Raw genomic sequence first — 356,303 nt, forward strand, 5'->3', positions numbered from 1 at the left:
GGGGGCGATCCTCGGATTGAGCATCACGGTCAAACCCACGCTGGCCCCGCTGATCCTCATCGCGGCGGCGCGGCGGCAGTGGAAGGTCTTCATCACCGCGATCGGTGTGCCCGTCGTGACGACGGCGATCGCGTGGCCGCTGGTGAAGGACGCCGACCAGTTCTTCACCCGTACCCTGCCGTACCTGTTGGAGACCAGGGACTACTTCAACAGCGCGATCTCCGGCAATGCCGCCTACTACGGTCTGCCCGACTGGCTGACCTGGGGTATGCGCCTGACCATGGCGGCGCTGGTCGTGATCTCGCTGTGGCTGCTGTATCGGTACTACCGCCACGACGAGCTGTTCTTCGTCACGACCTCCTCGGGTGTGCTGCTCACCGCCAGCTTCCTGCTTGCGGGCCTCGGCCAGATGTACTACTCGATGATGCTGTTCCCGCTGCTCATGTCGGTGGTCCTGCGCAATTCGGTGATGCGCAACTGGCCCGCCTGGCTGGCGGTGTTCGGCTTCATGTCCTACGACAAATGGCTCTCGGACCGCTGGCAGGGCGTCGGGCGCAATCTCGAGTACCTGCGCATCACCTTCGGCTGGACGCTGTTGCTCATCGTGATCTTCTGTGTGCTCGGCGACCGCTATCTCGCCGCGCGCCGCGAGGGCAGACTGGCCTCGGGTCTGCTCGATCCGCCGTGGATGCGCACCGCGCCGGATTCGCGCGATACCGCCGAGGACGAGCCCGCCGCCGCGCAGCCGCCCGGGTCGGCGCTCGACGAGCTGCCGCATCGGACCGGGCCGCGCAATGGGGCCACGCCCGCACAGGAGAAACGTATTAGCGTGGAGCCATGAGTTCCGACGCCGATACGTCACTGCCCACGCCGAAGATCCGGCTGACGCCCCAGGAGTGGCGGGCCAAACTCGATCCCGAGGAGTACGCGGTCCTGCGCGAGGCCGCGACCGAACGCCCGTTCGTCGGCGAGTACACCGACACCAAGACCGAGGGCGTGTACGTGTGCCGCGCGTGCGGCGCCGAATTGTTCCGCAGCACCGAGAAATTCGATTCGCATTGCGGCTGGCCGTCGTTCTTCGACCCGTCGGCCTCCGACGCGGTCATCCTGCGGGACGACGATTCGCTGGGAACACACCGTGTCGAGGTGCTGTGCGCCACCTGCCACAGCCACCTCGGCCACGTGTTCGAGGGTGAGGGGTACGCCACGCCCACGGACAAGCGCTACTGCATCAACTCGATCGCCTTGCGACTGCACCCCTCGGACAGCGCCGCGACGAGCTGATCCGATGACCTGATCGCAGACATCCGATCGCGCTTCGGCGCAGCTTACCGGACGTGCGGTGGCCGTCGCACGCCCCGATTTGCCGGGGCGTGCGCCGGGCAACCGACCGTACCCGGGCTCAGGGCAGTGCGGCGATGAGCGCCTCGAGCTCCACCCGCGGCCCGGTGTAGAAGGGGATCTCCTCGCGCACGTGCCGCCGTGCCTCGGTGGCCCGCAGATCGCGCATGAGATCAACGATGCGGTGCAGTTCCGGAGCCTCGAAGGCAAGGATCCACTCGTAGTCGCCCAGGGCGAAGGAGCTGACCGTATTCGCGCGCACCTCCGGGTAGCCGCGGGCGGCCTTGCCGTGATCGGCGAGCATCTTGCGCCGCTCCTCGTCGGGCAGCAGATACCACTCGTAGGAGCGCACGAACGGGTAGACGCAGATGTAGTTGCCCGGATCCTCACCCGCGAGGAAGGCGGGAATGTGGCTCTTGTTGAATTCGGCGGGCCGGTGCAGCGCCACATTGCTCCACACCGGGGTGCTCGCGCGGCCAAGGTCGGTTGTGCGCCGGAAATCGGCGTAGGCGGCCTGGAGATCCTCGACCCGCTCGGCGTGGGTCCAGATCATGAAATCGGCGTCGGCGCGCAAACCGGCCACGTCGTAGATGCCGCGGACCACCACGTCCCGGTCGGCGAGTCCGTCGAAGAAGGCCCGCGCGTCCGCCACGGCCTTCGTGCGGTCTTCCCCGAGCACTCCCGGCTTCACCTGGAATACCGAGAACATCAGGTAGCGGATCGTGGAATTGAGGGCCTGATAGTCGAGTCTCGCCATGATTCCTATCGTGCCACTGCGGCCGACCGGGCCGCGGGGAGGGCCGTTTCAAACGATCCGAGCGGCCGGGGCCGCGATCGCGTGCGCCGCCCGCTCCCCCGAGGCGACGCAGGCCGGAACGCCGACCCCGTGCAGGTAGGCGCCCGCCACCGCCAGACCGTCGAGGGCGGCGACGGCCGACTCGATCTCGGCGACCCGGTCCGTATGTCCGGGCGCGTACTGGGCCAGCCCACCGGGCCACCGCCGCACGACGGCCGCGAGCGGTTCGATGGGGACACCGGTCACGGCGGCCAGATCCTCGGTCGCGGCGGCGACCAACTCCGTATCCGACCACGACAGTGTCGCCTCGTCGCCGAACTTGCCGAACGAGACGCGCACCAGGGCGGTGTCGCGGGCCGCCAGATGCGGCCATTTGCGACTGGAGAGAGTGAACGCCTTGGCGCGCAGCGGTTCCCCGGTGGCGACCAGGATGCCGGAGTTGTCCGGCAAGGCGGTGTCACGGGGCAGCGACAGGGCCACCACCACCGAGGAGGACAGTTCGATGCCCGCGGCGGCCGCCGCCGCGCCGGGGGCGATGGTGCGCAGCAGTCGCGCGGTCACCGGCGCGGGAGTCGCCAGAATCACCGCGTCCACCGCGCCGACGGGTTCCACCGCCCAGCCCGCGCCGACCTTCAGCAGTTCGGTGGCGGCGGTCGCGGTGACCAGACGCGCGCCACTGCGCCGTTCCAGGGCGCGCAGCAGCACGCCGTAGCCGTCGCGGATACCGCCGAAGACGGGCGTGTCCGACGGCGCGGGCAGGGCCGAGGCGACCGCGGCGGTCAGACTTGGCGCGCCCGCGTCGAGAGCCGCGGCCAGCGTCGGCAGCGCCGCGCGCACGCCGATGGAACGCGAACTGCCCGCGTAGACCCCGCCCAGCAGCGGATCTACGCTGCGTTCGGCCACCTGTGCCCCGAATCGGCTCGCCACCAGTCCGTATACGTCCAGGTCGGACTCCGCGTACCAGGCCAGCGGACGCCGCGGTTCGGCCTCGATCATCGCCACGGTCTGATCGTCGACCAGTCCCCGCATCGACTCCGCGGTGGACGGAATGCCCATGAGGGTGTCCGCGGGCAGCGGATGCGCGCGCCCACCCGACCAGATCAGCGGGCGCCGCCCGGCCGGGTAGACCAGTTGATCGTCGAGTCCGAGTTCGCCGAGCAGCCGCGGCACCTCGGGACGGCGTCCCACGAACGCCTCGGCGCCGAGATCGACCGGCTCCCCGGCCAATTCGCCGGTGTACAGGATGCCGCCGAGTCGCGTCCCGCGCTCGACCACGACGATATCGGCCTCGTCGCCGAACAGGGTGCGCGACCGGTAGGCCGCCGTCAATCCGCTGATACCGCCACCGACAACCGCGATCTTCATATGCCCGACGGTACTTGCGTCGAATCCGCCCCGCGCACGCGCCCGACGCCGGGTACGCGGGCCACCGCCCGGCTCAGAGTTCGTGGACGAGTTCGACCAGCGCGGTCAGCACGCCCGGGTCGGTGTCGGGCAGCACACCGTGGCCCAGGTTGAAGATGTGACCGGCGGCGCCGAGGGTGATCGCCTCGTCGGCCTCGTGCGCGATGCGGCGGGCCTGCGCCTCGACCGCGGCCGGCCCGGCGAACAGCACCGCGGGGTCGAGATTGCCCTGCAACGCCTTTCCGGCGCCGACGCGCCGCACGGCCTCGGTCAGCGGAACCCGCCAGTCCACACCGACCACGTCCGCGCCCGCCTCGCCCATCGCGCCGAGCAGTTCGCCGGTGCCGACACCGAAGTGGATGCGCGGGACGCCCGCGTCGGCGATCTCGGCGAAGACCCGTTCCGAATGCGGGAGCACGAAGGCGCGGTAGTCGGCCAGCGACAGCGCGCCCGCCCAGGAGTCGAACAGCTGCACCGCGTCCACACCCGCGTCGAGTTGGGCGCGCAGGAAGGCGATGGTGATGTCGGTGAGCGCGCCGAGCAGCGCGTGCCAGGTCCGCGGATCGGCGTACATCATCGCCTTGGTCCGCTCGTGATTCTTACTCGGACCGCCTTCGACCAGGTACGAGGCCAGGGTGAACGGCGCGCCCGCGAAACCGATCAGCGGGGTGTCGCCGAGTGCGTCGACGAGCAGGCGCACGCCCTCGACGACCGCGCCGACATCCTCGGGCCGCAGCCGCGGCAGCGCGCGCACGTCATCGACGGTGCGCACCGGTGCGGCCACGACCGGGCCGACGCCGGGCACGATGTCGAGATCGATGCCCGCGGCCTTGAGCGGAACGACGATGTCGGAGAACAGGATCGCCGCGTCGACGCCGTGGCGCCGGATCGGCTGCACGGTGATCTCGCAGACCAGTTCGGGATCGAAGCAGGATTCGAGCATGCCGATCCCCGCGCGCACTCGGCGATACTCGGGCAGCGACCGTCCGGCTTGCCGCATGAACCAGACCGGGCGCCTACTCGGCTCGGCGCCGGTGGCGGCGGCCAGGAACGGTGCATCGGTCAACCGGCGGCGGGTATGAGTGCTCATCACCGCTCATCGTAAGCGCAGCGGGGTCACCGCACGGGACGCGGCGGCGCCGGCGACACGCGCGACCTCGCGGAGCGCGATCGCACGCGCCGCCGCCCGCGTGCGGCGCGCCTCCGAGCGCGCAGGGTACTCGAGGTCTACCGTCGCTTCCGTGACACCGCTCGACATCCGCGACGGGGCCGCACCGACCGAGGGTTCCCGTGGTGAGCCAGCGCCATTTCGCGCCGCGGTCGAGGCGATGGGCTCCGCAACCGTGCACCCCCGGATCGAGCTTGCGCCCATCCGGCCGCCGCAACGCCTGGCACCGCATTCCTACGCGGTCGGCGCGGAGGTGAAACATCCCGAAACCCCCACGGTTCCGGTCGATTCCGAAGGTGACGCCTTCGGACGTCTGATCCTGCTGTACGACCCCGACGGCGACGACGCCTGGCACGGTGTGTTCCGGCTTGTCGCCTATGTCCAGGCCGATATCGATGCCGCGCTGGCCACCGACCCGCTGCTGCCGGAGGTCGCCTGGAGCTGGCTGGTCGACGCGCTGGAATCCCGGTCGGAGCCGTTCACCGCGCTCGGCGGCACGGTCACCTCGACCAGTTCGGTGCGCTACGGCGATATCGCGGGTCCGCCGCGCGCCCACCAGCTGGAGCTGCGCGCGTCCTGGACCGCGACGACCACCGACATGCGCCCGCACGTGGAGGCATTCTGCGAGGTGCTGGCCTATTCGGCGGGTCTGCCGCCTGCGGGTATAACCCATCTGCGGCCGGAGTCGTATACCAGCAACGAACTGAGTTGACCACAACGTAAAGTTCAAATCTATGCCGGTAGCAGATCAGCCCGACGACGGGCACATCGTGGGAGACAGTACAGCAGAGCCCCTGCTCGCCCCCGCCGATGGAGTGCCGCCGGTTCTGGTGACCCCCGCCGAGGTCGTCGCCGCGGCCGAGGCCATCGCCGAGGGTTCGGGTCCGCTGGCGGTCGACGCCGAGCGCGCCTCCGGCTTCCGTTACTCCGCGCGCGCCTATCTGATCCAGTTACGCCGGGCCGGTGCGGGCACCTTCCTGATCGATCCGATTCCGGTCGCCGAGGCGCTGGACCCGCTGGCGGCGGCGATCAACGATCTGGAGTGGGTACTGCATTCGGCCGATCAGGATCTGCCGGGCCTGGCCGAACTGGGACTGCGCCCGGCGCGCTTGTTCGACACCGAACTCGGCGGCAGGCTGGCCGGTTTCGAACGGGTCGGGCTCGCCGCGATGGTCGAACGCCTGCTCGGGCGCGCACTGCGCAAGGGGCACGGCGCGGCCGACTGGTCCACCAGACCGCTGCCCGCCGAATGGCTCAACTACGCCGCCCTCGATGTCGAGTTGCTGCTGGAACTGCGCGACGAGGTCGCCGGATCGCTGGACGAACAGGGTAAATCCCATTGGGCGGCAGAGGAATTCGAGCATATCAGAGTGACCGAGCCGCCCGCGCCGAAGGCCGAGCGCTGGCGGCGCACCTCGGGCATCCACACCCTGCGCCGCCCCCGCCAGCTCGCCGCGGTGCGCGAGTTATGGGTCGCGCGTGACGGGCTCGCGCGCGCCAGAGACGTGGCGCCGGCCAGAATCCTGCCGGATTCGGCGATCGTCGCCGCCGCCACCGCCGATCCACGCACCATCGCCCAGTTACGGACCCTGCCCGTATTCGGCGGGCCAAGACAGCGGCGCTATTCGCGCGAATGGCTCGCCGCCGTGGAACGCGCCCGCACGCTTCCCGACAGCGCGTTGCCGCCGCTGACCCAGCCCTTCGACGGTCCGCCGCCGGTCAACCGGTGGGAGCGCCGAGACCCGGTCGCGGCGGCTCGGCTGGCCAAGGCGCGCGCGGGCATGGGCGAACTGTCCGCCGAGTACAACATTCCGGTGGAGAATTTGCTGTCCCCCGATCTGGTGCGCCGACTCTGCTGGGACGGACTCGCCGACTACGGCGCCGCCGCCACGCTTGCCGCCGATATCGATCGCTTTCTCAGCGCGGGCTCGGCCCGGTCGTGGCAGCGCGAACTCGCCGTGCCCGTCCTCACCGAGGCGCTGCGCACCGCGGGCGAGCCGTCCAGCGACTGACCCGCCGCCGCGCACTCACGACCCCGGGGTCTCGGTCTCCTCGATCCGCGCCCGCCGCGCGTCCAGCCATCCGGTGATCCGCCGGGCGATATCGGGTGCGGTGAGCCCCAACTCCGCGTGCACCTCGCCGCGGGTCGCGTGGTCGAGGAATTCCTGCGGCACTCCGAGATCGCGGGTCGGCACGTCGAGTCCGGCGGCGCGCAGCCGCGCCGAGACGGTGGCGCCGATTCCGCCGTGCAGGCCGCTGTCCTCGATGGTGACCACCAGTCGGTAGTTCTCGGCGAGTTTGACGATGGTGTCCGAGACCGGCAGCACCCAGCGCGGGTCGATGACGGTGACCGAAACCCCTTCCGATTCCAGCAGTTCCGCCGCGTACAGGGCGGTTTCGGCGAAGGGGCCGACGGCGACCAGCAGGACGTCGCCGTGCTGGGTCTGGGCCGGACCGCCGCCGGCGGCGGGCAGGTGAAGCACATCCACCCCGTCGTATCGCTCGACGGCCGAGATATCCTCGCCCACACTGCCTTTCGGGAAGCGCAGCACGGTCGGGCCGTCCTGCACGGCCAGCGCCTCACCCAATTCCTCCCGCAGGGTGGCGGCATCGCGGGGAGCGGCCACCCTGATGCCGGGAATGATGCCGAGCAACGACAGATCCCACATGCCGTTGTGGCTGGCGCCGTCGGGCCCGGTGATCCCCGCGCGGTCGAGCACGACCGTGACCGGCTGTTTGAGCAGCGCCACATCCATGAGCAACTGGTCGAAGGCGCGGTTGAGGAAGGTCGAGTAGATCGCGACCACCGGATGCATTCCGCCGAGCGCCAGACCCGCGGCCGAGGCCATCGCATGTTGTTCGGCGATGCCGACGTCGAACATGCGTTCGGGGAAACGCTCCCCGAACGCGGCGAGTCCGGTCGGGCCGGGCATGGCGGCGGTGATGGCGACGATGTCGTCGCGACGGTCGGCCTGGGCGATGAGTTCTTCGGAGAACACCGAGGTCCATCCGGGCGCCTTCTTCCCGCCGAGCGGACGGCCGGTCAGCGGGTCGATCGGATCGCAGGCGTGCATCTGGTCGGCGACGTGGTTCTCCGCGTGTTCGTATCCGCGGCCCTTCTGGGTGACCGCGTGCACGATGACCGGGCCGCCGAAATCCTTGGCCCGGCGCAGCGCCGCCTCGAGCGCGACGATATCGTGTCCGTCGACCGGTCCGACGTATTTGAGTCCGAGATCGCCGAACAGCTCCTGCGGGCTCACCGCGTCCTTGATGCCCGCCTTCACCGCGTGCACCATCGAGTACGCCGACTCCCCGACCCGCGGAATGCTCTTGAGGATGCGCTTGCCCGCGTCCAGGGCGTGCTCGTAGGCGGGTTGGGTGCGCAGGGCGGTGAGCCGGTCGGCCAGACCGCCGATGGTGGGCGCGTAGGAGCGGCCGTTGTCGTTGACCACGATCACCACGGAGCGGTCCGGCGCGGCGGCGATGTTGTTCAGCGCCTCCCAGCACATGCCGCCGGTGAGCGCGCCGTCGCCGACCACGGCGACCACGTGCCGATCCTGGCCGGTCAGCGCGAACGCCTTGGCCAGACCGTCGGCGTAGGACAGCGCGGCCGACGCGTGGGATGATTCGACCCAGTCGTGCGGGCTCTCGACGCGGCTCGGATAGCCGGACAGACCGCCCTGGCGGCGCAGCGAGTCGAACCGATCCTTGCGGCCGGTGAGGATCTTGTGCACGTATGCCTGGTGGCCGGTGTCGAATATGAGCGGATCACCCGGCGAATCGAAGATCCGGTGCAGGGCGATGGTCAGTTCGACCACACCGAGATTGGGGCCGAGGTGCCCGCCGGACGCGGCGACCTTGCGCACGAGGAACTCGCGGATCTCCTCCGCGAGCCGATTCAGTTGCGGCGCGGTCAGCCCGCGCAGATCCTCGGGCGTATCGACCCGGGAAAGCACTCCCACCTGAACTCGCTCCCTCCGGATAGTGCATCTGATCCGATTCGGTCTTCCGATCCGATTCAGTCTACGGAGCCGCCACGGTGCTCTGATCCGACGCCGGGCTGCCGCCGACCGAGTCCGCCGCCGGGTGTGAGGCTCCACACGCGCGCCGACCGTGCCGGCGGCGCGAACACACGTGTCGGGTCGACCGCCGGACCCACGGTACCCGCCCTAGAGTGGTCGTGTGGCCGGGCCCCGGGAAGTGGGCGCCCGCGGCGCCGGATCCGGGTGTGGCGGCAGGCACGGTGGCCGAGGTGGACGAGCTGGTCCGTGCCGACCGGTCCGGTGAACCGGCCGTCATTACGGAACTGGCTGAGGTGGAACCGGATTCGTTCGGGTTGTGCCCGGCCGCCGCAGGCGCCGGCCGACCGGGGAGTGGAGACGGTCGCCGAACACCCGGCGCGGCCGGAACGGCTCGGCACCGGGGTCTATGCGCGGATGGACGCCGCGGTGCGGGTCATCGCGGTGCGCGGCGGCGACTACCGACCGCGAGCACAACTCGAGGAGGACGCGTGGGAAAGAAGAAATCCGATGCCGCCACCGTGACGACCTTCGGACACGGCAGTGTGCGGGCCGTGCCCGATCTCATGCGGGTCACCGTCTCGGTCGAATGCCGGGCCGACCGGGTGGCCGCCGCCTACGGCAACGCCGGACAGCGCGTCGCGGCGGTGACCGGCGCGCTGCGTCGCCACGGGGTCGCGGACACCGATATCGCCACCGGCGGCGTCTCGGTACGCACCGAGACGGTCTGGACCGAGGGCCAGGGCAATCGGATCACCGGCTACGTCGCGGGCACCGATCTCGCGGTGATTTTGCGCGATATCGGCGAGACCGCCGATCCCGGCCCGGCCGCGATCATCGCCGACTGCGTCGCGGCCGGCGGCGACGACGTCCGGCTCGGCGGGCTCACCCTCACCGTCGCCGATCAGGCCGGGCTGCTCGCCGAGGCCCGCGACGCCGCGTGGGACGACGCGCTCGCCAAGGCCACCCGGTACGCGGCGCGCTCGGCGCGCACACTGGGGCCGGTGCTGGAGATCACCGAGGACACCGCGTCCGCGGCCCCGGCGGGACCCCGACTGCGCGCCGTATCGGCCCCGCTCGAGGGCGCCTTGCGCGCGGCACCGGTTCCGGTGGAACTCGGCGAGAGCGAGATATCGGCGACCCTACGTGCCACCTGGCGCCTGGAGTGATCGACCTGCGCCGCCCATGAGATACAGCCGAACCGGACGGGGCCATGCGGCCGCTGGGCGAGCGGTGCCCGCCGGGCCGGACGCCTCCGCGCTCGAGCTCTGTGCCCCGGCCCCTCACCGCCGGCCGAAGGACCACCGGACGGCATCGTCGAACCGGTGCGGACGATTCAAGCGTCAAGCACGGCAACACATTCCACGTGATGGGTCGCGGGGAACGCGTCGAAGGCGCGCAATTCGGTGAGGCGATAGCCGGCGGCGAGGTATAGGCCGAGGTCGCGGGCGAATGCCGCTGGATCGCACCCTATGTGGACGATACGGGCCGGTCCCGCCTCGCCCAAGGCGGCTATGACCTCCTTGCCCGCGCCCGCGCGGGGCGGGTCGAGGACCACGACCGCGGGCGCGGGACCGGTCGCGTGGTCGGCGATCCAGCGTTCGACGCGGCCGGCGTGCAGATCGAGCCAGGGCAGATCGCGCAGGGCGGCCCGGCCGTCGGCGACCGCGGCGCGCGAGGACTCGACCGCCCGCACCGATCCGGTCGGGCCGACCTGTTCGGCCAGCCGCGCCGCGAACACGCCCGCGCCACTGTAGAGATCCCAGGCCACATCGCCGTCGCGCAGCTCCGCCCATTGCGCGACCAGATCCGAATAGCATTGCGCCGCACCGCGATGCGCCTGCCAGAAACCGGTGGCCGACACCTCCCAGCGCCGTCCCGCCACATATTCCACCGCTCGGCCGCTGCCCGCGATCACCCATTCGTCGCGCGGCGCGTGCGCTGCGGCCCGGCGCGCGGCCGCACCGCGGCGTTCTTCGGCCGCAGCGGCCGGGTCACCCGCGTACTCGCGCGCGTCCTCGTCGCGCCATCCGGGTCGCCGCGCCTCGTCGCGAACCGCGCCACTGGGACGTTCACCCCCGCGCCTGCCGCGGCGGGCGCCGCCGGGGGCGCGCCGGGCGGCGTCGGCGCGGGTGACCTCGGTGCTGTCGTCGCGTCGCGCCGATTCGCCGCGCCGGGCGCGACCCTGTCCGCGACCTCGGTCGCCGCCGACCGACGCGGGCGCGAGTTCGACGATATGGCGCACGCCGTCGCCGTCCACCGCGACCACGAGATCAGAGCCGGGCGTCCACAGCCGGTCCGCTATGCCGTCCATCGCGCCGGCCACCGGTTGCGGACAGCGCAGATCCGCGATGATCTCGGTGCCGCGGTAGGCGTGCACACCGGCACGCCCGCGCGTGTCGACAGCCAGCCGGACCCGGGTCCGCCAGCCGCCTTCGGCGCGGGCGTCCGCCAGCGGTTCCACCGCCACCTCGCGCTCGATTCCCGCCAGCCTGCGCAACTGTTCGGCCACCACCGTCGCCTTGAGCGCGCGCTGCGCGGATTCGGTCGCGTAGGAGAAATCGCAGCAGCCCGCACCACCCGGCCCGGATACCGGGCAGGTCGGCTCGACGCGGTCCGGCGACGGCTCCAGGATCGCCACCGCGTCGGCCCGGAAGAAAGATCCGCCGCGATCCTCGGTGACCCGCACCCGCACCAGTTCCCCCGGCAACCCGTGCCGCACGAACACCACCCGGCCCTCGTGGCGGCCCACACAGAATCCGCCGTGTCCCGGCGGGCCGAGCCTGACCTCGAACATCGCCTCCGGCACCACGCTCACCTCCCTCACCGGTCGAGCCGGTACGGCCCGTTCACACCCGGTCCTCGTAGCCGCGCCGCACCGCGCCGGGCGCGTTGATCTCACCGGTGCCGCGACGGGCCCGCGTCGAGGAGCTGAGCTGCCACGGCACACTGGTGACCATGACGCCCGGCTCGAACAACAGCCGTCCCTTCAGGCGCAGCGCGCTCTGGTTGTGCAGCACCTGCTCCCACCAGTGCCCGACCACGTATTCGGGAATGAACACCGTCACCACGTCGCGCGGGGAATCCTTGCGCACCCGCTGCACATAGTCGAGCACCGGTTTGGTGATCTCGCGGTATGGCGACTCGATCACCTTGAGCGGCACCGTGATATCGCTTCGTTCCCATTCGCGCACCAGCGCGCGGGTGTCGGCGTCGTCGACATTGACCGTGATCGCCTCGAGGGTGTCGGGGCGGGTGGCGCGCGCGTAGGCCAGCGCACGGCGGGTCGGCAGATGCAGTTTGGACACCAGCACGATGGAATGCGAGCGGCTGGGCAGCACACCGTCCCAGTCGTGTTCGTCGAGTTCGCGCGACACCGAATCGTAGTGTTTGTGAATCATCTTCATCACGATGAAGATCGCCACCATCGTCGTGATGGCGATCCACGCCCCCGCGAAGAACTTCGTGATCAGCACGATGATCAGCACCGCGCCGGTGGCCGTGAGACCCACCGCGTTGATGATCCGCGAACGCTTCATCCTTGCCCGCTGCGACGGATCGGTCTCGCTGCGCAACAGCCGTGTCCAGTGCCGAAGCATGCCGGTCTGGCTCAGCACGAAGGAGACGAACACGCCGACGATGTAGAGCTGGATGAGTTTGGTGACCTCCGCGCCGAAGAACACCACGAACGCGATGGCGGCACCGGACAGGAACAGGATGCCGTTGCTGAAGGCCAGCCGGTCGCCGCGGGTATGCAACTGCCGGGGCAGGTAGCGGTCCTGGGCCAGGATCGAGCCGAGCACCGGGAATCCGTTGAACGCGGTGTTGGCGGCCAGCACCAGGATGAGCGCGGTGACGACGGTGATGAAGAAGAAGCCGATCGGGAATCCGTCGAAGACAGTCTCGGCGAGCTGGGCGATGAGCGTCTTCTGGTGGTAGTCGGGGGGCGCGCCGATGAGGTCGCCGGTGTTGTGCGCGTAGACGACCCCGATCTTCTGGGCGAGCACGATGATGCCCATGAGCAGCACGATCGCGATCGCGCCCAACATGAGCAGTGTGGTCGCGGCATTGCGCGACTTCGGTTTACGGAATGCGGGCACACCGTTGCTGATCGCCTCGACACCGGTGAGCGCGGCGCAACCGGAGGAGAACGAGCGCGCGATGAGGAAGGCGAAGGCCAGACCGTATAGGTGCTCCTCTTCGGCGTGCAGTTCGAAGCCCGCCGAAGCCGCGCGCAGGTCGTCGCCGAGGACGAAGATGCGGAACAGCCCCCAGCCCAACATGAAGAACATGCCGACGATGAAGGCGTAGGTGGGAATCGCGAACGCCTTGCCGGACTCGCGCACACCGCGCAGATTCATCGCGGAGAGCACGGCGATGGCGACGACGGCGAACAGGACCTTGTGGGTGGCGACGAACGGAATCGCGGACCCGATATTGGAGGCCGCCGAAGAGATCGACACCGCGACGGTGAGCACGTAGTCGACCAGCAGCGCGCTGCCGACGGTGAGTCCGGCGGTGGGGCCGAGATTGGTGGTGGCGACCTCGTAGTCACCACCGCCGGAAGGATAAGCGTGCACGTTCTGGCGGTAACTGGCCACCACGACCGCCATGACGAAGGCGACGGCGAGACCGACCCACGGCGCGTACATGTAGGCCGAGATGCCCGCCACGGACAGCACGAGAAAGATCTCCTCGGGCGCGTATGCCACCGAGGACATGGCATCGGAGGCGAACACCGGCAGAGCGATTCGCTTCGGCAACAGCGTGTGCCCCAGCGAATCACTGCGGAAGGGCCTGCCCAGCAGCATCCGCTTGGCTGCCGTCGTCAACTTGGACACTGGAGCGAGCATAGATCCCCGCGGGATGGATCGCCCGCGGGGTGGGTCGGCGACGCGGCGGGGCGAGGTCGGTGCGCACGGCGGCCCGTTCGCGCACCGCGCCGGTTTGGCCACGGACCGCGGGGGGAAAGTCGGTCTTGGAATCACCGTCCGGGTACGGTTCTGCCCAGAGGCAAGAGACCGAACGCCACGGTTCCAGGAACGAGGTTATGCCGTGTACGTAGTGATCATGGGGTGCGGACGTGTCGGCTCCTCGCTGGCCCGCGCCCTGGTCAGGATCGGTCACGAGGTCACGGTCATCGACCGCGACGCCAGCGCCTTCCTGCGCCTGGGCTCCGACTTCCCCGGTGAGCAGGTGGTGGGTGTCGGATTCGACCGGGATGTGCTGACCCGCGCCGGAATCGAGCGCGCCGACGCCTTCGCCGCGGTGTCCTCCGGCGACAACTCCAACATCATCTCCGCCCGGGTGGCGCGCGAGACCTTCGGTGTGGGACGGGTGGTGGCCAGGATCTACGACGCCAAGCGCGCCGCGGTCTACGAACGGCTCGGCATACCCACCATCGCGACGGTGCCGTGGACCACCGACCGCTTCCTGCGCACGCTCATCGGCGACACCAGCACCACCACCTGGCGCGATCCAACCGGCACGGTCGCGGTGACCCAGCTGAACCTGCACGAGGAATGGTACGGGCGCACGGTGCGCGATCTCGAACAGGCCGTGGGCGCGCGGGTGGCCTTCATCATCCGGTTCGGCCAGGGTCTGCTGCCCGATACCAAGACCATCGTCCAGGCCGACGACGTCGTCTACGTCGCGGCGACATCGGGCCGCGTCGGCGAATCCATCGCACTGGCCGGTAAGCCCCCCGCGAGCGAGGACTGATCATGAAGGTGGCCATCGCCGGAGCAGGCGCCGTCGGCCGGTCGATCGCGCGCGAACTGCTGCGCGGCGGACACGAGGTGATGCTGCTCGAGCGTCAACTCGACCACATCGACACCGCCGCCATCCCGGACGCGGTCTGGGTACACGCCGACGCCTGTGAGCTGGCGCTGCTCGAGGAGGCCGGACTCGAGACCTACGAGGTGGTCATCGCGGCCACCGGCGACGACAAGGCGAATCTGGTGCACAGCCTGCTCGCCAAAACCGAATTCGGCGTGCGGCGGGTGGTCGCGCGGGTCAACGATCCGCGCAACGAGTGGTTGTTCGACGGTTCCTGGGGCGTCGACGTGGCCGTGTCGACGCCGCGGCTGCTGGCCTCACTCGTCGAGGAGGCGGTATCGGTCGGCGATCTGGTCCGGTTGATGACATTGCGGCAGGGTCAGGCGAATCTGGTCGAGATCACCCTGCCCGCCGACACCGCGCTCGCGGGCAAACCAGTGCGTACCCTCAGCCTGCCGCGCGACACCGCCCTGGTGACGATTCTGCGCGGCGGCAGGGTGATCGTCCCACAGCCCGACGACCCCTTCGAGGGTGAAGACGAGCTGTTGTTCGTGGCCTCGGTCGAGGCCGAGGAGGACCTGCGGGTCGCGCTGGCTCCGCACGGTATCAAACCCTGACTCCCCGACAGGGCGGCGAGCCGCGCGAGCCGCGCGGGGCGAGTGGTCACGAGGCGACCTTCAGCTGAGCGCGCAGCTTGTTCAGCGCGCGATGCTGCATCACCCGGACCACACCCGGGCTGGTGCCGATCGCCTCGGCGGTCTGTGCGGCGCTCCAGCCGAGCACGATGCGCATGACCAGCACCTCGCGGTGGGCGGGAGCCAGGATCTTCATCAGTTCCCTGGTGGCGGCGCGCCGTTCGGAGGCAAGCGCCCATTCCTCGGGGCCCGCCGCCTGCGATGGCTCGTCGGGCATCTCGGCCACCGGATAGGTCGGATGCAGCTGCGCGCGCCGGAAGGCGTCGGCGACCTTGTTGGCCGCGATGCCGTAGACGAAGGCGAGGAAGGACTTGCCCTGATCCCGGTAGCGCGGGATGGCCTTGACGGTGGCGATGAGGATCTCCTGCACCACGTCGTCGGCGGTCACGTGCAGGTGGGCGGTGTTGCCGAGGCGCGCCCCGCAGTAGCGGCGCACCAGCGGATGCACGATCCGCACGATGTCGGAGACGGCCCGCTGATCGCCCGCCGCGGCGGGGCCGATGAGCTTGTCCAGTTCGGCGGAGATCCGCCTGCTCTCCGAGAGGGCCGGATTGGAATGGGCATTGCCCTTGAACGTCGCACCGGTCTTCGATGTCTTGTGCTCGGTAGCCATTTCCGAGTCCTTCCAGCCGATCGCATTTCGTCGTTGTCGACAACGATCGTCCGATGAACCGGAGGCACCGGCCAGGTACCCCAGGGTGGGGAAGAGCCCACCTCGGCGGTGGGTCCGCACCCACCTGTGCGCCGTCCCGGGGGCGAGCGGGTCAGGTCGCGGTGGCCCGGCGCACGGGCAGATGTCCGGCGCGGCGCACCGCCCACACGGTGACCGCCAGCGCGACGGCGGTCAACGGCCAGCCCATCGCGATGCGCGCGAAGGCCAGCCAGCCGGTGTGGTCGGTGTCGTAGAGCGAGGACTGGACCAGATACCGGGCCCCGAAGACCGCCACCCAGGTCGAGGTCGCCAGATCGTATAGCCGGGCCTGGCTGCGATCGGCGCGCCATCCGGTGCCGTGCCCGTTGAGATAACCCCAGATCACGCCGACCAGCGGCCAGCGCACCAGGATCGAGAGCAAGAACAGGCCCGCATAGATCAGGCTGGTGTAGATGCCGAACAGGAAGAAGCCCTTGGCCTCACCCATGCGGTAGGCGATGAACGCGCAGATCCCGACACCGAGGAAGCCGGAAATGGCGGGCTGGATCGCACCGCGCCGCCACACCCGCCACACCAGGATGGCCGCCGCCACCCCAAGGGCCGACCAGAGCGCGGCGGTCAGCCCCGCCAACGCGTTCACCGGCACGAACACCACCACCGGAAGCGTGGAGTAGATCAGGCCGCTGAGACCACCGAGTTGTTCGAGCAGCGTCTGTTCGGCCGCGGCCTCGCGTTCCTCCTCGGCGGGGCCGGCGCGGTGCCTGCCCCCGGAGGGCGGGCGCGTTCCGATCTCTGTCGGCGCACCCGGGTCGGGGCCGTAGTCGTCGCTGAATGGCATGCGTGTCAGCTGTTCCCGCGCAATTCGTAGTAGGGGTTGAAGATCACCTTGCGGCCGTCGCGGTCGCCCACGCGGCCACGGACCAGGATGCGCCGTCCGGGCTCGATGCCCGGGATGCGGCGGCGCCCGATCCACACCAGGGTGATGGCGTCGGTGCCATCGAAGAATTCGGCCTGGACGCTCGCGCCCGCGGCCTTGGGGCAGGCTTCCACACTACGCAACCTGCCGAGCATGGTGGCTTCGTCGCCGCGGCGACACTCCGACGCGCGGCGAGCTCCCGACGCCTCCGCGGTTTCGGCCAGTTCCTCGGCGTCCAGCTGATCGATGTCCTCGGTCAACCTGCGGCCCAGTCGGCGAAAATATCCTGAGGCAGCGGATGGCATTGCACGCTCTCCTGCTAGAGCAGATGGTGCGGGTCGCACACCATCGTCATTTCAACGGACGATCGGCGATCGGCCGTACACCGCCACTCTAGATGCCGCGGGAGTCACCCGCTACGCACGGTGCGGTGTTCGTGACGCCGACCTCGTGAGGCAAGATCGTCGATCCATGGCGTTGAATTCCCCCGAACCCACACGGTTGAAACCTTTGCGCCCCGCGAGGGTAGCTGTGGCCTTGCCGGGAACCGGCTCCGACGCCAGGTTCGCACGAAGCGCCTTCGGCCCCGCCTGCGCCGAGGCGGGACTGGAATTGATTGCGGTGGAACCGGATACGGACGGCGTGGTGGCAGGCTACCGAGCCGCGCTCGACGCCGCGGCGGCCGCGGGCCCGATATTCGCCACGGGTATCTCACTGGGCGCGGCCGTCGCGCTCGAATGGGCGGCCGAACACACGGAGTCGGTGAGCGGCGTCATCGCGGCGCTACCCGCTTGGACAGGCGCGGACACCGCCGAATGCCCCGCCGCCATGAGCGCCGCCCACACCGCCGAACAACTGCGCGCCGACGGACTCGAGCCGGTGATCGATCGCATGCGCGCCACCAGCCCGCGCTGGCTGGCCGACGCGCTCACCCGATCCTGGAGGTCCCAGTGGCCGGGGCTGCCGTCGGCGCTGAGCGAGGCGGCACGCTACGCGTGGCCCGATGCCGACCTGCTTGCCGCGACGCGAGTTCCGGTCGCGGTGGTGGCCGCGACCGACGACCCGGTGCATCCGCTCGCCGTGGGCGAGCAGTGGGCGCGACTGCTGCCCGACGCCGTGCTGCGCCGGCTCGATCTCGACGAACTCGGGGCCGATCCGGCGATCCTCGGCCACCTGGGCATGGCGGCCTTCGGCTGATCGACCGCTCAGCCCAGACCGAGCTGCTGCATCGCCGAACCGTCCGCACCGCGGCGCGGCTCCTGCGGCATCGGCGGCGGTATCACGCCCGCGGGTGCCTGCTGCGCGGCGGCCTGGGCGGCCAACTGTTGCTGCTGGGCCGCCACCTGGGCCTGATGGGCGGCGGCCAACTGTTCGGCCAGCTGCGGGGGCAGCACCACCGGCAGCGGATCACGCACGGGCAGCGGATCGGTACCGCGGCGGATGACGGTCTCGCGCATGATCGCGCGCGCCGCCTTCACCAGCGGAGTGCCCTCGTCGGCCGCGCCGGAGGGACCGGCCGCGACCAGCCGCACCATCCAGCGGTACCCGTCCACACCGATGAACCGCAGGTCGGCGCCGTCGGTGACGGCCAGCAGTTCCCGGCCCCACGGCCCGGACTCGACCGCGACCCGCGCGCCGTCCTTGCGCAGCGATTCGGCCAGGTCGGCGGCGACCGTGCGCCACTGGCCGGGCGACTTCGGCGCCGCGTAGGCGGCGACGGTGAGCCTGCCGTGATCGGTGGCCAGATGTACCGCCTGCGGCGTGCCGTCGGGGGTCATCTCCACCTGGAGCTGACCCCCGGGCGGCACCGGCAGGATCACCGACCCGAGATCGAGACGCTGATCGGCGACGTCGTCGAGCAGTTCGGCCACATCGTCGAAGTCGTAGGGGCCCGCCTTGCGCGCGTCCTCCGCGTCGATGACCGGGATGTCGGCGGTGTCGACATCATCGTCGTCGAAGGCGATCTCGTCGTAGTCGGCCTCGTAGTCGACGTCGTAGTAGTCGGCCTGTTCGAAGTCGGCCCCGTCGTAATCGGCGCCGTCGTAATCGGCCCCGTCGTAGTCGCGTTCCGCGCGCTTCTTCCTACCGAACATCGCCGTCCTCCGCCTTCCCCGCCCCGTCGGCCAGGCTCGCGTGTCCTCCGCTGGAGCCGTATCCGCCCGCACCGCGCGAGGTCTCGTCGAGACTGTCGACCTCGAGGAAATCCACCAGCTCCACCCGCTGCACGAGCAGTTGCGCGATCCGATCGCCGCGCCGCAGTTCGATGGGCGTGCGCGGATCATGATTGATCAGGCACACCTTGATCTCGCCGCGGTAGCCCGCGTCGACGGTGCCGGGGGTGTTCACCACCGAAAGGCCGGTCTTGGCGGCGAGCCCGGACCTGGGGTGGACGAGGCCGACGGTGCCGATCGGGAGCGCCACCGCGATGCCGGTGCCGACCAGCACCCGCTCCCCCGGCTCGATGATGACGTCTTCGGTGGTGCACAGATCGACACCCGCGTCGCCCTCGTGGGCGCGCGTCGGCACGGGGATACCGGGATCAAGGCGCAGCAACGCGACGGCACCGATCGCGGATCGGCCCGAGGTGCCGATAGTTGGCTCGTTCACGGCCGCGTCTCCTCCGCGCGCCGTGCCGCGAGCCGGGCTGATGTGTCTACGGTTCGCTCCCTCACGGTTGACGAGCCTACGCGCACGATGCGAACGCCCGTGACTTAGTGTTGAGTCGTGTCGGACCAGCCCAACCCCTCGGCCACGGACAACGAACAGCACACCCCGCACGCCTACCGGGAGCGGCTGTGGGTGCCGCTGTGGTGGTGGCCGGTCGCGTTCGCCGTGGCCGGGCTGCTCGCGGCCGAAATCCACATGGGCGCGCCGGGAATCCGCGCCTGGCTGCCGTACGCGCTGTTGTTCCCGGTGCCGGTCTGGGTGCTGGTCTGGCTGAGCAGGCACCGGCTGGAAGTGCGCGCCGACGCCGCGGGCACCCCCGAATTGCACGTCGACCGCGCCCACCTGCCGGTGAGCTTCGTGGCGCGTGCGGCGGTCGTCGCACCGACCGCCAAGAGTGCGGCGCTCGGTCGCCAACTCGACCCCGCCGCCTATGTGCAGCACCGGCCCTGGGTGGGTCCGATGGTGCTGCTTGTGCTGGACGACCCGGAGGATCCGACCCCGTACTGGCTGGTCAGTACGCGTCGTCCGTATGAGGTTCTTGCCGCGCTCGGACTGCCGAGCGCGGGCTGAGGTCCGGCCGAATCGAAGAAGACCACGGTCCGGCCGCCGCGGTATCAGGCGGCGCAGTCCATGCAGATCAGCTGTCCGCCCGCCTCGCTGGCGAGCCTGCTCCGGTGATGGACCAGGAAACAGCTGGAACAGGTGAACTCGTCGGCCTGCTTCGGGATGACCCGAACGGTCAGCACTTCCTCGGACAGATCCGCGCCGGGAAGTTCGAACGACTCCGCGGTATCGGATTCGTCGATATCCACGACGGCGGACTGTGCCTCGTTGCGACGAGCCTTCAGCTCCTCCAGCGAATCCTCCGACACATCGTCGGATTCGGTGCGCCTCGGTGCGTCATAGTCGGTTGCCATGTCGTCTTCCCCTCGTCCTTACTCCGTATATCCCGGACCGGCTCGCGTCACGCGGATTCCTCACGGAATCGTGGTGCCCCGGACCGCCCCGCCGGTGGCGCACATCACACGTGCACCGGTCACCTATCGGGTCGGATCGCATCGATCCACTCTTGATAGCGCTCGGTAAACGCAGGACATGCCCTTGTTGTTCCCGCGACCGACCACGGATTTCGCCGCTGGTGATTCGATCTGGGCCGCCAGACAATAGCGGACCGGGCGGCAAAAGTCGCAATCAAAACACACCCGAGTCGAAACCGACGGATAATCGACACCGGCCCTCGAACTCGCCGAGACCTTCCGCACCGGCGGGCGTGGGCTTTCGTAGAGTGTGCTGGTGGTTTCACTGATCACCGAAGGCAGCGCGACGGATCCCCAGGGGCGACCCTACCTCCGCAGGCGCCCACGCCCCTGGCTCATCATGCTCGGCATCATGCTGCTGATCTGCGCTGTCGTGTGGATAAAGGCACTGACGACACAGGACGCCGACACCACGGCGATGGCCTGTAACTCACCGAGTCCGGCCACCGACGCGGGCGCCGCGCCGCCCGCGAAACTCGGCGAGCGCGTCGGTGCGTCGCGCTTGCAGGATGTGGAACCAGCCGCGCTGGCGAACAGCAAGGTCAGGGTGCTCAACGCGAACAACCAGCGGGGGCAGGCGGCGCACATCGCCTCCCAACTCGGCGACCTCGGCTTCGCGAGCGCGCCCGGCACGCAGTATGGCAACGATTCGATATACGTCAACGGCGACCTGGAATGCGCGGGTCAGATCCGCTTCGGCGTGAACGGCCGACCGGCCGCGGCCTCGGTGCAGTTGGTGGCCCCGTGCGCCGAACTCATCGAGGATCAGCGCGCCGACGATACGGTCGATCTGGTCCTCGGATCGCTTTTCCGGGAGATCCGCCCGAACAACGACGCCGAGGAGGTGCTGCGGTCGCTGAAGAATCCCGCGCCCGGCGGCGGCTCCATCGATATCTCCCTGCTCGACGCCGCCCGCACCGCGCGCTGCTGAGCGCTTCTGCCGCGCGCCGGGACCGGTCCGGTCCCGGCGCTCCCACCACGATCAGCGGTCGGGAATGGGTTCGCCCGCGCCGACCCGATCAAGCAATGCGCGCAGCTGCGCCGCTATTCCGGGGGCGGCGGCCATGACCAGGTCGCCGTCGGTGCCGGGCGCGGATGCCGGCGGCAGGGTCAGTACGGCGCCCGCCTCGGCGGCGATGAGTGCGCCCGCGCCCCAGTCCCAGGCATTGAGTCCGTGCTCGAAATAGGCGTCGACCCGGCCTGCGGCGACGTGACACAGATCCAGCGCGGCCGCGCCGAAACGGCGAATGTCGCGGATTTCCGGCAGGATCTCGGCCATCAGGCGGGCTTGCCGGGTCCGGCGCGTGGCGCCATAGGCGAATCCGGTGGCTACCAGTGCCAGCGACACCGAGTCGATCGGGGTGCAGCGCAGATGCTCGACCACGCCGTCGGCGTCGACGCTGATCGCGCCGAGTCCGAGTCCGGCCGAGTAGGTCACCGCGCGCGCCACGTCGACCACCGCGCCCGCGACCGAACGGCCGCCGCGCATGGCCGCGACCGAGACCGCGTAGCCGGGGACGCCGTAGAGAAAGTTGACGGTGCCGTCGATGGGATCGATGACCCAGTGCACCGCCTCGTCGGTCTCGTCGGCGCCGACACGCGCGCCGCCGCCCTCCTCGCCCAATATCGGATCGCCCGGGCGCGCCTTGGCCAGCCGGGCTCTGATCAATTCCTCGGCCTCGGTGTCGACGACGGTGACGGGATCGGTCGGATGGGCCTTGGTCCGCACGGCGTCCTCGGCCGCGGCCCCGGCGGGCCCGAACACCTCCGGGCGGCGGGCGCGCACGTGGGCGGCGGCGGATTCGGCGAGGTCGACCGCGATGCGACGCAGTTCGGCAACCTCTTCCGGCGGCAGATCGGTGGATGCGGCGGCGACTGAGGTGGTGGATTCCGGCACGCCCCCATCGCATCACACATCCTCCGGCGTGCGCGATATCGATCTCCCATTACTCTTGTCGTGCACGACACAGCGCCGTCGTCGGGCATCCGCCACATCCGCTTCGCGGGCGTGTGGGAGCCGCTGCGACGGCGCTGTCATTCACACCGGCCAGCAGGGCGTTCGGACCGACGACAGGTCCGCGACACGCACACGGAACGAGGGGTTTGCCATGTCCGCTCGGGGGCACGCATTCGGTATCGATATCGGCGGCAGCGGCGTCAAGGGCGCCGCGGTGGACCTGGCCACCGGCGAACTGATCCACGAGCGGATCAAGATCCCGACCCCGCACCCCGCGACACCGCAGGCCGTGGCCGCGGCGGTGGCCGAACTCGTGGCCGCGGCGCGGTGGGACGGACCGGTCGGGGTCACCCTGCCCGCGGTGGTGCTCGACGGCGTGGCGCGCACCGCGGCCAATATCGACAAGGCGTGGATCGGCACCAACGCAAGGACACTGTTCTCGACGGCCCTCGGCGGTCGCGAGGTCACGGTGCTCAACGACGCCGACGCGGCCGGACTCGCCGAGGACCGCTTCGGCGCGGCAAAGGATTTCGACGGGTTGGTGCTGCTGCTGACCTTCGGCACCGGCATCGGCTCGGCGCTGCTGTACGACGGCACGCTGGTGCCGAACACCGAACTCGGCCATCTCGAGATCGGCGGGCGCGAGATCGAGCATCGCGCCGCGGCCTCGATCAAGGATCGCGACGGGCTCAGTTATCCACAGTGGGCGGCCGAGGTCAGCACCGTACTGATTGGTCTGGAGGATCTGTTCTGGCCCAAGGTCATCGTCGCCGGCGGCGGTATCAGCCGTGATTCGGATCAGTGGATTCCCTTGCTCACCAACCGAACTCCGGTGCTGCCCGCCCATCTGCGCAATACCGCGGGCATCGTCGGCGCGGCCATGGCGATCGACGGCTGCCTGTTCCCGTGACCCGCGTGCGGGCCCGCGCCGCCGCGGGTTCGACACACCCGGCCCGCGCGGCCGCCGACATCGGCGCCGCGCAGGTGGGGCGGCACCGCGATACTCGAGCTGGCCATGGGTACCCTGGTTGGATCGTTACAATGGAACATGCCCGGCGGTGAGCCGGAGAAACCCGACCGGCCCTCCGCCGGTGCAACCCGACAGACCGCTCCGCCGGATCACCACTCTGGCGTGACGCCGCACGAGACCGTCACGAAAGGGCGTACGTGGTAGCCACGACCCGTCAGACCGCCGAATCGGCCGACGCCGACTCCGCAGATGTAACCGAAGCACGGCCGGTCCGCAAGGCTGCCGCGAAGAAGGCCCCGGCGAAGAAGGCCGCCGCCAAGAAGGCGCCCGCGAAGAAGGCCGCCGCCAAGAAGGCCCCGGCGAAGAAGGCCGCCGCCAAGAAGGCGCCTGCCGACGGCGAGCCCGGCACGGACGAGACGCTCGAAGACGAGTCGCTCGAAGATCTCGAGGAGCTGGAGGATCTCGAGGTCTCCGAGGACGACCTCGCCGACGAGGCCGAGGACCTGGTCGAGGAACCGGCCGAAGAAGCCACCGAGGAAGCCGACGAGCCCACCGCGGCCGACAAGGCCAGCGGCGATTTCGTCTGGGACGAGGAGGAATCCGAGGCGCTGCGTCAGGCGCGCAAGGATGCCGAGCTCACCGCCTCCGCCGACTCGGTGCGCGCCTACCTCAAGCAGATCGGCAAGGTCGCCCTGCTCAACGCCGAGGAGGAGGTCGAACTCGCCAAGCGGATCGAGGCCGGCCTCTACGCGGCGGAGAAGGTCCGCGAATGGGCCGAGGCGGGTGAGAAGCTGCCGGTGGCGACCCGTCGTGACTTCAACTGGATCGTGCGCGACGGCAACCGCGCCAAGAATCACCTGCTCGAGGCCAACCTACGTCTGGTGGTGTCGCTGGCCAAGCGCTATACCGGTCGCGGTATGGCGTTCCTGGATCTGATCCAGGAGGGCAACCTTGGTCTGATCCGCGCGGTCGAGAAGTTCGACTACACCAAGGGCTACAAGTTCTCCACGTACGCCACCTGGTGGATCCGTCAGGCCATCACCCGCGCCATGGCCGATCAGGCCCGCACCATTCGTATCCCGGTGCACATGGTCGAGGTCATCAACAAGCTCGGCCGCATCCAGCGCGAGCTGCTCCAGGATCTGGGCCGCGAGCCCACCCCGGAGGAACTGGCCAAGGAAATGGATATCACGCCGGAGAAGGTGCTGGAGATCCAGCAGTACGCGCGTGAGCCGATTTCGCTGGACCAGACCATCGGCGACGAGGGTGACAGCCAGCTCGGCGACTTCATCGAGGACTCCGAGGCGGTCGTCGCGGTCGACGCGGTGAGCTTCACCCTGCTCCAGGATCAACTCCAGTCGGTGCTCGAGACATTGTCGGAACGTGAAGCCGGTGTCGTGCGCCTGCGCTTCGGTCTCACCGACGGTCAGCCGCGCACCCTGGACGAGATCGGACAGGTCTACGGCGTGACCCGCGAACGCATTCGCCAGATCGAGTCCAAGACCATGAGCAAGCTGCGTCACCCCAGCCGCTCGCAGGTCCTGCGCGACTATCTGGACTGAATTCGGATCGACCACCCGAATCGGGCCGCGGAACCGGTGGTTCCGCGGCCCGATTCGCGTTCGTTCGTCCCCGAAATGGCTCGACGGCCGGCGATTTCGCGACATGCCAAGCGGTTCGTCTTCTCGAGCCGCCGAGCCTCCAAACCGAACTGTGACCTACACCACGTAATATCGTTATACCTTTTGCGGCTCGTTTGCCGCACTCCACCGTATCGTCTGTGCGGCCACATCTTTCAGGTTCAGCCGGGCGGTCTCGGCCGGTGACGGGGTACGGATGCTAGAGATTCACCACTTCAGTTACGGGTGGCTCACGCCCGCATTGGCCTACATCATGTCGTTCGTCGGCTCGTTGCTCGGGCTCCAGTGCGCCGCGCGCGCCCGATCCGGCGGCAACCGACTGCTGTGGCCGGCGCTGGCCGCGCTGGCCATCGGCGGCACCGGTATCTGGGTCATGCATTTCATTGCGATGCTGGGTTTTTCGATCGATACTGCGCAGATCCGCTATGACGTGCCGGTCACACTACTCAGCGCCGTCGCCGCGGTCGTCGTGGTCGGCATCGGTCTCGCCGCGGTTCTCGCACCGCGCCCGCATCCGCTGTCGCTGGTCGCGGGCGGCACGATCACCGGACTGGGCGTCGCCGGTATGCACTACGTCGGCATGTACGCGATGAAATCCGATGCCGCCATCGGCTACGACATGCGCTTCGTGGCGCTCTCGCTGGTCGTCGCGGTGGTCGCGGCGACCGCGGCGCTGTGGTTCACCGTGCACGTGCGGGGCATGGTCGCCGCGGTGGGCGCCGCCCTGATCATGGCCGTCGCCGTCTGCGGCATGCACTACACCGGCATGGCGGGCATGCACGCGCACCCCGGCGGTCACGGCGTCCCGCCGGGGACCGAGGCCGTACATCTGTTGGCGCCCTTGATCGTCGGATCCAGTCTGGTCACCATGGTGCTGCTCATCGCCGTCAGCCTGACATCGATCGAACACGATATGGACCTGCCGCCGGTCCGGCCCGCCACCGTCCGACCGGTCGCCGACGACATCGCCCCGCCGCCGAAAGTTCCACAACCGAAAGCGGTTGCCCCGCAACCGGATAGCCGCGAGCGGCCAGGCAGAGGTCCGGTCGATGCCGCGGAGGGTCCGCCGACCGCCTACTGGCCCGCCACCCGTCAAGTGCCGCGGCGGCGCTGAGCCGGCCGGACCCGCGCGTCGCCCGATTCGGACGTGTGCACGGCGGCCGGTGGACGCCCGGAAAGCGGGTGCGTCGCCGCCTTTCGCTTCCGCGGCCGGGTGCGCTCGGCGGTGATCCTCACCGATTACGGCCATCTGTCGCCGGACTCATCGGATTGCCGGTCGGCGCGCTCGCCGCCACCTGCCGGCAGCGCCCGGTATGGGTGCGGGTCCCGCCGCGTCACCGCCGGGGAGACCGCGCAGCGGTGATCAGGCGCTGATCGCGGGACCTCCGGGGCGCTGCTCGACCAGCGTGACCACGGGTTCGACGATCCGGGCGAGCATCGGACCCAGCACCGCCATCAACAGCACGTAGGCCGAGGCCAGCGCCGCGAGTTCGCCCGCGACCGCGCCGGTGGTGACCGCGAGGCCGGCGATGACGATGGAGAACTCACCGCGCGCCACCAACGCCGCGCCCGTGCGGGCCCGGCCCATACGCCCGATGCGCTGACGGCCCGCGGCCCACCAGCCGGTGGCGATCTTGGTGACCGAGGTGAGCACCGCGAGCAGTACCGCCCAGCCGAGCACCGGCGGAATGGTCTGCGGATCGGTGGACAGCCCGAAGGCGACGAAGAAGATGGCGGCGAACAGATCGCGCAGCGGTTCGAGCAGTTTGGCCGCCTCGTGCGCGGTCGAACCCGAGATCGCGATGCCGAGCAGAAACGCGCCCACCGCCGCCGAGACATTCAGCGCCGAGGCCGCGCCCGCGACCAGCAGTGCCGCGCCGAGCAGTTTCAGCAGGAAGACCTCGTTGTCGGAACTGTCGACGATCGCCGAGACGTAGCGCCCGTAGCGCAGCGCGACCAGCAGGACCACGGCGACCGCCGCGCAGGCCAGCACGACACTTTCGAGTCCGGCGAACACGCTGAGCCCGGCCAGGACGGTGGTGAGCACCGGCAGGTAGACCGCCATCGTCAGATCCTCGAAGACGAGGATGGACAGAATCACCGGCGTCTCGCGGTTGCCGAGTCGGCCGAGGTCGTTGAGTACCTTGGCGACGATGCCGGAGGAGGAGATGTAGGTGATCCCGGCCAGCGCGATCGCCCCTTCGACACCCCAGCCGAGCACGAGCGCGACCACGGCGCCCGGCGTCGCGTTGGCCACGATGTCGACCATGCCCGCCGCCCAGGATCGCCGCAATCCGGTGACGAGTTCGGCGGCGGTGTACTCGAGACCGAGCAGCAACAACAACAGCACGACGCCGATCTCGCTGGCGATATGGCCGAATTCGTTGGCCGCGCCGAGTTCGGCGAATCCGCCCCGGCCGAAGGCGAGACCGCCCAGCAGGTACAGGGGAATGGGTGACATGCCGACACGTCCGGCCAGCCGGCCCAGCATGCCCAACGCGAACAACACCGCCCCGAGCTCGAATAACGCGAGCGCGGTGGCGGTCACCGGTCACCCGTGCGAGAGGATCTTCGCGGCCGCGTCCAGGCCGTCGGGAGTGCCGACGACCACGAGCACATCGTCGGCGGCGAAGGTGAAATCGGGTCCGGGTGAGGGATGCAACTGACCCGTGCGCATCACCGCGACGATGGACGCCTTGGTGCGGGTGCGCATCGCGGTCTCACCGAGTGTGCGGCCCTCGTAGGGCGAGTCCGAACCGACCGGCAACTGTCTGGTGGTGATGCCGGGCAGGTCGCGGTGATCCTCGCGCAGTTGCGCCACCAGCTGGGGCGCGCCGAGGAGATTGGCCAGCACGGCGGCCTCGTCGGCGGTGAGGGGGATCTGAGCGGCGCAGGCGTCGGGATCATCGAGCTTGGAGACGATCAGATCGATGCCGCCGTCGCGGTGGTCGACCACACCGATGCGGCGGCCCGACCGCGCCTGGAAATCCTTGCGTACCCCGATTCCGGGCAACGCGGTGACATCGACGTTCACCTCTCCACACTAACTCTCGTCACGCGCCGTTCGCCGGACAGCCCTCCCGCGCGCGGGTCGTCGTTTCCACGGACCCGCCGGCGGTGCGCGAGGTGCTGTGATCGGGCGATGAAGGGCGGGCCGCACCGGCGGCCGCCGAGGACGGTGACGCTAGTCGGCCTCGCCGTCGAGCGGGGCGAAGACGCCGTCGGGACCGGGGCGGTAGTCCGCCACGGCGACCACCGCCCCCACCGGCAGCGGGCCGTACAGATGCGGGAACAACATCGCCTCCGGGTCGCCGGGAACGCCGGGCTCCCATTCGATGGGTGATCCCACCCGCGTGGGATCGATGCGCAGCGTGACCAGATCGCGGCGTCCGGCGAAGAGCCGGTTGGCGGGCAGATGAGCCTGGGCGGGGGTGGAGAGGTGGATGAAGCCGACCTCGTCGAACGACGATGGCCGATACTCGCCGATCTGCCGCGCGGCCAGCCATTCCTCGAGGGTGCAGAGGTGAACAAGCGTGTGAGTGTCGTGGATCACGGGTAATCTCCCGGTAGACAACTGGATCGGCCGGATCGAGGCGTGAACGAGGACGTGTGGACAACGGACGCCGGTGATGTTCGCCGCTGGCGAAAATCGCAGGTCATGTTATCGAAAACACACTGAATCATTCGCGGGAACAAAGCCCCCGTCCCGAACGTCTGACAGAGTAGTCATACCACTGCTGGGAAGTAGCGGTAGCGAGCCTCGCGGAGTGACCACGGGGCCCCACACCAGGTGAACGGACTGTAGTGCCGGGAGCCAGGACGGAGGAGTCATGCCAGGAACCCTGACAAGCACCCCACTGACCGCGGTCGATCGTTGCGACCGCTGCGGTGCGGCGGCACGTGTACGTGCCACGCTGCCCGCGGGTGGCGAGTTGCTCTTCTGCCAGCACCACGCGAACGAGCACATGGATCGCCTGCGCGAGCTCGAGGCCGTGATCGACACGGAGTCTGCTCCCGCCCTCTGAACCAGTGGTATTCGCGTCCCGACACAACAGCATCGAACAACAGAACATCGCATTGACCGACAGCGGGCGACCAGGTCGCCCGCTGTCGCTGTGTCAGGACCCCGACGACGCGAGTATGCCGTCGAGTAGGCGGGCCAGTCCGTATTCGAAGGCGTCGTCAGGGTCCGCGGGCGCCTGATAGTGCTCGCCCACCGCCGCCCCGACGCGGGCGGCCAGCGGGAATTCCGCGGCGGGCATCACCGCCTCGAGCAGCGGTCCATGCTCCTCCCACCACCGCGCGTCACTGAGCACCTCGGCGTCCCGGGCCGCCGCGATCGCCATCCGCGCGTTCCCGGTCGCGAAATCCGTGAGCGTCGCGATGACCCGATCCATATCCAGATCCGACAACCCGATCCCGTCGATGGCCGACAGCTGCCGTTCGTAGCGCCGAATGCGTCCGGGCCCGAGCACCAGCCGCCACGGCGAGACCTCGAGCAGCCACGGGTGGGCCAGATATTCGGCCCTGATCTCCCGCGCGATCGCACCCATGCGCTCGCGCGGTGATCCCTCGGCGGAATCGGGCGCGTCCCGCTCGGCGACGGTGTCGACCGTGAGTCGCTCGGCGACGGTGTCGACCGTGCGTCGCTCAGCGACGGTGTCGACCATGAGTACCGTCAGCGCCTCCTTGCTGGGCACGTAGGTATAGAGGCTCATGGGGCGCAGTCCGAGTTCGGCGGCCACCGTGCGCATGGAGACGCGGTCGTAGCCGTCCCGGTCGGCCAGGACGATGGCGGCGGCCACCACGGTGTCGACGCTGACCTTCGGTTTGGGACCGCGCGCGCCGGTGCGCTGCGGTACCGAGTGGCGCCACAGCAGGGTGATGAGCTGTTCGGCTTGGTGCGCGGCGGCGTCCCCGGTCACGAATCTCCCTCATGGTCACGCGAAACAAATTCAGTACACTGTACGTTCAACGGATACTCCGTACACCATACGACGATCTAGGACGCATCCTGCCGAGCACACAGGCCACCTATCTGCCCGACCGCCACATGTTCGCACTCTGGACCTGGACCGGTCACCATCCCGGACCCGCACCCGCCGGTCTCGGCAACACCGAGACACTGCCGCTCGCGCTGCCCGCGCGCGGTGAGCTCGCGGTCATCGAGGTCGACTGCGCTCTACTGGCCCCGGACGACCTGCACGGACTCCGCCTCGACGAGCCCGCGCCATCGCTGCGGCTGTGGCAGCGTGAGGTCGCGGGCGAGCCGATCACCGAACTCCCCCCGGCCGCGCACGCCGTGCCGAACGCCACCGGCGACTCGATCGTCCCGGCCGAACGCGCACTGCGGATCCTGCGGGACACCCTGGCCCTGCGCACCGGATCGGCCGCCGCACTGCGCGCCGACCTTCGCCCCTATCAGGTCCGCGGCATCGGCTGGCTGCGCGAGACCGTCGAATCCTTCGGCGGCGCGCTGCTTGCCGACGAGATGGGACTCGGCAAGACCGTGCAGACCATCGGCTTGCTGGTCGACCGCGCGAGCCGCGGGCCGGGCACGCCGCATCTCGTGGTCTGCCCGACTTCACTGGTCGGCAACTGGGTGCACGAGATCACCGGATTCGCCCCCGGACTGCGCCCCGTCCCTTGGCGCGGCGACGACTTCGCCGACCCCGTGACCGAGACGACCGTGCTGATCACCGGCTATCCAGTCCTGCGCCTGCACGGTGCTCGGCTGGCCGAACGCCGCTGGGCCACCGTGGTATTCGATGAGGCCCAGGCATTGAAGAATCCGCGTACCCAGGTCTCCCGGGCGGCGCGCGCGCTCACCGCCGATGCCACCGTCGCGCTCACCGGCACTCCGGTGGAGAACCATCTCGAGGATCTGTGGGCGCTGCTGAATCTGGTGACCCCGCGCTTGTTCGCGCATCGGAGCCAGTTCCGACGACGCTTCACCCGCCCCATCGGCGCGGGCTCGGCCGACGCGGCGGCCCGCCTGCGCGAGGCCGTCGAACCGGTTCTGCTGGCGCGGCGCAAGGCACAGGTCGCCGCGACCCTGCCGCCGAAGATCCACGCCGACCTGCGCTGCGATCCGACACCCGAACAGCAGCGGCTCTACGACCATGTGCTCGATCGCGCCATCGAAGAGGGCTTCGGCGTCGGGTCGCAACGGCGCGGCCGGGTGCTGGCCGCGCTCACCGCGCTCAAACAGGTCTGCAACCATCCGGGTCTGATCACCGGCGATCTCGCCGAACCGGCCGGACGGTCGGGGAAGCTCGACCTGTGCACCGATATCGTCGCAACCAACCTCGAAACGAACTCCCCCACACTGATCTTCACCCAATACCGTCGAACCGGTGAGCTGCTGGCCCGCCATCTGCGCGACCGACTGGCCGTCACCGTGCCGTTCCTGCACGGCGGCCTCGACCATCGTGAACGGGCCGCGCTCGTGGCGGAGTTCCAATCACCCGACGGGCCGCCGGTGCTGATCCTGAGCCTGCGCGCGGCGGGCACCGGTCTGACCCTGACCCGGGCCGCCGACGTCGTCCACTTCGACCGCTGGTGGAATCCGGCCGTGGAGGCGCAGGCAGGCGACCGGGCACACCGCATCGGCCAGACCCGCACCGTCACCGTCACCACCCTCACCACGGCCACCACCGTCGAGGAGCACATCGCGAAGATGCACGAGCGAAAATCCGCGTTCACCGACCTGTCCGACAGCGCGGGCATCGCGGCGCTGGCCCGTCTCGACGACGAGGCGCTGATGGCGGTCCTGCGGCGCAAACGGGAGCAGAGCTGATGGCGGACAACGAATTCGGATACACACCGTGGGGTATGGACTGGGTCCGGCTGGCCGAACCGCTGCACCGGACCCGCCCGGAGCCGCTGTTGCCGCGCGCCCGCAGCATCGCTCGCAATGGCGGCGTCCAGGCGACGGTGCGCGACCGGGTCGTGCGCGCCACCATCCACCGCGGCGGTCAGGCGTCGGTGACCCATCTCGAGGTCGCGGCCATGTCCCGGTCCCGATTGACGGCCGCCGCGGCGATCGTCGGCGACGCGACGGTACTGTCCGACGACGTCCATCGCGACCTGGTGGCGGCCGGAGTCGCACCGGCCCCGGTGATCGCCGCCACCGACTGTTCCTGTTCGGCCCGCACCGCACGGTGTGTCCACGTACTGGCCGTGCTGTACGACACGGCGCGCCGTGTCGACGCGCATCCCCGCCTCGCACTGGAGATCCAGGGCTATTTCGACGCGGCGAGCGCGGCGGACTGTCAGGTCGACCTCGAATCCCCCCGGTGGATACCCCTCGAGACGATCGATCCGTACCGGTATTTCGACCCCCTGCCGATCGCCGACCCGCCCTCGCCCTAGGCGCGCCGTGACCGCGCATCGTCCCCGGCGCGGTCGGCGTGCCTGCCTGCCTGCCTGCCGCTGGGTCGCGCGCTGAGCGGTCAGGCGTTGGTGCCGCCGTCGACGGTGAGGAAAGATCCGGTCACCGTGCGCCCGGACTCGCCCGCGAGGAAACTCACCGCGGCGGCGATGTCCTCGGCCGCGCCGAAGCGGCCGAGCGCGGTCAACGCGACCTGATCGGGCGCGTGCGCGCCGCCCGCCGGATTCATATCGGTATCGGTCGACCCCGGCTGTACCAGATTGACGGTGATACCGCGCGGGCCGAGTTCACGGGCCAGCGCCCGGGTGAAGCCGTTGAGCGCGGATTTGCTGAGGTTGTACAGCGACAGTCCGCCGAACGGCGCGCGTTCGACCAGATTCGTGCCGATGCTGATGATGCGGCCACCGTCGGCCATATACGCCACGGCCGCCTGGGCGGCGAGAAACGCGGCGCGAGCGTGTACGTCGAGCGCCCGGTCGATCTCGGCGACGGTGAACTCCTCGAACGGTTTGGCCGGGAAGATCCCGGCATTGTTGACGAGGACGTCGAGTCCGCCCAGTTCGCGTGCGGCGCGGTCCACCGCACCGGTGACCTGTTCGGCGTCACCGCTGTCGGCCCTCAGGGCGATCGCGCGACGACCACGCGACTCGATCTCGGCGACCACCGATGCCGCCCCCGCCTCGTCGTCGCGGTAGGTCAGCGCGACATCCGCGCCGTCGCCCGCCAGCCGCCGCGCGATGGACGCGCCGATTCCGCGACTGCCGCCGGTCACCAGTGCGACCCTGCCCGTGAGATCCGACATCCTCGATCCCCTCAATTCTGTGTCGATCAGTACATAAATATCTCAACGCACCGGCTCGCGCACGTCAAGGGGTATGTTTAGTGACCGTTACAGAAAGGAGGGGGCGGTGCCGGGACGAGGACGCCCGCGCGCCTTCGACCGCGCCGAAGCGCTGCGCAACGCCATGCGCGTGTTCTGGGAACACGGCTACGAGGGCGCCTCGATGGCCGACCTCACCGCCGCGATGGGTATCAACTCACCGAGCCTGTATGCCGCCTTCGGCGACAAGGAGGCGCTGTTCCGTTCCGCCGTCGACCTGTACGGCCGCACCGAGGGCGAATACACCGAGCGCGCGCTGCGCGAACAGCCGACCGCGCGCGCCGCCGTCGAGACCATGCTGCGCGACAACGCGCGGGCCTACACCGACGAGGACAAACCGCACGGATGCATGGTGGTACTGGCCGGCTCCACCTACACCACCCGCAATACCGCCATCCGCGACTTCCTCGTCGACGCCAGGCGCGCGACAACCGACCACATCCGCCGCCGCCTCGACCGCGGTGTCGCCGAAGGCGACCTGGCCCCGCATGTGGACACCGGCGCGCTGGCGAACTTCTACGCGACGGTGCTGTACGGACTGTCGATCATGGCCCGCGACGGCGCGACCCTCGACGAGCTCACCGCGTCCATCGACACCGCGCTGTCCGCCTGGCCCGCGGCCTGACTCACTTGCGGCGCAGTGCGGCGATGCGCAAGCCGAGCTGATCGGCGGTGGCCAGCGCGGTGGGCGGACCGCCGCACTCCCGACGCAATTCGCCGTGGATCACGCCGTGCGGCTTGCCGGTGCGGTGATGGTGCATGGCGACCAGGCTGTTCAGTTCCCGGCGAAGCTCACCCAACTTGTCGGCCGTGGCTACCCGCTCGGCCGAGGCCGCCACCACCGGTGCGACCGGCTCGGCCATCCTGGCCTGTTCGCGTTCGGCGACCTGCCTGGTCTGCCGCTCGCGCAACAGCGCCCGCATCTGCTCGGCATCGAGCAGACCTGGAATGCCCAGATAGTCGGCCTCCTCGTCGCTGCCCGAGAAGGTCGCGGTGCCGAAGGAGGATCCGTCGTAGATGACCTGATCGAGCTCGGCATCGGCGGCCAGCGCGACGAAGGAGCGCTCCTCCTCGCCCGGCTCGTCCTTCTGTTTATTGGCCTCGATCAGCAATTCGTCATCGAGGCCGTCCTTCTCCCGGTGCGGTTTGCCGATGATGTGATCGCGCTGCAACTCGAGCTGGGCGGCCAGATCCAACAGCACCGGCACCGACGGCAGGAAGACGCTGGCTGTCTCGCCCGGTCGGCGCGCTCGCACGAAACGGCCGATGGCCTGCGCGAAATACAGCGGGGTCGAAGCGCTGGTGGCGTACACGCCGACCGCGAGCCGCGGGACGTCGACCCCCTCGGACACCATGCGCACCGCCACCATCCACGGCTGGGTGCTGCGGCCGAATTCAGCGATACGATCCGAGGAGGTCGGATCGTCGGAAAGCACCAGCGCGGGCCGGTCGCCCGAAATATGTTCCAGCAGTTCGGCGTAATCGCGAGCGCGATCCTGATCGGTGGCGATCACCAGCCCGCCCGCATCGGGCATACCGGAAGCTCGTAGCTGCCGCAACCGCGTATCGGCCGCGCGCAGCACCGCCGAGATCCAGTCGCCCGCCGGATCCAGCGCGGTGCGCCAGGCGCGCGCGGTCTGCTCGGCGTTCAGCGGCTCGCCGAGCCGCGCGGAGTACTCCTCTCCCGCGCTGTCGCGCCAGTGCGCCTCACCGGAATAGGCGAGGAAGACCACCGGACGCACGACGCCGTCGGCCAGCGCCTCGGCGTAGCCATAGGTGTGATCGGCGCGCGACTGCGGCAATCCGCCCTCACCGGGTTCGTAGGTGACGAACGGGATCATGCTGTCGTCGCTGCGGAACGGCGTACCGGTCAGCGCCAGCCTGCGCGTCGCGTCGCCGAAGGCTTCCGCCGTCGCCTCGCCCCAACTCTTGGCATCGCCCGCGTGATGGATCTCGTCCAGAATGACCAGCGTACGGCGGTTCTCGGTGCGCACCCGGTGCCGCGAGGGATGGGCGGCGACCTGGGCGTAGGTCACCACCACGCCGTGATAGTCGCCGGAGGTGCCGCCGGTGGCGTTGGAGAAGCGCGAATCCAGTGCGATGCCGTTGCGCGCGGCCGATTCGGCCCACTGGTGTTTGAGGTGCTCGGTCGGCGCGACCACGGTGATCTGGTCGACGGTGCGATCGGCGAGCAGTTCGGTGGCCACGCGCAGCGCGAAGGTGGTCTTACCCGCGCCCGGCGTCGCCACCGCGAGGAAATCGCGCGGTTTGGTGGTCAGGTACTTCGTGAGCGCGCGTCGCTGCCAGGCACGTAGCGGGCCGCCGTTGGCGGTCACCGATCCCGAATCGCCCGGCGAGGCCCCATTTCCCGCCGCAGCGCCACCCGATTCAGTCACAGCAGAAAACCCTACTCGGCGGGCGCGGCGTGTCGCCAAACCGACTCGATGAGCGCGACCGGCGTCACATTCGGCGGTGTCGCGTCCCGCGCGGGCCAACTCGTGTTCACGTGCCGCCCATCGACACGTCGACCCGACAATCCGGTGCGATGGGCGCGGGTGCGCGATGCTGTAGGCAAGATGACCGAGGACAGACCCCTATCCGACGCCGCATCCCCCGGCGACTCCGAACCGATCCACAGCGGTGGCGCGGGCGCGCCGCCGTCCCGCGCGTACGCACTGCGCCGGTGGTCACGACGGATGGCGTGGCGGGTCTGGCGGCTGATCGCGCGGGTCGCGGTCAAGGCGTGGGACGACTCGATCTTCGCCAAATCGGCGGCGGCGGCGTTCTGGCAGACCATGTCGCTGGCACCGCTGCTGTTCGGTGTCCTCGGCAGCCTCGGCTACGTCGGCGGCTGGTTCGGCCCCGACACCGTCCACATCGTGCAGACCAAGATCATCGCGTTCAGCCGGGATCTGTTCAGTCCCTCGGTGGTCTCCGACCTCATCGAACCGACCGTCGCCGATGTGCTCGGACGCGGACGCGGGGCGGTGGTCTCGGTCGGCTTCGTACTGTCGCTGTGGGCCGGTTCCTCGGGCATGGCGACCTTCGTGGACTCGATCACCGAGGCACACGGTCAACAGGACGCCCGGCATCCGGTGTGGCAGCGGATCTTCGCATTGCTGCTGTACGTGGCGTTCCTCGTCGCGGCGGTGTTCATCCTCCCGATGGTCGCCCTCGGGCCCGCCATCATCGGTCGGGTGCTGCCGGATTCCTGGCGCGAACTCGGGCTGCGGCTGCTGGACGCGTTCTACTACCCGGGGGTCGGACTGCTGCTCATCGTCGGGCTCACGACGCTGTACAAACTGGCCCTGCACCGGTCGCTGCCGTGGCTGCGCCTGTTCGGCGGCGCGCTGGTGGCCGGCGTGTTCTTCATGGCCGCCAGCGAGGGGCTGCGCCGCTACCTGTCATGGGTGACCCGTACCGGCGTCACCTACGGCGCGCTGGCCACGCCCATCGCCTTCCTTCTGTTCACCTATTTCCTCGGCTTTGCGGTGATCCTCGGCGCGGAATTCAATGCCGCGGTCCAGGAATTCTGGCCTGCCCGGGCGACCCGGCTGGAGCAGATGAAGGAGTGGTTCGCCAATCAGGTGCGCGGCGAGAACGGCGACCGGACGGATTCGGCGACCACCGAGGACGACGCGACCGCGCCGGAGTCGACCGCCGCGCACCACGAGAAACCCGTAGCGGTACGCGCCGCCACGGGCCTTCGACTCGACCGGTGATCGACCGCTACGGCCGACCTGGCGTCATTCGCCCTTGCGCAGCTTGTCGTAGATCTTCTTGCAGTCCGGGCACACCGGGGAGCCCGGCTTGGGCGAGCGGGTCACCGGGAAGACCTCGCCGCACAGCGCGACCACGTGGGTGCCCATGACTGCGCTCTCGGCGATCTTGTCCTTCTTCACGTAGTGGAAGAATTTCGGGGTGTCGTCGCCCGTCGTCTCGTCGGTGGTCGTATCCGGGCGAACCAGAGTGTCGGTACTCACGGACTCCATGATGCCGCATCGCCGCCGTCAGCACCCACGGCACCGCTCTGACCTGCGCGTGTGCGTGCGCACCGCCCGCGTGGAAGACTCGAAGACATGCAGCAGCACGGCGATCGCGAGGACGCCGGGGGCACCGGCGGCGGTGTTCGCCCCGACGCGACCTCCGCGTCGACCTCGCCATCCCGCCCGCGCGGATTCTTCCGCGGCACCGAGGCCGACCGCGCCGTGCTGATCACCGAGGCCGCGCTCTCCCTGGAGGAACAGCATCGCTCCCGGGTGCGTCGCTACACCGTCATCATGGCCCTCCGTATCCCGTGCCTGGTGCTGGCGGCGATGGCCTACAGCATCTGGGGCAGCGCGCTGATCTCTCTGCTGATCATCGGCGTCTCCATTCCGCTGCCGTGGATCGCGGTGCTCATCGCCAACGACCGTCCACCGCGACGCAAGGACGAACCGAGCCGCTGGGACGGCCGCGGCGACCGTCTCGCCCTCGAATCCCGTCCGCACAACGCCATCGACGGCTGAGCCCGTCGGTCAGGCCGCGACCGTCCGCGGCCGCCGCACCATGATCGACATCAACGCCGCGGTCCCGCACAGCGCGCCTGCGACATACCAGGCTGTGTCGTAGCTGCCCCGCATATCCCGGATGACCCCCGCACCGGTGGCTGCGATCGCCGCGCCGACCTGATGGGAGGCGAAAACCCAGCCGAAGGCGACCGGACCGTCGTCGCCGAACAGCTCCCGGCACAGCATGACCGTCGGCGGCACCGTCGCGATCCAGTCCAGCCCGTAGAAGACGATGAACACCCACAGACTCGGTTCGGTGTCCGGCGCGAGCAGCGAGGGCAGGATCAGCAGCGAGACTCCGCGCAGGGTGTAGTAGGCGAGCAGCAGAAAGCGCGGATCGAGGCGGTCGGTCAGCCAGCCGGACAGGATGGTGCCCGCCACATCGAAGACCCCCACCACCGCGAGCAGGCCCGCGGCCGTGGTCGACGGCATGCCGTGATCGTGGGCGGCACTGACGAAATGGGTGCCGACCAATCCGTTGGTCGACGCCCCGCAGACGGCGAATCCGCCCGCGAGCAACCAGAATCCGGGTGTGCGCGCGGCCTGGAGCAGCACGGTCAGCGCCCGCGTCGCGCCGCCGCGCACCGCGACCCTCGTGCCGAAGGTCGAACCGGGCGGCGCACCGTAGGCGGTCGCGCCGACGTCGCTGGGATAGTCGCGGATGAACAGCAGCGCCAGCGGGGCCACGGCCAGTGCCGCGCCCGCGACCACGAGCGCGGGCAACCGCCAGCCGTGATCGCGGGCCAGCGCCGAGACCAGTGGCAGGAAGACCAGCTGGCCGGTCGCGCCCGCGGCGGTCAGCACACCGGTGACCAGTCCGCGGTGGCGCACGAACCAGCGTCCGGTGATGGTCGCCACCAACGGCATCGACATCGAGCCCACTCCGATGCCGACCAGCAGCCCCCAGGTCAGCACCAACTGCCACGCCTGGGTCATGAAGACGGTGAGGCCGCTGCCCGCCGCGACCAGCACCAGCGCGCCCGCCACGATTCGGCGGATGCCGAAGCGGTCCATGAGCGCAGCTGCGAAGGGCGAGATGAGCCCGTACAGCAGGACATTGAGCGAGACGGCGAAGCCGATGGTCCCGTGCGACCACCCGAATTCCTCGTGCAGCGGGCCCATCAACACGCCCGGCACGGATCGGAAGGCCGCCGCGCCGAGCAGCGCGACGAAGCCGACACCCGCCACCAGCCAAGCCGGATGCGGACCCGAACGCGGACGAGTCACGCTATCGGCCAACAGTTCCCGGGTATCACCACGGTTCTCGACATCGGTCACGCAATGAGCGTGCCGGACACGGGGTTCGCGAACGAGTGGCCTGAATGCCATAATGCGTCAATATCGAGCCATTCCGGCTGTCCGCGCTTCGAGGGAGCCCGCCGTGACCGCACCGACCGAACCGGGTCCACATCACGTGGCCGTACTCGCCCTCGATCCGGTGATCGGTTTCGACATGACCATTCCGCCGACGATCCTCGGCGCCGCCGTCGGCGCCGACGGCGCGGCGCGCTACCGGGTCGACATCTGCGGACTCGATACCGCGGGCGTGCGCTCGACCGCCGGATACACGATCGTTCCCGACCACGGACCCGAACTGCTCGCGCAGGCCGACACCGTGATCGTGCCCGGCACCCGCATGACCGGGCCGCGCCGCGACGGAACCGCCGGCCCCGAATTGATCGAGGCGCTGGCGACCATCCGCCCCGGCACGCGCATCATGTCGATCTGCACCGGCGCATTCGTCCTCGCCGCGGCGGGACTGCTCGACGGCAGGCGCGCGACCACCCACTGGGCCTGGGCCGACGCCTTCCGCGCCCTCTACCCGCGCGTCCTGCTCGATGAGAACCTGCTGTTCATCGAGGACGGCGATATCTGCACCTCGGCCGGACTCGCGGCGGGCATCGACGTCTGTCTGCACATCATCCGCGCCGATCACGGCAGCGAGATCGCCAATCGGGCGGCCCGGTACTGCGTGGTGCCGCCGTGGCGCGAAGGCGGCCAATCCCAGTTCATCGACCGGCAGGTGCCCGATCCGGGTTCCGACGGCACCGCCCCGACGCGCGCGTGGGCGCTGCGCCGCCTCGACCGCGAACTCGACCTGCACACCCTCGCCGCGCACGCGAGCATGAGCGTGCGCACCTTCACCCGCCGCTTCAAGGCCGAGACCGGACTCGCCCCGGGCGCGTGGCTGCTGCGCCAGCGCCTGCACCACGCGCGGCATCTGCTCGAGACCACCGACCTGTCCGTCGACGCGGTCGCCAGGGCGGCGGGCATGGGCACCGCGGCCTCGCTGCGCCACCACATGCGCGGTGAACTCGGCGTGCCGCCGCAGACCTATCGGCGGACTTTCCGCGCGGGCTGAGCCCGCCGCGCGGGCGGGCCGAATCGGCTCGACAGCCGAACACCGGGCACCTACTGTGTCCGGGGGCACGTCAGGCGGTGTGTCCCACAACACACAGGAGCGACCAATGATTCGGTGGGTCTGGGCATTCCTCGACCGCCCCGCACAGCGATTCGACGATTGCGCGAAATTCTGGGCCACGGTCACCGGAACCACCCCTTCCGAGCGCCGCGGATCCCACAACGAATTCCTCACGCTGCTCCCCGACCCCGCGTTGTACGCCGCGGCGAGCGTCAAGATGCAGTCGGTCACCGGATTCGGCGGCGTGCACCTCGATCTCGACGTCGACGACATTCCCGCCGCGGTGCGCGCCGCGCTCGATCTCGGCGCCGACCTGGTCGCCAATCACGCCGATTACGCCGTGCTGCGCTCGCCGTCGGGACAGATCTTCTGCCTGACCCCGAGCGGCCGGTCCCAGGGCAGGCCCGCGCCCGCCTTCCGCGCCCCCGACGGCACCCTCAGCCGCGTCGACCAGATCTGTCTCGACATCGGCCCCGCCGACCACGACCGCGAGACCGAGTTCTGGCGGGAACTGACCGCCTGGGACCACGAACGGGGCAGGCTGCCGGAATTCGCCCGACTGCGCGCCCGCGACCGGCTGCCCATCCGGATCCTGTTACAGCGCTTGGGCGAGGAACGGCCGACCAGCGCGCACATCGACCTGTCCTCCTCGGATATCGAGGCCACCGCGCGCTGGCACGAATCCCTCGGCGCCACCCTCGTCGAGCGCTACGAACACTGGATCGTGCTCACCGATCCCGCCGACGGCGTCTATTGCGTCACCGCCCGCGATCCGGCGGGCGTCTGAGCGCGCGGGTTCCACCGCGACTGTGACACGGCGGACAGCGCGGGCACACGGGCGGCCCGCGGTGGCAGAGTACCGATGTGCCTACCGACCGTACGACCACCGGATCCCTGCTCACCGCCCTCTGCCCGGACCTGCGCGTCGCGCTGGCCAGGGTCGGCTACGACGCCGAAACCCTGCTCGCGGCGCTGGGCCACGGCGCGCACGCCGCGCTCGGGCGCCAGGAGCCGGTCCCGGTGCGCCGCGCCGCGCGCACGGCCGGGGAACTCGGTGTGCTGATCCGGTTGCTGCTGCTGGGCGATGCCGTCACCGAGCGGGAGGCGGCGGCCGCACTCGCCCCGGTCGGCGTCGACCGAGCGGTGGCCGCCGGTCTGCTCGAACGCGATGGCGACCTGGTGCGCGCGGCCCTGGATCTGCGCCCGCTCGACGCGGGCGCGGGCAACCGCTGGATCCTGTCGGATCTCGACGACTCGATGCGCAGGCGCACGCTGACCGAGGATCACGTCCTCGGGGTCGGGCACGCGTCGCTGTCGCTGCTGCGCGCCACGCCCACCCGGCCGGTCGGCACGGTGCTGGATCTGGGCACCGGTTGCGGCGTGCAGGCGGTACACGCCGCGTCCTACGCGAACTCGGTCACCGCCACCGACGTGAACCCGCGGGCGCTGTGGCTGGCCGAGGCGACCGCGGCCCTCAACGACCTGGATATCGACTTCGTCCAGGGATCGTGGTTCGATCCGGTGGCCGATCGCCACTTCGACCAGATCGTGGCGAATCCGCCGTTCGTGGTGGGGCCCGCCCGCATCGAGCACACCTATCGCGATTCCGGCCTCGCGCTCGACGGCGCGAGCGAACTGGTCGTCTCCCGCGCGCCCGCACTGCTCGCGCCCGGTGGCACCGCGGCCATGCTCGCCGCCTGGGTCCACGTTGAGGGCGAGGACTGGCGGCAGCGGGTCTCCTCGTGGCTGCCCGCATACGGAATCGACGCATGGGTGGTGCAGCGCGACATCGCCGATCCCGCCCTCTACGTCGGCACTTGGCTGCGCGACGCGGGTCTGGACCCGCGCGATCCGCAGTCCCAGGCACGCGCCGATCGGTGGCTCGACGCCTTCGACGCCGCCGGAGTCGAGGGCATCGGCTTCGGCTTCGTCTATCTGCGCGCGGTCGACGCGCCGACCGAACTGCTCGCCGAGGATCTCACCCACGGATTCGACGATCCGCTCGGCGCGGAGGCGCCGGCCTATTTCGAGCGCTCGGCCTGGTTGCGCGCCGTCGCGGCCGATCCCGACCTGGCCTGGTCCGCCCGTTTCGCCGTCGATCCAGCCACCGCGCTGGAGCAGGTCTCGCTACTCGGCCCCGAGGGGTGGGACCAGCGGGTGGCGCGGCTGCACCGCGGCGACGGACCGCGCTGGCAGCACGAAGTGGATGAGTCCACGATCTCACTGCTGGCGGGAATGCGACGCGACGGTCTGCCGTTGCACGAACTGGTCGAACTACTCGCCCTCGCACACGGATTCGATGAGACGGAACCGGAGTTCGCCGCCGATGCACTGGCGGTGGTCACGGGACTGGTCCGACACGGTCTGATCGGACCCGCCTAGCCGTCACCTCGGGCGGTGCGCGCGCGGGTCGGGCGGACCGGCGTTCCGACGGAGGGTGGTTCTCAGGAACTTCTCAGAACCGGAGACGGAAACTCGCAGCTCAGAGCGGTTTATCACTACCGCGAGCGGGAACTTTCCATAGGTCGGGTCCGTTGTTCGGAATGAGACACCACCGACAGGAGGCAAGTCATGACAAGCCCCGCCACCACTCGCGTGCGCATCAGCGATTCGGACCTCGACGCCCAGAGCCCCGCCGCCGATCTGGTACGCGTGTACCTCAATGGTATCGGTCGCACCGCGCTGCTCACGGCCGCCGACGAGGTCGAGTTGGCCAAGCGCATCGAGGCGGGCCTCTACGCGCAGCATCTGCTCGAGACCGGCAAACGACTGTCGGCCACCCGCAAGCGCGATCTGGCGATCGTCGTCCGCGAAGGTCAGGCAGCCCGCTCGCACCTACTCGAAGCCAACCTCCGGCTCGTGGTCTCACTGGCCAAGCGCTACACCGGTCGCGGTATGCCCCTGCTCGACCTCATTCAGGAAGGCAATCTCGGGCTGATCCGCGCGATGGAGAAGTTCGACTACGCCAAGGGCTTCAAGTTCTCCACCTATGCCACCTGGTGGATCCGCCAGGCCATCACCCGCGGTATGGCCGATCAGAGCCGCACCATCCGGCTGCCCGTCCACCTCGTGGAACAGGTCAACAAACTCGCCAGAATCAAGCGTGAACTGCATCAGCAGCTCGGCCGTGAGGCCACCGACGAGGAACTGGCCAACGAGTCGGGCATCCCGGTCGACAAGATCTCCGATCTGCTCGACCACAGCCGTGACCCGGTGAGCCTGGACATGCCGGTCGGCAACGACGAAGAGGCCCCGCTCGGCGATTTCATCGAGGATTCCGAGGCCACTTCCGCCGAATCCGCGGTGATCGCCGGACTGCTGCACCACGATGTGCGCAGTGTGCTGGCCACCCTCGATGAACGCGAACAGCAGGTCATCCGGCTGCGCTTCGGCCTCGATGACGGCCAGCCGCGCACCCTGGACCAGATCGGCAAGCTGTTCGGCCTCTCGCGCGAGCGGGTTCGCCAGATCGAGCGCGAGGTCATGGCCAAGCTGCGCAAGGGCGAGCGGGCCGACCGCTTGCGCGCCTACGCCAGCTGATCGCCTCCGACGAACGGCAACCCAGCCGCCGTTCGTCCGCGCACTCGGTGATCGCCGACACGATCATCGCCGAAGCGTCGACCGGTGTCCGCGCGTCCCGTCCCCTCCGGGTCCGCGCGAACCGGTCGGCGAACCCGTTCCCGCTACCGGGTTCTCCGCAGCTCAGTTCTGGTCGACCTCCACGTCGTAGTTCACCGTGTCGTCCTGGACGCTGGTGACGGTGACGGTGAGTCCCAGTTGGTCGCCGCCGGCGCTGAGCGTGCACCGCATGGTGGTGCCGACCTTGCCGGTGAGATCGCCCGGGCAGTCGATCGAATCCGGCTCCTGCCCCACCTTCTCGGTGAGGGTCTGTTTGACCGACTTCTCCAGGTCGACCTCCTTGATCTTCGGATCGGTGCCGATGGAGAACGAACACGCGGTCAACGCACAGGCCAGTAGCGGCACGGCCGTCGCGGCGAGCTTCTTCATGGTGATGCCTCTCGTAGGGGATCTAAATGGTGCCTCGAGATACCTCCACCGCATAGGGCCATTGACAACGCCGCGCCCTCCGCGGCGTGTTCGTTCGGTGTGTCTCCAGCGTGTTCATCCGAGTCGGCGGGGGCCACTGTCGAATCGACTGGGCTGCGGCCCGATTCGCACCCGGACGTAGAGGATCGCCGCGGAGGTGGGCGAGGCGAGCACCGGTTCGCAGGACAGCTCACGCAATGCGGGTAGATCATCGAAGAACGCCGAGATCCGCCGGGCCAATTCGACCAGGGCCGCCTTGTCCACGCGTGGACTGGCGGGGGTGCCGTTCAGCAACGCGGCGGCTCGTGGTGCGTCGATGAGGGCGACCGACTCGTCCTCGGTCAGCGGCAGGGCGCGGTAGGCGCGGTCCCCGAGCAGTTCGATGATCAGGCCCGACAGACCGAATTCGATCACCGATCCGAAGGACGGATCGTCCTGCACCCGCAGAATGCAGCCCACCCCCGTTGGCGCCATACGCTGGATATGCAGCACCGGATCGCCGCAGATCTCCACCAGATCGCGATATGCCTGGCGCACTGCCTCGGGACGCCACAGATCCAGCCGCACACCGCTGAGATCGGGCCTACGCCGCCACACCTCGCCGGTGGCCTTTGCCGCCACCGGATAGCCGAGTTCCTCGGCCGCCGCGATCGCCTCCTCCGCGTCGCGCACCTCATGGAACTCCACCACGTGAATGCCGTAACAGCCGAGCAGTTCCGCGGCTTCCAGATCGGTGAGCCAGCGCCCGGACTCCTCGGCAGCCATCCACTCCGCCACCATCCGGCGGGCTCGCTCGGTGTCCATCCCTTCGGGCCGCACCACGGCCGAAACCGGTTTGGTGCGCCACTCGGCGTAGCGACGCACCCGCGCCAGTGCCCGCGCGGCCCGTTCGGGATCGGGATAGGACGGTATGGAACCGCGGCTCGCCACACCGCCCGGTCCGCGCGCCGCCAGTAGATTCGGAATCCCCTGTTCGGCCATGAAAGTCGTGAGAATCGGCTTACTCGCCTCCGGGACCGCCAGCGCCGCGGACCGGATCGCATCGGCAAAGCCCGCCATGGGCCTGGGCACCGGCGGCGCGTAAACCACGATGACGGAATCGATCTCGTCCTCGCGCAGCGCCGCGATCACCGCGTCGAGATAGGAACCCGGGGTGGCCTCCGGTCCCAGATTCACCGGTTCGCCGACCTCGAGTCCCTCACCGCGCGCCGCGTCGATCGCCAGCCAGCTCAACGCGGTGCTGTTGCTGATCACCGTCAGCCGCGACCCGCCCGGCAGCGGTTGATAGCCGAGCAGTGCGGCGCAGTCGAACAGTTCGGAGATCGAGTCGACCTGCACGATGCCGGCCTGGGCGAACAGATCCCGCACGATGGAACGATCCATATCGCCGGTCGGCTGGGTGCGCGCCGCGAGCCGGCCGCTGCTCACCGCGACGATCGGTTTGGTCCTCGCCACCCGCCGGGCGATGCGCGAAAACTTGCGCGGATTACCGAAACTCTCCAGATAGAGCAGGATCACATCGGTATCGGCCGCGGTATCCCAGTATTGGAGCAGGTCGTTACCGGAGACATCGGCGCGATTACCCGCCGAGACGAAGGTCGACAAGCCGAGATTGCGCGCCGCCGCCTCACCGAGGATGGCCGCGCCCAACGGACCGGACTGACAGAAGAATCCGATGCGACCGCGCGCGGGCAGGATCGAGGCCAGAGTGGCGTTGAGCGATACCGCCGGATCGGTGTTGGCGATGCCGAGCGCGCTCGGGCCCACTACTCGCATACCGTGTCCGCGCGCCGCCGCGACCAGATCGCGTTCGGCGGCGGCGCCGTCGGCTCCGGTCTCGCTGAACCCCGCGGTCAAGACCACCAAACCCTTGACGCCCTTGGCCATACAGTCGTCGAGCACCGATCCGATGGCCGAGGCGGGCACGGCGACCACCGCGAGATCGACCTCGTCGGGGATTTCGCGCACCGTTGGATAGGCGAAGACGCCGCGCACCGACCTGCGATTGGGATTCACCGGATACACCGGCCCCTGGAACACCCCCGACAGCAGATTCGCCAGCATCACACCGCCCACCCGGCCCCGAGCGGGCGTCGCGCCGATCACGGCTATCGAGCGCGGCGCGAGCAGATTGCCGACACTGCGCGCCTCGGAGGCGCGTTCGCGTGCGTCGCGCACCGATACCAGGGCCTCGGTGGGGTCGATGGCGAATTCCAGATGCAGTACCGAACCGTCCCGGCTGCGCTCGACCTGATATCCCGCCTCGCGGAAGACGGTGACCATCGTGGTGTTCTCCGCGAGCACCTCGGCCACGAATGTGTCGATCTTGTTCTCCGCGGCCGAACCCGCCAGATGTTCGAGCAGGATCGACCCGAGTCCGCGGCCCTGATGTCCGTCGGCGACCACGAAAGCGACCTCCGCCGCCCGCGGCCCGGGGCGGTCGAGCAGTTCGTAGCGGCCGACGGCGATGATCTGCTCGCCGAGTTCCAGCACGAGACCGACCCGATCGTGATAGTCGACGTGCGTGGTCCGGTACAGGTCCTTGGGTGAGATCCGCGGATAGGGCCCGAAATAGCGCAGATAACGCGTGCGGTCGGACAGCTCCGTGTGGAACTGCTGGAGGGGTTCGGCATCTTCGGGCGTGATGGGACGCAACCGCACCACACGGCCATCGGCGGCGAGTACGTCGGCGAACCAGTGCTGTGGCGGCGGGGGTGGTTCCGCGGGGGTGCTTGGCGAATCCGGGACGGGAAGGGATTCAGTCACGAGGGTCCTCCGGATCCAGACCGAGTAGTCCGAAGCAGGCTCGGCGAGTGGCGAGTACGGCGACGTCCAGGGCGCGTTGCGCGCGGTCGAAACGGGCGTCACCGGTCTCGCCGGTCCCGCCGGGACCGTCCCAGGGGCGGTAACCGATCTCCACGCCGTCGCCCATGCGGCACGGCAGATCCACGGTTGGCGCTTCGGCGGCCATGAGATCGAGCCAATCCCGCGGTACGGGCGTCTGCGGGTGGATATCCCGGTCGAGTGCCGTTGCCAGTAGATGGGTCCAAGCCCGCGGCACCACCCGAATCGGGCTGTATCCGCCACCGCCGACGGCCAGCCAGCGACCTTCCGCACAGCGGTCGGCCAGCTCGCGCATGGCGCGGAATGCGGCGCGCTGGCCGTCCACGGTCAACTCCAGGTCGGCGAGGGGATCCTCGCGGTGGGTGTCGACACCGCACTGACTCACCACGATCTGCGGCCGGAACGCCTCCAGCGCACCCGGCACGACGGCGTGGAACCCACGCAGCCACTGCGCGTCGGCGGTGCCGGGCATGACGGCCAGATTGATGGCGGTCCCCTCGGCCGCGCCCACCCCCGTCTCCTCGGGCCATCCCGTATTGGGCCACAGGGTCGCCGGATGCTGGTGGATCGAGAAGGTCAGCACGCGCGGGTCGTCGTAGAAGACGCGCTGCACCCCGTCACCGTGGTGTACATCCACATCCAGGTAGGCGATCCGGTCGAAACCGTGGTCGAGCAGCCAGGAGATCGCGATCGCGACATCGTTGTAGACGCAGAATCCCGCGGCCGAATCCGGCATGGCGTGATGCATACCGCCGCCGATGCTCACCGCACGCCGGGTGCGGCCCTCGGCGATCTCTCTGGCGGCGGCCAGGGTGCCACCGACGATGACCGAGGCCGCGGCGTGCATACCCGGGAAAACGGGATTGTCGGCGGATCCGAGTCCGAACGGCGGCGCGACCGATTCCACGGTCGGCGCCACCGCGTGTTCCACGGCGTCGATATAGGCGGCGGTGTGGACGCGCAACAACTCCCGCGGCCCGGCCGCCTCGGGGGTGAGCCGTTCGACTCCGTCGAGCAGGCCCAGGGATTCGGCCAGCGCCATGGTGTTGCGCAACCGCACCGGTTTCATGGGGTGCTGGGGCGTCCACGCGTAGTCGAGAAAGCGGTCGGTCCACACCACCGATGCCCCTTCCGTGGCGCGCGGAGGCGATTCGGGCGGCGGATGGTGTTCGTCACGCGGGGCAGTGTCCATGATCGCAACGGTACGCGGGAAGCAGCCAGCCCCGTTCCCGGTTGACATGCAGTAGAAATAGAGCATGTGCCGGCGCGGTGGCCTGCCGGATCCGGCGCGGAATCCCGGCGACGCGGACGTCATCGCGGGCGACGACGGCAACGCCCGGCGACCACGCGACGAGAGTGGATCCTCCACGCGGATGAGCGGTCGTGTGCGTGGGTAGTATTCGGGCCGACGAAGGGGTAACAGGTGAAGGATCTGGTCGATACGACGGAGATGTACCTCCGTACCATTTACGACCTCGAGGAAGAGGGCGTGGTGCCCCTGCGCGCCCGGATCGCGGAGCGCCTGGAACAGAGTGGACCCACGGTGAGCCAGACCGTCGCGCGGATGGAGCGCGACGGTCTGCTGCTGGTCGCGGGTGACCGCCACCTGGAATTGACCGAGAAGGGCCGCAGCATGGCCGTCGCGGTGATGCGCAAGCATCGCCTCGCCGAGCGTCTGCTGGTCGACATCATCGGACTGGACTGGCAGAACGTGCACGCCGAGGCGTGTCGTTGGGAACACGTCATGAGCGAGGATGTCGAACGCCGCCTCGTCGAGGTGCTCAACCACCCCACCACCTCGCCCTACGGCAACCCGATCCCCGGCCTCGACGAACTCGGCATCGCCACCTCCTCCAACTCCGACGAGGGCTTGATCCGGCTCTCCGATCTGCCGCACGGACATGTGCACGCGGTGGTGGTGCGCAGGCTGGCCGAGCACATCCAGACCGATCCCGAGGTCATCGGCCGGCTGCGCGAGGCGGGTGTGGTGCCCGACGCCCGCGTCACCGTCGAGACGAAACCGGGTTCGGTGGTCATCACCGTGCCCGGCCATCACGGATTCGAACTTCCCGATGAAATGGCCCATGCCGTACAAGTGAAATTGGTGGCCGCGTGAAACTTCTGGTGACCGGTGGTGCGGGATATGTCGGCGGCGTCTGCGCACAGGTACTGCTGGAACAGGGACACGAGGTCGTCGTCGTCGACGATCTGAGCACCGGCAATGCCGATGGCGTCCCCGCCGATGCGCGCTTCGTCGAGGGCGATGTCGCCGAGGCGGCTCCCGAATTGCTGCGCGCCGAAACCTTCGACGGCGTCCTGCATTTCGCCGCGCAGTCGCTGGTCGGCGAATCGGTGCAGCAGCCGGAGAAATACTGGCACGGCAATGTCGTGAAGACATTGCGGTTGCTCGAGGCGATGCGCCACACCGGTACCGCCCGGCTCGTGTTCTCCTCCACCGCCGCCGTCTACGGCGAACCGGAACAGGTTCCCATCACCGAGGACGCGCCCACGCGCCCCACCAACCCGTACGGCGCCTCCAAACTCGCCGTCGACCACGCCATCACCTCCTACGCGATCGCGCACGGCCTGGCCGCGACCAGCCTGCGCTATTTCAATGTCGCCGGCGCCTACGGCGGTCTCGGTGAGAACCGCGTCGTGGAAACCCATCTCATCCCCCTGGTGCTCCAAGTGGCGTTGGGCCACCGCAAGGCCATCTCCGTCTTCGGCACCGATTGGCCGACACCCGACGGCACCGCGATCCGCGATTACATCCACATTCGCGATCTGGCCCAGGCCCACCTGCTGGCTCTGGACACCGCCGAGGCGGGTGTGCACCGCGTCTGCAACCTCGGCAGCGGCACCGGTTTCTCGGTCCGCGAGGTGATCACGGCCTGCGAGCGGGTCACCGGCCTGCCGATCGTCGCCCAAGACGCGCCCCGGCGCCCCGGCGATCCGGCGGTCCTCATCGCCTCGAGCGACCGCGCCGTCGCCGAACTCGGCTGGCGACCCGAACACAACGATCTCGACGAGATCGTCTCCGACGCCTGGTCTTACCTACGCGCGCTGGGCGACCGCGCGCACAGTGCCCGATAGCGCCGCCGCTCAGCGGTGCGACAAACGCCCGAAGACGAAGGCCGCACCCGTCGATCCGGCGAGCCCGAGGACGGCGCACCAGATCAGCGCCGAGACGGCGGTGCCCGCCGATGCCTGGCCCGCGAGCAGTCCGCGCACAGTGTCGATGACCGGTGTGGCGGGTTGGTGGTCGGCGAAACCTCGTAACCAGCCCGGCATGGTGGAGGTCTGCACGAACGCGCTGCTGATGTACAGCACGAACATGATCGCGTAGGTCAATCCGCCCGCCGCCTCGGGATTCTTGGCCACCAGTCCGAGAGCGACCGCGATCCAACAGATCGCCGCGACGAACAGCGTGATCACCGCCGCCGCGCCGAGCAACTGCCAGATCCCGGTGTGCGGCCGGTATCCGAGCGCGAGCGCCACCAGCACCGCGATCACGATGGCCGCCATATTGCGCAATACGCCTTCGGCCGCATGGCCGACCAGCACCGCCTGCCGAAACATCGGTAAGGTACGAAAGCGATCGAGACTGCCCCTGGTCATATCGGTCGACACGGCGGTGGCCGTGATCGACGAACCGAATCCGGTGCACAGCATCATGATTCCCGGCACGACGTAGTCCAGATACGATCCGCCGACGTCGATGGCCCCGCCGAAGACGTAGGTGAACAGCAGCATCACCAGGATCGGCATCAGCAACGAGATGATCAATGTGTCGCGGCTGCGCAATGTATGGCGCGCGCAGCGGCGCAGCATCACCACCGAATCGCCGAGGACGGCCGCCATCATCGAGCGCTCGCCTCGATGATATCGGCGGTGTGCACCTCGACACCCTCGGTCCGCAGGGTCCTCGCGAATCGCGCGGCCGCCGTCCGACGTTCGGAGGTCAGCAGCGGCGCGAGCGCCTGTTCGAGGCGCTGCGCGGTGAGTCGGGTGAACGGCAGGTGCGCCCCCACCCCGAGCCGCTGAACCTGACCGCCCCACATGGGCTGTTCGAACGACACCGAGCACACCAGGGTCGGCAGTCCGGCACGCAGACTTTCGAACAGTGTCCCGATACCGCCGTGGTGCACCGCGGCGGCACAGAGCGGGAAAACCAGATCATGCGCGAAGGGACCGACCGCCTTCAGGTGCGGTCCGCCGCGTGCGGCGGCGACATCGAGGTCGCTCCAGCCGGCGCTCACCAGGGCGCGCACCCCCAGTCGCGCCGCGACCGTGTCCACCATCGCGAGTACGACTGCGGTGTCGCGGATCGGCATACTGCCGAATCCGAAGAACACCGGAGGAGGGCCCTCCTCGATCCACGAAAGGATCTCGCCGTGATCGCCCGCCGATTCGCCGACGGCCGCGCGGGCCCGCCGGTCGAGGGTGAGGAATCCGGTGAAGGGCCTGCGCTCGTCCCACTGCTCGGGCAGCCCGGGGACCAGGGCCGGATCGTATATCTGGATCTCGGGGACCCGGGCACGGGCCAGTGTGGCCGCGGTGCCCGCCCACGAGCGGGGCAAGCCGAGTGTCGCGCGCAGTGCGGCGAGGTAGCGCATGAACACCACCCGGCGCAGGTTCTCGGCCAGCGCCCAAGTGGCGCGATTCACCACGGCGGGCGGATTCCACTGCGGCGGAATCGATCCCGGGAAAGGATAGGCGCTGTTCGAGCGACAGGGGAAGTAGTGCAGGCTGACCAACGGCACCCCCATCGCCTCGGCCACCGAACTCGCCCTGTCCTCGGTCACGGTGCTGGCGACGATGAGATCGGCTCCCGCGCACACATCGATGACCTCGCGGTTCATCTGTTCGGCGTACCCGGCCATCTGGCGCGCGACCAATTGCATGAGCCGCAGGGTGTTGCCCGCCGCCAAGGCCCGTTGCCCGTCCTCGGAGCTGTACAGCTGCTGCACGTCGGGACCGCAGGCCACCGCGGGCAAACCGGTCGCGGTGGCGAAATCGACCAGGTTGGGTGGCGCGCCGAGCACGACATCGTGCCCTCGCCGCCGCAGTTCCAGCCCCAGCGCGACGACAGGCTGCACGTCCCCGCGGGTTCCGGTGAGCGGAATCGCGATCCTCACGGCATCCCTTTCGATCGGATAGTTCCCGACCGAACCGTACTCCGCGGGCGCCATCGCGAGATATTCCTGGAATCGAGGGCTCTCGGCACGGCGGGTGGCGAAGTACAGTGCCATAGTGTGCACGTAGCGATGTTCATGGACTACCACCCGGACACGCTCGGCGGTGTTCAGACCGCTGTCGCCTCGCTGTGCCGCGGACTCGAACGTGCGGGCCACCGGGTGACCCTGTTCGTCGCACCGCGCTCGGATGCGCGGGCCGCGGCCGCCACCGCCGATGTCGTCGAGTTGCGCGCTTCCGGCCCGCACGTCAACGACTTTCCCGTGGTGCTGCCCACCGCGCGCAACCACCAGTTGATCGACGCGGTGTTCGCCGCGCGTGGCCCGATCGATATCGTGCACACCCACACCACCTACGGTGCGGCCATCTGCGGTTTGAAAGCCGCACGGCGCCACCGCATTCCCCTCGTGCACACCGCGCAGAGCCGCGATGACGCCTTCCTCGAACACACCTCGCCCGCCCCTTACGCCGCCGCACTGGTGCTGCGAACCCTGCACGGCCGCTTCGTGCCGCACGGTTTCCCCATGCCGCGCCGCGCGGAGAGCCGGGCCGCGCGACACGCCTGGCACACGGTGGTCGGCCAGGCCCGCGCGGCCGATCAAGTGATCGCGCCGACACGGCATTTCGCCCAAGCGCTGCTCGCGCACGGACTGACCGCCCCGCTGCGCGTGGTATCCAACGGCGTGGACGACGAACTCGTGGACGCCCTGCGCGATGTGCGCGCCGAGGACCGGCCACCGGGCGCACCACTGCGTCTGGTGTGGAGCGGCCGGCTCTCGGCGGAGAAGCGGCCGCTCGAGGCGATAGCCGCGGTCGCGGGCGCACCGGGATGCGAACTCGACGTCTTCGGCGAGGGCGACCTGCTCGACCGGGCGCGGGCGGCGGTGACCGACGGCGGTCTCGGCGAGCGGATCCGCCTGCACGGCAGGGCGACCCGGGAACGGTGGCTCACCGCGGCCGCGCGTGCCGACGCGGTGCTGTTCACCTCCCACGGCTTCGACACCCAGGGCATGGTGCTGCTCGAGGCGGTGGCTGCCGGCGTGCCGATCGTCTACTGCGATGCCGCCCTCGACGAGTCGGTCCCCGTCGGGGGCGGCAAGCGCAGCACCGATCCCTCGCCCGCGGCCATCGCGCGCACGCTCACCGAACTCGCCGAGGACCGGGCAAGCCTGGCGACCATGCGCAAAGCCGTGGCCGAACAGTCGGATACGGTCCGGCGGTCGCGGCATGTCGAGGGCGTGCTCGACGCCTATCGCGCGGCACGGCTTCGGCGCAGCACGCCACCGCCGCTGCCGCGCACCCTCGCGGAGGTGCCCACCGCCCCCGGTTCGCTGCCGCTGGTCGGGCACAGTCTGCGCGCCCTGCGCGATGCGCCCGGCTTCGTCACCTCGCTGTCGGATCTCGGTCCGATCGTGCGCATCCACTTCGGACAGAAGACCGGATATCTGCTCACCACACCGGATCTGGTGCGCGAGGTGGGTCTGGGCGAGGCAGAATTCAACCGCGACGATCTGCGCGAAGCGATCAAGGATGTCGCGGGCGGCTCGGTGAACGTGCTGCGCGGCCCCGAGCACAAGCTGCGCCGCCGAATGATCGCGCCCGCGCTGCGCCAGAGCCGCCTGGCCGAATACACCGCGGCCGCCGCCGATATCGCCCACCGCTGGGCCGAGGGACTGCCCGCGGGCCGCCGCGTCGACCTCATGGACGAGGCACACGGCCTGATCCTCGATACGGTCTCGGCGACCCTGTTCACCGCGGAGTTCAGCGACGAGGCCCGGCGTACCATTCGCGACAATATTCCGTGGCTGCTCAGCCAGGTGATCGTGCGGACGGCGATGCCGCCACAGGTGCGCAGGATGCGGCTGATCGCCAACTACCGCTGGCGCACCAAGGCACGGCACCTGCGCGGAGTGATCGGCGCGGCCATCGGCGAATACCGTCGCCGCGACGAGGATTTCAACGATGTCGTCTCGGCTCTCATCCGGCACACGGACCCGGAGACCGGCGCGCGGCTGTCCGACGAACACATCATCGACGAGGCGATCCTCATGCTGGCGGGCGGTGTGGGATCGATGGCCTCGCTGGCGGGCTGGCTCTGGCACGAGGTGATGCTGCGCCCCCCGATAGCCGAACGTCTGTGCGCCGAACTCGACGCCGTGGTCGGCTCCGATCGGGTGGGCCCCGAACATCTTCCCGCGCTGCCTTATCTGAAACAGGTGGTGGCCGAGACACTGCGGGTGTGGGGCCCGTGGATCAGTGCGGGCAATGCCGACGGCGATGTGACGATCGGCGGACTCACCATTCCCGACGGTACTGCGATCATGTTCAGCCCCTATATGATTCAGCACGATCCGCGCTATTTCCCGGATCCGGACGCCTTCGACCCGGATCGCTGGGCGCCGGATCGGGTCGAGACCATCGACAAGAAGGCCAATCTGTCCTTCGGGGTCGGCCGCAGGCGGTGCCTCGGGGACCATTTCGCGACCCTCGAGATAGCCATCGCCTCGGCGGCCCTGCTCGCCCGCTGGCGACCGGTACCCGATCCGTCGTACACGGTGCGCGCCTCCAACCGGGATTTCGTGCTCTCGCCCTCGGCCCTGCCGGTCACCCTGCACTCGCGTTAGCGATGGTCCCGGCCGTGCCGCCGTCATCATGTGAGCCCTGTCCCGAGGTCGATGCCGAAACGAGAGGCGACGGCGTAACCGCTGCGTGCCAGCCTGCGCAGCGACTCGGGCCGCATACCCGTGCGCAGCGAGGTCTCTAGCAGCCGCGCCAGGGGATGGTCGGGGTCGGCGTCCGAGGCGGCGTCGAGAGCGATACCCGCGAAGGGACCGTCGCCGCGAATGTAGGCACTGTAGCCGAGCAGGACGGCGGCATCGGCGCGGTCGGGCCCCGATGTCGCCCTGACCAAGGTGAGCCACAACCTTTCGGCGGCCGCCGCGTGTTCGCCCACGGCGAGGGCGAACATGCTGTCGCGCACCATGACATCACGCAGTGCTACCACGGCTCCGGCGATCTCGTCGGCGGTGAGGTCGATACCGGATTCGGTGTTCGCGATCTGCCAGAGCACGAATTCCGCCGCCGAGCGACGGTAGTCGTCGGGCGTGCCACGGCACACGGCCCGCGCGAATCGTTCGTGCGCGCGCTCTCCGGCCGCGTCGAGTAGTTCGGCGACGCCCGCGACGAGCTCGGGTTCGGCGGCCACCAGGGCGGTGAGTTCGGCGCGGGACCCGCGAATTGCCCGCCCGTCGAGTACCTGGGCCATCGCGACCGGTGATGCCGTCGGATCCTCGACCGTTCCGTGTTGCTCGGGTTCGAACAGATTCCACCAGCGCCGCCCGGCCGCGATATCGCGGACCGCCCAGGCCCCGGCCAGGTCGATACCCCGGCGCCGCAGGCGTTCATCGAGTCCGGGGATGACGGCGGCATGCGTCGCGGCGGCGCCGCCCGGAACCGAGCCGCGGTGGCGCGCAGGCTCCCGGAGGCGATCGTCGACGACGACAGCCAGTACCTGGCATGCGTCCTCGACCGCGCATATCTGCGCGATGCAGGCCCCGAACGTCTTCGCGCGGGCACGGCGGCCCTCGCGCGCGCCGAGGTCGAGGCGCACCACCGCCTCGATCAGCGGACTCGCCGCCGCGGGCCGAAGCACCGCGACGACCAGTGAGCGTTCGGGAACGAAGCCCAGCATCGCCGGGAGCGCCGCGATCAACTCGCCCGGATCGTCGACACGCAGCGCTCCGTACGGCGGCACGGACTCCCCGCAGTTCACCTCCGGCGCCACGGTGAGGGCGAACTCGCCGAAATCGTCGGGGACCTCGGATGTCCGGCGATCCGAGTACCCATCGTCGCGTGCCCGCGCGCCTCGGTGCGCGCCACCGGCCCGCCCGGGCGTGCCGCGACAGATCCGGGGCGATACCGCGACGGCGGGATCGGCGGTGGCGGCGGGATCGGCGCCGCGATCGTGCGGTTCGGTCGATGTGCTCATGCGTCGAGACTGCATCCCGCGTCATCGGTGGCATTGCGGTCGACCTGGGGATTCGCCTGCCCTGTGGACAACTCGTGTGCTGTGCACAACTAGGCTTCGCGGACCTCGCGCGCGGCGACGACGAACAGGTCGTCGAGCGCCTCGATATCCGGTTCATCGCCGTCGAAGCTCATGTACGTCACCGTGATACGGACGTCTGCGATCTGCGCGATCAGGGTCCGCATGTTCTGGGTGAGCCCGACCCCGCCGACGTCGGGTCGCACGGCGCGCCGCAGCGCGAGGGTGTCGTCGGCGTCGACGGCCGTCGGGTCGAGCAGTTCGGTGCGGACCGTGGTCACCGTGCCCGCCCGATTCACCCGCATCTCGCCACAGCCGCGCAATTGGGCCCGCAACCGCCCCAACGGCTCGGTGGTGCGGGTCAATTCGACGGTCAGGGTGGCTCGGGTGTCGTTGTCGGTGCCGACCGCGATCGCGGTCGCGTCGGGGCCGAAGTCTCGGTGCGGCGGTGCGCACGCGACGGGTTGGACGCTCGCGCCGCGCGCCACGCCGGTCAGATCGCCCGACGCCTGGGCCGCGGCCTCCGGTGACAGCACCACGGCCGGGTATGCGGGCGGGAACTGCGCCGCGGCGGGCAGCAACGAGGTCAGATCGCCGGGGACACCGCGGGTGACCGTGATCTGTTCGGCGGGCGTCGCATATCCCGCGACGGTGGCACCGCACCCCGCCGACAGCGCTACGATGAACGAGACCACGCCGGATACGGCTATGGTCGACCCTCGCCTCGGAACAGGCCAAGTCACGGGTTCACTGTGCCGCACTCAGCGTGGTCTTCCAGGGCGCCACGCCCAACGAGCGGCCGCGGGAATGTCCGAACCACCACCGCTGTTGCCTGGACTGTCGGGCGGTGTCACACCGTGTGCGGTGGGTGTCACCGTCATGGGGGACAATGGATGAGGTTCCCCCGCGCGCGGCGCACATCGGGTGCCGGGACACGGAGTCCCGCCACCGCATCCGGCACGTAGGTGCGAACCGCGCAGGAAGGAGTACGCGATGGACCACGAGTCGCGAATGTACGAACTGGAGTTCCCCGCTCCGCAGCTGTCGTCCGCCGACGGCTCGGGCCCGGTCCTGGTACACGGACTGGAAGGTTTCACCGACGCGGGCCACGCCGTCCGGCTGGCCACCACGCACCTGCGCGAGAGCCTCGAAACCGAACTGGTCGCCTCGTTCGATGTAGACGAGCTGCTCGATTATCGTTCGCGCCGCCCGCTGATGACGTTCAAGACCGATCACTTCTCCGATTACGCCGAACCCGAACTCAACCTCTGGGCGCTGCGCGACACCGCGGGCACCCCGTTCCTGTTGCTGGCGGGGATGGAACCGGATCTGCGCTGGGAGCGGTTCACCTCCGCGGTGCGGCTGCTGGCCGAACAGCTCGGCGTGCGCCGCAGCATCGGCCTCAGCGCCATTCCGATGGCCATTCCGCACACCCGCCCGCTCGGGGTCACCGCACATTCCTCCGATCGCGACCTGATCTCCGACCACCAACGCTGGCCCGGTGAGCTCCAGGTTCCCGGCAGCGCCTCCTCACTGCTCGAGTACCGCATGGCCCAGCACGGCCACGAATCGGTCGGCTTCTCGGTGCACGTCCCGCACTATCTGGCCCAGACCGCCTATCCCGAGGCGGCCCAGACGCTGTTGGAGAACGTCGCCGACAACGCCGGACTCGAATTTCCGCTGGCCGCGCTCGGCGAGGCCGCCGCGCGGGTGCGCGAACAGGTCAATGAGCACATCGCGGGCAATTCCGAGGTGGAGACAGTGGTGCACGCCCTGGAACGCCAGTACGACAGCTTCCTCACCGCCCAGGAGCAGCAGTCGAGTCTGCTGGCGCGCGACGGTGAACTGCCAAGCGGCGAAGAGCTCGGTGCAGAATTCGAGCGCTTCCTCGCCGAACAGGGCGGTTGGGACGGCGACGGCACCGCGCAGAGCTGAGGCGGCTCACCGGCGCGGCCGCCGGTAGCGGTCGCCTCCGATACCGGAATCCGAGCACGTAGGGTGGTCGGAGTGGATCTGACCGAGTTGCTCGAGATACCGGGGACCGACGCCGACGCACTGTACGAATCCTTCGGCGCCTGGTCCGCCGAAAAGGGCACCCCGCTATATCCCGCGCAGGACGAGGCGCTGCTCGAGCTGGCCTACGGATCCAATGTCATCTTGGCGACCCCAACGGGATCGGGTAAATCGCTGGTCGCCGTCGGCGCGCACCTGTACGCGCTGACCCGCGGCGCGCGCACCTACTACACGGCTCCCATCAAGGCGCTGGTCAGCGAAAAGTTCTTCGCCCTGTGCGAGGTGTTCGGCGCCGACCGGGTCGGCATGGTGACCGGCGACGCCGCGGTGAACGCCGACGCGCCCATCATCTGCGCCACCGCCGAGATCCTGGCGAACCTGGCGCTGCGCGAGGGCGCGGACGCCGATGTCGGCCAGGTCGTCATGGACGAGTTCCACTTCTACGCCGACCCGGACCGGGGCTGGGCCTGGCAGGTGCCGCTGCTCGAATTGCCGCGGGCCCAATTCCTGTTGATGTCGGCCACTTTGGGCGAGGTCGACTTCTTCGCCCGCGATCTGGAACGGCGCACCGGCCGCTCGACCGCGATCGTGTCGGGCTCCGAGCGACCCGTTCCGCTGCGTTTCTCCTATGCGCGCACGCCCATCACCGAGACCCTGGAGGAACTGGTCACCACCCACCAGGCGCCGGTGTACGTGGTGCACTTCACCCAGGCCGCCGCGTTGGAGCGGGCACAGGCTCTCACCAGCGTCAACTTCGCCACGCGCGCCGAAAAGGACGCGATCGCCGCCGCACTGGGCGAATTCCGCTTCGCGGCCGGATTCGGCAAGACGCTCTCCCGGTTGATCCGCCACGGCATCGGCGTCCACCACGCGGGCATGCTGCCCAAATACCGCAGGCTGGTGGAGCGACTGGCCCAGGACGGCCTGTTGAAGGTGGTCTGCGGTACCGACACCCTCGGGGTCGGTATCAATGTGCCGATCCGCACGGTATTGCTCACCGGGCTCACCAAATTCGACGGTGTGCGCACCCGCAGGCTCAAGGCCCGCGAATTCCATCAGATCGCCGGTCGCGCGGGGCGCGCGGGTTTCGACACCATGGGCACCGTGGTGGTTCAAGCGCCCGATCACGAGGTGGAGAACGCGCGGCTGCTCGCCAAGGCGGGCGACGATCCCAAGAAGCAGCGCAAGGTGCAGCGCCGCAAACCGCCGGAGGGGTTCGTCTCCTGGAGCGAGGACACCTTCGACCGGCTGGTGGCCGCCCAACCCGAACCCATGGTCTCGCGCTTCTCGGTGACCAACGCCATGCTGCTCAACGTGATCGCGCGACCCGGCAATTGCTTCCAGGCGATGCGGCATCTGCTCGAGGACAACCACGAACCGCGCGCGGCCCAGCGCCGTCACATCCTGCGCGCCATCCGGCTCTACCGCGCACTGCGTGACGCCGGTGTGGTGCAACAACTCCCGGAACCCGACGCCAAGGGCAGGCGCGCGCGTCTGACGGTGGATCTCCAGCGCGATTTCGCCCTCGACCAGCCGCTGTCCCCCTTCGCCCTTGCGGCCTTCGAGTTGCTGGACAAAAGCTCGCCGACCTATACCCTCGATGTGGTGTCGCTCATCGAATCCACTTTGGAGGATCCGCGCCAGCTGCTGATGGCCCAGCAGCACAAGGCGCGCGGTGCGGCGATCCAGGAGATGAAAGCCGAGGGTATCGACTACGACGAGCGCATGGAGCTGCTCGAGGACGTCACGTGGCCCACACCGCTGGCCGAACTCATCGAGCCCGCTTTCGAGACCTATCGCACGGGCCACCCCTGGGTCTCGGAGTTCGCGCCGTCACCGAAGTCGGTGGTACGCGATATGGTCGAGCGCTCGATGACCTTCGCGGAGCTGATCTCCTTCTACGAATTGGCCCGGTCCGAGGGTGTGGTGCTGCGCTACCTGGCCGACGCCTACCGGGCGCTGCGCCGCACGGTGCCCGAGTCCGCGCGCAACGAGGACCTCGAGGACATCACCGAATGGCTGGGCGAACTCGTCCGCCAAGTGGATTCCAGCCTGCTCGACGAATGGGAGCAGCTCACCAATCCGGGCGCCGAGTCCGACGCCGATCAGGTCGCCTTCGGGGCGGAGACCGTGCGGCCCATCTCGGCCAATGAGCGCGCGTTCCGGGTGATGGTCCGCAACGCGCTGTTCCGCCGCGTGGAGCTGGCCGCCCTGCGGCGCTGGGACACCCTCGAGGAGCTGGGCTCGGGCCCCGATTGGGAGGCCGCGCTCGCCCCCTATTTCGCCGAATACGACGCCATCGGCACCGGTCCCGACGCGAGGGGCCCGCAGCTGTTCCGTATCGAGCGAAGACCGGGCTTCTGGCAGGTGCGGCAGGTGCTCGACGACCCGTCGGGCGACCACGGCTGGTCCATCGACGCGACGGTCGACCTGGCCGAGTCCGATGCCGCGGGCGAGGTCGTCTTCGATGAGATCGCCGTGACCGCGGGCTGACGCCGCACCCCCGATACGCACAGGTCAAAGGCCCCGCGGGGCCGCGGACCGGTGTGCGCCCGGCCCGGGGACGAATCCCATGTTTGACGGATTCGTATCTGGGTAGCGGGCGCTGATACTCTCTCCCCCGCTGCCGACGCGAAAGATCAACTATGCCCGAATCACCGTATCTTGTCATCGACCCTGGAAGAGTCCGCGAGAATTTCCGCGCACTCTCCGCTCATCTGACCCTCCGATCCCACCGCCGGACCCGTATCCGTTACGCGGTCAAGGCCAGTCCGGTGGACGAGCTGATCACCCTGCTCGCCGCCGAGAACGCCGAATTCGATGTCGCCAGTCTCGGCGAAATCCACCAGTGCCTGAATCTGGGCGTCTCGCCCGCCACCCTCTGCTACGGCAATCCCATCAAGAAGGCCGCCGATATCGCCCGCGCGCACACGCTCGGCGTGCGCCGCTATGCCTTCGACACCGAGGACGATCTGACTCGCATCGCCGAGCACGCCCCCGGTTCCGAGGTCGAATGCCGTTTCCTGTCCTCCGCTCCCGCCTCGCGCACCCCCTTCGGCACCAAGTTCGGCTGCGCGCCCGCCGAGGCGGTTCGTCTGCTCGCGCGCTCCCGTGATCTCGGGCTGACGGTCGCGGGCCCCTACTTCCACGTCGGCTCCCAGCAACTCGATCCCGATGCCTGGCGGATCGGCATCCGCCAGGCCGGTGAGATCACCGAGGGGTTGGCGGACAAGGGCATTGCCGTGCGCACCGTGAACATCGGTGGCGGACTTCCTGTCTCGTATGCCGACACCGCTCCCGAAATCGAAACCTTCGCGGCGGTCATCGACGATGCCGCCACCCGATTCCTGCCCGCCGCAACGACTCTCGTGGTCGAGCCGGGTCGCGCCCTGGTCGCCACCGCGGGCACCGTGCACGCCGAGGTCGTCGGCGTGCGCGTCGCGCCGGACGGCAGGCGCTGGGTCTATCTCGACGTGGGCCGTTACAACGGCATGGCCGAGACCGAGAACGAGTACATCGCCTATCGATTCGTCACCGAACGCGACGGCGATCCCGTCGACGAGGCGGTCGTCGCGGGACCGACCTGCGACGGCGACGATGTACTGTATCAACGCACGCGCGTCCTTCTGCCGACCACGTTGCGAGCCGGAGATCCCATCAGGATCCTGCATACCGGCGCCTACACCGCGAGCTATTCGTCGGTGTCCTTCAATGGTTTTCCGCCCCTGACGGTTCATGTCTCGGGCGCTGAGCGAGAGTGAGTTTGCCCATGACGGCGGAATTCACCGGCTGGCATGTGCTGGCCGAGTTCGGTGGTGTCGACGCGACGCTGTGCGACGACCTCGAACGACTCGAATCGGCGTTGCGTGAGTCCTTGATCGCGGCGGGCGTCACCATCTGCGATGTCGTGCACAAGAAGTTCGATCCGCAGGGGGTGACCGTCCTCGCGCTGTTGTCGGAGTCCCACGCCTCGATTCACACCTATCCGGAGTCCGGCGACATCTTCGTCGACGTCTTCACCTGCGGGAGCATCGGTGCGGGCGCGACCAAGGCGGTCGAGCTGCTTCGGGATGCCTTGTCCCCCACCGATGTCCGTATGCAGGTGATCCAACGCGGACACGGCGCGGAGAAGATCCAGGAACCGGTGGGCTCGGGTCTGACCCGGATCTGGGATCTGCGCGATGTCATCGTCGACACCCGTACCCCGTTCCAGCACATGGTCATCGCCCGAACCGAACAGGGCATCAGCCTGTTCTCCGACGACGACCGCCAGTCCACCGAGTTCTCCCAGCTGACCTATCACGAGGCGATGATGGTCCCGGCCTTCGTACTGGCCGAGAAGTTGGACCGGGTGCTGATCATCGGTTCGGGCGAGGGCGTGGCCAGTCAGATGTCGGTGGGGGCGGGCGCGACGCACGTCGACCACGTCGATATCGATCAGCTCGAAGTGGAGTTGTGCGCCGAACATCTGCCCTATGGCTACACCACCGGCGAACTGTCGGCCGCGGTGCGGGGGGAGGGTCCGATCACAGTGCACTACGCCGACGGGTGGGATTTCCTGGCCGAGGCGCGGGCCGCGGGCACCCGCTACGACGTGATCGTGATCGATCTGCCCGACGAGCGGGTCGAGGACGCTCAGCACAACCGGCTCTACGAGTCGGAGTTCCTGTCCCGATGTAAGGCGCTGCTCGCGCCCGGCGGCGTGCTCAGCGCCCAGGCGGGTTGCGCGACGATGTGGCGCAACGAAACCCTCAAGCGGTCCTGGCAGCGGTTCCACGAGCAGTTCGGCACGGTCGTGCTCTACACCAGCGACGAGCACGAGTGGTCGTTCCTGTTCGGGTTGAACGAGCGGATCGAGGACCCGCTGCCCGGGATGACCGGCCGCCTGTCCACCCTGCCCTACCGGCCGCGGACCATCGACGCCCGCGCGCTGATCCGCGGTTCCATCGAACCGTACGCGCTGCGCGCGGCACGGTAGCCGGCCACGCCCCGCCGTCGGCTCACCTCCGGCGGCGGGGCGGCGGGCTTCAGGACGCGGCGCGCCACTGCCCGCATTCGGCGACGAAGCCCGCGAGATGGGTGGCGGCGAAATCGCCTGGTAGCCAATTGCGGTCGGCGACCTCGGCGGTCCACACATACGCCAGCACCGAACCGTCGCAAGCGTCGATTCGGCGCAGATCGTATTCCGCGTCCTCGAAGGCGTCGAGTATCGCCCACTCCCGCGGGTCGAGCCCGGTCAGCAGCAGTCCGTGCGCCTGCGCGTCGGGATCGGGCACGAGCCCTGGATAGACGCGCCCCGGTAGTGCGGCCACCCGCCAGCCGTGGATCGCGAAGGGTTCCGAATCCGGCGTGCGACCGATCACCTCGCGCAGCACATCGGGGAATTGCAGGGTCCCGTAGGCGAACAAGGCGTCTGTCCGAATGGCCTGATCGGTCATGTCAGGAGCGGCCGTCTCCTCATCGACCTGCGACCATCGGCCGATTTCCGACTCCGGTTTCGCGGGCGCGGCCGCGGCCGCCCGCGCTTCCTGACGACGCCACTTGAACAGCAGCCACGCGCACCAGCCCGCCACGGCGGCGCCCAAGCCCATCGCCAGGAATTCGCCATCGGCGACATGCCCGATGAGTCCGATAACGCCGAATACGACGCCGAGCCATGCGGCGCGCTTGGGGTGCCGCCGGACCAGATCGCGGACCGAGCGCAGCGCGTGCGGTATCTCGTCGGGATGGCGTATGCACCAGATGACGAAGTAGATCGGCCACGCGACCGGGAACAGCAGGAGAAGAACGATGCGCGAAACCATGATCCTTTGCCTCCGTGCCACCCGCCGAGCCGCATGTCCGGTGACACGGCCCCCGGACGCTCCGCAACCAGTGTCCCCCACTCCGGGTCATGGTGCACAAGAACGGCCGACTGGTTTGCTCCGGCCTTGCCAGGCGGCACACGGGCTGTGTGTCGTCACAGCTCGCGTCGTGTCATCCGAGAAGAACTACCCGCCGCGGCCCGCCTTTCACCCTGCGGGGTGATCGTCGACGCCGGTGGCGTGTCACCGGAGCCCGTATCGCGGAGGAGGCTGGTCCGACCTCAGCCTTGACCGGGGACGAATCAGTGCGGACGGTTTGCCCGAATGATGGCGGCGAGGAATTCGTAGTCCTCGGCGCGCGCGGTGGACGCACGATAGGCCAGACCGATGGTGCGCCCCGGCGCGGGCGCGGCGAAATACGCGGTTTCCAGTGTGCCGCAGGCGGTTTCGGCGGCCACGGCCATCTGCGGGATCAGTGTGACGCCGAGTCCGCCCGCCACGCACTGCACCACCGTCGACAGCGAGGCCGCCCTCGTGTCGCCCACCGCGCCGGGATGGACATCCAGCGATCGGCACAGGTCGAGGGTCTGGTCACGCAGGCAGTGGCCTTCGGCGAGCAGCAACAACGGAAGGGCGTCCAGCGCGTCCGGCCGAATGTCGGTGCGGCCGGCCAGTTCGTGCCCCTGCGGGGTGACAAGCACGAATTCCTCGTCGTAGAGCGGAATCTCGACCAGTCCGTGCGCCAGGGTCGGCAGTGCGAGCAGTGCCACGTCGAGTACACCCGTGCGCAGTCCCTCGAGCAGGCGCCCGGTCTGGTCCTCGACGATCTGCGGGCGCAGGTCGGGCACCCGCTCACGCAACTGCGGCAGCAGCGAGGGCAGCGCATAGGGCGCGATGGTCGGGATGATGCCCACGCGCAGCGTGCCGCCGAGACCGTTGCCGGTGGCCGACGCCACGAAGCGATCGGCGGCCTCCAGTGTCGCCATCGCCTGTGGGAGCAGCCGCATTCCGGCGGCGGTGACCAGGACGCGACGGGTGCTGCGCTCGATGAGCTGGAGCCCGAGGCCGTTTTCCAGCGCGGCCAGTGCTTGCGATAACGTGGGCTGGCTCACGTTGAGCCGGGCTGCCGCGGTACCGAAATGGCAGTACTCCGCTATCGCCACGAATGCACGCAGCTGCGACAGTGTTGGCTGATAAGTCTGATCAGTCACACCTATCAGTATAGTGCGACTGATCACCTTTACCTTTCACTACCTTTTGGGCAAGATCACAAATGAACGCTTCGCACGCCCACAAACCCACAGGACGAGGAGACAAGCATGGCCCTGCTGACCATCGGCGACCAGTTCCCGGCGTACAACCTCACAGCGGTGATCGGCGGTGACCTGTCGAAGGTCGACGCTCAGCGGCCCGACGATTACTTCACCCAGGTCACCAGTGACGACTACGCGGGCAAGTGGCGCATCATCTTCTTCTGGCCCAAGGATTTCACCTTCGTGTGCCCGACCGAGATCGCCGCGTTCGGCAAGCTGAACGACGAATTCGCCGACCGCGACGCACAGGTGCTCGGCGCCTCGGTCGACAACGAGTTCGTGCATTTCCAGTGGCGCGCCCAGCACGAGGACCTGAAGACCCTTCCGTTCCCGATGCTCTCGGACCTCAAGCGTGAACTGTCCGCTGCCACCGGCGTTCTCAACGCCGACGGCGTCGCCGATCGCGCGACCTTCATCGTCGACCCGAACAACGAGATCCAGTTCGTCTCCGTCACCGCGGGTTCGGTCGGCCGCAATGTCGACGAGGTGCTGCGGGTGCTCGACGCCCTCCAGTCCGACGAGCTGTGCGCGTGCAACTGGAAGAAGGGCGATCCGACCATCAACGCGGGCGAACTGCTCGCCGCGAGCGTCTGAGCCCGCCACGCCACCGAAGAACGAATCCAGTCCGTTTTCCCGCCCGGGGCGGGGATGATCCGAGGAACCATCCGATGAGCATCGAGAACCTGAAGAACTCCCTCCCCGAGTACGCCAAGGACCTCAAACTCAACCTGTCATCGATCTCGCGCACCACCGTGCTGAACGAGCAGCAACTGTGGGGCACCCTGCTGGCGTCGGCGGCCGCGACCCGGTCGGCGACGACATTGCGTGAGATCGCCGAGGAAGCCGCCGACACACTGTCGGCGCAGGCGTACGACGCCGCACTCGGCGCCGCGTCCATCATGGGCATGAATAACGTGTTCTACCGCGGCAGGGCATTCCTCGACGGCCGCTACGACGATCTGCGCGCGGGTCTGCGGATGAACATCATCGGCAATCCGGGGGTCGACAAGGCCGATTTCGAGTTGTGGTCGTTCGCGGTCTCCTCGATCAACGGCTGCGCACACTGCCTCGAGGCGCACGAGAAGACCTTGCGCGAGGCCGGGGTCTCGCGCGAGGTCATCTTCGAGGCGCTGCGCGCCGCGGCGATCGTCGCGGGCGTGGGCCAGACGGTGCAGTCCAGCGAATCCCTCACGGGCGCCGCGGTCTGATCCCCCTCGTTTCGACCCGGCCCCGCCCGCTTCGCGAGCGGGGCCGCCGTCATCGAACAGCGAACATTCAGCTATCGGAAAGGTCACGGGTATCCCACCGACACTTCGATGACCACGCACTTTGCCGCTGCTCCCGGGGTAGCGATTCCGGCGGGCGTCCGCGCGGCCGGTAGGCTCGGCGACATGGGCACACAGGGAGAGCCGGAGGCCACGGCCACACGGGTCGAGGTAGTGCGCGTATTCACGGATGCGGCGGGACGGCTCGGAAACCAGCTCGGCGTGGTCCGGGCCGCGGATGTCGTCGGCATCGACCATCAAGCGCTGGCCGCGCGAGCGGGCTTCAGTGAGACCGTGGTAGTCGGTGATCCGGTGGACGGGGTGGCGCGGGTGCGCATCTACACCCCCGCGGTCGAGTTGCCCTTCGCGGGCCATCCCTCGGTGGGCGCCGCGTGGTGGTTCGCCGAACAGGGCATTCCGATCAAGGTGCTGGACTTGCCCGCGGGACCGGTGACGGTCGAACTGGCCGGGGGGTTCACGTGGATCAAGGCGCGCGGGGAATGGGCGCCCGATTTCACCTTCCACCAACTCGCCGACGCCGAGGAACTGGCGGCACTGTGTCCCGACGACTTCACCGGCGGTCCACACTACCTGTGGACCTGGATCGACGAACATCGCGGCGCGCTGCGTTCGCGCATGTTCGCCCCCACCATGGGCATCGCCGAGGACGAGGCCACCGGCGCCGCGGCGGTCGCGTTGACGGCCCAGTTACGGCAGGGGTTGGTCATTACCCAGGGCAAGGGTTCGCAGCTGTTCACCCAGTGGGATTCCGACGGCTGGGTCCGTCTCGGCGGCCGGGTCGCCGCCGATTCGGTCATCGACATCTGAGCCGCTAGCCCACGACCGCGCCGACCAGCATGTAGGCCGTCCCGATATCCATCACCACATGCGGCACCATCACCCCGGCGGATGGGACGCCGAATCCGTGTCCGCGGCCCGTGATCGCCGCGACGAGGATGACGACGGCGTCGAGGCAGAACAGGACGGCGAAGAGGAGGGCGGGCACGGGCGCAGGCCCGGCATGCCCCATCGCGGAATGGCCGGACATGGCGTAGAGCATGGCGGCCGCGGCCAGCAGGTGGTAGCCGAGCGCTCCGCCGGTCCGCACGTGGAAGTCACCGCGCCACCGTGCGATTCGCTCGATCAGCAGGATCGCGAACACGACGGTCATGGCGGTCAGCACCCCGCGTAACGCCTGCGGATTCGACCCGGTGGGGAAGACGAGCATGCTCAGCATCACCATGCACATGATCAGGTGCGCCGCATCGGACTCGCGGTGGTCGATTACCGAATCACCATGCGGCGAAGGCGAACTGCCGACCGTGACGGCGGGTCGCGGGGTAGCGAGACGGACCACCACCAGCGCGGCCGTCATGCCGAAGACCGCCACCACCGCCCATCGCATCGCGGCGTACTGCTGCACGAACTGCGACACATCCACCACCTCTGACGCGCGGAATCACCGGCTTTCCATGTTCGCATCCGAACCCGCCCGGAATGCGACGTTTGTCATGCCACGGCGGTGCCCCGCCGACGCCACCGCCCTGCCCTGCACGGACGAACCAGGCAGCGGTGACCGATGTCGTCAACGATCGCGTCGAGCACCGCCGCGGCGGGCCGGGGTGACACCGCCGGGTTGCCGGTTCCGTACCGCGTTCGCCGACCCGGGACGACCGCGCCCGACCGTGCGCCCGGTGTTCGGCCCGGTCCGAGCCTCACACGGGTCGGTGTCACAGCCGGCGCAGCACCCGCTTGCGCACCTTGCCGGTCGGCGTGCGGGGCAACTCGTCGACGAACAGCACATCGCGCGGCACCTTGAACCGGGCCAGATGCTCGCGCACATGGTCACGGACCTCGTCGGCGGTGAGGGTATGCCCCTCGCGCACCACGACCACGGCCCGCAACCGCTGCCCGTAACGTTCGTCGTCGACCCCGAAGGCGCTGGCCTCGCGCACCGCGGGATGGGCCGCGAGCAACTCCTCGACCTCGCCCGGAAAGACGTTCTCACCGCCGGAGACGATCATGTCGTCGTCACGACCGTCGACGAAGAGTCTTCCCGCGCGGTCGAAATGGCCGATATCCCCGGTGCTGGTCAAACCGCGGACCCGAAGTTTGTCGCGGCCGTCGGTATAGCCCTCGAACTGTAAGGCGTTGCCGACGAATATGCGCCCGCTGCGTCCGGGGGGCAGTTCGTCACCCGCCTCGTCCAGGATCTTCACCCGGGCGCCGGGCGCCGGAGGGCCCACACAGCCGGGTGCGCGTGCCAGATCGGCAGGTGTGGCGATGGTCGCGTAGGCGACCTCCGTCGACCCGTAGAGGTTGTAGACCACCGGCCCGAAGGCCCGCGTGACCCGCGTGCACAACTCCGCTCCGAGCTGTGATCCGGCGACGAAGACGATCCGCAGCCGCGAGAAGTCGCGGCCCGCGCGCGCCTCGGGGCCGAGATCGACCATGCGGCGCAACATGACCGGCACCGCGATCAGCGCGGTCGCCTTGTGCCGGTGCAAGCTGTCGAGTACGGCCGCGGGATCGAAGCGACGGCGAACGACCAGCGTCGAGCCGAATCCGATGGCCATCATCGCCTGCGCGAATCCAAGGGTGTGGAACAGCGGCGCTGGACATTCGGTGACCTCGCGGGCGCGAAACGGCACCCGGGCCAGGATCGCGCCCAGCGGTGCGAGCGAGGTGGGTTCACCTCGATCGGCGCCCTTCGGCGTGCCGGTGGTTCCGCTGGTGAGCAGCACGATCCGCGGCGCGACCGCGGGTGTACGCGGGCGGGTGCGGGGTCCGGCGGCGATCAGATTGTCGAGGGTATCGACATCCGGGGTTTCGACCCAGGCACGGTAGGCTCCGCGCGGCAGGCGCAGCCCGCTGATCAGTGGCGTGAACTCGTCGTCGTGGACCAGCAGGTCCGTGCACTCGCGGGCGAGCACCTCGCGCAGTTGCGGTGCGGCGAAATCGGTGTTGAGCAGGATGATCCTCGCGCCGCATTTCGCCGCGGCGAAGACCGCGTAATGGAATCCGCGGTGATTGCGCACCAGCACGCCGACGCCCTCACCGTCACGCAATCCACGTGCCCGCCACGCGTTGGCGAGCGCGGTGCTGCGTTCATCGAGCTCGCGGAAGGTGACCGGACCCGCCTCGTCCAGAATCGCCACGCGGTCGCGATAGCGCAGGGCCGCCACCGTGGGGAGTCCGCCGAGCATGCCCGCCCGCAGGACGGCGGCGCCCATCCGCGCGAGTCGATCGGGGCGTTCCGGCGTCACGAGTCCGGCACGGACCGCTAATGCGGCGTAATAGGTTTCGTCGGCGGCCCGGCGCACCGTACCCACCGCGGCCGTGCCGAGGGTCTCGGCCAGTCCCACGTCCACCTCCCGTACTTGTCCGGTCCGCCCGCACGTCGACGGCATCGGTGCCGTCGACGTGCGGGCATGCGCCGTCAGACTAGATCGCCGCCACCGACCGCGTCGAGCATGATGGTCCGATGCCGCACCGCGCCGACCCGCTCCGTCCCGACAGCCTGCGCCTGACCGAGGACGACCTGTCGAATCCCGCGCTCAGGTCGTTGCTGGACGACCATCTGCGCGAGATGCGCGCCAACTCGCCCGAGGGCAGCATGCACGCCCTCGATCCGGCCGCGCCGCGCGATCCGGCGGTCACCTTCTGGTCGGCCTGGGAAGATCGCGACCTCGTCGGCTGCGGCGCGCTCGAACAGCTCGACGCCGCGCACGGCGAGATCAAATCCATGCGCACCGCGTCGGGTCACACGCGCCGCGGTGTGGCCACCGCGGTGCTGACCCATCTCGTCACCGTCGCCCGTGTCCGCGGCTACCGTCGCCTGAGTCTGGAAACCGGTGCGGCCGAACACTATCGACCCGCGGTTCGGCTGTACGAGCGGCACGGCTTCACGATCTGCGCGCCGTTCGGCGACTACGCCGAGGACCCGCACAGCATCTTCATGGCATTGCCGTTGACCTGATCGCGCTGCCCGGCGACCGTGTGCGTCTTTCCCGAAGTACGCCGATCCGGTCCGTGGGCGCCGGGCTCCCCCGGCACGGCCCCGGTCGGGCCCACTAGGCTGGGTGGAGCCATGACCAGGACAGCCGACACCGCGACACGCGCGCTGCGCACCCGACTGGCGAACCTCTCCCTCCGCGACGAGTACCGGCTGCGTCGCAGGCTGGATAGGGCCCGCGGACCGGAGATCGCCGATATCGCGGCGGAGATCACCGCGGCGGAATCCCGGGTCGAACAGCGGCGCGCGGCGGTCCCTTCGATCCGTTACGCGGAGCACCTGCCGGTCACCCAGCGCCGCGAGGACATCGCCGAGGCGATCGCGCGCCATCAGGTCGTGATCGTGGCCGGTGAGACCGGTTCGGGCAAGACCACCCAGATCCCGAAGATCTGTCTCGAACTCGGGCGTGGCATCCGCGGCACCATCGGCCACACCCAGCCGCGCAGGCTGGCCGCGCGTACCGTCGCCGAGCGCATCGCGGAGGAGTTGGGTACCGAACTCGGCGATATCGTCGGCTACACGGTCCGCTTCACCGATCAGGCATCCGATCGCACATTGGTCAAACTCATGACCGACGGTATCCTGCTGGCCGAGATCCAGCGCGACCGGCTGCTGCGCCGCTACGACACGATCATCATCGATGAAGCGCACGAACGCAGCCTCAATATCGATTTCCTGCTCGGCTACCTCAAACAGTTGCTTCCGCGACGGCCGGATCTGAAGCTGATCATCACCTCGGCCACCATCGACCCGGAGTTGTTCGCCCGGCATTTCGCCGACGCCGCGGGCACGCCCGCGCCCATCGTCGAGGTCTCGGGCCGGTCGTACCCGGTGGAAATCCGCTACCGGCCGCTGTCACTCGAGGTGCCGGTCGCCGATCCCGACGACGACGAGGACACCAGGATCGTCGACCGCGACCCCGTCGACGCCATCGGCGAGGCGGTGCGCGAACTGTTCGCCGAGGGCGACGGCGACGTGCTGGTCTTCCTCTCCGGCGAACGCGAGATCCGCGACACCGCCGACGCGTTGCGTGATCTGCGATTGCCGCGCACCGAGATCGTGCCGCTCTACGCCCGGCTGTCGGCCGCCGAACAGCACCGGGTGTTCCAGCCGCACACCGGACGTCGCGTGGTGCTCGCCACCAATGTCGCGGAGACCTCGCTGACCGTGCCCGGCATCCGCTACGTGGTCGATCCGGGAACCGCTCGTATCTCCCGCTATTCGATGCGGACCAAGGTGCAACGGCTGCCCATCGAGGAAATCTCGCAGGCATCGGCCCGCCAGCGCTCGGGACGTTGCGGACGCGTGGCCGACGGCATCGCGATCCGCCTGTACTCCGAGGAGGATTTCCAGGCCAGGCCCGCGTTCACCGAACCGGAGATCCTGCGCACGAATCTGGCGGCGGTCATCCTCCAGATGACCGCGCTCGGACTCGGCGATATCGAGAAGTTCCCATTCGTGGAGGCCCCCGACAAACGCGCCATTCGCGACGGCATCGCGCTGCTGGAGGAATTGGGCGCGCTGGCCCGGCACACCGAACGCCGACCCGCGAAATCCGCCGCGCCACGGCAGGATTCCGGCGAGACCGGGGCCGAGACGGAAGCCGCCGCGCAGGCGAGCCAGACCGAACCCGCCGCGGCGCTCTCGCTCACCGCGACCGGCCGGGAGATGGCGCAGATCCCGGTCGATCCGCGCATGGCCCGCATGCTCGTGCAGGCCCAGCGCACCGGATGTCTGGCCGACGTGCTGATCATCGTGGCGGCGCTGTCGATCCAGGACGTGCGCGAGCGCCCCGCCGAATTCCAACAGGCCGCCGATACCAGCCACGCCCGTTTCGTGGTCGACGGCTCGGATTTCCTCGCCTTCCCGAAATTGTGGGAGTACCTTACCGAACAGCGGAAGTCCCTGTCGTCCAATCAGTTCCGACGGATGTGCCGCGATGAATTCCTCCACTACCTGCGTATCAGGGAATGGCAGGACCTGCACGGTCAGTTGCGTACCATCACCCGCGGACTCGGCTGGACCGCCGAAACCCCCGAGACGCCCGTCGAGGGCGAGAGCGGCGACCGGCCCGTCGGGGGGCGGCGCGGACGTGGCGGCGCAACCCGTGGCGACACAGCGTCCCGTGGATCCGGGGCAGGCCCCGCCGCGCGCACCGCCGACGGCGAGGGCGTGCCGTGGGACGCCACCGCGATTCATCAGGCGCTGCTGGCGGGCATGTTGTCGCATATCGGCGTACGCGAGGCCGAATCACGGGAATTCCTCGGCGCGCGCAATGCCAAGTTCATGATCTTCCCCGGGTCGTCGCTGGCCAAGAAGCCGCCCCGCTGGGTGATGGCCGCCGAACTGGTGGAGACCTCGCGGCTTTGGGGCCGCATGGCCGCCAGGATCGAACCGGAGTGGGCCGAGCGTCTCGCGGGCGATCTGGTGAAACGGACCTATTCCGAACCGCATTGGTCGGCCAAACGCGGTGCGGCCCGCGCCTACGAACGCGTCACCCTCTACGGCATACCGCTGGTGACCGGGCGGCCCGTGGACTATGGGCGCATCGACGCCGAACTCTCGCGCGAGTTGTTCATCCGGCACGCACTGGTGCAGGGTGAATGGCAGACCCGCCACGAGTTCTTCCACCGCAATCGCGAACTCGTCGACGATGTCGCCGACCTCGAGCACCGGGCCCGCCGCCGCGACATCCTCGTCGACGACGAAGTCCTCTTCGAGTTCTACGACCGCCGTATCCCCGCCGACATCGTCTCGGTTCGCCACTTCGACACCTGGTGGAAGCGCGCCTCCCGCGCCGATCCGGCACTGCTGGACTTCACGAAGTCGACGGTGATCAACGATTCGGCCGCGCGTCTGGACCCAACGGACTTCCCGGACGCCTGGCGCCAAGGCGAACTCGCCTTCCCGCTCAGCTATCAGTTCGAGCCCGGACAGGCCGACGACGGCGTCACCATCGCCATACCGGTGGAACACCTGGCCCACGTCCGCCCGGTCGGCTTCGACTGGCTGGTGCCCGGCATGCGCGAGGAACTGGCCGCCGCCTACATCAAGACCCTGCCGAAGTCGTTGCGTCGCAGTGTGGTTCCGGCTCCCGACTTCGCCGCCGCCGCACTGGCCGCGCTCACGCCGCGCTCGGAACCGCTGCGCACCGGATTGGCGCGGGAACTGTCGCGGCTGGGGTCGGTCACCATCGCCCCCGCCGATCTCGACCCCGCGGCGCTGCCCGACCACCTGCGCATGACCTTCGCCGCCGTGGACGGCGACGGCACGGCGCTGGCCAAGAGCAAGAGCCTGACCACGCTGAAAACACAGCTGGCCGAACAGGTCTCGAAATCCGTGGCACGTGCGACCGCGGGCGCCGAACGCGCGCCCGCGACGGTGTGGACCTCGGAGTCGCTCGGCACTCTCGCGCCGACCGTGCGCCGCGAGGTCGCGGGTCAGATCGTGACCGGCTATCCGGCGCTGGTGCCCGAACGAGACGGCGTCGCGGTGCGCGTCCTCAGCTCCCCCACCGAACAGGCCGCCGCCATGCGCGCGGGCACCCGCGCCTTGGTGCTGGCCGCACTGCCGACCTCGGTGCGCGCCGTCACCGCGAGTCTGCCGCCCAAGGACCGCCTGACCCTGAGCCAGAATCCGTACGGCGGCGTCGAGGCGCTGGTGGAGGACTGCCGCGCCGCCGCGGCGGATGAGCTCGTGGCCGCGGCGGGTGGTCCGGTGCGTGACCCGGCCCATTTCGACGCGCTGGTGACGCGCATCCGGCCCGAGTTCACCTCGACGGTCGCCCGCCTGGTTCGCTCGGCGGTGCCGGTGCTGGCCGGGGCGCACCGGGTCGCGGCCGCACTGGCCGATACCGGTGAACGCGATATCGCCGACGATGTGCGCCGACAGCTCGACGACCTGGTCTTCGCGGGCTTCATCTCCGAATGGGGCAGCGCACGGATGCGCGAACTACCCCGTTACCTGGAGGCTGCTCGCGTCCGACTGGCATCATTGCCCGCCTCGGCCACCCGCGACCGCCAGGGCATGGTCGAGGTCGACCGGGCACTGGCCGCCTACGACCGGCTGATCACCGCCCTGCCCGAACACCGCGCGCAGGCCCCCGATGTCGTCGAGATCTGGTGGATGATCGAGGAATTCCGGGTCAGCCTCTTCGCACAGCGACTGGGCACCCCGTACCCCGTCTCGGTCAAGCGGATCGAGAAGGCGATCGCCGCCATCAGGCGCTGAGTGGGCTCAGTCGAGGGCGAGAGATGCCGCCCGCGCCGCGCGCATGTGCTGGATCTCGCGTTCGAAATCCTCGGCCGAGGTGAACGAGCGGTAGACCGAGGCGAAGCGCAGATAGGCGACCTCGTCCAGGTCACGCAGCGGTCCAAGGATCGCCAGCCCGACCTCGTGGCTGGGTACCTCGGGCGAGCCCTTCGCGCGCACCGCGTCCTCGACCTGCTGTGCGAGCAGGTTCAGCGCGTCGTCGTCGACCTCGCGTCCCTGACAGGCGCGCCGCACGCCCCGGATCACCTTCTCCCGGCTGAACGGTTCGGTGACACCGCTGCGCTTGACCACGGACAGGATGGCGGTCTCTACCGTGGTGAAACGGCGTCCACAGGTCGGACACGAGCGTCGACGACGAATGGCCGCACCTTCCTCGGCCTCGCGTGAGTCGACGACCCGGGAGTCGGGATGTCGGCAGTACGGGCAATGCATCCGAGAGATCCTTCGTCGATGCGCGCGCTCGCGTCCGGCCCGGCATCCGGTCTGGGCGACCGGCCCGGCGAGCTCGTGTTCAGGGGCGTGAACCCGGCACGAGGTATACCTCCGTTGACGGCTGGTGCACCTCTCTTACAAACGTCGAGGATACTCGGCGCGTCACCGGGGCTTTCGCCCGGAGCCGGACAGGACGATTCGACCGCCGACGTGCCATTGCCCGGACATGTCGGAGATCGACCCGGGCGGACGCGGCGGCAGCGCGCCGCGCGCGGACTTCACGCGCGAAGGTTCGCCCGCCGAGTGCGGCGGAGCCTGATCGAGAAGGAGGCCGATCGTGAAATTCGGTCACGCCGTGTCAGCGCGGTAAGTATTCCCCCGACCACTGCTGAACCGTCTCCGAGGACGGTGACGGCGCCTCGCCGGGCAGGCCGTCTGCCCGCCAGTGCGCGATCGCGATGAGCGCCGTCACCGCGAGCGCGCTGAGCAGCGCCGCGATCGCCAGCGCCGCGAAACCCACCTCGGCACGCTCGACCCGGGTCCGCATACCGTCCGCGCCGTGCGGCGCGCGAGCGAGTGGCGCGCGCACCGAACCCCGTCGGTCCAGCCGGGCCGCGGTGGCGGGCCTGCCATCGCGCGGACGCCGCACCGCGGCCCGCCGCGGTGCGGCGTCGAGCGACCGCGGCCCACCCGGACGCGTCTCACGCGGCTTCGGGGTCGAGGCGAAGGGAATGTCGAGATCGCCCTGCCCATCCCGGTGGACGCCGATGGCCTCGAGGGGAGCGGGCAGGGCGGTGGCTCGGGCGTCGTCGCGGATCGCGGTGTTCATCGGACAAACCTCCGTGAGGGGTGCGGTGGATGGCTCGAAGGAGTCGCTATTCGATCACTTGTTCGAAGAACTGGTGTTCGATTTCTACCACGCGTCACCGGCGATGTCAGCCCCAACACCCGACATGCGTCGAACAGATGTTTGAAACATTCCGGCGCCCGGACTAAATTCGGACTGCGACAACATCAACAGGAAGGCGGTTGCCGGTGAGCCACACAGACGACACGGGCGAGGAGAGCGGAGTCGGGACCGATCCGTCCCCGACCGGGGAAGACCTCACCGTGCGTCAGCGCAAGGTACTGGAGGTCATCCGCACCTCGGTCAGCGAGCGCGGCTACCCGCCGAGCATCCGCGAGATCGGCGACGCCGTCGGTCTCACCTCCACCTCCTCGGTCGCCCATCAACTGCGCGCCCTCGAACGCAAGGGCTATCTGCGCCGGGATCCGAACCGGCCGCGCGCGGTGGACGTCCGCGGACTCGACGAGGCGGTGCGCGCGGTGACCAGCCTGCCCGCCGCGGTCGACGACACCGACACCGTGATCGATTCCGATCATCCGGCGCCCACCTACGTGCCGGTCCTCGGCCGTATCGCCGCCGGTGGCCCGATCCTCGCCGAGCAGGCCGTGGAAGACGTCTTCCCGCTGCCGCGCGAACTCGTCGGCGACGGATCGCTCTTCCTGCTCAAGGTCGTCGGCCAGTCGATGGTCGACGCCGCCATCTGCGACGGTGACTGGGTGGTCGTACGTCAGCAGAACGTCGCCGACAACGGCGATATCGTCGCCGCCATGATCGACGGCGACGCCACGGTGAAGACCTTCAAGCGCACCGGCTCGGATGTCTGGCTGATGCCGCACAATCCGCTCTTCGAACCGATCCCGGGCAACGACGCGCGCATCCTGGGCAAGGTCGTCACGGTGATCCGTAAGATCTGACGCATCGCGCGGCCGGGACGGCGGGGCGCGGCCTCACCGTTCCGGCCGCCGCGGGGCGAACTCGCGCGCCGCGGTGGCGAATTCGAGCACACTACCTTGTGACAAGCCACCATATGAGCGCTATTCCTTGTGAAGATTCATGCACCGCGAAAGTGTTCGGCGCCAGCGTCATTCGGCTAATCTCTGCATCCGGGTGGTGCCGGAATCGCGGTATCCGGCGTCGGGGCCGGGGGGCGCCCCCGCTGCCGACGCAGCCGCCGCACTCCCCGGAAACAAAGGAATCATCCCCTTGCCTCGGACATTGACCAGGATCTTGGCGGTCCTGATCACCCTGTTTTCTGCGGGTTCGCTGATGACCACCGCAGTCGCCGACCCGCTGTATCCCTCCCCCGACCCGGACGTCTTCTTCACCGCGCCCGCCGATCTCGCCGACAAGGCACCCGGCGACGTCGTGCGCACCCGTCGCATCGACACCGGAATCTATGTCGGCACCGACGGCTGGCAGGTGGCATTCCGGTCGACCAATTCCGCGGGCAAGCCGATCATGGGCGTCACCACGGTGCTGGTCCCCACCGGTGTGCGGAATCCGCCGCTGGTCTCGTATCAAGCGCTCATCAATTCCCTTGGCAGCAAATGCAATCCGTCACGGTCGCTGTTCAACGGGGAATTGCAGGACGCGGTCGGCGCCATGCTGCCGATCGGGCGCGGCTGGGCGATCTCGCTGCCGGATTACCTCGGCCCCCAAGTCGCTTACGGGGCGGCGAGGTTGAGCGGGATGGTCACCCTCGACAGTGTGCGCGCGGTGCAGCGCGCTACCGAGATCGGTCTCGGCAGCTCGCCGGTCGCGCTCGCGGGCTACTCCGGCGGCGGTATGGCCACGGCATGGGCGGCCGCCATGCAGCCGAGCTACGCGCCCGAACTGAAACTCGCGGGCGTGGTCGCGGGCGGTATTCCGGCCGATCTCGAACAGATTGCCCTCGGCCTCGGTTTCGAACCGCATCCCGGTTTCGGCCTCGCCTTCGCCGCGGCGATGGGGCTCGAGCGCGAATACCCGGACCGGCTGCCGATCTCGGATCAGCTGAACCCCACGGGCCTGTGGTTCCGTGATCTCACCCATGACGAATGCCGCCGGTTCCTGCTGTTCCACGGGGCGATGCGCAGCGCCGAACAGCTCGCGGCCTCGAAATCGCTCATGGACAGCCCCGCGGCCCGAGAAGTGCTGCACGAGAACAGCCTTCGACTGTACTCCGGCGTCCCGGCCGCGCCGATGTACATCTGGCAGGGCGTCTACGACACCCTCACGCCGTTCAATTCGGTGAAGGAGGTCGCCGACCGGTACTGCAAGGCCGGCGCCCGACTGGACTTCGTGCCCTACGAGATCGCCGAGCACATGACGACCGCGGTGGCCGGTTTCGCCGACGCGTGGAATTACGTCGAGGCCCGCTTCCGCGACGAACCCGCCCCCGTGCACTGCTGATCCGGCGCGTGCGAAATGCGGCCGGGAACGGAGTTCCGTGGTCTCCGTTCCCGGCCATTCCTCATGGGATCAGCAGCATCCCGAGGAATCCCTGAAACGCACCGACGAGTTGCTCGATGAAGTGCGGGATCATGGTTCTTCCTTTCTCGATCACTGAGCCGGCGCGGAGATCGGAGCCGGCCCACCCGTCGGCCGACATGTCGCCGCGACGTTCACCAGGTATTCGATGTCGGACGCGGCGAGGATGGGATTTCGCCCGCGACCGGATCGTCGAGCAGGTGACGCCACACCGATCGCCCGAGCGGTACGGAGATGTTCGCGACAGTGGCCGCGCCGAGATGGGGCCGATGCGTCGCCGGGCGACAATGGGGCGGTGACCGATGTGGTGTGGTATGCCTCCTACGGCTCCAATATGCACTCCGCCCGCTTTCGCTGCTACGTGGCGGGCGGCATGCCCGAGGGCGGCGCGATCGACCTGCCCGGCTGCCGCGATCGCACCTTCCCGACCCGCACCCTTCCCCTGCTGCTGCCCGGCGTCGTCTACTTCGCCACCGAATCCCTCACCTGGACCGGCGGCCGCGCCTTCTACTCCCCGGACGCGCCGGGTGAGACCGCCGCGCGCGCCTATCTCGTCACCGCCGCGCAGTTCAGCGATATCGTCGCCCAGGAGATGTACCGACCGCCCGGCACCGACCTCGACCTCACCGAAGTCCTCGAATCCGGCCGCTTGGCACTCGGACCCGGCCGCTACGAAACACTGGTCGACGCGGGCACACTCGGAGGATTCCCCATCCTCACCTGCACCGCCCCGCGCGACTATGTCGACCTCCCCCGCAATCCCCCGTCCGTCGCCTACCTGCGCCATCTGGCCGCGGGTCTCGCCGAGGCCCACGAATGGCCGGTAGCGAAGATCGCCGCCTACTTGGCGAGTCGTCCGGGAGCTTATCCGTACTGGTCCCCGGACTCCGTCGCGGCACTGCTCACCTCACCGACACGCACCTGATCGCAGTGGCACAGCCGCGGAGCCGACGCAAAACACCTCCGCGACAGGAGAACACGTCCACCGACCCGGACGACCCCCACCCCGACGATCTCGACCCGGCCCCGGGCAGCGAGCGGCTCACGTGCTTCTCGAGCTGCCCGAGATCGGCGAAGGCGGCATACAAACCGGTGATCGCGCCGGTGTCCTTCAGTTCAGTCGCCGCCCGGAACGGCGGGAGGAACCACGGGCCGACGATCCCGTCCACGACCACGTCGTAACCGCCGCGCGCGAAGGTCACGACGGTACCGACGATCGCAGCGATGACCACTTCGTTCTGGCGGTGCGCCTCGGGTAGGTACGGCAGGACGAAGCCGCTGCGGATCGAGCGGTAGAACAGGTCGGTCGTCAGGTGCGCCGTCGGCACCGCCGCATCGGCGGCGAGTCGCTCCGCGACGGTCGTTTTCCCCGCTCCGGGCGGGCCGGTCAGGATGGTCACTTCACCGAGCACGATCCCGAAAGGTAGTCACCCGATCCGGCAAGAACCAGTCTTTTCTTTTCGGCCGCCTTCAGCCGATGACGTCAGGCAGCCGCTCATTCGGGCACGCGCCCGGTACCGGAGCGCCGCGGAACAGGAAGGCCGCAACGGCACGACCGCTGCCGGGGTGGACTCCCACCCCGCGACCGGCCGTGTCGTCGAGTTGCCCCTGGACGGTATGCGGGTCAGTGGGTCCGGTAGTAGTCGGCGAGGGTCGTGAAGGCGACCTTCGGTTCCCACGGCATATCGGGATACGTGGTGCCGGAGCGGTCTTCGTAGACCTTGACGATGCCGTAGCCGGCCGAGTCCAGATCGTCGCGCGCGGCGGCTTCGGGGCGGTGGACGTGGTCGTAGAGCGCGAAGGTGAAGACAAATGTCGCCGCGACGCCTTCGGTGTCGAAGATGTCGAGCAGTTCGCGGATACAGGCGGCCTGGGATGGTTCGTCGCGGACGTAGTCGGCGTCGAGGTACAACGGGCTGCCGTCGCCGCCGTAGTGCACCGCGTCGAGGGCGGAGGCGCCGCGGTCGGGTGCCCCCGCGAAGGTGGCGGAGCCGAATTCGGTGATGGCTACGGGCTTTCCGCCGGAGACGAGGGTGCGGATGCCGTCGGCGAAGTGGTCGGCGATCTCGGCGGAGCGGTAGAGGTCCACGGACACGAAATCGAAGGGGGTCCAGTCGATGCGCTCGAAGGGGACGGCGGCGTAGGTGAGCGGCCCGTGGAAGTGTTCGCGCACGACTTCCACCGCACGAGAAAGGAATTCGCCGACGCGCACCGTGGCCTCCCGCATGCGCTCGAGGCGGCCGTCGGGATTCCTCATCGCCGCCACCCGGTCGGCCGGACCGCCGCCGGGAAGGAAGCCCTTGTTCATGAGAGAGAGTTCGGCCCCGGTGACGAATACGACCTCGGCCCCGCCGCGACGGTGGCGCTCGGCGCGTTCGGCACAGTCGGCGAAGAGGGCCAGGATGGCGTCCCCATCGAGCTCCAGAGGGTACGGAGAGTACCATATTTCCAGGCCGAGTTCGGCAGCGGCGGCCGCGGCGTCATCGAGGCGGTCGGGATCACCGCCCATGAGGCGCACGGCGGTGCAGTGCAGGTCGTCGCGAATGATACGCAATTCACGGCGCACCATATCGGGGTCGAAGTGGGTTCGGGAGTAGCGGCCCTCCCGCAGGAAACCGGTGTCGTAGCTGATGCCTTTGACGCGCACGACGCTGCCTTTCCATGAAGATTTAAAGTACGAGCAGTACCCTACTGGTGGATTCCGCATCGGGCAAGGGACCATTTCGCGGGTACGATCGATCCCCGTCGACGAATCGGAGAGGAGGTCGGTGTGCACGAGGCCGGATCGACGCGCCGCCGCGGCGCGGAACTCGAGGAGGCGATCCTGCGGGCGGCCGCCGACGAACTCGCCGAGTCCGGGTACGCCGGGCTCACCATGGACAAGGTCGCCGCCCGCGCGGGGACCAACAAGAACGCCATCTACCGCCGGTGGCCCCATCGACTCGCCCTCGGCATCGCCGCCTACCGACTCTCGGCCACCACCGTGCAGCCGCCGGACACCGGCGATCTGCGCGAGGACGTGCTCGAACAGCTACGCCGCACCAACCGGCACTGGAGTTCACCGCTCGGCGCGATACTGCGCGATCTCATGGCCGCCGCGGGCGGCGCGTCCGAACTACTCGCCCAACTGCCGGACCAGTCCACCGACTCCACCACCGCGACCTGGCTGACCATCCTGGGACGAGCCGTCGCCCGGGGCGAGATCGCGCCGGAGGCCCTGCATCCGCGGGTAGCGACGGTGGCGATGGTGCTGTTGCGCAATGAATTCGTGGTCCGTGGCGTCCCCGCCGCGCCCGATGACGTCCTCACCGAGATCGTCGACGAGGTGTATCTGCCGCTGCTGCGTGGGCGCATCGGCTGAGAGACGACGAAATCCGGCCGATCCCGGGAAGCGGATCGGCCGGATTTCGCGGAACTACGATGCGATCAGGTCAGTTTCAGCGAACGGCCGATGATCTCCTTCATGATCTCGGTGGTGCCGCCGTAGATGGTCTGGATGCGGGCGTCGGTGTACGCCTTGGCGATCGGGTACTCGCGCATGTAGCCATAGCCGCCGTGCAGTTGCAGGCAGCGGTTGATGAGGTCGAGCTGCTCCTCGGTGCTCCACCACTTGGCCATGGCGGCGTCCTCGGCGGAGAGCTTCTTGGCGTTGAGTTCCTCGATGAAGCGGTCAACCAGCACGCGCACCGCCGTGGTCTTGGTGGCGAGCTCGGCCAGCACGAAGCGGGTGTTCTGGAGAGCGCCGATCGGCTTGCCGAACGCCTTGCGGTCGCGCACGTATTGCATGGTCATGTCCAGGCAGCCCTCCATGGCGGCCGCGGCCATGACGGCGATGGACAGACGCTCCTGCGGGAGGTTCTGCATGAGGTGGATGAAGCCCATGCCCTCGGTGCCGAGCAGATTCTTGCCGGGCACTCGGACATCGCTGAAGCTCAGCTCGGCGGTGTCCTGCGCCTTGAGACCGATCTTGTCCAGATTGCGGCCGCGCTCGAAGCCGGGCATACCGCGCTCGACGACGAACAGGCTGAAGCCCATCGCGCCCTTCTCCGGATCGGTCTGGGCGACCACGATCACGATATCGGCGTTGATGCCGTTCGTGATGAAGGTCTTGGCGCCGTTGATGATCCAGTCGTCGCCGTCGCGCACCGCGCGGGTCTTGATGCCCTGGAGATCGGAGCCGGTGCCCGGCTCGGTCATGGCGATGGCGGTGATGATCTCACCGGAACAGAACCCGGGCAGCCAGCGCTTCTTCTGTTCGTCGTTGGCCAGCTCGAGCAGATACGGCGCGATGACGTCGTTGTGCAGGGTGAAACCGAGCCCCGAGTACTGACCCTTGCAGGTCTCCTCGGTGATCACCGCGTTGTAGCGGAAGTCGAGCACACCACCGCCGCCGTACTCCTCCGGCACGGCCATACCGAGGAAGCCCTGCTTACCGGCCTCGAGCCATACCGAACGGTCGACGATGCCCGCTTCCTCCCACTTCGCGTGGTTCGGCGCCACATGCTGATCGAGGAATTTCCGGAACGACTCCCGGAACAGATCGTGCTCGGGTTCGAACAGTGTGCGCTCCACACCAACCTCCTAGTGACCACACGGCCGGTCCACACCGACCCGTCGTTGTCACATACGGTACCCGGCATGAGAACCGTTGTTCACTTCTGGTCCCGAAATTGTTGTCTCACCTGGACCTGACCACGGCACAGCAGGCAATTCCGGACGAATGTTCCGCTCACGACGGCGAAGGTGGATCAGACCGGGAGCAGCGAGCGCGCCCGGCCGCCGAGTCCACGGCCGCGGTCCCGGTCGCGCGTGGCGAACAGGTACTTCATCTCCTCTTCCAGACTCTTGCGCACGAGGTCGCGCAATTCGTGCGCGGCGGCGTCGACATCGTCCGCGTCGCGCCACGGCGCGGGATCGATGGGCGTACCCGCCGAAAAGTAGAAGCGTTCGGGACGCGGCAGCACCGTCGGACCGATTCCGCGCAGCAGCGGCGGGGTCAGACTCGGCTTGAGCCCCAGTGCCTCGACCGTCCAGCGCACCGGCCGCATGAGCGGGTGGTCACCGTCGATGACGATGTCGAAGGCGTCGTCCGCTCCGATCATCGCGACCGGCACGATCGGCGCGCCCGCCTCCAGCGCCATACGCGCGAATCCGGTGCGGCCCTCCCACTTCAGCGCGTACTTCTCGTTCTTGCGGCGCACCGCCTCGCGTCCGCCGCCGGGGAAGACCAGAACCGCCTCACCGCGGTTCAGCAGTGTCAGACAGTTGTCGCGGGTGCCTCGCACGGTTCCGAAGTAGTGCAGGAAATGCCGGATTCCCGGCACCTCGATCAGTACGTTCTCGGCGAGTCCGCGAATGAGCCTGCCCCGGGTGCGCAACACCTCGGGCAGCAGCAGCGGCGCGTCGATGACGCCGAGCAGATTGTGATTGCCGACGAGTAGCACCGGTCCTTCGGCGGGAATGTTCTCCAGGCCGTGGAAACGCGGACTCGTCCACGCCCGCATCGGCGCGAGCAAGGCTTCGAGCAGTCGGATATCGGTATCGCCGAGGCTCACCTCGAGCGGTGCGCCGTCGGACAGGATTACCTCGGCAGGCGAGGAGTCAGGCATCGGTGTCCCCATCGAATGTCGGATCCCAGCACATCGTCGTAATGGAATGAGCAGCCCCTGCGCCGCACGTAGATGCGGCCTCGACCACCAAAGTACCGCATAGGAATAGAACAGGTTGCGATGCGCGGGGCATTGACGCCCACCCCATCGACGGTCCAAGGGAAAAGAGATGGCGGCACCGTGCGACGCCGGCGCTCGCGCCCTCGGGCGCGAACACCGTTGCCGCCGAGGCGAATCCGGGAATCGATCGAAGATCGCCCGCTAGCCGGGAAATTGCCGTATCACTACCGACACGATGGGACCGCGGACGGCCCGATCCGCGCGCCGAACTGTGGCGAATTCAACACTCGCGGACCATCTCAGCCGGCTGTCCCCGCGTGCGCGTACTCCGACAGCGACGCGGCAAGCGCGTGCGGAACCCGCGCATGCACGCGGGTGCCGCCCTCCTCGTGGGTCGAGGAGATGATCCTGCCGTCGGCGTGGATACGGGCCAGCAGATCGCCGCGTGTATAGGGCAGCAGAATGCTGACCTCCACATCGAGACCGCCGAGAACCTCGGCGAGCCGGGCGCGCAGCGCGTCGATGCCGGCGCCGGTGTGCGCCGAGACGAACGCGGCGTCGGGCAGCAGCCCGCGCAGCCTGGTCAGCTCGGTGGGATCGACTGCGTCGATCTTGTTGACCACCAACAGTTCCGGCGGCGCCGCGGCGCCCTGCTCCTTGATCACGTCGGTGATAACCTCGCGCACCGCCTCGATCTGGCCGAGCGGCATGGGATCGGATCCGTCGACGACGTGCAGCAACAGATCGGCGCCGGTCACCTCCTCCAACGTGGACCGGAACGCCTCGACCAACTGGGTGGGCAGATGGCGGACGAATCCGACGGTGTCGGTGAACACCACCTCGCGGCCGTCGTCGAGCGCGGCCCGGCGCGTGGTCGGATCGAGGGTGGCGAACAGCGCGTCCTGCACCAGCAGACCGGCGCCGGTCAGCTTGTTCATCAGACTCGACTTGCCCGCGTTGGTGTAGCCGACGATGGCGACCGAGGGCACCCCGCTGGAGTCGCGGCGAGCCCGCTTGGTGTCGCGCGCGGTCTTCATCTCACGGATCTCGCGGCGCAGCTTCGCCATTCGCTCGCGGATGCGACGCCTGTCGGTCTCGATCTTGGTCTCACCGGGACCGCGCAGACCCACACCGCCATTGCTGCCCGCGCGACCACCGGCCTGCCGGGACATGGACTCACCCCAACCGCGCAGCCGCGGCAGCATGTACTCCATCTGCGCGAGCGCGACCTGCGCCTTGCCCTCGCTGGAGGTGGCGTGCTGGGCGAAGATGTCCAGGATCAGCGCCGTCCGGTCGATCACCTTGACCTTGACGACCTTCTCCAGCGCGGTGAGCTGCGCGGGTGTCAGTTCACCGTCACAGATGACGGTGTCCGCGCCGGAGTCGAGCACGACCGCGCGCAGTTCCTCGGCCTTGCCCGAGCCGATGTAGGTGGCCGGGTCCGGCTTGTCGCGGCGCTGGATGAGCGCCTCGAGCACCTGGGAACCCGCTGTCTCCGCCAGCAGCGCCAGCTCGGCCATATTCGCCTCGGCCCGCGCCGCGGTGCCGCCGGTCCACACGCCGACCAGCACGACCCGTTCCAGTCGCAGCTGCCGGTACTCGACCTCGGTGATATCGGTGAGTTCGGTGGACAGACCGGCGATACGGCGCAGCGAACTGCGATCCTCCAACTGGAGTTCACCGGTCGTCGGCTCCGGCGCAGACACGGGCGCCATCGCCCACCCGGAGTGTCCGGTCCCACGCAGCCGCTCGGCGCGCTCACGCATGCGCGCGGCGTGCTCGGCGACCACGTCACCGTCGGCGTAGTCCTCTATCGTCTCGACATCATCGTCGGTGATGTCGAATGTCTCTGAATTCCTCATACACCATCCATGCTGCCACGTCGACGCGGGTCAGCGCATTCCATATTCGTTCGGAGCCCCGTCACAGGCCCGCCCACCACTGTTCGGCGAGGCGCCCGGAGGCGACCAGGACCGACGGACCGCGCAGCCGCGCCGCGCCCCTGTCGAGTCCGACCACCACCGCGCCGCCCGGGACGCGAATGGTGACCTCACCGGTGTCGGCGACCGGATCGAAGCCCTCCTCGGCCAGTGCCGCCGCGGCCGCCGCGACGGTTCCCGTTCCGCAGGAACGGGTTTCGCCGACACCGCGTTCGTAGACGCGCATATCGGCGGCGCGATCGGGGCCGAGCGGTGTCAGGATCTCGATATTGACCCCGAGCGGGAACAGATCGGGGTCGTAGCCGGGCGGCACCGTCAGGTCGAACTTCGTCAACGCCTCGGCCGAGAGGTTCGCGTCGACGCAGGCCAGATGCGGATTTCCGACATCGATGCCGAGGCCGGGATGGGCCCAGCCCGCGATGGTGGCGGTCGAGGGTCCGAGCACCCGGATACTCCCCATATCCACCGTCACATCGCCGTAGGCGGGTCCGGCCGCGTGCACGACGACCGGACGGGCGCCCGCGCGGCTGCCGACCACGAAGTTGTCGCGGAACTCCAGGCCCGAGGCGGCCAGATAGTGCGCGAAGACACGCACCCCGTTGCCGCACATCTCGGCCGTCGACCCGTCGGCGTTGCGGTAGTCCATGAACCAGTCGTCGGCGGCGACGCCGTCGGGGATCACATCGAGCGCGCCCGCCGCGTGCAGTGCGCCCGCGCGCGCCACCCGCAACACGCCGTCCGCGCCGATCCCGCGCTGCCGATCGCACAGCGCGGCCACGCGTTCGGGGGTCAGGTCAAGGCGTGCCTCGAGGTCGGGCAGCACCACGAAATCGTTCTGGGTGCCGTGTCCCTTGCTGAACTCGATATCCGCCACTGCGCCTTCTTCCTGTGCGTCCTCGATTTGTCGTCCGCCGACCAACCACCCCACAGCGGAGCGGGACCGTTATCTGGCAAACGTCCGCCGCTGCCGAGAAATTTCGTACAGCGCGACCGCGCCCGCCGACGGCGCACCCAGTGAACTGGCGCTGCCGCCCATGGGGATGGCGACCAGATCGTCGCAGGCCGCCTGCCACGCCGCGCTCATACCGCTGGTCTCGTTGCCGACGACCAGGATGGTCGCCTCGGTGAAATCGTGATCGAACACGGCGTGCGTGCCGTGTTCGTCGGTGCCGACGATGCGAGTGGGTATCCCGCGCGCGATCTGCCGGTCGCGAAACGCGGTGACCTGCGCCGGACTCGCCGCGCGGAAGATCGGCACCGAGAACAGCGAACCGGTGGAGGCCCGCACGGCCTGCGGGTCGTAGTGATCGGCGCCGTGTCCGGTCACGATGACCCCGGATGCGCCGAAGGCGTCCGCCGAGCGGATGAGTGTGCCGAGATTGCCCGGGGAGTTCGGTCGATCGAAGACGACGACCACCGGCGGCCGCTCCCCCGGCTCGCCCGGCTCGAAGCCGTCGAGATCGGTCGTGCGTGACACCGCGACCGCGACGACTTCCGGTGTGCCGGTGGACTTCTCACCGAGTTCGGCCATGAGCTCCGTTACCAGGCCGACGCACGGCACCTCGACGGTGTCGAGCAGTTCGCGTGCCCAGCCGGACAGATCGGGCGGCCCGAGTCGGTACAGCAGCGTCTCCAGCGGCCAGTCGTTGTCGACCGCCTGGCTGATCGGCCGCACGCCCTGCACCAGGAATCGGCCGTCCCGATTGCGGGTCGCCCGATTGGTGAGATACGCCTGCCACACCTGCACCGAGGCGGTGCGGGCGCTCACGCCCCGCTCCGACGACGCACCGCCGGAACGACTCGAACCGTCACGGGCCCGGCGGGGGCGCTGTGAGTACGGATTCATGGCCGCGCGTCCCCTCGGTGTGGCGGGCATGGCGGGCGGTGATGTCCGATCATCGTGCGGTCCGTTCCGTCGAGTCGAGCAGGGTCAGCGTCGTCGCGACCAGGTCGGGGTCGGCGCCGTCGACCCAGCGCACCCGCGGATCGCGGCGAAACCACGACCGCTGCCGCCGCACATAACGGCGGGTGCCGATCAGGGTGCGTTCCCGCGCGTGGTCCAGGTCGTATTCGTTGTCCAGGTGGGCGAGGACTTGCGCGTAGCCGATGGCGCGACGGGCGGTGACCCCCTCGCGCAGGCCGCGCCCGATCAAGGCCCGTACCTCCTCCACCAGACCGGCCGCGAACATCCGCTCGGTGCGCAGTTCGATGCGCGCGTCCAGTTCGGCGGTCTGCCGATCGACGCCGACGATGCGCGTACCCCACCGCGGTTCGCCGATGGTCGGCGCCGAGGCCGCGAACGGGCGGCCGGTGAGTTCGACCACCTCGAGCGCGCGCACCATGCGGCGTCCGTCAGTGGGCAGAATGGTGCGCGCCGCCACCGGATCGACCCGCCGCAGCGCCGCGTGCACGGCGGCGACGCCCTCGCGCTCGAGCAGTTCCTCCCAGCGGGCGCGCACCCGGGGTTCGGTGGCCGGGAAATCCCAATCATCCAGCAGCGCTTGGATATACATCATCGAACCGCCCACGATGATCGGCACCCTGCCCCGTGCCGCGATGGCCTCGACATCGGCGCGGGCCGAACTCTGGTAGGTGGCCACGGTGGCGTACTCGGTCACCTCGAGGACATCGAGCTGATGATGCGGGATACCGCGGCGTTCGTTCGGCGGCAGTTTCGCGGTGCCGATATCCATGCCGCGATACAACTGCATGGCGTCGATGTTCACGATCTCGCCGCCGAGGCGTTCGGCCAGATCGAGTCCGAGATCGGATTTACCGGTGGCGGTGGGGCCGACGACCGCGATCGGAGTACGCGAGGCTGTCACGCGGCCGTCCCCCGGGAATCACCCGTCGCGCGGACATGTGCGCTCATGCGGCGCCGCCGGGTCGCCAGATCCCGACGTGGTAGCCGACGCCGAACGGAGCGTCCCGGTACAAGGTCGTGACCGCGGGCGCGAGCGGGTCGGCCTCGAACAGCCCTGCGAGCGCCTGGTAGACGGGTCGGCCCGAGATCCCGAGGTCGGCGCACAGGTCCGGGTCCAGCGCGAGCAGTGCCGCCCGATCGCCCGCGCTCAGCGCTCGATCGAGCTCGGCTTGCTGGGGATCGGCGCGCTCGTCCAGATAGCCGGGAGCCTTCAGGGTGAGCGTGGACGCCCCGTCCGCGACGACCAGGACGCCGTGCGGCTCGCGATCGGCGTCGAGTTCCGCGCGCAATCGCGCGCCGAGTGCCGCACAACTCGCGGCATCGGCGTCGGCGGCGAGAATGCGGCCCTCCAACCGGGCGCCGGGGGCGTAGCGGCCGCGCAACCATCCCGCGATCAGCGCGGGCAGGGGAAGCCGAGGATCGGGTTCGGCGACGGCGGCCGGTTCGGCGAACGACACCGCCACGTCGACCCCGTATCCGTGGAACGTGCCCACTGCCTCCGGCCCGAGCGCCGACTCGGCCGTGCCCGCGCCGAGCACGATCCAGCGCCGCGCGAGGGCCGCCAGCGCGGCGACAGCCTCCGCCACCGCGGCGCGCAACGGCGCGCACGGATCGTCGCGATCCGCCGAATCCGCCCGCGCGATCGCGCCGCCGAGTTCGGGAACCAGGATCGGCGGCGACGGGACCAGGGCCGCTATGGAGAACACCACGTAACGGTAGCCGTTGCGCATCCGGTCACCGCCACCGCAGGTCCCGGCGACCAGCGCGGCTCGCTTCGAGTGTCTGTGCGTCAATCCGCACCGAGATTGATAGTGTCGAGGTGCTACAACGCAGGTCATCCCGGGTCGGTCGGCCCGCGACGGATCCGCGGAAGGCGTGGATCGTTCGTCTCGAGAGCTCGAACCGGGTTCAATGGGATGAGCTAGGGCGTAACCAGGCAGCCGTGACGCGCGGCAGGGACGGAGAGCAATGAGCGACAGCAACGGAACCGCGAAGGCCACCCCCGGCAGTGCACCGCGACCCTCCGGCGCCCCGAAGCCCGGCGGCTCGACACCCCATCCGAAGCCGCACGCGGTCAAACCCGCTCCCGGCCCGGCGGCCCAGCAGCACCCGCACCCGGTGGTCGTGCCCACCGTGAGCGACCCGAGCGCCTGGGGCCGGGTGGACGAGGACGGCACCGCCTGGGTGAAGACCGCGGGCGGCGAGCGCGTCGTCGGTTCCTGGCAGGCCGGTGACGCCGACGAGGGCTTGGCGCACTTCGGACGCCGATTCGATGACCTGGCCACCGAGGTCGCGCTGCTCGAGGCGCGTTTGGCCGCGGGCGCCGACGCCCGCAAGACCAAGACCGCCGCCCTCGCACTGGCCGAATCGCTGCCAACGGCGGCGGTGATCGGCGATATCGATGGGCTGGCCCGCCGCTTACAGGCGATCACCGAACACTCCGAGGAAGCCGCCGCGCACGCCAAGGAGGAGAAGGAACGCGCCAGACACGAGCACACCGAACGCAAAGAAGCGCTGTGCCTGGAAGCGGAGAAGATCGCCGCCGAATCCACCCAGTGGAAGGCCGCGGGCGATCGGCTGCGCGAGATCCTGGACGAGTGGAAATCCATCCGCGGGGTGGACCGCAAGGTCGACGACGCGCTGTGGAAGCGCTACTCCAAGGCGCGTGAGGCGTTCAACCGCCGCCGCGGGGCGCACTTCGCCGAACTCGATCGCGAACGGGCCGCCGCGAAGGCGCGCAAGGAGGAGTTGTGTGTGCGGGCCGAGGAACTATCCGGCTCGACCGATTGGGCGGGCACCGCGTCGGTGTTCCGTGATCTGCTCACCGAATGGAAGAGCGCCGGTCGCGCGCCCCGCGAGGCCGACGAGGCGCTGTGGCGGCGTTTCAAGAGCGCCCAGGACGTGTTCTTCGCCGCCCGCAACGCGGCGGTCTCCGAGCGCGACGCCGAATTCGAGCACAACGCGACCGCCAAGGAAGAGCTGCTGCGCGCCTACGACCACATCGATCCGGCCAACGGACTCGAAGCGGCCCGCTCGGCGCTGCGTGAACTCCAGGAACGCTGGGACGCCATCGGCAAGGTGCCGCGTGAGCGAATCCAGGAGCTCGAGGGCAGGTTGCGCACCATCGAGAAGCGGGTGCGCGACGCGGTCGACGCCCAGTGGCGGCGCACCGATCCCGAGGCCGTCGCCCGCGCGGCCCAGTTCCGCGAGAAGGTCGCCCAGTTCGAGGAGCAGGCCGCCAAGGCACAGGCCGCCGGACGGGCCCGCGATGCCGAGAAGGCGCTCGAACAGGCCAAGCAGTGGCGCGAATGGGCCGAGGCCGCCGAGGGCGCGGTCAGCAACCGCTGATCGGTCGACCCTTCGCGGGCTCCGGTACCGCGAGCCGTGCCCGAACCCCCAGCGTGGACCGGCCATCGCATCCGACCGTGCCAGGAATCGGACGGATCACTCGCCGGTGAGGCGGCGGCGCTGATCCTCCTCGGCCTTCGCGGCCGCGATGCGACGCTGTTCCTCGGCCTCCAATTGGACGGCGGTACGGCTCCAGACGACGCGAATCCAGTGGAATGTGAGGACCATGACGGCCACGGTCCCGAGGATCAGGCCGAATCCGGGGCCCGCGCCCTGGTAGTTGCCCAGGCCCGGGGTCTGGCGGTGCCAGATGGACAGCACGCCGAATACGCTCGCCACCGCCGAACCCGCCACCGCGATCCAGGCCAGCACCCAGCGCCGGGTCATGAGCGCCAGCAGCGAGAAGCCGACGCCGAAGATCACCGTGAACCACACGAATATGCGCGAGGGCAACCCGATGTGCTCGATACGGCCGACCTCGGTGCCCAACAGGACGTCGAATCCGCGCGCCGCGCCCGCGTGCGGGAGCACCAGCGACAGCAGCAGCACGAAGACCGCGACGGCGACCACCATCGCGCGCACGCCCGGGTCGATCTCGCCGGCGATGCGGCGCTCGACGGCGTCGATCTCGGCGCGGAACTGCTCGAATTCACCGTTGTTCGCCACGCCGCCGGTCGCCACGCCGTTCGCGGACCCGCTGTTCTCGACCGAACCCACTGCGCTCTCGTCTCCTTCGCCTGCCTCGCCGCTCACACCGGACTCCTCAACTGTGCCACCTTCGCTCCCGGCCCCCGCATCCGGCCCACTACGTCCGGTAGTAGCCTTCGGCTCCCCGCCGTCGCCGGTTCGATTCGACGGGGTAGCGCCCATACCGCCCGGCCGCGCGTCCGCCGGACCGGGCCGACGTGAATCGTGCCGAGATTCCGCGTCCGCCCGAGATTCCGCGTCCTCGCCGTTCACGCGACCTCCCGCGATTGTCCGTCCGGTCGAATTCCTCGTACTCAGCGCGTTCGCCACACGCCGATCGCTCGCACTCTCAACGTATACGTCCGCACGACTCGTGTGCACCGGCCCCGCGGGCCGGGATCGATCCCGATCGACGCGGTCTCGAGCCGCACCGGCTTCAGCTACCGCAGCCGGTGGCGCAACCGGACACGGCAATGGGCTCGGTAACCGGGGCGCCGATGCGCGGCAGGCCGAGCCCGACGCCGACGGGCGCGGTCTGCGGGGTGATACCGCGCTCGTGCGCATCGCCCGCGCGGGTGCGCCGGTGTGTCTTTACCAGACCGTCGGCGATGAGGTGATGGGGTGCGGCCTCGGTGATGTCGACGGTGACGACGTCGCCGGCACGGATCGGCTCGGCGGTGTCGGAGGGTCGGAAGTGCACCAGCCTGCCGTCGCGGGCGCGGCCGCTCATGCGGGCGGTCGCGGCGTTCTTCTTACCCGCGCCCTCGGCGACCAGCAGTTCGACCTCGGCGCCGATCAGCGCCCGGTTGGCGGCGAGGGAAATCTCCTCCTGGAGGACGACGAGGCGGTCGTAGCGTTCCCGCACCACGGCCTTGGGCAGCTGCTCGGCCATCTCGGCGGCGGGGGTGCCGGGGCGCTTGGAGTACTGGAAGGTGAACGCGCTGGTGAAACGGGCGCGGCGGACCACATCGAGGGTCTGCTCGAAGTCATCGTCGGTTTCGCCCGGGAAGCCGACGATGATGTCGGTGGTGATGGCCGCGTGCGGCATGGCCGCGCGCACCTTCTCGATGATGCCGAGGTAGCGCTCCTTGCGGTAGGAGCGGCGCATGGCCTTGAGCACCCTGTCGGAGCCGGATTGCAGCGGCATATGCAGCTGCGGGCAGATGTTCGGCGTCTGCGCCATGGCCTCGATCACGTCGTCGGTGAATTCGGCCGGATGCGGCGAAGTGAACCGGACCCGTTCGAGTCCGTCGATATCGCCGCAGGCGCGCAGCAGTTTCGCGAAAGCGCCGCGATCGCGCGACTCCTCGGGGTCGACGAAGTTCACACCGTAGGAATTGACGTTCTGCCCCAGCAGCGTGACCTCGAGTACGCCCTGTTCGACCAGCGCCCGTACCTCGGCGAGCACGTCGCCGGGACGGCGGTCGACCTCCTTGCCCCGCAGCGCGGGCACGATGCAGAAGGTGCAGGTGTTGTTGCAGCCCACCGAGATCGACACCCAGCCTGCATAGGCCGATTCACGCTTGGCGGGCAGGGTGGACGGGAATGCCTCCAGGGATTCGAGAATCTCGACCTGCGCCTCGGCGTTGTGGCGGGCCCGTTTGAGCAGCACCGGCAACGAACCGATGTTGTGCGTGCCGAACACCACATCAACCCAGGGCGCCTTGCGCACGACGACCTCGCGGTCCTTCTGCGCCAGACAGCCGCCGACCGCGATCTGCATGCCGGGACGCTCCGCCTTGATCGGCGCGAGGTGGCCGAGTGTGCCGTACAGCTTGTTGTCGGCGTTCTCGCGGACCGCGCAGGTGTTGAACACGACGAGATCAGCCGTCGCGCCGGGCGCGGCCTTCACATAACCCGCGTCCTCGAGCAGGCCGGACAAGCGTTCGGAATCGTGCACGTTCATCTGGCAGCCGAAGGTACGGACCTCGTAGGAGCGCGCGTCACCCTCGGGCCGGGTCTGGTCGGGAGGCAGCGCGGTCTGTCCGATCGAATCCACCCGTCCAGGGTACGGGCGTCCGTATCCGGCCTGACGCGCGCATCGACGCAGGCCGCACGCGCGGCGGCGGTTCGCCCAAGGCGACCTGGAGGTTACATCCACGTGACGATACGGCGCGGCGATACGGCGTGTCACAGAAACCGGGGCAAACTTCCGTTTTCCCCTTAAGGTCAGAGACCATGACCGATGCCGATGCCGATGCCGCGCCCGACTCGACCGGGGACGCCGGCGCAGCAGCAGCGCCCATGATCTCGATGCGCAAGGTGGACAAGCACTTCGGTGCGCTGCACGTCCTGCGTGATATCAATCTGGAGGTTCCGCGCGGACAGGTCGTCATTGTGCTCGGCCCCTCCGGGTCGGGTAAATCGACGTTGTGCCGCACCATCAATCGCCTCGAACCCATCGACTCCGGCGATATCGCGATCGACGGCGTGCCGCTGCCCGCGGAGGGAAAGGCGTTGGCCGCGTTGCGCGCCGATGTCGGCATGGTGTTCCAGTCGTTCAACCTGTTCGCGCACAAGAGCATCATCGACAACGTCATGCTCGCGCCGATGAAGGTCCGCAAGGTCGGTAAGGAGGCAGCCCGCAGCCGCGCGATGGAATTGCTCGAACGGGTCGGCATCGCCGATCAGGCCGACAAGTATCCGGCGCAGTTGTCCGGCGGTCAGCAGCAGCGCGTGGCCATCGCCCGCGCGCTGGCCATGAATCCCAAGGTCATGCTGTTCGACGAGCCGACCTCGGCGCTGGACCCGGAAATGGTCAACGAGGTGCTCGACGTGATGGTGTCGCTGGCCAAGGAGGGTATGACCATGCTCGTGGTCACCCACGAGATGGGCTTCGCGCGCCGGGCGGGCGATCGGGTGCTGTTCATGGCCGACGGTCGGATCGTCGAGGACACCGCGCCCGAGACGTTCTTCACCGCGCCGAAATCCGACCGGGCCAAGGACTTCCTCGGCAAGATCCTGAGCCACTGAATCCGCCACGCAACGAAACCACTAGAGGAGTTGGGAACCCGATGAGGATTACTCGTGCACTGCGCTTCGGCGTCGGGGCGATGGCCCTGGCGCTCGCCGTCACCGCCTGTGGCGGCGGCGACGAAGGCTCGGCCCTCGACAGCGCCAAGGACGGCAAATTGACCGTCGGCATCAAGTTCGACCAGCCCGGCCTCGGACTGCGCAACAAGGACGGATCGTTCAGCGGTTTCGACGTCGAGGTCGCCAAGTACGTCGCCGAGAAGCTGGGCGTGAAGCCGGAGAACGTCACGTTCAAGGAATCGCCGTCGGCGCAGCGCGAGACCTTGATCGAGAACGGCCAGGTCGACTTCATCGTCGCCACCTACTCCATCACCGACAAGCGCAAGGACAAGGTCGATTTCGCCGGGCCGTACTACGTGGCGGGGCAGTCGCTGCTGGTGAAGGCGGACAACACCGACATCACCGGACCCGAATCGCTGACCGGCAACAAGAAGCTCTGCTCGGTGAAGGGTTCGACGCCCGCGCAGAACGTGAAGGACAAGTACGCCAAGGACGTCCAGTTGCAGGAGTTCGACACGTACTCGCTGTGTGTCGAGGCGCTGCGCAACGGTTCGGTCGACGCGGTGACCACCGACGACATCATTCTCGCGGGCTTCGCCGCGCAGTCGCCGGGCCAGCTCAAGGTCGTCGGCAAGCCCTTCACCACCGAGAACTACGGCATCGGTCTGAAGAAGGGCGATACCGAGACCCGCGCCAAGATCAACGACGCGATAGAGCAGATGATCAAGGACGGCTCCTGGTCGAAGGCGTTCGCCTCGACTGTCGGCAGCTCCGGCTACCCGATGCCGCAGCCGCCCGCCGTGAACCGCTACTGAGTTCGACCCGCCGCGGGTGGTTCGGGCAGGCGCCCGGACCACCCGCGGTCGGTTCGCACCGATTACCCGTCCACCCCGATCGGAGGGATGCGCCCACCGTGATCGACCTGATCTCCGAATATGACACCGAGATACTGCAAGCCTTCTGGGTGACCATCAAGCTGACCCTGACCTCGGCCGTCGGCGCCTTCGTTCTCGGCACCATCGTCGCCGCGATGCGTGTATCCCCCGTGCCGGTCGCCCGCACGCTCGGCGCCGCCTACGTCACGATCTTCCGCAATACCCCGCTGACGCTGATCATCCTGTTCTGCTCGCTCGGCCTGTACCTGACGTTGCAGTGGAAGTTGGCGGGCGATTCCATCGCCGACAACAACTATCGGTGGGCCGTCGTCGGCCTGAGCGTGTACACCGGCGCCTTCGTCTGCGAATCGCTGCGCGCCGGTATCAACACCGTGGCGCTCGGCCAGTCGGAGGCAGGACGGTCGCTCGGTCTGAGTTTCGGTCAGAATCTGCGCTACATCGTGCTGCCGCAGGCGTTCCGCGCGGTGATCGCGCCGCTGGGCAGCGTGCTGATCGCGCTCACCAAGAATTCCACCATCGCCTCGGCCATCGGTGTCGCGGAAGCGGCGTACCTGATGGCGGAGATGAACGAGAACGAGGCCGCCGTCATCGCCATCGGCGCCATCTTCGCCTTCGGCTTCGTATGTCTGACCCTTCCAACGGGCCTGCTGTTCGGTTGGCTCGCAAAGCGATTCGAGGTGGCCCGATGAGCTCCGGCGCGTCCGTCCTGTTCGACGCGCCCGGCCCACGGGCGCGCATACGCAACCACCTGTATTCCGTGCTGGTCGTGGTGGCCATCGTGGCCGTCGGCGTGGTGCTGTTCCGCGCCTTCGACGAGCAGGGGCAGTTCACGGCCGAGAAGTGGAAGCCGTTCCTCGACTCCGACGTGTGGCAGACCTATCTGCTGTCCGGTTTGCGGGGCACCGTGGTCGCCGCGGCGCTGTCCATCGTCTTCGCGCTGATCGTCGGCATGATCTTCGGCATTCTGCGGCTATCGGATCACTTGTGGGTGCGGGTGGTCGCGGGCGCGGTCGTCGAATTCGCGCGGGCCGTTCCCGTGCTGATCCTGATGATCTTCCTGTTCTCGCTGTTCTCCGAGTACAAGGTCTTCAAATCCGACGATCTCGCGCTCGCCGCCGTCGTCGTGGCCCTGACGGTCTACAACGGCTCGGTCATCGCCGAAATCGTCCGCGCGGGTATCCGTTCGCTGCCCAAGGGCCAGACCGAGGCGGCGGTGGCGCTCGGCCTGCGTAAGAACCAGTTGATGCGCCTGATCCTGCTGCCGCAGGCGATCACGGCCATGCTGCCCGCGCTCATCTCGCAAATGGTCGTGGCACTGAAGGATACGGCGCTGGGCTACCAGATCACCTACGCCGAGATCGTGCGGCAAGGTCAGCAACTCGGCGCGGCGGAGCAGAACATCATTCCGTCGCTGATCGTGGTGGCGATCGTCATGATCGCGCTCAACAGTTCGCTCTCCTATGCCGCGACCGTGGTCGAGCGCAGGCTGCGCACGCGCAGGCGCACTCGCGGCGGCGCGGTGCTCGCCCCCGATTCGGTGATCACCGATGCCACACCCGGCATGGATATCACCAAGAAATGACGCACTCGACGGCACGTCCTTCGCGGAGTTCCCGGGCGCGCGGGCCGAGAAGGTACGCGCCCCAATCCCTCGCGCCACGGACCTGTCCGCACCCGACCCGTAGTTCGGAGGCGAACGCGGATCATTCGTGGGCGAACTCCTCGGTCGAACCGCTCTGCTCGAGTTCGGCCTTCACGACTGTGAAGGCCGTGGCCTGGCTGTAGCCGCGACGGGCCAGCATACCGACCAAGCGGCGAATGACCTTGTCGCGCTCCAGATCCCGGGGGATCGTGCGGAGTTTGCGGCGTACCAGTTCGGTGGCTCGATCGGTTTCGTCGTCACCGGCGATGGCGTCGAGGGCCGGCGCGGCATCGGATGCGGCGACCCCCTTGTTCCGCAATTCCCGCGCCAGTGCGTGTCTACCTCTGCCGGAGTAGGTGTGCCGGGACCGCACCCATTCCTCGGCAAAGGCCGCGTCGTCGACGAGCCCCACCTCGGCGAGCTTGTCGAGGGCGATATCGGCGACCTCGACGGAGTACCCTTTGGCGGCCAACCGCCGCGCCAGTTCGGCGCGGCTGCGGGCGCGGACGGCGAGCAGACGCAGACACGCGTCCTTGGCCTGCTCCACCGTCCCGCCCTGCGGGGTGCGCTCGGCACCACGCCCGGACCCGGCCGCCACCGGATCCTCCTCTCGGCCGGACATACCTCCGTTGTCGGCCGAGAGGGAGCCCTCATCCTCGGAATCCTCGAACCACTCCCGGCGACCGCGTGTTCGCCCCGTTCGGGATATGGCCCCGGCCGAGCGCGCCCGCTGCGGATCGGGTGCGCTCGACCGGGTGCCCGAGGTGTCCGCATCGGCCGAACCACCTTCGGCCGACCGGACTGGTCTGGTGACCTCGACGCCGAGTTCGGCCAGCCGCCGTCGCATCTGCGCCACCGGGTCGGGACGCGCGGAGGCCGCTGTGCCCATCTCGGCGCCGGATCAGAAGTCCGCGGGAGTCTCGGCGGCGGCCTCCGCGGTGACGTCGGCGCCGATACCGAGCTTCTCCTTGATCTTCTTCTCGATCTCGTCGCGGATATCGGTGTTGTCGAGCAGGAATTTGCGGGCGTTCTCCTTGCCCTGCCCGAGCTGATCGCCCTCGTAGGTGTACCAGGAGCCGGACTTGCGGATGAAGCCGTGCTCGACACCCATATCGATGAGCGAGCCCTCCTTGGAGATGCCGTGACCGTAGAGAATGTCGAATTCGGCCTGCTTGAAGGGCGGGGAGACCTTGTTCTTCACGACCTTGACGCGGGTGCGGTTGCCCACCGCGTCGGTGCCGTCCTTGAGAGTTTCGATGCGGCGCACGTCCAGACGCACCGAGGCGTAGAACTTCAGCGCCTTACCGCCGGTGGTGGTCTCGGGTGAACCGAACATGACGCCGATCTTCTCGCGCAGCTGGTTGATGAAGATGGCGGTGGTGCCGGAATTGTTGAGCGCGCTGGTCATCTTGCGCAGCGCCTGACTCATCAGGCGGGCTTGGAGGCCGACATGGCTGTCACCCATCTCGCCCTCGATCTCGGCGCGCGGCACCAGGGCGGCGACCGAGTCGATGACGATGATATCGATGGCGCCCGAGCGCACCAGCATGTCGGCGATCTCGAGCGCCTGCTCACCGGTATCGGGCTGCGAGACGAGCAGCGCGTCGGTATCGACGCCGAGTTTGCGGGCGTAATCGGGATCGAGCGCGTGCTCGGCGTCGATGAAGGCCGCGACACCGCCAGCGGCCTGCGCATTGGCCACCGCGTGCAGGGCCACGGTGGTCTTACCCGAGGATTCCGGGCCGTAGATCTCCACGATGCGGCCGCGGGGCAGGCCGCCGATGCCGAGGGCGACATCGAGGGCGATGGAACCGGTCGGGATCACCGAGATGGGCTGGCGCGCTTCCTCGCCGAGGCGCATGACGGCGCCCTTGCCGAAGCTCTTCTCGACCTGGGCCAGCGCGAGTTCGAGCGCCTTGTCGCGGTCATACGCCTGTGGTGCCATGTCCTTGGTCCCCTTTTCCGCCGGGTGATCTCGTTCTCTTGGTTGGCGCCCACATTAGAGCGCGGCACCGACAAGTTCCGGCGTCAAGCTTAAACGAACAGATGTTCGAGTCAAGCGACGCGCCCGGACCCGGGAGCGGACATTGTTCGTCCACCGCGATCACCGACGGCGCGATCCCGTCTCGCCCTCGGTGTCGCGGTCCCGGTGTTCCGCGGGAGTGGCGGGCGAACAGCAATCGGTCACCCTGCTCCCGAGCTACCGCAGGGGCAGAGCCGCGCCCCACTCCCGCGAGCCGCGGGCGCCGAAGATGCGGCGCTCGGATTCGAGGATTCCGACATCGTCGATGCTCGCCTCCCGGCGCGACATCAGCCCTTCGGCCGTGAATTCCCACTGCTCGTTGCCGTAACTGCGCCACCACCGGCCGAGTTCGTCGTGCCATTCGTACTGGAACCGCACGGCGATGCGGTTGCCCTCGAACGCCCACAGATCCTTGCGCAGGGCGTAGTCGTTCTCGATGGACCATTTGCGGGTGAGGAATTCGACAATGGCGGCGCGGCCGGTGAAGAATTCGTCCCGATTGCGCCACCGGGAATCCTCGGTATACGCGCGGGCGACCGTATCGGGATCGCGGGTATTCCAGGCGTCTTCGGCGGCCTGCACCTTGATCCGGGCGGAGGCGGCGTCGAACGGGGGCAGCGGAGGTCGCATGGAAGGTTCCTCTCGGGTGGAGTTCACGGATTGACCGGGGACAGTTCCGGCGGACCCCAGCGCAGCGGCCCGCTGCCACGGGAGTCGAGCACCTCCTCGACGGTGAAATCGATCGAGCACTGCGCACCGGGCGTGAAGGTGTCGGATTCCCAATTCAGTGCGGCACGGCCGGTGAGCCGCAGCGCGCCGCCGTCCGACCAGTCGGGGATCAGCAATCCGCAACGCGGATTCACCGCGATATTGCCCAGGGTCATGAACATCGAATTGCCACGGTAATCCGGCCAGCGCAGCAGCGACGGCGACAGCGCGCGCAGGAACCCGGGGTTCCCGCCCCGGTGCGAGGCGTCGACATCGCCCGCGCCGTTGGCGGTCGCGACGAAGAAGGCGTCGGTGGCGGCGAGGACGGCGAGCTGATCGGTGCCGAGCGAGGCGCTCCGCGCGGACCCCGGTCGCGCCTCGTCGGGCGTGTAGGAGCGGACTTCCCGACGGGAGATGTACTTCGGGCAGTTCGAATACACCTGATCGACGGTGATGCGCATACCCGATTCGACCGGGACCGCGAGCCCGTTGACCCGCATTCTGCGGCGGCGGTGCGGTTGCAGCGCGATCATGCCGACCCGCCGCGGCCGCACGAGCGCCGCGGCGAGCGGGTCGTCCGGTGCGGGACGCGCGTCCACGGCGATGGTCGAGTCATCGAGGGCGCGCACGAATCCGGGCCTGCCAGTGAGCTGTCCCGCCCATATCCGCCCGTGGTCGTCGGCGGCGGCGAGGACGACCATCGGCTGGTCAGCCAGGAAGTCCGCGGCGATATCCGGGATATCGGCGCGGACCGTCCGGCCGACCCGCTCGGCGATATCGGCCTGCCCCATACGGCGTTGGACGGCGAGTTCGCCGGAATGGAAGGGTGACATCTCAGAAGAATCCGCAAGTGGGGGCGGAACCCGAAGGGGCGGGCGCGGATTCGGCGCCCGTGGGTGCGTACACCTCGAGCCGGATGCCGTCAGGATCGGTGAAGAAGATGCCCCCCGGAGGACGCGCCCTCCCGGTGCGCGACCACACCGTCATGGGCGAACTCGACCGCGAGGTCACGCAGCCGCGCCTGGATCGTTCGAACCTCCTCGATGGTGCCGACCTGGAACGACAGGTGATGCAGACCCGGGGTGTCCGCGGAGAACTCGCCGGCCGACTGCTGCCAGAGGGTGATCATCACCGCGCCGTCGAGTCCGAGGAAGGCCCACCGCCGCGGTCCCTCGACTCCCGCGGTGAGCTGTTCGAAGCCGAGTGCGCGCCGATAGAACTCGACCGACCGGTCCAGGTCGGCGACGTTCAGGCCGACATGGCCTGTACTGAGCGCTGTAGTCATCGTGGAACCCCTCTAGGCGAAATAACCGTTGTAAATTGTTTTACAGGTTAGAGAGTAGTGCGACAATCCGGAGCGAGTCAACCACTGAAATTAAATTAGACGGTTAGGGAGGTGAGGTTGTCATGTCGATGAGTGGGACACCGATACCCTCAGTCATGCCCGATCCGCGCCCACACCTCGGTGAACCACTCGCCCTGGACCTTCTCAACACCCGCTGGATCGAGGGCGAACCGCGGGATCTGCTCACAGATACCGACGGGCTGGCGATCTGGTTGGCGACGGCGGGCATCGATGCCCCCGCCGATCAGCGCACCCTCGAGGCGCTGGTGGCCGCCCGCTCGGCGATCCTCGACACCGTGCGCCATGCGAATCACGCCGCGCTCAACGACGTTCTCGCACACGGCCGCATCCGCCGCACCCTCACCGACTCGGGCCCTCTCGACACCCCCGACGTCGCGGATCCGACCCGGCTGCCCGCCTGGTTGGCCGCGAACAATCTGCTCGACCTGCTCGCGCGCGCACCGGAACGAATCAAGCAGTGCGCGCATCCGCACTGCATCCTGTTCTTCCTCGACACCTCGAAGAACGGCACGAGACGTTGGCATTCGATGGCGACCTGCGGCAACCGCACCAAGGCGGCACGCCACTACGCCAAACTGAGCTGAGAGCGGTTCAGAACAATTCGTCCAGCAGCCGGTAGTAGGCGAGACGACGGTGATCGGGCGCGATGGGACCGTACGCCTCGAAGAACGCCTCGACCGCCCCGCTACCGCCCGCCTCGCGCAGATCGCGTTCTGCCAGTGCCAGATCACGATGGCGATCGGCCACGCCGAGCGCGCCGACATCGAGCACGATGCCGCCCTCGAGCACATTGGCGGGGGTGAAATCACCGTGGGTCACCACGAGATCCGATTCGTCCGGCCGCTGCTCGAGCAGATCACGCAGGACATCCTCTGGCGTACGGCCCATGTTCTCGACGTCGAAATCCTCGACATCGACCAGCCCTTCCAGCACCTGCCTGCGAGCTCGCGGCAAGACCGTGTCGAGCCGGGCGTCGAACGGGCAGTCGGCCACCGGCAGCGCGTGCAACCGTCGCAGCAGTGCGCCGAGGACCGCGCCGACCGACGGACCGGACACGACGTCGAGCCCCGCCGCCGTACTCGGCGCGCCCGCGTCGGCCAGCAACAGCACATCGGCGTCGAAGCCTGCGATCTCCGGCACTCGCACACCGCGGCACTCCAACCAACGCAGCCGGTCGTATTCCGCGACGGCGCGCGGTCCGCGCTTCATCCAGTACGCGCCGACCGAGACGACCTCGCCGCTCATGCCCTCGTGCCCGTCCGACCGGATCGGGGCATCGCCGACCAGCGCGGCGATCGAAGGCGGCAGCGGAATCGGCGACTGATCCAGTGTCTCCAGCGCGACCCGCGTCGATTCGATCAATTCCGCATCGCCCTCGGCCGTCCGTAGCCGCAACGCCTCCCCCAGCGCGGCGCGGGCACCCTCGAGATCACCCTGTTCCGCCAGCGCCCTGCCCAGGTGCTGGGCGGCGAAGGACAGCACCTCGGGTGCGCGGGCGCGGGCCACGTCCACCGCGCGGCGGTAGAGCCAAGTCGCGGTGGGGAATTCCCCGCGGTAACGGTAGACATCGCCGAGATTGATCCAGACCGTGATCCGCCTGCTGTCGGTATCGACCAGTTCCAGCGCGCGATCGAGATGATCCAGCGCGTCGTCATAGCGCCCGAGCAGCATCGATTCGATGCCGATCTGGCGATGGCCGACGAAGTCGACGGGCCGGGCCGCGGCCACGCGCTCGGCGAGCCCCGCCGGATCGACCGGGATCATCCGCTGTCGTTCATCGACGCGATACGACGGCGCGGCCCGCTCCGATCCGGTCACCAACGAGTCCGAGGGACGTCGAATTCGGCACACAGCGCGTGCCACACGTCCCGGGGATCGATCCCCACCTCGATCGCGTCCGCCCCGGTCCGACCGCCCAACGACAGGATCACGTGGTCGCTGAACAGGGCGTCACCTCGGGCCACCCCGAACTCGGTATGCAACAGTTCCTGGAACTCGGTCAATCGCACCGTATTCAAGATACTCGCGCGAGATCGCGCGGGCACCTCACGGGGAACTGGTGGCCGATACCGCGCCGCGACACAGTTCGACCGGATCGCGGACCTCGGCGACCGACATGGACGCCTCCTGCGCCGCGGCCGCGAACCGCGGATGGTCGAGCACGGACCGGACCGCCGTGCGCACGGCGTCGACGGTGAGCGGCCTGATCAGGATCGAACTGCCCTGGCGGGCGGCACGATTGGCCAGTTCCCATTGATCGCCGCCGCCCGGGACGGTGATGATCGGCACCGCCGACAGCAGCGATTTGGCGAGCAGCCCGTGTCCGCCGCCGCCGATGGTCAGTGCCGCGTGGGTCAATAGTTCGTCCTGGCGGCCGAGTCCGGCGACGGCCCACGACGGCAGATCCGTCGGCGGGGCGTCGAGCATGGAGATCGCGACACGCACTCCCGCGCCGTCCAACGCCTCGAGCACGGTCTCCACCATGCCCGCCACACCGGTGTGCGCGGTCGACGGCGCGACCATGATCAACGGGCCGTCCCCCGGCGGCGGCGCCAGGACACGGTCGGTGGGCTCCCACAGCAGCGGACCGATCAGGTGCGCGTTCTCCGGCCAGTCCGGCCGCGGCACCTCCAAGGCGGGCAGCGTCGCGATCAGCCGCAGCGCCGGACCGGGGTCGGCGGCGGGCAGACCGACACTCTCCCTGGCCTTCTCGCGCTGGCGCCGACCATTGCGGATGGCGCGGGCGGTCATGGAACGCAGCAGGCCGTCGCGCATCCGGCCGCGCACCCCCTCGCCCACGGCGAGTCCACTGCCGATGGGCGGCAGCGCCTTCGAGGGCAGATACAGCGGATGCGGGGACAGTTCCACCCACGGCACCCCGAGTCGCTCGGCGGCCATACCGCCGCCCGCGGTGAGCACATCGGAGACCACCAGTTCCGGCAGCATCGCGCTCAGATCCGGCAGGATCTCCGAGGAGATGTAGGCGGCGCGCTCGTGGATGCGCCTGCCGGCATCGGCGTCGTCGTCGTTCGTGCGCGGCGCGAGGCCCTTGAGTCTGCGCACGGCGATGCCTGCCCGCTTGGCGGCGTCGAACCAGCGCGGACCGGTGAAGAGCACCGGTTCGTCACCCGCCGCCACGAGACGTTCGCACAGCGCCAACGCCGGAAACGCATGGCCGGGATCGGGCCCGGCGACAACGGCAACACGCATTGGCCCAGCCTGCCACACCGCCCGCGCGCTGCCGTGCGGCCCGCCCGCGCCGCCGCGCCCGATGCCGGTATCGTGCGGATCCACGGGACGCCGGACAGAGGAGTGCGCGGTGACGACGCCGATTTCGACCGTGGACGAGCTGATGGAACTCCTGGGCGAGTGTCACGACGTGTGGGACACCGCCGATCGCAGCGGCGATCCGGTCGACATCCTCGATCACGATCGCCAGTGCGCGCAGCTGCTGCGCCGCTCCCATCCGGGCGATGAGGAACTCCAGGTCGCCGGACTGGTGCACGATATCGGCCACCACCTGCGGCCCGGCGACGACGCCGGACACGGCAGGCACGGTGCCGAGGCGGTACGCGGACTGCTCGGCGCGCGGGTGGCGCGACTGGTCGAATTGCACGTGGTCGCCAAGCGCTATCTCGTGGCGACCGACGCCGAGCACGCCGCGGGTCTGTCCGCATCGAGCCGACGCACGCTGCTCGCGCAGGGCGGCCCCATGGATTCCGCCGAGATCGCGGCATTCCGCGCCGATCCCGATTTCCCCGCCGCCATCGCCTTGCGGCGGGCCGACGACGCGGGCAAGGTCGTCGGACTCGCCGTCGCGCCGGTCGAAACCTGGCGCCCGGTCGTCGAGCGGGTGGCCGATCGCGCCGTTCGGTCCCGACGGCCGCGCCGCGATCAGCCGCCGAAGTAGTACAGCTCGAAACCAACCGCCCGTTCGGCCGGGAATCCGTCCTTCGGCGCCGTGGCACGGTCCACGATGGCGCGCACCTGGTCATCGACGGGTACTTCGCTGAGCGCCTCGAGATAGCGCCGGTGCGCGGTCAGGGACGCCCTTGCCGCGTCCACCGTCTCGGTGACGTCGACCGCGTGGGTGGCGACCGGACCGACGACCGCGGCATAGCGCGCCGACCACGGGGCGAGATCGGCGATCTCGGGGAAGATCCACTCGTTACCCGCGTCGGAGACGGCGTCGAGTCCGCTGCGGCCGACCGCGCGATGATCGGCGCTGTTGGCGAAACCCGGCGCCCAGGTATCGCCGAAATTGAACAGCACCACCAGTTCCGGTCGATGGCGGCGGATCGCGGCGGCGAGGTCGCGACGCAGGTCCGTACCTTCGCGGATCCGCCCGTCGGGATGACCGAGGAATTCCACCTCGGTCACGCCGACCGCCCGCGCCCCGGCCCGCTCCTCGGCTTCGCGCAGCGGTCCGGCCTCGGCGGGCGGCATCCCAGCGATTCCGGCCTCGCCGCTGGTGACGAGGACGTAGCGAATGTCCTTGCCCATCCGCGTCCAGCGTGCGACCGCGGCGGCCGCACCGTATTCGATGTCGTCGGGATGGGCGACGATGACAAGTCCGCGATCCCAGTCCTCGGGTAGGTGCTCCACGGTCCTCATTCAATCAGCCGCGCCACTGCCCGCTACAACTTGCTGATCGAGTTGTCCGATCCGGCGACCGCCTTGTAGAGCAGATACAGGCCGAACACCACCGCACTGATCATCAGAATCGGGAACAGGCCCTTGATCAGCGCACCGATGACGGCGAGCGCGATCCACACGACCGCGACGACGCCGATGATCTTCCACAGCATTTCCAGCCTCCTGAAGTCTTCGCCGACCGCCGTCCGGCGATCCGACATCTCCCATGCTGGCAGGGTCGCGCTGTGAAATCACCAGCTCAACACCGATATCCGGGTGCAAATCAGGGTTCACCCTGAACTCCGGCCCGGTCAAAGGGTCTTGACCGTTCGACGGATCGGTTACCGAACGGTAGCCGGTCATTCACCAGGGGTGCGCCGGTAGTCGATGCCACCGTGCCGTGACGAATTCGACCAATTCCGGGAAACCATTGCTGCAAAACCGCCGCGGCTGCAAGGATGTTCACCGGCGGTCACGATCTTCGACCGCCGAGTCGTTGATTCATCGATGTATCGACAACTTCAGGAATCCCTTTGACATTCTCGCAGCTCACCGCGGTAATGCATGCGGGGCGGTATCGCGGATGTCGGTCGCCGTATTTCCGTACCGACCCGTGGGTACGCATTATCGCCCGCATCCTGCCGCTGCTCTACGCACACCTATTACTCTGCGCCGGTGCAGCACCGGCGGCCCCGCGTAAAATGCCGTCCGGCCGCGTATTCCGCCCCCGGACCATTCACACGCCCGTGCCTGACCGAGCATTTGCTTCGGCTGCGGCACATTCCGCGCGATTTCCGTCCGCTGCCATCGTCTCCACGATGCGGAATCGCCGTTAACCGATCTCCGGGCATCGCCCGGTCGCTCGTATGCCGTGCAGGTGAAGATCGCCGAAACCCGACGACATCGGCGAAATTCGCCGCACGGCATACGACGGTCGCCCCTCGATCCGATATCCGTTCCCGAACCCTGCCGGGAAATTGCGGTACACATAGCGACAATTTGCCTGCGGCGCTTTCGATTCGAGAGGCACCATCGCCGAACGCGTATAGGCGTTCAGCGCCTCGGCGGCGTAGGGTTTGTCGCGGCCGACCACCGCCGCGGCGTTTTCCAGACCGACGGTGTCGACGGCCCAGCCCGCCAGGCCGCGCCGAACGGGTTCGCCGTCTCGATCATCTCGACAATTCGGCGGCGCCGAGATGCCGTGCGGATCGCCCTCGCCGCGCGGGGGCAGGCGCGGCGACGGCATCCGTTTACCGGCGGGAAAAGCCTTGGGGCGGTTCAGCTGTGGTGATAACGGGGCGGTCGGCTATTTCGGTGAGAGCCTGGGCCCAGCCGTCGAGACGGTCGGCAGCATGGCGCAGGTCGGCGACGATGCTGTCGAATCGGTATGCGACCACGGCGCCCTCCGGCACGGCGAGGATATTGCTCGCGGCGGTGACGACCTGTTCGTATTCCGACACGCCCGATTCGAGTCGTTGCATGGCCGAGCGCGTATTGGCGTTCAGCGCCTCCGCGGTGCGGGGGTTGTCGCGGCCGACCACCGCTGCGGCGCTTTCCATTTGGACGATGTCGGCGGCCAAGGCGTGCAGGGCGGCGCTGCCGGAGTTGGCCGTCTCGACCATTTCGACGAGTTCCGCCCTTGGCACGCGATCGGAGGCGCCGAGGTGGGTGATCATGCCGTGCAGCACCCGTTCCGCGCGCACCAGGCGGGCGATGGGCGCGCGCGCCACCGAACGCAGCGGCGGCTGTTTACGGGGAATGAACGCGGCCTGCGGCAACGGCTGACCGCGCAGACGCAGATATCGACGAGCGCTGAGCGCGGTGCCGGTCACCAGGGCGACCGCACCGCCGCCGATGATCACCACCGCCCAGGCGGGGGCCGAGATCACCACCAGCCCAACGGCTCCCGCGGTGGTGAGCCCGGAAACGGTGCCGAGTTGGAAACTGCGTCGCCGCGCTCGGCGACGCCTGCGCAGTTCACGTTCGCGGGGGTCGGCCCAGCGCCGCACCGCGACCAGCGCGTGCTCACCGACGTCGCGCAGCGTATCGGGCAATCCCCCGGGCGCCGGGCCGAAGGATCCGGTATGGGGCACGGGCGATCCCGGTGACGTTCTCCGATTCACTCCCACACCCCGCTGATACTCGCCGAACGCGACCCGCTCGGAATTCGCTCGCTCATGACCGCACCTCACTCGGTTCCATCATGACCGATTTTTCGCGCCGCGGCCGCCCACCGACCGGACGGCCCGAAGAGCGCGCCGCGACCGATACCGTCGCCGCGTCACCCCGCACACCGAACCGTCCTGCGCGCTCTCGCGCTACTGCTGGGCGGCCTGTCCCTTGTTGATCTGCGGCTGGGCCGGATTGGCCTGCGGCTGCGCGGGATTGATGGCCGTCTGACCGGCGCCGCCACCCGCGGGCAGCGACTCCCCGCGCATGGAGGCGCGAATCTGCTCGAGTTTGCTGTGCCCGGCCATCTGGATGCTGGCCTGCTGCACGTCCAACATGCGGCCCTGCACCGAGTTCTGTGCCAGTTCGGCGGCGCCGAGCGCATTGGCGTAGCGGCGTTCGATCTTCTCGCGCACGGCGTCCAGGCTCGGGGTGGTGCCCGGCGCGGACAGCGTGGAGTCCATCCGCTGCAACGACGCGGAGACCTGCTCCTGCATCTTCGCCTGCTCGAGCTGGCTGAGCAGCTTGGTGCGCTCGGCGACCTTCTGCTGCAACAGCATGGCGTTCTGCTCGACCGCCTTCTTCGCCTGCGCCGCGGCCTGCAACGACTGGTCGTGCAGTACCTTCAGATCCTCGACCGACTGCTCGGCGGTGACCAACTGCGCGGCGAATGCCTCGGCCGCGTTGGTGTACTGTATCGCCTTCTCGGTATCGCCGGCCGCAGCGGCCTGGTCTGCCAGCAGCACCGCCTGACGCGCGTTCGCGTTGAGCTTCTCGACCTCGTCGAGCTGGCGGTTCAGCTTCATCTCCAGCTGCCGCTGGTTACCGATGACCGACGCGGCCTGCTGCGACAGTGCCTGGTGCTGGCGCTGAGCTTCCTCGATAGCCTGCTGAATCTGAACCTTCGGATCCGCGTGCTCCTCGATCTTCGAATCGAAGAGGGCCATCATGTACTTCCAGGCCTTGACGAACGGATTAGCCATCGATTGATCCCGCCTCCATCTGATGCACCGCTTCGCGCGGCTCCGGTGCGCGACCGTCACGCACCAGCTGTGTGCCTATCCTCCACCATCCGGCACCCGGACCGGAGGCCCGGCCCGATCGACGCCTAGTAGAGAAGATATCCGTTTTCCGCGTCGGACCGCAGCGTTGCCCGCGGCGGGCGAGGCGTCAGTTGCTCTTGACCAGTACCAGCATGTCGGACTTGGGCGCGGGGATGACGATCCTGGCCGACATGTTCGCGGGCGCCGGGTCGGGCTCGGCGGGCGGTCCGGCCGCGCTCTCCGGCTCGGGCACCGTGGCCTGGACGGGAACATCGGCCTGCTCGCTCACCGGAGGTCCGTCGACACCCGCCATGATCGTGCTCACATCCCAGAGCACCCGCGACAGCGGCACGTCGAGTGCGGCGCAGATGGCGGCGAGCAGCTCGCTCGACGCCTCCTTGCGCCCGCGCTCGACCTCCGACAGGTAGCCGAGACTGACCCGGGCCGACGTGGACACCTCGCGCAGGGTCCGGTGCTGGGCCAGGCGCGCGCGCCGCAGACTGTCCCCGATCGCCTCTCGCAGCAGCGTCATGTCGTTCTCCTTCGCTCGGCGTCGACCGGGCCAACGCGCGGCGACCGAGGCCGAGCGCGCACCGTTGTTTCTGGCACAACGTCCGACGACGGCCGGTTGGTTCCCGTGCCGGGCGGACTCGATCGCAGTCGAGCGCGATCGTGGTCCGTCAGCCCAGCACGCACCGCAGCAGTTCCCGCACCGCGATCGTGGTCGCGGTGAGTCTGATGGTCCACCGGTCGCCCGACAGGCGCAACCGCATGACCTCGGTGTGCCGTGGTCCCGACAGTCCGAGGAACACCGTGCCGACCGGATGTCCGTCCTGGGTGTCGGGTCCGGCGACGCCGGTCACACCGATCCCCCAGTCGGCCTCGCAGCGGGTCCGCGCCCCCAGCGCGAGCTGTTCGGCGGTGCCCGCCGCGACCGGCCCCTGGGTGTTCAGCAGATCCTCCCCGACCCCGGCGAGCCGGTGTTTGAGATCGGTGGCGTAGACCACGAGGCCGCCGCGCAGCACCGCACTGGCGCCGGGCACACCCGCGATGGTCGCCGTTACCAGGCCCGCGGTCAGCGATTCGGCGGTGGCCACGGTCTGGCCCGCCGCGAGCAGCGCGCGCACCAAGTCGGCGGCGGGGGCGGCGGCGATCAGCGGATCGGTCATCGCCCGCGCGCCCGTGACGAGCCCGCGAACCACACCCGGGCCGCCTGACCGACATAGTCGAGTCCGGTGACCACGGTGAGCACGACGGCGAGATACATGAGCGCCATGCCCGCCGTCGCCCACGCGCCCGACAACGGCAGCAGCAGCACGCCGATGGCCAACGACTGCACCAGGGTCTTCAGCTTCCCGCCGCGGCCCGCGGGTATCACCCCGCGCCGTACCACGGCAAGCCGCAGCAGGGTGATGCCGACCTCGCGCCCGCAGATGACCAGGGTGATCCACCAGGGCAGCTCACCCAGCATCGACAGTCCGACCAGGGCCGAGCCGATGAGCGCCTTGTCGGCGATGGGATCGGCCAGCTTGCCGAAATCGGTGACGAGGCCGTATTTGCGGGCGAGTTGCCCGTCGAATCGATCGGTGATCGCGGCGATGGCGAACAGCGCCGCGGCGGTGATCCGCCAGCCCGGGTGGTGCCCGCCGCCCGCGAACAGCGCCGCCACGAACAACGGGACGATCGCGATGCGCGCCATCGTCAGCATGTTCGCGATGTTCATCAACGGGACGGCGGCCGGTTCGGCCTGCCCGGACATGGGGGTCACCGCGGGCCGCGCCGGAACCGCTTCGGGCCAGGGACGGCCGATCTCCTCGGGTCGCACACTCATGCCCCCGCCCCGATCACGGCGACCGCGGCACCACGACCGGGCGCACGCCCGGCGCGATGCGGTGAGCGGAACGACAGGATGTGCGGCACACGATCAGACTATCGGTAATCGAGCAGACTACTGTGCACCCCATGACCTCTCGGGGACCACAAGGCGGTTCGACCAGCGACGCCGTTCCGTACGCGGCGCCCGCCGCGCAGTCCGTCGCTCCGGTCGTGCGACGCGCGCGCACCTCCGACATCCCCGATATCAAGCGCCTCATCGATGTGTACGCCGGTCGCATCCTGCTGGAGAAGAGCCTGGTCACGTTGTACGAGGCCGTTCAGGAATTCTGGGTCGCCGAGGTGGACGGCCGGGTGGTCGGCTGCGGCGCGCTGCACGTGCTGTGGGCCGATCTGGGCGAGGTGCGCACGGTCGCGGTGCATCCGCGGGTCAAGGGTCAGGGTGTGGGCAGGCTCATCGTGGAGCGGCTGATCGCTGTGGCCCGTGCGCTGGAACTGCGCAGGCTGTTCGTGCTCACCTTCGAGGTGGAGTTCTTCGGCAGGCACGGATTCGCCGAGATCGACGGCACCCCGGTCACCGCCGAGGTCTACGCCGAGATGTGCCGCTCCTACGACACCGGCGTCGCCGAATTCCTCGATCTCAGCTATGTGAAACCCAACACCCTCGGCAATACTCGAATGCTGCTCACGCTCTGAGCAGCGTTCCGTTGAGAATCACCGCGACAGGAAGCGACCGACCGTGCCGATCTTCGCCGTCCACTACACCTATTCCGACGCCACCGTCGCGGCCCGCGACACCCACCGGCCCGATCACCGCGCCTGGCTCAACGCCCGGATCGACGCGGGCCTGCTGCTCAGCAGCGGCCCCTATCCCGACGGCTCCGGCGCGCTGCTGATCTTCCGCGACGAGGACGAGACCTCGCTCGAGAAGCTGCTCACCAACGACCCGTTCGCCCGCGAAGGGCTGATCGAGGAGGTCCGCGTGGTCGAGTGGCTGCCGGTCATGGGTGTCTTCGCCGACTGATTCCGCCGACGCGACGGCCCTCGATCCCGGGATCGAGGGCCGTCGCCGGTCAGTCAGGGCGCGGGCGGTTTCACCGCGCCGCGCGTCTTGATCAGGCTCGCGACGGTCGCGACCACGAGAATGCCGAGGATCACACTCAGCGACAGCGGGGTCGAGATTTCCGGGACCGTGAGGTTTTCGCCGCCGTTGACGAACGGCAGCGTGTTCTCGTGCAACGCGTGCAGCACGAGTTTGACGCCGATGAAGGCCAGGATCGCGGCAAGTCCGTAGGACAGATACACCATGCGGTCGAGCAGTCCGCCGATCAGGAAGTACAGCTGCCGCAGTCCCATGAGCGCGAAAGCGTTGGCGGTGAACACCAGATACGGCTGTTCGGTGAGTCCGTAGATGGCCGGGATCGAGTCGAGCGCGAACAGCAGATCCGCGAAGCCGATGGCCAGCAGCGCCAGCAATAGCGGGGTGATCGCACGGCGGCCGTCGACGCGGGTGACGAGCTTGTCGCCGTCGTATTCGTCGGTGGTGGGCAGTACGCGCTTGGTCAGCGCGACGATCCGGCTGTCGCGTTTCTCCTCGACCTCGACCTCGTGGCCGCTTTCGGTGAGCAATTTCACCGCGGTGTAGATCAGGAACAGGCCGAACAGGTAGAACACCCAACTGAACGCGCTGATGGCGGCGGCGCCGACGCCGATGAACACACCGCGCATGACCAGCGCGAGCACGATGCCGATGAGCAGCACCTTCTGCTGGTAGATCCGCGGCACCGCGAAGGTGGTCATGATGATGAGGAAGACGAACAGGTTGTCCACCGAGAGCGCCTTCTCGGTGACGAAGCCCGCGTAGTACTCCCCCGCGTAGGCGCCGCCCCATTTCCACGCGACGAAACCGCCGAACACCAGGGCGATGCCGATGTAGATGGCCGACCAGAACCCTGACTCGCGGAAGGTCGGTTCGTGCGGGGTGCGGACGTGGGCGAAGAAGTCGAAGACGAACAGGCCGAGTATCACCGCGACGGTGATCAACCAGATCGATGCGGTTACGTGCATGAGGTGGTCCGATCGAGATACATGCCTTCCATCATGCCCGATTTGTCCGTTCCCGTTAGATTGCGGATTGATTGCTGGCAATCATTTCACAGATCCGGGGTTCAATGGGAACCGCAATGGGCAACCCTGGAAGGGCGAACGTCACGCCGCTGGGCGAGAATGGGTTCCGCGTACCGATTCCGGGTGTTAGCGTCGGAGACGACGAAATCCACCGCCGCACAGGGCGGATACGAAAGGGTCAGGCGATGGTCGAGCATGATGTGCGGAGGCGACAGCTGTCGCACCGTGCTGCTCGACGCGTCCGCCTCATGCTATCGGCGGCGGCCTCGTCCCGACCGGAGCGCTCGCGGAGTCGCCCCTGAGATCTCGATGTCCAGCGCCGAGACAGGGTCACTCCACGCCGGGAGTGACCCTTTTGCGTTGTGACGCACGACAATCCCTCGTGGCCCAATTGGCAGAGGCGCCGGCCCTAGGAACCGGTAGTTGCGAGTTCGAATCTCGCCGAGGGAACCAGCGGCTCACTCGTCGCCCCGCTCCTCCCCCGTGGTGTCGCCGCCGCCGCGGATACTCCACAGCAGACCGTCGAGTTCATCGGGTTTCACCAGGACATCGCGCGCCTTGGACCCCTCGCTGGGACCGACCACGCCGCGGGTCTCCATCAGATCCATCAGCCTGCCCGCTTTGGCGAATCCCACCCGCAGTTTGCGCTGCAACATCGAGGTCGAGCCGAATTGCGAGGTGACGACCAGTTCCACGGCCTGGAGGAAGACATCGAGATCCTCCCCGATATCGGGGTCGACATCCTTCTTCTCCCCCGCCTTGGCGGCGGTGACACCGTCCCGGTATTCGGGTTCGGCCTGGTTCTTGGTGTATTCGACGACGCCGTGGATCTCCTCGTCGCTGATGAACGCGCCCTGCAAACGGGTCGGCTTACCCGCGCCCATCGGCAGGAACAGCGCATCGCCCATGCCGATCAGCTTCTCGGCGCCGGGCTGATCCAGGATGACGCGCGAGTCGGTGAGCGAGGAGGTGGCAAAGGCCAACCGCGACGGGACATTGGTCTTGATCAGACCCGTCACCACGTCCACCGACGGGCGCTGGGTGGCAAGCACCAGGTGGATACCGGCGGCACGCGCCTTCTGGGTGATGCGGACGATCGCCTCCTCCACATCGCGCGGCGCGGTCATCATGAGATCGGCGAGTTCGTCGACGATGGCGAGAATGTACGGGTAGGGCCGATACACTCGCTCGCTGCCAAGCGGCGCGGTGATCGCGCCCGACTTCACCCGCTTGTTGAAGTCATCGATATGGCGGACCTTGTTGGCCTGCATGTCCTGATAGCGCTGCTCCATCTCCTCCACCAGCCAGGCCAGCGCGGCGGCCGCCTTCTTCGGCTGGGTGATGATGGGCGTGATCAGGTGCGGAATGCCTTCGTAGGGGGTGAGTTCCACCATCTTCGGGTCGATCAGGATCATCCTGACCTCCTCGGGGGTGGCCCGTTGCAGAAGTGAGACCAGCATCGAGTTGACGAAGCTGGACTTACCGGAGCCGGTGGAGCCGGCGACCAGCAGATGCGGCATCTTGGCCAGATTGGCGGAGACGAACTCGCCCTCGATGTTCTTGCCGAGTCCGATCACCAACGGGTGGTGATCGCTTCGCGTGGACGGCGCCTTGAGCACATCGGCCAGGCGCACCAGTTCCCGGTCGGCATTGGGCACTTCGATGCCCACCGCCGACTTGCCCGGAATCGGCGCGAGCAGCCGCACGTTCTCGGTCGCGACCGCGTAGGCGATATTGCGGGCCAGCGCGGTGATCTTCTCGACCTTGACGCCGGGACCGAGTTCCACCTCGTAGCGGGTGACCGTCGGGCCGCGCACGAATCCGGTGACCGCGGCGTCGATCTTGAATTGCACCAGCACCTCGGTGATCGCCTCGATCATCGATTCGTTGGCGGCACTGCGCTTCTTCGGCGGATCGCCGTCGGTGAGCAGGGTCAGCGGCGGCAGCGTGTAATCGCCCTCGATGACCCGGTCGGCGACGAATTCGGGTTCCTTGGGCGGCGGCGGGGTCTGGTCGGTGACCTTCGGCGGCGCGGGGCGCTTGCGAGGTTTGGGCACGGGACCCGCGGCATCGATCTCGGCGCCGAATTCGGCTGCCGTGGCGATGGTCTTGGCATCGCGCAGCGGCGGTTCGCCCAACGCCTCGGTGAGGGCGTTCGGATCGCCGAATTCGTCGGCCGGATAGTTCTCGGCCGGGGTGCGACCGCGGCGGCGACCGCGGGTGCGGCCGACCGGGAAACCCTCCGCGTCGTAGTCGGCGGGATCGAAGGCGCGCTGTTCGCCGTCGAAGGGACTGTATTCGTCACCGCCCGCGGCGGTGCCGAAGTATTCGCGCAGCCGCTGCGGCACCTCGCGAATCGTGGTGCCGGTGAGCAACAGCAGGCCGAACACCATGGCCAGCACCAGAATCGGCACGGCAAGCCAAGCGGTGAAACCGCCCGCCAACGGCCCGCCCATGACGAATCCGACGAAACCGGCGGCACGCGAACGTCCGTGCGCGTCATCGGGCGCGCCCGCGGCCAGATGCCAGATGCCGAGCGCGGGCAGACCCACCAGCAGACCGCCGAGGACCAGGCGTGGCCGGATCTCCGGGCGCGGTTCGGTGCGCATGAGCGTGACCGCGATACCGGCCGCGACGAACGGCAGTGCGGCCGAGGCGGATCCTGACACCGCCCGAATGGCCGTATCCACCCACCTTCCGATGGGACCGCCCGCCGACAGCCAGACCGCGGCCGCGATGACCGCGCTCAGCGCCAGCAGCGCGAGCGCGACGCCATCGCGCTGATGTCCGTGTTCGATATCCCCGGCCCGGCTCACCGCGCGGGTAGCCGCGCCGACGCCGCGGGCCAGCATGGTCCAGCCGGTGCCGATCGTGCGACGCAGCACGGCCATCGGGGCGGTGTTCGATCCGCCCGGTGCGGGGCGCGCGGGCCGCCGCGCGGCGGCCGGACGGCGACGGGGAGCCGTCCCGCCCGACGGAGCCGGACCGCCGCGCGCGGCGGCACCCGGGCGCGGTGTGGCCGAGCGCGACCGAGCCGTGGTGGTCCTCCCCCGCGTCGATCCCGCCCGCGCACCGGACGTCGTGGTACTGCGGGACTTACCTGCCATGGACTCAGGCTAGCCGCAAACGCCCCTATCGGACCATCCGCAACACAGGTACCACCCGCCCCGCCGCCCGCTCAGCCCCCGGAAACGGCGGACTCGCGAGCGGCTCAGACCGAGCGGTCAAGGGCGAGTACCGCGTTCACCGCGTCCTGCTCACCGCGCGTCTCGATCCTGACCTCGTCGCGCCCGAAGGCGTGCAACAGCAGTTCCGAGGGCGTGCCGACCAGGGTCACCTCCGGCCCCTGCGCGCGCTTGGCCACCGTGCGGCGACCGTCCGGGGTCTCCAGGGCCAGCGCCACCGGCGACTTGCGATAGGAGGCGCGGGCCATGCGGCGCAGCATGCCCCACAGTCGCGTCTGGTCCTCGGCCGTCAGTGCACGCGGCTCCCAGTCGGATGCGGCGCGGCGCACATCCTCGTGATGGACGAACATCTCGGTGAGGTTGACCAGGCCGTCGACCGGCTTGAGCGGCGACCACAGCGGCGGGCCCGTGCGAATCAGTTCGAGCATTTCCGGGAAGGGCTTCTCCGCGATCTTGCTCTGGACCGCCTCCAGCCGCCCCGCCAGCGCCTTCAGCAGGATGCCCGGAGCGACATCGGGCCGCCGCTCCCGAACGATCAAGTGGGCGGCCAGATCTCGCACCGTCCACCCGCCGCACAACGTGGGCGCGTCCGGCCCCGCCGCGGCCATCGCGTCGACCAGTTCCTGACGTTCGCGCTGCGCCATGCTCACCCATCGAACATATCCGATGAACCGCCGTCCGCGGCAGTACGGATCGGCGGTTCCGCCCGGAATGGTCGGCGTAACGGTGTCGGCGAGCCGCTGTCAGACGCCGATGACGGTCGGCACGATCATGGGGCGCCGCCGGTAGGTATCGGCCACCCAGCGGCCAACCACCCGGCGCACCCCCTGGGCGATGCGGTGGATCTCGGTGACACCCTCACCCGCCAATCGCAACAATTCGGCCTCGACCAATTCGGCCGCCTCGGTCAGCGCGGTGGGATCGTCGGAGAAGCCGCGGCCACTCACCTCCGGCGTGCTCACCGCCTTGCCCGTGGTCTCGTCGATGGCGACGGTGATCGCGATGAAACCGCCCTCGCCCAGCACCAACCGGTCCGAGAGCGTGGACTCGCCGACATCGCCGACCGAAAGACCGTCGACGTAGACGTGCCCGACCGGCACCCGACCCACGATCGTGGCGATGCCGTCGACCAGGTCGACCACCACGCCGTCCTCGGCCAGCACCACGCGCTCCTCGGGCACGCCGGTCGCGACGGCCAGCGCGGCATTGGCACGCAGATGCCGCCATTCGCCGTGCACGGGCATGGCATTGGTCGGGCGCACCGCGTTGTACAGATACAGCAGTTCACCCGCCGAGGCGTGCCCGGAGACGTGCACCTTGGCGTTCTGCTGGGTGATGACGGTGGCCCCGAGCCGGGCCAGGCCGTTGACCACGGCGAATACGGAGTTCTCGTTGCCGGGGATCAGCGAGGAGGCCAGCACCACCAGGTCGTCGGGGCGAATGTGGATCTGGCGGTGATCGCCGCGCGCCATCCGCGACAGCGCGGAGAGCGGTTCGCCCTGCGAGCCGGTGGAGATGAGCACCAGGCGATCGCCGGGCAGCGTGGCGGCCACGTCGATATCGACCACGACGCCGTCGGGCACGGTCAAATAGCCCAGATCCTGGGCGATCTGCATATTGCGGACCATCGAGCGCCCGATGAAGCAGACCCGGCGGCCGTACTTCTGCGCCACGTCCACGACCTGCTGGATGCGGTGCACGTGACTGGCGAAGGAGGCCACGATGACCCGGTGGCGGGCCTTGCCGATGACCGTGTCCAGCACGCCGCCGATCTCACGTTCCGGGGTGACGAATCCGGGCACCTCGGCATTGGTGGAATCGACCAGGAACAGGTCGACGCCCTCGTCACCGAGTCGGGAGAAGCCGGCCAGGTCGGTGAGGCGGCCGTCGAGCGGCAGCTGATCGAGTTTGATGTCGCCGGTGTGCAGCACCACGCCCGCGGGGGTGCGGATGGCGACCGCGAGGGCGTCGGGAATCGAATGGTTGACCGCGAAGTACTCGCATTCGAACGGGCCGTGGATGGTGGTCTCACCCTCGACCACTTCCATGAGTCTCGGGTGCAGGCGGTGCTCACGGCATTTCGCGGCTACCAGCGCGAGGGTGAACTTGGCGCCGATGACCGGGATGTCCGCGCGCATGCGCAGCAGGAAGGGCACCGCGCCGATGTGGTCCTCGTGGCCGTGGGTCAGCACGATGGCGACGATGTCGTCCATCCGGTCCTCGATGGGCCGGAAATCGGGCAGGATCAGATCGACGCCGGGCTGCTGATCCTCCGGGAACAGCACGCCGCAGTCCACGATCAGCAATTTGCCGCCGTACTCGAAGACGGTCATATTGCGGCCGATCTCGCCGATACCGCCGAGCGCGAAGACACGCAGGCCGTTCTTCGGGAGCTTCGGCGGTGTGCCGAGCCGATCCTGCGCGGCCACCACCGGTTCGGGCGCCTGCGGCGGCTCCCCGCGGCCGCGGCCGGACTGCTGGCGACCGCGGGAACGCCGCGCGCTGTCCGGTGCGCGCTGCGCCTTCTTGGGCTGCGGGGCCGCAACGACCGGGGCCGATTCCGCGATGGGAGCGCGACGTTCGGCCGGAGCGGTTCCAGCGGGCGCGGATTCGACCGGAGCGGTTCGTGCGGACGCGGATTCGGCCGGAGCGGTTCCAGCGGGCGCGGATTCGGCCGGAGCGGTTCGTGCGCGCGCGGATTCGGCTGCGGCGACCTGCTCGGCGCGCTGTTCGGCCGGGGTGGGAGCCCCTGCCGCGCGGTGCGCGCCGCGCCGGGGACGACGGGATAGCGCACTCATGCGAGCACCCCCGCGACCCGCAGATCCGCGGCGAGCAACTCGAGTTGTTCCGGTGTCGGCATCAATTGCGGCAATCTCGGTTCCCCCACATCCATGCCGAGCAGGCGCAACCCGCCCTTGCTCATGGCGACGCCGCCGAGCCCCGCCATAGCGGCGTTGAGCGGAATCAGGCTCGCGTTGATCTGGCGGGCGCGCACCACGTCACCCGTGTTGTAGGCGACGAGGAGTTCGCGCAGCCGCTCGGGGACCAGGTGTCCGATGACGCTGATGAATCCCACCGCGCCGACCGAGAGCCAGGGCAGGTTCAGGCAGTCGTCACCGGAGTAGAAGGCCAGACCGGTGCTCGCGATCAGATCGGCGCCCGCGTTCAGATCGCCCTTGGCGTCCTTGACCGCGACTATGCGCGGATGTTCGGCCAGCACGCGAATGGTGTCCGGCGCGATCGGCACCACCGAACGCGGTGGAATGTCGTAGAGGGTGACCGGCAGATCCGTGGCGTCGGCGACCGCGGTGAAATGCGCGATCAGACCGGCCTGGGTGGGCCGGGAGTAGTACGGGGTGACCACGAGCAAACCGTGCGCACCCGCGCGCTGGGCATTGCGCGCCAATTCGATGGAATGGGCGGTGTCGTAGGTGCCCGCGCCCGCGATCACGGTCGCGCGGTCGCCAACGGCGTCGACCACGGCGCGCAGCAGATCGGCCTTCTCGGATTCGGTGGTGGTCGGCGATTCCCCGGTGGTGCCGGAGATCGCGAGCAGATCGACGCCGCGATCGACCAGCCGGGCCGCGAGCGCCACCCCGGCGTCGACATCGAGCTTGCCGTCGAGACCGAAGGGGGTCACCATCGCGACACCGACCGTGCCGGATGCGCGCAGCTCCGTTGGCGTCGATTCACCGTTCGTCATGGTCAGAAAGGCTACCCGGTCTCGGGGACGCCCTCGACACCCTGACCTCCGAACGCGCGAGACCGCGCGTGATCGGTCAGCTATCGCCGTCGTCACGACATCACATAGATCATTGCATGGCGTCTGATTTGACGCCACACTGATGTCATGGACCTGAGCAAATACACCACCCGCCTTCGTGAGGATCTCGTCGCGGCCGCCGCGCTCGGCGACGAGAAAACCCAGGCCACGGCCGCCGCACTGGCCGCGGCAACGGAGAGTTCGACCCGGCTGGCGCTGCTGGCGGCGCTGTCGGAACTGGCCGCGGAGGTCAGCGCCGCGCTCGGCGACCGCACCGTGCACGTCTCGGTCGACGGCACCGACGCGACCGTCGACGTGCGCAAGAGCGCGGGCGCGGAGGAACACCTCTCGTTCGAGGAGATGACCGGCGATATCAGCCGCGTCACCTTGCGGATGGTCGAGCAATTGAAGGCCAAGGCCGAGGAGGCGGCGGCGCAGAGCGGCGTCTCGCTCAACTCGTGGCTGTCCACCGCGGTGTCCGGGGCGCTGAAGGATCAGATGCGCGGACCCAAGCGCGATATCTGATCCGACGTATCCGCCTCACAGCATCGGCGCCAGATCACCACGGGATCCGACCACCACCTCGTCCAGTTCGAGCCAGTCGGCCAGTTCGCGCAGTGAATTCTTCAGCGCCGCGGCGGTGGCAAGGGTGTCGCGGCCCGGTTCGGCGAAGGCGCCCGGCACCAGCAGCCGTCCCGACGGCCGTTCGGCGCGCAGATCGACCCGCCCGACCAGTTCGCCGTCGAGCAGGAACGCGAACACGTAGTAACCGTGAACCCGTTCGGCCTCCGGGGTGTAGATCTCGATGCGGTAGTGGAAGTCGAACAGGCGCTGTACCCGCGGGCGGCAGAAGATCAACGGATCGAACGGACACAGCAGGGCTGCGCCCTCGACGCGGCGGGGTGTCACCGCCGCGGTGTGCACATAGGCCGGGACGTCCCAGCCCTCGACCCGCACCGGTTCCAGTTCACCCGCGTCGACCAACTCCGCGACGGCCGGGGCGCTCTGCGCGCGCTGGAGGCGGTAGTAGTCGCGTAGATCGGCCTCGGTGCCGACGCCGTGCGCGAGCGCGGCTCGGCGTACGAGTTCGCGCACGGCCTCCTCCTCGGGGACCTCACGCGCGAGGATCTCCGGCGGCACGACCCGTTCGGTCAGGTCGTAATGCCGGGTGAACCCGACGCGGCGCGGCACCGACAGCTCACCCGCGGCGAACAACTGCTCGCAGATCACCTTGGTGTCGCTGTGATTCCACCAGGAGCCCTTGGCGCGCGGCCGGTCCAGTTCGAGATGTCGTTCCACCTCGCCCGCCGTCGCCGGGCCCACCTCGGCGATCACATCGAGGATGTCCTTGCCGAGACCGGGATTGCGTTCCACGACCCGCCGCACACCCGCCCAGCGGCCGTGCCGGTAGCGGCCCATCCGCCACCGCATGAGCGGCCAATCCGCCACCGGCAGCAGCGCGGCCTCGTGCGCCCAGTACTCGACCAGCGCCCGCGGCCTGCGGGCGGTATCGCGCCACGCGGCCTCGTCAAGCAGTGTCCGGTCGTACGCGCCGATCCGGGCGAAAACCGGCGCGTAGTGCGCGCGCACCACCGCCGACACCGAATCCAGTTGCAGCAGCCGGGTTCTGGCGACCGCGTCGAGTACCGTGCGGCGCGTGACCGCCGCGGGCCTGCGCCTGCCGAAACCCTGTGCCGCCACCGCGGTCCGCCGGGCGGCCGCCGCGCTCATCGTCCGCATACGCGAAGGATGCCACGGGGGTACGACACCGATCACGCCACGGCGGATCAGGTCGTGACGGATACCGCTCCCGCGGTATCGATTTCGGTCCGGCGATCCTGGTCGGCGGCGTGCGCGAGGACGGTCGCGACGATGCGACGCCCGGTCGGCAGCACCCGCACGGTCACCGAACCGGAGTTCGCGGCGTCGAGTTCGCGGGTGGCCGCGTGCACCACCCGTTCGCGCACCCACAGCGGCACGCCCGCGAAACCGCCGTCATCGAGCAGCAGCACCTCGACCCCGCGCGCGCGGGCACCGCGCGCGGCACTGCTCAGCTCGTCGGTGACCAGTTGCGGCGCGCGCAGACCGTCGCGCAGTTCGGCTTCGAGCAGACGGCACTGTTCCCGCTCGGCGGCGGTCAGCTCCGCGCCGTCGGCGATCCGCTCCAGCATCGGTCGCGCGAGTTTGTCCAGCCGCGCGAGTTGCCGGTCGCGTTCGCCGTTCGCGGCGGCCATGGTGGCCTCGGCCGCCGCCCGCAGCGTCGCCTCCTCGCGCAACAGCCGCAGCGAACGCTGGGTGGGCCGCATGATCGCCGCGCACACCGAGACACCGGCCACCGTCGCCACCGGAACCACCGATCCGGCGATCACCCCCGCACGCATACCCGCCACCAGCCCGAAGGCTGCGACCACCACCGCGATCCCCACCACCCCCAACCATCCCGCGACGAGTCTGCCGCGCAGCACGAGCACGGCGAGCACATACGAGGAGGCGAACGCGGTCCACACCGGGCGCGTCCAGTCCCGGCTCACGTCCAGAATGGTCAGGATCGTGGCCACCGGACCCGCCACCGCCACGAAGACCGTCGCGGGCCAGGGCAGCGGGTCCACCGGCAGCACCAGGACCAGCACGCCCGCGACCACCACCAGCAGCATCGCCACGATCGCCGCGCCGAGCGGCGCGGTGTCGAAGTTTCGGGCCATGTAGAGCACGATCGTCACCTCGAGGATGATCAGGAACAGCCAGGCCGCCCGGCCGCGCAAGCCCAGCAGATCCCGCAGACACAGTTCCGCGTCGGTATCAGCCATCCCCGCCCCATACCAAGGTCACCGTGGTGCCCTCCCCCGGCGTCGATTCCACGAAACCCGCACCGCCCGCCAGCTGACGCATCCGTCCCAGGATGCTCACCGAGACACCGAGCCGGTCGGCGGGAACCTGGGTCAGATCGAAGCCCGACCCGTCGTCGCGGAACACCACCCGGATACCGCCGGCGCTCACGGTCACGGTGACCTCGCGCCGCACCGCGCGACCCGCGACCGCGGCGTGGCGCAGACTGTTACGGACCGCCTCGGTCAGCGCCGCGGCGATGCTGCCCGCCGCGTGCACCGGCAGCCGCAGATCATCGAATTCGGCCCAGCGCCGGGCGGTGAACCCGATGCCGGGATTCACCTCCCGCACCGCGGCGCGCAGGAAGGCGATGGCGGCCTGGGCATTGAGCCGATCGGGCTCGGTGCGGCTGCCGCGCGCCTCGTCGAGCTGGGTCAGTGTGCGCTCGGCCTGGCGGCGAAGCACCGGGGATTCGACGCCCGCACGCGAGGCGTCGAGCAGTGTGGACAGCACCGCGTCGTGGATGAGCGCGGCGAATCGGGCACGTTCCTGGTCGCGGGCCGCCGCACCCGCCGCCGTCGCCGCCCGACCGCTGGCGACGGCGGATTCGCGGTCCACCCGCACCGCGGCTTCCCTCGCGTAGACGGCGCACCACAGGAACAGCGCGCACAGACCCGCGCCGCGCGCGAAATCACCCACCAGCGACCAGGTGTCACCGTGCGGCAGCGCGGCGCGATTGGCGATCGCGGCCAGCGCCGAACCCACCACCAGGTAGGCGATGGCCACGGGCGGACGCCAGGCCAGCGCCGCGGCGAGCACCCCGAGCGCGAAGACCCGGTACAGCCACAACGAGGTCGTGTGGGTCGGCATCTCGTGGTAGACGAACGGAGCCGAGCCCGTCGCCACCAGATAGCTCACCGCCGCGCCCGCGGCGACCCACCGCATGACCTGTCTGTTCATACCGATCGACACCGCCGCCATGACCGCGAACGGCCCGAACGCCAGGACCGCGAGTACCGTGGCCAAGCCGAGAGAGGCGTAACGGCTCTGATCGAGCAGTTCGGGGACCTCGAACACGGCGGCGATCACCCCGGCGAGACCGAAGGTCAGCCCGAGTCGGCGCAGGATCCGGTCGGCCGCGGCGTCACCAACGGTCCGGGCCGTCACCGCGGTGGCGACGCGCCGCGGCACGCCCGCGAGAAAGGGCTGCCGCGATCCGATGATCTGCACTGCGACCGGCGCGCCGGACCGCGTCATCCGCGCCGATGCCGCTCGGGAACCGGCAGCCAGCCGTCCTCGACCGCCCGCTTGTACAGGTCTGTCTTGGTTGGCGCGGGTCTGCCCGCGTCGGCGTACTTCTGCCGGATCCGGCCGAGATAGTCGTTCACGGTCTGCTCCGACAAACCGGTCAGGCGGGCGACCCGCGACGCCTTCTCCCCCGAGGCGTACAGGGTGAGCACCTCCTCCTGACGCGGGCTCAATCCCACATCCGACAGTTGCGGATCACCGTCGATGGCGGCGGCCCAGTCCGTGGTGACGACCTGCTCTCCGTAGGCCGCCCGGCGCACCGCCGCGACCACCGTCGGCACGTCCTCGGACTTGCGCACCACGCCGAGCACACCCGCGCGGGCGGCCGACCGCACCAGGAACGCGTTGTCCGCGCCGGTGAACACCAGCACTTCGATCCCGCGCTCACGCAGCGCGCGCACATTGTCCTGCGGCGCGGAGTTGTCGGCCAGTCGCAGATCCAGCACCACCAGATCCAGATCCGCGGTGACCGACGCGCGATCGGCCGCGGCGAGCAGTTCCGGCACGGTGCCCGCGGTCAGCACCAGATCGAGATCGGGTTGCGGAGCCAGCATCGCCGCGAGTCCGATCGCGACGGATTCGTGGTCCTCGACCAGCCCGATCCGCCGCGGTGCGTGCTCGCCCCCTTCAACCCACGTCAATTCGACACTCCCATTCCCGACCGATTCGACTCACATCCCCGCCGCGACAAGGTCACCCCGAAGTATGACCGTCCACGCCGCGGCGCGGAGAGACACCAAAAATCGGGGGATGGACGACATGTCAACTCTCCCGAGTTCCCGGCGCCTCCGGTCGCCGACCGCGCGAGAAGTCGAAGCGACCTCGAAGTCGTCGGCCCTCACCCTGCCATGAGCCGCGCGGCCACCGTGGCCCCGAGCTCCCAGCACGCTTCGAGGTCGCCCTTGCTCGGCTTGCCCGACACCACGACGTAGTCGGCGGCCTTCCTCCACCCCAGACCGGTCGTGATGGACGTGACGCCCTTCTCCGCTCCCTCGGTGCCCTCGTTGCCGTGGATGTACAGGCCGAACGGCCGCCCGCGCGTCGAGTCGAGGCAGGGGTAGTACACGACATCGAATGCGTGCTTGAGGCCGCCGCTCATATATCCGAGATTGGCCGGGGTGCCGAGCAGATACCCGTCCGCCTCCAGGACGTCCGTCGGCGACACGGCCAGCGCCGCCCGGCGCACGACCTCAACGCCCTCGATTTCCGTATCGGTCGCTCCCGACACCACGGCCTCGAACATCGCCTGCGTGAACGGCGACGGCGTGTGATGGATGATCAGCAGGCGTGACACGGACTATCCTTCGCGCTCGAGTTTTTCCAGGGCGACCGCGCGGCGCATGGTCTCACGGGCGCGGCCGCGGTCGCCCGCGTAGTCGTAGGCGCGGGCGAGACGGTAGGAACTTCGCCAGTTGTCCGGGTCGGCCTCCCATTCGCGGCGTATCCCGTCGAACAGGGTGTCGGCCGCGTCTCGTTCGACACGGCCGGAGGGACGGCGCGGCAGATCCGCCACGTCGACCTCGAGTCCTTCCTCGTGGATTCGGCGGGCAAGACGCTGGTGGTCGAGGGCCGCGCGGACGGTGGCCCAGATCATCCACACGCCGAGGACGGGCAGGATGAGCACCCCGATGCCGATGACGATCGCGGCCGCCTCACCGGAACCCATGAGGCTCACCGCGATTCGGCCGAGCAAGAGGAAATAGAAGACGAGAACCAGCACAAGGACGGCGATGAGCGCGACGATCTTGCGGACCTCGCTCGCCCGGCCCGCCTCGTCGCCCGCGGACGGGCCGCTCACGATTCGCTCGCCCCGCACGTCGCCCGCGCGTTCACAGGTCGAGCAACGAGTCGAGGCCAACGGTCAGTCCCGGGCGTCCGGCGATCTCGCGCACACCGAGCAGGACGCCGGGGGCGAAGGAGGACCGGTCGATGGAATCGTGGCGGATGGTGAGGGTTTCGCCCTGGGTGCCGAACAGCACCTCCTGGTGGGCGACCAGTCCGGCCAACCGGACCGAATGCACCCGCACGCCGTCCACGTCGGCGCCGCGCGCGCCCTCGAGTTCGGTGCTGGTCGCGTCGGGGCCGCGTCCCATGCCCGCGCGCTGCCTGGCCTCGGCGATCAGCCCCGCCGTGCGGTAGGCGGTGCCGGACGGCGCGTCGACCTTGTTCGGATGATGCAGCTCGATGACCTCGACCGATTCGAAGAAGCGGGCGGCCTGTTCGGCGAAACGCATCAGCAGCACCGCGCCGATGGCGAAATTCGGAGCGATCAGCACCCCGGTCGCCGGGTTGGCGGCCAACCAGCCGCGTACTTCCTCGAGGCGGCCCGCGTCGAAGCCGGTGGTGCCGACGACGGCGTGGATGCCGTTCTCGACCAGGAACTTCAGATTGCCCATGACGACATCGGGATGGGTGAAGTCGACGACCACCTCGGTCGCGGCCTCGGTGAAATTCTCCAGTGCATCGCCCTTGTCGACGGCCGCGGCCAACTCGAGGTCGGGCGCCGCCCGCACCGCCGCGCAGATCGCCTGTCCGACTTTTCCGCGTGCTCCGAGCACTCCGACCCGAATGGTCACCGCACCTCCTCGTATGGCTGCTTGCGGCCAGCCTAATCGGGTGCGCCCGGCACCGGGTCGCCGACCTGGTGCGATCCGCGGCAGGCCGCAGGCGGGCGGCGAAGCCATCCTGGAAAGCTCAGTCGAAGAGGACCACTTGGCGCAGTGCGTGTCCCGCGGCGAGTTCGTCCATTGCCCGGTTGATGTCGTCCAAGCGGATGTGCGACGACACCAGCCGCTCCACCGGCAGTCGGCCCTCACGCCAGATGTCGACGTAACGCGGAATGTCGCGCTCGGGCACCGCCGAACCCAGATAGCTGCCGATGACCGAACGCCCCTGCGCGACCAGCGCGAGCGGCGAGATCCGCGCCATCGCGTCCGGGGCGGGCAGCCCCACGGTGACGGTGGTGCCGCCGGGGGCGGTCGCGGCCACCGCGGTCTCGAAGGCGCGGACATTGCCCGCCGCCTCGACCACGATCTCGGCCCGGACCTCGGCCTCGGCCAGATCGGCGGGCGTGTAGGTCGCGCTCGCACCGAGTTCCCGGGCCGATGCCAACTTCTCCGCGACGGTGTCGACGGCGATGACCTGCGCGCCCAACGAAATCCCGACCAGCACCGCCGCCATGCCGACGCCGCCGAGCCCGACCACCATCACCCGGTCGCCCGGCGACGGCCGGGCCGCGTTGAGCAGTGCGCCGCCGCCGGTGAGCACGGCGCAGCCGAGCACCGCCGCCACCTCGGGAGGCACATCCCGGTCGACGGGCACCACCGACCGGCGATCCACCACCGCGTACGTGGCGAACGCCGAGACACCGAGGTGGTGGTGGACCGGATCGCCCGCGCGCAGCAGCCGACGCCCACCGTTGAGCAGTTCGCCCGCGTTATTGGCGACACTGCCGGGTCCGCAGGGTGTCCGACCGCCGCTCGCGCAGCCCGCGCAGTCGCCGCAGCGCGGCAAGAAGGTCATGACGACGCGCTGCCCGACCGCGATATCGCCGTCGCCCGCGCCGACCGCCTCGACGATACCCGCCGCCTCGTGCCCGAGCAGCATGGGCACCGGCCGCACCCGGTTCCCGTCGACCACCGACAGGTCCGAATGGCAAAGCCCCGCGGCCTCGATCCGCACCAGCAGTTCCCCCGGCCCGGGATCGCCGAGTTCGAGATCGCACACCGTGATCGGCTCCGACTCCGCGAACGGGGACGGCGCCGAGATCCGCTCCAGAATCGCGCCACGAATTCTCACCCGCACGACGCTACCCCGCCCGCAGCCGCCCGAGGTCCGTCTTGTCGCCGATGCGCGAGGTGCGCAGTCCGAGTCCGGCGGCGACCAAGCAGGCGACCGCCACGATGCCGATGAACCACGGGAAGACCGTGCCGAGACCCCAAGTGGTGGCCGCCCAGCCCGCGAGAATGGTGGGCAGCGCCATCGCGGTATAGGCCAGCAGGTAGTAGGCCGACATGGTCTCACCGCGCCGGTGATGCGGCACCACATCGGACAGGTGACGCAGCGATCCGCCGAATCCGAGTCCGAATGTCGCGCCGAGGGCGACGCCCGCGCCAAGCACGGCGAGCCAGTTGTGGGTGGCCAGGGCGGGCACGGTGAGCAGCAGCGCGATCGCCATGCCCGTATCGCCGAGGATGGCGGCGCGGCGGGCGGGCACGGCGGTCACGAGCAGTTGGACGGTCGCGCCGGACAGGGCGGTGGAGGCCACGACCGCACCGCCGAAGACCAGGTTGTGGATACCGGTCTGCTCGGCGGCCAGCGAGGGATACAGCGACAGCAGCACCCCGAGCACCGACCATGCCGCCATGACCCCGATGGCCGAGAACCAGAAGTCGCCGCGGATCTCGTGTGGCACGGCCGGTCTGGCGATACGGATGCGGCCCGCCACGCGGGCCATGTGCGGCTCGCGCAGCGCGAGCACGCCGAAGCCGACGATCAGGCAGATCACGCTGATCACCACGTACGGGGTGCGCAGCGGGTTCGGCGCGTACTGCGCCAGCAGCGCCGAGCCCAGAATGGCCACGGCCATACCGACATTGAACGCCACACCGGTCAGCTGTCCCGAGCGCGCGCCGCGGTGCGGGCGCAGATCCAGCAGGGCGGCCGCGCCCGCCACCACGGTCGCGCCGACCGCCATACCGTGCAGCGCGCGTGCCGCCAGCAGCATCGGCACCGAATCGGCCAGCACGAAGACGATCAGTCCCGCGATCATGGTCGCGAACGCGCCGAGGAGCACCGGTTTGCGCCCGACCACGTCGGAGATCCGCCCGGAGACCAGGACCGCGCCGAGCGCCGCGAAGGCGTATACGGCGAAGACGACGGTCGTGGTGAGCGGGGACAGATTCCATTGCGTCTCGTAGATGCCGTACAGCGGTGCGGGAACACCCGAGACGCCGAGGGCGACCCCGCTCGCGGCCAGGATCAGGGCGTAGCCCCAACGCTGGGCGGGTTGTCCGGTCGTGGTCCGTGCTGTCGACGCCGACTCCACAGTCGCCACAGTCGATCCTCCGATCAGGTAAGTTTGACGATGATCGAACCGAGTTCGACAATACAAGCGGTTTGACATCCGTCAAACTTTCGAGTGAGGTAGATCATGACCGATGCCAAGGAAGAGCTTCCACCGGTCGCGTCACTGCCCGCCGTTCTCGGCGCGCTGCACGATCCGGTCCGGCTCGAGATGGTGCGCAGGCTGAGCAACGCGGGCGCTGCGGTGCGCTGCGGCGCGCTCTACGAGGTCATCAACAAATCCACCGCCACACACCATTTCAAGATTCTGCGGGAGGCGGGGGTCATCGAACGCGTCGTCATCGACGGCCAGACCTGCCAGCGTCTGCGCACCGCGGATCTCGACGCCGCCCTGCCCGGCGTGCTGGCGCCCATCGTGGACGCGGCCAACCGGGCCAGGCTCGACACAGCCGACCCGGCCAGACTCGACGCAACCAACCGGGCCAGGCTCGACGCAACCGACCCGGCCAGACTCGACGCAACCAACCGGACCAGGCTCGACACAGCCGACCAGGCCAGGCTCGACACAGCCGACCGGACCGGAATCGATGCGACCAACCGGGCCGGAATCGACGCGGGCGACCCGGCCGGGCGACTCGACGCTCCCCGGTCGGCGGCAGCGGCGGCACCGTAAGGGTCGGCGGTTGCCCGAATCCCACTTCCGCCGATCGTTCGGCCACGCCGACGCAGCGCACGGCCTTTCTGCCGGACGGCTCAGCTCGGGGCCAGTCGCCGCACCGCCGCGGGCAATTCCCGAGTGCGCCGGTAAGGCCCCGCCACCGAGACCGCGAACGGCCGCGCCAACAGGGTCCGCGCCGTCGCCGCCACCTGCTCGGTGGTCACCGCCTCGATATGGGCCAGCGTCTCCGAGACCGTGCGGTGGTTGCCGTAGCTGAGTTCACTGCGGCCGATGCGGTTCATCCGCGAGGCCGAATCCTCCAGGCCGAGTACGAGTCCGCCGCGCAGCGAGCCCTTGGCCCGTGCGCATTCGGCATCGGTGATGCCGTCGGCGGCGACCTCCTCCAGCACGCCCTGCGCGAGCGCGGCGACCTTGCCCAGATTCTCCGGCTGGCAGCCGATGTAAACCGAGAAGGCGCCGGTGTCGGCGAAGGTGTCCACGCTCGAGTAGACCGAGTAGGCCAGCCCGCGTTCCTCCCGAATGCGTTGGAACAGCCGTGAACTCAGACCGCCGCCGACGACGGTGTTGAGCACCGACAGCGGCCAGCGTCGCTGCCCCTCGTGCCGTCCGAAGGCGCGCACCCCGAAGGCCAGATGGGCCTGCTCGCTGTCGCGGTGGCTCCAGTGCAATTCCGGCGTACTGTGCGGGCGGAACCGGCCCTCACGCCTAGGCGCGGGTTCGGCCACCGGATCGAGTCGATCCGCGAAGGCCCGGTGCACCAGTTCGACGGTGTGGTCGTGTTCCACGTTGCCCGCCACTGCGACGACCATGCGATCGGGACGGTAACGACGCTGGTGGAAGGACCGCAATTGCGCGGCCCGCATGGATTCGATGGACTCGATGGACCCGATGACCGGCCGTCCGACCGGGTGTGCGCCGAACAGGGCGGTCAGGAAGGCGTCACCCACCAGATCCTCGGGATCGTCGTCGCGCATGGCGATCTCCTCGAGCACCACCTGGCGCTCGACGTCGACATCCTCGCTCCGGCACAGTCCGTTGAGCACGACATCGGTGACCATGTCCACCGCCAGCGGCAGATCCTCGTCGAGCACGTGGGCGTAGTAGCAGGTCTGCTCCTTGGCGGTGAAGGCGTTGAGTTCACCGCCGACCGCGTCCATCGCCTGGGCGATCTCGAGCGCCGATCGGGTCGGAGTCGCCTTGAACAGCAGATGTTCCAGGAAATGGGCCGCGCCCGCCACCGTGGGTCCCTCGTCACGCGACCCAACGCCGACCCACACCCCGACCGAGGCCGACCGCACGCCGGGCACGTGTTCGGTGACCACGCGCAGACCGCCGGGCAGCACCGTACGCCGCACACCGGTCTGGGCGCCGTGGGGGCGGATCGAATCGTCGGACCGCAGTTGGAGTGACGAACCCCCCTGCTCGCGGAGCAGAGGGGTTGCCGTTTTCTTCTTCGTCACAGAGACAAGTACTACTCGTCCGCCGCCGCGCCCGCATCAATGGTTTCGGTCTCGGCGGGTTCCTCGGCGTTCTCCTCCACCGGGACCAGCGAGATCTTGCCGCGGTTGTCGATATCGGCGATCTCGACGCGCAGCTTGTCGCCGACGTTCACCACGTCCTCGACCTTGGCGACGCGTTTGCCGTTGCCCAGCTTCGAGATATGCACGAGACCGTCGCGACCCGGCAGCAGCGAGACGAACGCGCCGAAGGCCGTGGTCTTGACGACCGTGCCGAGGAAGCGCTCGCCGACCTTCGGCAGCTGCGGGTTGGCGATGGCGTTGATCGCGTCGATCGCGGCCTGCGCCGAGGGACCGTCGGTGGCGCCGACGAAGACGGTGCCGTCGTCCTCGATCGAGATATTGGCGCCGGTGTCCTCGGTGATCTGGTTGATCACCTTGCCCTTGGGGCCGATGACCTCGCCGATCTTGTCCACCGGGATCTTGATCGCGGTGACGCGCGGCGCGTACGGACTCATCTCGTCCGGCGTGGCGATGGCCTCGGCCATCACGTCCAGGATGGTGGTGCGGGCGTCGTGCGCCTGGCTCAGCGCACCCGCGAGCACCTGCGAGGGAATGCCGTCGAGCTTGGTGTCGAGTTGCAGGGCCGTGACGAAGTCGCGGGTGCCCGCGACCTTGAAGTCCATGTCTCCGAACGCGTCCTCGGCGCCGAGGATGTCGGTCAGCGCGACGTAGCGGACCTCTTCGACGCCGCTGTCGTTGGTGACGGTGTCGGAGACCAGACCCATGGCGATTCCGGCGACCGGGGCCTTGAGCGGCACACCGGCGTTGAGCAGCGCGAGGGTGGAGGCGCAGACCGAACCCATCGAGGTGGAACCGTTGGAGCCCAACGCCTCCGAGACCTGGCGGATGGCGTAGGGGAACTCCTCCTGGTCGGGCAGCACCGGGATCAGCGCGCGCTCGGCCAGCGCGCCGTGGCCGATCTCGCGGCGCTTGGGCGAACCGACGCGGCCGGTCTCACCGGTGGAGTACGGCGGGAAGTTGTAGTGGTGCATGTAGCGCTTGCTGGTCTCGGGACCGAGCGAGTCGACCTGCTGGGCCATCTTCACCATGTCGAGGGTGGTGACACCCAGGATCTGGGTCTCGCCGCGCTCGAACAGCGCCGAACCGTGCGCCCGCGGCACCACGGCGACCTCCGCCGAGAGCGCGCGGATATCGGCGAGCCCGCGCCCGTCGATGCGGAAGCCCTCGGTGAGGATGCGCCTGCGGACCAGCTTCTTGGTGACCGACCGGAAGGCCGCGCCCAATTCCTTTTCGCGACCGGCGAAGTCGTCGCCGAGTCGGGTCAGCACGTCGAGCTTGATCTCATCGATCTTCGCCTCGCGCGCCTGCTTGTCGGCGATGCTCAGCGCCTCGTTCAGCTCGCGCTTCGCGGCGCCATCGACGGCCTCGAACACATCGGCCTCGTAGGGCGGGAACAGCGGGAACTCACCGGTCGGCTTGGCCGCGAGTTCGGCCAGATCCGCCTGTGCGCGGCAGAGCCGGGCAATGAACGGCTTGGCCGCTTCGAGCCCCTCGGACACCACGGCCTCCGTCGGCGCCTGCGCGCCGTCCGCGACCAGCGCGACGACCTTCTCGGTGGCCTCGGCCTCGACCATCATGATCGCGACATCGCCGGATTCGACGACCCGGCCCGCGACCACCATGTCGAAGACCGCGCCCTCGAGCTGCTCGACGGTCGGAAAAGCGACCCACTGCCCGTCGATCAGCGCGACGCGCACACCGCCCACCGGACCTGAGAACGGCAGACCCGCGATCTGGGTGGAGGCCGAGGCGGCGTTGATGGCGACGACGTCGTAGAGGTCCGCGGGATCCAAGCTGAGCACCGTGACCACGACCTGGATCTCGTTGCGCAGTCCGTCGACGAAGGACGGGCGCAGCGGCCGGTCGATGAGGCGGCAGGTCAGGATGGCGTCGGTGGAGGGACGGCCCTCGCGGCGGAAGAAGGAGCCCGGGATGCGGCCCGCGGCGTACATGCGCTCCTCGACGTCCACCGTCAGCGGGAAGAAGTCGAACTGGTCCTTGGGCTGCTTGCCCGCGGTGGTGGCCGACAGCAGCATGGTCTCGTCGTCCAGGTAGGCCACGACGGCGCCTGCGGCCTGGCGCGCCAGACGTCCGGTCTCGAAACGAACCGTGCGGGTGCCGTAGCTGCCGTTGTCGATCAGCGCGACCGACTCGAAGACACCGGGTTCGACCTCGACCGCGGAGGATTTGCGTTCAGTTGTTTCGGTCATTTCTTCTCTCAACCTCTCGTCTCGCCGGGTCGAGCGCACCGTCCACGGGCGCGACCCGGCTATCGTCGGCCGTACCGGATACGGACGCGCGGCAACCGTCCTGGCTGCGACGCGCACACCCGGCCGAAATCCCCTTGGATACGGCGACGCGGAGGCGGTCATCGATCGAAGCCCGTCGGAGTACCGAGGAGCCACTACCGAAGACCGACGCCACGCGGTCGAGTGCGTACGGCCGTGTTGTCGTGGACCGGAGATACGCCGAAGAGCAGCGGAAACGCTGCCGCTGTGGCGGTCCACCCCGCATACACGAAAGCCAACGAGGAAGATTGTACGTCTCCCCGTCCGGCAACCACCCACCCCCATACCACCGTGTGTCGACGGCGCGCAGTGTCGAACCCCCGAAAGAATCCCCCGAAGGCCGCCCCGACAACCCCGGCACGGCCCTACTACGGATCCGCCGCCGACCGGAAGCCCGACCGACGACAGACAACCCCGAAAAAGCTTATCGACGCAGCCCGAGCCGCTCGATCAGCGAACGGTACCGCTCGATGTCCTTGCTCTGGAGGTACTTCGACAACCGCCGCCGCCGACCGATCAGCGCCAGCAGGCCGTGCCGGGTGTGGTGATCGTGCTTGTGCACCTTCAGATGCTCGGTCAGATCCGAGATCCGCTTGGACAGCAGCGCGATCTGCGCCTCCGGCGATCCGGTGTCCTTTTCGTGCAGGCCGTATTCCTTGAGAATCGCCGACTTCTGCTCGGTGGTCAACGCCATGCGGCATCCACTCCTATTTCTCAGTTCCGCGCTCGAATCTCCGTACCGCCGGAGTGGGCGCCACCGCGGACCGCAGCAAACCCGAACAGCTACCCTACCGGACCGCGAACGCGGCATCGAAATCGGCCGGATGTCAGGCGCCGAGCACCTTGCGGGCGTTGTCGACGTCATACCCCATCGCCTCGACCAGCGCGTCGAGCGAATCGAATTTCCGCATACCGCGCAGATGTTCCACGAAGTCGACCGCGACGTGCTGTCCGTAGAGATCGGCCTCGCCGTCGAGCACGTATGCCTCGACGGTGCGCGAGCGGCCGGAGAAGGTGGGATTGGTGCCGACGGAGATGGCGGCCATGGCCCGGTCGCCGGGGGTGACGGTGCCGATGGTGGGGCCCGGGCCGAGCACGGTGAACCAGCCCGCGTACACCCCGTCGGCGGGAATGGCGGCGTGCATGGGCGGCGCGACATTGGCGGTGGGGAATCCGAGTTCGCGGCCGCGGCCGTCGCCGTGGACGACGACGCCTTCGACGCGGTGCGGGCGGCCGAGCGCTTCGGCGGCGGCGGCCATATCGCCCGCGTCCACGCAGGCCCTGATGTAAGTGGAGGAGAACGTGACGGCGTGTTCGCCGACGAGTTTGACCCCGTCGACCTCGAAACCGAAGCGCAGGCCGAGTTCACGCATGGTCGCCACGGTGCCCGCGGCCTTCTTGCCGAAGGTGAAATTGTCCCCGATGACGACCTCGGCCACGTGCAGGCGTTCGACCAGCAGGTCGTGGACGTAGCGGGCGGGGGTCAATTTCATGAAGTCCTGGGTGAACGGCATGACGCAGAAGACGTCGACGCCGAGTTCCTCGGCCAATTCGGCCCGCCGGGTAAGGGTGGTGAGCTGGGCCGGATGCGAACCGGGCCGGACCACTTCCATGGGGTGGGGATCGAAGGTCATCAGCGCCGCGGGGACACCGCGCGCGGCCGCGGACTTCACCGCGCGGCTGATCAACTGCGCGTGGCCGCGATGGACTCCGTCGAATACGCCGATCGTGAGCACACAGCGCCCCCAGTCCGCGGGCACGTCTTCGAGACTTCGCCATCTCTGCACTCTCGAAAGCCTAATGGACCCCGCCGCGGCCGGTCCGACCGAAGTCCGTCCGCGAGGGCCCGCGCGTGCGCGGCGGCGCGATCGCCGGGCACGCGAACGACATTCGGGCGGACCGGATGTCACGCATTGTTCCATCGCCCGCGACCGCACGGTGCCCGCCGTTCGCCGCGCGCGGTGGCTGGAGCGTCGCAGTGTGTGAAATCTCCGACGAGTGCATAAGCTCGGTATGTGCCTGGTAAACGAGATATCGCCACCCGACGCGAGCTGGCAGGCCGATCGGCGGGTGAGGTGTCCGGCGCCGACACCGCGACGGTGGCGCCGGAGCTGACCTCGGTCGCCCAGGACTATCTGAAAGTGATATGGACCGCGCGGGAGTGGTCGCAGGAGAAGGTGTCGACGAAGTTGCTCGCCGAACGGATCGGGGTTTCGGCCTCGACGGTGTCGGAAGCGGTGCGCAAACTGGCCGATCAGGGTCTGGTCGAGCACGCCCGCTACGGCTCCATCACGCTCACCGAACACGGCAGGCGCGCCGCGATCGCCATGGTGCGCAGGCACCGGCTGCTCGAGACGTTCCTGGTGAACGAACTCGGCTACGGCTGGGACGAGGTGCACGACGAGGCCGAGGTGCTCGAGCACGCGGTCTCGGATCTGCTCATGGCGCGTATCGACGCCAAACTCGGCTATCCCGACCGTGATCCGCACGGCGACCCCATTCCGTCGGTGGACGGCGCGGTACCGACCCCGCCCGCCCGACGGCTCAGCGATTTCCACGCGGGTGAATCGGGCCGGGTGGCGCGAATCTCGGATTCGGATCCGGCGATGCTGCGCTATTTCGACTCGGTGGGCATAGCGCTGGACACCGCGATCAGCGTGGTGGAACGACGGGATTTCGCGGGCACCATCGCGATTCGCATCGGTGCGGGCGAAACGCCGACCGATCTCGGCCGTCCCGCCGCGGAAGCCATCTGGCTCACACTGTGACCGGCGCCCACTTCATGCCATCACCCACCGCCGCGCGGCGTCAACCGTGCGGATTTCGCTGCCGCGGTATGGATTCGGATCAGTCGACCAGGCCGCGTGGCCGGACCACGAAGACGGGTGCGGCACGGCGGCCCTTCTCCTCGAGCAGGGCGATGGCGGTGCCATCGGCGGTGACCGCCGCGTAGACGCCAGCCATGCCGACGGGTTCGAGCCACCGTCCGTCCCGGAGGGATTCGGCCTCTTCGGCGGTGACGACGCGGGGTGCGAAGGTCGCGGCAATGGCGGCATCCATGTCCAGACTCAGCCGCGGCGCATCGGTTTCGGCGGCCCGTGCCAATTCGTCGAGGGTGCGCGCGTGTTCGAGGGTGAACGGTCCCACGCGCGTACGGCGCAGCGCGGTGAGATGTCCGCCGACGCCGAGCGCGGCGCCCAGATCGCGGGCCAGTGCGCGGATATAGGTGCCGGAGGAACAGTCGACGGCCACGTCGAGGTCGACGAAGCCGCCCGCGACATCGCGACGGGCCAGCACGTCGAATCGCGATACGGTGACCGGCCGTGCGGCCAGTTCGACCACCTCACCCGCCCGGTGGCGGGCGTAGGCGCGTTCACCGTCGACCTTGATGGCGCTCACCGTCGCGGGGACCTGCGCGATATCCCCGGTGAGTTCGGCCACACCCGCGGCCACGGCCTCGTCGGTCACATGCGCGGCCGGTGTGGTGGCGAGTATCTCGCCCTCGGCGTCGTCGGTGGTCGTGGCCTGACCGAGCCGAATGGTGGCGGTATAGGACTTGGTGGTGAGAATGAGCAGGCCCAGCAGTTTGGTCGCGCGTTCCACCCCGAGCACCAAGACGCCGGTGGCCATCGGGTCCAGCGTGCCCGCGTGTCCGACCTTCTTGGTGCGCAGCAGTTTCCGTGCCCGCGCGACCACGTCGTGACTGGTCCGGCCGCTGTCCTTGTCGACGACGAGCAGACCGCCGAGCAGGTCGCGGGTGGCCCGGTCCGCCATCAGCAGTGCACGATCGCGGTCAGGATCAGCCCCTCGGCGATCATCCAACGGCCATCGAAACCGGTCAGCGGCACACCTCCGTCGGTGGTCTGCCCCGGCACAAGCAGGTCGCTGCGGAAGGTGCCCGACCCGCCGTCGGTGTGCTCGTCGACGGTGAAGGTGATGTGCGCCTCCTCGAAGCCGAGCCAGCGCAGGGTCAGCGGGAACCACGCCTTGTAGGTGGCCTCCTTGGCGCAGAACAGCAGACGGTCCAGGTGCAGATCGGAGGACACGGTGCGCAGCCACTCGCGCTCCGGCGGCAGGCTCACCGAATCGAGCACACCCTCGGGCAGTCGTTCGTGCGGTTCGGCATCGATACCGACCGAACGGAACCGGAGCTTGTGCGCCAGCGCCGCCGCACGGTAGCCGTCGCAGTGGGTGAGACTGCCGACGACGCCGCGCGGGAACAACGGCATTCCGCGTTCGCCCTTGCCGATCGCGACCTCGGGTTCACCCAGTTCGGCCAGTGCCCGGCGCGCGCAGTGGCGTGCGCCGATGAAATCGCGGCGGCGCTTCTCGACCGACTTGGCGATGAGATGCTCCTCGGCCGGATGCGGGGTCAGATCCTGTGGGTACGCCAGCAGTTCGGCCGAGGCGACCCCGCTGGGCAGAATGTTCTCGATCATCGCCCCCGAGCCTAGTGGAGCGCCTCGCCCGCGCCGGCGGCGCCGTGAGCACGTTCGCCTGATCAGCGACCGCGCTCGACCCAGACCATCGGTACCGAGCCCCAGGCGCACGCCGGAGACGAGGACATGGGCGCGGTCAGACGCCGCGGCGGCGTTGCGCCTTCTCGCGCATCTGCGCGGAGGCGGCCTCCATTTCGGGGGTCACCTTGAAGTGGCCGCCCCACTTGTTGAGGGCGCCGGGCGGATAGGAGGGGGTCGGCAGGATCTGACGCAGCAGATTGTCGGGCAGGCCCCGGCGCTGCCATTCGCGCGGATAGCCGAGCGACACCTCCTCGAAGCGAACGCCGTCGTAGTAGGAGGTGCGCGGAATGTGCAGGTGGCCGTATACCGAGCACACCACGTTGTAGCGGGTGTGCCAGTCGGCGGTGAGCGTGGTGCCGCACCACAGCGCGAACTCCGGGTACCACAGCACCTCCGTCGGTTCGCGTACCAGCGGGAAGTGGTTGATGAGCACGACCGGCGCGTTCGCGGGCAGCGCGTCGAGCCGCCGCAGGGTGGACCGCACCCGGGCGTGGCACCACGCGTCGCGGGACAGATAGGGTTCCGACGAGAGCATGAACTCGTCGGTCGCCACCACGTTGCGTTCCCGGGCGATGTCGAGCCCCTCCGCCTTGGTGGCGGCGCCCTCGGGCAGGAACGAATAGTCGTAGAGCAGGAACATCGGCGCCAGCGTCACGCCGGTGCCGAATTCCTCGGCGCCCGCGCCGGTCCACACCGGGAACGGGTCCTCAGGTGTCAGCACATCGAGGTCACGGCACATGGCGACCAGGTATTCGTAGCGGGCGGCGCCGTGCATCTGCACCGGATCCTTCGGCGTCGTCCACAGTTCGTGGTTGCCCGGCACCCAGATCACCTTGGCGAACCGGCTCCGAAGCAGCTCGAGTGCCCAGCGGACGTCCTCGGCCTTCTCTCCCACGTCACCGGCCACGATCAGCCAATCCTCCGGCGAATCCGCGCGGATCTGTTCCACGACCGGCCGATTCCCCTGGTGCCCGACATGGATGTCGCTCACCGCCATCAACTTGGGTATCACCACACCCACCTTGTCATACGCCGGCGGCGTGGTCCGATCGGCGGCGCGCCGACGAGCCGTCCCACGGGTGGTCAACTCGTCCAGCGCATGCGGGCGGTGGCCGCGAATCCCGGGGCGACGACCAGCGATCCGTTCGGTTCGCGACGGCAGGAGGCGACGGCGATATGGCACGGCCGTGGCAGTTCGGGCGGGATCTTCACCCCGCCGTCGATCTCGTAGCGCGTATTGGTGATCTTCCACGTGCGCGCCGCCGGATCCCGCGGACTCGTCGGCGGGGCGTCCGGCCTCACGACCACGTAGACCTCGGTGACACCCGCGGGCCAGGTGAAGATCAGCAGACCGTCGTGTTCGGCGACTCCGCCGACACCGGGAATGCCGCCCGGATTCGGCTCGTCGCCGGGTTCGGCGTATTCCCGCGCCGCACCGGACGATACGGCCGCCGATTCGGCGGGAACGGCGCTGTGCGCGTCCGAACGGATGACATCCGAATATCGTCCGGCGCTCGCCGCCGCCACCGCGTACACCGGCAGCGGACCCGCGGGGGCGCCGCCGTCCTCGAGTTCGGTGGTCCTGGTACGGCCGACGACCCGCCACGAACCATCCGGCTGCAACCGGGTGACACGGTAGTCGACATTCTCGGTGGGCGAGGCGGACCAGGTGATCTGCACCGAGCCGTTCGGCATTCGGCTCACCTCGACCCGCCCCGGCGCATCGACCGGTGTGACGGCCAGCGCTGCCGCGGCGCCCTGATGATCGGCGCAGACCTGTTGGGCGGCGAGTAGTGCGCGGACGCGGTCGGTGGCCGGTCCCGCCTGCGCGGCGGCGACCAATCGGTCGGCCTCGGCGATGGCGCGCGCCGCCTCGGCGCGGAGCTCGTCGAGACCGACGGCCTGCCCGGTCGGCGGCGGCACGTCGCCGGCGGCGCGGCGCAGGTGCTCCACATGTTCGAGCACCTCGACGTATCGCTTCGCACCCCGCGCCGCGCCGATATTGCGCCACCGCACAGCGGCCTCGGCGAGCACCCGCTCGATTTCGTCGGCGACCGAGCGAATGGGGGTTGCGCCCGTGCCGTTGTCGAGTTGGCGCGCCTCGGCGACCTGCCGGGCGGCCTCCTGCGGCCTGCCGCCGCGCAGCGCGGCTCGGGCGGCCTTCAACGGCTCCTCCCACAGCCGTCCTCCGTCCCGCGGCGACACGGGTGCGGTGCGCGACCCCACCGTCTGCGGAGTGCGTGGCGCGGCCCCGGTGTGCCGGGACGGCATATCGGGCGCGCTCTCCACGCGCGCGCCGAGTTCGGTGGCGAGATCGGTGAGCACCCGGACGGCGCGGTCCCGGTCGAGGCCGAGGTCGATGGCCTCATCGAGCAGATAGCGATAGTCCTCGCCGACGAGCTGATCCTCGACCAGCACCGCGGCGCGCACCTTCGGGCGCAGTTCGGCGGTGACGTCCTCGATCACCGCGCGCACGTATTCGTCGACCTCCGGGCCGCCGGAGACGAGCAGATCCTGTACGTGGGTGAGCAACTCGTCCAATACCACGCGGACCCGGCCCGGCGGGAGTTCGCGGGCACGGGCGCGCAGGGCCTCGGCGCGCAACCGGATCTCCTCGGTATGCGTCGCGTCGGCCGGGTCGAGGCCGAGTAGGCCGAACAGGGTGGGGGCGGGCGGACCGTCGAGCAGCCGATCCCATTCCGCGAGCAGCTGTCTGATCTGCAGACGGCGCTGCGCGGTCAGGGTCGCGGCCGCCGGGCCCGGCTGCTCCTCCAGCACGCGGTACCTGCGCAGGCGGGCACCTACCTCGGCCGCGGAGAGCCCGCCCATGGCGCCGATCTCCTCGAGCCCCGCCACCTTGGTTGCGGGCACGCCGCCGTGGCGCTGCACCAATCGGGAGATGGCGATATCGAGCATTTCGTAGCGTTCGGCGTCACGCTGTTCGCGCACCTGCCGCACCCGCATGGCCTCTGCCCGGCGCGAACTCGCCACCAGCAACATCTCACTGCGGCGGGAGTGGTCATCGACCAGCAATCCGACCAGCACCCGGTACTTCGGATGGTCGCGCTGGCGCTGCCAGAACCCCCACACCTCCCGCACGCGCTCGGACACCTCGGCGTCGCTGAGGGATTCGGCCTCTTCCAGCGGAATGTCGTAGAGCTCGAACGGATCCGACTGTTCGATGCCACCGCGGCGTTCGACGGCGGCCAGCACCCGCTTGCGATAGTCGTTCGGATCGAAGACCTGCATGCCGACCGCTATCCGGTCCGGCGACGCGAGCGCTGCACCTGATCGAGTTCGCGCGCCACGTCCGCCTGGGACAGGGTGGCCCCGGTCTGCGCGGACAGTGTCAGCGGCATATCGGCGTCGACGTGGTGCGCGGTGACGTGCAGGACCCCGTCGAATCCCATCTCGAAGGTGACCCGCACCTCGCTGCCCGCGGGATAGCCCGCCGGAATACCCCGAATACGGCCCTCGACAAGAACTTTCGTATCCTCGGGCCGCACCGATGCGGCTTGGCCCTGCTGTTCGACGATGGTCAGCTCGATCTGGTCCTGATCCTCGCGCACCGTGCCGAAGGACCGGCGCACCCGCACCGGCAGCGTCTGATTGCGGTGCACCAGCCACGCGGCCGCCAGACCGTAGTGACTGTCGAGGGCCAGGACGCCGAAACCGCGCGAGACCACGGTGTCGACCTGGATCTCCAGCATTCGCCGCACCAGCCCGACCGGCTGGGCGAAGGAGGCCGCGACCCGGGTCACCGATTGGTCGAGATCGGCGGGGGCGGCCTCGCGCAGACTCGATCCATCGCGCAGGCGGCCGCGGGTTACCAGATCCGCCAGGACGAGGCGTTCCATCTCGAGCTTCTCGCCGTAGAGCGCCGCGCCGCGCGCCACCGACAGATCGGGATCGCGCAGTTCGCCGCGCAGGCCGAGTTCCTTGCGCAGTTCCCGCTCGACCACCGGCATGCGCGAGGAACCGCCGACCAGCAGCAACCGGTCGACCGAGTTGACGCCCCGCTTGGCCGCGGCGGCCAGGCAGTCGCGGGTCAGGTCGATGGTGCGGCGCATGAGCGAGGCGGTCATGGATTCGACCTCGTCACGGGTCAGCGGCACGACAGCGCGGGCGCCGTCGTGCGCCACCACTACATCGGTGCGATCGGATTCCGACAGTTCGCGTTTGGCCTGTTCGGCGGCCAGCACCAGCATTTGCGATCCGGCCGAATCGTCCAGCGGATCCTCGGCATCCGGATTCGCCGCGCAGAACTGCTGCGACAGGTACAGCGCGATGCGTTCGTCCCAGTCGGCGCCGCCGAGTTGGTGATCGCCCTCCACGGCCAGTACCGAGATGCGCCGGTCGGCGAGTTCGATGACGGTGGCATCGAAGGTGCCGCCGCCGAGGTCGTAGACGAGCACCGTCTCGCGCTCGCCCGACTTGCCCACGTCTACGCTGCCGTCGAGCCTGCCGAACCCGTAGGACAGTGCCGCGGCTATGGGCTCGGAGAGCACGCCCGCCACATCGAAGCCTGCGTAGTTGCCCGCCTGGATGGTGGCGCGCCGTTCCTCGTCGCCGAAATAGGCGGGCACGGTGATGACCGCGCGCCGCACCGGTTCGCCGCCGCCGAATTCGACATCGGCGGCCAGACTCTTGAGGATGAGCGCCGACACCGCGGGCGCCGACCAGCTGGCGCCGTGCGCCGCGAAACGCCATTCCGCGTCGCCCATCCGCCGCTTCACCAGCGCGCAGACATGCTCGGGATCCAATCGCGCCTGTCGCCGCGCGCCCTCGCCGACCAAATGGTCGTAGGCGGAAGCGAACAGCACCACCGACGGAACCGTCGGTTCGCCATTGATGCCGACCATGACTTCAGGACGACCGTCGGCGTCGATCCGCGCGATCGCCGAGTTCGTTGTGCCCAGGTCGATGCCGTAGACCCCCATGGCGTGCGATCGTAGCAGTCACCACCGACTTCCGACTCCACCATGGCTGACAGAACCGAAACCCCCTGGCCACGAGGACTTCTACCCCGGCCGATCCGGTGACTCACGGCGGGAGGTTGCCGGTCTCCGTGTCCGGCCGCGCCTTCGGCGCGGCGGGTTCGCGGCCGCTCATGTCGCACCGTTGAGCGGCGGTCCGGTCCACCGCGCGCTTCCACCACACCGGACGACGCGAAAGCACGACGAGCGACCGGTTCGAGACAAAAGGGGCGGCAAAACCGCCGCCGACGACCCAGTAGGGTGCCGACCATGACCGAACCCGTCGGGCCTGACACGGACGCGACGTCCATCCCGCCAAGCGAATCCGGCGCCTCCCCGACCGCGAGCCCGACGGCCGTGCGGGCCGGCGAGACCCCCGCGAGCGCCTCCGACAATGCCGCCGAGAAGACCGTGCCGGAGTCCGCCACGGCCCCGGGCCGCACTCCCCGGGTCGAGATCGCCGCGACAATCGGCCACACTGAACCCGTACCCGCCGACGAAACCGATCCCACCCGCACCGACCTGGCCGCGGGCCAAGACCGCCTGGCCGAGCGTATCGAGGACCTGGCCCGAGTGATCGCCCGCCAAGCCGCGGGCATCGACCGCCTGGCCGACGACGCCAGAGCACGCGCGCAACGGGAACGCCAAGGCGCGGACCTTCCCCTGGTGACCGAATTGTTCGCCCTGCTCGGCGATACCACCGCGTGCGCGAATACCGCCGAATCCGATCGCGAACGCCGGGCATTCGAAGCCGTGGCCGCCCGCATCGAACGGCTGCTCGTCGGCCGCGGCGGCAGTGTCGTGAGTCCGGTTCCCGGTGAACCGTTCGACTCGCTGCGCATGGAGGCCGCCGATGTTGTGAACACCGACAGCGAAGCCGACGACCGCACCGTGGATTCGGTGCTCCAGCCCGGGTTGAGCGTGCCGGGCCGATCCGTGCGTCCCGCGCGGGTGGTCGTGCGCCGGTTCCGCTGAACGGGTTACGCGCTGCCCGCGGGGATCTCGGCGCCGACGCGCGCCCACCGTCCCGACAGCGTCCGACCCGCCACCGCGGCCATGCGCAGCAGCATGAACGCGACCAGCCCCGACCAGATGCCCGCTATCCCCCAGCCGAAGACCAGCGACAGCCAGATGGCGGGCAGGAAGCCGACGAGTGCGCAGCCGAGGGTCGCGGTGCGCAGGAATGCGGCGTCGCCCGCGCCGAGCAGCACCCCGTCGAGAGCGAAGACGACACCGGCGACGGGAATGATGCCGACGAAGAACCACCAGGCGAGATGGGTGCGGTCGAGGACGGCGGCGTCGTCGGTGAACAGAACCGGGATCACGCTGTGTCCCGCGGCGAAACAGACCGCGAGCACGATCGAGAACAGTTCCGACCACAGCGTGACCCGCCGCGCGAGTGATCGCGCACCCGCGGCGTCACCGGCCCCCAGCGCCGCCCCGACCAGCATCTGCGCGGCGATGGCGAGTGAATCCAGCGTGAGGGCGAGGAAGTTCCACAGTTGCAGTACGAGTTGGTGTGCGGCCACCGACGCCGCACCGAACCGCGCGGCAACGGCGGCGGCGGAGACGAAACACGCCTGGAAGGCGAGACTGCGCACGATCAGATCCCGGCCGAGCACCAACTGTGCCCGGATGACCGACCAGTGCGGGATCAACGAGACCCGTTCCCGTACCAGCGCGTACAGGAACAGCACCGCCGAGACCGATTGTCCCGCCACATTCGCCACGGCCGAACCGGCCAGCTCCATGCGTGGCGCGCCGAGGAGCCCGTGTACCAGCACCGGGCACAGCAGCGCCGAGATCCCCAGTCCGGCAACGACATAGGCCAGCGGCCTGCGCGTGTGCTGCACCCCGCGCATCCAGCCGTTGCCCGCCGTGGAGATCAGGATCAACGGCACGCCGAGCAGCGCGATCCGCACCCACCGCAGCGCCTCGTCCGCGATATCGCCGCCGCCCGCGATCGCATCGGTGACCGGAATCGCCGCGGCCTGTACGACGATCACGATCGCCAGACCGATGGCGATCGCGATCCAGGTCGCCTGCACGCCCTCGGCCACCGCACCGCGCGTATCGCCCGCGCCGTGCCGCCGCGCCGAACGCGCCGTGGTCCCGTAGGACAGAAAGGTCAATTGCGAACTGACCTGCGCCAGAATCAAACCGCCGACCGCGAGGCCTGCCAGGGCCAGCGCGCCGAGCCGCCCCACCACCGCCATATCGAACAGCAGGTAGACCGGTTCGGCCACGAGTACGCCGAGCGTGGGCAACGCGAGTCCGAGGATGCGCCGGGGCCCGGCGGACGCGGCGGCCTCGGCCACCGGGGCGGGCGGCGCCATGACGATCGCCCCGACCGTCCCCGACGCCGCCTGTTCCGCCCCTTCGTCGCCGGTATCCCGCTGGGTCACTGGCCCCTCCCGTCCTGCCCGCGTCGTCACACTACCGTCGCGGACGGGGCCGCCGCTCAACCGAGTGCGGCGAGCAACGCGGCGACCACGTCGTCGACCCGTCCGTAGGTGGTGTATCCGGCCGCGAACCGGTGTCCGCCACCACCGAGTCCGGTGGCGATCTCGGCCACGTCCACGCCGTCGTCGGCGTCCGGGGCGGTGTGGCGCGAGCGCAGCGACACCGTCCAGCGCTGTTCGTCGGCGCGCGACTGTTTGAACACCGCCGCGATCCCGGCCTCGGCGGTGGTGCGGACGATATCGATGACGCTCTCCACCTCCTCCGACCGCACGCCCACCTGATCCGCATCGTGCACGACGGCGTACGCGAGACCGACGCCGCCGCGCACCGACGGCTCGAGACGCGCGGTGCCGAGCACCTTCGACAGCATGGGCAGCCAGCCGAACGGATGGGTGTCCATGAGCGTGCGACCGATCTCGGCGCCGTCGATACCGGTACTCAAAAGCCGTTCGGCGAGTTCGTGGGTGCCGGGCCGGACCCAGCGGAACGAGCCGGTGTCGGTCACCAGACCCGCGTACAGGCAGTGCGCGACCTCGCGATCGATCGGCACGCCCCACGCGTCGAGCAACCGCGCCACCAGACTCGTCGTGGACTCGGCCGCGGCGTCGACCAGGTTGATCATCCCGAACGCGGTATTGGAGCGGTGGTGGTCGATGACGACGGTGGTCCGCGCGCCCGCGAGCCGGTCGCCGAGTGTGCCGAGCCTGCCCGCACTGCCGCAGTCCACCGCGACCAGCACGTCGACCTCGCACGGCACCTGCGCCGGGGGCACCAGATGCCGCACCCCCGGCAGCGTCCGCATGGAGACGGGCACCTCGACCGGTTCGGCGAACGACACCCACACCGGGACGCCGCGCCGATGCAGGACCAGCGCCAACGCCAGCCCGCTGCCGATGGTGTCGGCATCGGGCTGCACGTGACACAGCACGCTCACCGACCGGGCGGTCGTCAAGGCCCGGACCACCGCGCCGAAATCCACCGGCTCACCACTGGTTGTCATTCGCGCCGCAGTCTCTTGTCGAATCTCGATCTCGAACCGACTCAGGACTCGTCGTCGCGCTCGACCTTGTACGGGTCGGCATCGCCCGCGTGGGTCGCCGTCGCCGCGACCTTTGCGACGGCGTCGTCGGCGGCCCTGGCACGAGCGAGCAGTTCCTCCATCTCGCGCGCCGCGTCGGGCACCTTGTCCAAGACGAAGGCCAGCGTCGGGGTGAATTTCACCCCGGTGCCCGCGCCCACTTTCGAGCGCAGTACGCCCTTGGCCTTCTCCAGACCGGCGGCGGCCGCCGCGTAGTCCGGTTCGGCGTCGAGTGTTTCGCCCATCACCGTGTAGTACACCGTCGCCTCGCGCAGATCACCGGTGACCTTGGCGTCGGTGACCGTCACGAAACGCAGCCGCGGATCCTTGATCTCGTATTCGATCGCGGTCGCGACGATCGAGGCAATCCGCTTGGCGAGTCGGCGTGCCCTGGCTTGATCCACCATGGCCGTTTCCTCCTCACTTCACTATGAAAAGTTCAGTCCTCGGGTCCGAAGATCCGGCGGCGTACTGCCAGCAACTGTAACTCCGGACGCGCCGCGACGTGGCGTTCACATTTGTCGAGCACCTCGGTGAGATGACCCATACCGGCGCTGACAATGGCTACGCCTAGCAATGAGCGGCGATGCAGATCTTGTTCCCCACCTTCGGCCGCGCTGACGCCGAAGCGCTGCAATTCGGCCAGAACCGGACGAATCACCGAACGCTTCTGCTTGAGCGAGTGCACATCCCCGAGCAGGATGTCGAACTCGAGTGCCCCCAGGTACACGCATACCTCTCCGGTATCGGACCTCCGGTGCCGCGCCGCCCGTACGGCGGCGCGGCATCGACGGCCCTGGATCAGTCGCGCGGCTTCTCGCGCAACTCGTACGCCTCGATGATGTCGCCTTCCTTGATATCGCTGTAGGTCACGGTCATACCGCACTCGTACCCTTCGCGAACCTCGACCGCGTCATCCTTCTCGCGCTTGAGCGAGGAGATGGTCATGGTCTCGGCGACCACCACGTTGTCGCGCAGCAGACGCGCCTTGGCATTGCGCTTGACGATGCCCGAGGTGACCATGCAGCCGGCGATATTGCCGATCTTGGACGACCGGAACAGCGCCCGGATCTCGGCGCGACCCAGCTCGACCTCTTCGTAGATCGGCTTGAGCATGCCCTTGAGGGCCTTCTCGATCTCGTCGATGGCCTGGTAGATCACCGAGTAGTACCGGATGTCGACGCCCTCGCGGTTGGCCAGCTCGGTCGCCTTGCCCTCGGCCCGGACGTTGAACCCGATGATGATCGCGTTCGAGGCCGAGGCCAGGTTGACATTGGTCTCGGTGACGCCACCGACACCGCGGTCGATGACCCGCAGGCGCACCTCGTCGTCGATCTCGATACCCATGAGGGCCTCTTCGAGGGCCTCGACGGTACCGGAGTTGTCGCCCTTGAGGATGAGGTTGAGCTCCGAGGTCTCCTTCAGCGCGGCGTCCAGATCTTCCAGGCTGATCCGCTTGCGGCTGCGGGCGGCCAGCGCGTTGCGCTTGCGCGCATTGCGCCGGTCGGCGATCTGGCGGGCGATGCGGTCCTCGTCCACGACGAGCAGGTTGTCGCCCGCGCCGGGGACCGAGGTGAAGCCGATCACCTGGACCGGCCGCGACGGCAGCGCCGCGGTGACGTCCTCGCCGTGCTCGTCGACCATGCGGCGCACGCGACCGTAGGCGTCGCCCGCCACGATCGAGTCGCCGACGCGCAGCGTGCCGCGCTGGACGAGCACCGTCGCCACCGGGCCGCGACCGCGGTCGAGGTGGGCCTCGATCGCAACGCCCTGGGCGTCCATATCGGGGTTGGCCCGCAGGTCGAGCGCCGCGTCCGCGGTCAGCAGCACCGCCTCGAGCAGCGCCTCGATATTGGTGCCCTGCTTGGCGGAGATGTCGACGAACATGGTGTCGCCACCGTATTCCTCGGCCACCAGGCCGTATTCGGTCAGCTGCTGGCGGATCTTGTCGGGATTCGCGCCTTCCTTGTCGATCTTGTTGACCGCGACGACGATCGGCACGTCGGCCGCCTGGGCGTGGTTGATCGCCTCCACCGTCTGCGGCATGACGCCGTCGTCGGCGGCGACCACCAGGATCGCGATGTCGGTGGCCTTCGCACCGCGCGCACGCATGGCGGTGAACGCCTCGTGACCGGGGGTGTCGATGAAGGTGATGAGCCGGTCCTGATCGCCCAGGTGGGTCAGCACCTGGTAGGCGCCGATGTGCTGGGTGATGCCGCCCGCCTCGCCCTCACGGACGTTGGCCTTGCGGATGGTGTCGAGCAGTCGGGTCTTACCGTGGTCGACGTGACCCATGACGGTCACCACCGGCGGGCGCTGTTCGAGATCGCTCTCGTCGCCCTCGTCCTCACCGTAGGTCAGGTCGAACGATTCCAGCAGCTCGCGGTCCTCGTCCTCGGGGCTGACCACGTGCACGACGTAGTTCATCTCGCTACCGAGCAGCTCGAGGGTCTCGTCGTTCACCGACTGGGTCGCGGTGACCATCTCACCGAGGTTGAACAGGGCCTGCACCAGCGCGGCCGGGTTGGCGTCGATCTTCTCCGCGAAATCCGACAGCGACGCGCCGCGGGCGAGACGGATGATCTCGCCGTTGCCGCGCGGCAGCCGCACGCCGCCGACGGCGGGCGCCTGCATGCTCTCGTACTCGGCGCGCTTCGCCCGCTTCGACTTGCGACCGCGCCGCGGGGCGCCACCGGGACGACCGAAGGCGCCCGCCGCACCGCCGCGGCCACCGGGACCGCCCGGACGACCGCCGCCGCCACCACCGCCACCGGGACGACCGCGGAAGCCGCCCGCACCGGCCGCGGGTGCACCGGCGCCCGCACCGGGCGCGCCGCCACCGCCACCGCCACCGCGGTAGCCGCCACCGCCGCCACCGCCACCGGGACGACCGGCGCCGCCGCCGGGGCCGCCGCCGGGACGACCGGGACGGCCGGGACCGCCACCGGCGCCGGGACCCGGACGGGCCGAACGCTGCGGCATGGCGCCGGGTGTCGGGCGCGGGGGCATCGAGCCGGGGCTCGGACGCGGACCGCCGGGACGCGGACCGCGATCGCCACCCTGGGCGGCCGCGGGACGCTGGCCGCCGCCCTGCGACGGACCCGGACGGGGGCCGTTCGAGGAAGGTCCGGGACGCGGCCCACCCTGGGACGGGCCGGGACGCGGACCACCCTGGGACGGGCCGGGACGGGGTGCGCGCTCACGCTCGGGCGCGGGGGTCGAGGAATAGGGATTGTTGCCAACCCGCGGGGTCTTGGGGCCGGGCTTGGGGCCGCCCGGACGCGGGCCGTTCTGCGACGGCGCGGGCCGCTGCTGCTGACCGGGGCGCGGACCGCCACCCGGGGTCGGGCGCGGGCCGTTGTGCGACGGCGCGGACGGCGCGGACGGCGCGGGCTTGGACGGCGCCTGGAACGAGGGCGCCGGAGTCGGAGCCGGGCCGGGCTTCACGGCCGGACCGGGGCGCGCGCCGTCACCGGGACGGGGCGCGGGGCCCGGACGAGCCTGGGTGGGGGCGGCCGTGGCCGGACTCGGGGCGGCCGCCGTGGCCGGACTCGGGGCGGAGGACGCGGCCTGGGCCGGAGTCGGAGTACGGGGGCCGGGGCGCGGACCGCCGCCGGGGGTGGGCTTGGCGCCCGGACGGGCCGACGGCCCCGGACGCGCACCCGACTTGGAATCCGAGGACGCGGATTTCGTCGTCAACGATTCCCGCAGCCTGCGCGCGACGGGCGCTTCCACCGTCGACGACGCGGACTTCACGAACTCGCCTTGCTCCTTGAGCTTCGCGAGTAGTTCCTTGCTCGTGACACCGAGTTCTTTTGCCAACTCGTGCACGCGGGCCTTGCCTGCCACTGCTCTCCTCACTGAGAGGTCGAGCAGCCCCGCCGTTTCTGGGGACGGCGGCCCGCACGACCTCGGGTTATCTCCGATGGACGTTCATCGTTGGTACTTCACGGTGTGCTCATGAGTGCTCGTGCCTGTTCTCGAGGTATTGCTCCAGGGCTGAGATATCCAGATGTCCGGACACTCGTAGTGCTCTGCCGAACGCTCGGCGTCGTTCTGCCGTGCTCAGACAAGACGAAAGGGGGTGCAACCAGGCACCCCTCCCGGGAAGTCTGCGCCGCGGATCGGGAACGATCGCGACGATACGGGAACCTTCTCCGGTCTCCCGATCCTGTGCCACGATCCGCAACAGATCGACGGCCAACTCGCGCTTCCGACATCCGATGCAGGTCCGCACCGGGGCCGACCGTCGCCGGGGCGTCGGATCGGTGGTGCTTTCCCGCGAGGAAACCGGAGGCTCGCGCTGAACCTGAGACCACTCTACCGCTGTCCCGCTCGGAACACCGAACCCCGCCCCCGCCGAAGTTACCAACATGTCATCCCGGCCGTTCGATTCCCGATTCGCCCGATCCCGTCCGTAACTCGCCGAACGGACCGCCGCGCGCAACGGCGCGCCACCCTCGGTCAACTCCGGTGCGCCTCCGTCCGCATGCTGCCGCCCACGTCAGGGGCCGCATCGCTGCGGATATCGATGCGCCAGCCGGTGAGCCGCGCGGCCAGGCGCGCGTTCTGGCCCTCCTTGCCGATGGCCAGCGACAGCTGGAAGTCCGGCACCACCACCCGCGCCGCCCTCGCGTCGGGGTCCACGATGGTGACCGATACCACTTTCGACGGCGAGAGCGCGTTGCCGACGAAGGTCGCCGGATCGTCGGCGTAGTCGATGATGTCGATCTTCTCCCCGGCCAATTCGCTCATCACGTTGCGCACGCGCTGCCCCATCGGCCCGATACAGGCGCCCTTGGCGTTCACCCCGGCCACCGTGGAGTGCACGGCGATCTTGGAGCGGTGTCCGGCCTCCCTGGCCACCGCGACGATCTCCACCGACCCGTCGGCGATCTCGGGGACCTCGAGGGCGAACAGCCGCCGGACCAGATTCGGATGGGTGCGCGAGAGCGTGATCTGCGGCCCGCGCGGACCCCGCGAAACGCCGACGACGTAGCACTTGACGCGGTCGCCGTGTTCGTAGGTCTCGCCGGGCACCTGCTCGGCGGGCGGGATCAGCCCCTCCGCGCCGTGCAGTTCGCTGCCGATGCGCACCACGACGGTGCCGCGTGCGTTGGCGCGGGCGTCGCGCTGGACGACGCCGCCGACGATATCGCCCTCGTGGGTCGAGAACTCACCGAAGGATTTCTCGTTCTCGGCATCGCGCAGCCGTTGCAGGACGACCTGGCGCGCGGTGGTCGCCGCGATGCGCCCGAAACCCTCCGGGGTGTCGTCCCATTCGGAGATCACATTGCCGTCGGCGTCGACCTCACGCGCCATCACCCGGACCACGCCGGTCTTCTGGTTGATGTCGATGCGCGCGTTCGGCTGGTGGCCCTCGGTGTGGCGGTACGCGGTGAGCAGCGCCGACTCGATCGCGGAGATCACCGTCTCGATCGAGATCCCCTTGTCGGCGACAATCGCGCGCAGGGCTTCGATTTCGATGTTCATTCCACGATCCCTTCGGTCGGCGCATCGGACGCTGTCATGGCTTGGGCTGTTGCTGAGGAGATGTCTTCGGCCTCGTGGCCCGGCGTCGGCCTGCCCGGCGCGACACCGCCCGCGAGTTCGAGTTCCCGCGCTCCGGGCGGGCCGAATTCGACTTGCACGACGGCGCGGGCGATATCGGCAAGCGGCACGCGCACCCGGTGCGGGCGCTGACGGCCCCCCAGCACCAGGGCCACCCCGTCGCCGTCGAGCGCACCGACGCGGGCGTCGAACCGGACGGCTCCCCCCGGATCGGGAGGTTCGGCCCCGGGGCGCAGCTCCACGCGCACCTTCCGACCCTGTGCGCGGCGCCAGTGGCGCTCGGCGGTGAGCGGGCGGTCGACCCCCGGCGTTGAGACCTCGAGCAGGTACGGCGTCTCGCCGAAGTCGCCGACCTCGTCCAGCGCCGTCGACAGATCGTGGCTGAGCGTGGCGATCGTGTCCAGATCGGCGGTGGCGTCGCTGTCGACGGTCACCGTCACCCGAGCCCGCGCGTCCGCATGCTTCCCGGCCGTCGAGATCTCGACGCCCTCGAGGTCGAATCCTCGGCGTTCGACGAGCCCGGCAATCAGCTGGCTCACCCTTTCCTCGGTCGGCATCGGCATGTGAGGCGGCTCCTGGTTCAGTTGTGAGGCGATCGGGTCGTGGCCAGCGACGCCAAGGCAGTCGCTGTCGGCAAATTTCCGCACCGAAGGTCTAGCGTAACGCGCCCCGAGAGTGTAAAGGACCAGCGGCCTTCAGCAAGTCAGCCGGGTTGCCTCCGCCGACATGTCGGCGGCGTCCGCGCCGCGGTCGGGAGGGGCGCCGGGTCTGGCACGATGGTGCCCGTGCCCCTCCGCCCCTACGCCCCGCCGCATGCCGGGCGCACCGCAGGCATCTCCGTCGACCGGCGCACCGCTCTGCGGCTCGCGGGCGGCGGCGTGGTCGGCGCGGTGGCGCTCACCGCGGTCGCCGGCTGCGCCGACGAGCCGATCTACCTCCCGGACCCCCTTGCCGCACAAGAGGTTTCCGCGCGCGCCGATGCGGCCGCCGCCACCGCCGCGATCGCGCTCGCACCGCAGCGGCAGGCCGCGCTCGCCGCGATCGCCGGTCAGCGCACCGAGCACGCCGAGGCACTGCGCGTCGAGATCGCACGAGTGATCGGCACCTACGGCGACGGCACCACACCCGTGCACCGCACCGCCGACCCGAGCGCCCGGCACGGTGCGGGCGCACCGGCACCGGTCACCGCGGGCTCGACGCCGAGCGCCGAGCCGGTTGCCCCGCCCTCCATCGATCAGCTGCGCGAGCAGCTGACCCGCTCGCAGCGGTCCGCGGCCGATCTCGCGCGCACCCAGACCGGGTACCGCGCGGGTCTGCTCGCCTCCATCAGCGCCGCCTGCGCCACCCAGACGGGAGTCCTGCTGGCATGACCGACACCGAGCACCGGGCCCTGCTCGACGCGCTCAGCGCCGAGTACGCGGCCGTCTACGCCTACGGAGTGATCGCGGCCTACGCCTCGTCCGAGCGCACCCGACTGATCGCCGAGAACACCGCGGCGCACCGGGCCCGCCGCGACGCCACCGTCGCGGCGCTCACCGCGGCCGGTGTCACCGCGCCGGCGCCGGAGGCCGCCTACACCGCGCCGTTCCCGGTGGACGACCCCATTCCCGCCGCGAACCTCGCGGTCACCGTGGAGAACGACGCCGCCATCGCCTGGCGCGCGGTGGTCGAACAGGCCGAGTCCGAGGCGACCCGGCGCACCGCCGTCGAGGCGCTGACCGAATCGGCGCTGCGCCTGGCGACCTGGCAGGCGATCCTCGGCACCGCGCCGCCCACGGTGGCGTTCCCGGGCCACGCCTGAGCACGGGGGCAATCCCGAAACGGCGCGGCGCCGAATAGTTGTCGTTATCACATTGCCGCCCAATGGGATTGCCGGAGGACCAGGAGCCATGCCCCGTTCCGCACGCCGTATCGGCATACTGCTCGTCATCATCGTGGCCGCCATCGCCGCCTTCCTGTCGGCGGGCCCGTCGGCGGGCGCGGTCCGCGAGATCGAAGAGGGCGACCACGAGCGGTCCTCCGACGATCGCGAGGCCGAGGATCTCGTGGTCGACCTCTACCTGGTCTGAGCGCAAATCCCCGGCCCGTCGTCGGAGGCGGTCGGTGTCGACCGAGCCCGCCCCTCTGTCCCCCGGTACCGTATCGGCTCGTGCTGGTGCTGCTGCCCCCCTCCGAAACCAAGTCCGACGGCGGCGCGTTTGCGCCCCTCGAACTGTCGGAGCTCGCCATGCCGGGGCTCACGCCGGTTCGCGAACGGCTCGTCGGACATCTCGTCGATCTGTCCGGCGATGCGGATGCCGCGCGGACCGCGCTCGGGCTGGGTAAGGGCGCCGAGGCCGAGATCGCCCGCAATGCCGCGCTGCGCAGCGCGCCGACCAGGCCCGCGCTGGAACGCTACACCGGTGTGCTCTACGACGCGCTGGACGCGGCCTCGTTCACCAAGGCGCAGCGGGAGAAGGCATACGCCCGCTTGGCGATCGGGTCCGCCCTGTTCGGCGCGGTACGCGCGGGCGACCGCATCCCCGCCTACCGGCTCTCCGGCGGCAGCAAACTGCCGGGTCTGCCGACCCTTGCCGCTCTCTGGCGCGAGCGTCTGGCCGACGCACTGACCGAGGAGGCCGCGGGTGAGCTCGTCATCGACCTGCGTTCGGGTACCTATCAGCAGTTGGGCCGGGTCCCCGGAGCGATCACGGCCTCCGTCGTCACCGAACACGCGGACGGCAGTCGCACGGTGGTCAGCCATTTCAACAAGCATCACAAGGGCCTGCTGGCCCGCGCGCTGGTGTGCACCCGCGCCGAACCGTCCGATATCCGCGCGGTCGCCAAGGTCGCGGTCAAAGCCGGACTGCGCATCGAAATCGTCTCGCCCACCGAACTTCTCGTCCTCACCTGAGCGCGGCGCACGCCGCGGCCTCGCGACGTGCGCGCCCGATCCGGGTCGAAAACAGCGCGTCCCGTCGGTCGCCCCGGACGCCTACTCGCGGCGCGGCCACGATCGGGGGGCCGCCGAATCCCTGCGCGTCGACCCAGCCGCCTATACCCGGCGTCTGCGTCCGATCACCGATCCGACCGCCCTCGACCGCACGATGCCCGCGGCCTGCGCATCCACTACTCTCCCCGGCACGACTCCGCCCCGGCACGACTCCGCCCGGCCACGACTCCGCCCCGGCACGCGATCTGCGGCAATCACTGATTCAATCAGTGATTGAAATCATGCTCGAAACGTGTTCTACTTTGAATATGGTCGACAAGGTGTCCGCGGGAACCCGCGAACGGCTGCTGGCGGCGGCCGAGCGACTACTGCTGACCGAGCCGTACGAGGATGTCTCGGTGCGCGCGGTGTGCGCGGCGGCGGGGGCCAATCCGGCCGCGGTGCACTACCACTTCGGGTCGAAGGAAGCCCTCGTCGGGGCGCTGATCGAAGACCGCCTCGGGCCCCAGTGGGCAGACGGGATGGCCGATGCCACGGCGCGAAACTGCGAGTCGGTACCCGCGCTGGTGGACACCATCATCGCACCGTTCATCGATCTGGCCGCCGATCCGGTGGGCCGACTGCATCTGCGGCTGCTGGCCCGCTTCGTCCTCGGGCGACATCTGACCACCTGGCACGGGCGTTGGTTCCGTATGGATTCGTGGACCGCCCTGCTGCCCCATCTGAGCGCGGGCGAGAGCCGACGGCGCTGGATGCTGGCCTTCGATCTGATCATCATGCGATTCGGCAGCCCCGAAGTCGAGGAGTACGGCATGTCCGAACGAGCGGCGGCGACGCTGCGGGACTTCGTCGTCGCCGGACTCACCACCACAGCACAGGAGTGACCATGCACGACGTCTTCGCCCCCGCCCGACTCGGCCCGATCACCTTGCGCAACAGGGTGATCAAGGCGGCGACCTTCGAAGGCCGCACACCCGACGCGCTCGTCACCGACGATCTCATCGCCTTCCACCGGGAAATGGCGGCGGGCGGGGTCGGTATGACCACGGTGGCCTACTGCGCGGTGACCCCCGGCGGCCGAACCGACCGCCACCAGATCTGGATGCGACCGGAAGCCGTCGCGGGACTGCGAAAGTTGACCGAAGCGGTGCACGCCGAGGGCGCGGCGGTCAGTGCGCAGATCGGTCACGCGGGGCCGGTGGCCAATGCCGCCTCCAACCGCGCGCCCGCGCTCGCGCCGAGTCCGCTGTTCAGTCCACTGGGTATGCGGGTGATGAAAGTGCCCGACGAGGCGGAACTGCGCGAGGTGATATCCGCGCACGTGAACGCCGCAAAACTGGCCGAACAGGCCGGATTCGACGCCGTCGAGATCCACTTCGGACACAACTACCTGGTCAGTTCCTTCCTCAGTCCGCTGCTCAACCGGCGCAAGGACGGCTACGGCGGGTCCACCCGCAACCGGGCCAGACTCGCCCGGGAGATCGCGGTCGCGGTGGCCGACGCGCTCGGCGGTCGGCTCGCGGTCACCGCCAAACTCAATATGGAGGACGGCAGGCGCGGCGGGCTCACGGTTCCCGAGGCGCTCCAGGTCGCCGCGTGGCTCGAGGCCGACGGCGCGCTGGACGCCATCGAATTGACCGCGGGCAGTTCACTGCTCAATCCCATGCTGTACTTCCACGGCGACGCACCCCGCGGCGAATTCGCCAAAGTCCTTCCGGGACCGGCTCGCTGGGGCTTCCGGCTGGTCGGTCGCGCCTTCTTCAAGGAATATCCGTATCGCCCCACCTTCCTGCTCGAGCGCGCCCTTCAGTTCCGGCGTGAACTGTCGATGCCGCTGATCCTGTTGGGCGGCATCACCGACATGGACACCATGCGCACCGCCATGACCGAAGGCTTCGACTTCGTGGCGATGGGCCGCGCGCTGCTGCGGGAACCGGATCTGTTGCACCGCATCCGCTCCGACGCCACGACCCGTTCGGCATGCGTGCACTGCAACCGGTGCATGCCGACCATCTACACCCGCACCCGGTGCGTCTACCGCCCCGACGCGGCCCACGACCCCATATCGCTGCCGATACCCACGCTCGGCCCTGTCGCCAAGGAGAATTCATGAACAACAGACTGGCGGGCCGGGTAGCGCTGATCAGCGGCGCGGCCTCGGGCATGGGCGCCTCGCACGCCCGCGCGTTCGTCGCCGAAGGCGCATCGGTCGTGATCGGCGATATCGCCGACGACGCGGGTGAACGCCTCGCCGCCGAACTCGGCGATCGTGGCGCCTACGTCCATCTCGACGTCACCCGCTCGGCGGACTGGGAGGCCGCCGTCGCCGAAACCGTCCGGCGCTTCGGCAAACTCGACGTGCTGGTCAACAATGCGGGCATCCTCGACGGCGGCCCGCTCGGCACCTATACCGAGAAGCAGTGGCAGACGGTTCTCGCGATCAACCTCACGGGTCCGTTCCTCGGCCTCACCGCGGCCCGCGACGCACTCGTCGCCGCCCGCCCCGCCTCGGTCATCAATATCTCCTCGGCCGCGGGCATGCAGGGCGTCGCGGGCGTGCACGCCTACACCGCCTCCAAATTCGGCGTCCGCGGCCTCACCAAATCCGCCGCGCTCGAACTGGCCCCGCATGGTGTCCGCGTCAATTCCGTGCACCCCGGCGGCATCCTGACCCCCATGCTCGGCGCGGACGACACCGCCACGGTCGACCGCGATTCCGACACCCTCACCCGACTCGGCGTGCCCGACGAGGTCAGCCCGCTGCTCGTCTACCTCGCCAGCCGGGAATCCAGCTATTGCACCGGGGCGGAATTCGTGGTCGACGGCGGCATGACCGCGGGCTGAAATCCAAGGTGTTCGCCATCGGCCAGGACTACGCCGCATTCAACCCCAGCGCTCCCGACGACAGCGCCGAGCGGATCATCGTCCGCGTCGCCCCGACCAAGGTCGCCGGCCGCATGTGACACCGGGTCCCGGTCGCGACGGCGCCGCCGGGACGGTACCGATTCCGCCGAGTCGGCCGCCTTTCGAGGCGGTCCGCCCTAGCCGCGCTGCGCCTCTTCCTGGGCGTGGTGGGCCTGGGCGACCTGTCGCGGTGTGTAGCTCAGGATGAGGGCGACGAGTCCGATGATCACCGCGACACCCGCGCACACCGCGAGCACGAGGGTGTAGCCATTGCTGAGAGCGTCGATCTGCATGGTGGTCATGTCCGCGGTGCTGCCGGTGCGACCGCCGAGGGACAGGGTCCGCGATACCGCGACGGGGGTGAGGATACCGATGGCCAGCGGAGTGCCGAGGTTCATGAACATCTGGCCGATCGCCGCCAGCGGGCCGATATCCGAGACCGGGACGCCGACCAGTACGCACAGTGGCGCGAGCACCATCGCCACGCCGACACCCGCGCCGATCACGATCAACAGCACCAGCAGCGTCGGCAGGTAGCTGACATCGCGGTCGAGGGTCGACCCGAACAGCAGACCCACCGCGAGCACCGCCGCCGCGCCCGCGAGCAGCCAGCGCGGCGCGACCACCAGCGCCGCCTTCGACGCCGCCGCCGCGCCGACACCGATACCGACGGTGAACGGGATGCAGGCGACACCGGCGTAGAGGGGGCTGTAGCCGAGGACGTTCTGGAGGAACTGGGCGACGAAGTAGGTCATGGCGCCGAGGACGCCGCCCGCGAGCAGGATGAGACCGAAGGTGGCGACCCGGTCGCGGCTGTCGAACAGCGACCACGGCACCAGCGGATTGTCCACCCTCCGCTCCGCGAGGACGAACAGGATCAGCAGCACGAAACCGCCGACGAGCGATCCGATGATGGACCAGTGGTCCCAGCCGAGTTCGGGCCCCTCGGTGGCGCCGAAGACGATGGCGGCACAGGCCAGGGTGCCGAGCACCGCGCCGCGGACGTCGAGTCCGACCCGGTGGTGGTCGGTATCGGCGAGGCAGTAGATCGCGCCGACCACGATGAGCACCCCGATCGGCACATTGATCAGGAAGATCCATCGCCAGGACAGTTCGGTCAGCGCGCCGCCGATGACCAGTCCGCCGACCGAGCCGACGCCGACCATCGAACCGACGATGGCGATGGCCTGGTTGCGGGCCTTACCGGGGGCGAACGTGGTGGCGACGAGCGCGAAGGCCGAGGGCGCGGCCAGTGCCGCGCCCATGCCCTGGACCGCGCGGGCCGCGATGAGCATGGCCTCACCGGTGGCCAGACCGCACAGCAGGGAGGCCAGCGTGAACAGGGCCACACCGACGATCAGCATCCGTTTGCGGCCGAAGGCGTCGCCGATCCGGCCGCCGAGCAGCATCAGTCCGGCGAAGGTGAGGCCGTAGGAGGTCACGGTCCACGCGCTGCCGGAACTGGACAGACCCATTTCCTGCTGTAGTCGGGGCAGCGCCAGGATCACCACGCTGCCGTCGAGTACGACCATGAGTTGCAGACCGCTCAGGACGAAGATAGCGAGCCCGAAGGCCCGCTGCGTCACCGGGTACTGCATCGTCGCAGCGGGATTCTGGAGCATGGTGAGCCACTGTAATCGACGGTGACGGCGGCGGCGGTGGCCGCGGTGGGACCGACCGACGCGCCACAACCGACCGGTCGCCGAATTGTGAACACGCGCAGGCTCAGTTCGCGGCGTCGGCGTCGGCCGAGAATCCGGCGGTCGGACCGATCACCACGATGGCGGGCGGGCGGATGCCTTCGGCGCGCACCCGCTCGGCGACCGTGCCCAGATCGGCGCGCAGCACCCGCTGGGTGCGCAGCGTGCCTTCCTGGATGACGGTCGCGGCGGTGTCGGAGGGACGGCCGCCGTCGATGAGGACCGAGGCGAACTGCTCGATCCGTTCCACCGCCATCATCAGCACGAGGGTGCCACGCAGGCGGCCGAGGGCGGACCAGTCGACCAGCGAATCCGGGTGGTCCGGCGCCACGTGTCCGCTCACCACCACGAATTCGTGGGTGACGCCGCGGTGGGTCACCGGGATGCCCGCGGCGGCGGGCACCGAGATGGGGCTGGTGATCCCGGGCACGACAGTGACCGCGATCCCCGCCTCGACGCAGGCTTCGACCTCTTCGAATCCGCGTCCGAACACATAGGGGTCGCCGCCCTTGAGCCGCACCACGAATTTGCCCGCCTTGGCGCCCTCGATCAGCGCGGTGTTGATGGCCTCCTGGGCCATGGCGCGCCCGTAGGGGATCTTGGCGGCGTCGATGACCTCGACGTCGGGGCCGAGTTCGGCCAGCAGCTCCGGCGGCGCGAGACGGTCGGCGACCACCAGATTCGCCCGCGCCAGCAGTCGGCGCCCACGCACGGTGATCAGGTCGGGATCGCCCGGTCCGCCGCCGACGAGGGCGACGCCTGGGGTCAGCGGTGTCGAGTCGTCGGTCACCACGCCCGATTGCAGCGCCTCCAGCAGGGCCGTGCGCACCGCCGCCGAACGACGGTGCTGACCGCTGGCCAGCACGCCGAGGGTGAGTCCGTCGTAGCGGGCGGTGGCGGGGGTCACCGCGGTGCCGAGGCGCGCCACATCGGCGCGCACACAGAAGATGCGGCGGCGCTCGGCCTCGGCGACCACGGCGGCATTGGTGTCCGGTTCGTCGGTGCAGGCGATGGCGTACCAGGCGCCGTCAAGGTCACCGTCGGCGTAGGGGCGCAGGGCGACGCTCACCTGTCCGTGACTGGCCATCGCCTCGACCGCGGGGGTGACCTCGCGGCTGATGACATGGATGTCGGCGCCGGCGGCGATGAGCAGTCCGAGCCGACGCTGTGCCACCGTCCCGCCGCCGACCACGACGACACGGCGGCCGTTCAGATCGAGCCCGACCAGGTAGTTCGGGTCGCCGGTCGGCGTTTGCGCGGTGGAGTCTGACATTGTCGGCACAGTGCAGGAGCCTACGGCGTGCACTCGGGCCGGCCGCAGGCCACCGCCGATTCCGGTACCCGGCCCATGATCGGCCGGACGCGCGGTCGCGGCGCCGCCGAATTCGGTGGCTGTGATCGACGGTCGTTGCGGCACACGCGGATTCGGGGCACAGAAAGCGAACGAGGTGAAATCGCGGCGCGGCCGGCCACCCGGCTGATGCCCTCGGCCGCGAAACCGGCGCGCGGGCGGTCCGCCGGGTCGGCCGCCGAGCTCGGCGCAGGCAGCGGAAACGGACGATCCGTACGTTGCGTGACGGCCCATCCGCACGGATCGTTGACGCCATGACCAAGCCGAAGCCGGAAGACCTGCTCGAGGTGGCCTATCAGGAAGCGCTGCGCGGACTCGACGAGGGCGGGATACCGATCGGGGCGGCGCTGTTCGACGCGGACGGCACTCTGCTCGGCAGCGGTCACAATCGCCGCGTGCAATCCGGTGACCCGAGTATGCACGCCGAGACCGACGCCTTCCGGGCTGCCGGACGCCGCCGCGACTACCGATCGACGATCATGGTGACCACCCTGTCCCCCTGCTGGTATTGCAGCGGTCTGGTGCGCCAGTTCGGCATCGGTTCGGTGATCGTCGGGGAAGCCACCACCTTCCACGGCGGCCACGACTGGCTGATCGAGCACGGCGTGCGGGTCACGGTGCTCGAGGATCGGCGCTGTATCGATCTGATGACCTCGTTCATCGGCCACCATCCCGCACTGTGGTTCGAGGATATCGGCGTCCACGACCCGAACCAGGTGCGGTGACAACGGCCGCGACCGGGGAACATCCCGAGACCATTTCCGCGAATTCTCCGATGCGAATCAACTAGAACACGTTACTGTCACCTATCCCGGGCGGTCCGCGCAGATGGCAGGGCCGAACCGGCCCCGCGCGACGCCGCGACACAGGAGGACACGATGGCCGAAGATCCCGATCCCAGCACACGTGTGCGGCTGACCGTGAGCGAACGCGATCTCGACCATCTCACCGCGGCACTGTCCAGTTGGCTCGCCGGTCGCGTCGGCGCGGACACCCCGCCGCGAATTCTCGACCTGACCCGACCGGAGTCCAGCGGGATGTCGAGCACCTCGATTCTCTTCGACGCCGAATGGGATGCGGACGGGCGGACCGAGCGCGGCTCCTTCGTCGCCAGAATGCCCCCCGAAAGCGACTCCTTCCCGGTGTTCGAGACCTACGACCTGCCAACCCAGTACCGGGTCATGGAGGGTGTCGCCGCCGCGACCGATGTGCCGGTGCCGCCGCTGTGCTGGCTCGAGAACGACGAGAACCCGCTGGGCGCGCCGTTCTTCGTCATGCGCCGGGTCGACGGGCGGATTCCGTCGGACAATCCGCCCTACGTCTTCGTCGGCTGGCTCTTCGACGCGACCGACGCCGAGCGCGACCGCCTGGCCGGCAATACCCTCGCGATCATCGCCGATATCCACGCCATCGACGAGCCTGCCCGGCGTTTCCCCATGCTCGACGGCCCCGGCTCGGCGCTGCGCCGCCATGTCGACGCCCAGATGGCCTGGTACCGATGGGGGCTGGTCGATGACGGCTACAATATTCCGCTCATCGACCGCGGGTTCGACTGGCTCGAACAGCACTGGCCCACCGACCCCGGCCCCGACGTCCTCAGCTGGGGCGATGCCCGGCCCGGCAATATCATCTTCCGGGAATTCGATCCGGCGGCGGTACTGGACTGGGAGATGGCCGCGCTCGGACCGCGCGAACTGGACGTGGCCTGGATCATCTTCATCCACCGGTTCTTCCAGGATCTGGCGACCAAATTCGGTCAGCCCGGACTGCCCGGATTCCTGCGCCGCGACGCGGTGGTCGCCGAATACCAGCGCCGCAGCGGTCACATCCTGCGCGACCTCGACTTCTACCTGGTGTACGCCGCGCTGCGGCACGCCATCGTCATGGGCCGGATCACCCGGCGCATGGTCCACTTCGGCGAGGCCACCGAACCCGCCGACCGCGACGACTACGTGATGCACCGGGCGTGTCTGGAGGCACTGCTCGACGGAACCTACGAATGGGACTGACCATGCCGACTCCGCTGGACGAGTACGCCATCCATCAGACGCCGCTGTCGTTCGCCCGGGTGGCGAGCAGCGACCGCAACTTCTACGACCGCAGTTACTTCAACGCCTGTGATCGCGACGGCGGCACCTTTCTGATCACCGGATTCGGCGTGTATCCCAACCTCGGTGTGATCGATGGCTTCGCCTGCGTGCGCCGCGGCGACTTTCAGCGTTCGGTGCGCTTCTCCGACGCGCTCGGCGATCGCGGACTCGATATGAAGGTCGGCGGCTACCGCATCGAGGTCATCGAAGCGCTGCACCGACTCCGGGTGGTCTGCGAGCACGACGACCTCGGCTTCGACCTGACCTGGACCGGCGCCTTCCCGCCCGTGCAGGAACAGCCGCATCTGATACTCAACGGCAATCGACCCATCATCGAGGCGTCGCGTTTCGCGCAGGTCGGCTCGTGGGAGGGCACACTCACCGTCGAAGGCGAAGAAGTGGCAGTCGATCCGGCCGTGTGGACCGGTAGCCGGGACCGATCCTGGGGTATCCGGCCGGTCGGTGAGACCGAACCCGCCGGACGCGCGGCGAGCGAACCCTCCGGCGGATTCTGGTGGCTCTACGTCCCGTTGCGCTTCACCGACTTCGCCATCGTCGTCATCGTGCAGGAGAGCCCGGACGGCACCCGCACCCTCAACGACGCGGTCCGCATCTGGCCCGACGGCCGCGTCGAACAACTCGGCTGGCCGCGCGTCCATATCGATTATCGTTCCGGCACAAGGACTCCCGTCGCCGCGCGATTGGACCTCACCACCCCCGACGGCAAACCCCTCACCGTCGACATCACCCCGGGCACGGGAATCGCGCTGCACGTCGGCTGCGGATACGGCGGCGATCCCGACTGGCAGCACGGCCAGTGGAAGGGCCGCGACTGGACCTCCACGAGTCGCTACGACCTCACCGATCCGGCGGTGGCCGCCCGTATCCCCTACGGCGCCATCGATTACGTGGCGCACGCGCGCTGCGGCGATGCCGAAGGCTGGGGCCTGTTCGAGCACGCCAGCCTGGGCCGCCACGATCCTACCGGCTTCGCCGACTGGACCTCGGTCGCACCGTAATCCGCGCTCACCGGGCCGCCGCGACGACCACCCCGTCAACCACGGTCTTCACCCGCACGAGACGGCCGCCGCCGGAAGCGATCACCGCGGCGGCCTCCGCGACACTGCCCGTGCCGACCGCCGCCCGCACCCGCGGGCCCGGATTCGGGACGTCGACGTCGGCGAGCGCCTCGGCCGCCACCGCCACCACCGGCACCCCGAGGGCTCGCGCCGCCGAACGCACCCCCGCTTCCGCGGCCCGCCGGTCCAAGGTCGCCAGACAACCGATCATTCTGTCCCCCAACACTTCCCGAATCGCCCCGAGAATCCGCTCCGCCGTGACCCCGGGGCGAAGACCCAACCCGACCGTGACCGCGCCGCGATCCGCGTCATCACCGCGATCGTTCACCATTGTGTCCCGGTTCGGCGATTCCTCTCGGCCCGGCGCCGCGGCGGAGGTAGTCACCGGTGCGCGCCCGCGCGGGCGCGGATTTCGGCGGTGTGGACGAAACGTGTTATGGCCGAAGGGTTTCCGGCGGGATGGGTGTGCAGATAGGAGGCATGTACCCGATTCACGATCGCGCCGTCGCGAACAGGTTTCCCGTCGCCCACGCGCCAGCCCCACGCCGGCTCGGCGGTCTCGGCGCGCACCAAACGGGTGCGGTGGAATTCATGGCCGCGAACCCGTTCCCCCGCCCGCCACAGCGCCGAATCCGCCAGCGCGACCGCGTCGCGATAGCCGAGAGTGAGGCGAGGCCCGAACTCGGCGTCGGCGGCGATCACCCCTGCCAAGGCATGCCCGTCCAGCGACCGGCTCAGATACAGCAGGCCCGCGCACTCGGCGTGGACCGGATAACCGCGGGCGGCGAGGTCGCCGACCGCGTCGAGCAGCCCGACATTGGCGGCGAGTTCGGCCGCGTGTTCCTCGGGAAATCCCCCCGGGATCACCAAACCCGCTGTCCCCACCGGCAGTTCGTCACGCAGCGGATCGAAGACCTCGACCCGCGCCCCCGCCGCGACCAGCAATTCGCGATGCTCGGCATAACCGAAGGTGAACGCGGGCCCGCCCGCCATGGCGATGACGGGGCCGTCGCCGTCGGTCGTCGCATCGGCGACGGGCGCGGCCTCTGCGGAATCCGGCCCGACACGAGCCGCCGCGGCGGCGACTTCCGCGCACGCGTCCCACGCGGCGCCGGGAACGGCGCTCGCGGCGAGGCCCGCGACGCGGGCCAGGTCCACGTGGGCGGCGACCAGGTCGGTCATGGCGTCGACCGCGGCGGTCGCGGCGGTGCCGTGTTCCATGGCGGGGATGAGGCCGAGGTGGCGGGAGGGCACCTCCAGGGCCGCCATGCGGGGAAGGCTGCCGAGTACCGGGAGGCCGACTCGGCCGCAGGCGGCGCGCAGGACCTGGTCGTGGCGTTCGCTGCCAACGCGGTTGAGGATGACGCCGCCGAGTCGGACGGAGGTGTCGAAGGTGGCGAATCCGTGCAGCAGCGCGGCCAGGCTCTGACTGTGGCCTCTCGCGTCGACCACCAATATCACCGGCGCGCCGAGGATTCCGGCGACCTGCGCGGTCGAACCCGCCGCGACCGGCCCCGGCTGGTTGTCATCGATCCGCCCGTCGAACAGTCCCATGACTCCTTCGACCACCGCGAGATCGCACCCGCGCGCACCGTGCCGATACAGCGGAGCGACCCGTTCGACCCCGACCAGCACCGGGTCCAAATTCCGCCCCGGTCGCCCGGCAGCCAGCCCGTGATACCCGGGATCGATGTAATCCGGGCCGACCTTGAACGGCGCGACCCGATGCCCGGCCCGCCGCAGCGCCCCGATCAACCCGGTCGCCAAGGTCGTCTTCCCGCTCCCCGACGACGGCGCCGCGATCACCACGGCGGGGACACTCACCATTCGATGCCGCGCTGGCCCTTGCGGCCCGCGTCCATCGGGTGTTTGACCTTCGTCATCTCGGTGACGAGATCGGCGGCCTCGATGAGGGGAACGGGGGCGTCGCGGCCGGTGATGACGACGTGTTGGTTGCCCGGGCGGCGCACCAGGGTCTCGACCACCTCGTCCACGTCGACCCAGCCCCATTTGAGCGGGTAGGTGAACTCGTCGAGGACGTAGAAGCGGTGCTCCTCGGCGCGGATGCGGCGGGCGATCTCCTGCCAGCCCGCCAGCGCCGCGGCGGCGTGGTCCTCGTCGCTGCCGGGCTTGCGCGACCACGACCAGCCCTCGCCCATCTTGTGCCATTCCACTCGACCGCCCGCGCCGGTCTCCTGGTGCAGACGACCCAGGGTGCGGAAGGCGGCCTCCTCGCCGACCTTCCATTTGGCGCTCTTGACGAATTGGAATACGGCCACGTCGAAACCCTGGTTCCAGGCGCGCAGCGCCATGCCGAAGGCGGCGGTCGACTTACCCTTGCCCGGGCCGGTGTGCACGGCCAGGACCGGCTGGTTACGCCGCTGGCGGGTGGTCAACCCGTCGTCGGGAACGGTTTCCGGCACGCCCTTCGGCATCGTCTCTCCTCGTCGGTCGATCCATCACGCGGCGCGTGCGGCCTCGCCCCGCCCCGCGCGCACGATCCCGGCGACCGCGTCGCCGGTGAGCTCGGCCAGCCGCACGCAGCCCCCGCGCAGTTCGCGGGCCAGTTCGGCAGCGAGTCCGAGCCGGACCACGCCGCGTTCGCAGTCCACCACCATCGCGGTCACGGTGTCGCGGGCCAGCAGCGCGGCGGCGGCACGGGCGCGCGGCAGCGGATCGACGCCGCCGGTGGCGCGGCCATCGGTGAGCAGTACGAGCATGGGGCGCCGACGCGGGTCGCGAACCCGCTCGCGCCGCACCACCTCCCGCGCCTTCAACAGTCCGGCCGCCAGCGGCGTCTTGCCCCCGGTGCGCAGATCGGCGAGCCTGCGCACCGCGATATCGATCGAGGAGGTGGGCGGCAGCACAAGTTCGGCCTCCGCGCCGCGCATCGTGATCACCGCGACCTTGTCGCGCCGCTGATAGGCGTCGCGCAGCAGCGTGACGACCGCGCCGGTGACCGCCGAGAGCCGATCACGCGCCGCCATCGACCCGGAGGCGTCGACCAGGAATACCACCAGATTGCCTTCGCGCCCTTCGCGATACGCGCCGCGCAGATCCTCGGCGGCCAGTTCCAGCGGCCCGGTCGACCGCCCGCGCCGGACCTGGTGGGGCGCGGCCGCGAAGACGGTGCCGAGCAGATGCAGCCCCGCGGAGGTGTCGGCGCTCGCCCGAACCGTGCGACCGTGCCTGCTCTCGGCGCGCGACCGGCGACCGGGCGCGCCCTCGCCGACACCGGGCACCTCCCAGCGCGGCGCGGCAGCGGCCGTGGCAGCCGGTGCGCCCGTGCGATTCTCGCGTGCACCGCCGCCGCGCGGACCGTCCGGCGGGTCCTGCGGGCCGTCGGGGCCGTCGTCGGGTGGCCCGCCGCCATCGGGCGAACCGTCCCCGCGCGACTCGCCCTCGACCTCGGTGCCGGGATCACGAGACGAATCCTGTTGCGGTGCGGTCGATTCGGCATCGGCACCCGCGCGGTCGACATCCTCGGCCGCCTCCCGCATGGCGTCGTCGAGCTGATCCTCGCTGATGCCGGGTGCGTCGAAGGGATCGCGCCGACGCCGGTGTGGCAGGGCCAACTCCGCGGCGACCCGCACATCCTCCTCGGTCACCAGCGCGCTGCCCCGCCACGCGGCGTGCGCCGTCGCCGTACGGGCCACGACCAGATCCGCGCGCATTCCGTCCACGTCGAAGGACGCGCACAGCGCCGCGATACGGCGCAGTTCGGCATTGCCGAGCGCGGTCGTACCGACCCGTTCGCGGGCGCTCAGAATCCGCTGCGCCACTTCGCGATCCTCGGCGGCGTAGCGGGCCGCGAAACCGGCCGGGTCCGCCTCGTAGTCGAGACGGCGCCGCACCACCGCCATGCGCACGTCCACATCGCGGGAGGCCACCACGTCCACAGTAAGGCCGAAGCGGTCCAGCAACTGCGGCCGCAGTTCCCCCTCCTCCGGATTCATGGTGCCCACCAGCACGAATCGGGCCGGATGCGAATGCGAGACGCCGTCGCGTTCGATATGCACGCGGCCCATCGCCGCCGCGTCGAGCAGTACGTCCACCAGGTGGTCGTGCAGCAGGTTGACCTCGTCGACATAGAGCACGCCGTGGTGGGCGGCCGCCAGCAGTCCGGGCCGGAAAGCCTGCTCGCCGTCGCGCAGTACCCGTTCCAGGTCCAGCGAGCCAACCACGCGGTCCTCGGTGGCGCCGACCGGCAGTTCCACCAGTCGCGCGGGCCGTGCCCCGCTCTCGTCCACCACGGGCGGCAGCAGTTGCGCCAGCGCGCGCACCACCGTGGACTTGGCGGTGCCCTTCTCTCCGCGCACAAGCACGCCGCCGATTCCGGGATGCACCGCGCACAGGATCAGCGCGAGTTGCAGTCGCCGCTGGCCCACCACCGCGGAGAACGGAAACCCGGGTTCCCCGTCGCCCTGTGGCGCGGCGGACCGGGACGACAGTGCGGTTTGCTCGGCATGGGACACGGACACGCCCTCAGACTATGCGCGCCACCTCGCCCTACCACCGGCACCCCGTCCCATCTCGCATCCGCGCCCGGATCGATGGTTATCCCCTGCGCATGGGTAGGTGCATGATGCCGTCGTCGTCGAATTCCTCGCCGTCGGGCTGGAAGCCGAACTTGGCGTACATCTCGACGAGGTAGGTCTGGGCGTTGATGCGGACCGTACCGGACCCCACCTCGGCCAGCGCCGCCTTCACCAGCCGGGTGGTGTACCCGTGCCCGCGCAAGGGGGCGGCGGTGCACAACCGGCCGATGCGGAAGCTCTTGACCCCGTTCTCGTGCTCCTCGAGCAACCGCAGTGTGGAGATGACGGTGCCCTCGTCATCGAGCCAGAAGTGCCGCGTCTCCGGCAGCAGATCGAGTCCGTCCAACTCCGGATACGCGCACTTCTGTTCCACCACAAAGACTTCGACCCGAAGTTTCAACAGCTGATACAGGGTGGCGGTGTCGAGATCCTGCGCCCATGACCGTTTGAGAGCAACCGTTGACATCATCGAGTCTTGCTATCACACCTACGACGTCGATGCGACCGCAACGCGCTCGGTCGTGGTCGTCACCACATCGGTGAGGTTCAGCGTCTTGGAGGTCCAGTCCCAGACCTCCCCGAACAGCGACTGGTTCTCCGACAGCTTCACGCCCAGCGACGGGATCATGGTGCGCAGCTTGGGGGTCCACTCACCGTATTCGCGCGGGAAACAGCGCTGGAGGACGTCGAGCATGGCGGTGACACAGGTCGATGCGCCCGGTGAGGCGCCGAGCAGACCCGCGATGCTGCCATCCTCGGCGGCGATCACGGCCGTGCCGAGTTCGAGCACGCCGCCCACACCCTTGCGGCGGATGATCTGCACGCGCTGGCCCGCGGTGATCAGTTCCCAGTCGCGGCCGTCGGCGCGCGGGACGAACTCCTCCATCGTGTACACCTTGCCCGCCCGCGACTTGAGCAGTTCCGAGACCAGGTATTTGACCAGCGACAGCTCCGTCACGCCGACGCCGAGCATGGGAGTGAGGTTGCCCGGACGGATGGACTTGAACAGGTCGCCGTTGCCGCCGTCCTTGAGGAACTTGGGCGTCCAGCCCGCGTACGGGCCGAACAGCAGGCCCGCGCGGCCGTTGATGACGCGGGTGTCCAGATGCGGTACCGACATGGGCGGTGCGCCGACGGCGGCCTTGCCGTAGACCTTGGCCTCGTGCTTGCCGATCAGCTCGGGGTTCGTGCAGCGCAGGAACTGCCCGCTGACCGGGAAGCCCGCGAAGCCCTTGATCTCCTTGATGCCGGACTTCTGCAACAGCGGCAGCGCGCCGCCGCCCGCGCCGACGAATACGAACTTGGCGTGCACGGTCCGCACCCGGCCGGTGCGGACATTGCGCACCTTCACCACCCAGCTGCCGTCGGATCGCTTGGACAGGTCGCGCACCTCGTGGCCGAAGGCCAGATCCGCGCCCGTCGAGCCGAGGTAGGCGAGCAGTTCCTTGGTCAGCGAACCGAAGTCGATATCGGTGCCCGCGTCGGTCCAGTTCAGCGCGACCGGCTCGGAGAAGTCGCGCCCGCGGGCCATGAGCGGCAGGCGGCGACGGAACTCGTCGGGGCTGTCGATGTACTCCATACCCGCGAACAGCGGATGCCGGACCAGCGCTTCGTAGCGCTTGCGCAGGTATCGCACGTCGGATTCACCGTGCACGAAGCTGACGTGCGGAATGGGGTTGATGAACCGGGACGGATCGCCGAGCACCCCGGTCTCCACCGCGTACGCCCAGAACTGGCGCGAGACCTGGAAGCGCTCGTTGATGTCGATGGCCTTGCTCACGTCGACCGATCCGTCGGCGTTCTGCGGGCTGTAGTTGAGTTCGCACAGCGCCGAATGGCCGGTGCCCGCGTTGTTCCACGGGTCGCTGCTCTCGCCCGCGGCGGCGTCGAGACGTTCGAACAGCGAGATCGACCAGTCCGGCTGCACCTGACGAAGCAGCGCACCCAGGGTTGCACTCATGATTCCGGCGCCGATGAGGACGACATCGGTCTTTTCAGTCATGGCAGCGTTCGACACGGGTAGATCGACTTCCTTGTCACTTCGGCGCGGCCCCACCGGCTTGGGGTGGGTCTGGTTGGGCACGGGCGCTATGCGGTTGTCGCGAGCGCGGCGTGAAGCCGCGGCTCGACGGGTTGGCGGACAAGAGGTTACCCGCCGTTCACCTACTGCCAATTGTGCACCTCACGCACCGGATACCCCGAAGCGAGCCGAGTAACTGTGACATAGATTCCTTCCCGTCCCGCACTGCCGATCAAGGCGTTCGTCGCCTAGATTGGGGCAGGTGACCGAGCAGACCTCCCACAGCGTGTCGGATATCACGGACGGAACCGGATGGGGCCCCGACGTGCTGGGCGCGGGATACGAACAGCGGACCATCGCCCTCGGACCGGACCCCGACGGCGAGGGCGAGGCGGTCGCCACCCTGGTGCGCCATCGGCCCGATATCGCTCCCACCGGCACCGCCGTGCTCTACCTGCACGGGTTCACCGACTACTTCTTCCAGCGCCACCTCGCCGAGCACTTCGCGGAGCGGGGCCACCACTTCTACGCGCTCGACCTGCGCAAGTGCGGCCGCTCGCGGCGCGCGGACCAGACACCGCACTTCGTGACCGATCTGGCGTACTACGACGCGGAACTGACCGAGGCGCTGCGCATCGTGCGCGAGGAGACCGACCGACCCGTCCTCGTGGTGGCGCACTCGACCGGCGGTCTGATCGCCGCGCTCTGGCTGGACCGGCTCAACAAGGCCGCGGGCGCGTTCGCCTCGGGCGTGACGGGACTGGTCCTCAACAGCCCCTGGTTCGATCTACATGGACCGGCCTACTACCGCACCGTCGGCACCCCGTTGATCAACGCCCTCGGCCGCTTCCGCCGCATGTTCACCCTGCCCGGCGCGGAGATCAGCACCTACGGCGACAGCCTGCACACCTCGGTCGCCGGTGAATGGGACTACGACCTCGACTGGAAGCCGCTGGCGGGATTCCCGGTGCGCTTCGGTTGGCTGCGCGCGATCCGCAACGGTCACGCGCGCCTGCACCGCGGACTCGACATCGGGGTGCCGTCGCTGATCCTGCGTTCCCGGCTGACCCGGTTCACCCGCGAGTACGGCCCGCACGCCGACGTCGCCGACGTGGTGCTCGACGTGCGTCAGATCCAGCGCTGGTCGGGCTGCCTCGGCGACCGCACCAACATCGTGCCGATCGAGGGGGCGCGCCACGACGTGTTCCTGTCCTCGGCCGAACCCCGCGCGAAGGCGTTCGCGGAAATGGACAACTGGCTGGACTGGCTGGCGGCCCACCGTGTCGAATCGGCCGCGGCCGAATCACCACAGGCTGGTGCGTAGCACGATCTCGGTGGCGAATTCGTGGTCGGCCTCGGTCGCCACGTTCTCGACGTCGACGTCGACCACCCGGAACTCGCCGTAGACGAACCGGCCGGAACCCTCGGCCACCGACCGCGGCAGGTTCTTGGTCGCCAGCACCGTGACCGGCAGCTCCATCGGACGGCAGGACGGGTCGGCGACAGACCCGTCCGCCCCCGGGGCGGCCGGATGCCCGCGATCGGCCACGGTCAGACTCGAGAAGCGCCCGAACGGCCCGGCGCAGAACCGCCAGGCCAGCGCGGCGCCCGTACCGCGGGCGGCGACATTGGCGTAGGGCACGGCGAGTTCATCGAGGATCGCGTGCACCGCCGGTCCGTCGAGCCCTTCCACGGACTCCACGACGACCGTGCGCAGATCCGAGTTGTGCAGGCGGGCGCACACCTGGTCGAAGACGTCCGCCGGGTCCGCGGCGTCGGGTAGCAGCAGCACGGTGTGCCGCGTTTCCGGGCCGTCGACCCGTACCGTCCAACTCCGGTCACCGACCGTGATCCGACGAGATTTCATGCCGGAGTACGCTACACCGCCGACCTGAACCGGAGCGCGTGTTCTGGCCCGGCTGTGGCCGGACACTCGCCGCGCGCGGGTCGTGGCCGCTATCACGACCGGGCCGGGCCGCAGCGGACCTCACGCCGGATGCGCCCCCGGCACCGGTGTGCCCAGCCGCGCGCGCAGGGTCGGCAGATCGCTCGTCGCGCCCGCCGTGATCAGTTCCTCGATCCGAGCGATGTCCAGATGTTGTTCCACGAGATCGGCGAGCAGATCCAATTGCGCCGAACGCACATCGGCGACCGAGACGTCGTCGGCGACGAGGTAGTCGAAGCGGCCCGCGCGATCGGCGACCACCCGCAGCCAGGCCCGCCGGAAATCGTCGGATTCGAGCAGTCCGTGCAGGTGGGTGCCCCACACCGCACGCCGCACGCTGCCCTCGGGCCGACCGTCGACCTCGAGCCAGGCCGGATCGCCACTGTGGGTGACCCGCCCGTGGTGGATCTCGTAACCCGACACCCCGATTCCGGTGGTGGCGACCCGGCCGACGCCGTGCCCGGTGACCTGCCGCAGCACCTTCGAGGTATCGAATTCGATCTCCAGATCCAGCAGACCGAGTCCGTTCACCACACCCGCGTCGCACTCCACCCGGTCGGTGATGTGCTTGCCGAGCATCTGATAGCCCCCGCAGATGCCGAGGATGGGACGGCCGACGGCGGCGCGCTCCCGTAGCGCCTTGGCGATACCGTTGCGGCGCAGCCATTCCAGGTCCGACACGGTGGCCTTGCTGCCGGGCAGCACCACCAGGTCGGCGTCGGCCAGCCGCGACGGTTCGGTCGCCCAGCGCACCGACACCCCCGGCTCGCAGGCCAGCGCCTCGACATCGGTGGAATTGGAGATCCGGGGTAGTCGGACCGCGGCGACGGTGAGCCATTCACCGCCTACCGGCGGGCGCGGGCGGCCGACGGCCGCGTCGGCGACGGTGCCGAGGGAATCCTCCGCGTCGATCCACAACTCCTCGGAATAGGGAATGACTCCGAGGGTGGGACGTCCGGTCAACTCGGTCAGCCGGTCCAGACCCGGCCGCAGCAATTCGACGTCGCCGCGGAACTTGTTGACGACGAAACCGGAGATGAGCCGCTGGTCCTCGGGGTCGAGCACGGCGAGGGTGCCGAACAGATGGGCGAGCACGCCGCCGCGGTCGATATCGCCGACCACGAGCACCGGCAGCCCGGATTCCCGGGCGAGCCCCATATTCGCCAGATCCGTTGCCCGCAGATTGATCTCGGCGGGCGAACCCGCGCCCTCGCAGATCACCACGTCGAATTCCGCGCGCAGCGAATCGAGTTCGGCCGCGACGATTTTACGCAGGCTCTGCCGGTGCCGGAAGTAGTCGCGTGCGCCGACCTTGCCAACGGCCTTGCCACGCACCACCAGTTGCGACTTGCGCTCGCTGCCAGGTTTGAGCAGCACGGGATTGAAGCGGACGCTGGGTTCGAGTCCGCAGGCCAGCGCCTGTAACGCCTGGGCGCGGCCGATCTCCCCGCCGTCGAGGGTGACCACGGAATTGTTCGACATGTTCTGCGCCTTGAACGGCGCGACCCGCACGCCCCGGCGGGCCAGCAACCGGCACAGTCCGGCCACCACGACGCTCTTACCCGCATCGGAGGTGGTGCCCGCGATCAGCAGCGCGCCCTTCACGGTGCCACCGTCGCCGGACCGGCGTGCGCGCCGGTCACGGCAGGGTCAGGATCTCGGCGCCGGTCTCGGTGACTACCAGGGTGTGCTCGAACTGGGCCGTCCATTTGCGGTCCTTGGTAACCACCGTCCAGCCGTCGTCCCAGATCTCGTAGTCGATGCTGCCCAGGTTGATCATCGGCTCGATGGTGAAGGTCATGCCCGGTTCGATGATGGATTCGACGGCGGGCTGGTCGTAGTGCAGGATGACCAACCCGCTGTGGAAGGTGGGACCGACACCGTGGCCGGTGAAGTCGCGGACCACCCCGTAGCCGAAGCGATTGGCGTAGGACTCGATCACCCGGCCGATCACGTTTAGCGCGCGACCCGGGCGCACCGCCTTGATGGCGCGCAGGGTGGCCTCCTCGGTGCGCTCCACGAGCAGGCGCACGTCCTCCTCGACCGCACCGGCGAGGAAGGTCTTGTTCGTATCGCCGTGCACACCGTGGATATAGGCGGTGACGTCGATATTGACGATGTCACCGTCCTCGACGACGGTCGAGTCGGGAATGCCGTGGCAGATCACCTCGTTCAGCGAGGTGCAGCAGGATTTCGGGAAACCCTTGTATCCGAGTGTCGACGGGTAGGCGCCGTGATCGCACATGTACTCGTGGGCGATGCGGTCGAGTTCGTCGGTGGTCACCCCCGGCGCCACCGCCTTACCGGCCTCCTCGAGCGCCCGGGCCGCGATTCGGCCCGCGATACGCATCTTCTCGATGGTCTCGGCGGTCTGCACCCACGGCTCGCGCCCCTCGTTCACGGTCTTCTTCCACGCGTACTCCGGGCGCTCGATCGCGCGCGGGACCTCACGCGTGGGCGACTGCGTACCGGGTACGAGCGGTTTGCGGGTCCGAACAGACATGCAACAAGACTATCCGGCCCGGGGCCTCACCACCCGGGGGTGCCTGATCGGAGGCTCAGACCCGCTTCGCGGTGACGTTCACGACCGTCTGCGGCACGGTCTCGTCCAGCGGAATTCGCCTGTCGGCGGGCACGGTTCGGCCTGCGGTGATTTCCACCTCCGGCAGTTCCACCGTATCGGCCGATTCGACGGCCACCGGGAACCGCGCATAGGGCGGGCGGCGGAGTCGGAATACGAAATACGCCGTGCTGGAGAGGAACAGAGCGCAGGCGAGCAGGGACAACAGGGCGACGAGGTCGGTGTCGAAGGGGGATGCGGGCCGGGTCGACGCGATATCGGCCACCCGGTCGGTTCGGCGTTGGCGGTCCGAGGCGGCGGCCGCCGGTCCGTGCCCGACGGTGTCCGGGACGGGTTGTTCGACGGCGCGCGGCGGATCGGGCTGTCCCGGTGCGTCCGCGGCAACGGCGACCGGTCCGGGGACGCGGTGGGCGGCGAGGTCCGCGGCGACGGCCCGGAACCAGGTCAGGACCAGTTCGGTGGCGGAACTGCCGTCGGGATTGAAGCCGGGATCGGCGTAGTCGCCGTGGCGGCGCACGGTATCGGAGTAGCGCAGCCACAGGGCGGGATCGAGCAGTTCGGCGGCCTCGGCGCTGAGGTAGCCGAGGGCGTCGAAGCTCGTGGCGACCAGATTGAACACCGTGCGGCGGGGCAGGGGACGGCCGGAGGCGGTGACGATCGCGGAAACCATGCGGTCGATTCCGGCCGGCGGGTCCGGTGCGTCCGCGATATCGGCGACCTCGTCCGGGGTGAGCGCGACCCCGATCATGGCGAGCAGGGTGTTCAGCGCGCTGGTCCCCAGTTTGAGCAGGGCTTCGCGTTCCTGTTCGGCATCGTCGACTCGGGGATCGGCGGCCTCGGCCAGCCGCACGCTCAGCGGTTTCTCCGGTGTCAGCGACAACGTGCCCAACGAATAGCCGTCCAGGTCGTGATTGACCACGGTGACCGCCGCCCGCCCGACGGCGCTGGAAAGGGCCGTCGAGATCGAGGTCAGCGCGGCCACCGGATCCGTCGGCACGAGTTCGGCCTGGCCGAGGATGTCCACGATCATGTGCAACAGCGGCGTCCGGGCGGGCGCGTCGCAGGCGAGGTCGCCCGGGACACACAGCGAGGCGATCCGCCCGGTCAGCGCGCCGAAGTCGGCGGCGATATCGCGCAGCGGGCCGATGCCGCCGCCGGTGAGCGCGCCCTGGGTGAATTCGGGGACGGCATTCAGTTCGGCGCCGGTGGTCCCTGGCGCGGGATCGGGGTGGGCCCGCCCGGGCAGTCCGGGAAAGACGGGGGCTCCCGGCGAACGCGTCGGGTCGGCCAGCAGGGCCACCGCCGCGACCCGATCCGCGGACACCGCGCCCGCGCCGTCGCCGACCTCGCGAGCGAACATCGACACCACGTGCGCGCCTTGGGAATAGCCGATGAGTCCCAGCTGGGATCGCGGGCAGCGCTCGGCGACCGAACCCGCCATCTCCCGCAGGCGCGTCAGGCCTTCGGTGGCCGAATCCGAGTACGTCACATCGGTTCCCGGCGTCGCGCCGCCGAAACTCGCCGAGTACGGCACGTACGCGCGGTCGACGAGACGACCGTCACCGAGTCCGGTCAGCGGCGCGAGTACCGACGCGAGCATGCCCGTGTCCTCGGTGCGGGAGGCGTCGGTCGATGACTGCCCCGTTCCCTGCACGCCGAGCACGAAAAGGGCGGGGCACGTGGCGGATATCCGCACGCCGTCCTCGCCCGCGCCCGGGGGCTGTCCCGACGCCGTCGCGGCGACCGGCATGGTCACCGAGACGAGGAATGCACCGACCGTGCGCGTCGCCGCCCGACGAGCACACTTCATCCTGACCTCCGGGTTCACAGAATCGCTGCGATCGAGAACGAGTTCGCGCGCTAGGGCACCAGGAGTCCGATGACCAGATCGACGATCGCGCCGACCAGCCGTCCGACGATGCTCAACAGCATTTCGAGTCCTCCCGCCCACGGGTGACGCGCCGATCGCGCCATCCCCGGTATCCGGTCGCGACACCGGAATGCCCGCCTCGTCGGTCACGTTCGAGATCGTGCGAGGCGGGCATTCCGGTCAGGTCGGACGAGGCGGGATCACCCCGCCTCGACACACGGCGCTCAGAACAGCGCGCCGCCGAGACCGGTGATCACACCGGCGAGGCTGTTCACCACGTTGCCGACAACCCCGAGCAGACCACTGAGCAGACCCATCTTCTTAGCTCTCTTTCGTCGGATTCCGATGTCCGGTCCGAACGTTCGTCCGGACCTCACGTGATCGCGCCCCGCACTCACATCGCAGCCGCGAACCGCCCCGACCGGACGCCGCGCACCACAGCAGGTCGGAGAGGCACAATCACCCCGTATTCGACGCGCTCCGCCATACGGATGGCTGCCGGTCGCAATCGGTAGTCGTTATCGGAGGACGCGGGCGGAGGTTTGCCGGGTCCGCCGCGGCCACACACCGACGGCGGCGCACCGTCGTAGAGAACCTGCTCGCGACGATCGAGCTGTTCGGCGCCGAGGTCGCGCCACGAATTCGCCGAGTCGCCGGGTGAGTGTATTTCGTCACAGTGCGCCGAATTTCCTGGCCGTCAAGTCTGTTGTAGCCCATCCGATTCCGTCATCCTGTCACTATCGACACCACGACATCGACGTCAGGGATCACCGCGATGGACACCGATCACCCTGGACCCGGACGAGCCGTCCTGGACCTCACCGCACTGCTGGGCACACTCGACTGCCACGACCCGGATTGGGCGGGCAGCTCGGCGGGCAATGCGCACACCGCCATGCAGCGACATCGGGAATGCCTGGTCGGTGAATGTGTCACCAAGACCGCCGCCTTCATCCGCCTGCGCGACGAGGGCCGCCTGACCCCGGACCCGAGCCGGACGCCCTAGCGGGTCAGCCTGGCCTCGAAGGCGATGCGGTCGCCGCGGTAGAGCGCCCGCACGCGTTCGATGGGCACGCCGTGCTGGTCGAGGCTGCGGCGGTGCAGCAGCAGCAACGGCAAAGAGGTCGTGCAGTCGAGCAGACCGGCCTCCCGTGGCGAGGCGAGTACGGTCTCGATGCGCTCGGTCGCGCTGTCGTAGATCACACCGGTCGCGCGGACGGCGGCGTAGAGGGAGGTCGTCGGGTCGTAGCCGCCGCGCAGGTCCGCAAAACGCGCGAGCGGCATGTAGGTGCTCTCCAGACCGATGCGCTCGCCGTCGGCGAGCAGTACCCGTTCCAGATGCATGACGGTCGCGCCGGTCCGCAGGCCCAACGCGCGGGCGGTGTCGGCGTCGGCGGGGACATCGTCCCAGGTGACGAGCAGACGACCCGGAACCCGTCCGTAGCCGATGGCGCCCTCGGTGTAGGAACGCAGTGACAGCGGCTGCACCATCTTGGGCCGCGAGACGACCGTGCCGCGCCCCTGACGCCGAATCCGCCCTTCCACCAGCAGATCCCGCAGGGCTTGACGCACGGTTTCGCGGGCCACCTCGAAGCGCACCGCCAGATCGCGTTCGGAGGGTACGGGATCACCCTCCTCCAGATCGTCGATGATCCGTTCCAATTCCGTGCGCACCGCGTACGACTTGGGCATTCGGCCCGAGCGCGTCGAATTCGGCGTCACCCCCGCTGCGTCCATGGCACCAGCGTACCGCAATGGTCTATACCAATTGTTTACCGAGCGTTCGCATCGGTAACATCCATCGGTCTAGACCATTTGCGACGATGGTCGCATGCGATTGGTCATCATCGGCGGTGGGATTCTCGGCACCGCCCACGCCTTCGCCGCGGTCACCCGAGGTCACGAGGTCGTCCACCTGGAACGGGAACCCGAGGCGCGCGGCGCGACCGTGCGCAATTTCGGTCTGGTGTGGGTGTCGGGCCGGACCACCGCCGAACTCGATCTGACGCTGCGCTCGCGCCAACTGTGGGAGGAGATCGGCGGACGGGTTCCGGCGGTGGGTTTTCGCCCCTGCGGATCGATCACGCTGATCCGCACCGAGGCCGAACTGGATGTCGCCCGCGCCGCCGTCGCCGCTACCGACGCCGGGGCACGCGGCTTCGCGCTGCTCGATCCCGGCGAGGTGCGCGCGATCAACCCGGCGCTGCGCGGCACATTCCTCGCCGGGCTGCACTGTTCGACCGATGCCGCGGTCGAATCGCGTCAGGCGTTGCCCGCACTGCGCTCCTACCTCACCGCCACCGGTCGCTACACCTTCCACCCGAGCACCGAGGCCAGGTCGGTCACCGATACCGGTTCGGGCGCGACGGTTCTCGACGACCACGGCCACCGCCACGAGGCCGACCTCGTCCTGCACTGTCCCGGCGCCGCGCACACCGGACTGACCCGCGAACTCGCGGGCGAACTCCCCGTGCGCCGGGTGCGGTTGCAGATGATGCAGACCGCGCCGCTCGGTGAACCGCTGACCACCGCCATCGCCGACGGCGACAGTTTCCGCTACTACCCGGGTTTCGCCGGACCCGCGGTCGACCGCCTGACCGCCGAACAGTCCCAGACCGCCGTCGCCGCCGAACACGCCATGCAGCTGCTGTGTGTGCAGCGCCTGCACGGCGGACTGACCATCGGCGACACCCACGAATACGCGGAGCCGTTCCCCTTCGACGTGGACGAGTCGCCCTACGACCACCTGACCGAGGTGACCGAGGAATTGCTCGGCCGCCGACTGCCGCCGATCGTGCGGCGCTGGGCGGGCGTATACAGCCAGAGTGTCGATCCCGCCGCCATCGTCACCAGAGTCCGTGCCGCCGAGCACATCCGGGTGATCACCGGACCCGGTGGCCGCGGCATGACCCTCGGCCCCGCCATCGGCGCGCAGACCGCCGACCTTCTCGACCTGTGAGGTGACCGCCGTGTCCGACAAGCCCATTCAACTCGCCGTCCTCGATATGGCCGGTACCACCGTCGCCGACGGCGGACTCGTCCTGCGCGCCTTCGAATCCGCGGCCACCGCGGGCGGTATCGCGCCGCGGGGTCCCGAACGCGACCGTGCCATCCGCTACGTACTCGACACCATGGGCCAGTCCAAGATCGAGGTCTTCCGCGCCCTGTTCGGCGACGAAACCACCGCCCGGGCCGCCAATTCGGCCTTCGAACACGCCTACGACGCACTCATCGACGAGGTCGATATCAGTCCCGTCCCCGGTGCGGCCGAGACCATCGCCGCGCTGCGCGAGGCGGGCGTCAAGGTCGCGCTCACCACCGGATTCAGCCGCGGCACGCAGGACAAGCTGCTGGACGCGCTGGGCTGGCGCGATATCGCCGACCTGACCCTCGCCCCCGCCGAAGCCGGCCGCGGACGGCCATACCCCGATCTCGTCCTCACCGCACTGCTTCGCCTCGGCGTCGACGCCGTCGACCGCGTCGCGGTACTCGGCGACACCACCAGCGATATCGCCACCGGCACAGCGGCGGGCGCGCGCATCGTCGCGGGCACGCTGACCGGCGCGCACGGCGCCCGGGATCTGCGCGCCGCGGGCGCCACCCACATCGTCGAATCGGTCGCGGATTTCGCGCCGATCGTCCTGTCCTGATCCCTTCCCCTGTCCCCCGTCCCTTCGATCAACCCCTCTCTCCTCAGCGAAAGTTGCTCTGCCGTGCGTACTTCCACAACGCGCCTGTCCAGAATCCTGTCCACGACCGCGCTGCTGCTCGCGGCCGCGACCACGGTGACCCTCACCGCGGCCTGCGGCGGCACCGGATCGGGCGGCTCCGGCGACCAGACCGTCACGGTCTACTCCGCCGACGGTCTCGACGACTGGTACAAGGTCCAATTCGACAAGTTCAAGGCACAGACCGGCATCTCGGTCGACGTCGTCGCCGCCGGATCGGGTGAGGTGGTGAACCGGGTCGAGAAGGAGAAGTCGAATCCGCAGGCCGACGTCGTGGTCACCCTGCCGCCGTTCATCCAGAAGGCCGCGGCCTCCGATCTGCTCCAGCCGCTCGGCATCGACACCTCCGCCTTCCCCGATTCGGAGAAGGACCCCAAGGGCCGCTACGTCAGCCTCGCGGGCAACTACCTCAACTTCATCGCCAACCAGGCGGTGGATTCGAGCAAACTCACCTGGGACGACCTGCTGAAACCGGAATTCAAGGGCAAATTGCAGTATTCGACGCCCGGTCAGGCCGGTGACGGCACCGCGGTGCTGATCCTGCTCCAGCAGCTGCGCGGCAAGGACGGTGCACTGGACTACCTGAAGCAGTTGCAGGTCAACAATGTCGGCCCGTCCTCGTCCACCGGCAAATTGCAGCCAAAGGTCGACAAGGGCGAACTGCTGATCGCCAACGGCGACGTCCAGATGAACATGGCCTCGATCAAGGACAAGGGGTCGACGTTCCGCATCTTCTTCCCGGCATCGGCCGACGGCCGCAAGCACACCGTCGCACTGCCCTACTTCATGGGCCTGGCCAAGGGCGCCCCGCACGCCGACGCCGCCAAGAAGCTGATGACCTTCCTGCTCAGCAAGGAGGTCCAGCAGAGCCTCGGCCCGGACGCCTTCGCCGTCTCCGCGCGCACCGACCTCAAAGACGCCGCGGCCAACGGACCGGCCGCGCTCATCCAGGGCGTCGAGGTCGTGCGCCCGGACTGGTCGGCGGTCCTGACCGATCTCGACACCGACGTGGCCGCCTACGAGAAGGCCATCGGAGGCTGATATGAGCCCCGGTGCCGACGCGCTGACCCAGCGCGCCAGAACCGCATCGTCCACCGTGCCCCGGACGGGCGCCATCCCCGGATCCGGGGAGCCCGCCATCGTCTTCGACCGCGTCGGGGTCCGCTACGGCGCGGGTCGCAAGGCGACCATCGCACTGGCCGATTTCAGCCTGCGCGTCGCCGCCGGGGAAACCGTCGCACTGCTCGGACCCAGCGGTTCGGGCAAGTCGACCGCGCTCAAAGCGCTGGCCGGATTCGTCCGGCCCAGTTCGGGCACGGTCCGGCTGGCCGGTCGCGACGTCACGAATCTTTCACCCGCCGCACGCGGCATCGGCGTTGTGGTCCAGTCCTACGCCCTGTTCCCTCATATGACCGTGCGGTCCAATGTGGCCTTCGGCTTGAAGGCGCACCGGGTGCCACGCCGTGAGATCGGTCCCCGGGTCGTCGAGGCGCTGGACATGGTCGGGATGTCCGGCTATGCGGCCCGGTTGCCGCGCGAACTGTCGGGCGGTCAGCAGCAGCGGGTCGCCATCGCCCGCGCCCTGGCCATCCGGCCCGCGGTACTGCTGCTGGACGAACCGCTGGCCGCGCTCGACGCGCAACTGCGCCAGTCGATGCTCGGCGAGCTACAGCGGCTGCGTACCGCACTGCCCGACACCGCCATGCTGTACGTCACCCACGACCAGTCCGAGGCGCTGGCGCTGGCCGATCGCATCGCGGTCATGCGCGAGGCCCGGCTCGTCGACGTGGACACGGCCGAGAATCTCTGGCAACGTCCGCCCAGCGATTTCACCGCCGCCTTCCTCGGCGGCGCGAATCTGGTGTCCTGCACCGTGAATCGCGCCTCCGAGGGGGTGGCCCTGGTCACTGCCGGTGCGCACACCCTGCGCGCCGAGGCCCCCTCGCCCGGGGTGGGACGGCAGTGGGAACCGGATTCGGCGGCATTGCTGTGCGTGCGTCCGCACACGCTGTCCCTGGTCGCCGCCGACGCGCGCGACGCGCTGGGCGCGAGGGTCATCGAGAACGTGTGGCGCGGTGCGTCGAGTCGGGTGCGGCTGAGCGTCGAGGGGGTGGCCGAGGACATCGCCGTCGACGTGTCGGGGCGGTGCGCGGCCGGGATCGGCGACGCGGTCGGGGTCCGTTTCCCCGATCCGGCCGGCGTCCTTATCCCCACTCCGCTCGGCGCGGACGAGTCGGGAGCACGGCCGTGAGGGGGCTCGTGGTCCCGGCCCGACCCGTGCGGAACGGCCACGCGGAACGGGGCCGGTCGTGACCGCACTGCTCGACCCGCCCGCCGAATCCGCGACCACGCCGCCACCAACGCCGCACCGCCTCCGCGCGGTGCTGTTGGCGCTGCCGCCGATCCTGGTCGTCGTCGTCATCGCCTGCTATCCCATCGCCCGGGTGCTGGCCGAATCCACGGTGACCCCCACCGGCCGCGGGACCTCGGTGTGGACCCATGTCCTGACCTCGGCCTCCTTCCGTGACGCCCTGTGGCGCACCGTCGGTATCGCCGTCGCCTCGACCGCGGGCTGTCTGGTGCTCGGCACCTTCCTCGGGGTGGTGCTGGCCTTCGTGCCCTTCCCCGGGTCGGCGGTGGTGGGCCGTTTGATCGATACGATCCTCACCCTGCCGTCGTTCCTGGTGACGCTGGCCTTCACCTTCCTCTACGGCACCGCGGGCGCGCTCAACGCACTGATCAGCCGGATCACCGGCCGTGACACCCCGCTCGTCGACTTCCTCACCACCCCGCTCGGCGTCATCGCCGCCGAGATCACCTTCTTCACCCCGTTCGTGGTGCGGCCGTTGCTGGCAGCCTTCGCGCAACTGCCGCGTGAACAACTCGACGTCGCCGCGAGTCTCGGCGCCTCGCCGTGGCGGGTGCTGCGCCAGGTGGTCCTGCCCGAGGCGTGGCCCGCGCTCGCGGCCGGCGGCAGCCTGGTCCTGCTGTTGACCCTCAACGAATTCGGGATCGTCCTGTTCACCGGCGCCAAGGGCGTGCTGACTCTGCCCGCGCTCATCTACACCCGCGGCATCGTCACCTTCGACCTGCCGGGCGCCGCGGTCATGGCGACCGTACAGGTGGCGCTCTCGTTGACCTTGTATGCGGGCTACCGGATCGTGTTCGCGCGCGTCACCGCGCGGAAGGGAGACTGACCGTGCTGGTGTGGACCCGCACCGGAAAGGCCGTGGTGCTCACCGTCTTCGGCCTCGTGGTGACGATCGTGTTCCTCGCGCCCATCGCCACCGTGCTCGCGGCGGCGCTGGCAGGCAGTTGGACCGGGCCCCTGCCCTCCGATCTCGGCATCGCCAACTTCCGCACGGCGCTGTCCGGCGACGGCGCGGCCAGTCTGTCGGTCAGTCTCCAGACCGCGCTGCTGGCGGGCGCGGTGGCGCTGGTACTCGGCACGTGGGCGGCGCTGGCGGCGCGCGAGACGCCGTCATGGTGCCGCAGGCTCACCGACGCGGTCTTCCACCTGCCGGTCGCCGTGCCGTCGGTAGCCATCGGGTTGGGTGTGCTGATCGCGTTCAACGAACGGCCCCTGCTGCTCGGCGGCACCAAATGGATTGTCATCCTCGCGCATTCGGTGCTGGTACTGGCCTACACCTTCAGCGCCGTCGGCGCGGCGCTCGACCGGCTCGATCCCGGCTACCGGCAGGCCGCGCAATCCCTCGGCGCCGGACCGGTCCGGGTGCTGACGCTGGTGACGCTGCCGCTGCTGCTGCCCGCGCTCGGCGCGGCGGCGGGACTGTCGATCGCCCTGTCGATGGGGGAACTCGGCGCGACCATCATGGTCTACCCGGCCTCGTGGCGGACGCTGCCGGTGAGCATCTTCGCCCAGACCGACCGCGGCGAGGTCTTCGACGCCGCGGCGGGCACCTGTCTGCTGGTCATGGTGACCCTCATCGCGCTGATGGTGTTGGGACGGTTGCGGGGTCGCGCGGCGGTGCGATGATCTTCGCGGCACGCCGCATTCGCCGCGACATCATTAGGATCGAGACGTGTCCCTGCTCCCCATGATCTTCACCGCGGGCTGGGCCAGCGGGATCAATGCCTATGCGGTGGTGCTGCTGCTCGGATTGGCCGGGGTCACCGGCCTTTCCGATGAGGTGCCCGCGGGTTTGCAGCGCACCGACGTGTTGATCGCCGCGGCCGTGCTGTTCCTCGTCGAGGCGGTGGCCGACAAGATCCCCTATCTGGACACGTTCTGGGACGCCCTGCACACCGTGGTGCGCCCGGCCTCGGGCGCGGTGGTCGCGGCGCTCATCGCCGGGTCCGACGGTTCGCTGCCCGAACTCGCCGCGGCGGCGGTCGGCGGCACCGCGGCATTGGCGAGTCACGTGGTCAAGGCCGGGTTGCGCATGGCGATCAACACCTCACCGGAACCCGCGAGCAATATCGTCGTCAGCACCGCCGAGGATCTGGGCGCGAGCGGCATGATCGTGCTCGCCATCTTCCACCCCGTCGCCGCGGCGGTCGTCGCGGGCATCCTGCTGCTGCTCGGACTGACCCTGGTGTGGTTGCTGGCCAGTCGAATTCGGCGCTACCGCAGACGCCGACGCGAGCGACGAGAACAGCGGCGCGCGGCCGCGGCGGTGTGACACGCCGCGGAAATCGCCTTGCGTCCCGAACGCGCCGCCGCCACCATCGGACGATGGACACCACCGGCCCCGCGGCGGTCCCGCCCCAGCGCTTCGACATCGACGAGTTGCTGATCCGTCGCTGGCGCCACGACGACCTCACCGCGCAATACGAGGCCATCCTCGCCTCGCACGAGCATCTGCACCCTTGGATGCCGTGGGCCGCCGCCGAGCCCTCCCTGGAACGTCAGCGCGCGTTCATCGCCGACGCCGCCGCGAACCCGCCCGACGGTCGCGGCGATCACTTCTACGGCATCTTCGATCACGACGGCGCGGTGCTCGGTGGCATCGGCCTGCACCACAGGTCGGAGCCGGGAACCGCGGAGATCGGCTACTGGTGCCATGTCGACCACACCGGCCGGGGCGTGATCACCCGCGCCGTCGCCGCGCTCACCGGGATCGCATTGAATCTCCCCGGTATCCGCCGCGTCGAGATCCGCTGCGACGAGGCCAATGTGCGCAGTGCCGCGGTGCCGCGCCGGCTCGGCTACCGGCTCGATCGCATCGAAACCCGCGCACCGACGGCGCCCGCGGAATCGGGGCGCGTCATGGTGTGGCAGACAACTCGCGACCGGACATCGAATTCGTAACGCGATTCGAATTCGTATCGCTCGGGAGTCGAACGGCGGGCGTGCCGCGCCAGTCGACCACGCGGCACGCCGGGCGAGGCGCGCCGTTGCGCCCGCCGTCCACGATGCCCGGCGAAATACCGTTCTCGGCGGGCGGCACCTCGGGTAGCGGCCCGGCCGGGCAGTGCCGACGTGATCGATTCCGCCTCGCCGAGAGCTACTGTTCCGGCAGTCGACGACGGCCACCGACCACGTCGGTTACCAGATCAGTGTAACCGTCGACGAGTTCGGCCAGGTGATACCAATGTTTATGGGTATTGCCGCTGCGCGGCCCCTCGACATCGATGGCTTGATTCGCATCGACCCAGCTACGCGCCATTCGATCCACGACGGCGCCGAGGCTTTCGGTATGCAATATCGCACCGTAGCGATCCTGCGGGATCTCCTGCGCGATCCAATCATTGATATCATCGATGAGTTCACCGCGCCGGCTGTCTATTTCGGCGACCATGAACGCATCGCGCACTTCCGCGCGTCGCGCGTGCAGTTCCGCGAGCGCGTGCGCCGAGCGCAATAGTTCACGATCTTGAAAGCGGCGCCCTTGGAATGCGCACAATATCTGCGGAGCTGTGGGCAACACCCCGACTGTCGGCGCGCTCATCGGCACGCCCGAAAATTGCCCGACACCAAAGCTCTATATACCAACATGATTGGCTCTCGATTCGGTTATCCCGGTCATAGGATCGGTAGTACACAACCAGGCTAGCTGGATCATGCGCTTACGGATGCAAGAACGCAAGATTGCGTCCTACATGCTGCGTCTTCGGTGTTCTCGCGGCGTGTCGTCTGCCGCCCCACACCACCCTTCGCGGCCGGGAAACGCGAGACCCGGTGCGAGAGGGCGTATTCCAGATCCCGTCTCCGCCTCCGCCGCACCCACGCGTAGCAGTCCGAGCACCGCTTTCCGGGCCGGTTCCGGCCTCGATCACGGTTTCGCAACGACAACCCTCCTCGACAGTCTGGTACGGCGTCCGGACTCTCGACGGGCGTGGCCGTGTTGTCGCTATCCGAGGCAATCGAATTGAGGTTGTCGTCGGCTGGACAAGCTGGCGGCGGTGCGGGCGTTGAAGCTGCCGGCGGACTTTGTTCGCCGACGCGAGTGAGAAGCTGGTCGATGCGTGGCGGGCTCGTGTCGTCAGCCGAGCCGGCTCCGATGGTTAGTCCTCGGGGCCGGCGACCAGGTATTCCTTCAGCAAGATCTCGCCGGGCTCGAGATCCGGGAACTCCCGCTCGGCGGGCCCACTGAGAAATCTGATCTTGATGAAAGCGTCAGGATCGACATCGGCGAACGGAGCCAGCGAGAACCGCTGCTTGTTCTGGAACTTGTCGAGCAGTTCGATCTCGAGGTTGTCGCTGCCTTCCACGCCGTGCTTACGGATGAGGGTAGCCAAGGTAGGCCGTTCGGGGACGCTGTCGAGTAGCCTCGTGTAATGGCTGATCGACTCTTCATCGCTGACTCCGCCGATGATCTGGATCTTGGTGATCAACATATTCTCCCCTCAAGGGATGTCGCGAGAACAGGCTTGCTGTCCGAAAGTCTCACCGACAGTGTGCCTACTCCCGAGCGGGAGTAGGCACACTGTCGGTGGTTCTGCTGACCGTGGACCGCGAAGGTACGGTATCGACCCACCTCTCAGTGAGGGTCGGCCGATGGATGTCACCTCGTGGATGAAACTCACCGACGACGGATGCTGATGCCAAGTACTCGAACACCAGAGACGCGATACCCCCGCCGGCACCGGCGCCCCGCAGCCCCGCCCGGCCGGTGACGCGCTCGTGCTGGACCTGCCCACGGCCCCGACCCGGTCACTGGATGCTTACAAGATAACTCGAGACGGGAGCGCCTCGTGACGACAACACGATCGAAAACCGTTGCTCCCGAACCAGTCCCGGACCTGGCCTCCGATATCGATGCCGGGTTACGGCGGCTCGAGCTCGCTACGGTCCGCCGCACCGCGCCCGAAGTCCTGCACGTCGCGAAAAACCCAGCGGTGGACCCCCGAAGAGCTGCCACGCTGTTCCCCGATGGTGCAGCACGAGATCGCGCGCGCCCAGGCCGCCGCCCGCGGCGCCCAGTTGCGTGACGCGGCCCACGAACACGACTGGGCAGGTCAGCACGATATGTCGACTCCGGCCCGGGTCACCTGCCCGACCTGCGGTTCGAACACCACCGGCGGCCGGTTCTGCGGTGCGTGCGGCACCGCGCTGCACATGCCCTCGCAGTGCCGCGGCTGCGGTCACGAGGTGCGGACGGGTTCGGCCTTCTGCTCCAATTGCGGTCAGGCGCAGTAGGTCCGGCCTGCTTCTTCGACCCGGCGCCGATCACGGGGCCGGGTCGCGTAGGACACAGCGGAAGCCGAGGTGGCCGGTGGCGGTGTCCTCGGTCTGGCCCTGCCGGGCCGAGGGCCGATAGCGCAGGCAATAGTTCGCCGCGCACAGATACGACCCACCTTTGACGACACGACGGGGGAAGCGTTGTGCCGCTTCCGGTTCCGGAGAGTCGACCCTCGGATTGCGCGGGGCGCAGCAGGTGGGGGCGGGGTGAGCGGAACGGAAATAGTCGAGGGTCCACTCCCACACGTTGCCGGTCATGTCGAACAAGCCGTAACCGTTGGGAGCGTAGGTGCCGACCGCGGTGGTGCCGGGTGTGCGCGACTGACCCCGGCCCGGGTCGAAGCGCCATGGAAAGGCTCCGACCCAGATATTGGCCATCCGGCGACCCGTCGGTTCGAATTCCTCGCCCCAGGCGTAGGTGGCCGAATCGAGTCCGCCGCGGGCGGCGTACTCCCATTCGGCCTCGGTGGGCAGTTGCTTGCCCGCCCACGCCGCGAACGCCTCGGCATCAGCGTAGGCGACCTGGGTGACAGGGTGGCGGTCGAGTCGCTCGAGGTTGCTGCCCGCGCCGCGCGGACGGCGCCAGCTCGCGCCGGGAACATATCGCCACCATCGACGCCAGTCGTCCAATGGCACCGGGCCCGCCGTCGGCCGGAATACCAGCCCGCCGGGGACCAGGCTTCCCGGGTCCGCGTCCGGGTAGTCCTCGGCGGCGGGAGTCCTCTCGGCGACGGTGACATAGCCGGTCTGTTTCACGAATCGCCGGAACGCGGCATTGGTGACCGGGTGCGCGTCGATCAGGAACGAGTCGACCTGCACCCGGTGGACCGGCCGTTCCTCCGGGAAGTAGTCCCGCGAACCCATCGTGAAATCGCCACCGGGCACCTTGACCATCCCGCGACCGACCTCCGCGTCCCGAGCCATCGGCACTCGGCCGGTCAATCGCGCGAGAACGCCGCCGCCGCGGCCATTTCGAGGTCCTGATACGGCTTGCCGCTCACATCCTCGATGACCTGGTACATGGTCCCTCCGATGAACGGGAACGGCGCACGGTAGCGCGCGGTGACCGATTGACCGCTGTCACGTCCGACGCAGACGCCTTCCCCGACGCCGGAGAAAACGGTGGGCTGGATGCGCATGTCGTCCAGGGAGCCCACCGGCTCGGTGTCGATATAGAGGACAGCCGCACCGGTGGGGGTGAAGTTGTCGGGGCGGGTTCCGTGTCGCTCGTATCGAACTCCGAGAATGTGATCGCCGGGGGATACCGGACGATCGGAGACGATGACCTGCTCTTCCTCACCCAGGAAGTTGTAGACGTAGTGCAGCAGGCCGTCCCGCATGAACAGGGCGTGTCCGCCGAGCCTGCCACCGTGGGCGAACAGCACGCCCTCGGCCGCCGGGCTGGTGATCGTCGCTTCCGCGAGCAGCGCGAACGACCGCCCCCGGATCTCCAGCGCCGCACCCGGCCCCACCTCCGCAATGTCGGGGTAGTACACCGCCCGATCACGCGTCCTGCCATATGTCGGACGGTAGCGGGTCATGGCGGAGAGGATATCGAGATCGTTCAGCGGCATGCCGTTGTATTTCTCGGCTTCCGAAAACCACAACGCTTTCAACTCCGCCAGTTTCGCCGGATGTTCCTCGGCGAGATCCCGCATCTGACTGCGGTCCTCCTCGAGATGGAACAATTCCCAGCGGTCGGTATCGAAATGGCCCCAGCCGGAAGGACATGCCGGGTGGACGGTGTCGGCGAACCAGCCGCGGTGCCATATCCCGCGCGTGCCGAGCATCGAATAGAACTGGGTGTGTTTACCGGTGTCGGCCCGAGCGTCATCCAGCAACGCTCGGAAACTCACACCCTCGAGGGGACGTTGCGCCACATTCTTCACGGTCTCCGGCGGCGCGATGTCGAGCAGTTCGTACACCGTGGGCGTGACATCGCAGACATTGAGGTACTGGTGGCGCAACTCGCCACGGGCGGCGATTCCCGCGGGCCACGACATCAGGCACGGGTCGGCGATGCCGCCTTCGTGTGAGGCGTAGCGTTTGTAGAGCTTGTAGGGCGTGTTGAACGCCATCGCCCAGCCGATGCTGTAGTGGTTGTAGGTTGTGGGCCCGCCCAATTCATCGATCTTGGCCAGGCTGTCGTCGATCGTGTCGACATAGCCGTTGAAGAATTTCATCTCGTTGGCCGAGCCGTTCGGACCGCCTTCGCCGCTGGCGCCATTGTCGGAGAACGCGACGATGATCGTATTGTCCAATTGGCCGCTTTCCTCGAGATAGTCCAGCAGCCGGCCGATCTGCGCGTCGGTATAGGAGAGGAATCCGGCGAAGACCTCCGCTTGTCGCCGGAACAGCCGCTTCTCGTCCTCGGACAACGAATCCCACGGTCGCACCGTGTCCTGCGCGGGCCACGGCTTGCCCTCGGCGCTGGTGGCGGCCGAGTACGGGTTGATCGGCGGCAGCTCGGTGTTCTCCGGCACCAGGCCCATGCGCTTCTGATTCTCCAGCACGATCTCGCGGTACTTCTCATAGCCCATATCGAAGCGGCCCCGATACCTGTCGGCCCACTCCGACGCGACATGGTGCGGCGCGTGGCCGCACCCCGGGCACAGGTAGAGGAACCAGGGTTTGTCGGGGGCGATCACCTTGGCGTCGCGGATGAACCCGATCGACCTGTCGGTGAGATCCTTCGACAGGTGATACCCGTCCTCCGGCGTGTACGGCGGCGCGATCGGATGATTGTCGTACATCAGATTCGGATACCACTGGTCGGCCTCGCCGCCGAGGAATCCGTAGAACCGTTCGAACCCGCGTCCGAGCGGCCAGTTCCGCTTCGAGGCGGCCAGATTCTCCTCCTCCAGAGGAGTCATATGCCATTTTCCGACCGCATAGGTGTTCCACCCGCGCTCGGCGAGGACTTCCGAACACAACGCGGTCTCGGCCGGAATCCGGCCGCACATGCTCGGGAAGCCATCGGTGAATTCTTCGATGGTCGCCATCCCGACCGAAGTCGCGTTTCTTCCGGTCAGCAGCGACGCTCGGCTCGGCGAACACAGGGCGGTGGTGTGGAACTGGGTGAACTGGACACCGCGATCGGCGATTCGCTTCATATTGGGCATCTCGACCAGGCCGCCGTAACAGTCCCAGGTACCGATTCCGATGTCGTCCCACACCAGATACAGCACGTTCGGTGCGCCCTTCGGTGCGGTGGGCTCCGCGTACGGGCCCCAGTCGGCGACCGAATCGCGAATATCCAGTTCGATATGTCCTTCGAACTCCCTGGCCATCATCCACCTCCGAGGGGATGTGCTGCTGATTCGCCGGTGATCGATCGCGTGGGCTTCGCCCCACGCTTCGTGGTCCACGACCGCGAGGGTCCGGTGCGGCCGTTCCAATGAAATCTACCGACCGATCGGGATACGGATCGGCGGTCAGCCGAATATCACCGGGGCTCGACCGAATTGTGATCGGCACGGATCGCACCGCTCATCCAGCGGTGACCGTACGAACAACGGACCCCAAGTCGAGGACATGGCATCGGCCTCGAACGGATAAGTTATAGCCAGTTCTGAGCGATCTTGGATTCAGCTATTTCGCCGCAACCGTTCTCGCCTTCCAGCCGCACCGACACCCCGACGGGAGGACGATCCGGACCGGCCATCGACCACTCCCGCCGAGCCGGCGATACGGACCGACCGGTCACCACTGTGCCTGAATAGTTCAACATGCAACAAACTGTTGATCCGCACAATCTTTCGCACACCTGACACGCACGCGCGTCGGGCGATCGACCCGGCGTCCCGACGCCGACACCCGCACACCGCCCGCAGCGACGCCGACAACCCGATTCGCGCATTGTGAAATCGCAAAGTCGCGGCGAATCGGATACGAATGCTGTATGTTACGTAACATTCCAGAGTATGGCCGGGTGATAGCTGGATGGCGATCACTCGGTCCGCGCTGGCCCATGTACGGAACCGAGCTATGAACGGCGCCTCCCCTGAGTACCAACGAGCTCCGAAGAATCACGATAGGCACCCGTGCCCATGAAATCGTCAACTACTTCGGAAAATGCCCGCACTGCGGATATCCGGCGCTCGCGTCGGCGTATGTGACCACCTACAACGACGGCAGCTCCTCGGCCTCGGTGATCGCGGCGTGCGGTTTGCCGTGCGGCTGGCGCGGGCCGGTGTCGCCGACCACCATGACCGGCGAGCCGCCGGTCCTTCGCGAGGGCCGCTGCGCGGTGTGACCGGAGGCGGCGAGGCCGACCCGGACACCGTTTCGGCTGTCGTGACGCGCCGTTCAGCGTAGGACCGCGACCGGAGCGAATCCCGGGAGCGGCGACGGCGCGGCCGCGCCGCGGTGGTAGGCACGGACGATCAGCGCTGAGCGCAGGCACCAGATGCCGTCCGGTTGCAGCGGATCGTGCCCGGTCAGCTGTCCGATCCGTTTGAGTCGGTTGTCCACGGTATTGGGATGCACCTTCAACTGCTGTGCCGTACGGCCGCGCATCTGGCTGTTGGCGACATAGCAGCGCAGCGTGTCCAGCAGTACGGCACGCTCGCCCAGCGGGGCGAGCACCGCGTCGAGGCGGTCGCGCCCGGGGCCGGGGCGGGTCAGCTGGAATTCAAGTGCGAGATCGTCGAATCGGTACAGGCGAGGGCGCAACCGCAAGCGGTGCACCATATTCAGTAATTCGTGCGCGTGATCGACGCCTTGGGCGACCCGCGCGGGCGTGGTGAAGACCAGGGCCGCGGTGACGGCCAACCGCGCTTCGATCGCCAGCGCGGCCACCGAATCGTCGAATCGGTCGCCGCCGCGATCGGTCACCGGCACCACCGCGGTGCCGCACCGCGCGCTCCAGCGCGCCCGCGCGGCGTCGCCGAAGAGCGTCTCGAACGCCGCTTCCACGCGCCGAAGTCCTTGGCGCGCGGCAATTTCGGCGTCGGACCCGGCGGTGGAATCCGGGTCGGGAGAGACGGTGATCGCCAGTACCGCATACGACTCGGTCATAACGATCCCCGGTGTAGCGCGGACGGATCGGTCAGCGGGCACGCACTGACCTCACCCGAAGGGAACGTCAACGACACATCCTGCCGAATACGCTGCGACCCGAAGGATTTCGTTGCACCCTCGGTCCTGACCTCGACGCCCACGACAACCTCCACGCGTTCGTTCGCTCGGCCGATCGCCGGGGCGGTCCGCGGCGTTCGACCTGCGCGGTCCCGCACCCTCGGGTGCGTCCAGCAGTGCGAATAGTTCGTTACATATACCACACTCTGTACTGCTGAAACCTATAATCTGATGTAGATCGGTCATTAACTTCTTGCCGAGCGTCGCGGACGCGGAGCGCGGTCGCCGTGACCACCCACCACGCCATCGACCATCTCGCCACGACCACCTCGGCCCATCCGCGCATGCATTGACGGCAGCTGCCCTCGGTTTTAATGTGATGGCGATTGCCATCACTTGGAAGGCGGCTCGACATGGCCCTGTTCAACCCCAAGACCGAGACGTTCGACGAATTCGATCCGGCCACCCGCGCGCGGCTACGATCCGTGGTCGACTTCTTCGAATCGAAAGGCAAGCGCGCGTTGACAACCGACGCGCAGCGGGCCGCGTGGTACGACGACTGGATGGACTTCCTCGCCGAGAGCCGCATCCTCGCCCACATGGCGACGCCGCGAGCGGCAGCGGACGGGGACGCCGACAAACGCTGGGATACCGCGGTCATCTCCCGGTTCAACGAGATCACCGGCTTCTACGGCCCGCAGTACTGGTACGCGTGGGGCGTGTCCACACTCGGGCTCGCCACCATCTGGCAGAGCGCCAACCGCAAGGCGCATCTGCGCGCGGCCGAGGAACTCGACCGCGGCGGCATCATCGGATTCGGCCTGTCGGAGAAGGATCACGGCGCCGATATCTACGCCACCGATATGCTGCTCACCCCCGACGGCAGCGGCGGGTTCACCGCGACCGGCAGCAAGTACTACATCGGCAACGGCAATGTGGCCCGGATCGTGCCCACCATCGGGCGGCGCACCGACCTCGAGGGGCCCGACGCGTACGTGTGGTTCGTCGCGGACAGTCAACATCCGAACTATCACCTGGTGAAGAACGTCATCCACGGCCAGAACTACGTCAGCGCATACGATCTGGAGAATTATCCGGTCACCGAGGACGACGTACTGCACACCGGGCGCACGGCCTTCGACGCGGCGCTGGCCGCCGTCAACTGCGGCAAGTTCAATATCGGCATGGTCGCGCTCGGCATCGTCGAGCACTGCTTCTACGAGACGCTCGACCACGCGCACGGCAAGATCCTGTTCGGCCATCCGGTCACCGACTTCGGTCAGGTCCGACAAATCCTGTCCGACAGCTACATTCGGATGAGTGCCATGCGGCTGTACCACCATCGCGCCATCGACTACATGCGCAGTTCGACCCCCGGAGACCGGCGCTTCGTCATGTTCAACTCCATCGGCAAGATGAAGGTCACCCGGGAGGCCGAACGTGTCTTCCGCGAACTCTCGGATGTCATATCCGCCAAGGGATTCGAGAAGGACAGCTACTTCGCGATGGCGCGCGGCACCATCGACTCCATGCCGCGCCTCGAGGGCACCGCGCACGTCAACATGGCGCTGACGCTGAAGTTCATGCCGAACTACCTGTTCAATCCGACCGATCTGCCGCCGGTTCCGGTGCGCCGCGACACCGGCGACGACGAGTCGCTGTTCCGCCAGCCCGGTGCGGCCGGACTGAGCAAGGTGCGTTTCGCCGACTGGCGGCCCGCCTACGAACAGTACCGCCACCTGCCGAACGTCGCGCTGTTCCTCGAGCAGGCCGACCTGTTCACGCAGTTCCCTGTGCAGGCCCCGCCCACCCCGGCTCAACTGGAGGATCTCGACTACCAGTTGGCGGTCGGCGAGTTGTTCACATTGCTGCCCTACGGCCAGCTCGTACTCGAACAGGCGAAGCTCACCGGTGCGGGCGATGCCGTCGACGATGTCGTCGACTCGATCTTCGAGGTATTCGTCCGCGACTTCTCCGCCTACGCGCTCGCGGTGTTCTCGAAGTCGTCTTCCACTCGTGCGCAACAGGATTGGGCGCTGAGCGCACTGCGCAAGCCGATCATCGATGAGCGGCGGTCGGCGCGGATCATGGCCGAGGTGCTCAGCCACGCGGGCACCTACGAGATGAATCCCTGACCGCCGAGGACGCCGGCCACCTCACCCACCCCGCGGACAACTCGGACAACTCACCGTAGCGCGTCTACACCCGGAATCCGCATGGGCGGCGATAGGTCCGCGCCGAACCGGGTACGCGGCGTTGGAGCGGATGATCGAAAGGAGTACGACATGTCCCCCACCGGATCACCACGTCGGACCGATCCCAGCGCCGCCTCCGATGCCGTTGCCCCCGCGCGGCTTCGGCTGGCCCTGGCCACCTGGGCCCTGCTGCTCGGCATAGCGAGTATCGCCTTCGCCCTGATGTGACCCGCGCGCCACGGCACCGATCCCCCAAGAGGAGGCCGACCCCGTTGCAGGAACTGTTGCGGCCGCTCATCGTCTTCGCGGCCACGATCACCGTCACCGTCACCCTCGGTCTACTGTTCGACCGCCTGCTGCGCTACTTGTCGCTGCGCAGGCCCGGCACCAACCTGCCCGCCCTGCTGCGCCGGGTGCAACTGCCGCTGCAATCGCTGCTCGGCTCCCTGGCGCTCTACGCCACCTATCCGCTGGCCCGCCTGGATCTGTCCCAGGACAATCTCATTCGCACCATACTCGCCGCGGCGGCGACCATGTCGACGGCTTGGACGATCATCCGCGCTGCCGACGCCGTGGCCGACAACACGCTGCGCTCCTACGCCGCGCGCGCCCGCGATATCGCCCGGGTCCGGCAACTGCGCACCCAACTCGCGCTGGTGCGCCGAATCGTCACCTCGATCCTGGTGGCGAGCACCGCCGCGGTGGCGATACTGCTGCTGTTCCCGAGTCTGCGCGCGCTCGGCACCTCGCTGCTGGCCTCGGCGGGCGTGATCGGCATCATCGCGGGCGTGGCCGCGCAGTCGACCCTCAGCAACCTCATCGCGGGACTTCAGATCGCGTTCGGCGATTCGGTCAAGATCGGCGACACCGTTGTGGTGGAAGGGGAATGGGGCACGGTGGAGGAGATCACCCTGGCCTTCCTCACCGTCCGCATCTGGGATGACCGGCGCCTGACCATGCCGGTGTCCTACTTCAACAGCAAACCCTATGAGAACTGGTCGCGGGGCGGACCCGAGATCACCGGCACCGTCTTCCTGCACCTCGACCACAGCACGCCCGTTCCGGTGTTACGGGACCACCTCTACGACTATCTGCGCACCCATCCCGACTGGGACCAGCGCAGCTGGAATCTGCTCGTCACCGACAGCACGCCCACCGATATCGTGGTCCGCGCGAGCATGTCGGCCGCCGACGCGGACGCGGTATGGCGACTGCGCTGCGCGGTGCGCGAGGAATTGCTGTCCTGGCTCAGCAGACACCATCCGTACGCGCTGCCGAAGATTCCGACGGCCATCGCCGAGACGTCGTCGCAGACCGCCGACGCCTGACCCGGCGGATTGGTCAGGCGTGTGTCGCGCCGATCCAGTGCAGCAGTTGGTGGACTGTCTCGTCGGCGAGCTGATACCGCACGACCCGGCCGGATTTGGCGGCGCTGACCCAACCCTGATAACGCAAGAGCCGCAACGCGTGTGACGCCGCGGTCGCCGACATCCCCACGGCCGCGGCGAGATCGGTCACGCTCTGGTCCGGTGTGTGGTGCAGGCAGACCAGCAGGCGCAGCCGATTGGCGTCGGAGAGCAGATCGAAACGGCGGGCCCAGTGCTCGACGCCTGCGGGATCCAGACCCGGCACGGCGGGCCGGACATGTTCGGGGTCGAGCTGACTGGCGGCCACGATTGTCTCTGCCGTTTCTCTCCTCGGGAACGATCCTCGCCAATGCTTACATATCGGTTCACTTGTACATATATTGCGAGTATCGTACCGGGAGGTGAGCAGCATCACCACGGCCATGCACATGAGTGATGGCATCGTCGACGCTCCCACCTCGGCGCTGTTCGCCGTCATCGCCGTCGCGGGGCTCGCGTTCGCCGCGTGGCGAGCGCGCGCGGACTTGGACGAACGTGCCGCGCCGATGGCGGGCCTGGTGGCCGCGTTCATCTTCGCGGTGCAAATGGTGAACTTCCCGATCCTGCCCGGGGTCAGCGGACACCTGCTGGGCGGAGCGCTCGCGGCGATTCTGGTCGGACCCTATGTCGGAGCGCTGTGCCTGGCGATCGTGCTGGTGGTACAGGCTCTGCTGTTCGCCGACGGCGGGCTGACCGCACTCGGCACGAACATCACGAATATGGCACTCATCGGTGTCGCGGCGGGCTACTTCCTCGCTCGCCGGGCACTGGCGATCTCCCGGGGCGGCGGGATCGGCATCGTCGCGTTCGTCGCGGGACTTCTCGCGACACTCTGCGCCGCCGCAGGTTTCGTCGGCGAGTACGCCATCGGCGGCGCCTCGGGATCGACCGTGGGCGCGGTCGCGGGGTACATGCTGTTCACGCACGCGCTGATCGGCATTGGCGAGGGTCTCATCACGGCGCTCACCGTGGCCGCCGTCGTCAACGCCCGCCCCGACCTGGTGTATCTGCTGCGGCACGGCGAAAGCCGGACCACACCTCGGATCGCGTTGTCGGCGAACGGTTTCCTGTTCGGTTTCGCCGCGGTGGCGCTGCTGGTCGCGGGGCTGCTGTCCTATGTCGCGAGTTCCCGGCCCGACGGGCTGGACGCCACGATCCGGCGCGGCTGCACGACGGTGTGGGTCGACGGGAGCGAGCAACTGCGCGGCGACTGCATCGCCCGCAATGCCGAGGACCATGCCCTGGCGAAGTCGCCGCTGGCCGACTACACCGTCGGCGGCGACCACCGGTTGACCGGTGTCGCGGGCGTGCTCGGGGTCGCCGCGGCCTTCGCCGCGCTCTTCGCGACGGTGCGTCTGGTGCGGACCGGTCGCGCGCACCGCCGCTCGGCGTCCCCCGCTGCCCGCGGTGAATCGCCCGCGCCGGAGTCCACGTAGTGGCGGCCATCGGCCAGCGGCTGCACCTGCCCGGCGACTCGCCGGCGCACCGAACCGCGCCGGAAGTGAAGATCGTGTGCGCGGCGATCTCGGTGTTCGCCGTCGTCGCGACCCCACGCGAGACATTGTGGCCCTATGCGCTCTACGCGGTCGGACTCGTCGCTATGTGGCGGTGGGCGCGCATACCCCCGCGGTGGATCGCGCCGCGTCTGCTCATCGAAGCGCCGTTCGTGGTGCTGGCGGTGCTGCTGCCGTTCGCGGCGGGGGAACCGCGGGTCGCGCTGTGGGGTGCGTCGCTGTCGACCGCCGGGCTCTGGGCCGCGTGGGGCATTGTCGCGAAAGGGACTATCGGAGTGGGTGTCTCACTGACCCTCGCCGCCACGACCGGTGTGCGCGAGCTACCCGGCGCACTGAGCGGACTTCGAGTGCCCGGCATGATCGTCACCATCGTCGCGCTCATGCTGCGCTATGTCGACGTGATCGTCGACGAGGCGGCGCGCATGCGGCTGGCACGGATCTCACGCGGTGACGATCCGCGCACCCTGTGGCAGGTCGGCGCGACCGCACGCGGGGTCGGCACCCTGTTCCTGCGCTCCTACGAACGCGGTGAACGAGTGCATCTGGCCATGCTCTCGCGCGGATTCACCGGCGCCGTCCATACCTTCGCGAGGCCAGGCGCCACCGTCGAGCAGTGGTTTCTCGGTTGTGTCCCGGCCGTCGCCGCGTGCGCGATCTGCCTCGCCGCCTTGGCCGTCCGGTGAGCGGCCCGCCCGCGGTGCGCGTGGTCGGGCTGAGCTTCGCCTATCCTGACGGCACCGCGGCACTGCACGGACTCGACCTCGAGATCGCCCGCGGGGAGCGGATCGCCGTGCTCGGTCCCAACGGCGCGGGCAAATCGACCCTCATGCTGCATCTCAACGGCGTACTCACCGCGGGTTCGGGCGAGATTCACATCGGCGGCACCCGGCTCGATCGCGGCACCGTGCGCGAGATCCGGCGGCGGGTCGGCGTGGTCTTCCAGGACCCCGACGATCAACTGTTCATGCCGACCGTGGAACAGGATGTCGCCTTCGGACCCGCCAATTTCGGTGTGCGCGGCGCGGCGCTCACCGAGAGCGTGCGGTTCGCGCTCGAGGCGGTCGGGATGTCGGACCGAGCCGACCGCTCACCGGCGCGGCTATCGTTGGGCGAACGCCGACGCGCGGCGCTGGCCACCGTCCTGGCCTGCCGTCCCGAAGTGCTCGTCCTCGACGAACCGGCCGCCAATCTCGACCCGGTGGCGCGGCGCGAACTCGCCGACATCCTGCTCACGCTGCCGACCACGCTGGTGTTGGTCACCCACGACCTGCCCTATGCCCGGCGCGTCTGCGACCGGGCCGTCGTCCTCGACGGCGGTCGCGTCGTCGCGGACGGAGCCATCGAGGACATACTCGGCGATGCCGGACTGCTCGCCGCGCACCGCCTGAGCTGAGCGCCGAACCCGATACGCCGGCATACCTGCAGGCGGGCACCGTATCCCGGTCGGCGACAACGGCATCGGCCTAGCGGCGAACCGTGGGTGACCGCTCGCGCGCACCGATCGCCGAAATCCCCGCTGGGGCATAACGTAGGGTCGGTTCGGGACTTTGGTCCCTGTCGCAGGCCGGTCGCGAATGGTGCCATGTCGGAGTCGTAACTCTTGACGCCGCGAGAAACGGAGTGGTCGGTGGTGGAACTATCCGGCGACGAGCAGACCGGAGCCGTCGCACTCGTCGTGCGCGGCACGGTCGATTCGGGGGAAGTCGAGCGCACGGTCCGCGCGGTGTCGGAAGTGGTGTGCGCGCACGGGTCCGATCCATCGGCCCGGATTCGGCTGACATCCGGGCCGTGCGCGGGCGGCCCGATACTGGCCGAGGTGACCGCGAGGGTCGGCGAAGCCACGGTCCGGGTCCAGGTCGGTGGACACGGTTCCGACATCGCGCGGCTGGTCGCGCAACGACTGCGACGCCAGATCCGACGTCTGACCGGCGTCGACGGCGATCCGATCTGGCCGGATCCGGTGCGGCCCGCGCTGGCCCTCGTCACCGAACGACGGCCCATCGTGCGTCGCAAGCACTGCGATCTGCTGCGGGGCGGGCCCTCGGCGGCGGTGCGCGCCCTCGACGCGATGGACTTCGACGCCCATCTCTACACCGATGCCGAGACCGGCGAGGACGCGGCCGTCTACCGTGCGGGTCCGCGCGGCTTCCGGCTGGGCCGCCAGCATCGAGTCGACCCCCCGACCGCACTGCACGCACTGCCCCTGACCATGAATCCGCGACCCGCACCGGTGCTGTCCGAACGTGCCGCCGCCGACCGGCTGTGCCGCTACGGCCTGCCGTTCGTCTTCTTCACCGACGCCGTGGACAGCCGGGGGCGGCTGTTGTACCGCCGCTATGACGGTGACCTCGGTCTGGTGGTGCCCTCCACCCGCGGTGGTGGGTCGTGATCGAGGATCTCGAGGTCGACGAGGCCGACCGGGCGGTGCTCGAACTGGACCGGGACGAGGCGCTCGACCTGCTCGCGGCCACACCGCTGGGCCGAGTGGTGTTCACCCGCAACGCGTTACCGGCGATCCGGCCGGTGAACCATCTGGTCGAGGCGGACGGCCTGATCATCGTGCGCACCCACCTGGCCACCCGATTCGGCGGCACCGTGCGCGCCGACCCGGGTGTCGTGGTCGCCTACGAGGCCGACGAGGTCGACACGGTGCGGCGGCTCGGCTGGTCGGTGGTGGTGACCGGGATGGCGCGTCAGGTCACCGATCCCGACCTCGTCGCACGCTACGAACGGTTGCTGCGACCGTGGGTCGGCCGGGCGATGGACACCGTGATCGCCATCGAACCCACCATCGTCAGCGGTATCAGACTGGTCGAACGGACCTAGCGGGCCGCGGCCTTCATGACACCACGAGCGGCTGACCGGGTGACAGCACGTGCACCCGGGTGTCCGGGGCGACATCGGCGGCCGCGTCCACGTAGAGCCCCGGGTTACGAACGGATTTGGTCATGAGCCGATCACCGATCGGACCGCCGCTGAAGCCGTAGTGTATGGGCACCGCCAGACGCGGGCGCAGCGCGCGCGTCAGATCGGCGGCCTGGACGGCGTCCATGACCACTTGACGGTTGAACGCCGGACGGATGCGTAATCCGTTGACGGGCAACAGTGCCAGATCCAGTTCGGGGAACCGGGTGGCGATCTCGTCGAGTTCGGCGATGCGCATGGTGTCGCCACCGAAGTAGATCGTCGTGCCGTCGGCGCGCAGGACGAATGTGATCTCCTCGACGCCGTGGCGCGCGGGCGCCGCGGTGACCTCGACCGGGCCCAGACGTGTTCGCTGCCAAGGCTTCAGCTCGACGACATCGGGAAAGCCCGCGTCACGCACGCGCCCCGCGAGCCCCTCGACGACCGCGAAGCGAATGGACTTGTCGGGATAGCTCGCGAGCGCGCCGAGATCGCAGTGGTCGTAGTGGGCGTGGGTGATCAGGACACCGCACAGGTACGGCAGATCGAGTGCCGTCGCGACGGATCGGGTCTCGGCCTGCCGGTAGAAGGGTCGCTCGGACAGCCAGGGATCGGTGAGGATGCGGGCTCCGCCGAAGTCGAGCAGGACGCTGGCGTGCACAACGCGGGTGACGGTGACGGTCATGGGAATCCTAACAAGACGAGTGTCTACTGACATTCGACAGTTGACACCCGTCTTGTTACGCTGTCAAGGTGTCGTCCCCCAGGAGAACCCGCAATCCCCGGGGCGCGGGCGGTCGTTTGCGTGAGGAGTTGATCGAAGCGGCGAGCAAGCTGCTCGAGACGCTCGACGGTCAGGAATCGCTGTCGCTGCGCGCGGTGGCCCGCGCCGCGGGCATCGCGCCGCAGAGCGTCTACCTGCACTTCGACGATCGGCGCGCACTGCTCTCGGCGGTATACGAGGTGCGCTTCGCCGAACTCGGCTCACGGCTGGCGGCGGTGACGGACCCCGATCCCGCGACCAGACTGCGCCGGATCTGCCACGCCTACTGCGATTACGGCTACACCCATCCCGGCCACTACCGGGTGCTGTTCAGCACCGCGGGCATGCCGGGCTGGGAGCCGACCGACGCGGCGCTGCCGGGACTGCCGGTATTCCGCATGCTGGTGGACGCGGTCGCGGCCACCGGAAGTGCCGACCCGACCGCCACGGCCGCATGCCTGTGGACGGGTATGCACGGCTTGATCGTGCTGCGCCAGGACCGTCCGAGCTTCCCGTGGCCCGATGCCGAGGTCCTGCTCGATACGCTCGTCGACGCGCACCTGTACGCCGCGAATCACGCGAGGGCCGAACGGGACTCGGCGACCTAGCGGATACGTCGCCGCTTATTCAGGGGCCTATACATCGCATTCGTCGGGCAACCGCACCGCGATTCGCGAGCATTCCCGCGACGACCAGCGTCGCGGGAATCAGCTTGCGAAATTTGGCAATTGCGTACCTATCGGAATTCTTCACCGATCGCCGAGCGGTGCGCGCCGGTCGTGGGTAGCGTCTGCGAACACGAAGCCGTTGTCGGGCGCGAGAGAGGAAAACCCTTGGCGGACATGGAAGTTGCCCTGAAGGACATGATGATGCTCGACGGCGCGGTTGCGGCCGCCGTCGTCGACTACGGCAGCGGCATGCCGCTCGGCATGCTGGGCGGCTCGAAGAGTTTCGATATCGAGGTCGCCGCCGCGGGCAATACCGAACTGGTGCGCGCCAAGATGCGCACGATCGAACAACTCGGCCTCGACCAGGAGATCGATGACGTGCTCATCACACTGGGCAGCCAGTACCACCTCATTCGCCCGACCCGCGGACGCAAGGTCAAGGGCCTGTTCCTGTACCTCGCGCTGGACCGCGAGCGCGGCAATCTCGCGCTGGCCCGCCACCGGCTGAAGGACATCGAGGCCGAACTCGAGGTCTGAGAATCCCGCGCCCGGCCTCGCCGCCGTCCGGCGCGAGGCCGGGCGCGGGGTCGGCGTTCTCCCACCGGTACCTGGCGGAGTCGATAGACTGCTGACTCACGAAGAATCGGAAATCGTTGTGGCCGCGCGGAAGTTCGGGGTTGGAGGTCGTCGTGGGCGGTGCACGCCAACCGCTGTACCGAATGAAAGCCGACTTCTTCAAGACGCTGGGCCACCCGGTGCGAATCCGGGTACTCGAACTGCTCAGCGAACGTGACCACGCGGTCTCGGAAATGCTGCCCGAAGTCGGCATCGAACCGGCGAATCTCTCACAACAACTGGCGATTCTGCGCCGCACCGGGCTGGTCACCGCTCGACGCGAGGGTCTGTCGGTGACCTACGCCCTGACCAGCCCGCAGGTCGCCGAACTCCTGCGGGTCGCCCGCGAGATCCTCACCACCGTCGTCGCCGGACAGGCCGAACTCCTGGAGGATTCGACGCTGGTCCAAGCCCGCTCGCAATGATCGGCGCCCACGCGGCCGGACGCGCGCGACCGGTGCTGCGGGGAGTCGACAACGCCGTACCGACCGGATCGTCGCTTCACTCCCCGACCGGCGCCTGTGGTTCGAATCCCGTTCTCGATCAGCGGATTTCGACGTGCAAGGAGTAGGTGGCGTTGCCGCGGGTCGGGCAGACGGTGATCCGGTAGTAGCCGAAGGCCGGGAGCACGATCTCGGTGTAGGTGTCCGCGACGAGCAGGGTGGGACCGTCGGGGCCGGCGATGCTGAAGTTCGCGTTGCCCTCGAGCGAGGTGAGGAACACGCTCATGGTCTGCCCGCGGCGGGCCTCCAGGTAGTAGTTGTCGGCATCGCCGCGCACGACCGCGCCGTCGATGACGGTTCCGCTGGTGCCGGGGGCGAAGTGGACGGTGCCGTTGTAGCCCGCCTGGGCGACGCCCGCGCCGCCGAAAGCGATCGCGACGGTCGCGGCGGCGGCGGTCAGTGCGACGGCGGCGGCGCGGAAGGGACGAGCGGAGGTGCGGGCCATGATCGGAAGTCCTGTCGTGGTGGGGCCTTTGAACGACTCCGAGTGTCGGCCCGCCCGCTTGCGACCGGCTGAAGGCGCGGTTAAAGCCCCGCCTCGAAGGCCGCGCGCAGCGCCTCGCACTGGGCTCGGAAGAACGCGCGCGACACCCGGACGCCGGGCAGCGCCCGATCGAATCCGTGGAAGGCCCCCGGCACCTCGACCACCTCGCAGGCCACCCCGGCCGCGCGTAGCCGCCGCGCGTAGGCCAGATCCTCGTCGTGGAACAGATCCGCCGAACCCACCCCGAGCCAGGCGGGCGGCAGACCGCTCAGGTCGCGGTGGCGCGCGGGTACCGCCACCGCCGGGTCTGCGGTACCCAGATAGGACCGCCACCCGTAGCGATTGGAGCGCAGGCCCCACAGCCGGTGCGCGCTCACATCCACGTCCTCGCGCGGCGTCGTACGATCGTCCAGCATCGGATAGACCAGCAGTTGCAGCACCGGGCGCACCCCGCCCCGGTCGCGCGCCGCGATGGCGAGCGCCGCGGTGAGCCCGCCGCCCGCGCTCGCGCCGCCGACGGCCAGCCGCGCCGGGTCGACGCCCGGCTGCCCGGCCAGCCACGTGAGCGCGGTGTAGCAGTCCTCCACCGGAATCGGGTACGGATGCCGCGGGGCCAGCCGGTACTCGACCGCGGCGACAACGATGCCGAGCCGGTCGGCGAAGCGGCGGCACACATGGTCGTCCTGACGGGCGCTGCCGATCACATAGCCGCCGCCGTGTATCCACAGCAGAGCGGGCGTCGCGACGGCCGGATCGAAGGTCGCGGGCCGGTGCACCCGAACCGAGACATGCGGGTCGATACGGATCTGCTCGACGCCGGGCGCACCCGGCATGAGCGAGATCAGCGCGTTCAATACCGGCGCGGTGCGCGGCCCGACCATCTCGCGCGGCAGCAGGGCGGCGCCGAGGCGCAGGTCGGCATGGACGGCGGACGGGACACGCCCGCGCAGGAACGCTCCCGCTGTCACCCCCGCCGCGAGCGCGGGCACCAGCATCCGCCGAATCGATTTCCCGCCGTGTCCGTGTCGATCGGACCGTGACTCACGCATATCCGTTTCCCAACTTTCGCCGTAGTAGCCGATCACGGCGTCGACGCGACACACTACCGTCGCCGCGCCTCTGTTCGAGCCGAGTTCGGGTTCTGCATGGACCTCGATCACACGCGCGCGAGTACCTTCGGGACTTGCCGCGCCGCCTTTCACCGTAGTACTGTCCAGACAGTTGTCCAGATCAGGTTTCGGACATGCATGCCTGAAAGGTTGCAGAAATGACGTTGGTCAAACCGCGACAGGTTTCCGGGGGCGAGCACGAACACGGCCACCTCGAGGAGTTCCGTACCGACCCGATCGCGCTCATGCGGCGTGTCCGCGAGGAATGCGGAGATGTGGGCTCGTTCCGCCTCGCGGACAAGGACGTGATCCTGCTGACAGGTGCCGAGGCCAACGAATTCTTCTTCAGATCCAGCGACGAGGAACTCGACCAGGCGGCGGCCTATCCGTTCATGAAGCCGATCTTCGGCGAGGGCGTCGTCTTCGACGCCAGCCCGGAGCGCCGCAAGGAGATGCTGCACAACCAGGCGCTGCGCGGTGAGCACATGCGCGGCCACGCCGAGACCATCGCCCGCGAAGTGGACGAGATGCTGGCCCGCTGGGACGACGAGGGCGAGATCGATCTACTCGAGTTCTTCGCCGAGCTGACCATCTACACTTCCTCGGCCTGCCTGATCGGCGTCAAGTTCCGCAACGAGCTCGACGAGCGCTTCGCCCATCTCTACCACGAGCTAGAGCGCGGCACCGACGCCTACTGCTACGTCGATCCCTACGCCGACATCGAGAGCTTCCGCATCCGCGACGAGTCGCGGGCCAAGCTGGTCGAGCTTGTCCAGGAGATCATGAACGGGCGCATCGCGAATCCGCCGCAGGGCAAGGAGGACCGCGACATGCTCGACGTGCTGGTCTCCATCCCCGGCGACGACGGCAACCCGCGCTTCAGCGCCAGCGAGATCACCGGCATCTTCATCTCCATGATGTTCGCCGGTCACCACACCACGTCCGGCACCGCGGCGTGGACGGTCATCGAACTGCTGCGCCACCCCGAGGTGCTGGCCGAGGTGGTCACCGAACTCGACGAGCTGTTCGCCGACGGCGCCACCGTCAGCCACCACGCCATGCGTCAGATCCCCAAGCTCGAGGCCGCCCTCAAGGAGACCCTGCGCCTGCACCCGCCGCTGATCATCCTCATGCGGGTAGCCAGGGGCGAGTTCGAGGTGTGCGGGCACAGCATCGGACAGGGCGACCTGGTGGCGACCACCCCCGCGGTCTCCAACCGTCTGCCCGAGGACTTCCCGAATCCGAACACCTTCGATCCGGGCCGCTATATCGACCCGAACCAGGAAGACCTCGTCAACCGGTGGACCTGGATTCCCTTCGGCGCGGGCCGCCACCGCTGCGTCGGCGCGCCGTTCGCACTCATGCAGCTCAAGGCGATCTTCTCGATCCTGTTGCGGGACTGGGAATTCGAGTTGGCGCAGCCGTCGGACAGCTACCGCAACGACCACTCCAAGATGGTCGTGCAGCTCGAGCAGCCGTGCACCATCCGCTACCGCAGGCGCGACCGCGCCTGAATCACGCACGGCGAGAAGGGCGCCGCCCGGGTGGCGGCGCCCTTCTCGCCGTCGCGGGCGAAAGCGCCCGCGGTGACCGGCTTCCGATACTCGGCACTAACCCGATCCGACGACGTGATCGGGGTCGCGGCTCTCGGCGTGCGTCTTGGCCCAGCGATAGTCGGGCTTGCCCGAGGGCGTGCGGGTGACCGACTCCGCCACCCAGATGCGCCGCGGCAGTTTGTATCCGGCCAGATGGGCGCGCACGTGGGTGACCAGCGAATCGAAATCCACCGCCGTGGTCTCGGCGACCGACACCACGGCGGCGACGGCGTATCCCCAGCGCTCGTCGGGCACCCCGATGACGACCGCGTCGTAGATCGAGTCGTGCGCCTTGACCACGGCCTCGACCTCTTCGGCGAAGACCTTCTCGCCGCCGGTGTTGATGACCATGTTGCCGCGTCCGATGAGGGTGATCGAGCCGTCGCCCTCGGCGCGCGCCCGGTCGTCGGTGACGACCATGCGCACGCCGTCCACAGTGCGGAACAGCCTCTCGGTCCTGGCCGGGTCCTTGTAGTAGCCGATCGGCACCGAACCGGTCTTGGCCAGCCAACCCTCCGCGCCGTCGGGGACCGGACGGCCCTCGTCGTCGACGACGATGGCGCCGCGACCGATCCGCACCCGCGGCCCGCGCGCCGGGTCGTCGTTCTTCTCGGCGAAACCCATACCGCCGAAACCGGTTTCGGACGAGCCGATGGAATCGGAGACGACCGCGTGCGGGAACAGTTCCAGCAGTTGGTTCTTCACCGGCTGCGACAGCAGCGCCGCGCCGGAGGCGATGGCGACCAGTGAGCTCGCGTCCACCGGATTCGCGCGGTAGGCGTCGAGCAGCGGACGCGCCATCGCGTCGCCGGTGATGACCAGCACGCCGGGGCGTTCGGCGGCGACACCGCGCCAGATGGCCGCGGGATCGAATTTTGGGGTGTAGATCACCGCGTTGCCGGTCCACAGCGCGGTGAAGGACGGCATCATGGCCGAGGCGTGGATGAGCGGAGGCAGGATCAGCCATCGGGTGGGATCGTTCTCGGCGCCCACCCGCGACTGCTGGTATTCGTCGACCACCGGTTCGCCGGTGTAGAAGTCGATGCCGCCGCCGAGGACGCGCCACATGTCCTCCTGACGCCACATCACGCCCTTGGGCAGGCCCGTGGTGCCGCCGGTGTACATCATGAACAGGTCGTCGGCGCTGCGTCCTACGTCCGGGCGCGCGGTCGGTTGACCGGCCAGCGCCCGCTCGTACGGCGTTGCGCGGCTCTCGATCTCGGCATCGGCCGAATCGTCGTCCACGACCAGCAGGTGACGCAGTCCGGGGGTGTGCGAGCGCGCCCGCTCCACCATCGGCGCGTAGGCGCGATGGTGCACCAGGATTTCGATGTCGGCGTTGTCGTAGAGGTAACGCAGCTCTTCCGGGCCGTATCGGTAATTGACGTTGACCGGAACCGACCGCAGCTTGAAGGCGGCGATGAGCGTTTCCATCGTCTCGATGCTGTTGTGCATCTGGAATCCGAGATGCGTGCCCTGCCCCGCCCCGTGGGCGGCCAGGTGGTGCGCGAGGCGATTCGCGCGCTCATCGAGCTCGCGGTAGGTGATCCTGCGGTCGCCCTGAATCAGCGCCACCCGCTCGGGCATGGCGTCGACCGCGTGCTCGAACAGGTCGGCAAAGGAGTTCGACATGGACTTCTCTTCTCCGGCGGGACTTCGGCCTCCTGTCTACCACAGGAGCTGGAACCTATTCCAGACATCATTCCAGACATATGATCACCGCAGTGGCGGCACGACATCGACGCACCGCCGGTCGCGTCGATTCCGTGGCCGCCGATCTCGATTTCGACACGCCGCCACGAGCCCGGCGCCGCGGCACCGGGCGGCGTGTTCGACTGGACTCGACGGGCTCGCGAGCGGCCCGACAAGCCACGGAACGAGTCGACCAAGCGACCAGCAGCATCGTTTCGGCAAATTCACCGAAACCGTTTCCTGGAACAGTGTCCAGACATAAGATCGACACCTGTCCGGGCGCTGTTCGTCCGAGCGGCCCGAAAGGGCTCCGGCGACCGCCTCGCGGCGCCCCCGAATACCGAGCGCGCCGGACCCGAGTCGGCGATCGCCCGAGAGGTGAACCAGTGGTGGAGAAACACCCGACCGAACGCTCCAGCCGCCTAGAGCGGCTGCAACGACTGTTCGGGCTGAAACTGGCCGGTCTGCTCATGGTCGTGGTGATCGCCGCCGTCATAGCACTGGCGTTGGGGTCCTTCGCGGGCAGCTTCCGATCCGAGGCGGAGGTGATCGTGTACGCGCCCCGATCAGGACTGGTACTCGACCCGGATGCCAAGGTGCGACTGCGGGGGGTCGAGATCGGCCGCGTCGCCGAGGTGTCCTATCGCGACGACCGCGCGATGCTACGGCTGGCGATCGATACCGATCAGCTGCGCCTCGTCCCGTCCGACGTCACCGTCGACATTCGCTCGACCACCATCTTCGGCGCCAAATACGTCAATTTCGTGGCGCCCGCCGACGCCTCGTCCACACCACTGAAGCCCGGTTCGACCCTGCGCGCCGAGTCGGTGACCGTCGAGATCAACACCGTGTTCGAGCAATTGGCGGCCGTGCTGGAGAAGATCGAGCCCGCGAAACTCAATGCCACCCTGAGCGCCATCGGCACCGCGCTCGACGGCCGCGGCAATCAGCTCGGCGAGACGCTGACCCGCGCCGACGCCTACCTGAAGGAGATCAACCCGAGCATTCCGGCATTGCAGCGCGACGCCGTCGCCGCGGCCGAGGTCACCGACATCTACGCCGACACCGCCGCCGATCTGCTGCGCACCCTCGACAACGCCACCGTCACCGGCGCCACCATCGCGCGATCCGAAGATGAACTCGACGCCGTCCTGCTGAATGTGACCGGCCTGGCGAACACCGGCACCGCCGTACTCGGCGAGAACGAACGCGATCTCATCACCAGCATGGCCCTGCTGCGGCCGACCTCGGAACTGCTCCTGGAATACGCGCCCGCGCTGAACTGTGTCATCAACGGACTCGGTTCGCTCATGCCGCTGGCCGAACTCCTCTTCGGCGGCGGACCGGACCCGTGGCTGGCGTTCAACACCAACTTCCTGCTCGCGGGCGAGCCCTACAAGTACCCGGGGGATCTGCCCAAGGTGAACGCCACCGGCGGACCGCGCTGTGAGGGCGTCCTCGACCGGGTGCCGGGCAGCCACTCGAACTATCTGGTCACCGATACCAACGAGGGCGCACCGCACGTCCCACCGACCAAGCAGGATCTCGACCATCCGCGCGTGTTCGAGATCCTGTTCGGCGGGCTGCCCGGCGTGACCTCGCCGTTCTGATCCGCCGCGCGGTCGCGATCCGGCCCCGCCATGGTTCGGTCCGATCGGCGCAGCGCCGGACTGTGTCCTCGGTCGCGCGTCGGACGAGCGCGTGCGGTGCGGGGGTGATGACCTGGGCGACCGACGCCGATTCGGAACATCACGGGAGCCCGCGCGCGTCGTCCCACTCAGCGGATGCGGGCTTGCGCCGACCGAAGGAGTCGCCGTATATTCCGAACACCTGTCCAGACAGCATTCCTTGCAGCGATCGGCGCTGACCGGACACCGTCGAAAGGGGACACCCACATGACCGAAACACCCTCCGAATCCGACGGCGACGAGGTACGCCGCCGCGGACTGCGGAAGATGTCCGAGGTCTACGGCTGGGAATTCCAGGACGGTCCGGGCGAACACTTCGCGGTCACCGCCGATCACCTCTTCGCCGACATCTGGTCGCGGCCCGCGCTGACCATTCGGGACCGGCGACTGCTGCTGCTCGGCGCGCTCACCGCGCAAGGCATGTTCGACGTCGCCGAGATCCAGATCGGCGCTGCGCTCGGCAACGGGGAACTCGACGAGGAGCAGCTGCGCGAGATCGCGCTGTTCCTGTGCCACTACGTCGGCTGGCCCGCGGGCACCCGACTCGACTCCGTCGTCGGCTCGGTCATCGCGCAGCGGCGCAAGGCCGCCGAGAACCGAAAGGCCACGTCATGACAATCGGCACCCTGAAATTCGGGATCGTCCTGTTCACCAGCGACCGCGGCATCAGTCCCGCGGCGGCTGCCCGCGCGGCCGAGGACAACGGATTCCACACCTTCTACGTCCCCGAACACACCCACATCCCGGTCAAGCGAGAGGCCGCCCATCCGCAGACCGGTGGCGCGGGCCTGCCCGACGACCGTTACATGCGGACCCTCGACCCGTGGGTATCGCTGGCCATGGCCGCCGCGGTCACCGAGCGCATCGAACTGTCGACCGCGGTCGCACTGCCGGTGGAACACGATCCGATCACCCTGGCCAAGACCATCGCCTCCCTCGATCACCTCTCCGGCGGACGGGTCACCCTCGGCGCCGGATTCGGTTGGAACACCGACGAACTCACCGATCACGGGGTACCGGCGAACAAGCGCCGCACGGTGCTGCGCGAGTACGTCGAGGCCATGCGGGCACTGTGGTCGCAGGAGGAGGCCGAGTACGAGGGCGAGTTCGTGCGGTTCGGTCCGAGTTGGGCCTGGCCCAAGCCCGTGCGCGGGGATGTGCCGGTGCTGATCGGCGCGGCGGGCACCGAGCGCACCTTCCAGTGGATCGCCCGCACCGGCGACGGCTGGATCACCACACCCGGTGAGACCGACATCTCGGGACGGCTGGCGCTGCTGCACAAGATCTGGGCCGATTCCGGCCGGGCCGACAAGCCGCGCGTCGTCGTACTGGACTTCAAGCCCGATGCCGAGCGGCTGGCGACCTGGGCCGCCGACGGCGTCACCGATGTGCTCTACGGCCTGCCCGACAAGAGCGAGGAACAGGTGCGCGCCTACCTCGAGCGGCTGAAGGACAAACTCGCCGCGATGGCGGCCGACTCCGCGAACTGAACGGAGTCCGAGACGTCGAAGCGCCGCGATCCCTCGGGATCGCGGCGCTTCGCGCTGTGGATGCGCAGCTCAGGACATCAATCGGCGGGCCAGCCGGTTGCCGAAGGCGAATCGCAGAATCGTCTCCAGCGTCCGCTCGGTTCTGTCGCTGTAGGGGTACCAGACGTGTTCGGACTCGGTGCGCCACCGGGCGAGCAGGATCGGCTGCGGGTGCGTGAACTTGCGCAGCGCGTCCACCCCGTTGACCTGTCCGACCCCGCTGTTCTTGCGACCGCCGAAGGGCGCCTCGGTGACCCCGTAGATGGTGGCCGCGTCGTTGTGCACCACCGATCCGGTGATCAGTCGCTTGCCGATGCGTTCGGCGCGGGCCGGATCGCGGGTGAAGACACTCGCGCTCAACCCGTAGTCGCTGTCGTTGGCCAACCGCACGGCCTCGTCCTCGTCGCGCACGCGCATGATCGCCGCGACCGGGCCGAAGGTCTCCTGCGTCATCAGATCCATGGTGTGATCCACGTCGACCAGCACCGTCGGCTGGAAGAACAGCCCCTCGCCGGTGCCGGGCGCGCCGCCGACCGCCGCGACCGCGCCCTTGTCCTTCGCCTGGGCCACATGTGCGCTGACGATCTCGAGCTGGCGGTCGTTGAACAGCGGCCCCATGTCCTTGTCGGCCTCCGCACCGTAGGTGACGGCCGCGGCCTTCTCGGTCACCAGGCGGATGAACTCGTCGGCGGCCTCCTCGACGACGTAGATGCGCTCCACACTCAGACACACCTGACCGGTATTGAACATCGACAGGTACACCGCACCCGCCGCCGCCCGTTCCAGATCGGCGTCCGCGCACACGATCATCGCGTCCTTGCCGCCGAGTTCGAGCGTGCACGGAATCAGGCGGCGACCGCAGACCTCGGCGATCTTGCGCCCGGTCGCCACGCTGCCGGTGAAGGAGATCTTGTCGACATCGCCCTCGACCAGGGCCGCGCCGGTCTCGCCGTCACCGTGGATCACCTGCACGATGTCCTCGGGAACACCGGCCTTGCGCAGGACCTCCACCGCCAAGGCGCCCGACCTCGGCGTGACCTCCGAAGGCTTGAGCACCACGGCGTTACCCGCGAGCAGCGCCTGCACGATCGGATTGAGCGACAGGACGAACGGCGCGTTCCACGGGGTGATGATCCCGACCACGCCGAGCGGCTGGTAGTGCACGGTCAGTCGCTTGACCGGAAGCAGATACCCGTGCAGCCGCCTGCGTTCGTCACGCAACTGCCGCTTGGCGCGGGCGCTCCAGTGATTGAGGAAGTCACACGAGGGCAGGATCTCGATCGTCAACGCCTCGGCCCGCGGCTTGCCGGTCTCGGCGCGCAGCGATTCGACGATGTGCTCCTTCTCGGCGAGCACGACGTCGACCGCCCCGCGGATGATGGCCGCGCGTTCGGCGATCGGGCGGGCCGCCCATTCCGGCTGCGCGCGCCGCGCCCGCGCGAGCGCGGCGTCGACATCGGCCGCGGTGGCGGCTTCCCACTGACCGAGCGGGGATCGATCCACCGGACTCGTCAGCGCCCAGCGACGGCGCTCGCCCGCCTCGGCCGACAGCCGCTCAACGATCGCCATCGCGACCACCTTTCCGGCCTCCCGCGCCGGGCATCGGCGCCGCGGCAGACACATTTTCGGACATGTGTCCAGACGGTACCACCGACATATCAGCGGGACAACGGGGAAGCGGCGGCCCCGCGTAGCGCTCGGATATCCCCGAACTCGGATACCCGCGAACTCAGACGCCCGCGAGCTGCGCCTGCCACATCCAGTGCAACTGCTCCAGCCGCGCGGCGATCTCGATGAACAGATCCTGGGTCACCGGATCGGCCTTCTCGGTCGCCTCGATGCGCTCGCGCAACCGCGTGACGACGGCGGCGAGATTGCCCACGATCGATTCGATGACATGGGTGTCCTGCTGCCAGCCCGCGCCGAAGCCCACGGCGCCGGACTCCTTGGCCACCGTCTGCGCGCGCCCGTCCGGGCTGACCCCGATCGCCGTCGCGCGCTCGGCCGCGTCGTCGGTGAAATCGCGTGCCACGACGACCAATTCGTCCAGAGCGAGATGCACCGAGCGGAAATTGCGGCCGACGACATTCCAGTGCGCCTGCTTGGCGATCAAGGTCAGGTCGATCAGGTCGACCACCGTCGCCTGCAACGCCTCACCGGCGACGCGCTGCTGTTCGGGGTCCAGCGTGCTCGTGATCGGTGTGCTCATCGTTGGCTTCCTCCTGTCGAGCGATTACTCACGCACCGAACTACCCTGGCCCGTGGCGCCCAAACACCGACGCGACCGGCGTCACCCGGCGTGCCGACCAGGTCTGATCAGCGGGCCGCGCCGAGCAGCCGGGCCCGGCGCGCGGCCGAGCGCACCGCCGCGCCGAGCGCCACCACCGGCGGCACCCAGCGCGCCTCGCCGGGCGCGATGCCCCAGGCTCGGTCGCCGACCGAGACGAACTCCGGCGGTAGCGGAATGCGCGCGCCGCCGGTGTGCACGATCGCACCCGCCGCGCGCAGCGCGGCGATCGCCATCTCGGCCCGGCTCGAGCCGGTGACCAGGTGGATCTCCCGACGGTGCGGACCGGGGACCTCGATGACCGGACCCGACAGGTCGTTGGCCCGCAGGAAGCGGCGCACGCCCACGGCGAGGTCGCCGGTCAACTCGACACCCGCGACATGCTCGTCGGTGATCAGCGAGAGCCCCTCGGCCGTCGCGGCAACCGTCCACCCGAAGCGGGCGAAGTCCTGCGCGGCATCGGCGGCCACCATGACAGAAGTCGTCAACATCGTCGGCACTGGTCTTCTCCATTCCCCGAGTCGATCCGGCTCTCGGATCGGCAGGTGCGCGTTCCACGGTCGTGTTCGCACCTGTGAATCAAATCCGGGGGAGCTAGGAGTTTTCCTACGGAATCCTTACGACCGACTCACGGCCGCCGCGATGCACCGGCGTTTTCCCCGTGACCAGGCTTTTCCGGTCTCTTGGCAGGGTGGCAGCGTAGCCTTCGGAACAGGGCGGGCCGATGACGGCCCACCGCCGAGCCCCCGCGGACCCATAGGTAGAAGGGAGCACGATGTCGAATTTCACGACCGATGATTCGGGCATACCGGTACCGAGCGACGAACATTCGCTCACTGTCGGCCCCGACGGCCCGATCCTGCTGAACGACGCCTACCTCATCGAGAAGATGGCGGCGTTCAATCGCGAACGCGTACCCGAGCGGCAGCCGCACGCCAAGGGCGGCGGCGCCTTCGGCACCTTCGAGGTAACCGGCGATGTCAGCGCCTACACCCGGGCGGATGTGTTCCAGCCCGGCAAGCGCACGGAGGTACTCGCGCGCTTCTCCACCGTCGCCGGTGAGCGCGGCAGCCCCGACACCTGGCGCGATCCGCGCGGCTTCGCGCTGAAGTTCTACACCGAACAGGGCAATTTCGACATGGTCGGCAACAACACGCCGGTCTTCTTCGTTCGCGATCCCATGAAGTTCCAGGACTTCATCCGCTCGCAGAAACGCCGCGCCGACAACAACCTGCGCGACCACGACATGCAGTGGGATTTCTGGACGCTGTCGCCGGAGTCCGCGCACCAGGTCACCTGGCTCATGGGCGATCGCGGCATACCGCGCAGCTGGCGGCACATGAACGGCTATTCCAGCCACACCTATCTCTGGTACAACGCCGCGGGGCAGCGCTACTGGGTGAAGTACCACTTCAAGACCGACCAGGGCATCGAATTCCTCACCCAGGACGAGGCCGACCGGCTCGCCGGCTCCGACGCCGACTACCACGTGCGTGACCTGTGGGAGGCGATCGACCGCGGTGCGCACCCGAGCTGGACGCTGCACATGCAGATCATGCCGTTCGACGACGCCAAGACCTACCGGTTCAATCCGTTCGACCTGACCAAGGTGTGGCCGCACGGCGACTACCCCCTCATCGAGGTCGGCCGAATGACCTTGAACCGCAACCCCGCCGACTATCACACCGAGATCGAACAGGCGGCGTTCGAACCCAGCAACGCGGTGCCGGGCACCGGGCCGAGTCCTGACAAGATGCTGCTGGGTCGCTGGTTCTCCTACCCGGACGCGCACCGCTATCGAATCGGCGCGAACTACAAGGAACTTCCGGTCAACACGCCGCATGCGAGCACCGTCCACTCCTACTCCAAGGACGGGCACATGCGCCATCACAATCCGGGAGATCCGGTGTACGTGCCCAATTCCAAGGGCGGACCGCACGCCGATCCCGCGGTGTCGGGTCCGCCGGTGGGCTGGCACACCGACGGCGAGATGGTGCGGCAGGCATACACCCGACGCCGCGATGACGACGACTGGGGTCAGGCGGGCACCCTCGTGCGCGAGGTGCTCGACGACGCGGCCCGCGCACGGCTGGTCGACAATATCGTCGGGCATCTGCTCGACGGGGTCAGCGCACCGGTACTCGAGCGTGCCTTCGAATACTGGCGCAATGTCGACAAGGATCTCGGCGACCGCGTCGAGTCGGGCGTGCGCGAGAAACAGGGCTGAGCGCTCCGACGCCGTCCGAGATCCGACCCGCCCGATGCTCGGGCAAGACGACGGCGTCGGTCTACGCGCTGCGCGCGGCCGCGAGCGACATCGAGTACCAGACCCGCATGATCCGCAAGCAGATGGCGCGCGACGGCCTGGCACCGCCGCCCGAGATCAACCGGTGACGGTTCCGGTGGTGGTGGATCCCGCTCGGCCTGACCGTGTGGATCGCGCTGATCATCCTCATCTGAGCGGCGCGGGTTCCGGTTTCGACACGGAAATGAGGGGCCGGGGTGTTCACACGCGCAGCCATCCGAACGCCGCACTCGTCTCTATCGGATGGGGGAGCCGAAGTCGGCGCTGTCCAGCCGGCAGCCGGTCGAACCGGTGATCACCGTCGCCCGCTTACTGGCTACCTTGATGATCACACCGTCTTCGCCGGTGAACCACACATCGTGCGTGGCAGGCCGATCACCCTCGGCAGGCGCGTTCGCCATCACCCGCACCTCGGTGGCGCCGACGGTCGCGGCCAGCACACGGGCGCGTTCGAGGAATTCGTTCCACGACGCCTCCGGCACCGGGACATCTGCGTAGTAGTTCCGCAGGATATGGTTGCGCCCCCTGGTCCGGTCGAAGGGAGCGGCGCAGTCCGGACTCGAGCTGTAGCCGACGTAGTCGAACACCAGCCGTGTATCGATCCGGCTGCCTGCCGCGGCGATCTGCTCCACCACCGATCTGACCTGCTCTATCGACGTCTCCATGGTCGGCCTCGCGCGCAAGACCTCGGCGGCCCGCGCGGTCTCCGCCGCTCCGGTCGGTTCGTTCGAATTATCGCTCAGCACATACACTCCCACGATTGTCAGCAGGACGGCCAGCGGCGACACGGCCACGACCGCCACGGCCGCCAGGATCGCCCTCGTCTTCTTCGTCATCGTCAGCCGTTGGGGTTGGTGGCGTTGTTCGGAATGCCCGCGACGACGGCGGCCAGGTTGTAACCGGACCTGTGCAACGCGCCCGTCGACGGGTCGGTCCTCGGATATTCCGAATGACCGGTGGCGCCGGTGTATTTCGTTCCGTCGACCGTCACCTCGTCGGTGCTGAGATGGGTGACCCACGGCATCTGGTTCGGGCTGCGGCCGAACGCGTTGGCGCTGGCCACGGGGTCTTTGTTCTCGGTCATCTCGTAGACGTGACCGGATTGGAGGCCGAGGTCCGCCGCGGAGCCGACCTCGTCGTTGGTGCCGGTGGCATTGGACAACCAGCCCAGCGGCTGTGACAACTGCGTGGGTATCGGCAATTCAGCGCCGAGGCCCGGTGAGCCGTAGAAGACGACGTCATCGACGGCATTGCCGCCCTCCTGGAGCGCCTGACTGGTGGCGAGGGAGCCGTAGGAGTGGCCGAGCGCGGTGATGTGCGGGTCGTTCTTGTTGCTGGCGGCGTCGAGTCCTTCGTAGAAGTTCGCCAGGGGTTTCGCGGCTTCGTCGGCGCGTCCCTCGAACGCGACATTGCCGATGTCGAGGGCCGTCTTCTGCGGCGGGTCGTAGCCGAGCCAGGCCACCGTAGCGACGGACTCGTCACCTTTGCCCTCCACCCACAACTGGCGCTCGGCCTCGCGCTGCAACGTTTCCGCCTCACCCACCATGCCGCCCAGCGATTCGCGGGCGTTGGTGCTCAACCCCGGCGTCGCCACCGAGATGTGGTCCGCGTTGTCCGGATCGCCGACCGCGACGGCCGCGCGGACCTGCCGCCCGCTCTGGGTGTCCAGCATCAGCAGTTTCCGCGGTGTCTGCGGACTGCCGTCGGCCTTCGCGGGCGGGTTGATCGCAGATTGCACGGCTTTCACGTCCGCGAGACGCTGCTGGCGATCCTCCAGTTGCTTGGCCAGGCCGACCGCCTTGGGATTCACGCTGACCTGCGAGGTCAGCGTGTCGACCTCGCGCTGCAACCGTGCCTGCTCGGTGCGCAGCACTTCCCGGTTGGCTTGGTCGCGGACATCGGCGGGCAGGCCGTCCAGATTCCCGATGGCGGCGGGCTGGGTGCTGAGCGTGAGGGCTTTCTCCTCGGCGGTCAGCGAATCCCAGTACTTCCGATTCTCTTCGGCGGTCCCGTTCTTCGGCGGCTGTTTCACCGTCGGGGTCGAGGTCGAGGAACTGTTCCCGAATGCCGCCGCATCGGGCAGGTTCGCGAACGCGGTCTCGATGCTCCTCGTGGTGGCCGTATCGGCGTCGGCCGCCGTATTCAGCGCCTGTTTCATCGCCGCGGTCTGAGCGTCGGCGTCGAGGATCAGCGCGGCGATGGCCGTGCTGTAGCGGTCGGCGTCCCCGCCGACCGACGAATAGATCCGCTGCTTGACCGTCTCGGGAATCTCGCAGGTGCCGTCGTCCTTCACCGCCAGCGACTTGCTCTCGGCGGTGGCCTTCACCGACTCCACGCGCGAACGCGCCGAGGCGAACGCGAACTGGCCGAGCCGGGCCGCGTCACCTGCGGTCTCTTCGGCTTCGACGACCTTCATCGTCTGCGTCCGCACCTGCTCGAACCGGGTGCGCATCGCCTCACCTGCCGCACCCTTCCAGGTGTCGTAGGACCCGTCGACCGCGCGCCACTGGGTGTCGAGCGCGGAACGCAACTCGCCCGCCTGCCGCTCCCACTCGGTGGCCTGCGCGCCGAGCGCCTCCGGCCGCCACGCCAAGACCTGCGGCACCGTCAGATTCTTGCTCACCGCGGTGCCTCCCCCTGGTTCGCGATCGCCTGCCCGCTCGCCGAATCACGCTGCTGAAAGGCGATGATCGCGGCCACCGCCGACCCACCCAACTCCATCAACGCGGTACCCGCCGACCCCATCGCCCGGTCGGCCGAACGCGCGGCGTTCTTGCACGCCCCACCCACGTCGGCGCCGGGAAACCCGTCCGCGACCCCGTCCGCGACCGCACCGCCACGCCCGATGACGGTCATCTCCTGACCGCTCGTGCCCAACCCGTCCGCCAACGCCCGCACCGAATCCGGCTGCAACACGAGGTCGTCGTACACCCCCACACCCCCCTCAGGGTCGACTGGATCACGCCGTCGCGGCAACTATAGGCTGTGTCGGGTCAGGCACGAAGGGGGAATTCGCCGCATGTCCGATACCGACCCGCTCTACGGACGGATCGACCGTCTGCAAGAAGCACTGCGCGACAACGATCACCGAACCGAGAACCACTACGCCCGAATAGAAGTCGCGAGCGACGGCGCCCTACGGGCGATCCGCCTCACCGACCGAGGCCGCGAACTCACCCCCGACGCACTGTGCGCGGAAATCGTTCGCCTGCACACCGAGGTCGTCGAAGCATCCAGCACGTCGATCTCCGCCGCCATCGCCGACATCGAGAACGACCCCCGCCTCCGCGCACTCACCGAACAGCGCACCGACGCCCTGAATAGCAGATACCCCGATCCATCCACCCCCGTGGGTTCCGACCCGTTCGCCGCCGGACCCGAACCGGAAACAGCCTTCGCCCGATTCGCCCGCCAGACCCTCGCCTCCCCCGAACCGGACTCGCGCCACCGCGAGCCGACGCTGGACGAAGAAGAGGAAATGGACCGCTACTACCAGCGAAAGAGCTGGCTGGAATAGCGGGGGTTGCCGATACATTCCGCACGTCACCTGGATTGATCAGGTTCTCGACCAGGGGCGTTGAGAAGCAACTGACTGTTGATCAGTGGGTCCGCGGCGGACCGAACTGCGGCTTACGCCGCGATATCGAACAAGGTCAGCACCGGTGACGCCGCGGCACGCAGTTCGGCGCCTTCGCGAATCGCGCAGGTCGGTCCGATCCCGTCGGCGACCGACCGCGGGGATAGGGGGTTGAGGCGCATCCGGGAGGAAAGTCACGCTAAAGCGCCACTGGTCGGAATGGTGCAAAGGTGTGCTGGTGGAAAGGGGCTGATTCGAAGAGAGGGTGTCGCTGTCCTTCTGCAGAAGGTCGGTGCGGGCAGGGAGGGCGGGGGTCCCGGGGCATCGTGGGGGTGGGGGGTGCCCTGAACCACCTGCGCACCCTCGAGGGCATGGCCAAGGCCCGCGCCAAGGGCCGCCTCAAGGGCAAGCAGCCGAAACTACGTCCGTACCGGCCACGGCGGTGAACGCCTCGGCCGGATGGTGGTCGAGCATGCGGGCGAACTCCCTGGTGGTGCCGGGCCACGGATTCACCACGCGCCCATTGGCGTGTTTGAACCAGCTGTCGACCGGGCCCGACCAGACGGTCTTGGCCAGCGCCGAGCGCAGCCACCGCTGATAGTTCGCCATCGCGACCGGACCGACCTCGATGGCGGGTCCGCCGAGTTCGCGCTGCCAGCGCAGACATTCAACGATATAGGCGATCTGGCATTCCTTCATGGTGGGATTGCTCCCGGCCGGGGTGAAGGAGTTCGGGCCCGCGATGAGGAAGGCATTCGGGAAGCCGGGCACCGCGAGTCCCATGAATGCCTCCGCGCCGTCGCTCCACTGCTCGGCCAGCACCCGCCCGTCACGACCGCGCACGGTGACCGGGACCATGAACTCGGCCGCGCGAAATCCGGTGGCGTAGATCAGGATGTCGGCGCGGCGGTGGGCCCCGTCGACGGTTTCCACCCCGTCGGCGACGATGCGCTGGATCGGGTCGGTGACGAGGGTGACGTTGTGCCGCCCCAGGGTCGGGTAGTACCGGCTGTCGAAGATGATCCGCTTGCCGCCGATCGGATATTCCGGCGTCACCGCGGCGCGCAGCCGCCGGTCGGCCACTCGGCGGTGCAGATAGGCGCGGGCGAACCACTGCGCCGGGCGCGCCGACCACCCGCGGTGCATGATCGGGGCCAACACGGCGTCCGCGCCACGGTGCAGGACCGTGCGATAGGCATGGTGGGCGCCTGGCACGTGCAGCGCCAACCGCGACAGCGGGCCGAACTCGCGGGCGGGCTTGGGCAGCAACCAGTGCGGGGTCCGCTGGTAGACGTGCACGCGGCGCGCGATGCTCGCGATCTCCGGCAGTAGTTGCACCGCACTGGATCCGGTGCCGATGATCGCGATATCGCGCCCGCACGGATCCAGGCGGTGATCCCAGCGCGCGGTGTGGAAGGCCGGACCCGCGAAGTCGTCGCGGCCGGGTATGCGCGGAACGTAGGGCCGGTGCAACTGGCCGAGGGCGAAGATCACCGTGTCGGCGCGGATGAGTTCGCCGTCGGCGGTCGTCAGCTCCCACCGTCCGCATTCGTCGAGGTAGGTCGCGGCGGTCAGGGTCGAATTCAGCCGCAGGTGCGGGGTGAGCCCGTGCCGCCTGCTGACCTCGACGAGATAGTCGAGTATCTGCTCCTGTCCCGGATACCGTTGTCGCGCACTGCGATACGGGGCGAAGGAGAAGGAGTACAGATGCGAGGGCACGTCGCAGTCGCACCCGGGGTAGGTGTTCTCGCGCCATACGCCGCCGACCCGTTCGCCCTTCTCCAGGATGACGAAATCATCGAAGCCCGCCTGTCTCAGCGCCACTCCCATGCCGATTCCGCCGAATCCCGCTCCGACCACTGCCACTTTCAGATCCAGCACCACCTCGATGACCAAGCCTCTCTGTTCAGTCAACATTCAGCAACCACTATTCGACCCGCAACCGCGCGTCGGATTGATTTCGTTGCATCCCAAATTGGACACGGTGCGATGACAGTGAATACCCGTACTCCAGGTTGCTTTACGGCGATCGGGAACTTCGGGGAGGTCAGGAATTTGCCGGACTCCCCTCATGCAAACGCAACTCGGCCCACGGACGGCGAAGTTATATAGCAGACCGTTGGTTACCGATCCGGCGGGCGCGCCGACCTCGCGGTTTCGCCCCACCCGCCGCGCACGCGACGCGAGCCGGATGTGAGCGGTCAGTCGCCAGGAGAAAGTCTCGCGACGTGGCTTCCGTATGCGCTATGTTAATGAATGTTCTACTAAGATTCTGGACGACGTCGTTCGGGGAACCGGTCACCGCGAGGTGGCGCGCCGAATCGCGATGTCGGGATGGGTGCGTGTCGCATGCGTATGTCTGCGCCGATCACCGTGTCGGCTCTGCTGGCGGCGGGTGTGGTGATGTCGGGATCGGCCACGCGGACACCGCTGCCCGAACCGGACGCGGGCGCCGAGGCGGTGCTCGCGGCCTCGGACGCGATCGGCGCGCGACCGCGGACCGCACCGGAGACCGTCGGCCTGCTACCGGTTCTGCCCGGCGCGGTGCGCACGCTGCACGCGGTCACCCCCGCGGTGGACGGGCCGCTGCCCGCCGCGGCCACCGTCGCACTACACGAGATCACCCTGCCGGATTCCGCGGGCGCGCTCGGCATTACGGAGATCGTGCTCGCGGCGTACCGCAATGCCGAACTCGCCCTGGCCTCGACACAACCGAACTGCGGCCTGACCTGGAATCTGTTGGCGGGGATCGGGCGCATCGAATCCGGCCATGCCTTCGGCGGGCGTACCGACGCCGCGGGCACCACCGTGACCCCGATCCTCGGTCCGGCGCTGGACGGCACCCTGCCGGGCAACGAGGTCATTCCGGCCGAAGGCGGCGGCTATGTGCGCGCGGTCGGACCGATGCAGTTCCTGCCCTCGACCTGGGACCGCTACGCTGCCGACGGCAACGGCGACGGAATCGCCGACCCGCACAACGTCTTCGACGCCGCCCTCGGCGCGGGCAAGTACCTCTGCTCGGGCGGACTCGACCTGCGCGATCCGGCACAGGAACTGCGCGCGGTGCTGCGCTACAACAATTCGATGGCCTACGCCTCGGAAGTGCTCAGCTGGTCGGCGGCCTACCGCGGCGGCGGTGCGCCGAGTCGGGTCGCCATCTCCCCCGACATCGTCGCCCCGCGCGCCTCGACCCCCGCCACCGCCGAGACCGGTCTGCTCGCGGTGCGGGCCCAGACCGAGGACCGGCCGCTGCGACTGCAACCCATGGTCGAGGCCGGCGCCCCGCGGCGCGAGACGCCGCCGCTGGTGAGCATGCCCGGACTCACGGTGGAATGCGGATTGCTCTGCGCGCCAATACTGTCCGATCCGTCTCAGACCCCCGTGGCACCCGCGCCCGAACGGCCCGAACCCGAACGACCCGAACCCTTCCGGTTGGAGGAGCGCCCGCACACCGAAGAGGCGCCCGCCGCGCCGCCCGCCCATCAGCCCGGCATCACCTTGCCGATGGGCATCGTCATCCCGTTGCCCATGCCGCAGACCTGATCCGCGACGAACCGCCGAAAATCACATATTCGCCGAGCCGATTCCGATATCCGAGCTTCGATATTCGGGTCGAATACCGCGCGAGATGGAAGGATTGGCGACATGGCAGGCAAGCGCACCGTTCTCACCGCCGGATTGCGCCGTCTGGCCGCCTTGTTGTTCGAGATGCGCGAAGGCGTGGGGCTGAGCAAGGAGGAGGTCAGCGGTAAGACCGGCATCAATGTCACCACGCTGTACCGGATCGAGTCGGCACAGGCCCGACCCCAACGGCGCACTCTGATGACGCTGCTCGACCTGTACGGCATCGAGCCCGAGCGCCGCAAATACGCGCTGGATCTGCTCTCGGACGCACAGAAACCCGGAATGTCGCGGCCCTACGAGGCCAATCTCACCGAGGTCTATTCGGCGTATATCAATTTCGAAGCCGAGGCGCTGTCCGCGCGCCACTATCAGACCTCCTATATCCCCGGACTGCTCCAGACGCCGCAGTACGCGAGTGCGGTCATCGACACCTCCATGCCGAAAGTCGAGGCCGCCGTCACCGAGAACAGGGTGGCCGCGCGCATGGATCGGGCGGCCGTGCTCACCAAGGACGAACCACTGGAATTGTGGGTGGTGCTGGACGAGGCGGCCATCACCCGAGTGGTCGGCGGTCCGCAGATCATGTCCACCCAGCTGCGGAAACTGGTCGAACAGAGCAAGCTGAAAAACGTCATCCTCCAGATCCTTCCGTTCGACGCGGGGGCGCATCCCGGCATGGCCGGGTCGTTCACCCTGCTGGACTTCCCGGAGCCCAACGATCCGGAACTGGTGTACGTGGAGGGCATCGCCGGTGACGAACTCATCGAAGGTCACGGCGAAATTCGGCGTTTCGGAATCATCTTCGACCAGTTGCGGGCGATGGCGCTGAGTCCGCGCGACTCGATCGCGCTGATCCAGGAGACGGCCGAGGCGATGCACAAGCGGATCTGAGCTGATTCGCGCATCAGCCCCTGCTGGCGCGGCGATAACCGACGGCCGCGGGAATCGCGAAGACCACGACCGTGCCCGCCGACCAGATCGCGGTCGCCCACAACGGTTCCCGCACCGGCCCGCCCGCCGCGAGGCCGCGCATCGCGTCGATGGCATGGCTCATCGGCTGGTGTTCGACGATCGGGCGCGCCCATCCGGGATAGGCGTAGAGCGGCACGAATCCGGTGCTGAAGAACATCATCAGCGACGATCCCAGTGAGATCGCCTCGACCAGCGCGGCTTTCGCGGTGATGGTGGCGACCGCGGTGACCATCGTCGCGAAGGCGAGTCCGAACATCAGCGGCACGCCCCACAGCGCGAGCGCGGCGAGCGGTCCGCGTTCGAAGCGCAAGCCCAGCGCGATGCCCACCGTCAGCATCACCGTGGTGCACAACAGGATTCGGATCCCCTCGGCCAGCACCCGCGCCGCCGGACCGGAGGCACGGTGCACGGGCAGCACCCAGAACCGAGCCAACAGGCCCGCATCGCGTTCCCGGCCCAGCGTCACCGCGCCGGCCAGCGACCCTGACATCACCCCGACCAGCGCCACCATCGGCGCCGAACCGTAGAGCGCGTCGACCCCGGACACCGTCGAGATCTGCTTGCCGAGCACCGTGTCGAGCATGACGAGCAGCAGCGCCGGAAACACCAGCGACTGCACCACTGTCATGGGATCGCGCCACCACCGCACCAACAGCCGCCGGGTCTGCACGGCCGTCTGCCCCACCGCGGCCCGCCAGGTCTCGGTCGGACCCGTCACCCGCGACCCGAGCGTCCCCGGCATCACACGATCCTCCGGCCCGCCAGTACGGCGGCGAACGCGCCGAATACCGCGAACAGTCCCAGCGCCCAGGCCAGTGCGGGAACCAGGATCGCCGGTCCGACCGTGCCCGCATTGCCCGACGGGTCGCCCGCCAGCGCCCGCAGCGCGTAGACGAACTGCGACACCGGCTGATCGCGCGCGAAGCCCCGCATCCAGGCGGGGAACTGCTCGGCGGGGGCGAAGCCGGTCGAGACCATGCCGAGAATCAACTGCGGCAGCACCAGCGACTGGGTCGTCGCCTCAGGACTGCGCGAGAAGGTGCCGAGCACGTCGGCTCCCAGACACAGCGTGACGGCGACGAGCATCGAGAAGGCGACGAAACCCGCGGTGTCGGCGGCGCTCCCGTAGAAGCGCACGCCGATGACCAAGCCGCACGCCAGCGCCGCCGCCAACGCGACGGCGGCACGGTATACCGCCGCGGTGATGCGCGCCGCCAATGGCAGCGCCCTCGGCATGGGCAGCGTGCCGAAGCGCGCGTTGAGCCCGTCCCTGGCATCGACCGCGGCGCGGAACGCCGCCGAGGTCGCGCAGAAGGAGACCGACTGCATGACGATCATGGGCATGAGGAATTGGGCATAGCTGCTCAGCCCGTGCCCGTAGGTGTTCATCACCATGTTCAACGGCACGTAGAAGCCGAGGGTGAACACGGCGGGAGCGAGCACCGCGGTGAACACCTCGCCATTGCGCACCGACGGCCGAATCAGCCGGCAGGCCAAGACCCACCACTGTATTCCTGTCGAAGGGGCAGGCGCCTTTACACTGGTCATCCGCACGATCCCATCCTGCGCGAGGTCGGTTCCGGTTCCCGGCAGCCGCCTCGCGTCGCGGCATGTCGCGAGCGGCGCACCGCTGTCGATAGATACGCGACAGCGCTCGGACCGGTTCACCCCGAGCCGGATTCGGCTACGCGCGCGGCGAAGGCGGCGACTACTTCGCGCGGGAACGGGGTATTCCCACTACCCGTCTCGATCGTAGGAGAGCACGTCATGTCAGATGTGACCGGCCGATCAGGGCACAGCGCACAACCCGAGCTGAAACGGGTCATGGGCCCCGGTCTACTGCTGTTGTTCGTGGTCGGCGACATCCTCGGCACCGGCATCTACGCGCTCACCGGCAAGGTCGCGGCCGAGGTCGGCGGCGCGGTGTGGGTGCCGTTCCTGGTCGCCTTCCTGGTCGCGCTGGTCACCGGGTTCAGCTACCTGGAACTGGTCACCAAATATCCGCACGCCGCGGGCGCCGCGCTCTACACGCACAAGGCGTTCGGCGTGCACTTCCTCACCTTCATGGTCGCCTTCGCAGTGATGAGCTCCGGCATCACCTCCGCCTCGACCGCGGCGCGCGCCTTCGCCGCGAACTTCGCCGCGGCCTTCGAATTCGATCTGGGCACGGGTATCGGCGTCACCCTCGTGTCGTTGGCCTTCATGCTCGTGGTCGCGGCGATCAACCTGCGCGGAGTCAGCGAGGGCGTCAAACTCAACGTCGTCCTGACCTGTGTGGAATTGACCGGTCTGCTCATCGTCATCGTGATCGGACTGTGGGCGCTCGGTTTCGGCAACGGCGACTTCGGCCGCCTGGTGGACTTCGACACCGGTGACCGCAGCGCCATCGGTGGCGTCATCGTCGCGACCACGCTGGCGTTCTACGCCATGGTCGGCTTCGAGGATTCGGTCAACATGGCCGAGGAGTGCAAGGAGCCGACCCGGATCTTCCCCAAGGTGTTGCTCGCGGGTCTGCTGATGACCGGACTCATCTACGTCCTGGTCTCCATCACCGCCGTCGCGCTGGTCCCCGCCGACCAACTCGGCGAAGGCGACACCCCGCTGCTCGAGGTCGTCGAGGCGGGCGCGCCCGCCTTCCCAACCCACATCTTCGCCTTCATCACCATGTTCGCCGTGGCCAATTCGGCGCTGATCAATATGCTGATGGCCAGCCGCCTGCTCTACGGCATGGCGCGCCAAGGTGTCGTACCGTACGCGCTGGGCCGGGTGAACGCGAGCCGCCGCACCCCGCATGTGGCGATCGCGTTCACGACAGTGCTCGCGCTGGGTCTGATCCTGTTCGTCGGCGAGGTACCCGAACTCGGCGGCACCACGGCCCTGCTCTTGCTCGCGGTGTTCACCGTGGTCAATATCGCGGTGCTGGTGTTGCGGCGCGACCGGGTCGAGCACGCCCACTTCCGCGCCCCGACGCCGCTGCCCGTGGTCGGCGCACTCACCTGCGGATTCCTGGTGACGCCGTGGACGGATCGCAATCCGCAGCAGTACACCATCGCGGGCATTCTGCTCGCCGTCGGCGTCGCCCTCTGGGGCCTGAACTACCTGCTGATTCGCAATCTGCGCCGGGAACCGACAGGCATCGAGAAGATTCCGACGCCGGAAGACCGACCCCGGTGAAATGCCGATCATGTGGGTACATTACGGCGGGTGTTGTCCGTTACGTGGAGATGCCTCCGCCCGATCGGATCGGTAATGTGAAACCCGATGACCAGCATGGAAGCCCACTTCGGTGACGCTGCCCGGGCGGTGCCGCTGCCCAACCCGTGGAATCTGAACGCCTATCTCGCCGATGTCGCCGCGCACCGGACTCGCTCACTGTCCCTGCGGCCGGTGCCGGGCGAACTGCTCGCCGAGAACGGTTGTCGCGGTAAGGGACTGTGGGTCGCCCGCAAATTCGACGACATCATCGTCTACGACGCGGACGCCACCGAGCGCAACGCGGACCACATCATCCTGCACGAGGTCGGCCATATGCTGCTCGGGCACGCGGACCTCGACGGGGAACCGCCGCGGGTGCGGCTACCACCGGCCCTCGCCGCACTGCTGCCCGCGCTGACGGGCCAACATGTGCTCGGCCGCGCGGAATTCGGCGCGGAATTCGAGCAGGAGGCCGAGGTCTTCGCGGATATGACCATGGTCTACGCGACCCTGCCGCGCAAGCAGGGCCGCGGTTTCCGCCTCTTCGGCCGCGGCCGCCGGTAGCGGATTCAGCGGCTGTCGGGCACCCGGCAGGTTCCCGCGCGCAGTCCGTCCACCAGATCCTGGTAGCTGTCGGCGACCGCGCTCACCCGCGACCACGCCTCGTCGGTCGGGGTATCGCGCGGGTGCACGACCGGGCGATGGGTGCGCGAGACCAATTCGGCGAGCCGGTCGACGATCCGGCCGACGGTCTGGTCGTAGGTGCCGACCTGGTCGTAGGGCACCGGCGTGACCAGCGTGATCCACCGGTCGACGGCCCGAACCAACTGTGTGCGGCGCCGATCCAGTTTCGCCACGTCGAACCGCGGCGCCCGCTCCCGGATCTCGTGCAGTTGGGCGAGTTCGCCCGCCGCGTCCAACATCGGATGATTGTCGTGCGGCAGGCCACGGCAGGCCGCGAGGATCATCTCCTTACCGGGCAACATCCATTTGTCGTGCACATGCGCCGCCGCCTTGTCTGTCACAGCGTTCGGCCGCACGGCGCGTGGTCTCACCGCGTTCGGTTCCACAGCGTTGCGCTTCATACCATTCAGCCGCCTGTCCATCGGCCTTCCATCCAGCCCCGAAATTCTCTCTCGAGCCGCGGCTCGGATAGGGCCGAAACGATGCGGACAAGTTGGTCGTCCCCCCTGTCCGCCCCGTCCCCGAGCCCCAGGAGTGCGCGTCGCGACCGAAACTCCGGCGTTGCGGCTATGCTGTCGCGCGTGGTCGAACCTCAACCGCCCATCGCCGTGCACCCCGATATCGCGCCGCTGGCATCACTGCTCGGCATCTGGCGCGGAGCCGGGCACGGCGAATATCCGACCATCGATGCCTTCGACTACGTGGAAGAGGTTCGATTCGGCCATCTCGGCCGCCCATTCCTCACCTATCGCCAGCGCACCCGCGCCGCCGACGGGGGACGGCCCATGCACGCCGAGACCGGCTATCTGCGCAGTCCGCGCCCCCGCCATGTCGAACTGATACTGGCCCACCCCACCGGGATCACCGAAATCTGCGAGGGCGAACTGACCGTCACCGAGGACGAACTGCGGATGGAATTCGACTCGACCAGCATCGGCCGCACCTGCACCGCGAAGGCCGTCACCGCGCTGAGCCGGTCCTTCAGCCTCGTCGGCGACACACTCGACTACTCGCTGCGCATGGCCGCGATGGGCCAACCGCTCACCCATCACCTCGCCGCAGGCTTGCACCGCGCCTGAATCCGCGGGCGCGGATTCAGTACCCGGGCGGGAGCGCGGCGAGCATGTCGCGGGTCACGGCCACCGCGTTATCGGAACTCCCGCCCTTGACCAGCAGAGTCGCGAAGGCCATATCCCCGCGGTATCCGACGAACCAGGAATGTGATCCGCCCTCGACCTCGGCCTCACCCGTCTTGCCGTACACCTCGCCCTGATCGATGATGCGCTCGGCGGTGCCGCCCGTCACCACTAGGCGCATCATCATTCGCAGGCCGTCGATGATCCGCGGTTCGATCGGCGGGCGCGCGCCGTCGATCACCGTGGGGCGACCGGCGATGAGATAGGGCACCGGCGCGGAACCGGAGGCGATGGTCGCGGCCATCACCGCCATACCGAACGGACTCACCACCACCTTGCCCTGGCCGATGCCGTCCTCGGTGCGCTGCACCAGGTCGTCGGCGGGCGGCACCGAACCCGAGGCGATCGGCAGACCCGCCAGCGCATATCCGGGTCCGACACCGAATTTCGCGGCGGTGTCGTGCAGGGCGTCACCGGGCAGATCCGCGGCCAACCGCGCGAAGGAGGTATTGCAGGAGCGTTCGTAGGCGGTGGACATCGGCACATCGCCGACCGAGAACAGGTTGTAGTTCGGAATCGTGCGCTCGCCGATGACGATTCGGCTCGGACACGGCATGATCGTGTCCGGGGTCGCGAGTCCGGCGGACATGGCCGCCGCGGCGGTCACGGTCTTGAACACCGACCCGGGTGGATACTGCCCGATGGTCGCCACCGGGCCGTCGCGGTCCGCGGCCCGGTTCTGCGCTACCGCGAGTATCGCGCCGGTGGACGGTCTCAACACCACCATCATGGTCTGATCCGACGGCCCGTCCACCGCGCGCTGCGCTGCCGACTGCACGAAACGGTCGATACTCAGCGCGAACGACGGAGCCGGCTGCGACGGCACCTCTTGCAGCACATCGGTGTCGACGCCATTGGAATTGACGGTCACCACACTCCAGCCCGCCTTGCCGTCCACCTCCGCGATCACCGTCTTGCGGACCTGGGTCATCAGATCGGGCGCGAAGTCGCGGTCGGTGGGCACCAGATCCCACTCCTGGGTCAACCGGACACCCGATAGGCCCAGGATTTCCGCGCTGACCTGGTCGAATTCGAGTTCGCTCAGCAGCGCGACGGTATAGGCGCCACCGGCGGCACGCGCCGCCCGGAGAATGAAATCCGGGGTAAGTCGCTTGTCGAAGCGCAGCAGCGCCGCGGACAGCGCGGCGGCCACCGCATTCGGGTCCGCGGCCCGGGCGACGGTGAAATCCACCCGGGTCACCTTGCCGGGCACCAGCACGTCACTGCCCGAGGACTCGTTCACCCGGGCGCGCGGCGCGGGATTCGAACGCAGCACCATTTTCTGGGTGTCGCCGAGTTTGGGATGGATGTCGGAGGAGGTCCAGCGCACCACCCAGCGACCTTCGCTGCGGCCCATCTGCAACTGACCGGTGTAGCGCCAGAGCCGGTCCTTGGGCAGCTTCCATTCATAGGTGTAGTCGACGGTCGCGGTGTCGCCGGAGACCCGCGCCGCGCCGGAGACGGCGCCGAGTTCCTCGGCCTGCAATTCGCTCCACGCGGATTCCAGTGCGGTGACGGCCTTCTCGGGCACGGTGGTCAACCGCGCCGCGCGCTCGAGGTCGCGGGCGGCGAAGGCGGCGAGAAAGGCGTCGGCGGCGGGCACCGGCCCCTGCGAGCCCACCGAGCAACCCGCCGCGGCCAGGGTCAGCGCACACACCACGGATGGGACGAACATTCGCATCGACATCGGCACCGATGGTAACGGCCAACGGCGGGCAAACGGCGGAATCGGCCGCCTCGCGCCATGATTCAGTCGAGCAGAATCGTCGCGAACGTCGCGATCTGCCGAAATCCGACGCGCGCGTAAGCTCGTCGCGCCACCCGGTTGTAGTCGTTGACGTACAGGCTCGCGGTGCGGCCGGAGACCACCACCGCGTTCGCGATGGCCGCCGTGCCCGCGGTGCCGAGCCCTCGACCGCGGTGCTCGGGATGCACCCAGACGCCCTGGATCTGCCCGGTCCGCCGCGACAGCGCGCCGACCTCGGCCTTGAACACCACTTCCCCGTCGTCGAAGCGGGCCCACGCGCGACCGGATTCGATCAGGCTCTGGATGCGCCGCCGATAGGCCCGCCCGCCGTCACCCGCGCGCGGATCCACCCCGACCTCCTCGATGAACATGGATATCGCGGCGGTCAGATACCGCTCGAGTTCATCGGGACGCGCGCGCCGCACCTGAGGATCGAGGGTCGCCCTCGGCGTCTCCGCCAGGGCGAGCAGCGGCTGTTCGCCGCGCATCTCCCGTGGCGGGCCCCAGCGGTGGGCGAGCATATCCCACAGCGGCAGCGCCAGCTCCCGCCTGCCCACCACCGACGAGCACACCCGCGGCCACCGCACGGCCCGTTCGGCGAAGGCGCGCAGCGCGTCATTGTCCCCGCGCAGGGGGACCAGATTGGCGCCGGAGAAGCACAGCGAATCCGCGGGACCGCCGCGGCTCCACAGTTCGCCGGTGCCCGCGCGCGCGTCGAGACCGTACTCCTGCAATCGGGCCGCGATCATGCACGAGGCCACCGGATCGGTGTCCAGTACACGGAGGACCTGTACCAGGTCCTTGTTCGCGAGCTGACGCGCGGGCGCGATCCTCGCCCGGCGCGGTTCCAGCAGACTCCGCACATCGACAGCCTGCCACGAAAAGCAACGCCGCGGTATGTGCATACGGAAAAGATCACCCCACGGCGCGCCCGACGGCGCGCTCGCGGTGACTATCCGACGGTGACGACGGGTTCGCCGGAGGCCTCGCCCATCTCCTCGGCGATCCGCAGTGCCTCCTCGATGAGGGTCTCCACGATCTGCGCCTCCGGCACGGTCTTGACGACCTCCCCCTTGACGAAGATCTGGCCCTTGCCGTTGCCGGAGGCGACACCCAGATCGGCCTCCCTGGCCTCACCCGGCCCGTTCACCACGCAACCCATGACGGCCACCCGCAGCGGGACCTCCATCCCCTCGAGTCCGGCCGAGACCTGGTCGGCGAGGGTGTACACGTCGACCTGCGCGCGTCCGCAGGACGGGCACGACACGATCTCGAGCTTGCGCGGGCGTAGATTCAGCGACTGGAGGATCTGGCCGCCGACCTTGACCTCCTCGGCGGGCGGCGCGGACAGCGAAACCCGGATGGTGTCGCCGATGCCCTCGCTGAGCAGGGCGCCGAACGCCACCGCCGACTTGATCGTGCCCTGGAAGGCCGGACCCGCCTCGGTGACGCCGAGGTGCAGCGGATAGTCCGACTGGGCGGCGAGTTGGCGATATGCCTCCACCATGATCACCGGATCGTTGTGCTTGACCGAGATCTTGATGTCGCCGAAGCCGTGTTCCTCGAACAGGCTCGCCTCCCACAGCGCCGACTCGACCAGCGCCTCCGGGGTGGCCTTGCCGTACTTCTGCATCATCCGCTTGTCGAGCGATCCGGCGTTCACGCCGATGCGGATCGGAATGCCCGCGGCGCCCGCGGCCTTGGCGACCTCGCCGACGCGGCCGTCGAACTCCTTGATGTTGCCCGGGTTCACGCGCACCGCGGCACACCCCGCGTCGATCGCGGCGAAGATGTAGCGCGGCTGGAAGTGGATGTCGGCGATGACCGGGATCTGCGATTTGCGGGCGATCGTGGCCAGCGCGTCGGCGTCCTCCTGACGCGGGCAGGCGACGCGCACGATATCGCAGCCCGACGCCGTCAGCTCGGCGATCTGCTGAAGGGTCGCGTTGACGTCGTGGGTCTTCGTGGTCGTCATGGACTGCACGGAGATCGGGTGCTCGCTGCCGACTCCGACATTGCCCACCATCAGTTGACGGGTCTTGCGCCGGGGAGCGAGAACGGCCGACGGCGCGGTCGGCATCCCCAATCCGATTGTGCTGGTCACTGTCGGCTGCCTACTTTCCTGCGGTCTGAGCGTGCCGTTCGCCCGCCAAGCTTAGTCGCGTCGTCGACGGCGGTGCCGGGCGACCACGATGACAGCGTCGCTGACAGCGGGATGTCCCCCGATTGCCCACCGCGAACCGGTCTCGACAGCAACCCGATGGGGTACGAGCGCGCCGTCAGAACAGTTTGATCGGGTTCATGATGTCGGCGGCGAGAGTCAGCACCATGTACGCGCCGCCGATCACGACCGCCACATAGGTCACCGGCAACAGCTTGAGATAGTCCACCGGAGCGCCCGGCGGCAGACCGCGTCGCCCGCGCAGCACATTGCGGGCCTTCTCGTAGAGCACGACCGCGATATGGCCACCGTCCAGCGGCAGCAGCGGCAGCAGGTTGAAGGCGCCGAGGAAGAAGTTCAGGCTGGCCAGCACCACGATGAAGACGTTCCACAGCCCGCGTTCGGCGCTCTCGCCGCCGATCTTGCTCGCGCCGTACACGCTCACCGGGGTCTCGGGATCGCGCTCACCGCCGGTGACCGCGGTCCACAGCGCCGACACCTTCTGCGGCATCTGCGCCAGCGCCTGGAAGGTCCGCACGAACATGTCACCGGTGAACGCGGCCGAGGCCGGGATCGCGGCCAACACGCCGTACTGCACCGGCTCGTATACCTCCGCGCCGACGCCGACCGCGCTGACCTCCTTGCCGGATCCGCCGCCTTCGGGGTAGCGCATGACGCGCACCGGTTCGACGGGGACGGTGAGGGTCCGGCCGTCGCGGCGCAAGGTGTAGGTGAACGGCCCGGTCTGCTTCTGGGTCTCGGACTGGAACTGCTTCCAACTCTCCACCGGCACGCCGTTGACCGCGGTGACCACGTCGCCGCGCTGTAGACCGGCCCGCTGCGCCGGTCCGTCGCCCGTGCACGGCTGCACCGAGCCGTCCGGATTCTGTTGCGGCACACAGCCCATCGCGCCAAGCGCGGTGGCGGGCGGCTGATCCAGGCGCGGCAGACCCCAGCCGACGGCCAGCACCACCACGAGGATGAATCCGAGCAGGAAGTTCATCGCGATACCGCCGGACATCACCAGCAGCCGCTTCCAGGTCTCCTGCCGGTACATGGCGCGGTCCAGGTCCTCCGGCTCGAGTTCGTCGAGCGCGGTCATTCCGGCGATATCGCAGAAACCGCCGAGCGGCAGCGCCTTGAGCCCGTATTCGGTCTCACCGCGCCGGAAGGAGAACACCTTCGGGCCGAAGCCGACGAAGTAGCGGCGTACCTTCATCCCGGTCGCCTGCGCGGCCCACATGTGCCCGCATTCGTGCAGCGCCACCGAGATCGTGATGCCGAGGGCGAACAACGCGAAACCCAACGCGAACACCATTGATGTACAGCCCTCCTGCGTGACGCGGCTCGCCTCTCACCTCGGCCGTCGGATCGGCCGGGATCGTCCGGTGCCCGCCGCCAACGGCCCGCGCGCACCCGACCACAGTAACCGCAGGCCGCGGCGGCCCTCACGCCAAGTGTGCCAGGCCGGATCGCACCGCGCGTCGATACGGAAACCGCCCGCGGGTTTCAGGACCGGACGAGACCGCGGGCGTAGTCGCGGGCCCAGCTGTCCGCGGCAAGCACGTCGGCGAGGTCATCGGGTTCGCGCTCCCATTGCCCGGCCGCGTCCACCGCGCGCGCCACCGTCCGCACGATCTGCGGGAACTTGATCCTGCCGTCCAGGAATGCCTGCACCGCGACCTCGTTGGCCGCGTTGTAGACCGCCGTGACACTGCCACCCGCGTTCCCCGCCCGGCGGGCCAGTTCGACCGCGGGGAACACCTCGTCGTCCACCGGTTCGAAGGTCCAGGTCGACGCGGTGCCGAAATCGCAGGCCGCGGCGGCGCCAGGGACCCGGTCCGGCCAGCCGAGCGCCAGCGCGATCGGCAGCTTCATATCCGGCGGGCTGGCCTGGGCCAGGGTGGAACCGTCGGTGAAGGTGACCATGGAATGCACGATCGACTGCGGATGCACCGTGACGTCGATGCGGTCGTACGGAATGCCGAACAGCAGATGCGTCTCGATCAGCTCCAGCCCCTTGTTCACCAGCGAGGCCGAGTTCAGCGTGTTCATGGGCCCCATCGACCAGGTCGGATGGGTTTTCGCCTCGGCCGGATTCACCGACTCGAGCATTTCGGAGGTCCAGCCGCGGAACGGGCCGCCCGAGGCGGTGAGGACCAATCGGTCGACTTCCTCGGCACGACCGCCGCGCAGACATTGCGCCAGCGCGGAATGTTCGGAATCCACCGGCACGATCTGTCCGGGCGCGGCGGCGCGGGTCACCAGCGAGCCGCCCGCGACCAGTGACTCCTTGTTGGCCAGCGCCAGCCGAGTGCCCGCGTTAAGGGTCGCCAGCGTCGGCTCCAGGCCGAGCGAGCCCACCAGCGCGTTCAGTACGACATCCGCGTCGGTCCGGCGCACCAATTCGGTCACCGCGTCGGGGCCGCCGAGTTCCAGATCCAGGGCGCGCGCGGCGGCCGGATCGGCGACCGCGACATTGCGGGTGCCCGTCGCCGCCATCTGCGCCGCCAGCAACTCGACGTTGCCGCCGCGCGCAGCCAACCCGACCACCCGGAACCGGTCGGGATTGGCCGCGATCACCTCGAGCGCTTGGGTTCCAATGGATCCGGTGCTGCCGAGCAGCAGGACTCTCACGATGTCGGACACGGCCCCATTGTGGCAGGGCCACTGGCTACGACGGACGGTCGTATGCCACGATATCCGGGAACCACCCCGGAATTCGGGCTCACCCCGAAACTCGAGCTAAGGAGCGATCGTGGCCGCCACGGAACTCGAACCCGCCAACACCGAGCGCGCCGTCGTCACTCACGTCGATACGGCCGAGGTTCCGTCCGCGGCATGGGGCTGGAGCGGCGAATCGCCGCGCACCTTCAGGATCGCGGCCATCGTCGTCGCGCTCATCCTGGTCGCCATGACCATCGGCAACCACAAGGGCAGGGTCGAGGACCTCTACCTGGTCGGTTTCGCCCTCGCTCTCGTCGGCGCCGTCGTCTACGACTGGATCTACCGCCGCAAGCCCCGCTGACCCACTCGCACCGTACCGAAGCGACGTATCGCCTCAGCGACCACGCCGCTTGGTCGGCTTCTTCGTCGAATGCCGTCCCGCGGCAGGCTTTTTCGCCGCCGTGCGGGAATTCGGCGGACGCGCGGGTTCGACGCGACGCACGTCGGCGCGCGAACTGCGCTCGGAGCGGCCGCGCACGACGCCGATGAAATCCTGCACCGCCCCGGTGGTCCGCTCGGCGGGCCACGCCAGGGCGATCTCGGTATCCGGCGCGTCGGTGACCGGCCGGTAGACCAGGTCGCGACGGGCGTACAGCCGCGCGATCGAATGCGGTACCACGGCGTGACCGACGCCGGCCGCGACCATTTCCAGGGTCACCGCGGCATCGTCGACGGCGTGGCCCTCCTGCATGCGTTCCTCGGCCAGGTCGGCCGTGGTGACCTGCTCGAATACCGAGATCGGGTGATCCTTGGGCACCACGACCACCGGCACCTCCCTATACAGCGGAATGACACTGAGCCCGTCCCGCTCGATCGGCAGCCGCACGAAGCACATGTCCACCCGACCCTCGCGCAGAGCCGCGAGCTGGTCCGCGGCGGGCACCGGCAGCACGTCGAGCGGAACGGCCGGGAATCGCTCACCCCAGATCCGGGTCCATTTGGATACGGTGACACCCGGCACGAAACCGATCCGCAGCGCGTGACCGCCCTCGGTATCGGATTCGACGGCCGATGCCTCGGCCGCGGCGATCAATTCCGGCGCGCGGGCGAGCAATTCGGCCCCGTCCTCGGTGAGCCGAGTCGGCTGCGCGCCGGGAACGAACAGTTTCGTCCCCAATTCCGCTTCAAGTTCGATCACCATACGGCTGAGCCGCTGCCGGGAGATTCGCAGCGAGGCCGCCGCCCGCGCGAAGTGCAATTCCTCGGCAACCGCCGTGAACCAGCGCAGACGGGTGGCGTCGATCGACTCGAACCGGCTCATTGGTCCAAGATTAGCCGCCTCGCCCGCGGCCCGGTCCCCCGCACGGTTTTCGTCGCGACCCGGGCAGTCCCGTAGACTCGGCCGGTGAGCCAGGAACGGAAACCGCAGACCATGAAGCCGCTGACGGCGGCGAACAAGCTCGGCATCTATCTCCCGGCGACTCCCCCGGAATTCCGCGAATCCTCCATCACCCGTGAAGAATTGGCGACACTGCGCACCGATCCGCCCGCCTGGTTGATCGAACTGCACCGCACCGGCCCCTTCCCCCGCGATGTGGTGGCCCGCAAACTCGGCATCTCCAACAGCGGCCTTTCCCGTGCCGGGATCTCCGACGCGCTCACCGCCGACGAGATCGACGCTCTGCTCGCCGATCCCCCGGCCTGGCTGCTGCGCGAACGCGAATCCTATGCCGCGGTCCGCGCCGAGAACGAACGCGTCAAAACCAAGGAAGCCGAACGCCGCGCCGCCACCAACCGCCCCGCCAAGAATCGCGGCTGATCCCGCTCAGTTCTCCGCCGCGAGCTGACCGCACGCGGCCGCGATCTCCTGGCCGCGGGTATCGCGGACCGTGCACGGCACGCCCTGGGCGTTCACGCGGCGCACGAATTCCCGTTCGACCGGTTTCGGGCTGGCATCCCATTCGCTGCCCGGAGTGGGGTTCAGCGGAATGACATTGACGTGCACGCGCGAGCCGAGCGCCTTGTGCAATTTCGCGCCGAGCATGTCCGCGCGCCAGGGCTGATCATTGATATCGCGGATCAGCGCGTATTCCACGGATACGCGACGACCGGTGGTATCGGCGTAATAGCGGGCGGCGTCGAGCACCTCGGCGACCGGCCAGCGATTGTTGACCGGTACGAGGGTGTCGCGCAATTCGTCGTCGGGGGTGTGCAGCGAGACGGCCAGGGTCACCGACAAGCCCTCGTCGGCGAGTTTGCGAATGGCCGGGGCCAAGCCGACGGTGGAGACCACGACATTGCGCTGGGAGATTCCGAGGCCGTCCGGCGGCGGCGCGGTGATGCGGCGCACGGCGTTCACCACGCGCTTGTAGTTCGCCAGTGGCTCACCCATCCCCATGAACACGATATTGGACAGTCGACCAGGCCCGCCCGCGACCTCACCGTCGCGCAGGGCAGCCGCAGCGGCGCGAACCTGGTCGACTATCTCGGCGGTGGAGAGATTGCGATTCAGTCCGCCCTGACCGGTCGCACAGAACGGACAGGCCATACCGCAGCCCGCCTGACTCGAGATGCACAGCGTATTGCGGTCGGCGTAGCGCATGAGCACGCTCTCGAGCAGGGTGCCGTCACCGGCACGCCACAGCGTTTTACGGGTTTCCCCCGCATCGCAGGCCACATGTTTGACCACCGAAAGCAGCGGCGGAAACAGCGCCTCGCCGACCTTGGCACGCACCGGAGCGGGCAGATCGGTCATCAGCTCCGCATCGGACTCGAGCCGGGCGTAGTACTGCCGGGCGATCTGATCGGCGCGGAACTTGGGCAGACCGAGTTCGGTGACCGCCGCTCTACGCTCGTCCGCGTCGAGGTCGGCGAGATGCCGAGGCGGCATACCGCGGCGGGGAGCGTCGAAGACAAGGGGCAGCGAGACGGTCATAGTCGCTCCATTCTCGCATTCGCCCGGCCCGGCGCGTACTCCGCCCGGAATCGGGTACCGCGAGAACGCGACGAGGTCGGCCCGCGACCCACGACATGGATTCCGAGACGGCACGCGATACGTGCCCTGGTAACAGCGGTCGGAGATGATGCAATGATGTCCACGAATGCCGGAGATATGCCCGGGGGCACCGAACCGATCGAGCCGCGGCCAACGCCGCCAACGCAGCCGACGACGCCCGTACGGCCGTCACCGCCCGTCACGGCCAAGCGCAGGCGTACCTCGATTTCCTCCCGCACCGGCTACGCGTGGTCGGGTCTGGTCGCGGGCGCGCTCATCCTCGTGGTCCTGCTGATCTTCATCCTCCAGAACCTTCAGAGCATCCGGCTGAGCCTGTTCTTCTGGGAGTTCAACCTCCCGATCGGTGTCGCCATCCTGCTGTCGGTGATCGCGGGCGCACTGGTCATGGCCCTGGTCGGCGGCCTGCGCATCATCCAACTGCGCCGCGCCGCCAAGCATTGACGCACACGTCAGAGCAGGGTCGACAACACCAGCCAGGACACGAACGCCGAGGGCAGCATCGAATCGAGCCGGTCCATGATGCCGCCGTGCCCGGGCAGCAGCGTCCCCATGTCCTTGATGCCGAGTTCGCGCTTGATCTGCGATTCGATCAGATCGCCCACCGTGGCCACCAGCACGAGGCCGACGCCGAGCACAACGCCGATCATGGAATTCGCCTGCAACAACAGGGTCACCGTGAGCAGACCGCCGATGACGCTGAACAGCAGCGACCCGCAGAAACCCTCCCAGGACTTCTTCGGGCTGATCGAAGGCACCATCGGATGTTTGCCGAACAGCACGCCCGCGACATAGCCGCCCACATCCGAGCACACGACCAGGATCATGAAGGTGAGCACCCGCAGATTGCCATCGGGTTCGAGCAGCAGCAGCGTCGCGAACGAGGCGAGCAGCGGAATCCAGGCGAGGGTGAAGATGGCGATGGCGGTATCGCGTAGGAAATTGCGCGGCGCGGTGCGCAGGCCGTGGTCGAACAGTCGCCAGACCATGCATACCAACGCGGTCGCCGCGAACGCGCCCGCCACACCGCTGGCCCCGCACGGCCAGCCCAGCCAGAACACGGCCTGACCGCCGACGATCAACGGAATGCGCGGCACGAGCACGTCGGCCTCGCGCAATCGCTTGGCGACCTCCCAGGTGGCCACGCCGACGGCGGTGCCCGCCACCGCGATGAACACCTTCGGCACGAAAAGCAGGATCAGGATGAGCGAGACCCCGAGTCCGAAGCCGACGGCGAGCGCGGCGGGCAGATTACGGCCCGCGCGCGAACCGGAGGCGGGGGGCGCGGGGGCGGCGGGGGTCGGGACGGACTCCGATAGCGGCGGTGCGGACGCGGCGGCCGATTCGCTCGACCGCGTCCCGCGTTCCCCGGTCGGGTGCCCGGCACTCGTCGCCCCGCCGATATACCCGGACGGCGGTTCGGATGTGCCGTTGGCCGGCATCGGCTCATCGGCCGCACCGGTCGCGGCGGCTTTCTCGGCCACGATTGTCCCGTCGCTCAACTCGTCGTTCCGTTCGATCCCCCGCCCTGGCGGATCTTCGGCGTCACGCTGGACGCCTCAGACCTCGAGCAGTTCAGTTTCCTTGTGCTTGACCAATTCGTCGATCTGGCCGACGTATTTGGCGGTGGTCTTGTCGAGCTCCTTCTCGGCGCGCCCGACCTCGTCCTCACCCGCCTCGCCATCTTTCTGGATGCGCGACAATTCGTCCATCGCCTTGCGGCGGACATTGCGAATCGCGACCTTCGCGTCCTCACCCTTGCCCTTGGCCTGCTTGGCCAGTTCACGACGCCGCTCCTCGGTGAGCTGCGGCACCGAGATGCGGATGATGTCACCGTTGTTGGTGGGGTTCACGCCGAGATCCGAATTGCGGATCGCGGTCTCGATCGGGCCGAGCTGCGCCTGCTCGTACGGCTTGATGACCACCATGCGCGGCTCGGGCACGGTGATGCTCGACATTTGGGTGATCGGAGTCGGCGACCCGTAGTAGTCGACGACGACCCGGGAGAACATGCCGGGATTGGCCCGGCCGGTCCGGATGGTCCCGAGATCGTCCTTCGCCACCGAGACGGCTTTCTCCATCTTCTCCTCGGCATCGAAGAGGGCTTCATCAATCACGACCGTTCCTCCACAGCGTCGTCATCGTCATGATCCGCGGGTCGCGGGGTCAGGACCGTACCAGTGTGCCGATATTCTCACCGGCGACCGCTCGGGCGATATTGCCCTTCGTCAAGAGATTGAACACCAGCATGGGCATCTGGTTGTCCATACACAGACTGAAGGCGGTGGCATCGGCCACCTTCAGACCGCGTTCGATCACCTCCTTGTGGGTGACCTCGGTGTACATGGTCGCACTGGGATCCACCTTGGGGTCCGCGGTGAACACACCGTCGACCGCCTTGGCCATCAGCACCACATCCGCCCCGATCTCGAGGGCGCGCTGGGCGGCGGTGGTGTCGGTGGAGAAGTAGGGCATGCCCATACCCGCGCCGAAGATGACCACCCGACCCTTCTCGAGGTGACGCTTGGCACGCAACGGCAGATACGGTTCGGCGACCTGGCCCATCGTGATGGCCGTCTGCACCCGGGTGTCCACGCCCTGCTTCTGCAAGAAGTCTTGCAGCGCAAGGCTGTTCATCACGGTGCCGAGCATGCCCATGTAGTCCGACCGGGCCCGGTCCATGCCGCGTTCCTCGAGTTCGGCGCCGCGGAAGAAATTGCCGCCGCCGATCACCACCGCCACCTGGATGCCGTCGGCGACCACTTCGGCGATCTGTTCGGCGACGGTCTGCACGACATCGGGATCGAGGCCGACGCTGCCGCCGCCGAACATCTCTCCACCCAATTTCAGAAGCACGCGGCGATATCCTGGACGTTCGGTCCCGGGTTCCGGCATCGTGCTCGTCTCCTTCGGCTGTAACGGTCTTGTCGGCAACGGTCAAATGGTCTTGTCGACTCGGCGGATCATCAGGCAAAGCGGATACGTCTGCGATCGGCGCAACACAAGGCGCACCTATCCTGCCCTATGCGGCTTCCGGCGGTGCAGAAGGCCCCCTCGGGCGGCGCCGGTCGATACGCGGGCGGGCGGTGCGATCGCATGGCCGAACGCGGTCGGGCGGCGGCCGTGTCCAAGATAGCGGAAAGGCCCCGGATCCAACGAATTCCGTTGGATCCGGGGCCTTTTCAACGCGATGATCAGGCCTGGCCGACCTCGAAGCGGGCGAAGCGGGTCACGGTGACACCGGCCTCGTCCAACAGGGCCTTGACCGTCTTCTTCGAATCGGTGACCGACGGCTGCTCGAGCAGCACGACGTCCTTGAAGAAGCCGTTGACGCGGCCCTCGGTGATCTTCGGCAGCGCGGCCTCGGGCTTGCCCTCTTCACGCGCGGTCTGCTCGGCGATGCGGCGCTCGTTCTCCACGATGTCGGCGGGTACCTCGTCGCGGGTCACGTACTTGGCCTTGAGCGCGGCGACCTGCATGGCGGCGCCACGCGCGGCCTCGGCGGCGGCCTCGCCCGCACCGGTGTACTCGATCAGCACGCCGACGGCGGGGGGCAGATCGGTGGCACGCTTGTGCAGGTAGGTCGCGACCGGGTTGTCGAAGGCGACCACGCGGCGAAGTTCGAGCTTCTCGCCGATCTTGGCGGCCAGCGCCTGCAGCGCGGCGTCGACGGTGGAACCGCCCAGCGCCAGCGCCTTCAGCTCCTCCAGATCGGCGGGCTTGGCGGTGGCCGCCGCGGCCACGATCTGGTCGGCCAGCGCCTGGAACTCGGCGTTCTTGGCGACGAAGTCGGTCTCGGAGTTGATCTCGACCATGACGCCGTTCTCGGCCGCGACCAGGCCCTCGGCGGTGGCGCGCTCGGCGCGCTTGCCGACGTCCTTGGCGCCCTTGATGCGCAGCACCTCGACGGCCTTGTCGAAATCGCCGTCGGTCTCGGCCAACGCGTTCTTGCAGTCCATCATTCCGGAGCCGGTCAGCTCCCGGAGCCGCTTCACATCGGCGGCGGTGTAGTTCGCCATCGGTGGCGAGCCTCCTTCGAGAAAAGGGTGCGGCGGGCGGCGACTGTACCGCCCGAACGGTCCTGAGTACCGGTCAGCGGTGATCACGAGGGCACGCCATCGTGATCACCGCCGGAACAGTGTCTGAATACGGCGGTCGGACTCAGGCGTCGGCCGGAGTCTCGGCCGGGGTCTCGACTGCGGCTTCGGCGGCCGGGGCGGCCTGCGCGAGCAGTTCCTGCTCCCACTCCGCCAGCGGCTCGCCCGCGCCCGCCTCGGGCTTGTCGTCGCCCGCGGACACACCCGCGCGCGCCTGCACGCCCTCGGCCACCGCGGAGGCGACGACCTTGGTGAGCAGGGCGGCCGACCGGATCGCGTCGTCGTTGCCCGGGATCGGGTAGTCGACCAGATCGGGATCGCAGTTGGTGTCGAGGATCGCGATGACCGGGATGTTCAACTTGCGCGCCTCGCCGACGGCGATGTGCTCCTTGTTGGTGTCGACAACCCAGATGGCCGAGGGCACCTTGGCCATGTCCCGGATACCGCCGAGGGTGCGCTCCAGCTTGTTCATCTCACGCGTGAGCATGAGGATTTCCTTCTTGGTGCGACCCTCGAAACCGCCGGTCTGCTCCATCGCCTCGAGTTCCTTGAGACGTTGCAGACGCTTGTGCACGGTGGAGAAGTTGGTGAGCATGCCACCCAGCCAGCGCTGGTTGACGTAGGGCATCCCGACGCGGGTCGCCTCGGCCGCGATCGACTCCTGCGCCTGCTTCTTGGTGCCGACGAAGAGAACGGTGCCACCGTGGGCGACGGTCTCCTTGACGAACTCGTAGGCTTTGTCGATGTAGGTCAGCGTCTGCTGCAGGTCGATGATGTAGATGCCGTTGCGGTCGGTGAAGATGAACCGCTTCATCTTCGGGTTCCAGCGCCGGGTCTGGTGTCCGAAGTGCGCGCCGCTGTCGAGCAGCTGCTTCATGGTTACGACAGCCATGGCTCTCGTATCTCTCTTTCGTAGCCGGTTGACGCAGCGAATCGGCGATCCGCTGCCCTGGCGCCTCCGAACCGCCGGACCCGACCGTATGAGGACGGGACCAGCCGGCGATTCCCTGCGTCGTCGGCCGCCGCGAACGATCTCGAGAACGAGGTCGGATTCGAACAGCATCGGACGAACAAGCACGGGTGGCGCGCGAAGTCGGTCGGTGTCGGCACAGAGACCACTGCCGGCACGGACCGCTCGATCAGTTTACGGCGTGCCGGGGCCGCTACCGAAATCGCCCGTACCGAAATGCCCTGAACAGCGGAAACACGTGAACTCCGCAGGGTGGGCGAGTGGAGCGGTGGGCATTCACATTCGCCGATTCCATCCACAATCGGGCAATCGTGTCCCCAACGCGGGATTCCGGGGTCGAAGCTCGCTGTATGAGAACCGTATCGGTGACAGTCACCGCGCTAGTTCCGCTGGTATTCGCACTCTCGCTGGTCATGGCGCAACGCGCGGCCGCGGCTCCCCCGTCGTGGTCCGCGGATTCGTGCGGCGGGTCTGCCTGCGTGCCGAACCGATGGCGTCACCCCGCGCCCGGCATCGTGCCGTCACCCGCTCCCGGTGTGCGCGCCAGCGAGCTTCCTTGGCGCGCGCCGGTGCTCCGGTGCGAGTGGGATCGGTCCTGATTCGCGCGCCCCGGTCGGCCGGTGCGCCGATCCCGCGGTGGCCGGTCGTAGTCGGGCTCGCGCTGTCGGTGCTGGCCGGGCAGACTTCCGCGGCGCGAACCGGCGGCGAGTTCGACTGGCCTTTGCGGCCGCGCCCGGCGATAGCCCGCCCCTTCGACGGACCGGAGAAGGACTGGCTGCCCGGACATCGCGGCGTCGACCTGGCGGGCACACCCGGACAGGACGTACTGGCGGCCGGAGTCGGGCTCGTGGTGTTCGCCGGCGATGTCGCGGGCAGACCGGTGATCTCCATCGACCATTCGGGCGGGCTGCGCACGACATACGAACCGGTGCGCGCGGAGGTCACGGTGGGCAGCCGGGTCGGGCGCGGAACTCGAATCGGCACGCTGGCGGTGGGACACGAAGGGTGCGCCGCCGCGGCCTGTCTGCACTGGGGACTGCGGCGGGACGCCCGCGCTCGCCCCCGGTATCTCGACCCACTCGCCCTCCTGCGTCTCTCACCACTGCGACTGAAACCGATCGAGTCGACATGAGACGAATTCCGCACCAGGGAAAGGGATTTCGCATGGACATCGCCAATGGCCACGTGCGGTCGGATGCAGCGGCGCGCTGGACTCCGGCGGTCGAGCCGCCGTCCGCGGCGCACTGTGCGGCGCGGAATTCGGATGCGCCGCGCACGTGCCGAGGGGGCGATCGGGTGAAGATCGGAGTATGCGCAACGACGACGCGGCACTCACCTACCCCGAGATCGGAGCGACCGAGGGCGACATGCCCGCGGCGTTCTCCCGGCCGGGAAAGTGGTACGTGCGACTCGGCGACCCGGCGGTGCGACTTCTCCAGCGCTTCATCGCGGGCCGCTACATCGCCGCACTTCCTACCGGCTGACCGACCACGAACCCGATCGTGGCCGGCTCGTCACAGACCGAGGCGGCGTCAGGCGCGGTTCTCGGTGTCGACAGGGAGACGACGGCCGACTATGGCCTCGGCGCAGTCGGCCAGGGACAGGTTGCGCCGTCGGGCTTCGGCTCGGAGCCAGGCGTAGCCGTCGGCGGTGCCCGCCGCGCGATGGGTGATCACCATGCCTGCGGCTTCGTGGATGAGGGTGCTGGTGGGCGGGGGTGCGGAGTTCGCGGAAACCAGGTGGGCGGCGATGAGATCGGCGACCTGCTGGGCCATGTCGGGCAGCGGCGGGGACCACTCCCCCGGGGTCTCGCGGTACAGGTCGAGGGTGCCCAATCGAGCGGCGCCGACGCGCAGTGGCACGGACAGCAGTGCGCCCGCGGCGGACCGGTGATTCAGCGCGGCGGCGAAAAGCGGCCAACGGTCGGCGGCGCGCAGATCGGTCACCTCGACCGGCGCCCCGATGGCGACCACGTCGAATGCCGGGCCCACACCCGCGCCCGCCTGCGCGGATTCGATATCGCCGGTTCGGTCGTCGCTCGCCGCCCACGGCTGCACGCCGAGATGCGGTTCATCGATGAGGACGGCCGCGCTGTCGACGGGCAGCGCCTGCGCGCAGATATCGCAGACCACCAACAGGTCGCCGCCGCCCAAGCGCAGCGCCGAGCGGACCCGCTCGGTCACGAGTTCGAACTGTGCCACGTCCATTCCGAAACCGCCTGTCGACGACAGATTCCGAGATCGCTCGGAAATCGCCAGGATAGCGAATTCGCGCGCCGTGGCCCAGAACCGCACGGGAAGCCGCGGTCGGCGGCGGTGGCGACCGCGACCCGGTGCCCGGCCAGACACGCCGCGGCTTCGGCGCGCACACCCTCCGCTCGAACCTGGCGGACCCGTATCGCGTGGTCGCGGAATCCGTTCGGCAGGCCCCGGTGGCGCCCTTCACGGGGTGACGATCGCGAAATCCGGATCGGGTGCGTCGAGCACGTGGACCAGATCCGCCAGACTCACGGGATCGCCCTCGATTCCGATATCCCCGGCCGCGACGGCGACGCCGAAATCGGCGCCGCCGAGCAGCACCCGAATGAGGGTGGCCCTGGTCAGGGTGAACTCGGCATCGGGATCGGGCAGCTTCACCCCGTCCAACCGGTCGTAGTGGACGAGTACGCCATTGCGCAGTTCGGCCCGGTGCACGCGATCCTCGTCGGTGATGACCCAGTCGGTGACCAGATGGTGCGCCCACGCCTTCGGGCCGTCGATCCGAAGGGCGAGGGCGTCGAAGATCTGCTCGGTGCGCAGGGCCGCGAGCACGGTGGGCGCCTCGGGTGCGGTCGGGGTGCCGAATCGGCCGTAGCGCAATTCGTAGGCGCCGCTCAGATAGAAATTGCGCCAGGTAGCGTTCTCGGATCCGTAGCCGAGTTGTTCGAAGGTGCTGGCCTGCAATTGTTTCGCCTCGTCGTTGTCGGGATCGGCGAAGATGACGTAATTGACCACCTGGGCCACCCAGCGATAATCCCCCTCGGCATAGGACGTCCGCGCCTTGCGCAGCACCTCCTGGACGCCGCCCATGAATTCCACGTGCCGCCGGGCGGATTCGACGGGCGGATGCTCCCACAGATGCGCGGGATTCCCGTCGAACCAGCCCATATAGCGCTGGTAGACGGCTTTCACATTGTGGCTCACCGAGCCGTAGTAGCCGCGGGCGTGCCAGACTTCCTCGACGGCGGGCGGCAGCGTCAACTGCTCGGCGATCTCCGGGCCGACATATCCCTGGTTGAGCAGCCGCAGCGTCTGATCGTGCAGGTAGGCGTAGAGGTCGCGTTGCAGCGACAAGTACTCGACCAGACGCTCGGTGCCCCAGGTCGGCCAGTGGTGGGAGGCGAAGACCACATCGCAGTCGCGGGCGAACAGATTGATCGATTCGGTGAGGTATTTCGCCCACATATGCGGGTCGCGGACCAGCGCGCCCCGCAGTGTGAGCAGATTGTGCAAGGTATGCGTCGCATTCTCCGCCATACACAGCGCGCGGTGATCGGGCAGGTGGATGTTCATTTCCGCGGGCGCTTCGGTGCCCGGGGTGAGTTGGAAGACCATCCGCACGCCGTCGACGATTTCGACCTGACCGGTTTCGGTGATATCGCGCGTCGGGGGAATCAGCGTGACGGTGCCCACCGAGGTGGTCTGCCCCAGTCCGGAACCGACCTGCCCCAACGGACCGCGCGGTAGCACCGCACCGTACATATACGCCGCACGGCGGGCCATGGCGGTACCCGCGTAGACGTTCTCGGCCACCGCGTGCTCCAGGAATCCCGCGGGCGCCAAGACCGGGCACCGGCCCGCTTCGGTCACGCCGAGCGCTCCGCCGAAATGGTCCACGTGCGAATGCGTGTAGACGACTCCGGTGACCGGGCGGTCGCCGCGATGCTCCCGATACAGCGCGAGTCCGGCCGCCGCGGTCTCGGCGGAGATGAGCGGATCGAGGACGACCACGCCCGAATCCCCCTCGATCAGTGTCATATTCGACAAATCGAGGCCGCGAATCTGATAGATGCCCTCGGTGACCTCGAACAATCCTTGTTCACCGACCAGTCCGCATTGCCGCCAGAGTCCGGGATGCACCGAATCCGGGCACGGTTCGCGCAGGAATCCGTAGGAGTCGTTGTCCCACACGACCGTTCCGTCGGCGGTGGTCACCACACCCGGTTCGAGCGCGGCGACGAATCCGCGCCGTACGTCGTCCGCGTCGGATGTCTCCGCGAAGGGCAGATCGGCGGCCGCGCGCCGCTGGGCCGCGACGACGAATTCGCTCGGGTCGGTCGCTGTGCTCATATCCATCCTCCTGTACTCGGCCGATATGCTCGCTGCGCCTGCCATCAGATAGTGGGATCCGTGAACTCCAGTACGGCCGCCAGGACGGAGACCGCCACGACCGCCAGTGCCGTCGATGCGATCACCGCCCGCCCGTGGCCGTGCTTACCACGCCGCAGGGTGCGGTTGCGCTCGAAGCAGAGCAGTCCGACGGCGATCATGGTGATCGCCGCGGCCAGTGGGGTGATCCGCGCCTCGGAGCCGCCGCGGACCGCGGCGTGGTGCAGCAACAGCAGCGCCACCCCCATCGAGCCGATCGCGGTGCGCCGCCACGCCAGGGCGGTGCGCTCGGTGGCCAACCCGACGTCGGCGGTCACAGCAGCAGCACCGCCGCGCACGCCAGCACCGACACCACCGTGATGCCCACCGACAGGATCGGCACCAGCACCGTGCCCGGCAGCGGCGCCCCGCTGTGCATGGCCGCTCTGATTCGTCGCCAGTGCAGATAGGCGCCGATCGCGACGATCACCGCGAGTACCAGACAGCTCATGGAAATCGCCCGGCGCAGGCCCGCCATGTGGAAGGGCTGCACCAAGGTCTCGACCGCGACGCCGCCCGCGAGCAGACCGAGCGAGGTCCGCATCCAGGCCAGAAATGTCCGTTCGTTGGCCAAGGTGAAGCGGTAGTCGATCTCCGCCTCACCGTCGTCGGATTCCGCGTCCGGGGTCGGCAACGTCACGCCGACTCGCCCCCGGCCACCGGCATACTCCGTGAGCTGACAATCGATCCGTCGCCGCGTGGCAGGTCGCCCGTCGGCCGTGGCGGGCGCGGCGGCGTGGGTTCCGCCCTCGGGTAGCCTGTGGTTTCTCCGTGCCGCCGGGTGGCCGCGATATGCGGTCGCCATCCACGTGCGGGGTCGCCGTGTCGCCAGGTCACGGTCGATGCGGTCGAATGGGCCGCGCCGAAAGTCGAAGCCGCCACAAAATAGCCGACTACTCGAGGGGGAGGCGGGGCGGCCACGGATGACCCACTGGTTCCGGTGCGGCGCCCGGTCGAGCGGGAACGCGATTCGCGCACTTCGGAGGGCCGGCACGCACGCAGGTCGCGATCCTTCGGGTGCACGGATACCTCCCCGTCCCTGTGTGGCTTCGTGGTGGTAAGCAAACAAACCGCTACGTCAGCCTAACCGGAGCGCCGAATAGCGTCCACGACCGACGCCGGGTGATACCGACCCGATACCCGTTCCGTCGGCGTCCTGGCACGCCGGCGGAAATCATTGACGCGCAGCCGAATACGTGCCGCGGACGTCTCAGACGGGGACGGCGTCCTGGAAGGTCATGACGAGGCGGTCCACGGTGGAGGTCATCGGTGCGCGGGTCGGCAGACCGAGTTCGGCGAGTTCGGCGGCGATCGGGTGGTCGCCGAGCCGCAATTCGGCGCCGCCGAGACGGGTGCGCATCCCCGCGGGGGCCATCTCCCATGTCGTGCAACGGGTCACCCCGTCGATATGGGAGTAGGCGTCGAAGGAGGTGCCCGCGCCACGGCCGCCCGGCATGGAGAAACCCGGCCGCACCGCGAGATCGACGATGAGCGAATCGTCCTTACGCAGCGCGCCGCGACGGACGTTGCCCTCGTAGTCCATGTCGAAGTCGGCGATCATCTTCGGGAAACCCCAGATGCCGCGGCCCGCGGCGAGGGTGAAATCGCCGTCCACCGGCAGCTGATGGATGAAGACCCCCGCCTTGCCCGTTGCGAGTGCCCGTAGGTCGGACAGTCCACCGGTGGATTCGGCGCTGTGGTGGCGCACCATGAACGAGACCCCGAACTCGTTGTAGGGGCCGAGGTCGCCGTCGATGTAGTCGACGAAGACGAGAGTGCACAACGCGCGATCGCGTGGCAGTCGCAGAACCCGCAGACCCGAATAGTCGACGAGGCGCTGGGCGGCCGCGGCGGGCACGCGATAGGTCGCCATGAACGCCCGCGCCTGCCGTATGCGCACCGGCATCCTGACTTCTCGACCGAGAACGGTGTGCGTGCTCATCCGTATACACCCTCCTGAAACTAGAACTTGTTACAGAATACGAGTTCACCGGACTCCGCACCCGGGGTTCGGCGAGGTCGTTCAGGCGCGGGGGTGCGCTCGGTCGTGCACCGAGCGGAGTCGTTCGATGGAGACGTGCGTATAGAGCTGGGTGGTGGCCATACTGGCGTGGCCGAGCAGCTCCTGCACCACACGCAGGTCCGCGCCACCCTCGAGCAGGTGGGTGGCCGCACTGTGCCGCAGGCCGTGCGGCCCCAGATCCGGTGTGCCAGGGATCGCCGAGACGACCTCGTGCACAACCGTTCTGGCCTGCCGCTGGTCGAGTCGGCGGCCGCGACGCCCGAGCAACAGCGCCCGCCCCGACTCCGCGGTCGCGAACGACGGCCGTCCGAACCGCAGCCACGCCTGCACCGCCTCGTCGGCTGGTGCGCCGAACGGCGCCGACCGCTCCTTGTTCCCCTTGCCCAGCACCCGGACCAGTCGCCGCTCCCGGTCGACGTCGTCGATATCGAGCCCGCACAACTCCCCGACCCGAATACCGGTCGCGTACAGCATTTCGACGATGAGCCGATCCCGCAGCGCCATCGGATCGCGCTGCGCAGCCCCCGACCGCGCCGCCTCCATCGCCTCGACCGCCTGGCCCGTCCCCAGCACCGCGGGCAGCACACGATGTGCGGCGGGCGCGCCGAGCCGCAATCCCGGATCGACGGACAGCCGCCCTGACCCGGTCAACCAGGCGGTGAAGGTACGCGCCGACGAAGCCCTTCGCGCCATGGTCGTGCGCGCGGCCCCGTTCGCGGCCTGCGCCGCCAACCAGGACCGCAACAGCGCCAGATCCAACTCCCGCACCGCCGAATCCGCCGACCGCGCGTACAGATGCGCCAACAGCGACCGCGCGTCCCCCACATAGGCGCGCACGGTGTGCGCCGAACGATTCCGCCCGAGCCGCAGATGACGCCCGTACTCCGTCACCAACGCGCTCAAATCCTCCGGCAGTTCCTCCACCCCACCACCGTCGCCCCCTCCCCCGCACTTCGCAAGTCACCTCGCCGCCCTCTCCCGCGGCACCCGCCGTCGGCCGATGCCGATCGCGGGTCGACCGTGTGCGTCGCGGTTGGACATCCTCCGACCGCTGGGCGCACCCCGTCCCGGTCCGTGCGGGCCGATGCCGACCATCGCACTCATGGCGCCCTGCGTTGCGACGCGGTGCGATACCAGCCGCTGCGATCGGCATCCACCAGACCCGCCAACTCCAGGGAAGTCAGCGCGGCGCGTACAACGTGCAGCGGCAGACCCGTTCGGGTGGAGAGTTGGACGGGGAGGCGGCGACCGTTCGCCGGAACGGCCTCGTAGACGGTGGCGGAGTCGCCGCAGAGAGTCGGTCCGGCGCTGCCGTTCGGGCCCGGTGTGTTCGGCGTCGACAATCGCAGGGGACCTATCTCATCGATGACCTCGTCCGCCGAGGTGACCAGCAGTGCCTCGCCGTCGCGGATCATGCGATGGCAGCCGACCGACGCGGCCGAGGTGACGGGGCCCGGCGTCGCGAAGGCGGGTCGTCCGAGTCTGCGCGCCCACTTCACCGTATTGCGGGCTCCGCTCCGAATTCCGGCTTCCACGACCACGACGCCGTCGGCCAGCCCCGCGATCAGGCGGTTTCGGGCGAGAAATTGATGCTTACGCGCGGTGGTGCCCGGTGGATATTCGCTCACCACGAGCCCCGTCTCGGCTATCTCCGCGAGCAGTCGTTCGTGTTGGGCCGGATAGGCACGATCGATCCCGCAGGCAAGTACCGCGACGGTGGTGCCGCCGACCGCCAAGGCCGCCCGATGGGCCGTCGCGTCGATACCGAAGGCGGCGCCGGAAACGACGCTGATACCGCGGCGGGCGAGATCACTCGCGAGATCGCCGGTGACCCTGTCGCCGTATCCGGTACTGCACCGCGCACCGACCACCGCGACAGCACGGTCGGTCGATTCCGTCACCGAACGCGCCCCGCGCACCCACAACACCAGCGGCACTCCACCGTCGGGCTCGGAATCGGTACTCCGCGCGGTGAATCCGAGCATGCGCCACGCGGGCCAATCGGGATCGTCGGGAGTCACCACCCGGCCACCCACGCGCTGAGCCGCCTCCAGATCCCGCGCCGCGCAATCGAGCTCGCGCCGCTGCGCGGTGGGCGCCCGCAGAGATTCCGGCAAAGCGCATTCACGCACCGCTCGCGCCGCCTCGACCACCCCCACGGCCTCGATCAAGGCCGACAGCGCAGCGCACGGCCCCTGCGTAACCCGCGACAGATAGACCCACGCCAAGCGCCGCTCATCGAGACCGCCCGGCGGCGCGTCGAGATCGACGGTCCCCACGGTGCCGTCATCAGCGCCGTGGATCACCTCGTGAACGCCGAATCCCGCACCGGCATTGCCGGACTCGCCGATCCCCGGTGTGGACCTGGGCGGTCGATTCTCGGTCCAACCGGCCACCGCCTCGTCCCGCCGAGGCACGCCGGGCGCGACCTCGTCGACGGCGAGCTGCTCGCCTCCCCGGCCGTGCCCCATCGGGGGTGACGGTAACGACTGATGATCGGGGTTCTCGGTCACTGCGTACCTCGCTGACGGAAGTTCAGGGCCAGCAGGACATCTTCGGCGCTGGGGCTTTCGCCGCCGCGCAGGTCGCAGATGGTCCATGCGACTCGGATGGCTCGGTCGGCTCCGCGTGCCGACATGCGGCCGAGGCGTAAGGCCGATTCCACAGGTGCGACGGCCGCGGGTGACAGCGGGAACTGTCTGCGCAGTGCGTGGCCGGGGACCTCGGCGTTGGTGGTCCAGCCGTATTCCTGCCAGCGGTGGACGGCGGCTCGTCGCGCGGCGGCCACGCGTTCGCGCACGACCGCGCTGCTTTCGGCTTCGGTCTCGGAGAATGTGCCGCCCGCTTGGCCGTGCATGCGGACCCAGATATCGATGCGGTCCATGAGCGGACCCGACAGTTTGCCCAGATATCGGCGGCGAGCCAGTGGCGCGCAGATGCAGTCGACGTCGCGGGCGGAGGCGCAGGGGCAGGGATTGGCGGCCAAGACCAGTTGGAATCGGGCGGGATAGCGGGCCACACCGTCGCGCCGTGCTATGCGAACCTCACCCTCTTCCAGGGGAGTACGCAGAGCTTCAAGGACCTTGGTGCCGATCTCGGCGCATTCGTCGAGGAACAGGACGCCACGGTGTGCGCGGCTGACCGCGCCGGGGCGGGCCGATCCCGATCCGCCGCCGACCATCGCCGCGGCAGAGGTGGAGTGGTGGGGAGCGACGAAAGGAGGTGTGGTGACCAGGGGGTGGTTGCCCGCGAGTGCGCCCGCCATCGAGTGGATCGCGGTGACCTCGAGCGACTCGGATTCGGTGAGCGGGGGAAGCAGACCCGGGAGGCGTTGCGCCAACATGGTTTTGCCGATGCCGGGCGGGCCGGTGAGCAGCAGGTGGTGTCCGCCCGCGGCGGCCACTTCCAGTGCCCATCTGGCCTCGTCCTGCCCCACGACCTCGCTAAGATCGCCGCCGGGGTGCACCGGATCGGGTAACACCCGGTCGGGTTCGAGCAACGAACACTCTCCGCGCAACCACGACACCACATCCCGCAACCGGCCCGCGCCCACCACCTCGATGCCGTCCACGAGCCCGGCCTCGGCCAATGCCGCCTCGGGAACGACGACCGTGGACCAACCCGCACCGCGGGCGGTCAACACCGCGGGCAGCACCCCACGCACCGGCCTGACCCGACCGTCGAGGGCGAGCTCGCCGAGCAGGACGGTGCGCCCGAGCCGCTGCGAGGGCACGGCGCCGGCCGCGTCGAGCACCGACACGGCCAAGGCCAGGTCGTAGACGCTGCCGACCTTCGGCAAGGTAGCGGGCGAGAGCGCGAGTACGACGCGGCCGTCGGGCCATCTCTCCCCGGAGTTCGCCACCGCGGAGCGCACCCGATTGCGCGACTCCTGCAGGGCGGTGTCGGGAAGTCCGACGAGGTTCACCGAGGGCAGTCCCTGGCCGATATCGGCCTCGATCTCCACCAGGTGTCCGTCGACACCGGTGACAGCCACCGAATGGGCCCGACCCAGCGCCATCAGAAGACTCCCTGGAGGTGATCGATGACCGGCCGGTATCCACGGCGCAGCACGACCGCGACCACGTCGAAGCGGACGGTGAGCCAGGGGCCGTCCTGTTGGGTGAGCCAACTCAGCGCCACCGTGCGAATGCGACGCTGTTTGGCGAAGGTGACCGATTCCGACGGCGCGCCGAATCCGGGGCCGGTGCGGGTCTTCACCTCGATGAAGGCAGTGACCTCGCGGTCGCGGGCGATGAGATCCAGTTCGCCATAGCGGCAGCGCCAGTTGCGCGCGACGATCCGCATACCGGCGGCTTCCAGATAGCGGGCCGCCAATTCCTCCCCTTGTGCGCCGAGCGCCTGTTTATCTCCCACTCGGCAAGCATGGACGCCCGCGGCCGATCGGCCCCGCAGCCGACCTGGGCGAATACCCGCCCTGTTGACAACGGCACGCCTGTGGACAACACGGCCGCGCCGCCGCGGTCACTCGGGAAGCCGCAGGTCCGGCTTCTCCAGCTCTTCGATATTGACGTCCTTGAACGTGATGACCCGCACATGCTTGACGAATCGGGCGGGGCGGTACATATCCCACACCCAGGCGTCGCTCATCCGCACTTCGAAGTACACCTCGCCGTCGGCGTTCTGCGGGCGCAGTTCGACGGAATTGGCCAGGTAGAAGCGGCGCTCGGTCTCCACCACGTACGAGAACTGACCGACGATGTCCTTGTACTCGCGGTAGAGCGAGAGTTCCATCTCGGTTTCGTACTTCTCGAGGTCCTCGGCACTCATCGGGTGGGACGTCCTCCTTCTCGGCGCACTGCTTTCGATGTGCGACGTTCGCGGGGCCCTTCGTGTACACGCATGCCGCCTCCGGGCCCGTCACTCACGCCGCTGCGTCGTATGTGGACATCATCTCGCATGGGCGGCATCGGTAGCCACTCGGCCGTCCGCCACGCCCTCGGCGATGGCCGCCTCGGCGGCCTCGACGAGGTTCGCGCGCGGGCGCGACCCCACCGTGTCGTGCACGTTGCGCCACGACCGGCGATGCTCGCTGCTCGGCCCGAGCCGTTCCAACGCGGCGATGTGTTCGGGCGTGTTGTAGCCCTTGTGGGCGGCGAATCCGTAGCCGGGCAGCTTCCGGTCCATCTCGACCATGATGCGGTCCCTGGTGACCTTGGCCAGGATGCTCGCGGCCGCGATGCAGGCGGCCGCGGCATCGCCGCCGATCACCGGCAGCGATGGCACCGGGAGGCCGGGTACCCGGAATCCGTCGGTGAGCACGTAACCGGGAGTGTGCCCCAGGCCCGCGACGGCCCGGCGCATCCCCTCGATATTGGCGACGTGGATGCCGATGGAATCGATCTCCCAAGCGGGCACCACGACGACCCGGTAGGCCAATGCCAGGCGGGTGATGACGGGAAACAGCTCCTCGCGGGTCGCCTCGGTGAGCTTCTTGGAGTCGTCGAGGCCGGCGAGTTTGTCATACGCCTTCGGGGCGAGCAGACAGGCCGCCACCACCAGCGGACCCGCGCATGGTCCGCGTCCGGCCTCGTCGACACCCGCCACCGGACCAAGGCCGCTGCGGATCAACGCCGCCTCCAAGGTGCGCAGACCGCTCGCGCGTCGCATCACCACCCGCGGCGGCCACCCGCCGTTCGACATCACAGCCACTCGCCCCTGATCCACACTTCGATTATCCGCGCCCCGTCCGAAATCAATTCGTCTGGGGATCCTGGGATTTGACCGGGCCGATCCGGTTGGGCGGCCAGATCTTGAACACCGCGCGCCCCCGGACATTGTCGATCGGGACGGTGCCCTGGAGATCGTCGCCCACATGAGCGCGGGAATCGGCGGACTGGTTGCGGTTGTCGCCCATCACCCACAGGTGACCTTCGGGCACCTTGATCGGGCCGAAGACCCGTCCGGCCGGATACGTGGGGTTCTGCTGGCCCGGCACCCACTTGTAGTCGTTGTGGACATACGGCTCGTCCAGCGGTTTGCCGTCGACCATGACCCGGCCCTCGGCGTCACAGCACTGCACGGTCTGACCGCCCACCGCGATCACCCGCTTGACGAGGTCGTTCTCGTCGGGGGGCACGAGCCCGAAGAAGGAGAAGAAGTTCTGCACGCCGCGCACGACGGTATTGCTCGAGCGAATCGACTGGTACCTGGTGTTCCAGGACGGCGGTCCGACGAAGACCACGACGTCGCCCGGATGCGGGTCGCTCCAGTAGGAGGTGAGCTTCTCGACGTAGATGCGATCGCCGGTACAGCCCGTGCACCCGTGCAGGGTGGGTTCCATCGACTGGGACGGTATGACATACGGGCGACCGACGAAACTCACCATCAGCGCGGCGATCACCGCCGCTATCACGATGAGGATCGGCAACTCCTGCCAGAACGGGCGTTGCTTCTTGGCCTTCTGCCTGCGCCCGCCGCGGCGACCGCGCGCCGCCCGCTCATCGTCCGATCCGGACATCGCCACCGACCCACTTTCGTCTGCCACGCCGAACAGAGTAGCCCGGCACCGTGACCTACCGTCCGGTGCCGGGCTACGAAAATCTTTCGCGGCGTTCCCGCCTCAGGAAAAGGCGCTCAGCGCTTTTCCTTGATCTTGGCGGCCTTGCCACGCAGATCGCGGAGGTAGTACAGCTTGGCACGGCGGACGTCACCGCGGGTCACGACCTCGATGTGGTCGATATTGGGGGTGTGTACCGGGAAGGTGCGCTCCACACCCACGCCGAAGGACACCTTGCGAACGGTGAAGGTCTCGCGGACGCCGCCGCCCTGGCGCCGGATGACGACGCCCTTGAAGACCTGGATGCGCTCCTTCGAGCCTTCGATGACCTTCACGTGCACATTGAGGGTGTCGCCCGGCCGGAAGTCGGGAATGTCGCTGCGCAGCGACTTCTCGTCGACGAAGTCAAGGGTGTTCATGTCCATCCTTCTGATGTGTGCGCGAACAGAGGACCCTGGCGGCACGGTGTGCTCGACCGGTTCATGCTCCGAATTAAGGGATGCTCCCGGGGTCGAACATGCACCCGGGGCAACCTGTGCATTGTGCCAGACCGGGCGCACGCTGGAGAAATCGGCCTGCGCGTCAGGTGTCGGCCCGGCGTTCCCAGGGCAGGTGATGCGGATGCGGGGATGGCGGCGCGGGCACCACCTTCCTGGCCAGTTCGGCCTCGGCCGCGGCCCGCACGTGCTCGACATCGGGCTTACCGGCGATCAGGTCCTGGATGAAGATCTTGGCGCGGATGACCGGGCGGCGGTAGCGCCGTTCACGCACGATCGCGCGGTACATCAGCCTGCGGCGATCGGCGTAGCGCCACCGGGCCCACGGCGCGCCCGGCCTGCTCAGACGTAATGCGCCGACGACGAGCAGCGGCGGGAAGAACATCCCGAAAAGACCCGTCCAGATCTTGCCCTTGGCGATGACGATGGCCGCGAGCATGAGATTGACCACGGCGAACAGACTGACGACGACGCGCGCCTCGGTACCCATCGAACTGCGGAAGTCATTGATCTCCAGCAGTGACAGCGGATGGAAGCCGAGCAGCAGCAGACCGGTCACCGCCAGCGCGACGAAGACCGCGTCCACCGAGGTACGGCCCTGCTCCTCCCAGTAGACGTCGCGCAGGTAGTAGATCAACGCGAATTCGTCGAGGACGAGGGCGGCGCCGACGCCGAAGGCGGCCGCGAGACAACTCGCGGTCAGATTGTCGGCGCTGTCGTACACCGCCACCATGCCGAGGCCCGACCCGAGCACCAGGATCACGCCGAACACCATGTGGTGAATGTGCACGCTGCCCGCGCGCAGATTCCCCGGCCACCAGCGCACCTGTTTGCGAATCAGGCGCACGCTGATCCTGATGAACAGGAACCCGACGATGAAGCCGAGCAGGAAGCACAACAAGGGGAGGCGGCCCTGCGCGATCACATCCTGCTCGAGCCATCTGCGCATCGTCGCGCGCCCCCTTCGTCGGCGCTCGGGCCGCTACTGGCCGAAACCGGCCCGGCGCAGCGCGTCGGCCATCGAGCCGCTCGGCGCGGGCCCCCCACGGCGCGCATTGCCCTGGTTGCGTCCCTGTGCCTGATTGCGGCCCTGCTGCTTACCCTGTCCATTCTGCCGTTGCCGATCGCCCCCGCCGCCCGATCCGCGCCCGCCCTGACCGCGATTGCCGCCGGATTTGGCCGCCCCGCCCGGCTCGTCGTCCAGGCGCAGCGTCAAGCCGATGCGCTGACGGGCGACATCGACCTCGAGCACCTTGACCTTCACCACGTCACCGGATTTGACGATCTCCCTCGGGTCCTTGACGAAGTTGTGCGACATGGCCGAGACATGGACGAGCCCGTCCTGGTGTACGCCGACATCGACGAAGGCGCCGAAGGCGGCCACATTGGTGACCACGCCCTCGAGCACCATTCCCGGCGACAGGTCGGCGACCTTCTCCACGCCCGCCGCGAACTCCGCGGTCTTGAACTCGGGGCGCGGGTCGCGGCCGGGCTTCTCGAGCTCGGCGATGATGTCGGAGACCGTGGGCACACCGAAGGTCTCGTCGGTGAAATCGGCCGGGCGCAACGCCCGCAGCGCCGAGGTGTTGCCGATCAGCTCGGTGACTCCCGCGCCCGTGCGCTCGAGGATTCGGCGCACCACCGGATACGCCTCGGGATGCACCGCGGAGGAGTCGAGCGGATCGTCGCCGCCGCGGATACGCAGGAAGCCCGCGCACTGTTCGAAAGCCTTCGGCCCCAACCGCGGCACGCTCATCAGCGCGGTGCGGCTGCGGAACGGCCCGTTCTTGTCGCGGTGCGCGACAATGCTCTCCGCGAGCGATCCGGCGATGCCCGAGACCCGCGACAGCAGCGGCACCGACGCGGTGTTGACGTCAACGCCGACCGCGTTCACCGCGTCCTCGACCACCGCGCCCAGCGACCTGGCCAGCAGCGTCTCGGACACGTCGTGCTGATACTGGCCGACGCCAATGGACTTCGGGTCGATCTTCACCAGCTCGGCCAGCGGATCCTGGAGGCGGCGGGCGATGGACACCGCGCCGCGCAGCGACACGTCCATATCGGGCAGTTCCTGCGAGGCGTAGGCGGAGGCCGAGTACACCGAGGCGCCCGCCTCCGAGACGACGATCTTGGTGGGCTTGTTCTCCGTTATGCGCGAGATGAGTTCGGCGGCCAGCGCGTCGGTTTCGCGCGAGGCGGTGCCGTTGCCGATGGCGATGAGTTCGACGCCGAAGCGGGCCACCAGCGCACCGAGCACCGCGAGGGATTTCTCGGTCTGCCCCTGCGGTTTGTGCGGATAGATGACCTCGGTGGCGACCACCTTGCCGGTGGCGTCGACCACGGCGACCTTCACGCCCGTGCGGTAGCCGGGATCGAGTCCCATCGTGGTGCGGGTGCCCGCAGGCGCGGCGAGCAGCAGATCGCGCAGGTTGGCGGCGAAGACGTCGACCGCGTCCTTCTCGGCCGCCTGCCGTAGCCGCATCCGAGTGTCGATACCCAGGCTCACCTGCAATTTGGTGCGCCAAGCCCAGCGTACGGTGTCGAGCAGCCAACTGTCGGCGGCGCGGCCGGCGTCCGCGATGCCGAAACGCACCGCGATGCGGCCCTCGTAGACCGTGCGCTCCCCCGGCTCCGGCTCCTCGGTATCGGATTCGAGTTGCAGGGACAGCACCTCCTCCTTCTCCCCGCGCAGCAGCGCGAGAATCCGGTGCGAGGGCAGGGAATCGAACGGTTCGCTGAATTCGAAGTAATCGGCGAACTTCGCGCCCGCCTCCTCCTTGCCCGGCCGCACCGAGGATTTCAGCTGCCCGCGGTTCCACATGAGTTCACGCAGTTCGCCGACCAGATCGGCATCCTCGGCGAAGCGCTCGACCAGGATGGCGCGAGCGCCGTCGAGTTGTTCGGCCGTGTACCGCGCGGGATCGGTGTCGGGATCGGTGAGCAGCGCGTCGGCGACCGGCTCGTGCCCGGCCTCGCGCGCGATCTGGGCCTTGGTGCGGCGCTTGGGCTTGTAGGGCAGGTAGATGTCCTCGAGGCGGGCCTTGGTCTCCGCCGTCATCAACTGACCGAGCAGCGCGTCGTCGAGTTTGCCCTGGCCCCTGATGGATTCGATGATCACGCCGCGACGTTCGTCGAGTTCGCGCAGATAGTGCAGACGTTCGTCGAGCTGACGCAGCTGGGCGTCGTCGAGACCGCCGGTGACCTCCTTGCGGTAGCGCGCGATGAAGGGCACCGTCGAGCCCGCGTCGAGTAGTTCGACGGCCGCGGTGACCTGACTCTCGCGCACACCGAGTTCCTCGGCGATGCGACGGCCGACGCGGGCCGGAGGGGTTACCGCGGCGCCGGTCGGTGCGGCGGCGGTCGTGTCGGTGTTCGTCGCTGAACTGGCGATCTCGGGCGCTGTCGTCACGCCGCAGACACTACCTCTGTCCGCTGACAGCCCGCCGACACCCAGGTGAATGACCTCGACGAGCCACACGACAGGCGACGGACGGGCCCACCGCGTGCGCTCGACCGCCGTACCGCCGCGGCGAGGCGCTCACTCGTGTGCGGTTTCCCCGAGCAGGTCGGGGCGGCGCAGGCGGGTGCGTTCGAGGGATCGCTCGTGGCGCCAGGCGGCGACCTTCGCGTGGTCGCCGGACAGCAGGATCGGGGGGACCTCGAGTCCGCGCCAGGTCACCGGTCGGGTGTAGCTGGGCCCCTCGAGCAGGCCGTCGGAGAACGAATCCTCCTGGTGGGACTGCTGATTGCCGAGTACGCCCGGTATGAGTCGTACGAATGCCTCGGTCATCACCAGGACCGCCGCCTCGCCGCCGATCAGCACGTAATCGCCGATGCTGACCTCCGCGACCCGGACCCGGCGGGCGGCGTCGTCGAACACCCGCTGATCGATGCCCTCGTAGCGGCCGCAGGCGAAGACGATGTGTTTCTCCCCCGCCCAGCGCTGCGCGGTGGCCTGGGTGAACGGCACGCCCGCGGGTGTGGGCACCACGAGCAGGGCGTCGTCGGGACACACCTCGTCGAGCGCGTCGCCCCAGACGGTCGGTTTCATGACCATGCCGGGGCCGCCACCGTATGGCGAGTCGTCCACCGACTTGTGGACATCGTGGGTCCAGCGCCGTAGATCGTGGACCTCGACGCTGATCAGCCCCTTTTCGATGGCCTTGCCGAGCAGCGCGGTGCGCAGCGGTTCCAGATATTCCGGGAAGATCGTGACGACATCGAGTCGCATCGCCGCTCCTGCGCTAGTCGGGGTCGAGCAGACCCTCGGGCGGATCGATCACGACCAGCCGCTCCGACAGCGACACCGTCGGCACGATGGCGGTGACGAACGGGATGAGGATCTCGCGGCCGTCCTCGGCGGAGCGCACCGACAGCAGTTCACCGGCCGCCGAATGCAGCACGTCCTCGACCGTGCCGATATGGGTGCCGTCGGTGAGATGCACGGACAGCCCCTCGAGTTCGTGATCGTAGAACTCGTCCGGGTCGTCCGAGGGCGGCAGATCGGCGCTGTCGACCACGAACAGCGTGCCGCGCAGTGCGTCGGCGGCCGAGCGATCGGTGACGCCGGACAGGACCACCAGCAGACGGCCGGAATGCTCCCGGACCGATTCCACGGTGAAATCGCGGATCCCGGAGGAATCCGCGGCCGAGGAACGCGCCGAGCGACCCCGCAGGGTGGCGCCCGGCGCGAAACGAGCCTCTGGTTCGTCGGTGCGGACCTCGACGACGAGCTCGCCGCGCACACCGTGCGACTTGGCGACCCGCCCTATGACGAGTTCCATCTACTGGTCGGTGTCGACCACGTCGACCCGGATACCGCGACCGCCGATTCCGGCGACGAGCGTGCGCAGGGCGGTGGCGGTGCGCCCGCCGCGGCCGATGACCTTACCAAGATCCTCGGGGTGTACGTGCACCTCGACGGTCCGGCCTCGGCGACCGGTGATGAGCTCGACACGGACCTCGTCCGGATTGGCGACGATGCCGCGAACCAGATGTTCGACGGCATCGGCGACGACGGCGCTCATTTACTCGGCTGCTTCGGTCTCGGCGGCCTCTTCCTTCTTGGCGGCCTTCTTCTTGGGTGTGACGGCCTCGGCGACCGGCTCGTTGTCGGCGGCGGCCAGCGCGGCATTGAACAGGTCGAGTTTGGACGGCTTCGGCGCCTTGACCTTCAGCGTGCCCTCGGTGCCCGGCAGGCCCTTGAACTTCTGCCAGTCACCGGTGATCTCCAGCAGGCGCTGCACCGGCTCGGTCGGCTGCGCGCCGACACCGAGCCAGTACTGGACGCGCTCGGAGTCGATCTCGATGAGCGAGGGCTCTTCCTTGGGGTGGTACTTGCCGATGGACTCGATGGCCCGGCCGTCACGACGGGTGCGGGCGTCCGCGACGACGACGCGGTACTGCGGGTTGCGGATCTTGCCCAAGCGGGTGAGCTTGATGCGAACAGCCATGCTGATCTGCCTCTTTCATTGGTTGGTCACGACACGATTCAGCGACCCGCACGGTCTGCGAGCCCGGTTTCGCGCTTGGAGTGTGTGACCGCCGCGCGGTACGTAACCGGAGACGGGCTGACACTTGTCCATGAGGACGGTGGACCATTCTGCCAGACGGGGTGATCGCGGCGGAAATCGCGTCGCTAGGCCGCCCGGTATCGCAGCAGGACCACACCCGAGCGGAACCGCTTGTTCTCGATCAGTCGCAGTGCGGGCACCTCGACGCCGTCGGTGAACAATCTCGCCCCCTCGCCCAGGACGACCGGATACACGAACAACCGGTACTCGTCGACCAGACCGGCCGCGATCAGCGCGTGGACCAGCGTGATACTGCCGGTGCTGACGATATCCGCGCCCGGCCGCCGCTTCAGCGCACGCACCTCGTCGAGCCCGCGCAGCACCTCCGAATTGCGCCAGCCCGGATCCATCATCGACGTGGACACCACGTACTTCGCCATCCGATTCAGATCGTCGGCGATCCCGGTCTCGTCGTCGGCCTGCTCCGGCCAGTAACCCCGCATCTGCTCGAAGGTCACCCGGCCGAACAACACCGCGTCGCACCGCGCCGTATGCGCCGTCAACTCCGCGACGATGTCCGAATCGTCCGCCTCGGCGGCCCCGCCGACCGTGAACCACCCCCGCGTCGCGTCGATCACCCCGTCCAGCGTGATGTTCTCGGTGACGACGAGATCCCGCATGACCGCACCTCCCTGTCGACGACACGTCCTACAGGTGCGGACGAGTCCGCGCCCGCGAAGTCATCGCTGTCGCACCGGCCGCGTCACCCGAGTGCGGAAGTGTCGATCTCGACCGGAACCGGCCCGGGCGCCACGATGGTCTCTCCCGAAACCGCGAACACCTCCTGCACATAGCCGGATTCGCCCAGGCGATACCCCTCGAATCGCGGCGGTTTTCCTTCGGGAAGTTCCACCACCCACAGATAGGGGACCTTCGCCGACGCGTAACCCGCGATCTTGGTGTCCCTTTCGGCGCGGGAATTGCCCGGAGACCACACTTCGACCGCCAGCACCAATTCCTCCGACGCGAAACTGGTCCGCTTGAAATCCACATTCACCACCGCGATGTCGGGAATGACGCCGGTGCGGAATTCGGTGCTGATGCGTACGGCCACGGCGGGCAAGACACGCAGGTCGTCGCGACTCGACGTTCGAATCGCGTTGCGCAGGACGATCGCCAGCTCGAAAGCGGCAAACTGGTGCGGCCCACCGGGCGGCGGCGTCATGTAGGGATACCCCAGAATCAGTTCGAGTCGAGATCCATCCGACGGCTGCTCCTCGGCGAGCCAGTCGTCCACGGTCATTGGTCCCAGCGGATGGATCATCGCAACCTCGGCGCTCGTCGTCGTCATACCGCCCGATCTCCCGTGGCCTACGGCCACCTGTCGCTGGATTAGAACACAGGACACCGTCTCCGAAGATCGAGCAGTACCCGTGATATCGACGGTAGTTCGCTTCCTCCTCGGGAATCCACCGCTCGACGGTGGAAAATGCCTCAGCGGTGGCCGGTTACCGGACCGGAACGGACCACTCGGCCGCGCAGGACCACGTGGCGGGGGGTGGTGAGGATGGCGGGTGTGGTTCGGGGGTCTTCGTCGTAGACGACGAAGTCGGCGGGGGCGCCGTGGGTGATGCCGGGGCGGCCGAGCCAGGTACGGGCGTTCCAGGACGCGGCGCCGAGGGCGTCATGGGGCGACAGGCCCGCGGCGGTGAGGGCGGCGATCTCGTCGGCGATGCGGCCGTGGCGGATGGAACCGCCTGCGTCGGTGCCCGCGTAGACGGGCACGCCCGCCGTGTGCGCCCTACCGACGGTGTCGCGGACGCGGCGATGCAGATCACGCATGTGGGCGGCGTAGACGGGATACTTGTCGGCGCCCGCGGCGATATCGGGGAAGGTGTCGATATTGACGAGGGTGGGGACCAGTGCGGTGCCGTGCTCGACCATCATCTCGATGGTGTCGTCGGTGAGTCCGGTGCCGTGTTCGAGGCAGTCGATGCCCGCGTCGATGAGACCTGGCAGGGCGTCTTCGCCGAAGACGTGCGCGGTGACCCGGGCGCCATTGGCGTGGGCGGCGTCGATGGCCTCCTTCAGGACCGAGTCGCTCCACAGCGGACGCAGGTCGCCCACCGAACGATCGATCCAGTCGCCGACGATCTTGACCCAGCCGTCGCCGAAACGGGCCTGCTCGGCGACGATCTCGGGCAGGTCGCGCTCGTCGTCGAGTTCGATGCCAAGTTCCCGGATATAGCGTTTGGGCCGGGCGATATGGCGACCCGCGCGAATGATGCGCGGCAGATCCTCGCGGTCGTCGATGAATCGGGTGTCGATCGGCGATCCGGCGTCGCGCAGCAACAGCGCGCCCGCGTCACGTTCGATCGCGGCCTGGGCGACCGCGCCATCGCGATCCTCATGCCCGCCACCGTAGCGAATGCCGACGTGACAGTGCGCGTCGACCAACCCCGGCACGATCCACCCTGTGTCGCAGAGTGTTTCGGCATCCGGCACCGGCTCGGCGGACACCCGGCCGTCGCGCACCCAGAGGTCGCGGACCTCGTCACCGGGCAGAACCACACCGCGCAGACGCACACCGACCTCCTCGACCTCGACTGCCACCGAACCTACCCGGGCGGGAGCCTTCGAGTCGGTGTGCGCCCGCCTACTTCTTGGGGAACTTCAGCTTCGACAGGTCGAAACCTTCGAGTCCGGGCGGCAATTGGTCCAAGCCCGCAGGCATATTCGACAGGTCGACGCCCGGCGGCATTGCGGGCATACCCGCGGGCATGCCGGGGAAGCCGCCGCGCACCTTCGGCGGAGTCGGCCCGCGACCGCCCTTCTTCCCCTTCTTGCCCTTGCGGTTGTTGGCGCGCCGCGAACCCGGCATGCCCATCTGGCGGCCCATCGCCGCCATCATCTTCTTGGCCTCGAAGAAGCGGTCGACCAGCTGGTTGACCTCCGAGACCTGCACGCCCGAACCGTTGGCGATGCGCAGGCGGCGCGAGGCGTTGATGATCTTCGGATCCGCGCGCTCGGCGGGGGTCATACCGCGAATGATGGCCTGCACGCGGTCGAGCTGCTTGTCGTCGACCTGGGCCAACACATCCTTCATCTGCCCCGCGCCCGGCAGCATGCCGAGCAGATTGCCGATCGGGCCGAGTTTGCGAATGGCCAGCATCTGGTCGAGGAAGTCCTCGAGGGTGAGTTCACCGCTGCCGATCTTGCGCGCGGCCTCCTCGGCCTGCTGCGCGTCGTAGACCTGTTCGGCCTGCTCGATGAGGGTGAGCACATCGCCCATACCGAGGATGCGGCCTGCCATGCGGTCCGGGTGGAAGACGTCGAAGTCCTCGAGCTTCTCACCGGTGGAGGCGAACATGATCGGCGCGCCGGTCACATTGCGTACCGACAGCGCGGCGCCGCCGCGGGCGTCACCGTCGAGTTTGGTGAGCACGACGCCGGTGAAACCGACGCCGTCGCGGAACGCCTCGGCGGTGCTGACCGCGTCCTGGCCGATCATGGCGTCGAGTACGAACAGTGTCTCGTCCGGCTGGACCGCGTCGCGAATGCCCGCGGCCTGACGCATCAGCTCTTCATCGATGCCGAGACGACCGGCGGTGTCGACGATGACCACGTCGTACTGCTTGGCCTTGGCCTCGGCGACACCGGTGCGGGCCACCTCGATCGGATCGGCCGCGGTCATCCCGAGCTGATTCTCGCCGCCGCCCACCGAGGTGCCCGGATGCGGCGCGAAGACCGGGACGCCCGCGCGTTCGCCGACCACCTGGAGCTGGGTGACGGCGCCGGGGCGCTGGAGATCGCAGGCCACGAGCAATGGCTGATGTCCCTGTCCCTTCAGCCATTTCGCGAGCTTGCCCGCCAGCGTGGTCTTACCCGCGCCCTGTAGGCCGGCGAGCATGACGACCGTCGGCGGATTCTTGGCCAGGCTCAGCCTGCGGGTCTCGCCGCCGAGGATGGCGATGAGCTCCTCGTTGACGATCTTGACGACCTGCTGGGCGGGATTGAGCGCGCCGGAGACCTCGGCGCCCTTGGCGCGCTCTTTGATACGGGCGATGAACCCGCGCACCACCGGCAGCGCGACATCGGCCTCGAGCAGGGCGAGCCGGATCTCCCGGCAGGTGGCATCGATGTCGGCCGGTGACAGACGCCCCTTACCGCGCAGATCCTTGAGTGCACCGGTAAGCCGGTCGGACAGGGATTCGAACACCGATCGCGCTCCTGATCTCGGGGGACGTCCCTGGGGGACGGCAGCCGGGACAACCGGCCGGAATGGACGAGGTTCCTCCCAGGGTAATGGGATCGTCCACTTCGGCGCGCAACCGGTGTCGAACAGGTCGCGGGCGGCCTCAGCCGAAGGCGCGGCGGCGGGGCCGCACCGCCCGACGGTAGTCGTGATTCTCCGCGCCCACCATGAATGTCGCCTCGCGGCCGGTCAACCCCAGTTGCAGAGCCAACTCGTCGAGTAGCGCCCATTCGGCGTCGGTGCCGATCTCGCGGGTGGCGACCGTCGTGGCGATCGTCATCGCGGTCACCGCTTGCTTGCCGGTCAACGTACGTCCCGGTAGCCAGGAGACGACCCACCGGTCGCCACCGACGCAGCGCGCCATGTGGGTCGTCTCGTCACTGGTCATCGTTCGCGCAGAAACAACTTCGATTGCCACCGAACCGCTCCCCTCGTGCTCGCGATAGCCGGACGGTCTGATACTAGGGTCGGCCGGACCACCAGCCGCAATGTTCCAGCAAATGATGTGCAACGGTTTGGTTTCTTGGCACATCCGGCAACAGAACGGCGGATCGCTGAGCAAACTGGGCATTTGGTAAATAGTCAGGAAACCTGATCGCCGCCCGGCGTCGTGGTCTCCTCGGGCTTCTTCGGCGCGGGTCGCGGCACCACTTCCAGCACCGCCTTCTCGATCGCCTCGCGCCGCGCCGGACCATCGCTCGCGCCGAGGTCGAGCCCGAAGACGTCCACGACCGCCGAGCCCATCGTGAGCACCTTGGCCCAGCGCACATCCGCGCCCGCCGCGGCGAAGGTCGCGGCCAGACGGCTCAGCAATCCGAGACGATCCTCGGCGCGCAGTTCCAGGATCGCCCGCCCCGATACCGAGTCATCGAACCAGATGACCCGCGGCTGTGCCTGGGCGTACGGATTCGGACCCGTTCCGGTCGCCTCGCGCTCCCGCTTCGCCAGCAGCGCGGGAAGATCCAGATCCCCCGCACTCGCCCGGATCAGCTCCTGACGCAGCAGACCGGGGTCCGGCGGATCGCCGAACTTCGGCGACACCATGAACGTGTTCACCGCCGACGGACCCGTACCGCCCACCGAGGCCGACAGCACCCGCAGCGAATGCAGCGCGAGCACGCCCGCCGCGTCGGAGAGCAGACCGGACGAATCGGGCGCGATCACCGTGACGACATAGGTGTACTTGCCCTCCCCCGGCCGCAGGTCGATGTGCACACCGCCCTCGGTGGCCTTCTCCAGCAGGTCGGGGGCGATGGCTTCGGGGGTCGGCAGCGCGTCGCCCGCCATCACCAGACGGCAGCGGCGCACGAGTTCCCCGATCAGCGATGCCTTCCAGTCGCCCCACACGCCCGGTCCGGTGGCCAGCGCGTCGGCCTCGGCGAGGGTGTGCAGCAGTTCGAGCAATTGCACCTCGCCGTCGAGGGCCTCGACCACGACTCGCACGGTCTCCGGGTCGCCGAGATCGCGCCGGGTCGCGGTCTCGGGCAGCAGCAGGTGGTAGCGGACGATGGCGCTGAGCGTGCGCACATCCGAGGGCCACAGTCCGAGCCTGCGGCCGATCTGGGTGGCCAGATCGGCGCCGACGACGCTGTGGTCGCCGGTGCGCCCCTTGCCGATGTCGTGCAGCAGGGCGCCGAGCATGAGCAGATCCGGACGCGCGACCCTGGTGCTCAGCGCACTGGCGTAGGCGACGGTTTCCATCAGGTGGCGATCCACCGTCCAGGTGTGGATGGCGTCGCGCGGGGGCAGATCCCGCACCGCGCCCCATTCGGGCAGCAATCTGCCCCACAGCCCCGTGCGATCCAGCGCCTCGATGGCGTTGATGACGCCGCGTCCCGACCCGAGCAGCACCAGCAGATCGTTGAGCGCGTCCTTGGGCCAGGGCTCGCGCAGTTCGGGAGCGTCCTCGGAAAGCCGATTGAGGGTGGTGGCGGACATCGGCAGCCCGGTCTGCGCCGATGCCGCCGATACCCGCAGGATCAGCCCGGGATCCCGTTGCGGGCGCGCGTCCCGCGCGAGCACCACCTCGCCGCCGTGCTCGACCACCCCCTCATCGAGTGGTCGACGCACCGGCATGCGGCGCAGGCGCGCGAGTCCGCGCCGTGGCAGGGCGTTGGCCGCGGTCCGCAGCCCGACGTCCACGGAGTAGCTGACCGTCCGCGCGGAATCGCTGAGTGTGCGTGCCAGATCGAAGCGGTCGCCGATCCGCAGCGCCGCCCCGATCTCGTCGGCGTCCTGGGCGCGCAGTTGATCCCGCGCCCGGCCCGCCACCCGGTGCAGTTCGGTGCGCACGTCCAGAAGGCGGCGATGCGCGTGCCGCAGACCGCCGCCGGGCACGTCCGGTCCGAGACCGGGCATGGCGTCGGTCAACTGGGCGACGGCCAGGGCGTCGAGCAGTTGGATGTCGCGCAGTCCGCCGCGCCCGTTCTTCAGATCGGGTTCGGCGCGGTGCGCGATCTCGCCGCTGCGCTGCCAGCGGGCGTGCGCCTGGGCGATCAGTTCATCGAATCGGGTGCGGATTCCGGTGCGCCATTCCCGGCGCACACCGCCGATCAGCAGGTTGCTCAACTCGACGTCGCCCGCGATATGGCGCGCCTCCAGCATGCCGAGCGCGGCGATCAGGTCGTCGCCCGCGACGCGCAGTGCCTGGGGGACGGTACGGACACTGTGATCGAGCTTGATATGAGCGTCCCACAGCGGATACCACAGTGAATCGGCGACCTCGGCGACCCGGGTCGGGTCGACATTGTCGTGCAGCAGGACCAGGTCCAGATCCGAGTAGGGCAGCATCTCACGACGCCCGAGGCCGCCGACCGCGACGATCGCCAGACCGCTGTCGGCGACGATGCCGAGTTCGGACCCCTTGCTGGTAAGCCACAGTTCATAGAGATCGACCAGTGCCGATCGCAGCGATTCGGCGTCGAGCCGAGGATTGCGTGGCAGCCCGCCGTCGAGTAATTGCTTGCGTGCCCGGACCAGGTCCGCGGCCCCGCTGGACACTTTGGACACTTTGTCGTTCGCCTGTCTACCGCTGTCACGCTCGTTGCCCACGACCCACCGCCCATCCAATGCTTGCGGCCCCGCCCCGACCGGGCAATCCGGTAGGAGCGAGGCCGCCGCTCGATTCGTTTTTCCGTATTGTCCGTTCGGTCTACAGAGCGTCGGTTCCGCGTTCGCCGGTCCTGACCCGGATGATCGCCTCCACCGGGGTCACCCAGACCTTGCCGTCACCGATCTTGCCGGTGCGCGAGGCCTCAACGATCACCTCGACGACCTTGTCGACCGAGGCGTCGTCGACCACGACCTCGACCCGAACCTTCGGTACGAAGTCGACGGAGTATTCGGCGCCGCGGTAGACCTCGGTGTGGCCCTTCTGCCGCCCGTAGCCCTGCACTTCGCTGACCGTCATACCGAGCACACCCGCCTGCTCCAGACCGGACTTGACGTCCTCGAGCGTGAACGGTTTGACGATTGCCGTGATCAGTTTCATAGTCGTCATGCCTCCTTGACGAGCGAGCGCGCCGTGCCACCCACAGCAGCGAAATCGTATGCGGTCTCAGCGTGCTCGGACTCATCCACGCCCACCGATTCGCTCTCCTCGGAAACGCGGAGGCCGATCGTGAACTTGATGATGTACGCGATCACGGCCGTGGCGACCAGGGAATACGCGAGCACGGTGAACGCACCGACAGCCTGCAGCTTCAACTGCTCGATACCACCACCGTAGAACAAGCCTTCGACCGCCGCCGGTGCTTCCGGCGCGGCGACCAGGCCGACCATCAGCGTGCCGACGAGACCGCCGACCAGGTGGACGCCGACGACGTCGAGCGAGTCGTCGAAGCCGAACTTGAACTTCAGGCCGACCGCGAGGGCGCACAGCGCACCGGCGACGACACCGATGGCGATCGCGCCGACGATGTTGACCGAGGAGCAGGACGGGGTGATGGCGACCAGACCGGCCACGATGCCCGAAGCCGCGCCCAGCGAGGTGGGCTTGCCGTCGCGGATCTTCTCCACCACGAGCCAGGCAAGCATGGCCGCGGCGGTCGCGATGGTGGTGGTCAGGAACGTCGCGCCCGCGATGCCGTTGGAACCGACGGCGGAACCGGCGTTGAAGCCGTACCAGCCGAACCACAGCAGACCGGCGCCGAGCATGACGAACGGCAGATTGTGCGGGCGGAACGGCGTCTGCGGCCAGCCCTTGCGCTTGCCGAGTACCACGGCCAGCACCAAGCCCGCGGCGCCCGCGTTGATATGGACCGCGGTACCACCGGCGAAGTCGATCGCCTTCAGGTTGTTGGCGATCCAGCCGCCCTGCTCACCGGTGTAGCCGTCGAAGGCGAACACCCAGTGCGCGACCGGGAAGTACACGACCGTTGCCCAGATGCCCGCGAAGACGAGCCAGGAACCGAACTTGAGGCGGTCGGCGACCGCGCCCGAGATGAGGGCGACCGTGATGATCGCGAACATGAGCTGGAACGCGACGAACACCGACAGCGGGATGGTTCCGTTGAGTGGAACCGCCGCCGGGGCCGCGGGATCGGTGGAGGCCAGGTAGCTACCACCGAAAACGCTCTTCAGTCCGAAATATTGCCCCGGGTCGCCGATGAGGTTGCCTTTGTCCTCACCGAATGCCATCGAGAAGCCGTATAGCGACCACAGGATCGTTATCAATCCCATGGAGCTGACGCTCATCATGATCATGTTCAGCACGTTCTTGGAGCGGACCATGCCGCCGTAGAAGAACGCCAGTCCGGGTGTCATCAACAGCACGAGCGCCGCACTCGCCAGCATCCATGCGGTGTCACCGGCGTCCGGCGCGCCGATTACGGGAAATGCCACCTTAATGTCCTCCTCATCTCGGGCCCAGCCGATTACGGCAAATGGACCTGCACAGAAGGTTCCTCACTCGGTGTTTCATCCGTCATGCTGCAATGTTTCACCCCTGTGAACGGATAGCCGGTTTGTGTTGCTACCACGTTTCGTGACGTACACCACACGTTTCGCCGCAGGTGTGAGGGCCGCGCCGCATGATCGAAATGGCAGTTACCGATCGGTAGGATTCGGCAAACATTCCGCCTACCGCACACGGTGTTTGCGGGCGCCTCGCCGAACGGCGGGAAATGAATCCGCCTGCGGCATCGGTACCACAGAGAATTCCGCGACTCACCGTGAAACGGCAAATTCCCCGCAGCCCGAATTATTCGGGCCGCGAGGATTCGCCGAGGTCATCCGAGCAGCGCGTCCACGAACGCGCCGGGCTCGAACGGCGCCAGATCGTCGGCGCCCTCCCCGAGGCCGACCAGCTTCACCGGCACGCCCAACTCGTGTTGGACCTGGAAGACGATGCCGCCCTTGGCGGTGCCGTCGAGTTTGGTCAGCACCACACCGGTGATGTCGACCACCTCGGCGAAGACCCTGGCCTGGGCGAGGCCGTTCTGGCCGACGGTGGCATCGAGGACCAGTAGCACCTCGTCCACCGGCGCCTTCTTCTCCACGACCCGCTTGACCTTGCCCAACTCGTCCATCAGACCGGTCTTGGTGTGCAGCCGGCCCGCGGTGTCGACCAGCACCGCGTCGACGCCTCGGTCGATACCCGCGGCGACGGCGTCGAAGGCGACCGCGGCCGGGTCGGCGCCCTCCTTGCCGCGCACGGTCTCCGCGCCGACCCGCTCGCCCCAGGTCTGCAATTGATCCGCGGCGGCGGCGCGGAAGGTGTCCGCGGCGCCGAGCAGCACGCGGCGGCCGTCGGCGACCAGCACGCGCGCCAACTTGCCGGTGGTCGTGGTCTTCCCCGTGCCATTGACCCCGACCACGAGGAGCACCGACGGGTGGTCCGCATGCGGCAGTGCGCGCACGGACCGGTCGAGTTCGGGACGCAGCGCCTCGACGAGCACCGAACGCAGGACCTCTCTGGCCTGATCGGTGGTGCGGACGCTGCGGGAGGCCATCTCCTCGCGCAGTCTGGCGACCACAGATTCGGTACTGGCGGTGCCGAGATCGGCGAGCACGAGGGTGTCCTCGACCTCCTCCCAGGAATCCTCGTCTAGATCGCCACCGCCGAGCAGACCGAGCAGACTCTTTCCGACGGCGTTCTGCGACCGCGACAGACGGCCCCGCAGGCGCGTCAGACGGCCCGCGGTGGGTTCGATCTCCTCGAGGGCGGGTGCGACGGCCTCGGGCGTCTCGGCGGGCGCGGGAGGCGTTCGCACGGTCTCGACGGCGGGTGGCGCCGCGATCTCCGGCGCGGGGGCGGTGTCTTCGGGAGCGCGCACTTCGGTCGGGGCGGTGTCGGGAGCCTCGACCACGCGCGGCGCGGTCTCCTCGACGGGCGGGGCGGTCGCGCCCGCGGCGGTGTCGAGGGTGGCGGTGTCCACATCCGCCTCGGGTAACGGGATGTCGGTGATCCCCCGCTTCGGCGCGTCCCGGGGGATGGCCGCGTCGTCGCCGACATGCGGCTGCCCTTCGGTGTCGGTGCGCTCGATCGGCACGGGTTCCGGGCGGGTCTCGGTGGCCGTGCCCCCGCGACTGAAACTGAATCCACCGGACGCGGTATATCCGCCAGACCGGTCGGTCAGTTCCTTGTCCTCGGTCGGCGCCGCCAGCGACACCCGGCGGCGCTTGTACAGGATGAATCCGGTCACCAGCGCGACGAGCAGCAACGCGGCGACCGCGGCAATCAGAATCCAGGCTTCGGAACTCACGCCGACCATCCTTGCAGAAAGGTCGCCGCGGGCAGGTCGCCGTGTCGCGCCGCAGGTCGTCGGCCCGCGAACCGCTCGATCCGACCGCGAAACGGCCGTCGACACAGCCCCCGAGATTTCTTGTCCTGCGGAACTTCTCGCGAAGTGACAATAGGATCGGCGACGTGACCGATCGAAACGTGCTTGGGGGGCCGCTGGAAGAGTGCGGCACCGATCCACTCACCGGCTTCTACCGGGACGGCTGCTGCAGCACCGGCCCGGAGGATCTCGGTAGCCACACGGTGTGCACCGTAGTCACGGCTGAGTTCCTCGAGCATCAGGCGTCCATCGGGAACGACTTGAGCACACCGCGCCCGGAGAACAATTTCCCCGGATTGCAGCCCGGCGACCGCTGGTGCGTGGTCGCCGTGCGCTGGTTGCACGCCCATGAGGACGGCGTTGCCGCCCCCGTCGTGCTGGCCGCCACCCATGAGAACGCCCTCGAAGTGATCTCCATGGACATCCTGCGTAAATACGCCGTCGACGTTCCCGACGACGTCAGCGATCTGCTCTGAGCCCGCCGAGTTCGACGCCGCGCCGCACGGCAACCAGAATGATCCGGTTGCCGCCGTATCCCCTGCCCGCCGACGATCGGCGCGCACACGCGCGGGCGCGTCGGCGCGGCGACGGCGGCGCGATGGCAAGCGGCGCGACGCCCGACCAGCGGGCGGCGGGCCGCCGAAACAGCGGCGGACGGGTCCGCCCATCCCCTGTCGCCGCAACGGTGCGCGGCTTATCGGGCACCGCCGCGCGGGGAGATATTCGTCACTCGCGCCCGGTCCGGCGCGGCGAGCGTCCGCCACTCTCGTCACGCCGTGCGCGGGGCGGCGGCGAGCACCGAGGACGCTCCCAGTTCGCCGTCGGCGCGTCGACGCCGTTGGATGGCAACGCATCCGGGGAGCGCACGGCCGAATACCACGACGTGCGAGCGTATGTCGAGACCGATGGCGGCCGATTCCGGCTCGCCCCAAGCCGATCCGTGACGCGAGCCGATGGCGGTGGATGCCGCCGGGGACTCCGCACCGACGAACGCGACGCCGGAATCCGCGAACTCAGCCTGTCGCGCTGACCCGGGTCGGCGTCTCCGCGCGCAAGCGCTGGGAGATGACCTGGGTGATGCCGTCGCCGCGCATGCTGACGCCGTAGAGGGCGTCGGCGATCTCCATGGTCGGCTTCTGGTGGGTGATGACGATGAGCTGACTCTTCTCCCGCAACTGTTCGAACAGACCGATCAGCCGTCGCAGGTTGGTGTCGTCGAGCGCGGCCTCGACCTCGTCCATGACGTAGAACGGGGATGGTCTGGCCCGGAAGATGGCGACCAGCAAGGCGACCGCGGTCAGCGACTTCTCACCACCGGACAGCAGCGACAGCCGCTTGACCTTCTTGCCCGGCGGGCGCGCCTCGACCTCGATACCGGTGGTCAGCATGTCGGAGGGGTCGGTCAATACCAGCCTGCCCTCGCCGCCGGGGAACAGTTTTGCGAAGACCCCGACGAATTCGCGTTCGACGTCCTCGTACGCCTCGGTGAACACCTGGAGGATGCGGGCGTCGACCTCGGCCACGACGTCGAGCAGGTCCTTGCGCGCGTTCTTGACGTCCTCGAGTTGGGTGGAAAGGAAGTTGTAGCGCTCCTCGAGCGCGGCGAACTCCTCGAGCGCGAGCGGGTTCACCTTGCCGAGGGTGCCCAGATCCTTCTCGGCGCGTTTGGCCCGGCGTTCCTGGGAGGCGCGATCGTAGGGCATGGGCGCGGGCGGGGTGACCTGCTCACCGCGTTCCTTGGCCTGCTCGTACTCCTGCCACTCCAGATCCGAGGGCGGCAGCGGCACGTCGGGACCGTATTCGGCGATCAGATCCGCCAAGGCGATGCCGAACTGTTCGGCGATGGTCGTCTCCAACTGTTCGATGCGCAGCGCGGCCTGCGCCTTGGCGACCTCGTCGCGATGCACCGCGTCGGTGAGCTGGGCCAACTGCGCGCCGAGGGCGCGCACCCGCTCCTTGAGTTGATCGACCTGCGCGGCGACCTCGCTGCGCCTGCGCACCAGATCGTCGCGCCGCGCGCCCGCCTCGGCGACGACCCTGTCCAGTTCGGCCGCGATACGCGCGCCGGATTCGGCGACGGCCGCAGCCAGCGCGGCGGCCTTCTTGCGCGCGGCCTGCGCACGTTCGGCGCGCGCCCTGGTCTCGCGTTCGGCGCGCGCGGCGCGGCGCAGCGAATCAGCTTTGCCACGCACCGATTCCGCGCGTTCCTCGGCCGTGCGCACCGCCAGACGCGCCTCCACCTCCAGTGACCTGGCCTCGGCGAGCGCGGCGGCGGCCTCCTCGCGTGCACGGCCCGCGGCCTCGGTGCCCGCCCCGCCCGAACCGTCGGAGTCGGCGCCTTGTTCGAGTTCCACCGCGCGCAGCCGATCCTCGAGTTCGGCCAGCGCGGTCAGCGACTCCTCGCGGCCCGCCTCGGCGTCGTCGCGCTGGGCGGCGAGCCGTTCGCTGTCGGCACGAGCCGAGCGCGCGGCATGGCCGAGGCGCCCGAGCCGGTCGTAGATCGCCAGCAGGGCCTGATCGGATTCGTGCAGGGCGAGCAGGGCCTGATCCACCGCGTCCTTGCGGTCGGCCTGTTCGTCCAGCGCGCCCGACAGCGCCGCCTCCAGCTCCTCGGCCCGGCGCTGTGAGGCGCTCAACTCGGCCGCGGCGGCGTCGATGTCGGCCTGGATCTCGAGCCGGCTGGGGGCGCGATCGGAACCGCCGAGCACCCAGCCGCTACCCGCGAGATCGCCCTCGCGGGTGACGACCCGCAGGTCCGGTCGGGCCGCGAGCAGGTCGGCTGCGGCGGTGAGGTCGTCGACCACCGCGACACCCGCGGTCAGCGCCGCGACCGCGCCGCGCATATCGTCCGGGCAGTCCACCACCTCGACGAGCCTGCGCGCGGATCCGGGCAGCGGGTCGTCCGCCGCGGTCGAGGCGGGCGCGCAACCGAAGACGAGTCCGGCTCGGCCGCCGTCGGCCTCCTTCAAGGCGCGCAGTGCGGCATGGGCGGTCTCGCCGGAGTCGGCGGTCACGGCGTCGGCGAGCGGCCCCAGCGCGGCGGCGACCGCGGCCTCGTATCCACCGCTCACCCGCAGCATTCCCGACAGCGGGCCGAGCAGACCGTCGGCGCGGTGTTCGGTCAGCCATGCCGCGCCGTCGCGTCGGGCCAGGTTCATGCCGAGCGCCTCGATGCGCGCGGACAGCGAGGCGACCCTCTTGCCCGCCTCACGATCTTGTTCGCGCAGTTCGGCGACGCGGCGGTCGGCCATGTCCTTGGCCTGCACCGCGTGTTCGTGCTGGGCGTCGAGTCCTTCCTCGCCCGCGTCGAGTTCGCTCAATTCCTGCTGGACCGCCTCGAATTCGGCCTCCGCGGCGTCACCGCGCTGCCGGGCGTCGGTAATGGCCACGGTGAGCCGGACGATCTCGGCGTCCACCGACTGCGCGCGGGCACGCAGGGTCTCGACCTGACCCGCCAGTCGCGCCAGCCCTTCGCGCCGGTCGGCGATGGCGCGCACGGCCGCGAGATGGGCCGCCTCGGCCGACTTGGCCGCGTGCTCGCGTTCGGCGAGAGCGTCGCGCGCCGATTCGAGGGTTTCGGCGGCCATCTCGACCGCCGCGCGCAACTCCAGTTCCTCGGACTCGACCCTGGCTGCCTCGGCCTCGAGCTGATCGGGATCGCGGCCGGTGCCGACCTGCGCCTGCGTGTCCAGGTGGCGGGCGCGGTCGCCCGCGATGCGGATGGTGGCGTTCACGCGCTCGGCCAGCGCCGACAGCTGGAACCAGCTCTGGGCGGCGGCCTCGGCGCTCGGGGTCAGCCGCGACAGCTGGAATTCCTGCTCGGCGAGTGCGGCATTGCCCGCGTCGAGTTCGGATTGCACCGTGATCTGCTGTTCGCGTGCGTAGGCTTCCTTGCTCTGCCGGCTCGCCAGTTCCTGCCGCCGGGTCACCAGATCGTCGGCGGCCAGCCGCAGCCGGGCATCGCGCAGGTCGGCCTGTACGGTCTGCGCGCGCCGCGCCACCTCGGCCTGGCGCCCGAGCGGTTTGAGTTGACGGCGCAATTCGGTGGTGAGGTCGGTGAGGCGCGCCAGATTGGCCTGCATCGCCTCGAGCTTGCGGACCGCCTTCTCCTTGCGTTTGCGGTGTTTGAGCACACCGGCGGCCTCCTCCACGAAGGCGCGGCGGTCCTCGGGCCGCGATTCGAGGATCGCCGAGAGTTGGCCCTGACCGACGATGACGTGCATCTCCCGGCCGATACCGGAGTCGCTGAGCAATTCCTGCACGTCCATGAGACGGCAGGAGTTGCCGTTGATCTCGTATTCGCCCGCGCCGTCGCGGAACATGCGCCGGGTGATGGAGACCTCGGCGTAGTCGATGGGCAGCGCGCCGTCGGAGTTGTCGATGGTCAGGGTCACCTCGGCGCGACCCAACGGCGCGCGCCCGGACGTGCCCGCGAAGATCACGTCCTGCATCTTGCCGCCGCGCAGCGCCTTCGCACCCTGCTCGCCCATGACCCAGGTCAGGGCGTCGACGACATTGGACTTACCCGAACCGTTGGGGCCGACCACGCAGGTGATCCCCGGTTCGAAGCGCAATGTCGTCGCGGACGCGAAGGATTTGAACCCCTTCAACGTCAGACTCTTCAGGTGCAAATTCGGCTGACCTTTCCGTCTGTCGTCCCCCGACGGCCGGACGACCGGACATCGTATCCACCGGCCACCCCGACCGGCACGCGGCTCGCTCCAGGTTATCGACTCCCGCGACGATATCGGATCTCCCGGTGTGCCCGGTGTTTGCCGTGTGTCGAACCGTCCGCAAAGTCTGCGACGATGGCGGACTTGGGAATACCATCCTCCTGATTCGCCAGCAGAATGTTGTTCGGGAGTTCGCCGATGCCAGCCCCCCTGACCGGGACCAGCACCGGGTACCGGCTTGTCCGTATCACCGCATTGGTGCTGGGCAGCTTGATTTTCCTCTACGCCTGCGAGCGGAGTCGCAGTTCGATGCTGTCGGATGTGTGGGGCGAACTCCTGCTCGCCGCCGGACTCGGGGTCGCGGGCATCGCCGCGGCCTGGTTCGAGATCAGCCTGAGTAACAGGGCCGAGGAACTCGAGACCGACGAGGCCGACGAGACCGGGCAGAGCGGCGAATTCCTCCTGCAATCGGAGAATCGGACGATTCGGGCCCGAATCGCACCGTCGGGCAATCTGGTGTTCCACGGCCGGGAGAGCACCGACGGACCGGAATCGCACGAATGGTCATGGACCTTCCGGCCCGATACCTTCCCCGCCATCAAGACCGCACTCGGCGGAGGACCGGGCGAACTGGTGGAACTACTGGAAAGTGTGGTGCCACAACTGGACAGACCCAGCCGCCGGGATCCCGGCGCCTGGGTGCGCGCGCACGGCATCCCCGCGACCTATCGCGAGAAGGGCGACAATCCCAGCCTGGCCACTCGCAAACTGCCCATCATCAAACGCGGCCTGCCGCGTGAGGTGCAGGCAGGTCGGGCCGGTGTCCCGGTGGCCGCGTTCATCGAGCAGCGGCACGAGAGCGCCGCCCGGTGGTCGGCTCCCACCTCGGGGCCGCGCCCGCGGGTCACGGCCGAGGGCGGGGCGCCGAGGGTCGCGACGCCGTCGCGGATCGGACCGCGTGGGCGGAACGAGACCCTCGCGGACCCGTCCGACGACGAGGACTATGAGCACGAGAACCCGCCGTCGTTGCGCGAACGACTAGGCATGGCCCGCACCCTGCTCGCCCGCGCCATCCCGGGTCGCCGCGACGACTACGACGAGGACGACCTCGACGACTACGACGAGGAGGAGGATCCCGTAGACGACGACATCGCGGCAGCGGCCGACGCAGCGGAAGACCGATTCGTCCGGGTCGCGGACCGTTCGCGCGGACCTCGACGGGCCGACTACGACGATTACCGCGATTACGACGTCGACTACGAGGACGTGCCGCGCGGCAGGCGCGCGCGAGCCGCCGATTCGGCGCGCCGCCCGAACCGGGTCGCGCCACGACCGAACGAACGCGACGGCCGGACTCCCGCGCGATCCGCCCGCGCCGAATCGGCGGAACGAACGCCGCACCGGACCGCGCGGGCGACAGCGGCGAAGGGAAGCGCCGAAACCCGGACCCCGACGGGGCCGCAGGACCGGATCACCGGTGCGAAGACCATCCGCGGCGCACGGGAGCACAGCGGCTCCAATGGCACGCACCCGGATCGCGTCGCCGCCGACCGCACCGGCCGCGCGAGCGCACCCGGGACCGGACCCGACCGGGCGATCGGACCGCGTCCCGAGCGAACCGGACGCCCCGGCTCCCCCGATCAGGCCGAACCGGCGCGGCGATCGGACCGCGCGCCCGCTCCCGCCCGGACGAAGCGGACCACCGATCGCGCGGGGGTCGAGACATCCGGCCGGGCAACACCTTCCGCGCGCCAGGACCGTTCCGTCGCGGACCGGCGAACGCCCGCGCCACCGACCCCGGTACGCGGCGAGGTGGAATCGCCCGCCCGCGGCGAACGCGCACCGTCGACCAGCCGTCGTCGCCTGGTAGACGATATCGCGGGACGCACCCCCGGCCGCGCTCACGAGGAGGACGCCCGTCGCGGACGCTCGTCCGAGCGCGGCGGCCCCGGCGCGAACCATCCGCCGTCCGTGCCGAATCGCACCGTGAGCCGATCACCGCACAGTCCCGACGCCGGCGCTTACGCCCCCCGATCCCGCGACGGCGCGGCGCGGGATCGCGCCGCGCCGTCACACCCGGTGGGAGATTTCGCGAATCCGTCGTCCGGCGGCCGCCGTCCCACCGGCTCGACACCGCGCGCGCGTGATGTCGACCCCGCCGATTCGGGTCGTCACGGCGGCCGACCGCACGGCGGGGACGACGGCGATCGCGCCGCGCCGCGCCGATCCGCCCCCGCCGTCGACGGCCGTGCGGGCGCCGATCCCCGCAATGGTCGCTCGACACCCGACCCGCTGGTGTCCGGCCCGCGTTCGGCGCGCCCCCGGCACGGATTCGACGACGATGACGATTACGACCGGGAAGCGCGGCGCGATCACCGGACCCGCCCGCGCCACGGCCGCTGAACTCCGCGCCGTCCCTTCGGAATCGGCGGCGGCCGGGCGGGGAGGGTTCGGCGGTGGTTTCGCGCCGATGCTCGCGCTCAGGCGCGACGGCCGCACCCGTGCCCGGATTCGAACCCGGTCACCATGCGAAAGACCAGGACCGCGCCCCACGGGCCGATGACCCAGACGGGCCAGAAGTAGGTGAATTCCCCGACGCCGAGCGAGACAGCCGCCCAGATGATCAGAACCAGCACGCTGACCGCCGCCCAGCTGCCCGCCTCGATGCGCTGCCAGAGCGGGAGCCGGCGGCGACGGCCGTCGGTGGCGATGATCCGTTTCGGCGCCGCGGGCAGGTCGGCGAGTACGAGACGTAGGTCATCACGGGTGGTGGCGCCGTAGACGGTGGCCACCCGCTGATCGTATTCGGCGAGATCGATTCGGCCGTCGGTCAGATGGGCGGCCAACTGGCGAACCACGGCGTCGCGTTCCGCGTCCGACGCGCGCGTTCCGGTCGCGATGTCCATATCCGATTCCTTCGAGCTGATATTCCATATTGGAAGGTAGATCCAGCATGAACCCTCCTATGTGGAATGTCAAGAGGCGCGGCACTTCCGAGTCGGCGGCGATACCTCATGGTCACCGGGAAGCCGCCACAGCGTTTACCTATGAACGAGCGGACAACGAGCCGTATCGGTCGGATCACGCGGCCGCCCAACAGGGGGAGATTAGCTATCAATTAGCTATCCTTGGCGTTATGTTGCGGACCATACGGAGAGTTGGTTTCACCGCCTCAGCATTGGCGATACTGCCGCTGCCGACCGCGCATGCCGATATCGTCAACCTTCCCCCCCACGAGAAGACCTTCGAATCGGAGGTCGGCAATTTCACGGTCGGTACACGCGACGAAGTCATCAATCGCATCCCCCCGTTGAACGGCGTACGCACCAGCTACGAAGCCCTGGTCAGCAATGTCGCCTACGCCCGGATCGATGGGCAGGCCGAGGGCACGCTCAAGACCGGCTACTACGTCGGCTGCGCGGCCAAACTGGATGTCGTGACGCCGGGCATCGCCCCCAGCCTGGAATTCGGGATCGAGGGACCGCAGCAGAACTACTTGACGGAGCAGGCGCAGACATACACGACGGAGCAGGCGCAGGCCCAGACCTCGGAACAGGCCCGGTCGCGCACCGTCGAGCAGACGGGTACGGGCGATCCGACGCGATCGCGGACGCAGGAGTTCGGGCAGTCGCGAACGCGGGAGTTCGGCCAGTCGCAGGAGTTCGAATCGGGGCAGGCGCAGGAGTTCAACGGCATCACCCCCTCCGTCACGGTTGACCCGGGCCCGAACCTGGAGTTCGACATCAAGGCCGGTGACATAGTGACCGTCGAGATCGGGAAAGGCAAGGCACTCATCCCGGGCAAGACCGTCCAGATCGTGACTCGCGACTTCTACATCAAGGTCGACGGCTGCATCGGCCCGGTCACCGTCCGCCAGTACAGCTCCGTGGAAGCCCGAACCCCCGAAGTCGATGACAGCGGAGCGGTGTTCGGCGACCCCACCGGACTGTAGCGGCGGCGGAGCAGAGCACTCACGCAGTTACCGACGATCCTGGCCGGCACGCCCCGCCACCGGCGAGGGCGACGTGGCGCGGTAGCCGGGCGCACGGCAGGATGAGCCGTGCCACAGTGGCAGGCCAGACCCTCGAGGAGGTATTCGTGTCGGAAACCGTGCGCGGTGTCATCGCCCGCGCCAAGGGCGCTCCGGTCGAAATCGTCGACATCGTCGTCCCCGATCCCGGTCCACAGGATGTGGTGGTGCGGATCCAGGCGTGCGGCGTCTGCCACACCGACCTGCACTACCGCGAGGGCGGCATCAACGACGAATTCCCCTTCCTGCTCGGTCACGAGGCCGCGGGCATCGTGGAATCCGTCGGCGAGCGGGTCAGCCACGTGGCCGTCGGCGATTTCGTCGTGCTGAACTGGCGCGCGGTCTGCGGGGAGTGCCGCGCGTGCAAACGCGGGCGACCCTGGTACTGCTTCGACAGCGGTAACGCGAGCACGCCCATGACCCTCGCCGACGGCACCGCGCTCAGTCCGGCTCTCGGCATCGGCGCGTTCGCCGACAAGACCCTCGTGCACGAGAGGCAGTGCACCAAGGTCGCCCCCGACACCGATCCGGCCGTCGCCGGACTGCTCGGCTGCGGTGTCATGGCGGGTATCGGCGCGGCGATGAACACCGGCAACGTCTCGCGCGGTGACACCGTCGCGGTCATCGGCTGCGGTGGGGTCGGCGATGCCGCCATCGCTGGCGCGCGGTTGGCCGGGGCCAAGACCATCATCGCCGTCGATCGCGACAGCGCGAAGCTGGACTGGGCCCGCGAATTCGGCGCGACCCACACCGTCGACGCGAACGTCGAGGACGCGGTGGAGCGCATCAAGGAACTCACCGACGATTTCGGCGCGGACGTCGTCATCGACGCCGTCGGCCGCCCGGAGACCTGGAAGCAGGCATTCTACGGACGGGATCTGGCGGGCACGGTCGTGCTGGTCGGCGTGCCGACCCCGGATATGACACTGGAGATGCCGCTGATCGACCTGTTCTCCCACGGCGGCTCGCTCAAATCCTCGTGGTACGGCGACTGCCTGCCCGAACGCGATTTCCCCATGCTCGTCGACCTGTATCGCCAGGGCAGGCTGCCGCTGGACAAGTTCGTCACCGAGCGGATCGCGTTGGAGGACGTCGAGGCCGCCTTCCACGCCATGCACGGTGGCAAGGTGCTGCGCTCGGTGGTGGTGTTGTGACCGCGCGCATCGATCGGGTGGTCACCTCGGGCACCTTCTCTCTCGACGGCGGCACCTGGGATGTCGACAACAATGTCTGGCTCGTCGGCGACGACCGCGAGGTGCTGGTCATCGACGCCGCGCACGACGCGGACGCCATCGTCGCGGCGGTCGGCGACCGCGATGTCGTCGCGGTGCTGTGCACGCACGGCCACAACGACCATGTCACGGTCGCACCGGAATTGAGCCGTCGCCTGGACGCGCCGATCCTGTTGCATCCGGCCGACGAACCGCTGTGGCGCATGACCCATCCGTCCGTCGACTACCGGTCGCAGGCCGACACCCCGCGAATCACGGTGGCGGGCATGGATATCGACATCCTGCACACCCCGGGCCACTCGCCCGGTTCGGTCAGCCTGTACGCCCCCGACCTGTCGGCGCTGTTCACCGGCGACACCCTGTTCAACGGTGGTCCGGGCGCGACGGGTCGCTCCTACTCCGATTTCGACACCATCATCGACTCCATCCGCACCCGGCTGCTCACCCTGCCAGAGGACACGACCGTGCGCACCGGTCACGGTGACGGCACCACCATCGGCGCGGAGAAGCCCGCGCTCGCGGACTGGATAGCCCGCGGACACTGATCCGGCGCCGGACCCGGAATCTCCGGGTCCGGCCTACAGGATGGCGAAGGCGACGACGAAACCGAGGCCGAAGTGCGCGGCCGCGACCACGAGCACCTCGGTGGTGTATGTCGGCGAATGCAGTGCCGCGCCGATGTCGATACCGAGCGCCTTCTCCAGCACGCGCACCGATATCACCTGGGCGACGATGCCGACCAGGCCGTACACCAGCGCGGCGATGAGCCCCTCGGAGAGTTTGCCCGCCGAGGAGTAGATCGCCAGCACCACGATGACGGCCATGCTGAGGATGCCCGCGGCGGTCACGATGATGGCGTTAGGCTTGCCCTCACCGACCAGCTTGTGCAGCTTCCCGGGGGTGGTCAGGTCGATGGCGTAGAAGCCGATGAGCATCAGCACCAAGCCGATCACGGCGTAGAGGAGTATGGCGCCGACCCCTTGGCCGAGCGAACTCCAGTACCCCGATTCGAGGGCGACCGCGGTCATCGATGGTCCTTCCTGAACATCCGTATGTCTAATCCGTGGGAATGCGGTGCGGGACGAAGGCGGCGCCGTCGTCGGTGATCAAGCCTGCGGTCTCCCTGATGCCGAGGCCCGCAGAGGTGTCCCCGACGATCCACGCGCCCAGCACCGGGCGCATGTCGTCGAATTCCGGGAGTGGGTCGAGCAATTGGTAGACGAAACCCTCTTCGCCGTAGACGCCGCCGGTCGCCGTCTCCAGCCCCGCGCCGACGATCGTCATATTCGCGCCCTCGCGGCCCAGTTTCGGTTTGCGAATGTACTCGGTGAGTTCGTGCGGCTCATCGATGTAGGCGGGCAGCAGATTCGGATGTCCGGGATACATCTCCCACAGCACCGCGAGAATCGCCTTGTTGCTCAGCAGCGTCTTCCACAGCGGTTCCACCCACGTGGTCTCCGGCAGCGACCGCACGACCCGTTTGCCGAAATCGTCGTCGAGCACCCACTCCCATGGGTAGAGCTTGAAGGCGGCCTCGATCGGCGCCTCCGCGAGGTCGACGAAACGTTCCAGCTCCGAATCGAATCCGATCTCCTCGATCGGCAGCGCGATGGTGTCGAAACCCGCCTCGGCGGCGGTTTCCTGCATATACGCCGTGGTGACATTGTCCTCACCGGTGGCGTCCGCGCCCGACCAGCTGAAATGCAGTTGCGGCGTGGGCAGTATGTCGCGCAGTTCGCCCCAGCGTTCGACGAGCTTCTCGTGCAGTGAATTCCACTGGTCGTCGTCGGGATACACCGTGGTGAGCCAGTGCCACTGCACGATCGCCGCCTCGAGCAGCGAGGTCGGGGTATCGGCGTTGTATTCCAGCAGTTTCGCCGGGCGGCGAGCGTCGTAGCGCAGGTCGAAGCGGCCGTAGACGTGCGGATCGGATCGCCGCCACGATTGCGCGATGGGTTCCCAACTCCATTCCGGCAGACCGAAATCCCGGAACCGTTCGGTCAGCACCACGTGTTCGACGGCGTGCAGGCACATCGAATGCAGCAGTTCCACATCGGCCTCGAGCGCCAATATCTCCGGCATGTCGAATTCGTAGTGCACCGTTTCGTCCCAGTACGGGCGTGGCTGTCCGCTCGCGTCGCGCCCCGGCGCGCCGTATACCAGTCCCTGGCCTTCGATGATCTGCTGCCAGCCTGCCCTTGGAGCCCCGCGCACCCGCCGCATTACGAGCCGCCCCCGGTGCTCTTGCTGCCGAGTCCGCCGCGCTGAATGGTGGTACCGGTCTTGGTCTTGATCTCCGCGCCCTTGGGCCGGACCGTGGTCGCGCCGGTGGGCGCTTTGCCCACGGTGGTGCTGCCGCCGTAGTAGTACCGGTACTGCGGCCAGCCGCCGAGTACGACGATGCCGCCGCCGTGACCGCGCGAGCTGTCGTCGTCGACGAATCCGGCCTGTCCCGGTTGGCAGTACTTGTCCTCGACCACGACCTCCTGGCCGTTCTCGTTGATCTGCACGCAGGACGCGGTCACCCGGTCCGGTGCCGTCAGCGCCCGGTAGGCGAGGTAGCCGCCGCCCACGAGTCCGGCCACGCCCACGACGGCGACTCCGCCGATCAGCACGCGATTGCGGGTGCGCCGTTTGGCGTCGGCGACGGAGGCGGCGGCGCGCTTGGTCTCCTCGGCGCGTTTGCGCGCCTTGTCGCGCGCCCTGGCCTCGGCGACCGTCGGCGGACGCGGCTGGGTCACGCCCGGCTCCTGGCGCTCGATGCTGCCCTGCCGCGGCGCGCCCTGCTCCTGCGGTCCGGGCGGGAACGGCGGCTGCCCGCCGACGGGCGGATGCGGCGGCACGCCACCGGCCCCGGGCGGCGGCGCCGAACCGGGCGGCTGATCACCCGAGCCGGAGCCGTCCGCCGAATCTCCCGGTCTCCCCGTAGTCAACGCACCCTCCCCTGCACCGTCGAATCCACTACCGCTCCTCGAATACGGACATATCGCCGCGCGCGGGCTCCCAGCTTTCCACAACCAGGGTCACCCGACCAGCGGTGTCGCCCGAGCGCAACATCTCGAGCAGCCGCAGGCAGGCCGCGCGCGATCCTTCGGCGACCACGTGCACGCGGCCGTCGGGCGCGTTCCTGGCGTAGCCGGTGAGGCCGAGTTCCAGCGCCCGCGAACGGGTCCACCAGCGGAATCCGACACCCTGTACGGCACCGTGCACCCAGGCGCTGAGCCGCGCGTCGCCGCCGGGCCCGGATCCGGCCGCTGGTATCTCACCCATGCGCAGACGATAACGGGTGCGATGCCGACCGTCCTACCGCACGGTCGACTCGCGGCGTCCGCCGACTCCGCGAATCAGGAATCGACCTCGAACGACAACGTCACCTTGGACCCCGCTTTCAGCGTGCGGCCCACCGTGCACACCTTGTCGACGGCGCGCTGCACGGTCACCAGCAGGCGTTCGCGGGCCTGCTCATCGAGTTCGCTCAGGTCGAGTTCGAAGACCTCGTCGAATTGCGGATACACCTCGTTCTCGCGATCGGCGTCGCCGGAGACGCGGATGGTGGCGTCGAAACTGCCACCGAGGCGGCGCGCCAGCGGCAGGTCGGCGCTGAGCCCCGTGCACGCGGCCAGCGCGATCTTCAGCAGTTCACCGGGGGTGAACCGGCCGGGCACGCCCTGCGAACCCACCAGCACCTCGGCGCCCCGGGAGCTGCGACCGACGTATTCACGGGTCCCCGTGCGCTCGACCCACAGCGTGGTCGGCGCGGCGTCTGCGGTGCTCGCGGGGGCGGCGGTATTCGGCGCCGGGGTGTTCTCAGCCATGTGGTCGATCCTGCCATCGTCGTCGGAACGTCCGACACACCGGCAATCCGGTCGTCGGACTCCCGTGCCAACGTCGACCGGGCGCGCGGACATTCCGGCCGGGACCGCCGTCCCGACACGGATCGGGTCACTCCTGGAATCGATACCCCATACCGGCCTCGGTGAGCAGATGCTTCGGACGCGCCGGATCGTCCTCGAGTTTGCGCCGCAATTGCGCGAGATATACCCGCAGATAGTGGGTTTCGGTGGCGTAGGAGGGTCCCCACACCTCGCGCAGCAGTTCCTTGCGGCCGACGAGTTTGCCGCGATGGCGCACCAGCATCTCGAGCATTCCCCATTCGGTGGGCGTGAGGTGCACGGCCTCGCCGTTCTTGGTGACCTTCTTCGAGGCGAGGTCGACGGTGAACGACGGGGTCACCACCACCGGATCGCTGACATCGGCGTCGACCCCGCGCCGGACCGCCGCGCGCAACCGTGCCAGCAGTTCGTCCATGCCGAACGGTTTGGTGACGTAGTCGTCGGCGCCCGCGTCCAGCGCCTCGACCTTATCGGCGGAATCGGTGCGCGCCGAGAGCACGATCACCGGGGCGGTGGTCCATCCGCGCAGTCCCGCCAGCACCTCGATACCGTCCATATCGGGCAGTCCGAGATCGAGGATCACCACATCGGGATGTTTGTCGGCCGCCGCGCGCAGGGCGGACGCGCCGTCGCCGGCGGTGATCACTTCGTAGCCGCGCACCGACAGGTTGATCCGCAGCGCCCGCACGATCTGCGGTTCGTCGTCGACGACGAGGACCTTGGTGGCCGGGCCGTCCGTTTTCTTGTCGGTCATCGAGACTTCGGTCCGCCTCTCCGTGCACTGTGCACGCGTCCGTTCGATCACGGTCGTTGTCATCATCGGCCACCGACTTCGTTCCGCGTCGGACCCGCATCGGTCGGCGAGCCCGCGGGGTACGGCGTCCGCGCCGTCCAACTCGGTTCGGCTGCCTCGGCCACCGAACACGGCTCGACCCGGCATCGGGCGGTGTTTCCGTTCGGCACGATTCTCATCGCCCGCCACCGACGTCCCCACTCGTTCGGGCAGCGCCGTGCACGACCGGGCCCGCGACCACCTCCGGTGACGGGTGCGAGCCGTCCACGGCGGCTTCGTCGGCCTGCGGCGAGTCGGACGTGGGACTCTCGACCGCCGCCAGATCCACGATCATGGTCAGGCCGCCGCCGGGGGTGGGCTCGGCGTGGACCGTGCCGCCCATCGCTTCCACGAAGCCGCGCACGACCGACAGCCCCAGACCGACACCGGTGGTGTTGTCGCGGTCACCCAACCGCTGGAACGGTTCGAACAACTGCTCCTCGGTGCCCGGCGGAATGCCCGGTCCCACGTCGATGACGGCGATGCTGACCCGGTCCCCGATTCGTTCCGCGGTGATCCGCACCGGTGTGTCACGCGGGGAATGCCGCAGCGCGTTGTCGATCAGATTGGCCACCGCACGCTCGAGCAGACCGCTGTCGGCGCGCACCGAGACATCGCCCACCTCCACCTCGACCCGCTTCATCGCCGCCCGGCGCAGTCCTCTGGCTCCCATACCCAGGCTCACCAGCGCCCGGTGCACGACCTCGTCCAGGTACACCCGGCGCAACTGCGGCGCTACCACGCCCACGGCCAGCCGGGAGGAATCGAGCAGATTGCCGACCAGAGCGGTCAGCTGATCCACCGACTCCTCTATGGCTTCGAGCAGCTCGGCGGTGTCCGCGGCGGAGAATTCCACGTCGTCGCTGCGCAGGCTCGACACCGCCGCCTTCGCTCCCGCCAGCGGCGTGCGCAGATCGTGGCTGACCGCCGACAGCAGCGCCCGCCGCAGCCGGTCCGCCTCGAGCAGCGCCGCCGCGGCCTTGGCCTCCTCGGCGAGTCCGGCCTGCTTCACCAGTCCCGCGGCCTGATTGGCGACGGCATTGAGCACCGGTCGCTCGCGCGGGGACAGCGGGCGCCCCGAGAGCAGCAGCCAACTGGTGGTGTCGCCCGCCTCGATCACGGTCTCGGCATCGGCACGGCGCGTCGGCGGATCGGTGCCGACCGCCGCGATCACCTTGTCACCGCACAGCATGCTGACCGCTCGCAATCCGTAGGTCTCGCGGACCTGTTCGAGCAGGTTGGGCAGATCCGCGCCGTGCAGCACCGCGCCCGCGAACATGGTCAGCAATTCGGCCTGGCGCGAGGCCCGGCGGGCCTGCGCGGTGCGCGCGGCGGCCTCGTCGACGAGTGCCGCCACCGCCACCGCGACGATGAGCAGCACCACCACGGTCACGAAACTGTCCGGCTCGGCGATGGTGAGGCTGTAGCGAGGGTCGGTGAAGAACCAGTTGAGCAGCAGTCCGGAGAGCAGCGCCGAGAAGGCCGCGGGCACGACGCCGCCCAACAGCGCCACCGCCACGACGCCGATGAAGAAGATGGCGCTGACTCCGCCGAGTTGCAGATAGTCGTCGAGCACCACCGCGCTCAGCGCGCACACCAGACCCGGCACGAGAATCGCCGCGGGCCAGGCCAATACCGGTCGGCGCGGCGTGAAGCGGCGACGACTCGGCCCGCGGCCGGCCTCCTCGTGGGTGACCATGTGCACGTCGATCTTGCCCGAGCGCTGCACCACCGTTGCGCCGATTCCCTCGTCGAGGATGCGGGCCCACCGCGAGCGCCGCGACGTGCCGAGGACCAACTGGGTCGCATTGACCTCGCGTGCGAATTCCAGTAGCGCGGTGGGCACATCCTCACCGGTCACCGTATGCAGGGTGGCGTCGAGACTGGCGGCGAGATCCCGGAGCCGCGCCAACCGCTGCGCCGACACACCGGCCAGACCGTCGCCGCGCACCACGTGTACGACGACGAGATCCGCGCTGGACTTGGTGGCGATGCGGCTCGCCCGCCGCACCACGGTCTCGGATTCGGGTCCGCCGGTGACGGCGACGACGACCCGTTCGCGCGCCTCCCAGATCTCGGTGATCTTGTGGTCGGCACGGTATTTCGCGAGCGCGGCGTCGACCTGATCGGCGAGCCACAGCAGTGCGAGTTCACGCAGCGCCGTGAGGTTTCCGGGCCGGAAGTAGTTGCGCAGGGCCGCGTCGACCCTGTCGGCGGCGTAGACATTGCCGTGGGACATCCTGCGCCGCAGCGCTTCCGGGGTGATGTCGACCAACTCGACCTGATCCGCCCCGCGCACGACCGCGTCGGGCACGGTCTCGTGCTGGGTTATCCCGGTGATCTGCTCGACCACGTCGTTGAGGCTCTCGAGGTGCTGCACGTTCACCGTGCAGATCACGTCGATGCCGGCCTCGAGCAGTTCCTCGACGTCCTGCCAGCGCTTCTCGTTCGCACTTCCCGGCGTATTGGTGTGCGCGAGTTCGTCGACCAGCACCACGGCCGGTTTGCGGCGCAGCACCGCCTCGACGTCGAGTTCGGGGAATGCCGTGCCCCGGTAGAGCACCGATTTGGTGGGAATCCGCTCGATGCCCTCGAGCAATTGGGCGGTCTTGGCCCGGCCGTGGGTCTCGACCACCGCGGCCACCACGTCGCGGCCCCGTTCGAGCCGCCGATGTGCCTCCGCCAACATGGCGTAGGTCTTGCCCACACCCGGTGCCGCTCCCAGATAGATCCGCAGCCGCCCACGCCTCACCGTCGCCGAACCCTTCCCTGACCTCCTGCCACCACGCGCCTGCCACCCGAAGCCGGCGGCACGTCCATGAACTCCAGTGTCGACTCTCCGACTGTAGGCCCCAGATCAGGCGAAACGGGGATTCTTTAGCGGTATCCATACGGTGAACACGTCGTGGGTCGCCCCGACATTGCGTTAGTAGACGACCGGTCGTATATTATTCGCATGGCGCGACCGCGACGCAACGACGACACGAGGCGACTGCTGGTGGAGCAGGGCACGGCCGAATTCCTCACTAGCGGCTATCACGGCACCGGCATCAAACAGGTCCTCGATGCCGTCGGCGTCCCGAAGGGCTCGTTCTACAACTACTTCGACAGCAAGGAGACTTTCGCCCGAGCTGTCGTCGAGCACTACTCCGCCTGCACCCAGCGGGACCTGGCCGCCGCGCTCGGCCCGGCTCCCGATCCGCTCACCGGACTGCGCATGTTCTTCACCGGTCTGATGGACGGGTTCACCGCCTCGGAATTCACTGGCGGCTGCCTCATCGCGAACCTCGGGGCCGAGATCGAGGGCAGCAGCGAACCCGTGCGAGCATCGCTGTCGGCGGCCTTCGACCGATGGCGCGACGGGGTCGCCGACGCCTTGCGGCAAGCGCAGGAACAGGGTTCGATCCGCACCGACATCCCCGCGCGCGAGCTGGCGGATCTGCTCATCGAAGCGTGGGAGGGCGCGGTGATCCGCATGAAGATCGACCGCTCGATCGAGCCGCTGCGCACCTGCCTGCGCCGACTGCTGGACGACTACTTCCGCCCCTGAGATACCCACCGCCCTTCCCGGTCGTCTCGCCACACTCATTCCAAGACGACCGGTCGTATCAAGAGAAGGAGACAGAATGCCCACCAAGACGGTCATCGTGACCGGATCCTCGAGCGGGATCGGCCGCGATATCGCGCGCGCGTTCATCGATCGCGGCGACGCGGTCGTACTCAACGGGCGCGACCCGGACAAACTCGCCGCGGTCGCCGAGCAACTGGGCGCACCCGAGCGGGTGGCCCGGGTCGCGGGCGATATCGGTTCGCCCGCAACGGGTTCGGAACTGGTACGGCTCGCGGTCGAACGATTCGGCCGGGTCGACGCGCTGGTCAACAACGCGGGCGTATTCGGCGCGAAACCCTTCGTTGAGGTCACCGAGGCGGATCTGGACCGCTATATCGGCGGCAATCTCAAGGGCACCTACTTCACCACCCAGGAGGTGGTGCGACAGCTGATCCGACAGGGCGATGGCGGCAGCATCGTCAATATCGGCACCGTGCTCATCGACCACGCACTGGCCGGACTGCCCGCCTCCGCCGCACTCGTCACCAAAGGAGGTGTACACGCGCTGACCACCAGTCTCGCCGCCGAGCTGGCCGCGCACGGCATCCGGGTCAACGCGGTGGCGCCCGGCATCATCCGCACCCCGCTGTTCGACGACGCGGACGTGGACTCCTTCGCAGGGCTGGCACTGCTCGACCGCATCGGCGAGGTCGCCGAAACCACCGCGGCCGTGCTGTATCTGGTCGACGCCGCGTTCACCACCGGTCACATCCTCCCCGTCGACGGCGGGTTCATCTCGGGAAGGGCAGCGTAATGCCGTACGTGAACATCAAGGTCACCGACGAGGGCGTCACGCCCGAACAGAAGTCGCGGCTCATCGCCGGGGTCACCGAACTGCTCTACGACGTGCTCGGCAAAGCGCCGGAGAGCACCTACGTGGTGATCGATGAAGTGGCGCTCACCGATTGGGGTGTCGGCGGCATGAACGTCGAACAATGGCGCGCGCGCCGATCCTGAATCGCGCACGGCGGGCGCGGCCGGTCCGCGTCCGTCCACGCACGGCCCGACGCCGGTTCGGTCGCGGCGTCGGCGCCGTCCCGCGCGGCCCGGTCGGACGCCGGGCGGACCCTCACCGTCGGCGCGCCGCCGCGCCGGCCGTCGCGGCCACCACACCGCCGTCGACCAGCAGATCGATCCCGGTGATGTAACTCGCCTCGGGACCGAGCAGAAAGGCCGCGGCACCCGCGATATCGGCGGGCGTGCCGATACGGCCGGTACCCGAGGAACCGATCATCTCGCGCATCACCGCGCCGGATTCGCCGTCGAGTTCGGCGCGGCCCATCGCGGTGCTGATCACGCCAGGACTGATGCTGTTGACCCGCGCGCCGCGCGCACCCCAGCTTCGGCAGGCGACTCGCACACGTAATTGATTGGCGCGCTTGGCGATGGCATAGGCCTCGGCCGGTTCGGTGATACCGCCGAGGAACGGCAGCGCGAGCAGTTCGTCCGACGGCGTCGACGCCAGCGCGGTCTCCATCTCGGCGGGCAGATGTCCGGCGACCAGACTGCCCGCCATGCTCGCGATGACGACCGCCGCGCCGCCCGCCGCGATCACGAGCTCGAATTCGTCGAGGAAATAGGCGACGCCCGCCAGGTCGACGCCGAGTATGGCGGGCACCTGCGCCTGGACCGGCGAGAGTCCCGCCGTATGCGCGACCGCCGTGATGGGCCCCGAATCGGCTGCCGCGGCGGCCAATTCGGCGACCGATTCGCGCCGGGACACGTCCACCACGTGCGGCCGGACCTCGTAGCCCTCCCCCGCCAACTCGCCGCCGACCCGGTCGAGCGCGGCCTGGTCGAAGTCCGCGATCACCACCGTGCGCCCCGGGCCGAGACGGCGGGCTATCGCCGCGCCGATACCGCCCGCGCCGATCACGACCAGAACCTCGCTCATCATGCTCCTTCGCCGATGAAGCTCATCATGCTCCCTCGCCGATAAGTACGAGACGATGCCCCGGTACGCACAGCCGGCATCCCGCCGTGCCGATGACGCGCGCACACCGCGGACTGGGCAACTCCGGCCCGGCATGGCACGATCGTCCAGGTGACCAGCAAACCCGTCACCGACGATCACCTGCGCGACCTGGCTCGTCTGCGCCGGGTGCGCGATCGGATCGATCGGGAGTACGCGCGTCCGCTGGATGTCGAGGCGCTGGCCCGCGACGCGCACATGTCGGCGGGGCATCTGAGCCGCCAGTTCAAACTCGCCTACGGCGAATCGCCGTACTCCTACCTCATGACGCGCCGCATCGAGCGCGCGATGGCGCTGCTGCGCCGCGGCGACATGAGCGTCACCGAGGCGTGCTTCGAGGTCGGCTGCCAATCGCTGGGCACCTTCAGCACCCGGTTCACCGAACTGGTCGGCATGACGCCGAGCGCCTACCGCCGCCAAGCCGCCGAGGCGACCGAGGGTATGCCCTCGTGCGTGTCGAAACAGGTGACCAGACCGATCAGGAATCGAGAAGCGCGGGCAGACGAGCCGCAATTAGCCTGACCGCTATGAACATCACCATCCACTCGAGTTTCCTGCCGCACAACGACCCGGACGCCGCACTGGCCTTCTACCGCGACACCCTCGGCTTCGAGGTCCGCAACGACGTCGGGTACCAGGGTCTGCGGTGGATCACCGTGGGACCGCCGGAGCAGCCCGCGACCTCCATCGTCCTGCATCCGCCCGCCGTGGATCCCGGTATCACCGAGGAGGAGCGCAAGACCATCGTCGAAATGATGGCCAAGGGCACCTACGGCGGCATCCTGCTGGCCACCAAGGATCTGGAGGGCACCTTCGAGAAGCTCCAGGCCACCGACGCCGACATCGTGCAGGAACCCACCGATCAGCCCTACGGCGTGCGTGACTGCGCCGTACGCGATCCCGCGGGCAACCTGATCCGCATCCAGCAGGCGAGCTGAACCGACCCCGAGGAGACACGATGAGCACGGCCACCAGGAAGGGCGAGTCCACGTCCACCCCGCGCGCCGCGGACAGCCACGACCTGATCCGCGTCGTCGGCGCGCGGGTGAACAATCTCAAGGACATCAGCGTCGAACTGCCCAAGCGCAGGCTGACCGTGTTCACCGGGGTCTCCGGGTCGGGGAAGAGCTCGCTGGTGTTCGGCACCATCGCCGCGGAGTCGCAGCGGCTGATCAACGAGACCTACAGCAGTTTCGTCCAGGGTTTCATGCCATCGCTGGCCCGGCCCGAGGTCGACGTGCTCGACGGTCTCACCACCGCGATCATCGTCGACCAGCAGCGCATGGGCGGTGACCCGCGCTCCACCGTCGGCACCGCCACCGACGCGAATGCCATGCTGCGCATCCTGTTCTCCAGGATCGGCCGCCCGCATATCGGACCGCCCTCGGCCTTCGCCTTCAACGTGCCCTCGGTCAAGGCCAGCGGCGCGATCACCGTGCAGCGCGGCGCGGGCAAGACCAAGGCCGAGAAGGCGACCTTCAACCGACTCGGCGGCATGTGCGTGCGCTGCGAGGGCCGTGGCAGCGTCTCCGATATCGACCTGACCCAGCTCTACGACGATTCCAAGTCGCTGTCGGAGGGCGCGTTCACCATCCCGGGCTGGAAATCCGACAGCTTCTGGACGGTGCGCGTCTACGCCGAATCCGGTTTCGTGGACCCCGACAAGCCCATTCGCAAATACACCAAGAAGGAGATGCAGGACTTCCTGTACAAGGAGCCGACCAAGGTCAAGGTCGACGGTGTCAACCTCACCTACGAGGGCCTGATCCCCAAGGTGCAGAAATCCTTCCTCTCCAAGGACCCCGAGTCGTTGCAGCCGCATATCCGCGCCTTCGTCGAACGCGCGGTCACCTTCGCCACCTGCCCGGAATGCGACGGCACCCGCCTCGCGCCGGAGGCCAGGTCCTCGAAGATCGCGGGCGTCAATATCGCCGACGCCTGCGCCATGCAGATCAGCGACCTCGCCGAATGGGTCCGCGGCCTGGACGAGCCGTCGGTCGCTCCGCTGCTGACCGCGCTGACCCAGACCCTGGACTCCTTCGTGGAGATCGGCCTCGGCTACCTGTCCCTGGAACGTCCGTCGGGCACGCTGTCGGGCGGTGAGGCACAGCGCGTGAAGATGATCCGCCATCTCGGGTCCGCGCTCACCGACATCACCTATGTCTTCGACGAGCCCACCGCGGGTCTGCATCCCCACGACATCCAGCGCATGAACGAGTTGCTGCTGCGGCTGCGCGACAAGGGCAACACCGTGCTGGTGGTCGAGCACAAACCCGAGACCATCCGCATCGCCGAGCATGTGGTCGACCTCGGTCCGGGCGCGGGCGCCGGCGGCGGCACCGTGTGCTACGAGGGCAGCGTCGACGGATTGCGGGCCAGCGACACCGTCACCGGGCGACATCTCGACGACCGCGCGAAACTCAAGGACACCGTGCGCGAGGCCACCGGCACGCTGGAGATCCGCGGCGCGAGCACCAACAACCTGCGCGATGTCGATGTCGACATTCCACTTGGCGTACTTGTAGTCGTGACCGGCGTGGCCGGTTCGGGCAAGAGTTCGCTGGTGCACGGGTCGATCCACGACGACGCGGGCGTGGTGTCGGTGGACCAGAGTCCGATCCGCGGGTCGCGGCGTAGCAATCCGGCGACCTACACCGGTCTGCTCGACCCGATCCGCAAGGCGTTCGCCAAGGTCAACGGGGTCAAACCGGCCCTGTTCAGCGCCAATTCCGAGGGCGCGTGCCCGGGCTGCAACGGCGCGGGCGTCATCTACACCGACCTGGCGATGATGGCGGGCGTGGCGACCACCTGCGAGGTGTGCGAGGGTAAGCGCTTCCAGCCCGCGGTGTTGGACTACCACCTGGGCGGGCGCGACATCAGCGAGGTGCTGGCGATGTCGGTGGACCGAGCGCGGGAGTTCTTCGCCGACGGCGAGGCGCACACCCCGGCCGCGCACACCATTCTCGGCAGGCTCGCCGACGTCGGCCTCGGCTACCTCACCCTCGGCCAGCCGCTGACCACCTTGTCCGGCGGTGAGCGTCAGCGGCTCAAGCTGGCTACCCATATGGGCGACAAGGGCGGGATCTACGTCTTGGACGAACCGACCACCGGCCTGCACCTCGCCGATGTCGAACAACTGCTCGCCCTGCTCGACCGACTGGTCGACGCGGGCAAGTCGGTCATCGTCATCGAACACCACCAGGCGGTCATGGCCCACGCCGACTGGATCATCGACCTCGGTCCCGGCGCGGGCCACGACGGTGGTCTGGTCGTCTTCGAGGGCACCCCCGCCGACCTGGTCGCCGGACGCTCCACGCTCACCGGGCAGCATCTGGCCGAATACGTCGGCGGCTGATCCCGGCGACCGAACCGCTCACCACCGTCGGCACCGGATCCGGTCACGGTGTATTCGTCGTCGGAGTGGAGTGCGACGGTCGGTGCGCGGCTCGTCGCCCGCGTGCGCGGCCCGCGAGCCAGGCCAGGATCACGCACGTCCAGACGGCCGCGACCGCGATGGTAAGCCCGAGCGGATAGTCGCGGTCGAGAACCGTGGGGTTGTCCGCGACCGCGCCCCCGCGACCCAGAACCGGCGCACCGACCAGCAGGAGCGCGACCGTGCAGACCGCGCCGCAGGCGGCCGGGGCCCACAGCGTCGCGGGCAGCAGGCGACGCGCGGTGAGTCCGAGCGCCGCGCACAGTGGGGCGAAAACCGCGTCGTGCAACAGGATCGCGACCGCGAACCACACGATCACCGACATCAGATCGGCGCGGGGCAGGTCGAACAGCAGGGTGAGACCGTACACACCGAGCAGGACGCCGGCCACCACCAGCGCCGCGCGCACGACATTCACGACCGCACCTCGATCCGCGACAGCCACTTCGTCTGGAGCACCCCGGGACGGCTCGGTGCGATGAGCCGGCACGGATAGCCGTGATCGATGTCGAGATCGGCTCCATTGAGCCGCAAGGCGACCAGCGTGTCCGCGGCGACCACATGCGGCCGCGGGAGCAGCGAACTACGGTACAGACCACCGGTTTCCAGTGAGGTGAAGCCGACCTCGCCGCCGCGATACGGACCGACCGCGGCCAGCAGGTCACGCAATCGCACCCCGGACCAGTCCGCCGAGGCGCTCCACCCTTCGACGCAGGCGATCGGCAGTCGCGCCTCGGTCTGCGGCATCGCCAGCAATTCCTCGCGGGTGAATGCCATTCGGTGTTCGCCGACGATCACCGTGAGCCGGTAAGCGGGATCTCGGGCGGTGTCGAGGACGCCCGCCGCCGCGGCCGACCTGTTCACCGGCACCCCCTGCGGACCCTGCCCGCTGCGCGGCGCCGCCACGGCGACCCTGCGCAGCGCAGGCACACTCTGGCCCGCCACGGCGAGACCGGCCACCACCGCAGACACCAAGGCCGCGCCGAGCACGGCCCGGCGCGAGACTCCCCGGGCGTCGTCGTCGGCGTCGATATCGGCATCGGCATCGGCATCGGCATCGGATCGCGACGGAGCCAAGGCGGCGCGGATCACCGGCAACTTGACCGCGACGTGCACGACCAGCGCCCCCGCCATCAGATAGGCCACGGCGTAATGGACGGGAGGGAAGAAGAACTTCCACGGATACCACTGCGCGATATTCAGCAGTCCGGTCGACAGTTCGAACAGCACCGCGCCCACGAGCACCGCGATCGAGCCGCGCTCCAGCAGCCGCACGGGCGAGCCGAACATCGGACGCTGGAACAACTTCGGATAGACCGCCCACAGCTTCACCAGCACCAGCGGTATCGCGGCCACCCCGGACACGACATGCGCGCCCTGGGTGACCCGGTACAGCCAGACCGGATGCGCGGGCCAGAAGAACCACCGCGGCGGGTGCTGGATACCGTGACTGATCAGTCCCGTCGTGAAGCAGATCAACAGTGCCGCGCCGAGCGCGACGCCGACCCGCGACGCCACCTCCGGGCCGCGAGCCGAGGAGACGGCCGACCACGGGCGGGCCCGCCGCACCGCCGCGCCGGACGCATCGGCCGTACCGAGGCGTCCGCCGGTCCTTCCGGTCATCGGCGCTCCCGATCGGGCGAGCGGTGTCGAGAAGCGCTCGCGCTCATCGCATCACCGCCAGGCGTTCGAGCGCGTCATGCACCGTCCGGGCGAAACGGCCATTCGATCGGGCGGCCACGTCGGTGGCGTCGGCGAAGGTGTCCACATCGCGGAACCTCGGCAGGTCGACCACGCGATATCCGCAGCGGCGCATGGCTTCCCGGGTGAGCTCACCGGTCCGCGGGGTCGACATCGGTACCCGCGGCAGCACGGCGGCCGGTTGCGGCGTCGGCAGGCCGAGCGCCCACCAGCCGCCGTCCTCGGCGGGACCGAGCAGCGCGGCATCGCCGATCTCCAGCCGCCGCGCCGCCGCGCTCAGCACGTCGGGACCGATCTGCGGTGTGTCCATGCCGATCTGGAGGACCGCGCCGCCGAAGCGCGCGGCATCGGCGTGCGCATTGGCCAACCGGGTGCCGAAATCGGCGCCGCGCTGCGGCACGACCTCGAATTCCCCCAGCGCACGCGCTACTTCGCGCCCGCGCTCGGCTCGCCACAGGTCCCCGGTGAACGCGACGACCCGATGATCGACCTCGGCGCGCCGCACCGAGTCCAGGGTGTCCAGCAACGACGCCGCCGCCAGGCACGCGGCTTCGTGGGGTGTGAGCGGCGGGGTCAGGCGCGTCTTGGCGAAGCCCGCGATCGGCGACTTGGCGATCACCAGCAGCGTCACCCCGGCACTCATCGCAGCACCGCCAGGAAGTCCCGGGTCGCGTGGACGGTGCCGAGCCAGGAGCCCGATACCTTCGAGCGCCCGCCCGCCCTCGGCCGGTAACTGATATCGCGTTCCACCACCTGCCATCCCGACGCCGCGGCGCCGACCAGCAACTCCAGCGGATAGCCGGAACGCGGGTGCAGGTCGCCGAGTCCAAGCACCGCGGACCGCCGGGCCACCCGCATCGCCGCGATGTCGTGCACCGGAAGTCCGTATCGGCGGCGCAGTCTGCGCGCGATCAGGTGATTGCCCACCCGCGCGTGCCACGGCCACGCTCCCGCCTCGGTCGGGCGACGCCGCCCCACCGCGAGGTCGACACCGGCGCGCACCAGGTCGACCAGCTGCGGCAACTCGCCCGGGTCCATGGACCCGTCGCCGTCGAGCACCGCCACCAGATCGGTATCGGACGCGGCGATCCCCGCCTGCACCGCCGCACCGTAGCCGGGGCGTTCCTCGCGCACCACGGTGGCCCCGCAGCCGTGCGCCACGGACGCGGTGGCATCGGTGGACCCGTTGTCCACCACCAGGGCGCGATATCCGGCGGGAATCGCCGCGAGCACACCTGGCAATGCTTCAGCTTCGTCTCGACACGGAATGACCACGGTCACTTCGGCCGGTTCGGGGTGGGTATCGGTCACAGTTCAGACGCTAGGCCGCGCCACCGTCGATAGCAGCCGAAATCCTGTGACGAAACAATGACGGTGTCGCTCGGAGCACCGTGAAGCGCGCTCCCACCGCGGTCTCGGACCTAGTGTGGCAGCCGTGCACGACGTTATCGACACCACCCGGCGACCCCGGGTCGCGATCCGCGGGGAACTGATCGGCGCGGGGATCGCCGCCCTGCTCGTCGCGGCCGCGATCGCGGTCCCGCGAATCGCAGGCGAACAATGGCATGCCAAGCTCTACGCGGGTGCGGCCCCGATCTACGGTAACTGGCTGCGTCATGTCGGCTGGGGCACCGTACCCGCCTGTGTGATCGCGCTGCTGGTGATCACGCGCGGTCCGTACCTCGCCGAACGCCTGCGCTGGCGCACCCTGCTCGGCACCGCCTGGGTGACCGCGATCGCCTGGGCCTTCGCGCTGGCCATGGTGGACGGCTGGCACCGGGGATTCGCCGATCGGCTCACCGACGGCCACGAATATCTGCACGAAGTGCCCGGCGTCACCGATATCCCGGCCATGCTGCGGGGTTTCACCGGCCGCATTCTCGATTTCCGTCCCGAGTCCTGGACCACCCACGTCTCGGGACATCCGCCCGGCGCACTGCTGGTATTCGTCGGACTCGACCGGATCGGCCTGGGCGGCGGTGCATGGGCGGGCGCGGTCTGCCTGCTCGTCGGCAGCAGCTCCGTGGTCGCGGTCGCGGTCGCGCTGCGGGCGCTGGGCGCCGAGGACCGTGCCCGTGCGGCACTGCCCTATCTGGCGCTCGCCCCGGCCGCCATCTGGATCGCCGTCTCCGCGGATGCCCTGTTCGCCGGGGTCACCGCATGGGCGGTCGCGCTGCTGGCCGTCGCGACGCGAGGCGAACGCGGTCACGTCGGCGTCGCGGTCGCGTCGGGCGTGCTGTTCGGATGCGGCCTCTACCTCAACTACGGCCTCGTGCTCATGGCCCTGCCCGCGGTCGGGGTGCTCCTGGCGGGTCGCACGGCGCGCCCGCTGGCGCCCGCGCTGGTCGGGGCGCTGGCCGTGGTCGCGATCTTCACCGTGGCCGGATTCTGGTGGCTCGACGGCTATCACCTTGTGGTGCAACGCTATTACCAGGGCATCGCCAGCGAACGCCCCTACGGCTACTGGTGCTGGGCCAACCTCGCCGCGACCGTCTGCGCGGTCGGTCTCGCGACCGCGGCGGCCCTGCCGCGCGCGCTGTCCCCGCGTGTCCTGCGTGCGGCCGATCCGACCGCACTGCTGGTCGCCGCGGCCACGGCGGCGATCCTCGCCGCCGACCTCAGCGGACTCAGCAAGGCCGAAACCGAACGGATCTGGTTGCCTTTCGATATGTGGCTGCTCGCCGCGACCGCGTTCCTGCCCCGAGCCCGCGCCCCGCTGTGGCTCACGGTCCAGGCCGCGGGCACACTGGCCATAGTCCACCTGATATTCACGAACTGGTGACCGCCATGTCGATACTGATCGCCGACGACGATCCCGTCGTCCGCGAAGTGGTGCGGCGCTATCTGGAGCGCGACGGTCACACCGTCCTCGAGACCTGCGACGGCGCGAGTACCGCGGCATCGCTGTCGGGCGAGATCGAACTCGCCGTCCTCGACGTGATGATGCCCGCGCCCGACGGACTCGAGATCTGCCGTGCCATCCGCTCCGGTCCGCATCCGAACACCCCCGTCATCCTGCTCACCGCGCTCGGCGAGGAGGACGATCGCGTACTCGGACTCGAAGCGGGCGCCGACGACTACGTCACCAAACCGTTCAGCCCGCGCGAACTCGCCCTGCGCGTCGCCTCGGTGCTGCGGCGGTCCCGCGCCGCGCCCGACACCGCCCACCCGGTGCTGCGCGACGGCCCGATCGAGATCCGTCCCGCCGCCAGGCTGGCACTCCTCGACGGCACACCGGTCGACCTGACCCCGCGCGAACTCGACCTGCTGATCTTCCTGTGCCGCCATCCGCAGGAGGTGTTCAGCCGCGAGGATCTGCTCGCGCGGGTGTGGGGCTGGGACTTCGGTGACCTGTCCACGGTGACCGTGCACGTCAAGCGCCTGCGTGCCAAACTCGGCGAGCGACATCGCATCGATACCGTCTGGGGCCGCGGTTACGCGTGGGCCCGTTCCGACCCGGGAGGAGGGTCCACTGTCTGAGGACACGCTCCAACTCATCGGTTACGCGCTCGCCTGCTCGATACCGGTGGTGCTGGTCGGCGCGCTCATGCTGCGGATCGGCAGCGACCGGTCGCTCACCGTCAGCATGGCGGTGCTCGTCCTCATTCCGACGCTGGCCACCTTGGCGGGCATCATCGGGGTCAGCGGCCTGATGTTCACCCACGAACTCCAGCGAACCGCCGTGGTGCTCGGCGTGGTCGCCGCGGTCACCGTACCGGCCGCCATCCTGCTCGGCCGCGAACAGGCGCGGAAAACCGTGTGGGAGAAGCAGATCAGGGAGCAGGAGCGGGCCGCCGAACAATCCCGGCGCGAACTGGTCGCCTGGGTCAGTCACGATCTGCGCACCCCGCTCGCCGGAATCAGGGCCATGGCCGAGGCGCTGTCCGACGGCGTCGTCAGCGGTCGCGATGTGGCGCGCTACGCCGAACAGATCGGCCGCGAGACCAATCGGCTCTCACGTATGGTCGACGATCTGTTCGAGATGTCGAAGATCAGCGCGGGCGCGCTGCGACTGGAATTCGAATCCGTCGACCTGCGTGAACTCATCGACGAGGTACTGGCCGCCAATCGCGCCACCGCGGACCGGGCCGGAGTGCGGCTGCGCGCCGAACAGCCCGACCAGCCGATCACCGTGGCGGCCAGCGATCACGCCCTGTCCCGCGTGTTGACCAATCTGGTCGTCAACGCCATCACCTACACCCCGCCCGGCGGTGAGGTCGCGCTCTCGGCGGGCGCGACCGACGAACAGGCGTGGGCCCGCGTCGACGACACCGGCCCTGGCATCGCCGAGGCGGATCTACCGCGCATCTTCGAGGTCGCCTACCGGGGTGCCGCCGCGCGCACCCCGGTGACCGCCGACGGCGTCCCCACCGGCAGCGGTATGGGCCTGGCGATCGCGGCGGGACTGGTACACGCCCACCACGGCGAGATCACCGTCGAGAATCGTGACTACGGTTGCCGTTTCGAACTCCGGCTGCCGCGCACGCCGAAGTCCGATCATGGCGTCGGCGCGCACATGCCCGCGCTCGCGCGCAGTGGTTCGAAGGCGAAGGCCGACAGGCCGTCGTAGGGCGCGACCCGGGCACTGAAATCCAGCGCGCTCCGCGCTCGTTCGGGATCGGCGACGATATGCCGGACATCGCCGGCGCGATAGCGACCGGTCACCACCGGCGCGGGACCCCCGCGCGCGTCGGCGAGCACCTCGGCGACCCGCAGGATCGATATCGGCTGCCCTGAGGCGATATTCAGCGCGTTGAAGCCGGACAGCGGCCGCCGCACGGCCGCGACATTGGCTGCGGCGATATCGGTGACGTGCACGAAGTCACGCATCTGTCCGCCATCCTCGAACACCGTCGGCGGCTGCCCGGCCTCGAGCGCGGAACGGAAGATGGCCGCGACGCCCGAATACGGTGTATCCCTCGGCATGTCGGCACCGTACACATTGTGATAGCGCAGCGCGGTGACCTGCGCACCGGTCACGGCGGCCCACGCGGCGGCGTAGTTCTCCTGCGCGAGTTTGCTTGCCGCGTAGAGACTTCGAGGCCGCAGCGGGGCGTCTTCGTCGACCGGCTCCCAGTCCAGTGCGCGGCCGTCGGGGCCGAGGTGTTCGAAGACCCCGTCCTCGAGATCGGCCGTGCGACGCCGACCGACCTCGATCGGGCCCAGTCCCGGCGAACGGTAACGTCCCTCGCCGTACACGACCATCGATGACGCCAGCACCAGCCGTCCGCACCCGGCCCGGTCCATGGCCGCGAGGAGCACGGCCGTCCCGAAATCGTTGTGGCAGGCGTAGGCGGGCGCGTCCTGGGCGCTCACGCCCGCCCCGACGACCGCCGCCTGATGGCAGACCACATCGATATCGCGCAGTACGGTGTCCAGCGCCGCGCCGTCGCGGACATCGATCCGCAGCACCCCGGGCGGCGGCTCGACGTCGGGCCCGTGTGCGGCGGGCACCATGAGATCGAGCGGGACGACCTCGTGCCCCGCCGCGATCAGCGCGCGCTGGACATGGGTCCCGATGAAGCCGGCCGCACCGGTCAGCAGCACGCGCATTCGGCTCACCACCGCCTCGGATTCGCGGGGTCGGTCCTCGTTTCGCAGACTCGTGTCATGACTCGATCGTGCCCGGTCGGTCTGCGATCTCCACGCGTACTCGCCGGAGCGTCAGACTTCGGTCACGATTGGCGCGCTCCGTGACGAGGAACGGCGACAGTTCCTCCGCCTCCGCGCCCTCCGACGGTCCGAGCGGATGCCACGGGTGACGCGCGGGTCCGTCGGAACGTCACCGGTCCGGTACGCAGCGCCCCGGTTCGAGCAGCGCGCTCCCGCACGGCTCGTTGTGGTAGGTCCGCAGCACCTCCGCGCCGACGTTGTCGGTCAGATAGTGCAGGAAGCTCGCCGCCAACGAGCCTGCGGGCAGGTCGCCATTGCTGTAGGCGTACTCCACACCCCAGAACGGATACTTCCGGTCGATGGCCTGCTGCCTGTCGGCGGGCACGTGGTCGATGGTGACGATGCGCATATCGGCCGCGACCGCCTCGGAGTACTCGCTGTAGCCGATCGCGCCGGGAAGGTCGGCCACCGCCTTGTGCATATCCCTGGTCACCGGCACGTCGCAGTACGCGCCCGCCGTGTCCCGGATCGCGGTGCAGCTCTGGTGCGGACGCTCCGGCTGACCGTCGGGCAGCAGCCTGCTTTCGAAGATATTGCGCGTCCCCGAGCCCGGCGTGCGATTCACCAGCACCACCGGCACGTTCGGCCCGCCGACCTCACTCCAGTTGGTGATCCGACCCCGATACAGATCCCGGATCTGGGCCGCCGAAAGATCGGTGACGCCAAGATCCTTGTGCACGATCACCGTGAACAGCGACAGCGCCAGCGGGCGCGGCACCAGCGCCGGATAGCCCGCGCCCTTCGCCCCGTCACTGATCGTCAGCAGTCCGGGATCCGGCCCCGCCTCGGCCACCCGGTCGAGTCCGCGTTCGGTGCCCTGGAAGTCGAAGGCGAACTCCGCTCCCCGGCAGCGCTTTCCGTACTGGGCCGCGGCCTCGGTGATCACCGGTTCGAACGCCGAGGAACCGACGACGGTGAGCTTGCCGCTCGCGCAGTCGAGCGGGTCCGGCGACGGTTCCAGGATCGCCACCACGAACTGCACGACGATCACGGCCACCAGGAACGCGACCAGCGCCAACATGAGCCGCGACGCACCGGTGCGGCTCTCGGTCTCGGTGACGCGCCCGCGTTTGATCGAGCCGACCAACTCCGGCGGCGGATATTCGCCGCTGCCCGCGCCCTCCGACCGTTGCAGAATCGCCAGGATCTTGTAGTGGTCGCCGCGATTCAACGGCACCTTGGGCAGATCGATGACTCCGATCCGGCCGCCGAGGTCCTGTCGCACCTCGATACCCGACCGCGGACCGAGGCTGTGCGCGAGATCCTGATCGCTGAGTTCGGTCACCGCCATGCCGATCACCCGGCGCTGCGGAAAACGCAGATGCAGTCCGACCCGCGCCACCGGCACCTGATAATCGGACTCCTCGATGGCCGAGGTGCCGCTGTTCTCTATGCGCACCAGCACGATCGACAGATCACGCAGTTCGGTTCCGTCGTCGCCGCGAAGCTGACTGAGCACGCCGGGGAAGACCGCCTCCACCTCACCGGTGACCGGTGTGTCCATCTGGACGCGGTAACCGAGTCGATGCCGGCCGACCAGCACGAATTCCCAGAGAAACGCGGCGATCGGTATCGCGATACCGACGAGCGCCAGGATCGTGTCGACCGGAATGCCATCCACCGGCTGTGCCCTCCCCTACTCTGCGCACCGGGTGCCGATACCCGACTGTCGCGGCGTGCCAACCATTCTGGGCCGCGAAGTACCACCCGCCCGCACCGCGAGCAAGTGTTCGACCAGAGTTCACGAGTGATCAACCGGCTGCGTATGCGCCTGTCCACTCCAGCAATTGCCGCACCGGCCAGGTGTTCACGACCCGTTCCGGCGCGACGCCATTGGCCAGCGCGCGCTCGCATCCGTAACCCTGCCAATCCAATTGGCCCGGCGCGTGCGCATCGGTGTCGATGGAGAAGTAGCAGCCCATCTCCGCGGCGAGGCGGATCAACCGCGCGGGCGGGTCGCGGCGCTCGGGACGGCAGTTCACCTCGATCGCGGTGCCGTACCGCCGACACGCCTCGAAGACCACCTCCGCGTCGAATGCCGACTCCGGCCGGGTCCCCCTATTGCCCTCGACCAGCCGGCCCGTGCAATGGCCGAGCACGTCCACGTGCGGATCGGCCACCGCGTACACCATGCGCTTGGTCATCACCTCGCGGTCGGCGCGCAGATTCGAATGCACACTGGCCACCACGACGTCGAGCCGCTCGAGCAGGTCGGCGCGCTGGTCGAGCGCGCCGTCGTCGAGGATGTCGACCTCTATGCCGGTCAGAATGCGAAACGGCGCCATCCGCTCGTTGAGTTCGGCCACCACGTCCAACTGGCGGAGCAAGCGGTCGGCGGACAGGCCGTTGGCGACGGTCAGGCGCGGCGAATGGTCGGTCAGCGCACAATATTCGTGGCCGAGCGCCGCGGCCACCGCCATCATCTCCTCGATCGGGCTGCCGCCGTCGGACCAGTCCGAGTGGGTGTGCAGGTCCCCGCGCAGCGCGGCGCGCAGTGGCTTGCCCGCGGCGCCGATGGGCTGGGCCTGCCCGCGCAGTTCGCGCAGATAGTCCGGTACCGCACCGGAATACGCCTGTTCGATCACCGCCGCGGTCTTCGGGCCGATGCCCGCCAACTCCCGCCAGCTGTGCCCGGCGCGGCGTTTCGCCCGCTCGCGCGGCGTCAGGTCCGCCACGATATCGGCCGCGCGCCGATACGCCTTGACCCGGTGGGTCTGCGCCCGCGCGCGCTCGAGCCAGAATCCGATCTCACGCAGCGCCTCCACCGGGCCCGGCGCGGCGCCCTGGTCGGCGATCGAATCCGTCTCGGCCACAGCGGCTATCGGATCCGGCTGTACTTCAGGAAGGCCACACCGTCCTCGTAGATCCGGCTGGTGATCACCCGGAACCGCGCCGGATCGGGCAGTCCCGAACCGGTACCGAAGAGCGGCTTGCCGTGACCGAGCACGATCGGATACAGCTTCAGGAAGATCTGGTCGATCTCCGGCAGCAGGGCGCAGGCCAGTTCGCCGCCGCCGCACAACCAGATGCCGAGCCCGGACTCACGTTTGAGTTGGCGCACCTTCGTCAGCGGATCGCTCGGAATCAACTGCACGGCGGGATCCGGACTCTCCGGCAGTGTCGTGGACACCACGTATTGGCGCAGATGCGCGTACGGGCTCGATGTGCCGGTGCGCACCCCGAAATCATGGGTCTTGCGGCCCATCAGCACCGTATCGAAGCTCGCGTTGCGTTTGGTGATGCCGCGCGCCTCGCGCACCTTGGTCGGCAGCGTCTCCGGGAATTGCGCGGTGATCGCCGGACCGTGATCACCGCCGACGGGAAAGAAGTCGACCATGCCGTCGTCGGTGGCGATGAAGCCATCGATCGTCGAGGCGACGTAATAGGTGAGCTTGCGCATGGGTCCTTCCTCAAACGGCCGGACCTGATCCCGACCGCCTAGGGAAACGGTAACTCGCCCGGCGCGTCGGCGGAGAGCCTTCCCGGTCAGCGCCCGCCCGGCCTGCGCTGGCACCGCGGACAGGAGTACGACGAACGGTTCATGAACCGTTCACGCACGATCGGTGCGCCGCAGCGTCGGCACGGTTCGTCCTCGCGCCCGTACACCGCCAGCGAACGCTCGAAGTAGCCGGATCGACCGTTGACGTTCACGTAGAGCGCGTCGAAGGAGGTACCGCCCGCGTCCAGCGCCTCCTCCATGACCGCGCCGACCTCGGTGAGCAGCATGCGAAGCACCGGCCCGCGCAGACCGGAGGCGAGCCGGTTGCCGTGCAGTCCCGCCCGCCACAGCGCCTCGTCGGCGTAGATGTTGCCGACCCCCGAGACGACGGTCTGATCCAGCAGCACGCGCTTGATCTCGGAGTGCTTGGCCCGCAGCGCGGCGACCGCGGCCTCGGCGTCGAAACGCGGGTCGAGCGGGTCGCGGGCGATATGGGCGACGGGTTCGGGCAGCAGCGAACCGCCCACTTCCACCAGCGGGGCCAGTGCCCAGCCGCCGAAGGTGCGCTGATCCACGAAACGCAGTTCGGCGCCGTCGTGCAGCGCGGCGCGGATATGGGCGTGCTTCTCCACCGGCGCGGCGGCGGGCTGCACCAGCATCTGACCGCTCATGCCGAGGTGCACGACCAGGGCGGTATCGGGCTCGTCGAAGGTGAGCCACAGATATTTGCCGCGTCGCTCGGCGGATGCCACGCGCTGTCCGGTCAGCCGCGCGGCCAGATCCGCGGCGCCCGCGATATGGCGGCGCACCGAGCGCGGATGGGTCACGGTCACCGATTCGACGGTGCGGCCGACGACATGTTCGGCCAGTCCGCGGCGGACGACCTCGACCTCGGGGAGTTCGGGCACGTCAGGATTCGGCGGTCAGCGCCCGGTAGGCGGCGCCCGCGGCCTTCTGCTCGGCTTCCTTCTTGGACCGACCGACGCCCTGACCGTAGGCGACGCCGCCGATCACCGTGGTCGCGGTGAACTCCTTGTCGTGATCGGGGCCCGTCGAGGTGATCTCGTAGGTGGGCACGCCGATACCGCGTTCGGCCGTGAGCTCCTGGAGGCTGGTCTTGAAATCCAGCCCGGCGCCCATGCGCGGGCCGCGCTCGAGCAGGTCGGCGAACAGGCGAAGCACGACCGAGCGCGCGACATCGATACCGTGCTCGAGATGAACCGCACCGAGCAGCGACTCCATGCCGTCGGCGAGAATGCTCGGCTTGTCCCGGCCGCCGGTGAGCTCCTCGCCCTTGCCGAGCAGCAGGTGCGCGCCGAGGCCGCCCGAACCGAGGCCGCGTGCCACCTCCGCGAGTGCGTGCATATTCACCACGCTCGCCCGCAGCTTGGCCAGCTCGCCCTCGGACTTGTCCGGGTGCTCGTGGTACAGCCGCTCGGTGATGCTCAGACCGAGCACCGAGTCGCCCAGGAATTCCAGGCGCTCGTTGGTAGGCAGCCCACCGTTCTCATACGCGTAGGACCGGTGTGTCAGGGCGAGCCGCAGCAGATCCGGCCCCACCTCGACACCCAGTGCCTCGAGTAAGCTCGTGTGCTCACCGGTCGGGCCGGTGACATCCTTGCTGACGGTCACGTCGATATGGCGGATCGAACCGTCAGACCGCGGAGGTGACCTGGCGGCCCTTGTAGGTGCCGCAGGACGGGCACGCGATATGCGGCAGGGTCTTCTCGCCGCAGGCGCGGTTCGGGCAGGTGACCAGGGTCGGCGCGGTGGCCTTCCACTGGCTGCGCCGCGACCTGGTGTTGGAACGGGACATCCGGCGCTTCGGAACGGCCACGACTACTTCTCCTCTGTCCTCTGGCGCGCCGTGACGTCCTGTGCCACGGCGGCTGACTGGTTCTTGCTACTGGTCCTGGTCGGCATCGCCCGCGTCGGGGCGGCCGTTGCCGGGCGATTCGGCGGCGAATTTCGCCAGCCCGGCCCAGCGAGGGTCAAGTATCTCATGCCGGTGATCCGAACCCGCAATCGCCATCCTGACCCCGCATTCCGGGCACAGACCGGCGCAGTCCGGCGTGCACAGCGGCTGGAGCGGGAACTCGAGACCGAGCTGGTCGACGATCACCGGTTCGAGATCGATCTGGTCATCGACCACGCGGTAGACCTCGTCCACCTCGGTGGTCTGCTCGGTGGCGCTGTCGGGATAGGCGAACAGCTCGGTCAGTGACAGCTCGACCGAGCCGGTGAACGGCTCGAGGCAGCGCGAGCACTCCCCGGCCGTCGGCGCGGTGACCGTGCCGGTCACCAGCACACCCTCGGACACCGCTTGCAGGCACAGGTCGAGATCGACCTCGGCGCCCGCGGGCACCTCGATCATCTCCAAACCCATCCGCTCGGTCGTCGGCACCGTCCGGCGCAGTTCCTTCATGGTGCCCGGACGGCGACCGAGACTGCGGACATCCAGCACGAAGGCCGCGTCCGGCCGACGGCGCGAGGCCGTGCGCGGACGCGATGTGGGACCGGAACCGGCGGACATCACGAACTCACTCACGATCGAAGGGCAATGGGAAACCACTCCACAGTACGTGAGGTGCGCGGCCGAGCCAAAACCGCCGATACCGATCGGCGGTGGTCAGCGCCGGTATTCGGCGGCGTAGTCAGGCGCTCCCGACCCCGACCGCAATTGGTGGCGCCCGCGTCCGACGGTGCGCAGCACGGCGTTGAGCGTCTCCTCGAAATCGGCCAGGGTCGAGTCGACGTAGTGATCGCATTCGTCGCGCATCCGGTCGGCCTCGGCCTGGGCGGTATCGATGAGCCGGGCCGACTCGAGATGCGCGGCCCGCACCACCTCGATCTGGTCCACCAGCCGGGCCTGTTCGGCCATGCCCTCGGCCACCGCGCGCTCGAAGGACGCCTTACCCGCCTCGATGACCCGATCGGCCTCGGCCTGCGCGCGTCCGGTGAGCTGTTCGTATTCGAGATTGCCGTCGGCTACGATGCGGTCGGCCTCGGCCTGGGCGGTGCTCACCAGATGATCGGCGTGGGCATTGGCCTCGGCGACCATCCGGTCGGCATGCGCCTTGGCCTCGGCCAGGATGCGGTCGGCCTCCTCGCGCGCCTCGCCGACGGTGCGCGCGGCCTGGTCGTTGGCCCCGGTCACGGTGGCCTCGGCGGCGTTGCGGGCGTCGGTGACGATCTTGTCGCGGTGATCGAGGACGTCCTGCGCGTCGTCGAGTTCGCCCGGGATCGCGTCACGCACGTCGTCGAGCAGTTCGAGTACGTCACCGCGCGGCACGATGCAGCTGCGCGTCGGGGGGATGCCGCGCGCCTCCTCGACGATCGCGACCAACTCGTCGAGTGCTTCGAATACGCGATACATGCTCACTACCCCGCTCTCGTACCGATGACGGCGAACCTTCCGCCGAGCCAAGTGTGCCCGCCGTCAACGCCCTTGCCGAGTCACCCTCCGGTGTGTCGTGGCCGGTGTCTCGCAAACCACAGAAAATCAAGTGGAGAAGACGTCTCCGCTTCGTGCTAATATTTGCCCGGTGGAGATCACGACAAGGTCTCCATAAGCTTGTCACAGGCTCCGCCCGGAACCGTGGGACCGAGAGGAGCCATCGGTCGGATCAACCCTCCCCCAGAGGAAATGCGATGCCCGTCGCGGTTGTTTCCCATCGAAGGCACACGTTGATCGGATAGAGCATGACCGTTCTGGAAGCACCGCGGACGCCGGTATTGCCCGCGGGCATCTACACCCCGTGGGCCGGGCCCTACCCGGTTGTGCGAGCGGCCACCGCCGCCCGGCTGTTCGGTCGACTTCTCGGATTTCTGCGCGGCGACCGTGCCGTGGCCCAGCTGATTCGCTTCGCGCTGGTCGGCGGTTCCAGCAATGTCGTCTATGTCCTGCTGTTCTTCGCCGTACACGGCATCGGCCCGCTGGTGGCCAATGTCGCGGGCTCGGCGGTCAGCACCGTCATCGCCAACGAGATGCACCGCCGGCTCACCTTCAACGCCGCGGACCGGGTCGGCTGGTTCACCGCGCAGTGGGAGGGCGGCGGTCTCGCCCTGGTCGGCCTCGGCATCACCACCGTGGGTCTGGCCGCACTGGAACTGTGGGCCCCCGGACTCGGCGGCGCGTTGCAGGCCACGGCCGTCCTGGTCATCACCGCGCTGGTCGGACTGATGCGCTTCCTCGCGCTGCGCGGCCTGGTCTTCTAGGGTCTCGCACCCGAACGAATACGGTCGCCGACCATTACCTCTGGTCCCGGTTCCGCGGAACCGGGATCGAAGCCTCGATCAGGCGCTCCGCTCGGCCAGCCGCGCCAGCAGGCGCTTGTGCACGAGCGGGGGCAACATGTCGGTGACGTCGCCGCCGTAGGAGGCGACCTCCTTGACCAGTGAGCTCGACAGATAGCTGAACGCCGGATTGGTGGCGATGAAGAAAGTGTCGACGCCGGAGAGCTTCTTGTTCATCTGGGCCATCTGCAACTCGTAACCGAAGTCACCCGCGTCGCGCAGACCCTTGATGATGGCGCCTATCCCCTGTTCGCGCGCGAAATCCACGAGCAGGCCCTGCCAGGACTCGACGCGGATGTTCGGCAGATGCGAGGTCGCCTCGCGCAACATCTCCATGCGCTCCTCGACGTCGAACATCCCCTGCTTCTTCGGGTTGATCATGACGGTCACCACGACCTCGTCGAATTGTGCCGCCGCCCTGGTGAATACGTCGATATGTCCGTTGGTCACCGGATCGAAGGACCCGGGGCACAGTGCTCCTGCCATGTCTCAGACGGTAACAGGCCCCGGCTCCGACGGGCGCACTACATCGGGGCGGGGGTGAACACGCCGAATTCGTTCCCCGAGACGTCGAGGATGTGGGCGAAGACCAAGCCGTCCTTGCCGGTGGTGGGCGGCACGACCACCTTGCCGCCCAGGGATTGTGCCGCGGCCACGGTGGCCTCGACATCGCGCACCACGACCAGGAAGGTGGCGTGGTTGGCGGCGGCATCGGACACATGCGCGATGCCGCCGCTGGGCACGTCGCTGCCCGGGTAGCTGATCAGGTCGTAGTCCTCGCTGTTCGGATCGGTGGCGACGGTCCAGCCGAACAGGTCGCCGTAGAATTTCGCGACCTCGGCGGGCTTGTCGCTGCCGACCTGGAACCACGCGACCGTGTTCTCCGCCGGTGTTGTCATATTTCCTCCGCAATCTCGTCGTTCGGGACGTGCCCGCATACGATCGCCCGTCCCGACGACAACACCCTGTCGGTGTTTCGGCGGCGATACGACGGATTTCGGCGACTCGGATGGATTTCGGCGACTCGGATGGCTTCGGCGACTCAGATCGAGACCGATCGCAGCACCCGATGCGGCGGCTCCGGCAGATCGTCCACCGGGCGCAGCGTCGCGGGCGATTCGGTCATGGTCACCGAGCGGATGCGGTCGAGCCGGAAGCAGCGGGTATCCCCGCGCAACCGGCACCATGCCACCAGATACCAGCCGCTGCCTCCGCTGAGCAACGCGGTCGGTTCGACATCGCGGACGGTGGGGACATCCGAGCGATCCAGATAGTCGACCCGCAGTACCCGACCGATCTCGATGGCCCGCTCGATGACCTCGGGAATTCGTTGCGCGCGCGGAATGTCCGGGACATCGATGAGCCGGATGCGGGTGGCCAGATCGCGGGCGGCGGCGGCGTCGCGCTCCGACATCGCGGCCACGATCTTGCGCAGCGCGCTCTGGCCCGCCTCCTCGAACGGCCCGCCGCCGCCGGTGTGCACGGCCACCGCGAGGGCGACGGCCTCGGCGGGGGTGAAATTGAGCGGCGGCAGCGACATGCTCTTGTCCAGCGCGTATCCGCCGCGCCTGCCGACATCGGCGTAGATGGGGATACCCGCCTGCTGGAGCGCGCTGATATCGCGCTCGATGGTGCGGACACTGACCTCGTACCGCTGCGCCAGTTCGCGCGCGGTGCGCAACCGCGGTGCGACGGCCCGCAGATCCTCGACGATGGCGTACAGCCGATCCGTGCGGTTCACGCGCACACGATAGCGTCGCCCACCGACACGTTCGCTACCGTCTAATCGCCGGGCGCGAACTCGGCGATCTCGAGTCTGGTCTCGCCGTACCGGCGCGATTTGGCCGCGAGATATCCGGCGGGCCAGTCGATTTCGATCGAGCGCGCGGATCGTTCGACCACCACCGTCGCGCCGTCGGCCAGCCAGCCGCGCCGTGCGAGCCGCACCAGGTCGGCGATGACGTCGGCGGTGGCGAGATCGTAGGGCGGATCGGCGAACACCACGTCGAACGGCTCGCCCGTGCCCCCGTCGAGCACCGTCGCGACCTGCCCGACGCGCAGTTCGGCGCCGGGCAGTCCGAGATCGGCGATATTGCCGCGCACCACCGCGGCGGCCTTGCGATCGGATTCGACCAGCACCGCCGCCGCGGCGCCGCGCGAGAGCGCCTCCAATCCCAGCGCCCCCGACCCCGCGTAGAGGTCGAGGACGCGCACTCCCGCGAAATCCAGTCGCGCGTCGAGCGCGCTGAACAGCGCCTCGCGTACCCGATCGGAGGTGGGCCGGGTGACGGCGGGCGGCACGCGCAGCCGCCGCCCGCCCGCCGTACCGGCGACTATGCGGGTCATTCGGAGGAGATGGCGCTGATCTTGCCGTCGCCCACCGCGAGTTCGATGAGCAGGTCGCCGCCTTCGACCTGCTGGACAGCGCCGATGGCGATGCGGGAGACGATGCCCGCCCTCGGGGCGGTGATGGCGGCTTCCATCTTCATGGCCTCGATGGTGGCGATGACCGCGCCCGCCTCGACGATGTGGCTCTCCGCCACCGCCAGGGTGACCACGCCCGCGAAGGGCGCGGCCACGTGGGTCGGGTTGTTCTTGTCGGCCTTCTCCGCCGCGGGCGCCTCGCTCGAGATCGACCGATCGCGGACCGCAACCGGCCGCAACTGTCCGTTGAGGATGCACATCACCGTGCGCATACCGCGTTCATCCGGCTCGGAGATGGCCTCCAACCCGATCAGCAACGTGACGCCCTTCTCCAACTGCACACGGTGTTCCTCGCCGTGCCGCAGGCCGTAGAAGAACTGATTCGCCGAGAGCCCCATCGTGTTGCCGTACTTCTCCCGATGCGCCAGGAACTCCGAGGTCGGGCCAGGGAACAACAGCCGGTTCAGGGTCGCGCGGCGTTCGAGCGAGTCACCGTCGAGACCGGCCTCATCCCGCTCGGTCAACGCGACCTCCGGTTTGGCCGGGCCGCGACCGGCCAGCGCCTTGGCGCGGAACGGCTCCGGCCACCCACCCGCCGGCGTGCCGAGTTCCCCACGCAGGAACCCGATCACCGAGTCGGGAATGTCGTACCGACCCGGATCAGCGGCAAAATCGGCGATATCGACACCGGAACCCACCAACGCCAACGCCAGGTCACCCACCACCTTCGACGACGGCGTCACCTTCACCAACCGGCCCAACAGCCGATCCGCCGCCGCGTACTTCGCCTCCACCTCCTCGAAGCGATCCCTCAGCCCCAGGGCGATCGCCTGCTGACGCAGGTTCGACAACTGCCCACCCGGAATCTCGTGGGTGTACACCCGCCCCGTCGGAGCGGGAAGCCCCGATTCGAACGGCGCGTACACCTTCCGCAACGCTTCCCAATACGGCTCGAGATCGCACACATTCGACAGACTCAACCCGGTGTCGAACTCGGTGTGCGCCGCCGCGGCCACGATCGCCGACAGCGCGGGCTGACTGGTCGTGCCCGCCATCGCCGCACTCGCGCCGTCCACCGCGTCCGCGCCGGCCTGCCACGCGGCCAGGTACGTCGCCAACTGCCCACCCGGCGTGTCGTGCGTGTGCACGTGCACCGGCAGTTCGAACTCCCGCCGCAACGCCGACACCAGCGTCGCCGCCGCCGGAGCCCGCAACAGCCCCGCCATATCCTTGATCGCGAGGATGTGCGCCCCCGCGTCCACGATCTGCTCGGCCAACTTGAGGTAATAGTCCAGGGTGTAGAGGGTTTCGTTCGGATCCGACAGATCACCGGTATACGACAGCGCGACCTCGGCGACGGTGGTGCCGGTCTCCCGCACGGCATCTATCGCCGGACGCATCTGATCCACGTTGTTGAGCGCGTCGAAGATGCGGAAGATATCGATCCCCGTCGCCGCCGCCTCCGATACGAACGCCCGCGTCACCCGCTCGGGATACGGCGTATACCCCACCGTGTTGCGGCCACGCAGCAGCATCTGCAAACAGATGTTCGGCACCGCCTCCCGCAACAACGCCAACCGCTCCCACGGGTCCTCGAACAGGAACCGCAACGCCACGTCGAAAGTCGCGCCGCCCCACGCCTCGATCGACAACAATTCCGGCGTCAACCGGGCGACATGGCCCGCCACCCCCAACAAGCCGTTCGTCCGCACCCGCGTCGCCAACAACGACTGATGCGCGTCACGGAACGTCGTGTCGGTGACACCGACCGCCTTCTGCGCCCGCAAGCCACGCGCGAAACCCTCGGGTCCCAACGCCAGCAACCGCTGACGCGACCCATCCGGCGGGGCCGCGGCCAGATCGATCGCGGGCAGTTTGTCGTGCGGATACACCTGTGTCGGACGCTCGCCGTGCGGCTTGTTCACCGTCACGTCCGCGAGATATTCCAGGATCTTGCTGCCCCGGTCCGCCGACTCGCGCAGGGTCAGCAGTTGCGGACGCTCATCGATGAACGAGGTGGTGACCCGACCCGCCTGGAAATCCGTATCGTCCAATACCGCTTGCAGGAAAGGGATATTCGTCGACACGCCGCGAATGCGGAACTCCGCCAGCGCCCGCGACGCCCGCGCCACCGCGGTCGGGAAATCACGGCCGCGGCAGGTCAGCTTCACCAGCATGGAATCGAAGTACGCGCCGATCTCCGCACCCAGATTCGCCCCGCCGTCCAATCGGATACCCGCGCCGCCCGGGGTGCGATACGCGGTGATCCGGCCCGTATCCGGGCGGAAGCCCTTGGTCGGGTCCTCGGTCGTGATGCGGCACTGCAACGCGGCGCCACGAATGGATACCGACTCCTGGCTCAATCCGAGGTCCGCCAGCGACTCCCCCGCCGCGATCCGCATCTGCGACTGCACCAGGTCCACGTCGGTGACCTCCTCGGTCACCGTATGCTCCACCTGAATCCGCGGATTCATCTCGATGAACACGTGATTGCCGCGCTCGTCCACCAAGAACTCGACCGTCCCGGCACACGAATACCCGATCCGGCGAGCGAAGGCCACCGCATCCGCGCATATCCGCTCCCGCAGCGCCGGATCCAGATTCGGCGCGGGCGCCAACTCGATCACCTTCTGGTGACGGCGCTGCACCGAACAATCCCGCTCGAACAAATGCATCACGCCACCGTGCTGATCGGCCAGGATCTGCACTTCGATATGACGCGGGTTCACCACCGCCTGCTCCAAGAACACCGTCGGATCGCCGAAGGCCGACTCCGCCTCACGCGAAGCGGCCTCGATCGACTCCCGCAATTGCGCCGCCTCCGCCACCCGGCGCATACCGCGACCACCGCCACCCGCCACGGCCTTCACGAAAAGCGGATACTCGAGGCCCGCGGCCGCGGCGAGCAATTCCTCCACATCGGCCGACGGCTCGCTCGACCGCAGTACCGGAAGCCCGGCCGCCCTGGCCGCCTCGATGGCGCGCGCCTTGTTCCCGGCCAACTCCAACACATCGGCCGAGGGGCCGATGAACGTGATCCCCTCGCGGGCGCACGCCGCCGCCAGATCCGGGTTCTCCGACAGGAATCCGTAACCCGGGTAGATGGCGTCCGCGCCCGCGGCCTTGGCCGCACCGATGATCGCCTCGATCGACAGGTACGCCCGAACCGGATGCCCTTGCTCGCCGATCTGATACGCCTCGTCGGCCTTCAACCGATGCACCGAATTGCGATCCTCGTGCGGGAACACCGCGACGGTGCCGATCCCGAGTTCATAGGCCGCGCGGAAGGCACGGATGGCGATCTCGCCGCGATTGGCAACCAAGACTTTCGAGAACATTGACCCAAGGTACCCGCCCCGGAGGCGGTGTCCGACAGTGAAGCACCCTTCGCAGAAATCTTCACAGAGAAAGTAGCAGAGCTGCGAAGTTCCGTTCACGCGGCAGTCACATGCTGCGGTGATGCGAAAACCACGTGGAGCTGGACATTAACTCGACGGATCGCGAACCGGATTGCCCGCCGGATGCCCGACCCGACGGGACCGCCCACCGGCCGGGTGCCGCGAAACCATCGCGCGATCGGATTCCCGTATGCTGGTCGGGCAGCTGGTTCGCCGAGCGCCGACGAGATGGAGCCCCTACGTCGCGCCCGGCGCCGAACCCACCCGGCGCGAGCGTCGGGTGGTGAGAGGGAACCCGGTGGGAATCCGGGACTGTCCCGCAGCGGTATGCAGGAACGACCGCCGTCACGAGCACTGGGCGCACCGCCCGGGAAGCGACGGCCAGTAGGTGGGCCGCACGGCCCGTGCCCGCGAGTCCGAAGACCTGCCCGCTGTGCCGGATACGCCGTATCCGGCGGCCACCGCCTCGTGGATCGGGCGCGCGGACCACCAGCGTTGAACTCCGGGTTCCCGTCGGCGACCCGTGGCAGCCGGTGACGCCGCCCTCATGGCGATGGTTCACCCACACAGCACTGGAGTATCGACGTGACTGTTTCCCCGCACACTCCGTTCACCGCAACGGTTCTCGGCCTGCCGAGAGTCGGCCCGAACCGGGAACTGAAACGCGCGACCGAGTCGTACTGGTCCGGCGAGGTCGACGCCGGACAACTGCACGCCGTCGCCCGCGACCTGCGCGCGGCGCAGTACGCGCAATTGCTGGCGGCCGGATTGGATTCGGTGCCCGTCGGCACCTTCTCCTACTACGACCAGATGCTCGACGCCGCCGCGCTGCTCGGCGCGCTGCCCGAGAGGGTGGCGCATATCACCGATCCCCTCGACCGGTACTTCACCGCCGCGCGCGGCGACGACACCGTGGAACCGCTCGAGATGACCAAGTGGTTCGACACCAACTACCACTACCTGGTGCCGGAGATCGGTCCGCACACCGTCTTCTCACTGCATCCGGCGAACCTGCTCGAGCAGGTCGCCGAGGCGCGGGCGCTGGACGTGCCCGCCCGTCCGGTGGTCATCGGTCCGGTGACCTTCCTGAAGCTGGCCAAGGCCGAGGACGGCGCGCCGCTGGACCGGCTGGCCGAACTCGTTCCGCTGTACCGGGAACTGCTGCGCCTGCTCGCGGCGGCGGGCGTCTCGTGGGTCCAGCTCGACGAGCCGGTGCTGGTGACCGATCTCACGGCCGAGGAGATCGAACTGACGCGCGGCGTGTACACCGAACTGTCGGAATCCGCGGACCGACCCGCGCTGCTGGTCGCCACCTACTTCGGCACCCCGGGTGCGGCGCTGCCCGCACTGGCCGCCACCGGCGTGGAGGGCATCGCGCTCGACGCCTGCGGCGACCTCTCCGTCGTGGCGGGCGTACCGGCGCTGGCGAAGAAGCTACTGGTGGCCGGCGTGGTCGACGGACGCAATGTCTGGCGCACCGACCTCGACCACGCGCTGACCATCCTGGCTACCCTGCTCGGCTCGGCCGCCTCGATCGCGGTGTCGAGCTCCTGCTCGCTATTGCACGTGCCATACACACTCGCCGCGGAGACCCAGCTGGACCCGGCGCTGCGCTCGTGGCTGGCCTTCGGCGCGGAGAAGCTCGCCGAGATACGGCTGCTCGCCACCGCCATGACCTCCGGCACCGAGGCCATCGCGGCGGAACTCGCCCGAGCTCGGGCGGCGGCACAGTCGCGGCGCGCGGACCCGCGACTGTCCGACGAACAGGTCCGCGCCCGTCTCCGCGCGCTCGGCCCGGACGCCATCACCCGCGCACCCGCCGACCAGCGCCGCGTGCTGCAAGCCGAACGCCTGCGGCTGCCCATCCTGCCGACCACCACCATCGGCTCCTACCCACAGACCCCCGCGATCCGGCTCGCTCGCGCCGCACTGCGCAAGGGCGAAATCGACGAGGCCGAGTACGACAGCCGGATGCGAGCCGAAATCGCCGAGGTCATCGCACTCCAGGAGAATCTCGGCATCGACGTGCTGGTACACGGCGAACCAGAACGCAACGACATGGTGCAGTACTTCGCCGAACAACTCGACGGCTTCGCCACCATCGAACAGGGCTGGGTGCAGTCCTACGGCACCCGCTGCGTGCGGCCGCCGATCCTGTTCGGCGACGTGACGCGCCGCGCGCCGATGACAGTGGACTGGATCACCTACGCGCAGGGCCTGACCGACAAGCCGGTCAAGGGCATGCTCACCGGGCCGGTGACCATTCTGGCCTGGTCCTTCGTGCGCGACGACCAGCCACTGGCCGACTCTGCCGCCCAGGTCGCACTTGCCATCCGCGACGAGACGGTGGACCTACAGAACGCGGGCATCCGCGTCATCCAGGTGGACGAGCCCGCGCTGCGCGAACTGCTGCCGTTGCGGGCCGCCGATCAGCCCGCGTACCTGGACTGGTCGGTGCGCGCGTTCCGGCTCGCCACCTGCGGTGTGTCCGATTCGACGCAGATCCACACGCATCTGTGCTACTCGGAATTCGGCGAGGTCATCGACGCCATCGCGGGACTGGACGCCGACGTGACCTCCATCGAGGCGGCGCGCTCGCATATGGAGGTGCTCGATGACCTCGACGCCGCGGGCTTCCGTCTCGGAGTCGGTCCGGGCGTTTACGACATCCACTCGCCCCGGGTGCCCAGCGTGGAGGAGATCACCGCGGCGCTGCGGGCGGCATTGAAAGCGGTTCCGGCCGAGAGGTTGTGGGTCAATCCCGACTGCGGGTTGAAGACTCGGGGTCCCGCCGAGGTGGAGGCTTCGCTCCGCAATATGGTCACAGCGGCGCACACCCTTCGGTAGCTGGGTTATCGGCCGCGACTTCGTCGCGGCGGGATTCGCGGCCCCTTGAGTCTCGCGTCCGAGCGGTCGATACTCGCGCCTTCGGCGCATTGTCTCGACCGCTCGGACGCGAGACGGCCGCGAATCCTTTGGGTGCGGATTTGGTATGGGTGCCGCCCTGGGTGGGTAGGTGGGGGGCGGTGTCCGGGCAATGGCTTTGATTGCCTTATTCGTTTCTCGGGTCGGGTTCGGGTTTCCGCTTGCGGCGTGATGTGTAGGACTCGCATGCTTCGCCCGCGCGGATTGTGGGGCGTAGGCGAGCCCTCGGGTCTATACCGCGCCGCCATGACGCGTGCCCTGAACAACGATCCATTCGCACACCCCTTCTCGTCTCGCACGTCGACCAATCCGTTCGCAGTGTTCGACGTGTGTCTCGCCGATTCGGTTCCCTCGAATTTCTTCTCGTGGCCACAAACACGACGGGACGCGGGAGAAAGGGGGGCGACCGGACATCGGGCGATCCCCTCACAAACCTCCGATGCCCGGTCCGATACCTCGGTGCGCGGGTATCCGCGCCTGTCGGGACGACCCGTCCGACGGGCTCGGAATCCGTTGCGCCGCGTGATAATACGGTCCCGTTCCGGTTGATCTACTACCCGTTGGTCACATGTCCGAAACGCGGCGGGCCGCACGGCGGCGGCCTTCCCTCCGGGCAAACGGGTGAACCCGTCCGAAACCACGCGACCACCCGCGTCGCTCGGGTACCCGCGCGGCAGCCGGTTCGCGTTCCGCCCCTCACGCGCACTTCGCACGCTACGCAGACACACCATTCGGGCAAACCCCTAGCACAGCACCTCCCCGCGCCGGGGTTACCGCGCATTCTGCGATGCCTGCAAACCGGGCGGGCTAGGATTCGCCCGTGCGGAAGATGTACGCGGGCGCCCGTTTGCGGCGGTTACGCGAGGAAAGACGGATGACGCAGGCGGCGCTGGCGAAATCCCTCGATCTATCGCCCAGCTATCTGAATCAGCTCGAGCGCGATCAGCGACCGCTCACCATTCCGGTATTGCTGAAACTCAACTCAACCTTCGACCTCGACGTACAGTTCTTCGCCACCGACTCCGACGCCCGACTCGTCTCCGACCTGCACGAGGTGCTGGTAGACGCGGCGGGCGGCGACAGCGCGCCGCTGACCGAGGTGGAGGAACTGGCCACCAGACAGCCCGAGGTGGCCCGCATCCTGGTCGCTATGCATCGCCGCCTGCGCGCCGCCACCGATCAACTCGATCTGCTGTCCTCGCGGGTCGCCGCGCCGGCGAGCGCGCCGGGTGTGCCCATGCCCTACGAGGACGTGCGGGACTTCTTCTACGACCACCACAATCACATTCCGAAATTGGATATGGCGGCCGAGCACCTGTTCGACGAGTGCAATCTGACCATCGGCTCGCTGGACCGCCAACTCGCCCGGATCGCCGAGGAACGCGCGGGTGTCACCGTTCTCGTGCGCGGTGACGGCGCCGATCCCTCGATCCCCAAGCGCCACTACGACGCCGAGAGCCGCACACTGACCCTGGCGCGGCGGCTGCGGCCCGGACAGCGCGCCTTCCAGATCGCGACCACCCTCGGTTTCCTGCTCTACAGCGACGATATCGACGCCGTGCTCGACGAATCCGGTGCTCTCACCGGGGAATCGCGCACGCTGGCTCGCATCGGTCTGGCCAACTATTTCGCGGGCGCGCTGATCCTGCCCTACGGCCGGTTCCTGCGCTCGGCCGAGGAATTGCGCTACGACATCGATCTGTTGAGCCTGCGTTTCGAGGTCGGATTCGAAACGATATGCCACCGGCTGTCCACCCTGCAACGCCAGGGTCAGCGCGGCGTCCCGTTCTTCCTGGTGCGCGCCGATCGCGCGGGCAATATCTCGAAACGCCAGTCCGCCACCGCCTTCCACTTCTCCCGAGTGGGGGGCAGCTGTCCGCTGTGGGTCGTGCACGAGGCGTTCGCCCACCCCGGCCGCATCCTCACGCAGGTCGCGGCCATGCCGGACGGGCGTCGCTATCTGTGGATCGCGCGCACCGCGCTCACCGCGCCACACGGATTCGGCACGGCGACCAAGAATTTCGCGATCGGCGTCGGCTGCGATATCGAATACGCCGACCGCCTGGTGTATTCCGGCGGAATGCAACTCGACGATCCCTCGACCGCGGTGCCGATCGGCGCGGGCTGCAAGGTGTGCGAGCGGCCATCGTGTCCGCAGCGCGCCTTCCCGCAGATCGGCGCTCCACTGGCGGTCTCGGAGAACACCAGCACCGACCTGCCGTATCCGCGCGCGCTGCGCTGAGCGCGCTCAGGATTTCGCCAGATATTCCAGGCGTTCGGCGTCCACGGCCGCGTGCATCATGCCCGCCAGTCCGGGATGGTCCACCAGTCCGGGATCTTCGGCCACCACCCGGCGGGCGAATTCCTGTGCCGCGGTGATGGTCTCCAGATCGTCGAGCAGCGACAGCAGACGCAGCGACCGCGCGGTGCCGGACTGCGCGGACCCGAGCACATCGCCCTCGCGGCGTTGACGCAGATCCAGCACGGCCAGTTCGAAACCGTCGGTGGTGGCCGCGACGGCTTCGAGCCGCGCCAGCGCCGATCCGCCGGGCGCGGCATCGGTGACGAGCAGACACAGTCCGGGATGTTCGCCGCGGCCGACACGCCCGCGCAATTGGTGCAGCTGGCTGACGCCGAAACGGTCGGCGTCCACGATGACCATGACGGTGGCGTTGGGCACGTCCACACCGACCTCCACCACGGTCGTGCAGACCAGCACGTCGACATCACCGTCGTTGAAGGCCCGCATCACCTGGTCCTTCTCGTCGGAGGGCAGCCTGCCGTGCAGCAGCCCGACCCGCAGCCCCGACAGCGGGCCCGAGCGCAGTGCGTCGAAGACGTCGAGCACCGCCGCCGTGGTCGGCGCCTGCTTGTCCTCGGCCGTCTTGGCCTTGCCGCGGCCCTTTCCCTTGCCGGCCGCGGCGTTCTCCTCGTCGTCGCCGATGCGCGAGCACACCACATACGCCTGCCGACCCGCGCCGACCTCCTCGACGATGCGCTCCCAGGCGCGGTCGACCCAGTTCGGATGCTGTTTGCGCGGAACGACTCTGGTGGTGATCGGCGAGCGACCGCGCGGCAGCTGGGTCAGCGTCGAGGTCTCCAGATCGCCCAGGGTGGTCATGGCTATGGTGCGCGGGATCGGCGTGGCGGTCATCACCAGCAGGTGCGGACTCGTACCGGCCGCGGCCTTGGCGCGCAACGCGTCTCGCTGCTCCACGCCGAAGCGGTGCTGTTCGTCGACGACCACCATGCCCAGATCGAAGAATTCCACCGCGTCCTGGATGAGCGCGTGCGTGCCGATCACGATGCCCGCCGCACCGGTCACCGCGGCCAACAGCGCCGCCTTCTTGGCCGAGGCCGACATGGACCCCGTCACCAGCACGACACTCGTGGCCTGATCGGCCGCGCCCAGCTCACCGGCGGTGGCGAGTTCGCCGAGCATGGCGCGCAGCGACCGGTAGTGCTGGGCGGCCAGCACCTCCGTCGGCGCGAGCAGCGCGCACTGATGACCGGCGTCGACAACCTGCAACATGGCGTGCAGCGCGACGATCGTCTTACCCGAGCCGACCTCGCCCTGGAGCAGCCGGTGCATCGGCTGCACCCGCGACAGATCCGCGGAGATCTCCGAGATCACCTGCCGCTGGCCCTCGGTCAGCTCGAAGGGCAGCTTCTTGTCGAAGGCGGCGGCGATGCCGTCGGCGCGGGGCGCGCACGCCCGCGCGGTGCGCCCGGCGACCTCGTGACGCCGTTCGGCCAGCACCAGTTGCAGCGCGAGCGCCTCGTCGAAGCGCAGCCGTTCCCGCGCCCGGTCGATATCGGCTTTCCGTTCGGGCAGGTGGATCAGCCGCAGCGCATCGGAGACCGGCAGCAGTCCGCGTTCGGCGCGCACGGATTCGGGCAGCGGATCGTCGATCGGATCGAGTTGTTCGAGCACCTGTCGCACACAGGCCAGCAGATCCCAGCTCTGCACCTTCGCCGTGGCGGGATAGACCGGGATGAACTCGCGTTCCATGAACGAGACGTCCACGCCGCCCGCGCCTTTCGCGCTCTCGGCCAGTCCGCGCAGATCCCCTCCGCCGCGCACCTTGGTGAACGAGCCCACCGAATCGTCCTCGACCTCGGGCAGGATCAGATATCCCGGATGCGACAGATTCCAGCTGCCGGGGCGCCAGTAGCTCACCGTGCCGGACATCATCGCCCGAAGTCCCTCTTTGACAACGTATTTCACCTTGTCGCCATTGAAGAACGTGACGTCGACGGGGCGGCCGGCGCCGGTGTCGAGCAGCACCTTCAGCAGCGACCCGCGGCGATTGCGCATGGGTTTCAGCTCGGTCTTGGCGATGCGGCCGACGACGGTGATGTGCGAACCGTCCTCGGGCGCCTCCTCGGTCAGCGGCTGGCCCTGGGTGGCGTACCGCAGGGGGTAGTGACGCAGCAGATCCTCGACGGTGGTCATGTCGAAGGATTCGGCCAAGGAATCGGCGGCCTTCGCGCCGAGGATGTGGTCGAGTCTGTCACCGAGTGTCGCCATGACTCATTCCTTCGTTCGCCCGCGGGTCATTCCACCCCGATCTGCACCAGATCCTCCTGTTGCCCACCGGAATACACGGTGACCTCGACACCGGGGAACCCGCGGGCGATATGCGCGGCCAGCTCCGCGCCGAGATCCTCCGGCGCGGCGGCGCCCATCAGCAGGGTCACCAATTCTCCACCGAGTCCGAGCATGCGATCGAGCAGGGTCCGCCCGGCCGAGCGCACGTCGCGATCGATGAGCACGACATCGTGGCCGACCAGACCGAGGCCGTCACCGGCCTCGCAGGTGCCGACCATGGTGAGCGCGCGATGGTCGGCCGCGCGCAGCGAGCCCCACCGGGTCGCGGCGGCGGCCTCCGACATGGCGAAGGCGTCGTCCACGGCGATCCGGCCGCGATCGTGCACCGCCAGCGCGGCCATGCCCTGCACCATCGACCCGCTCGGCAGCATCAGCACATCACGGTGCTCGTCACGCGCGGCCACGCCGACCGCGACCAGTTCGTGCGCGGGCAACGCGCCGTTGGGCAGCACCAGCACCTCGCGGTTGGGCATCCGCCGGATCGCGGTCAGCAGTGCGGCCGAGGTCACCGGATCGTCGCCGCCGAGCACCACCGCCCCCGCCGCCTCGAACAGCGACGCGGCCCCCTCCCCGGACACCACGGCGAGCACCGCGCGATCGACCGGCCCGTCGCCGCGGTGGCCCGCGCCGCGGACCAGGGCGCGCGCGTGCTCCTCGGCCGGGGCCGCGGTGATGGCGAAACTCTCGATCCTGATGGCGCTCAGCCTGCCCGCGGCGAGTCCGGCCTCCACCGCCGCGCCCGCGTCCGCGCAATGTACGTGGGCCGACCAGGTTTCGACACCGTCGCCGACCACGACCACCGAATCACCCAGTGCGGCAAGCCGATCGCGCAACACGTCGACACGCTCGGCATCGGAGTCGGCGAGCAGGTACATGACCTCGAAATGCGGTTCGGGCGAGCCGGTTTCGCTCTCGTCGGCGCCGGTCTCGCCGGGCGCGTAGTCGGGGCGGGCGGGCGCTTCGCCGCGGGTCACCGAGACCAGGGCGTCGAGCAGCACCACGAGTCCGCGCGCGCCCGCGTCGACGACACCGGCCGCGCGCAGCACCCCGAGTTGGGACGGGGTGTCACCGAGCGCCTTGGCCGCGCCGTCTGCGGCGGCCAGCGCGACCCCGGCCACCGTGATGTCGCTGCTGGCCGCGGCACTGGCCGCGGCGCAATCGAGCACCGTGAGAATCGTGCCCTCGACGGGTTCGCTCAGCGCCCGACGGACCAGCGCGGCCGCCATGGCCAGCGCCTCGCACAGGGTCTCGGCGGCCAGCGCGCCGCCGCCCCCGAACTCGGCCGCGTCGGCGATACCGCGCAGAACCTGCGACAGGATGATGCCGGAGTTGCCGCGCGCCCCCCGGATCGCGCCGCGGGCCATCGCCGATGCCACCGCGGACACCGGCGCGTCCGCCCGCTCGGCGCAGACGGTCTCGGCCTCGCGGACGGCCGCGCGCATGGTCGCCAGCATGTTGGTACCGGTATCGGAATCGGCGACCGGGAAGACATTGAGCGCGTTGATCTCCTCGCGCCGCTGTTCCAGACCGGTGAGACAGGTCCAGCCCCAGCGCAGCAATGCCGCGCCGTCGATCGAGTCCCGCTCCGTGGCCACCGTCACCTCACTCCCCGTCGTCACCGCACCTCTACCGGACCCCGCCAGGTTAGCGGGACATCCCGCCACCCGGACCGCGACACCGGCCCGCTAGGCTGATGCCGTACCGGTCACCGACCGCGGTCGCGAAGGCCGCTGGTTTGGTGGATCGGGTCGCCGTTGGCTACCCTTGCAGGGTTGCCTCGCGCGGCCTTCCCGGTTTGCGCTGCCGATCCCTCGGCGGGCACATCACGACATCGTTTTCGGACGGCCGCCACGGCGCGGCGGTCCCCACTCGACATGAAGGAGTTCGCGACTATGGCTGCCGTCTGCGACGTCTGCGCCAAGGGCCCCGGCTTCGGGAAGTCGGTCTCGCACTCGCACCGGCGCACCAACCGTCGCTGGAACCCGAACATCCAGACAGTTCGTGCGCAGGTCGCCCCGGGTAACACCCGCCGGATGAATGTGTGCACCTCCTGCCTGAAGGCGGGCAAGGTCGTCCGCGGCTGAGTCCGCGGTTCGCCTGTCCGGTCTCGACTCATCGGTGGACATACCCGGTGAGTCGCCGAATATGAGCGCCTCCGGGCCCCGCTACTCGACCCGAGTGCCGGGGCTCGTTCGCGTATCCGTCACCGGCCGGCATGGCTGAGCCACACATCGTGCCGCTCGGCGCGCGGCACACCCGCTCGCTGGCCGAATGCCATATCGACTGCTGGCGCGAGGCGTACGCGGACCTGGTACCCGGGCATGTGCTCGATGCCTTCGACGTCGAACACCGGGCCGAACTGTGGGAGCGCATCCGGGTGCGCCACCCGGACGCCACCCGAGTCGCCCTACTCGACGACACCGTGATCGGATTCGTCAGCACCGGCCACACACGGGACGAGCCGCCCGTCGCGGATCGCGAACTGCTCGCCCTCTACGTGCGATCCCCCTGGTACGGCACCGGTCTCGCCGACGAACTGCTCGAGACCGCCCTCGTTCCCGCCGCCTCGTATTCCCTGTGGGTCTTCGACGAGAATCCCCGCGCCCGCGCCTTCTACCGCAGACACGGATTCGCCGACGACGGCGGGCGCAAGCGGGAGGATTTCAGCCCGGCGCTGCTGGTGCGGATGGTGCGCCCGGCCCGGTCATGAGCCGATTCTCCCGTGCCTGCCATTGGTCGGCGGCGAATCGGGCGCTAGGGTTCGAGATTATGACCTCCACCGAGCAGACCGAATACGTCACCGACGTCGACGGCGTTCTCCGTATCACCATCGCCACCGCCGCCAACGGAACCTCGATGGATTTCGATGGCATCAACGCGGGCACCGCGGCACTTCGCGCACGTCGCGACGGTATCGGCGCGATTCTGCTCACCGGATCGGGCGCGAACTTCTGCGCCGGCGGCAACGTCCGCGGATTCGCCGCGGCGCCGGACCGCTCCGCCCACATCCACGGCCTCGCCACCGACCTGCACGAATTCGTCCGCGAACTCCTCGCGAGCCCCGCCCCCGTCGTCGCCGCGGTGACCGGTTGGGCCGCCGGTGCGGGCATGAGCCTGGTCCTCGCCTCGGATATCGCCATCGGTGGCGAGTCCACCCGGCTGCGCCCGGCCTACCCCGGCATCGGTCTGAGCCCCGACGGCGGCATGTCCTGGACCCTGCCGCGCGTCGTCGGCGCCGCACGCGCCCGCGAGATCCTGCTCACCGACGCGATTCTCGACGCCGAGGAGGCACGGCGACTCGGCATCCTCAGCCGCGTCGTCGCCGACGAGCAGGTACGCGCCGAGGCGCTCGCGCTGGCCACGTCGCTGGCCGCCGGACCGCGCTCCACGCACGCGAGCATCAAGACGCTGCTGACCCGGTCGACCACGGCCACGCTGAGCGAACAACTCGACAGCGAACGAGAATTCATCTCGGCCGCCGCGTCGAGCCCCACCGGCCGCGAGGGCGTCGACGCCTTCGTCGAGAAGCGCGCACCCGACTACACCGCGACCAACTGAGCCGTCCGCCCCGCCTCAGCGGGCACGCAGGACGAAATCGGCCACCGCGTCGGTGAACGCGTCGTTGTCGTCACCGGCCGCGGTGTGCGCCGCACCGCCGATCTCGACCATCTCGGCGTGCGGCACCTGCTCCAGGAACGCGGCCGCGCCCGCCGCGCTCACCACATCCGAGCGCATCCCGCGCACCAGCAGCACCGGCAGAGTCAGCGTGCGCGCGGCGGCCTCCAGCACCTCGCCCATGCTCGCCGCGTCATCGACACGGCCGGAGAGCATGTCGGGATCCCAGTGCCAGTAGAACCGGCCGTCGCGTTCGCGCAGATTGCGCATGAGGCCGTCGGTGCTCTTCGGCCGCGGGCGATGCGGCATATAGGCGGCCACCGCGTCGGCGGCCTCGGCGACGGTGTCGAATCCGTCCCGGTGCCTGCTCAGGAAGCCGATGACGCGCTCGACGCCGTCGGCCTCCGGCCGGGTGACGATATCGACCAGCACGAGCGCGGCGATGGCCGCGCCCGCCGGTCGCGCGGCGGTGAGCAGACCGGTGATGCCGCCCATACTCGCGCCGACCACGACCGCGGGTCGCTCGGGGGTGGCGCCGAGTTGGTCGAGTACCGCGATCAGATCGGCGACCATTGTCTCGCGCCGGTAGTCGGCGCCAGGAGACCAGTCGCTGTCGCCGTGTCCCCGGGCGTCCAGGGTGACCGCGCGCATACCGGCGAGGCCGAGTTTCGCGCCGGTCTGCTTCCAGGAATGGCGCGTCTGACCGCCACCGTGCAGGAAGACGACCAACGGGCCGTCCTCGGGGCCGAAGTGGTCGGCGGCCAGTTCGATCCCGCCCGAACCGCGCAGCCGCAACCGGACCGGCTCGAGCAGATAGTTCGCATTACTCACGATCCGAGGATCGCACAGCGCGGAACCGGACCGGCGCGGGCCTCGCGGATTCGGGGTTCAGCAGTTCAGCTTGGTACCGCTGAAGGTGTTCTGGAACAGGCAGGTGACCTTGGCGTTCACCGACGCGGAGATGGTGGAGGAGCCGGTCGAGGTGAACTCCTCGCCGACGGGGGCGGCCGTGGCATCGGTCGCGGGTTCGAGCGGGATGGTGGCCGCGCTCGCGGCCGCGGTGCCGCCCGCGAGCGCGGCGCACAGTGCCAGGGTGGCGGTGGTGCCGCGCAGCGCGCCGCGAACTGTCTGGTGGTGCATGGGAGAGCTCCTCTGTGATTGCGGTCGAGCGGTGATACGTGTCCGGCGTCCGCCGGACGGTCGGTGGATCAGGGCAGGCGCCAATCGACGGGCTCGGCACCGAGTTCATCGAGCAGTTCGTTGACCCGGGAGAACGGCCGGGAACCGAAGAAGCCGCGCGAGGCCGACAGCGGCGAGGGATGCGCGGATTCGACGTAGGGGACCTCGGCTGCGGCCAGCGCCGGCTTCAACGTGCCCGCGTCCTTTCCCCAGAGGATGGCGACCAGCGGTTCGTCGCGGTCCACCAGGGCACGAATGGCCTGTTCGGTGACCTTCTCCCAGCCCTTGCCACGATGGGAGGCTGGCTGTCCGGGCGCGACCGTGAGCACGCGGTTCAGCAGCAGCACGCCCTGATCCGACCACGGACTCAGATCACCGCACGAGGGCGTGGGGTGTCCGAGATCCTTCGCCAGTTCGGCGAAGATATTGGCCAGACTGCGCGGTATCGGCGAAACGTCCGGCGCCACAGAGAAACTCAGCCCCATGGCGTGGCCGGGGGTCGGATACGGATCCTGGCCGACGATGAGCACGCGAACGGCGTCGAAGGGGCGCTGGAACGCGCGTAACACATTCTCGCCCGCCGGGAGGTAACCCCGGCCCGCGGCGTTCTCCGCGCGCAGGAATTCACCCATGGCTGTGATCTGGTCGGCGACCGGCTCGAGTGCTCGCGCCCAGCCCGGATCGATGATTTCCGACAATGGTTTCGCGCCCATGACCGCACAACCTATCGTGGCTCGGCCGAGCCCGCCGAGTCTGCCCCGCCGAAGGATTCCCAGCCGTGCGCGCCCGCACGCGCCACACCGTCGACAGTGACACCGTGACCTGCGCACACGCTTCCCACGCGGCGCCACCCGACCGGCAGCGCCGCCGTCGCGGGCCAGGCCGCGGCGAAGGCGTGCTCCTCACCGCCGGACAGAATCCATTGCGCCGCATCGGCGCTCAACGCCGCCGCGATCCGTTCCAGATACCGATCGCGCACCGCCTCGGAATCCACGTCGACGCGCACCTTCGACGCCGCGGCGATATGCCCGAGATCGGCGAGCAGACCGTCGGAGACATCGGTCAGCGCGTGCGGCGCCGGTGCGTCACGGGCGCGGGAAAGCAGATCCAGCACCGCCGCGTAGGGTGGCCGCGGAACACGATGCGCGGCAACCACATCCGCGAACTCCGCGCGGTCGGCGCCTGCCGTGAGCACCGCGAGTCCGGCGGCCGACCAGCCGAGCACCCCCGCTACCGCGATCGTGTCGCCCACGCGGGCACCGGATCTGGTGATCGGGGGGCGACCGCGCAGATCACCGAAGGCGGTGACCGAGACGACGAGTTCGCGGCTGCGCACCAGATCGCCTCCCGCCACCGACGCACCGAGCCGCCCCGCCTCGGCCCACAGCCCGTCGGCCAGTCCGTCCACCAGTTCCAGCGGCGTATCGGCCGGACAGCCCAGTCCCACCACGAACGCGGTCGGCACCGCGCCCATCGCCACCACGTCCGCCGCGTTCTGCGCGATGGCCTTACGGCCGATATCGTAAGGACTCGACCAGTCGAGCCGGAAATGCCGATCCTGCACCAGCATGTCGGTGGTGACCACGAAACGCCCGTCCGGCGCCGCCACCAGCGCGGCATCGTCACCAGGGCCGAGCAGCACGGCCGGGCTCTGCCATCTGCCCGCGTTGATGCGGTCGATGAGCGCGAACTCCCCCAATTCGCCTACGGTCCGCGGCCCCGTGCCCTCGCTGATCGACCCTCACCTCTCCCGTGGTCGGCCCCGGCGGGCGCGCGAGGCGCCATACCGGCTGGAAACGGGTCGACGGTACCCTGTCCAGGGCAATCGAGGCACGCCGGGAACGGCCGGCCGGATACGAAGGAAGGTCGATACGAATGGCGGCGGACTCGGCGGACAGCGACTCGTCGAAGGCGACCGGCCCGTCGCCCGCGGACGATGCGACTCCGAGTACATCCAGCGCCGATCGATCCGCCTCCGACGAGACACCGGCCCACTACGGCTACCCACCCGCGCTCATCGCCACCGCCATCGCCCTGCCGGTCGTCGTGATCGTCGGCCTGCTGATCGCCGCGATCATGTCGCGCACCATCCCCGCCGAACGCGAACCGCTGGCCCTCGGCCCGGTCCCCGCGCCCGCCGCCGACGGCCCCGCCTGCACCGGCCTCATGCCGACACTGCCCGCGACCCTCGGCGACTACACCAAATCCCAACTGGTCGAACCGGCCCCACCCGCCACCCGCGCCTGGCAGCGCCCCGACGGCGGCGACGCCATCGTCCTGCGCTGCGGCCTGGACCGACCCCTCGAATTCAACCGCGCCTCACCTCTGCAACTGGTGAACACCGTGCAGTGGTTCGAGGTCCGCGACCCCGCCGCCTCCGCGAGTACCTGGTTCGCCGTGGACCGCGAGACCTACATAGCCCTCACCGTCCCCGACGGCTCCGGCCCCACCCCACTCCAAGCGATCTCGGACGCCATCGTCGCGAACCTCCCCCCACACCCCCCGACCCCAGGTCCCCTTCCCAACTGAGCTGTATCTTTGGCCGTGCCTCCGGCACGGCGGGATTCACGGCCCCTTATGTCTCGCGCCCGAGCAGCCGATACTCGCTCCTTCGTCGCATTGCCTCGACCACTCGGACACGAGACGGCCGCGAACGGTATCTCTGGCCGCGCCTCCGGCACGGCGGGATTCACGGCCCCTTATGTCTCGCGCCCGAGCAGCCGATACTCGCTCCTTCGTCGCTTTGTCTCGACCGCTCGGACGCGAGACGGCCGCGAATCCTTCAGGTGCGGCCTTCGGGTGCGGGGCAGTCGGGGTGAGGTGGGTCGCGACAATGCGCTTCGGGGGCTCGATGGAACGGTTCTCGGGTGGGGCGGGTCGGTGCGTTGGGGTGAAGGGGAGCTTGGGGGCTGGGGCTGAATTCGAGTGGTGGGCGGGAATTACCGCAGTCCGGTGCCGCGGGCCATGGCGGTTTCGATCAGGGTCGAGATCAGTTTTCCGTAGTCGAGTCCGCTGGCGTCCCACATGCGCGGGTACATGGAGATGGCGGTGAATCCGGGCATGGTGTTGATCTCGTTGAGCACCGGGCCGTTCTCGGTGACGAAGAAGTCGACGCGGGCCAGGCCCTGGCAGTCCAGTGCTCGGAAGGCGCGTACGGCGAGGTCGCGGATCTCCTCGGAGGTCTCGTCGTCCAGTCGCGCGGGTACGTCGAATTCGCAGACGTCGTCGACGTATTTGGTGTCGTAGTCGTAGAAGGCTTGCGCGCCGGGCACGCGGATCTCGGCGACGACGCTGGCCTCGACCCGGCCGTCCGGGAATTCCAGCACACCGCATTCGACTTCGCGTCCGACGATGCCCGCTTCCACGATCACCTTGGGGTCGTGGGCGCGGGCGGTCGCGATGGCCGCGTCCAGCTCGGCCCAGTCGCTCACGCGGGTGATGCCGATGGACGAACCCGCCCGCGCCGGTTTCACGAAGACCGGAAGGCCGAGGAGTTCGCGCTGCTCCGTGCTCAGCGTCTCGACACCGGGGCGCAGCACGACCTGGGTGCCGATCGGCAGGTCCTCGGCGGCGAACAGCTTCTTGGTGAACTCCTTGTCCATGCCCGCGGCGCTGGCCAGCACTCCGGGGCCGACGTAGGGGATGCCCGCGAGTTCGAGCATGCCCTGAAGGGTGCCGTCCTCGCCGAAGGGGCCGTGCAGGATGGGGAACACCACGTCGACCGAGCCGAGCGCGGCGGCCGGATCATCGAGGGCGACCAGCGTGCCCGCGCGGCCCGGGTCCGCGGTGAGGGTGAGTGCGGTGCCGGTGGGGTCGACCGAGGGCAATCGCTTGCCGCGCAGGCCGAGCGCGGCCACGTCGGCGGTGCCAAGCACCCAACTGCCCTCGGCGGTGATGCCGATGGGGACGGCCTCGTACTTCTCCGGATCGAGGTTGCGCAGCACACTGCCCGCCGATACGCACGAGACGGCGTGCTCATTGCTGCGCCCGCCGAACACCACCGCCACCCTGATCCGGTTCGTCATGTTCGGAACCGTACCCGCATCGCGCGCGTTATACGCCCTCCGGCCCCGTCACGCCGCCGGTTCCGTGAACACAGCCGCCGAGTACCACGGCCGAGCGCGCGCTCATTCGGGTTTGATGCGCCTGCCGAGCAGGTTGCCGACGGCCTCGGCCACCGATACGCGCTCGTGGCACACCTGGTGCACGGCGGTCGTCAGCGGCATCTCCACATCGTGCGCGGCGGCCAGCGCGCGCACCGACGTGCAGGATTTCACACCCTCGGCGACCTGTCCGTGCGTCGCCTGCTGGGCGGCCTCCATCGAACCGCCCGCACCGAGGACGTGGCCGAAGGAGCGATTGCGCGACAGCGGTGAGGTGCAAGTGGCGACCAGGTCGCCGACGCCGGCCAGGCCGGCCAGCGTCACCGGTTCGGCGCCGAGCGCGACCCCGAGCCGGATGATCTCGGCCAGACCGCGGGTGATCAGGCTCGCGATCGAGTTGTCGCCCATACCCATTCCCGCCGCGATACCGCAGGCAAGGGCGATGACGTTCTTGCAGGCACCGCCGATCTCGCAGCCGATGACGTCGGTGTTGGAGTACGGCCGGAAGTAACCGCAGGCGCTGGCGTGCTGCAAGGCCGCCGCGCGGTAGCTGTCGGTGCACGCGATGACGGTCGCGGCAGGCTGTTCGGCCGCGATCTCCTTGGCCAGATTCGGTCCCGACAGCACCGCGATGCGATCTTGGTCGGCCCCGGTGACCTCGCCGATCACTTGGCTCATGCGAAGCAGCGTGCCGGTCTCGATGCCCTTGGCCAGACTCAGCAGACTCGCGTCGTTGCGCGCCACCGCGTCATCGATGGCGTCCTTCCAGTGTTCGAGATTGCCGCGCAGCGACTGCGATGGCACCGCGAGCACCACTATTTCGGCGCCGTCGAGCGCACGGATGTGATCGTGGGTGGCCGAGACCGGAGGCAGGAGGACATCGGGCAGGTAGAAGGGGTTGCGATGCTCGTCCGCCAAGACCTTGGCGACCTCGGGGCGTCGCGCCCAGATGGTCACCTCGCACCCGGCGTCGGCCAGCACTTTCGCGAACGCCGTGCCCCATGACCCCGCACCAAGTACCGCAGCCCTCGTCATCTGCTCAATATGCCATCAACAGCGGTCGACGCGACCCGATACCCCCCGAAAGACACAGGCGAGCGCCGCCGTCACGGCACGTGGAAGTATTGCCGCCATGCGCCCGCACGCCGTGCACGCCGTGATCGCGGTGAAGAACCTCGATCTGGCGAAGAGCAGACTGGCCGATCGGTTGCGTCCCGAATGCCGGGCGCGGCTGGTGCTGGCCATGCTCGCCGATACGCTGATCGCCGCCTCGGCGGTGGAGTCGATCCGCTCGATCACCGTGGTCACTCCCGATCCGAGGGTCGCCGAACTCGCGCGCTCGCTGGGTGCGCGCATCCATCCCGAACCGCGCATCTCGGATCTGAACGCCGCGCTCGCCGACGCCGCGATGGCGCTGCGCGCCGCGCACGGTCCGGTCGACCTGCTCGCGCTGCAAGCCGATCTGCCCGCGGTGCGGCCCGCGGAATTGGCCGCCATGCTGTCGGAGGCGCCGGACGGCGCTCGCTCGATCGTGGTCGATCACGCGGGCACCGGCACCGCGGCGCTGTTCGCGGGCGGTGGGATCGACCTCGATCCGCGGTTCGGCCCGGGATCGGCGCGCGCCCACGTGGCCTCGGGCGCGGTCGAACTCGCGGGTGACTGGCCGGGACTGCGCCACGATGTCGACACCGCCGAGGATCTGGATCGCGCCGTTGAGTTGGGCGCAGGGGCGACCACGCGGGCGCTGCTGCGCGATATCGGCTGGTCCCGCGCCGTTCACGAGGCCGTCCGCAACGTGTGCTAGCCGATCGCCACTGTCCTCACGGTAACCGGTCATTCCTCACGTCGGCGTGCAGTCCAACCCGCCGGTAGGGGATGATCGGTACGTGAGCGATACGGATATTGTCAGGCAGCAACAGCTGCTCCCCACACCGCCGCCTGCCGCGACACCTGTATCGGCCGCATTGGCCGAGCAACAGTTGCCACGTGATCGCTACCTCAATCGAGAACTCAGTTGGCTCGACTTCAATGCCCGGGTACTCGCCCTGGCGGAGGATGCTTCGCTGCCATTGCTGGAGCGCGCGAAATTCCTCGCGATCTTCGCGTCGAACCTCGACGAGTTCTACATGGTCCGGGTCGCGGGACTCAAGCGCCGCGCCGAGACCGGCCTGCTGGTGCGCTCGGCCGACGGTCGCTCGCCCACCGAGCAGCTGGCGCTGATCGCCGCGCGGGCCCAGGAGATCGCCGATCGGCACGCGCACGTCTTCCTCGATTCGGTGCTGCCCGCGCTGACCGCCGAGGGCATCAGGATCATCGACTGGGCCGATCTCGATGAGTACGAACGCAGACGACTATCGGACCACTTCCAAGACCAGGTCTTTCCGGTACTGACCCCACTGGCCGTCGATCCGGCCCACCCCTTCCCCTACATCAGCGGCCTGAGTCTCAACCTCGCGGTCACGGTCAAGGACGCCGCCACCGGCGGTGAGCATTTCGCCCGAGTGAAGGTGCCCGACAACGTCGACCGGTTCGTGCGCGTGCGGCGCGCGGACGGTGAGTCGCCCATCGCGGCCTTCCTGCCGATGGAGGCGCTCATCGCGGCCCACCTCGACATGTTGTTCCCCGGTATGGAAGTGGTCGAACACCATTCCTTCCGCATCACCCGCAATGCCGATTTCGAGGTCGACGAGGACCGCGACGAGGATCTGCTCCAGGCGCTGGAGCGGGAGCTGGCGCGGCGGCGCTTCGGTTCGCCGGTTCGCCTCGAGGTCTCCGACGATATGACCGAGCACATGCTCGATCTGCTGCTGCGCGAACTCGACGTGGATCCCGGCGACGTCATCCAGGTACCCGGGCTGCTCGATCTGTCCTGCCTGTGGCAGGTGTACGGCGTCGACCGCCCGAATCTCAAGGACACACCGTACGTACCCGCCACCCCGCCCGCCTTCGGCGAGCGCGAGACCCCGCGCAACGTCTTCCAAGCGCTGCGCGAGGGCGACGTGCTGGTGCACCACCCCTACGATTCGTTCTCCACGAGCGTGCAGCGCTTCATCGAACAGGCCGCCGCCGACCCGCAGGTGCTCGCGATCAAGCAGACCCTGTACCGCACCTCCGGCGACTCTCCGATCGTCAACGCGCTCATCGACGCCGCCGAGGCCGGTAAGCAGGTCGTCGCGCTGGTCGAGATCAAGGCCCGCTTCGATGAGCAGGCCAACATCAAATGGGCGCGCGCACTGGAGCAGGCGGGCGTACACGTGGTCTACGGTCTCATCGGCCTGAAGACCCACTGCAAGACGTGTCTGGTGGTGCGCCGCGAGGGTTCGACCATCCGCCGCTACTGCCACATCGGCACCGGCAACTACAACCCGAAGACCGCGCGGCTCTACGAGGACGTCGGATTACTCACCGCCGCACCGGAAATCGGCGCCGATTTGACCGACCTGTTCAACTCACTGACCGGGTATTCGCGAAAAGCCAACTACCGCAACCTACTCGTCGCACCGCACGGTGTGCGCGCCGGCATCATCGAGCGCATCCAGCGCGAGATCGAACTCGCCGGGCAGGGCATCGATGCCCGAATCCGCTTGAAGGCCAACGCGATCGTGGACGAGCAGGTCATCGACGCGCTCTACCGCGCCTCGCAGGCGGGTGTGCCCGTACAGATCGTGGTGCGCGGCATCTGCGGGCTGCGCGCGGGCGTGCCCGGTATGAGCGAGAACATCGAGGTGCGCTCGATCCTCGGCCGCTTCCTCGAGCATTCACGCATCCTGCACTTCCAGGCACAGGACGAATACTGGATCGGCAGCGCCGACATGATGCACCGCAATCTGGACCGCCGCGTGGAGGTCATGGCGCAGGTGAAGGATCCGCGCCTGAGCGCCCAACTCGGCGAGGTGTTCGATTCGGCCCTCAATCCCGCGACCCGCTGCTGGATACTGCGCCCCGACGGCAGCTGGCACGCGTGGCCGGAACAGGCGGGCAGCGACGGCGTCGAGGTCCGCGACCATCAACAGTTCCTCATGCGACTGCGCAGGCCAGAACAGCAGTGAGCGGCTCGACGGGGTACGAGGAGGCCGGACCCTTCTGGGATCCACGAGTCACCGCGAATATCCATGCCGCGGGCGCCGTCGTCTGGCGGCACTGCCCGGACGATCCGCGCATCGTCGAGATCGCCGTGGTGCACCGGCCGAAATACCGGGACTGGTCGCTGCCCAAGGGCAAACTCGACCCGGGCGAGACGCCGATCGTGGCGGCGGCGCGCGAGGTCGAGGAGGAGACCGGCCTGCGGTGCAGGCTCGGCCGGTACCTGGGCCATGTCACCTATCCGGTGACCGGACACCGCAAACTCAAACGGGTCGACTACTGGGCGGCCGAGGCCGACGGCGGTGAATTCAGCGCCAATTCCGAAGTGGACGTGCTCACCTGGCACCGTCTGGACCGCGTGATGGACCATCTGTCGTATCCGATGGACCGACAGGTGGTGCGCGCGTTCTCCCGGCTGCCCGCCCGCCTGCGGACCATGCTCGTGGTCAGGCACGCGAAGGCCGGGCGTCGAGACCGCTTCGACGGCTCCGACGACTTGCGCCCACTCGAGCGGGCCGGTTTCGCCCAGGCCGAGGCGCTGATTCCGAATCTACTGGCCTTCGGGCCACGAGAGGTCGTTTCCGCGAATCCGCTGCGATGCGTGCAGACGGTGCGACCCTTGGCCGAGAAAATGGGCGTCGACATAGCGGTGGAACCGCTGCTGTCCGAACGGGGATATGCCGAGGCGACCGAGCGGGCGCGCGCGCGGGCGCTGGAACTGGCGGCCGAGGACACGGTGCGGGTCGTGTGCAGTCAGGGCAGGGTGATTCCCGATCTGCTCGGTTGGTGGGCCGAAAAGGATGGTCTGACCTTGCCGTCGGCGCGCAATCGTAAGGGCAGCGTGTGGGTGTTGTCCTTCCACGGGGATCGGCTCGTGGCCGCCGATCATCTCGAGCGCTCGATCTCCAACGGACTCGTCAAAACCTGAATCACGCCGGTCACGGCGCGGAATTCACCGCAGAACACGCAACGGCCCCGGACGGTGGATCCGAGGCCGTTTCTTCGCGGTACAGCGGGTGATTCGGCTGCGTTACGGCGAATCACCCGGCGGTGCCGAACCGCCGTCGAGCGGTTCAGCGAGCGCGACGAGCCGGGGCCTTCTTGACCGCGGCCGTCGTCTTCTTGGCGGGCGCCTTCTTGGCGGCGGTGGCCTTGGCGGTGGTCTTCTTGGCGGCGGTGGTGGTCTTCTTCGCCGCTGTCGTCTTCTTGGCCGCCGTGGCCGTCGTCTTCTTGGCGGGCGCCTTCTTGACCGCCGTCTTGCGAGCGGCGGTCTTTGCCGGCGCCTTGGCCGCGGCCTTACGCGCCGTGGTCTTGGCGGGGGCCTTGGTGGCGGTCGCCTTCTTGGCGGCGGTCTTCTTGGCCGCCGTCTTCTTGGCGGCGGCCTTCTTAGCCGCCACAGGGGCATTCACGCCCCGCTTGACCGCAGGACCGGTCGCGGCGAGCTTCTGCTTCCCCGCGATGACGGCCTTGAATTGGGCGCCGGGACGGAACGCGGGCACCGAAGTCGGCTTCACCTTGACGGTTTCGCCGGTGCGCGGGTTCCGTGCCACCCGGGCAGCACGCTTACGCTGTTCGAACACACCGAATCCGGTGATCGTGACGCTCTGGCCCTTGTGCACCGCGCGCACGATGGTGTCGACCACATGCTCGACTGCCGCGGTAGCCGTGCGCCTGTCCGTACCCAACTTTTCGGTCAGAACGTCGATCAGTTCCGCCTTGTTCATTGAATCCTCCGCAGACTAATGGCCCGTCGTCGGACCGACTAGGTACCACGGTAAACCCACTTTGGGCAAGAGTCTATGTGCCACGCCAAAATTCATCGTGGTTTAGCACACGTCTAGCTACCGCACCCCATCGTAGCCGGGTTTCGCCATCCGGTGATTACGGCCGCGAAATATGCGCGGGGAGGGTGGTGGGCTTCCAACTCGGCCTTGCCTTTTCGAAGTCGGCGATGACGTCGCTTCGCCGCAGCGTAAGACCGATGTCGTCCAATCCTTCCAGCAGACGCCACCGAGTGTAGTCATCAATATCGAACGGCAACACGACGGTTCCGGCGGTCACCGTTCGCGCTCGAAGGTCTACTACCAATTCGATGCCGGGTTGTTCCTCGATCATCTTCCAGAGCAATTCGACATCGTTCTGTGACATCTGCGCGGCCAACAAGCCGCCCTTACCGGCATTGCCGCGGAAGATGTCGGCGAAGCGCGACGAGATGACCACCCGAAAGCCGTAGTCCGACAGCGCCCAAACGGCATGCTCGCGCGAGGATCCGGTACCGAAATCCGGTCCGGCGACCAGCACGGTGCCGTGCTTGTACGGCTCGGTGTTCAGAATGAAGTCGGGATCGGCCCGCCATGCGGCGAACAAGCCGTCCTCGAATCCGCTTCGAGTCACCCGCTTCAGATAGACGGCGGGGATGATCTGATCGGTATCGACATTGGACCGGCGCAGCGGCACGCCGATCCCCTTGTGCACGGTGAAGGGTTCCATCGTTTCTCCTGAGTGGGTATCGGGGGCGGGATTCAGTCCAGATCCGCAGGCGAGGACAGTGTTCCGCGGACCGCGGTGGCGGCCGCGACCAGGGGCGAGACCAGATGTGTTCGGCCGCCCTTACCCTGCCTGCCCTCGAAGTTACGATTCGATGTCGATGCGCAACGCTGGCCTGGCGAAAGCTGATCCGGGTTCATTCCCAGGCACATCGAGCACCCCGCCTGCCGCCATTCGGCGCCCGCCTCGGCGAAAATCTCGCCCAAACCCTCTTTTTCCGCCTGTGCCCGCACCCGCATGGAACCCGGTACAACCAGCATTCGGACGCCGTCGGCGACCCGGCGGCCCTTCAAAATGCTCGCCACCGCACGCAAATCCTCGATACGACCGTTGGTACACGATCCGACGAATACGGTATCGACGCCGACCTCGCGCAGCGGAGTTCCCGGCGTCAAATCCATGTACCGCAGAGCTTTCTCCGCGGCCTCACGGGCGGTCTCGTCGACGATATCGGCCGGATCGGGCACGGCCGTCCCGAGCGGGGCGCCCTGACCGGGGTTGGTGCCCCACGTGACGAACGGGGTCAGCGTGCTCGCGTCGATGTGGACCTCGGCGTCGAATACCGCGCCCTCGTCGGTCTTCAGCGCTTCCCAGGACGCCACCGCGGCGTCCCAGTCCGCGCCCCGAGGGGCGTGCGGACGTCCGCGCAGGAATTCGTAGGTGGTCTCGTCCGGGGCGACCATGCCCGCCCGCGCGCCCGCCTCGATGGACATGTTGCACATCGTCATCCGGGCCTCCATCGACATGGCCCGCACCGCCTCGCCCCGGTACTCCAGGACGTAGCCCTGACCGCCGCCGGTGCCGATCCGCGCGATCACGGCCAGGATCACGTCCTTGGCGGTGACCCCGTCGGGCAGCGCGCCGTCGATATTCACCGCCATCGTCTTGAACGGGCGCAGCGACAGCGTCTGCGTGGCAAGGACGTGTTCGACCTCGGAGGTGCCGATGCCCATGGCCAGCGCGCCGAACGCGCCGTGGGTGGAGGTGTGGCTGTCACCGCAGACCACGGTCGTGCCCGGCTGCGTCAGACCGAGCTGCGGGCCGACGACGTGCACGATGCCCTGGTCGGGATCCCCCATCGGATGCAGCCGCACACCGAATTCCGCGCAGTTGCGGCGCAGCGTCTCGACCTGGGTGCGCGAAACGGGGTCCGCGATCGGCTTGTCGATGTCGACGGTGGGGACATTGTGGTCCTCGGTCGCGATGGTGAGATCGGGACGGCGGACCGGCCTGCCCGCGGCGCGCAGGCCGTCGAATGCCTGCGGACTGGTCACCTCGTGCACGAGGTGCAGGTCGATGTAGATCAGATCGGGCTCACGCGAGTCGCCTTCCCCCTCTCCGCGGGCGACGACGTGTTCATCCCACACCTTCTCTGCCAGGGTGCGTGGGCGGTCGGCCATTTACGTATCACCTTTCCGAGTGCGATCGCGGACGCGAACCGGGCTGGGCGCGCGCCGCCGATCACAGGTATTCGACAGGGATGTCCCGAACGAACGGATGGCGCGGTCCCCGCAGGCGCGGGAGGTTGCCTATCTCATTATTCGAGACGCTAGTATCGTTATATGAGACAGCATAGCGGCATAGGCGTTCTCGACAAAGCAGTGGCGGTCCTCTACGCCGTCGCCGAGCACCCGTGCGGCCTCAACGAACTGTGCACCCGCACCGGACTGCCGCGCGCCACCGCGCACCGTCTCGCGGTGGGCCTGGAAGTGCACCGACTGCTGGCCAGGGACGGCAATGGACTGTGGCGCCCCGGTCCGGCACTGGCCCAACTCGCCGCGGGCGCCTCCGATCCGCTCCAGGAGGCCGCCGCGGTCATTCTGCCCCGCCTGCGCGAGATCACCGGCGAGAGCGTGCAGTTGTACTGCCGTGACGGAAATGCGCGGGTCTGCGTCGCCGCCCTGGAGCCGCCGGTCGGATTGCGCGATACCGTCCCCGTCGGCTCTCGCCTGCCGCTGACCGCCGGTTCGGCCGCCAAGGTACTGCTCGCCTGGGCGGATCCCGAACTGCAACGCACCATTCTCGCCGACGCCGTCTTCGGTGACCGAGCACTGGCCGAGGTACGCAAACGCGGCTGGGCACAGAGCGCCGCCGAACGAGCCGCGGGCGTGGCCAGCGTCTCCGCCCCCGTCCGCGACGCGGGCGGAGCGGTCGTCGCGGCCGTTTCGGTCTCCGGTCCCATCGATCGCATGGGCCGCCGCCCCGGCGCGCGCTGGGCCGCCGACCTGGTGGCCGCCGCCGAGGCATTGCACAAACGTCTGTAACAGGTTCTACACTTCGGGCTCTAGAGTTGGCGTATGGGAGTCAACCAACGCGCGCAGATCGTGATGTCCGAATCCGAGATCGCCGAATTCCTGGAGCGCAGCCGCATCGCGACCATGGCGACCATCGGCCCGACGGGCAGCCCGCATCTCATCGCCATGTGGTACGCGCTGCTCGACGGCGAAGTGTGGTTCGAGACCAAGGCGAAATCGCAGAAGGCGGTGAACCTGCGCCGCGATCCCCGCATCACCTGCATGATCGAGGCCGGTGACACCTACGACCAGCTGCGCGGTGTGGCGATCGAGGGCCACGCCGAGATCATCGATGACCCCGCGAAGCTGTTCGCCGTCGGCGTGAGCGTCTGGGAGCGCTACACCGGCCCCTACAGCGAGGAGATGCGCCCGATGGTGGAGGCCATGCTGCACAAGCGCGTGGCCATCCGCGTCGTTCCCGAGCGCGTCCGCAGCTGGGATCATCGCAAGCTCGGCCTGCCCGCCATGCCACTGGGCGGCAGCACCGCCGAACATCCCGCCTGATTCCGGCGCGCCGGAAAACCAGCTGACAGCCGCCGCGAGACGGACTACCGTTCGGACAGCATCCATCGGCCGGACACACCGAGGTCCCCGACGCGTGCCGCGGCCGCGACGACGAGGAGCAGGCGATGACGGACGACAATCCGGCAGGCAGTGCCGACGAAGTGAAACGCAAGTTCCGAGAGGCCCTGGACCGGAAGAACGCCCAGACCTCGCAGTCCCCCGCGCACCTGGACGGCCGCTCCAAGGCCACCGGCCCACACACGGGCGCGAGCCACAAACGAGAGTTCCGCCGCAAGAGCGGGTAAGACGGTCAACCCAGAAGCCTTCCAGCACCCTGGAAGGCTTCTGTGTTGTCAGGGGGACTCCAGCGGGTCAAGGGCTCCAGCGGGTCAGGGGACTCGGCCGGTCGGGGGACTCGGCCGGTCAAGGGACTCGAACGCCTAAGAGGCAGGCCGAACTCGGCACCTCCAAGCACCCCCCCAAGCACCCCACCACCACACAAGCCGCCCCGCCCCAGGAATCAGACGATTCCTACCCCGAGCAAACCCAAGAACGATTTCCGCCCACAAGATCAAATCCACCCCAGAGCCCAAGACCCAAACCCCCCGCAAAGACACCCAACCAACAGAAAACTTCCCACCATCGCCCAATCAACTAGCAAGACTTCCCGAAAACGCCCCCACAACCGGGGCAAGGGCGAAGCCCAAGGGGTAAGGGCGAAGCCCAACGGGGGGGTCCGGGGGGCGAAGCCCCTCCCGGGCCGGGGTGTGGGGGCCGCGCCCCCACAAGACAATGCGAAGCAAGAAAGGCCCACACCGCGTGGGCATGGGCCTTCCATCTTGCGTAGCCCCGACGGGATTCGAACCCGCGCTACCGCCTTGAGAGGGCGGCGTCCTAGGCCGCTAGACGACGGGGCCAGGACTTGATCTCTCCGCGTATCCGCGGTGATCAACCGTTCGAGACCTTTCGATCTCTGGAAGCTCGGTCAGCTTAACCGACCGAAGCTCGGCGACCAAATCGCCGGATGCTGAACCACTTTCGGCCGTGCACCGAGAGATGAACCAACATTCTCCGCTGGGGTACCAGGACTCGAACCTAGAATGGCTGAACCAGAATCAGCTGTGTTGCCAATTACACCATACCCCAATGACTGGACCTCGGCCTCGGAGCCCGATGGGCCTCGAGGCCGCTTTCCGGCCGAGAAGAAGAGTACCAAACCCCCGCCGGTAAACTACAAATCGCCTGGTAGAAGCCATATTTTCGGCCGTAGCGGCGGGGGTCGGCGCTCACTGTCCGGCGGGCGCGGTCCATTCCCGTGCCGAGCGCAGTCGCCCGAGCGAGGTCTCGCGGCCGAGCAGTTCCAGCGATTCGTACAGCGGCGGGCTGATGTGCGATCCGGTGACCGCGACCCGCACCGGCGCGAAGGCCTTGCGCGGTTTGAGCCCCAGCTCATCGATCAGCGCGGTCTTGAGCGCCTCCTCGATGGCCTCGGTGGTCCACGCGGGCAGCGGCTCGAGGGCGGCGAGCGCGGCGTCGAGCACCTGGTCGGCCTCGCCGCCGAGATTCTTGGCGCCCGCGGCCGGATCAATGGCGAACTCGTCGGCGGGGGCGAACAGGAATCGCAGCAGATCCCACGCGTCGGAAAGGACGACGATGCGGGTCTGGACCAATTCGGCGGCCGCGGCGAACAGTTTGTCATCGATATCGGCGCCGATATGCCCGTGTTCGGTCAGGAACTCGCGGAGGCGGCGGGCGAAATCGCCGGATTCGAGCAATCGGATGTGCTCGGCGTTCAGCGCATCGGCCTTCTTCTGATCGAAGCGGGCCGGATTCGAATTCACTTTCGAGATATCGAACGCCGCGACCATCTCCGCCATCGAGAACACGTCGTGATCGTCGGAGATACCCCAGCCGAGTAGCGCGAGATAATTCAGCAAACCCTCGGGAATGAATCCGCGGTCGCGGTGGGCGAACAGATTGGATTCCGGATCGCGCTTGGACAACTTCTTGTTGCCTGCTCCCATGACGAATGGCAGATGGCCGAACTCGGGGGTGAACTCGGCGATGCCGATACGCCGCAATGCGGCGTAGAGCGCGAGCTGACGCGGTGTCGAGGACAGCAGATCCTCGCCGCGCAGGACGTGGGTGATCCGCATGAGCGCGTCGTCCACGGGATTGACCAGCGTGTAGAGGGGGTCGCCATTGCCGCGGGTCAGCGCGAAGTCGGGGACGGTGCCCGCCTTGAAGACGGTGTCGCCGCGGACGAGGTCGTGCCAGCTGATGTCGGTGTCGGGCATGCGAAGCCGAATCACCGCGGGACGCCCGGCATCCCGGTACGCCTCGATCACCTCGGGGGCGAGGTCGCGGTCGTAGTTGTCGTAGCCGAGTTTGGGATCGCGCCCCGCCGCGCGGTGGCGCGCCTCGACTTCCTCGGGGGTGGAGAACGATTCGTACGCCTCGCCCGCCTCGAGCAGTGCGCGCACGACGTCGAGGTGGATGTCGCGGCGCTGCGACTGGCGGTAGGGGCCGTGGGGGCCGCCGACCTCGGGGCCCTCGTCCCAGGTGAGTCCGAGCCAGCGCAGCGCGTCGAGGATGGCGCGGTAGGACTCCTCGGAATCGCGGGCGGCGTCGGTGTCCTCGATGCGGAAGACGAAGGTGCCGCCGGTGTGTCGGGCGTATGCCCAGTTGAACAGCGCGGTGCGGATGAGGCCGACGTGCGGCGTTCCGGTGGGCGACGGGCAGAAACGGACCCGTACTTCAGTCATGGCTCTCTCTCGGACTCGGGTGCGGCGAGCGGTCAGCGCTGTTTGGCCGCAACGGAATTGGTCAGGGTGCCGATACCTTCGACGGTGACCGACACCTGCTGGCCCGGTCGCATCGGGCCGACCCCTTCGGGTGTGCCGGTGAGGATCACGTCGCCGGGCAACAGCGTCATGACGGTGCTGATCCATTCGATGAGCGTCGGAATATCGTGCAACAGAAGCGATGTGCGGCTGCGCTGGCACACCGCGCCGTCGAGTTCGGTGACGATCTCGAGATCCGAGGGGTCCGACGAGGTTTCGATCCACGGACCGAGGGGACAGAAGGTGTCGTAGCCCTTGGCGCGAGTCCACTGCCCGTCCGCACGCTGCTGGTCGCGCGCGGTGACGTCGTTGGCGACGGTGTAGCCGAGGATGACCTCGCGGGCGCGGGCGGCGGGCACGTCCTTGCACGGCCTGCCGATCACCACCGCCAACTCACCTTCGTAATCGACCTGTGATGAACTGGGCGGCAGGATGATCGAGGCGTTCGGCCCGACGATCGCGGTGCTCGGCTTCATGAAGATGACGGGATTCTCGGGTGCGGGACCGCCCATCTCGGCGGCGTGCGCGGCGTAGTTCTTGCCGACGCAGATCACCTTGCTGGCGAGTATCGGCGCGAGCAGCCGGACATCGGCCAGCGGCCAACTCCGCCCGGTGAACGTCGGGGTCCCGAAGGGATGCTCGGCGATCTCCCTGGCAACGAACGAACCGTCGACGGCGTCGTTTCCCTCTCCCTCGATGCTGACGAACGCGACCCCATCGGGACTGGCAACTCGACCTAGACGCATGCTCGGCAGTCTAACGACCGGCCGCCACCTGCTCGAACACACCCGTCGGGCCGGTCGGCCCGATGGTCGCCGCCGCCCGCGCACTGTCGACGCGACCGTGCCCGATATCCGCCAGATGTGAGGCGTTCGACAGCTCCGTGACGAAATCGTCTTGCGCGCACGGTGTAGCCTAGACCGCAATGTTCATTAAATGAGATTTCCGTTTCACATAGTGAGACACTTGCGAGATCGGGGCGAGCGATGACGGCCGTGGCACAGATACGCGACGTACGCCGGTGGTCCATGCTCGGCCTCGGGGTCTTCGCACAGGCATCCAGTGCCGTATTCATCCACGGCGTGCCGTTCCTGCTGCCCGCGCTCACCGATCGCGGCATGTCGCTGCCACGGGCGGGGCTGCTGGTCGCGATGCCAACGGTGGGTCTGGTGTGCACGCTGATCGCGTGGGGGTACGTCGTCGACCACATCGGTGAACGCAAGGTCCTGGTCGGCGGCCCGCTGGTGATGCTGATCGCGGGCCTGGCCGCCGCCGCGACCGACAACGAGATCGCCTTCGGCGCGCTGCTGTTCCTCGGCGGCATCGGCGGCGCGAGTACCAACGGGGCCAGCGGCCGGGTCATCGTCGGCTGGTTCCCGCCGCACCGGCGCGGACTGGCCATGGGCATCCGTCAGACCGCACAGCCGCTCGGTGTCGGCATCGGCGCGCTGTCCATTCCCGCCGTCGCCGCGGCGTACGGGGTGGCGCCCGCGGTCCTGGTGCCCGCGGTCATGGCCGGTATCGCCGCACTCGGCTGCTATCTGGGCATCATCGATCCGCCGCGCCCGGGCGGCCGTGCCGCCGATCGCGCCAACCCCTACCGCGGCGATACCACGCTGTGGCGCATACACGCCGTGTCGATGCTGCTGTGCGTACCGCAGGGTGTGGTGTGGACCTTCGCCCTGCTGTGGCTGCACCGCGACATCGGCTGGTCACTGCCCGCGGCGGGTGCGCTGGTGACGGCGACGCAATTGCTCGGCGCGCTCGGCCGCATCGGCGCGGGGGCGTGGTCGGATCGGGTCGGCAGCCGACTGGATCCGCTGCGCACGGTGGCCGTCGCGGCCGTGGTCTGCATGGCCGCGCTGGCGTTCACGGCGTGGACGGGCTGGTGGTGGGCGGCGATTCCACTGCTCATCGCGGCCTCGGTGATCACCGTCTCCGACAACGGGCTCGCCTTCACCGCCGTCGCCGAGATCGCCGGTCCGTATTGGAGCGGGCGCGGTCTCGGCATCCAGAACACCGGTCAGAATCTGGCTATCGCCGCCATCCCACCGCTGTTCGGCGCGCTCATCACCGCGGGCGGATTCCCGGCCGCCTATCTCGCGGCCGCGGTGCTGGCGGCGGCGGCCGTCCCGCTGGTGCCGCGCGAAGGCGCCGATTCGGCCCACCCCGCGCCCGCGCCTCAGCCGCGCGAAATCTAGGGTGGAGGCGTGAAAATCGATGAGCGGGTTCGCGGCTCGTTGGTGGGCGGGGCGATCGGTGACGCACTCGGGTGGCCCATCGAGTTCGAGGATCTGACGCGGATCCGGCACCGGCACGGACAGCGGGGCATCACCGGATTCCTCGGCGAATACGGCCCGCCGCAGCCGGTCACCGACGATACCCAGATGACGTTGTTCAGCGCCGAGGGCCTGCTTCGGTGCCCGCCGGGCGCCGATCCGGTGCCGGTTCTGCGCGCGTCGTATCTGCGGTGGCTGCACACCCAGAACGTGAGCGGCCCCGGCGACCGGCCCGACGGATGGCTGTTGAATCATCACTTCCTGTACGCGGTCCGGGCCCCGGGCAGTGCGTGCATGAGCGGTTTGCGGCGTCAGCAGCGCGGCTATCTGCCGCCGGACGGACTGGGTCATCCCGGTCCGGTCAACGAGCATTCGAAGGGCTGTGGCACCGTAATGCGCTCGGCGCCCTTCGGTTTGGCCGGGTTCGGACCCGATCGAGCATTCGAGGTCGCCGCGCTCTGCGCGCAACTGACCCACGGGCACCCCACCGGATATCTGGCGGCGGGCGCGTTCGCCGCACTCGTCGATCGTGTCGTGAGCGGTATGACACTACCAAAGGCCGTGCGCGAGACAATCGTTCAGGTTCGGGCTTGTCGCGGCGGCGCGGAGGTCGCCGATGCGCTCGACCTCGCCGTCACGCTCGCCGACACCGAACCGCCGACCCCGGAGACGGTCGAGCGGGTGGGCGCGGGATGGATCGCCGAGGAATGTCTCGCGATCGCCGTGCACTGTGGTCTGCGCGCGGAGAACGGGGATATCGCCGCGGCGCTGCTGCTCTCGGTCAACCATTCGGGCGACTCGGATTCCACCGGCGCCGTGGCGGGCAATCTCATCGGCGCGGCGCACGGGATCTCGGCCCTGCCGCGGGAGTGGGCCGCCGCGGTCGAGGGTCGGGCGGTCCTGCTTCAGGTCGCCGACGATCTGGTGGCCAATTTCTTCGGACACGACCGCGGGTCGGTGGCCGAACGCTATCCCCACAATCCACCGGCCGCCTAGACCCGTCACACCCATTGTAAACCCAGCCTTGACACACCGGCGATGTCAAGGCAGCCTTTACGTATGACCGAAGAAACCACACCGAGTCCCGGCGACGAGCGGGCGACACTGGCAACGCTGTTGTCCGCCAACGCCGAACTGGTCGTCGGAGTACTGCGCCCGGCGGAAGGCGCCCCGCAGGTCCCCGTACTCGCCGCGCTCACCGCCACCCGCAATCTGGGACACCTCGTCGACGACATCCTGCATACCCTGGCCCGCCAGGCCAAGCGGGAGGGGCACACCTGGGCCGAACTCGGCGACCTACTCGGCACCTCCCGCCAAGCCGCCTACCAGCGCTTCAGCGGCCCCATGCCCCCCGCAGGCCCCTTCCCGCCCCCGCCACCCTTCCCACTCGTACCGCCGACGCCTCCCGGCATGCCCGTGCCACCGCACCGGCCGCACGCCCCGGGCTCACCGGACGCCCCCGACGCCACAGGCGAGCACCACCCACCCGGACCGTCCGGCTTCCCGCCTCCCGGAGGGCACGCCGGACACCACCGTCCTGGCCACGACGCATGCGCAACCCGCCAGAATCCCCCTAGCCCGCAACACATCCCGGGTGCACCCCCCGTACCGCCCCCACCGAACATCCCCACCAGACCCGGCGCCCCCACCCCGCCGACCGGCTTCCACATCCCACCGCATGCGCCCGCACCCGCACAGGTTCCGACCACCCCTCCGGCACCGCCCGCACCGAACCCGCCCATTCCACCGAGTGCCCCCACTCCACCCGACGCACCGACCCCACGGTCGTAGCATCAACCTTCCGACCCATATCCCACCCGAACCACGAAGGCTCCGTACCGATTCAGACACGGAGCCTTCATCGCGCACCAGGCACCGACGCACCGGAGTCGTAGCTTCAACCTCCTGACACGCGAATCCGTAGGGCTCCGTGCCTGATTCGGGGAAAAGCCTTCAGCTAATAGTGGACGCCCGCGTCCGCACTCCGACCGGACTCGAACGCACCGCCCGGCGTCACGACGCTCGCTACCTGCCGCCGGCGTCGAATGCTGCACCGCCGGGCGGACTCTAGCCCTTCACCGTATCCCCGCGCCCGCATGTCCGGGAACGGCTCGGGGGTGGCCGCACCCGTTCTGCCGGCTGCCCGATCACCCGGCGCTCCATTCGAACCGTGGTCGTAGCTTCAACTTTCCGGCCCGACAGGCAGGGGGGATCGACCACGTAACGATTGTCCGAACCTGTCGAGCGCACTCCCCTTCACCGAATTCGCCCGCACCAGCATCTCTTTCGAGGAAACCACCCTCCGTCGTTCCTCGAGGCCGCCACGGCCGGCTGGTCGTAGCTTCAACTTTCGTTCACTCGGCTCGCGTGGACAGCGAAGGCTCCGTGGCCAATTCACGCGCGGATCGAGGTACGGGCCATCGCCGGGCTTCGACGCCGGGCCAATTGACGCCCACGTGTCGCCCGACCGCAGGCGGTTGCGGAACCGTCGGCGGGCGGGCGGAGCGCGCGCGGGCTCAGACCGCGGCGGCGATGCGGTCGCCGATGGCGACCGTGGAGGCGGGTTCGGTGCGGGATGCCAGATCCTTGGCGACCGCGGCCTCGATGCGGGCGGCGGAGTCGGTGTCGCCGAGGTGGTTGAGGAGCAGGGATACCGAGAGGATGGCGGCCGTCGGGTCGGCCTTCGATTGGCCGGCGATGTCGGGGGCGCTGCCGTGTACCGGCTCGAACATGCTCGGGTTGACGCCGGAGGCGTCGATATTACCGCTGGCGGCGAGACCGATGCCACCGCTGACGGCGGCGGCGAGGTCGGTGATGATGTCGCCGAAGAGGTTGTCGGTGACGATCACGTCGAAACGGGACGGGTCGTTGACCATGTGGATGGTCGCGGCGTCGATGTGCTGATACGCGGTGCGCACCTCGGGGAATTCGGCGGCGACCGCGTCGACCGTGCGCTGCCACAGCGAACCGGCGAAGGTGAGCACGTTGTTCTTGTGCACAAGGGTCAGATGCTTGCGGCGGGCGTTGGCCTTGGCGAAGGCGTAGCGCACCACGCGCTCGATGCCGAAACGGGTATTGGTGCTGACCTCGGTGGCGACCTCGTGCGGTGTCCGCACGCGGATCGCGCCGCCGGTGCCGGTATAAGGACCCTCGGTGCCCTCGCGAACCACCACGAAATCGATGTCGGGGCTGCCCGCCAGCGGACTGGTGACGCCCGGATACAGCTTGGACGGGCGCAGGTTCACGTGGTGGTCGAGTTCGAAGCGGGTGCGCAGCAGCAGACCGCGTTCGAGCACGCCACTGGGCACCGACGGGTCGCCGATGGCGCCGAGCAGGATGGCGTCGTGCTGCTTCAACTCCGGCAGGACCGAATCGGGCAGGACCTCGCCGGTGGCGTGGAACCGCTTGGCGCCCAGATCGTATTCGGTCTTCTCGACACCGGGGGCAACGACGTCGAGCACCTTCAGCGCTTCGGCGATGACCTCGGGACCGATCCCGTCGCCGGGGATGACAGCAAGCTTCATGACAACAAATGCTCCGTTCGATTGTGCCGGGCGCGGATCAGCGGCATCGCCACGGTACTCGGCGGCCACGGGAACGCGATCGGCGGGCGGGCGGGGCCGAACAGCGGCGGCCTCGCCCGGACCGGCCGGGCCGAGCGGCCGCCGAAGGCACCGGGAGGATGCGGATCAGACCAGGTCGACCAGCACGACCTTGGCGGCGCCGACCGCCGCGCCGATCGCGGACTGGACCTCGGCGGGAACCTCGCGGTTCACGCGCAGGACGACGGTGGCGCCTTCCTTGTCGACGTCCTGGCTCAGCTGCGCGGCGAGGATGTCGATATCGGCCTCGCCGAGCCGGGTACCGATCTTGCCCAACGCGCCGGGCTTGTCCTCGTAGTTCAGCACCGCGAGGTTCAACCCTTCGGCGCGCATGTCGTAGTTGCGGCCGTTGATGTTGACGATCTTCTGCACCTGCTGCGGTTCGGTGAGCGTGCCCGCCACGTTGAGGGTGCGGCCGTCGCCGAAAACGGCGCGCAGGTCGACGACGCTGCGGTGGCTCGGGCTCTCGGTCGCGGTGGTGACCTCGGCGGTGATACCGCGGTCCTTGGCCAGCGCGGGCGCGTTGACGAAGGTGACCGCCGGGCTCTGCCCGTTTCCGTCGGCCTCGACCAGCGCCGAGAACACCCCGCGCAGCGCCGCGAGCTCGAGAACGCCGACCTCCTCGGTGGCGAGTTCGCCGCGCACCTGCACCTCGAGCGAGACCGGCAGCTCGTCCGACAGCGCGCCGAGCAGCGCGCCCTGCTTGCGCACGATGTCCAACCACGGCGTGACCTCGTCGCTGACCGCGCCGCCGGTGACGTTCACCGCGCCCGGCACGAACTCGCCGGCCAGGGCCAGCAGCACGGACTTCGCCACATCGGTGCCCGCGCGGTCCTGCGCCTCGGTGGTGGAGGCGCCGAGGTGCGGGGTCACCACGACCTGCGGCAGCTCGAAAAGCGGGCTGTCGGTGCAGGGCTCGGTGTCGAACACGTCGAGTCCGGCGGCGCGGACGTGACCGGAGCGGATCGCCTCGGCCAGCGCCGCCTCGTCGACCAGTCCGCCGCGCGCGGCATTGACGATGATCACGCCGGGCTTGGTCCTGGCGATGGCGTCCTTGCCGATGATGCCCTTGGTCTCGGGAGTCTTCGGCAGGTGGACGGAGATGAGGTCGGCGCGCTCGAGCAGTTCGTCCAGGCTCAGCAGTTCGATGCCGAGCTGGGCCGCACGCGCCGGGGAGACGTAGGGGTCGTATGCCACGATCTTGGTCTCGAACGCGGCCAAGCGCGCGGCGAACAGCTGGCCGATGCGGCCGAGCCCGACGACGCCGACGGTCTTGCCGAAGATCTCCACGCCGTTGAACTTGCTGCGCGCCCACATGTGTTCGCGCAGGGTGGCGTCGGCGGCCGGGATCTGGCGGGCGGCGGCGAGCAGCAGGGTGACGGC

339 protein-coding genes, 3 tRNA genes, 5 pseudogenes and 1 riboswitch (1 of these 348 running past the window's edge) are annotated in these 356,303 nt (G+C 68.8%); of the genes and pseudogenes, 135 read left to right on the forward strand and 212 right to left on the reverse strand.

Annotated elements, in window-relative coordinates:
* Both APZ21_RS16075 and msrB read left to right on the forward strand, forming a co-directional pair.
* On the forward strand, positions 1–841 hold the 3' portion of the coding sequence (locus APZ21_RS16075) for a glycosyltransferase family 87 protein (RefSeq protein ID WP_239476659.1). 518 nt of this gene lie to the left of the window's left edge; the window shows 841 of its 1,359 coding nt (coding positions 519–1,359); the start codon falls outside the window, past its left edge; the stop codon is at positions 839–841.
* Positions 838–1,284: a peptide-methionine (R)-S-oxide reductase MsrB gene (msrB, locus tag APZ21_RS16080; protein WP_054814120.1), complete on the forward strand. Its 447-nt coding sequence runs from the start codon at positions 838–840 to the stop codon at positions 1,282–1,284. The genes APZ21_RS16075 and msrB overlap by 4 nt, the downstream gene beginning before the upstream one ends.
* A gap of 118 nt (positions 1,285–1,402) precedes the next feature.
* Here msrB and hemQ read toward each other — a convergent pair whose 3' ends face one another.
* The 3 genes from hemQ to hemE form a co-directional block, all read right to left on the reverse strand.
* The gene (gene hemQ, locus APZ21_RS16085; RefSeq protein ID WP_054814121.1) at positions 1,403–2,098 is read right to left on the reverse strand and encodes a hydrogen peroxide-dependent heme synthase; all 696 of its coding nucleotides are present in this window, start codon (positions 2,096–2,098) and stop codon (positions 1,403–1,405) included.
* A gap of 48 nt (positions 2,099–2,146) precedes the next feature.
* The gene (locus APZ21_RS16090) at positions 2,147–3,502 is read right to left on the reverse strand and encodes a protoporphyrinogen oxidase (RefSeq protein WP_054814122.1); all 1,356 of its coding nucleotides are present in this window, start codon (positions 3,500–3,502) and stop codon (positions 2,147–2,149) included.
* A gap of 73 nt (positions 3,503–3,575) precedes the next feature.
* Positions 3,576–4,631, reverse strand: coding sequence for a uroporphyrinogen decarboxylase (gene hemE / locus APZ21_RS16095; RefSeq protein ID WP_054814123.1), 1,056 nt, complete (start codon positions 4,629–4,631; stop codon positions 3,576–3,578).
* A 151-nt stretch (positions 4,632–4,782) separates the two neighbouring features.
* Between hemE and APZ21_RS16100 the strand changes: the two genes are divergently transcribed.
* Complete coding sequence (locus APZ21_RS16100) at positions 4,783–5,421, forward strand: DUF3000 domain-containing protein (protein WP_082393153.1); 639 nt, start codon at positions 4,783–4,785, stop codon at positions 5,419–5,421.
* Between the two features lie 22 nt (positions 5,422–5,443).
* A complete protein-coding gene (locus tag APZ21_RS16105) occupies positions 5,444–6,721 on the forward strand; it encodes an HRDC domain-containing protein (RefSeq protein WP_054814124.1) in 1,278 nt (425 codons plus the stop codon).
* Between the two features lie 15 nt (positions 6,722–6,736).
* Here APZ21_RS16105 and dxs read toward each other — a convergent pair whose 3' ends face one another.
* Positions 6,737–8,671: a 1-deoxy-D-xylulose-5-phosphate synthase gene (gene dxs, locus APZ21_RS16110; protein ID WP_054814125.1), complete on the reverse strand. Its 1,935-nt coding sequence runs from the start codon at positions 8,669–8,671 to the stop codon at positions 6,737–6,739.
* A 306-nt stretch (positions 8,672–8,977) separates the two neighbouring features.
* Here dxs and APZ21_RS34095 point away from each other — a divergent pair, with 306 nt between their 5' ends.
* Both APZ21_RS34095 and APZ21_RS16115 read left to right on the forward strand, forming a co-directional pair.
* Positions 8,978–9,253, forward strand: a complete 276-nt coding sequence (locus APZ21_RS34095; RefSeq protein ID WP_156371116.1) for a hypothetical protein — start codon at positions 8,978–8,980, stop codon at positions 9,251–9,253.
* Positions 9,220–9,897 (forward strand): SIMPL domain-containing protein, encoded by a 678-nt coding sequence (locus APZ21_RS16115; RefSeq protein ID WP_054814126.1) that lies wholly within the window; start codon positions 9,220–9,222, stop codon positions 9,895–9,897. Before APZ21_RS34095 ends, APZ21_RS16115 begins: the two co-directional genes overlap by 34 nt.
* A gap of 167 nt (positions 9,898–10,064) precedes the next feature.
* Here the strand turns inward: APZ21_RS16115 and APZ21_RS16120 are convergent, their stop codons facing one another.
* Positions 10,065–11,525, reverse strand: a complete 1,461-nt coding sequence (locus APZ21_RS16120) for a class I SAM-dependent RNA methyltransferase (RefSeq protein WP_054814382.1) — start codon at positions 11,523–11,525, stop codon at positions 10,065–10,067.
* Between the two features lie 52 nt (positions 11,526–11,577).
* The gene (locus APZ21_RS16125) at positions 11,578–13,569 is read right to left on the reverse strand and encodes an APC family permease (RefSeq protein ID WP_054814127.1); all 1,992 of its coding nucleotides are present in this window, start codon (positions 13,567–13,569) and stop codon (positions 11,578–11,580) included.
* 214 nt (positions 13,570–13,783) lie between these two features.
* Here APZ21_RS16125 and APZ21_RS16130 point away from each other — a divergent pair, with 214 nt between their 5' ends.
* Both APZ21_RS16130 and APZ21_RS16135 read left to right on the forward strand, forming a co-directional pair.
* Positions 13,784–14,449: a potassium channel family protein gene (locus tag APZ21_RS16130; RefSeq protein WP_054814128.1), complete on the forward strand. Its 666-nt coding sequence runs from the start codon at positions 13,784–13,786 to the stop codon at positions 14,447–14,449.
* Between the two features lie 2 nt (positions 14,450–14,451).
* Positions 14,452–15,123, forward strand: coding sequence for a potassium channel family protein (locus APZ21_RS16135; protein WP_054814129.1), 672 nt, complete (start codon positions 14,452–14,454; stop codon positions 15,121–15,123).
* Positions 15,124–15,169: 46 nt separating this feature from the next.
* Here the strand turns inward: APZ21_RS16135 and APZ21_RS16140 are convergent, their stop codons facing one another.
* From APZ21_RS16140 to APZ21_RS16150, 3 genes are all read right to left on the reverse strand, one after another.
* Positions 15,170–15,814: a sigma-70 family RNA polymerase sigma factor gene (locus APZ21_RS16140; protein WP_082393154.1), complete on the reverse strand. Its 645-nt coding sequence runs from the start codon at positions 15,812–15,814 to the stop codon at positions 15,170–15,172.
* Between the two features lie 151 nt (positions 15,815–15,965).
* Complete coding sequence (locus APZ21_RS16145; RefSeq protein ID WP_082393155.1) at positions 15,966–16,691, reverse strand: DUF3159 domain-containing protein; 726 nt, start codon at positions 16,689–16,691, stop codon at positions 15,966–15,968.
* Between the two features lie 5 nt (positions 16,692–16,696).
* Entirely contained in the window at positions 16,697–17,074 is a 378-nt protein-coding gene (locus APZ21_RS16150; RefSeq protein WP_054814130.1) for an OB-fold nucleic acid binding domain-containing protein, read from the reverse strand.
* 166 nt (positions 17,075–17,240) lie between these two features.
* Between APZ21_RS16150 and APZ21_RS16155 the strand changes: the two genes are divergently transcribed.
* Positions 17,241–17,966, forward strand: a complete 726-nt coding sequence (locus APZ21_RS16155; RefSeq protein WP_054814131.1) for an alpha/beta fold hydrolase — start codon at positions 17,241–17,243, stop codon at positions 17,964–17,966.
* An 8-nt stretch (positions 17,967–17,974) separates the two neighbouring features.
* On the opposite strand, the gene APZ21_RS16160 is transcribed toward APZ21_RS16155, so the two are convergent.
* Both APZ21_RS16160 and dut read right to left on the reverse strand, forming a co-directional pair.
* Complete coding sequence (locus tag APZ21_RS16160) at positions 17,975–18,862, reverse strand: DUF3710 domain-containing protein (RefSeq protein WP_054814132.1); 888 nt, start codon at positions 18,860–18,862, stop codon at positions 17,975–17,977.
* Positions 18,852–19,376 carry a dUTP diphosphatase gene (gene dut / locus APZ21_RS16165; RefSeq protein WP_054814133.1) on the reverse strand — a complete coding sequence of 175 codons (525 nt, stop codon included), beginning with the start codon at positions 19,374–19,376 and terminating at the stop codon, positions 18,852–18,854. Before dut ends, APZ21_RS16160 begins: the two co-directional genes overlap by 11 nt.
* Positions 19,377–19,493: 117 nt before the next feature.
* Between dut and APZ21_RS16170 the strand changes: the two genes are divergently transcribed.
* Positions 19,494–20,006 (forward strand): DUF3093 domain-containing protein, encoded by a 513-nt coding sequence (locus tag APZ21_RS16170; protein ID WP_054814134.1) that lies wholly within the window; start codon positions 19,494–19,496, stop codon positions 20,004–20,006.
* A 44-nt stretch (positions 20,007–20,050) separates the two neighbouring features.
* On the opposite strand, the gene APZ21_RS16175 is transcribed toward APZ21_RS16170, so the two are convergent.
* Positions 20,051–20,353 carry a DUF4193 domain-containing protein gene (locus APZ21_RS16175; RefSeq protein ID WP_054814135.1) on the reverse strand — a complete coding sequence of 101 codons (303 nt, stop codon included), beginning with the start codon at positions 20,351–20,353 and terminating at the stop codon, positions 20,051–20,053.
* 376 nt (positions 20,354–20,729) lie between these two features.
* Here APZ21_RS16175 and cei point away from each other — a divergent pair, with 376 nt between their 5' ends.
* Positions 20,730–21,404, forward strand: coding sequence for an envelope integrity protein Cei (cei, locus tag APZ21_RS16180; protein WP_054814385.1), 675 nt, complete (start codon positions 20,730–20,732; stop codon positions 21,402–21,404).
* A 51-nt stretch (positions 21,405–21,455) separates the two neighbouring features.
* Here the strand turns inward: cei and APZ21_RS16185 are convergent, their stop codons facing one another.
* Positions 21,456–22,370 carry an inositol monophosphatase family protein gene (locus tag APZ21_RS16185; RefSeq protein WP_054814136.1) on the reverse strand — a complete coding sequence of 305 codons (915 nt, stop codon included), beginning with the start codon at positions 22,368–22,370 and terminating at the stop codon, positions 21,456–21,458.
* Positions 22,371–22,581: 211 nt separating this feature from the next.
* Between APZ21_RS16185 and ppgK the strand changes: the two genes are divergently transcribed.
* The 3 genes from ppgK to APZ21_RS16200 all read left to right on the forward strand — a co-directional run bounded on the left by ppgK (position 22,582) and on the right by APZ21_RS16200 (position 26,154).
* On the forward strand, positions 22,582–23,340 hold the full coding sequence (gene ppgK, locus APZ21_RS16190; RefSeq protein ID WP_054814137.1) for a polyphosphate--glucose phosphotransferase: 759 nt from the start codon (positions 22,582–22,584) through the stop codon (positions 23,338–23,340).
* Between the two features lie 257 nt (positions 23,341–23,597).
* Positions 23,598–24,962, forward strand: coding sequence for an RNA polymerase sigma factor (locus tag APZ21_RS16195; protein WP_054814138.1), 1,365 nt, complete (start codon positions 23,598–23,600; stop codon positions 24,960–24,962).
* Between the two features lie 274 nt (positions 24,963–25,236).
* Positions 25,237–26,154 (forward strand): MHYT domain-containing protein, encoded by a 918-nt coding sequence (locus APZ21_RS16200; protein WP_054814139.1) that lies wholly within the window; start codon positions 25,237–25,239, stop codon positions 26,152–26,154.
* Between the two features lie 249 nt (positions 26,155–26,403).
* Here APZ21_RS16200 and APZ21_RS16205 read toward each other — a convergent pair whose 3' ends face one another.
* The 3 genes from APZ21_RS16205 to APZ21_RS16215 all read right to left on the reverse strand — a co-directional run bounded on the left by APZ21_RS16205 (position 26,404) and on the right by APZ21_RS16215 (position 28,590).
* Positions 26,404–27,588 carry a cation:proton antiporter gene (locus tag APZ21_RS16205; protein ID WP_054814140.1) on the reverse strand — a complete coding sequence of 395 codons (1,185 nt, stop codon included), beginning with the start codon at positions 27,586–27,588 and terminating at the stop codon, positions 26,404–26,406.
* Between the two features lie 3 nt (positions 27,589–27,591).
* Positions 27,592–28,074, reverse strand: a complete 483-nt coding sequence (locus APZ21_RS16210; RefSeq protein WP_054814141.1) for a cation:proton antiporter regulatory subunit — start codon at positions 28,072–28,074, stop codon at positions 27,592–27,594.
* A 150-nt stretch (positions 28,075–28,224) separates the two neighbouring features.
* On the reverse strand, positions 28,225–28,590 hold the full coding sequence (locus APZ21_RS16215) for a DUF952 domain-containing protein (RefSeq protein WP_054814386.1): 366 nt from the start codon (positions 28,588–28,590) through the stop codon (positions 28,225–28,227).
* Positions 28,591–28,870: 280 nt separating this feature from the next.
* On the opposite strand from APZ21_RS16215, the gene APZ21_RS16220 reads away from it, so the two are divergent.
* Positions 28,871–29,065, forward strand: coding sequence for a DUF7455 domain-containing protein (locus APZ21_RS16220; protein WP_033087939.1), 195 nt, complete (start codon positions 28,871–28,873; stop codon positions 29,063–29,065).
* Between the two features lie 93 nt (positions 29,066–29,158).
* Here APZ21_RS16220 and APZ21_RS16225 read toward each other — a convergent pair whose 3' ends face one another.
* Positions 29,159–29,965 carry a TetR/AcrR family transcriptional regulator gene (locus APZ21_RS16225; protein WP_239476660.1) on the reverse strand — a complete coding sequence of 269 codons (807 nt, stop codon included), beginning with the start codon at positions 29,963–29,965 and terminating at the stop codon, positions 29,159–29,161.
* A gap of 128 nt (positions 29,966–30,093) precedes the next feature.
* Between APZ21_RS16225 and APZ21_RS16230 the strand changes: the two genes are divergently transcribed.
* Both APZ21_RS16230 and APZ21_RS16235 read left to right on the forward strand, forming a co-directional pair.
* Positions 30,094–31,839: a DEAD/DEAH box helicase gene (locus APZ21_RS16230; RefSeq protein WP_054814388.1), complete on the forward strand. Its 1,746-nt coding sequence runs from the start codon at positions 30,094–30,096 to the stop codon at positions 31,837–31,839.
* Positions 31,839–32,414 carry a hypothetical protein gene (locus APZ21_RS16235; protein ID WP_054814142.1) on the forward strand — a complete coding sequence of 192 codons (576 nt, stop codon included), beginning with the start codon at positions 31,839–31,841 and terminating at the stop codon, positions 32,412–32,414. Before APZ21_RS16230 ends, APZ21_RS16235 begins: the two co-directional genes overlap by 1 nt.
* Positions 32,415–32,494: 80 nt before the next feature.
* On the opposite strand, the gene APZ21_RS16240 is transcribed toward APZ21_RS16235, so the two are convergent.
* Positions 32,495–33,235, reverse strand: coding sequence for an SDR family NAD(P)-dependent oxidoreductase (locus tag APZ21_RS16240; RefSeq protein WP_054814143.1), 741 nt, complete (start codon positions 33,233–33,235; stop codon positions 32,495–32,497).
* A gap of 106 nt (positions 33,236–33,341) precedes the next feature.
* Here APZ21_RS16240 and APZ21_RS16245 point away from each other — a divergent pair, with 106 nt between their 5' ends.
* Positions 33,342–33,938: a TetR/AcrR family transcriptional regulator gene (locus tag APZ21_RS16245; protein ID WP_156371118.1), complete on the forward strand. Its 597-nt coding sequence runs from the start codon at positions 33,342–33,344 to the stop codon at positions 33,936–33,938.
* A gap of 1 nt (position 33,939) precedes the next feature.
* On the opposite strand, the gene APZ21_RS16250 is transcribed toward APZ21_RS16245, so the two are convergent.
* Entirely contained in the window at positions 33,940–35,649 is a 1,710-nt protein-coding gene (locus tag APZ21_RS16250; RefSeq protein ID WP_054814145.1) for a DEAD/DEAH box helicase, read from the reverse strand.
* Positions 35,650–36,009: 360 nt separating this feature from the next.
* Between APZ21_RS16250 and APZ21_RS16255 the strand changes: the two genes are divergently transcribed.
* Positions 36,010–37,035: a YihY/virulence factor BrkB family protein gene (locus tag APZ21_RS16255; protein WP_156371140.1), complete on the forward strand. Its 1,026-nt coding sequence runs from the start codon at positions 36,010–36,012 to the stop codon at positions 37,033–37,035.
* 24 nt (positions 37,036–37,059) lie between these two features.
* Here APZ21_RS16255 and APZ21_RS16260 read toward each other — a convergent pair whose 3' ends face one another.
* Complete coding sequence (locus APZ21_RS16260) at positions 37,060–37,296, reverse strand: DUF3039 domain-containing protein (protein WP_054814390.1); 237 nt, start codon at positions 37,294–37,296, stop codon at positions 37,060–37,062.
* Between the two features lie 96 nt (positions 37,297–37,392).
* On the opposite strand from APZ21_RS16260, the gene APZ21_RS16265 reads away from it, so the two are divergent.
* The gene (locus APZ21_RS16265) at positions 37,393–37,821 is read left to right on the forward strand and encodes a DUF3099 domain-containing protein (RefSeq protein WP_082393157.1); all 429 of its coding nucleotides are present in this window, start codon (positions 37,393–37,395) and stop codon (positions 37,819–37,821) included.
* Positions 37,822–37,830: 9 nt separating this feature from the next.
* Here the strand turns inward: APZ21_RS16265 and APZ21_RS16270 are convergent, their stop codons facing one another.
* A complete protein-coding gene (locus APZ21_RS16270; RefSeq protein WP_239476661.1) occupies positions 37,831–39,141 on the reverse strand; it encodes an MFS transporter in 1,311 nt (436 codons plus the stop codon).
* Positions 39,142–39,244: 103 nt separating this feature from the next.
* Between APZ21_RS16270 and APZ21_RS16275 the strand changes: the two genes are divergently transcribed.
* The 4 genes from APZ21_RS16275 (at position 39,245) to APZ21_RS16290 (ending at position 43,825) form a co-directional block, all read left to right on the forward strand.
* On the forward strand, positions 39,245–40,225 hold the full coding sequence (locus tag APZ21_RS16275) for a GlxA family transcriptional regulator (protein ID WP_275426211.1): 981 nt from the start codon (positions 39,245–39,247) through the stop codon (positions 40,223–40,225).
* Between the two features lie 106 nt (positions 40,226–40,331).
* Positions 40,332–41,072 carry a VOC family protein gene (locus APZ21_RS16280; RefSeq protein WP_054814146.1) on the forward strand — a complete coding sequence of 247 codons (741 nt, stop codon included), beginning with the start codon at positions 40,332–40,334 and terminating at the stop codon, positions 41,070–41,072.
* A gap of 77 nt (positions 41,073–41,149) precedes the next feature.
* A complete protein-coding gene (locus APZ21_RS16285; RefSeq protein WP_054814147.1) occupies positions 41,150–42,667 on the forward strand; it encodes a DUF7782 domain-containing protein in 1,518 nt (505 codons plus the stop codon).
* Between the two features lie 189 nt (positions 42,668–42,856).
* Positions 42,857–43,825, forward strand: a complete 969-nt coding sequence (locus APZ21_RS16290) for a sigma-70 family RNA polymerase sigma factor (protein WP_054814148.1) — start codon at positions 42,857–42,859, stop codon at positions 43,823–43,825.
* Positions 43,826–43,987: 162 nt separating this feature from the next.
* On the opposite strand, the gene APZ21_RS16295 is transcribed toward APZ21_RS16290, so the two are convergent.
* The 3 genes from APZ21_RS16295 to APZ21_RS16305 form a co-directional block, all read right to left on the reverse strand.
* On the reverse strand, positions 43,988–44,293 hold the full coding sequence (locus tag APZ21_RS16295) for a DUF4333 domain-containing protein (protein WP_054814149.1): 306 nt from the start codon (positions 44,291–44,293) through the stop codon (positions 43,988–43,990).
* Positions 44,294–44,407: 114 nt separating this feature from the next.
* Complete coding sequence (locus APZ21_RS16300; protein ID WP_054814150.1) at positions 44,408–47,098, reverse strand: bifunctional acetate--CoA ligase family protein/GNAT family N-acetyltransferase; 2,691 nt, start codon at positions 47,096–47,098, stop codon at positions 44,408–44,410.
* Complete coding sequence (locus APZ21_RS16305; protein ID WP_239476683.1) at positions 47,091–48,245, reverse strand: acetoin utilization protein AcuC; 1,155 nt, start codon at positions 48,243–48,245, stop codon at positions 47,091–47,093. The genes APZ21_RS16300 and APZ21_RS16305 overlap by 8 nt, the downstream gene beginning before the upstream one ends.
* A gap of 354 nt (positions 48,246–48,599) precedes the next feature.
* On the opposite strand from APZ21_RS16305, the gene APZ21_RS16310 reads away from it, so the two are divergent.
* Together APZ21_RS16310 and galE are read left to right on the forward strand one after the other, a co-directional pair.
* Positions 48,600–49,292 carry an iron-dependent transcriptional repressor DtxR gene (locus APZ21_RS16310; protein ID WP_054814151.1) on the forward strand — a complete coding sequence of 231 codons (693 nt, stop codon included), beginning with the start codon at positions 48,600–48,602 and terminating at the stop codon, positions 49,290–49,292.
* Positions 49,289–50,269, forward strand: coding sequence for a UDP-glucose 4-epimerase GalE (gene galE, locus APZ21_RS16315; RefSeq protein WP_054814152.1), 981 nt, complete (start codon positions 49,289–49,291; stop codon positions 50,267–50,269). Before APZ21_RS16310 ends, galE begins: the two co-directional genes overlap by 4 nt.
* Before the next feature lie 9 nt (positions 50,270–50,278).
* Here the strand turns inward: galE and APZ21_RS16320 are convergent, their stop codons facing one another.
* Both APZ21_RS16320 and APZ21_RS16325 read right to left on the reverse strand, forming a co-directional pair.
* Entirely contained in the window at positions 50,279–51,040 is a 762-nt protein-coding gene (locus tag APZ21_RS16320) for an ABC transporter permease (RefSeq protein ID WP_054814153.1), read from the reverse strand.
* Positions 51,037–52,428, reverse strand: coding sequence for a glycosyltransferase (locus APZ21_RS16325; protein WP_239476684.1), 1,392 nt, complete (start codon positions 52,426–52,428; stop codon positions 51,037–51,039). The genes APZ21_RS16320 and APZ21_RS16325 overlap by 4 nt, the downstream gene beginning before the upstream one ends.
* Positions 52,429–52,431: 3 nt before the next feature.
* Between APZ21_RS16325 and APZ21_RS33040 the strand changes: the two genes are divergently transcribed.
* Entirely contained in the window at positions 52,432–54,996 is a 2,565-nt protein-coding gene (locus APZ21_RS33040; protein WP_082393162.1) for a cytochrome P450, read from the forward strand.
* A gap of 26 nt (positions 54,997–55,022) precedes the next feature.
* Here APZ21_RS33040 and APZ21_RS16335 read toward each other — a convergent pair whose 3' ends face one another.
* Positions 55,023–56,360 carry a DUF4192 domain-containing protein gene (locus APZ21_RS16335; protein ID WP_054814154.1) on the reverse strand — a complete coding sequence of 446 codons (1,338 nt, stop codon included), beginning with the start codon at positions 56,358–56,360 and terminating at the stop codon, positions 55,023–55,025.
* 89 nt (positions 56,361–56,449) lie between these two features.
* The gene (locus tag APZ21_RS16340; RefSeq protein WP_054814155.1) at positions 56,450–57,112 is read right to left on the reverse strand and encodes a hypothetical protein; all 663 of its coding nucleotides are present in this window, start codon (positions 57,110–57,112) and stop codon (positions 56,450–56,452) included.
* A 298-nt stretch (positions 57,113–57,410) separates the two neighbouring features.
* On the opposite strand from APZ21_RS16340, the gene APZ21_RS16345 reads away from it, so the two are divergent.
* The 4 genes from APZ21_RS16345 (at position 57,411) to speD (ending at position 63,408) form a co-directional block, all read left to right on the forward strand.
* On the forward strand, positions 57,411–58,352 hold the full coding sequence (locus APZ21_RS16345) for a proteasome assembly chaperone family protein (protein ID WP_054814156.1): 942 nt from the start codon (positions 57,411–57,413) through the stop codon (positions 58,350–58,352).
* A gap of 72 nt (positions 58,353–58,424) precedes the next feature.
* On the forward strand, positions 58,425–60,923 hold the full coding sequence (locus tag APZ21_RS16350) for a DEAD/DEAH box helicase (RefSeq protein WP_054814157.1): 2,499 nt from the start codon (positions 58,425–58,427) through the stop codon (positions 60,921–60,923).
* Between the two features lie 152 nt (positions 60,924–61,075).
* Positions 61,076–62,191, forward strand: a complete 1,116-nt coding sequence (locus APZ21_RS16355) for a type III PLP-dependent enzyme (RefSeq protein WP_054814158.1) — start codon at positions 61,076–61,078, stop codon at positions 62,189–62,191.
* A gap of 8 nt (positions 62,192–62,199) precedes the next feature.
* Positions 62,200–63,408: an adenosylmethionine decarboxylase gene (speD, locus tag APZ21_RS16360; RefSeq protein WP_054814159.1), complete on the forward strand. Its 1,209-nt coding sequence runs from the start codon at positions 62,200–62,202 to the stop codon at positions 63,406–63,408.
* 49 nt (positions 63,409–63,457) lie between these two features.
* Here speD and APZ21_RS35120 read toward each other — a convergent pair whose 3' ends face one another.
* Positions 63,458–64,234: a gamma-glutamylcyclotransferase family protein gene (locus tag APZ21_RS35120; protein ID WP_204249107.1), complete on the reverse strand. Its 777-nt coding sequence runs from the start codon at positions 64,232–64,234 to the stop codon at positions 63,458–63,460.
* Positions 64,235–64,536: 302 nt separating this feature from the next.
* The gene (locus tag APZ21_RS16370; protein ID WP_054814160.1) at positions 64,537–65,445 is read right to left on the reverse strand and encodes a hydrogen peroxide-inducible genes activator; all 909 of its coding nucleotides are present in this window, start codon (positions 65,443–65,445) and stop codon (positions 64,537–64,539) included.
* A gap of 108 nt (positions 65,446–65,553) precedes the next feature.
* Here APZ21_RS16370 and APZ21_RS16375 point away from each other — a divergent pair, with 108 nt between their 5' ends.
* The 3 genes from APZ21_RS16375 (at position 65,554) to APZ21_RS16385 (ending at position 67,640) form a co-directional block, all read left to right on the forward strand.
* Positions 65,554–66,141 carry a peroxiredoxin gene (locus APZ21_RS16375; RefSeq protein WP_054814161.1) on the forward strand — a complete coding sequence of 196 codons (588 nt, stop codon included), beginning with the start codon at positions 65,554–65,556 and terminating at the stop codon, positions 66,139–66,141.
* Positions 66,142–66,215: 74 nt separating this feature from the next.
* Entirely contained in the window at positions 66,216–66,755 is a 540-nt protein-coding gene (ahpD, locus tag APZ21_RS16380) for an alkylhydroperoxidase, AhpD family (RefSeq protein ID WP_054814162.1), read from the forward strand.
* Between the two features lie 183 nt (positions 66,756–66,938).
* A complete protein-coding gene (locus APZ21_RS16385; RefSeq protein WP_054814163.1) occupies positions 66,939–67,640 on the forward strand; it encodes a PhzF family phenazine biosynthesis protein in 702 nt (233 codons plus the stop codon).
* A 4-nt stretch (positions 67,641–67,644) separates the two neighbouring features.
* Here APZ21_RS16385 and APZ21_RS16390 read toward each other — a convergent pair whose 3' ends face one another.
* Both APZ21_RS16390 and APZ21_RS16395 read right to left on the reverse strand, forming a co-directional pair.
* Complete coding sequence (locus tag APZ21_RS16390) at positions 67,645–68,247, reverse strand: DUF5134 domain-containing protein (protein WP_156371120.1); 603 nt, start codon at positions 68,245–68,247, stop codon at positions 67,645–67,647.
* A 295-nt stretch (positions 68,248–68,542) separates the two neighbouring features.
* On the reverse strand, positions 68,543–70,177 hold the full coding sequence (locus APZ21_RS16395; protein WP_054814397.1) for an acyl-CoA synthetase: 1,635 nt from the start codon (positions 70,175–70,177) through the stop codon (positions 68,543–68,545).
* A 119-nt stretch (positions 70,178–70,296) separates the two neighbouring features.
* On the opposite strand from APZ21_RS16395, the gene APZ21_RS16400 reads away from it, so the two are divergent.
* Both APZ21_RS16400 and hrpA read left to right on the forward strand, forming a co-directional pair.
* Complete coding sequence (locus APZ21_RS16400; RefSeq protein ID WP_082393164.1) at positions 70,297–70,791, forward strand: GNAT family N-acetyltransferase; 495 nt, start codon at positions 70,297–70,299, stop codon at positions 70,789–70,791.
* Between the two features lie 111 nt (positions 70,792–70,902).
* Positions 70,903–75,057, forward strand: coding sequence for an ATP-dependent RNA helicase HrpA (hrpA, locus tag APZ21_RS16405; protein ID WP_054814165.1), 4,155 nt, complete (start codon positions 70,903–70,905; stop codon positions 75,055–75,057).
* A gap of 6 nt (positions 75,058–75,063) precedes the next feature.
* On the opposite strand, the gene nrdR is transcribed toward hrpA, so the two are convergent.
* Positions 75,064–75,531, reverse strand: a complete 468-nt coding sequence (nrdR, locus tag APZ21_RS16410) for a transcriptional regulator NrdR (protein ID WP_054814166.1) — start codon at positions 75,529–75,531, stop codon at positions 75,064–75,066.
* 358 nt (positions 75,532–75,889) lie between these two features.
* Positions 75,890–76,360 carry a hypothetical protein gene (locus tag APZ21_RS16415; RefSeq protein ID WP_054814167.1) on the reverse strand — a complete coding sequence of 157 codons (471 nt, stop codon included), beginning with the start codon at positions 76,358–76,360 and terminating at the stop codon, positions 75,890–75,892.
* Between the two features lie 206 nt (positions 76,361–76,566).
* Between APZ21_RS16415 and lexA the strand changes: the two genes are divergently transcribed.
* From lexA to APZ21_RS16430, 3 genes are all read left to right on the forward strand, one after another.
* The gene (gene lexA, locus APZ21_RS16420) at positions 76,567–77,292 is read left to right on the forward strand and encodes a transcriptional repressor LexA (RefSeq protein ID WP_054814168.1); all 726 of its coding nucleotides are present in this window, start codon (positions 76,567–76,569) and stop codon (positions 77,290–77,292) included.
* A gap of 289 nt (positions 77,293–77,581) precedes the next feature.
* A complete protein-coding gene (locus APZ21_RS16425; RefSeq protein ID WP_420845274.1) occupies positions 77,582–78,769 on the forward strand; it encodes a lipase family protein in 1,188 nt (395 codons plus the stop codon).
* A 373-nt stretch (positions 78,770–79,142) separates the two neighbouring features.
* Positions 79,143–79,772, forward strand: a complete 630-nt coding sequence (locus tag APZ21_RS16430; protein WP_239476662.1) for a histone deacetylase — start codon at positions 79,143–79,145, stop codon at positions 79,770–79,772.
* On the opposite strand, the gene APZ21_RS16435 is transcribed toward APZ21_RS16430, so the two are convergent.
* Together APZ21_RS16435 and APZ21_RS16440 are read right to left on the reverse strand one after the other, a co-directional pair.
* On the reverse strand, positions 79,750–80,247 hold the full coding sequence (locus APZ21_RS16435; RefSeq protein ID WP_204249108.1) for an AAA family ATPase: 498 nt from the start codon (positions 80,245–80,247) through the stop codon (positions 79,750–79,752). The two genes, APZ21_RS16430 and APZ21_RS16435, sit on opposite strands and share 23 nt — an antisense overlap.
* Positions 80,248–80,471: 224 nt before the next feature.
* Positions 80,472–81,494, reverse strand: coding sequence for a hypothetical protein (locus APZ21_RS16440; RefSeq protein WP_054814170.1), 1,023 nt, complete (start codon positions 81,492–81,494; stop codon positions 80,472–80,474).
* 123 nt (positions 81,495–81,617) lie between these two features.
* Here APZ21_RS16440 and APZ21_RS16445 point away from each other — a divergent pair, with 123 nt between their 5' ends.
* A complete protein-coding gene (locus tag APZ21_RS16445) occupies positions 81,618–82,208 on the forward strand; it encodes a TetR/AcrR family transcriptional regulator (RefSeq protein ID WP_054814171.1) in 591 nt (196 codons plus the stop codon).
* A gap of 65 nt (positions 82,209–82,273) precedes the next feature.
* On the opposite strand, the gene APZ21_RS16450 is transcribed toward APZ21_RS16445, so the two are convergent.
* From APZ21_RS16450 to APZ21_RS16480, 7 genes are all read right to left on the reverse strand, one after another.
* Positions 82,274–83,419 (reverse strand): acyl-CoA dehydrogenase family protein, encoded by a 1,146-nt coding sequence (locus APZ21_RS16450; RefSeq protein ID WP_054814172.1) that lies wholly within the window; start codon positions 83,417–83,419, stop codon positions 82,274–82,276.
* Positions 83,420–83,595: 176 nt separating this feature from the next.
* The gene (locus APZ21_RS16455; protein ID WP_054814173.1) at positions 83,596–84,456 is read right to left on the reverse strand and encodes a lysophospholipid acyltransferase family protein; all 861 of its coding nucleotides are present in this window, start codon (positions 84,454–84,456) and stop codon (positions 83,596–83,598) included.
* Positions 84,457–84,815: 359 nt separating this feature from the next.
* The gene (gene hflX / locus APZ21_RS16460) at positions 84,816–86,231 is read right to left on the reverse strand and encodes a GTPase HflX (RefSeq protein ID WP_054814401.1); all 1,416 of its coding nucleotides are present in this window, start codon (positions 86,229–86,231) and stop codon (positions 84,816–84,818) included.
* Between the two features lie 208 nt (positions 86,232–86,439).
* On the reverse strand, positions 86,440–87,321 hold the full coding sequence (dapF, locus tag APZ21_RS16465) for a diaminopimelate epimerase (protein WP_054814402.1): 882 nt from the start codon (positions 87,319–87,321) through the stop codon (positions 86,440–86,442).
* A gap of 78 nt (positions 87,322–87,399) precedes the next feature.
* On the reverse strand, positions 87,400–88,224 hold the full coding sequence (locus APZ21_RS16470; protein WP_239476663.1) for a TrmH family RNA methyltransferase: 825 nt from the start codon (positions 88,222–88,224) through the stop codon (positions 87,400–87,402).
* 127 nt (positions 88,225–88,351) lie between these two features.
* Entirely contained in the window at positions 88,352–89,281 is a 930-nt protein-coding gene (gene miaA / locus APZ21_RS16475; RefSeq protein WP_054814175.1) for a tRNA (adenosine(37)-N6)-dimethylallyltransferase MiaA, read from the reverse strand.
* Positions 89,282–89,324: 43 nt separating this feature from the next.
* On the reverse strand, positions 89,325–90,110 hold the full coding sequence (locus APZ21_RS16480) for a class III extradiol ring-cleavage dioxygenase family protein (protein WP_371852289.1): 786 nt from the start codon (positions 90,108–90,110) through the stop codon (positions 89,325–89,327).
* 238 nt (positions 90,111–90,348) lie between these two features.
* On the opposite strand from APZ21_RS16480, the gene APZ21_RS16485 reads away from it, so the two are divergent.
* A complete protein-coding gene (locus APZ21_RS16485; protein ID WP_054814176.1) occupies positions 90,349–91,728 on the forward strand; it encodes a DUF349 domain-containing protein in 1,380 nt (459 codons plus the stop codon).
* A gap of 96 nt (positions 91,729–91,824) precedes the next feature.
* Here APZ21_RS16485 and APZ21_RS16490 read toward each other — a convergent pair whose 3' ends face one another.
* Complete coding sequence (locus tag APZ21_RS16490; protein ID WP_054814404.1) at positions 91,825–92,409, reverse strand: Rv2732c family membrane protein; 585 nt, start codon at positions 92,407–92,409, stop codon at positions 91,825–91,827.
* A gap of 442 nt (positions 92,410–92,851) precedes the next feature.
* Entirely contained in the window at positions 92,852–94,414 is a 1,563-nt protein-coding gene (gene miaB / locus APZ21_RS16495; RefSeq protein WP_082393166.1) for a tRNA (N6-isopentenyl adenosine(37)-C2)-methylthiotransferase MiaB, read from the reverse strand.
* A gap of 245 nt (positions 94,415–94,659) precedes the next feature.
* Between miaB and APZ21_RS16500 the strand changes: the two genes are divergently transcribed.
* The 4 genes from APZ21_RS16500 to APZ21_RS16515 all read left to right on the forward strand — a co-directional run bounded on the left by APZ21_RS16500 (position 94,660) and on the right by APZ21_RS16515 (position 97,926).
* Positions 94,660–95,388, forward strand: coding sequence for an amino acid ABC transporter ATP-binding protein (locus APZ21_RS16500; RefSeq protein WP_054814406.1), 729 nt, complete (start codon positions 94,660–94,662; stop codon positions 95,386–95,388).
* 41 nt (positions 95,389–95,429) lie between these two features.
* A complete protein-coding gene (locus APZ21_RS16505) occupies positions 95,430–96,263 on the forward strand; it encodes a glutamate ABC transporter substrate-binding protein (RefSeq protein WP_054814177.1) in 834 nt (277 codons plus the stop codon).
* Positions 96,264–96,364: 101 nt separating this feature from the next.
* Positions 96,365–97,033 (forward strand): amino acid ABC transporter permease, encoded by a 669-nt coding sequence (locus APZ21_RS16510; protein WP_054814407.1) that lies wholly within the window; start codon positions 96,365–96,367, stop codon positions 97,031–97,033.
* Positions 97,030–97,926: an amino acid ABC transporter permease gene (locus APZ21_RS16515; RefSeq protein ID WP_054814178.1), complete on the forward strand. Its 897-nt coding sequence runs from the start codon at positions 97,030–97,032 to the stop codon at positions 97,924–97,926. The genes APZ21_RS16510 and APZ21_RS16515 overlap by 4 nt, the downstream gene beginning before the upstream one ends.
* Positions 97,927–98,047: 121 nt before the next feature.
* On the opposite strand, the gene recX is transcribed toward APZ21_RS16515, so the two are convergent.
* The 5 genes and pseudogenes from recX to APZ21_RS16540 form a co-directional block, all read right to left on the reverse strand.
* Complete coding sequence (gene recX / locus APZ21_RS16520) at positions 98,048–98,608, reverse strand: recombination regulator RecX (protein WP_054814408.1); 561 nt, start codon at positions 98,606–98,608, stop codon at positions 98,048–98,050.
* A gap of 279 nt (positions 98,609–98,887) precedes the next feature.
* Entirely contained in the window at positions 98,888–99,931 is a 1,044-nt protein-coding gene (recA, locus tag APZ21_RS16525) for a recombinase RecA (RefSeq protein ID WP_054814179.1), read from the reverse strand.
* 255 nt (positions 99,932–100,186) lie between these two features.
* Positions 100,187–100,639, reverse strand: a complete 453-nt coding sequence (locus APZ21_RS16530; protein ID WP_054814180.1) for a nuclear transport factor 2 family protein — start codon at positions 100,637–100,639, stop codon at positions 100,187–100,189.
* A gap of 23 nt (positions 100,640–100,662) precedes the next feature.
* Complete coding sequence (locus tag APZ21_RS16535; RefSeq protein WP_054814181.1) at positions 100,663–101,550, reverse strand: pyridoxamine 5'-phosphate oxidase family protein; 888 nt, start codon at positions 101,548–101,550, stop codon at positions 100,663–100,665.
* Position 101,551: 1 nt separating this feature from the next.
* Positions 101,552–102,002, reverse strand: a pseudogene (locus tag APZ21_RS16540) (VOC family protein).
* A 155-nt stretch (positions 102,003–102,157) separates the two neighbouring features.
* Between APZ21_RS16540 and APZ21_RS16545 the strand changes: the two are divergent.
* Entirely contained in the window at positions 102,158–102,667 is a 510-nt protein-coding gene (locus tag APZ21_RS16545; RefSeq protein ID WP_054814182.1) for a CGNR zinc finger domain-containing protein, read from the forward strand.
* A 7-nt stretch (positions 102,668–102,674) separates the two neighbouring features.
* On the opposite strand, the gene APZ21_RS33045 is transcribed toward APZ21_RS16545, so the two are convergent.
* The 3 genes from APZ21_RS33045 to APZ21_RS16560 are packed head-to-tail and all read right to left on the reverse strand — an operon-like array spanning position 102,675 to position 105,293.
* Positions 102,675–103,901 carry a phosphotransferase gene (locus APZ21_RS33045; RefSeq protein ID WP_239476664.1) on the reverse strand — a complete coding sequence of 409 codons (1,227 nt, stop codon included), beginning with the start codon at positions 103,899–103,901 and terminating at the stop codon, positions 102,675–102,677.
* Positions 103,898–104,092: a DUF3046 domain-containing protein gene (locus APZ21_RS16555; RefSeq protein ID WP_054814410.1), complete on the reverse strand. Its 195-nt coding sequence runs from the start codon at positions 104,090–104,092 to the stop codon at positions 103,898–103,900. The genes APZ21_RS33045 and APZ21_RS16555 overlap by 4 nt, the downstream gene beginning before the upstream one ends.
* A gap of 37 nt (positions 104,093–104,129) precedes the next feature.
* The gene (locus APZ21_RS16560; RefSeq protein ID WP_054814183.1) at positions 104,130–105,293 is read right to left on the reverse strand and encodes a glycosyltransferase; all 1,164 of its coding nucleotides are present in this window, start codon (positions 105,291–105,293) and stop codon (positions 104,130–104,132) included.
* A 109-nt stretch (positions 105,294–105,402) separates the two neighbouring features.
* Between APZ21_RS16560 and APZ21_RS16565 the strand changes: the two genes are divergently transcribed.
* On the forward strand, positions 105,403–105,993 hold the full coding sequence (locus APZ21_RS16565) for an HD domain-containing protein (RefSeq protein WP_239476665.1): 591 nt from the start codon (positions 105,403–105,405) through the stop codon (positions 105,991–105,993).
* Here the strand turns inward: APZ21_RS16565 and APZ21_RS16570 are convergent.
* The 8 genes from APZ21_RS16570 to pgsA form a co-directional block, all read right to left on the reverse strand.
* The gene (locus APZ21_RS16570; RefSeq protein ID WP_054814185.1) at positions 105,978–106,688 is read right to left on the reverse strand and encodes a PIG-L deacetylase family protein; all 711 of its coding nucleotides are present in this window, start codon (positions 106,686–106,688) and stop codon (positions 105,978–105,980) included. The genes APZ21_RS16565 and APZ21_RS16570 overlap by 16 nt on opposite strands.
* 32 nt (positions 106,689–106,720) lie before the next feature.
* Positions 106,721–106,891, reverse strand: a complete 171-nt coding sequence (locus APZ21_RS35125) for a hypothetical protein (RefSeq protein ID WP_169812061.1) — start codon at positions 106,889–106,891, stop codon at positions 106,721–106,723.
* A gap of 659 nt (positions 106,892–107,550) precedes the next feature.
* Positions 107,551–107,964 (reverse strand): hypothetical protein, encoded by a 414-nt coding sequence (locus tag APZ21_RS16575; protein ID WP_054814186.1) that lies wholly within the window; start codon positions 107,962–107,964, stop codon positions 107,551–107,553.
* A gap of 4 nt (positions 107,965–107,968) precedes the next feature.
* A complete protein-coding gene (gene pspM, locus APZ21_RS16580) occupies positions 107,969–108,811 on the reverse strand; it encodes a phage shock envelope stress response protein PspM (protein WP_054814187.1) in 843 nt (280 codons plus the stop codon).
* A gap of 225 nt (positions 108,812–109,036) precedes the next feature.
* Entirely contained in the window at positions 109,037–109,870 is an 834-nt protein-coding gene (pspA, locus tag APZ21_RS16585) for a phage shock protein PspA (protein WP_054814188.1), read from the reverse strand.
* Positions 109,871–110,057: 187 nt separating this feature from the next.
* Positions 110,058–110,462, reverse strand: a complete 405-nt coding sequence (locus APZ21_RS16590; protein WP_054814189.1) for a helix-turn-helix domain-containing protein — start codon at positions 110,460–110,462, stop codon at positions 110,058–110,060.
* Between the two features lie 148 nt (positions 110,463–110,610).
* The gene (locus APZ21_RS16595; RefSeq protein ID WP_054814411.1) at positions 110,611–111,099 is read right to left on the reverse strand and encodes a CinA family protein; all 489 of its coding nucleotides are present in this window, start codon (positions 111,097–111,099) and stop codon (positions 110,611–110,613) included.
* Entirely contained in the window at positions 111,096–111,761 is a 666-nt protein-coding gene (gene pgsA / locus APZ21_RS16600) for a CDP-diacylglycerol--glycerol-3-phosphate 3-phosphatidyltransferase (RefSeq protein ID WP_054814190.1), read from the reverse strand. The genes APZ21_RS16595 and pgsA overlap by 4 nt, the downstream gene beginning before the upstream one ends.
* A 131-nt stretch (positions 111,762–111,892) precedes the next feature.
* Between pgsA and APZ21_RS16605 the strand changes: the two genes are divergently transcribed.
* Together APZ21_RS16605 and APZ21_RS16610 are read left to right on the forward strand one after the other, a co-directional pair.
* The gene (locus APZ21_RS16605; RefSeq protein WP_054814191.1) at positions 111,893–112,459 is read left to right on the forward strand and encodes an amino-acid N-acetyltransferase; all 567 of its coding nucleotides are present in this window, start codon (positions 111,893–111,895) and stop codon (positions 112,457–112,459) included.
* 43 nt (positions 112,460–112,502) lie between these two features.
* Positions 112,503–112,787 carry a YciI family protein gene (locus APZ21_RS16610; RefSeq protein ID WP_054814192.1) on the forward strand — a complete coding sequence of 95 codons (285 nt, stop codon included), beginning with the start codon at positions 112,503–112,505 and terminating at the stop codon, positions 112,785–112,787.
* A 53-nt stretch (positions 112,788–112,840) separates the two neighbouring features.
* Here the strand turns inward: APZ21_RS16610 and APZ21_RS16615 are convergent, their stop codons facing one another.
* The gene (locus APZ21_RS16615) at positions 112,841–113,830 is read right to left on the reverse strand and encodes a TerC family protein (RefSeq protein WP_054814193.1); all 990 of its coding nucleotides are present in this window, start codon (positions 113,828–113,830) and stop codon (positions 112,841–112,843) included.
* 436 nt (positions 113,831–114,266) lie between these two features.
* On the opposite strand from APZ21_RS16615, the gene APZ21_RS16620 reads away from it, so the two are divergent.
* A tRNA-OTHER gene (locus APZ21_RS16620) sits at positions 114,267–114,343 on the forward strand.
* Positions 114,344–114,348: 5 nt separating this feature from the next.
* Here APZ21_RS16620 and APZ21_RS16625 read toward each other — a convergent pair.
* The 4 genes from APZ21_RS16625 to dapA all read right to left on the reverse strand — a co-directional run bounded on the left by APZ21_RS16625 (position 114,349) and on the right by dapA (position 120,778).
* Positions 114,349–116,997 (reverse strand): DNA translocase FtsK, encoded by a 2,649-nt coding sequence (locus tag APZ21_RS16625; protein WP_054814194.1) that lies wholly within the window; start codon positions 116,995–116,997, stop codon positions 114,349–114,351.
* Between the two features lie 104 nt (positions 116,998–117,101).
* Complete coding sequence (locus APZ21_RS16630; protein ID WP_174553562.1) at positions 117,102–117,725, reverse strand: TIGR03085 family metal-binding protein; 624 nt, start codon at positions 117,723–117,725, stop codon at positions 117,102–117,104.
* A gap of 93 nt (positions 117,726–117,818) precedes the next feature.
* On the reverse strand, positions 117,819–119,873 hold the full coding sequence (locus tag APZ21_RS16635; RefSeq protein WP_054814196.1) for a ribonuclease J: 2,055 nt from the start codon (positions 119,871–119,873) through the stop codon (positions 117,819–117,821).
* Positions 119,870–120,778, reverse strand: a complete 909-nt coding sequence (dapA, locus tag APZ21_RS16640) for a 4-hydroxy-tetrahydrodipicolinate synthase (protein WP_054814197.1) — start codon at positions 120,776–120,778, stop codon at positions 119,870–119,872. The genes APZ21_RS16635 and dapA overlap by 4 nt, the downstream gene beginning before the upstream one ends.
* A gap of 147 nt (positions 120,779–120,925) precedes the next feature.
* Here dapA and APZ21_RS16645 point away from each other — a divergent pair, with 147 nt between their 5' ends.
* Positions 120,926–121,363: a toxin-antitoxin system HicB family antitoxin gene (locus tag APZ21_RS16645; RefSeq protein WP_054814198.1), complete on the forward strand. Its 438-nt coding sequence runs from the start codon at positions 120,926–120,928 to the stop codon at positions 121,361–121,363.
* Positions 121,364–121,378: 15 nt separating this feature from the next.
* Here the strand turns inward: APZ21_RS16645 and APZ21_RS16650 are convergent, their stop codons facing one another.
* From APZ21_RS16650 to APZ21_RS16690, 9 genes are all read right to left on the reverse strand, one after another.
* Positions 121,379–122,578: a winged helix-turn-helix domain-containing protein gene (locus APZ21_RS16650; protein WP_054814199.1), complete on the reverse strand. Its 1,200-nt coding sequence runs from the start codon at positions 122,576–122,578 to the stop codon at positions 121,379–121,381.
* A gap of 47 nt (positions 122,579–122,625) precedes the next feature.
* Positions 122,626–123,645, reverse strand: a complete 1,020-nt coding sequence (locus tag APZ21_RS16655; RefSeq protein WP_054814200.1) for a hypothetical protein — start codon at positions 123,643–123,645, stop codon at positions 122,626–122,628.
* A complete protein-coding gene (locus APZ21_RS16660; protein WP_054814201.1) occupies positions 123,638–124,921 on the reverse strand; it encodes a sensor histidine kinase in 1,284 nt (427 codons plus the stop codon). Before APZ21_RS16660 ends, APZ21_RS16655 begins: the two co-directional genes overlap by 8 nt.
* Positions 124,918–125,613 carry a response regulator transcription factor gene (locus tag APZ21_RS16665; protein ID WP_054814202.1) on the reverse strand — a complete coding sequence of 232 codons (696 nt, stop codon included), beginning with the start codon at positions 125,611–125,613 and terminating at the stop codon, positions 124,918–124,920. Before APZ21_RS16665 ends, APZ21_RS16660 begins: the two co-directional genes overlap by 4 nt.
* 197 nt (positions 125,614–125,810) lie before the next feature.
* Complete coding sequence (locus tag APZ21_RS16670; protein ID WP_239476666.1) at positions 125,811–126,266, reverse strand: flavodoxin family protein; 456 nt, start codon at positions 126,264–126,266, stop codon at positions 125,811–125,813.
* Between the two features lie 3 nt (positions 126,267–126,269).
* Complete coding sequence (locus APZ21_RS16675) at positions 126,270–126,770, reverse strand: hypothetical protein (protein ID WP_371852282.1); 501 nt, start codon at positions 126,768–126,770, stop codon at positions 126,270–126,272.
* A gap of 31 nt (positions 126,771–126,801) precedes the next feature.
* Positions 126,802–127,548 (reverse strand): 4-hydroxy-tetrahydrodipicolinate reductase, encoded by a 747-nt coding sequence (dapB, locus tag APZ21_RS16680; RefSeq protein WP_054814203.1) that lies wholly within the window; start codon positions 127,546–127,548, stop codon positions 126,802–126,804.
* Between the two features lie 118 nt (positions 127,549–127,666).
* On the reverse strand, positions 127,667–128,770 hold the full coding sequence (locus tag APZ21_RS16685) for an alcohol dehydrogenase catalytic domain-containing protein (RefSeq protein ID WP_054814204.1): 1,104 nt from the start codon (positions 128,768–128,770) through the stop codon (positions 127,667–127,669).
* A gap of 10 nt (positions 128,771–128,780) precedes the next feature.
* Positions 128,781–130,028 carry an MFS transporter gene (locus APZ21_RS16690; RefSeq protein WP_371852283.1) on the reverse strand — a complete coding sequence of 416 codons (1,248 nt, stop codon included), beginning with the start codon at positions 130,026–130,028 and terminating at the stop codon, positions 128,781–128,783.
* Between the two features lie 96 nt (positions 130,029–130,124).
* On the opposite strand from APZ21_RS16690, the pseudogene APZ21_RS34105 reads away from it, so the two are divergent.
* Positions 130,125–130,433, forward strand: a pseudogene (locus APZ21_RS34105) (ArsR/SmtB family transcription factor); the annotation flags it as partial.
* Positions 130,434–130,750: 317 nt separating this feature from the next.
* On the opposite strand, the gene APZ21_RS16700 reads toward APZ21_RS34105, so the two are convergent.
* The 4 genes from APZ21_RS16700 to APZ21_RS16715 all read right to left on the reverse strand — a co-directional run bounded on the left by APZ21_RS16700 (position 130,751) and on the right by APZ21_RS16715 (position 136,292).
* Complete coding sequence (locus APZ21_RS16700) at positions 130,751–132,076, reverse strand: M16 family metallopeptidase (protein ID WP_054814414.1); 1,326 nt, start codon at positions 132,074–132,076, stop codon at positions 130,751–130,753.
* A 71-nt stretch (positions 132,077–132,147) separates the two neighbouring features.
* On the reverse strand, positions 132,148–134,427 hold the full coding sequence (locus tag APZ21_RS16705) for a polyribonucleotide nucleotidyltransferase (protein ID WP_054814206.1): 2,280 nt from the start codon (positions 134,425–134,427) through the stop codon (positions 132,148–132,150).
* A gap of 502 nt (positions 134,428–134,929) precedes the next feature.
* Positions 134,930–135,199, reverse strand: a complete 270-nt coding sequence (rpsO, locus tag APZ21_RS16710; protein ID WP_054814207.1) for a 30S ribosomal protein S15 — start codon at positions 135,197–135,199, stop codon at positions 134,930–134,932.
* A gap of 133 nt (positions 135,200–135,332) precedes the next feature.
* Entirely contained in the window at positions 135,333–136,292 is a 960-nt protein-coding gene (locus APZ21_RS16715) for a bifunctional riboflavin kinase/FAD synthetase (protein ID WP_054814208.1), read from the reverse strand.
* Between the two features lie 288 nt (positions 136,293–136,580).
* Between APZ21_RS16715 and APZ21_RS16725 the strand changes: the two genes are divergently transcribed.
* Entirely contained in the window at positions 136,581–137,273 is a 693-nt protein-coding gene (locus APZ21_RS16725) for a metal-dependent transcriptional regulator (RefSeq protein ID WP_239476686.1), read from the forward strand.
* A 79-nt stretch (positions 137,274–137,352) separates the two neighbouring features.
* Here APZ21_RS16725 and truB read toward each other — a convergent pair whose 3' ends face one another.
* The 5 genes from truB to APZ21_RS16750 all read right to left on the reverse strand — a co-directional run bounded on the left by truB (position 137,353) and on the right by APZ21_RS16750 (position 143,965).
* Positions 137,353–138,279, reverse strand: coding sequence for a tRNA pseudouridine(55) synthase TruB (truB, locus tag APZ21_RS16730; protein ID WP_054814210.1), 927 nt, complete (start codon positions 138,277–138,279; stop codon positions 137,353–137,355).
* Positions 138,279–138,944, reverse strand: a complete 666-nt coding sequence (gene npt / locus APZ21_RS16735) for a 4'-phosphopantetheinyl transferase Npt (protein ID WP_054814211.1) — start codon at positions 138,942–138,944, stop codon at positions 138,279–138,281. The genes truB and npt overlap by 1 nt, the downstream gene beginning before the upstream one ends.
* Before the next feature lie 136 nt (positions 138,945–139,080).
* Entirely contained in the window at positions 139,081–140,037 is a 957-nt protein-coding gene (locus APZ21_RS16740) for a metallophosphoesterase family protein (protein WP_156371123.1), read from the reverse strand.
* A 71-nt stretch (positions 140,038–140,108) separates the two neighbouring features.
* Positions 140,109–142,274, reverse strand: coding sequence for a SaeA-related protein (locus APZ21_RS16745; RefSeq protein WP_054814212.1), 2,166 nt, complete (start codon positions 142,272–142,274; stop codon positions 140,109–140,111).
* 8 nt (positions 142,275–142,282) lie between these two features.
* Positions 142,283–143,965 (reverse strand): Hsp70 family protein, encoded by a 1,683-nt coding sequence (locus APZ21_RS16750; protein ID WP_054814213.1) that lies wholly within the window; start codon positions 143,963–143,965, stop codon positions 142,283–142,285.
* A gap of 306 nt (positions 143,966–144,271) precedes the next feature.
* On the opposite strand from APZ21_RS16750, the gene grpE reads away from it, so the two are divergent.
* Complete coding sequence (grpE, locus tag APZ21_RS16755) at positions 144,272–144,976, forward strand: nucleotide exchange factor GrpE (protein ID WP_082393169.1); 705 nt, start codon at positions 144,272–144,274, stop codon at positions 144,974–144,976.
* 5 nt (positions 144,977–144,981) lie between these two features.
* Here grpE and APZ21_RS16760 read toward each other — a convergent pair whose 3' ends face one another.
* The 8 genes from APZ21_RS16760 to rimP all read right to left on the reverse strand — a co-directional run bounded on the left by APZ21_RS16760 (position 144,982) and on the right by rimP (position 153,676).
* Entirely contained in the window at positions 144,982–146,337 is a 1,356-nt protein-coding gene (locus APZ21_RS16760) for an MATE family efflux transporter (protein ID WP_054814418.1), read from the reverse strand.
* A gap of 125 nt (positions 146,338–146,462) precedes the next feature.
* Complete coding sequence (locus APZ21_RS16765; RefSeq protein WP_054814214.1) at positions 146,463–147,464, reverse strand: DHH family phosphoesterase; 1,002 nt, start codon at positions 147,462–147,464, stop codon at positions 146,463–146,465.
* A gap of 41 nt (positions 147,465–147,505) precedes the next feature.
* On the reverse strand, positions 147,506–147,949 hold the full coding sequence (gene rbfA, locus APZ21_RS16770) for a 30S ribosome-binding factor RbfA (protein WP_054814215.1): 444 nt from the start codon (positions 147,947–147,949) through the stop codon (positions 147,506–147,508).
* A gap of 32 nt (positions 147,950–147,981) precedes the next feature.
* Positions 147,982–148,272: a DUF503 domain-containing protein gene (locus APZ21_RS16775; protein ID WP_054814216.1), complete on the reverse strand. Its 291-nt coding sequence runs from the start codon at positions 148,270–148,272 to the stop codon at positions 147,982–147,984.
* 71 nt (positions 148,273–148,343) lie between these two features.
* Positions 148,344–151,391, reverse strand: a complete 3,048-nt coding sequence (gene infB, locus APZ21_RS16780; RefSeq protein ID WP_054814217.1) for a translation initiation factor IF-2 — start codon at positions 151,389–151,391, stop codon at positions 148,344–148,346.
* A gap of 109 nt (positions 151,392–151,500) precedes the next feature.
* The gene (locus APZ21_RS33055; protein WP_239476667.1) at positions 151,501–151,779 is read right to left on the reverse strand and encodes a YlxR family protein; all 279 of its coding nucleotides are present in this window, start codon (positions 151,777–151,779) and stop codon (positions 151,501–151,503) included.
* Between the two features lie 227 nt (positions 151,780–152,006).
* Entirely contained in the window at positions 152,007–153,035 is a 1,029-nt protein-coding gene (gene nusA, locus APZ21_RS16785; protein WP_054814218.1) for a transcription termination factor NusA, read from the reverse strand.
* Complete coding sequence (rimP, locus tag APZ21_RS16790; RefSeq protein ID WP_054814219.1) at positions 153,032–153,676, reverse strand: ribosome maturation factor RimP; 645 nt, start codon at positions 153,674–153,676, stop codon at positions 153,032–153,034. The genes nusA and rimP overlap by 4 nt, the downstream gene beginning before the upstream one ends.
* A 216-nt stretch (positions 153,677–153,892) precedes the next feature.
* Between rimP and APZ21_RS16795 the strand changes: the two genes are divergently transcribed.
* The 7 genes from APZ21_RS16795 to APZ21_RS16825 all read left to right on the forward strand — a co-directional run bounded on the left by APZ21_RS16795 (position 153,893) and on the right by APZ21_RS16825 (position 158,889).
* Complete coding sequence (locus tag APZ21_RS16795) at positions 153,893–154,483, forward strand: hypothetical protein (RefSeq protein ID WP_420845275.1); 591 nt, start codon at positions 153,893–153,895, stop codon at positions 154,481–154,483.
* Complete coding sequence (locus tag APZ21_RS16800; protein WP_054814221.1) at positions 154,480–154,914, forward strand: ferritin-like domain-containing protein; 435 nt, start codon at positions 154,480–154,482, stop codon at positions 154,912–154,914. The genes APZ21_RS16795 and APZ21_RS16800 overlap by 4 nt, the downstream gene beginning before the upstream one ends.
* A gap of 88 nt (positions 154,915–155,002) precedes the next feature.
* Entirely contained in the window at positions 155,003–155,182 is a 180-nt protein-coding gene (locus tag APZ21_RS16805; protein WP_054814222.1) for a hypothetical protein, read from the forward strand.
* Positions 155,183–155,262: 80 nt separating this feature from the next.
* Entirely contained in the window at positions 155,263–156,006 is a 744-nt protein-coding gene (gene yaaA / locus APZ21_RS16810; protein WP_054814223.1) for a peroxide stress protein YaaA, read from the forward strand.
* A 359-nt stretch (positions 156,007–156,365) separates the two neighbouring features.
* Positions 156,366–156,929 carry a TetR family transcriptional regulator gene (locus APZ21_RS16815; RefSeq protein WP_239476669.1) on the forward strand — a complete coding sequence of 188 codons (564 nt, stop codon included), beginning with the start codon at positions 156,366–156,368 and terminating at the stop codon, positions 156,927–156,929.
* 2 nt (positions 156,930–156,931) lie between these two features.
* Positions 156,932–158,158 (forward strand): NADH:flavin oxidoreductase, encoded by a 1,227-nt coding sequence (locus APZ21_RS16820; protein ID WP_054814419.1) that lies wholly within the window; start codon positions 156,932–156,934, stop codon positions 158,156–158,158.
* Positions 158,155–158,889 carry an SDR family oxidoreductase gene (locus APZ21_RS16825; RefSeq protein ID WP_054814225.1) on the forward strand — a complete coding sequence of 245 codons (735 nt, stop codon included), beginning with the start codon at positions 158,155–158,157 and terminating at the stop codon, positions 158,887–158,889. Before APZ21_RS16820 ends, APZ21_RS16825 begins: the two co-directional genes overlap by 4 nt.
* Before the next feature lie 197 nt (positions 158,890–159,086).
* Here the strand turns inward: APZ21_RS16825 and APZ21_RS16830 are convergent, their stop codons facing one another.
* On the reverse strand, positions 159,087–160,571 hold the full coding sequence (locus APZ21_RS16830; RefSeq protein WP_054814226.1) for an MFS transporter: 1,485 nt from the start codon (positions 160,569–160,571) through the stop codon (positions 159,087–159,089).
* Positions 160,572–160,674: 103 nt separating this feature from the next.
* The gene (gene cobA / locus APZ21_RS16835; protein ID WP_054814420.1) at positions 160,675–161,922 is read right to left on the reverse strand and encodes a uroporphyrinogen-III C-methyltransferase; all 1,248 of its coding nucleotides are present in this window, start codon (positions 161,920–161,922) and stop codon (positions 160,675–160,677) included.
* 332 nt (positions 161,923–162,254) lie between these two features.
* Here cobA and APZ21_RS16840 point away from each other — a divergent pair, with 332 nt between their 5' ends.
* The 3 genes from APZ21_RS16840 (at position 162,255) to APZ21_RS16850 (ending at position 165,109) form a co-directional block, all read left to right on the forward strand.
* The gene (locus tag APZ21_RS16840) at positions 162,255–162,725 is read left to right on the forward strand and encodes a nucleoside deaminase (RefSeq protein ID WP_054814227.1); all 471 of its coding nucleotides are present in this window, start codon (positions 162,255–162,257) and stop codon (positions 162,723–162,725) included.
* Between the two features lie 153 nt (positions 162,726–162,878).
* Complete coding sequence (locus APZ21_RS16845; RefSeq protein WP_054814228.1) at positions 162,879–164,009, forward strand: phosphotransferase family protein; 1,131 nt, start codon at positions 162,879–162,881, stop codon at positions 164,007–164,009.
* Positions 164,000–165,109, forward strand: a complete 1,110-nt coding sequence (locus APZ21_RS16850; RefSeq protein ID WP_082393171.1) for an Rv3169 family protein — start codon at positions 164,000–164,002, stop codon at positions 165,107–165,109. Before APZ21_RS16845 ends, APZ21_RS16850 begins: the two co-directional genes overlap by 10 nt.
* Positions 165,110–165,116: 7 nt before the next feature.
* Here APZ21_RS16850 and APZ21_RS16855 read toward each other — a convergent pair whose 3' ends face one another.
* The 6 genes from APZ21_RS16855 to mqo all read right to left on the reverse strand — a co-directional run bounded on the left by APZ21_RS16855 (position 165,117) and on the right by mqo (position 171,724).
* Entirely contained in the window at positions 165,117–165,500 is a 384-nt protein-coding gene (locus APZ21_RS16855) for a cobalamin biosynthesis protein (RefSeq protein ID WP_054814229.1), read from the reverse strand.
* A 50-nt stretch (positions 165,501–165,550) separates the two neighbouring features.
* Positions 165,551–166,996 carry a cobyrinic acid a,c-diamide synthase CobB gene (locus APZ21_RS16860; protein ID WP_054814230.1) on the reverse strand — a complete coding sequence of 482 codons (1,446 nt, stop codon included), beginning with the start codon at positions 166,994–166,996 and terminating at the stop codon, positions 165,551–165,553.
* Entirely contained in the window at positions 166,990–167,604 is a 615-nt protein-coding gene (cobO, locus tag APZ21_RS16865) for a cob(I)yrinic acid a,c-diamide adenosyltransferase (protein ID WP_054814231.1), read from the reverse strand. The genes APZ21_RS16860 and cobO overlap by 7 nt, the downstream gene beginning before the upstream one ends.
* A gap of 24 nt (positions 167,605–167,628) precedes the next feature.
* The gene (locus APZ21_RS16870) at positions 167,629–169,620 is read right to left on the reverse strand and encodes a VWA domain-containing protein (RefSeq protein ID WP_054814422.1); all 1,992 of its coding nucleotides are present in this window, start codon (positions 169,618–169,620) and stop codon (positions 167,629–167,631) included.
* 106 nt (positions 169,621–169,726) lie between these two features.
* Entirely contained in the window at positions 169,727–170,176 is a 450-nt protein-coding gene (locus APZ21_RS16875; protein WP_054814232.1) for a GNAT family N-acetyltransferase, read from the reverse strand.
* An 18-nt stretch (positions 170,177–170,194) separates the two neighbouring features.
* The gene (mqo, locus tag APZ21_RS16880; protein ID WP_275426212.1) at positions 170,195–171,724 is read right to left on the reverse strand and encodes a malate dehydrogenase (quinone); all 1,530 of its coding nucleotides are present in this window, start codon (positions 171,722–171,724) and stop codon (positions 170,195–170,197) included.
* 265 nt (positions 171,725–171,989) lie between these two features.
* Here mqo and APZ21_RS16885 point away from each other — a divergent pair, with 265 nt between their 5' ends.
* Positions 171,990–173,051 carry an alpha/beta hydrolase gene (locus tag APZ21_RS16885; RefSeq protein ID WP_082393172.1) on the forward strand — a complete coding sequence of 354 codons (1,062 nt, stop codon included), beginning with the start codon at positions 171,990–171,992 and terminating at the stop codon, positions 173,049–173,051.
* Here the strand turns inward: APZ21_RS16885 and APZ21_RS16890 are convergent.
* From APZ21_RS16890 to APZ21_RS16905, 4 genes are all read right to left on the reverse strand, one after another.
* Positions 173,031–173,594, reverse strand: coding sequence for a hypothetical protein (locus tag APZ21_RS16890; RefSeq protein ID WP_054814234.1), 564 nt, complete (start codon positions 173,592–173,594; stop codon positions 173,031–173,033). The genes APZ21_RS16885 and APZ21_RS16890 overlap by 21 nt on opposite strands.
* Before the next feature lie 120 nt (positions 173,595–173,714).
* The gene (locus APZ21_RS16895; RefSeq protein WP_054814235.1) at positions 173,715–175,277 is read right to left on the reverse strand and encodes a cobyric acid synthase; all 1,563 of its coding nucleotides are present in this window, start codon (positions 175,275–175,277) and stop codon (positions 173,715–173,717) included.
* A 34-nt stretch (positions 175,278–175,311) separates the two neighbouring features.
* Positions 175,312–176,175: a type I methionyl aminopeptidase gene (gene map / locus APZ21_RS16900; protein ID WP_054814236.1), complete on the reverse strand. Its 864-nt coding sequence runs from the start codon at positions 176,173–176,175 to the stop codon at positions 175,312–175,314.
* Positions 176,176–176,230: 55 nt separating this feature from the next.
* Entirely contained in the window at positions 176,231–178,063 is a 1,833-nt protein-coding gene (locus APZ21_RS16905) for a cutinase family protein (protein WP_054814237.1), read from the reverse strand.
* 835 nt (positions 178,064–178,898) lie between these two features.
* On the opposite strand from APZ21_RS16905, the gene APZ21_RS16910 reads away from it, so the two are divergent.
* Positions 178,899–179,129: a hypothetical protein gene (locus APZ21_RS16910; RefSeq protein WP_054814238.1), complete on the forward strand. Its 231-nt coding sequence runs from the start codon at positions 178,899–178,901 to the stop codon at positions 179,127–179,129.
* On the opposite strand, the gene APZ21_RS16915 is transcribed toward APZ21_RS16910, so the two are convergent.
* Positions 179,126–179,860 (reverse strand): GntR family transcriptional regulator, encoded by a 735-nt coding sequence (locus APZ21_RS16915; RefSeq protein WP_054814239.1) that lies wholly within the window; start codon positions 179,858–179,860, stop codon positions 179,126–179,128. The genes APZ21_RS16910 and APZ21_RS16915 overlap by 4 nt on opposite strands.
* A gap of 94 nt (positions 179,861–179,954) precedes the next feature.
* On the opposite strand from APZ21_RS16915, the gene APZ21_RS16920 reads away from it, so the two are divergent.
* The 8 genes from APZ21_RS16920 (at position 179,955) to APZ21_RS16955 (ending at position 187,123) form a co-directional block, all read left to right on the forward strand.
* A complete protein-coding gene (locus tag APZ21_RS16920; protein ID WP_054814240.1) occupies positions 179,955–181,082 on the forward strand; it encodes a TIGR03364 family FAD-dependent oxidoreductase in 1,128 nt (375 codons plus the stop codon).
* A 10-nt stretch (positions 181,083–181,092) separates the two neighbouring features.
* Entirely contained in the window at positions 181,093–181,773 is a 681-nt protein-coding gene (locus tag APZ21_RS16925) for a phosphonatase-like hydrolase (protein WP_082393198.1), read from the forward strand.
* A 63-nt stretch (positions 181,774–181,836) separates the two neighbouring features.
* Entirely contained in the window at positions 181,837–182,892 is a 1,056-nt protein-coding gene (locus APZ21_RS16930) for a 2-aminoethylphosphonate ABC transporter substrate-binding protein (RefSeq protein WP_156371124.1), read from the forward strand.
* Between the two features lies 1 nt (position 182,893).
* Positions 182,894–184,102, forward strand: a complete 1,209-nt coding sequence (locus APZ21_RS16935; protein WP_082393173.1) for an ABC transporter ATP-binding protein — start codon at positions 182,894–182,896, stop codon at positions 184,100–184,102.
* 58 nt (positions 184,103–184,160) lie between these two features.
* Positions 184,161–185,048 (forward strand): 2-aminoethylphosphonate ABC transporter permease subunit, encoded by an 888-nt coding sequence (locus tag APZ21_RS16940; protein WP_054814241.1) that lies wholly within the window; start codon positions 184,161–184,163, stop codon positions 185,046–185,048.
* Between the two features lie 2 nt (positions 185,049–185,050).
* Positions 185,051–185,848, forward strand: a complete 798-nt coding sequence (locus APZ21_RS16945) for an ABC transporter permease (RefSeq protein WP_054814242.1) — start codon at positions 185,051–185,053, stop codon at positions 185,846–185,848.
* A gap of 46 nt (positions 185,849–185,894) precedes the next feature.
* A complete protein-coding gene (locus APZ21_RS16950; RefSeq protein ID WP_054814243.1) occupies positions 185,895–186,494 on the forward strand; it encodes a DUF4126 domain-containing protein in 600 nt (199 codons plus the stop codon).
* Positions 186,495–186,547: 53 nt separating this feature from the next.
* Positions 186,548–187,123 carry a GNAT family N-acetyltransferase gene (locus APZ21_RS16955; RefSeq protein WP_082393175.1) on the forward strand — a complete coding sequence of 192 codons (576 nt, stop codon included), beginning with the start codon at positions 186,548–186,550 and terminating at the stop codon, positions 187,121–187,123.
* Positions 187,124–187,319: 196 nt separating this feature from the next.
* Here the strand turns inward: APZ21_RS16955 and APZ21_RS16960 are convergent, their stop codons facing one another.
* Positions 187,320–187,763: a DUF4254 domain-containing protein gene (locus tag APZ21_RS16960; protein ID WP_054814244.1), complete on the reverse strand. Its 444-nt coding sequence runs from the start codon at positions 187,761–187,763 to the stop codon at positions 187,320–187,322.
* Between the two features lie 556 nt (positions 187,764–188,319).
* Positions 188,320–188,652: a hypothetical protein gene (locus tag APZ21_RS16965; protein ID WP_054814245.1), complete on the reverse strand. Its 333-nt coding sequence runs from the start codon at positions 188,650–188,652 to the stop codon at positions 188,320–188,322.
* A gap of 535 nt (positions 188,653–189,187) precedes the next feature.
* Here APZ21_RS16965 and APZ21_RS36190 point away from each other — a divergent pair.
* A complete protein-coding gene (locus APZ21_RS36190) occupies positions 189,188–189,454 on the forward strand; it encodes a double zinc ribbon domain-containing protein (protein WP_054814246.1) in 267 nt (88 codons plus the stop codon).
* Positions 189,455–189,484: 30 nt separating this feature from the next.
* Here the strand turns inward: APZ21_RS36190 and APZ21_RS16975 are convergent, their stop codons facing one another.
* A complete protein-coding gene (locus APZ21_RS16975) occupies positions 189,485–190,420 on the reverse strand; it encodes a formylglycine-generating enzyme family protein (RefSeq protein ID WP_054814247.1) in 936 nt (311 codons plus the stop codon).
* Between the two features lie 14 nt (positions 190,421–190,434).
* A complete protein-coding gene (locus APZ21_RS16980; protein WP_082393199.1) occupies positions 190,435–192,786 on the reverse strand; it encodes an arylsulfatase in 2,352 nt (783 codons plus the stop codon).
* Positions 192,787–193,610: 824 nt separating this feature from the next.
* Here APZ21_RS16980 and APZ21_RS34115 point away from each other — a divergent pair.
* Positions 193,611–193,751 carry a hypothetical protein gene (locus tag APZ21_RS34115; protein WP_156371125.1) on the forward strand — a complete coding sequence of 47 codons (141 nt, stop codon included), beginning with the start codon at positions 193,611–193,613 and terminating at the stop codon, positions 193,749–193,751.
* A gap of 53 nt (positions 193,752–193,804) precedes the next feature.
* Here the strand turns inward: APZ21_RS34115 and APZ21_RS16985 are convergent, their stop codons facing one another.
* Positions 193,805–194,515, reverse strand: a complete 711-nt coding sequence (locus tag APZ21_RS16985; protein WP_054814248.1) for a PucR family transcriptional regulator — start codon at positions 194,513–194,515, stop codon at positions 193,805–193,807.
* A gap of 41 nt (positions 194,516–194,556) precedes the next feature.
* Positions 194,557–194,670, reverse strand: a pseudogene (locus tag APZ21_RS35645) (ABC transporter ATP-binding protein); the annotation flags it as partial.
* A gap of 318 nt (positions 194,671–194,988) precedes the next feature.
* On the opposite strand from APZ21_RS35645, the gene APZ21_RS16990 reads away from it, so the two are divergent.
* The 3 genes from APZ21_RS16990 to APZ21_RS16995 all read left to right on the forward strand — a co-directional run bounded on the left by APZ21_RS16990 (position 194,989) and on the right by APZ21_RS16995 (position 198,098).
* The gene (locus APZ21_RS16990; RefSeq protein WP_054814249.1) at positions 194,989–196,710 is read left to right on the forward strand and encodes an acyl-CoA dehydrogenase family protein; all 1,722 of its coding nucleotides are present in this window, start codon (positions 194,989–194,991) and stop codon (positions 196,708–196,710) included.
* 150 nt (positions 196,711–196,860) lie between these two features.
* Complete coding sequence (locus tag APZ21_RS34125; protein WP_156371126.1) at positions 196,861–196,998, forward strand: hypothetical protein; 138 nt, start codon at positions 196,861–196,863, stop codon at positions 196,996–196,998.
* A gap of 44 nt (positions 196,999–197,042) precedes the next feature.
* A complete protein-coding gene (locus APZ21_RS16995) occupies positions 197,043–198,098 on the forward strand; it encodes a mechanosensitive ion channel family protein (RefSeq protein WP_054814250.1) in 1,056 nt (351 codons plus the stop codon).
* Between the two features lie 13 nt (positions 198,099–198,111).
* Here APZ21_RS16995 and APZ21_RS17000 read toward each other — a convergent pair whose 3' ends face one another.
* Positions 198,112–198,447, reverse strand: coding sequence for an ArsR/SmtB family transcription factor (locus APZ21_RS17000; RefSeq protein ID WP_054814429.1), 336 nt, complete (start codon positions 198,445–198,447; stop codon positions 198,112–198,114).
* A 112-nt stretch (positions 198,448–198,559) separates the two neighbouring features.
* Between APZ21_RS17000 and APZ21_RS35130 the strand changes: the two are divergent.
* The 6 genes and pseudogenes from APZ21_RS35130 to APZ21_RS17025 all read left to right on the forward strand — a co-directional run.
* Positions 198,560–199,201: pseudogene (locus APZ21_RS35130) on the forward strand (energy-coupling factor ABC transporter permease); the annotation flags it as partial.
* Positions 199,178–199,612 (forward strand): PDGLE domain-containing protein, encoded by a 435-nt coding sequence (locus APZ21_RS35135; RefSeq protein WP_371852290.1) that lies wholly within the window; start codon positions 199,178–199,180, stop codon positions 199,610–199,612. The pseudogene APZ21_RS35130 and the gene APZ21_RS35135, both read left to right, overlap by 24 nt.
* Positions 199,612–200,373, forward strand: coding sequence for a cobalt ECF transporter T component CbiQ (gene cbiQ / locus APZ21_RS17010; protein ID WP_054814251.1), 762 nt, complete (start codon positions 199,612–199,614; stop codon positions 200,371–200,373). The genes APZ21_RS35135 and cbiQ overlap by 1 nt, the downstream gene beginning before the upstream one ends.
* Positions 200,337–201,083: an energy-coupling factor ABC transporter ATP-binding protein gene (locus tag APZ21_RS17015; protein WP_239476670.1), complete on the forward strand. Its 747-nt coding sequence runs from the start codon at positions 200,337–200,339 to the stop codon at positions 201,081–201,083. Before cbiQ ends, APZ21_RS17015 begins: the two co-directional genes overlap by 37 nt.
* A 234-nt stretch (positions 201,084–201,317) precedes the next feature.
* Positions 201,318–202,079 carry a sigma 54 modulation/S30EA ribosomal C-terminal domain-containing protein gene (locus tag APZ21_RS17020; RefSeq protein WP_063125089.1) on the forward strand — a complete coding sequence of 254 codons (762 nt, stop codon included), beginning with the start codon at positions 201,318–201,320 and terminating at the stop codon, positions 202,077–202,079.
* Entirely contained in the window at positions 202,076–202,516 is a 441-nt protein-coding gene (locus tag APZ21_RS17025) for a pyridoxamine 5'-phosphate oxidase family protein (protein WP_054814253.1), read from the forward strand. The genes APZ21_RS17020 and APZ21_RS17025 overlap by 4 nt, the downstream gene beginning before the upstream one ends.
* Positions 202,517–202,529: 13 nt before the next feature.
* Here the strand turns inward: APZ21_RS17025 and APZ21_RS17030 are convergent, their stop codons facing one another.
* Positions 202,530–203,279, reverse strand: coding sequence for an MBL fold metallo-hydrolase (locus APZ21_RS17030; protein WP_054814254.1), 750 nt, complete (start codon positions 203,277–203,279; stop codon positions 202,530–202,532).
* Between the two features lie 68 nt (positions 203,280–203,347).
* On the opposite strand from APZ21_RS17030, the gene APZ21_RS17035 reads away from it, so the two are divergent.
* The 3 genes from APZ21_RS17035 (at position 203,348) to APZ21_RS17045 (ending at position 205,065) form a co-directional block, all read left to right on the forward strand.
* On the forward strand, positions 203,348–203,965 hold the full coding sequence (locus APZ21_RS17035; protein WP_082393178.1) for a TetR/AcrR family transcriptional regulator: 618 nt from the start codon (positions 203,348–203,350) through the stop codon (positions 203,963–203,965).
* 234 nt (positions 203,966–204,199) lie between these two features.
* Positions 204,200–204,562, forward strand: a complete 363-nt coding sequence (locus tag APZ21_RS17040) for a hypothetical protein (RefSeq protein WP_371852284.1) — start codon at positions 204,200–204,202, stop codon at positions 204,560–204,562.
* Positions 204,563–204,744: 182 nt separating this feature from the next.
* Entirely contained in the window at positions 204,745–205,065 is a 321-nt protein-coding gene (locus APZ21_RS17045; protein ID WP_054814431.1) for an ArsR/SmtB family transcription factor, read from the forward strand.
* A gap of 118 nt (positions 205,066–205,183) precedes the next feature.
* On the opposite strand, the gene APZ21_RS17050 is transcribed toward APZ21_RS17045, so the two are convergent.
* Together APZ21_RS17050 and APZ21_RS17055 are read right to left on the reverse strand one after the other, a co-directional pair.
* Complete coding sequence (locus tag APZ21_RS17050) at positions 205,184–205,588, reverse strand: hypothetical protein (protein WP_054814257.1); 405 nt, start codon at positions 205,586–205,588, stop codon at positions 205,184–205,186.
* An 80-nt stretch (positions 205,589–205,668) separates the two neighbouring features.
* Positions 205,669–206,508, reverse strand: coding sequence for an alpha/beta hydrolase (locus APZ21_RS17055; RefSeq protein WP_239476690.1), 840 nt, complete (start codon positions 206,506–206,508; stop codon positions 205,669–205,671).
* A gap of 386 nt (positions 206,509–206,894) precedes the next feature.
* Here APZ21_RS17055 and APZ21_RS17060 point away from each other — a divergent pair, with 386 nt between their 5' ends.
* Positions 206,895–208,250 (forward strand): cytochrome P450, encoded by a 1,356-nt coding sequence (locus APZ21_RS17060; protein ID WP_054814258.1) that lies wholly within the window; start codon positions 206,895–206,897, stop codon positions 208,248–208,250.
* 96 nt (positions 208,251–208,346) lie between these two features.
* On the opposite strand, the gene APZ21_RS17065 is transcribed toward APZ21_RS17060, so the two are convergent.
* A complete protein-coding gene (locus tag APZ21_RS17065; protein WP_054814259.1) occupies positions 208,347–209,963 on the reverse strand; it encodes an acyl-CoA synthetase in 1,617 nt (538 codons plus the stop codon).
* A gap of 530 nt (positions 209,964–210,493) precedes the next feature.
* On the opposite strand from APZ21_RS17065, the gene APZ21_RS17070 reads away from it, so the two are divergent.
* The 3 genes from APZ21_RS17070 (at position 210,494) to APZ21_RS17080 (ending at position 213,201) form a co-directional block, all read left to right on the forward strand.
* Positions 210,494–211,633, forward strand: coding sequence for an MCE family protein (locus tag APZ21_RS17070; RefSeq protein WP_054814433.1), 1,140 nt, complete (start codon positions 210,494–210,496; stop codon positions 211,631–211,633).
* Positions 211,634–211,918: 285 nt separating this feature from the next.
* On the forward strand, positions 211,919–212,326 hold the full coding sequence (locus APZ21_RS17075; protein WP_054814260.1) for a carboxymuconolactone decarboxylase family protein: 408 nt from the start codon (positions 211,919–211,921) through the stop codon (positions 212,324–212,326).
* An 11-nt stretch (positions 212,327–212,337) separates the two neighbouring features.
* Positions 212,338–213,201: an LLM class F420-dependent oxidoreductase gene (locus APZ21_RS17080; RefSeq protein ID WP_054814434.1), complete on the forward strand. Its 864-nt coding sequence runs from the start codon at positions 212,338–212,340 to the stop codon at positions 213,199–213,201.
* A 69-nt stretch (positions 213,202–213,270) separates the two neighbouring features.
* Here APZ21_RS17080 and APZ21_RS17085 read toward each other — a convergent pair whose 3' ends face one another.
* From APZ21_RS17085 to APZ21_RS17095, 3 genes are all read right to left on the reverse strand, one after another.
* Positions 213,271–214,809 carry an aldehyde dehydrogenase family protein gene (locus tag APZ21_RS17085; RefSeq protein WP_054814435.1) on the reverse strand — a complete coding sequence of 513 codons (1,539 nt, stop codon included), beginning with the start codon at positions 214,807–214,809 and terminating at the stop codon, positions 213,271–213,273.
* Positions 214,810–214,969: 160 nt separating this feature from the next.
* Positions 214,970–215,449, reverse strand: coding sequence for a Dps family protein (locus APZ21_RS17090; RefSeq protein ID WP_054814261.1), 480 nt, complete (start codon positions 215,447–215,449; stop codon positions 214,970–214,972).
* Between the two features lie 107 nt (positions 215,450–215,556).
* On the reverse strand, positions 215,557–216,018 hold the full coding sequence (locus APZ21_RS17095) for a hypothetical protein (protein ID WP_054814262.1): 462 nt from the start codon (positions 216,016–216,018) through the stop codon (positions 215,557–215,559).
* 284 nt (positions 216,019–216,302) lie between these two features.
* On the opposite strand from APZ21_RS17095, the gene APZ21_RS17100 reads away from it, so the two are divergent.
* On the forward strand, positions 216,303–217,754 hold the full coding sequence (locus APZ21_RS17100) for a catalase (RefSeq protein WP_054814263.1): 1,452 nt from the start codon (positions 216,303–216,305) through the stop codon (positions 217,752–217,754).
* Positions 217,755–218,068: 314 nt separating this feature from the next.
* Here the strand turns inward: APZ21_RS17100 and APZ21_RS17105 are convergent, their stop codons facing one another.
* From APZ21_RS17105 to APZ21_RS17115, 3 genes are read right to left on the reverse strand one after another with little or no spacing between them, the layout of a single operon-like run.
* Positions 218,069–218,668, reverse strand: coding sequence for an LppA family lipoprotein (locus APZ21_RS17105; RefSeq protein ID WP_054814264.1), 600 nt, complete (start codon positions 218,666–218,668; stop codon positions 218,069–218,071).
* A 2-nt stretch (positions 218,669–218,670) separates the two neighbouring features.
* The gene (locus APZ21_RS17110; RefSeq protein WP_054814265.1) at positions 218,671–220,455 is read right to left on the reverse strand and encodes an alpha/beta hydrolase; all 1,785 of its coding nucleotides are present in this window, start codon (positions 220,453–220,455) and stop codon (positions 218,671–218,673) included.
* Positions 220,452–220,763 (reverse strand): type VII secretion target, encoded by a 312-nt coding sequence (locus APZ21_RS17115; RefSeq protein WP_156371127.1) that lies wholly within the window; start codon positions 220,761–220,763, stop codon positions 220,452–220,454. Before APZ21_RS17115 ends, APZ21_RS17110 begins: the two co-directional genes overlap by 4 nt.
* An 88-nt stretch (positions 220,764–220,851) precedes the next feature.
* Here APZ21_RS17115 and APZ21_RS17120 point away from each other — a divergent pair, with 88 nt between their 5' ends.
* Positions 220,852–221,349, forward strand: a complete 498-nt coding sequence (locus APZ21_RS17120) for a hypothetical protein (RefSeq protein ID WP_054814267.1) — start codon at positions 220,852–220,854, stop codon at positions 221,347–221,349.
* A 113-nt stretch (positions 221,350–221,462) separates the two neighbouring features.
* Here APZ21_RS17120 and APZ21_RS36025 read toward each other — a convergent pair whose 3' ends face one another.
* The gene (locus tag APZ21_RS36025) at positions 221,463–221,591 is read right to left on the reverse strand and encodes a hypothetical protein (protein WP_275426213.1); all 129 of its coding nucleotides are present in this window, start codon (positions 221,589–221,591) and stop codon (positions 221,463–221,465) included.
* Between the two features lie 162 nt (positions 221,592–221,753).
* Between APZ21_RS36025 and APZ21_RS36350 the strand changes: the two are divergent.
* Positions 221,754–221,831 (forward strand): annotated as a pseudogene (locus APZ21_RS36350) (recombinase family protein); the annotation flags it as partial.
* Here APZ21_RS36350 and APZ21_RS17125 read toward each other — a convergent pair.
* Positions 221,809–223,326, reverse strand: coding sequence for a flavin-containing monooxygenase (locus tag APZ21_RS17125; protein WP_054814268.1), 1,518 nt, complete (start codon positions 223,324–223,326; stop codon positions 221,809–221,811). The pseudogene APZ21_RS36350 and the gene APZ21_RS17125 overlap by 23 nt on opposite strands.
* Before the next feature lie 432 nt (positions 223,327–223,758).
* Between APZ21_RS17125 and APZ21_RS17130 the strand changes: the two genes are divergently transcribed.
* Both APZ21_RS17130 and APZ21_RS17135 read left to right on the forward strand, forming a co-directional pair.
* Positions 223,759–224,952: a lytic transglycosylase domain-containing protein gene (locus APZ21_RS17130; RefSeq protein WP_054814269.1), complete on the forward strand. Its 1,194-nt coding sequence runs from the start codon at positions 223,759–223,761 to the stop codon at positions 224,950–224,952.
* Between the two features lie 102 nt (positions 224,953–225,054).
* Positions 225,055–225,924, forward strand: coding sequence for a helix-turn-helix domain-containing protein (locus tag APZ21_RS17135; protein ID WP_054814270.1), 870 nt, complete (start codon positions 225,055–225,057; stop codon positions 225,922–225,924).
* 13 nt (positions 225,925–225,937) lie between these two features.
* Here APZ21_RS17135 and APZ21_RS17140 read toward each other — a convergent pair whose 3' ends face one another.
* Both APZ21_RS17140 and APZ21_RS17145 read right to left on the reverse strand, forming a co-directional pair.
* Positions 225,938–226,747, reverse strand: a complete 810-nt coding sequence (locus APZ21_RS17140) for an ABC transporter permease (RefSeq protein WP_054814271.1) — start codon at positions 226,745–226,747, stop codon at positions 225,938–225,940.
* On the reverse strand, positions 226,747–227,502 hold the full coding sequence (locus tag APZ21_RS17145; protein WP_307586671.1) for an ABC-2 transporter permease: 756 nt from the start codon (positions 227,500–227,502) through the stop codon (positions 226,747–226,749). Before APZ21_RS17145 ends, APZ21_RS17140 begins: the two co-directional genes overlap by 1 nt.
* 270 nt (positions 227,503–227,772) lie before the next feature.
* Here APZ21_RS17145 and APZ21_RS17150 point away from each other — a divergent pair, with 270 nt between their 5' ends.
* Complete coding sequence (locus APZ21_RS17150) at positions 227,773–229,179, forward strand: APC family permease (protein WP_054814272.1); 1,407 nt, start codon at positions 227,773–227,775, stop codon at positions 229,177–229,179.
* An 87-nt stretch (positions 229,180–229,266) separates the two neighbouring features.
* Positions 229,267–229,764: a hypothetical protein gene (locus tag APZ21_RS17155; protein ID WP_054814273.1), complete on the forward strand. Its 498-nt coding sequence runs from the start codon at positions 229,267–229,269 to the stop codon at positions 229,762–229,764.
* A gap of 5 nt (positions 229,765–229,769) precedes the next feature.
* On the opposite strand, the gene APZ21_RS17160 is transcribed toward APZ21_RS17155, so the two are convergent.
* Positions 229,770–230,225 carry a hypothetical protein gene (locus APZ21_RS17160; protein WP_239476671.1) on the reverse strand — a complete coding sequence of 152 codons (456 nt, stop codon included), beginning with the start codon at positions 230,223–230,225 and terminating at the stop codon, positions 229,770–229,772.
* Between the two features lie 228 nt (positions 230,226–230,453).
* Between APZ21_RS17160 and APZ21_RS17165 the strand changes: the two genes are divergently transcribed.
* Positions 230,454–230,963, forward strand: a complete 510-nt coding sequence (locus APZ21_RS17165; protein WP_054814274.1) for a peroxynitrite isomerase — start codon at positions 230,454–230,456, stop codon at positions 230,961–230,963.
* A 16-nt stretch (positions 230,964–230,979) separates the two neighbouring features.
* Here the strand turns inward: APZ21_RS17165 and APZ21_RS17170 are convergent, their stop codons facing one another.
* The 5 genes from APZ21_RS17170 to dxr form a co-directional block, all read right to left on the reverse strand.
* Positions 230,980–232,767, reverse strand: a complete 1,788-nt coding sequence (locus APZ21_RS17170; RefSeq protein WP_054814275.1) for a penicillin-binding transpeptidase domain-containing protein — start codon at positions 232,765–232,767, stop codon at positions 230,980–230,982.
* Positions 232,768–232,829: 62 nt separating this feature from the next.
* Complete coding sequence (locus APZ21_RS17175; RefSeq protein ID WP_239476672.1) at positions 232,830–233,690, reverse strand: GNAT family N-acetyltransferase; 861 nt, start codon at positions 233,688–233,690, stop codon at positions 232,830–232,832.
* An 89-nt stretch (positions 233,691–233,779) separates the two neighbouring features.
* A complete protein-coding gene (gene ispG, locus APZ21_RS17180) occupies positions 233,780–234,931 on the reverse strand; it encodes a flavodoxin-dependent (E)-4-hydroxy-3-methylbut-2-enyl-diphosphate synthase (protein ID WP_054814276.1) in 1,152 nt (383 codons plus the stop codon).
* Between the two features lie 175 nt (positions 234,932–235,106).
* Positions 235,107–236,306, reverse strand: a complete 1,200-nt coding sequence (locus APZ21_RS17185; protein WP_054814277.1) for a M50 family metallopeptidase — start codon at positions 236,304–236,306, stop codon at positions 235,107–235,109.
* A gap of 191 nt (positions 236,307–236,497) precedes the next feature.
* Positions 236,498–237,637 (reverse strand): 1-deoxy-D-xylulose-5-phosphate reductoisomerase, encoded by a 1,140-nt coding sequence (gene dxr, locus APZ21_RS17190; protein WP_054814278.1) that lies wholly within the window; start codon positions 237,635–237,637, stop codon positions 236,498–236,500.
* A gap of 109 nt (positions 237,638–237,746) precedes the next feature.
* Here dxr and APZ21_RS17195 point away from each other — a divergent pair, with 109 nt between their 5' ends.
* Positions 237,747–238,016, forward strand: coding sequence for a DUF2631 domain-containing protein (locus APZ21_RS17195; protein ID WP_054814279.1), 270 nt, complete (start codon positions 237,747–237,749; stop codon positions 238,014–238,016).
* A gap of 33 nt (positions 238,017–238,049) precedes the next feature.
* Here the strand turns inward: APZ21_RS17195 and APZ21_RS17200 are convergent, their stop codons facing one another.
* The gene (locus tag APZ21_RS17200; protein WP_054814280.1) at positions 238,050–238,976 is read right to left on the reverse strand and encodes a LysR family transcriptional regulator; all 927 of its coding nucleotides are present in this window, start codon (positions 238,974–238,976) and stop codon (positions 238,050–238,052) included.
* An 84-nt stretch (positions 238,977–239,060) separates the two neighbouring features.
* On the opposite strand from APZ21_RS17200, the gene APZ21_RS17205 reads away from it, so the two are divergent.
* A complete protein-coding gene (locus APZ21_RS17205) occupies positions 239,061–239,474 on the forward strand; it encodes a DUF5997 family protein (RefSeq protein ID WP_054814281.1) in 414 nt (137 codons plus the stop codon).
* Between the two features lie 6 nt (positions 239,475–239,480).
* Here the strand turns inward: APZ21_RS17205 and rlmN are convergent, their stop codons facing one another.
* Entirely contained in the window at positions 239,481–240,590 is a 1,110-nt protein-coding gene (gene rlmN / locus APZ21_RS17210) for a dual-specificity RNA methyltransferase RlmN (RefSeq protein WP_054814282.1), read from the reverse strand.
* Between the two features lie 156 nt (positions 240,591–240,746).
* Between rlmN and APZ21_RS17215 the strand changes: the two genes are divergently transcribed.
* Entirely contained in the window at positions 240,747–241,112 is a 366-nt protein-coding gene (locus APZ21_RS17215; protein WP_054814439.1) for a LapA family protein, read from the forward strand.
* Positions 241,113–241,120: 8 nt separating this feature from the next.
* Here APZ21_RS17215 and APZ21_RS17220 read toward each other — a convergent pair whose 3' ends face one another.
* From APZ21_RS17220 to rpsB, 5 genes are all read right to left on the reverse strand, one after another.
* A complete protein-coding gene (locus APZ21_RS17220; RefSeq protein ID WP_082393202.1) occupies positions 241,121–242,071 on the reverse strand; it encodes a phosphatidate cytidylyltransferase in 951 nt (316 codons plus the stop codon).
* Positions 242,072–242,227: 156 nt separating this feature from the next.
* Positions 242,228–242,785, reverse strand: coding sequence for a ribosome recycling factor (frr, locus tag APZ21_RS17225; protein ID WP_054814284.1), 558 nt, complete (start codon positions 242,783–242,785; stop codon positions 242,228–242,230).
* A gap of 49 nt (positions 242,786–242,834) precedes the next feature.
* Positions 242,835–243,563, reverse strand: coding sequence for a UMP kinase (pyrH, locus tag APZ21_RS17230; protein ID WP_054814285.1), 729 nt, complete (start codon positions 243,561–243,563; stop codon positions 242,835–242,837).
* Between the two features lie 299 nt (positions 243,564–243,862).
* Positions 243,863–244,687, reverse strand: a complete 825-nt coding sequence (gene tsf, locus APZ21_RS17235) for a translation elongation factor Ts (RefSeq protein WP_054814286.1) — start codon at positions 244,685–244,687, stop codon at positions 243,863–243,865.
* A 142-nt stretch (positions 244,688–244,829) separates the two neighbouring features.
* The gene (gene rpsB / locus APZ21_RS17240; RefSeq protein ID WP_054814287.1) at positions 244,830–245,657 is read right to left on the reverse strand and encodes a 30S ribosomal protein S2; all 828 of its coding nucleotides are present in this window, start codon (positions 245,655–245,657) and stop codon (positions 244,830–244,832) included.
* Between the two features lie 661 nt (positions 245,658–246,318).
* On the opposite strand from rpsB, the gene APZ21_RS17245 reads away from it, so the two are divergent.
* Both APZ21_RS17245 and APZ21_RS33070 read left to right on the forward strand, forming a co-directional pair.
* Entirely contained in the window at positions 246,319–246,867 is a 549-nt protein-coding gene (locus APZ21_RS17245; RefSeq protein ID WP_371852291.1) for a M23 family metallopeptidase, read from the forward strand.
* A 178-nt stretch (positions 246,868–247,045) separates the two neighbouring features.
* Positions 247,046–247,219, forward strand: a complete 174-nt coding sequence (locus APZ21_RS33070) for a DUF1990 family protein (protein WP_082393180.1) — start codon at positions 247,046–247,048, stop codon at positions 247,217–247,219.
* Between the two features lie 48 nt (positions 247,220–247,267).
* Here APZ21_RS33070 and APZ21_RS17250 read toward each other — a convergent pair whose 3' ends face one another.
* The 28 genes from APZ21_RS17250 to ftsY form a co-directional block, all read right to left on the reverse strand.
* Positions 247,268–247,942 (reverse strand): GAF and ANTAR domain-containing protein, encoded by a 675-nt coding sequence (locus APZ21_RS17250; RefSeq protein ID WP_156371128.1) that lies wholly within the window; start codon positions 247,940–247,942, stop codon positions 247,268–247,270.
* 234 nt (positions 247,943–248,176) lie between these two features.
* Positions 248,177–250,063 carry an alkyl/aryl-sulfatase gene (locus tag APZ21_RS17255; protein WP_054814441.1) on the reverse strand — a complete coding sequence of 629 codons (1,887 nt, stop codon included), beginning with the start codon at positions 250,061–250,063 and terminating at the stop codon, positions 248,177–248,179.
* A gap of 44 nt (positions 250,064–250,107) precedes the next feature.
* Positions 250,108–250,419: a DUF202 domain-containing protein gene (locus APZ21_RS17260; RefSeq protein ID WP_054814289.1), complete on the reverse strand. Its 312-nt coding sequence runs from the start codon at positions 250,417–250,419 to the stop codon at positions 250,108–250,110.
* A complete protein-coding gene (locus APZ21_RS17265) occupies positions 250,416–250,781 on the reverse strand; it encodes a YidH family protein (RefSeq protein ID WP_054814290.1) in 366 nt (121 codons plus the stop codon). Before APZ21_RS17265 ends, APZ21_RS17260 begins: the two co-directional genes overlap by 4 nt.
* A 570-nt stretch (positions 250,782–251,351) precedes the next feature.
* Complete coding sequence (locus APZ21_RS17270; protein WP_054814291.1) at positions 251,352–252,083, reverse strand: acetoacetate decarboxylase family protein; 732 nt, start codon at positions 252,081–252,083, stop codon at positions 251,352–251,354.
* 81 nt (positions 252,084–252,164) lie between these two features.
* Positions 252,165–253,088, reverse strand: coding sequence for a tyrosine recombinase XerC (locus tag APZ21_RS17275; RefSeq protein WP_054814292.1), 924 nt, complete (start codon positions 253,086–253,088; stop codon positions 252,165–252,167).
* Between the two features lie 176 nt (positions 253,089–253,264).
* The gene (gene dprA, locus APZ21_RS17280; protein ID WP_082393181.1) at positions 253,265–254,635 is read right to left on the reverse strand and encodes a DNA-processing protein DprA; all 1,371 of its coding nucleotides are present in this window, start codon (positions 254,633–254,635) and stop codon (positions 253,265–253,267) included.
* A 38-nt stretch (positions 254,636–254,673) separates the two neighbouring features.
* Positions 254,674–256,182 (reverse strand): YifB family Mg chelatase-like AAA ATPase, encoded by a 1,509-nt coding sequence (locus APZ21_RS17285; protein ID WP_054814293.1) that lies wholly within the window; start codon positions 256,180–256,182, stop codon positions 254,674–254,676.
* The gene (locus tag APZ21_RS17290) at positions 256,182–256,538 is read right to left on the reverse strand and encodes a YraN family protein (RefSeq protein WP_054814294.1); all 357 of its coding nucleotides are present in this window, start codon (positions 256,536–256,538) and stop codon (positions 256,182–256,184) included. Before APZ21_RS17290 ends, APZ21_RS17285 begins: the two co-directional genes overlap by 1 nt.
* Positions 256,539–256,646: 108 nt before the next feature.
* The gene (locus APZ21_RS17295; RefSeq protein WP_011210678.1) at positions 256,647–256,952 is read right to left on the reverse strand and encodes a DUF2469 domain-containing protein; all 306 of its coding nucleotides are present in this window, start codon (positions 256,950–256,952) and stop codon (positions 256,647–256,649) included.
* Positions 256,953–257,072: 120 nt separating this feature from the next.
* A complete protein-coding gene (locus tag APZ21_RS17300; RefSeq protein ID WP_054814295.1) occupies positions 257,073–257,825 on the reverse strand; it encodes a ribonuclease HII in 753 nt (250 codons plus the stop codon).
* Positions 257,826–257,877: 52 nt separating this feature from the next.
* On the reverse strand, positions 257,878–258,642 hold the full coding sequence (gene lepB / locus APZ21_RS17305) for a signal peptidase I (RefSeq protein WP_054814443.1): 765 nt from the start codon (positions 258,640–258,642) through the stop codon (positions 257,878–257,880).
* A 116-nt stretch (positions 258,643–258,758) separates the two neighbouring features.
* Entirely contained in the window at positions 258,759–259,100 is a 342-nt protein-coding gene (rplS, locus tag APZ21_RS17310) for a 50S ribosomal protein L19 (RefSeq protein ID WP_054814444.1), read from the reverse strand.
* Between the two features lie 163 nt (positions 259,101–259,263).
* Positions 259,264–260,127 (reverse strand): hypothetical protein, encoded by an 864-nt coding sequence (locus tag APZ21_RS17315; protein WP_054814296.1) that lies wholly within the window; start codon positions 260,125–260,127, stop codon positions 259,264–259,266.
* A 33-nt stretch (positions 260,128–260,160) separates the two neighbouring features.
* Positions 260,161–262,482 (reverse strand): Tex family protein, encoded by a 2,322-nt coding sequence (locus APZ21_RS17320; protein ID WP_054814445.1) that lies wholly within the window; start codon positions 262,480–262,482, stop codon positions 260,161–260,163.
* Positions 262,483–262,716: 234 nt separating this feature from the next.
* On the reverse strand, positions 262,717–263,409 hold the full coding sequence (gene trmD, locus APZ21_RS17325) for a tRNA (guanosine(37)-N1)-methyltransferase TrmD (protein WP_054814297.1): 693 nt from the start codon (positions 263,407–263,409) through the stop codon (positions 262,717–262,719).
* Between the two features lie 13 nt (positions 263,410–263,422).
* On the reverse strand, positions 263,423–263,962 hold the full coding sequence (rimM, locus tag APZ21_RS17330; RefSeq protein ID WP_054814298.1) for a ribosome maturation factor RimM: 540 nt from the start codon (positions 263,960–263,962) through the stop codon (positions 263,423–263,425).
* On the reverse strand, positions 263,963–264,205 hold the full coding sequence (locus tag APZ21_RS17335; RefSeq protein ID WP_054814299.1) for an RNA-binding protein: 243 nt from the start codon (positions 264,203–264,205) through the stop codon (positions 263,963–263,965).
* Positions 264,206–264,631 carry a 30S ribosomal protein S16 gene (gene rpsP / locus APZ21_RS17340; RefSeq protein ID WP_054814300.1) on the reverse strand — a complete coding sequence of 142 codons (426 nt, stop codon included), beginning with the start codon at positions 264,629–264,631 and terminating at the stop codon, positions 264,206–264,208.
* Between the two features lie 185 nt (positions 264,632–264,816).
* On the reverse strand, positions 264,817–265,371 hold the full coding sequence (locus APZ21_RS17345) for a dihydrofolate reductase family protein (protein WP_054814301.1): 555 nt from the start codon (positions 265,369–265,371) through the stop codon (positions 264,817–264,819).
* Between the two features lie 83 nt (positions 265,372–265,454).
* Complete coding sequence (locus APZ21_RS17350) at positions 265,455–266,042, reverse strand: Uma2 family endonuclease (RefSeq protein WP_082393182.1); 588 nt, start codon at positions 266,040–266,042, stop codon at positions 265,455–265,457.
* 143 nt (positions 266,043–266,185) lie between these two features.
* Positions 266,186–267,277 carry an amidohydrolase family protein gene (locus APZ21_RS17355; protein WP_054814446.1) on the reverse strand — a complete coding sequence of 364 codons (1,092 nt, stop codon included), beginning with the start codon at positions 267,275–267,277 and terminating at the stop codon, positions 266,186–266,188.
* Positions 267,278–267,347: 70 nt separating this feature from the next.
* Positions 267,348–268,910: a signal recognition particle protein gene (ffh, locus tag APZ21_RS17360; RefSeq protein WP_054814303.1), complete on the reverse strand. Its 1,563-nt coding sequence runs from the start codon at positions 268,908–268,910 to the stop codon at positions 267,348–267,350.
* A gap of 139 nt (positions 268,911–269,049) precedes the next feature.
* Positions 269,050–269,517 (reverse strand): hypothetical protein, encoded by a 468-nt coding sequence (locus APZ21_RS35650; protein ID WP_239476674.1) that lies wholly within the window; start codon positions 269,515–269,517, stop codon positions 269,050–269,052.
* An 11-nt stretch (positions 269,518–269,528) separates the two neighbouring features.
* Positions 269,529–271,997, reverse strand: coding sequence for a [protein-PII] uridylyltransferase (locus tag APZ21_RS17370; protein WP_054814305.1), 2,469 nt, complete (start codon positions 271,995–271,997; stop codon positions 269,529–269,531).
* 100 nt (positions 271,998–272,097) lie between these two features.
* The gene (locus tag APZ21_RS17375) at positions 272,098–272,436 is read right to left on the reverse strand and encodes a P-II family nitrogen regulator (RefSeq protein ID WP_039799550.1); all 339 of its coding nucleotides are present in this window, start codon (positions 272,434–272,436) and stop codon (positions 272,098–272,100) included.
* 5 nt (positions 272,437–272,441) lie between these two features.
* On the reverse strand, positions 272,442–273,788 hold the full coding sequence (locus APZ21_RS17380) for an ammonium transporter (protein ID WP_054814306.1): 1,347 nt from the start codon (positions 273,786–273,788) through the stop codon (positions 272,442–272,444).
* Between the two features lie 386 nt (positions 273,789–274,174).
* Complete coding sequence (gene ftsY, locus APZ21_RS17385) at positions 274,175–275,659, reverse strand: signal recognition particle-docking protein FtsY (RefSeq protein ID WP_371852285.1); 1,485 nt, start codon at positions 275,657–275,659, stop codon at positions 274,175–274,177.
* A gap of 155 nt (positions 275,660–275,814) precedes the next feature.
* Here ftsY and APZ21_RS17390 point away from each other — a divergent pair, with 155 nt between their 5' ends.
* Positions 275,815–276,204: a DUF2237 family protein gene (locus APZ21_RS17390; protein WP_019048221.1), complete on the forward strand. Its 390-nt coding sequence runs from the start codon at positions 275,815–275,817 to the stop codon at positions 276,202–276,204.
* 537 nt (positions 276,205–276,741) lie between these two features.
* Here APZ21_RS17390 and smc read toward each other — a convergent pair.
* Positions 276,742–280,359 carry a chromosome segregation protein SMC gene (smc, locus tag APZ21_RS17400; protein WP_054814308.1) on the reverse strand — a complete coding sequence of 1,206 codons (3,618 nt, stop codon included), beginning with the start codon at positions 280,357–280,359 and terminating at the stop codon, positions 276,742–276,744.
* Between the two features lie 240 nt (positions 280,360–280,599).
* Here smc and APZ21_RS17405 point away from each other — a divergent pair, with 240 nt between their 5' ends.
* Positions 280,600–282,804: a hypothetical protein gene (locus tag APZ21_RS17405; RefSeq protein ID WP_156371130.1), complete on the forward strand. Its 2,205-nt coding sequence runs from the start codon at positions 280,600–280,602 to the stop codon at positions 282,802–282,804.
* Positions 282,805–282,881: 77 nt separating this feature from the next.
* Here the strand turns inward: APZ21_RS17405 and APZ21_RS17410 are convergent, their stop codons facing one another.
* Positions 282,882–283,307 (reverse strand): DUF1707 SHOCT-like domain-containing protein, encoded by a 426-nt coding sequence (locus APZ21_RS17410; RefSeq protein ID WP_054814310.1) that lies wholly within the window; start codon positions 283,305–283,307, stop codon positions 282,882–282,884.
* A gap of 59 nt (positions 283,308–283,366) precedes the next feature.
* Between APZ21_RS17410 and APZ21_RS17415 the strand changes: the two genes are divergently transcribed.
* From APZ21_RS17415 to APZ21_RS17425, 3 genes are all read left to right on the forward strand, one after another.
* Positions 283,367–284,353, forward strand: a complete 987-nt coding sequence (locus APZ21_RS17415) for an MspA family porin (RefSeq protein ID WP_162240347.1) — start codon at positions 283,367–283,369, stop codon at positions 284,351–284,353.
* 146 nt (positions 284,354–284,499) lie between these two features.
* Positions 284,500–285,585, forward strand: coding sequence for an S-(hydroxymethyl)mycothiol dehydrogenase (locus APZ21_RS17420; RefSeq protein ID WP_054814448.1), 1,086 nt, complete (start codon positions 284,500–284,502; stop codon positions 285,583–285,585).
* Positions 285,582–286,208, forward strand: a complete 627-nt coding sequence (locus tag APZ21_RS17425) for an MBL fold metallo-hydrolase (protein ID WP_054814312.1) — start codon at positions 285,582–285,584, stop codon at positions 286,206–286,208. Before APZ21_RS17420 ends, APZ21_RS17425 begins: the two co-directional genes overlap by 4 nt.
* Before the next feature lie 33 nt (positions 286,209–286,241).
* On the opposite strand, the gene APZ21_RS17430 is transcribed toward APZ21_RS17425, so the two are convergent.
* The 7 genes from APZ21_RS17430 to APZ21_RS17460 form a co-directional block, all read right to left on the reverse strand.
* The gene (locus tag APZ21_RS17430; protein WP_054814313.1) at positions 286,242–286,691 is read right to left on the reverse strand and encodes a DUF350 domain-containing protein; all 450 of its coding nucleotides are present in this window, start codon (positions 286,689–286,691) and stop codon (positions 286,242–286,244) included.
* Positions 286,692–286,719: 28 nt separating this feature from the next.
* Positions 286,720–287,886: a glutathionylspermidine synthase family protein gene (locus tag APZ21_RS17435; protein WP_054814314.1), complete on the reverse strand. Its 1,167-nt coding sequence runs from the start codon at positions 287,884–287,886 to the stop codon at positions 286,720–286,722.
* Positions 287,886–288,596, reverse strand: a complete 711-nt coding sequence (locus tag APZ21_RS17440; protein ID WP_239476676.1) for a hypothetical protein — start codon at positions 288,594–288,596, stop codon at positions 287,886–287,888. The genes APZ21_RS17435 and APZ21_RS17440 overlap by 1 nt, the downstream gene beginning before the upstream one ends.
* Positions 288,597–288,624: 28 nt before the next feature.
* Complete coding sequence (locus APZ21_RS17445) at positions 288,625–288,933, reverse strand: acylphosphatase (RefSeq protein WP_054814315.1); 309 nt, start codon at positions 288,931–288,933, stop codon at positions 288,625–288,627.
* A 74-nt stretch (positions 288,934–289,007) separates the two neighbouring features.
* On the reverse strand, positions 289,008–289,478 hold the full coding sequence (locus APZ21_RS17450; RefSeq protein WP_054814316.1) for an OsmC family protein: 471 nt from the start codon (positions 289,476–289,478) through the stop codon (positions 289,008–289,010).
* Positions 289,479–289,605: 127 nt separating this feature from the next.
* Complete coding sequence (locus APZ21_RS17455; RefSeq protein ID WP_054814450.1) at positions 289,606–290,310, reverse strand: response regulator; 705 nt, start codon at positions 290,308–290,310, stop codon at positions 289,606–289,608.
* A 214-nt stretch (positions 290,311–290,524) separates the two neighbouring features.
* The gene (locus APZ21_RS17460; protein ID WP_082393186.1) at positions 290,525–293,140 is read right to left on the reverse strand and encodes a sensor histidine kinase; all 2,616 of its coding nucleotides are present in this window, start codon (positions 293,138–293,140) and stop codon (positions 290,525–290,527) included.
* A 204-nt stretch (positions 293,141–293,344) separates the two neighbouring features.
* Here APZ21_RS17460 and APZ21_RS17465 point away from each other — a divergent pair, with 204 nt between their 5' ends.
* The 3 genes from APZ21_RS17465 (at position 293,345) to APZ21_RS17475 (ending at position 294,955) form a co-directional block, all read left to right on the forward strand.
* Positions 293,345–293,938 (forward strand): TetR/AcrR family transcriptional regulator, encoded by a 594-nt coding sequence (locus tag APZ21_RS17465; RefSeq protein WP_054814317.1) that lies wholly within the window; start codon positions 293,345–293,347, stop codon positions 293,936–293,938.
* A gap of 76 nt (positions 293,939–294,014) precedes the next feature.
* Positions 294,015–294,752 carry an SDR family NAD(P)-dependent oxidoreductase gene (locus tag APZ21_RS17470; RefSeq protein WP_054814318.1) on the forward strand — a complete coding sequence of 246 codons (738 nt, stop codon included), beginning with the start codon at positions 294,015–294,017 and terminating at the stop codon, positions 294,750–294,752.
* Positions 294,752–294,955, forward strand: a complete 204-nt coding sequence (locus APZ21_RS17475) for a tautomerase family protein (RefSeq protein ID WP_054814319.1) — start codon at positions 294,752–294,754, stop codon at positions 294,953–294,955. The genes APZ21_RS17470 and APZ21_RS17475 overlap by 1 nt, the downstream gene beginning before the upstream one ends.
* Positions 294,956–295,067: 112 nt before the next feature.
* On the opposite strand, the gene APZ21_RS17480 is transcribed toward APZ21_RS17475, so the two are convergent.
* On the reverse strand, positions 295,068–295,895 hold the full coding sequence (locus tag APZ21_RS17480) for an SDR family oxidoreductase (protein ID WP_054814320.1): 828 nt from the start codon (positions 295,893–295,895) through the stop codon (positions 295,068–295,070).
* 147 nt (positions 295,896–296,042) lie between these two features.
* Between APZ21_RS17480 and APZ21_RS17485 the strand changes: the two genes are divergently transcribed.
* Genes APZ21_RS17485 through APZ21_RS17495 form a run of 3 tightly spaced genes read left to right on the forward strand, consistent with a single transcriptional unit; the run spans position 296,043 to position 299,325 of the window.
* Complete coding sequence (locus APZ21_RS17485) at positions 296,043–296,492, forward strand: helix-turn-helix transcriptional regulator (protein ID WP_054814321.1); 450 nt, start codon at positions 296,043–296,045, stop codon at positions 296,490–296,492.
* Positions 296,493–296,497: 5 nt separating this feature from the next.
* Entirely contained in the window at positions 296,498–296,908 is a 411-nt protein-coding gene (locus APZ21_RS17490; RefSeq protein WP_054814322.1) for a VOC family protein, read from the forward strand.
* Between the two features lie 20 nt (positions 296,909–296,928).
* Positions 296,929–299,325 (forward strand): ATP-binding cassette domain-containing protein, encoded by a 2,397-nt coding sequence (locus APZ21_RS17495; RefSeq protein WP_054814323.1) that lies wholly within the window; start codon positions 296,929–296,931, stop codon positions 299,323–299,325.
* Positions 299,326–299,368: 43 nt separating this feature from the next.
* On the opposite strand, the gene APZ21_RS17500 is transcribed toward APZ21_RS17495, so the two are convergent.
* From APZ21_RS17500 to APZ21_RS17515, 4 genes are read right to left on the reverse strand one after another with little or no spacing between them, the layout of a single operon-like run.
* Positions 299,369–299,821 (reverse strand): hypothetical protein, encoded by a 453-nt coding sequence (locus APZ21_RS17500; protein ID WP_239476677.1) that lies wholly within the window; start codon positions 299,819–299,821, stop codon positions 299,369–299,371.
* Positions 299,818–301,026 (reverse strand): molybdopterin-dependent oxidoreductase, encoded by a 1,209-nt coding sequence (locus APZ21_RS17505; protein WP_082393187.1) that lies wholly within the window; start codon positions 301,024–301,026, stop codon positions 299,818–299,820. The genes APZ21_RS17500 and APZ21_RS17505 overlap by 4 nt, the downstream gene beginning before the upstream one ends.
* Before the next feature lie 43 nt (positions 301,027–301,069).
* Positions 301,070–301,747, reverse strand: a complete 678-nt coding sequence (locus tag APZ21_RS17510) for a TIGR04282 family arsenosugar biosynthesis glycosyltransferase (RefSeq protein ID WP_054814325.1) — start codon at positions 301,745–301,747, stop codon at positions 301,070–301,072.
* Entirely contained in the window at positions 301,744–302,415 is a 672-nt protein-coding gene (locus tag APZ21_RS17515; RefSeq protein WP_054814326.1) for a glycosyltransferase family 2 protein, read from the reverse strand. Before APZ21_RS17515 ends, APZ21_RS17510 begins: the two co-directional genes overlap by 4 nt.
* Before the next feature lie 124 nt (positions 302,416–302,539).
* On the opposite strand from APZ21_RS17515, the gene APZ21_RS17520 reads away from it, so the two are divergent.
* Genes APZ21_RS17520 through APZ21_RS17530 form a run of 3 tightly spaced genes read left to right on the forward strand, consistent with a single transcriptional unit; the run spans position 302,540 to position 305,674 of the window.
* Positions 302,540–303,886 (forward strand): hypothetical protein, encoded by a 1,347-nt coding sequence (locus tag APZ21_RS17520; RefSeq protein ID WP_156371131.1) that lies wholly within the window; start codon positions 302,540–302,542, stop codon positions 303,884–303,886.
* Between the two features lie 5 nt (positions 303,887–303,891).
* A complete protein-coding gene (locus APZ21_RS17525; protein WP_054814452.1) occupies positions 303,892–304,584 on the forward strand; it encodes a response regulator transcription factor in 693 nt (230 codons plus the stop codon).
* The gene (locus APZ21_RS17530) at positions 304,577–305,674 is read left to right on the forward strand and encodes a sensor histidine kinase (RefSeq protein WP_082393206.1); all 1,098 of its coding nucleotides are present in this window, start codon (positions 304,577–304,579) and stop codon (positions 305,672–305,674) included. The genes APZ21_RS17525 and APZ21_RS17530 overlap by 8 nt, the downstream gene beginning before the upstream one ends.
* Here APZ21_RS17530 and APZ21_RS17535 read toward each other — a convergent pair.
* The 9 genes from APZ21_RS17535 to APZ21_RS17575 form a co-directional block, all read right to left on the reverse strand.
* Positions 305,602–306,657: an NAD-dependent epimerase/dehydratase family protein gene (locus APZ21_RS17535; protein ID WP_156371132.1), complete on the reverse strand. Its 1,056-nt coding sequence runs from the start codon at positions 306,655–306,657 to the stop codon at positions 305,602–305,604. The two genes, APZ21_RS17530 and APZ21_RS17535, sit on opposite strands and share 73 nt — an antisense overlap.
* 229 nt (positions 306,658–306,886) lie before the next feature.
* The gene (locus tag APZ21_RS17540; protein WP_054814328.1) at positions 306,887–308,398 is read right to left on the reverse strand and encodes a PstS family phosphate ABC transporter substrate-binding protein; all 1,512 of its coding nucleotides are present in this window, start codon (positions 308,396–308,398) and stop codon (positions 306,887–306,889) included.
* A 130-nt stretch (positions 308,399–308,528) separates the two neighbouring features.
* Positions 308,529–309,590: a PHP domain-containing protein gene (locus APZ21_RS17545; RefSeq protein ID WP_082393188.1), complete on the reverse strand. Its 1,062-nt coding sequence runs from the start codon at positions 309,588–309,590 to the stop codon at positions 308,529–308,531.
* Between the two features lie 5 nt (positions 309,591–309,595).
* Positions 309,596–310,177, reverse strand: coding sequence for a dihydrofolate reductase family protein (locus APZ21_RS17550; RefSeq protein ID WP_054814329.1), 582 nt, complete (start codon positions 310,175–310,177; stop codon positions 309,596–309,598).
* Positions 310,178–310,263: 86 nt separating this feature from the next.
* A complete protein-coding gene (gene mutM, locus APZ21_RS17555; protein ID WP_054814330.1) occupies positions 310,264–311,124 on the reverse strand; it encodes a bifunctional DNA-formamidopyrimidine glycosylase/DNA-(apurinic or apyrimidinic site) lyase in 861 nt (286 codons plus the stop codon).
* Position 311,125: 1 nt separating this feature from the next.
* Positions 311,126–311,848: a ribonuclease III gene (gene rnc / locus APZ21_RS17560; protein WP_054814331.1), complete on the reverse strand. Its 723-nt coding sequence runs from the start codon at positions 311,846–311,848 to the stop codon at positions 311,126–311,128.
* A 22-nt stretch (positions 311,849–311,870) separates the two neighbouring features.
* Positions 311,871–312,053, reverse strand: coding sequence for a 50S ribosomal protein L32 (gene rpmF, locus APZ21_RS17565; protein ID WP_040708879.1), 183 nt, complete (start codon positions 312,051–312,053; stop codon positions 311,871–311,873).
* A gap of 66 nt (positions 312,054–312,119) precedes the next feature.
* Positions 312,120–312,749 carry a YceD family protein gene (locus APZ21_RS17570; protein WP_063125093.1) on the reverse strand — a complete coding sequence of 210 codons (630 nt, stop codon included), beginning with the start codon at positions 312,747–312,749 and terminating at the stop codon, positions 312,120–312,122.
* A 96-nt stretch (positions 312,750–312,845) separates the two neighbouring features.
* Positions 312,846–313,592, reverse strand: coding sequence for a DivIVA domain-containing protein (locus tag APZ21_RS17575; protein WP_054814332.1), 747 nt, complete (start codon positions 313,590–313,592; stop codon positions 312,846–312,848).
* A gap of 326 nt (positions 313,593–313,918) precedes the next feature.
* Here APZ21_RS17575 and APZ21_RS17580 point away from each other — a divergent pair, with 326 nt between their 5' ends.
* Complete coding sequence (locus tag APZ21_RS17580; protein ID WP_054814333.1) at positions 313,919–314,434, forward strand: GtrA family protein; 516 nt, start codon at positions 313,919–313,921, stop codon at positions 314,432–314,434.
* A gap of 78 nt (positions 314,435–314,512) precedes the next feature.
* Here the strand turns inward: APZ21_RS17580 and coaD are convergent, their stop codons facing one another.
* The 5 genes from coaD to APZ21_RS17605 all read right to left on the reverse strand — a co-directional run bounded on the left by coaD (position 314,513) and on the right by APZ21_RS17605 (position 320,274).
* Positions 314,513–314,998, reverse strand: a complete 486-nt coding sequence (gene coaD / locus APZ21_RS17585; protein WP_054814334.1) for a pantetheine-phosphate adenylyltransferase — start codon at positions 314,996–314,998, stop codon at positions 314,513–314,515.
* A 38-nt stretch (positions 314,999–315,036) separates the two neighbouring features.
* Positions 315,037–315,411, reverse strand: a complete 375-nt coding sequence (locus APZ21_RS17590) for a VOC family protein (protein WP_054814335.1) — start codon at positions 315,409–315,411, stop codon at positions 315,037–315,039.
* A 143-nt stretch (positions 315,412–315,554) separates the two neighbouring features.
* Complete coding sequence (locus APZ21_RS17595; RefSeq protein ID WP_054814456.1) at positions 315,555–316,253, reverse strand: helix-turn-helix transcriptional regulator; 699 nt, start codon at positions 316,251–316,253, stop codon at positions 315,555–315,557.
* Positions 316,254–316,294: 41 nt separating this feature from the next.
* Positions 316,295–316,858: a 16S rRNA (guanine(966)-N(2))-methyltransferase RsmD gene (rsmD, locus tag APZ21_RS17600; RefSeq protein ID WP_054814336.1), complete on the reverse strand. Its 564-nt coding sequence runs from the start codon at positions 316,856–316,858 to the stop codon at positions 316,295–316,297.
* Positions 316,855–320,274 (reverse strand): pyruvate carboxylase, encoded by a 3,420-nt coding sequence (locus APZ21_RS17605; protein ID WP_054814337.1) that lies wholly within the window; start codon positions 320,272–320,274, stop codon positions 316,855–316,857. Before APZ21_RS17605 ends, rsmD begins: the two co-directional genes overlap by 4 nt.
* Before the next feature lie 348 nt (positions 320,275–320,622).
* A riboswitch (cobalamin riboswitch) is annotated at positions 320,623–320,760 on the forward strand.
* 159 nt (positions 320,761–320,919) lie between these two features.
* On the opposite strand from APZ21_RS17605, the gene metE reads away from it, so the two are divergent.
* Both metE and APZ21_RS17615 read left to right on the forward strand, forming a co-directional pair.
* Positions 320,920–323,181 (forward strand): 5-methyltetrahydropteroyltriglutamate--homocysteine S-methyltransferase, encoded by a 2,262-nt coding sequence (gene metE / locus APZ21_RS17610; protein ID WP_054814338.1) that lies wholly within the window; start codon positions 320,920–320,922, stop codon positions 323,179–323,181.
* An 898-nt stretch (positions 323,182–324,079) separates the two neighbouring features.
* On the forward strand, positions 324,080–325,501 hold the full coding sequence (locus APZ21_RS17615) for a short-chain fatty acyl-CoA regulator family protein (protein WP_174553563.1): 1,422 nt from the start codon (positions 324,080–324,082) through the stop codon (positions 325,499–325,501).
* A gap of 6 nt (positions 325,502–325,507) precedes the next feature.
* On the opposite strand, the gene recG is transcribed toward APZ21_RS17615, so the two are convergent.
* Entirely contained in the window at positions 325,508–327,790 is a 2,283-nt protein-coding gene (gene recG, locus APZ21_RS17620) for an ATP-dependent DNA helicase RecG (RefSeq protein WP_054814339.1), read from the reverse strand.
* A 26-nt stretch (positions 327,791–327,816) separates the two neighbouring features.
* Positions 327,817–329,466 (reverse strand): DAK2 domain-containing protein, encoded by a 1,650-nt coding sequence (locus APZ21_RS17625; RefSeq protein ID WP_054814458.1) that lies wholly within the window; start codon positions 329,464–329,466, stop codon positions 327,817–327,819.
* A 297-nt stretch (positions 329,467–329,763) separates the two neighbouring features.
* On the opposite strand from APZ21_RS17625, the gene rpmB reads away from it, so the two are divergent.
* The 3 genes from rpmB to APZ21_RS17640 all read left to right on the forward strand — a co-directional run bounded on the left by rpmB (position 329,764) and on the right by APZ21_RS17640 (position 331,429).
* A complete protein-coding gene (rpmB, locus tag APZ21_RS17630; protein WP_011210730.1) occupies positions 329,764–329,955 on the forward strand; it encodes a 50S ribosomal protein L28 in 192 nt (63 codons plus the stop codon).
* A gap of 131 nt (positions 329,956–330,086) precedes the next feature.
* On the forward strand, positions 330,087–330,581 hold the full coding sequence (locus APZ21_RS17635; protein WP_054814340.1) for a GNAT family N-acetyltransferase: 495 nt from the start codon (positions 330,087–330,089) through the stop codon (positions 330,579–330,581).
* A 59-nt stretch (positions 330,582–330,640) separates the two neighbouring features.
* Entirely contained in the window at positions 330,641–331,429 is a 789-nt protein-coding gene (locus APZ21_RS17640; protein ID WP_054814341.1) for an enoyl-CoA hydratase/isomerase family protein, read from the forward strand.
* 15 nt (positions 331,430–331,444) lie between these two features.
* On the opposite strand, the gene APZ21_RS17645 is transcribed toward APZ21_RS17640, so the two are convergent.
* From APZ21_RS17645 to APZ21_RS17660, 4 genes are all read right to left on the reverse strand, one after another.
* A complete protein-coding gene (locus tag APZ21_RS17645) occupies positions 331,445–332,317 on the reverse strand; it encodes an alpha/beta fold hydrolase (RefSeq protein WP_054814342.1) in 873 nt (290 codons plus the stop codon).
* Positions 332,318–332,374: 57 nt separating this feature from the next.
* On the reverse strand, positions 332,375–332,626 hold the full coding sequence (locus APZ21_RS17650; RefSeq protein ID WP_054814343.1) for a hypothetical protein: 252 nt from the start codon (positions 332,624–332,626) through the stop codon (positions 332,375–332,377).
* 68 nt (positions 332,627–332,694) lie between these two features.
* Positions 332,695–333,378, reverse strand: coding sequence for a uracil-DNA glycosylase (locus APZ21_RS17655; protein WP_054814344.1), 684 nt, complete (start codon positions 333,376–333,378; stop codon positions 332,695–332,697).
* A gap of 11 nt (positions 333,379–333,389) precedes the next feature.
* Positions 333,390–334,400, reverse strand: a complete 1,011-nt coding sequence (locus APZ21_RS17660; RefSeq protein ID WP_054814345.1) for a thiamine-phosphate kinase — start codon at positions 334,398–334,400, stop codon at positions 333,390–333,392.
* 140 nt (positions 334,401–334,540) lie between these two features.
* On the opposite strand from APZ21_RS17660, the gene APZ21_RS17665 reads away from it, so the two are divergent.
* Positions 334,541–335,194, forward strand: a complete 654-nt coding sequence (locus APZ21_RS17665) for a DUF3515 domain-containing protein (RefSeq protein ID WP_054814346.1) — start codon at positions 334,541–334,543, stop codon at positions 335,192–335,194.
* Between the two features lie 410 nt (positions 335,195–335,604).
* On the opposite strand, the gene APZ21_RS17670 is transcribed toward APZ21_RS17665, so the two are convergent.
* On the reverse strand, positions 335,605–336,690 hold the full coding sequence (locus tag APZ21_RS17670) for a D-alanine--D-alanine ligase family protein (RefSeq protein WP_054814347.1): 1,086 nt from the start codon (positions 336,688–336,690) through the stop codon (positions 335,605–335,607).
* Positions 336,691–336,792: 102 nt separating this feature from the next.
* Complete coding sequence (locus APZ21_RS17675; RefSeq protein WP_054814348.1) at positions 336,793–337,803, reverse strand: NAD(P)H-dependent glycerol-3-phosphate dehydrogenase; 1,011 nt, start codon at positions 337,801–337,803, stop codon at positions 336,793–336,795.
* A gap of 97 nt (positions 337,804–337,900) precedes the next feature.
* On the opposite strand from APZ21_RS17675, the gene cofC reads away from it, so the two are divergent.
* The 3 genes from cofC (at position 337,901) to APZ21_RS17690 (ending at position 341,779) form a co-directional block, all read left to right on the forward strand.
* Positions 337,901–338,572, forward strand: a complete 672-nt coding sequence (gene cofC / locus APZ21_RS17680; protein WP_054814349.1) for a 2-phospho-L-lactate guanylyltransferase — start codon at positions 337,901–337,903, stop codon at positions 338,570–338,572.
* A gap of 82 nt (positions 338,573–338,654) precedes the next feature.
* Positions 338,655–340,817, forward strand: coding sequence for an RNA degradosome polyphosphate kinase (locus APZ21_RS17685; protein ID WP_054814350.1), 2,163 nt, complete (start codon positions 338,655–338,657; stop codon positions 340,815–340,817).
* A complete protein-coding gene (locus tag APZ21_RS17690; protein WP_054814351.1) occupies positions 340,814–341,779 on the forward strand; it encodes an NUDIX hydrolase in 966 nt (321 codons plus the stop codon). Before APZ21_RS17685 ends, APZ21_RS17690 begins: the two co-directional genes overlap by 4 nt.
* A 145-nt stretch (positions 341,780–341,924) precedes the next feature.
* Here the strand turns inward: APZ21_RS17690 and APZ21_RS17695 are convergent, their stop codons facing one another.
* The 3 genes from APZ21_RS17695 to leuC all read right to left on the reverse strand — a co-directional run bounded on the left by APZ21_RS17695 (position 341,925) and on the right by leuC (position 344,798).
* Positions 341,925–342,575 carry an HU family DNA-binding protein gene (locus tag APZ21_RS17695; protein WP_054814352.1) on the reverse strand — a complete coding sequence of 217 codons (651 nt, stop codon included), beginning with the start codon at positions 342,573–342,575 and terminating at the stop codon, positions 341,925–341,927.
* A 157-nt stretch (positions 342,576–342,732) separates the two neighbouring features.
* The gene (leuD, locus tag APZ21_RS17700) at positions 342,733–343,341 is read right to left on the reverse strand and encodes a 3-isopropylmalate dehydratase small subunit (RefSeq protein ID WP_054814353.1); all 609 of its coding nucleotides are present in this window, start codon (positions 343,339–343,341) and stop codon (positions 342,733–342,735) included.
* 32 nt (positions 343,342–343,373) lie between these two features.
* Positions 343,374–344,798: a 3-isopropylmalate dehydratase large subunit gene (leuC, locus tag APZ21_RS17705; protein WP_054814354.1), complete on the reverse strand. Its 1,425-nt coding sequence runs from the start codon at positions 344,796–344,798 to the stop codon at positions 343,374–343,376.
* 162 nt (positions 344,799–344,960) lie between these two features.
* Between leuC and APZ21_RS17710 the strand changes: the two genes are divergently transcribed.
* From APZ21_RS17710 to APZ21_RS17720, 3 genes are all read left to right on the forward strand, one after another.
* Positions 344,961–345,662, forward strand: coding sequence for an IclR family transcriptional regulator (locus APZ21_RS17710; RefSeq protein WP_054814355.1), 702 nt, complete (start codon positions 344,961–344,963; stop codon positions 345,660–345,662).
* A 33-nt stretch (positions 345,663–345,695) separates the two neighbouring features.
* On the forward strand, positions 345,696–346,196 hold the full coding sequence (locus APZ21_RS17715; protein WP_054814356.1) for a pyridoxamine 5'-phosphate oxidase family protein: 501 nt from the start codon (positions 345,696–345,698) through the stop codon (positions 346,194–346,196).
* A 125-nt stretch (positions 346,197–346,321) separates the two neighbouring features.
* A complete protein-coding gene (locus APZ21_RS17720; RefSeq protein WP_054814357.1) occupies positions 346,322–346,501 on the forward strand; it encodes a DUF5302 domain-containing protein in 180 nt (59 codons plus the stop codon).
* Positions 346,502–347,040: 539 nt separating this feature from the next.
* Here the strand turns inward: APZ21_RS17720 and APZ21_RS17725 are convergent.
* The 4 genes from APZ21_RS17725 to APZ21_RS17740 form a co-directional block, all read right to left on the reverse strand.
* Positions 347,041–347,113, reverse strand: a tRNA-Glu gene (locus APZ21_RS17725).
* A 157-nt stretch (positions 347,114–347,270) separates the two neighbouring features.
* Positions 347,271–347,342: transfer RNA gene (locus tag APZ21_RS17730), tRNA-Gln, on the reverse strand.
* A gap of 140 nt (positions 347,343–347,482) precedes the next feature.
* The gene (gene gltX, locus APZ21_RS17735) at positions 347,483–348,961 is read right to left on the reverse strand and encodes a glutamate--tRNA ligase (protein ID WP_054814358.1); all 1,479 of its coding nucleotides are present in this window, start codon (positions 348,959–348,961) and stop codon (positions 347,483–347,485) included.
* A 32-nt stretch (positions 348,962–348,993) separates the two neighbouring features.
* A complete protein-coding gene (locus APZ21_RS17740) occupies positions 348,994–349,785 on the reverse strand; it encodes a fumarylacetoacetate hydrolase family protein (RefSeq protein ID WP_054814359.1) in 792 nt (263 codons plus the stop codon).
* 240 nt (positions 349,786–350,025) lie between these two features.
* On the opposite strand from APZ21_RS17740, the gene APZ21_RS17745 reads away from it, so the two are divergent.
* From APZ21_RS17745 to APZ21_RS34135, 3 genes are all read left to right on the forward strand, one after another.
* Positions 350,026–351,240: an MFS transporter gene (locus APZ21_RS17745; RefSeq protein ID WP_054814360.1), complete on the forward strand. Its 1,215-nt coding sequence runs from the start codon at positions 350,026–350,028 to the stop codon at positions 351,238–351,240.
* Positions 351,241–351,249: 9 nt separating this feature from the next.
* On the forward strand, positions 351,250–352,314 hold the full coding sequence (locus APZ21_RS17750) for an ADP-ribosylglycohydrolase family protein (protein ID WP_054814361.1): 1,065 nt from the start codon (positions 351,250–351,252) through the stop codon (positions 352,312–352,314).
* A gap of 63 nt (positions 352,315–352,377) precedes the next feature.
* Positions 352,378–353,109, forward strand: a complete 732-nt coding sequence (locus APZ21_RS34135) for a hypothetical protein (RefSeq protein WP_156371133.1) — start codon at positions 352,378–352,380, stop codon at positions 353,107–353,109.
* A 725-nt stretch (positions 353,110–353,834) separates the two neighbouring features.
* Here APZ21_RS34135 and APZ21_RS17760 read toward each other — a convergent pair.
* The gene (locus APZ21_RS17760; protein ID WP_054814363.1) at positions 353,835–354,842 is read right to left on the reverse strand and encodes a 3-isopropylmalate dehydrogenase; all 1,008 of its coding nucleotides are present in this window, start codon (positions 354,840–354,842) and stop codon (positions 353,835–353,837) included.
* A gap of 165 nt (positions 354,843–355,007) precedes the next feature.
* A partial coding sequence (gene serA / locus APZ21_RS17765; protein WP_054814364.1) for a phosphoglycerate dehydrogenase occupies positions 355,008–356,303 on the reverse strand: 1,296 nt, incomplete at its 5' end.

Source organism: Nocardia arizonensis (assembly GCF_001310275.1).
In the GTDB taxonomy this organism is placed as follows: domain Bacteria; phylum Actinomycetota; class Actinomycetes; order Mycobacteriales; family Mycobacteriaceae; genus Nocardia; species Nocardia arizonensis.

Coding starts and splice junctions, on each gene's coding strand:
- msrB (WP_054814120.1), top strand. CDS start 838: ATGAGTTCCGACGCCGATACGTCACTGCCCACGCCGAAGATCCGGCTG.
- hemQ (WP_054814121.1), bottom strand. CDS start 2,098: ATGGCGAGACTCGACTATCAGGCCCTCAATTCCACGATCCGCTACCTG.
- APZ21_RS16090 (WP_054814122.1), bottom strand. CDS start 3,502: ATGAAGATCGCGGTTGTCGGTGGCGGTATCAGCGGATTGACGGCGGCC.
- hemE (WP_054814123.1), bottom strand. CDS start 4,631: ATGAGCACTCATACCCGCCGCCGGTTGACCGATGCACCGTTCCTGGCC.
- APZ21_RS16105 (WP_054814124.1), top strand. CDS start 5,444: ATGCCGGTAGCAGATCAGCCCGACGACGGGCACATCGTGGGAGACAGT.
- APZ21_RS16120 (WP_054814382.1), bottom strand. CDS start 11,525: ATGTTCGAGGTCAGGCTCGGCCCGCCGGGACACGGCGGATTCTGTGTG.
- APZ21_RS16135 (WP_054814129.1), top strand. CDS start 14,452: ATGAAGGTGGCCATCGCCGGAGCAGGCGCCGTCGGCCGGTCGATCGCG.
- APZ21_RS16140 (WP_082393154.1), bottom strand. CDS start 15,814: ATGGCTACCGAGCACAAGACATCGAAGACCGGTGCGACGTTCAAGGGC.
- APZ21_RS16145 (WP_082393155.1), bottom strand. CDS start 16,691: ATGCCATTCAGCGACGACTACGGCCCCGACCCGGGTGCGCCGACAGAG.
- APZ21_RS16150 (WP_054814130.1), bottom strand. CDS start 17,074: ATGCCATCCGCTGCCTCAGGATATTTTCGCCGACTGGGCCGCAGGTTG.
- APZ21_RS16155 (WP_054814131.1), top strand. CDS start 17,241: ATGGCGTTGAATTCCCCCGAACCCACACGGTTGAAACCTTTGCGCCCC.
- APZ21_RS16160 (WP_054814132.1), bottom strand. CDS start 18,862: ATGTTCGGTAGGAAGAAGCGCGCGGAACGCGACTACGACGGGGCCGAT.
- APZ21_RS16175 (WP_054814135.1), bottom strand. CDS start 20,353: ATGGCAACCGACTATGACGCACCGAGGCGCACCGAATCCGACGATGTG.
- ppgK (WP_054814137.1), top strand. CDS start 22,582: ATGTCCGCTCGGGGGCACGCATTCGGTATCGATATCGGCGGCAGCGGC.
- APZ21_RS16200 (WP_054814139.1), top strand. CDS start 25,237: ATGCTAGAGATTCACCACTTCAGTTACGGGTGGCTCACGCCCGCATTG.
- APZ21_RS16220 (WP_033087939.1), top strand. CDS start 28,871: ATGCCAGGAACCCTGACAAGCACCCCACTGACCGCGGTCGATCGTTGC.
- APZ21_RS16230 (WP_054814388.1), top strand. CDS start 30,094: ATGTTCGCACTCTGGACCTGGACCGGTCACCATCCCGGACCCGCACCC.
- APZ21_RS16235 (WP_054814142.1), top strand. CDS start 31,839: ATGGCGGACAACGAATTCGGATACACACCGTGGGGTATGGACTGGGTC.
- APZ21_RS16240 (WP_054814143.1), bottom strand. CDS start 33,235: ATGTCGGATCTCACGGGCAGGGTCGCACTGGTGACCGGCGGCAGTCGC.
- APZ21_RS16255 (WP_156371140.1), top strand. CDS start 36,010: ATGGCGTGGCGGGTCTGGCGGCTGATCGCGCGGGTCGCGGTCAAGGCG.
- APZ21_RS16265 (WP_082393157.1), top strand. CDS start 37,393: ATGCAGCAGCACGGCGATCGCGAGGACGCCGGGGGCACCGGCGGCGGT.
- APZ21_RS16280 (WP_054814146.1), top strand. CDS start 40,332: ATGATTCGGTGGGTCTGGGCATTCCTCGACCGCCCCGCACAGCGATTC.
- APZ21_RS16290 (WP_054814148.1), top strand. CDS start 42,857: ATGACAAGCCCCGCCACCACTCGCGTGCGCATCAGCGATTCGGACCTC.
- APZ21_RS16295 (WP_054814149.1), bottom strand. CDS start 44,293: ATGAAGAAGCTCGCCGCGACGGCCGTGCCGCTACTGGCCTGTGCGTTG.
- APZ21_RS16305 (WP_239476683.1), bottom strand. CDS start 48,245: ATGAAACCGGTGCGGTTGCGCAACACCATGGCGCTGGCCGAATCCCTG.
- APZ21_RS16320 (WP_054814153.1), bottom strand. CDS start 51,040: ATGATGGCGGCCGTCCTCGGCGATTCGGTGGTGATGCTGCGCCGCTGC.
- APZ21_RS16325 (WP_239476684.1), bottom strand. CDS start 52,428: ATGGCACTGTACTTCGCCACCCGCCGTGCCGAGAGCCCTCGATTCCAG.
- APZ21_RS16335 (WP_054814154.1), bottom strand. CDS start 56,360: ATGAGCACATCGACCGAACCGCACGATCGCGGCGCCGATCCCGCCGCC.
- APZ21_RS16345 (WP_054814156.1), top strand. CDS start 57,411: ATGGACCACGAGTCGCGAATGTACGAACTGGAGTTCCCCGCTCCGCAG.
- APZ21_RS16355 (WP_054814158.1), top strand. CDS start 61,076: ATGCCCGAATCACCGTATCTTGTCATCGACCCTGGAAGAGTCCGCGAG.
- speD (WP_054814159.1), top strand. CDS start 62,200: ATGACGGCGGAATTCACCGGCTGGCATGTGCTGGCCGAGTTCGGTGGT.
- APZ21_RS35120 (WP_204249107.1), bottom strand. CDS start 64,234: ATGGTTTCGCGCATCGTTCTTCTCCTGCTGTTCCCGGTCGCGTGGCCG.
- APZ21_RS16375 (WP_054814161.1), top strand. CDS start 65,554: ATGGCCCTGCTGACCATCGGCGACCAGTTCCCGGCGTACAACCTCACA.
- ahpD (WP_054814162.1), top strand. CDS start 66,216: ATGAGCATCGAGAACCTGAAGAACTCCCTCCCCGAGTACGCCAAGGAC.
- APZ21_RS16385 (WP_054814163.1), top strand. CDS start 66,939: ATGGGCACACAGGGAGAGCCGGAGGCCACGGCCACACGGGTCGAGGTA.
- APZ21_RS16400 (WP_082393164.1), top strand. CDS start 70,297: ATGCCGCACCGCGCCGACCCGCTCCGTCCCGACAGCCTGCGCCTGACC.
- hrpA (WP_054814165.1), top strand. CDS start 70,903: ATGACCAGGACAGCCGACACCGCGACACGCGCGCTGCGCACCCGACTG.
- nrdR (WP_054814166.1), bottom strand. CDS start 75,531: ATGCATTGCCCGTACTGCCGACATCCCGACTCCCGGGTCGTCGACTCA.
- APZ21_RS16415 (WP_054814167.1), bottom strand. CDS start 76,360: ATGAACACCGCGATCCGCGACGACGCCCGAGCCACCGCCCTGCCCGCT.
- APZ21_RS16455 (WP_054814173.1), bottom strand. CDS start 84,456: ATGCCTGACTCCTCGCCTGCCGAGGTAATCCTGTCCGACGGCGCACCG.
- hflX (WP_054814401.1), bottom strand. CDS start 86,231: ATGGCGCCCGTGTCTGCGCCGGAGCCGACGACCGGTGAACTCCAGTTG.
- APZ21_RS16480 (WP_371852289.1), bottom strand. CDS start 90,110: ATGCGCAACGGCTACCGTTACGTGGTGTTCTCCATAGCGGCCCTGGTC.
- APZ21_RS16485 (WP_054814176.1), top strand. CDS start 90,349: ATGAGCGACAGCAACGGAACCGCGAAGGCCACCCCCGGCAGTGCACCG.
- APZ21_RS16500 (WP_054814406.1), top strand. CDS start 94,660: ATGATCTCGATGCGCAAGGTGGACAAGCACTTCGGTGCGCTGCACGTC.
- APZ21_RS16505 (WP_054814177.1), top strand. CDS start 95,430: ATGAGGATTACTCGTGCACTGCGCTTCGGCGTCGGGGCGATGGCCCTG.
- APZ21_RS16515 (WP_054814178.1), top strand. CDS start 97,030: ATGAGCTCCGGCGCGTCCGTCCTGTTCGACGCGCCCGGCCCACGGGCG.
- recX (WP_054814408.1), bottom strand. CDS start 98,608: ATGTCCGGCCGAGAGGAGGATCCGGTGGCGGCCGGGTCCGGGCGTGGT.
- recA (WP_054814179.1), bottom strand. CDS start 99,931: ATGGCACCACAGGCGTATGACCGCGACAAGGCGCTCGAACTCGCGCTG.
- APZ21_RS16530 (WP_054814180.1), bottom strand. CDS start 100,639: ATGCGACCTCCGCTGCCCCCGTTCGACGCCGCCTCCGCCCGGATCAAG.
- APZ21_RS16535 (WP_054814181.1), bottom strand. CDS start 101,550: ATGTCACCCTTCCATTCCGGCGAACTCGCCGTCCAACGCCGTATGGGG.
- APZ21_RS16545 (WP_054814182.1), top strand. CDS start 102,158: ATGCCCGATCCGCGCCCACACCTCGGTGAACCACTCGCCCTGGACCTT.
- APZ21_RS16560 (WP_054814183.1), bottom strand. CDS start 105,293: ATGCGTGTTGCCGTTGTCGCCGGGCCCGATCCCGGCCATGCGTTTCCG.
- APZ21_RS35125 (WP_169812061.1), bottom strand. CDS start 106,891: ATGCTGTGGAAGATCATCGGCGTCGTCGCGGTCGTGTGGATCGCGCTC.
- APZ21_RS16575 (WP_054814186.1), bottom strand. CDS start 107,964: ATGCCGTCGCCGCGCCTGCCCCCGCGCGGCGAGGGCGATCCGCACGGC.
- pspA (WP_054814188.1), bottom strand. CDS start 109,870: ATGGCTAATCCGTTCGTCAAGGCCTGGAAGTACATGATGGCCCTCTTC.
- APZ21_RS16590 (WP_054814189.1), bottom strand. CDS start 110,462: ATGACGCTGCTGCGAGAGGCGATCGGGGACAGTCTGCGGCGCGCGCGC.
- APZ21_RS16595 (WP_054814411.1), bottom strand. CDS start 111,099: ATGACCGATCCGCTGATCGCCGCCGCCCCCGCCGCCGACTTGGTGCGC.
- pgsA (WP_054814190.1), bottom strand. CDS start 111,761: ATGAGTGTGCGACCCGAGGAGATCGGCCGTCCCTGGCCCGAAGCGGTT.
- APZ21_RS16605 (WP_054814191.1), top strand. CDS start 111,893: ATGACCTCTCGGGGACCACAAGGCGGTTCGACCAGCGACGCCGTTCCG.
- APZ21_RS16615 (WP_054814193.1), bottom strand. CDS start 113,830: ATGCACGTAACCGCATCGATCTGGTTGATCACCGTCGCGGTGATACTC.
- APZ21_RS16625 (WP_054814194.1), bottom strand. CDS start 116,997: ATGGCAGGTAAGTCCCGCAGTACCACGACGTCCGGTGCGCGGGCGGGA.
- APZ21_RS16635 (WP_054814196.1), bottom strand. CDS start 119,873: ATGAGTGCGCTATCCCGTCGTCCCCGGCGCGGCGCGCACCGCGCGGCA.
- dapA (WP_054814197.1), bottom strand. CDS start 120,778: ATGACGAACGGTGAATCGACGCCAACGGAGCTGCGCGCATCCGGCACG.
- APZ21_RS16645 (WP_054814198.1), top strand. CDS start 120,926: ATGGACCTGAGCAAATACACCACCCGCCTTCGTGAGGATCTCGTCGCG.
- APZ21_RS16650 (WP_054814199.1), bottom strand. CDS start 122,578: ATGCGGACGATGAGCGCGGCGGCCGCCCGGCGGACCGCGGTGGCGGCA.
- APZ21_RS16655 (WP_054814200.1), bottom strand. CDS start 123,645: ATGGCTGATACCGACGCGGAACTGTGTCTGCGGGATCTGCTGGGCTTG.
- APZ21_RS16660 (WP_054814201.1), bottom strand. CDS start 124,921: ATGACGCGGTCCGGCGCGCCGGTCGCAGTGCAGATCATCGGATCGCGG.
- APZ21_RS16705 (WP_054814206.1), bottom strand. CDS start 134,427: ATGACCGAAACAACTGAACGCAAATCCTCCGCGGTCGAGGTCGAACCC.
- rpsO (WP_054814207.1), bottom strand. CDS start 135,199: ATGGCGTTGACCACCGAGCAGAAGTCGGCGATTCTCAAGGAATACGGC.
- truB (WP_054814210.1), bottom strand. CDS start 138,279: ATGGCGGACCGGGCCACCCGCGACCTGCTCGGCGGTCTGCTCGTCGTC.
- npt (WP_054814211.1), bottom strand. CDS start 138,944: ATGATCGAGAACATTCTGCCCAGCGGGGTCGCCTCGGCCGAACTGCTG.
- APZ21_RS16745 (WP_054814212.1), bottom strand. CDS start 142,274: ATGCAGGTCTTCGATCCGAACGACTATCGCAAGCGGGTGCTGGCCGCC.
- APZ21_RS16750 (WP_054814213.1), bottom strand. CDS start 143,965: ATGGGGGTCTACGGCATCGACCTGGGCACAACGAACTCGGCGATCGCG.
- grpE (WP_082393169.1), top strand. CDS start 144,272: ATGACCGAACCCGTCGGGCCTGACACGGACGCGACGTCCATCCCGCCA.
- APZ21_RS16760 (WP_054814418.1), bottom strand. CDS start 146,337: ATGGCGCCGCCCGCCCCGGTGGCCGAGGCCGCCGCGTCCGCCGGGCCC.
- APZ21_RS16765 (WP_054814214.1), bottom strand. CDS start 147,464: ATGACAACCAGTGGTGAGCCGGTGGATTTCGGCGCGGTGGTCCGGGCC.
- rbfA (WP_054814215.1), bottom strand. CDS start 147,949: ATGGTGGATCAAGCCAGGGCACGCCGACTCGCCAAGCGGATTGCCTCG.
- nusA (WP_054814218.1), bottom strand. CDS start 153,035: ATGAACATCGAAATCGAAGCCCTGCGCGCGATTGTCGCCGACAAGGGG.
- rimP (WP_054814219.1), bottom strand. CDS start 153,676: ATGCCGATGCCGACCGAGGAAAGGGTGAGCCAGCTGATTGCCGGGCTC.
- APZ21_RS16800 (WP_054814221.1), top strand. CDS start 154,480: ATGACCGACACCGAGCACCGGGCCCTGCTCGACGCGCTCAGCGCCGAG.
- APZ21_RS16805 (WP_054814222.1), top strand. CDS start 155,003: ATGCCCCGTTCCGCACGCCGTATCGGCATACTGCTCGTCATCATCGTG.
- APZ21_RS16820 (WP_054814419.1), top strand. CDS start 156,932: ATGCACGACGTCTTCGCCCCCGCCCGACTCGGCCCGATCACCTTGCGC.
- APZ21_RS16825 (WP_054814225.1), top strand. CDS start 158,155: ATGAACAACAGACTGGCGGGCCGGGTAGCGCTGATCAGCGGCGCGGCC.
- APZ21_RS16830 (WP_054814226.1), bottom strand. CDS start 160,571: ATGCTCCAGAATCCCGCTGCGACGATGCAGTACCCGGTGACGCAGCGG.
- cobA (WP_054814420.1), bottom strand. CDS start 161,922: ATGTCAGACTCCACCGCGCAAACGCCGACCGGCGACCCGAACTACCTG.
- APZ21_RS16840 (WP_054814227.1), top strand. CDS start 162,255: ATGACCAAGCCGAAGCCGGAAGACCTGCTCGAGGTGGCCTATCAGGAA.
- APZ21_RS16845 (WP_054814228.1), top strand. CDS start 162,879: ATGGCCGAAGATCCCGATCCCAGCACACGTGTGCGGCTGACCGTGAGC.
- APZ21_RS16850 (WP_082393171.1), top strand. CDS start 164,000: ATGGGACTGACCATGCCGACTCCGCTGGACGAGTACGCCATCCATCAG.
- APZ21_RS16855 (WP_054814229.1), bottom strand. CDS start 165,500: ATGGTGAACGATCGCGGTGATGACGCGGATCGCGGCGCGGTCACGGTC.
- APZ21_RS16860 (WP_054814230.1), bottom strand. CDS start 166,996: ATGGTGAGTGTCCCCGCCGTGGTGATCGCGGCGCCGTCGTCGGGGAGC.
- cobO (WP_054814231.1), bottom strand. CDS start 167,604: ATGCCGAAGGGCGTGCCGGAAACCGTTCCCGACGACGGGTTGACCACC.
- APZ21_RS16875 (WP_054814232.1), bottom strand. CDS start 170,176: ATGATGTCAACGGTTGCTCTCAAACGGTCATGGGCGCAGGATCTCGAC.
- APZ21_RS16890 (WP_054814234.1), bottom strand. CDS start 173,594: ATGAAATCTCGTCGGATCACGGTCGGTGACCGGAGTTGGACGGTACGG.
- map (WP_054814236.1), bottom strand. CDS start 176,175: ATGTCTGTTCGGACCCGCAAACCGCTCGTACCCGGTACGCAGTCGCCC.
- APZ21_RS16905 (WP_054814237.1), bottom strand. CDS start 178,063: ATGAAGTGTGCTCGTCGGGCGGCGACGCGCACGGTCGGTGCATTCCTC.
- APZ21_RS16910 (WP_054814238.1), top strand. CDS start 178,899: ATGGACACCGATCACCCTGGACCCGGACGAGCCGTCCTGGACCTCACC.
- APZ21_RS16915 (WP_054814239.1), bottom strand. CDS start 179,860: ATGGACGCAGCGGGGGTGACGCCGAATTCGACGCGCTCGGGCCGAATG.
- APZ21_RS16920 (WP_054814240.1), top strand. CDS start 179,955: ATGCGATTGGTCATCATCGGCGGTGGGATTCTCGGCACCGCCCACGCC.
- APZ21_RS16935 (WP_082393173.1), top strand. CDS start 182,894: ATGAGCCCCGGTGCCGACGCGCTGACCCAGCGCGCCAGAACCGCATCG.
- APZ21_RS16955 (WP_082393175.1), top strand. CDS start 186,548: ATGGACACCACCGGCCCCGCGGCGGTCCCGCCCCAGCGCTTCGACATC.
- APZ21_RS16960 (WP_054814244.1), bottom strand. CDS start 187,763: ATGAGCGCGCCGACAGTCGGGGTGTTGCCCACAGCTCCGCAGATATTG.
- APZ21_RS16965 (WP_054814245.1), bottom strand. CDS start 188,652: ATGTTGATCACCAAGATCCAGATCATCGGCGGAGTCAGCGATGAAGAG.
- APZ21_RS36190 (WP_054814246.1), top strand. CDS start 189,188: ATGGTGCAGCACGAGATCGCGCGCGCCCAGGCCGCCGCCCGCGGCGCC.
- APZ21_RS16975 (WP_054814247.1), bottom strand. CDS start 190,420: ATGGCTCGGGACGCGGAGGTCGGTCGCGGGATGGTCAAGGTGCCCGGT.
- APZ21_RS16980 (WP_082393199.1), bottom strand. CDS start 192,786: ATGGCCAGGGAGTTCGAAGGACATATCGAACTGGATATTCGCGATTCG.
- APZ21_RS16985 (WP_054814248.1), bottom strand. CDS start 194,515: ATGACCGAGTCGTATGCGGTACTGGCGATCACCGTCTCTCCCGACCCG.
- APZ21_RS16990 (WP_054814249.1), top strand. CDS start 194,989: ATGGCCCTGTTCAACCCCAAGACCGAGACGTTCGACGAATTCGATCCG.
- APZ21_RS34125 (WP_156371126.1), top strand. CDS start 196,861: ATGTCCCCCACCGGATCACCACGTCGGACCGATCCCAGCGCCGCCTCC.
- APZ21_RS17030 (WP_054814254.1), bottom strand. CDS start 203,279: ATGACCGTCACCGTCACCCGCGTTGTGCACGCCAGCGTCCTGCTCGAC.
- APZ21_RS17040 (WP_371852284.1), top strand. CDS start 204,200: ATGGAAGTTGCCCTGAAGGACATGATGATGCTCGACGGCGCGGTTGCG.
- APZ21_RS17045 (WP_054814431.1), top strand. CDS start 204,745: ATGAAAGCCGACTTCTTCAAGACGCTGGGCCACCCGGTGCGAATCCGG.
- APZ21_RS17050 (WP_054814257.1), bottom strand. CDS start 205,588: ATGGCCCGCACCTCCGCTCGTCCCTTCCGCGCCGCCGCCGTCGCACTG.
- APZ21_RS17055 (WP_239476690.1), bottom strand. CDS start 206,508: ATGGTCGGGCCGCGCACCGCGCCGGTATTGAACGCGCTGATCTCGCTC.
- APZ21_RS17060 (WP_054814258.1), top strand. CDS start 206,895: ATGACGTTGGTCAAACCGCGACAGGTTTCCGGGGGCGAGCACGAACAC.
- APZ21_RS17065 (WP_054814259.1), bottom strand. CDS start 209,963: ATGTCGAACTCCTTTGCCGACCTGTTCGAGCACGCGGTCGACGCCATG.
- APZ21_RS17070 (WP_054814433.1), top strand. CDS start 210,494: ATGGTCGTGGTGATCGCCGCCGTCATAGCACTGGCGTTGGGGTCCTTC.
- APZ21_RS17075 (WP_054814260.1), top strand. CDS start 211,919: ATGACCGAAACACCCTCCGAATCCGACGGCGACGAGGTACGCCGCCGC.
- APZ21_RS17085 (WP_054814435.1), bottom strand. CDS start 214,809: ATGGCGATCGTTGAGCGGCTGTCGGCCGAGGCGGGCGAGCGCCGTCGC.
- APZ21_RS17090 (WP_054814261.1), bottom strand. CDS start 215,449: ATGAGCACACCGATCACGAGCACGCTGGACCCCGAACAGCAGCGCGTC.
- APZ21_RS17095 (WP_054814262.1), bottom strand. CDS start 216,018: ATGTTGACGACTTCTGTCATGGTGGCCGCCGATGCCGCGCAGGACTTC.
- APZ21_RS17100 (WP_054814263.1), top strand. CDS start 216,303: ATGTCGAATTTCACGACCGATGATTCGGGCATACCGGTACCGAGCGAC.
- APZ21_RS17105 (WP_054814264.1), bottom strand. CDS start 218,668: ATGACGAAGAAGACGAGGGCGATCCTGGCGGCCGTGGCGGTCGTGGCC.
- APZ21_RS17120 (WP_054814267.1), top strand. CDS start 220,852: ATGTCCGATACCGACCCGCTCTACGGACGGATCGACCGTCTGCAAGAA.
- APZ21_RS36025 (WP_275426213.1), bottom strand. CDS start 221,591: ATGCGCCTCAACCCCCTATCCCCGCGGTCGGTCGCCGACGGGATCGGA.
- APZ21_RS17125 (WP_054814268.1), bottom strand. CDS start 223,326: ATGTTGACTGAACAGAGAGGCTTGGTCATCGAGGTGGTGCTGGATCTG.
- APZ21_RS17130 (WP_054814269.1), top strand. CDS start 223,759: ATGCGTATGTCTGCGCCGATCACCGTGTCGGCTCTGCTGGCGGCGGGT.
- APZ21_RS17135 (WP_054814270.1), top strand. CDS start 225,055: ATGGCAGGCAAGCGCACCGTTCTCACCGCCGGATTGCGCCGTCTGGCC.
- APZ21_RS17140 (WP_054814271.1), bottom strand. CDS start 226,747: ATGCCGGGGACGCTCGGGTCGCGGGTGACGGGTCCGACCGAGACCTGG.
- APZ21_RS17150 (WP_054814272.1), top strand. CDS start 227,773: ATGTCAGATGTGACCGGCCGATCAGGGCACAGCGCACAACCCGAGCTG.
- APZ21_RS17155 (WP_054814273.1), top strand. CDS start 229,267: ATGACCAGCATGGAAGCCCACTTCGGTGACGCTGCCCGGGCGGTGCCG.
- APZ21_RS17165 (WP_054814274.1), top strand. CDS start 230,454: ATGCTGTCGCGCGTGGTCGAACCTCAACCGCCCATCGCCGTGCACCCC.
- APZ21_RS17170 (WP_054814275.1), bottom strand. CDS start 232,767: ATGTCGATGCGAATGTTCGTCCCATCCGTGGTGTGTGCGCTGACCCTG.
- APZ21_RS17185 (WP_054814277.1), bottom strand. CDS start 236,306: ATGGTGTTCGCGTTGGGTTTCGCGTTGTTCGCCCTCGGCATCACGATC.
- APZ21_RS17200 (WP_054814280.1), bottom strand. CDS start 238,976: ATGAGCCGGTTCGAGTCGATCGACGCCACCCGTCTGCGCTGGTTCACG.
- rlmN (WP_054814282.1), bottom strand. CDS start 240,590: ATGACCGTCTCGCTGCCCCTTGTCTTCGACGCTCCCCGCCGCGGTATG.
- APZ21_RS17215 (WP_054814439.1), top strand. CDS start 240,747: ATGTCCACGAATGCCGGAGATATGCCCGGGGGCACCGAACCGATCGAG.
- pyrH (WP_054814285.1), bottom strand. CDS start 243,563: ATGCCGGAACCCGGGACCGAACGTCCAGGATATCGCCGCGTGCTTCTG.
- tsf (WP_054814286.1), bottom strand. CDS start 244,687: ATGGCGAACTACACCGCCGCCGATGTGAAGCGGCTCCGGGAGCTGACC.
- rpsB (WP_054814287.1), bottom strand. CDS start 245,657: ATGGCTGTCGTAACCATGAAGCAGCTGCTCGACAGCGGCGCGCACTTC.
- APZ21_RS33070 (WP_082393180.1), top strand. CDS start 247,046: ATGCGCAACGACGACGCGGCACTCACCTACCCCGAGATCGGAGCGACC.
- APZ21_RS17250 (WP_156371128.1), bottom strand. CDS start 247,942: ATGGACGTGGCACAGTTCGAACTCGTGACCGAGCGGGTCCGCTCGGCG.
- APZ21_RS17255 (WP_054814441.1), bottom strand. CDS start 250,063: ATGAGCACAGCGACCGACCCGAGCGAATTCGTCGTCGCGGCCCAGCGG.
- APZ21_RS17270 (WP_054814291.1), bottom strand. CDS start 252,083: ATGAGCACGCACACCGTTCTCGGTCGAGAAGTCAGGATGCCGGTGCGC.
- dprA (WP_082393181.1), bottom strand. CDS start 254,635: ATGGGGCACGGCCGGGGAGGCGAGCAGCTCGCCGTCGACGAGGTCGCG.
- APZ21_RS17285 (WP_054814293.1), bottom strand. CDS start 256,182: ATGGCGCTGGGTCGGGCCCATTCGGTGGCTGTCACCGGTGTCGACGGA.
- APZ21_RS17295 (WP_011210678.1), bottom strand. CDS start 256,952: ATGAGTGCCGAGGACCTCGAGAAGTACGAAACCGAGATGGAACTCTCG.
- APZ21_RS17300 (WP_054814295.1), bottom strand. CDS start 257,825: ATGTCGAACGGCGGGTGGCCGCCGCGGGTGGTGATGCGACGCGCGAGC.
- lepB (WP_054814443.1), bottom strand. CDS start 258,642: ATGTCCGGATCGGACGATGAGCGGGCGGCGCGCGGTCGCCGCGGCGGG.
- rplS (WP_054814444.1), bottom strand. CDS start 259,100: ATGAACACCCTTGACTTCGTCGACGAGAAGTCGCTGCGCAGCGACATT.
- APZ21_RS17315 (WP_054814296.1), bottom strand. CDS start 260,127: ATGCGCAGATGGCTCGAGCAGGATGTGATCGCGCAGGGCCGCCTCCCC.
- trmD (WP_054814297.1), bottom strand. CDS start 263,409: ATGCGACTCGATGTCGTCACGATCTTCCCGGAATATCTGGAACCGCTG.
- rimM (WP_054814298.1), bottom strand. CDS start 263,962: ATGGAACTCGTCATAGGGCGGGTCGCCAAGTCGCACGGTGTGCGCGGC.
- APZ21_RS17335 (WP_054814299.1), bottom strand. CDS start 264,205: ATGAGCGCCGTCGTCGCCGATGCCGTCGAACATCTGGTTCGCGGCATC.
- rpsP (WP_054814300.1), bottom strand. CDS start 264,631: ATGGCTGTTCGCATCAAGCTCACCCGCTTGGGCAAGATCCGCAACCCG.
- APZ21_RS17345 (WP_054814301.1), bottom strand. CDS start 265,371: ATGCGGGATCTCGTCGTCACCGAGAACATCACGCTGGACGGGGTGATC.
- APZ21_RS17350 (WP_082393182.1), bottom strand. CDS start 266,042: ATGACGACGACGAGCGCCGAGGTTGCGATGATCCATCCGCTGGGACCA.
- APZ21_RS35650 (WP_239476674.1), bottom strand. CDS start 269,517: ATGCCCAGTTTGCTCAGCGATCCGCCGTTCTGTTGCCGGATGTGCCAA.
- APZ21_RS17375 (WP_039799550.1), bottom strand. CDS start 272,436: ATGAAACTGATCACGGCAATCGTCAAACCGTTCACGCTCGAGGACGTC.
- ftsY (WP_371852285.1), bottom strand. CDS start 275,659: ATGGTCGGCGTGAGTTCCGAAGCCTGGATTCTGATTGCCGCGGTCGCC.
- APZ21_RS17405 (WP_156371130.1), top strand. CDS start 280,600: ATGCCAGCCCCCCTGACCGGGACCAGCACCGGGTACCGGCTTGTCCGT.
- APZ21_RS17410 (WP_054814310.1), bottom strand. CDS start 283,307: ATGGACATCGCGACCGGAACGCGCGCGTCGGACGCGGAACGCGACGCC.
- APZ21_RS17415 (WP_162240347.1), top strand. CDS start 283,367: ATGTGGAATGTCAAGAGGCGCGGCACTTCCGAGTCGGCGGCGATACCT.
- APZ21_RS17430 (WP_054814313.1), bottom strand. CDS start 286,691: ATGACCGCGGTCGCCCTCGAATCGGGGTACTGGAGTTCGCTCGGCCAA.
- APZ21_RS17435 (WP_054814314.1), bottom strand. CDS start 287,886: ATGCGGCGGGTGCGCGGGGCTCCAAGGGCAGGCTGGCAGCAGATCATC.
- APZ21_RS17445 (WP_054814315.1), bottom strand. CDS start 288,933: ATGGGTGAGATACCAGCGGCCGGATCCGGGCCCGGCGGCGACGCGCGG.
- APZ21_RS17450 (WP_054814316.1), bottom strand. CDS start 289,478: ATGGCTGAGAACACCCCGGCGCCGAATACCGCCGCCCCCGCGAGCACC.
- APZ21_RS17455 (WP_054814450.1), bottom strand. CDS start 290,310: ATGACCGACAAGAAAACGGACGGCCCGGCCACCAAGGTCCTCGTCGTC.
- APZ21_RS17465 (WP_054814317.1), top strand. CDS start 293,345: ATGGCGCGACCGCGACGCAACGACGACACGAGGCGACTGCTGGTGGAG.
- APZ21_RS17470 (WP_054814318.1), top strand. CDS start 294,015: ATGCCCACCAAGACGGTCATCGTGACCGGATCCTCGAGCGGGATCGGC.
- APZ21_RS17475 (WP_054814319.1), top strand. CDS start 294,752: ATGCCGTACGTGAACATCAAGGTCACCGACGAGGGCGTCACGCCCGAA.
- APZ21_RS17480 (WP_054814320.1), bottom strand. CDS start 295,895: ATGATGAGCGAGGTTCTGGTCGTGATCGGCGCGGGCGGTATCGGCGCG.
- APZ21_RS17490 (WP_054814322.1), top strand. CDS start 296,498: ATGAACATCACCATCCACTCGAGTTTCCTGCCGCACAACGACCCGGAC.
- APZ21_RS17495 (WP_054814323.1), top strand. CDS start 296,929: ATGAGCACGGCCACCAGGAAGGGCGAGTCCACGTCCACCCCGCGCGCC.
- APZ21_RS17505 (WP_082393187.1), bottom strand. CDS start 301,026: ATGACCGGAAGGACCGGCGGACGCCTCGGTACGGCCGATGCGTCCGGC.
- APZ21_RS17510 (WP_054814325.1), bottom strand. CDS start 301,747: ATGAGTGCCGGGGTGACGCTGCTGGTGATCGCCAAGTCGCCGATCGCG.
- APZ21_RS17525 (WP_054814452.1), top strand. CDS start 303,892: ATGTCGATACTGATCGCCGACGACGATCCCGTCGTCCGCGAAGTGGTG.
- APZ21_RS17535 (WP_156371132.1), bottom strand. CDS start 306,657: ATGCGCGTGCTGCTGACCGGTGCGGCCGGCTTCATCGGGACCCATGTC.
- APZ21_RS17550 (WP_054814329.1), bottom strand. CDS start 310,177: ATGCGCAAGCTCACCTATTACGTCGCCTCGACGATCGATGGCTTCATC.
- APZ21_RS17570 (WP_063125093.1), bottom strand. CDS start 312,749: ATGTCCGCCGGTTCCGGTCCCACATCGCGTCCGCGCACGGCCTCGCGC.
- APZ21_RS17575 (WP_054814332.1), bottom strand. CDS start 313,592: ATGTATCGCGTATTCGAAGCACTCGACGAGTTGGTCGCGATCGTCGAG.
- APZ21_RS17580 (WP_054814333.1), top strand. CDS start 313,919: ATGACCGTTCTGGAAGCACCGCGGACGCCGGTATTGCCCGCGGGCATC.
- coaD (WP_054814334.1), bottom strand. CDS start 314,998: ATGGCAGGAGCACTGTGCCCCGGGTCCTTCGATCCGGTGACCAACGGA.
- APZ21_RS17590 (WP_054814335.1), bottom strand. CDS start 315,411: ATGACAACACCGGCGGAGAACACGGTCGCGTGGTTCCAGGTCGGCAGC.
- rsmD (WP_054814336.1), bottom strand. CDS start 316,858: ATGACCCGCATAGTCGCCGGTACGGCGGGCGGGCGGCGGCTGCGCGTG.
- APZ21_RS17605 (WP_054814337.1), bottom strand. CDS start 320,274: ATGTTCTCGAAAGTCTTGGTTGCCAATCGCGGCGAGATCGCCATCCGT.
- recG (WP_054814339.1), bottom strand. CDS start 327,790: ATGGCGACACTCGGTGACAGACTCGACCACATCCTCGGCGCGAAGGCC.
- rpmB (WP_011210730.1), top strand. CDS start 329,764: ATGGCTGCCGTCTGCGACGTCTGCGCCAAGGGCCCCGGCTTCGGGAAG.
- APZ21_RS17635 (WP_054814340.1), top strand. CDS start 330,087: ATGGCTGAGCCACACATCGTGCCGCTCGGCGCGCGGCACACCCGCTCG.
- APZ21_RS17640 (WP_054814341.1), top strand. CDS start 330,641: ATGACCTCCACCGAGCAGACCGAATACGTCACCGACGTCGACGGCGTT.
- APZ21_RS17650 (WP_054814343.1), bottom strand. CDS start 332,626: ATGCACCACCAGACAGTTCGCGGCGCGCTGCGCGGCACCACCGCCACC.
- APZ21_RS17655 (WP_054814344.1), bottom strand. CDS start 333,378: ATGGGCGCGAAACCATTGTCGGAAATCATCGATCCGGGCTGGGCGCGA.
- APZ21_RS17665 (WP_054814346.1), top strand. CDS start 334,541: ATGGCGGCGGACTCGGCGGACAGCGACTCGTCGAAGGCGACCGGCCCG.
- APZ21_RS17670 (WP_054814347.1), bottom strand. CDS start 336,690: ATGACGAACCGGATCAGGGTGGCGGTGGTGTTCGGCGGGCGCAGCAAT.
- APZ21_RS17675 (WP_054814348.1), bottom strand. CDS start 337,803: ATGACGAGGGCTGCGGTACTTGGTGCGGGGTCATGGGGCACGGCGTTC.
- cofC (WP_054814349.1), top strand. CDS start 337,901: ATGCGCCCGCACGCCGTGCACGCCGTGATCGCGGTGAAGAACCTCGAT.
- APZ21_RS17695 (WP_054814352.1), bottom strand. CDS start 342,575: ATGAACAAGGCGGAACTGATCGACGTTCTGACCGAAAAGTTGGGTACG.
- leuD (WP_054814353.1), bottom strand. CDS start 343,341: ATGGAACCCTTCACCGTGCACAAGGGGATCGGCGTGCCGCTGCGCCGG.
- leuC (WP_054814354.1), bottom strand. CDS start 344,798: ATGGCCGACCGCCCACGCACCCTGGCAGAGAAGGTGTGGGATGAACAC.
- APZ21_RS17710 (WP_054814355.1), top strand. CDS start 344,961: ATGAGACAGCATAGCGGCATAGGCGTTCTCGACAAAGCAGTGGCGGTC.
- APZ21_RS17715 (WP_054814356.1), top strand. CDS start 345,696: ATGGGAGTCAACCAACGCGCGCAGATCGTGATGTCCGAATCCGAGATC.
- APZ21_RS17720 (WP_054814357.1), top strand. CDS start 346,322: ATGACGGACGACAATCCGGCAGGCAGTGCCGACGAAGTGAAACGCAAG.
- gltX (WP_054814358.1), bottom strand. CDS start 348,961: ATGACTGAAGTACGGGTCCGTTTCTGCCCGTCGCCCACCGGAACGCCG.
- APZ21_RS17740 (WP_054814359.1), bottom strand. CDS start 349,785: ATGCGTCTAGGTCGAGTTGCCAGTCCCGATGGGGTCGCGTTCGTCAGC.
- APZ21_RS17745 (WP_054814360.1), top strand. CDS start 350,026: ATGACGGCCGTGGCACAGATACGCGACGTACGCCGGTGGTCCATGCTC.
- APZ21_RS34135 (WP_156371133.1), top strand. CDS start 352,378: ATGACCGAAGAAACCACACCGAGTCCCGGCGACGAGCGGGCGACACTG.
- APZ21_RS17760 (WP_054814363.1), bottom strand. CDS start 354,842: ATGAAGCTTGCTGTCATCCCCGGCGACGGGATCGGTCCCGAGGTCATC.